Source organism: Pseudarthrobacter sp. WHRI 8279 (genome assembly GCF_040224115.2).
In the GTDB taxonomy this organism is placed as follows: Bacteria; Actinomycetota; Actinomycetes; order Actinomycetales; family Micrococcaceae; genus Arthrobacter.
Genome location: NZ_CP168162.1, coordinates 1,261,446 through 1,716,262 on the forward strand (window position 1 = coordinate 1,261,446; position 454,817 = coordinate 1,716,262).

The 454,817-nt window shown below is 65.8% G+C and carries 420 protein-coding genes, 12 tRNA genes, 1 other RNA gene, 2 pseudogenes and 3 riboswitches (2 of these 438 cut by a window edge); of the genes and pseudogenes, 160 read left to right on the forward strand and 275 right to left on the reverse strand.

Features of this window, described 5'->3' with window-relative positions:
* From secD to pdxT, 7 genes are all read right to left on the reverse strand, one after another.
* Positions 1-1,420, reverse strand: the 5' portion of a protein-coding gene (gene secD, locus ABRP28_RS05635; protein ID WP_350003121.1) for a protein translocase subunit SecD. It extends 341 nt beyond the left edge of the window; 1,420 of the gene's 1,761 nt are visible here — the first part of the coding sequence; the start codon lies at positions 1,418-1,420; its stop codon lies beyond the left edge, outside the window.
* Positions 1,421-1,520: 100 nt separating this feature from the next.
* Entirely contained in the window at positions 1,521-1,916 is a 396-nt protein-coding gene (yajC, locus tag ABRP28_RS05640; protein ID WP_350003400.1) for a preprotein translocase subunit YajC, read from the reverse strand.
* A 288-nt stretch (positions 1,917-2,204) separates the two neighbouring features.
* The gene (gene ruvB, locus ABRP28_RS05645) at positions 2,205-3,260 is read right to left on the reverse strand and encodes a Holliday junction branch migration DNA helicase RuvB (protein WP_350003119.1); all 1,056 of its coding nucleotides are present in this window, start codon (positions 3,258-3,260) and stop codon (positions 2,205-2,207) included.
* Positions 3,253-3,897, reverse strand: a complete 645-nt coding sequence (ruvA, locus tag ABRP28_RS05650; protein WP_174181114.1) for a Holliday junction branch migration protein RuvA — start codon at positions 3,895-3,897, stop codon at positions 3,253-3,255. The genes ruvB and ruvA overlap by 8 nt, the downstream gene beginning before the upstream one ends.
* A 91-nt stretch (positions 3,898-3,988) precedes the next feature.
* Positions 3,989-4,567 carry a crossover junction endodeoxyribonuclease RuvC gene (ruvC, locus tag ABRP28_RS05655; protein ID WP_350003118.1) on the reverse strand — a complete coding sequence of 193 codons (579 nt, stop codon included), beginning with the start codon at positions 4,565-4,567 and terminating at the stop codon, positions 3,989-3,991.
* A 31-nt stretch (positions 4,568-4,598) separates the two neighbouring features.
* Positions 4,599-5,354: a YebC/PmpR family DNA-binding transcriptional regulator gene (locus ABRP28_RS05660; RefSeq protein ID WP_231456866.1), complete on the reverse strand. Its 756-nt coding sequence runs from the start codon at positions 5,352-5,354 to the stop codon at positions 4,599-4,601.
* Positions 5,355-5,357: 3 nt separating this feature from the next.
* On the reverse strand, positions 5,358-6,068 hold the full coding sequence (pdxT, locus tag ABRP28_RS05665) for a pyridoxal 5'-phosphate synthase glutaminase subunit PdxT (protein WP_350003116.1): 711 nt from the start codon (positions 6,066-6,068) through the stop codon (positions 5,358-5,360).
* Positions 6,069-6,156: 88 nt separating this feature from the next.
* Here pdxT and ABRP28_RS05670 point away from each other — a divergent pair, with 88 nt between their 5' ends.
* Both ABRP28_RS05670 and ABRP28_RS05675 read left to right on the forward strand, forming a co-directional pair.
* On the forward strand, positions 6,157-7,449 hold the full coding sequence (locus ABRP28_RS05670; protein WP_350003114.1) for a MurT ligase domain-containing protein: 1,293 nt from the start codon (positions 6,157-6,159) through the stop codon (positions 7,447-7,449).
* On the forward strand, positions 7,446-8,207 hold the full coding sequence (locus ABRP28_RS05675) for a glutamine amidotransferase (RefSeq protein WP_350003112.1): 762 nt from the start codon (positions 7,446-7,448) through the stop codon (positions 8,205-8,207). Before ABRP28_RS05670 ends, ABRP28_RS05675 begins: the two co-directional genes overlap by 4 nt.
* A 63-nt stretch (positions 8,208-8,270) precedes the next feature.
* On the opposite strand, the gene ABRP28_RS05680 is transcribed toward ABRP28_RS05675, so the two are convergent.
* Entirely contained in the window at positions 8,271-9,590 is a 1,320-nt protein-coding gene (locus ABRP28_RS05680) for a CapA family protein (protein ID WP_350003110.1), read from the reverse strand.
* A 74-nt stretch (positions 9,591-9,664) separates the two neighbouring features.
* Between ABRP28_RS05680 and ABRP28_RS05685 the strand changes: the two genes are divergently transcribed.
* A complete protein-coding gene (locus ABRP28_RS05685; protein ID WP_350003109.1) occupies positions 9,665-11,677 on the forward strand; it encodes a M3 family metallopeptidase in 2,013 nt (670 codons plus the stop codon).
* A gap of 229 nt (positions 11,678-11,906) precedes the next feature.
* On the opposite strand, the gene pdxS is transcribed toward ABRP28_RS05685, so the two are convergent.
* From pdxS to ABRP28_RS05715, 6 genes are all read right to left on the reverse strand, one after another.
* Complete coding sequence (pdxS, locus tag ABRP28_RS05690; protein WP_350003107.1) at positions 11,907-12,833, reverse strand: pyridoxal 5'-phosphate synthase lyase subunit PdxS; 927 nt, start codon at positions 12,831-12,833, stop codon at positions 11,907-11,909.
* 143 nt (positions 12,834-12,976) lie between these two features.
* Positions 12,977-13,600 (reverse strand): phosphatidylinositol phosphate synthase, encoded by a 624-nt coding sequence (gene pgsA, locus ABRP28_RS05695; RefSeq protein WP_350003105.1) that lies wholly within the window; start codon positions 13,598-13,600, stop codon positions 12,977-12,979.
* A complete protein-coding gene (locus ABRP28_RS05700) occupies positions 13,590-14,177 on the reverse strand; it encodes an HIT domain-containing protein (RefSeq protein ID WP_350003104.1) in 588 nt (195 codons plus the stop codon). Before ABRP28_RS05700 ends, pgsA begins: the two co-directional genes overlap by 11 nt.
* An 18-nt stretch (positions 14,178-14,195) precedes the next feature.
* Positions 14,196-16,205 (reverse strand): threonine--tRNA ligase, encoded by a 2,010-nt coding sequence (gene thrS, locus ABRP28_RS05705; RefSeq protein WP_350003102.1) that lies wholly within the window; start codon positions 16,203-16,205, stop codon positions 14,196-14,198.
* Between the two features lie 116 nt (positions 16,206-16,321).
* The gene (locus ABRP28_RS05710; protein WP_350003100.1) at positions 16,322-19,810 is read right to left on the reverse strand and encodes a DNA polymerase III subunit alpha; all 3,489 of its coding nucleotides are present in this window, start codon (positions 19,808-19,810) and stop codon (positions 16,322-16,324) included.
* A complete protein-coding gene (locus ABRP28_RS05715; RefSeq protein WP_350003099.1) occupies positions 19,807-20,142 on the reverse strand; it encodes a DUF6504 family protein in 336 nt (111 codons plus the stop codon). Before ABRP28_RS05715 ends, ABRP28_RS05710 begins: the two co-directional genes overlap by 4 nt.
* Before the next feature lie 162 nt (positions 20,143-20,304).
* On the opposite strand from ABRP28_RS05715, the gene ABRP28_RS05720 reads away from it, so the two are divergent.
* Positions 20,305-20,694, forward strand: a complete 390-nt coding sequence (locus ABRP28_RS05720) for a hypothetical protein (RefSeq protein ID WP_350003097.1) — start codon at positions 20,305-20,307, stop codon at positions 20,692-20,694.
* A gap of 22 nt (positions 20,695-20,716) precedes the next feature.
* Here the strand turns inward: ABRP28_RS05720 and ABRP28_RS05725 are convergent, their stop codons facing one another.
* A complete protein-coding gene (locus tag ABRP28_RS05725) occupies positions 20,717-21,037 on the reverse strand; it encodes a chorismate mutase (RefSeq protein WP_066276294.1) in 321 nt (106 codons plus the stop codon).
* 19 nt (positions 21,038-21,056) lie between these two features.
* Here ABRP28_RS05725 and ABRP28_RS05730 point away from each other — a divergent pair, with 19 nt between their 5' ends.
* A complete protein-coding gene (locus ABRP28_RS05730; protein ID WP_350003096.1) occupies positions 21,057-21,479 on the forward strand; it encodes a VOC family protein in 423 nt (140 codons plus the stop codon).
* A gap of 42 nt (positions 21,480-21,521) precedes the next feature.
* Here ABRP28_RS05730 and ABRP28_RS05735 read toward each other — a convergent pair whose 3' ends face one another.
* Positions 21,522-22,283 (reverse strand): SOS response-associated peptidase, encoded by a 762-nt coding sequence (locus ABRP28_RS05735; protein ID WP_350003094.1) that lies wholly within the window; start codon positions 22,281-22,283, stop codon positions 21,522-21,524.
* A gap of 119 nt (positions 22,284-22,402) precedes the next feature.
* Between ABRP28_RS05735 and ABRP28_RS05740 the strand changes: the two genes are divergently transcribed.
* Positions 22,403-22,660 carry a mycoredoxin gene (locus ABRP28_RS05740; protein WP_066276302.1) on the forward strand — a complete coding sequence of 86 codons (258 nt, stop codon included), beginning with the start codon at positions 22,403-22,405 and terminating at the stop codon, positions 22,658-22,660.
* 125 nt (positions 22,661-22,785) lie between these two features.
* Here the strand turns inward: ABRP28_RS05740 and ABRP28_RS05745 are convergent, their stop codons facing one another.
* Entirely contained in the window at positions 22,786-23,559 is a 774-nt protein-coding gene (locus tag ABRP28_RS05745) for a lipoate--protein ligase family protein (RefSeq protein ID WP_350003092.1), read from the reverse strand.
* On the opposite strand from ABRP28_RS05745, the gene ABRP28_RS05750 reads away from it, so the two are divergent.
* Entirely contained in the window at positions 23,552-23,944 is a 393-nt protein-coding gene (locus ABRP28_RS05750) for a DUF2177 family protein (RefSeq protein ID WP_231456878.1), read from the forward strand. The two genes, ABRP28_RS05745 and ABRP28_RS05750, sit on opposite strands and share 8 nt — an antisense overlap.
* A gap of 62 nt (positions 23,945-24,006) precedes the next feature.
* Here the strand turns inward: ABRP28_RS05750 and ABRP28_RS05755 are convergent, their stop codons facing one another.
* The 9 genes from ABRP28_RS05755 to ABRP28_RS05795 all read right to left on the reverse strand — a co-directional run bounded on the left by ABRP28_RS05755 (position 24,007) and on the right by ABRP28_RS05795 (position 32,716).
* The gene (locus ABRP28_RS05755) at positions 24,007-25,719 is read right to left on the reverse strand and encodes an ABC1 kinase family protein (RefSeq protein WP_374152932.1); all 1,713 of its coding nucleotides are present in this window, start codon (positions 25,717-25,719) and stop codon (positions 24,007-24,009) included.
* A gap of 5 nt (positions 25,720-25,724) precedes the next feature.
* Positions 25,725-26,264: a PadR family transcriptional regulator gene (locus ABRP28_RS05760; protein WP_350003089.1), complete on the reverse strand. Its 540-nt coding sequence runs from the start codon at positions 26,262-26,264 to the stop codon at positions 25,725-25,727.
* A 276-nt stretch (positions 26,265-26,540) separates the two neighbouring features.
* The gene (locus ABRP28_RS05765) at positions 26,541-27,656 is read right to left on the reverse strand and encodes an FAD-dependent monooxygenase (RefSeq protein ID WP_350003084.1); all 1,116 of its coding nucleotides are present in this window, start codon (positions 27,654-27,656) and stop codon (positions 26,541-26,543) included.
* Between the two features lie 78 nt (positions 27,657-27,734).
* On the reverse strand, positions 27,735-28,499 hold the full coding sequence (locus ABRP28_RS05770; RefSeq protein WP_350003083.1) for a glucose 1-dehydrogenase: 765 nt from the start codon (positions 28,497-28,499) through the stop codon (positions 27,735-27,737).
* A gap of 29 nt (positions 28,500-28,528) precedes the next feature.
* A complete protein-coding gene (locus ABRP28_RS05775; protein WP_350003081.1) occupies positions 28,529-29,284 on the reverse strand; it encodes an SDR family NAD(P)-dependent oxidoreductase in 756 nt (251 codons plus the stop codon).
* Between the two features lie 77 nt (positions 29,285-29,361).
* The gene (locus ABRP28_RS05780) at positions 29,362-30,246 is read right to left on the reverse strand and encodes an aldo/keto reductase (RefSeq protein WP_350003080.1); all 885 of its coding nucleotides are present in this window, start codon (positions 30,244-30,246) and stop codon (positions 29,362-29,364) included.
* A gap of 23 nt (positions 30,247-30,269) precedes the next feature.
* Positions 30,270-30,599, reverse strand: coding sequence for a carboxymuconolactone decarboxylase family protein (locus ABRP28_RS05785; RefSeq protein ID WP_350003079.1), 330 nt, complete (start codon positions 30,597-30,599; stop codon positions 30,270-30,272).
* A 10-nt stretch (positions 30,600-30,609) separates the two neighbouring features.
* Positions 30,610-31,452 (reverse strand): SDR family oxidoreductase, encoded by an 843-nt coding sequence (locus ABRP28_RS05790; RefSeq protein WP_350003077.1) that lies wholly within the window; start codon positions 31,450-31,452, stop codon positions 30,610-30,612.
* Between the two features lie 40 nt (positions 31,453-31,492).
* Positions 31,493-32,716: an MFS transporter gene (locus ABRP28_RS05795; RefSeq protein WP_350003076.1), complete on the reverse strand. Its 1,224-nt coding sequence runs from the start codon at positions 32,714-32,716 to the stop codon at positions 31,493-31,495.
* Positions 32,717-32,869: 153 nt separating this feature from the next.
* Here ABRP28_RS05795 and ABRP28_RS05800 point away from each other — a divergent pair, with 153 nt between their 5' ends.
* Positions 32,870-33,754 (forward strand): helix-turn-helix transcriptional regulator, encoded by an 885-nt coding sequence (locus tag ABRP28_RS05800; protein WP_350003074.1) that lies wholly within the window; start codon positions 32,870-32,872, stop codon positions 33,752-33,754.
* Between the two features lie 122 nt (positions 33,755-33,876).
* On the forward strand, positions 33,877-34,845 hold the full coding sequence (locus tag ABRP28_RS05805) for an aldo/keto reductase (RefSeq protein WP_350003072.1): 969 nt from the start codon (positions 33,877-33,879) through the stop codon (positions 34,843-34,845).
* Between the two features lie 304 nt (positions 34,846-35,149).
* On the opposite strand, the gene ABRP28_RS05810 is transcribed toward ABRP28_RS05805, so the two are convergent.
* The gene (locus ABRP28_RS05810) at positions 35,150-35,644 is read right to left on the reverse strand and encodes a hypothetical protein (protein ID WP_350003069.1); all 495 of its coding nucleotides are present in this window, start codon (positions 35,642-35,644) and stop codon (positions 35,150-35,152) included.
* Positions 35,645-36,506: 862 nt separating this feature from the next.
* Between ABRP28_RS05810 and istA (ABRP28_RS05815) the strand changes: the two genes are divergently transcribed.
* The 11 genes from istA (ABRP28_RS05815) (at position 36,507) to ABRP28_RS05865 (ending at position 47,705) form a co-directional block, all read left to right on the forward strand.
* Complete coding sequence (gene istA / locus ABRP28_RS05815; RefSeq protein WP_374152905.1) at positions 36,507-37,724, forward strand: IS21 family transposase; 1,218 nt, start codon at positions 36,507-36,509, stop codon at positions 37,722-37,724.
* Positions 37,724-38,512, forward strand: coding sequence for an IS21-like element helper ATPase IstB (istB, locus tag ABRP28_RS05820; RefSeq protein ID WP_071416481.1), 789 nt, complete (start codon positions 37,724-37,726; stop codon positions 38,510-38,512). The genes istA (ABRP28_RS05815) and istB (ABRP28_RS05820) overlap by 1 nt, the downstream gene beginning before the upstream one ends.
* 11 nt (positions 38,513-38,523) lie before the next feature.
* On the forward strand, positions 38,524-39,135 hold the full coding sequence (locus tag ABRP28_RS05825; RefSeq protein ID WP_374152933.1) for a hypothetical protein: 612 nt from the start codon (positions 38,524-38,526) through the stop codon (positions 39,133-39,135).
* A gap of 205 nt (positions 39,136-39,340) precedes the next feature.
* Positions 39,341-40,039 (forward strand): hypothetical protein, encoded by a 699-nt coding sequence (locus ABRP28_RS05830; protein WP_190612412.1) that lies wholly within the window; start codon positions 39,341-39,343, stop codon positions 40,037-40,039.
* A gap of 267 nt (positions 40,040-40,306) precedes the next feature.
* Positions 40,307-40,915, forward strand: a complete 609-nt coding sequence (locus tag ABRP28_RS05835; RefSeq protein WP_350006254.1) for a sigma-70 family RNA polymerase sigma factor — start codon at positions 40,307-40,309, stop codon at positions 40,913-40,915.
* Entirely contained in the window at positions 40,912-41,712 is an 801-nt protein-coding gene (locus ABRP28_RS05840; protein ID WP_350006253.1) for a peptidase M56 family protein, read from the forward strand. The genes ABRP28_RS05835 and ABRP28_RS05840 overlap by 4 nt, the downstream gene beginning before the upstream one ends.
* Positions 41,713-41,843: 131 nt before the next feature.
* Positions 41,844-42,377, forward strand: a complete 534-nt coding sequence (locus ABRP28_RS05845; protein ID WP_350006251.1) for a hypothetical protein — start codon at positions 41,844-41,846, stop codon at positions 42,375-42,377.
* A gap of 634 nt (positions 42,378-43,011) precedes the next feature.
* On the forward strand, positions 43,012-44,562 hold the full coding sequence (istA, locus tag ABRP28_RS05850) for an IS21 family transposase (RefSeq protein WP_350006263.1): 1,551 nt from the start codon (positions 43,012-43,014) through the stop codon (positions 44,560-44,562).
* The gene (locus tag ABRP28_RS05855) at positions 44,552-45,340 is read left to right on the forward strand and encodes an ATP-binding protein (protein ID WP_350006261.1); all 789 of its coding nucleotides are present in this window, start codon (positions 44,552-44,554) and stop codon (positions 45,338-45,340) included. The genes istA (ABRP28_RS05850) and ABRP28_RS05855 overlap by 11 nt, the downstream gene beginning before the upstream one ends.
* Positions 45,341-46,120: 780 nt before the next feature.
* Positions 46,121-46,789: a vitamin K epoxide reductase family protein gene (locus ABRP28_RS05860; protein ID WP_350006224.1), complete on the forward strand. Its 669-nt coding sequence runs from the start codon at positions 46,121-46,123 to the stop codon at positions 46,787-46,789.
* A gap of 400 nt (positions 46,790-47,189) precedes the next feature.
* A complete protein-coding gene (locus ABRP28_RS05865; RefSeq protein ID WP_350006226.1) occupies positions 47,190-47,705 on the forward strand; it encodes a barstar family protein in 516 nt (171 codons plus the stop codon).
* A gap of 131 nt (positions 47,706-47,836) precedes the next feature.
* On the opposite strand, the gene ABRP28_RS05870 is transcribed toward ABRP28_RS05865, so the two are convergent.
* The 3 genes from ABRP28_RS05870 to ABRP28_RS05880 all read right to left on the reverse strand — a co-directional run bounded on the left by ABRP28_RS05870 (position 47,837) and on the right by ABRP28_RS05880 (position 50,969).
* Positions 47,837-48,754 (reverse strand): hypothetical protein, encoded by a 918-nt coding sequence (locus tag ABRP28_RS05870; RefSeq protein WP_190612408.1) that lies wholly within the window; start codon positions 48,752-48,754, stop codon positions 47,837-47,839.
* Positions 48,755-49,374: 620 nt separating this feature from the next.
* Entirely contained in the window at positions 49,375-50,187 is an 813-nt protein-coding gene (locus ABRP28_RS05875; RefSeq protein WP_190612403.1) for a hypothetical protein, read from the reverse strand.
* 182 nt (positions 50,188-50,369) lie between these two features.
* Positions 50,370-50,969, reverse strand: coding sequence for an RNA polymerase sigma factor (locus ABRP28_RS05880; protein WP_374152934.1), 600 nt, complete (start codon positions 50,967-50,969; stop codon positions 50,370-50,372).
* 350 nt (positions 50,970-51,319) lie between these two features.
* Here ABRP28_RS05880 and istA (ABRP28_RS05885) point away from each other — a divergent pair, with 350 nt between their 5' ends.
* The 4 genes and pseudogenes from istA (ABRP28_RS05885) to ABRP28_RS05900 all read left to right on the forward strand — a co-directional run bounded on the left by istA (ABRP28_RS05885) (position 51,320) and on the right by ABRP28_RS05900 (position 54,783).
* A complete protein-coding gene (gene istA, locus ABRP28_RS05885; protein ID WP_374152935.1) occupies positions 51,320-52,996 on the forward strand; it encodes an IS21 family transposase in 1,677 nt (558 codons plus the stop codon).
* Positions 52,993-53,784, forward strand: a pseudogene (gene istB / locus ABRP28_RS05890) (IS21-like element helper ATPase IstB); the annotation flags it as partial. The gene istA (ABRP28_RS05885) and the pseudogene istB (ABRP28_RS05890), both read left to right, overlap by 4 nt.
* 174 nt (positions 53,785-53,958) lie before the next feature.
* Positions 53,959-54,366, forward strand: a complete 408-nt coding sequence (gene mscL / locus ABRP28_RS05895; protein ID WP_090584173.1) for a large conductance mechanosensitive channel protein MscL — start codon at positions 53,959-53,961, stop codon at positions 54,364-54,366.
* A gap of 195 nt (positions 54,367-54,561) precedes the next feature.
* Positions 54,562-54,783 (forward strand): hypothetical protein, encoded by a 222-nt coding sequence (locus ABRP28_RS05900; RefSeq protein ID WP_330193862.1) that lies wholly within the window; start codon positions 54,562-54,564, stop codon positions 54,781-54,783.
* Between the two features lie 1,319 nt (positions 54,784-56,102).
* Here the strand turns inward: ABRP28_RS05900 and ABRP28_RS05905 are convergent.
* Positions 56,103-56,906, reverse strand: coding sequence for a thioesterase family protein (locus ABRP28_RS05905; protein ID WP_350002404.1), 804 nt, complete (start codon positions 56,904-56,906; stop codon positions 56,103-56,105).
* A 184-nt stretch (positions 56,907-57,090) separates the two neighbouring features.
* Here ABRP28_RS05905 and ABRP28_RS05910 point away from each other — a divergent pair, with 184 nt between their 5' ends.
* A complete protein-coding gene (locus ABRP28_RS05910) occupies positions 57,091-57,768 on the forward strand; it encodes an endonuclease/exonuclease/phosphatase family protein (RefSeq protein WP_350002405.1) in 678 nt (225 codons plus the stop codon).
* Here the strand turns inward: ABRP28_RS05910 and ABRP28_RS05915 are convergent.
* Both ABRP28_RS05915 and ABRP28_RS05920 read right to left on the reverse strand, forming a co-directional pair.
* Positions 57,765-58,268 (reverse strand): NUDIX hydrolase, encoded by a 504-nt coding sequence (locus ABRP28_RS05915; protein ID WP_350002406.1) that lies wholly within the window; start codon positions 58,266-58,268, stop codon positions 57,765-57,767. The genes ABRP28_RS05910 and ABRP28_RS05915 overlap by 4 nt on opposite strands.
* 56 nt (positions 58,269-58,324) lie before the next feature.
* A complete protein-coding gene (locus ABRP28_RS05920; RefSeq protein ID WP_066276358.1) occupies positions 58,325-58,522 on the reverse strand; it encodes a DUF1918 domain-containing protein in 198 nt (65 codons plus the stop codon).
* A 141-nt stretch (positions 58,523-58,663) separates the two neighbouring features.
* Between ABRP28_RS05920 and ABRP28_RS05925 the strand changes: the two genes are divergently transcribed.
* Positions 58,664-59,170 carry a metallophosphoesterase gene (locus ABRP28_RS05925; protein WP_350002407.1) on the forward strand — a complete coding sequence of 169 codons (507 nt, stop codon included), beginning with the start codon at positions 58,664-58,666 and terminating at the stop codon, positions 59,168-59,170.
* Positions 59,171-59,259: 89 nt separating this feature from the next.
* On the forward strand, positions 59,260-60,153 hold the full coding sequence (locus tag ABRP28_RS05930; protein ID WP_231456889.1) for a glucose 1-dehydrogenase: 894 nt from the start codon (positions 59,260-59,262) through the stop codon (positions 60,151-60,153).
* 83 nt (positions 60,154-60,236) lie between these two features.
* On the opposite strand, the gene ABRP28_RS05935 is transcribed toward ABRP28_RS05930, so the two are convergent.
* The 5 genes from ABRP28_RS05935 to ABRP28_RS05955 form a co-directional block, all read right to left on the reverse strand.
* Positions 60,237-60,680, reverse strand: coding sequence for a DUF1810 domain-containing protein (locus ABRP28_RS05935; protein ID WP_350002408.1), 444 nt, complete (start codon positions 60,678-60,680; stop codon positions 60,237-60,239).
* Positions 60,664-61,233, reverse strand: a complete 570-nt coding sequence (locus ABRP28_RS05940) for a DNA alkylation repair protein (RefSeq protein WP_350002409.1) — start codon at positions 61,231-61,233, stop codon at positions 60,664-60,666. The genes ABRP28_RS05935 and ABRP28_RS05940 overlap by 17 nt, the downstream gene beginning before the upstream one ends.
* Positions 61,230-61,589: a TraR/DksA C4-type zinc finger protein gene (locus ABRP28_RS05945; protein WP_350002410.1), complete on the reverse strand. Its 360-nt coding sequence runs from the start codon at positions 61,587-61,589 to the stop codon at positions 61,230-61,232. The genes ABRP28_RS05940 and ABRP28_RS05945 overlap by 4 nt, the downstream gene beginning before the upstream one ends.
* A gap of 19 nt (positions 61,590-61,608) precedes the next feature.
* Positions 61,609-62,889: a lytic transglycosylase domain-containing protein gene (locus tag ABRP28_RS05950; RefSeq protein ID WP_350002411.1), complete on the reverse strand. Its 1,281-nt coding sequence runs from the start codon at positions 62,887-62,889 to the stop codon at positions 61,609-61,611.
* Positions 62,890-63,079: 190 nt separating this feature from the next.
* Entirely contained in the window at positions 63,080-64,060 is a 981-nt protein-coding gene (locus ABRP28_RS05955; RefSeq protein WP_350002412.1) for a dienelactone hydrolase family protein, read from the reverse strand.
* A gap of 273 nt (positions 64,061-64,333) precedes the next feature.
* A riboswitch (cyclic di-AMP (ydaO/yuaA leader) is annotated at positions 64,334-64,535 on the forward strand.
* Between the two features lie 3 nt (positions 64,536-64,538).
* On the opposite strand from ABRP28_RS05955, the gene ABRP28_RS05960 reads away from it, so the two are divergent.
* Complete coding sequence (locus ABRP28_RS05960) at positions 64,539-65,384, forward strand: LysM peptidoglycan-binding domain-containing protein (RefSeq protein ID WP_350002413.1); 846 nt, start codon at positions 64,539-64,541, stop codon at positions 65,382-65,384.
* Between the two features lie 134 nt (positions 65,385-65,518).
* Here the strand turns inward: ABRP28_RS05960 and ABRP28_RS05965 are convergent, their stop codons facing one another.
* From ABRP28_RS05965 to ABRP28_RS05980, 4 genes are all read right to left on the reverse strand, one after another.
* Positions 65,519-66,994: a protein adenylyltransferase SelO gene (locus ABRP28_RS05965; RefSeq protein WP_350002414.1), complete on the reverse strand. Its 1,476-nt coding sequence runs from the start codon at positions 66,992-66,994 to the stop codon at positions 65,519-65,521.
* The gene (locus tag ABRP28_RS05970; protein WP_350002415.1) at positions 66,991-68,433 is read right to left on the reverse strand and encodes an APC family permease; all 1,443 of its coding nucleotides are present in this window, start codon (positions 68,431-68,433) and stop codon (positions 66,991-66,993) included. The genes ABRP28_RS05965 and ABRP28_RS05970 overlap by 4 nt, the downstream gene beginning before the upstream one ends.
* Positions 68,430-69,407, reverse strand: coding sequence for a ribonuclease Z (locus ABRP28_RS05975; RefSeq protein ID WP_350002416.1), 978 nt, complete (start codon positions 69,405-69,407; stop codon positions 68,430-68,432). Before ABRP28_RS05975 ends, ABRP28_RS05970 begins: the two co-directional genes overlap by 4 nt.
* Before the next feature lie 66 nt (positions 69,408-69,473).
* A complete protein-coding gene (locus ABRP28_RS05980) occupies positions 69,474-69,656 on the reverse strand; it encodes a hypothetical protein (RefSeq protein WP_350002417.1) in 183 nt (60 codons plus the stop codon).
* Between the two features lie 248 nt (positions 69,657-69,904).
* On the opposite strand from ABRP28_RS05980, the gene ABRP28_RS05985 reads away from it, so the two are divergent.
* On the forward strand, positions 69,905-71,101 hold the full coding sequence (locus ABRP28_RS05985; protein ID WP_350002418.1) for a globin domain-containing protein: 1,197 nt from the start codon (positions 69,905-69,907) through the stop codon (positions 71,099-71,101).
* Positions 71,102-71,130: 29 nt separating this feature from the next.
* Here ABRP28_RS05985 and ABRP28_RS05990 read toward each other — a convergent pair whose 3' ends face one another.
* Both ABRP28_RS05990 and ABRP28_RS05995 read right to left on the reverse strand, forming a co-directional pair.
* A complete protein-coding gene (locus ABRP28_RS05990) occupies positions 71,131-71,391 on the reverse strand; it encodes a hypothetical protein (protein WP_350002419.1) in 261 nt (86 codons plus the stop codon).
* A gap of 234 nt (positions 71,392-71,625) precedes the next feature.
* Positions 71,626-72,102 (reverse strand): hypothetical protein, encoded by a 477-nt coding sequence (locus tag ABRP28_RS05995; RefSeq protein WP_350002420.1) that lies wholly within the window; start codon positions 72,100-72,102, stop codon positions 71,626-71,628.
* Between the two features lie 189 nt (positions 72,103-72,291).
* Between ABRP28_RS05995 and ABRP28_RS06000 the strand changes: the two genes are divergently transcribed.
* The 5 genes from ABRP28_RS06000 (at position 72,292) to ABRP28_RS06020 (ending at position 79,363) form a co-directional block, all read left to right on the forward strand.
* Complete coding sequence (locus ABRP28_RS06000; RefSeq protein WP_350002421.1) at positions 72,292-73,158, forward strand: universal stress protein; 867 nt, start codon at positions 72,292-72,294, stop codon at positions 73,156-73,158.
* Positions 73,159-73,221: 63 nt separating this feature from the next.
* Positions 73,222-74,919, forward strand: a complete 1,698-nt coding sequence (locus tag ABRP28_RS06005) for a DUF4389 domain-containing protein (RefSeq protein ID WP_350002422.1) — start codon at positions 73,222-73,224, stop codon at positions 74,917-74,919.
* 118 nt (positions 74,920-75,037) lie between these two features.
* Positions 75,038-75,496, forward strand: coding sequence for a universal stress protein (locus ABRP28_RS06010; protein ID WP_350002423.1), 459 nt, complete (start codon positions 75,038-75,040; stop codon positions 75,494-75,496).
* Positions 75,497-75,536: 40 nt separating this feature from the next.
* Positions 75,537-76,553 carry a polysaccharide deacetylase family protein gene (locus tag ABRP28_RS06015; protein ID WP_350002424.1) on the forward strand — a complete coding sequence of 339 codons (1,017 nt, stop codon included), beginning with the start codon at positions 75,537-75,539 and terminating at the stop codon, positions 76,551-76,553.
* Between the two features lie 14 nt (positions 76,554-76,567).
* The gene (locus ABRP28_RS06020) at positions 76,568-79,363 is read left to right on the forward strand and encodes an HAD-IC family P-type ATPase (protein ID WP_350002425.1); all 2,796 of its coding nucleotides are present in this window, start codon (positions 76,568-76,570) and stop codon (positions 79,361-79,363) included.
* A gap of 37 nt (positions 79,364-79,400) precedes the next feature.
* On the opposite strand, the gene ABRP28_RS06025 is transcribed toward ABRP28_RS06020, so the two are convergent.
* Positions 79,401-80,054, reverse strand: a complete 654-nt coding sequence (locus ABRP28_RS06025; protein ID WP_374152936.1) for a hypothetical protein — start codon at positions 80,052-80,054, stop codon at positions 79,401-79,403.
* Between the two features lie 173 nt (positions 80,055-80,227).
* Here ABRP28_RS06025 and ABRP28_RS06030 point away from each other — a divergent pair, with 173 nt between their 5' ends.
* A complete protein-coding gene (locus ABRP28_RS06030) occupies positions 80,228-80,755 on the forward strand; it encodes a hemerythrin domain-containing protein (protein WP_350002427.1) in 528 nt (175 codons plus the stop codon).
* Positions 80,756-80,766: 11 nt separating this feature from the next.
* On the opposite strand, the gene ABRP28_RS06035 is transcribed toward ABRP28_RS06030, so the two are convergent.
* Entirely contained in the window at positions 80,767-81,228 is a 462-nt protein-coding gene (locus ABRP28_RS06035) for a universal stress protein (protein WP_350002428.1), read from the reverse strand.
* A gap of 315 nt (positions 81,229-81,543) precedes the next feature.
* On the opposite strand from ABRP28_RS06035, the gene ABRP28_RS06040 reads away from it, so the two are divergent.
* The gene (locus ABRP28_RS06040; RefSeq protein WP_231454033.1) at positions 81,544-82,167 is read left to right on the forward strand and encodes a response regulator transcription factor; all 624 of its coding nucleotides are present in this window, start codon (positions 81,544-81,546) and stop codon (positions 82,165-82,167) included.
* Positions 82,168-82,209: 42 nt separating this feature from the next.
* Here ABRP28_RS06040 and ABRP28_RS06045 read toward each other — a convergent pair whose 3' ends face one another.
* Positions 82,210-83,862: a GAF domain-containing protein gene (locus tag ABRP28_RS06045; RefSeq protein ID WP_350002655.1), complete on the reverse strand. Its 1,653-nt coding sequence runs from the start codon at positions 83,860-83,862 to the stop codon at positions 82,210-82,212.
* A gap of 278 nt (positions 83,863-84,140) precedes the next feature.
* Here ABRP28_RS06045 and ABRP28_RS06050 point away from each other — a divergent pair, with 278 nt between their 5' ends.
* The 5 genes from ABRP28_RS06050 to ABRP28_RS06070 all read left to right on the forward strand — a co-directional run bounded on the left by ABRP28_RS06050 (position 84,141) and on the right by ABRP28_RS06070 (position 89,622).
* Complete coding sequence (locus tag ABRP28_RS06050) at positions 84,141-84,602, forward strand: pyridoxamine 5'-phosphate oxidase family protein (RefSeq protein ID WP_350002429.1); 462 nt, start codon at positions 84,141-84,143, stop codon at positions 84,600-84,602.
* Positions 84,603-84,657: 55 nt separating this feature from the next.
* Positions 84,658-85,533, forward strand: coding sequence for a universal stress protein (locus tag ABRP28_RS06055; protein ID WP_350002430.1), 876 nt, complete (start codon positions 84,658-84,660; stop codon positions 85,531-85,533).
* A 24-nt stretch (positions 85,534-85,557) separates the two neighbouring features.
* On the forward strand, positions 85,558-88,002 hold the full coding sequence (locus ABRP28_RS06060) for an HAD-IC family P-type ATPase (protein ID WP_374152969.1): 2,445 nt from the start codon (positions 85,558-85,560) through the stop codon (positions 88,000-88,002).
* A gap of 79 nt (positions 88,003-88,081) precedes the next feature.
* Positions 88,082-89,086, forward strand: a complete 1,005-nt coding sequence (locus ABRP28_RS06065; protein WP_350002432.1) for a zinc-dependent alcohol dehydrogenase family protein — start codon at positions 88,082-88,084, stop codon at positions 89,084-89,086.
* A gap of 113 nt (positions 89,087-89,199) precedes the next feature.
* Positions 89,200-89,622, forward strand: coding sequence for an Hsp20/alpha crystallin family protein (locus ABRP28_RS06070; protein WP_350002433.1), 423 nt, complete (start codon positions 89,200-89,202; stop codon positions 89,620-89,622).
* A gap of 56 nt (positions 89,623-89,678) precedes the next feature.
* On the opposite strand, the gene ABRP28_RS06075 is transcribed toward ABRP28_RS06070, so the two are convergent.
* From ABRP28_RS06075 to ABRP28_RS06105, 7 genes are all read right to left on the reverse strand, one after another.
* On the reverse strand, positions 89,679-90,704 hold the full coding sequence (locus ABRP28_RS06075; RefSeq protein ID WP_350002434.1) for an ATP-dependent 6-phosphofructokinase: 1,026 nt from the start codon (positions 90,702-90,704) through the stop codon (positions 89,679-89,681).
* Positions 90,701-93,907 carry an HAD-IA family hydrolase gene (locus tag ABRP28_RS06080; RefSeq protein WP_350002435.1) on the reverse strand — a complete coding sequence of 1,069 codons (3,207 nt, stop codon included), beginning with the start codon at positions 93,905-93,907 and terminating at the stop codon, positions 90,701-90,703. Before ABRP28_RS06080 ends, ABRP28_RS06075 begins: the two co-directional genes overlap by 4 nt.
* Before the next feature lie 42 nt (positions 93,908-93,949).
* On the reverse strand, positions 93,950-96,364 hold the full coding sequence (gene ppsA, locus ABRP28_RS06085) for a phosphoenolpyruvate synthase (RefSeq protein WP_350002436.1): 2,415 nt from the start codon (positions 96,362-96,364) through the stop codon (positions 93,950-93,952).
* A 160-nt stretch (positions 96,365-96,524) separates the two neighbouring features.
* Positions 96,525-99,077 (reverse strand): cation-transporting P-type ATPase, encoded by a 2,553-nt coding sequence (locus ABRP28_RS06090; protein ID WP_350002437.1) that lies wholly within the window; start codon positions 99,075-99,077, stop codon positions 96,525-96,527.
* On the reverse strand, positions 99,074-99,538 hold the full coding sequence (locus ABRP28_RS06095) for a universal stress protein (RefSeq protein ID WP_350002438.1): 465 nt from the start codon (positions 99,536-99,538) through the stop codon (positions 99,074-99,076). The genes ABRP28_RS06090 and ABRP28_RS06095 overlap by 4 nt, the downstream gene beginning before the upstream one ends.
* Before the next feature lie 66 nt (positions 99,539-99,604).
* Positions 99,605-101,590 (reverse strand): heavy metal translocating P-type ATPase, encoded by a 1,986-nt coding sequence (locus ABRP28_RS06100; RefSeq protein ID WP_350002439.1) that lies wholly within the window; start codon positions 101,588-101,590, stop codon positions 99,605-99,607.
* Entirely contained in the window at positions 101,562-102,044 is a 483-nt protein-coding gene (locus ABRP28_RS06105; protein WP_350002440.1) for a pyridoxamine 5'-phosphate oxidase family protein, read from the reverse strand. Before ABRP28_RS06105 ends, ABRP28_RS06100 begins: the two co-directional genes overlap by 29 nt.
* Positions 102,045-102,186: 142 nt before the next feature.
* Here ABRP28_RS06105 and ABRP28_RS06110 point away from each other — a divergent pair, with 142 nt between their 5' ends.
* From ABRP28_RS06110 to ABRP28_RS06145, 8 genes are all read left to right on the forward strand, one after another.
* A complete protein-coding gene (locus ABRP28_RS06110) occupies positions 102,187-102,657 on the forward strand; it encodes a pyridoxamine 5'-phosphate oxidase family protein (protein ID WP_350002441.1) in 471 nt (156 codons plus the stop codon).
* A gap of 14 nt (positions 102,658-102,671) precedes the next feature.
* Positions 102,672-103,043 carry a DUF5655 domain-containing protein gene (locus ABRP28_RS06115; protein ID WP_350002442.1) on the forward strand — a complete coding sequence of 124 codons (372 nt, stop codon included), beginning with the start codon at positions 102,672-102,674 and terminating at the stop codon, positions 103,041-103,043.
* A 101-nt stretch (positions 103,044-103,144) separates the two neighbouring features.
* Positions 103,145-103,615 (forward strand): GyrI-like domain-containing protein, encoded by a 471-nt coding sequence (locus ABRP28_RS06120; protein ID WP_350002443.1) that lies wholly within the window; start codon positions 103,145-103,147, stop codon positions 103,613-103,615.
* A 22-nt stretch (positions 103,616-103,637) separates the two neighbouring features.
* Positions 103,638-104,198 carry a flavodoxin domain-containing protein gene (locus ABRP28_RS06125; protein WP_350002444.1) on the forward strand — a complete coding sequence of 187 codons (561 nt, stop codon included), beginning with the start codon at positions 103,638-103,640 and terminating at the stop codon, positions 104,196-104,198.
* Between the two features lie 156 nt (positions 104,199-104,354).
* Positions 104,355-104,627 (forward strand): DUF1508 domain-containing protein, encoded by a 273-nt coding sequence (locus tag ABRP28_RS06130; RefSeq protein ID WP_350002445.1) that lies wholly within the window; start codon positions 104,355-104,357, stop codon positions 104,625-104,627.
* Positions 104,628-104,642: 15 nt separating this feature from the next.
* Positions 104,643-105,605, forward strand: a complete 963-nt coding sequence (locus tag ABRP28_RS06135; RefSeq protein ID WP_350002446.1) for an ABC transporter ATP-binding protein — start codon at positions 104,643-104,645, stop codon at positions 105,603-105,605.
* Positions 105,606-105,624: 19 nt separating this feature from the next.
* Positions 105,625-106,779, forward strand: a complete 1,155-nt coding sequence (locus ABRP28_RS06140) for an ABC transporter permease (RefSeq protein ID WP_350002447.1) — start codon at positions 105,625-105,627, stop codon at positions 106,777-106,779.
* Positions 106,776-107,942, forward strand: coding sequence for an ABC transporter permease (locus ABRP28_RS06145; protein ID WP_350002448.1), 1,167 nt, complete (start codon positions 106,776-106,778; stop codon positions 107,940-107,942). The genes ABRP28_RS06140 and ABRP28_RS06145 overlap by 4 nt, the downstream gene beginning before the upstream one ends.
* Before the next feature lie 48 nt (positions 107,943-107,990).
* Here ABRP28_RS06145 and ABRP28_RS06150 read toward each other — a convergent pair whose 3' ends face one another.
* Positions 107,991-109,460 (reverse strand): DUF5129 domain-containing protein, encoded by a 1,470-nt coding sequence (locus tag ABRP28_RS06150; RefSeq protein WP_374152937.1) that lies wholly within the window; start codon positions 109,458-109,460, stop codon positions 107,991-107,993.
* Positions 109,461-109,684: 224 nt separating this feature from the next.
* Here ABRP28_RS06150 and ABRP28_RS06155 point away from each other — a divergent pair, with 224 nt between their 5' ends.
* From ABRP28_RS06155 to ABRP28_RS06180, 6 genes are all read left to right on the forward strand, one after another.
* Positions 109,685-110,557, forward strand: coding sequence for a universal stress protein (locus ABRP28_RS06155; protein ID WP_350002449.1), 873 nt, complete (start codon positions 109,685-109,687; stop codon positions 110,555-110,557).
* A gap of 41 nt (positions 110,558-110,598) precedes the next feature.
* Entirely contained in the window at positions 110,599-111,036 is a 438-nt protein-coding gene (locus tag ABRP28_RS06160) for a VOC family protein (RefSeq protein ID WP_350002450.1), read from the forward strand.
* A 127-nt stretch (positions 111,037-111,163) separates the two neighbouring features.
* Positions 111,164-112,219, forward strand: a complete 1,056-nt coding sequence (locus ABRP28_RS06165) for a zinc-dependent alcohol dehydrogenase family protein (protein WP_350002451.1) — start codon at positions 111,164-111,166, stop codon at positions 112,217-112,219.
* An 86-nt stretch (positions 112,220-112,305) separates the two neighbouring features.
* Positions 112,306-112,836: a hypothetical protein gene (locus ABRP28_RS06170; protein WP_350002452.1), complete on the forward strand. Its 531-nt coding sequence runs from the start codon at positions 112,306-112,308 to the stop codon at positions 112,834-112,836.
* On the forward strand, positions 112,833-113,027 hold the full coding sequence (locus ABRP28_RS06175) for a hypothetical protein (protein WP_350002453.1): 195 nt from the start codon (positions 112,833-112,835) through the stop codon (positions 113,025-113,027). The genes ABRP28_RS06170 and ABRP28_RS06175 overlap by 4 nt, the downstream gene beginning before the upstream one ends.
* A 56-nt stretch (positions 113,028-113,083) precedes the next feature.
* Positions 113,084-113,971, forward strand: coding sequence for an HNH endonuclease (locus ABRP28_RS06180; RefSeq protein WP_350002454.1), 888 nt, complete (start codon positions 113,084-113,086; stop codon positions 113,969-113,971).
* Here the strand turns inward: ABRP28_RS06180 and ABRP28_RS06185 are convergent.
* Both ABRP28_RS06185 and ABRP28_RS06190 read right to left on the reverse strand, forming a co-directional pair.
* Positions 113,968-114,687 (reverse strand): Pr6Pr family membrane protein, encoded by a 720-nt coding sequence (locus ABRP28_RS06185; protein ID WP_350002455.1) that lies wholly within the window; start codon positions 114,685-114,687, stop codon positions 113,968-113,970. The genes ABRP28_RS06180 and ABRP28_RS06185 overlap by 4 nt on opposite strands.
* Positions 114,688-114,741: 54 nt before the next feature.
* Complete coding sequence (locus ABRP28_RS06190) at positions 114,742-115,245, reverse strand: hypothetical protein (protein WP_350002456.1); 504 nt, start codon at positions 115,243-115,245, stop codon at positions 114,742-114,744.
* A gap of 238 nt (positions 115,246-115,483) precedes the next feature.
* Here ABRP28_RS06190 and ABRP28_RS06195 point away from each other — a divergent pair, with 238 nt between their 5' ends.
* The 5 genes from ABRP28_RS06195 (at position 115,484) to ABRP28_RS06215 (ending at position 121,429) form a co-directional block, all read left to right on the forward strand.
* Positions 115,484-116,506 carry a LacI family DNA-binding transcriptional regulator gene (locus ABRP28_RS06195; RefSeq protein ID WP_350002457.1) on the forward strand — a complete coding sequence of 341 codons (1,023 nt, stop codon included), beginning with the start codon at positions 115,484-115,486 and terminating at the stop codon, positions 116,504-116,506.
* Positions 116,507-116,643: 137 nt separating this feature from the next.
* Positions 116,644-117,936, forward strand: a complete 1,293-nt coding sequence (locus ABRP28_RS06200; protein ID WP_350002458.1) for a sugar ABC transporter substrate-binding protein — start codon at positions 116,644-116,646, stop codon at positions 117,934-117,936.
* A 73-nt stretch (positions 117,937-118,009) separates the two neighbouring features.
* Complete coding sequence (locus ABRP28_RS06205) at positions 118,010-118,987, forward strand: sugar ABC transporter permease (protein ID WP_350002459.1); 978 nt, start codon at positions 118,010-118,012, stop codon at positions 118,985-118,987.
* Between the two features lies 1 nt (position 118,988).
* The gene (locus ABRP28_RS06210; RefSeq protein ID WP_066276517.1) at positions 118,989-119,867 is read left to right on the forward strand and encodes a carbohydrate ABC transporter permease; all 879 of its coding nucleotides are present in this window, start codon (positions 118,989-118,991) and stop codon (positions 119,865-119,867) included.
* 2 nt (positions 119,868-119,869) lie between these two features.
* Positions 119,870-121,429, forward strand: coding sequence for a glycoside hydrolase family 32 protein (locus ABRP28_RS06215; protein ID WP_350002460.1), 1,560 nt, complete (start codon positions 119,870-119,872; stop codon positions 121,427-121,429).
* Positions 121,430-121,467: 38 nt separating this feature from the next.
* Here ABRP28_RS06215 and ABRP28_RS06220 read toward each other — a convergent pair whose 3' ends face one another.
* The 5 genes from ABRP28_RS06220 to ABRP28_RS06240 form a co-directional block, all read right to left on the reverse strand.
* The gene (locus ABRP28_RS06220) at positions 121,468-122,628 is read right to left on the reverse strand and encodes an alpha/beta fold hydrolase (protein ID WP_350002461.1); all 1,161 of its coding nucleotides are present in this window, start codon (positions 122,626-122,628) and stop codon (positions 121,468-121,470) included.
* Positions 122,628-122,900 (reverse strand): hypothetical protein, encoded by a 273-nt coding sequence (locus ABRP28_RS06225; RefSeq protein ID WP_066276524.1) that lies wholly within the window; start codon positions 122,898-122,900, stop codon positions 122,628-122,630. Before ABRP28_RS06225 ends, ABRP28_RS06220 begins: the two co-directional genes overlap by 1 nt.
* Before the next feature lie 72 nt (positions 122,901-122,972).
* Positions 122,973-123,443: a hypothetical protein gene (locus ABRP28_RS06230; RefSeq protein ID WP_374152938.1), complete on the reverse strand. Its 471-nt coding sequence runs from the start codon at positions 123,441-123,443 to the stop codon at positions 122,973-122,975.
* A 198-nt stretch (positions 123,444-123,641) separates the two neighbouring features.
* The gene (locus ABRP28_RS06235) at positions 123,642-124,463 is read right to left on the reverse strand and encodes a nuclease-related domain-containing protein (RefSeq protein ID WP_350002463.1); all 822 of its coding nucleotides are present in this window, start codon (positions 124,461-124,463) and stop codon (positions 123,642-123,644) included.
* Positions 124,464-124,631: 168 nt separating this feature from the next.
* Positions 124,632-125,453 carry a hypothetical protein gene (locus tag ABRP28_RS06240; RefSeq protein WP_350002464.1) on the reverse strand — a complete coding sequence of 274 codons (822 nt, stop codon included), beginning with the start codon at positions 125,451-125,453 and terminating at the stop codon, positions 124,632-124,634.
* Between the two features lie 592 nt (positions 125,454-126,045).
* Here ABRP28_RS06240 and ABRP28_RS06245 point away from each other — a divergent pair.
* Positions 126,046-126,618 carry a hypothetical protein gene (locus ABRP28_RS06245; RefSeq protein WP_350002465.1) on the forward strand — a complete coding sequence of 191 codons (573 nt, stop codon included), beginning with the start codon at positions 126,046-126,048 and terminating at the stop codon, positions 126,616-126,618.
* Here the strand turns inward: ABRP28_RS06245 and ABRP28_RS06250 are convergent.
* The gene (locus tag ABRP28_RS06250; RefSeq protein ID WP_350002466.1) at positions 126,611-127,471 is read right to left on the reverse strand and encodes a hypothetical protein; all 861 of its coding nucleotides are present in this window, start codon (positions 127,469-127,471) and stop codon (positions 126,611-126,613) included. The genes ABRP28_RS06245 and ABRP28_RS06250 overlap by 8 nt on opposite strands.
* Entirely contained in the window at positions 127,455-129,218 is a 1,764-nt protein-coding gene (locus ABRP28_RS06255; RefSeq protein ID WP_350002467.1) for an FAD-dependent oxidoreductase, read from the reverse strand. The genes ABRP28_RS06250 and ABRP28_RS06255 overlap by 17 nt, the downstream gene beginning before the upstream one ends.
* 244 nt (positions 129,219-129,462) lie before the next feature.
* On the opposite strand from ABRP28_RS06255, the gene ABRP28_RS06260 reads away from it, so the two are divergent.
* The 3 genes from ABRP28_RS06260 to ABRP28_RS06270 all read left to right on the forward strand — a co-directional run bounded on the left by ABRP28_RS06260 (position 129,463) and on the right by ABRP28_RS06270 (position 131,746).
* A complete protein-coding gene (locus ABRP28_RS06260; RefSeq protein ID WP_350002657.1) occupies positions 129,463-129,825 on the forward strand; it encodes a UBP-type zinc finger domain-containing protein in 363 nt (120 codons plus the stop codon).
* A 142-nt stretch (positions 129,826-129,967) separates the two neighbouring features.
* Positions 129,968-131,134: a cytochrome P450 gene (locus ABRP28_RS06265; protein ID WP_350002468.1), complete on the forward strand. Its 1,167-nt coding sequence runs from the start codon at positions 129,968-129,970 to the stop codon at positions 131,132-131,134.
* Positions 131,135-131,275: 141 nt separating this feature from the next.
* Entirely contained in the window at positions 131,276-131,746 is a 471-nt protein-coding gene (locus ABRP28_RS06270) for a hypothetical protein (RefSeq protein ID WP_350002469.1), read from the forward strand.
* Between the two features lie 11 nt (positions 131,747-131,757).
* Here ABRP28_RS06270 and ABRP28_RS06275 read toward each other — a convergent pair whose 3' ends face one another.
* Positions 131,758-131,919, reverse strand: coding sequence for a hypothetical protein (locus tag ABRP28_RS06275; protein WP_350002470.1), 162 nt, complete (start codon positions 131,917-131,919; stop codon positions 131,758-131,760).
* Between the two features lie 286 nt (positions 131,920-132,205).
* Between ABRP28_RS06275 and ABRP28_RS06280 the strand changes: the two genes are divergently transcribed.
* The 4 genes from ABRP28_RS06280 (at position 132,206) to ABRP28_RS06295 (ending at position 134,844) form a co-directional block, all read left to right on the forward strand.
* The gene (locus ABRP28_RS06280; protein WP_350002471.1) at positions 132,206-132,733 is read left to right on the forward strand and encodes a hypothetical protein; all 528 of its coding nucleotides are present in this window, start codon (positions 132,206-132,208) and stop codon (positions 132,731-132,733) included.
* Positions 132,734-132,805: 72 nt separating this feature from the next.
* Positions 132,806-133,498 (forward strand): histidine phosphatase family protein, encoded by a 693-nt coding sequence (locus ABRP28_RS06285; RefSeq protein ID WP_350002472.1) that lies wholly within the window; start codon positions 132,806-132,808, stop codon positions 133,496-133,498.
* A 24-nt stretch (positions 133,499-133,522) separates the two neighbouring features.
* Positions 133,523-134,077, forward strand: coding sequence for a DUF3090 domain-containing protein (locus ABRP28_RS06290; RefSeq protein ID WP_350002473.1), 555 nt, complete (start codon positions 133,523-133,525; stop codon positions 134,075-134,077).
* Positions 134,077-134,844 carry an SCO1664 family protein gene (locus tag ABRP28_RS06295; RefSeq protein ID WP_350002474.1) on the forward strand — a complete coding sequence of 256 codons (768 nt, stop codon included), beginning with the start codon at positions 134,077-134,079 and terminating at the stop codon, positions 134,842-134,844. The genes ABRP28_RS06290 and ABRP28_RS06295 overlap by 1 nt, the downstream gene beginning before the upstream one ends.
* A 108-nt stretch (positions 134,845-134,952) precedes the next feature.
* Here ABRP28_RS06295 and nrdF read toward each other — a convergent pair whose 3' ends face one another.
* The 4 genes from nrdF to nrdH form a co-directional block, all read right to left on the reverse strand.
* Positions 134,953-135,927 (reverse strand): class 1b ribonucleoside-diphosphate reductase subunit beta, encoded by a 975-nt coding sequence (gene nrdF / locus ABRP28_RS06300; protein ID WP_066276547.1) that lies wholly within the window; start codon positions 135,925-135,927, stop codon positions 134,953-134,955.
* A 92-nt stretch (positions 135,928-136,019) separates the two neighbouring features.
* Positions 136,020-138,140 (reverse strand): class 1b ribonucleoside-diphosphate reductase subunit alpha, encoded by a 2,121-nt coding sequence (gene nrdE / locus ABRP28_RS06305; protein ID WP_188808735.1) that lies wholly within the window; start codon positions 138,138-138,140, stop codon positions 136,020-136,022.
* Between the two features lie 20 nt (positions 138,141-138,160).
* Entirely contained in the window at positions 138,161-138,631 is a 471-nt protein-coding gene (gene nrdI / locus ABRP28_RS06310) for a class Ib ribonucleoside-diphosphate reductase assembly flavoprotein NrdI (RefSeq protein WP_350002658.1), read from the reverse strand.
* A gap of 77 nt (positions 138,632-138,708) precedes the next feature.
* Entirely contained in the window at positions 138,709-138,954 is a 246-nt protein-coding gene (gene nrdH / locus ABRP28_RS06315; RefSeq protein WP_066276552.1) for a glutaredoxin-like protein NrdH, read from the reverse strand.
* A 461-nt stretch (positions 138,955-139,415) separates the two neighbouring features.
* Between nrdH and ABRP28_RS06320 the strand changes: the two genes are divergently transcribed.
* Positions 139,416-139,964, forward strand: a complete 549-nt coding sequence (locus ABRP28_RS06320) for a TspO/MBR family protein (protein ID WP_350002475.1) — start codon at positions 139,416-139,418, stop codon at positions 139,962-139,964.
* Between the two features lie 15 nt (positions 139,965-139,979).
* Here the strand turns inward: ABRP28_RS06320 and ABRP28_RS06325 are convergent, their stop codons facing one another.
* The 4 genes from ABRP28_RS06325 to ABRP28_RS06340 all read right to left on the reverse strand — a co-directional run bounded on the left by ABRP28_RS06325 (position 139,980) and on the right by ABRP28_RS06340 (position 145,371).
* Positions 139,980-141,698 carry a long-chain-fatty-acid--CoA ligase gene (locus tag ABRP28_RS06325; protein WP_350002659.1) on the reverse strand — a complete coding sequence of 573 codons (1,719 nt, stop codon included), beginning with the start codon at positions 141,696-141,698 and terminating at the stop codon, positions 139,980-139,982.
* A gap of 162 nt (positions 141,699-141,860) precedes the next feature.
* On the reverse strand, positions 141,861-143,246 hold the full coding sequence (locus tag ABRP28_RS06330) for a class I SAM-dependent methyltransferase (protein ID WP_350002476.1): 1,386 nt from the start codon (positions 143,244-143,246) through the stop codon (positions 141,861-141,863).
* Positions 143,243-143,974 (reverse strand): DUF1365 domain-containing protein, encoded by a 732-nt coding sequence (locus ABRP28_RS06335; protein WP_350002477.1) that lies wholly within the window; start codon positions 143,972-143,974, stop codon positions 143,243-143,245. The genes ABRP28_RS06330 and ABRP28_RS06335 overlap by 4 nt, the downstream gene beginning before the upstream one ends.
* Positions 143,971-145,371 (reverse strand): FAD-dependent oxidoreductase, encoded by a 1,401-nt coding sequence (locus ABRP28_RS06340; protein WP_350002478.1) that lies wholly within the window; start codon positions 145,369-145,371, stop codon positions 143,971-143,973. The genes ABRP28_RS06335 and ABRP28_RS06340 overlap by 4 nt, the downstream gene beginning before the upstream one ends.
* Positions 145,372-145,491: 120 nt before the next feature.
* On the opposite strand from ABRP28_RS06340, the gene ABRP28_RS06345 reads away from it, so the two are divergent.
* Together ABRP28_RS06345 and ABRP28_RS06350 are read left to right on the forward strand one after the other, a co-directional pair.
* Entirely contained in the window at positions 145,492-146,409 is a 918-nt protein-coding gene (locus tag ABRP28_RS06345) for a LysR family transcriptional regulator (RefSeq protein WP_350002479.1), read from the forward strand.
* Between the two features lie 45 nt (positions 146,410-146,454).
* Positions 146,455-146,961: a DUF2004 domain-containing protein gene (locus ABRP28_RS06350; protein WP_350002480.1), complete on the forward strand. Its 507-nt coding sequence runs from the start codon at positions 146,455-146,457 to the stop codon at positions 146,959-146,961.
* A gap of 181 nt (positions 146,962-147,142) precedes the next feature.
* On the opposite strand, the gene metE is transcribed toward ABRP28_RS06350, so the two are convergent.
* The 8 genes from metE to ABRP28_RS06390 all read right to left on the reverse strand — a co-directional run bounded on the left by metE (position 147,143) and on the right by ABRP28_RS06390 (position 156,224).
* Positions 147,143-149,488 (reverse strand): 5-methyltetrahydropteroyltriglutamate--homocysteine S-methyltransferase, encoded by a 2,346-nt coding sequence (metE, locus tag ABRP28_RS06355; RefSeq protein WP_350002481.1) that lies wholly within the window; start codon positions 149,486-149,488, stop codon positions 147,143-147,145.
* A gap of 76 nt (positions 149,489-149,564) precedes the next feature.
* The gene (locus tag ABRP28_RS06360) at positions 149,565-150,527 is read right to left on the reverse strand and encodes a methylenetetrahydrofolate reductase (protein WP_231455922.1); all 963 of its coding nucleotides are present in this window, start codon (positions 150,525-150,527) and stop codon (positions 149,565-149,567) included.
* A gap of 322 nt (positions 150,528-150,849) precedes the next feature.
* Positions 150,850-151,611, reverse strand: a complete 762-nt coding sequence (locus tag ABRP28_RS06365) for a hypothetical protein (RefSeq protein WP_350002482.1) — start codon at positions 151,609-151,611, stop codon at positions 150,850-150,852.
* On the reverse strand, positions 151,608-152,771 hold the full coding sequence (locus ABRP28_RS06370; RefSeq protein ID WP_350002483.1) for a vWA domain-containing protein: 1,164 nt from the start codon (positions 152,769-152,771) through the stop codon (positions 151,608-151,610). Before ABRP28_RS06370 ends, ABRP28_RS06365 begins: the two co-directional genes overlap by 4 nt.
* Positions 152,768-153,853 carry a VWA domain-containing protein gene (locus ABRP28_RS06375; RefSeq protein WP_350002484.1) on the reverse strand — a complete coding sequence of 362 codons (1,086 nt, stop codon included), beginning with the start codon at positions 153,851-153,853 and terminating at the stop codon, positions 152,768-152,770. Before ABRP28_RS06375 ends, ABRP28_RS06370 begins: the two co-directional genes overlap by 4 nt.
* Positions 153,844-154,314, reverse strand: coding sequence for a hypothetical protein (locus ABRP28_RS06380; protein WP_350002485.1), 471 nt, complete (start codon positions 154,312-154,314; stop codon positions 153,844-153,846). The genes ABRP28_RS06375 and ABRP28_RS06380 overlap by 10 nt, the downstream gene beginning before the upstream one ends.
* A complete protein-coding gene (locus ABRP28_RS06385) occupies positions 154,304-155,209 on the reverse strand; it encodes a DUF58 domain-containing protein (protein ID WP_350002486.1) in 906 nt (301 codons plus the stop codon). Before ABRP28_RS06385 ends, ABRP28_RS06380 begins: the two co-directional genes overlap by 11 nt.
* Positions 155,210-155,216: 7 nt before the next feature.
* The gene (locus ABRP28_RS06390; RefSeq protein WP_350002487.1) at positions 155,217-156,224 is read right to left on the reverse strand and encodes a MoxR family ATPase; all 1,008 of its coding nucleotides are present in this window, start codon (positions 156,222-156,224) and stop codon (positions 155,217-155,219) included.
* A 139-nt stretch (positions 156,225-156,363) separates the two neighbouring features.
* Here ABRP28_RS06390 and ABRP28_RS06395 point away from each other — a divergent pair, with 139 nt between their 5' ends.
* Positions 156,364-156,567 carry a hypothetical protein gene (locus tag ABRP28_RS06395; protein WP_066276588.1) on the forward strand — a complete coding sequence of 68 codons (204 nt, stop codon included), beginning with the start codon at positions 156,364-156,366 and terminating at the stop codon, positions 156,565-156,567.
* 36 nt (positions 156,568-156,603) lie between these two features.
* Here the strand turns inward: ABRP28_RS06395 and ABRP28_RS06400 are convergent, their stop codons facing one another.
* The 6 genes from ABRP28_RS06400 to ABRP28_RS06425 form a co-directional block, all read right to left on the reverse strand.
* Complete coding sequence (locus ABRP28_RS06400) at positions 156,604-157,479, reverse strand: carbohydrate ABC transporter permease (protein ID WP_374152939.1); 876 nt, start codon at positions 157,477-157,479, stop codon at positions 156,604-156,606.
* Positions 157,476-158,357, reverse strand: coding sequence for a sugar ABC transporter permease (locus ABRP28_RS06405; protein ID WP_350002488.1), 882 nt, complete (start codon positions 158,355-158,357; stop codon positions 157,476-157,478). The genes ABRP28_RS06400 and ABRP28_RS06405 overlap by 4 nt, the downstream gene beginning before the upstream one ends.
* Before the next feature lie 3 nt (positions 158,358-158,360).
* Positions 158,361-159,713 carry an extracellular solute-binding protein gene (locus ABRP28_RS06410; RefSeq protein ID WP_350002489.1) on the reverse strand — a complete coding sequence of 451 codons (1,353 nt, stop codon included), beginning with the start codon at positions 159,711-159,713 and terminating at the stop codon, positions 158,361-158,363.
* A 117-nt stretch (positions 159,714-159,830) separates the two neighbouring features.
* Positions 159,831-161,033: an ROK family transcriptional regulator gene (locus ABRP28_RS06415; RefSeq protein ID WP_231456000.1), complete on the reverse strand. Its 1,203-nt coding sequence runs from the start codon at positions 161,031-161,033 to the stop codon at positions 159,831-159,833.
* 189 nt (positions 161,034-161,222) lie between these two features.
* Positions 161,223-162,428: a methyltransferase gene (locus ABRP28_RS06420; protein ID WP_350002490.1), complete on the reverse strand. Its 1,206-nt coding sequence runs from the start codon at positions 162,426-162,428 to the stop codon at positions 161,223-161,225.
* Positions 162,429-162,511: 83 nt separating this feature from the next.
* A complete protein-coding gene (locus tag ABRP28_RS06425) occupies positions 162,512-163,594 on the reverse strand; it encodes an FAD-dependent oxidoreductase (RefSeq protein ID WP_350002491.1) in 1,083 nt (360 codons plus the stop codon).
* Positions 163,595-163,660: 66 nt separating this feature from the next.
* Here ABRP28_RS06425 and ABRP28_RS06430 point away from each other — a divergent pair, with 66 nt between their 5' ends.
* On the forward strand, positions 163,661-164,980 hold the full coding sequence (locus ABRP28_RS06430) for a class I SAM-dependent methyltransferase (protein WP_350002492.1): 1,320 nt from the start codon (positions 163,661-163,663) through the stop codon (positions 164,978-164,980).
* A 96-nt stretch (positions 164,981-165,076) separates the two neighbouring features.
* On the opposite strand, the gene ABRP28_RS06435 is transcribed toward ABRP28_RS06430, so the two are convergent.
* The 13 genes from ABRP28_RS06435 to ABRP28_RS06495 all read right to left on the reverse strand — a co-directional run bounded on the left by ABRP28_RS06435 (position 165,077) and on the right by ABRP28_RS06495 (position 178,825).
* Positions 165,077-165,149 (reverse strand) — tRNA-Ala (locus ABRP28_RS06435).
* A gap of 173 nt (positions 165,150-165,322) precedes the next feature.
* Positions 165,323-165,395: transfer RNA gene (locus tag ABRP28_RS06440), tRNA-Ala, on the reverse strand.
* A gap of 113 nt (positions 165,396-165,508) precedes the next feature.
* Positions 165,509-165,910 (reverse strand): ribosome silencing factor, encoded by a 402-nt coding sequence (rsfS, locus tag ABRP28_RS06445; RefSeq protein WP_231455944.1) that lies wholly within the window; start codon positions 165,908-165,910, stop codon positions 165,509-165,511.
* A 59-nt stretch (positions 165,911-165,969) separates the two neighbouring features.
* Positions 165,970-167,364 carry a hypothetical protein gene (locus ABRP28_RS06450; RefSeq protein WP_350002493.1) on the reverse strand — a complete coding sequence of 465 codons (1,395 nt, stop codon included), beginning with the start codon at positions 167,362-167,364 and terminating at the stop codon, positions 165,970-165,972.
* A gap of 7 nt (positions 167,365-167,371) precedes the next feature.
* Positions 167,372-168,025 carry a nicotinate-nucleotide adenylyltransferase gene (nadD, locus tag ABRP28_RS06455; protein WP_286132754.1) on the reverse strand — a complete coding sequence of 218 codons (654 nt, stop codon included), beginning with the start codon at positions 168,023-168,025 and terminating at the stop codon, positions 167,372-167,374.
* A gap of 13 nt (positions 168,026-168,038) precedes the next feature.
* A complete protein-coding gene (locus tag ABRP28_RS06460) occupies positions 168,039-168,269 on the reverse strand; it encodes a hypothetical protein (protein WP_231455946.1) in 231 nt (76 codons plus the stop codon).
* A 77-nt stretch (positions 168,270-168,346) separates the two neighbouring features.
* Positions 168,347-169,720, reverse strand: coding sequence for a glutamate-5-semialdehyde dehydrogenase (locus tag ABRP28_RS06465; RefSeq protein WP_350002494.1), 1,374 nt, complete (start codon positions 169,718-169,720; stop codon positions 168,347-168,349).
* 26 nt (positions 169,721-169,746) lie between these two features.
* Positions 169,747-170,898, reverse strand: coding sequence for a glutamate 5-kinase (gene proB / locus ABRP28_RS06470; RefSeq protein ID WP_350002495.1), 1,152 nt, complete (start codon positions 170,896-170,898; stop codon positions 169,747-169,749).
* Positions 170,888-172,477, reverse strand: a complete 1,590-nt coding sequence (gene obgE, locus ABRP28_RS06475; protein ID WP_350002496.1) for a GTPase ObgE — start codon at positions 172,475-172,477, stop codon at positions 170,888-170,890. Before obgE ends, proB begins: the two co-directional genes overlap by 11 nt.
* A gap of 116 nt (positions 172,478-172,593) precedes the next feature.
* On the reverse strand, positions 172,594-172,857 hold the full coding sequence (gene rpmA / locus ABRP28_RS06480) for a 50S ribosomal protein L27 (protein ID WP_009372867.1): 264 nt from the start codon (positions 172,855-172,857) through the stop codon (positions 172,594-172,596).
* A gap of 61 nt (positions 172,858-172,918) precedes the next feature.
* A complete protein-coding gene (rplU, locus tag ABRP28_RS06485) occupies positions 172,919-173,227 on the reverse strand; it encodes a 50S ribosomal protein L21 (RefSeq protein WP_066276623.1) in 309 nt (102 codons plus the stop codon).
* Positions 173,228-173,490: 263 nt separating this feature from the next.
* Positions 173,491-175,050, reverse strand: coding sequence for a bifunctional hydroxymethylpyrimidine kinase/phosphomethylpyrimidine kinase (gene thiD / locus ABRP28_RS06490; RefSeq protein ID WP_350002661.1), 1,560 nt, complete (start codon positions 175,048-175,050; stop codon positions 173,491-173,493).
* 7 nt (positions 175,051-175,057) lie between these two features.
* Positions 175,058-175,155, reverse strand: a riboswitch (TPP riboswitch).
* Between the two features lie 199 nt (positions 175,156-175,354).
* Positions 175,355-178,825, reverse strand: a complete 3,471-nt coding sequence (locus tag ABRP28_RS06495) for an Rne/Rng family ribonuclease (protein WP_350002497.1) — start codon at positions 178,823-178,825, stop codon at positions 175,355-175,357.
* Between the two features lie 439 nt (positions 178,826-179,264).
* Between ABRP28_RS06495 and ABRP28_RS06500 the strand changes: the two genes are divergently transcribed.
* Positions 179,265-179,936: a vitamin K epoxide reductase family protein gene (locus ABRP28_RS06500; RefSeq protein WP_350002498.1), complete on the forward strand. Its 672-nt coding sequence runs from the start codon at positions 179,265-179,267 to the stop codon at positions 179,934-179,936.
* Between the two features lie 64 nt (positions 179,937-180,000).
* On the opposite strand, the gene ndk is transcribed toward ABRP28_RS06500, so the two are convergent.
* From ndk to ileS, 4 genes are read right to left on the reverse strand one after another with little or no spacing between them, the layout of a single operon-like run.
* Complete coding sequence (gene ndk, locus ABRP28_RS06505; protein ID WP_350002499.1) at positions 180,001-180,420, reverse strand: nucleoside-diphosphate kinase; 420 nt, start codon at positions 180,418-180,420, stop codon at positions 180,001-180,003.
* 39 nt (positions 180,421-180,459) lie between these two features.
* Complete coding sequence (locus ABRP28_RS06510) at positions 180,460-180,924, reverse strand: DUF4233 domain-containing protein (protein WP_350002500.1); 465 nt, start codon at positions 180,922-180,924, stop codon at positions 180,460-180,462.
* A 4-nt stretch (positions 180,925-180,928) separates the two neighbouring features.
* The gene (locus ABRP28_RS06515) at positions 180,929-182,287 is read right to left on the reverse strand and encodes a folylpolyglutamate synthase/dihydrofolate synthase family protein (protein ID WP_350002501.1); all 1,359 of its coding nucleotides are present in this window, start codon (positions 182,285-182,287) and stop codon (positions 180,929-180,931) included.
* 3 nt (positions 182,288-182,290) lie between these two features.
* The gene (ileS, locus tag ABRP28_RS06520; protein WP_350002502.1) at positions 182,291-185,620 is read right to left on the reverse strand and encodes an isoleucine--tRNA ligase; all 3,330 of its coding nucleotides are present in this window, start codon (positions 185,618-185,620) and stop codon (positions 182,291-182,293) included.
* A gap of 323 nt (positions 185,621-185,943) precedes the next feature.
* On the opposite strand from ileS, the gene ABRP28_RS06525 reads away from it, so the two are divergent.
* Positions 185,944-187,023, forward strand: a complete 1,080-nt coding sequence (locus ABRP28_RS06525) for an endonuclease/exonuclease/phosphatase family protein (protein ID WP_350002503.1) — start codon at positions 185,944-185,946, stop codon at positions 187,021-187,023.
* 3 nt (positions 187,024-187,026) lie between these two features.
* Here ABRP28_RS06525 and ABRP28_RS06530 read toward each other — a convergent pair whose 3' ends face one another.
* The gene (locus tag ABRP28_RS06530) at positions 187,027-187,785 is read right to left on the reverse strand and encodes an SDR family oxidoreductase (RefSeq protein ID WP_350002504.1); all 759 of its coding nucleotides are present in this window, start codon (positions 187,783-187,785) and stop codon (positions 187,027-187,029) included.
* Positions 187,786-187,902: 117 nt separating this feature from the next.
* On the opposite strand from ABRP28_RS06530, the gene valS reads away from it, so the two are divergent.
* Positions 187,903-190,524: a valine--tRNA ligase gene (valS, locus tag ABRP28_RS06535; RefSeq protein WP_350002505.1), complete on the forward strand. Its 2,622-nt coding sequence runs from the start codon at positions 187,903-187,905 to the stop codon at positions 190,522-190,524.
* Between the two features lie 377 nt (positions 190,525-190,901).
* Here valS and ABRP28_RS06540 read toward each other — a convergent pair whose 3' ends face one another.
* From ABRP28_RS06540 to ABRP28_RS06565, 6 genes are all read right to left on the reverse strand, one after another.
* A complete protein-coding gene (locus ABRP28_RS06540; RefSeq protein ID WP_350002506.1) occupies positions 190,902-191,516 on the reverse strand; it encodes a DsbA family protein in 615 nt (204 codons plus the stop codon).
* A gap of 114 nt (positions 191,517-191,630) precedes the next feature.
* Positions 191,631-192,911, reverse strand: coding sequence for an ATP-dependent Clp protease ATP-binding subunit ClpX (gene clpX / locus ABRP28_RS06545; protein ID WP_188729320.1), 1,281 nt, complete (start codon positions 192,909-192,911; stop codon positions 191,631-191,633).
* A gap of 169 nt (positions 192,912-193,080) precedes the next feature.
* Entirely contained in the window at positions 193,081-193,740 is a 660-nt protein-coding gene (locus ABRP28_RS06550; RefSeq protein ID WP_231455973.1) for an ATP-dependent Clp protease proteolytic subunit, read from the reverse strand.
* A gap of 37 nt (positions 193,741-193,777) precedes the next feature.
* Entirely contained in the window at positions 193,778-194,401 is a 624-nt protein-coding gene (locus ABRP28_RS06555; RefSeq protein WP_350002662.1) for an ATP-dependent Clp protease proteolytic subunit, read from the reverse strand.
* A gap of 234 nt (positions 194,402-194,635) precedes the next feature.
* Positions 194,636-196,015 (reverse strand): trigger factor, encoded by a 1,380-nt coding sequence (tig, locus tag ABRP28_RS06560; RefSeq protein WP_350002507.1) that lies wholly within the window; start codon positions 196,013-196,015, stop codon positions 194,636-194,638.
* Positions 196,016-196,096: 81 nt separating this feature from the next.
* A tRNA-Pro gene (locus ABRP28_RS06565) sits at positions 196,097-196,171 on the reverse strand.
* Between the two features lie 141 nt (positions 196,172-196,312).
* On the opposite strand from ABRP28_RS06565, the gene ABRP28_RS06570 reads away from it, so the two are divergent.
* Positions 196,313-196,386 (forward strand) — tRNA-Gly (locus ABRP28_RS06570).
* A 189-nt stretch (positions 196,387-196,575) separates the two neighbouring features.
* Here ABRP28_RS06570 and ABRP28_RS06575 read toward each other — a convergent pair.
* The 3 genes from ABRP28_RS06575 to ABRP28_RS06585 form a co-directional block, all read right to left on the reverse strand.
* Positions 196,576-197,538: a DNA-formamidopyrimidine glycosylase family protein gene (locus ABRP28_RS06575; protein ID WP_350002508.1), complete on the reverse strand. Its 963-nt coding sequence runs from the start codon at positions 197,536-197,538 to the stop codon at positions 196,576-196,578.
* Positions 197,538-198,032 carry a ribose-5-phosphate isomerase gene (locus tag ABRP28_RS06580; RefSeq protein WP_231455978.1) on the reverse strand — a complete coding sequence of 165 codons (495 nt, stop codon included), beginning with the start codon at positions 198,030-198,032 and terminating at the stop codon, positions 197,538-197,540. Before ABRP28_RS06580 ends, ABRP28_RS06575 begins: the two co-directional genes overlap by 1 nt.
* A gap of 80 nt (positions 198,033-198,112) precedes the next feature.
* A complete protein-coding gene (locus ABRP28_RS06585; RefSeq protein WP_350002509.1) occupies positions 198,113-199,132 on the reverse strand; it encodes a hypothetical protein in 1,020 nt (339 codons plus the stop codon).
* A gap of 170 nt (positions 199,133-199,302) precedes the next feature.
* Here ABRP28_RS06585 and pepN point away from each other — a divergent pair, with 170 nt between their 5' ends.
* A complete protein-coding gene (gene pepN / locus ABRP28_RS06590) occupies positions 199,303-201,870 on the forward strand; it encodes an aminopeptidase N (RefSeq protein WP_350002510.1) in 2,568 nt (855 codons plus the stop codon).
* Positions 201,871-201,879: 9 nt separating this feature from the next.
* Positions 201,880-202,353, forward strand: a complete 474-nt coding sequence (locus tag ABRP28_RS06595; protein ID WP_350002511.1) for an OsmC family protein — start codon at positions 201,880-201,882, stop codon at positions 202,351-202,353.
* A gap of 8 nt (positions 202,354-202,361) precedes the next feature.
* Here ABRP28_RS06595 and ABRP28_RS06600 read toward each other — a convergent pair.
* A pseudogene (locus tag ABRP28_RS06600) lies at positions 202,362-203,344 on the reverse strand (NAD-dependent epimerase/dehydratase family protein).
* 107 nt (positions 203,345-203,451) lie between these two features.
* Here ABRP28_RS06600 and ABRP28_RS06605 point away from each other — a divergent pair.
* The gene (locus tag ABRP28_RS06605; protein WP_350002512.1) at positions 203,452-204,138 is read left to right on the forward strand and encodes a mechanosensitive ion channel domain-containing protein; all 687 of its coding nucleotides are present in this window, start codon (positions 203,452-203,454) and stop codon (positions 204,136-204,138) included.
* A 2-nt stretch (positions 204,139-204,140) separates the two neighbouring features.
* The gene (locus ABRP28_RS06610; protein ID WP_350002513.1) at positions 204,141-204,590 is read left to right on the forward strand and encodes a globin; all 450 of its coding nucleotides are present in this window, start codon (positions 204,141-204,143) and stop codon (positions 204,588-204,590) included.
* A 22-nt stretch (positions 204,591-204,612) separates the two neighbouring features.
* Here ABRP28_RS06610 and ABRP28_RS06615 read toward each other — a convergent pair whose 3' ends face one another.
* On the reverse strand, positions 204,613-205,272 hold the full coding sequence (locus ABRP28_RS06615; RefSeq protein ID WP_350002514.1) for a hypothetical protein: 660 nt from the start codon (positions 205,270-205,272) through the stop codon (positions 204,613-204,615).
* 63 nt (positions 205,273-205,335) lie between these two features.
* Between ABRP28_RS06615 and ABRP28_RS06620 the strand changes: the two genes are divergently transcribed.
* The gene (locus ABRP28_RS06620; RefSeq protein WP_350002515.1) at positions 205,336-206,316 is read left to right on the forward strand and encodes an acyl-CoA thioesterase II; all 981 of its coding nucleotides are present in this window, start codon (positions 205,336-205,338) and stop codon (positions 206,314-206,316) included.
* Positions 206,317-206,399: 83 nt separating this feature from the next.
* On the opposite strand, the gene ettA is transcribed toward ABRP28_RS06620, so the two are convergent.
* The 3 genes from ettA to ABRP28_RS06635 all read right to left on the reverse strand — a co-directional run bounded on the left by ettA (position 206,400) and on the right by ABRP28_RS06635 (position 209,448).
* Positions 206,400-208,082, reverse strand: a complete 1,683-nt coding sequence (ettA, locus tag ABRP28_RS06625; protein WP_231455992.1) for an energy-dependent translational throttle protein EttA — start codon at positions 208,080-208,082, stop codon at positions 206,400-206,402.
* A 52-nt stretch (positions 208,083-208,134) separates the two neighbouring features.
* Positions 208,135-208,764 (reverse strand): hypothetical protein, encoded by a 630-nt coding sequence (locus ABRP28_RS06630; protein WP_350002516.1) that lies wholly within the window; start codon positions 208,762-208,764, stop codon positions 208,135-208,137.
* Positions 208,765-208,884: 120 nt separating this feature from the next.
* Complete coding sequence (locus tag ABRP28_RS06635) at positions 208,885-209,448, reverse strand: single-stranded DNA-binding protein (RefSeq protein WP_350002517.1); 564 nt, start codon at positions 209,446-209,448, stop codon at positions 208,885-208,887.
* Between the two features lie 216 nt (positions 209,449-209,664).
* Here ABRP28_RS06635 and ABRP28_RS06640 point away from each other — a divergent pair.
* A tRNA-Arg gene (locus ABRP28_RS06640) sits at positions 209,665-209,740 on the forward strand.
* A gap of 119 nt (positions 209,741-209,859) precedes the next feature.
* Here ABRP28_RS06640 and ABRP28_RS06645 read toward each other — a convergent pair.
* A complete protein-coding gene (locus ABRP28_RS06645) occupies positions 209,860-211,086 on the reverse strand; it encodes an ROK family protein (protein WP_350002518.1) in 1,227 nt (408 codons plus the stop codon).
* A 128-nt stretch (positions 211,087-211,214) separates the two neighbouring features.
* Here ABRP28_RS06645 and xylA point away from each other — a divergent pair, with 128 nt between their 5' ends.
* Together xylA and ABRP28_RS06655 are read left to right on the forward strand one after the other, a co-directional pair.
* A complete protein-coding gene (xylA, locus tag ABRP28_RS06650) occupies positions 211,215-212,402 on the forward strand; it encodes a xylose isomerase (RefSeq protein ID WP_350002519.1) in 1,188 nt (395 codons plus the stop codon).
* Between the two features lie 4 nt (positions 212,403-212,406).
* Entirely contained in the window at positions 212,407-213,825 is a 1,419-nt protein-coding gene (locus tag ABRP28_RS06655; RefSeq protein WP_350002520.1) for an FGGY family carbohydrate kinase, read from the forward strand.
* A 119-nt stretch (positions 213,826-213,944) separates the two neighbouring features.
* Here ABRP28_RS06655 and ABRP28_RS06660 read toward each other — a convergent pair whose 3' ends face one another.
* Genes ABRP28_RS06660 through ABRP28_RS06670 form a run of 3 tightly spaced genes read right to left on the reverse strand, consistent with a single transcriptional unit; the run spans position 213,945 to position 217,173 of the window.
* Entirely contained in the window at positions 213,945-214,793 is an 849-nt protein-coding gene (locus ABRP28_RS06660; RefSeq protein WP_350002521.1) for a sugar phosphate isomerase/epimerase family protein, read from the reverse strand.
* Positions 214,790-216,004: a dihydrodipicolinate synthase family protein gene (locus ABRP28_RS06665; protein ID WP_350002522.1), complete on the reverse strand. Its 1,215-nt coding sequence runs from the start codon at positions 216,002-216,004 to the stop codon at positions 214,790-214,792. The genes ABRP28_RS06660 and ABRP28_RS06665 overlap by 4 nt, the downstream gene beginning before the upstream one ends.
* Positions 216,004-217,173, reverse strand: coding sequence for a Gfo/Idh/MocA family protein (locus ABRP28_RS06670; protein WP_231457809.1), 1,170 nt, complete (start codon positions 217,171-217,173; stop codon positions 216,004-216,006). The genes ABRP28_RS06665 and ABRP28_RS06670 overlap by 1 nt, the downstream gene beginning before the upstream one ends.
* 170 nt (positions 217,174-217,343) lie before the next feature.
* On the opposite strand from ABRP28_RS06670, the gene ABRP28_RS06675 reads away from it, so the two are divergent.
* Together ABRP28_RS06675 and ABRP28_RS06680 are read left to right on the forward strand one after the other, a co-directional pair.
* On the forward strand, positions 217,344-218,432 hold the full coding sequence (locus ABRP28_RS06675) for a LacI family DNA-binding transcriptional regulator (protein WP_350002523.1): 1,089 nt from the start codon (positions 217,344-217,346) through the stop codon (positions 218,430-218,432).
* Positions 218,433-218,434: 2 nt separating this feature from the next.
* The gene (locus tag ABRP28_RS06680; RefSeq protein ID WP_350002524.1) at positions 218,435-219,208 is read left to right on the forward strand and encodes an alpha/beta hydrolase; all 774 of its coding nucleotides are present in this window, start codon (positions 218,435-218,437) and stop codon (positions 219,206-219,208) included.
* Here ABRP28_RS06680 and ABRP28_RS06685 read toward each other — a convergent pair.
* Positions 219,205-220,122: an aldose 1-epimerase family protein gene (locus ABRP28_RS06685; RefSeq protein WP_350002525.1), complete on the reverse strand. Its 918-nt coding sequence runs from the start codon at positions 220,120-220,122 to the stop codon at positions 219,205-219,207. The genes ABRP28_RS06680 and ABRP28_RS06685 overlap by 4 nt on opposite strands.
* Positions 220,123-220,266: 144 nt before the next feature.
* Between ABRP28_RS06685 and ABRP28_RS06690 the strand changes: the two genes are divergently transcribed.
* Positions 220,267-220,971, forward strand: coding sequence for a DNA alkylation repair protein (locus tag ABRP28_RS06690; RefSeq protein ID WP_350002526.1), 705 nt, complete (start codon positions 220,267-220,269; stop codon positions 220,969-220,971).
* Here the strand turns inward: ABRP28_RS06690 and mptB are convergent.
* On the reverse strand, positions 220,964-222,520 hold the full coding sequence (mptB, locus tag ABRP28_RS06695; RefSeq protein WP_350002527.1) for a polyprenol phosphomannose-dependent alpha 1,6 mannosyltransferase MptB: 1,557 nt from the start codon (positions 222,518-222,520) through the stop codon (positions 220,964-220,966). The two genes, ABRP28_RS06690 and mptB, sit on opposite strands and share 8 nt — an antisense overlap.
* A 147-nt stretch (positions 222,521-222,667) precedes the next feature.
* On the opposite strand from mptB, the gene orn reads away from it, so the two are divergent.
* From orn to def, 3 genes are all read left to right on the forward strand, one after another.
* On the forward strand, positions 222,668-223,291 hold the full coding sequence (gene orn, locus ABRP28_RS06700; protein WP_350002528.1) for an oligoribonuclease: 624 nt from the start codon (positions 222,668-222,670) through the stop codon (positions 223,289-223,291).
* Positions 223,292-223,419: 128 nt separating this feature from the next.
* Positions 223,420-223,492, forward strand: a tRNA-His gene (locus tag ABRP28_RS06705).
* A 128-nt stretch (positions 223,493-223,620) separates the two neighbouring features.
* Positions 223,621-224,193 (forward strand): peptide deformylase, encoded by a 573-nt coding sequence (gene def, locus ABRP28_RS06710; RefSeq protein ID WP_350002529.1) that lies wholly within the window; start codon positions 223,621-223,623, stop codon positions 224,191-224,193.
* A gap of 82 nt (positions 224,194-224,275) precedes the next feature.
* Here def and ABRP28_RS06715 read toward each other — a convergent pair whose 3' ends face one another.
* The 5 genes from ABRP28_RS06715 to rnpB all read right to left on the reverse strand — a co-directional run bounded on the left by ABRP28_RS06715 (position 224,276) and on the right by rnpB (position 228,190).
* Complete coding sequence (locus ABRP28_RS06715) at positions 224,276-225,073, reverse strand: HNH endonuclease family protein (RefSeq protein WP_350002530.1); 798 nt, start codon at positions 225,071-225,073, stop codon at positions 224,276-224,278.
* A gap of 114 nt (positions 225,074-225,187) precedes the next feature.
* Complete coding sequence (locus ABRP28_RS06720) at positions 225,188-225,397, reverse strand: hypothetical protein (protein ID WP_350002531.1); 210 nt, start codon at positions 225,395-225,397, stop codon at positions 225,188-225,190.
* A gap of 75 nt (positions 225,398-225,472) precedes the next feature.
* The gene (locus ABRP28_RS06725) at positions 225,473-226,951 is read right to left on the reverse strand and encodes a glyceraldehyde-3-phosphate dehydrogenase (RefSeq protein WP_350002532.1); all 1,479 of its coding nucleotides are present in this window, start codon (positions 226,949-226,951) and stop codon (positions 225,473-225,475) included.
* A gap of 255 nt (positions 226,952-227,206) precedes the next feature.
* Positions 227,207-227,752, reverse strand: a complete 546-nt coding sequence (locus ABRP28_RS06730; RefSeq protein ID WP_350002533.1) for a TspO/MBR family protein — start codon at positions 227,750-227,752, stop codon at positions 227,207-227,209.
* 46 nt (positions 227,753-227,798) lie between these two features.
* Positions 227,799-228,190, reverse strand: an RNA gene (gene rnpB, locus ABRP28_RS06735) — RNase P RNA component class A.
* Positions 228,191-228,246: 56 nt separating this feature from the next.
* On the opposite strand from rnpB, the gene ABRP28_RS06740 reads away from it, so the two are divergent.
* On the forward strand, positions 228,247-229,011 hold the full coding sequence (locus tag ABRP28_RS06740; protein ID WP_350002534.1) for a peroxide stress protein YaaA: 765 nt from the start codon (positions 228,247-228,249) through the stop codon (positions 229,009-229,011).
* Positions 229,012-229,090: 79 nt separating this feature from the next.
* Here the strand turns inward: ABRP28_RS06740 and ABRP28_RS06745 are convergent, their stop codons facing one another.
* Together ABRP28_RS06745 and ABRP28_RS06750 are read right to left on the reverse strand one after the other, a co-directional pair.
* The gene (locus ABRP28_RS06745; protein ID WP_350002535.1) at positions 229,091-229,828 is read right to left on the reverse strand and encodes a C4-type zinc ribbon domain-containing protein; all 738 of its coding nucleotides are present in this window, start codon (positions 229,826-229,828) and stop codon (positions 229,091-229,093) included.
* A 112-nt stretch (positions 229,829-229,940) separates the two neighbouring features.
* Entirely contained in the window at positions 229,941-230,906 is a 966-nt protein-coding gene (locus ABRP28_RS06750) for a Nif3-like dinuclear metal center hexameric protein (RefSeq protein ID WP_374152940.1), read from the reverse strand.
* 101 nt (positions 230,907-231,007) lie between these two features.
* On the opposite strand from ABRP28_RS06750, the gene msrA reads away from it, so the two are divergent.
* The 3 genes from msrA to epsC all read left to right on the forward strand — a co-directional run bounded on the left by msrA (position 231,008) and on the right by epsC (position 233,156).
* Entirely contained in the window at positions 231,008-231,532 is a 525-nt protein-coding gene (gene msrA, locus ABRP28_RS06755) for a peptide-methionine (S)-S-oxide reductase MsrA (RefSeq protein ID WP_350002536.1), read from the forward strand.
* 64 nt (positions 231,533-231,596) lie between these two features.
* Entirely contained in the window at positions 231,597-232,532 is a 936-nt protein-coding gene (gene cysK, locus ABRP28_RS06760; protein ID WP_231457723.1) for a cysteine synthase A, read from the forward strand.
* 39 nt (positions 232,533-232,571) lie between these two features.
* On the forward strand, positions 232,572-233,156 hold the full coding sequence (gene epsC / locus ABRP28_RS06765) for a serine O-acetyltransferase EpsC (RefSeq protein ID WP_350002537.1): 585 nt from the start codon (positions 232,572-232,574) through the stop codon (positions 233,154-233,156).
* Positions 233,157-233,264: 108 nt separating this feature from the next.
* Here the strand turns inward: epsC and gndA are convergent, their stop codons facing one another.
* The gene (gndA, locus tag ABRP28_RS06770) at positions 233,265-234,701 is read right to left on the reverse strand and encodes an NADP-dependent phosphogluconate dehydrogenase (RefSeq protein WP_231457721.1); all 1,437 of its coding nucleotides are present in this window, start codon (positions 234,699-234,701) and stop codon (positions 233,265-233,267) included.
* Positions 234,702-234,901: 200 nt separating this feature from the next.
* Here gndA and ABRP28_RS06775 point away from each other — a divergent pair, with 200 nt between their 5' ends.
* A complete protein-coding gene (locus tag ABRP28_RS06775; protein WP_350002538.1) occupies positions 234,902-235,627 on the forward strand; it encodes an FCD domain-containing protein in 726 nt (241 codons plus the stop codon).
* Positions 235,628-235,862: 235 nt separating this feature from the next.
* On the opposite strand, the gene ABRP28_RS06780 is transcribed toward ABRP28_RS06775, so the two are convergent.
* The 5 genes from ABRP28_RS06780 to ABRP28_RS06800 form a co-directional block, all read right to left on the reverse strand.
* Positions 235,863-236,153, reverse strand: a complete 291-nt coding sequence (locus ABRP28_RS06780) for a hypothetical protein (protein WP_350002539.1) — start codon at positions 236,151-236,153, stop codon at positions 235,863-235,865.
* Between the two features lie 129 nt (positions 236,154-236,282).
* Positions 236,283-236,355: transfer RNA gene (locus ABRP28_RS06785), tRNA-Val, on the reverse strand.
* 111 nt (positions 236,356-236,466) lie between these two features.
* The gene (locus ABRP28_RS06790; protein WP_350002540.1) at positions 236,467-237,387 is read right to left on the reverse strand and encodes an NAD-dependent protein deacetylase; all 921 of its coding nucleotides are present in this window, start codon (positions 237,385-237,387) and stop codon (positions 236,467-236,469) included.
* Between the two features lie 6 nt (positions 237,388-237,393).
* Positions 237,394-237,888, reverse strand: coding sequence for a peroxiredoxin (locus ABRP28_RS06795; protein WP_350002541.1), 495 nt, complete (start codon positions 237,886-237,888; stop codon positions 237,394-237,396).
* Entirely contained in the window at positions 237,885-238,304 is a 420-nt protein-coding gene (locus tag ABRP28_RS06800) for a DUF3052 domain-containing protein (RefSeq protein WP_174178227.1), read from the reverse strand. Before ABRP28_RS06800 ends, ABRP28_RS06795 begins: the two co-directional genes overlap by 4 nt.
* Positions 238,305-238,731: 427 nt before the next feature.
* On the opposite strand from ABRP28_RS06800, the gene aceE reads away from it, so the two are divergent.
* The 6 genes from aceE to ABRP28_RS06830 all read left to right on the forward strand — a co-directional run bounded on the left by aceE (position 238,732) and on the right by ABRP28_RS06830 (position 246,714).
* A complete protein-coding gene (gene aceE, locus ABRP28_RS06805) occupies positions 238,732-241,473 on the forward strand; it encodes a pyruvate dehydrogenase (acetyl-transferring), homodimeric type (RefSeq protein WP_350002542.1) in 2,742 nt (913 codons plus the stop codon).
* Positions 241,474-241,626: 153 nt separating this feature from the next.
* A complete protein-coding gene (locus tag ABRP28_RS06810; RefSeq protein ID WP_350002543.1) occupies positions 241,627-242,871 on the forward strand; it encodes a helix-turn-helix domain-containing protein in 1,245 nt (414 codons plus the stop codon).
* Positions 242,872-242,959: 88 nt separating this feature from the next.
* Positions 242,960-243,889 carry an ACP S-malonyltransferase gene (locus ABRP28_RS06815; protein WP_350002544.1) on the forward strand — a complete coding sequence of 310 codons (930 nt, stop codon included), beginning with the start codon at positions 242,960-242,962 and terminating at the stop codon, positions 243,887-243,889.
* Positions 243,886-244,947: a beta-ketoacyl-ACP synthase III gene (locus ABRP28_RS06820; protein ID WP_350002545.1), complete on the forward strand. Its 1,062-nt coding sequence runs from the start codon at positions 243,886-243,888 to the stop codon at positions 244,945-244,947. The genes ABRP28_RS06815 and ABRP28_RS06820 overlap by 4 nt, the downstream gene beginning before the upstream one ends.
* A gap of 79 nt (positions 244,948-245,026) precedes the next feature.
* Complete coding sequence (locus ABRP28_RS06825; RefSeq protein WP_009359314.1) at positions 245,027-245,272, forward strand: acyl carrier protein; 246 nt, start codon at positions 245,027-245,029, stop codon at positions 245,270-245,272.
* Positions 245,273-245,478: 206 nt separating this feature from the next.
* Positions 245,479-246,714, forward strand: a complete 1,236-nt coding sequence (locus ABRP28_RS06830; protein WP_350002546.1) for a beta-ketoacyl-[acyl-carrier-protein] synthase II — start codon at positions 245,479-245,481, stop codon at positions 246,712-246,714.
* 92 nt (positions 246,715-246,806) lie between these two features.
* On the opposite strand, the gene ABRP28_RS06835 is transcribed toward ABRP28_RS06830, so the two are convergent.
* From ABRP28_RS06835 to dprA, 3 genes are all read right to left on the reverse strand, one after another.
* Entirely contained in the window at positions 246,807-247,310 is a 504-nt protein-coding gene (locus tag ABRP28_RS06835) for a DUF3145 domain-containing protein (RefSeq protein ID WP_231457285.1), read from the reverse strand.
* Positions 247,311-247,551: 241 nt separating this feature from the next.
* The gene (locus tag ABRP28_RS06840; protein WP_350002547.1) at positions 247,552-248,478 is read right to left on the reverse strand and encodes a tyrosine recombinase XerC; all 927 of its coding nucleotides are present in this window, start codon (positions 248,476-248,478) and stop codon (positions 247,552-247,554) included.
* A 108-nt stretch (positions 248,479-248,586) separates the two neighbouring features.
* Positions 248,587-249,777 (reverse strand): DNA-processing protein DprA, encoded by a 1,191-nt coding sequence (dprA, locus tag ABRP28_RS06845; protein WP_350002548.1) that lies wholly within the window; start codon positions 249,775-249,777, stop codon positions 248,587-248,589.
* Positions 249,778-250,000: 223 nt separating this feature from the next.
* Here dprA and ABRP28_RS06850 point away from each other — a divergent pair, with 223 nt between their 5' ends.
* On the forward strand, positions 250,001-250,405 hold the full coding sequence (locus ABRP28_RS06850; RefSeq protein ID WP_350002549.1) for a hypothetical protein: 405 nt from the start codon (positions 250,001-250,003) through the stop codon (positions 250,403-250,405).
* Between the two features lie 33 nt (positions 250,406-250,438).
* Here the strand turns inward: ABRP28_RS06850 and ABRP28_RS06855 are convergent, their stop codons facing one another.
* From ABRP28_RS06855 to ABRP28_RS06970, 24 genes are all read right to left on the reverse strand, one after another.
* Entirely contained in the window at positions 250,439-250,939 is a 501-nt protein-coding gene (locus tag ABRP28_RS06855; protein ID WP_350002550.1) for a hypothetical protein, read from the reverse strand.
* A 9-nt stretch (positions 250,940-250,948) separates the two neighbouring features.
* Positions 250,949-251,248 (reverse strand): hypothetical protein, encoded by a 300-nt coding sequence (locus tag ABRP28_RS06860; protein ID WP_350002551.1) that lies wholly within the window; start codon positions 251,246-251,248, stop codon positions 250,949-250,951.
* Between the two features lie 307 nt (positions 251,249-251,555).
* A complete protein-coding gene (locus ABRP28_RS06865; RefSeq protein ID WP_374152941.1) occupies positions 251,556-252,704 on the reverse strand; it encodes a phage major capsid protein in 1,149 nt (382 codons plus the stop codon).
* Positions 252,705-253,370: 666 nt separating this feature from the next.
* On the reverse strand, positions 253,371-253,664 hold the full coding sequence (locus ABRP28_RS06870) for a hypothetical protein (RefSeq protein WP_350002553.1): 294 nt from the start codon (positions 253,662-253,664) through the stop codon (positions 253,371-253,373).
* Between the two features lies 1 nt (position 253,665).
* The gene (locus ABRP28_RS06875; RefSeq protein WP_350002554.1) at positions 253,666-254,004 is read right to left on the reverse strand and encodes a hypothetical protein; all 339 of its coding nucleotides are present in this window, start codon (positions 254,002-254,004) and stop codon (positions 253,666-253,668) included.
* Positions 254,001-254,330: a hypothetical protein gene (locus ABRP28_RS06880; RefSeq protein ID WP_350002555.1), complete on the reverse strand. Its 330-nt coding sequence runs from the start codon at positions 254,328-254,330 to the stop codon at positions 254,001-254,003. Before ABRP28_RS06880 ends, ABRP28_RS06875 begins: the two co-directional genes overlap by 4 nt.
* A gap of 260 nt (positions 254,331-254,590) precedes the next feature.
* A complete protein-coding gene (locus tag ABRP28_RS06885; RefSeq protein ID WP_350002556.1) occupies positions 254,591-256,657 on the reverse strand; it encodes an AAA family ATPase in 2,067 nt (688 codons plus the stop codon).
* Positions 256,654-256,806 (reverse strand): hypothetical protein, encoded by a 153-nt coding sequence (locus tag ABRP28_RS06890; protein WP_350002557.1) that lies wholly within the window; start codon positions 256,804-256,806, stop codon positions 256,654-256,656. Before ABRP28_RS06890 ends, ABRP28_RS06885 begins: the two co-directional genes overlap by 4 nt.
* Positions 256,803-257,003 carry a helix-turn-helix domain-containing protein gene (locus ABRP28_RS06895; RefSeq protein ID WP_350002558.1) on the reverse strand — a complete coding sequence of 67 codons (201 nt, stop codon included), beginning with the start codon at positions 257,001-257,003 and terminating at the stop codon, positions 256,803-256,805. Before ABRP28_RS06895 ends, ABRP28_RS06890 begins: the two co-directional genes overlap by 4 nt.
* Positions 257,004-257,145: 142 nt before the next feature.
* Complete coding sequence (locus ABRP28_RS06900) at positions 257,146-258,540, reverse strand: recombinase family protein (protein ID WP_350002559.1); 1,395 nt, start codon at positions 258,538-258,540, stop codon at positions 257,146-257,148.
* Positions 258,541-258,545: 5 nt separating this feature from the next.
* Complete coding sequence (locus ABRP28_RS06905; RefSeq protein WP_350002560.1) at positions 258,546-260,009, reverse strand: YifB family Mg chelatase-like AAA ATPase; 1,464 nt, start codon at positions 260,007-260,009, stop codon at positions 258,546-258,548.
* On the reverse strand, positions 260,010-260,366 hold the full coding sequence (locus tag ABRP28_RS06910) for a YraN family protein (RefSeq protein ID WP_350002561.1): 357 nt from the start codon (positions 260,364-260,366) through the stop codon (positions 260,010-260,012). It abuts the gene before it with no gap.
* A 138-nt stretch (positions 260,367-260,504) separates the two neighbouring features.
* Positions 260,505-260,831, reverse strand: coding sequence for a DUF2469 domain-containing protein (locus ABRP28_RS06915; RefSeq protein WP_056335405.1), 327 nt, complete (start codon positions 260,829-260,831; stop codon positions 260,505-260,507).
* Positions 260,832-260,879: 48 nt separating this feature from the next.
* Positions 260,880-261,659: a ribonuclease HII gene (locus ABRP28_RS06920; RefSeq protein WP_350002562.1), complete on the reverse strand. Its 780-nt coding sequence runs from the start codon at positions 261,657-261,659 to the stop codon at positions 260,880-260,882.
* Positions 261,660-261,661: 2 nt separating this feature from the next.
* The gene (gene lepB, locus ABRP28_RS06925; RefSeq protein WP_350002563.1) at positions 261,662-262,489 is read right to left on the reverse strand and encodes a signal peptidase I; all 828 of its coding nucleotides are present in this window, start codon (positions 262,487-262,489) and stop codon (positions 261,662-261,664) included.
* Positions 262,490-263,164, reverse strand: a complete 675-nt coding sequence (lepB, locus tag ABRP28_RS06930; RefSeq protein ID WP_350002564.1) for a signal peptidase I — start codon at positions 263,162-263,164, stop codon at positions 262,490-262,492. It abuts the gene before it with no gap.
* An 85-nt stretch (positions 263,165-263,249) separates the two neighbouring features.
* Entirely contained in the window at positions 263,250-263,609 is a 360-nt protein-coding gene (gene rplS, locus ABRP28_RS06935) for a 50S ribosomal protein L19 (protein WP_066276805.1), read from the reverse strand.
* 283 nt (positions 263,610-263,892) lie between these two features.
* The gene (gene trmD / locus ABRP28_RS06940; protein ID WP_350002565.1) at positions 263,893-264,705 is read right to left on the reverse strand and encodes a tRNA (guanosine(37)-N1)-methyltransferase TrmD; all 813 of its coding nucleotides are present in this window, start codon (positions 264,703-264,705) and stop codon (positions 263,893-263,895) included.
* Positions 264,706-265,254, reverse strand: coding sequence for a ribosome maturation factor RimM (rimM, locus tag ABRP28_RS06945; RefSeq protein ID WP_350002566.1), 549 nt, complete (start codon positions 265,252-265,254; stop codon positions 264,706-264,708).
* 127 nt (positions 265,255-265,381) lie between these two features.
* A complete protein-coding gene (locus tag ABRP28_RS06950) occupies positions 265,382-265,624 on the reverse strand; it encodes an RNA-binding protein (RefSeq protein WP_350002567.1) in 243 nt (80 codons plus the stop codon).
* 1 nt (position 265,625) lies between these two features.
* Positions 265,626-266,048: a 30S ribosomal protein S16 gene (gene rpsP, locus ABRP28_RS06955; protein ID WP_231457298.1), complete on the reverse strand. Its 423-nt coding sequence runs from the start codon at positions 266,046-266,048 to the stop codon at positions 265,626-265,628.
* Positions 266,049-266,263: 215 nt separating this feature from the next.
* The gene (locus ABRP28_RS06960; RefSeq protein WP_350002568.1) at positions 266,264-266,704 is read right to left on the reverse strand and encodes a hypothetical protein; all 441 of its coding nucleotides are present in this window, start codon (positions 266,702-266,704) and stop codon (positions 266,264-266,266) included.
* Positions 266,705-266,817: 113 nt separating this feature from the next.
* The gene (locus ABRP28_RS06965) at positions 266,818-267,693 is read right to left on the reverse strand and encodes a VOC family protein (RefSeq protein WP_350002569.1); all 876 of its coding nucleotides are present in this window, start codon (positions 267,691-267,693) and stop codon (positions 266,818-266,820) included.
* A gap of 97 nt (positions 267,694-267,790) precedes the next feature.
* A complete protein-coding gene (locus ABRP28_RS06970) occupies positions 267,791-268,873 on the reverse strand; it encodes an amidohydrolase family protein (RefSeq protein WP_350002570.1) in 1,083 nt (360 codons plus the stop codon).
* 80 nt (positions 268,874-268,953) lie between these two features.
* Positions 268,954-269,061: riboswitch (TPP riboswitch) on the forward strand.
* Here ABRP28_RS06970 and thiC point away from each other — a divergent pair.
* Positions 269,056-270,885 carry a phosphomethylpyrimidine synthase ThiC gene (gene thiC / locus ABRP28_RS06975; protein ID WP_350002571.1) on the forward strand — a complete coding sequence of 610 codons (1,830 nt, stop codon included), beginning with the start codon at positions 269,056-269,058 and terminating at the stop codon, positions 270,883-270,885. Its footprint overlaps the riboswitch before it by 6 nt.
* A gap of 70 nt (positions 270,886-270,955) precedes the next feature.
* Here the strand turns inward: thiC and ABRP28_RS06980 are convergent, their stop codons facing one another.
* Positions 270,956-271,687, reverse strand: a complete 732-nt coding sequence (locus ABRP28_RS06980; protein WP_350002572.1) for an alpha/beta hydrolase — start codon at positions 271,685-271,687, stop codon at positions 270,956-270,958.
* Positions 271,688-271,792: 105 nt separating this feature from the next.
* Entirely contained in the window at positions 271,793-273,376 is a 1,584-nt protein-coding gene (gene ffh, locus ABRP28_RS06985; RefSeq protein ID WP_350002573.1) for a signal recognition particle protein, read from the reverse strand.
* 117 nt (positions 273,377-273,493) lie between these two features.
* Here ffh and ABRP28_RS06990 point away from each other — a divergent pair, with 117 nt between their 5' ends.
* Positions 273,494-274,897 (forward strand): glucose-6-phosphate dehydrogenase, encoded by a 1,404-nt coding sequence (locus ABRP28_RS06990; RefSeq protein ID WP_350002574.1) that lies wholly within the window; start codon positions 273,494-273,496, stop codon positions 274,895-274,897.
* Between the two features lie 141 nt (positions 274,898-275,038).
* On the opposite strand, the gene ABRP28_RS06995 is transcribed toward ABRP28_RS06990, so the two are convergent.
* Together ABRP28_RS06995 and ABRP28_RS07000 are read right to left on the reverse strand one after the other, a co-directional pair.
* Entirely contained in the window at positions 275,039-275,377 is a 339-nt protein-coding gene (locus ABRP28_RS06995) for a P-II family nitrogen regulator (RefSeq protein WP_066276845.1), read from the reverse strand.
* A complete protein-coding gene (locus tag ABRP28_RS07000) occupies positions 275,374-276,735 on the reverse strand; it encodes an ammonium transporter (protein ID WP_350002575.1) in 1,362 nt (453 codons plus the stop codon). The genes ABRP28_RS06995 and ABRP28_RS07000 overlap by 4 nt, the downstream gene beginning before the upstream one ends.
* A gap of 235 nt (positions 276,736-276,970) precedes the next feature.
* On the opposite strand from ABRP28_RS07000, the gene ABRP28_RS07005 reads away from it, so the two are divergent.
* Complete coding sequence (locus ABRP28_RS07005) at positions 276,971-278,209, forward strand: MFS transporter (protein ID WP_350002576.1); 1,239 nt, start codon at positions 276,971-276,973, stop codon at positions 278,207-278,209.
* A 49-nt stretch (positions 278,210-278,258) separates the two neighbouring features.
* Here ABRP28_RS07005 and ftsY read toward each other — a convergent pair whose 3' ends face one another.
* Both ftsY and smc read right to left on the reverse strand, forming a co-directional pair.
* Positions 278,259-279,467, reverse strand: coding sequence for a signal recognition particle-docking protein FtsY (gene ftsY, locus ABRP28_RS07010; RefSeq protein ID WP_350002577.1), 1,209 nt, complete (start codon positions 279,465-279,467; stop codon positions 278,259-278,261).
* 75 nt (positions 279,468-279,542) lie between these two features.
* On the reverse strand, positions 279,543-283,130 hold the full coding sequence (gene smc, locus ABRP28_RS07015) for a chromosome segregation protein SMC (RefSeq protein WP_350002578.1): 3,588 nt from the start codon (positions 283,128-283,130) through the stop codon (positions 279,543-279,545).
* Positions 283,131-283,362: 232 nt separating this feature from the next.
* Here smc and ABRP28_RS07020 point away from each other — a divergent pair, with 232 nt between their 5' ends.
* Genes ABRP28_RS07020 through ABRP28_RS07030 form a run of 3 tightly spaced genes read left to right on the forward strand, consistent with a single transcriptional unit; the run spans position 283,363 to position 288,151 of the window.
* A complete protein-coding gene (locus tag ABRP28_RS07020) occupies positions 283,363-284,385 on the forward strand; it encodes a 3-oxoacyl-ACP synthase III (RefSeq protein WP_350002579.1) in 1,023 nt (340 codons plus the stop codon).
* Positions 284,379-287,183: an alpha/beta fold hydrolase gene (locus ABRP28_RS07025; RefSeq protein WP_350002580.1), complete on the forward strand. Its 2,805-nt coding sequence runs from the start codon at positions 284,379-284,381 to the stop codon at positions 287,181-287,183. The genes ABRP28_RS07020 and ABRP28_RS07025 overlap by 7 nt, the downstream gene beginning before the upstream one ends.
* Positions 287,180-288,151, forward strand: a complete 972-nt coding sequence (locus ABRP28_RS07030) for an NAD-dependent epimerase/dehydratase family protein (RefSeq protein WP_350002581.1) — start codon at positions 287,180-287,182, stop codon at positions 288,149-288,151. The genes ABRP28_RS07025 and ABRP28_RS07030 overlap by 4 nt, the downstream gene beginning before the upstream one ends.
* A gap of 35 nt (positions 288,152-288,186) precedes the next feature.
* Here ABRP28_RS07030 and mutM read toward each other — a convergent pair whose 3' ends face one another.
* The 5 genes from mutM to coaD all read right to left on the reverse strand — a co-directional run bounded on the left by mutM (position 288,187) and on the right by coaD (position 291,295).
* Positions 288,187-289,158, reverse strand: a complete 972-nt coding sequence (gene mutM, locus ABRP28_RS07035; protein ID WP_350002582.1) for a bifunctional DNA-formamidopyrimidine glycosylase/DNA-(apurinic or apyrimidinic site) lyase — start codon at positions 289,156-289,158, stop codon at positions 288,187-288,189.
* A 4-nt stretch (positions 289,159-289,162) separates the two neighbouring features.
* A complete protein-coding gene (rnc, locus tag ABRP28_RS07040; RefSeq protein ID WP_350002583.1) occupies positions 289,163-289,885 on the reverse strand; it encodes a ribonuclease III in 723 nt (240 codons plus the stop codon).
* Positions 289,886-289,906: 21 nt separating this feature from the next.
* Positions 289,907-290,110 carry a 50S ribosomal protein L32 gene (gene rpmF, locus ABRP28_RS07045; protein ID WP_009356569.1) on the reverse strand — a complete coding sequence of 68 codons (204 nt, stop codon included), beginning with the start codon at positions 290,108-290,110 and terminating at the stop codon, positions 289,907-289,909.
* A gap of 36 nt (positions 290,111-290,146) precedes the next feature.
* Positions 290,147-290,671, reverse strand: coding sequence for a DUF177 domain-containing protein (locus ABRP28_RS07050; RefSeq protein ID WP_082874416.1), 525 nt, complete (start codon positions 290,669-290,671; stop codon positions 290,147-290,149).
* A 123-nt stretch (positions 290,672-290,794) separates the two neighbouring features.
* Positions 290,795-291,295, reverse strand: a complete 501-nt coding sequence (gene coaD, locus ABRP28_RS07055; RefSeq protein ID WP_350002584.1) for a pantetheine-phosphate adenylyltransferase — start codon at positions 291,293-291,295, stop codon at positions 290,795-290,797.
* Between the two features lie 43 nt (positions 291,296-291,338).
* On the opposite strand from coaD, the gene ABRP28_RS07060 reads away from it, so the two are divergent.
* Together ABRP28_RS07060 and ABRP28_RS07065 are read left to right on the forward strand one after the other, a co-directional pair.
* Positions 291,339-292,568 (forward strand): aminotransferase class I/II-fold pyridoxal phosphate-dependent enzyme, encoded by a 1,230-nt coding sequence (locus ABRP28_RS07060; protein ID WP_350002585.1) that lies wholly within the window; start codon positions 291,339-291,341, stop codon positions 292,566-292,568.
* Positions 292,565-293,347 (forward strand): fused MFS/spermidine synthase, encoded by a 783-nt coding sequence (locus ABRP28_RS07065; protein WP_350002586.1) that lies wholly within the window; start codon positions 292,565-292,567, stop codon positions 293,345-293,347. The genes ABRP28_RS07060 and ABRP28_RS07065 overlap by 4 nt, the downstream gene beginning before the upstream one ends.
* Positions 293,348-293,388: 41 nt before the next feature.
* Here the strand turns inward: ABRP28_RS07065 and rsmD are convergent, their stop codons facing one another.
* Genes rsmD through thiL form a run of 4 tightly spaced genes read right to left on the reverse strand, consistent with a single transcriptional unit; the run spans position 293,389 to position 298,274 of the window.
* Entirely contained in the window at positions 293,389-294,012 is a 624-nt protein-coding gene (gene rsmD / locus ABRP28_RS07070; RefSeq protein ID WP_350002587.1) for a 16S rRNA (guanine(966)-N(2))-methyltransferase RsmD, read from the reverse strand.
* Positions 294,013-294,057: 45 nt separating this feature from the next.
* Entirely contained in the window at positions 294,058-296,325 is a 2,268-nt protein-coding gene (locus tag ABRP28_RS07075) for an ATP-dependent DNA helicase RecG (RefSeq protein ID WP_350002588.1), read from the reverse strand.
* Positions 296,315-297,301: a DAK2 domain-containing protein gene (locus tag ABRP28_RS07080; RefSeq protein ID WP_350002589.1), complete on the reverse strand. Its 987-nt coding sequence runs from the start codon at positions 297,299-297,301 to the stop codon at positions 296,315-296,317. Before ABRP28_RS07080 ends, ABRP28_RS07075 begins: the two co-directional genes overlap by 11 nt.
* Positions 297,302-297,323: 22 nt before the next feature.
* Positions 297,324-298,274, reverse strand: coding sequence for a thiamine-phosphate kinase (thiL, locus tag ABRP28_RS07085; RefSeq protein WP_350002664.1), 951 nt, complete (start codon positions 298,272-298,274; stop codon positions 297,324-297,326).
* 252 nt (positions 298,275-298,526) lie between these two features.
* Here thiL and ABRP28_RS07090 point away from each other — a divergent pair, with 252 nt between their 5' ends.
* Positions 298,527-299,030, forward strand: a complete 504-nt coding sequence (locus ABRP28_RS07090) for a DUF3515 family protein (protein ID WP_350002590.1) — start codon at positions 298,527-298,529, stop codon at positions 299,028-299,030.
* A gap of 87 nt (positions 299,031-299,117) precedes the next feature.
* Here the strand turns inward: ABRP28_RS07090 and ABRP28_RS07095 are convergent, their stop codons facing one another.
* From ABRP28_RS07095 to leuC, 6 genes are all read right to left on the reverse strand, one after another.
* On the reverse strand, positions 299,118-300,266 hold the full coding sequence (locus ABRP28_RS07095) for a D-alanine--D-alanine ligase family protein (RefSeq protein WP_350002591.1): 1,149 nt from the start codon (positions 300,264-300,266) through the stop codon (positions 299,118-299,120).
* Between the two features lie 2 nt (positions 300,267-300,268).
* Entirely contained in the window at positions 300,269-301,321 is a 1,053-nt protein-coding gene (locus ABRP28_RS07100; RefSeq protein WP_350002592.1) for an NAD(P)H-dependent glycerol-3-phosphate dehydrogenase, read from the reverse strand.
* On the reverse strand, positions 301,318-302,091 hold the full coding sequence (locus tag ABRP28_RS07105) for a lysophospholipid acyltransferase family protein (RefSeq protein ID WP_350002593.1): 774 nt from the start codon (positions 302,089-302,091) through the stop codon (positions 301,318-301,320). The genes ABRP28_RS07100 and ABRP28_RS07105 overlap by 4 nt, the downstream gene beginning before the upstream one ends.
* 9 nt (positions 302,092-302,100) lie before the next feature.
* Positions 302,101-303,426 carry a UDP-N-acetylglucosamine 1-carboxyvinyltransferase gene (murA, locus tag ABRP28_RS07110; RefSeq protein WP_188808571.1) on the reverse strand — a complete coding sequence of 442 codons (1,326 nt, stop codon included), beginning with the start codon at positions 303,424-303,426 and terminating at the stop codon, positions 302,101-302,103.
* A 151-nt stretch (positions 303,427-303,577) separates the two neighbouring features.
* On the reverse strand, positions 303,578-304,189 hold the full coding sequence (gene leuD / locus ABRP28_RS07115; protein ID WP_350002594.1) for a 3-isopropylmalate dehydratase small subunit: 612 nt from the start codon (positions 304,187-304,189) through the stop codon (positions 303,578-303,580).
* A gap of 8 nt (positions 304,190-304,197) precedes the next feature.
* On the reverse strand, positions 304,198-305,652 hold the full coding sequence (gene leuC, locus ABRP28_RS07120; RefSeq protein WP_350002595.1) for a 3-isopropylmalate dehydratase large subunit: 1,455 nt from the start codon (positions 305,650-305,652) through the stop codon (positions 304,198-304,200).
* 113 nt (positions 305,653-305,765) lie between these two features.
* Here leuC and ABRP28_RS07125 point away from each other — a divergent pair, with 113 nt between their 5' ends.
* Complete coding sequence (locus ABRP28_RS07125; RefSeq protein ID WP_066276894.1) at positions 305,766-306,485, forward strand: IclR family transcriptional regulator; 720 nt, start codon at positions 305,766-305,768, stop codon at positions 306,483-306,485.
* A gap of 50 nt (positions 306,486-306,535) precedes the next feature.
* The gene (locus ABRP28_RS07130) at positions 306,536-307,081 is read left to right on the forward strand and encodes a DUF1697 domain-containing protein (protein WP_350002596.1); all 546 of its coding nucleotides are present in this window, start codon (positions 306,536-306,538) and stop codon (positions 307,079-307,081) included.
* On the opposite strand, the gene ABRP28_RS07135 is transcribed toward ABRP28_RS07130, so the two are convergent.
* From ABRP28_RS07135 to ABRP28_RS07180, 10 genes are all read right to left on the reverse strand, one after another.
* Entirely contained in the window at positions 307,059-308,675 is a 1,617-nt protein-coding gene (locus ABRP28_RS07135) for a GTPase (RefSeq protein WP_350002597.1), read from the reverse strand. The genes ABRP28_RS07130 and ABRP28_RS07135 overlap by 23 nt on opposite strands.
* The gene (locus tag ABRP28_RS07140; protein ID WP_350002665.1) at positions 308,672-310,387 is read right to left on the reverse strand and encodes a dynamin family protein; all 1,716 of its coding nucleotides are present in this window, start codon (positions 310,385-310,387) and stop codon (positions 308,672-308,674) included. The genes ABRP28_RS07135 and ABRP28_RS07140 overlap by 4 nt, the downstream gene beginning before the upstream one ends.
* An 85-nt stretch (positions 310,388-310,472) precedes the next feature.
* Entirely contained in the window at positions 310,473-311,528 is a 1,056-nt protein-coding gene (locus ABRP28_RS07145; protein ID WP_374152942.1) for an acyltransferase family protein, read from the reverse strand.
* A 118-nt stretch (positions 311,529-311,646) separates the two neighbouring features.
* Positions 311,647-311,722: transfer RNA gene (locus ABRP28_RS07150), tRNA-Glu, on the reverse strand.
* A gap of 138 nt (positions 311,723-311,860) precedes the next feature.
* Positions 311,861-311,932 (reverse strand) — tRNA-Gln (locus ABRP28_RS07155).
* Between the two features lie 158 nt (positions 311,933-312,090).
* The gene (locus ABRP28_RS07160) at positions 312,091-312,828 is read right to left on the reverse strand and encodes an HAD family hydrolase (RefSeq protein ID WP_350002666.1); all 738 of its coding nucleotides are present in this window, start codon (positions 312,826-312,828) and stop codon (positions 312,091-312,093) included.
* Positions 312,829-312,841: 13 nt separating this feature from the next.
* Positions 312,842-314,356: a glutamate--tRNA ligase gene (gene gltX, locus ABRP28_RS07165; protein ID WP_350002599.1), complete on the reverse strand. Its 1,515-nt coding sequence runs from the start codon at positions 314,354-314,356 to the stop codon at positions 312,842-312,844.
* Positions 314,357-314,406: 50 nt separating this feature from the next.
* Positions 314,407-315,183: a fumarylacetoacetate hydrolase family protein gene (locus tag ABRP28_RS07170; RefSeq protein WP_350002600.1), complete on the reverse strand. Its 777-nt coding sequence runs from the start codon at positions 315,181-315,183 to the stop codon at positions 314,407-314,409.
* A 5-nt stretch (positions 315,184-315,188) separates the two neighbouring features.
* Positions 315,189-316,022, reverse strand: coding sequence for an MBL fold metallo-hydrolase (locus tag ABRP28_RS07175; RefSeq protein WP_350002601.1), 834 nt, complete (start codon positions 316,020-316,022; stop codon positions 315,189-315,191).
* A 127-nt stretch (positions 316,023-316,149) separates the two neighbouring features.
* Positions 316,150-316,347 (reverse strand): hypothetical protein, encoded by a 198-nt coding sequence (locus tag ABRP28_RS07180; RefSeq protein ID WP_350002602.1) that lies wholly within the window; start codon positions 316,345-316,347, stop codon positions 316,150-316,152.
* Between the two features lie 950 nt (positions 316,348-317,297).
* Between ABRP28_RS07180 and ABRP28_RS07185 the strand changes: the two genes are divergently transcribed.
* Complete coding sequence (locus tag ABRP28_RS07185; protein ID WP_350002667.1) at positions 317,298-318,323, forward strand: hypothetical protein; 1,026 nt, start codon at positions 317,298-317,300, stop codon at positions 318,321-318,323.
* A gap of 97 nt (positions 318,324-318,420) precedes the next feature.
* Here ABRP28_RS07185 and ABRP28_RS07190 read toward each other — a convergent pair whose 3' ends face one another.
* From ABRP28_RS07190 to ilvD, 11 genes are all read right to left on the reverse strand, one after another.
* Positions 318,421-319,533: a branched-chain amino acid aminotransferase gene (locus tag ABRP28_RS07190; RefSeq protein WP_350002603.1), complete on the reverse strand. Its 1,113-nt coding sequence runs from the start codon at positions 319,531-319,533 to the stop codon at positions 318,421-318,423.
* Between the two features lie 103 nt (positions 319,534-319,636).
* On the reverse strand, positions 319,637-320,689 hold the full coding sequence (locus ABRP28_RS07195; protein WP_350002604.1) for a 3-isopropylmalate dehydrogenase: 1,053 nt from the start codon (positions 320,687-320,689) through the stop codon (positions 319,637-319,639).
* 69 nt (positions 320,690-320,758) lie between these two features.
* Positions 320,759-321,538, reverse strand: coding sequence for a class F sortase (locus ABRP28_RS07200; RefSeq protein ID WP_350002605.1), 780 nt, complete (start codon positions 321,536-321,538; stop codon positions 320,759-320,761).
* Between the two features lie 510 nt (positions 321,539-322,048).
* Positions 322,049-323,608: a methionine--tRNA ligase gene (gene metG, locus ABRP28_RS07205; protein WP_350002606.1), complete on the reverse strand. Its 1,560-nt coding sequence runs from the start codon at positions 323,606-323,608 to the stop codon at positions 322,049-322,051.
* A gap of 34 nt (positions 323,609-323,642) precedes the next feature.
* On the reverse strand, positions 323,643-324,398 hold the full coding sequence (locus ABRP28_RS07210) for an ATP-binding cassette domain-containing protein (protein WP_350002607.1): 756 nt from the start codon (positions 324,396-324,398) through the stop codon (positions 323,643-323,645).
* On the reverse strand, positions 324,395-327,190 hold the full coding sequence (locus tag ABRP28_RS07215) for an FtsX-like permease family protein (protein WP_350002608.1): 2,796 nt from the start codon (positions 327,188-327,190) through the stop codon (positions 324,395-324,397). The genes ABRP28_RS07210 and ABRP28_RS07215 overlap by 4 nt, the downstream gene beginning before the upstream one ends.
* 209 nt (positions 327,191-327,399) lie before the next feature.
* Entirely contained in the window at positions 327,400-328,989 is a 1,590-nt protein-coding gene (serA, locus tag ABRP28_RS07220; protein WP_104184856.1) for a phosphoglycerate dehydrogenase, read from the reverse strand.
* A gap of 126 nt (positions 328,990-329,115) precedes the next feature.
* The gene (gene ilvC / locus ABRP28_RS07225) at positions 329,116-330,141 is read right to left on the reverse strand and encodes a ketol-acid reductoisomerase (RefSeq protein ID WP_174178122.1); all 1,026 of its coding nucleotides are present in this window, start codon (positions 330,139-330,141) and stop codon (positions 329,116-329,118) included.
* A 92-nt stretch (positions 330,142-330,233) separates the two neighbouring features.
* Positions 330,234-330,746, reverse strand: coding sequence for an acetolactate synthase small subunit (gene ilvN / locus ABRP28_RS07230; RefSeq protein ID WP_009356538.1), 513 nt, complete (start codon positions 330,744-330,746; stop codon positions 330,234-330,236).
* A gap of 2 nt (positions 330,747-330,748) precedes the next feature.
* Positions 330,749-332,656, reverse strand: coding sequence for an acetolactate synthase large subunit (locus ABRP28_RS07235; RefSeq protein ID WP_350002609.1), 1,908 nt, complete (start codon positions 332,654-332,656; stop codon positions 330,749-330,751).
* Positions 332,657-333,024: 368 nt separating this feature from the next.
* Entirely contained in the window at positions 333,025-334,743 is a 1,719-nt protein-coding gene (ilvD, locus tag ABRP28_RS07240) for a dihydroxy-acid dehydratase (protein WP_350002610.1), read from the reverse strand.
* Positions 334,744-335,009: 266 nt separating this feature from the next.
* Between ilvD and ABRP28_RS07245 the strand changes: the two genes are divergently transcribed.
* The 3 genes from ABRP28_RS07245 to ABRP28_RS07255 all read left to right on the forward strand — a co-directional run bounded on the left by ABRP28_RS07245 (position 335,010) and on the right by ABRP28_RS07255 (position 337,462).
* Positions 335,010-336,149, forward strand: a complete 1,140-nt coding sequence (locus ABRP28_RS07245) for a hypothetical protein (RefSeq protein WP_350002611.1) — start codon at positions 335,010-335,012, stop codon at positions 336,147-336,149.
* A gap of 160 nt (positions 336,150-336,309) precedes the next feature.
* Entirely contained in the window at positions 336,310-337,272 is a 963-nt protein-coding gene (locus ABRP28_RS07250; protein ID WP_350002612.1) for a PQQ-dependent sugar dehydrogenase, read from the forward strand.
* Positions 337,273-337,386: 114 nt separating this feature from the next.
* A tRNA-Lys gene (locus ABRP28_RS07255) sits at positions 337,387-337,462 on the forward strand.
* A 247-nt stretch (positions 337,463-337,709) separates the two neighbouring features.
* Here the strand turns inward: ABRP28_RS07255 and ABRP28_RS07260 are convergent.
* Entirely contained in the window at positions 337,710-338,171 is a 462-nt protein-coding gene (locus tag ABRP28_RS07260) for a MarR family transcriptional regulator (RefSeq protein ID WP_350002668.1), read from the reverse strand.
* 96 nt (positions 338,172-338,267) lie between these two features.
* Between ABRP28_RS07260 and bcp the strand changes: the two genes are divergently transcribed.
* The 8 genes from bcp (at position 338,268) to ABRP28_RS07300 (ending at position 348,311) form a co-directional block, all read left to right on the forward strand.
* The gene (gene bcp, locus ABRP28_RS07265) at positions 338,268-338,741 is read left to right on the forward strand and encodes a thioredoxin-dependent thiol peroxidase (protein ID WP_350002613.1); all 474 of its coding nucleotides are present in this window, start codon (positions 338,268-338,270) and stop codon (positions 338,739-338,741) included.
* Positions 338,742-338,850: 109 nt separating this feature from the next.
* Positions 338,851-338,932 (forward strand) — tRNA-Leu (locus tag ABRP28_RS07270).
* 255 nt (positions 338,933-339,187) lie between these two features.
* Positions 339,188-339,862, forward strand: a complete 675-nt coding sequence (locus ABRP28_RS07275; RefSeq protein WP_350002614.1) for a fasciclin domain-containing protein — start codon at positions 339,188-339,190, stop codon at positions 339,860-339,862.
* A gap of 171 nt (positions 339,863-340,033) precedes the next feature.
* Positions 340,034-341,704, forward strand: coding sequence for an ABC transporter substrate-binding protein (locus ABRP28_RS07280; protein WP_350002615.1), 1,671 nt, complete (start codon positions 340,034-340,036; stop codon positions 341,702-341,704).
* 79 nt (positions 341,705-341,783) lie between these two features.
* The gene (locus tag ABRP28_RS07285) at positions 341,784-343,286 is read left to right on the forward strand and encodes a malate:quinone oxidoreductase (RefSeq protein WP_231456804.1); all 1,503 of its coding nucleotides are present in this window, start codon (positions 341,784-341,786) and stop codon (positions 343,284-343,286) included.
* Positions 343,287-343,355: 69 nt separating this feature from the next.
* Entirely contained in the window at positions 343,356-346,583 is a 3,228-nt protein-coding gene (locus tag ABRP28_RS07290; protein WP_350002616.1) for an efflux RND transporter permease subunit, read from the forward strand.
* A 136-nt stretch (positions 346,584-346,719) separates the two neighbouring features.
* A complete protein-coding gene (locus tag ABRP28_RS07295) occupies positions 346,720-347,829 on the forward strand; it encodes an LLM class flavin-dependent oxidoreductase (protein ID WP_350002617.1) in 1,110 nt (369 codons plus the stop codon).
* Positions 347,829-348,311, forward strand: coding sequence for a MarR family transcriptional regulator (locus ABRP28_RS07300; protein ID WP_350002618.1), 483 nt, complete (start codon positions 347,829-347,831; stop codon positions 348,309-348,311). The genes ABRP28_RS07295 and ABRP28_RS07300 overlap by 1 nt, the downstream gene beginning before the upstream one ends.
* A gap of 12 nt (positions 348,312-348,323) precedes the next feature.
* Here ABRP28_RS07300 and ABRP28_RS07305 read toward each other — a convergent pair whose 3' ends face one another.
* Both ABRP28_RS07305 and ABRP28_RS07310 read right to left on the reverse strand, forming a co-directional pair.
* On the reverse strand, positions 348,324-349,130 hold the full coding sequence (locus ABRP28_RS07305) for a transglutaminase family protein (RefSeq protein WP_350002619.1): 807 nt from the start codon (positions 349,128-349,130) through the stop codon (positions 348,324-348,326).
* A gap of 73 nt (positions 349,131-349,203) precedes the next feature.
* Positions 349,204-350,010, reverse strand: a complete 807-nt coding sequence (locus ABRP28_RS07310) for a hypothetical protein (protein WP_350002620.1) — start codon at positions 350,008-350,010, stop codon at positions 349,204-349,206.
* 158 nt (positions 350,011-350,168) lie between these two features.
* On the opposite strand from ABRP28_RS07310, the gene ABRP28_RS07315 reads away from it, so the two are divergent.
* Positions 350,169-350,831 carry a DUF1684 domain-containing protein gene (locus tag ABRP28_RS07315; RefSeq protein WP_350002621.1) on the forward strand — a complete coding sequence of 221 codons (663 nt, stop codon included), beginning with the start codon at positions 350,169-350,171 and terminating at the stop codon, positions 350,829-350,831.
* 33 nt (positions 350,832-350,864) lie between these two features.
* On the opposite strand, the gene ABRP28_RS07320 is transcribed toward ABRP28_RS07315, so the two are convergent.
* The 5 genes from ABRP28_RS07320 to ABRP28_RS07340 are packed head-to-tail and all read right to left on the reverse strand — an operon-like array spanning position 350,865 to position 356,761.
* Positions 350,865-352,019: a cysteine desulfurase family protein gene (locus ABRP28_RS07320; RefSeq protein ID WP_350002622.1), complete on the reverse strand. Its 1,155-nt coding sequence runs from the start codon at positions 352,017-352,019 to the stop codon at positions 350,865-350,867.
* Positions 352,020-352,022: 3 nt separating this feature from the next.
* Complete coding sequence (nadC, locus tag ABRP28_RS07325; protein ID WP_350002623.1) at positions 352,023-352,940, reverse strand: carboxylating nicotinate-nucleotide diphosphorylase; 918 nt, start codon at positions 352,938-352,940, stop codon at positions 352,023-352,025.
* On the reverse strand, positions 352,933-354,714 hold the full coding sequence (locus ABRP28_RS07330; protein WP_374152943.1) for an L-aspartate oxidase: 1,782 nt from the start codon (positions 354,712-354,714) through the stop codon (positions 352,933-352,935). Before ABRP28_RS07330 ends, nadC begins: the two co-directional genes overlap by 8 nt.
* A gap of 35 nt (positions 354,715-354,749) precedes the next feature.
* The gene (gene nadA / locus ABRP28_RS07335) at positions 354,750-356,054 is read right to left on the reverse strand and encodes a quinolinate synthase NadA (RefSeq protein WP_350002625.1); all 1,305 of its coding nucleotides are present in this window, start codon (positions 356,052-356,054) and stop codon (positions 354,750-354,752) included.
* Entirely contained in the window at positions 356,051-356,761 is a 711-nt protein-coding gene (locus ABRP28_RS07340; protein ID WP_350002626.1) for an NUDIX domain-containing protein, read from the reverse strand. Before ABRP28_RS07340 ends, nadA begins: the two co-directional genes overlap by 4 nt.
* A 254-nt stretch (positions 356,762-357,015) precedes the next feature.
* Here ABRP28_RS07340 and ABRP28_RS07345 point away from each other — a divergent pair, with 254 nt between their 5' ends.
* The 3 genes from ABRP28_RS07345 (at position 357,016) to ABRP28_RS07355 (ending at position 360,080) form a co-directional block, all read left to right on the forward strand.
* A complete protein-coding gene (locus ABRP28_RS07345) occupies positions 357,016-358,398 on the forward strand; it encodes an amino acid permease (protein ID WP_350002627.1) in 1,383 nt (460 codons plus the stop codon).
* Positions 358,399-358,470: 72 nt separating this feature from the next.
* On the forward strand, positions 358,471-359,310 hold the full coding sequence (locus ABRP28_RS07350; RefSeq protein ID WP_350002628.1) for an alpha/beta fold hydrolase: 840 nt from the start codon (positions 358,471-358,473) through the stop codon (positions 359,308-359,310).
* A gap of 122 nt (positions 359,311-359,432) precedes the next feature.
* A complete protein-coding gene (locus ABRP28_RS07355; RefSeq protein WP_350002629.1) occupies positions 359,433-360,080 on the forward strand; it encodes a phosphoribosyltransferase family protein in 648 nt (215 codons plus the stop codon).
* 96 nt (positions 360,081-360,176) lie between these two features.
* Here ABRP28_RS07355 and ABRP28_RS07360 read toward each other — a convergent pair whose 3' ends face one another.
* Positions 360,177-361,508 carry an MFS transporter gene (locus ABRP28_RS07360; RefSeq protein ID WP_231456818.1) on the reverse strand — a complete coding sequence of 444 codons (1,332 nt, stop codon included), beginning with the start codon at positions 361,506-361,508 and terminating at the stop codon, positions 360,177-360,179.
* A gap of 306 nt (positions 361,509-361,814) precedes the next feature.
* On the opposite strand from ABRP28_RS07360, the gene ABRP28_RS07365 reads away from it, so the two are divergent.
* Positions 361,815-362,549, forward strand: coding sequence for an IclR family transcriptional regulator (locus tag ABRP28_RS07365; RefSeq protein ID WP_350002630.1), 735 nt, complete (start codon positions 361,815-361,817; stop codon positions 362,547-362,549).
* Here ABRP28_RS07365 and ABRP28_RS07370 read toward each other — a convergent pair.
* The 4 genes from ABRP28_RS07370 to ABRP28_RS07385 all read right to left on the reverse strand — a co-directional run bounded on the left by ABRP28_RS07370 (position 362,546) and on the right by ABRP28_RS07385 (position 369,392).
* Positions 362,546-363,844 (reverse strand): MFS transporter, encoded by a 1,299-nt coding sequence (locus tag ABRP28_RS07370; RefSeq protein WP_374152970.1) that lies wholly within the window; start codon positions 363,842-363,844, stop codon positions 362,546-362,548. The two genes, ABRP28_RS07365 and ABRP28_RS07370, sit on opposite strands and share 4 nt — an antisense overlap.
* A gap of 195 nt (positions 363,845-364,039) precedes the next feature.
* Positions 364,040-367,108 (reverse strand): SMC family ATPase, encoded by a 3,069-nt coding sequence (locus ABRP28_RS07375; protein ID WP_350002631.1) that lies wholly within the window; start codon positions 367,106-367,108, stop codon positions 364,040-364,042.
* Positions 367,105-368,289 (reverse strand): exonuclease SbcCD subunit D, encoded by a 1,185-nt coding sequence (locus ABRP28_RS07380; protein ID WP_350002632.1) that lies wholly within the window; start codon positions 368,287-368,289, stop codon positions 367,105-367,107. Before ABRP28_RS07380 ends, ABRP28_RS07375 begins: the two co-directional genes overlap by 4 nt.
* A gap of 53 nt (positions 368,290-368,342) precedes the next feature.
* Complete coding sequence (locus tag ABRP28_RS07385) at positions 368,343-369,392, reverse strand: aquaporin (RefSeq protein ID WP_350002633.1); 1,050 nt, start codon at positions 369,390-369,392, stop codon at positions 368,343-368,345.
* A 165-nt stretch (positions 369,393-369,557) separates the two neighbouring features.
* On the opposite strand from ABRP28_RS07385, the gene ABRP28_RS07390 reads away from it, so the two are divergent.
* Complete coding sequence (locus ABRP28_RS07390) at positions 369,558-370,712, forward strand: ADP-ribosylglycohydrolase family protein (protein ID WP_350002634.1); 1,155 nt, start codon at positions 369,558-369,560, stop codon at positions 370,710-370,712.
* Here ABRP28_RS07390 and ABRP28_RS07395 read toward each other — a convergent pair.
* Positions 370,693-371,172 (reverse strand): DUF4395 domain-containing protein, encoded by a 480-nt coding sequence (locus ABRP28_RS07395; protein WP_350002635.1) that lies wholly within the window; start codon positions 371,170-371,172, stop codon positions 370,693-370,695. The genes ABRP28_RS07390 and ABRP28_RS07395 overlap by 20 nt on opposite strands.
* Before the next feature lie 76 nt (positions 371,173-371,248).
* Positions 371,249-372,259: an exonuclease domain-containing protein gene (locus ABRP28_RS07400; protein ID WP_350002636.1), complete on the reverse strand. Its 1,011-nt coding sequence runs from the start codon at positions 372,257-372,259 to the stop codon at positions 371,249-371,251.
* 82 nt (positions 372,260-372,341) lie between these two features.
* Between ABRP28_RS07400 and ABRP28_RS07405 the strand changes: the two genes are divergently transcribed.
* Positions 372,342-373,118 (forward strand): VTT domain-containing protein, encoded by a 777-nt coding sequence (locus ABRP28_RS07405; protein WP_350002670.1) that lies wholly within the window; start codon positions 372,342-372,344, stop codon positions 373,116-373,118.
* Positions 373,119-373,205: 87 nt separating this feature from the next.
* Here the strand turns inward: ABRP28_RS07405 and rdgB are convergent, their stop codons facing one another.
* From rdgB to clpS, 6 genes are all read right to left on the reverse strand, one after another.
* Positions 373,206-373,865, reverse strand: a complete 660-nt coding sequence (gene rdgB / locus ABRP28_RS07410) for an RdgB/HAM1 family non-canonical purine NTP pyrophosphatase (RefSeq protein WP_350002637.1) — start codon at positions 373,863-373,865, stop codon at positions 373,206-373,208.
* Positions 373,862-374,620 carry a ribonuclease PH gene (gene rph / locus ABRP28_RS07415; RefSeq protein ID WP_350002638.1) on the reverse strand — a complete coding sequence of 253 codons (759 nt, stop codon included), beginning with the start codon at positions 374,618-374,620 and terminating at the stop codon, positions 373,862-373,864. The genes rdgB and rph overlap by 4 nt, the downstream gene beginning before the upstream one ends.
* 70 nt (positions 374,621-374,690) lie before the next feature.
* Positions 374,691-375,488: an MBL fold metallo-hydrolase gene (locus ABRP28_RS07420; protein ID WP_350002639.1), complete on the reverse strand. Its 798-nt coding sequence runs from the start codon at positions 375,486-375,488 to the stop codon at positions 374,691-374,693.
* On the reverse strand, positions 375,485-376,483 hold the full coding sequence (gene murI, locus ABRP28_RS07425) for a glutamate racemase (protein WP_350002671.1): 999 nt from the start codon (positions 376,481-376,483) through the stop codon (positions 375,485-375,487). The genes ABRP28_RS07420 and murI overlap by 4 nt, the downstream gene beginning before the upstream one ends.
* Before the next feature lie 123 nt (positions 376,484-376,606).
* Positions 376,607-377,173: a DUF2017 domain-containing protein gene (locus ABRP28_RS07430; protein ID WP_231456828.1), complete on the reverse strand. Its 567-nt coding sequence runs from the start codon at positions 377,171-377,173 to the stop codon at positions 376,607-376,609.
* Positions 377,166-377,534: an ATP-dependent Clp protease adapter ClpS gene (clpS, locus tag ABRP28_RS07435; RefSeq protein WP_350002640.1), complete on the reverse strand. Its 369-nt coding sequence runs from the start codon at positions 377,532-377,534 to the stop codon at positions 377,166-377,168. The genes ABRP28_RS07430 and clpS overlap by 8 nt, the downstream gene beginning before the upstream one ends.
* 165 nt (positions 377,535-377,699) lie before the next feature.
* Between clpS and ABRP28_RS07440 the strand changes: the two genes are divergently transcribed.
* From ABRP28_RS07440 to ABRP28_RS07450, 3 genes are all read left to right on the forward strand, one after another.
* Positions 377,700-379,028 (forward strand): nicotinate phosphoribosyltransferase, encoded by a 1,329-nt coding sequence (locus ABRP28_RS07440; protein WP_104185158.1) that lies wholly within the window; start codon positions 377,700-377,702, stop codon positions 379,026-379,028.
* A 9-nt stretch (positions 379,029-379,037) separates the two neighbouring features.
* Positions 379,038-379,676: an isochorismatase family protein gene (locus tag ABRP28_RS07445; protein ID WP_350002641.1), complete on the forward strand. Its 639-nt coding sequence runs from the start codon at positions 379,038-379,040 to the stop codon at positions 379,674-379,676.
* Positions 379,677-379,771: 95 nt separating this feature from the next.
* Positions 379,772-380,806: an AAA family ATPase gene (locus ABRP28_RS07450; protein ID WP_231455026.1), complete on the forward strand. Its 1,035-nt coding sequence runs from the start codon at positions 379,772-379,774 to the stop codon at positions 380,804-380,806.
* Between the two features lie 4 nt (positions 380,807-380,810).
* On the opposite strand, the gene ABRP28_RS07455 is transcribed toward ABRP28_RS07450, so the two are convergent.
* From ABRP28_RS07455 to ABRP28_RS07495, 9 genes are all read right to left on the reverse strand, one after another.
* Positions 380,811-382,592, reverse strand: a complete 1,782-nt coding sequence (locus ABRP28_RS07455) for a DEAD/DEAH box helicase (RefSeq protein ID WP_350002642.1) — start codon at positions 382,590-382,592, stop codon at positions 380,811-380,813.
* Positions 382,592-382,933, reverse strand: coding sequence for a DUF3039 domain-containing protein (locus tag ABRP28_RS07460; RefSeq protein WP_350002643.1), 342 nt, complete (start codon positions 382,931-382,933; stop codon positions 382,592-382,594). The genes ABRP28_RS07455 and ABRP28_RS07460 overlap by 1 nt, the downstream gene beginning before the upstream one ends.
* A gap of 97 nt (positions 382,934-383,030) precedes the next feature.
* Positions 383,031-383,813 carry a glucosamine-6-phosphate deaminase gene (gene nagB / locus ABRP28_RS07465; RefSeq protein WP_350002644.1) on the reverse strand — a complete coding sequence of 261 codons (783 nt, stop codon included), beginning with the start codon at positions 383,811-383,813 and terminating at the stop codon, positions 383,031-383,033.
* 22 nt (positions 383,814-383,835) lie between these two features.
* Positions 383,836-385,407: a transporter gene (locus tag ABRP28_RS07470; RefSeq protein ID WP_350002645.1), complete on the reverse strand. Its 1,572-nt coding sequence runs from the start codon at positions 385,405-385,407 to the stop codon at positions 383,836-383,838.
* The gene (locus tag ABRP28_RS07475) at positions 385,389-386,282 is read right to left on the reverse strand and encodes an ATP-binding cassette domain-containing protein (RefSeq protein WP_350002646.1); all 894 of its coding nucleotides are present in this window, start codon (positions 386,280-386,282) and stop codon (positions 385,389-385,391) included. The genes ABRP28_RS07470 and ABRP28_RS07475 overlap by 19 nt, the downstream gene beginning before the upstream one ends.
* 111 nt (positions 386,283-386,393) lie before the next feature.
* Entirely contained in the window at positions 386,394-386,636 is a 243-nt protein-coding gene (locus ABRP28_RS07480) for a DUF3253 domain-containing protein (RefSeq protein ID WP_350002647.1), read from the reverse strand.
* 66 nt (positions 386,637-386,702) lie between these two features.
* The gene (locus ABRP28_RS07485; protein WP_350002648.1) at positions 386,703-387,800 is read right to left on the reverse strand and encodes an NADH:flavin oxidoreductase/NADH oxidase; all 1,098 of its coding nucleotides are present in this window, start codon (positions 387,798-387,800) and stop codon (positions 386,703-386,705) included.
* The gene (locus ABRP28_RS07490; RefSeq protein WP_350002649.1) at positions 387,800-388,789 is read right to left on the reverse strand and encodes a tetratricopeptide repeat protein; all 990 of its coding nucleotides are present in this window, start codon (positions 388,787-388,789) and stop codon (positions 387,800-387,802) included. The genes ABRP28_RS07485 and ABRP28_RS07490 overlap by 1 nt, the downstream gene beginning before the upstream one ends.
* Before the next feature lie 53 nt (positions 388,790-388,842).
* Positions 388,843-390,546: a hypothetical protein gene (locus tag ABRP28_RS07495; RefSeq protein ID WP_350002650.1), complete on the reverse strand. Its 1,704-nt coding sequence runs from the start codon at positions 390,544-390,546 to the stop codon at positions 388,843-388,845.
* A gap of 191 nt (positions 390,547-390,737) precedes the next feature.
* Between ABRP28_RS07495 and ABRP28_RS07500 the strand changes: the two genes are divergently transcribed.
* A complete protein-coding gene (locus ABRP28_RS07500; RefSeq protein ID WP_374152944.1) occupies positions 390,738-392,069 on the forward strand; it encodes an AI-2E family transporter in 1,332 nt (443 codons plus the stop codon).
* A gap of 9 nt (positions 392,070-392,078) precedes the next feature.
* On the opposite strand, the gene ABRP28_RS07505 is transcribed toward ABRP28_RS07500, so the two are convergent.
* Together ABRP28_RS07505 and ABRP28_RS07510 are read right to left on the reverse strand one after the other, a co-directional pair.
* Positions 392,079-392,879: an alpha/beta fold hydrolase gene (locus ABRP28_RS07505; RefSeq protein ID WP_350002652.1), complete on the reverse strand. Its 801-nt coding sequence runs from the start codon at positions 392,877-392,879 to the stop codon at positions 392,079-392,081.
* Between the two features lie 42 nt (positions 392,880-392,921).
* The gene (locus ABRP28_RS07510) at positions 392,922-393,278 is read right to left on the reverse strand and encodes an ATP/GTP-binding protein (RefSeq protein WP_231455038.1); all 357 of its coding nucleotides are present in this window, start codon (positions 393,276-393,278) and stop codon (positions 392,922-392,924) included.
* A 104-nt stretch (positions 393,279-393,382) separates the two neighbouring features.
* Here ABRP28_RS07510 and nucS point away from each other — a divergent pair, with 104 nt between their 5' ends.
* From nucS to ABRP28_RS07530, 4 genes are all read left to right on the forward strand, one after another.
* Positions 393,383-394,078, forward strand: a complete 696-nt coding sequence (nucS, locus tag ABRP28_RS07515; protein WP_231455039.1) for an endonuclease NucS — start codon at positions 393,383-393,385, stop codon at positions 394,076-394,078.
* Between the two features lie 302 nt (positions 394,079-394,380).
* The gene (locus ABRP28_RS07520) at positions 394,381-394,584 is read left to right on the forward strand and encodes a cold-shock protein (protein ID WP_011692441.1); all 204 of its coding nucleotides are present in this window, start codon (positions 394,381-394,383) and stop codon (positions 394,582-394,584) included.
* A gap of 273 nt (positions 394,585-394,857) precedes the next feature.
* The gene (locus ABRP28_RS07525) at positions 394,858-395,181 is read left to right on the forward strand and encodes a helix-turn-helix domain-containing protein (RefSeq protein WP_374152945.1); all 324 of its coding nucleotides are present in this window, start codon (positions 394,858-394,860) and stop codon (positions 395,179-395,181) included.
* A complete protein-coding gene (locus tag ABRP28_RS07530; RefSeq protein WP_374152946.1) occupies positions 395,178-396,032 on the forward strand; it encodes an IS3 family transposase in 855 nt (284 codons plus the stop codon). Before ABRP28_RS07525 ends, ABRP28_RS07530 begins: the two co-directional genes overlap by 4 nt.
* A gap of 157 nt (positions 396,033-396,189) precedes the next feature.
* On the opposite strand, the gene ABRP28_RS07535 is transcribed toward ABRP28_RS07530, so the two are convergent.
* The 14 genes from ABRP28_RS07535 to ABRP28_RS07600 form a co-directional block, all read right to left on the reverse strand.
* Positions 396,190-398,772, reverse strand: coding sequence for a phosphatidylglycerol lysyltransferase domain-containing protein (locus ABRP28_RS07535; protein ID WP_350001618.1), 2,583 nt, complete (start codon positions 398,770-398,772; stop codon positions 396,190-396,192).
* Positions 398,769-400,079 carry an alpha/beta hydrolase-fold protein gene (locus ABRP28_RS07540; protein WP_350001620.1) on the reverse strand — a complete coding sequence of 437 codons (1,311 nt, stop codon included), beginning with the start codon at positions 400,077-400,079 and terminating at the stop codon, positions 398,769-398,771. The genes ABRP28_RS07535 and ABRP28_RS07540 overlap by 4 nt, the downstream gene beginning before the upstream one ends.
* A gap of 5 nt (positions 400,080-400,084) precedes the next feature.
* A complete protein-coding gene (locus tag ABRP28_RS07545; RefSeq protein WP_188727892.1) occupies positions 400,085-400,516 on the reverse strand; it encodes a DUF2550 domain-containing protein in 432 nt (143 codons plus the stop codon).
* 10 nt (positions 400,517-400,526) lie between these two features.
* A complete protein-coding gene (locus ABRP28_RS07550) occupies positions 400,527-400,811 on the reverse strand; it encodes a F0F1 ATP synthase subunit epsilon (RefSeq protein WP_018760117.1) in 285 nt (94 codons plus the stop codon).
* 1 nt (position 400,812) lies between these two features.
* Positions 400,813-402,267 (reverse strand): F0F1 ATP synthase subunit beta, encoded by a 1,455-nt coding sequence (gene atpD, locus ABRP28_RS07555; protein ID WP_104184908.1) that lies wholly within the window; start codon positions 402,265-402,267, stop codon positions 400,813-400,815.
* Positions 402,268-402,350: 83 nt separating this feature from the next.
* Positions 402,351-403,241, reverse strand: coding sequence for a F0F1 ATP synthase subunit gamma (locus ABRP28_RS07560; protein WP_350001622.1), 891 nt, complete (start codon positions 403,239-403,241; stop codon positions 402,351-402,353).
* A gap of 73 nt (positions 403,242-403,314) precedes the next feature.
* Positions 403,315-404,952: a F0F1 ATP synthase subunit alpha gene (atpA, locus tag ABRP28_RS07565; RefSeq protein WP_350001623.1), complete on the reverse strand. Its 1,638-nt coding sequence runs from the start codon at positions 404,950-404,952 to the stop codon at positions 403,315-403,317.
* 80 nt (positions 404,953-405,032) lie between these two features.
* Positions 405,033-405,860 (reverse strand): F0F1 ATP synthase subunit delta, encoded by an 828-nt coding sequence (locus ABRP28_RS07570; RefSeq protein ID WP_350001625.1) that lies wholly within the window; start codon positions 405,858-405,860, stop codon positions 405,033-405,035.
* Positions 405,860-406,411 (reverse strand): F0F1 ATP synthase subunit B, encoded by a 552-nt coding sequence (locus ABRP28_RS07575; protein ID WP_188811879.1) that lies wholly within the window; start codon positions 406,409-406,411, stop codon positions 405,860-405,862. Before ABRP28_RS07575 ends, ABRP28_RS07570 begins: the two co-directional genes overlap by 1 nt.
* A 52-nt stretch (positions 406,412-406,463) precedes the next feature.
* On the reverse strand, positions 406,464-406,667 hold the full coding sequence (atpE, locus tag ABRP28_RS07580; protein ID WP_009356484.1) for an ATP synthase F0 subunit C: 204 nt from the start codon (positions 406,665-406,667) through the stop codon (positions 406,464-406,466).
* A 110-nt stretch (positions 406,668-406,777) separates the two neighbouring features.
* Complete coding sequence (atpB, locus tag ABRP28_RS07585; RefSeq protein ID WP_066277093.1) at positions 406,778-407,578, reverse strand: F0F1 ATP synthase subunit A; 801 nt, start codon at positions 407,576-407,578, stop codon at positions 406,778-406,780.
* A gap of 81 nt (positions 407,579-407,659) precedes the next feature.
* Positions 407,660-407,998 (reverse strand): hypothetical protein, encoded by a 339-nt coding sequence (locus tag ABRP28_RS07590; protein WP_350001629.1) that lies wholly within the window; start codon positions 407,996-407,998, stop codon positions 407,660-407,662.
* Positions 407,991-408,473 carry a hypothetical protein gene (locus tag ABRP28_RS07595; RefSeq protein WP_350001631.1) on the reverse strand — a complete coding sequence of 161 codons (483 nt, stop codon included), beginning with the start codon at positions 408,471-408,473 and terminating at the stop codon, positions 407,991-407,993. The genes ABRP28_RS07590 and ABRP28_RS07595 overlap by 8 nt, the downstream gene beginning before the upstream one ends.
* Before the next feature lie 108 nt (positions 408,474-408,581).
* On the reverse strand, positions 408,582-409,694 hold the full coding sequence (locus ABRP28_RS07600) for an MraY family glycosyltransferase (protein WP_350001632.1): 1,113 nt from the start codon (positions 409,692-409,694) through the stop codon (positions 408,582-408,584).
* A 286-nt stretch (positions 409,695-409,980) separates the two neighbouring features.
* On the opposite strand from ABRP28_RS07600, the gene ABRP28_RS07605 reads away from it, so the two are divergent.
* A complete protein-coding gene (locus ABRP28_RS07605) occupies positions 409,981-410,880 on the forward strand; it encodes a glycosyltransferase (protein WP_350001634.1) in 900 nt (299 codons plus the stop codon).
* 22 nt (positions 410,881-410,902) lie between these two features.
* Here the strand turns inward: ABRP28_RS07605 and ABRP28_RS07610 are convergent, their stop codons facing one another.
* From ABRP28_RS07610 to argS, 10 genes are all read right to left on the reverse strand, one after another.
* Positions 410,903-411,676: a WecB/TagA/CpsF family glycosyltransferase gene (locus ABRP28_RS07610; RefSeq protein WP_350002123.1), complete on the reverse strand. Its 774-nt coding sequence runs from the start codon at positions 411,674-411,676 to the stop codon at positions 410,903-410,905.
* On the reverse strand, positions 411,676-412,551 hold the full coding sequence (locus ABRP28_RS07615; protein ID WP_350001637.1) for an L-threonylcarbamoyladenylate synthase: 876 nt from the start codon (positions 412,549-412,551) through the stop codon (positions 411,676-411,678). Before ABRP28_RS07615 ends, ABRP28_RS07610 begins: the two co-directional genes overlap by 1 nt.
* A 12-nt stretch (positions 412,552-412,563) precedes the next feature.
* On the reverse strand, positions 412,564-413,436 hold the full coding sequence (gene prmC / locus ABRP28_RS07620; protein ID WP_350001638.1) for a peptide chain release factor N(5)-glutamine methyltransferase: 873 nt from the start codon (positions 413,434-413,436) through the stop codon (positions 412,564-412,566).
* 20 nt (positions 413,437-413,456) lie between these two features.
* Complete coding sequence (gene prfA, locus ABRP28_RS07625; protein ID WP_174179130.1) at positions 413,457-414,530, reverse strand: peptide chain release factor 1; 1,074 nt, start codon at positions 414,528-414,530, stop codon at positions 413,457-413,459.
* Positions 414,531-414,762: 232 nt separating this feature from the next.
* Positions 414,763-416,946 (reverse strand): transcription termination factor Rho, encoded by a 2,184-nt coding sequence (gene rho, locus ABRP28_RS07630; protein WP_350001640.1) that lies wholly within the window; start codon positions 416,944-416,946, stop codon positions 414,763-414,765.
* Between the two features lie 296 nt (positions 416,947-417,242).
* Positions 417,243-418,217 carry a homoserine kinase gene (gene thrB, locus ABRP28_RS07635; RefSeq protein ID WP_350001642.1) on the reverse strand — a complete coding sequence of 325 codons (975 nt, stop codon included), beginning with the start codon at positions 418,215-418,217 and terminating at the stop codon, positions 417,243-417,245.
* Between the two features lie 2 nt (positions 418,218-418,219).
* The gene (gene thrC, locus ABRP28_RS07640) at positions 418,220-419,326 is read right to left on the reverse strand and encodes a threonine synthase (RefSeq protein WP_350001643.1); all 1,107 of its coding nucleotides are present in this window, start codon (positions 419,324-419,326) and stop codon (positions 418,220-418,222) included.
* Complete coding sequence (locus tag ABRP28_RS07645; RefSeq protein WP_350001645.1) at positions 419,327-420,652, reverse strand: homoserine dehydrogenase; 1,326 nt, start codon at positions 420,650-420,652, stop codon at positions 419,327-419,329. It abuts the gene before it with no gap.
* Complete coding sequence (gene lysA / locus ABRP28_RS07650; RefSeq protein WP_350001647.1) at positions 420,653-422,134, reverse strand: diaminopimelate decarboxylase; 1,482 nt, start codon at positions 422,132-422,134, stop codon at positions 420,653-420,655. It lies immediately after the preceding gene.
* Between the two features lie 5 nt (positions 422,135-422,139).
* Positions 422,140-423,804 (reverse strand): arginine--tRNA ligase, encoded by a 1,665-nt coding sequence (gene argS, locus ABRP28_RS07655; protein ID WP_350001649.1) that lies wholly within the window; start codon positions 423,802-423,804, stop codon positions 422,140-422,142.
* Positions 423,805-423,983: 179 nt separating this feature from the next.
* Here argS and ABRP28_RS07660 point away from each other — a divergent pair, with 179 nt between their 5' ends.
* The 7 genes from ABRP28_RS07660 to ABRP28_RS07690 all read left to right on the forward strand — a co-directional run bounded on the left by ABRP28_RS07660 (position 423,984) and on the right by ABRP28_RS07690 (position 429,647).
* Positions 423,984-424,457: an FMN-binding protein gene (locus ABRP28_RS07660; RefSeq protein ID WP_350001651.1), complete on the forward strand. Its 474-nt coding sequence runs from the start codon at positions 423,984-423,986 to the stop codon at positions 424,455-424,457.
* Positions 424,458-424,460: 3 nt separating this feature from the next.
* Positions 424,461-425,330: an FAD:protein FMN transferase gene (locus ABRP28_RS07665; protein WP_350001652.1), complete on the forward strand. Its 870-nt coding sequence runs from the start codon at positions 424,461-424,463 to the stop codon at positions 425,328-425,330.
* Complete coding sequence (locus ABRP28_RS07670; protein WP_350001653.1) at positions 425,327-426,871, forward strand: FAD-dependent oxidoreductase; 1,545 nt, start codon at positions 425,327-425,329, stop codon at positions 426,869-426,871. Before ABRP28_RS07665 ends, ABRP28_RS07670 begins: the two co-directional genes overlap by 4 nt.
* 104 nt (positions 426,872-426,975) lie before the next feature.
* Positions 426,976-427,051 (forward strand) — tRNA-Arg (locus ABRP28_RS07675).
* A gap of 396 nt (positions 427,052-427,447) precedes the next feature.
* A complete protein-coding gene (locus tag ABRP28_RS07680; RefSeq protein ID WP_350001655.1) occupies positions 427,448-428,116 on the forward strand; it encodes a hypothetical protein in 669 nt (222 codons plus the stop codon).
* 85 nt (positions 428,117-428,201) lie between these two features.
* Positions 428,202-429,254, forward strand: coding sequence for a M4 family metallopeptidase (locus ABRP28_RS07685; protein WP_350001656.1), 1,053 nt, complete (start codon positions 428,202-428,204; stop codon positions 429,252-429,254).
* A gap of 60 nt (positions 429,255-429,314) precedes the next feature.
* The gene (locus ABRP28_RS07690; protein WP_350001658.1) at positions 429,315-429,647 is read left to right on the forward strand and encodes a protealysin inhibitor emfourin; all 333 of its coding nucleotides are present in this window, start codon (positions 429,315-429,317) and stop codon (positions 429,645-429,647) included.
* Positions 429,648-429,746: 99 nt separating this feature from the next.
* On the opposite strand, the gene ABRP28_RS07695 is transcribed toward ABRP28_RS07690, so the two are convergent.
* Entirely contained in the window at positions 429,747-430,715 is a 969-nt protein-coding gene (locus ABRP28_RS07695) for a helix-turn-helix domain-containing protein (protein WP_350001660.1), read from the reverse strand.
* Between the two features lie 81 nt (positions 430,716-430,796).
* Here ABRP28_RS07695 and ABRP28_RS07700 point away from each other — a divergent pair, with 81 nt between their 5' ends.
* Positions 430,797-430,964: a hypothetical protein gene (locus ABRP28_RS07700; protein WP_350001661.1), complete on the forward strand. Its 168-nt coding sequence runs from the start codon at positions 430,797-430,799 to the stop codon at positions 430,962-430,964.
* A 76-nt stretch (positions 430,965-431,040) separates the two neighbouring features.
* On the forward strand, positions 431,041-435,039 hold the full coding sequence (gene hrpA, locus ABRP28_RS07705; RefSeq protein WP_350001663.1) for an ATP-dependent RNA helicase HrpA: 3,999 nt from the start codon (positions 431,041-431,043) through the stop codon (positions 435,037-435,039).
* Between the two features lie 62 nt (positions 435,040-435,101).
* Here the strand turns inward: hrpA and ABRP28_RS07710 are convergent, their stop codons facing one another.
* From ABRP28_RS07710 to ABRP28_RS07720, 3 genes are read right to left on the reverse strand one after another with little or no spacing between them, the layout of a single operon-like run.
* Entirely contained in the window at positions 435,102-435,527 is a 426-nt protein-coding gene (locus ABRP28_RS07710; protein WP_350001664.1) for an HIT family protein, read from the reverse strand.
* The gene (locus ABRP28_RS07715) at positions 435,524-436,672 is read right to left on the reverse strand and encodes an NAD(P)-dependent alcohol dehydrogenase (RefSeq protein WP_350001666.1); all 1,149 of its coding nucleotides are present in this window, start codon (positions 436,670-436,672) and stop codon (positions 435,524-435,526) included. Before ABRP28_RS07715 ends, ABRP28_RS07710 begins: the two co-directional genes overlap by 4 nt.
* A complete protein-coding gene (locus ABRP28_RS07720) occupies positions 436,669-437,565 on the reverse strand; it encodes a sulfurtransferase (protein ID WP_350001668.1) in 897 nt (298 codons plus the stop codon). Before ABRP28_RS07720 ends, ABRP28_RS07715 begins: the two co-directional genes overlap by 4 nt.
* Before the next feature lie 76 nt (positions 437,566-437,641).
* On the opposite strand from ABRP28_RS07720, the gene ABRP28_RS07725 reads away from it, so the two are divergent.
* Positions 437,642-438,745: a PLP-dependent cysteine synthase family protein gene (locus tag ABRP28_RS07725; RefSeq protein ID WP_350001669.1), complete on the forward strand. Its 1,104-nt coding sequence runs from the start codon at positions 437,642-437,644 to the stop codon at positions 438,743-438,745.
* Here the strand turns inward: ABRP28_RS07725 and ABRP28_RS07730 are convergent.
* Entirely contained in the window at positions 438,742-439,398 is a 657-nt protein-coding gene (locus ABRP28_RS07730) for an MBL fold metallo-hydrolase (RefSeq protein ID WP_350001671.1), read from the reverse strand. The genes ABRP28_RS07725 and ABRP28_RS07730 overlap by 4 nt on opposite strands.
* A gap of 94 nt (positions 439,399-439,492) precedes the next feature.
* Here ABRP28_RS07730 and ABRP28_RS07735 point away from each other — a divergent pair, with 94 nt between their 5' ends.
* Positions 439,493-439,957: a Fur family transcriptional regulator gene (locus ABRP28_RS07735; protein WP_350001672.1), complete on the forward strand. Its 465-nt coding sequence runs from the start codon at positions 439,493-439,495 to the stop codon at positions 439,955-439,957.
* Here the strand turns inward: ABRP28_RS07735 and ABRP28_RS07740 are convergent.
* The 5 genes from ABRP28_RS07740 to ABRP28_RS07760 all read right to left on the reverse strand — a co-directional run bounded on the left by ABRP28_RS07740 (position 439,954) and on the right by ABRP28_RS07760 (position 445,215).
* On the reverse strand, positions 439,954-440,832 hold the full coding sequence (locus ABRP28_RS07740; protein WP_350001673.1) for a metal ABC transporter permease: 879 nt from the start codon (positions 440,830-440,832) through the stop codon (positions 439,954-439,956). The two genes, ABRP28_RS07735 and ABRP28_RS07740, sit on opposite strands and share 4 nt — an antisense overlap.
* Positions 440,832-441,647: a metal ABC transporter ATP-binding protein gene (locus ABRP28_RS07745; protein ID WP_350001674.1), complete on the reverse strand. Its 816-nt coding sequence runs from the start codon at positions 441,645-441,647 to the stop codon at positions 440,832-440,834. The genes ABRP28_RS07740 and ABRP28_RS07745 overlap by 1 nt, the downstream gene beginning before the upstream one ends.
* Positions 441,644-442,633, reverse strand: coding sequence for a metal ABC transporter solute-binding protein, Zn/Mn family (locus ABRP28_RS07750; RefSeq protein WP_350001675.1), 990 nt, complete (start codon positions 442,631-442,633; stop codon positions 441,644-441,646). Before ABRP28_RS07750 ends, ABRP28_RS07745 begins: the two co-directional genes overlap by 4 nt.
* 126 nt (positions 442,634-442,759) lie before the next feature.
* The gene (locus tag ABRP28_RS07755; RefSeq protein WP_350001677.1) at positions 442,760-443,830 is read right to left on the reverse strand and encodes a hemolysin family protein; all 1,071 of its coding nucleotides are present in this window, start codon (positions 443,828-443,830) and stop codon (positions 442,760-442,762) included.
* Positions 443,827-445,215 (reverse strand): hemolysin family protein, encoded by a 1,389-nt coding sequence (locus ABRP28_RS07760; RefSeq protein WP_350001678.1) that lies wholly within the window; start codon positions 445,213-445,215, stop codon positions 443,827-443,829. Before ABRP28_RS07760 ends, ABRP28_RS07755 begins: the two co-directional genes overlap by 4 nt.
* A gap of 550 nt (positions 445,216-445,765) precedes the next feature.
* On the opposite strand from ABRP28_RS07760, the gene ABRP28_RS07765 reads away from it, so the two are divergent.
* From ABRP28_RS07765 to ABRP28_RS07785, 5 genes are all read left to right on the forward strand, one after another.
* On the forward strand, positions 445,766-449,560 hold the full coding sequence (locus ABRP28_RS07765) for a multifunctional oxoglutarate decarboxylase/oxoglutarate dehydrogenase thiamine pyrophosphate-binding subunit/dihydrolipoyllysine-residue succinyltransferase subunit (protein WP_350001680.1): 3,795 nt from the start codon (positions 445,766-445,768) through the stop codon (positions 449,558-449,560).
* 187 nt (positions 449,561-449,747) lie between these two features.
* The gene (locus ABRP28_RS07770) at positions 449,748-450,347 is read left to right on the forward strand and encodes a GDSL-type esterase/lipase family protein (protein WP_231455096.1); all 600 of its coding nucleotides are present in this window, start codon (positions 449,748-449,750) and stop codon (positions 450,345-450,347) included.
* A gap of 83 nt (positions 450,348-450,430) precedes the next feature.
* Entirely contained in the window at positions 450,431-451,258 is an 828-nt protein-coding gene (locus ABRP28_RS07775; RefSeq protein ID WP_350001681.1) for a DUF4097 family beta strand repeat-containing protein, read from the forward strand.
* Complete coding sequence (locus tag ABRP28_RS07780; protein ID WP_350001682.1) at positions 451,258-451,869, forward strand: PadR family transcriptional regulator; 612 nt, start codon at positions 451,258-451,260, stop codon at positions 451,867-451,869. Before ABRP28_RS07775 ends, ABRP28_RS07780 begins: the two co-directional genes overlap by 1 nt.
* A 126-nt stretch (positions 451,870-451,995) precedes the next feature.
* Entirely contained in the window at positions 451,996-452,070 is a 75-nt protein-coding gene (locus tag ABRP28_RS07785) for a 50S ribosomal protein bL37 (RefSeq protein WP_369299106.1), read from the forward strand.
* A 109-nt stretch (positions 452,071-452,179) separates the two neighbouring features.
* Here the strand turns inward: ABRP28_RS07785 and rsrA are convergent, their stop codons facing one another.
* Both rsrA and ABRP28_RS07795 read right to left on the reverse strand, forming a co-directional pair.
* Positions 452,180-452,440, reverse strand: a complete 261-nt coding sequence (gene rsrA, locus ABRP28_RS07790) for a mycothiol system anti-sigma-R factor (RefSeq protein WP_104184948.1) — start codon at positions 452,438-452,440, stop codon at positions 452,180-452,182.
* Positions 452,437-453,201, reverse strand: coding sequence for a sigma-70 family RNA polymerase sigma factor (locus ABRP28_RS07795; RefSeq protein WP_374152947.1), 765 nt, complete (start codon positions 453,199-453,201; stop codon positions 452,437-452,439). The genes rsrA and ABRP28_RS07795 overlap by 4 nt, the downstream gene beginning before the upstream one ends.
* Positions 453,202-453,547: 346 nt before the next feature.
* Between ABRP28_RS07795 and ABRP28_RS07800 the strand changes: the two genes are divergently transcribed.
* On the forward strand, positions 453,548-454,096 hold the full coding sequence (locus ABRP28_RS07800; protein WP_066277186.1) for a DoxX family protein: 549 nt from the start codon (positions 453,548-453,550) through the stop codon (positions 454,094-454,096).
* 6 nt (positions 454,097-454,102) lie between these two features.
* Positions 454,103-454,817: the 5' portion of a 3-phosphoshikimate 1-carboxyvinyltransferase gene (gene aroA / locus ABRP28_RS07805; RefSeq protein WP_350001685.1), read on the forward strand. It continues 674 nt past the right edge of the window; only the first 715 of its 1,389 coding nucleotides appear in the window; its start codon is at positions 454,103-454,105; its stop codon lies beyond the right edge, outside the window.

Here is a 454,817-nt window from a genome sequence, read left to right on the forward strand (position 1 = left end):
GGACGTTGCCCACGGCCACGAAGTAGAGGACCAGTGCAGCCAGCAGGTTAACGGCCTTGGAGGCCAGCACGGTCCGCTTGGCCCGCTTCCAGCCGTTCTCGACGGCGGAGACCAGGCCGCGGCCTTCACGGAGCTCGTCCCGGATGCGTTCGAAGTAGACGATGAAGGAGTCCGCCGTCTGTCCGATTGCCACGATGAGGCCCGCGACGCCGGCCAGGGACAGCCGGTAGTTCTCCGTCCAGCCCAGGATGGCGATCGCCAGATACGTCAGGACGCCGGCGACCACCAGTGAAGCGATGGTCACCAAGCCGAGCGCCCGGTACTGGAACAGGGAGTAGACCACCACAAGGAGGAGGCCGATGATGCCCGCCAGGAGGCCCATGCGCAGCTGCTCACCGCCAAGGGTGGCCGAAATCTGCTGCTCGCTCTGAATTTCGAAGCTGATGGGCAGTGCACCGAAGCGCAGCTGGTCTGACAGGGCCTTGGCGCTCTGCTCGGTGAACCCGCCGGTGATCTGCGGGCGGCCGTCGGTGATGACAGCGAGGGACCGCGGAGCGGAGATGACCTGGTCATCCAGCACAATGGCGAACTGGGCCTTCGGGTCGTTGCCCGCGTCGCCGCCGGCGGCAACGTAGAACTGGTTCAGGCGTTCGGTGACCTCTTTGAACCTGGCCGTGCCTTCGTCGTCGAACTGGATGTTCACTGCCCAGTCGTTGGTGACGGCACCCTGCGCACCCTGCTGGAGCTGGAAGGAGGACGTAACGATGTTGCTTCCCTTAACTTCCACGGGACCCAGGATGTACTTGATCGCAGGGTTCGTCTCGGAAGCCGGCTCACAGGTCACCAGCGGCTTGGCCGGGTCAGACCGTTCCCGCTCGTCCTGCGCCGGGTTGTCGCAGTCAAGGGTTTCGAACTCGCGGTAGATCTCCGGGGTGATCCAGTTGATGTCGCTGCTGTTGGCGGGTTCCGCCGTCGGCTTGGGCAGCTGGTCCTCCGGCGCCCGCTGCTCCTCCGGCACTGGTGCACCGGCACCGGCGAGCAGCACGGGCCGGAAGTTCATGTCGGCCGAGGCCTGGATCAGGTCGCGCGTCTGGCTGGAGGGGGTGCCGGGAAGGCTGACCACCACATTGCGCCCTGACTGGGTGCTGATCTCTGCTTCTGCAACACCTGAACCGTCAACGCGCTGGCGGATGATCGCCACGGCCTGGTTGAGCTGTTCCTCGTTGATGTCCGAACCGCCTTCGACCTTGGGCGCCAGGATCATCTGGGTGCCGCCTTCGAGGTCCAGCGCCAGCTTGGGCGCCCAGCTTGCCTGCCCGGCAAGGGTTCCGCCGGCCAGGACGGCAGTGAGGGTGGCGAGGAGTACACCGAGCCAGACCAGGACCCTGAGGCCTGGTTTCTTGGGGCCAGTTCGTGCCATTGTCGATCTTTCTCTTATTCACGGAGGAACCGCCGGTGCCTGCTTGTGCTTGCACCGGCGGCGGTCCGCAGCGGTAGAGGTGTTGTGGATGCAGCGGGGACTAGTTGTCCTTCTTGCCCTCATCATTGAGGCGCTTCAGGGTTTCATCCGGGGTTTCGAGCGGCGTTGTGGAGCTGCCGGTCTCCTGCGCCGTCAGGGACGACGCATCGTCCGGGACAGCCGGGGCGTCAGCCGCCGGAACCGCTGCCGGCTCTACGATCTTGGTGACCGCCTGGCGGTGCACGGTAGCAAGGTTGCCGGGGGAAAGCTCCAGCGTGACCTTGTTTTCCTCGTCGTCGATCTCAACGATGCGGCCGAACAGGCCAAAGCTGGTCATGACTTCCACGCCGGGGGCGAACTGTGACTGAAGCGTTGCCTGCTGCTGCTGGGTCTTCTTGTTGCGGCGGAACATCATGAAGATGAAGATGCCGAGCATCACGAACAGCAGGATCGACATGATGTCGATGCCGCCGCCGGGCTGGGTAGTGGTGGTCTGGGCAGTGATGTGTCCGAACACGGGGAAGTTCCATTCTGTACGTGCATTGAGCTGTACTTGCATTGAGCCGGTTGACAGCGCCGTCCGCTTTGAACGAGTGGCCTGGCGAAGCTGCTTGCCATCCATTCGCGGGCTGCCGGTAATGCTGCCCGCGGGAACAAAGACCCGAACGTGCCGAGCGTCATACCAGTCTAAAGGGAAAAGCTGAACGGAGCCTGCTATTGGATTTCGGGGCCCGTCAGTCCGGGCTCAGGCGTCGTCGTCGGCAGGCTCGAACAGGTCCAGCTGCTCCTGGGCGAAGACGCCTGACGGAATGGCATAGCCAAGATGGGTCCAGGCCGGAGCCATGGCAATCCGGCCACGCGGGGTGCGGCCCAGGAGGCCCTCACGGACCAGGAACGGCTCTGCCACGGTTTCCACGGTTTCGGTCTCTTCGCCGACTGCGATGGCCAGCGTGGAGAGTCCCACCGGGCCGCCGCCGAACTTGGTGATGAGTGCTTCGAGCACGGCGCGGTCAAGCCGGTCCAGGCCCTTTTTGTCCACCTCATACATGTCCAGCGCAGCGGACGCCGCCCTGGCGTCGATCTGGTCAATTCCGTGGACCAGGGCCCAGTCCCGGACACGGCGCAGCAGCCGGTTGGCAATGCGGGGAGTGCCGCGGGAGCGACCGGCGATCTCGGAGAATCCCGCCGAGTTGACCTTGAGGTCCAGCAGGCCGGCGGAGCGCCGCAGCACGAGTTCAAGCTCCGGCACGGAGTAGAACTCCAGGTGGCCGGTGAAGCCGAACCGGTCCCGGAGCGGCCCGGGCAGCAGGCCAGCGCGGGTGGTGGCGCCCACCAGGGTGAAGGGCGGCAGCTCGAGGGGAATTGCCGTTGCACCGGCCCCCTTGCCCACCACGATGTCCACCCGGAAATCCTCCATGGCCATGTACAGCATCTCTTCGGCCGGCCTGGACATCCGGTGGATCTCGTCCAGGAACAGGACTTCGCCCTCGGAAAGGGAGGAAAGGATGGCGGCGAGATCCCCGGCGTGCTGGATGGCAGGGCCGCTGCTAATCCGCAGGGGCGCACTCATTTCTGACGCAACGATCATGGCAAGGGTTGTCTTGCCCAGTCCCGGCGGGCCCGAGAAGAGCACGTGGTCCGCGCTGCGCCCGCGCATCCGGGACGCCTGGAGAACCAGGGACAGCTGTTTCCGTACCCGGTGCTGGCCCACGAAGTCGTCCAGGTTCTTGGGCCGGAGCGCTGCCTCGATGGCACGCTCCTCGGGCTCCTCCCCCGCGGCCACCAGGGACGGTTCAGCCACGGCTGCCTACGCGGTTGCCGGCCCGTGCACCGTCCTGTCCAAGCCACCGGAGCGTGGTCCGCAGGATCTCCGGCACGTTGCCGCGGAACGACACCTCGGGATCGTCCGCCAGCGCCTTGTCGATGCTTGAGGAGGCGTCCTTTTCCGACCAGCCCAGGCTGGTCATGGCGGCCACCACCTGGGGCTTCCAGGCGGCTTCGGCCGGGGTGGAGGCCGCGGCGGTACCGGCTGTACCGTGCGGAACCAGCTTTCCGGCCAGCTCCAGGACAATCCGCCCAGCGACTTTGGGGCCGATGCCGGGAACCTTGGTGAACGTTTTGCTGTCCCCCGTGTGCGCGGCCACCCGGATCGCCTCCGGTTCGTGGACCGCGAGGACTGCCAGCGCCAGGCGCGGCCCCACCCCGCTCACACTGAGCAGGACATCGAAAACCTCGCGCTCGTCGTCGGACGCAAATCCAAAGAGCGTCAGCGAATCCTCCCGGACAATCAGGGAGGTGAAGAGCTGGCCTTCCTCGCCGGTGCGCAGCCTGCTCAGGGTCTGCGGGGTGGCGTTGACGCTCATGCCCGCCCCGTTGAGGTCAATCACGGCGGTGGAAAGTCCCACATGCGCTACCGTCCCGCGAAGGAAACTGATCAAGGCCTGGCTCCTGGTGTCTTTGCCGGGCTCCAGGGAGCAGGACCGGCTATCCGAACATATCTACGAATACCCTAGCAAGCAGCCAGGACATTCAGCGTGCGCGGCGCGCCTTCGCCTCGGCATCAGCCCAGGCCCGCTGGGCCGGGGTCAGGGAGGAACTGCCCGGGCCGGTGGTAGCAACGGCGGCGCCGCTGCCCGCCCGCCAGGCGTGGGTGATGGCCAGCGCAAGGGCATCGGCGGCGTCCGCAGGCCGCGGCGGTGCGTCAAGGCGCAGGATCTTGGTGACGAGCTTGGTCACCGCATCCTTGTTCGAGGTACCGCTGCCGGTGACGGCCGCTTTGACTTCCGACGGCGTATGCAGCGCCACCGGGATCCCCCGCCGGGCCGCTGCCGCGATCACCACCCCGGATGCCTGGGCCACGCCCATCACGGTGCTGACGTTGAGCTGGGAAAAGACCCGTTCGACGGCGAGGACGTGCGGTTCATGGCGGTCAAGCCACTCGTCGATGGCGAGGGCGATCACCAGCAGCCTCTGGTCCAGGGTGTCCTCAGGCGAGGTTCCCACCACGCCATAGGCAACCATGGTGGCCTGCCTGTTCCGCTCGACGTCCACAACGCCGATCCCGCAGCGGGTCAGGCCGGGATCCACCCCCAGGACGCGGAGCGTCACAGGCGGGAACGCCTCACGAACAGGCGGGGCCTCACTCAGAGTCCAGGGCGGCCTGGACGTCGTCGCTGAGGTCGGCGTTGCTGTAGACGTTCTGGACGTCGTCGAGGTCTTCCAAGGCGTCAACGAGCTTCATGAACTTCTTTGCGGCGTCCAGGTCCAGCGGCACTTCCATGGACGGAACGAATTCCGCCTCGTCGGTGTCGTACTCGATCCCTGCGTCCTTCAGGGCATCGCGGACAGCCTGCAGGTCCTTGGGGTCCGAGTGGATCTCAAAGGTGTCGCCATTGTCCTTGACTTCCTCGGCACCGGCGTCCAGGACAGCCATCAGGACGTCGTCCTCGGTCAGGTCCTTCTTGGGAAGGGTCACCACGCCCTTGCGGCTGAACAGGTAGCTGACCGAACCGGGATCGGCGATGGTGCCGCCGTTGCGGGAGATGGCGAGCCGGACCTCCGAGGCCGCACGGTTCTTGTTGTCCGTAAGGCACTCGATAAGCAGCGCAGAACCCTGCGGGCCGCGGCATTCGTACATGATCTCGGTGTAGTCAACCACTTCACCGGTAAGCCCGGCTCCGCGCTTGATGGCACGGTCGATGTTGTCTGCCGGCACCGAGGTCTTCTTGGCCTTGGTCACGGCGAGTTCCAAGCCGGGGTTGCCCTGGAGGTCCGGGCCGCCCATACGCGCGGCAACTTCAATGTTCTTGATCAGCTTGGCGAACGACTTGGCGCGGCGGCTGTCGAGGATAGCCTTCTTGTGCTTGGTCGTTGCCCATTTGGAGTGGCCTGACATGCTTTACGCTTCTCCTCTGATCATGCGGATAAAAAGTTCGTGTACGCGTTTCTCCCCAGTCACTTCCGGGTGGAAGGAGGTGGCCAGCAGGTGGCCGGAACGCACTGCAACAATTCTAGCCGTCCCCGGCAGCGGTACGGCGTGGGAAGCGTGCTCAGGGTCGGCAGGCTCAACCTGGGCGAGGATTTCCACGCCGGGACCAACACGTTCCACCCACGGCCCGCGGATGAAGACGGCGTGGACCGGCGCAACGCCGGTCGCCGTGGCGCTGAAATCGAGGCCCTTGAAGTCAAGGTCCGTTTCAAAGGACTCGCGCTGCCGGCCGAAAGCGTTGCGGCGCACGGTGATGTCCAGTCCACCGAAGGTCTGCTGCGGAGCCCCGGACAGGTCCGTGGCGGGATCCGCAATGTCGGTGGCAAGCAGGATCATTCCTGCACATGAGCCATACACAGGGAGGCCTTCGGCGATGCGCTCCCGCAGCGGTTCGGCAAGATCAAAGGCGCGGGCAAGTTTGTCGATGGCGGTGGATTCGCCGCCGGGAATGATCAGCCCGTCCAGGCCGTCCAGTTCCTTGGGCCGGCGGATGCCGACGGCTTCGGCGCCTGTGTCCTCGATGGCCCGCAGGTGCTCACGGAAGTCGCCCTGGAGCGCCAGCACACCGATCCGAAGGCCGGCTCCAGCGCGCGCAGGAGCAGCCGAAAGGGAATTTGTCATCCATCCAGCATACGGGTGGCCCTTTACAGGGACCGGCAGGGAGGGCGTCGTCGGCGGTTGCATGCCTTTGCTGGGATATATTCAAAACATGCTCTACTTCAGTGTTCCGCTCGGCAAACTGGTCCGCCGGGTGTCCCGGCTTCGGGGCGGCGGGTCCGCCCTGCCCGGGCTGGTGGTCGAAAAAATCGACCCCGGCTTTATGCGGCGGACACTCAGTACCCTCCCCCATGGGGTGGCGGTGGTCAGTGGCACTAACGGCAAAACCACCACAACCAAAATGGTGGTGGAACTGCTGGAAAGCCAGGGCCTGAAGGTCTTCACCAACCGCACTGGCAGCAATTTCACCCGCGGCGTCGCTGCGGCCCTACTCGGCGAGGTTGACTGGCGCGGCCGGCTGGACGCCGACGTCGCTGTCCTGGAGCTGGACGAAGCGCACGCCGTGCACTTCGTCAACAGCGTCCCGCCGCGCTACTGCCTCCTCCTAAACGTCCTGCGGGACCAGCTGGACCGGTTCGGCGAAATCGACAAGACAGCCCAACTCCTTCAGCACATCGCAGCGAAGACCACCGGAACGGTGGTCCTGAACCGGGAAGACCCCCGGGTTGCCCGGATCGCGGACACCCTCACCGGGCAGGACGTCAAGTACTTTGGCCTGGACTACTCGCTCCTGAGCACCTTCCCCAACGACGACGACATGCGGGCTGCTCCCGGAAGCCCCGCTCCGGCGGGCATGCCGGAGAAGCCGGCAGCCGACGTCGTCCTCCGCAAGGTGGGCGCGGACACCGCTGAGTTTGAGTACGACGGCGCCACGGTCACCACGGGCATGAAGCTTCGGGGTGTCTACAACATCTTCAACGCCGCCGCCGCGCTGACGCTTGCGCGCAGCATCTGCGGCAGCGGTGCCGCCACCGCCAACCACGACGCGCTGCTTGAGGCCCTGTCCCGGGTGGCTCCGGCCTTCGGACGCGGGGAAAGCCTCACCGTTGACGGCCACCCCCTGGACCTGGTCCTGGTCAAGAATCCCAGTGGCTTCCGGCTGGGCCTGAAGTCGTTCCCCGCGGGCGGTTACGCCACCATGATCGCCATCAATGACAACTACGCCGACGGCAGGGACATGTCCTGGCTGTGGGACGTTGAATTCGAGTCCCTGCGCGAGGGCGGGGTTGACCAGCTCACCGGTTCACGGGCCTACGACATGGCACTGCGGCTGCAATATGACGACGTCCGCATCGGCAACGTCGAACCGGACATCACGCCTGCACTCGCGGCCTTCATCAGGGAAGCCCACGGAAAGCCAAAGCGCATCTTCTGCACCTACACGGCGATGCTGGCCATCCGCCGCGAACTGTCCAAAATCACTACCGTGGAGGTTGTCTCTTGAGCCAGGCAGGTGCTGGTCCCGCACAGGAAAACCCCGGGAGCAAGGGCACCCTCCGGGTGGTGCAGCTCTACCCGCGCGACATGAACATCTACGGCGACTGGGGCAACGCCCTGGTCCTCCAGCAGCGCATCAGCTGGCACGGTTACACCCCGGAGCTGCTTGAGTACAACGTGGGGGATCCGTTCCCTGAGGACGTGGACATTATTGTGGGCGGCGGCGGCCAGGACAGCGGCCAACTGGTCATCCAGGACGACCTTCAGGCCCGCTCCGGTGTGCTGAAGGACCTGGCGGAGGACGGTGCGCCCATGCTTGTCATCTGCGGGCTGTACCAGCTCTTCGGACACTTCTTCAAGACCCGCACCGGCGCTGTGATCCCGGGCATCGGCATCCTGGATGTTGAGACGCACGGCACCGAGGAGCGGCTGATCGGCAACGTCAAAGTTGCCACCGCGGAGTTCGGGGAAGTGCTTGGCTACGAGAACCACAGCGGCCAGACAACCCTGGGCAGCGGCGTGCGGCCTTTGGGCTCCACCCCGAAGGGCATGGGCAACAACAGCAGTGACGGCCACGAGGGTGCCCGGTACCGGAACATCGTGGCCAGTTACCTGCACGGCTCGCTCCTGCCCAAGAACCCGGCCATCGCGGACTTCCTGATCCGCACGGCAGCGGAGCGCAAGTACGGCAGCTTTGTTCCGGGCCATCCGGATGACAGCTACGCGGTGTTGGCGCGGGAACACGCCGCACGCCGCCCGCGCTGACCAGGCCCGCGACCAGGTCACCGGACTGGCACATACCTGTGGGCGGCGGCCCGCACCGGAGGGTCAGGGGTGGCGGGTGATCAGAAGTTCGTGCGCTCCGGCTGCCGCTGCGCCCATTGCTTCCACGACGCCTGCTGTCCTGTTCCGGGTGGCGGCGTCGGCTTCCTGCCCGACACAGGGCCCCTGTGGCGCGTCGGTCGCCACCGAACACCAGCGGTAGGGATCGCGGACGATGACGGAGGGCGCCCAGGCCAGGTCCGTGGCAGTCCATCTTCCGGAGGCGTCCTGGCCGAACTGCACCCGCACCAGGAGGCCCTCGTTGTTGACCGCGTACCAGGGCGAAAGCTCGGTGATGCCGTTGCCCAGGCCGTATACGATCCACGTGCCCTTGTAGTTCTCGATGGGGAGCACGGAATGCGTGTGGTGTCCGTAGACCAGGTTGAACTGGCCGCTGTCCACCAGGGCGTGCGCCACTTCCCGCTGCCGGGCGTTCGGACCGCTGGTGTATTCGTCTCCGGCGTGGATGGCCGCCAGCACGATGTCCGCCCCCAGCGCCCTGGCCTTCTCCGCTTTGGCGATCATGGTTGGGGCATCCAGCATGTCCACCTGCCAGGGGTGCTCGGGAAGCAGTCCGTTGAGTCCGTAGGTGGCTTGGATGACGGCGACCTTCGCGGCGGGAGTCTGCATGATGAGGATCCCTTGCGACTCCTTTTCAGTCCGGTACGAACCCGTGTGTTTCAGGCCGGCAGCGTCCAGCTGGTCCAGGGTGCGCAGCAGCCCGTCCGTTCCACGGTCAATGGTGTGGTTGCTGGCCGTTGTGCAGGCCTGGTACCCCACTTCTTTTGATGCTGCGATGATTTGCGGCGGAACATTGAACGACGGATAGGCCGCGAACGGACCTTCCGGGACGGCCACCGGCGTTTCCAGGTGGCAGATGGCCAGATCACTGTTCCCGATGTACCGCCGCTGCCCGTCAAGCAACGGCACGAAGTCCAGTCCGGACTTGCCCGATGCTGCCGCGTCCTGCTGCGCCTGCTGCCACAGCTGTGCGTGAACCAGCATGTCTCCGGTGACCAGCACGGACGTGCACCGGAGCACCGGGCAGGCCGGACCCTCGCCGGGCGTGGGAGTCGGCGTCGGGGTTGGAGGGGAAGCCGCGGTGCTGCCGGTGCCAGAGCTGCCGGTGCCAGGGCTGCTGGGGCCGGGGCCGCCGGGACCGGTGCGGGCCAAACCGGTCGCTCCTGCCGGAGCCGCGGGCCCGGCCTGTTCCGCGACCAGGCCGCAGCCGCCGAGCGCTCCAGCTATAGACAGTGCGGCAGCCAGCGCAAGGGCAGGGATGACGCGGCGAAAATGCACCGGCCCCCTGCCGGTTAGAGTCCCCATAAGAGCATTCTAGGGAGCGGGCCATGGCGTGGCTCACATTGAGAAGCGTGGCCTGCTGTGAAAGGTTTTACTCCATGACCAACCCCCTTTTGGCACCCAGTCCCCTGCCCTATGGACTTCCGCCCTTCGCGGAGATCACACCCGCCGATTATGAGGACGCCGTCCGGTCAGGCCTCGCAGAGCACCTGGCTGAGATCCAGGCCATTGTTGATGACGCGGCCCCCGCCACTTTCGAGAACACGGCCGTGGCGATGGAACGCTCCGGCAGGCTCCTGGACCGCGCGGCTGCGTCCTTCTTCACCCTCGTTTCGGCCGATGCATCCCAGGAGATCCGGGATCTGGAAACGGCGCTGGCTCCGCTGTTCTCCGCACACCAGGACGAGGTCTTCCTCAACCGGGCACTGTTCGAGCGCTTTGCGGCCATCGACACTGCCGGCTGCGATGCTGAGTCCGTGCGGCTTGTCGAGGAGTACCTGAAGGAATTCCGGCAGTCAGGCATCCAGCTGGAGGGACCTGCCCGGGAAAGGCTCAAGGAGGTCAACGCCGAGCTCTCCCGCCTTGGCACCGAGTTCGGACAGCGCGTGAAAGAAGGAATGAAATCCGCGGCGCTGCTTCTGGACCACGCAGGCGAGCTGGCGGGACTGCCGGCCGATGACATTGCCGCCGCCGCGGAGGCCGCCCGGGCCGCAGGGCATGACGGCAAGTTCCTGCTGACACTGATCCAGCCGACCAACCAGCCTGCCCTGTCCGCCCTCGAGGACCGGGAGGTCCGCCGTCGGCTGTTCGAAGCGTCTGTGGCCCGGGGCAGCGGGGGCGGAAGCCTCGACGTGCTGGATCTGGCCATGGCGATGGCCCGGCTTCGCGCCGAAAAAGCGGCGCTTTTGGGCTTCGCCAACTACGCCGAACTGGTGGTGGACCGGCAGACGGCCCCGGATTTCGGGTCGGTCCAGTCCATGCTGAACCGCATGGCGCCGGCAGCCGTGCGGAACGCCGACACCGAAGCCGCTGCCCTGGCCGAGGCCGCAGGCCACCCGCTGGAGGCCTGGGACTGGGCCTTCTACTCCGCGAAGGTCCGGCGCGAACGCTACGACATTGATGAACAGGCACTCCGTCCCTATTTCGAGCTGGACCGTGTGCTGGAAGACGGCGTCTTCTTCGCCGCCACTTCCCTCTTCGGCATCACCTTCCACGAGCGGAAGGACCTTGCCGGGTACCACCCCGATGTCCGCGTCTGGGAGGTCCGCGACGGGGACGGCATGGGCCTGGGACTGTTCCTGGGTGACTACTACACCCGTGAATCCAAGCGGGGCGGGGCCTGGATGAACTCCCTGGTGGAACAGTCGGCGCTGCTGGGAACAAAACCGGTGGTCATCAACAACCTGAACATCTCCAAGCCGCCCGCGGGTGAACCGACGCTCCTGACGCTGGACGAGCTGCGGACCACCTTCCACGAGTTTGGCCACGCCCTGCACGGGCTGTTTTCCAACGTGACCTATCCCCGGTTTTCCGGCACTTCCGTCCCCCGCGACTTTGTGGAATATCCCTCACAGGTCAACGAAATGTGGATCATGTGGCCCGACGTGCTGCAGAACTACGCCCGCCACCATGAAACGGGCGAGCCGCTTCCGCAGGAGGTGGTTTCGAAACTGGAGGCGTCCCGGCTGTGGGGTGAAGGATTTGCCACCACCGAATACCTGGGCGCAGCGCTGCTGGACCTTGCCTGGCACGTCCTGGACGGCAGCGACATCCCCGAGGATGCCGTTGCATTTGAAGACAAGGCCCTGGCCGCCGCCGGGATCGCCCATGCCCTGATTCCGCCGCGCTACCGAACCGGCTATTTCCAGCATGTCTTTGCCGGTGCGGGGTATGCCGCCGGCTACTACTCCTACATCTGGAGCGAGGTTTTGGATGCGGAGACGGTGGACTGGTTCACCGAGAACGGCGGACTCACGCGGGCAAACGGCGACCGTTTCCGCCAGGAGCTCCTCTCCCGGGGAAACAGCCGCGACCCCCTGGAATCATTCCGCATCCTCCGGGGCCGCGAGGCAAGGCTGGAACCGCTGCTGAAGCGCCGCGGCCTGGAATAGCCAAGCTCCCCACCCACCCCACCCCACTTAAAGAAGTACGACGCCGGTCCCCCACCAGAGAAAGGTGAGGAACCGGCGTCGTACTTAACAGAGCCGGGGCGACGGGCGGGGGTGATCCGGCAGCGCGCGTAAAAGGGGCCCCGCGTCCCGGCTCGCCGCGAAGCGGCCTTAGCAGGACGCGGGGAATAGCGCGCAGAGGATCAGCGCCGCCAAGCGCGAACCAGAGAAATTACCAGCCGCGCTCAGCGAGGCGGTGGGGCTGGGGGATCTCGTCGACGTTGATGCCCACCATGGCTTCGCCCAGGCCGCGGGAGGCCTTGGCGATGACGTCGGGGTCGTCGTAGAAGGTGGTGGCCTTCACGACGGCGGCCGCGCGCTGGGCGGGGTTGCCGGACTTGAAGATGCCGGAGCCGACGAACACGCCGTCCGCGCCGAGCTGCATCATCATGGCGGCGTCGGCCGGCGTGGCGATGCCGCCGGCGGTGAACAGCACCACCGGAAGCTTGCCGGCAGCGGCAACTTCCTTGACCAGTTCGTACGGGGCCTGCAGTTCCTTGGCCGCGACGTAGAGCTCGTCCTCGGGAAGGGCTGCGAGCTTGGCGATCTCGGAGCGGATCTGGCGCATGTGCCCGGTGGCGTTGGAGACGTCGCCGGTGCCGGCCTCGCCCTTGGAGCGGATCATCGCCGCGCCCTCATTGATGCGGCGCAGCGCCTCACCCAGGTTGGTGGCACCGCAGACGAAGGGAACCTTGAAGTTCCACTTGTCGATGTGGTTGATGTAGTCGGCCGGGGTCAGGACCTCGGACTCGTCAATGTAGTCCACGCCGAGGGACTGCAGGACCTGCGCCTCGACGAAATGACCGATCCGGGCCTTGGCCATAACCGGCACGGACACGGCGTCGATGATCTTGTCGATCATGTCCGGATCGGACATGCGGGACACGCCGCCCTGGGCGCGGATATCAGCCGGAACGCGTTCCAGCGCCATCACAGCAACGGCACCGGCGTCTTCGGCGATGCGGGCCTGCTCGACGTTGACGACGTCCATGATGACGCCGCCCTTGAGCATCTCAGCCATGCCCCGCTTGACGCGGTTGCTGCCCGTGACGCTGTTCGCGGACGTACCGGCCCCGCTGCTTACATCAGGTGTAGACACAAAAACCCCTATGGGTAGATAGATGACCTTCGCCGGGCATGCAGGGCGGCACAAATGCCATCTGTGCACACACCGGGTTGCCGGATCCAATGACCGGGCAGTCCTAATACTAGTCTCACCGCGGCCGGCCGGCTTAATTCGCGTTAATCGGCAGTGGACGGTTCCGCGAGGGCCTGCCGGCGGACCGAAACCACGCGCTGGACCACGGTGATCAGGCTGGCGACGGCCAGCAGCAGGAGAGTCACCAGCAGGACCACCTCAGGGAGCCCAAGGCCGGTGAATCCGGTGACAACTAGTACTGAGACGAGGCGCTCGGCACGCTCGGCGATTCCGACGTTGGCTGTGAACCCCAACGATTCCGCTTTCGCGCGCGCATAGGAAACCACCATGCCCAGGACAAGGCAGACGATGGCTGCGACGGCGACCGGGACGTTGGCCCCGCCGGTGAAGAACCATACGGCCACGCCCGCGAACAGGGCGCCGTCTGCAATCCGGTCCAGGGTGGAGTCCAGGAAGTTGCCCCAGCGGCTGCCCACGTCCCGCATCCTGGCCATGATGCCGTCCAGGACGTCGGAGAAGATGAACGCCGTGATGAACAGGGTTCCCCACCAGAGCTGGCCGAGCGGGTAGAACACCAGCGCACCCACCACCACTCCGGCGGTGCCGATGACCGTTACTGCGTCAGGCGAGATTCCGATTTTGAGGAGCCAGCGGGCAAGCGGGGTGAACAGCGCGGTGAAAAAGCCGCGCGCGTGCTTATTCAGCATGCGTCTCCCCGGGCCAGGCGTCGGCCACCTGCTGGCGGACCTCGTCGAGGGTCTGGGTGATGGCTTTGGTCTGGGCGATGATGGGGAAGAAATTCCCGTCGCCGCCCCAGCGTGGCACGATGTGCTGGTGCAGGTGCGCGGCGATGCCGGCACCGCCCACAACTCCCTGGTTCATGCCCAGGTTGAAACCGCCCGGATTGGCCACTTTGCGCAGCACCCGCATGGCCGTCTGCGTGAGGTCCGCAAACTCCGCCGTCTCATCGAGCGTCAGGTCGGTGTAGTCCGGAATGTGGCGGTAGGGGCACACCAGGAGATGCCCGGGATTGTAGGGAAACAGGTTGAGCACCACGTAGCACGTCTTTCCGCGGTGGACGATGAGTGCTTCCTCGTCCGACCTTCCGGGACCGATGCAGAAGGGGCAGTCATTTTCGTTCTTGAACTGGTGCTGCCCGCCCTTGATGTACGCCATGCGGTGCGGAGTCCACAGGCGCTGGAAGGCGTCCGGGACACCGGCGAGGTCAAAGTCGTCGGTAACGCCGGCATCTCCTGGATACCCTGCGCCTGTGTTCTCCTGCACGGTGATGTTCCGTTTCCGCTAGCTGGTCCGGTTACGGACGGCTTCCGTGATCCGTGTGACTGCCTCTGCCACGGGCACGCCGTTGTCCTGGCTTCCATCACGGAAGCGGAACGAAACGGCGCCTGCTTCGGCATCGTCCCCGCCCGCGATCAGCACGAACGGAATCTTGTCCTTGCTGGCCGTTCGGATCTTCTTGGGGAACCGGTCCGAGGAGGTGTCCACTTCGGCGCGGATGCCTGCGGCCTTCAGCTGGTCGACGACGTCGAACATGTACTCGTTGAAGGTCTCAGCAACCGGAATGCCCACCACCTGTACCGGTGCCAGCCACGCGGGGAAGGCTCCGGCGTAGTGCTCGGTCAGCACGCCCATGAAACGCTCGATTGATCCGAACAGGGCACGGTGGATCATCACGGGCCGCTGCCGGCTGCCGTCTGCAGCCTGGAACTCAAGTTCGAAGCGTTCAGGCAGGTTGAAGTCCAGCTGGATAGTGGACATCTGCCAGGTGCGGCCAAGGGCGTCCTTGGCCTGCACCGAGATCTTGGGGCCGTAGAAGGCGGCTCCACCCGGATCCGCGACCAGTTCCAGGCCGGATTCCTCGGCCACTTCGGCGAGGGTGCGGGTGGCTTCTTCCCAGGCCGCGTCCTCCCCAACGTACTTCTCCGGATCCTTGGTGGACAGCTCCAGGTAGAAGTCGTTCAAGCCGTAGTCCTTCAGGAGGTCCAGCACGAACGTCAGCGTCTTGGTGAGCTCGCCCTTCATCTGCTCGCGGGTGCAGTAGATGTGGGCGTCGTCCTGTGTCATGCCGCGGACCCGGGTCAGGCCGTGCACCACGCCGGACTTCTCATACCGGTACACGGAGCCGAATTCGAAGAGCCGCAGGGGCAGCTCGCGGTAGGACCGTCCCCGGGAGCGGAAGATCAGGTTGTGCATGGGGCAGTTCATCGGCTTGAGGTAGTAGTCCTGGCCGGGTTTGCGGACAGTGCCGTCCTCGTTGAGTTCGGCGTCCACGTGCATCGCGGGGAACATGCCGTCCTTGTACCAGTCCAGGTGGCCGGAGACCTCATACAGGTGGCCCTTGGTGATGTGCGGGGTGTAGACGAACTCGTAACCGGCTTCGACGTGGCGCTGCCGGGAGTAGTCCTCCATCTCCTTGCGGATGATGCCACCCTTGGGGTGGAAGACCGGAAGGCCTGAACCGAGTTCATCCGGGAAGGAAAACAGGTCAAGTTCCGAGCCGAGCTTGCGGTGGTCGCGGCGTTCTGCCTCTGCGATGCGTTCCTGGTAGGCCTTGAGGGCGTCCTTGGTGGGCCAGGCCGTGCCGTAGATGCGCTGCAGCTGCTGGTTCTTCTGGTTGCCCAGCCAGTAAGCGGAGGACGAGCGGGTGAGGGCAAAGGCGTTGGAGATGAGCTTGGTGTTGGGCAGGTGCGGGCCGCGGCAGAGATCGCACCAAACGGTGGTCCCTTCCTTGCGCTCAACGTTGTCGTAAATAGTGATATCGCCTGCGCCGACCTCGACGTTCACGCCCTCGCCTGCCTCGGCGGCCTCGTTTTTCTTGCCCAGCAGTTCGAGCTTGTAGGGCTCGTTCTTCATGGCTTCACGGGCTTCGTCCTCGCTCACGACGCGGCGGACGAACTTCTGGTTCTGGTTGATGATCTTCTGCATCATCTTTTCGAGGGTCTTGAGGTCCTCGGGAGTGAACGGTTCTGCCACATCGAAGTCGAAGTAGAACCCGTCAGTAATGTACGGGCCGATGCCCAGCTTGGCGTCGGGGCGCAACTGCTGGACAGCCTGGGCCATGACGTGGGCGGTGGAGTGGCGGAGGACGTTAAGGCCGTCGGGAGAGTCAATGGTGACGCCTTGGACGTCGGCGCCTTCCGGCAGCTCCTGGTCAAGGTCCTTCAGCTCGCCGTTGACGCGGGCTACAACAACATCACGGCGCTCAAAGAAGAGTTCCGCACCGGTTGTCCCGGTAGTCACCTTGGTCTCTTCGCCATCGACGAGAAGGGTGATCTGCTGGGCATCTGACACGGGTGTCTCCTATTCAAAGTTAAGGCTTCATAGCTTGTGGCATACGGGGACCACAGCCAGCCATCGTCAATGCTATCGGTTCCGCTGAGGCCCGACCAACGCGGCGCACGGAAGGGTCAGCCGCTGAATCCCGTTATGGCGAGGCTCCTGCTGATTCCATCCAGCGGATGCGGGGCTTCCGGTTCCTGCGGACTGGAATCCGGGAAGGGCAGGGTCTCTGTCCTGCCAAGGTCCCAGGCCATGCTTGCACTTAGGCTGATCCCACGAGGCCCGGTCCGCCGGGTTGTCCCGCGGATCAGCAGCAGTCTGGTCCCAAAGAGGAGCATTCCGGCTTTTTCCTGGGCTTCGTGGAAAAAGACCGAATCGATGCAGCCGGTGCCGTCGTCGATACTGATGAAGACCACGCGCCTCCCGCCCCTCATGGGCGGCGTCTGTGTTGCCACCCGCACTCCGGCCACCAATACCTCCGTTCCGTTGCGCAGGCCCAGGAGTTTGTCCGCCGTGGTGACACCAAGCCTGTCCAGCATGGGCCGGTGGCTGTCCATCAGGTGGCTGCTGACGTCCACGGCCATCAGGTCCAGTTCAGCCCGCACGTTTTCCACAATTGTTGGCGACGGGAGCCCCGGCTTAACATTGCGCAGTTCAACATCCCCCAAGGGCAGGGACAGCTGGCCCTCAAGGACTTCCACGCCTTTCCGCCCACTGCTGGACCCCTGGATCTGTTGCAGGTGGTGGACGAGGTCGGCCCGGTTTGCCGTGCCGCCCGCCTCACGGTGAAGCGAATCAAAAGCCCCCAGCTGGGCCAACCGCTTGATATTGGGCTTGCTGACCCGTGACCGCGCCCTCAGGTCCGCAAGGGAGTCATAGGGCTGGCCCGCGACGATGCGTTTGAGTTCTGTTATAGAAAGCCCGTAGATGCCGTTCAGGCTGAGCCTGATACCCAGTTTTCCTGCGTCCTTGCCTTCTTCGATCCGTTCCACCCGGTACTCGGCCTTGCTGCGGTTAATGTCCAGGGGAAGGATGGGAATCCCGAGCCGCCGGGCTTCCGCCACCAGGAGCCTCTTGGGGTACATGCCGGGATCGTGCTCCCACAGGCCGGCAAGGAACGCTTCTGGATGATGGGCCTTCAGCCAGGCCGACTGGTAGGTGGGAACGGCAAAGGCGGCGCCGTGTGCTTTGCAGAATCCAAAACTTCCAAAGGCCTTCAGCGTCCCCCAGACGTTGTCCACCACCTCAGGCTGGTAACCCTTGATCCTGGCAGCTTTGCGGAAGAATTCCTCCACCCCCAGTTCGAGTGCCTCATTTCCCAGGGCCCGGCGGAACTCGTCAGCGCGGGCCAGGCCGCATCCGGTCATGACATCAAAGGTCCGCAGTATCTGTTCATGGAAGACGGTAACGCCATGGGTTTCCGCCAGCACTGGTTTAAGGTCCGGATGCGGATAGACCTCGGGGGCGAAACCGTGCCGGTGTTCCAGGAAGGGCCGGACCATGTCCGACTTCATGGGGCCGGGACGGAACAGCGAGATGTCGATGATGAGATCGTTGAACTCCCGGGGCGCCATCTTGCCGATCAGTTCCCGCTGGCCGGGTGATTCAATCTGGAAACAGCCCAGGGTGTGGGTGCTTCTGATGAGATCAAAGGTGGCTTCATCATCAAGGGGAACTGCATTGAGGTTGATGTGGCCATTGTCAGCAATGTAGTCGGGCCCTGTGCCGTCAGGTCCGGACGGATGCCTTCCGGCGGCCACCACTTCCTGTTTGGACGGGTGGATGCGGATGACTTCACGGACGGCAAACGCCATGGCGCTCTGCATCCGGACTCCCAGGACGTCAAGCTTGAGCATGCCCATGGGATCCATGTCGTGCTTATCGAACTGGCTCATGGGCAGCCCCAGCCCGCTGGGCTGCACCGGGGTGCGGTCCAGGAGGGTAGCGTCGCCAAGGATTACGCCACAGGGGTGCATGGATATGTGGCGGGGCAGCCGGTCCAGGCGTTCCGTCAGGTCAACCAGCAGGTCAAGCTGCTGGTTCCCGTCCTGATCGCGCTGCTCCACCCTGCCGGCGAATTCCCGGAGTTCAGGTTTTTCCTGCAGTGCCTCACGGAATTTCCGCGCAGAAAAACGCCACAGCTGCTTGGCGATCTCCCCCACCTCGTCGTCGTCCATGCCCAGCGCCATCCCCACGTCCCGCACCGCACCCCGGGCCCGGTATCCGTTCTGCATGCTCATCAGGGTGACCCGCTCGGAACCGAATCTCTTGAAAATGCGGTGGTAGACGTTATGCCGCTCCGCGCTTTCAACGTCAATATCGATGTCCGGAAGGGTTGCGCGGTCCTGTGAAAGGAACCGTTCAAAGATGAGGTCGTGCTGCAAGGGGTTCACCTGGCTGACGTCAATCAGGTAGTTGACCAGGCTTGAGGCGCCTGATCCCCGGGCAGCCGCCCGCACTCCCATCTCCTGGATCATGCGTGATACCTCGGCGACGGTCAGGAAGTAGGAGGAAAACCCGAGGTTGCGGATGATGCCCAGCTCATGGTCGAGCCGGGAGAGCATCCTCTCTCCGGCTGCGCCAGCAATTCCCGGAAAGCGCCGGCTGATACCGGCCTGGCACCGCTGGACCAGTTCAACGTGTGGATCCTGGCTGATGCCTATGACTGAGGCTTCGGGCACTACCGGCTGCTTCCAGCCCATGTCAGTGACCGGATCCATCCGGCAGCGGTCGGCGAGCGCCTCGGTTTGGGCCATCAGCTGTTTCAGGTCCGCGGCACCGTATCCTGCCGCTGAAATGATCTCTTTGCCCAGCCGGAGCATTTCCGGTGAAGACTTCAGCCATCCCTGGCCGGTTGGCTGAAGCAGCGGTTCATCCGCGAGTTCAGGCAGGGATTTCAGGGTGCGGGCTGAGTCGAGAACATCGGCGGTGGGGGCACCGTCGGCTGCGCAGTACCTGACGGCGTTGGTCAGGACAGCAGGAACATGATGCTCTTCGGCAAGCCTGAGCATCCGGACGGCGTGGGCGGTGCTCAACGGCTTTCCCGGTGCGCTGAGCTGGGACACGATTTCGGCCACCAGCGTGCCTGGGGGCATGGCATCCAGCCATTGCTTGAAGAGGGTGCGCGGGCGAAGGTAGCGGCGCCCTCCCATGGCCCGTCCGACGTCGGAATCAGGCCCGAGCAGGACAGTCAGCACTGGTTTGAGGGTTTGGGGATCAAGGGTGCGGGAAGCCAGCTCGGCCCGGGTGACGGCCACGGGGACTGCTCCCCCGGCCTTCCCCGTGGTGCGGGCGTGGGCGTCGGAAATCAGTCTGCAGAGGGCACGGTAGCCTGCCCCGTTGTTGTGGCCCCGGGCCAGCACCACCACCCTTCCGGCCAGCTGCGTGCGGTGGTCGCCGTCGTCGTCGAAAACGGCAAGGTCAACCCCAACGATGGGGTCTATGCCTGCTGCCATGCACGCCTTGAGGTGTTTGATGGTTCCGTACAGACCGTCCCTGTCCGTGCAGGCGAGCGCGGTTGCGCCGTCAGCGGCTGCGGCCTGCGCCAGTTCCTCGGGCCACGAGACGCCGTAATGGGCGCTGAAGGCGGTGGAAACGTGAAGATGGGTGAAACTCATGCTGTCCTGGGCCTGAGTGCGTCATGGATGCGCAGGAGCCGCCAGCGGCCGCTGCGGATATGCCGGGTGAGGTCAAGGGTCAGCGGTTCTTCCGGCGCTTCAGAACCTCGCCCCGGATTAGATGGAAGGACCTGGACGCGCCAGATCTCATGGTCCACCACTCCGGGTCCGCTGCCCAGCGGTGCGCGGCTTTCTTCGGCCCACCATTGCCTACGTTCGTACCAGCGCACGGGTTCAGTGCAGACGGTATAGGACCGTCCTGCCCACAGCAGGCTGCTTGGTTGGCCGTCCGCAGCGCACTGGACATCCACGGATTCGCTGAACATACCCATGGCGCCTCCCCGGCTGGATAGAACTGGAAACATTCGAACACATATTCGAATAACATCAGTCTACCCCTGCCCGGAACGGGAGCATAGATGGGCCATGGGAGGGACTAAGAAGATTGGCCGGCAAGGGTGGACGGACCGATCGCCAGGGAGCAGGATTGTGCCATGAAAACCCAAGACGCACTTCTGAAGCAGGCAAGCATCACAACCCAGGACTCCACGGTGGTGGCCACGTTCGATATAGACGGCTCCATCCCGGATTCCGGTGCTTACGTGGTGGGGCTGGTGGGGGCTACGCCCGACTATTCCTCGCAGCGGAGGCTGTGTATTGAGTTCATGAACGGGAAGGCCATTGCCTTCTATTCCTTCAACCGGGAACAGGGGGTCGAGGAAGACTACGACCTCTCGGGTGTGAGCCATTCAGGGAACAGCATCACCGGGAGCTTTCCCCTTGCTGCCCTGAACGGGCTGGGCAAGGGACACCTCATGTCAGCCTTCAGCGAGGCGGAGGGCAGGGAGTACCAGCACGGGGTCCCCGTGGAGGAAAACCTGTAAGCAGGGCCTGAACCGCGGCAGATCAGCTGTTCTCTTTGTGGACCTTCAGTTCCAGTTCAATAAAGCCGGAGATCATGGCCCGGTACGTGGACTCAACGATGTCCGGGTCAATGTCCTTCTTTTCCGCGGCTGAGCGGACATGCTCAATGATCCGCTCCACCCGGCCGGGCGCACGGACCTCGGCGTCGTCGCCCTTGAGCGTCCCGGCAATACGGATCAGCCGTTCGCGGCGGGCGATGAGGGTGACGATCTGTTCATCCACTTCGTCAACAGCAACCCGGACGGCAGCGAGCTGTTCCTTGTCGGCCAAAGCATCTCTATCGTTTCCTTGAATTGTCGCCATCGTCTGACAGTATCGAAGCATGCAGCCAAGAGTCGACTTCATTTCGCTGGGCGTCCGCAGTGTTGCCGCGTCCCGGGCCTTCTACGTTGACGGGCTTGGCTGGCCCGTCCACCGCGAGGTTCCCGGTGATGTGGTGTTCATCCAGGTGAATCACGGGCTGGTGCTGTCGCTGTGGGACGTGCGCCAGATGCAGGCAGATGCCGGCGTCACGGCATCCGGAGCTGTCCCCTGCATCACGTTGAGCCACAATCTTCCCGGTACTGAGGACGTGGACCGCGTTATGGAGGAGGCCGCCGCCGCTGGGGCGGAGATCATCTCCGAGCCCATCACCCAGCCCTGGGGCGGTTACAGCGGCTACTTCGCGGACCCGGACGGATTCCGCTGGGAGGTGGCCTACAACCCCACCTGGGCAGTGGACGACGACGGTGCGGTCACCGTTTAGTCGCTTCGCCCGGCTTGGTCCGGGCTGCTTGAGGGCCTGCTGCTAGAAAAGGGCTTCCACGGGTTGAATCAGTTCGGGCCCGTTGTTCCTGACGTTGCCGACTTCTTTCCCTACGGATTCCACGTGCCAGTCAGCGGCCACGTCCTTGACCCCCGCCCGTACCAGGTCCACAAGTCCTGCCGGATCATCGGCCTGGGGGTCAAGCCAGGCCTGCATGGTGGCTTTGTCCATGGGCAGGGGGACCCGGTCATGGAGTGCCGTTAGTTTTCCAAACACGGTGGACTCACTGCCAGGCGGGGGCGTGTCAGTGGTCAGGATGGACGTTGAGAGCAGCCACCCGCCAGGCTCCCCTGCCGGCCAGGAGGGATCCTTCCACCACTCATAGAGCCCCGCGAACGCCAGGCCGTGGCCAGCGGCCGGGTGCACGTAGTAGGGCTGCTTGGACTTACCCGGGCCCTGCTTCCACTCGTAGTAGCCGTCTGCCGGGACAGCGCAGCGGCGGGACTGGATGGCTTTCCGGAACGCCGGCTTTTCAAGGACGGACTCGCTGCGGGCATTGATCATCCGGGAGCCGATGCCGGGGTCCTTGGCCCATGACGGGACCAGCCCCCAGCGGGCCACATGGAGCTGGCGGACGTGCCTGTTTCCGGATTCGCCGTCCACCAGGCGTTCAAGGACGATCGGGACGTCGTCTGTCGGTGCCACATTCCACGACGGCGGGATGCTGACTTCGTCCTCAAGCTCGGCGTCGAACTCGGCAAGGAGGTCCCCCACGGCGCGTGCCATTACGTAACGTCCACACATGGCTCCAGCATGCCATCGCGGGCAGGAGCTGTCATCCGCGGGCCCCGGTATCAGGGAATAGCGGACTGCACGCTACCGTTACAGGAACGAAACCGTTATCAAGCACAGAGGAGAGCTCCGTGGACTTCACTCCCGAATCCGGCACCATCACCATGTTTTCCACCACCTGGTGCGGCTACTGCAACCGCCTGAAGAAGCAGCTTGACGCCCAGGGCATCGGCTACACCGAGATCAACATCGAGGAAGTGGAAGGCACAGCCGAACTCGTGGAGCAGCTGAACGGCGGAAACCAGACCGTCCCCACCGTCCTCTTCCCGGACGGCACCGCCGCAACGAACCCTTCCGCTGCCGAGGTCAAGCAGCGCCTCGCAGCCTAGCCGGCACGCCGCCCCGGCCGGCACACCCGCACGCGAACCGGGGGTCCGGGCCAGGGACGAATGGAACGGGACCAACATTTCCCAATGCTGGTCCCGTTCGCTGTGCCCGGCAGCAACCAGCCGGGTCATGCCCCCAGGCTGCTGAACGAAGCGGTTTCCAGGGTGGCATTGCCCGCGTACACGGAAAGAAGGGCCTCCTCCACCGCTGCGACGTCCACACCAGGCACAAGGTCGTCCACCGCCCCTGCCGTAGCAGGATCCCAGTCAAGCCCCAGGGCAGCGTAGCTGTCGGTCAGCACTTTGCGGATCGGCGCCGAGTTTTCCACCACGATCACCGAGCTGAACAGCCACCCGCCGGCCACTACCCGCTGCGCGGTGCCCACGAGTTTGACCCGATGGGTGCCGTCACAGGGATCCGTGCCGTGCACACTGAACTCGCCGGGGCAGTATTCCCCGGGAATCTCGCCCACAGCCGCCTGCACGCCCACCCGGCGCAGGGCGTCCGCGAACAGCTCCGCGAAATATCCGAACCTGGTCTTGGAGCCGGCGATGGCGTCCGCGTCCGGTTCAATATGGTCCACCACCAGGGTTCCCTCGTGATAGGCGGCCGCCCGCCCTCCTGCCCGGCGGACCAGGGGTTCGAAGCCATTGGCGCGGCAGGCCATGGCGGCGGCCTCGAATCCCGGAAGGCGGGTGTCACGCTGGCCGAACGCGACCGTGGGGGCGGGCCGGTACAGCCGCAGCGTGGGGCCAATGTCCCCGTTTTTGGCCCTGGCCAGCAGTTCCAGGCCGAACTCCAGGTCCCGGCCTGCGCCCAGCGTCTGTTCCTGCCGCACCACTGTCAGCGCGCGGGGCCGCGGACCGCCGTCGTTCATATTGCTAAGCTCCCTTATGGTCATTCTGCAATTCCTCGTTGTCGCCGCCGCCTTCGCCGCGATCGACGCCGTCTGGCTCAAGCTGATGAACCCCTTTTACCGCAGCCATATTGGCGAGCTGCTGGCGGACAAACCACACCTAGGTTACGCCGTGGCGTTCTACGTCATTTACATCGCCGGGATTGTGTTCTTTGCACTGCGGCCCGCGCTCGACGGCGGCAGCTGGCTAACTGCCCTGGGCTACGGTGCGGCCCTGGGCGCCTTCGCCTACGCCACCTACGACCTCACCAACGCAGCCACCCTGAAGGTGTGGCCGCTGCAGCTGATCGTCGTGGACATGCTGTGGGGCGCAGTGCTGACCGGCCTGTCAACACTCGCAGGCTGGCTGGTTTTTCACACCCGGACCTGACGCTCGCGCCAAGGCCGCTGCGGCGGTGCCCAGGCAGCGGCTGCGCCCCCGGCGCTGCCGCTTCAAAGCCCGCGGCGGCCTGCCCACATCCCGTGCAGCAGCGGGACTGCAGAACCTGCCATAAGGATGCCGCCCAGGACGGCGTCGTCAGCCCGCACAATGGCGCCGGCGATGAGCAGGGCGGCAAACACCAGGGCAGAAGCAGAGCGCCGGTTGCTGCGGTCCAGCCGGGCGATCTGCCGTTCTAGACGGGGGTTGGCAACAGCGAGGGAGCCTTCCTCAAGCCGTCCGGCCAGTGCGTCCAGGCGCTTCGGCAGGCGCAGCGCGGTCGCTGCGGCGTCGAGGGCCTGCTGGGCCACGTCCTCCACAATGTTGCCGCGCTCGTCGCGCAGAAGCCTGGCCGCGTATGGTTCCACGGAATCCCACAGGTTGAAGCGCTCATCGAGCGAGCTGCACACCCCCGAGGTCAGCGACATCGCCCGGATGATGAGCAGGAAATTCTCCGGAAGCTGGAACGGCAGCGAACGGACCACGTCGCCGAACTCCACCGCGAAGTCGCGGAACTCCCTCGGATCTACTTCCCGGAGCTCGGCGAACCCCATGCCGCCGAAGCGGGCGAAGAGGTGCGTCATGGCTCGCTCCATCTCCACGGTGTCGGCTGACGGCGCCAGCACTCCGACGTCGTTGATCGCCGCCACCAGGCCCCTGCTGTCGCGCGCGGCGGCCGCAATCAGCAGCTTCCGGAGTCCGCTGCGGGTGGAGGAGGTGATTTCGCCCATCATGCCGAAATCGATGAACGTCAGCTTCCAGGGGCGGTCCCCCGCCGCTGCGGCCACGGGCGTGACGAAGATGTTCCCCGGGTGCGGGTCGGCGTGGAAGTAGCCGTTGGTGAACATCTGGTCGAACATGACCGAGGCGAACACCGGAGCCACTTCGGCCGGATCAATGCCCGCTGCACGGAGCGCCCCGGCCTCCGTGATCTTGATGGCCGTAACGTCTTCAAGGGTGAGCACACGACGTGTGCTCCGCTCCCAGGCGATGCCTGGCACGCAGACCCTCCCGTCGTCGGCAAAGTCGACGGCGAAGCGTTCCGAATTTGCGGCCTCGTGCAGGTAGTCGATCTCCTCGAAGCTTGTTTGCGCAAACTCCTCCACCAGGGCCGGCATATTGGCGCGGCTGGACACCAGCCGGATCCGGCTGAGCCAGCTGCCTACCTTCCGCAGCGCTGCAAGGTCGACGTCGACAATCGCGTCGATGCCGGGACGCTGCACCTTGAGCACTACGTCGGTGAACCCGGTGTCGGCCGCATCAGTGGAATGAAGGCGTGCCCGGTGCGCCTGCCCCAGCGACGCTGCGGCGATCGGCGACTCCTCCACGAACGCGAACACCTGCTCAAGCGGAGCGCCCAGCTCCTCCTCGGCCAAGGCGCGGATCGAAGGAAACGGAACCGGCGGCACCTCGTCCTGGAGCCCTTCAAGCTCCTTGGTGATCTGGGGCGGTAAAATATCGAGCCGTGAGGAGAGGAACTGCCCTACCTTGATCATCAGTCCGCCGAGTTCCACGGCCATTCCATGGAAGCGCCGGGCGAAGCGCTGCATCCGGCGTGACCGTGTCCGTTCCGCGATCAGGGCAAGACCGATCCGCGGGAGGAACAGTTCAAACCACCACGTCACCGCCAGGTTCCAGGCGGCGAAGCGCAGGATGCGGCGGTAGCGGGCACGGGTGTCTCCGGCGCCCGCGGCCGGAGACACCCGAGTCAGGCGGACAGACGCCACCCGCGTCAGTCCTGGGCGAGGATCGCGTAGATCCGGCGCCGTGCGTCGTCAAGCACTGCCACGGCCTGCTGCACCTGGTCCGGGGAGCCCGTGCGGCCCACCTGGGCTGCAGCCTGCGCGAGCTCCACCCCCGCTTTGGGCAGGGATCCAAACCCGCCGGATTGGGAACCTGGCGAGTCCCACGGCGTTGCCCCTCGGTCCTGCGCAACTTCTTCACGGCCGGCTTCGGTCAGCGAATAGATCTTGCGGCCGTTGGATTCCTCGGCGCTGATAGTGCCCTCGTCCGCGAGCAGCTGCAAGGTGGGGTAGACGGACCCGGCGCTGGGCTTCCAGCTGCCGCCGCTGCGCTCCTCGATCTCGCGGATGATCTGGTAGCCGTGCATCGGCCGCTCAGCGAGGAGCGCCAGCACCGCGGACCGCACCTCCCCCTTGCCGGCACGGGTTCCAGCGCGTTTTTCGAACCGTGAGCGCAGCTCCTCGACCGCCTGCCACATACCGTCTATGTTGCTCCCGCCGAATCCGGCTGCTGGGTATGAACCACGCATGATGATCTCCTTTGAAAACCGCCAACGATATACAACGATACTCAACGATACATCCACCGACCCTGCGGTGGCTGCCGCTGTGTGGCGACGTTCTCGATGGCCAAGTGGTGCTTCACATCAGGGCCCGGGGTCTGTTCGGGTGCCGCTGTGTCTCGTATCCCTAGGAATTCGGGACACGGGAGTTATGAGACACAGGTGGTGGTTGGCGCCGGAGACTCTGCTGGGCTTCGGTGTGTCTGGGTCTGTTTTGGGTGATCGGAAAGTACCTGAATTGGTTTAGGCTGCGCGTCGGGCGAAGGAGCGGCTGAATCCTTGTCCTGATTGCACCAGGTTCCGGGCACTGCGGATTCTTGCGCTCTCGTAGTTGAGCAGTGCATTGGTGGTGGTGCCGGAGTCTGAGATGGCGTTGGCAATGGCTTCGGCGTCGTAGAGGGATTCGGCGAAGCCGCTGCCCGTCATGGGGGTTGGCACGTGGGCGGCGTCTCCGACGATGGCGACCCGGCCGTTGGCGAGTCGTGCGGGGACGTATTCGGCGATGGGTGTGCCGATGACGGCTCGCCGTTCGATGCTGTCGAGGATTGCCTCTTTCCAGGGCGAGGGAAACAGTTCCCGGGCCTGTGCGGCGAGTTCCCGGTAGGTCGCATTGGGGATGCCGGCGGGCATGAGCGAGTGCCGCACCACGGAACCGTTGATGCTGCCAGTGGAGCGGAGCAGTCCGTTTCTGCTGGAGTCGTACCAGGCCCAGCCCAGGCGGCGTGATCCTGGCGCGTGGGAACCGTTGGCGCCCGGGAGCGGGTAGCCGAGCAGCGTGTTGTCGTTGTCGCCGAGGAAGGCGACGTCTTGTGGCCAGCGCCGGGTCCTGATGGCTGATTCGTCGGCGATGCCGATCCATATGACGTAGCCGGCGAAGGTGGCGTCGGGGTGTTCTGGTGCGATGTGCCGGCGGACGGTGCTGCGGTGGCCGTCGGCCCCGATCACGATGTCCGCAGTGATCCTCTGCCTCTCTGAGGTGAGGGCCCAGGCGGAATGTGCATCCTGGCCGACTTTGCGCACGGTGGTGTTTTGCCGCAGTTCGATGATCGGGTTTGCTTCTATGGCCGCGCGGAGTGCGCCGTGGACGGCGAACCAGGTTTGGATTCCGGGGGCGAGGGGCTGGGGTACCTGGGAGGTGGGGAGGCCGGTGATGCGTTCGAGGAGGCCGTCCTGGACGTGGAGGGCAGCTCCTGTGCGTCCGGTCTCATCGGAGCGTTCGAGTAAGGTGACGTGGACGCCGGTCCTGGAGAGCGTCAGGGCAGTCATGAGCCCTGCGAGGGACGCCCCGACGATCAGGGCGGTGGCGGGTGAGCTGGGATTGTGGGCGGGTCTGGTGGTAGGGCGGCTGTCTGCGCGCACGCGGGTCTCCTGTCTCCTGTGGCCGCGGGGGTTGGTTTTGGTGCTGTGGCCCGCTCCGGTCGCGGGCCACACGAGGGCTCAGGCTTTGCCGGCGTAGACGGCGGTCATGCCGCCGTCGACGACGAGGTCGATGCCGGTGATGTAGCTGCTGGCGTCGGAGGCGAGGAAGATTACGGCGTCGCCGATGTCTTCGGCGGTGCCGACCCGGCCGGCGGGGACTTCGGGGGTGACGAGGTCGACGTATTCCTGGACCTGGGTTTCTGTCATGCCCAGCTCGGTGGTGTAGGCGTCGGTGGGAATGACGCCGGGGCTGACGCCGTTGACGCGGATCCGGCGGTGTTTGAGGTCTGTTGTCCAGCTTTTGGTGAAGGAACGTACCGCGGCTTTGGTGGCGGCATAGAGGCTGAAGTCCTTGAGTCCCATGTCGGCGGTGATGGAGGTGTTGATGATGATGGAGCTTCCGTCGCGCAGCACGGGCAGCATGGCCTGGACGGTGAACAGGACGCCTTTGACGTTGACGCCGAACTGCCGGTCGAAGTCTTCGGTGGTGATCTGTTCCAGGGAGATGGGGTGGCCGCCACCGGCGTTGGCGAAGATGGTGTCCAGCCCGCCGTGTTCCTGGCGGATGAGCTCAGCGAGCTGGTCCATGTCGGCTTTGTTCGTGACGTCCGCGCGGACAGCACGCGCACGCCCCCCGATGTCTGCTGCGACCTTCTCGAGGGGTTCGAGGTTCCGGCCTGTGACGTAGACGAAGGCGCCTTCCTCGGCCAGGCGGCGGGCTGTGCCCCGGCCGATGCCCGTGCCTGCGCCGGTGACGAGGGCGATTTTGCCTTCCAACTGCATGCTGTGTTCCTTCTTGCTCGGTTTGTTCTTCAGAAGAGTGTGATGCCGGTCAGTTCGGCGAGTTTGTCCTGGAAGTCTGGGTCGGTGACTTCCCGTGCCGGGGTCAGCTGCCGGCGGTGGTGCCAGTAGTTGCCGGAGACCAGGGCAGCGGGGTCATTGCTGACGGCCAGCCAGCTTTGGGTGTCGTGGCCCATGGCCAGATCATCCGGCGCACCGGGGCCGCCCATTTTGGTGGGCACCCAGCCGGGGTCTACGGAGTTGCTGAGCACAGTAGGCCAGTAACGGGCAACGACGGCGGAGAGTGCCGAGACGTAGAGCTTGCTCTCGGAGTAGGCGGCGTCGGCGTCCCAGCGCCGCTGGGTCCAGTCAATGTCCTGCAGGTCTCCGGTGGAGCCGTGGTGCATGCCGCTGCTGACGTAGATCAGCCGGTCCGGCCGTTCGATCAGGGCGGTGAGGATGTAGGGGGCGAACACGTTGACGGCAAAGGTCCGGGAATGCCCCTCGGGGGTAGCAATACGTTGCGGCGAGAGGTAAATGCCGGCGTTATGGATGATGGCGTCCATCCGTCCGTGCTTGTTGACCTGCCCGGCGAGTTTCCGGGTTTCGGCGGCGCTGGCCAGGTCACCGATCACGATCCCGGCCGCTTGCGGGGCGAGATGATTGAGGGCTGTGGCGCGTTCGCTGGTTCGGGCGTGCAGCAGGACCTCGTGGCCGGCGTTGATAAGGGTGCGGGCGTTGGCGAGGCCGAGCCCGTCGGTTGAGCCGGTGACGAAGATGCGGGCCATGACGATAGTCCTTTCCTTAGGTCAGCGTGGCGGGGGCCGGGCGGGACGGCTAACCCATCCCGCCCGGATCCGTCGGGTCAGGCAGGGATCGGGAAGCCGTAGTTCTCGAGGGTCAGGGAGTCGGGGTCAGGGCCGCCGCGCACACCGGTGTCGAGTGCATCGATGGCAGCGACGTCCTCGGGGGTGAGGGTGAAGTCGAAGACGTCGAAGTTCTCGGCGATGCGGTGGGCCTTGACGGACTTCGGGATGGCGGAGAAGCCGTGCTCGAGGTGCCAGCGGAGGATGACCTGGGCCGGGGTCTTTGCGTATTTCGCGGCGATCTCTGTGATGACGGGGTCCTCGAGCGGGTTCTTCTCGTAATCGCCGTAGATGTAGGAGCCGCCGATGGGTGACCAGGACTGGGTAAGGATGCCGTGGCGTGTGTTGGCCGCCCGCCATTCCGGCTGGGAGTAATACGGGTGGACCTGGATCTGGTTCACGGCGGGCACCACGCTGGTGCGGGCGATGAGTTCCTCGAGCTGGGCCGGGGTCTGGTTGGAGACACCGATGGCACGGACGCGTCCGTCGGCGAGGAGCTTTTCGATCGCCCGGTAGGCGGCGATGGTCTTCTCGAAGTCGGCGGCGAGGGGCTGGTGCAGCAGAAGCAGGTCGACCTGGTCAACGCCGAGTTTGCTGATGCTCTTCTCGAAGCCGCGCAGGGCTTCGTCGTAGCCGTAATCGCTGATCCAGAGCTTGGTCTCGATGAAGATCTCCGACCGGTCGATACCGGACTGGCGGATGCCCTCGCCGACCTCGCGTTCGTTGAAGTACGCGGCGGCGGTGTCGATCAGACGGTAGCCGCCGTTGAGCGCGGCCTGGACTGCGGCTGTCGTGTCTTCCGGTGAGCTCTGGTAAACGCCCAGGCCCAGGGCGGGCATCTGGACGCCATTGTTCAAGGTGACGTACGGGTTCTGCTCTGTCATATTCTTCTCTTCCTTCATGGCGTCTAGGACTGGTTGTTGAAGATGCTCTTGGCGACGTTCATCGCGGAGACGGCCTTGGGCCAGCCCGCGTAGAACGCCAGATGGGTGATGGTTTCCTTGATCTCGGTCTCGGTGAGGCCGTTTTGAATGCCGTAGGGGATGTGCCAGTTCAGCTGGTCGATGTTTCCGGCGGCGATGAGGCCGGCGATCGTGGCGAGGCTCCGATCACGAGGGGAAAGCCCCTCGCGTTCCCAGACGTCCCCGAAGAGCACGTCATCGGTGAGGGAGACGAACTTCGGGGCGAAGCCGCCGAACATCTTCTCCATGTCGGATTGCGTGTTCTCGTCGGTCATGAGTGACTCCTCAGGCGTCGTGGGCGAGGTGAATGGAGAGTTCGCGGTGGGCGTCGATCTGGGCGAGGATGTCGCGGGCTTTCTGTTCGATGACGGCAACGGCGTCGGCTCCTGCAACCCATCGCAGCGGGGGGTGGTCTTCGCCGGCGATCCTGACGAGGGCAGTACCGAGTTTGGCGGGGTCGCCGGCTTGTTGGCCGTTCATGTTCCGCCATCCCGGGATTGTCACTGCGGTTCGGTCGGCGTAGTCATCGATGGAGAGTTCGGCCCAGATGGTGGAGGCGTCCTCGACGAGCAGTTCGGTGCGGAAGAAGCCGGGCTCCACGATGGTGGTCCGGATCCCGTAGGGTTCCAGATCGTAGCGAAGCGATTCCATCCATCCTTCAACAGCCAACTTGCTGGTGGCGTAGGCGGCGATGAACTCGCCGCCGACGATGCCTGCCTGCGAGGAGATCGTGATGATGTGGCCGCTGCGCTGTTTGCGCATGATGGGCAGGACGGCGCGGGTGACGTTCATGGGTCCGAACAGGTTTGTTTCGAGCTGGGCGCGGACCTGCGCGTCGCTGGTTTCCTCGAAGTACCCGGCGTAGAAGTTCGCGGCGTTGTTCACCAGGACATCGATACGGCCGAACCGGTCGATCGCCGCGGCCGTAGCTTCTTCGGCGTCCCCGGGCTTCGTGAGGTCCAGTTGCACGATGAGCAGGTCGTCGGATGCGCCGAGGGCGCTCTCTACAGTGCCGGTGCGGCCGGTCGCGACAACCTGGTGGCCCGCGGCGAGGGCGGCTTTGGCGATGTCGACTCCCATGCCGCGGCCGGCGCCGGTGATCATCCAGACTTCTCTGTTCTCAGTCATTGCTAATCCTTTGGTTCATGTAATTGCTGGTGACGCCGGTTCAGACCAGGACGCTGTCATCGAGCTCCGCGTCGGCCGGGGCCGGGGTGGTGGTCCGGGTGGCGCGCATGAGGGCCAGGATGATCAGTGGGATCAGGCCAAGGAGGGCCATGGCTGCGCCGACGATTGACGGGCCGGTGGTGCCGAGGGTGGAGTCGAGGGCGAGTCCGGCGAGCCAGGTGGCAGCGGCGATGCCGACGTTGAACGCGGAGACGGTCAGGGCTGCGGCGAGGGACGGGCCGGATTGTGCGAAGCGGACGGCCAGGGGGGTGGCGATGGCGGTGACGCCCATGCCGGTGAAGCCGAGCAGGATGACGAGCACGATGGTCGGGATGACGAAGGTGGAGAGCGGGATCATGAGCAGCAGTACCAGGGCTGATCCGCCGCCGATGGCGAAGTACGTGGCGAGCGGTTTGCGGTCCCCGGTTCGTCCGGCCACAACGGTACCGAGCAGGGCGCCGATGCCGAAGCCGACGAGCAGCAGCGGAACGGCCGCTTCGGAGATGCCGGTGCGTTCGGTCAGGAGCGGGGAGATGTAGGAGTAGGCGGCGAGGAATCCTCCGGAGACCAGTGCGGTGGTCGCCAGGACGAGCCACAGCTTGCCTTCGCGCAGCACACCGAGCTGGGAACGGAGGGTGACGGCTTCCTGGTGATCTTCGGCGGGAGCGAACTTGCCGATGACGACGGCGGCGAGGGCGGCGAGGATGGCCAGTGCCCAGAAGATGCCGCGCCAGCCGATGGCCTGGCCGATGAAGGAGCCCAAGGGTACGCCTGCCACGATCGCCAGGCCCATGCCACTCATCATCACGCCCATGGCGCGGGAAGCGTTCGCGGGGCCGGCTGCGGAGGTGGCAACGACGGCGGCGATGGACAGGAAGGCGCCGGTGGCCAGGGCGGTGATGACGCGGGCGATCAGCACGATTTCGAACGCCGGGCTCAGGGCGGCAACGATGTGGCCGGCCGCGAAGATCAGCAGGGACAGGATAAGGGTGAGGCGTTTGGGCAGGCGCATGGTCGCGACGGAAATGGTGGGGGCACCGACGATCATGCCGATGGCAAACGCGGTGATCAGCAGCCCAGGCTGAGAGACGCTGACACCGAGGTCTGATGCCATATTGGGCAGCAGGCCCGCGATGACGAACTCGGTGGTGCTCATCAGGAACGTGCCAATGGCCAGGAGCAGCACAACCAGCGGCAGCTTGGCTTTCTTGGTGGTGGAGGGCATGGGGTAAACCTTCGCTTCGAGGGGATGTGGTCGGCGCTTGATCGCCGTCTATATCTACGAGACCACGCACCATATGGGCCTAAACAGACCCGCCTAAGCCATGTACTGACAGGGCATGGTTACGCCCCGGACCTCGGGCATACCGTTGAAGGCATGAGCATCCGAGATGACATTCAGGAGTTCCTGACCTCCCGCCGGGCCCGGTTGACGCCCGAGCAGGTTGGCCTGCAGTCTTATGGCCGGCGGCGGGTGCCGGGGCTGCGCCGGGAAGAGGTGGCGATGCTCGCCCAGGTCAGCGTCGAGTACTACAGCCGACTCGAGCGCGGAAACCTCAGTGGCGTCTCCGAGAGCATCTTCGAGTCCCTGGTCCAGGCCCTGCGCCTGAACGACGTCGAGGAGCGGCACCTGCGGGACCTGATTCGCGCGTCGGAAAACACTGTGCGCCCCCGGCGCCCACGGGCTTCGGAGCAGCGCGTTCGGCCCACCGTGCAGCGGATGCTCGACGCCATGACTGACCTGCCCGCGATCGTTCAGAACGGCAGGCTTGACATCATCGCTGCCAACCAGATGGGCCGGGCACTCTACGCCGCCCAGTTCGACACCGCGATCCTGCCGCCGAATCAGGCCCGGTTCATCTTCCTGGATCCGCGAGGGAGGGACTTCGCACCCGACTGGGACCGCGCGGCAAATGAATGCGTCGCCATTTTGCGGGCCGCGGTCGGACGTGACCCGCACGACCGTCAGCTCTCGGACCTTGTCGGGGAGCTTTCCACCCGCAGTGATGAGTTCCGGCTGCGGTGGGCAGCGCACAACGTCCACCAGCACAAGAGCGGATCAAAACGCATCCACCTCCCCGCCGTCGGGGAACTCAGTTTGGACTTCGAAGTCCTGGAACTCACGGCCGATCCCGGCCTGATGCTCATCACGTTCAGTGCCGAACCCGGGTCGCCGTCCCACGACGCCCTGCAGCTGCTTTCCAGCTGGGCCGCAACCCAGCAGAGCACCGACTCCGCAGCCGCAGCACCCCAAAACCCCTAGCTGCCCCCAGCACCACAAGGACCGTGGCGAGGCTCCGCTGTGTCGCCGCCGGAACCCGTCGCCGCACACCACCAATTGCACGTCCCCGTCCGGAGTCTCGTGCGCCGTTGAAAGGACACTTTATGGAGTACACACGTCTGGGTCGTTCCGGCCTGAAAGTCAGCCGCATCGCCCTTGGAGGGATGAGTTTTGGTGATTCCTCCCGCGGATTTACGGACTGGGCGCTGGATGACGACGCGGCCGAACCGATCTTCCGGCAGGCTGTCGAACTGGGCATCACGTTCTGGGACACTGCAAACATCTATGGCTTCGGTACCGCCGAGGAAATCATGGGCCGGGCCATTACGAAATACACCCGCCGCGAGGACGTCGTCCTCGCCACCAAAGTGATGTTCAAAATGCACGACGGACCCGGCGGCGCCGGCCTCTCACGCAAAGCCATCATGGAACAAATCGATGCCTCCCTCACCCGGCTGGGCACCGACTACGTCGACCTCTACCAGATCCACCGCTTCGATCCCGAAACCCCGGTCGAGGAAACCATGGAAGCCCTGCACGATCTCGTGAAGGCCGGCAAAGTCCGCTACATCGGCGCATCCGCGATGTGGGCCTGGCAGTTCGCCAAAATGCAGCACGCCGCGGATCTGCACGGATGGACAAGGTTCGTGTCCATGCAGGACCAATACAGCCTCATGCACCGTGAAGAGGAACGCGAAATGTTCGGACTCCTCACCGACCAAGGCGTAGGCAGCATCCCCTACAGCCCCCTCGCCAAAGGACGGCTCGCACGACCCTGGGGCGGCAACACCGCACGGTCCGCCAACGACCCAGTAGCCGAACGCAGCTTCAGCGACGCAGACAAACCCGTTGCCGATGCAGTCCAAAGAATCGCAGAAGAACGCGGAATCCCCATGGCGCACGTCGCCCTCGCCTGGGTGCTGCAAAACCCTGTTGTATCCGCACCGATCGTCGGTGCCACCAAGGAACACCACCTCCCCGATGCCGTCGCCGCCCTTGACGTCCGCCTGACACACGAGGAAATCAAAACCATGGAAGAGCCCTACACCCTCAGGATGCCCATCGGCTACTAGCACCATGCGGCCTCGGGTCTGACCTCGTGGCCATCTGACTCCGGTCGTCTCGAAATCCTAGGAATTCGAGACGGCAAGGTTTCGAGACGCTGTGAGAACCGATCATTGCTCTTGTTTCCGCATTCCCACTGGCCGTGTCCTACAAAGACTGATTGCCCAGCCGAGACGATGTTCAGACTCATTGGGCCCCCGTTAGCAGTCCAGCGTCTATGCGCTAGCTAACGGGGGCCCAATCAAGGGAGCTTGGGCTGGAGTGTTTGATGCTGTTGGTGTGGACGAGTTTGAGCAGGGTCGACGCTAACGCCTATGAGAGCTCCCTGCCAGACCACACATAGCCCATCTGCGCAGCGTGGGTTGCAAGAATTATTGTCGCTATGGCAGCAGGACCGCGCCAGAGATTGAGCTTCCGACCCAGAATCGGCTCCTTGACTCTGTCTGGGAACTCATCAGTGAAGAATGTAGCCCCGTTAGTAACCCCCATGGGGCCGAGCATGTTGCTCAGCTCCGTTATTTTGCTGCTGGGAAGCTCTACAGCGACAAGCCAGGCTGCATTGACAGCATCGGGGAACCGGCCGTTGACGGTTTCAGCTGCTAGTTGACGCCCCAGTTCGCGCGAGTTGGGAAGTGGTGAACCCAGAATTTCTGCACTGAAATGTGAGACGAAGTCGCCCAGTTTATCTGCCTCATAGCTCTCCCCACGGTTGAAATCGTAGGTTTCAGCAGTGGCAAGCATCTGCTGCACCTCAGCTATCTGTCGGTTAGTCGCTCGGCGCTGCTTCGCGCTGAATGAGAATGCCATCGGGAGATCTCCTCTAAGAAGTTTGGCCCGGAGTTGGAGCCGCGTCATTGAAATCTAGGAACTCATCAACGAATCGCTGCGGGTTGGGAACACCAACGGCTAGCTCATTGCGTACAAGTTTGCGAGGTGCATGGGTTGTGCGCCGGAGCCAGGGTTGAGGGGTTCAGTTCGAGCTGCATGAGCCAAAAATAGCAAGTTCTACTGACAAATTGGTTTTTCTCTAGAACCCTCTAGAACTTTCTAGAACTTCGGCGTGTGCAGCCTTGCCTTTTCCGGCCCTTATCGTGGCCTCACCAAACATTGAGCCATTCCCTACGCGCCCGGGCCGGTCGCCCGTCCGCTGGGGTTACCCGCAAATCGTGGACAGTTGATCAGGCGGCTTGTGCTGGCTGAGGTTTATCACTGGTGAGGAACTGTTCGTGTTCTACGGGCGTGGTGTATCCCAGGGAGGTCACGCTCGAATATGGAGAAACGAGAGTTGTTCTCCCGCCAATCTGACTAACCAGTGTGAGACCTTGAGGTTGTCACTGCATGTCTCGGAACTCTAGGGATTCGAGGCGCTGAGGTTATAAGACATCAGGAGTTCATCTGTCCCGCAAGGGGAACCTGCATCGGGCAGTGGAGCGTCCGATTCTCTTCCGAGACCGTTCGGATGCTCTAGACCGAACACTACGGACGTGATGCGACCTCTTTAGAGCTGGCTCCCGGGGCGGTTAGGCTTCGCATATGAAGATGGGGTGGTTGCCGTTCACCTTCACCAAGCACCTGGGGTTCAAAAAGCGCCTTATGTGTCGGTGACGGTCGAAAAGTGAGCCATTGTGACGGTTGAAAACTGAGCCACCCGTTCCAAACGATTGGGTGGGTGATCACAGTGGAGGATTGGGCGCTTATTCGGCGGTTGCATCTGGCCGAGGGTGAGTCGATGAGGTCGATAGCGGCGCGGTTGGGGATCTCCAGGAACACGGTTGCGAAGGCAGTCAGTGCTGACAGTCCGCCAACTTACGTCCGGTTGCCGCAGGTCTCCGGGATCAAGGCTGTGGAACCGGCAATTCGTGCGCTGCTGCTGGAGAACCCGCGGATGCCGGCGACGGTGTTGGCTGAACGGGTGGGCTGGTCGGGGTCCCCGGCCTGGTTCCGGGAGAACGTTGCCAGGATCCGGCCCGAGTATGCCCCGGCTGATCCTGCTGACCGGATCTCTTACGATCCCGGGGATCAGGCGCAGTGTGATCTGTGGTTCCCGGAGGTCCGGATACCTGTCGGTGCCGGCAAGGCCAGGGTGTTGCCGGTCCTGGTGATGGTGTCTTCGCATTCACGGTTCATCATGGCCAGGATGATCCCGTCCCGCATGACCGGGGACCTGCTGGCCGGAATGTGGGAGCTACTCGGGTCCCTGGGCGCGGTTCCGCGGCGGTTGATCTGGGACAACGAAACCGGCATCGGCCGGCGGAACAGCTACGCCGCCGGAGTCGCGGCATTCGCCGGGGTCTTGGCGACCAGGGTCGTGCAGGTCAAGCCCTACGATCCGGAGAGCAAGGGCGTGGTGGAGCGGGCCAACCAGTTCCTGGAAACGTCGTTCCTGCCGGGCCGGGTCTTCACCTCACCGGAGGACTTCAACACCCAGCTCAACCAGTGGCTGCCGAAGGCCAACGCCCGGTTCGTCAGGCGGACTGGCTCACGCCCGACGGACCTGCTCGCTGCGGACAAAGCGGCCATGCTGGCGCTGCCACCGGTTCCACCGGTTACCGGCTTCACCTCAAGGGTTCGGCTGCCGAGGGACTACTACGTCCGGATGGGATCTAACGACTACTCCGTCCACCCGCAGGCCATCGGCCGGTTCGTCGATGTCACCGCCGACCTCGAAACTGTCACGATCAGCCTGGACGGCAGACCGGTCGGGACCCACCCCCGGTCCTGGAGCACCGGCCTGACGATCACCGACCCGGACCACGTTGAGGCGGCACGGGCACTGCGGAAGGCCTTCCAAACCCCGCACCCGGTGGGCGAAACAACCGGGCTGAGGGACCTGGCGGACTACGACCGGGCGTTCGGTGTTGTCCTCGATGACGGGCAGGTCGCCTGATGCCGGCCGCTAAGGAAACCATCGGCCAGATCGAATACTACTCCCGGGCGATGAAAGCACCACGGATCCGTGAAGCAGCAACCCGGCTCGCGGACCAGGCCCGTGAAGGAGGCTGGACCCATGAGGAGTACCTCGCCGCTGTCCTGTCCCGGGAAGTCGCAGCCAGGGAAGCGTCCGGCGCCGAGATCAGGGCCCGGGCCGCAGGGTTCCCGGCCCGGAAATCACTTGAAGACTTCAACTTCGATCACCAGCCCGGCCTCAAACGCGACACCATCGCGCACCTGGCCACCGGGGCGTTCCTCACCGAAGCGTCCAACATCGTCCTGCTCGGGCCGCCCGGCACCGGCAAAACCCACCTCGCCACCGGGCTCGGCTTGCGGGCCACCCAGCTCGGTCACCGGGTCCTGTTCGCCACCGCCATCGACTGGGTCGCACGGCTCCAAGCAGCCCACCAGAACGGACGGCTGCCCCAGGAACTGGTCAAGCTGCGCCGCTACGGACTGATCATCGTGGACGAAGTCGGCTACATCCCTTTCGAACAAGACGCCGCGAACCTGTTCTTCCAACTGGTCTCATCACGCTACGAGCACGCCTCGCTGATCCTGACCTCGAACCTGCCCTTCGCCCGCTGGGGAGACGTCTTCGGCGATCAGGTCGTCGCCTCGGCCATGATCGACCGCATCGTCCACCACGCCGAAGTCATCACCCTCAAAGGCTCCAGCTACCGCCTCAAACACACCCAGGTCGATTCGCTGCCCTCGACAAGACCGGAAAATACGGCAGAATAACCAGCGTCAAAGTGGCTCACTTTTCAGCCCGCGAAATGGCTCACTTTTCGACCATCGCTGACATTATGTATGGAAAACGTTCGGCGGAGACGGACGAGGACCGCGCGTCGCGCCTCAGTTCGGTGTCACAGTTTCATGTCCGCGAGGTCGTGCTCAACAACGCAGATCGGCAAGCAGTCCTACTGAAGGTAAGGGCCAAAGTGCCCGGGTTCCCGACTGAGCGCTACGAGCAGGCCTTGGATGAAGCAGAGAATTGGGTAAGGGCTGATCTCGAGCGTTCCCGTCAACGCAGGGCCGAACTCGTACGGGCCGCGCGAAAAGAGGATGTCCTGAACGCCGTCTTCGTTTTGCGCTACTTCAACCACCGGTACTCTGGTCGAGTAACGGAGTACGACCTCGGGCAGGTCAATATCTACGAAAGCCTCCGAGATCTCTACGACCAGGCCGACATTGACGCTGCCGTGGTCCGGGTCGATGCCCTAATCAGGGATGCAGCAAGGAGTGTCGAATATGACCCCGAAGCCGGAAAGGCTCGGTGGCAGGAATTGATGCACTCCCACCCCGGCTTCAACAACCGGAGCCTCCATAAGACCATGGAGTGGGGCTACTTCTCAAACCGATAGAGCGCGCCGTAAATTTGGAGTTCTTGTGACACCCGCGTTCCCGTCAGATCCCTGAATGCGACAGCGACATCTCAACGGTAATCAGGCTTGCAGGCGTCCTTTGAAGGATCCCTTAACGGGTGGCGATGACCTGGCGTATAGAAGACTCACCCTCGTGAACAACGATTCCAAAGGGACCTTGCACCAAAGCCGGTAGAGTGCGTCCATGACATTGGGGGATGCCACGCCGAACACTGACCGCCGCCCGTGGACTTTCGCCGCGGTCTGCGCCATGGTCCCGACACTGACGCTGATGGTGTTCAACCTGGCCGATCCGGTGATCCAGTTGCTGCCTTGGTACGTGGCCACCTACCTGCTGATCGGCGCCTGCATCTTTGGCCCGACAAGAAAGTTCCCGTCGCTGCGGCAGGCCGGTGCGTTCCTGCTTCCCGGCGCCCTGCTCGTGCCGCTGGCGCTGACGAACGTCGGCTGGTGGTGCGGCGGCTGGCTGCTCGGGCTGCCGGCCTGGGGCTTGCTCCTGAGCCGTTGGACGCCGGAGAATCCGCTCCCGGCAGTGCAGGTGCTGAAATTCCTGGGGCTGTTACTGCTAGGCATGACGATCTACACGTTCAACGGGATCTACCCGATCCCCAGCCTGGGCCTGTTCCTGCTCCCGATCATTCCCCTTGTCCGGCTGGCCTACCCTGAGTACCGCGCCAGACCGCTGCAGGCGGCCGTGGAGGCCGTTCTGGCCGTGGCTGCCATCGTGATTGCTTTTGCTATTCCCACCCCCAAAGGGTCATGGTCCTCGCCCTGGACCTACGCGGGTGGGGCCGCCACTGCTGGACTCATGATCGCCTATTGGGCCTGGAGGCTCCCCCGCCGTTCCCGGCACCGGCAGATCGATAACGGCGCCATCGTCTAGCCCTCGGTCTTCGGTAATGGATCGGCTACCGCGACCGTCTAGGGGCAATTGCCCATAGCCCGGTTGTGGCGGAGGGCGCTGGTCTTGAAACTCAAAAGGACTGAGCGACGGGTATCTTCAGGCCCCCGGCTCTAGAAGTGGCATTTGCCCTGGGAATGGCCGCTCGTTGGTTCGGCGCTTTCGAAGTATTTCTGTGCATTCGGCCGTGGGCCTTAAACTTTTTCGGATTCGGTGAAACCTTTTGGGCTTTGCCGGACACTAAAGGGCATGGGGAACAACGGAGACAGCGAAGAGGGGTTGTGGCGCCAGAGTCTTCTGGGCCAGGGAGATCCCTTTGGTGCCCTTTACGACAGGCATCGGGACAGGGTCTTCCGCCATGCATACCGGCTGTGCGGGAATCACCACGACGCTGAAGACATTATGGCTGCCGCCTTCCTCGAGCTCTGGCGGCGGCGAAAGCAGGTCAGGGTCGTGGAAGGATCAATCCTTCCGTGGTTGCTGGTGACGACCACGAACATGGCACGTAACAGCGCCCGGACGGCATTGCGCTATCAACGCCTCTTGAAAGCCCTGCCCCGATCCGAGGACATCAGCGACCCAACAGCAAATTCTTACCGCTCTTACCAGGACGCTCTTGACCATGACCTTGCACGGGCTCTGGCCACACTGACGGCCGAGGACCTGCACCTGGTCACACTGGTCGTTTTCGAGGAACACACCATCGTTGCCGCCGCCGCTGTTCTAAATCTGACCCCTGCAGCAGCGAAATCAAGGATCCACCGAGCCCGGCAGCGGCTCAGAGCAGCCCTCGACGGAGATGCATCAACAAACCCGCCGACCGCTCCAACCCCGGTACTGGAAGGAGGACGGCAATGAACCAGCTCCACGTCGATGACCGTTTCAGTGACGCCCTGCGGGCAGAACTCGTCTCCCAAGTCAACAAGGAAACACCGGCCGCCAAGCGGAGGCGCACCAGGGTGTGGCTTGGTACCGGCGCTCTGACCGGTGCGGGACTGCTTGGCATTGGAGCGGCGGCGGCAGGTCTCTTCGTCATCCCCGGCGGTGAAAAGGTGACACCGTTGGCCTCGCCTGTGACCACAACCTACGCCGGCACAGCAACCGTTGAACTGGGCACTCCTCCCGAGGGAACCACCGGGATTCAAATGGAACTTAGGTGCCTGACCCCTGGCTGGTTTGAGTTTCCCGACGGTGCGTCCAGCAGCTGCTCCGAGGAGGATGCAGCCAGCGACAGGCTGGGCTGGAGCGGCTACACCATCCCCCTCGCACCCGGCCAGGACAGTGTAACGATCAAGGCCGGCCCGGAGGCCCACTGGCAGCTTACGGCCGAGTATGTGAAGCAGGAACGAACGCCCCTGGGTGTCAATGCCAAGGGTGAAACCTACGGTGTCGAAAGCCAGGAAAACGGAACCCCCGACCTGATCGCGGTGATGGCCACCAACGGGCAATCCGGTTACGCCTACGCCAGTGACCTATACGGCGGCCCCATGCCAACCAGCCCGGAAGACGCCGTCAAGAACTTCAGTACCCCGCGCCCTCCGCACGAGATCCCCGTCTTCCAAAGCGACGGAGAAACCCAGATCGGTATCTTCATGGCCTCCGGTTCCGGCGGAGGGATACCCTCCTACCCCACGCGAAGTGCCCCGCCAGAATGAACCGATCAGTCGCCGGCCTTCACATGCTGCGCCGTTTGATGTCGCTCCCCCTCCGGTCCGAGAGCGACATCCGTGAGTGCAGGTACGCAACTCTATTTCCACCGATCAGCATCCACCTTTGAGGGAACAGAATGAAGCGCGTTCGGTTATGGCAATGCCTGATCCTGCCCCTACTTGTCACGATGCTGGTGACTTCGTGCGGCGACAAGTTGGCGGGAGGACCGGGAACTGCGGAACCCACGACGAAGGCCACTAGCTCAATCGCTGGCTCCACCGGTAGCCCCGTTCCGAGCGGTGGCCCCTTCGCATGCGTGGACTGGGTCCGGTTCGCCAACCCGCAGGACCAATACGACAACGCCGGCCTGGTGCTCATCGGAAAATCTGTAAGCCAGGCCGGAGAGATCACAATTTACGGTCATCAGGCCACGACTCACCTCGTGGAAGTCGAACAGGTACTCAAAGGGAATCCCCGGGAGGGGAACCTGCGCATCACCTCCACGCCTCCGACCTGCACTGCAGGAGAGTCCTACCCTGACGGCGACCCACTCGACACCGCTGAAAGAGTCATTATTTTTGCCAACAACCAAGGCGGCGAGTGGTTCACCATAACCCCCACGCAAGGAGTCATGTCCTTCCCCCAAGGCTCAAAACTTCCCTTTCACTGAGTCACACCCCATTGGAGAACCAACCAGCAGGCGGTAGAAGAGCTCATAAGCCGATCGGCTTACGGCCTTCAGTTGAGGGTGAGGTGCACGGGCTTGAATCTGAAAGGACCTCCGCATCCAAGCCCGAACGGATATTCACCGGTGGATTCCGTTTCTACTGGCATGTCAGTCGCTATTCGGCCGCCAATCGCAGCTATCGCTTCGACATGGATCGAGGTGATGCTGACAGGACCGTTCAGGTACGGCGCGGATTGCGGCACCAGCCACTTTCGCTCGTCATTCTGTGACACCGGCTCAGGCTGGCACCCTTCCCCAAAACAAGCTGCAACTGACGACGGTGGAGTGGAAAAAACCAACTCCACGGGACCTGTGTAGGCATATCCAATGGCTGGGTGTAAGCGGCAACTTTAAACTGACCGGAGACGGCAAAACTGGTTGACCGTTCGCGGCAGTTGTTTTGACCAGCGGCGGCAAGCATTTTTGGACAGCAGTAGGCCACGGTGTGTGGCTGGGCGTGCTGGGATTCCTCTTGTCCATCCCTCGTGTCGTTACGGGGAGAGCCCCTTCCTTCCGCGGTGAAATGGCGATGCCAATCGTCTGTATTTCACCCGTTGTGGGGAGGAAGGGGCTCGTTGTGAAGTCTCCAGGAGAGTTCATGGAAATTTTAGCTGCTTACGATTTAACCCGGTCGTACCGGGATGCCGCGAAGATCTGCGGCGTCTCACACAACACGGTGCGCGCTTATGTGAAAGCCCGCCAGGACGGTGCGCAGGCGCCGGTGGCCCGGCAGCGCGGCCGGATGACTGACCCGTTCCTGCCACAGATGATCTCCTGGGTCGAGCAGTCCCGCGGGAAGATCCGCGGCGACGTGGTGCATGAGAAACTCGTCGCTTTGGGGTTCACCGGGTGTGAGCGGACGACCAGGACCACGCTGGCTGAACTGAAGGCGAAATACCGTGCACGGAACGTGCGTGTGCACCGTCCTTGGACTCCTGAGCCGGGTCTGTGGTTGCAGTATGACTACGGCGACGGTCCCATCGTGGACGGGGTCAAGACTGTGCTGTTCGTGGCCTGGCTGGCGTTCTCCCGGTTCCGGATTGTGATTGCTTTGCGGGATAAGACCATGCCGAGCGTGTTCGCCGCCCTCGACCGGACGTTCCGCCTGATCGGCGGGGTCCCGACCTACATTTTGACCGATAACGAGAAGACCGTCACGGTCGAGCACGTCGCCGGGATCCCGGTCCGCAACCATCAGATCGTGGCCTTCGCGAGGCACTACTCAACCTCGCTGCAGACGTGTCTGCCGGCGGACCCGGCCTCGAAGGGCGGGGTGGAGAACGCGGTGAAGATCGCCAAAGCCGACATCGTCCCGAAAGAGACCAACCTCCTGCCCGAATACCGGTCCTTCTCCGAGCTGGAGGCTGCCTGCGAGGCGTTCATGGAGGAGGTGAATTCGCGGGTGCACCGGGCCACTCTCGAGATCCCGGAGGACATGCTCCGGGTTCTCGAACAGCCCCGGTTGCACCCGGTTCCGGCGACCCCGGTGACAGCGAGTTTCGGCCATACCCGGCAGGTCCCGCCGAACATGCCCATGATCACCTTTCAGCAGTCCCGGTACTCCGTCCCGCACACCCTGATGGGTCAGATGGTGTGGGTGCGGGGCACCGAGACCGAGGTGATCATCGTCCACGTTGGGGACTCCGGCCCGGTCGAGGTCGCCCGGCATAAGCTCACCCGCCCCGGCACCCCCGCGATCATCGAGACCCACTTCCCGCCGGCCCCTGCAGGGGCCCTGGAACGGGTGATCCGCCCGACGAACAAGGCAGAGGAGGAGTTCTTGGCCCTCGGCGCCGGAGCCGCGCTCTGGCTCAAGGAAGCCGCTGCCGCGGGTACCCAGAAGATCCGGCACAAAATGGAACGCGCTGTCACCCTCGCCAAGGTCCTTGGCGTCGACGAGGTCGACAAGGGCCTGGGAGCGGCAGCGGTGCACCAGCGCTTCACCCACGAGGACCTGATCTCCATCGTCAACACCGGCAACGGCAAAAGCCACACGACCGGCGCCACCCACACCGTTACCGACCAGGGCCGGTGGCTGAGTCAGGGCACCAGCGCCTGGGCCAACTTCGGCACCACCCCTAACACCACCACTGATCAAGACTTTGAAGGAGCCATCGATGAGCGCTAACACCATAACCCCGCCCCTGGCTGACGCGGCGGTGGAGAACGTGATCGCACTGATGCGCACGACCCGGATGCCACACGCCCGGGCCGTGGTCGCCGAGGTCCTTGCCACCGCCAAAGCCCAACGCTGGGACCCCACCGAAGTCGTCCGCGTCCTGCTCGAAGCCGAAGCCACCGGCCGGAACGCCTCGATGCTGGCCACCCGGCGCAAACGTGCCGGATTCCCCACAGGGAAGACCTTCGATGTCTGGGACGAAGCCCTCTCCACCCTGCCGGCTGCAACAACGTCGTTCCTGCGGACCCTGGAATGGGTCCGGCGGCGGGAGAACCTGATTGCCTGCGGGCCCTCCGGCACCGGCAAGACACTGCTCCTGGAAGCCCTCGGCCAACTGGCCATCGATCAGGGCATGTCCGTGTCCTGGCTCAGCATGGAAGACCTCGGCGCCCTGGTGCGCCGGCACCGCATCGACGACAGCGTCAACAAAGCCATCACCCGCGCCACCAACGTGGACCTGATCTGCATCGATGACATAGGCCTGCTGCCGGTCTCCGCGGACGCAGCCGAGGGCTTCTACCGCGTCGTGGAAGCCTCCTACGAAAAGCGGTCCCTGGCGATCAGCTCGAACATCCACCCCTCCGGGTTCGATGAACTCATGCCCAAAACCATCGCCACCGCGACCGTTGACCGGCTCCTCCACCACGCCCACCTCTGCCAAACCAGCGGCGAGTCCGTCAGGCTCATGCAAGCCCAAAACGGGAAAGGCACCCGCCCCATGAACTAACCCAAAACCCGGTCAGGCGCCCCAAAACCCGGCACGCCCGGGGCGCCTGACCCTGTCCAAAAATACTTGCCGTGACCGGTCAATCACCTGCCGCCAACGGGCAAACCAACCTGCCGCCACCGGTCATTCCTAGGTTGCCTTTGACAGCTGGGCACACTCGGGGCACCCGATACATTCCGCTGATCACAGCGATGACCGTCAACACTGCGATACCTATGCCTACTGCAAGTAGGACTGCCCCCCGACGCTTCATGAAGTGAGACTAGCTCTTCAAGCATCCATAATTCTCGGCTACGAGCGTCCGGGTGAAGGATCCTCCACCGGCGCGCTGCCGAGGGTACCGTCCCTGCTCGACGCCTGGGCAAGGCTGAGTTCCGTAGTATCGGATGTAGCTCACATATGACGTAGGGGGACGTGAATGAGCAGGACTATTAGTTGGGGGCTAATTCTCGCTGTCATGGCCTTATTGGTGCTGGCATTGATTGGGGTAGCCAGGACCCCCGTGGCTATCCCTGCCATTGCCCCACCCAGCCACGGCGTCAGTACAGCTACTCGCTCCACTCTTGCGACGATCGCAATCTTAGTGGTCGTAGTCCTTGGCCTTGCTCATGCTTTTGCTGCTGACCGGATTGCCGACCGTAGGGCGAGATTGTCCTCAAACGGAGTTCTCTGGATGGTCGTTGCGGGAGTCGTCATTGGCCTCATAGCCCTGTTCTCAGCTGGTTTCTGAGAAGTCTCCCCGTACTGGCCTGGCTACTCACGAAGAAGGAAAACAAATCCATGAACCCCAACGCAGCTGGGATTGTCGACCACTCCGGCCATACGAGCGAGACCCCGGAAAGCCATGCCAGGACTCGACCTCAGATGACTCGTGAGTTGCCTTTTGGCTGGCTCTTGGTCATAACTGGGGCCATCGGCTGGATAGCCTCTGGCGTCCTGGTTTTGGAGAAGCTTGCTGTGCTGCAGGACCCAAACCATACGACCGTCTGCGATGTAAACCCTTGGATCTCCTGCGGCCAAGTGATGCAGAAATGGCAGAGCTCGTTGTTCGGGTTCCCCAACATGTTCATCGGCATCGTGGCGTTCGCCGTCATCCTCACCGTGGGCATGGCGCTGGTCTCCGGGGCGACATTTGCCCGGTGGTTCTGGGCATGCCTCCAGACCGGCATCACCCTTGGCTTCGCCTTTGTCGTCTGGTTATGGTCCCAAGCCCTTTATGACATCCACATCCTCTGCCCGTTCTGCATGATCGTCTGGGCAGCCATGATTCCCCTCTTCGTGTGGGTCACCATCCGAAACATCACCGCCGGCATCATCCCCGTCCCGCCAGGCGCCGCGCGCATCATCTCCGACTCCGGCTGGATCATCACAGCCCTGCTCTACGTCGCCGTCATCGCCAGCATCTTCTTCGCATTCATCCAGGTCTTCGCAGGAACGTCAGGGTTCTAAGGAAGCAAAACTTCTCGAAACCTCTGTGCCTGGAAAATCCAGCCATGGAAGACCGCGGGGCTGCGGTGCGGCGCCCGGTAGAGGATCCGCTTACGGGACAGCTGAATTCCTGTGTCTTATAACCTCGGCGTGTTGAATCCCTAGAGTTTCGAGGCGAGTTCGAGCCGGCGCCTGCGGGCCTGCTGGGCCCGTGCCAGCCCTGGGATAGTTATCCGAGGGCGACACGGAGCGGCGCAAAAACACCGCCATTTATCGCCAACAGTCATACCGCGGTCTGACTGCTTAGTCTGATTCTCACTTCCCTGATGCTGCTCCCATAGGGTGTAGGACATGAGCCAAAGGGATGCGGGCGGAAGAGGCCACCTGAGTTTGCGCCCGGACGTGTGGGGGTGAGGCACGGATGAAGAACCCGACAGACTTCCTGGAGGTGCCCACCAGCCCGTCCTTCCAAGTGTTGGTCTCGGACCCCGGCGCAGCCGACACTCTCGCCCGGGGATGGGCCGACAACGGGCTGCTCGTGCGCATTGTCCGAGGAGCGAAGATGCGCACGACCACTGCCGCCATGGATGAAATGGCAGCGGCCTTGCAGTTCCCGTACTACTTCAGCGAAAACTGGGCAGCGCTGGATGATTGTCTCTCCGATATGGGCTGGCTTCTGCCAGCACCGGCAATTGTCCTGCTGGTCCGTAACGCCGGCCAGGTACTCGCCGATGAAGACCCCCACCAGCTCGTAATCCTTGCCCGGACACTGGCAGATGCGATCAACGAGTACGCAGCCCCAGTTGCGCTAGGAGAATGGTGGGACCGGCCCGCAGTGCCATTCCATGTCGTACTCCAGGCAGATGAGCACGGGCAGGAGGCCCTAGTGGCGCGGTGGGAAGCCGCAGGTGCCCAAACTTCGGTCAGGAAGCCCTGAGCAATTCGCCTTCGGTGGCTTTACTGCAGCCGGCATTCCATCACCGTCGCCCCTGCCGGACGGCGCACGTGTTCTTGCCGTCAGCGCATTTGGCCGGGTCCCGCGACAAGGATCTGACTGGGCTCCGTGGGCTAGAGAAGGTGTTTGGCCTCCGAAATTGCCTGGCGACTGGGAACGTAAAACTTTCGGGATTGAAGTGATAGGGCCCGAAGGTTTGGAAGTTGCAGCAAAGGAGCCAAGTCCCCGTCGCTGACTCTTGTTGAGCCGTAGGCGTGGAACTCCTCCAGCCCTTCTAAGTAGGCGAGGGGGCGGATAGATTGGATGGCGCCACATTCGCTTAGATTCAAGAACTTCAGTGCTTTAAGCCCTTGAAGTGGGCCAATCTCGGAAATTCCCTTGCAGGCAACCAACTCAAGTCTGCTTAGCGGAGCCGACATGGATGACAGTGCTGAGATGTCTTGCAACTTAGTCGCCAGAAATATGCCGAGCTCCTTAAGATGTGTCAGATCCTCCAGCCCGTCCAAGGAGACGAGTTTTGGCCTATCTTTGAGCCGTACACTTTCGAGCTCAGGGTGGACTCCAAGACTTCGCAGGTCAGTGGGGTTGAAATGGCGCAGGAACAGGGCTTTGAGATGTTCAAGCCCAGAGAGGGTTTTTGACACCTGCTCCCAGTCCGCGCCGAGGCTTGCAATATGTGGCAGCTCTGAGAGGTCAAGAGCTGTGGACGGCGCAGTCAGAACGTCAAGGTCGGTAAGTGATTCGCTCAAACGATAAATGGGGGAAAGGTCAGCGATGTGCCGGGCTAGGATCTTCAACCTGGCCAATGGCCAGGACTCCAGGAACTCAAGATCCGGCGCAGCAAATCCATGAGCAGTGTTAAGGACCAGACCATCGACTGCTCCGCTAGTGACAACATCTTGGCATAAAGATGTCCAGGGACCCTTTACAACCAGGTCGACCCCTTCATCCGATCTCTGTAACTCATACTCCAAGGAATTCACACCCCTAAGGTATGCGAATGCCGGCCGTGTATTGGGCTGGTTGGGCATCAACCAACCCTCCATGGCACAGATCTCGCAAAGTTCCGACGAAAGACCGGAAGCCTCCGCCGCATAACCCTAGGGATTCGAGGCGCCCAGCTTACGAGACACCTAGATTGGGAGCCTTATGGGTTCACCTCGACACTGAATGTGCATAGCTCTGTCGGACGTGGAGGGTGGCTAACTTCCCGGGCTGGTGGATCTTCCCCGGCGGTGACGAAGGGCGATTATCAGTGTGGCAGCGGTCGCGAGGGCTGGAACTGTCAAGAAGACCTGTGCGCCGTTTGGCCCTGTGCTGATTAGTCCGGCGATGCCTATCCACCACAGCAGGGCAGAGGCAAATGCTGCCAGGGGCACAACTGAATGATGGGCGCCGGATAGGGTCACGTTCCTGTGTTTGTGTCGTCGTTGAAGCGGTTGGATTGGCCAGCGGCGTCTGGTGCGATTTCCGATCATGATGGTTCCGATGGTGGCCAGGGCCGGGATGGTCAGGAACATGAGCGCACCGCCTCCGGTGGTTATGACTCCGACGATGCCGATCCACCAGAGGAGGGCTGTTGTGAACGCCGCCAGAAGCACGAGGAGTGTTCTGCGGTTGGGCCTTGCCGTGGTCCATGCGTTTCGGTGGGTCACTTTACTGGTCCTCCGGCCTCCTGGGCTGGCTGGTTGGCGGGCGGTGCTGACCCCACGATGCTGTAGTCAATGGCGGTATGGGCTATGAGGTTATTCGCTCCTACTCCAAAGATCGCATAGGTGGTGACCACTCGTTCGCCGATGACCAGGCCAGTGGCCGGGTCAATGATGATTTCATCGCGTTGTCCGGCCCGGAGCGGCTCAGATCTTCCGATTGCGATCCCTGGTTTGCCATCGAAGTTGGTTTGTTCGCTGGCGTTCACCCCCGGGATTAAGGCCAGAGCCTCATAGAGACCGGCGCGCAGGTCCGCTGAGATGAGTCCGGTCCGCAACAGATCTGTGATGCGCACGAAGTTGTCCTCGTCCCTGGAGGCGGACCCACCCTGATATTGGGCATTGAAGTGATCGATCAGGGCTTTGCCTTCGCGTGGCAGGTCCTGGATTTCCTGGTCACTGATCACGGTCCACGGGATCCCGTAGAACTCGCCATTAGGCGCGTGAATGGTGTCCTTCTGACCGGGGCGCGGGGCCACTGATCCCCAGTCTCGATCCAGTACCCAGTCCCGGGAGGGGTCCCCTGGAACATACACGTCGATGGTCTGGGCGTTCATGTGGGTCTCGATCGTGTTCCCGGAGACCAGCCAGTTTGCGTGCGTATGGACTCGCAGGTACTCGCCCCGGCCCGGGGTGGGGTCGGAAAAGGCCATGGTCTGTTCGGCTGCTGACCGCAGGAGACTTGCCGCATGGGCGCTTTGGATCGATATATTGGTTTGCCCCAAAACGATCACGCCGAGACTGGCTGCGGCCATTGTCAGTACCACTCGGCGCGTGCGGTGCGGCCGACGAATCGAGTCACGATCTCTGTCCACGAGATCGGTTGCATCGCTGCCCGAGCTCCCGGTTAGCCGTCTGCGGGGGAATTCTTGTTCCGCCATGTCTACGAGCTGCCTGCGAAGCGCATCGCTCCTGTCGGGCTGGAACTGATGGGTTTTCATAAGGGCCTCTGTCCTTGCGCGGCCTGCCGGTCGATCGCATACGTGCTGGAAACTTCGTCATATAAATCCCCGAGCCTTGCTTTGGCCCGGTTCAGTCTGGATTTCACGGTGCCTTCGGGGACGCCGAGTGCGGCCGCAGCGTCTCGTATGCTCATTTCTTCAACCACACAGAGCGTCAGCACGTTACGGTCCCCTGGGCGCAGCCGTGCAAAAGCCCGCTCTAACGTGGCGGCCTCAAACTCCTGCTGATCCCCGTCGGCGAACGCCTCAGCGATATCAGGGCTGTTGGCTGGGGGCGGGAGCCGGCCCAGGAAGCTCCTGTACCGCCGGCGTTGGCGCAGCTCGTTCCGGAGTGTGTTGTTCGCAGTAACCAGCAACCAGGCAACAATGGACCCGTTCACCATCCGCACGTACTCCCGGCGACGCCACGCCTCATAAAACACCATCGCCGTGACGTCCTCGGCTGCGTGAGCGGAGCCTATGACCCCCAGTGCGTGATGCAACACTCTGTCACGGTGACGGTCGAAGACTGCGCCAAAGGCGTCACCGTCCCCATTTACGACGAGCCTCCAAAGAACCTCGTCTGTCCCTTCCAAATCTCCGCCCATACCCCATAGTGTCCGCACACATGGAAAGGTTCCATGTTTTGAGGCACAACTTTTCGCGCATCAGCGTTGAGGGCCTCCACCCTACAAAAGACGAATGCTCACTGGCCCGGCTCACCACCCAAAGGAGCTGGCTACCGGATTACTAACGTTCGTGCTTCAGTTCACGTATGGCATCACAATTCCGGAGGAAACTGGCTGTGACAGGTTTATATGGCCCCGGCAGGACGGTTATTTCTGGCCCCACTTCATGACTCGCCGGGCACCTGTGGCGGTTATTTGTGGCCCCACCTTCAACGTTGGATTCATCACTGGATGGATGCGGCGGAAGGCTGGTCTGGATGGAGTCGAGAGTGGAGTTGTTCGCGCGGATTCGAAGGGACGCCCGGGTTGAGGGCCTGTCGGTTCGTGCGTTGGCGGTCCGGTACGGGGTTCACAGGCGAACGGTAAGGCAGGCGCTGGATTCGGCTGCCCCTCCGGAGCGTAAACAGAGGCAAGGCGTGTCCTGGAGGCTGGAGCCTTTTAAGGGCGCGATCGATGCGATGCTGATCGAGGACACGACGGCGCCGCGGAAGCAGCGCCATACTGCACGCAGGATTTTGGCCCGGCTCATAGAAGAGCACGGAGCGCAGGAGCTGTCGTATTCGACGGTCCGTGATTACGTAAGGGTCCGTCGGGCCCAGATTGATGTGGAGGCCGGCCGCCGGGTTGAGGTGTTCGTTCCTCAGGAACACGCTCCGGGTGCTGAGGCTGAGGTGGACTTCGGCGAGGTCTATGTCGTGCTGAACGGGGTGAAGACGAAGTGTCACCTGTTCATTTTCCGGTTATCGCATTCGGGCAGGGCCATCCATCGGATCTACCCGACCCAGGCCCAGGAGGCCTTCCTTGAAGGGCACATCGAAGCCTTCAAGGTTCTGGGCGGCATCCCGACTAAACACATCCGCTATGACAACCTCAGCAGTGCTGTCACCGCTGTGGTGTTCGGTCAGGGCCGGCAGCGCCGGGAGAACGACAGATGGGTGTTGTTCCGTTCCCACTACGGCTTCGACCCCTTCTATTGCCAGCCCGGCATCGCCGGGGCCCACGAAAAGGGCGGCGTTGAAGGTGAGGTGGGCTGGTTCCGCCGCAACCGGCTTTCACCGATGCCGGTTGCTGACTCCCTGGACGAGCTCAACGACCGGATCCGCAAATGGGAAGCCCAGGACGAGGACAGGAGGATCAATGACAGGATCCGCACCATAGGCCAGGACTTCGAGATCGAACGGCCGTTCCTGGCCAGGTTGCCGGCAGAGGAATTTGATCCGGGTCTGGCGCTAAACCCGAGGGTCGACAGGTCCTCGATGGTCACCGTCCGGATGGTGAAGTATTCCGTCCCGGCCCGGTTCATCGGCCGGAGAGTCCGGGTCTCATTGCGGGCGTCCGAGGTCGTGGTGTTCGATGGCCGCACCGTGGTCGCCAGGCATCAGCGGCTCGCCGCCCGGTCCGGACAGTCGGTCCAGCTGGACCACTATCTCGAGGTCCTCAAAACCAAGCCCGGCGGCCTTCCAGGCTCCACCGCTTTGGCCCGGGCGAGAGAGTCCGGGACGTTCAGCAGCGCGCACGAGGCATTCTGGGCCGCCTCCCGCCGGGTCAACGGCGACGCCGACGGGACCCGTGAACTCATCGACGTCCTGCTCCTCCACCGGTCCATGGACGCCTGCGACATCCACGCAGGCATCACCGCGGCCCTCGTAGTGGGCGCGGTCAGCGCCGACGTCGTCGCGGTCGAAGCCCGCAGACACGCCACGACATCCTGCCGGGGTGGGGCCAGTTCGGACCGTCATCCCGGTGTTCATGCTGAAGAGAAGGTGCAACGGGTTGTCAGTCTCACCCAGCGCCGCCTCATGGACCCCGTCGCCGTCATCGCCGGGCTGCCACCTGATAGCCGGCCCCTGCCATCGGTCCGCGCCTATGACGAGCTGCTGGCCAAACGTTCGGAACACCCCGCAGGAACCGCGTCAAAGGAGAACATCTCATGAGCCCCACCGCACCGGCGACCACCATCACCCCGGCCCTGCGCCGGCGGCGAGGCCTGACCGAACAGGCAGCGGTTGCCGCCGTGGACCAGGCCTGCCGCCGGCTGCGCCTGCCCACCATCCGGGCAGTCCTCGATGAAGCCCTCGCCGTCGCGGGGAAGGAACAACTCTCCTACCAAGGCTTCCTGGCCGAATTGCTGCTGGCCGAGTGCGACGACAGGGACCGGCGCTCCTCGATCCGGCGCGTGAAAGCCGCAAACTTTCCCCGGGACAAGTGGCTCGGGGACTTTGACTTCGACGCGAACCCGAACATCAACCCCGCCACCATCCACACCCTGGCCACCGGGGAATGGATCCGCAAAGGACAACCCCTCTGCCTGATTGGGGACTCCGGGACCGGCAAATCCCACCTGCTCATCGGACTCGGCACCGCCGCCGCAGAGAAGGGCTACCGAGTAAAATACACCCTCGCCACCCGGCTCGTAAACGAACTTGTCGAAGCCGCCGACGAGAAGGTCCTGGCCAAGACCATCGCCCGGTACGGCCGGGTGGACCTGCTCTGCATCGACGAGCTTGGTTACATGGAACTGGACCGGCGGGGCGCCGAACTACTGTTCCAGGTCCTCACCGAACGCGAGGAAAAGAATTCCATCGCGATCGCCTCGAACGAGTCATTCTCCGGCTGGACCAAAACCTTCACCGACCCGCGCCTCTGTGCAGCCATCGTGGACCGCCTCACCTTCAAGGGCACCATCATCGAAACCGGCACCGACTCCTATCGCCTGGCCCATGGCATCGCGCGTAAAAGTTCGGAACAGGCGAACAACCCCGCTGCAGGAACCCAAGGTCCCCGCAGAGGTGAATCCGACCTCATGCCACGGGCGCCGGCAGGCACTGGATAACTCACCACGAAACTTTCCCCAAAAGTATCCGATACGGCGTCCGCGTGGGGTAGTTTGATCGCTATGTTGACCGGATTCAAGAATTTCATCATGAAGGGCAACGTCGTAGACCTTGCCGTCGCCGTCGTGATTGGTGCCGCCTTTGGTGCCGTAGTCACGGCCCTAGTCCAAAGCGTTCTCATGCCGTTCATCGCGGCCTTGGTCGGATCTCCGAACTTCGATAGCTTCGCCGTCGTGACCCTCAACGGAAACGACATTAAATTCGGTGTCCTGCTCACAGCAATTGTTAACTTCGTGCTCGTGGCGGCAGCCATTTACTTCGTCATCGTCGTGCCCATGAACCACATGATCGAGCGCCGCAACCGGCGCCTCGGCATCAACCCGGACGTCAAGGAAGAAGCGGCCGAAGACCCCCAGATTGCCCTGCTCACGGAAATCCGGGATTCCCTACGGCAAGACCGCAGGGCCTAATCAAGTCGGCGGACCCAAACCCACCAAAATCCGCTTTCAGGGCTAAACCGCCGCCCAATCGCTTCGGCACGCTTACGTTCCGCAGAGCGATGCTCCGATAGCGTGTCTCCCAGCGGCGCAGGGATAAATCCCGGCGTTCGTGCAGCCGCAGGCTGGCTGTGCTTGTTTTCCGTCATCGATGAAAGGACATGAAAAGTGGCTGTTTCGATTGAATTGGGCAAGGCATTGGACAACGCCTACGAGAACTCGACTCTGGACGAGGTCCTGTCGGCCCCGCCCTCGGCTCTTGCCGGCCTGACCGAAAAGCACGACGAACTGCTTGCCGGTATGGGAATCAAAACCATCCGCGATCTGGGAAGCAATAAATACTTCGCTACGGCAGGTGTACTGGTCGCACTCTCCGGCAAGGTCGGGTAGTGGGTCTGGACTGTTAGCGCGTCTCACTGAAAAGGTCCGGCCCGGCGCACGCCAGGTCGGACCTTTTCCATTCCAGAATGGATTTCTCCCACTCAAGAGATCTGACATGCTAGCAACGACGGCGCCCCGACTCCATACCCCCGACCGGCATCTGCCGTTCCCCGGGCGATACAGGAACCCTTAGCCAACCGGTGCGAAAACCGTCCCGCGAGCCCGAGACCCACAACAACGTTCCGTGAACCTGGGGCCACTTTCAATCGCCCCTCTGGGGCCAAAAATACTTGACACAATCAGGAAACCGCGGGCAAGCCCGCACCCAGTAGACGCGAATCCTGAGGTCAAGCGCCGGCTGAGTCGCCTGGTCTACTTCGGCGGGGCTTTGGCGTTGGTGATGATCACGCTGAACCTCATGCCAATTAATTCCGAGCCTTGGGTTTGGATAAAGCTGGTCATCCTTGCTGCCGGGACGACGATATTCGCCATCTGGGCCACGCGGTTTTCATTGTGGCAACGTGACGAGTACTGGCGCGAACGCGGCAGAGACCCTAAGCATCCTGATCGCTTTCCCGATCGCTCAGACGAGAACCAGCGGCGACGCGCCAGTTCTAGGGATTCCAGGCGTTACGATTGCGGCTGCGCCACGGGCGGGCCCTGGCGACGGAAGCCCGTATGGCCTGTCCGATTAGCCTCCCGGGGGCGTCTCTCATTCGAGGCACGTTGTCGTCTCATAACCCTTGGGAAACGAGACGTCTCGACGAGCTAGCAGTCGCCTGACCTGCACGGTTACAGATTTTCTGCGGAATCTTGGACGCGCGATGGCATTGGCGATTCTCGTAACTATGTCTCATAACCTTCTGGCAAAAATCGAGTACTTAGCCTTAGTTATGAGACACCTCGAAGCAGCCCGTGACAGAACTGATTTGCTACCCAGTAGCCCGGCCCGGCAGCGCTCCACTAATCGAGAACAGGCGGACCTTCTGGCCTCCGGCGTCCGCCGTTTATGACCACTACGTTGAGTACGGCATGTCTGAAGCGAGAGCTTCACGCCCCTATGCCGTCCGGCCCTCGAGGCGCTGATCGAAACGACACCCGGGCCATATCAACCCTGGACAGACTCGGGCAACCCATCCAGCGCATGTCCGTCTTCGACGACGAACCTGGCAACGCAGACGGCGATCCCGAAGCGCAAGGTGCCCTCGAGCCTGGGATGTATCGAGCAGCCTTCTGCAGGCTCACGATCATTCAATAACCATCCGGGCGCCAGCAAGGATCGCGAAAATACCGCCATCCGATGCCGTGCTCCACACCCGGCGGGCCGGTCAGGTCTTTCGGAGCGTAAGGATCTGCTCTGCGCGCCCGAACGACCCCTGGAGGTCGTGCAGAACTGTGGAGGTCAGCCCTATCCCGTCCCCGCCGAACGAGACCGCGTTGTCCAGCCCCAACCACTCCCCTTCCGGGCGGCGGTACATGTGGATCTGCAGGTCAAGGTTGGGAAACGAGTAGCTGTCCTTGCCGGGCGGAACCCTGGCCGCGATGCCATTGGCCGTGTCCACCATGCCCATGAGCCGGGCCAGGGCACCGCTGTCCCCTCGGTCGGTCAAGGGATGTTCCGTGCGCAGCCAGACCTTTCCGGCCCCGGGGCGGTGCCCTTCCGCCACGCGCATTTCCAGCGAGCGGATGTAGCCGCCGGGCCACACGGACGCGCCGTCGTACGGCTTGCAGTCTTCCGGGCCGGGGATGGGAGTGTCCTCTATTGCGGCCACCGGCGTTGTATCGCTGGTAGCCAGCCGCCAGGCGGTGGCACGGATGGCGGTCCGACCGCCCGCCACCAGCTCGGCCTGCAGGAGCTCGATGGTTTTTCCCGGCCGAAGGGTGCTGGCTGCGATGTAGAATTCGCCGCCAGGGATGAGTCCGAGGATCTCGTAGCTGATCCGGGCCATCCGCATGTCCGGCCGCGGGTCATGGCGTTCCAGGCTGTCCGCGAGCAGGCCGGACGCCGGCGCCATGTGCTGCTCGTGAACGTTCCAGGCACCCTGGGCATGGATGGTGGAACGGAAACGGCCTCCCCCCAGGTTCAGGTAGTAGAAGTTTCCCTCAGCCAGTTCAGGCAGCTCTGCGGTCAACGTTGGCCCCTTCGGAGTTCCAGTGAATCGGCCTTAACTCTAGCTGCGCCGGGCCTTGCGGCTGTCCCGGACCCTCGGCCCGTCATTCCACCGGAAGGGACGCGGCGAAATGTTGGCCACTAGCAGTATCCATCCGGCTAGACTCAGGAACTGGTCCTGTCAGCAACCTCTGAAGAGGTGTTCCATGCGCGTCATCAGCTACAACCTCCGCAAGCACAAAGCCAGTGGCGAACTCCTCGCACTGGCGCGGAACCATGACATCGATGCGCTGTGCCTCCAGGAGGTGGATTCCAGCGATCTTCCCGAAACACTGGGGCCGCTCCATCTGGCCGATGCCACCAAGGGCAACCGCCTGGGGCTGGCCATCTACTACCGCACCAGCCGCTTCACCGCCCTGGACACCCAGTCCTTCGCGCTGAAGAAGTCGATGCATGACCGCGTCCTGGCCCCGGCCCATGAACGTCTGATCGGCACCCGGGTCATGGACAACGAAACACAGCATGAACTGGTGATCGGCTCGTTCCACGCAGCACCGCTCACGGCCTCCAACTCGCTGCGGCGCAAGCAGATCCACGCTGCCCACGCTGAACTGCTGAGCATGGGCAAGGGCCTGATGACCCTGATGGTGGGCGATTTCAACTACCCGTTCTTCACCAAGAACCTTGACCTGCACATGAAAAACTCGGGCTACGCACTGTCCCTGAGCAATAGGCGCACCTACACCCGGTACAAGGTGTTCAAGGGCCACTTCGATTTCGCGACGTCGCTGGGCCTGGATATTGCCAGCGTGGAGACACTGCCGCGCGGCAATTCAGACCACCTTCCCATCCTGGTCACGGCGGAGTACGGCCCGGACTACTAGGACTCGAGCCTTGCACGGAGGTCCGGCCAGGACGCTTCGAACCCGGGGTGAAGTTCCAGTCCAGCCACTTCGGGCAGCGGGACCCACCGGAGTTCCAGGCTTTCGGGATCGCTGATCACCGGGTCAAAAGGCTCCCTCACCAGCACCACAACCGTGGTGTACGTCCAGTACCCCACGTCCAGCAGGGACGTAAAAAGCACCTCCACGTTGCCCGCGGGCACGGCGGCTTCCTCATAGGCCTCCCGCAGCGCACCGGTGACGGGCTCCTCACCCTCATGGAGTGCGCCGCCGGGCAGCCCCCACGTTCCGCCGTTATCGCTCCACACGGCACGGTGCTGCAGGAGCACCCCCTTGCCGGGATCGTAGGCCAGCACTCCAGCCGCGCCAAAGCGGCCCCAGAAGCGGCCGCGGTTTCCTTCCACCCAGGCATCGCCGGGGTCCCTCGGGCCAGTACGGACGGGAGGGGCGGAGGACGCGGTGGAGGCAGAAAAGTGATCCATCGCTCCAGTCTGACAGGTGCAGCGGGTGGGCTGCACCCGCCAGTCCGCCGCCCCGGTCAGGCCTGGTTCGCGGTGCCGCGCTCGACGGCGAAATCACCGCCGGGGTACATGATGGTCTCGTGCCCGTCATCAAAGCGGACACGATAGGGCGGCGTTCCGCCCTGGCCGCGCACCTCAAGAATCACTCCATGCCGGTCTGCGGCACCCACCGTCCTGCCATGCACAATGATGCGGTCGCCCTGCGTTGCCTCCATGGCAATCACCTCCGAGCCCAGAGTACGACTGGCTGCCCGCAGGGAAAAGGCAAAAGGGCGAATGGGAACACCGGCCGGAAAGGCGCGCTGGAGAAGGTCCAGGCGGTCCACAGGACCCGGCGGGCATGGCAGGATTTTCCCATGCCGCTGAACCTCGTCCTCGTCGCCGATACCCATGTCCCCAAGCGCGCCCGGGACCTTCCTGCGCAGGTGTGGTCCGCCGTCGAAAGCGCCGACGTGGTCTTTCACGCGGGCGATTGGGTGTCGGCGTCCCACCTGGAGGAATTCCGCAGGCGGAGCCGCCTGCTGGTGGGCGTCTACGGTAACAATGACGGCCCTGAGCTGCGCCGAAGCCTTCCGGAAACGGCGGAGATCACGCTGGAAGGCGTCCGCTTTGCCATGGTTCACGAGACCGGGCAGGCCAAAGGGCGCGAGGCCCGGTGCGAGGCGCTGTACCCGGAAGCGGATGTGCTGGTTTTCGGCCACAGCCACATCCCCTGGGACACCACCACCCCGCGCGGGCTGCGGCTTCTGAATCCGGGGTCGCCCACTGACCGCCGCCGGCAGCCGGCCTGCACGTTCATGACGGCCACGGTGGATGCCGGAACGCTGGGGAACGTCCGGCTTCACGAGGTCCGCCGGGATTGACCCGGGTTGGCAAGGGAGGCATCAGGTGCCTAGGCTTGGAACGGTAAGCATACTTAGCTTTTTGTTACCCGAGCACCAGGAGGACTGCCATGACAGACCAGTACACCTTCCGCAATCCGGTCACCGCGTACGAAAAGATCTCCCCGCCAAAGCAGCACCAGCCCGAGCCGGGACTGGACGCGGAGCTGGCACCCAAGGCCGACCTCGGTGAGGAAACCTACCGCGGTACCGGCAGGCTGGAAGGCCGCAAGGCGATCGTCACCGGCGCGGACTCCGGCATCGGCGCGGCAACGGCCATTGCCTTCGCCCGGGAGGGGGCGGACGTCGTTCTGTCCTACCTTCCGGAAGAGGAGGAGGACGCCGCGCGCATTGCCGGCATTATCGAGGCCGCCGGGCGCAAGGCCGTCAAGGTTCCGGGCGACCTCAAGGACGCGTCCGTGTGCCGAGATGTGGTGGACACTGCCGTGGCGGTGCTGGGCAGCATCGACATCCTGGTCAACAACGCCGGGAAGCAGGTGGCCCAGGAGGACCTCGCCGACATCACCGATGAGCAGTTCGACCACACCCTGAAGACCAATGTGTACGCGATGTTCTGGCTGACCAAGGCTGCGCTCCCCCACATGCCGGCCGGGTCCACCATCATTAACACCACGTCCATCCAGGCCTACAACCCGTCCCCGACGCTGGTGGATTACGCCACCACCAAAGCCAGCATCAACAACTTCACGAAGGGCCTGGCGCAGCAGCTTGCGCCCAAGGGCATCCGCGTCAATGCGGTGGCGCCGGGTCCCATCTGGACCCCGCTGCAGGTCAGCAGCGGCCAGCCGAAGGAGGAGCTGCCGGAGTTCGGGCAGTCGACGCCCCTGGGCCGGGCCGGCCAGCCGGCGGAGCTCGCCCCCGCCTACGTCTTCCTCGCCTCGCCGGAGTCCAGCTATGTTGTGGGCGAGACCCTGAACGTCAATGGCGGCAGCCCCACACCATAGCCGCAGGCTCAAAGAACAGCGGCCGACGGCGGTGCCTTGCGCGTGGTGCGCGAGGCACCGCCGTCGGCCTTATCTCCTGCGTCCTATTTTTCGTCCGTCCCGGCCAGCAGGTCGTCGGTGGCGGGGTCGGGCTGGCCGTCGAAGAACTGGGCCAGGACGGTCTTGAACACCGTTTCCCCCGGGGCTGCACGGAGGAACAACGTCATTGACGAGTGCAGCTTTCGGGCGTCTATGCCTCCAAGGATGTCCTCGGCCGGCTGGCCTGAGTGGTTGGTGACGGCAAGGGCGGACTCGAGCAGCCTTGGGCCCAGCACCGGGTGGTCCAGGTACTCCCGCGCTTCAGCCAGGGAGCTGATGGCATACCGCCGGGACATCTCACTGTGCCCCAGGCCTGCGATCTGCGGAAAGATGAACCACATCCAGTGGCCGGACTTCCTGCCCAGCTGAAGTTCTGACAGGGCCTGATCGTAAGCGCTGCCGCTCTCCTGGGCAGCAACGAACCGGTCGAGGTTATAGGGATCGCTCATGGGTGTCTCCTTGTGGTGGGGCTTCGGGGGCGGCTTGCTGGTGGATGAAGGCGGCGGCGGCGCGCAGCTGGCTGTCGGAGTCCGTCCGCCATCGGGCCAGGACAACATCTGCGCGCTGCCGGTCCCGTCCGCCGAGCCGCGCCAGGAAGGGCGCCACGACGTCGGCCAGCAGCGGTTCGGTCAGTTCCCGGGTCCCGGCGGACCGCAGGAACCCCTCGATGCGGGTCAGGTCCGAGTGGCGAAGGAGCTGCACCCTGGTTTGCAGCAACACAATGGCGGCGAGCCGGCGTTCAAAAACCGGCTTGGCACCTGGCCGGGGCTGGCCCCACAGGGCGGATGCCAGCTGCACAACGGCGTCGTGGTCAAAGTCCTTGTACTTCCGCAGGACGTCGCGGACGGTTCCGCGGACCGCGCCCACCGAGGAGCCGTACGAGGAGAGCCGGCCGCCCAGCCTGCCCTCGACGTCGTCCGCCCGGTACCACGCGCCCTCATTCTGCAGAGTGCGGTCAACGAATTCTGCAGCAGCCATCACCGGGCCGGCGCCGCTGCTCACTGGTTGCGGCCTGCCGATGCGTGGCGGATGCAGAACGGGGTCCAGGGGCGTGCCTCCAGCCTGCCTTCGGCAATGGCTTCCCCGCAGACGGCGCAGGTCCCGTACGTGCCGGCAGCGATCCTGGCCAGGGCTGCGTCAACCTGGTCCAGCCCCGCACTGCTTTGCTTCAGCAGGGCCGCCGCCTGGGACAGCTCGAAGGCGATGGTGGAGCCTTCGGGGTCGTGTTCGTCGTCCACGTTCGAATCCTGGCGCGCCGAGTTGGCGGCGGCGATGTCCGCACGGAGCGCCGGAAGCAGGGCCACCTTCCGTTCCCGCTCCTCCTCGAGCAGCATCCGGAAGCGTTCATAGTCGGGCATGGGAAAAGCCTACGCGGGGTCAGTACCAGTTCTTTGCCATGGAGTGGTTCCAGGCGGCGCAGGGCGAGCCGTAACGCTCCCGGATGTAGCCCAGTCCCCAGTCGACCTGTGTCCGGTAACTGGTCAGCCAGTCGGCGCCGGCACTTGAATACTTACCCGGCGGCAGGGCCTGGGCGATTCCGTAGGCGCCGGAATAGGGGTTTGTGGCGGTGGTCAGCCAGTTCGATTCCTTGGTCCACAGCTGGGCGAGGCAAAGGAACTGGTCCTGGCCCCAGCCGTGCGCGCCCAGCCTGCCGGAGGCGTAGTTTTTGGCTCCTGCCGGGTCATTGACCGCGCCGCCGGGAAGGGAAGGCACGACGACGGGCGGCGGGCTGGGCGGGGCGGGCGCCGGGACTGCAGGGGAAGGAAGTGCCGGGGCAGGGTTTGCCGGAGCCGGAGCGGGAGCGGGATCAACCGGGGCGGGACCAGCCGGGGCGGGCGCAGGACCAGCAGGCGCGGGGCGGGCCGGAGGCGCCGGACGGGCTGCGGGCAGCGCCGGTTCCCTGGCAGCCGCGTCGGCCTGCCGGCGGGACTGCTCTTCGGCGGCGGCCCGTTTGGCCGCCTGGGATGCCTCGTAGGCGGCGCGCGCCGCCTCGCCTTGCCGGTACGCGTTCTCCACCTCCGCCGTCGTACCTTTGAGCGACGCCAACTGCGCTGTCAGCTGCGCGCCCCGCTCCTTTTCGTCCGCCGACTTGCGGGCCAGGCCGTCCTGGGCCGAGCGGGCCGCTCCGAGCCTGGCTTCGGCTTCAAGGGCCAGCCGTCCGCGCTCATCCTTTGCGGCCTGTTCCTGGGCAGCCAGTGCAGCAGAAATTTCCCCTGCGGCCCGCGCCTTATGCACGAGCGCGGCGGTCTTGTCCCCCACGATCTGCACCACGTTGAGCCCGTGTACGGTGTTGGCCTGGACAGCGTCCAGGGCAACAAAGAACCCCATGTTCGTGCCGCCGGTCTTGTATGACTGGGCCGCCAGCGCACCAAGTTCCTTCCTGTACTGGACCAGCTCCGAGTCAGCCTGTGCGGCCTGCGCTGCAAGGGCCTCCACCCTGGCGGCGGCGGCCTGCAATGCCGCGTCGGTGCCTGCATACTCCGCCGCCGCCTGCACCGCAGCGGAGCCGGCGGCCTCGGATTGCTCCTGGAGGCTGTAGAGCAGGCCATCAATCTTGGCGATTTCCGCGGCCTTTCCGGCCTCGCTTTCCTTCGCGCCTTGCACCTCCTCCCAGGACGGGTAATCCCCGGGACTGCTGTCCGCGGAGGCTGCCGGCACCAGCCACAGACTTCCTGCCAGGGCACACGAAAGAAGCGCCACGGGCAGGGGCGCCCTGGATTTGGTAACGAACCGGGACATAGTCCGGAAGCCTACCGCCTTGATCGGCAGGTTGAAGGCGGACGTTTCTACATCGTTATGGAGCGGAGGAAGTTCCGTTTCATCGACCAGGGCCGGGACGCGGGTTTTTTTACAGGTGCTGGTCAAACCAGGCAAGGGTGTCGTTCCACGCGGCCGTGGCCTGGGCTTCGTTGTAGCGGTCCCCGGTGTCGTTGTGGAAGGCATGGTCCACGCCGGGGTAGACCGTGAGCTGGTGGACAACGCCGGAGGCTGCCAGCGCATCCTTGAGTGCAGGCATAGGGCCGGTGATGCGTTGGTCCAGTTCAGCGTAGACGCCGAAAACGGCTGCCCTGATGTCCGGCACTTTGGCCAGGTCCGGGGCGGGCCCGTAAAACGCCGCGGTGGCTTTCAGCCCGTCCAGTTCCGCTGCCGCCTGCCAGGTGATGCCGCCACCGAAGCAATAGCCGGTCATGGCGATGCGTCCGCCATCCACGAAGTCCTGGGCCTGGAGATACTCCAGGGCTGCTGCGAAGTCGGCCACGTGCCGCTGGGCGCCGGCCTGGGTGAGGGCGCCGGGTACGGCGTCGCGGTCCATTCCGGCCGTCCCGCCTTCACGGCTGAGCAGGTCAAGCGCGAGGGCGGCGTACCCCTCCTTCGCGAAGCGGCGGGCCACGTCTTCGATGTGGGGCGTCAGTCCGCGGTTCTCGTGGCAGATCAGCACGGCAGGACTGCGACCGTCCCGCTCCGGCCTGGCCAGGTAGGCACTGACGGAGGCGCCGCCGGACGGAAACTGGACGGACGCCGTCGTCAATCCTGGCGCCCCCTCCGGAACGGAGAGCGGGCTCTTTGCCCCGGGGACCGCACCCGATCCCGCAGTCCCGAGGGTCCCGGCAGCGGACGTAGGGGACGGTTCCGGGGTGGGCATGGGATCGGTGCTCCGCGGCACCTCGCTGGGGGTACAGCCCACCAGCAGCATCGCCGCCGACGCTGCCGCCATGCTGCCGGTAATGAAGGCAACCCGCCGGGTAAAGGTGCGCTGGCTCAGCGCGCCGGACTTGTAATCGTCGAAGAATTCCTCAATCAGGTATCTCTCATACTTGCCAAGCTGCATCGCAATGCCTCCTCGTGGGGTGCCGAACATACTCCTCCCCGGGCACGTGAAGAACAAGGTCGCCGGGCAGGCTCGGTCCCTCCTTAACGTCTTTGTGATAAATAACACGTCCCCACAAATCGGCGCGCCTGCCCGCCCGGGCTGGAACGCCGTGGCACCGGGAAATCCAGTTGATTGCGTAATCGAGAGCCGCGCCTCGCATGTTATCTAAATGTGACAATGGGTGGTAAGTCGGGTTATGGTCTTCAGGTGTCCCTCCCAGACGGGACATTCCCCGTCAGAATGCCGAGCCCTGCCACTGACCCGGGAACCAACGCTTTCCAGCTGGCAGGGACGGGGGAACCAAGTTTCCGCGGCCTTTTGAAGGCCTTGGGGTTAAGTCGATAGCGCGTCCGTTCCCTTCGGAGGTGTTGCCGGCCGGGTATCTCCAACCCGAACCCGACAGCTCACCCCGCAGGCATGGGAGAGGCGATCAACTGTGTCAAAAAATTCCACCACCGCCCGTCACCGCGCAACCCCGGCCCGCTCCATCGCGATCGAAGGACTGGCTGTTTCGGCCAAGTCCCTGGGCCGTCCGGCTCTCGCCGTGGCAGCAGCCTCCGGCATTGCCTTCGGCGTCGGAGCCCCGGCTCACGCCGGTGTGAACGGTCCGGACACCACCGAGACCGCTAGCGTCCAGGCTTACGCCGCCCCTGCTCCGGCAGCCGCGGCCCCCGCCGCGGCAGCCGGCAACACCCACACGGTTGTATCGGGCGACACCCTTGGTGCCATTGCCACCGCTTACGGCGTCAGCCTGAATGACGTCCTGTCGGCCAACGGGCTTTCTGTCTCCACGATCATCTACCCCGGTGACCAGATCCAGATTCCCGCCGCCGGAACCGCTGCTGCCGCCCCGGCCGCAGCCTACGTTGCACCTGCTGCAGCACCGGCACCGGTCCAGACCGCTGCTGTTACCACCCCGGCTAACACCGGCATGAACATGTCCTACGCGTCCGCCCCGGTTGCAGCCACCGGCAGCGGCGCCGGAGCAGCCATCCTGGCCAACGCCTACGGCCAGCTGGGCCAGATCCAGGACTGCACCGCCATGGTGGAGAAGGCCCTGCGCACGGTCGGCAAGTCCGTCGGCGACCTTGCCCCCGGCCAGTTCTACCAGTACGGCACCACCGTGGGCACCCCCGCCCCCGGCGACCTGGTGATCACCGCCGGCCACGTGGGCGTCTACGCCGGCGACGGCCAGGTTGTCAGCGGCGGCGTGAACGGCAACCAGACCGAGGTTCACTCCATCAGCTGGCTCAGCGGCGCTTCCTTCGTCCGCGTGGCATAGTCACCACGGACACAGGCGCAGCTGGCCCGTAAGGGCCAGGCCACTCGAGACAAGGGCGGCAGCCGGGTTCTCCCGGCTGCCGCCCTTGTTCTGTCTCCCCGGGACTTCCTCCGCGCGGTTCTCCCGTGCCCGCCTCAGGTACCGCAGAAGGTCCGGTAGGTGCCGAAGTCTTCCGGCGGACCTTCGGTATAGCGCTCCAGCCCCTCGCGTTCCTCGAACGGGGACCTCACCACCTCCAAAAGGCGGCTGAAGGGGCCCATGTCCCCCTCCGTTGCTGCTGCCAGCGCTTCCTCCACCAGATGGTTCCGGGGAATGTACACCGGGTTGACGCTGTCCATCAGACCGGCGTCGGGCTTGAGGCGGGCCCAGCGCTCAGCCCAAGCATCAAAGGCGGCGAGGTCCAGGACCATGCCTCGCGCCGGCCTGGTGTTTCCCCTGGCTGCCTGGCCAAGGCTCCGGAAGAACTGTGTGTAATCGACAGGTCCGTCCTTGAGCAGGCCGATGACCCCGTCCACCAGTTCCGATGCCTCGTCGCCTTCTTCACTTCCGGCCGGGCCGGCGGCGATGCCCAGCTTTGCCTTCATGCCGTCGAACCAGGCGTCGCTGTACTGGCTGCGGAACTTCCCCAGCGCCTCCACTGCGGGCGCGACTGCCTGTTCCTGGTCCTCGTGGAAGAGCGGCAGCATCGCCTCCGCCAGCCGCGCCAGGTTCCACTCGGCCACCACCGGCTGGTTGGCGTAGGCGTAGCGCCCGCCGACGTCGATGGAGCTGTACACGGCACCGGGGTTGAAAGCATCCATGAAGGCGCAGGGCCCGTAGTCGATGGTTTCGCCCGAAATGGTCATGTTGTCCGTGTTCATGACGCCGTGCACAAACCCCACCAGCATCCACCGGGCCACCAGCCCGGCCTGGGCAGCCACCACCGAGGCGAACAGTTCCAGGTAGGGATTTTCGGCCTGCGCTGCGGCCGGGTAGTGCCTGCTGATGGCGTGGTCCGCGAGCCGGCGCAGGAGCTCCATGTTGTCCGTGGCCCGGGCATATTGGAAACTGCCCACCCGGAGGTGGCTGCTGGCCACCCGGGCGAGGACGGCGCCGGGCAGCATGGTGTCCCGCCGCACCGGGCGTCCTGTGGCCACAACGGCCAAAGCCCGTGTGGTGGGAATGTTCAAGGCATGCATTGCCTCGCTCACCAGGTATTCGCGCAGCATGGGGCCGACGACGGCGCGGCCGTCGCCTGCCCGGGCAAAAGGTGTGCGGCCGGAGCCTTTGAGGTGCACGTCCCGCAGACGGCCGCCGCCGTCCGGCAGTTCGCCGAGCAGGAGTGCCCGGCCGTCGCCGAGCAGCGGCGAGTAACCGCCGAACTGGTGCCCGGCGTATGCCTGGGCCACGGGCGTGGCGCCGGCCGGGACATGGTTGCCCAGGAGGAGCCGAACGCCTTCGGTGGTCCGCAGGTATTCGGGAGCCAGCCCCAGCTCACCGGCCAGTGCTTCGTTAAGGACCAGGAGCGAGGGTTCCGGCGCTTCCTCTGCCTGCCAGGGAACGGAGAGTTCCGGGAGGTCGCGGGCAAAAAGGCCTTCGAAGGTGACAGTTGATTCTGCTGCTGCAGTCATGGATCAACCCTATCGCCGTCGTTGGCGCGCCGGTTGATCAGCCAGGTGATAAGCCACAGGATGACTCCAATGGCCATCAGTCCGCCGGCAATCTGGTACTGGATGATGTTCCTGCCGACCCACGGGCCGGCCAGGAAGGCGCAGAGCAGCGCGGCCACGAGCGGCAGAGGGCCCGGGGATGTGAAGAACACTTTGCGGTGGGGATCCCGCTTGCGGCGCAGCACCAGGCAGGCCACGTTGACCACCGTGAAGACACAAAGCAACAGGAAGGCGGTGGTGCCGGACAGGTTGGCCACGATGTTGCTTTCGGGATCACTGGTGACATACAGGATGAGGCCCAGGGCCAGGACAGTGGAGAAGGCGATCCCCGCCCACGGGGTGCGCCGGACCGGAAGGACTTTCCCCAAGGCGCCGGGCAGGACGTGCTGGCGGGCCATGCCGTAAATCAGCCGGCTGGCCATGAGCATGTTGATGAGTGCCGTGTTGGCGACGGCGAAGACGGCCAGGAAGGGGAAGACCCTGTCGATCGGGAAGTCCGGCGAGCCCTTGTGGACCACTTCCAGCAGGGCAGCGCCTTCAGCTTCCCGGATGCCCTCGAGCTCCGTGGGCGAAAGGACGCTCACCACGGACACAGCTACCAGCATGTACAGCAGCACTGCTATGCCCAGGCCGGTGAGCATGGTGCGGGGAAAGATCTTTTCGGGGTTCTGGGTCTCTTCCACCATGTTGACCGAATCCTCGAAGCCCACCATGGCGAAGAACGCGATGGACGTCGCTGCGGTCACGGCGAGGAAGAGCCCCTTGTCCTGGGAGTCGTTGAAGACGAAGATCTCGCCCGGGTTTCCCGTCCCCTGGGCCATGACAAAGAACCCGACACCGATCACGATGCACAGTGCTGCCATCTCCACCACTGTGAGCACAACATTGAACTTGACGCTCTCCCCCACGCCACGCAGGTTGATGGCAGCCAGGAGGAGCATGAATCCAAGGGCCACCGCGGTAATCACGCCCTGCCCCGGTTTGCCCATCCAGCCATTGATCTCAAGGCCGCCGAAGAAGTTCTGCGCCAGGACGTTCGCAGACGTGGACGCGCTGGTGATTCCCGAGCAGACCACGGCAAATGCCACCAGGAAGGTGACGAAGTGGATCCCGAAGGCCTTGTGCGTGTACAGCGCGGCACCCGCGGCCTGCGGATACTGCGTGACCAGTTCGAGGTAGGAGAAGGCGGTGAGCGTTGCCACCACGAAGGCCAGCAGGAACGGCAGCCAGACGATTCCCCCTACGGTGCCGGCCATGGTCCCGGTTACCGCGTAGACGCCGGCGCCGAGGATGTCGCCCACAATGAACAGCAGCAGGAGCTTGGGTCCCAGCACCCGCTTGAGGGTGGGCTCCTTGCCGTGGGCAGTAACGTCCGAGACTTCTTCTGAAGCTGCGCTCATGAGTGGCCTCCAAGGCTAACTGGGCTGGCTGAGGGACGTGGCTTTGTTGCATCGACTGGCCCGGGGCGCAGTGCGGGGCCGTGGGATAAGCGCCGCCGCCGGGGGAAGGGGATGCGCTGCAGGTCCTCAGCCGCGATGACTGCAGCAGAACCCGCGCGGGCACCGGCCTGGGCCAGGAGCAGTGAGGCGTCGTCGCCGTACCGTGAGGAGAAGTGCGTGAGCACCAGGGTGCGGGCGCCGGAACGTGCCGCCAACTCTCCGGCCTGCCCGGCTGTGAGGTGGCGGTACTGGCCGGCCAACCCGGCGTCGTCGTCAGCGAAGGTCGACTCGGCGACGAGGAGGTCGGCGCCGTCGGCAAGTTCCTCTGCGCCCGGACAGGGCGCGGTGTCCATTACGAAGGCGAATCGCTGGCCCGGCCGGGCGACGCTGACGTCTTCAAGCTGCACGCCGCCCAGGCTCCCTTGGCGCTGCAGCCGCCCTGCGTCCGGCCCGGATATCCCTGCCGCCTGCAGGCGTTCCGGCAGCAGGGTCCGGCCGTCCGGTTCGGCCAGGCGGTAGCCGTAGGTCTCTATCCGGTGTTTGAGGGGCCGGACTTCCAGTCCTTCTGCCACCGCTCCGGCTTCGCCGTGCGGGTGCAGCCTGAGGTCGATACCCGGTGTGCTGACGGATACAAGGGCGCGGACCATGTCCCCGCCGGTGGATGGATAGTGCAGATGGACCGGATGGGGCACGGCGTCGAGGGCCATGCGCGAAAGCACCCCCGGCAGCCCGAAGCAGTGGTCGCCGTGAACGTGGGTGAGGCAGATGCGGGTGATCATGTTCGTTGAGACCCCGGCGTGGATCATTTGGCGCTGCGTTCCCTCGCCAGGATCGAACAGCAGGCCCTCGCCGTCCCAGCGCAGGAGGTAGCCGTTATGGTTCCGGGTCCGGGTGGGGACCTGGGAGGCGGTGCCGAGGACAACGAGCTCGCGCATGGCTTTAAGGACCAAAAAGCAGGTGCCGGAGAATCCGGTACCTGCTTTTGTGGATGCGGCGGCGGCTTAGCGCCGCCGGAGCATTCCCATGATCCTGCCGGCCATGCCGCCAGGCCTGGCACCTGCGGCACCCGTTGTGCCGGGCGTCCGACGGGCTGCATTCAGCCCGGTCCCGCGGGCAGTACCGCCGGTCCCGGTCCTGCCTGCGAATCGTCCAGCGGCATTTTTGATCATGCTTCCCAAGTTCATGTGAAACTCCTTCAGTAGTGATCCTGCCAACCGATATTCATCAGCCTGCTTACGATTTTAGCGCAGTTTGGGCCCACGTCGAGGGGACAGGCCGAACATCCCCGCTGCCGCTTGCTTCCTGGGGGCGCGGCCTGGGTGCTCGGGAATAGGGGCGGTTGCCCCTACCGGCGTGCCGGGGCGGCTGCTAAATTTGCACGCCTCAGGCCCCCTCCCCCGCCAGGGAACCCGCTACCCGGAAGGTAACCAACATGCTTTCAGACACCTCCCTCCCCGTGATCAAGGCAACGCTGCCTGTGGTCGGCGAAAACATCCAAGAGATCGCCAAACGGTTCTACCAGCACATGTTTGACGCACGGCCGGACCTGCTGGACGGCCTGTTCAACCGGGGCAACCAGGCTGACGGGCGGCAGCAACAGGCGCTGGCCGGATCCATCGCAGCGTTTGCCCGGTACCTCGTGGAAAAGCCCGACCAGTTGCCTGACCACCTGCTGTCCAGGGTTGCGCACAAGCACGTCTCCCTGGGCCTGAGCCCGGACCAGTACGAGATTGTCCACGAGCACCTGTTCTGGGCCATCGTCGATGTGCTCGGCGAGGCCGTTACCCCCGAGGTAGCCGCCGCCTGGGATGAGGTCTACTGGCTGATGGGCAACATGCTGATCAACCAGGAACGGGGGCTGTACAACGCTGTGCACTTGTCTCCCGAGACCATCTGGCGCACCTGGCGGGTGGCTGAACGCATCCAGGAGACGGACGACGTCGTCACTTTCGTTGTGGAGCGCGTCGACGAGAGGGAGGTGAAGCCTTCCCTGCCGGGACAGTACGTGACCATCAAGATGCTCATGAAGGACGGCGTCCACCAGCCACGGCAGTACAGCCTCACCCGCGCAGACGACGGCAGGCACCGCCACTTCGCCGTCAAGCGGGTGCACGGGCAGGGAACGCCCGACGGCGAAATGTCCAACCTCCTGCACAACGACGTCAGGGTAGGCGATGAGGTGGTGCTTTCAGCCCCCTTCGGGGATGTAGTGCTGGAGTACACGGACAGGCCGGTAGTGATGGCCAGTGCGGGGATCGGGGTGACGCCGATGGCCGGCATGCTCTCGCACCTGGTCAAAGCCGGCAGCCAGCGCCAAGTGGTGCTCCTGCATGCCGATGACAGCCCCGGATCGTTTCCGCTGCGCCGGCAAGTCACCGAGGACCTGGCGTTGCTGTCCGACGGCTCCATGCACGCCTGGTTCCTCAACCAGGACTCCGACGCCTCCGGCTTCGCCGGGTTCATGGACGTGAACGCCGTCGAGCTCCCGCTGGACGCCGAGTATTATCTCTGCGGCCCGCTGCCCTTCCTCCAGTCCGTGCGAAGCAGCCTCGTCTCCAAGGGCGTTCCGCCGAAGGACATCCAGTACGAAGTGTTCGGTCCGGACCTCTGGCAGGCCGACTTCCAGTAGGGGACTCCGCTGCCCGCGGAACCCGATGCTCAGGCTCCGCGGGCACGGCGCAGGGCCGCCAACCTGGCCGTGTATTCAGTCTCGTCAATGTCGCCGCGGGCGAAGCGTTCGGCCAAGAGGTCCTCCGCAGCGCTTCCACCGGGCCCATTGCCGGTACGCCCGCGGTTACCCGGGGACATGGACCGGGCAAAAAGGACAATGGCCGCGATGATTGCTCCCCAGAACAGGACGAAGCCCACCACCATCAGGGCGTAGACCCAGGCGCCCATGTTTCCGTCCCAGTACATCATCGCTGCTCCTCCTGCCCTGCTGCCGAACCCTGATTGACTGTCCCGGCAAAGGGACGTCTAACGCCAGAGTCTTTCGTCCCGTGGATTCACCGGCGAACTCACGGCGGTGGCAGCATGGCAGATGCCGATTTTCCGGCAACCCTAAAACAGAAACTGCCCCCCGAACACCGGAACGGTTTCCCGGTCCGGCGTTCGGGGAGCAGTGGGCCCCTCTGCGGCGTGTCCTTTTGTTCCTTAACGTTCCAGGTCGTCGGGTTCGAATTCGCTCAGCGGCGAACCGCCGAAGTTTTCCTCGTCGTCGCTGGCATCAGCTTCCAGCCCTGTGGGTTCTTCGCCGAAGTCGACGTCGGCAACCGCCTCCCCCAGGGTGGGCGTAGCGGAGGCGGCCTGTCCCTCAGCCTCCAAGCGGGACTGCGCCGATTCATCCCGGAAAGTCTGTTCGCTGATGAAGTCCTCTTCCTCTCCCGAAACCGCCTCATCCTGGATCAACGGATCCTCCTGCCAGCGGTCCGGATTGTCCTCGGCCGCGCCCGGGTAGCTGTCCGGCTCGCCATTCACAGGGTCAAGCTCAAGGGAGGAAGCCGCACCCGGAGTCTCATCAAGGAGCACGTCGTCATCCTGGACAACCTCGAGCCCCTCATCGGGAAGGTTCTGTTCCGTCATGGTGATGCCTTTCTCTTCGAACAGCTGGAGTAAAACAATAGTAAGCATACTGACGACCCTGCGGCGTTGCTAACGTCTCCGCACTGATCCGCCAGAACCGGGCCGGCTCTTCGACGAGGTCCGCGGCGGGGCCCGTCCCAACCTGTATCTTGCCGTGACCTTTGGCCCTATGTCCCGCGTGGTTGCGGGGCCAGTGTTATAGGAGACCCACGCCCGTGCGAATGAGGAGATCCGGTTATGACAACTCGTAAACCAGTCGCCGCCGCCACCAACGACTCACCGCAAAGCCAGGCGGCGGTGCTGTGGGCGGCGCGCCGGGCGGAGCGCCACGGTGTGCCCCTGGTGATCGTCCATGTTGTGGACGACAGGTGGGTGGCGGAACCGTATCCCTGGATCGGCGTTATGGAAGAGGCCGGTGACCGTCTCCTGCAGACTGCGGCAGGACGGGTCCGGGACGCGTTCCCCACCACCATCACCACCCGGCTTCTCACCGGAAGCGTAGGACGTTCGCTGGCGAAGTATTCCGCCAAGGCGTCCATGGTGGTCATCGGCTCCGGCACCGGCCACCTGGGCGGTTCACTGGCCGACCGGGCGCTCCAGGTGGCAGCCTCTTCGAAGGTTCCGGTGGCCGTGGTGGGAACGCAGGACCTGGAGGGCCGCTCCGGTGTGGTGGTAGGTGTTGACGGTTCGAAGGAAGCGACGCAGGCCGTGGCTTTCGCCGCAGCCGAGGCAGACCGGGAAGGTGACGAGCTGACAGTGGTGTACGCGATCATCGCCCCCGACCGTGTGGTGGATGCCGGCCTGACATCCACCAGCCTCGCCGAGCTTATTGCCGAAGAGGAGCGCCTTGTCCTGGCGGAAACGGTGGCCGGACTGAAGGAAGACTATCCAAGCCTCCAGGTGCACCAGGTGCTGGAAACCGAGCGGAGCCCGGTCGATGCGCTGGTGGATGCCGCGAGGAGCGCCAGGATGCTCGTGGTGGGAAGCCGCGGCCGCGGCGGGATTCAACGGCTCCTGCTGGGATCCACGGCCCACGGCGTCCTGCGGCACCTGCCCTGCCCCACTGTTATTACCCGCATCCAGGCCACCAAGAACAAGAACTAGGCCAGCCCCGGCCTGCTGCTTCTCCCCATAGCTGTAACCACCTCCTACGTTCGGGTTGGCGTCATGAAGAAGACTGCTTCAGCAATAATGCTCATCCTCGGGATACTCATCTCGATGGTTGGCCTCGCCACTCTCGCCGGAGGGGCGGCGGCCTCAGTGGTCGGATCCGCGCAGGGAGATGGCTACCTCACGTCAGGCACTGCCCGCCTGGCCGTCGGATCCCACGCCCTGACCTCGCCCAGGCTTGATGCCGTGGGCGAGGGCGTCCCGCCGCGCCTGCCTTTCGACGTCGGGACGCTGAGGCTGCGGGCCACGTCCGCAGAACCGGGCAAGGAGATCTTCATAGGGGTTGCCCCGCAGGAGGACGTTGAGCGTTACCTTTCGGGCGTGCACCATTCCGAACTGCTCGAAGTGGACAGCCGGCCCTTCCGGGCCGAATACCGTGACATTCCAGGCACCGGCACACCTGAACCTCCGGCCGAGCAAACGTTCTGGAGCACGTCCGCCTCCGGGCCCGGCGAACAGGAGCTCACCTGGGACCTGGCCGCCGGCAGCTGGGAAATCGTCATCATGAACGCCGACGGCAGCCTTGGCGTGGATGCCCAGGTACAGGCGGGATTCCGCTCGGACCTGATCATGCCCGCTGCCACAGGCCTGCTGGTGGGAGGCGCAATTGCGCTGGCGCTGGGGATCCCTTTGCTCATCCTGGGAGCCGTGGGCCTCGGACGGCACGCGCGGCAGCGTCCCCGGGGGCCTGCCGCACCACCACCTGGATACGGGCCGCCGCCGGGGTATGGAACACAGCCCGGGTACGCGCCGGGGTACGGAACACAGCCCGGCTATGCGGCTGGCTACGGTCCATCGACCGGTTATGGGCCGCCTGCCGGGCCTGCCGGAGCAGTGCCCGGAACACCAGTCCCCGGACCCCTTGGAGCACCGGGTGCGCCCGGAGCCGGAGCATCACCTGTGCCGGGAGCCGGAGCCCCTGGTATCCCAGCGGTGCCGCACCCCGGGGCTGCGGACCGGGCAGACCAGGCTCCCTATCCCGCCCGGCTTTTCGGTGACCTTGATCCGGCCCTGTCCCGGGCGATGTGGCTGGTCAAGTGGTTCCTTGCCATTCCGCATTTCATCGTGCTGGTCTTCCTGTGGTTCGCGTTCCTCGTGACCACGATTGTGGCAGGCTTCGCCATCCTGTTCACCGGCCGCTACCCCCGCCCCCTGTTCGACTTCAACGTGGGAGTCCTGCGCTGGAACTGGCGGGTGGCTTTTTACGCCTATGCAGCTGCGGGCACGGACCGCTACCCGCCCTTCACCCTGGCACGCACCGATTATCCGGCGGACTTCGAAGTGGACTACCCGGAGAAGCTGTCCCGCGGGCTGGTTCTGGTGAAGTGGTGGCTCCTGTCCCTTCCGCATTTGCTGATTGTCGCCGCCCTGTCCGGAGCCACCTGGACGTGGGAAACGGAAGCCGGTGACCTGGGAACGACCTATGAGCGCGCAACAGGCCCGTCCCTGCTGGGCTTGCTCGTCCTGGTGGCCGTGGTGGCCCTGCTGTTCACCGGGCGGTACCAGCGGCCGCTGTTCGATTTCATCCTCGGCATCAACCGCTGGATCTACCGCGTCCTGGCCTACACGGCCCTCATGCGCGATGAATACCCGCCGTTCCGGCTTGACCAGGGACCCGCTGACGTCCTGCCGACGGCACAGGAACCACCACGCCGTGAACCGCCTGCGCAAGAGCCGCCGTCGGCTCTCCCGTAACCTGCCGGTGGCCCCTGCAACTTGCCGGCAGCCCCTGCCGTGACTTTCGGCCCTACCTCCCGTTGTCCCGCCGGGACATCATGTACCAAGGACCGCCCGGGTCACCTGAGGAGCTGAGATGAGTACTGCTGGAACACCATTTGCCCGGATCCTTGTGGGTGTCGACGGCTCGGAACCGTCCATCGAGGCGCTGCGGCAGGCCCAGCGCCTCGCAACGCCGCTGGGTGCCAAGGTCCTGGCCAACGCGTACTGGGATTACCCGCAGGTCTACGCCGGCTACGTGATGATGGGTATCGAAGGCTTCGAGGAGCGTGCCGGGGAGATCCTCGACGACGCGGTCAGGAAGGCTTTCGGCGGCGAGACGCCGTCGAACGTTCTTCCCAACCTGATCCGCGGCCACCCGCGGGACTCGCTGATCGACGCCAGCCGTGATGCGGACATGGTGGTGGTGGGACGCCGCGGGCACGGCGGTTTTGGCGGGCTGCTCCTCGGCTCGGTCAGCTCAGCCCTGGTGGCCCACGCCCACTGTCCGGTGCTGGTGGTCCACACGCCGGAAGATCGCCCGGGGGCATCCTGAAGGAGGTCCACGTGGCCGGGACTACGGCAGGCGCAGTCCGTTGACGGAGCCGCTGCGGGGTGACGCACGACGACGGATGGCGGCTGCCGCCGTCGTGCTCGCCCTGATTGTCCTGGCCATCGTTCTTGCCGTACTGCTGCGGTCACCGGCGGGAACTTCTCTACAGCCGGCCGCACCTACCTCTCCCGGCGCCTCCACCAGCCCCGGCCCGGCGGCCTCCAGCGCCCCTCCCGCCACAACACGGCCATCCACAGCAGAGCCCTCCGCATCCCAGCCTGTGGAGGCATCAACACCGGAGGCAGGGCAGAACCCTGTCCAGCCTCCCGCCACTGTGCCTCCCGTCCCGGTCCCGCCCCCCGCAACGGACGGCGGGCCCGGCCCTGAACCGGATCCTGTCCCGCCGGCGGCGCCGTTCCCCTCCCGGCTGATCAGCCAGGACCTCACCGTCATTCCGGACGCGGGGCGCGTGGTGGCGCTGACGTTCGATGCCGGAGCCAATGCGGCAGGACTGCCGAAGATCCTGTCCACCCTGTCCGCCAAGGGGGTCACGGGCACGTTCTTCCTCACCGGTAACTGGGTGGATGCCAACCCCGGCGGGGTGAAGCAGATCGTTTCTGCGGGGCACCGGGTGGCCAACCACTCCATGACCCATCCTGGTTTCACCGGCCTGGACGACGGGCAGATTGCCCAACAGGTCCGGGGAGCGGAACAAACAATCCTGGCAGCCGGGGCCGACCCCCGTCCGCTGTTCCGTTTCCCCTTCGGCGAAAGGGATGCCCGCACTATTGCCGCTGTCAACAGCCTCGGCTACGTTGCCGTCCGGTGGACCGTGGACACCCTGGGGTGGAAAGGTACCAGTGGCGGCGTCAGCACCCAGGCCGTCGCAGACCGCACGCTGGCCGCCCTGCAGCCCGGCGAAATTGTCCTCATGCACATTGGTTCCAATCCCGACGACGGCTCTACCCTTGACGCCGACGCCCTGCCGGACATCATCGACCGCATCAGCGCCGCCGGGTACGGCTTCGCCACGCTTGACGCGCTGCTGGCCCCTGACTGAAGGAAGGGCCGCTAATGGAAAAGACCAGGCAGGCAAAAGCCGCCGGCAGGCGTCCTGCTCCGGCAGCGAACGGAACGGCTGATCCCGCACACCACGGGCTTCCCCTGCATGAGGTGGTCCTGCTGCTCGGGACGGACCATGTCCAGGGCCTCGCGTCCGCGGAGGTTGCCCGCCGCCAGGCCGAGTTCGGAACCAACGTGCTGCCGCGCTCACGCGGCGGGGGGATCTTCCGGAAACTGGCCCGGCAGTTCAACAATCCGCTGGTGTACGTGCTGCTGGCCGCGGCGGCCGTCACGCTGTTCCTCGGTGAGTACCTGGACTCAGGCGTCATCCTCGCCGTCGTCCTGGTGAACACGGTGATCGGCTTCGTCCAGGAAGTCCGGGCGGAGGCTGCCCTGGATGCGCTGCATTCCCTGGTCCGCACGCGCGCTGTGGTGGTCAGGGACGGGCAACTGGAAGAGGTCCCCTCGGAGAACCTCGTCCCCGGAGACCTAGTCATCCTCGAGGCCGGGGATAAAGTCCCGGCGGACCTGCGGCTGGTCCGGCTGTCCGGCCTGCGTGCCGATGAATCCGCCCTGACGGGCGAGTCCGAGGCAGTAGAGAAGAACGAGGTGGTCCTTCCCCCGACCACACCGGTGGCGGACCGCCGGAACATGGTCTACAGCGGCACCCTGGTGACGGCCGGCACCGGCGCGGGGGTCGTCGTCGCCATCGGCGGCGAGACGGAACTCGGTGAGATCCACCGGCTGATGGGCTCGGTGCAGCAGGTGGCCACCCCGCTGACCCAAAAGCTGGCGCATTTCAGCATGACGCTGACGGTGGCCATCCTGGCACTTGCCGCCGTGACTTTCCTTGCAGGCGTGGCACGCGGCCAGCAGCCGGCACAAATGTTTACCGCCGCCGTCGCGCTCGCGGTGGGGGCAATCCCCGAAGGCCTTCCCGCGGCAGTCACGGTTACGCTCGCCATCGGTGTCCGCCGGATGGCCCGGCGCCGCGCAGTGGTGCGCAGGCTGCCGGTTGTTGAGACGCTGGGCAGCACCACGGTCATCTGTTCGGACAAGACCGGCACCTTCACTGAAAACCAGATGACGGTGCGGGCACTGTGGACTTCATCCGGCGCTTACGACGTGACAGGCTCCGGCTATGGCCCGGAGGGGCGCGTCCTTCCCGCAGGTGCGGGTGTCCAAGGCGGCTCGGAAGGGACTGAGGGAGTGGCGACGGCGGCGCGGGACGTTGCGCTGCACTGGTCACTGCTGGCAGGAGCCGCCTGCAACGACGCGCAGGTTGTGAGGGAGGGCGACGCCTGGCGTGTCCAGGGGGATCCCACGGAGGCTGCGATGCTGGTGGCTGCCGGGAAGGGCGGCGTGGACACCGCCCAGTTCCTGGCCTCCGCTCCGCGGCGCGGGGCGCTGCCGTTCACGTCAGAGAGCCAGTACATGGCCACGGTCCACTCCCCCCGGTTCCCGGACGCCAGTGGCACCGGGCAGGACACCGTGCTGGTCAAAGGCGCCCTGGAACGGGTGCTGGAGCTGTGTGCCTGGCAGATGGACGGCCCCGGTGACTACGGGCGCCTCAACAGGCAGGCGGTCCTGGAGGTTGCGCACCGGTTTGCCGGCACGGGCCTGAGGGTCCTGGCGACGGCCATGATGCACCTGCCCGCCGGCACCTCCCTTGCCGAGGCAAACCTGCGCGGACAGCTGACGCTGACGGGGCTCCAGGCGATGTTCGATCCGCCGCGGGAGGCAGCGGCGGCAGCAGTGCGTGCCTGCCACCAGGCGGGGGTGGCCGTCAAGATGATCACCGGCGACCATGTTGGTACCGCAGCCACCATTGCCAGGGCAGTGGGCATCACTGCGGACCGGACGGACGGGACCGCGCTGACGGGAACGGAGCTAGATGCGATCCCCGAGGACCAGCTGCCCGATGCGGTGGAGCGCGCAACAGTCTTCGCGCGGGTGTCGCCCGAGCAGAAGCTCCGTCTCATCGGTGCGCTCCAGTCCCGGGGGCACGTGGCTGCCATGACGGGCGACGGCGTCAACGACGCCCCGGCACTGCGCCAGGCGAACGTAGGGATCGCCATGGGACGGTCTGGAACGGAAGTGGCAAAGGAGGCCTCGGACATCGTCCTGACAGATGACGACTTCGCCACCATCGAGGCGGCTGTCGAGGAAGGCCGGAACGTCTTTGACAACCTGACCAAATTCATCGTCTGGACCCTGCCCACCAATATGGGGGAAGGCCTGGTGATCCTCGTGGCGATCCTGGCCGGAGCAACCCTTCCCGTCCTGCCCACGCAGATTCTGTGGATCAACATGACCACAGCGGTGGCCCTGGGGCTGATGCTGGCGTTCGAGCCGAAGGAGCCCGGCCTCATGTCCCGGCCTCCCCGGACACCCGGCCGCCCACTCCTGACCTGGACCCTTACCCTCCGGATCCTGCTGGTCTCCACGCTCCTTGTGGCAGGCACCTGGTGGATTTTCGAACTCGAACTGGCCGGTGGTGCGTCGCTTGCCGAAGCCCGGACCGCTGCAGTCAACCTCTTCGTGGCGGTGGAGACGTTCTACCTCTTCAGCTGCCGTTCCCTCACCCGGTCCGTGTGGCGGATCGGCTTCTTCAGTAACCGCTGGGTGGTTCTCGGTGTCCTGGTCCAGGCGGCCGGCCAGCTGGCCATCACCTACTCCCCCGTAATGAACGAACTCTTCCACACAGCCCCCCTCGGCCCGGAGACCTGGCTGCGGATCCTGGGCATCGCAGTGCTGGCTTCACTCGTCGTCGCCGTGGACAAGCGCTTCAGGCGCCACTCGTTCTAGCCAGGTCCCGCCGTTCCAGGTACTGCAGGAGCGGGCCTCATGGCTTTGGCAGGAGCCGGACCAGCACCAGTCCGGTCACTGCGGCCATGGCCACCGCCATCAGGACCGCCGCCCCTATTCCAATGGTGGCTGTCAGCCACAAGTCCTGGCCGGGCTGCCACAGCGGAGTCGCAACGGCCATGAAAACGCCCAGTCCCACGGCCCAGGCGGCGGCGCTTCCGGCGATCCACCGCCAGGCCCTGGGGACATGACGGCGCAGTTCGAACCATTGCGCCAGGCCGATCGAGACCAGGAGCACCAGTGCGGCCCCGGTTCCCGTAACTATTTGGGCTGCTGCCGGCCACCCCTGCCAGGACTCGCTGCTGAAGGACAACAGGCCCACCGTCCAGGCAAGAGCAGCCGCCGCTGCTGTAAGCAGGACCCAGCGCCGTACGGACACGGCGGGAAGCCTGGTCCTAAGAACACGCACCTGGAACCACCCCAGGACGGCACCCTCTACAAAGCCGGCAAGCACCAGCAACGGAACCCCGGCTGCCGGCCAGAAGACAACCGAAACGGGCTGGGCCGCCGCAGGGGCAAGGAAGCCGAGGCTCTCGCCCGCGCTCACCCACGCCACCCAGCGGACAAGAAAGGCGGTCCTGCGCGGCGAATCGGCTGCCTCAGCACCCATCAGGCACAGCCCTCCCTTCATGGTTCTTCCAAGGTAGGGGACCAATTGCCCTGTGACGCACCCGGTCCCACTGCCCATAGTTAACGCCAGGAACGGGTGGGACGCTGCCGGCAGTTTGCAGGCACAGGCCGGCGGCACCCCTGAAGGAGACGGTTAGAAAAGGACGATTGGGAAGGGACGATGAGGAAGGGACCATGAACCAGGACAAGGACGCTGCCGCCGAGGCAGAAGCACTCCAGGCGGTTGAAAGACACCACGCACACATGCTCAAGCATCTGAACGGACTCGTGGCCCTCCTGATGAAAGCAGTGGAGGCACGTGATGCCGCCGCCGAAGAAACAGCGCAGGCAACACTCCTGGACTGGTGCGACAGCCACCTCATCCCCCATGCCCTGGCCGAGGAGGGTCCCCTGTACGGCGGACCGCACGCCACCTCCGAGGGAAGGCTCCTGGTGGAGGGGATGCTGGCCGAACACCGCGTCATTGTGGACCTCGTGGAGGAACTGCGAACCTCCAACGGACTAGCCGCCGCGGTGGCAGCTTCTGCCATCCAGCGGTTGTTTGCCCTGCACCTGGACAAGGAAAACCGCCTCCTGATGCCCTTCATCGTCGAGTCCCCGGACATGTCCCTCGCCGCGTCCGTGCAGGGGCTTCACGAACTGACCGGAGAAGGCACGGGCCACCACGCCGGGACGCACGACGACGGCACGCAGCATCGCTGATGACACGTCGGCTATTGCCCGCCGCCGCTTTTTCGGTGCGCGGCTTCTTCCGGGGCGTGGACCACCAGGACCGGACAGTGCGCGTGGCTGACGCACGCCGAACTCACCGAGCCCAGCACCAGGCTGCCATGGCCGCGCCGCCCCACGATGAGGAGGGACGAGTTCCGGCTCCCCTCAATCAATTGCTCACTGGCTTTGCCCCGCACCAGCCGCGGGTGGACAAATGCCGGCAGCTCCGGGCCGAAAGCGTCCGCAAGGGCCTGCTCCAGCGACTGCCTGGCTGCGTATTCGAAGCCTTCGATGCCCACCACAAGGTAGAGCCCATAGCCGGGAGGAACGTCCCAGCATGCCCACGCCTCCACAGTTGCGCCAAGGGGCCCGGCCAGGTCCCCGGCTGCACGGAGGGCGGCGATCGAGGCATCGGATCCGTCCACGCCAACAACAATCCTGGGGTGCTCCTCGGGGGCGTCCATGAGGCTCCGATCTGTTTGGTCTGCTCCCAGACTGTACAGGGTCCGGGCAGCGGGATAGGGCCGAAAGTCACCGCCGGGTGCTGGTCGCGGGCCGGCACGGGGCAACCGCCGGCGAGGGGCTGCGGTTGTATGATCAGGACTCGCGACTTTGGTCCCTTCCTGCTGGTCCGCACAGACGGAAAGATGGGACCAGGCCCCTGGCACGGGCTGCCTGTACAGCAGTGCAGGCATAGTCCTTAAGACAATTGGGAGCATAGGGTGCAAAGGCATGAGTCGGGCCCGGACGGGGCTGCAGGTCCCCAGGAGCCGCTGCGCGTGTTCATTCTCGATGACCACGAGCTTGTTAGGCAGGGGCTGAAGGACCTACTTGAGGGCGAAGGGTTCGAGGTGGTCGGTGAGAGCGGATCCGCGGCGGAGGCCACGCGCCGCATCCCCGCACTCCAGCCGGATATCGCGATCCTGGACGGACGGCTCCCCGACGGCACGGGCATCGAGGTATGCCGGGATGTGCGCTCGCTGGACCCCCGCCTGCACTGCCTGATCCTGACAAGCTACGACGACGAGCAGGCCATCCGGGGCGCCGTCCTGGCAGGAGCGTCGGGATACATCCTCAAGCAGATCAGGAGCGATGACCTCCTCGCCGGAATCCGCAAGGCGGCCGCAGGCGAGTCCCTCTTTGAGCCCGGCGTCAGGGAGCGGATCATCGCCGGACTTTCCAAGGCCCCAACGGACCCGCGGCTGGATGCGCTCAGTGCCCAGGAGAAGAAGGTCCTGACGCTGATCGGGCAGGGCATGACCAACCGCCAGATCGGCGAGGAGCTCTTCCTGGCCGAGAAAACAGTGAAGAACTACGTGTCATCCATCCTGGCGAAGCTGGGATTCGAGCGCAGGACCCAGGCCGCCGTGTACGTCACGCGGAACACCCCGGACGGGCAATAAACCAGTCCCATTGACCGAAGCTGCCTGCTGCCTTCCCGTCCGTCACAAACGCTGGGCGGACCAGGTGATCCGGGTGCCTTCCCCCGGCGTGCTACGGATAGTGCAGCTGCCGCCCAGCATCTCTGCCCGGTGCCGCATATTGGCCAGGCCACTCACCCGTGCGGGTTCTTCGAAACCGCACCCGTTGTCCTGGATCACCAGCTCAACCTGCCGCTGGGTCACGGACACCGCAACCCGTATCTCCTTGGCACCTGAGTGGCGGGAGGCATTGCTCAGTCCTTCGGAAAGCACGGAAAGCACATGGCCGGCAACGTTTTCCCGGACGGTGTCCACGGGGCCGGCAAAAGCCACTTTTGGTTCAACGGCATAGCTGCGGGAGTTGTCCTGGACCACCCCCAGGATGCGGTTTGTCAGCGGTTCAAGGTTTTCCTCCCCGGTCCGAAGGGAGTAGATGGTGTCCCGCAGCTTCCGGATGGTGTCGTCCAGTTCGGACGTGACGGTGGCAATCCGTTCGTGCGCTATGGGATCCAAGGTGTAGCGGCGGAGGCTCTGGATACTCAGTCCGGAGGCGAAAAGCCGCTGGATGACAAGATCGTGCAGGTCGCGGGCAATCCGCTCCCGGTCAGTGAACAAAAGGTTCTGTTCACGGAGCGCATGGACACGGGCAAGGTCGAGTGCCAGCCCGATCCTGCTCCCGAAAATCGAGCTGGAGTCCGCTTCGGCCTGGCTGTAGGCGGTTGAGCCCTGTGGACGGGCGAGCAGCAGAACACCGTTCTCGCTGTTGCTGTGGCCGATTGCGCAGACCAGCACCGAACCCAGTTTTTCCGCCACCTCATCGCCGAATACCCGCTGGGGATCACGCACCACGCGGGACTCCCCCGTCTCGATGACCGAGGAGACTGCGTCGGAAGCACCAATTTCCTGCCCCGCCTGCAGGCCCTGGACGCCCAGGGAGGACCTGCACCTGAGGACCCCGTCACCCGCAGGAACAGCAATCACGGCCAGCGCGGACTCTGACACCCGCAAGGCTGTTTCAGCCACCAGGTCAAGGTTGTCCGAGTCCCCGGGGTGCGGGGCCATGATCAGCCGGCTGCTTAGTTCCATCCCAGCCTCCAGCCATTTCTGGCGCCGCTTGCTGTCCTCAAACAGGCGGGCATTCTGGATGGCCACACCGGCGGCCGCAGCGAGGGCCACGGCAAGGTCCTCATCCTCCGGCGTGAAGTCCTGCCCGCCGTCCTTTTCCGTCAGGTAGAGATTTCCGAACACTTCGTCCCGGACACGGACCGGAACCCCCAGAAAGGTGCTCATCGGGGGATGGTTGGGCGGAAAGCCTGAGGCCATGGGGTGCTGGCCGAGATCGTGCAGCCTCAATGGCTGCGGCTCCCGGATCAGGTGGCCCAGGACGCCGTGCCCCGTAGGCAGGTCCCCAATGGACCTGATGTCCTCCTCGTCCACTCCCACCGTGATGAAGTGGCTCAGGCTGCGGTCCTCCGCGATCACGCCCATCGCCCCGTACTTCGCGCCCACAAGTTCACACGCGGACCGGACCAGGCGGTCCAGCACGGCTTCAAGGCTCAAATCCTGGGCGAGGGCGACGACGGCGGCAAGCAGGCCGTTCATGCGTTCCTGGGTTTGCAGCAGCTCATCTGCGCGGGCAACAAAGTCCCGAAGGAGATCCTCGGCCCGTTCCTTCATGGGAGAGCTCCACGGTTCAGTGCTCACGTCCGACCTCCTGTGGAAAGTGCCTGCGTCGTTGCAGGCCCTCAGCGGTGTTGCACGCGTCCGGGAGGTAGGTTCCCCCGGCAACGCCGCTTCCGCCCCAGGACGAAGCGACGCCCGGCACCAGTCTAGGAGAGTAAGTCAAGGTCTGAAATGCCCCAATTACGGAAAGCCGGACAGCAGCAGCCGCCGGGACCGGCGCAGCAGGACCTTCTTCCCTAGCCCCGCCCCGCTGCGCGTCCTAGGCTACGGCCATGGACACAGCTGCAGCAGAACCGGAACCCGAAAACCTTGGCGTGCATGACTGCTGGAGATACCTGCGGTCGACGTCCGTTTGCAGGATGGCCTTCACTCGCGGGGACACGGTGGAGATCTTCCCGGTCAACTTCGTGCCCAGCAACGGCACCCTGCTGATCCGCACCGGCCCGGGCACCAAAATGGACGCAGTGGCCGGCCGCAAAGCAATGTCCCTGGAGGCCGACGGACTGAACCAGTACGGCACCATTGCCTGGAGCGTAGTGGTGAAGGGGCACGCGGCCGTTGTGGACGACACCGAAGACTTCCAGGATGCCTCCGACGCAGGTTTGTCTCCCTGGCAGGCTGGCCCCAAGGACAGCCTCATCCGGGTGACACCCGAGGAGATCACCGGGAGGAGATTCTTCATCACCCCGCCCACCCGGTGGTGGGCCCCGCAGGAACCGGCCGACAGGGCCTGAAGCCCTTTCCGGCACTAAAACTCTCAACCACCAGCAGCACCACGGAAGGTACCCCATGGACGCACACAAGCCCGTCGCCGTCGGCATCGCCGATTCCGCCCCTTCCAAAGCGGCCCTGCTGTGGGCAGCGGCCCGCGCGCGGCGGCAAAAGGTGCCGTTGGCAATCCTGCATGTCCTCGACGACCGCTGGATGGCAGGCGAAAGGATCGAAGCGCTCCCCTACATCGACGTCCTGCGCCAGTCCGCGATGGACATGCTGAAAGAAGCCGCAGAAACGGTGCGCAGCGCCGAACCGGACCTTCAGGTGTCACAGGAACTGCTGGAGGGAAGCGTTGGGGCCTCGCTCGGGAAGTACTCGAAGGACGCCTCGATGCTGGTCCTGGGCAGCAGCGGCCACTCCCGCGGCGCACTGACCGACCGGGCACTTCAGGCAGCCGCCACGGCCGAATCCCCGGTAGCGGTGATCGGCACAGGCCAAAGCAGCGGGCGGGGTGTTGTGGTGGGCGTTGACGGGTCCGAAGAGTCCACCCAGGCCGTGGCTTTCGCGGCGGCCGAGGCTGACGCACTGGGCGAGGAACTCACCGTCCTGTATGCGTTCACCGGCCCCAACCGGTGGATCAAAGCGGGCCTCCCGTCCAGCAGCTTCGCCGGGCACGTGGTTGAAGAGGAACAGATTGTCCTGTCCGAGACAGTCGCGGGGCTCCGCCAGGACTTCCCAGGCCTTGTGGTGCACGGAATCCTGGAAACTGTCATGGAACCCGCAGACGCCCTGGTCCGGGCAGCCGCGGACGCCCGGATGCTGGTCCTGGGCAGCCGGGGCAGGGGCAGCTTCGGCAGGCTCCTGCTCGGATCGACGGCGCACGGTGTCCTCACCCAGCCTCCCTGCCCCACGGTCATCACCCGGTTGAAGAAGTCCCGGCATGACACATGACGGGTGGGCTCTGCGCTCCACATGATGTTTGAAAAAGGGGAAAGCACCGGAGGCCACGTGGGGTCCGGTGCGCCGGCGGGACAGCCGGCGGTGGACGGGCTCTCCTCCGACGAGGTCCTGGCCCGGACCAGGGCCGGACGGATCAACAGCATCCCCGTGGCAACAAGCCGCAGTGTGTGGGACATTGTCCGGGCGAATGTCCTGACCCACTTTAACGCCATCGTGGCTGGCTGCTTTGTCCTGCTGCTGGTGCTGGACCAGTGGCGGGATGCGCTGTTTGGCTTCTCAGCTCTGGGGAATTCCCTGATCGGAATCATCCAGGAATACCGCGCCAAGCAGTCCCTGGACAGGCTGGCAATTCTCCACGCGGCGCAGGTCAGGGTGGTCCGGGATGGCAGCCCACGGCTGATCCCGGCGGAGGCCCTGGTCCCGGATGACATCGTCCTGCTCAGCGCCGGCGAGCAGGTGGCCGCTGACGTGCGGCTCCTGGACGGCGGGTACGTGGAGGCAGACGAATCCTTTTTGACCGGGGAGTCAGCGCCAGTTCCCAAGCTTCCGGGGGCAGTGCTCCTGTCCGGGTCGCTAATCATGCCCGGGAGCGGACGGGCGGCGGTGGTCCGGGTGGGCCCCGAGACGTTCGCCTACAAACTGACTGCCGAAGCGAGGCGGTTCGCTTTGGTCACGTCCGAGATACGCTCCGGCCTGGACAGGGTGCTTCGCGTCATCACCTGGCTGCTCCTGCCCACTGCGGTCCTGGTCACCCATGCCCAGGTCCAGAACGCCGGCGGCTGGGCGGCTGCCTTCAGCTCCGGCCAGTGGATACCGGCGGCGGTGGGACTGGTGGCCAGCATCATGTCCATGATTCCCCTTGGCCTGGTCCTGCTTACCAGCGTGGCCTTCGCGGTGGGCGGGGTCCGCCTGGCCGGGCACATGGTCCTGGTCCAGGAGCTTGCGGCCGTTGAGGTACTGGCACGGGTGGATGTCCTGTGCCTGGACAAGACCGGCACCTTGTCTTCCGGCGCCATGGCGTTCAACGCAGTGCACGACGCCGGCGTGCCCGCGGCCGAGGGATGGCGGAAGGTCCTTGAATGGTTCGGCGCCAAGGAGGAAGCAAGCACCACCGCCAAGTCCATCGGTGACGCGTTTCCCGCGGCCGACGTCCTGCCAGAAACGTCATCCGTGCCCTTCACCTCCGCCCTGAAATGGAGTTCGGTGACGTTCCCGCCGGGCTCGCCGGCCGCCGGAACATGGGTTCTTGGGGCGCCGGATTTTGTCCTGGCGGACTCGTCCTCCAGTGCCCACGCCCGCCGGAGCGCCGCAGCGCTGGCTTCTACCGGCCTGCGGACGCTGGCGCTCGCCCACATGCCCGGGGGCCTTCCCGTGTCCGCGAAAGGCGGAGCACTGCCCACTGGACTCGTTCCGGTGGTACTGCTGACCTTCCGCGAGGATATCCGGAAGGAAGCGCCAGGAACCCTCGCCTACTTCCGGCAGCAGGGCGTGGGCCTGAAAATCATTTCCGGGGACGACCCCCGCACCGTGGCAGTGCTCGCACGCGCAGTGGGCATCGGGACGGGCAAAGCCTACGACGCCAGGAACCTGCCCACGGACCCGTTGCTGCTTGAAGAAGCAGTGGAGAACCACCACGTTTTCGGAAGCGTGTCCCCGTCCCAGAAGCGGGACATGGTCCAGGCGCTGAAGCGGCGCGGGCATACGGTTGCCATGACAGGCGACGGGGTCAACGACGTGCTGGCACTCAAGGAAGCCGATCTGGGCATTGCCATGGACACTGCGTCACCGGCCACCAAGGCAGTAGCCCGGCTTATCCTCCTGGACGGGCGCTTCGACAGGTTGCCGGCGGTCGTTGCCGAAGGCCGGCGGGCCATCAGCAACATCGAGCGGGTCTCCATGGTGTTCCTCAGCAAGACCGTCTACATAACCGTCATTTCGCTGACGTTTGCCCTGCTCCTGTGGCCTTTTCCGTTCCTTCCGCGCCAGATGTCCGTCCTCGACGGGCTGACGATCGGCCTGCCGGCGTTCTTCCTGGCACTGCAGCCTGGAGCGCAGCGGTATGAGCCCGGATTCCTGAAGCGCTCCCTGGCCTTCTCCGTGCCGGCCGGTTTGTGCGGGGCGCTGTGCGTGCTGGCTGTCAGCATGTACGCGCACTTCGCGGCATCCGGCAGTGCCGGGGCCACGCAGTCGGCCGCCGTCATCACCTTGGCCCTGGTGGCCTCCTGGATCCTCGTGACGGCGTCCCGGCCGCTCAACTGGACGAAAATCCTGATCCTGGCGGGGATGTATGGGGGCCTGGCGCTCCTGTTCACGGTGCCCGCGGCACAGGACTTCTTCAGGCTGGAATGGCCACCCGCGGATCTCCTGGCCGCGTCCCTCACCGTGGCCGTGGCCGGCAGCCTGGTCATTGAAGCCGTCCGGTACTTCCAGCGGCGCCTCGCCGGACGCCCGGAGGACTGATGGCATTGGTGACCTTCGGCTCTGGCATGCGCATCGCGGCCCCGGCCATTGTTGACTAAGGCGGCGGAAGGAGGACAGCGTGCTCGCATGGTGGGTGGGCCGGCCCGGCCCCATATCTGCACGTCCCCTGGTCAAGGGCACCCGAGAGGACCCCTTGCCCGCGGCCAATGAACTTCTGGTGGACGTCAGCGTCTGCGGAATCTGCCGGACCGACCTCCACTTGGCCGAAGGGGACCTGCAACCGCGCCGCCCCGGAGTTGTCCCGGGCCATGAGGCGGTAGGCGTGGTGGTGGAAACAGGACCGGAGGCCTCCCGGTTCGCCCCGGGCGACAGGGTGGGCGTAGCGTGGCTGGGCGGTGTCTGCGGGAGGTGTGCGTACTGCCGCCGCGGGGACGAAAACCTGTGCTCGGCGCCTGTCTTCACGGGCTGGGACAAGGACGGCGGCTACGCCCAAAAACTCACCGTCGCCGAGGACTTCGCGTACCTGATTCCGGACGTGTTCACCGATGAACAGGCCGCGCCGCTGCTGTGCTCGGGCATCATCGGCTACCGCGCATTGAAACGCGCCAACCTCCCGGCCGGAGGGCGCCTTGGCATCTACGGGTTCGGCAGCTCCGCCCACCTGACCGCGCAGATGGCCATGTACCAGGGGGCATCCGTTTTTGTCATGACCCGCTCTGAGGAGGCCCGTGCCCTTGCCCTGGAGCTGGGAGCCGAATATGCCGGTGACGCCTATGACACTCCTCCGGTACCGCTTGACTCGGCGATTCTGTTCGCCCCTGTGGGCGGCCTGGTGCCGGCCGCGCTCGCTGCCCTTGACCGCGGCGGGACGCTGGCGGTTGCCGGTATACACCTCACCGACATCCCGCCACTGAACTATGAGGCCCACCTCTTCTACGAGCGCCAGGTCCGCAGCGTTACGGCCAATACACGGGCCGACGGGAATGAGTTCCTGGCCCTCGCGGCCCGGATTCCACTGGCACCAACCACCACCTCCTACCCGTTCGATGCCGCGGACACGGCCCTCGAGGATCTCGCTGCGGACAGGATTACCGGCTCGGCCGTCCTGCGGGTCCGCCCGTAAACACCGCGGGGCCACGGTGGGACCTTGGACTCTGGAACAGCACCCGCAGAGGGCGGATGGTGTTAATGCCGGGCAAATGCGTCGGCCCGGCTCACAATGAGCAGGAGGCAATAATGACTGACCTGATGAAGTGGTTTGATTCCCGCCGCTCCCCCATGGATGTGATCGAAAGACTCTTCGAAGGAGAGATGGGTTCGTCCGCCATCCGGGTGGAGGAGGTGGTGGACGGCAACACCTTGGTGGTGCGCGCGGAACTGCCCGGGATCGACCCGGAAAAGGACGTGGACGTGACGGTGACCGACGGTGTCCTGTCCATCAGGGCCGAACGGCAGGAAAAAACGGAACACAAGGACAAGGACAGCTACCGTTCCGAATTCCGCTACGGTTCTTTCGTCCGGCGGCTCCCCCTTCCCAGCGGGGTGCAGCAGGCTGACGTCACCGCTTCATACAAGGACGGCGTCCTGGAAGTCCGCGCTCCCCTTCCGGACCAGCAAGAGGTGGCCTCGGCGTCGAAGATCTTGATCAGCAGGGGCTGAGGTTTGATGCCTGGTCCCTCCGGGGCCAGGCACGGTCACGCCATCGAAGTGTTCTTTCACCCGAACAGGACTGCCGCCTCCTTGTACCGTTCCTCGGGCACCACCTTCAGGCGTCCGAGCGCAAGCTCCAGGCCTACGGTGACGACGTCCGTCCCGCGGAGGGACACCATGGTCCCCCATGAGCCGCCGGCCGCTGCCTCGACGGCGGCCAGGCCCAGCCGGGTGGCAAGGACACGGTCGTAAGCGGTGGGTTCTCCGCCACGCTGGATGTGGCCCAGGACAGTGGCCCGGGTCTCGATCCCGGTGGTGTGCTGCAGCTGCTGCTCCAGCAGCCGGCCGATGCCTCCAAGACGCGGCCGGCCAAAGGTATCCAGCCCCCGCGGCGCGTAGGGTGTCTCCTGCCCCTCCGGTACGAAAGCTTCAGCCACCACCACCAGGGGCGCCCGCCCCCGGTCCCGTGCTGACAGGACCCACGCGGAGATCTGGTCCAGGGACACCGGATGCTCCGGTATGAGGATCGCATGGGCACCCGAGGCCATTCCGGAGTGCAGCGCGATCCAGCCGGCATTGCGGCCCATGACCTCCGCGATCATGCACCGGTGGTGGGACTCCCCGGTGGTCCTCAGCCTGTCAATGGCTTCAGTGGCTGTCTGGACGGCGGAATCAAACCCAAACGTATAGTCCGTGGCACCAAGATCGTTATCGATCGTCTTGGGAACCCCGACCACGTTGATGCCCTGGTCCCACAGCTCCTTAGCCGCGGCCAGTGTTCCCTCGCCGCCAATGGCGATCAGCCCCATCAGGCCGTTGCGCCGCAGGCTGTCCCGCACCGCATCGGTTCCGCCGCCCTCAAGCGGATTGGTGCGGGATGTCCCAAGGATGGTCCCGCCGAGCCGGGATATTCCCCGGACACTGCGCCGGGGCAAGGGAACCACATCCTGTTCCAGGACTCCCCGCCAGCCGTCACGGAAACCCACGAATCCATAACCGTGGACAACCTCACCGCCCAGCACTGCCCCGCGTATCACTGCGTTGACGCCGGGGCAGTCCCCGCCGCTTGTCAGGATCCCGAGTTTCTTCATGATGCAGCCGATCCCTCCGCCGGCACGCGAAGCCGGAATGTCCTGGCCTGGCCGGCCGCGAGCGCCGCCTTCCTGCCGTTGACGCGCACGCTGATGGGTTCGGCGTCCCCGGCCGCCGATGCAATCCTCATGCGCCCGTCCTTGAGTTCGACGTTCAGGTGATGCCCCCGGTACCGGACCCTGAAGGCGACGGACCGCAGGCCGGTGGGCAGGTTGGGGGCGAAGACGATTGCGTCGCCGCTGAGCCTCAGCCCGGCGAAACTGCGCTGGATGACATCGATGCTTCCAGCCATGGCGCCCAGGTGGATGCCCGTCCGTGTGGTGCCGTGCTGGGTATCGTCGAGGTCGGCGTCGAGCGCTTCGCGGAAGCTGTCCCAGGCACGGTCGGCGTCCAGCGCCGCCAGCACGGACGCGTGGGCTACCCGGCTCAAGGTGGACCCGTGGGCAGTCCGAGCGAGGTAATACTCGATGGTCCGGTTCAACAGGTCTCCCGTGAACGCGTATCCCAGTTCCTGGAGGAGGGCGATCACACCTTCATGGCCCAGCAGGTAGGGCAGCATCAGGACATCGGCCTGCTTGGCAAGCTTGTACCGGTTGGTTTCATCCCCCTCGGCTTCCAGGATCAGGTCGAGCCGCTCGATGCTGTCATAGGTTTCCCGGTACCGTTCCCAGTCGAGTTCGTCGAGTTCCTCGTATCCGGCAAACTGGCTGATCACGCCGTCCGTGTGGAAGGGGATGAACATGGCCCTGCCCACCTGCTCCCAGCCTGCGGCCTCCTCACCGGTGACGCCAAGCCTCTCCATCAGGCCGGCGAGTTCGTTCCCGTGGAAGATGCCCATGATCTCCGCGGCCCGAAGGCAGGCCCAGGCAGCCATGGCGTTGGTGTAGGCGTTGTCGTCCAGCCCGGGATCAGGGCTGCCCGGATATCCCGTGTGGTACTCATCGGGCCCCACGACGCCGCGGACGTGGTACCGCCCGGTGTCCTGGCTGTACCCGGCCCGTGCTGCGAAGAACCGGGCAACGTCGATCACCAGTTCGGCGCCCTTGCGGAGCAGCCAGGCTTTGTCGCTGGTGGCCTGGAAGTACTGCCAGACGTTGAAGGCCACAGCCAGTCCGGAGTGCAGCTGCAGGTGCGAGTGGTCCTTCACCCACCTGCCGGATCTGTGATTGTAGAGCCACTTGGGGGTTTCCTCCGTACCGTCACTCCCGCTTTGCCAGGGAAACTGCGCCCCCGGGAGGCCCTGGAGCGCTGCCGCGTGGCGGGCAGCCGGAAGCCTGCGCCACCTGTATTCGATGAGGGAGCGGGCCACATCCGGCGTCCTGGTGGTCAGGAGCGGCAGGACAAACAACTCGTCCCAGAAGACGTGGCCCCGGTATCCCTCGCCGTGGAGCCCCCGGGCCGTGACCCCGGCGTCGAGCTCTGCCGTGTGGCGGGTGAGGGTCTGCAGCAGGTGGAAGATGTGCAGGTTGAGGACCAGGCGCACCTGCACCGGCGCCTCGATGTCCACCAGGAACGGATGGAGTTCGTGCCGCCACGCGTCCTGGTGTGCGGCCAGCAAGGCGTCAAAGTCCCCGCCGGCACGGGCCAGCACTGTCACGGCGGCGGAGGCCGGGGAGGCGATGGCCCGGTCACGGGATGTCACCACCGCCACCGTCTTGCAGATTCTTGCTGCAGCCCCGTCAGCGAGGGCCACCTGGAATGTCCGGAAGTGGAACGGGCCGATGCTGCCGGGCTGCCCTGTGCCTTGCACACCGCTGCCTGCTGCCCCCGACGCACTGGTGCGGAATGCCACGGCTATCCGGACCAGGCTTTGGGTTGTCTCAGCCTCCACGACGGAAACGTCATCCGGAGCCGGTTGCTTGAAGCCGCCGCCGTTCCTGGTCCGGTCAACAAGGTGGATCCCCGGGCTGGAGACCGGTTCGGGGACATTCGAGTTGGTGACGCCCATGTTCACGCCGCTGCGCAGTTCCACGGCTCCGCTCCAGCCCAGCGGCGTGATCTTCGTTTCGAGTCCCAGCAGGTGGGGCTCCGCCATGGAGACGAACCTCGTCTGGACGATTTCCATGCGCCGCTTGTCCCCGGTTTCCAGCAGGAGCCGCCGTTCCAGAACCGCGCGCTGGAGATCCAGCGTGCGGCGCTCACGGACAGCCACCAGGCCTCCCTCCGACCACCACTGCCCGTCCGCCAGCCGCAGGTCCAGGGGAAGGCAGTCCGGTGCGTTGACCATGTGTTCTTCCACGAGCACCTCGCCGGCGACTTCGGCGGCCAGGCGGTTGAAGACTCCCGCCAGGTACATGCCGGCGTACCGGGCACTGCCGCCGCCTTCGGGCGATGCGCCCCGGACGGCGAGGTAGCCGTTGCCAAGGGTGGTCAGCGCTTCCCGGTGGCCCTCGTGTCCGGCGTCGAAGCCCTCGTAGACGAGCTGCCATGGATCGCCAAGGACGAGTCCCAGGTCCAGTTCACTGACGTCGTTGAGGACTGTGCTGGCACCGGCTGCTTCGAGCTCCCGCCGGGTTCCGCTGCGGTCGATGCCTACCACGAGGCCGAACCCGCCCTTGTGCGCTGCGAGGACCCCTGCCACCGAGTCCTCGATGACCACGGCGTGGGACGGCGATACCCCAAGGCGGAAGGCGGCCGCCAGGAAAACGTCGGGAGCGGGCTTCCCCCGCAGCCCGAGGTTGGCGGCAGCAGTCCCGTCCAGGATGACGCCGAAAAGATCCGGTAGCCCGGCCGCGTCCAGGACCGAGGACGCATTGCGGCTGGACGTGACCACTCCGGTGGGGACACCGGCGTCGGAAAGCCGTTGCAGCAGCTGCACCGTTCCCGGATAGCTCTGGACGCCGTCCCGCTTGAGCCGCTCCTGGAACAGCCGGTTCTTCAGTGCACCAAGGCCGAACGCGCTCCAGGTGCCGGGCTCATCGCTCTCCGACCCCTTCTCGACTTTCACCCCCCTTGACGCGAGGAACTTCAACACGCCTTCCTCCCGGGGAAGGCCATCAATGTAGGTTCGGTAGTCGGTTTTGGAAAGGGGTGCGCGGCTGGCGGTGGCCGGCACCCGCGGGTCCTGCAGGATGTGTTCGAACGCGTCCCTCCAGGCGGCCTGATGGACCAGCGCCGTATTGGTCACCACCCCGTCCAGATCGAAAATGACGGCGTCGAAGGGTGGCTTGGCGGCTGCGGCAGTGGGTGACGACGCGGTCATATGACAGGGATATCAGCAGGCCGTCCTTCGTTGACAGTGCCGTTAGGCCCCTCTGCCCAGCTGCTGCTCGGCCGCGGCAATGACTGGGACGGTCTTCACGTAGGTGTCAGGGTTCAGCGAAATTGAATCTATGCCGCGGCCAACCAGGAACTCGGCAAGATCCGGATGGTTGCTTGGCCCCTGCCCGCAGATTCCAATCTTGATGCCTGCGGCGTGCGCCTTGTCGATCGCCTGGGCAATCATGGCACTGACAGCAGGGTCCCTTTCATCGAACAGCCCGGCAAGCTGTTCGGAGTCGCGGTCCACGCCCAGGACCAGTTGGGTGAGGTCGTTGGAGCCGATGGAGAACCCGTCGAAGCGCTCGGCGAACTGCTCGGCAAGCACGACGTTCGAGGGTATTTCACACATCATGTAGAGCTGCAGCCCGGCACTGCCCCGCACCAGTCCCTGCCCGGCCATCGCTTCGATGACCAGGTCCGCTTCCCGGACGGTCCGGCAGAACGGGACCATAACGATGATGTTGGAAAAGCCAATCTCTTCGCGTACCCGTTTGAGGGCTTTGCATTCGAGGGCGAACCCTTCCCGGTAGTGGTCGCTGTAGTAGCGGGAGGCTCCGCGGAAGCCCAGCATGGGGTTCTCTTCCGGGCGTTCGAAGAACCCGCCACCAATCAGGTGGCTGTACTCGTTGCTCTTGAAGTCGCTGAGCCGCACAATTACCGGTTTGGGGTGGAACGGCGCCGCTATCTTGGCGATCCCAGTGGCCAGCACGTCAACAAAGTACTCCGTGGGATCGCTGTAACCGCTGGTGAGCTTCCGGATGAGCGCGGCTTCCTCCGGATCCGTCACTCTTTCAGGGTGCACCAGGGCCATGGGATGGATGCGGATGAGGTTGTTGATGATGAATTCCATCCGTGCCAGGCCAACGCCCGCCGCTGGCAGCCGCCACCACTTGAAGGCTGCTGCAGGGCTGCCGATGTTGACCATCACGTCCGTGCGGGTGGCGGGAAGGGCCTCGAGGTCCACCTCTTCCATGGTGAACTCCAGCAGCCCCTCGTAGACGCGGCCTTCCTCGCCTTCGGCGCAGGACAGGGTGATGGGGGCACCGTCGGTGACGGCTTCGGTCGCGTTCCGGGTTCCGACGACGGCGGGCACGCCGAGTTCACGGCTGACGATGGCTGCGTGGCTGGTAGGGCCGCCGTGGTCAGTGACGATGCCGGCGGCCCGCTTCATGACCGGGACCCAGTCCGGGTCCGTCATCCTGGTCACCAGCACTGAACCGTCCACGAACGATTCGATGTCCTTTGCGTCCCGGATGACGCAGGCCTGACCGCCGGCGATGGCATCGCCAATGGCCGCCCCCGAGGTCAGCAGCCGGCCCTGCTGTTGGAGGTGGTACGTCCTGAAGGACGTGCTGCTGCGCTGGGCCTGCACTGTCTCCGGCCTGGCCTGCACCATGAACAGCTCGCCCGTCACGCCGTCTTTGGCCCACTCCATGTCCATGGGCCGCCCGTAATGGTCTTCAACGGCCTTGGCCCAGCGTGCCAGCAGGACCACTTCCTGGTCGGACAGCACCAGGGAACCCTGCTCCCGTTGGGTGGTTTCCACCATTTGGGTCCGCGCGTTGCCCCCGTGGCTGTAGACCATTTTGCGTTCCTTCGCGCCCAGTTCCCTCTCGATCACGGGGTTGAAGCGCTCGTCGGAGAGCAGCGGCTTGAACACCTGGTATTTGTCCGGGTTGATGGTCCCCTGGACAACGGTCTCACCCAGGCCCCACGCCGCGCTGATGAGCACGGCCTGCGGAAAACCGGACTCGGTGTCGATGGAGAACATGACCCCTGAAGCGCCGAGGTCCGAACGGACCATGCGCTGGACGCCCACGGACAGGGCGACGTCGAGGTGGTCGTAGCCCTTCATTTCGCGGTAGCTGATGGCGCGGTCGGTGAACAGCGAGGCGTAGCAGTTCCGGCACGCATCCAGGACGGCGCGGCCGCCGGCCACGTTGAGGAATGTCTCCTGCTGGCCGGCGAAACTTGCATCCGGCAGGTCCTCGGCCGTGGCGCTGCTGCGCACTGCCACCGATACCTCGTGCTGGCCTGCCCGCTTGGAAAGGAGCCGGTAGCGCTCCTGGATCGCCTCACCGATGCTGTCCGGGAACGTTGCCGACAAGAACAGCTCGCGGATGGCTGCTCCGGCTTGGCGCAGGGTTGCGCGTCCGGCCCGGTACTCCTCGATGTACGTCCTGATCCGCGGCTCCAGGGAGTTCGCTGCCAGGAAGGCGCGGTAGGCGCCGGCGGTGGTGGCAAACCCGTCGGGGACCCTCACGCCGGCGGACTGCAGGGAGCGGCTCAGCTCGCCCAGCGATGCGTTTTTTCCTCCCACGGAGGCGATGTCCCCGATCCCGGTGTCCTCGAACCATGTGACGTGAACATCAGCCGGGGACGTTGCGGGAGCAGTCATGCCTTGATTCTGGGCCGTGCCCCGGAGGCAATGCAGAGTCTTTGGTCCCGAGCACCGGTCCGGCCCGGGGCTGGCAGCACACAGGCAGAAAGCACAGGGACTTGAAGGACACAGACGGGCAGCACACGCAGGACCGCCGGCAGGGGTTCCTGGGTGCTGCTCAGCGGGCGCCGCGGCCCCTGAATCCCTTGTAGGCCCAGTCGGCGGCCAGGACCGCCGGTACGGCCAAGGTGGCCACGAGCAGCCCGGCCATCGGCGGCGGGGCCTGGCCCAGCAGGGCGGCGAGCTGCGGCAGGTACAGGCAGGCCGCAAGCACGGCCAGTTCGGCCAGGACGGCCCAGGCCAGGAGCCTGTTCGAGCCCCACCCCAGCCTCCACGGCGGAGCGGTGGCGCTCCGGCAGGCGTAGGCGTTGGCCAGCTGGCCCAGAACCACCGCCGTGAAGGCCGCCCCGGACGCGGCCATGAGAAGCCCGGGTTCCGGCGTTTCGCCCCGGGTCCAGCCGCCGCCGAAGAGCACCACGGAGAACGCGGACATTTCAACCAGGGCCTCCACCGGGCCCAGCACGCAGAAGACCCGCACCATCAGCTGCCGGTCCATCAGGTGCCGCCGCTCCGGCGGCCGGGACAGCACCCGCTTGCCGGGCGGCTCGGCACCCAGGGCCAGGGCAGGCAGCAGGTCCGTACCGATGTCCAGGGCAAGGATCTGCAGGACCCCCAGGGCCAGCGGGAACTGGCCGCCAGAGAGGGCCCAGACCACAAAGGGGGTCAGCTCCGCCACGTTGTCGGTGAGGTGGTAGGTCAGGAAGCGGTGGATGTTCGAGTAGGTGGCCCTGCCCTGCTCGATGGCTGCCACGATCGTCGCGAAGTGGTCGTCAAGGAGCACCAGGTCCGCAGCTTCGCGCGCAACGTCGGTGCCGCTCAGGCCCATCGCCACCCCGATGTCGGCCTCACGGAGGGCCGGGCCGTCATTGACTCCGTCGCCTGTCATGGCCACCACGTGGCCGCGGGACTGCAGGGCCTTGGCAACCCGGAGCTTTTGCTCCGGGGAAACCCGGCTCACCACTACCCCGTCCCGGTCCAGGAGCGCCCCCAGCAGTTGCTCGTCGTCGGGAAGATCCGAGCCCTCCAGGATGCACTCCGGCGCCCCCATCAGCCCGATCTCGCGGGCAATCGCGGCTGCGGTCGCAGGATGGTCGCCGGTGATCATGGCCAGTTTGAGCCCTGCCGTGCGGGCAGTCCGTATGACGTCGGCCACGTCCGGCCGCGGCGGATCGTGGAGCCCGATCAGCCCCAGCAGCTCCATGCCGCGTTCAATGTCCCCGGGAGGGCGGGATGCCCAGGCTTCGGATGGCCCATCGAGCCGCCTGCGCGCCACGGCGATGACACGGAGTCCGCGGGAGGCCATGAGCTGGACCTGGCCTGCAACCTGGCCGTCGGCGCCGCTGCACAGCGGAAGGACGGCCTCCGGTGCGCCCTTGCAGAAGAGGTCCTGCCCCACGATCGCCGACTCCCGCCGTCGTGAAGGATCAAAGGCGAACCGGCGCGAAGGCGCTGTCCGGTTCTCTGCCGCCCCGCCCAAACGCCGCGCCAGCACGTCGATTGCCGCTTCCATGGGGTCGCCAAAGGCCCGCCACTGCCCGTCGTGGAGTTCGGCCCGGCCCTGCGAGGCGGCGAGCGCCGCGAGGGCCGTTTCCGCTGCCTTCTCCTGCCCGTCTCCCTGGACAGCGCCCTCCGGGTTGTAGCCTTCGCCCGCGATGCTGACCGATCCGCCGGAGGTGAAAACCTCGACGGCGTTCATCCGGTTCTGCGTGAGCGTCCCTGTCTTGTCGGTGCAAATGAAGGTGGTGGAACCGAGGGTTTCCACAGCCTCAAGGTTGCGGACCAGGGCGTTGCGGGAGGCCATGCGCTGCGCGCCCATCGCCAGCGACAGCGTCACCGTGGGCAGCAGGCCTTCCGGGACAAGCGCGACGGCAACCCCGATAGCGAACAGGAAGGAATCGCGCCATTCGATCCCCACCAGCAGGGAGACCAGGAAAAACAGGGCGGCGATCGCCAGGGCAAGGGATGCCACCACCCGGACTATCCGGCGCAGTTCCAGGGACAGCGGCGTGGGTGGCGGAACCGCGCCGCTGGTGAGGGCGGAAATCCCCGCCAGCCGGGTCCCGGCACCGGTGGCTTTTACGGTGGCTTCGGCGTCGCCGTTCACCAGGAACGTTCCGCCCCAGGCGGAGTCGCCGGCCGTTTTAGGCACCGGGTCGCTTTCGCCGGTCAGCATCGACTCGTCCACGGCGCAGGCTTGTGCCGTAACAAGGATGACGTCTGCGGGGATGCGGTCGCCTGCCGTCAGGAGCACGGCGTCGTTGACCACCAGCTCACTGGCGTGGACTTTGCGGACCCGCCCGTCCCGCCGCACCATGACGTCTGCCGGCAGCAGCCCGCGCAACCTGGCCGCGGCGTGCTGGGCCCGTTCCTGCTGGATGTGGGCAAAGACCCCGTTGACAAGTACGACGACGATGATCGCCACGCCCAGCTGCGGCAGGTCCGCGAGGAAGGCCAGGGCTGCCGCGCACCACAGCATGAGGGCGAAGAAGTGTGTCAGCTCCCCCCAGAGTTTCCGCCACTGCGATACTGACTTCTCGGCAGGGAGGACGTTGGGCCCTGCCTTCTCCAGGAGTTCCGCAGCCTGGCCGGAGGTCAGGCCCGCCGCTGTCATGGCACGTCGTCCGCCTCCTGGCCCACCAGGAGCACCGGGCACACGGAGTGTGCCGCGCACGCCTTGCTGACCGAGCCCATGGATGTGCCGAGGAATCCTCCCTCACCGTGCCGCCCGACCACCAGCAGCCGCGCGCGCCGGCTCTCGTCCACGAGGACTTTTCCGGGCGGGCCGAACCTGACCGTGACGTCGATGTTCTGCGGCCGCCCACCGGTGAATGCCCGTCCCAGGGCTTCCTCCACCAGGCGGGCGGCGGTTTCCTCCAGCCGCGCAGTCAACGGGTGCTCGCCGCCTTCGAGGTGCGCCACCACCAGGTAATCGGGCATGCCGATGCAGGTGATGACCTCCAGCCGCGCGCCAAGGCGGGCGGCGAGGGCCCCGGCGTACCGCAGGGCGGCGGAGGAATACTCGGAACCGTCAACGCCCACAATCACAGGCTTGGACACTGTTTCTGCGTTCATACCCACCACCTTCGCCACTCCCGGCGGACGGCGGAAGGGCCGAAGGTCATGCCGGGCCCTTCAGGCTCAGCCCCGGCCTGCGGGATTCCGCGGCCGGGCCGGGCGCAGCGCCCTCAGCCCATTGAGGATCGTGGCAAGGTCCACGAGTTCCTGCAGGAGGGCGCCGGTGACCGCTGGAATGTAGCCCGTCATGGCCACAGCCATCAGGCCGACGCTCAGCCCTATTCCTGTCCAGATGCTCACCATAGCCACCGCCACTGTGCGCTTGCCGATTTCGACCGCCACGGCCACCCTGGACAGATTGTCGAGCATGATCACAACGTCCGCCGATTCGCTTGCGGCGGTTGCGCCTTTTGCCCCCATGGCGATGCCCACGTCAGCGGCGGCCAGGACGGGGGCGTCATTGACGCCGTCGCCCACCATGATGACGGGCCGTTCCCGCACGGCTGCCACGGCATTCACCTTGTCCTCCGGCAGGCAGTCAGCCTGGACATGGCGGATGCCCGCTTCCTCGGCGATGTGGGCCGCAGTCCCGTGGGCGTCTCCGGTCAGCAGCATGGTGTGCCGCACTCCCAGCCGGTGCAGCCGGGCCAGGGTGTCCCCGGCGTCGCCGCGCAACGGGTCCTTCATGATCAGGGCCCCGGTATACCTGCCATTGACGGCGACGTAAATGGCCAGCTGTCCGCTGTGGAGGACAGCTTCCCGGAAGCCCTCCGACGCGTCCCGGACCAGCCCCGCCTTGCCCACCACCACGGTATCCCCGCCACAGACGGCTTCGACGCCCTGGGTGGCATGTTCCGTAGCACGGGTGACGGGAAGGAGCTCAAGGTTGCGCTCGGCGGCGGCCTCGATCACCGAGGCCGCCAGGACGTGCGAGGAGTACTGCTCGGCTGAGGCGGCGAGCTGCAGGATCCGCTCCGCGCTCATCGCCGCACCGGCGGATGGTCCCTGGTCCTGTGCAACCTGGACCATGTCCAGGACCGGCCGTCCCGAGGTCAGCGTTCCGGTCTTGTCAAAGACGGCGGTCCTGGCTTTGGCTAGCTGCTCCAGGGTCCCGGTGTTCTTGATGATGATGCCCCGGTGGGCCGCCTGGCTGGTGCCGGCGAGGAACGCCACCGGCGCCGCGATCAGGAGCGGGCAGGGGGTTGCCACCACCAGGACCTGGGCGATGCGCACGGGATCCCCTGACAGGGCCCAGGCTGTTCCGGCCATGAGAATCGCCAGCGCGGTAAAGGGAACGGCGTACCGGTCCGCAAGGCGGACCACCGGGGCCCGGCTGGACGCCGCTTCCTCCACCAGGGCGATGATGCGGCTGTACTGTGAATCCCTGGCCGTGGCGGCCGCCCGCATCCTGATGGCCGTCTCGCCGTTGACGGAGCCGCTGAGCAGGAGTTCCCCCCGGGTCCGTTCAACGGGCAGGCTCTCCCCCGTCAGTGAGGATTCATCCATGCTTGCGGCGTCGGACAGGAGCTCACCGTCAACCGGGACCAGCTCGGAGGGGCGCACCACCAGCACATCGCCGGGAACCACTTCGCCCACGGGTGTTTCTTCCAGGACTGATCCGGCGGCTTCCCGGTGGGCGAAGCGGGGCGCCCTTGCCAGCAGGGACTTCAGTTCGCGTGCTGCCCGTCCCTGGGCGAAGGTTTCCAGCGCTTCCCCGCCGGAGAGCATGAGGATCACCACGAGGGCAGCGAGGTACTCGCCCACCCAGACGGTGCTGGCAATGGCCATCAGCGCCAGGACGTCGATGCCCCAGCGGCCCTCGCGGAGCGAGCGGAACATCGCTGCGGCACGGATGGCGGCGACGACGGCGGCATAGGCGGACGCGCCGAGCCTGGCGGGCTGTTCCAGTCCGGACTGCAGCAGCATCCCGGTGACGGCGAGCACCAGGCACGTCAGCGCCACCAGGGGGTACTGACGGATCAGCGCCGAGGCCCTGCCCGGGAGCGACTGGCCGGGCTCCTCCTCGGGGCCGGCCGCCTGCCGCGGTACCGGAGTGCCGGGCGGGGCGGCCGGCTTTCCCTCAGGCAAGGCCCGCCCGCGCCGGATCATCCAGGTGGCTCCACCAGGTCAGGGGGGAGGTTACGGTGAACCGCCTGCCGCTTACCGTCGTCGGAACAATCCGCACAAAGTGGTCCTTGTGGCCTGCCTGCCAGGGAAAGAGGGTGAGGCCAACGCCAGTCATCAGCTCCGGTGAGGGCTCCAGGACCTCGGCATGGCCCTTCACCTGGACGCTCCAGGCGGTCCGTTTGTCCTGGTCAGTGCCGTCCGCTTCGAGTGCGACGGCGGAGGGCCGGGCCGCGGCGTGGAGCTTTGTCCCTTCTCCGGTGCGGAAGACCACCGATCCGTGATCCACCTTGTAGTTCACGGGGAAGATCTCCGGATGGCCGTCAACCAGGACTGCCAGGTGGCCGACCGACACCCCGCGCAGGAGGTCCCAGCAGGCGTTCGCGTCCAGGACTTCCACTGCGGATGAGGCATTCCGGTCCGGTGGGTTGTTGCGCATACACCTGAAAGTACTGCCGCCCGGCCGGAACCGCTAGGGCATTTAGGCCCGGGCCGGCCCTTGGAGGAGGGGTGCGCCCGGCGGGCAGGTCAAAGGTCTTTGGGCCCTGTCAGGGAAGTGGCGCGCGCCTTAGGATCTGGGCATGACCGACAAGAAAATCGCTCCTGAAGCAGAAATCCTCGACTCCAATGAGTGCTGGAGGCTGCTGGAACAAACGAGTATCGGACGGCTTGGCGTCATCGTCGACGGACAGCCGGACGTCTTCCCGGTAAGTTTCAAGCGCGACGGCGAGGGCCTGGTCTTCCGGACGGGCAGCGGAACAAAGCTGCAGGCTATTGAGGCGAACTCGATGGTCGCGCTGGAAGCGGACAGCGTGAGTGCCGAGTTCGGCCTGGCCTGGAGTGTTGTGGTCAAGGGTACGGCTGTCGAGGATGACGCCGCCTCACCCGCCCTGAATGAGACACGGCGGGGGCTTTTCCCCTGGCAGGGCGTTGGGCAGGACCACCTCATCCGGATCATTCCGCAGTCGGTGACGGGCCGGAGGTTCACGCTGACAGCCACCGGCACCTGGCAGACCCCGTTGAACGAAGCCACCCGCGCAGGCCTCGAGTAGCCACCACCGTCCCGGTGGAAGGCACCGAACCCTGGACCGTTGACCGCTTTTTCGAAGGTTCGGACGCTGCCCGTGCCATCTACGGGGCGGCGGAACGCATGGCATCCGGCATAGGCCCCATGACCGTCCGCGTGTCAAAGAGCCAGGTTTCGTTCCGCCGCCGGCGCGGCTTTGCCTTCCTGTGGCGGCCGGGCACGTACATCAAGTCAGACGTTCCTGTTGTGCTGTCGCTGGCGCTTCCCCACCAGATCCCCTCCCCCCGGTTCAAGGAAACAGCGCACCCCGCCCCGGGCATCTGGATGCATCACCTTGAACTTGTTGACACCAGCCAGCTGGACGGCGAGGTGGAGCAATGGATGCGCCAGGCCTACGAGGCTGCCGGCTGATTTCCGCCGGCCCAACCGCCACGGGGACGGCACGGGGACCGGCACCGTTTAGAGTCCTAAGGCCCTGTCACGCCCGGTGCCCGGGCGCGCAGGCTGGAGCCATGAGTGACTCCGGCCCGCACCCCAGGAAAGTCCATCTCGCGGAGCAGCCGGTCGCCGTCGTCCGTGAACGGGTCCGGATGGACGCGCTGACGGAGTTTTTTGGCCGGGCCTTCGGAACCGTGATGGCAGCAGCCCAGAAGCAGGGCACGGCCCCTGCCGGGCCTCCCTTTGCGTTGTACCGGGGCATCCCCGGGGAGACCGTTGATGTGGAAGCCGGCTTTCCCATGGCCGGTAACTTCAGGGACGCTGACGGGGTGGCCGCCGGAACCTTGCCGGAAACTGATGCCCTCGAAGCCCTGCACATCGGCCCCTACGACACCCTGGAAAACACGTACAACGCGGTCCTCGGGCACATGCGGGCGGAAGGCCTCACCCCGGCGGACATCATGTGGGAGTACTACCTGAGCGACCCCGAAACGGAACCCGACCCCGCAAAGTGGCAGACGCGGGTCATCTGGCCCTTCGCGTGACTGCCGGGCCCCAGGAGGTCCTGTGAGAATCCTCGTTGCCTATGCAACCCGCCATGGTGCGACGGCCGGCATCGCCGAACGCATCGCCTCCTGCCTTGCTGCGGACGGTATCCCGGCCGAGGCCCACCCGGTAGCAGACGTGGACGACGTGGGCTTGTACGACGCCGTGGTGCTTGGCGGCGCCGCCTACATGGGGCATTGGTTGAAGGACGCCACATCATTCGCCAAGCGGCACCAGCGGGAGCTGCAGGCCCGGAAGGTCTGGCTCTTCAGCAGCGGCCCGCTCGGAAACGACGTTGTGGATCAAGACGGCGGGGATGTCCTGCACAGTGCGCGGCCCAAGGAATTCGCGGAACTGCAGGCGCTGCTCCAGCCCAGGGGTGAAGAAGTGTTTTTCGGGTCGTGGAACCCGGAGTCTCCTCCCATCGGCATCGGCGAGCGCCTGGTCCGGCTCGCTCCGGCGGCCAAGGATGCATTGCCGGCAGGTGACTTCCGTGATTGGGATGCCATCGACGCCTGGGCGGACCGCATAGCTGCCGACGTAAAAACGGGCAGCGGACCAGGGTCTGCCCAGGCTGACTGAATGGGTACAACTAGCTCCCGCCGCCGTCCCCCTGGCCCGCCGGCACGGTAGGCCCCGGCAGGCAGCCATAACGGGACCTTGGCCCCTAATGGATTGGCCCGTCCTCTGGCACGGTGGACGGAGGCCAGCTGCACAACCATCGAGGAGAGCACATCTATGGCGGGAACGTTCGAGCTGTTTGCCGATGAGGATTCGCGGATCAGGTTCAGGCTTGTTGCACCGGATGGAACCGTGCTGGCGTTGTCCGGACAGTACCGGGACAAGGACCAGGCTGCCGCCGCCATCAGGGATGTCCGCGAGTGCGCCGGCACGGGCTTGATCCGTGACCTCGCTCCTGCGCCCGGCCCGGCGAAGGCCAGGGCTTCCAGGCGCCCGCACCAGGTCCGCCCTTTCATGCCAAACAAGGAAAAGTCGTTCGGTGCCGCGTAGAAGTCCGTGGAGCCCGTGACGGCTGACGTCCAGACGCACCGTGCCCAGGTCCTGGGCGTCAAAGGCCTGGTCAAGCGCTATGGCGCCCACACCGTCGTCGACGATGTCTCCTTCCACATCGGGGCCGGTGAAACGTACGGGCTGCTGGGCCCCAACGGCGCGGGCAAGACCACCATCATTTCCATGGTGGCCGGGCTGATTCCGGCAGCCTCGGGTTCCATCGAGCTGGCAGGCTCGGTGATGACGCCGGTGAGTACGCGGGTCAAGGGGCACATTGGCCTGGTCCCGCAGGAACTTGCCATCTACCCGGACCTGACGGCGAAGGAAAACCTCCGGTTCCTCGGCCGGCTCCAGGGCCTTCACGGCCAGGAGCTGAAGCGCCGCACCGGGGAGGTCCTGGACCTCATCGGCCTTGCGGACCGGGCGGGCGAGCAGACCAAGAAGTTCTCCGGCGGGATGAAACGCCGGCTCAATATCGGCATCGGGCTGCTGCACCGGCCAACCCTGCTGATCCTGGATGAACCAACCGTGGGCGTGGACCCCCAGTCCCGGAACTCCATTCTGGAATCGGTTGAAGGGCTTGCAACGGAGGGGATGGCCGTCCTCTACACCACCCATTACATGGAAGAAGCGGAACGGCTGTGCGACCGGATCGCCATCATCGACGAAGGACGGATCCAGGCAGAGGGCACCAGGAGCGAACTGGTGGAGCTGACCGGCGGAGTGGACCGCATCGACCTGCACGGCAGCGGAAACACCGGTGCCGCTGCCACAGCACTGCGGCGGCTTGCAGGGGTGCAGCATGTCGACGGCGGTGCGGCGGGTCTGACGCTGACGGTGCACAACGGCCCCGGCCTTCTCGCCCCCATTGTCGCTGAGGCGGGCGGAGCCGGCATGGCGCTGACGTCCGTGGAGATCGTCCGGCCGGACCTTGAATCCGTCTTCCTGCACCTGACCGGCAAAGCACTGCGGGACTGACGTGCGCGGACTCTGGACAATGGTCGCCAACGACCTCCGGCAGCGTATCCGCGACAAGTCAGTCCTGATCTTCTCCCTCCTTGTTCCCTTGGCACTCATGGGAGTCCTGAATCTGTCATTCGGCGGCTTCGACAGCGGTAGCGCCACCCTGAAGCCCGCCGTCGTCATTGCAAACTCGGAAGACAGCGGGCCGCTTGGCAGCGCACTCCTGGAAGCGGTGGACTCGCTGCCCACCATGGACGTGACCATCCAACGGGCCGCGGCCGGCGATGTCCGGCAGGAAACAAAGGATACGGGGGCCGACCTGGGCATCATCCTGCCGGCGGACTTCACGACGGCCCTGTCCACCGGACGGGCGCTCTCGGTCCAGATCATCGAAGGGGATGCGGCGGGCCTGGAAACCGGTGTCCTGGTCTCCGTGGTGGACGGGCTCCTGCAGCAGTTCTCGGCGGGCACCGTGACAGCCACGGCCGGGGACGTCGCCGGACTCCCCCACGGGGTCCTCGGCGGGCTTGCACAGCAGGCTGCAGCAGGCACGCCTGCCCTGACATTGTCAGAAGGCCAGGCGTCCGCCGAGCAGCTCTCACTCAAGGGAACGCTCGTGGCGGGCCAGACCGGCCTCTTCCTGCTCTTCACGGTCGGGTTCGGGGTCCTGGGGCTGCTGGCCGAGCGGGAGGAGGGCACGCTCGCCAGGCTGCAGTCAACCCCGGTGGCCGCCGGGACAATCATCTCGGCCAAAGCCCTGGTGGGATTCATCCTCGGCGTAGCGGCAACAACCGTCCTGCTCACGGCGGGCAGTGTGCTGTTCGGCGTCTCGTTCGGCTCACCGGCGGTGGTGGCGCTCCTGGTCCTGGCTGTGGCCTCGGCCGCCACGAGCCTGACGTTCATCGTTGCCCGCCTTGTCCGCAGCGCCGAACAGGCCAATATTGCCCAGTCCATCGTTGCCATGCTCCTGGGAATCGCCGGCGGCGCGTTCTTCCCCGTCGAAGCCTCGGGCTTTCTGGCCACGCTCATGGACCTCAACCCCATCGCGGCCTTCATACGCGGCCTGGGCATCACCGCGGGAGGAGGCGGAGTGCCGGACATCGCCACCCCCCTCGCCATCATGCTGGGCTTCGCCGCCGCGGCCACCGTGGCGTCCCGGCTGCTTCCGGACAGGGGTGTCCGGGCATGAGGAGCATCATCGGAATCGCTGCGGTGGAAGTCCGGCTCTTCCTGCGGGACAGGTCCAACATTTTCTTTGTTTTTGTTTTCCCCCTCCTGCTGATCCTGCTGCTGGGCTCGCAGTTCGGCGCCAACAGCGCCCAGGCACGCGTGGCACTGTCCGGCGCGCCGGGGACGGAACTCGCGGAGGCCCTGTCCGGGCAGCTGGAAGAGGACGGCCTTGAGGTGTCCCCAGCCGGAGCCGCATCAGTACGGGACCAGCTGAGCCGCGGAAGGACCGACGTCGGGATCTTCATCAGCGACGACGACGCCGCGGCCTTCGCAGCCGGCCGGCCGGCGGACATCGAAGTGGTGACAGCTTCGCAGTCAGCCGCGCAGGCTGTGCTCCAGGAGGTGCGCGCCTCCATCCAGGCCGTCAGCACGGAACGGCGGCAACAGTCCCTGCTCGAATCAGCAGGAGTGGGCGCACCGGAGGCGGCTGCGGCGCTGAAGCAGGCGAAGGAATCGGTGCAACAGCCCCGGGTGGAGCTGGTGGACACCAACGACGTCACGCAGGTCTTCCAGGGACTGGGCCGGTTCGACCTTGGGGCCACCCAACAGCTCCTCCTGTTCGTCTTCCTGAGTTCCCTCACCGGTGCCGCCACCCTGATCAAGGCCCGGCGGCTGGGGGTCATAGCCCGCGTCATGGCGGCGCCCGTTTCAAGCTGGCAGGCGCTCGCGGGCCAGGCGCTGGGCCGGTTCGGCATCGCGGCGGTCCAGGGCGGGTACATCATGGCTGGCACGGCCCTGCTGTTCGGCGTCGACTGGGGGGATCCCCTGCTGGCGGGCTTGGTTTTGGCATTCTTTTGCGCAGTCTCGGCCGCGGCAGCGATGGTGGTTGGCGCGCTGATGGATAACGACGCCGCCGCGGCCGGTGTGGGGGTGGGACTGGGTTTGGTGCTGGCAGGGTTGGGCGGTTCCATGGTGCCGCCGGAATTCTTCTCCGAGGCGCTGCAGGCAGTGTCCCGCGCGACGCCGCACCGCTGGGCGTATGACGCTTTTGCGGATATCCAGCGGCATGACGGCACCCTGGTGGACATCCTTCCGCAGCTCGGGGTCCTGGCCGCCATGGCACTGGCGCTGCTGGCGCTGGGGTCATTCCTGCTGCGCCGGAGCCTCAGCCGGGCGCTGTAGTTCCGGTTTGACCGGCCCGGCCCGCCGCTCCTGGAGCCGGGCCGAAATTTAGAAACTGGACGAGCTGCCGGACCCGGAGAAGCTCCCGCCGCTGCTTCCATAACCGGTGGTGCTGCCGCCTCCGCCCCGGGCGGAACTGACGCTGCTGACTCCCGTGTTCAGCCCGGAATTGAAGGTGGCCACGGAGAAGAAGTGGTAGGACGGGTAGACGGTGCCCAGGATGCTTGGCTCGTAGCTGCGCCGGCGCTTGTGGTTGAGTCCGTCCTGGGCCGCCTCCATCTCCTTTCGCATCAGCTGCGCTTCGCGTTCGTTCTTCGCAAATCCCCCAATGACTGTCTGGGCATGGTTTTCCAGGAGCACGGCGAGCCTGGACCGGGCATCGTAGAGGTGGTCCAGCGCCTTTTCCGGACTGATTTTCTCCTCGGCAAGCTCCGCCGTCCACCGTTCGATTTCACGCAGGCTCTGGTCGCGGAAGGACCGCAGCGCCGCCGCCGTCGCCGAATCCCCCTGCCCGTGGCGCTTGGTGAGGAGTTGCTCCAGGCCCGCGAGGTCCTTGCGGAAGGGGGCGAGCTGGCGGTCCCACGCGGTAGGCCACGTGCCGGCCTTGTTGAGGAGGGCGTTGGTGTCGGCGATGACATCGTCCAGCGCGTCGAGCTCGGATGCCGCATCCGCGTACTCCCGGGCGAGCTTCAGGTGCCTGCGGCGGCCCAGGTCCCGCCTGGACAGCGCATGCACCTTGTTTGAGAGCTGGCTGGCGGTGTTGTACCGGTTCAGGAACGTGCGGTGCTTCTCCAGGACGTGGCCTCCGTACCGCGACGATTCCGGAATGGTGCCCGCGTTCAGTTCTGTCACCTCAAGGTCCATGCTGACGTTGGCGTAGCCATGGTCACCGCGCTCAATCTCCTTCCGGCTGGAGGACCTGGTCACGGCCCGCACGATGAGCCAGGCAGCGGCACCCAGTGCCGCTGTTCCTGCCGTCACCCAGGCCGTGACCAGGAAAGCGGCGGACCGGTACCACGGCTGGTTGATGAGCCCGGCCGCACGGCGGACCCCAGCGATGGTTCCGTCCGTCCACTGAGCGTCACGGAGGAGATCCTTGGCCGCGTCCTGGATGTCGTTCCGCTGCTCCAGGGACACTTTCCGGTCCTCGCCCATGTACGTTCCAACGTGGCGGCCCACCGGATCAAGGGCGAAGATGAAGAGCCCGTCGGCCCACTTCTGCCCGTCCGCGCTGATCCACTCCGGATGCTCGCTCCGGGCATACCTCAGGACCTCTTCATTGAGGTTATCCTCGGCGCTGCCGTTGTAGGTGTAGACGGCAACCCGCGTGGGCGCGTAGAAGTCAATGCCCTCCAGGGCCGGAACCAGCTTGTTCCGGTCCAGGACGCCGGCAGTGTCCTCCACCCATACAGAAACCGGCGGATCAGCGAAGGCAACGGCTGCTCCGCCCGGCAGCAGCGCTGCCAGGACCAGCAGCAGGCCCACAAGCCTGTGCACTGCGGTGTTTATCTGCGTCACCTGGCTGCTCCCCTGCGCGCGGCCTTGCCCGCGACCCGGCCCGGCGTGATGTTTTCCTGCCACGCAGCCATGCGGTGCTCCTCAATCCTCAGCACGTGTTGCTTCCCGCTGCTGTGTGGTGCTCTGCTTGGATCAGCGGTTACACAGGAACCCCCGCCATCATCATGGAGCCTCAGGAGAAGCCACCACAGGGCCGAAGGTCCCCCGAGCAGGAGCGCAGAGCTATGCAGGATTCGAGATCTATCGTTGCCGGCTATGACGGTTCGGCTGAAGCTGCAGCTGCCATCCAGTGGGCGGCGGAACAGGCGCGCCTGCGCAGCCGCCCCCTACTTGTGGTGCACTGCTCCATCTGGCCGCTGCTGACCAGGAACCTCGGCCCCGTTCCGGGCGTTGCGGACAGCGGGCTGGAGCGGGCAGCGCAGGAAATTCTTGAGGAGGGCATCAGCCGTGCCGAAGCGGCGGCACCTGGGCTGAAGGTTGAAGGCACCCTGCTGCACGGACTGCCGGCGTCCTACCTCGCAGAGATCTCTTCCGGGGAGGAGATGATCGTCGTCGGCAGCCGGGGCCTGGGCGGGTTCCTGGGCCTGCTGGTGGGATCCGTGAGCCTGGAACTGGCAGCCACGGCGGCATGCCCGGTAGCCGTGATCCGGCCTGATCTTCACCCTGGCGGGCCCGTCGTCGTCGCGGTGGACGGCCTGGGATCCCCCACTGCGCTGGAAGACGCCTGTGCACTCGCCTCGGCCTGGGAGACAGGCCTCACCATCGTCCACGTCCGCCACACGCCGCCAGGGTACGGGCACCGGGAAATGCCCGACGCCGACGCTGCCGCCGGGGAGGTCCTCAGTTCTGCCCTGGACCGTGCCCGGGCCCTGGCCCCCGCTGTCCCTGCCGAGGGAAAGGTGCTCACCGATACCTCAGTGGCCCACGCCATCCTCAGGGCCTCGGAAGGCGCACGGATGCTGGTTGTGGGAACCAAGGGCCAGGGGTTCCTCCGGGAGACAATAGGTTCCACGGCCCACGCTGTGCTGCACCATGCCCGCGGTCCGGTCCTCATCTCCCGCCGCGGCACGGCCGCCCGCATCAGGGGAGAACAATAGGGGCGCTGGAGCTGGTGGAGCCGCCTTGGTACCTTCAACGCATGGCCATCAAATTCGAGAATGTCGGTATCGCCGTTCGGGACCTCGAAGCAACTATCGCCTTCTTTACCGACCTCGGGCTCACCGTGGTTGGCCGTGACACGGTCAGCGGCGAGTGGACGGACACTGCCGTTGGACTGGACGGCAACCACGCCAAGATTGCGATGCTCCAGACGCCAGACGGCCATGGTCAACTTGAGCTCTTTGAATACATCCACCCCGAAGCGAATGAAACGGCCCCAACCCGCCCCAACGACATTGGCATGCACCGCATTGCCTTCTCTGTCGACAACCTGGACACAGCCCTTGAAGTGGCCGCGAAGCACGGATGCCATCCACTGCGCGGCGTGGCGACCTACGGCGACGCCTATAAGCTCACATACCTCCGCGGCCCCAGCGGAATACTCGTGATGCTCGCCGAAAAACTGCAGGAAGGCTGACACCCGCGAACGGCACGATCCCGGCCCCGGGACCTAGGACCCTTATGGATCTTGGGCCCCTCCTCCATCCTTGAGGTTGACGCAGCATCCAGGAACCACTGGATCGGGCAACCAGCAAGGAGCAGCAATGAAAGCCATTGTCTACGGCGGACCCGGAAAGAAATCCTGGACCGACGTGCCGGATCCATCGATCATCAAACCCAGCGACGCGATCGTCAAGGTGGACACCACCACCATCTGCGGAACGGACCTGCACATCCTCAAGGGCGATGTGCCGGCAGTGCAGGAGGGACGGATCCTGGGCCACGAGGGCGTGGGAACCATCACGGAAGTGGGTTCGTCCGTGACCACCCTGAAACCAGGCGACAGGGTCATCATTTCCTGCATCAAATCCTGCGGCCACTGCGCCAACTGCAAGACCGGGCTCTACTCCCATTGCCTGGGCGACGAAGGCGCATCGGGAATCGGCTGGGTATTCGGCCACCTCATCGACGGAACCCAGGCTGAATATGTCCGTGTTCCCTACGCCGAGAATTCCCTCCACCTCCTCCCGGAAGGGGTCACCGACGAACAGGCCGTCATGCTCTCGGACATCCTCCCCACCGGCTTCGAAATCGGCGTCCAGTACGGCCGCGTCAAGCCCGGGGACACGGTGGCGGTGGTGGGAGCCGGCCCGGTGGGACTGGCCGCGATTGCAACGGCGGGGCTCTATGGGGCGGCCACCATCATCGCCATAGACCTTGACCAAAACCGCTTGGAGCAGTCCCGCGCGTTCGGGGCCACCCACGTTGTGCTGTCCGGTGATTCCGACTGGAAGGACCAGGTGCTGTCCCGTACGGACGGGCAGGGCGTGGACGTTGCCATTGAGGCCGTGGGCATTCCGGCCACCTTTGGCATGTGCACCGAGATCGTCCGGCCGGGTGGCACGGTTGCCAACGTTGGCGTGCACGGCAAACCGGTGGAACTGCACCTGGAGAACCTCTGGATCCAGAACATCAACATCAGCATGGGACTGGTTAACGCCAACACCACGCCGATGCTCCTGAAACTCGTTGCGCAGAAGAAGCTGCCCGCAGAAAAGTTCGCCACCCACCATTTCCGCTTTGAGCAGTTCATGGACGCGTACGACACCTTCGCCCGGGCAGCCGAGACCAACGCACTGAAGGTCGTCATCACGGCCTGACGGGCGCTTCCTGACGTGCGCTTCCTGATGGGCGCGGCGCGGGGGCGTCACCGGCTGGCAGCCAGACTGAGGCCTATGCTGGTCCAGTGACCGCTGCCCCCTCCCCAAGCCCGCTCGACGTCGTCGTCCATTCCGGACCGGCTGACTGGTGGGTCATCCTTGCCGGGCTGGGTCCCCTGGCCGTCCTCATCGCTGCCCTGCTGGCGTTCTACATCAACTGGCGAACGCTCAAGCAGCGCACTGCTGCCGATGCCACTGCGCTGGAGCAGAAGCGGGAAGCGGACGCCCATGCCCTGCTGCAAAAAACCGAGGCGGACAGCCGCGCGGAATGGTGGCGCCGGACGCAGTGGGCCCTGGACCGGGCACTGGACCATGACGAGGGGACAAAGGCCCTGGGACTGGCAACCCTGGAGGTCCTGGCGCGCAGCGAACTGGCCCGCAACGAAGAGCTTGAGTTGTTCGACATCGCCTGGAAGAGCGTGTGGGGCGATGAGAACGCGGACGACGACGGGCAAGGCACCGGGGCGGACCAGGAGACGGCGTTCGTGGACGCCGGTGGCAACTTAGGCGAGAATGGAACCACGGGTGAAGACAATACCAAGGAGGTTGGACCATGAGCGCGGCATCGTCTGAACACCGGTTCGTCCATACTCCGCGGAGCGCCGCCGCCAAGCCGGCCCCGAAGAAAGTCACCCCTGCCGAGCATCGTGTCCAGGTGGCTGCTGCCAGGCTGCGCGTCACGCTCGACCAGCGGCTCGGCCGCGAAACCCCCGCCAGGACCAAGGCGCTGGCCAAGGAACCCATCTAGGTTCCGTTCTGCAGGCTGTTAGGGCCAACGCACGTGTGTGCTGGATTGGGTGAGTAGTGGCTGCAGTAATTCTTGGATGGAACCCCACCGGATCCGGACGCTGGGACTACCGTGACGCCGTCGACCTCGTGGCGGAGTCCGGAAGGTTTCTGCAGCGCTGGAGCGCTGACCAGCCACTCAACGTCACCGCAGGAACTGAAGCCTGGCTGTTCGTCCAGGGAAGCAGCGACGCAGGCACCGGGCTGATCGGCCACGGGGTGGTCATGTCCGAGCCGTACCAGACGCTGCCCGGAGACAGCGCCGCCGAGTGGCACGTCAGCATCCTGTTCGACGCGCTGCTCCCCCTCGGTGAGCAGGTCCGCCAGGATGCCCTCCGCGCAGCAGCCGCCGGGATTCCCTGGGGTGAGGCGATTCAGCGCCCAGGCGTTGCCGTTCCTGGCCATGAGGAGCCGGGCCTTCGCCGTCTGTGGCGGGACCTCGGGCCCGCGGCGACCGGTTTTCCGCACGTTGTTTCGGGGACCTGCCCGCCGGACACTGTCAGCACGCTCGACGTGAACCGCTATGAGCGGAACCCGGACGCCCGCCGGGTGTGCCTGGCGTTCCATGGCACCTCCTGCGCCGCCTGCGGGTTTTCCTTCGAGGTCTTTTATGGCGACGCCGGCTCCGGGTCGATTGATGTACACCACGTGGTGCCGCCGGAGCTGCTGGGGAGCGGGTACCAGCTGGATCCCGTTGCCGACCTCGTGCCGCTGTGCCCCAACTGCCACTCCCTGGCACACAGCAGTGCCGGCCCGCCGCGCACCGTGTCTGAGCTCCGGCACATCATTTCCGCCTCCGGCCACCTGAGGGGCCAGGTGGTCAGCGACCTTGCCCTCCAAGCCCAGGACGATGCGCGGAGGATTCTTGAAGGACCGCCGGTTCACCGGCAGGAGCCCCGGCGTTAGGTTGCCGGGCCTTCGCGCCGGAGGCGTCCAAGGGCGAGTGCGGCGCGCGCGTTGCCGGCAAGATGAACCAGGGCCGCGATCACCAGGAAGGCAACTAGAACCCGCGCTACGGACGCCAGGGCAGCAGGCCAGCCGCCCTCAAGCGTGGGATCCAGGAAGTCGTAGACGTACCAGCCGTCCATGGAACCCCGCACCCACGAAAAGATGAGGAAGGCCACCGGGTAGGCAAGCCACGCCAGGGGCCGCCACCAAGGACCGCGCACCGTCCTCGTGACCAGGAGCCAATCGAGGAGAACATACAGCGGAGCCAGGCGGTGGTGGGCCATCTGCGGCCAGTACAGGTCCCAGCTCCACCAGGGTTCACCCGGCGGCGCCACGAGGACAATGTAGATGAGTCCCGTCATCACCAGGTAGAGGACGAACGCGCCGAAGAGCTGGTCCCACCAACGCGGAAGCCTGGCTGCCGGCCATGCCGCCGATGCGATCAGCAGGAGCCCGAGGCCGAGGTTCGCCTGGACGGTGAATTCCGAATACAGCTGGAAGATGTCGACGTCGTTGCCCGCCAGGGTGGCATCGTAGGTCTTCTGCACGAGGGCAGCGAGCACGAACCCGCCTACCAGCAGCCGGACCACCCTGACCCACGGGCTGTCCGGGTGCAGGGCCCTGCCCGGGCGGTGATGCTCCTCCAGGGGAACCAGCTTGCGTGGGCTGCTCATCCGCAAAGTGTTGCACGCCAGGTACGTCCCTGCGCAGGGCACAAAGACCGTCTGTCAGCGGCTTTCAGCTGCTTCGACCGTCATGTTTCGCATTCCGCTGTAGGCCATGGCGGCCCCCGCCAGGAATATGAGGACCGCAAGGTAAACCGGGCCCAGGTGTCCCAGCGTTGCCAGGCCCCGCGGGTAGTGCGCCGGGAGGGACACCGCGAGGCTGACGGCCGTGATGGTGACGGTTGCGGCGAAGGCCCACCGTTCCCCCCGCCGCACCCCGAACCAGGACAAGGCTGCGATAGCCAGCCCGGTGGCAGCGATGAAGCCGCTGAGCGCAATGTGCAGGTGGCTAATGTAGTGGTACAGCTGGGGGCTGAACGCCTGAACCTCCGCCCTGCTCTTGTCCACCTGTTCGGGGCCGATGCCCAGCTCCAGGAAGGCGCCCGAAAAGTTGAGAGCCAGGAAGACTGCGGCGTACCCCACGAAGGCCAGCCCGGCGAGTGCCATCAGCGCGGCTCCGGCCCGGAGCCGTGACTGCTGTGCGGAAGTAGTTTGGATGGCAGGCACGGCCGCCACCCCCTCTCTGATGCACGTCCTTCTTTGATGAGAGTCCCCTGTTCTGTGCCTGTCAAGGGAAATTTTCCGGGAAGATGCGGGCTGGCTTACCCCGGGGAAAAGGGCTTTTGGTCCCCGTCTGCGCGAAGTAGCCGGCAGCGGAATCCGCCAGAAAGCTTGACGGCTGCAAAACGTTTTGCATATAGTGATGCAAGCAACATACAAAACGTTTTGCAAAGGAACGAAGTCAATGGCGACAAAGGTAAACATCCGGGACGTGGCGAAAGCCGCAGGCGTCTCCGTGACCACTGTGTCGCACGCCCTGAGTGAAGCGCACAGCTCCCGGGTCAACGCCCGGACCGTGGAGCACATCAAGGCCGTGGCCGGCGATCTCGGCTACGCCCCGAACCGGCTGGCAAGCGGGCTGCGCAACCAGCGCTCCCAGATCCTTGGCCTTGTCAGCGACGAAATCACCACCACCCCTTTTGCCGGTGCGATGATCCAGGGTGCGCAGGACGCCGCCTCCGAACACGGGCACCTGCTGATGGTGGTCAACTCCGGCCTGGACAACGAACTCGAGCGCCAGGAGATCCGGGCACTGCAGCAGCACCAGGTGGACGGCATCATCTTCGCGCGCATGTTCAACCAGCAGGTATCCGTCCCCGAGGAGCTCCGGGCAGTGCCCACCATCGTGCTGGATGCCACCTCGGACAACCCCGGGCTGTCCTCCGTGGTGCCGGACGAGTTCGGCGCCGGTGACTCCGCCGCCGAGCTGCTGGTCGCGGCGGGGCACCGCCGGATCGCCATGATCAACAACGAGGACGATATTCCTGCCGCCCACGGACGGCTCGCAGGCTTCCGGGCAGCCCTGGACCGCCACGGGCTCCGGCTGCCCGAGGAGTTTGTTGTTGCGGGCCATTCCAGCACAGCGGGTGGGCGGGAAGCGGCGCTGGACCTGCTGTCGAGGCCGGAGCGTCCCACCGCGCTGTTCTGCTTCAACGACCAGATGGCCATGGGCGCGTACCAGGCCGCCGGCCACCTGGGCCTTCGCGTCCCGGAGGATGTTTCGGTGGTCGGCGTGGACAACCTTGAGCTCATCGCCGATGGGCTCTGGCCCGGCCTGTCCACCATGGCACTCCCCCACTACGAGATGGGCCGGTGGGCAGTCCTGAAGCTCCTCAACGAACTCGAAAACCCCGAAGCGCCCCGAACCCACGAAAAAATCCCGTGCCCACTGGTTGAGCGGCAGTCCGTCGCTCCGCCCAAGGGCTGACCGGCACAGCCGGTCCAGCTACTGGCACCGTCACTCTCCACATCTCCCACAAAAACGGGAACGCAGCCGTTGCAGCGGCCGCGTTCCCTGCAGGACCCCGCATCAATCCCCCGCTGTCCAAGCAGAAAGACCGACCCATGAACAAGAAGCTCACCAGGATCCTGGCGACCAGCATAGCCGCTGCCGCCCTCACCGCCACCCTCGCCGGCTGCGGCAAAGGCAGCGCCTCCTCTTCCACGGAAGGATCCGGCGAAATTGCCCTCTGGACCCACAACGCCGGCAACCCGGAGGAGCTGGCCGCGGTGCAGGGAATCGTCGATTCCTACAACAGCAGCCAGGACAAGGTGAAGGTCAAAGTCCAGGCCTTCCCCCAGGACTCCTACAACGATTCCGTGGTCTCCGCGGCCGCCGCCGGCAACCTCCCCTGCATTGTGGACATCGACGGCCCGAACGTGCCCAACTGGGCCTGGGCCGGGTACCTGGAACCCCTCGAACTGGGCACGGACCTGTCCAAGCACCTGCCCAGCACCGTGGCTGAATGGGATGGCAAGCCCTACGCGGTGGGCTACTACGACGTCGCCCTGGCCATGATGGCACGTGCCTCAGACCTGGAGGCGGCAGGTGTCCGGGTTGCCACAATTGAACAGCCCTGGACCAAGGAAGAGTTCCAGGATGCCCTCAGCAAGCTGAAGGCCCTGGGCAAGTGGGAGCACCCGCTGGACCTCGGCACGGCCGGCACCGGTGAATGGCTCCCGTACGCCTACTCCCCCTTCCTGCAGTCCTTTGGCGGCGACCTGGTGAACCGCGACGGTTTCCAGAGTGCCGAGGGTGAGCTGAACGGTGACGAAGCAGTGGAGTGGGCCAACTGGTTCCACGGGCTTGCCGACGAAGGGTTCATGGCCAAGAAGAGCGGCAAGGATTCCACCCAGGACTTCCTGAACAACAAGAGCGCCATCGTGTACACCGGCTCATGGGCTGGGGAGAAGGCCAAGGAGACCCTCGGTGACGACCTTGTGGTCATGCCGCCGGTGGACCTCGGCCAGGGCCCGAAGATCGGCGGCGCATCCTGGCAGTGGGGCGTCACCAGCGGCTGCACCGATACCGGCGCAGCCATGGACTATCTGGCGTATTCGCTGAAGCCGGAAAACATCGCCGCGGTGGCCAAGGCCACCGGCGCCATTCCGGCCAGCGAGGAGGCTGCGGCCCAGATTCCCAGCTTTGCCGAGGGCGGTGCCAACCGGATCTTCATGGACTTCTCCCGGGAATACGCTGTCATGCGTCCTGAAACACCCGCCTACCCCTTCATTGCCACCGAGTTCGGCAAGGCCACCCAGGACATCCTGAACGGGGCCGACCCCCAGTCCACGCTGGACAGCGCCGTGAAGGCGATCGACGCCAACATCAAGTCCAACGGCGGCTACAAGAACTAGCCGGAGCACGCCGGATGGCTGCGGCGCCGCAACGCGCCGCAGCCACCCGGCAGCCCGACCTACGGAGACCCCCATGGCAACTGCTTCCCTTCCCACACGCCCAAGTCCAGCCACGCCTGAAACTGCCCCGCCGCCGTCGAACGCGAAAGGCAAGGCCCCCAAGACCCACAGCCGCCCCGGCTTCCGCCGCGAGCAGCTCAGCGGGTGGGGCATGATCGCTCCGGCGGCAGTGCTGCTGCTGGCCTTCATCTTCATCCCGGCCATCCTCGGCTTCGGCCTGGCCTTCACCAACGCACGCCTCATCTCGCCCCGTCCGGTCGAGTTCGTGGGCGTGGACAACTTCGCCCGCCTCTTCTCGGACCCCACGTTCTACCGGGCCCTGCTCAACGTCGCCTACTTCACCGTGGTGATTGTGCCGGTGCAGTCCGGCCTGGCCCTGGTGATGGCGCTGCTGATCAACAAGAAGTTCCGCGGCGTCAATTTCTTCCGCACCGTGTACTTCCTGCCCGTGGTCACCTCCATGGTGGTGGTCTCGCTGCTGTGGCTGTTCATGTACCGCAAGGACGGCCTGATCAACGAGATCCTCTCCGCGGTCAGCTTCGGCCTGATCGACGGCCCGGACTGGCTCGGTGACCCGAACACGGCAATGCCGGCCATCATCATCCTGTCCATCTGGCAGGCGGCCGGCTTCCACATGATCATCTGGCTGGCCGGGCTCCAGGGCATCTCCGGCGAACTGTACGAGGCGTCGCAGCTGGACGGCACCAGCCGCTGGCAGCAGTTCCGCTACGTCACCTGGCCGGGCCTCTTCCACACCCGCAGCCTGGTCCTCGTGACCATCACCATCCAGGCCCTTGGCCTCTTCGACCAGATCAGCGTGATGACCCAAGGCGGTCCGATGGACTCGACCACCACCATCATTTACGAGGCTGTCCAGTCCGGCTACCGGCAGCAGGAAACCTCCTACGCCTCCGCGATCTCGCTGGTGTTCTTCGTCCTTGTGCTGATCGTGTCCGCGGTGCAGCGCCACCTCACGCGGGAGAAAGACTGACATGAAAAACCAACTGTTCCTGAAAGACGCGGGCACCATGCTGGTGCGCATCCTCTTCGCCGTCGTCGCCGCGTTCCCCATCGTCTTTATGCTGGTGTCCTCACTGAAGCCGGATCAGCAGATCTTCGGCGACATGTCCTCCCTGGCCGCGTTCCTGCCGGTGGGCAACATTTCCTTCGACAACTACGCAGCCGTGTTCGACCGCGTCCCGGCCGCACGCTTCCTGCTCAACTCCGTGGGCGTCTCCGCCGTCACGGTCATCCTGGGCATCTTCGTCAACAGCCTTTGCGCCTTCGCCCTGTCCCGTATGCAGGTCCGAGGCAAGAAGATCGTGTTCACAGCGATCCTGGCCACTCTGATTGTTCCCTTCCAGACCCTGGCCCTGCCGCTGGTGTGGTGGGTCAACCAGCTCCCCTACTTCGAGCTGAACGGCTTCAGCCTTGAATTCTCCAAGGGCTGGCTGGACACCTACCAGGTCCAGATCATCCCGTTCATCGCCAACGCCTTCTCGATCTACCTGTTCCACCAGTACTTCGAGTCCATCCCCAAGGAACTCGACGAGGCCGCCCGGATCGACGGCGCTGGCTGGTTCAAGATCTACCGCCAGGTGGTCATGCCGCTGTCCGGTCCGGCCACCGCCACCGTGGCGATCCTGACGTTCCTGCCGGCCTGGAACTCCTACCTCTGGCCGCTGATGGTGGTCCAGTCGGAAGAGCTGCGCCCGGTGATGATCGGCATCCAGTACTTCTTCCAGCTGAACGTCTCATGGGGCGAAGTCATGGCGTACGCGTCGCTCATCACCGTTCCGGTGGTGGTGCTCTTCATCGCCTTCCAGCGTTCGTTCGTCAACAGCATCGCCTCCAGCGGTGTGAAGGGCTGAGCATGGATGTATTGACGACGACGGCCGGGGCACCGTCCGCTTCCGCCGCAGGGACCGCCGGTCCCGCCACTCCAGCCAGTTCCGCGGCGGACCCCTTCCGGCCCGAGTGGCACTTCACCTCAGAACGGAACTGGCTGAACGATCCCAACGGGATGGTGTACCTGAACGGCACGTACCACCTCTTCTACCAGCACAACCCGTTCGGCCCGGACTGGGGCAACATGTCTTGGGGCCACGCAACCTCCCGCGACCTGCTCTCTTGGGAAGAGCAGCCGGTGGCCATCCCGTGCGACGAGCGTGAGGCCATCTTCTCCGGCTCAGCCGTGTTTGACCAGCACAACACCAGCGGGCTGGGCACGGCGGGCAATCCTCCGCTGGTGGCTATTTACACCAGCGCCTACAGCGACGCCTCGCCGCTGGGCGGCCGCCAGGCGCAGTCGCTGGCCTACAGCCTCGACGAGGGCACCACCTGGACCAAGTACTCCGGCAATCCCGTCCTGGACCGCGCGTCCGCGGACTTCCGGGACCCGAAGGTTTTCCGGTACGACGGCGGTGCCGGCAGTTACTGGGTCATGGTCGCCGTTGAGGCGGTGGAGCGCCAGGTGGTCCTGTACAAGTCGGCGGACCTGAAGTCCTGGGAGTACCTCAGCACGTTCGGACCGGCCAACGCCACCGGCGGGGTCTGGGAGTGCCCGGACCTCTTCGAACTGCCCGTGGACGGGAATCCGGCGGACAGCCGGTGGGTCCTTATTGTGAACATCAACCCTGGGGGCATCGCCGGCGGCTCGGCGGGGCAGTACTTCCTGGGAGAGTTCGACGGCGTGGCGTTCCGTTCCGGATCCACCGTCACCGAGGGCCTCCAACAGGACGGCAGCCTCATGCGGGAGTACGGCTGGCTGGACTGGGGCCGCGACTACTACGCTGCGGTCTCCTTCAGCGGGATCGCTGACGGCCGGCGGATCATGATCGGCTGGATGAACAACTGGGACTATGCCGGCTCCACACCCACCGGCGGCTGGCGAAGCGCGATGTCGCTGCCGCGGGAAGTCTCGCTGGCCAGGCTGGACGGAAAAGTGGTGCTGCGCCAGGCTGCCATCGATCCTTTCGAAGGGGCGATATCACCCGGCGTCCGCTGCGGCCCGCGGCCCTTGCCTCCTGGTGTCCTCGAGCTTCCGGCCTCAGCAGCCGTTGCCCGTATTGACGTCGAATTCGAGCCGGGCACAGCAAACAGCGTGGGGCTGCTGGTCCGGGCTGGCAGAGCGGAACGCACCGTCCTCAGCTACGACGTGGAGGAGGGCTTGCTCCGCCTGGACCGGCGGGAGTCGGGACAGGCCGGCTTCCACCACAGCTTCCCTTCCGTTGAAGCCGTCGCGGTGCCGCTGCAGGATGGCCGCCTCCGACTGAAGATCTATTTGGACCGCTGCTCAGTGGAGGTCTTCGCCCAGGACGGGCTCGCCACCATCACGGACCTTGTGTTCCCTGCAGAGGCGAGCACGGCCCTGGCGGTCTTCGCGGAAGGTGAGGGCGCGCACCTCGTGGCGCTCGACGTCGTCGGACGCTGAAGCGGGCAGGTGGTCCCGGTGTTCAGGACCGCCTGTCCTCAGGCTGGGGACGTTTCGGCTGAGCTCGTGTCAACGGCCCGCAGCCAGGCGGTCAGTACCCCGCAGGCAAGCTCCAGGTTTCCCATCTGGCAGTGCCGGTCGGCGTGCTCGGCCCGGGTGAATGTGCGCGTGGTCACGCTTCGGGCAGCCACCAGCGCCTTTGCCTGCGCCCGGGCCAGTCCCGGCGGCTGGAAGGCGTCATGTTCGCCGCACATCAGCAGCACGTCCTGGTTCACGCGGCCGCTGCCCAGGTGTTCCTTGTTCATTCCCAGGAACCATTCGGCGACGTCCGCCGGATCGTTGCTGTCCAGCATGTACAGCACCTGGTCCACCACTGCGCGGAGGGTGGGAAACAACCGGGCACGGGTGCGTACGCTCCACCGCATGAAGCCGCGGTGCCGCACCATGGCACGGATCGGGCCGCGCGCCACGCTCGGCACCCTGTAGAGCCAGTCATAGACCGGCGGCCAGGCCACTACACGCTGGATGCGGGGCTCGCGTCCTGCGGCACGCAATGCCCAGTAACCGCCCATCGAGATTCCCACCAGGGCAGCCTGGCCGAGCCGGAAGTGGTCCAATACCGCCCCCACCGGCTTTTCCCAGTCGTGGTCGAAGGTGAGCCCATTCAGTGTCCGGGCACCGCCTTGGCCCGGACCTTCGAAGGCAACCACGTGGAATCCGGCGTCCGCGATCCGCTGGCAGACGGGGAAGAATTCCTCGATCAGGGAGTCGAAACCGCCATGCACCAGCACCGTACCGCCGGTTCGTGTGCCGGATGCCGGAAGCGCATAGGCCGGCAGCGACGCCCGGCCGTAGGGGATGCTGTGACGTGTCAGTCCGGCGCCGAATGCCGTGTCAAAGAGCTGCAGGTAGCGGCGGTAGCGGTCCGCTTTCTCCACTGACCGTGGCGGCGTGAAGAACTCCGCGATCCTCGCGTAACCTGCTGCCTGCCGGTGCCGGTCCTCGGCTGCGGCCCGGTTGGACAAGCCCTCGAACACGGCGGCACAGTCCTCCATCCCCCGTATGTGTGTGGCAGCGCCGAGCAGCTCATCCCGGTCCGCAAAGCCCAGGGCGTGGGCGCGGTTGAGCTGGTAGTTGATGAAGTCCCGCCGGTGGAACCGTTCAAATCCCACCGGCAGGGCAACAAGCGCTGGGCTCATCACTGCCCAGCTTGTGTGGTTCCAAACATCAGGGTCCGCCGCCGCACATCGTAGTAGACGGTGTCTGACCGTTTCAGGAGGCCATGGAGGACCTCGGCATCTTCGGCGTCGAGCGTGAGCACTTCTTCCCAGGCCCCTTGGTCGAGGACCAGCTGAAGGGTCCACGTACCAGGCTTTCCTGCGTCTCCGGCCACCCAGCTGAACTGGTAATGGTTGACCTGCCGGACTTGGATGCTGTCATCTGTGATCGGTTGTTTTGGCGTGGGGCTCATGGTCCCCTCCTCGTTTCGCTGTGGCGGGCCCGCTGCATAAGCCAAGCACCAATCTAGACCTGGTGTACCTCATCATCCAGAGCCGATTGATTCAGCCCGGTCGCGGAGGTTCAGCAGCATTTTGCGCATCATCCAGAAGTCGCCGAACTCAAGCAAGAGGGAGAAAGCGATAGTGGGCGAGAGCCACCGGTACCGCGAACGAACGCGGCTGATTAACCGCGTTGAACCGTCCGAACAAGGGTCGAGTTGCCACGTCCAGGTGGTGTCACCGGGCGTACCCCAGATCATGGACTTCGGTGCGTCCATCGCCTGGACTGGCATGCCGTGCTTGCCGTCGGGACTCATCGGCACGATGTCGCCCACGGCGAGCTTCTGGAGTTCGGGAATGATGCGGCGCGCGCTTGGACGGCCCAGGTTGTCGAGGATGTCGTAGCTGCACCAACCGGCCCGGGTAAGTCCGGCCTGGACCAGCCACGGCCAGATCTGCTCCGGTGGCGCGCCGACCGTGATGGCCCGCGTGGCGTTGAACGTTGGCCTCAGCACGAGGTCATCTCCGGGCAAAGCTCGCGAGACTTCTTCCGGCGTCGCACCCCAGTGGAGCTGCCAGGGACGCACAAACCGGGCGTAAGCGGCGATCGTAGCAGCGGATATGAGCACAACGCTCCAACGCAGGTGGGCTTGCATCACCCCAGTCTGAGCGGCACTCCCCTACCGCATCCAGAGGCCAACGTCCCGGCTGGTTCAGGGCCCGCCGAGGCCCTGGAGGATTGCGGCGCCCCACTGTGCGCTGTTAGCCAGCATCACAAACCCGATGGCCGGAACGCCTAACGACCAGGCCGCCTGCCGCCGTCGTGCCTGGTCCACAAGCAGCCGGAGGGCAGTGAAGCTGCGCTGAAGGGCCGGCAGATCGGTGGTGGCAGGAGGCTGCCGGCACCAGGTCCCCGGCCGGACAGCCGCCTGCGCTATCTGTGCCACCTGCTCCGTGCCCAGCACGGGCGGCATCTGGCGCAGCCAGGCAAGGAGCCGCGCCTCCCTCACCACAGCCACGCGCTCGGGCCGCGCTTTGATGGTTAGCTTCTTCGGGTTGACGATGACGACGACGCCGGTCACCTCGACAGGGGCGCCAGCCGCCGCGCTCAGAAGCTTTGCTGCCCGGGCGGCTTCGTGCCCAGAGCAAAGAAGGTGCCGTGTCCTCTTGCCCGCAACCAGGAGCGCCCGCCCCGCCACCCACACGGGCTGGCCGGAGTGATTCTTGGTGTTCAAGGTAAAGACTCCCGCCGGCCCCACCAGCACGTGGTCTATATCCGCGGAGCCTGTGCCCACCGGCACTGCATGCAGGACCAGCCACTCGGGACCGAGCCCCTCAAGGATCTGCCCGACGGCGATCTCGCCGAGCGCTCCTTTGTACCACGTGATGGTTTCCGGTCTGAGCGGGCTGGCACCAAAGACCCGCTGCAGCCAGTTGCGGGGCGGAACGCGGCTTTGGAGCGCCATCAGCTCTTCAAGCACTGCCTGCCCGGGAACCCGCTCGCCCAACAGCAGTGGTGTGGCATCAGCGCCCATGGCCGTCTCCCAAACTTTCGGATGCTGGACAGCGTAGATCCGGAAGGGTTCGAAAAACAGCGGCTGACGGTCCGGTTCCTGAATGCTTCCGGAATATTGACAGGACGTTGACCACTTCTTGCGGAAGCGTGAATTATCAACGCTTCGCAGCCTCCCGCCACGTCCCTTCTAGGGCAGCCCGTCCGCCGCGCCGAGCCCGCGCCGGGCCACAACGTACCCCCACAGCAACAGTGCGTGTGGACGCGTTCCCCGCCAGCTCAAGGGCATAGAAGAGCCGTCCCGCTCCACAACGGTGGCCGACCACCGGCGGCGTACCAGGCCGGGCCGGCGGAGCCGGAGATTGCCGAGGTAGGCATACGGGATCCACCGCCCTGCGTGTTGCTTGGCAAGCCTGACGGCACGCGCCGGCGTCACGGTGGCGCGCTGAAAGCGGGGATTCTCGCCCTGGTCCAACGGACCGTGCGGGATGGTTCCAGCGGGCAGGATAAGGATGCCGTTCATGTTGACCCACACTTGAACCCGCCGGCCACCGCTGGCGGCGTCCCCGCAAACCAGCCGGCACAGGTCATCATCCTCTTCAAGTTCCACCGGCTGCGGCGGATGGGACATAGTTGCTGAGATGTCCGGGGTGGCGCCGCCTCCGGCCGGGACATCCAGCTGCTCCGCGACAGAGGGATCATGCGCCCTGGCGTTGGCAGCTGCGACAGCCTGCATCACGGCTGCGCGCAGTCCATCAGCGCACAACCGGGGCGCGTCAACGGCGAACACCTCCCGATCGAGCTGGACGACCGAGCGGACGCCGGCCTGCCCGCCCAGGAGTTCGGCCAGATCGTCGTGGTCGGGGCGGACAAGCAGGCCAACTTCATCGCCCAGGCCCACCTGCCAGCCGTGGCCGGCAATCTCGGGTTCGGCCTCGAGCTCCACATCGATCCAGTCCGCCAGCTCCGCCGCACCAACCGGACTGAGATCCTCCCCTGGAATGCACGGCACGAGGAGTTCAAGACGGTGCAGAACATCAGCGGTGTGGACAGTACAATCATGCTTGTTCGGTCGGTGCTGCACCATCAGGCTCCCCCAGGATTAGTTCGGGCCAGGACCTGGACCGCCCCCAACGGCTGGCGTCCCGGTTCGCTTTCCTGGGTCCGCATCGAGATGTCATCGAATAAGCCGGTTTCGACGTGAGTTCGATAGTAAGCCATTTCACCTGGGACGACGCGGGTCCCGGACCAAAAGTTCTAATCCGGCACCCGAGCACGGTGCCGTGGTGCATCTGCGCCCTGGCAGCCGCGTCCGTTCCAAAGGGACCTTGGGCTCTGGGTTCCGGGCCGGCCGGGCCGTAGTCTCAGGGCATCCAGGATTTCCATGGCGGTGTCCACCGTTTCCGTAGGGTCCCCGGACGCCACTCACCGTAGGAGACACGAAGATGCTTCCACTTCGAACCCCGGACCACCGCAGAACGGCGCGCACTCCGGGGCGCTGGATTCCGGGAACCGTGGGGACTGCTGCAGCTGCCGGTGTCCTTACGCACGGCGTGCTGCCCCGTATTTTAGGCAAGTGGGGTGCTGCCGGGTCAGAAGTAAGTATGCCCCTTCCAGGCGATCACCTGATCCCTGAACCCGGCTCCGTGCAGACGATGGCCGTGACCATCGCCGCGCCGCCCGGGCAGGTCTGGCCGTGGCTGGTGCAGATGGGGGTTGACCGGGCTGGACTGTACTCGTACACGTGGGTTGAGAACGGGCTGCTCCATCTGGGCGTCACCAACGCAGACCGGATCCACCCGGAGTGGCAGGACCTCGCAGTAGGCGACATTATTGCCTTCACGCCCGCGCGTTACCCCGGAGGGCGTATGGGGCCCCGGGTGGTGGAGTTGGAGAGGGAGCGGCACCTCGTTCTCGACGCAAGCCCGGGCGCCCCGGCAGGCACGGTAACCGGCACGTGGCAGTTTATCCTCCACGCTGCCGACGACGGCGCGACGCGGCTGCTGCTGCGTACGCGCAGCAGCCCGGGCCGGCGCGCAGCGCTGCGCTTCCTGGATTTCCTGCTTCAGCCGGCCTACCTGGTCATGGACCGCGCGATGCTGTTGGGCATCAAGCAACGCGCTGAGCGGCGGACGCAAGAGAAAGAGCAAGCCAAGGCGGGAATTCCGCTCACCTAGCCTGGACGCGCGGCGAACGGGACAAAACGAGTGCCCATCCACCGGCCACACCAATGGCGAGCAGTACCGCGACGAAGCCGATCGCCTGCGCACTCGTCCATGCCAGGGCGCCGCCATACCGCAGCAGGGCAATTACCTGAAGAATGACGAAGGCAACGGAGGTCAGTGCCACGGGACGGACAGTGCGGAGGTCGCCGCTGAGCTGGCCCTGCGCGGCTGACCACCCAAGGCCGACCAGCCACGCTCCAACCGCCCTCGCTGTGAGCTCGGACAGTGTCCACGGCCACCACGCCGCAGCATAGGCGGGTACTGCCAGGAGCGCCACACCATAGATCAGCAGCACCCCGGCAATTGCCACCATGAGCAGGCGGAGCGCAGGGGGCAGTACCGGCCGTCCCGCCGTCACGGACCCTGGGACGCTACGAAGGGCGCGGATCTGAATCCAGCTGATCGCCAGCATGGCCACGGGCACGATTGCATAGATTGCCAGCCACGCCCAGGTGGCTACCTGGGCGAGGAAACCACTGTCTGCCGACAGGTGGAAGCGGTCAAGGTGAAGCAGGGTGACTCCGAGAGTAAGCGTGGTAAAGACGAACACGGGCCAGACTGCCAGCCTCGCTGAGTCCCAACTCGCTGACCGGGCACCCGTCACCTCCAGGCCGGCGGCGGACCAGTATGCCGCCCCGAGGAAGACTGCGGTCATAGGCGGATTGACTGTCCAGGCGAACCATTCCGCCGTCCGCAGCGGAAACACGAACAGCACCAGTCCGGCAAGAAACACCAGGAATGCGGCGACGTAGAGCAGCCGCCGCATTGCAGGAATCAACGGTGTGGCCTCAGTTGAAGCGGACATCACCGGGCAACTCCTCGCGTACGGCTTCCTCAGCAGGTGCAGCTTGCGAAGTGGGAAGGGGGTGTTCGGCCAGATAAGTGTGGAGCATCGAGACCACGGTGGCGCCATCCCCCACGGCGGTGGCTACTCTTTTGATCGAACCGGCCCGCACGTCCCCGATCGCGAATAGGCCGGGCATGCTGGTTTCCAGCGCCAACGGAAGCCTGTCCGGCTTCGGCCCGGTGCCACTGGCATCCCGGTTGGCCCCCGTGCGCAGAAAACCGGCCGGGTCGCGCTCCACTGTGTCGGGCAGCCAGGAGGTCCGGGGCACCGATCCGATGAGAACAAACAAGCCGCCCGCTTCGATCTCCTCGGCCGGGATTGCGTCGGGGGTTCCGGCTGCCGCGACCTTGACGGCGGCAAGGAATCCGTCCCGATCACGGGCCCCCGCTATCACGGCCCCATAGCGGATCGCCACGTTTCGGGTGGCCTCAAGCTGGGAGATGAGGTATTCGGACATACTGACCGACAGAGTGGGTCCGCGAACCAGCAGCGTCACCTTCTTCGCGAACTTTGCGAGGTGCAGGACCGCTTGTCCGGCCGAGTTGCCGCCACCCACAACGCAGACGTTTTTTCCGGCCATCGACGGCGCCTCCGAGACTGTGGCTCCATAAAAGACGCCCCTGCCCACCAGATCCTCGAGCTGGGGTATGCCAAGGCGGCGGTAGTCCACGCCGGTGGCAACCACCACTGTGCGGCACCGCACCACGCTGCCGTCGGAGATCGACACAGCGTACAGGGCACCATCCGCGTCCAGACCTTCCACCTTCCGTAAGAACAGGAAGTCCGTGCCCAAAGTCCAGGCCTGGTGAAACGAGCGGTAGGCCAGGTGGGCGCCACTCACACCGCGGGAGAAGCCAGGGTAGTTGCGGATCAACGAACTGGTGCCGGCCTGGCCGCCAACAGCTTCCCCCTCCACCACCAGGGTGGCAAGGCCCTCGGAGGAGGCATATACGGCGGTGGCAAGGCCGGAAGGACCGGCGCCCACAACCACCACATCGAAGATCTTGTCCGCCGGTGGCGGTCGCGTCACCCCCATCGCTTCGGCGATCTCCAGGTCACTGGGGTTCTGGAGGACAATGAGCGACGCGGTGAACTGCAGCACCAGGACCGGCAGCACGGGGTCGCGCAGGCCCAGGCCCTCCAGTGTCCGTTCGGCAGTCTCGGACCCGGCAGGATGGAAGCCCACGGGGATGTGGTTTCGGCTCAGCGAGTCGCGCAGCGCATGGGTCCTTTCGTCGCCTATCCCCCCGATCAGCCGGACCGCCTCGAACCCCACCCCCTGGGCCAGGTGCCAGTCGTCGAGGGCGTCGGTGATCGCCCCGTGGAATTCTTCGTCGCGCGGGCGTTCAGGCCGGATGATCAGCAATTCCGCATGCCCCTGCCCGATCGCCCGGAACACTGTCGGGGCGCTGGCGAAGTCACCCCACGTCACCACAACCACGCGCTTGGCGGCCGGATGAAAGCCATAAGCACGACGAAGGAAATCGAGGCCGCCGCGGTCGGCGGGTCCGTAGCACCCGAGTATGAGGGCCACCGGCCGGTTCCAGCGCCGAAGCCCCTCGAGCACGGCCCGCCCGTGGGCGTGGCCGGCGCAGGCCACCACCTCGTAGTCGGCACCGTAGCGCCGGCGTAATTCATCCCCAAGAATGCGCCGGGAATCCGGGTCTGGGGTAGCAATCAGCATGATCGGAACCGAGTCATCCATGGCCGCCGTCTTTCCGGTTCAATGGTTCGGTGGCGCTCACGATACTCGCGGTAGGACACTAGCGACAAGGGGTCCTGCACACCTCCGCGAAGGTCCTTCCTTACCGGGGCCGAGGCTGCATTAAGCCCGCCGGCGGCCGGGATTCTGTCATTCCAAAGATGCGGAGATTCTGCCAGAATGGCTCCCGACGACGGGCCGGCAGCATGACCTGGACAGGACCGGAGCGATGGAAGTGGAGGAGCCCATGGAGGACCGCCCTATCCCGGGAATCAGCCTTACCGCCACACCCAGCGGAACGGGGTGCCTGGAGTGCCTCAGCGGCGACGGCCCAGGATGGTGGCTGCATCTTCGCCGCTGCGCCCAATGTGGCCACATCGGATGCTGCGACTCCTCACCCTCACAGCACGCCAGTGCCCACGCGCGCACCGCCGGTCACCCCGTGATGAGGTCCTTTGAACCTGGGGAGGCCTGGTTCTACGAACACACCACAAAGAAGTTCTTCCGCGGACCAAGGCTTCCGGATCCCCAGTCCAGGCCACCGGAGCAGCCGGCACCCGCACCGGCAGACAAGGTACCGGCAAACTGGCGGGAGCGCCTGCACCAGTAGGCAGTGATTTGGAATCAACGGGGCCAACGCCGGCTAATGACCCGGGAGCTGGCAGTGGCTAAAATCAGGGTTCCACGCTCCAACCGGCTGAGGCACGGCGTCCGTGGAGCCGAAGAGTCCCAGGCGAGCAGAGAGGCCAGCCATGGATTTCAGCACGTCCCCTGAATATCAGCTCGACCCTTTCCCCCACTACGAACACATGCGGGAAACCGCCCCCGTCCATTACGACGAACAATCGGGGAGTTGGCACGTCTTCCGGTACGACGACGTTCAGCGGACATTGTCCGAATATGCGACGTTCTCCTCGCACATGGGCGGTGACGATGCTTCGGGGACGGGCCAACTGTTCGCCTCAAGCCTGATCGCCACAGATCCCCCAAGGCACAGGCAGCTGCGTTCCCTGGTCACCCAGGCGTTCACTCCCAAAGCGGTGGACGCACTGGCGCCCCGCATTGCCGGGCTCACGGACGAGCTTCTGGGGGGAATCGCGGCCCGGGGCAGCGCCGACCTGATTAAAGAGTTGGCCTACCCGTTGCCTGTCATAGTGATTTCCGAACTCATGGGCATCCCCGCCCAGGACCGTGAGCGCTTCAAACAGTGGTCCGATGTGATTGTCAGCCAAACGCGGAGCGGGTCGGCCAGCGAGAACCACATTGCCGCAAACATGGAGATGACCCAGTACTTCCTGGCCCTGATCGACGAACGCAGGAGCCGGCCGGGACATGACCTGATCAGCACCCTGCTGGGAGCGGAGATTGACGGCCAGAAACTGACGGTGCCGGAACTGCTCGGTTTTTGCGCTTTGCTGCTTGTCGCAGGCAATGAGACCACCACCAACCTGATCGGCAACGCCGTTTTGTGCCTGACTGAGAACCCCGGCACCATGGACCGCCTGCTGAGGGAACCCGCCCTGCTGCCCCAGACCATCGAAGAGGTGCTGCGTTTTCGATCGCCGGTCCAGTCCATGTATCGGCTGACTGTCGCGGAGACTGCCCTGGGAGACGAAGTCATTCCCGCCGGCGCACCGGTCGTGGCCTGGATAGGCTCCGCCAACCGCGATGAGCGGCAATTCCAGCGGCCCGCCGAGTTCAATGTTGACCGCGGCCAGAACCGTCATCTGGCATTCGGCCACGGCATTCACTTCTGCCTCGGCGCGCCGCTGGCCCGGCTAGAAGCCAGGATCGTCCTAGAGGCCCTGCTGGCCCGTTTGCCCGGGCTTTCCATGGAACAGGGCGTTCACCTGCAACGAATGGACAGCACCATTGTCTACGGACTGAAGGCACTCCCGGTGAGTTGGCAGCCGGCCTGACCGGCAGGACCTGGTACGACCATGGAAGCGAGGGACACGCGACATCTGGTTGCGCTTGCCGCGTGCTCGCTGATCACTCTGGCGGGGTGCTCCTATGACTACCCTGAGCCGGGGTATCCGCCACCAGGTGGCACTGATTCATTGAACAAGCCAACCACCGCCCCTGATGCGTCGGCTGCGTCCCCGCCGGTTAATGTCGACCCGCTGGTCCTGGAGCGGGAGGTCAAGAACTATGGTGAGCTGGACCGGCTGCTCAAGGCAGTACCGGGACCCGCCATCCTTTTTGAGGAGGGGCCACTGGATGGGCCGGTCAGGGGCTTTGGAACAATGGAAAAGGTGCCGGCGGCCGGGAAGTACACCGTCACCGCTGCCTGTGTTGGTGCAACAGGGGCCAAGGTTTCCGTCGGCCAGGAGCATCCTGGCGCGCCCTTCCAGCCTCTGGAGCTCACGCTGGATTGTGCTGGGGCCACTTCGAAAGTCATAGAACTCGAGCAGGGCTACGTTTTCGCGCACCTCGTCCTTCCCGGGCCCGGTGATACTCCGTGGACGGGGGCAGTTGGCGGGGTGCGTGTGACACGCCCCGTCCCGGCAACAGATGAAGGCGGACGGTAACGCCCCACTGCTCACTCCGGCTGGTCCTCAAGGGAGGCGATGATACTGCCGCAGCCCTGGAAGAACATTCGCCGGCCAAGACCGCCGTCAGCCCAGATCCAGACAATGGAGTAGTCGCCCGTCATGGCATCCACGACGCCCGTGCCGGAAAGGCCGGCGTCCAGAAAGCTCACCCTCTCCCCTATTGCGAACCGGGGATGCCGGATCCTCTTCCGGCGCAGCCTTGCGTGGGAGGTTCCGGCTACCACGGGAAGACGCCTGTTGGCCGGGAGGTGAACACGTTCATGAAATTCCTTGGGTCGCGGGCGGTTCTGCCAGCTCATTACAACCCTGCCCGCTGCTCCCAGGTCACGCATACACGTGGTGAAATCACCATAACCGCATTGGTGGGACGCTGCACCGGGGACGCTTGTTTTCCGAATGTGACCGGCGAACACCTTCCAGCCATAGACTGCATCCATGAAAACGGGTTGGGGGATCCTGGGCGTCGCCGCGGTGATCGCGGTCACGCTGCCGGCCGCCGCCGGCTGCAGTACGGCGTGTCCCGCCATTGGCTACGTCAGCACCCTCGAAGTGACCGTTCAAGGCGGTGCGGAGGCTGTCGACGACGTCCAGCTGTGCACGGACGAGGGGTGCTCGGCGCCGGAACCCACTGCGGCCCCAGCCCCTTCCATCGCGGTCACCGACCATTGGATACAGCTGCCCGGTGGAGGATTCTCCCCCGCACCCGGCCCAAGTATTCCGCCGCCCACCTACCCCGACACCCGCTACATCGGCAGCAGGCAGGGCGAGGACACCTGGCGGTTCACCTTCATCCTTGGTCCGGTACCAAGCCATATCACCCTGCGCGTCCTCGCTGAGGACGGCCCGGTGCTTGCCGAGCAGGTGAACGATCTGGAGTGGACCAGGGAAGACCCGTTCAATCCTTGCCCCGGCCCGGTCACTACTCCCCCGGTGGTCTTCTTGGTGGGTGCACTATCACCGTGAGTAAGCTGTGACCGGCAGATTTTGATGGGTCCGGGTGGGCGCTGCCATCGAGCGGGTGGATAGGCTGGGTCAATGGCGACAGTAATCCTCGTGCGGCACGGCCGCACCACAGCCAATGCCACTGGACTGCTGGCCGGCCGGGCTGCCGGCGTCAGCCTTGACCAGACTGGCCGCGAGCAGGCGGCTCTGACCGGAGAGCGGCTCGCGGCAGTGCCCTTAGCAGGGGTGGTATCGAGCCCCCTCGAGCGTTGTCAGCAAACCGCCCAGCTCATCCTCGACCGCCAGGCCGGCACCCCTTACGCACCGTTGGAACCCGATCTTACCGAGTGCGATTACGGCCAGTGGCAGGGCCGCACGCTCACTGATCTCGCAACCGAAGATCTGTGGGCTGCTGTGCAATCGCAGCCGTCCGCCGTCATCTTTCCCGGCGGTGAGTCCATGGCCGGGATGCAGGCTCGGGCGGTGGCAGCCATTCGACGCCACGATGCCGCCTTCGAAGCCGAGTACGGGCCAGGAGCCGTATGGGCCGCGGTGAGCCACGGTGACGTCATCAAATCAATCCTTGCCGACGCGCTGGGCATGCACCTCGACCTGTTCCAGCGCATCAACGTGAGCCCTGCCTCCGTATCGATCGTGCGCTACAGCGGCACCCGGCCAAGCGTTTACGCAACCAACACCGAGGCCGGGGACCTGTCGTGGCTGTCGAACAGCATCCCTTCTGCCGACGCGCCGGTGGGCGGCGGTGCAGGGCAACAGGCGCCATGAGGCGCCTGTGCCTAAAATGCTCTTATGCCTACACGTGTTCATGAGTTCGACTGGCCTGATCGGGTCGTCGTCGGCACCATTGGCCTTCCGGGGGCTCGGACGTTCTACCTGCAGGTGCGGGCAGGGAACCAGATCGTCAGCATCGCCATGGAGAAGCAGCAGTCCGCCCTGCTCGCGGAGAAGATCGACGAAATCCTCGACCAGCTTCTCACCGTCGAGGGCAACCCTCACAGCGTTCCCACCAGCACTCCCATCGAACTGGTTGACAATGACGGGCTCGAGGCCGTTGAGGAGCAGTTTCGGACCGGCGCCATGGGCTTAGGGTGGGACCCGACGACGGCGCAGGTGGTGATCGAGGCCTACCCGATCACCGATGTCGACGCTGAAAGTGACGACGAATCGCCAGATGAGGATGACGCCGAGGTGCCCGAAATGCTGCTGGTGCGGATGCCCGTTGGCACCGCCCGCGCATTTGCTAAGCGCACGCGGGAGGTTGTGGGCGCCGGGCGCCCAGCGTGCCCGCTCTGCGGTTACCCCGTAGACGCCGACGGGCACGTCTGCACTTTGCCCGAGGCCTGATGCCGGCGCCGGACCTGGTAGCGGCCGCGCTGACGCTCACCGGGCGTATTACGACGGCGTCCAACGCCACTTTCGTGGGCAGCATCGGCGACACCATGGTTGTCTACAAGCCGATAGCCGGGGAAAAACCGCTGTGGGATTTTCCCGACGGCGTCCTGGCCCACCGGGAGGTTGCCGCCTATCTGGTCTCGGAGGTCCTCGGCTGGAACGTGGTGCCCCGCACCTGGCTGCGGGATGGTCCGCTAGGCGAAGGGATGGTGCAGCTCTGGCAGGAGAGAGACCCCGACCAGAACGCGGTGAACCTCGTTGCGTCGGACGACGTACCGGAGACCGGTTGGAAACACGTCCTCGAGGGTCAGGATGAGACCGGACGGATGGTCGCCCTCATCCACGAGGACTCTCCGGCGCTCAGACGCATGGCGGTGTTCGACGTCGTGGTGAACAACGCCGACCGCAAAGGCGACCACATCCTCGCCATGTCAGGAGGGCACCGGCACGGTGTGGACCACGGGCTTACCTTCCACCGCGACCACAAGCTGCGCACGGTGCTGTGGGGCTGGCTGGGAGACGCCCTGACGGCCCAGGAACTCGAGGGCATCGACCGTGTCAGCGCAGGACTGGAAGGTGAGCTGGGCCGAAACCTGGCAGACCTGCTCAACGCCGAAGAAATTGCGTCGCTCGCCGCGCGCTGCGCCCGGTTGCGCCTTGCTGGCCGGTTCCCCGCTCCAAGCGGTCAGATGTCGGCGGTGCCCTGGCCGCTGTTCTGAGCAGGAACCGCAGCCTCTGCAAAACAAGGCACGAAAGAGGCCCGAACCCGCGCATCACGCGGGTCCGGGCCTTGACCAGCCCTTCGGGCGGGCCTCAGACGGAAACTCTTAGAAGTCCCAGTCCTCATCTTCGGTGTTGACAGCCTTGCCGATCACATACGACGAACCGGACCCGCTAAAGAAGTCGTGGTTCTCGTCAGCATTCGGAGATAGCGCCGAGAGGATGGCCGGGTTCACATCGGTGACGGACGCCGGGAACATGGCCTCGTAGCCCAGGTTCATCAGGGCCTTGTTGGCGTTGTAGTGCAGGAACTTCTTGACGTCCTCGGCCAGGCCAACACCATCGTAGAGATCATGCGTGTACTGGACTTCGTTTTCGTACAGCTCAAAGAGCAGCTCGAACGTGTAGTCCTTGATTTCCTGGCGACGCTCCGGGGATACAGCCTCCAGGCCACGCTGGAACTTGTAGCCGATGTAGTAGCCGTGCACTGCCTCGTCGCGGATGATCAGGCGGATCAGGTCAGCCGTGTTCGTCAGCTTGGCGCGTGAGGACCAGTACATGGGCAGGTAGAAGCCTGAGTAGAAGAGGAAGCTCTCCAGCAGGGTGGAGGCCACCTTCCGCTTCAGGGGGTCGTCGCCCTGGTAGTAGTCCATGACGATCTGGGCCTTCTTCTGAAGGTTCTCGTTCTCGGTGGACCAGCGGAACGCCTCGTCGATCTCCTTGGTGGAGGCCAGCGTGGAGAAGATGGAGGAGTAGCTCTTGGCGTGCACTGACTCCATGAACGCGATGTTCGTGTAGACGGCTTCCTCGTGCGGGGTGAGCGCATCCGGAATCAGGGAGACGGCGCCGACAGTTGCCTGCACAGTGTCCAGCAGGGTGAGGCCCGTGAACACGCGCATGGTGAGCTGCTGCTCCGCCGGCGTCAGCGTATTCCACGACTGGACGTCATTGGACAGCGGCACCTTCTCCGGCAGCCAGAAGTTGTTGACCAGTCGGTTCCAGACGTCCACGTCCTTGTCGTCCTGGATCCGGTTCCAGTTGATGGCCTCGACGTGGCTAAGCAGCTTGACCTTCTCGGTCATGTCATCCCCTAAGCGTTGGGTGGGTTTCTCTAAGTTAAAGCGTACGACGGCGGGCGGGCACCCGCCGTCGTACTGGCACATTTAGTTGAAGATTAAAGCATGCAGGAAACGCAGCCCTCAACCTCAGTCCCTTCCAGCGCGAGCTGGCGGAGACGGATGTAGTAGATGGTCTTGATGCCCTTCTTCCAGGCGTAGATCTGGGCCTTGTTGATGTCGCGCGTGGTGGCGGTGTCCTTGAAGAACAGCGTCAGGGACAGGCCCTGGTCCACGTGCTGGGTGGCAGCGGCGTAGGTGTCGATGACCTTCTCGTAGCCGATTTCGTACGCATCCTGGTAGTACTCCAGGTTGTCGTTGGTGAGGTACGGCGCCGGGTAGTACACGCGGCCCAGCTTGCCTTCCTTGCGGATCTCGATCTTGGACGCCACCGGGTGGATCGAGGAGGTGGAGTTGTTGATGTAGGAGATCGAGCCCGTGGGCGGAACAGCCTGCAGGTTCTGGTTGTAGATGCCGTGCTCCATGACCGAAGCCTTCAGCGCCAGCCAGTCAGCCTGCGTGGGGATGTGCACGTTCTTGAACAGCTCCGCAACCTTCTCGGTCTGTGGAACCCATTCCTGCTCCGTGTACTTGTCAAAGAACTCACCGGAGGCGTACTTGGACTTCTCGAACCCGCCGAAGGTCTGGCCGGTCTCGATGGCCAGCAGGTTGGACGCACGGACCGCGTGGTACACCACCGAGTAGAAGTAGATGTTGGTGAAGTCCAGGCCCTCTTCGGAACCGTAGTGCACCCGCTCACGCGCCAGGTAGCCGTGCAGGTTCATCTGGCCCAGGCCGATGGCGTGGCTCTGATCGTTGCCCTTGGCAATGGACGGCACCGAGGTGATGTTGGACATGTCGGACACTGCCGAGAGGGACCGGATGGCCGTCTCGATGGTCAGGCCGAAGTCCGGCGAGTCCATGGTCTTCGCAATGTTCAGCGAGCCCAGGTTGCAGGAGATGTCCTTGCCGGTGTCATCGTAGGACAGGTCATCGTTGTACGTGGTGGGCTGGGAGACCTGGAGGATCTCGGAGCACAGGTTGGACATGATGATCTTGCCGTCAATCGGGTTGGCCCGGTTCACGGTGTCCTCGAACATGATGTACGGGTAGCCGGACTCGAACTGGATCTCGGCGAGGGTCTGGAAGAACTCGCGCGCCTTGATCTTGGTCTTCTTGATCCGGGAGTCGTCCACCATCTCGTAGTACTTCTCGGTGACCGAGACGTCGGAGAACGGCATGCCGTAGACGCGTTCGACGTCGTACGGGGAGAACAGGTACATGTCCTCGTCACGCTTGGCCAGCTCGAACGTGATGTCCGGGATGACAACGCCCAGCGAGAGGGTCTTGATGCGGATCTTCTCGTCCGCGTTCTCGCGCTTGGTGTCCAGGAACCGGTAGATGTCCGGGTGGTGCGCGTGCAGGTACACGGCGCCGGCACCCTGGCGGGCACCGAGCTGGTTGGCGTAGGAGAAGCTGTCTTCGAGGAGCTTCATCACGGGGATGACGCCGGAGGACTGGTTCTCGATCTGCTTGATGGGTGCGCCCACCTCGCGGATGTTGGTCAGCGCGAAGGCCACGCCGCCGCCGCGCTTGGACAGCTGCAGTGCGGAGTTGATGGAGCGGCCGATCGACTCCATGTTGTCTTCGATGCGGAGCAGGAAGCAGGAGACCAGCTCGCCGCGCTGCTTCTTGCCGGCGTTCAGGAAGGTGGGGGTGGCCGGCTGGAAGCGGCCTTCGATGATCTCGTCCACCATCTGCAGGGCAAGCTGCTCGTTGCCGCGGGCCAGGTGCAGGGCAACCATGCAGACGCGGTCCTCATAGCGCTCCAGGAAACGCTTGCCGTCGAACGTCTTCAGCGTGTAGGACGTGTAGAACTTGAACGCGCCCAGGAAGGTCTCGAAACGGAACTTCTTCTTGTATGCGCGGTTGAACAGCTCACGGATGAAGTTCATCGTGTACTGGTCCAGCGTTTCGCGCTCGTAGTAGTCGTTCTTGACCAGGTACTCGAGCTTCTCTTCCAGGTCGTGGAAGAACACCGTGTTGTTGTTGACGTGCTGCAGGAAGTACTGGTGCGCAGCCTCACGGTCGGCCTCGAACTGGATCTCGCCATTGGGGCCGTACAGGTTCAGCATCGCGTTGAGCTCGTGGTAGCCCAGGCCCTTGTACGCTGCGGGCATCTCGGGCTTCTCGGCCCTGGTTACTTCTGTGTCTGCGACAGTCGTGTCCAAAACGTGTCCAATCCATTGTTTACGCGGGCCACGTCTTCTGGCGTGCCCATTAATTCGAAGCGGTAGAGGTGCGGCACTCCGCACTTGGCGGCAATGATGTCCCCCGCCATGCAGTAGTTGTCCCCGAAGTTGGTGTTGCCGGCCCCAATAACACCCCGCAGAAGCTCCCTGTTCTGCGGGTTGTTCAGGAACCTGATGACCTGCTTGGGCACGGAACCCTCTCCCCCGGTGCCGCCATAGGTGGGCACCACCAGCACGAACGGCCGGGTGGCGAGGAGGGGTGCGTCCTTGGCCAGCAGCGGGATCCGGGCCACCTCACGGCCAAGCTTCGAGACAAAGCGGCTGGTGTTCTCGGATGCCGAGGAAAAGTAGATGAGCCGGCTGCCAGTGACCACCGGCGGGACAGGCACTGAAGGATCCACACGCTGAGCCGCGTGGATGTCCTGGACTGCTGGTGCTGCCGTTGAAGTCACCTCGGCTGGTTGCTGGCTGCCGGAAGCCGCCAGGGAAAGGGTCCTTATGCCACAGAGGAAACGGCGGAGAGAGCCAGTTCCTCGATCTTGTCCGGACGGAAACCTGACCAGTGGTCCTGGTCCGTGACCACAACGGGAGCCTGCATGTAGCCCAGTGACTTCAGGCGCTCGAGGGCCTCGGCGTCCTGGGAGATGTCAACGCTCTGGTAGGTGATGCCCTTTTTGTCGAGCGCCCGGTAGGTGGCGTTGCACTGAACACAAGCAGGCTTTGTGTAAACCGTTACGGTCATGGTTCCTGTCCCCTTTTCTGGAAAACTTGCTGGTCCGGTGTCCCCGCCCAAGCTGTACCTAGATACTACATCTAGTGCAGACGCCTCTTTGGAACCCCAAGATGATGTATTACAAGTATGTCATTTAATGCACTTTTAATCCACAGGCAGGTGCCCCCAAAATGTCCGGAATCCCGCTGATTTTGTGGACGAAGTCCACACCCTGTGGAGTACTTAGCCACATTTTTCGCCCAGCGTGTCGGGGAAAAGACGGCGTGTCGGATGGTGCTGGCTCCCGCCGAGGACGAGTCAAGAATCACTGCATGTAGTGATCCATTCGGCCCAGGACGGCCCGCTGCCGGAGCCGTAGCATCAGAGGTGCAGGAGCTGCTTCCCGGGTAGCGCACGGGCGGGTGACGGCCCCAGCGGCGGGATCCAATAGGACTGGCAGGGCAATCAGGACAGATAGAGAGGGCTCAACGATGAAACTCGCCACATTGGCATGGACCACGGCCGCAACCGTAGCGGCTGCTGCTGCGGGCGGAGCAGCGACAGACCCGAACAGCGGCTGGTACCTTCGGCTGCGGAAGCCCGGGTGGCAGCCGCCGGCGCTTGCCTTCCCTGTCGTGTGGACGGCCTTGTACGCGGATCTCGCAGTGAGTTCCGCCGTCGCCCTGGACAGCGCCGCCACAAAAGATGCTGCGGCCGGCCGGGAGAGCACCGCAGCCGGCACTACCTCGACAAACAGCAAGGGCAACCGAGGGGAGGTCCGCGCCTACCGGGGCGCCCTCGCGGCAAACCTTGTCCTTAATGGCACCTGGAGCTGGCTGTTCTGGCGCTCCCGCCGGCCCTGGCTCGCCGCAGCGGAAGCGGGACTGCTGGCGGCCAGCAGCGCGGACCTGGTGCGGCGCACGTACCGGTTGAACCCCCGGGCCGGAGCAGCCCTCGCCCCCTACGCCGCGTGGTGCGGCTTCGCTACCGTCCTGTCCGCGTCAATTGCCCGGCTCAATTCCGGCAGCGGCAGCCGTTGACAAGAGTGCACCGGTTCAGCCCCGCGCCAGGAGGTTGTCCCGGATCTCCCGGCGCAGGACCTTGCCAATGAGTGAGCGCGGCAGCGAGTCCAGAATGACCACCCGGCGCGGCACCTTGTAGGCGGTGAGGTGTTCCCGTGCAAAAGACAGGAGTGCGTCGGGATCGACGGTGGTGCCCGGAACCGGAACCACCGCGGCCACCACATCCTCGCCGCCTCCGCCGCGCGGCAGCCCCACCACCGAGACCTCCGCAACATCCGCAAAGGTGGCGAGGACCTCCTCCACCTCGCTCGGCGAAACGTTGAAGCCGCCGGTGATGATCAGTTCCTTGATCCGGTCCCGGATGGTGACGAAGTGGTCGTGGTCCACGGAGACGATGTCGCCGGTACGGAACCAGCCGCCCTCGAGCAGGGCGTCCTCGGTCTCCTCTGGCCTGTTCCAGTACCCGTTGAACACCTGCGGGCCGCGGATCAGGAGCTCCCCCTCCTCACCCGGGGCACGGTCCAGCGCCACGTTGCGGGGGTCCACCACCCGGATGTCGGTCAGCGGAAACGGTACTCCCACGGTGCCCGGTTTACGGGTGGGACCGAACGGGTTGCCGATGGCGATGGGAGAGGTTTCGGTCAGCCCGTAGCCCTCGATCAGGTAGCCGCCGGTGGCTTTCTCCCACGTCTCTACCGTCGCCGCCGGCAGGTTCATGGCCCCGGAGATCGAAAAACGAATGCTTTCCAGCCCGATGCCCCGTTCCGCTGCCGCGGCGGCAATCCGGTCGTAGATCGGCGGCACCGCCGGCAGGAACGTCGCCGGGGACTTCCTGAACGCCTTGAGTACAAGGTCCACGTCGAATTTGGGGAACAGGACCAGCTTCGCCCCGATACTCAGCGCGAAGGTCATGCACAGCGTCAGTCCGTATGCGTGGAACAGCGGCAGCACTGCGTAGACGGTTTCCCGGCCTTTGTTGAGCCCGGGCACCCAGGCCCGGCCCTGCGCAGCGTTGGCCTGCAGGTTGGCGTGACTCAGCATGGCGCCTTTCGGCGAACCGGTGGTCCCGGAGGTGTACTGCACGACGGCGAGGTCCGCCGCCGCCGGGCGCGGATGCTTCTTCCGGAGAGCGCCGTTTTCAAGGAGCTGCCGCCACGACAGCACGTGCCGCAGGGCAGGAGCGGCGCTGCCTTTCGCGTGGTCCCTGCCAACGGTCAGGGCGGCACGGGCTTTGCGGGCAGCGGGAACCGGGAGCCGCAGCGCCAGCCGCTGCAGCAACGGCATTGCGGGGATAAGCTCCACGGAGACGATAGTGCGGAGCCCGACGTCCGCCGGCAGCTGGCGGACCCGCTCCACTGCCTTGTCCCATACGATTGCGACGACGGCCGCGTGGTCTTCGAACAGGTGACGCAGTTCGCGGTCCGTGTAAAGGGGGTTGTGCTCGACCACCACGGCGCCGAGGCGCAGCACCGCATGGAACGCAATGACGTGCTGGGGGCAGTTCGGCATGACCAGGGCAACCCTGTCACCCGGCTTGACACCCAGCTTCTTCAGGCCCGCCGCGGCCCGGCTGATGAGTGTTCCGAGCTCGCGGTAGCTGGTCCGGGCTCCAAAGAATTCCAGGGCTGTCTTGTTCCCGTACCTGCGCACCGACTGATCCACGAGGTCCACCAGCGAATCCTCCGGGAGCACCGGAGCGGCGGGCACCCCTGGCCCATATGAAGCAGTCCAGGGGCGTTCACCCCAGGGCATCCCTGGCTGGGGAGCCGCTGCGTTTCCGGTGGCGCCGGACGCCTTCCGCGTGGCCTTCATCGTCATACCGTCCTTGCCGCTGGAACCGCCAGTCAGCGGGCCTGGCGGCACGCCGCAAAGAATCCTACCCGTGCAGGAGCGGCAGGACACGCGGCACCGCTGCTACAGCTGCGCCTCCCGGCGGTCCAGGACAACCTGCTGCACATCCAGGTACCCGGACTGGAAACCTGCCCGCGAGTAGCACAGGTAGAACAGCCACATCCGCTGGAACACCGCGTCGAAGCCCAGCTCGCTTACCTCGCGGGAGCGCTCCAGGAACCGTTCCTCCCACAGCCGCAGCGTGGCGGCGTAGTGGTCCCCCATGCCCATCCGTTCGCGCACCCGCAGCGTGGTGTGCTGCTGGGTGATGCCCTCGATGGCGCGGACGGAGGGCAGGAAGCCGCCGGGGAAAATGTACTTGTGCACCCAGGTGTAGGCGTTCCGGGTGGCGAGCATCCGGCCGTGCGGCATGGTGATCGCCTGGATGGCCACCTTGCCGCCGGGCGCCAGCACCCGGTCGATGGTCTGGAAGTAGATGGGCCAGTACTCGTAGCCCACGGCCTCGATCATCTCCACGGAAACAACGGCGTCGTACTCCCCCTCAACAGCCCGGTAGTCCTGCAGCGCCACGGTCACGTTGTCCGCATAACCGGCAGCCGCGATGCGTTCCTGCGCGAGGGCCTGCTGTTCACTGGACAGGGTGACGCTGTAGACAGTGGCGCCGCGGGCCGCTGCCCGCAGCGCGAGCTCGCCCCAGCCGGTCCCAATCTCCAGGAGCCGGGTCCCGGCTCCGACGCCGGCTTTGTCCAGCAGCCTGTCGATCTTCGCCTGCTGCGCTTCCGCGAGCGCCTCCCAGCCAACAGAAACCAGCGGTCCCGCGGCGAGCGGAAACAGCGCCGACGAGTAGCTCATGGTGGAGTCGAGGAAATTGGAGAACAGCTCGTTGGAGAGGTCGTAGTGCCGCGAGATGTTGCTCCGGGTGTTCTGCTCGGCGTTCCGCTCCTGCCGGGGCGTGCGCGGCAGGTACAGCGCGCGCAGCTTCTGCAGCGGCGCGGGAATGAGCGTGTCCACCGACGCGGCAAAGACCTCCAGGACACCTGCGAGGTCGCTGGCTTCCCAGTCCCCCGCCATGAAAGACTCGCCCAGCCCGATCAGCCCGTTGTCGCCGATCCGGGCTTCAAACGCGTCCGGCCGGACCATGGTCATCACCGGCGCCTCCGGTCCACCCGTGCCCAGCACGGTGCCGTCGGGGTACTCCACGCGGAGGGGCAGCCGCTTCACGGCCCCCTTGAAGAGGAGGCCTGCAGCTTTTCCGGCCACCGCCGCTTTGGCTCCCGACGGCGGCTGCGCAACTTCCGGCCACAGATCCGGATCGATGGTGGCGGGCGACGCCGGCACCCCGGTTGCGGTCCATGTTGCGGCATACGGAGTGGCAGCATCCTCCAGCGTCTTGCGCTGCGCCTTGCCTCCGGTGGATGCAGTTGCCTGGTTGTCGTCCGTCATTGTCATTGAACTGCCTCCTGTGAGGGGTGGTGGGGTCGGGCGACGACCGGCAGGCGTCTTGCCCAGAGTGTAATGCCCTGCACCCGGATGAGTGCGGAAACCAGCAGTGGCGCGGCAGGCACGGCAACCGCCGCCGCCAGGATGTTCCAAACTGTGGCGGGCCGGCGGACTCCATCCAGGGATGCCACGAATGGCCGGTGGCCCTCGCGCTCCAGCACGATGGACACCCCCAGCCGCTCTCCCGGCGCGGGCAGCTTCATGCGGTACTGCCCGTCCACCTCGTTGAACGGCGAAACGTAAAACGCCTTCGGCACCGAGGCGCGGCCCGCCGCGTCCGTATGCAGCAGGTAGCAGTGGCGCTCCCCGTACGTGTTGTGGACTTCGGCCACCACGCACTCAAGTTCGCCGCTGGTCCGGTAGCACCAGAACAGCGTCAGCGGGTTGAAAACGTAGCCGAAGACCCTGGCGCTGGTCAGCATGTGGATCGCGCCGCCGTCGGGCTCTATGCCCTGGGTGCGCAGGAACCGCTCCACGTTGCTCCGGATGCTGGCGCCGGGATCCCCCAGGTGGTCGCCGGAGCGGAACACGGCCAGCGGGCGGAGCAGGAACGGAAGGCGTGGCAGCCGGTCCACGTCAACAAACCAGGAGTAGCTGCGGTAGGTGAAGGCGTTCTTCAGCGGCGTGCGGCGCACATGCGAGATCGCTGTGCGGTAGATCGCTGCCTCGATGGTCATGCCGGCTCAGCCGCGGAAAGCAGCTCCCGTTCCCCGCCGTCCCGCGAATCCACAGGATCAGCAGCCCGGGCCACCGGCCACGTGCGGCCCAGCGCCTCGGCGGCCCGCACGCCGGAGAGTGCACCGTCCTCATGGAAACCCCAGCCCAGGTAGGCACCGGCGTAGGCAATCCTGCTGTCGCTCAGCCCGGTGATCGCCTGCTGGGCGCGCAGCGATTCGGGCGTGTACTGCGGGTGCTCGTACACCATCCGCTCCAGGACCCGGTCGTCGGCGATCAGCTCCGACTCCCCCAGGCTCACCAGGTATGGCCTGCCGTCCGCCGGGCTGAGCCGCTGCAGCCGGGTGAGGTCGTAACTGACAAGGACTTTGTCCGGCCGGGCTTCGCAGGAGGGAAGGCGGTAGTTCCAGGACGCCCTGGCGTTGTCCGCGGAGGGCAGGACGGCCGGGTCCTGGTGGAAAACAGTGCGGTTGACCGAGTACGGCATCCCGCCCAGCGCCTCCTTCTCCTCAGGAGTGGCGTCGGCAAGGAACCCCAGCGCCTGGGCCGGGTGGGTGGCAACGACGACGGCGGCGAAGTCTTCCGTCCCGCGTTCAGTGGTGACCTCCACGCCGTCGGGATGGCGCCGGATGGCGGTCACTGGCGTTTTCAGCCGGACGTCCGCCAGCGTGGCAGCAAGCTTCTCGACGTACCTGGCTGAACCGCCGCTGACCGTCCGCCACTGCGGGGATCCCTTCACGCCCAGCAGGCCGTGGTGGCCAAGGAAGGTGAAGAGGTAGCGGGCCGGGTAGGCCAGGGCCGTGGTGGGGTCGCAGGACCACACGGCGCTGACCACGGGGGTCATGAAGTGCGAAACGAAGTAGGGGCTGAACTTCTCGCGCTCCAGGAACTCGCCCAGGGTGGGCTCAGGAACGTCCAGGTCCGGGTTGACCGAGGAAACCGGTGCCGTCGCCAGGAGCGCCCGCGCCTTGCGGTAGAAGCGGGTTACCTCCAGCAGCATCAGCAGGTAGCGGCCGCGCAGCAGGCTTGAGGGCCGGGCGATGATGCCGCGTCCGCCCTCGCGGGCCCCTGCATACTCCAGCCCGCAGCCGTCACACCGGATGGACATGCTCATCTCGGAGTCCTGCGTCTCCACTCCCAGCTCCGCGAAGAGCCGCAGCAGCGTGGGATAGGTCCGCGTGTTGTGCACAATGAAGCCGGTATCAACGCCGATGGTGGAGCCGTCCGCCTGCGGCAAGTCATGCGTATGCGCGTGCCCTCCCAGCCGGGAATCCGCTTCGAACAGCGTGACGTCGTCCTGCCTGTTGAGGACGTAGGCCGCGGTCAGGCCGGCCACGCCGCTGCCGATGACGGCCACCCGCCGCCGCCCGCCTCCGGTTACTGCTGGGTCAGGTGACAATGCATGCTCCTCTGCTGGACATTCGCCAATGCTAGAGGGCAATTCGGCACCGTCCCGCCAGCGGATGGGTGCGGCGCCGGGCAACTTCTTCAGCGCCGGGCGGCGGAGTACTGTGGGCAGGTGGTAAACCCGGTACACCTGAAGACCCTCCTGGAGGTAACGCGGCTCGGCTCCTTTGCGGCCGCGGCTGCCACGTTGGGCTATACGGCCTCAGCTGTCTCCCAGCAGATGACCGCCCTGGAACGGGACACCGGCGTCGTCCTGTTCCAGCGCTCGGCACGCAGCGTGGTGCCCACGGAAGCCGCCGTCGTCATGACCCGGCACGCCGCCAAAGTGCTCACGGACATTGAAGCCCTCATGGCCGCCGCCTCCAGGACCCAGGACTCAGCCAACCAGCAATTGCGGCTGGGGATCTTCCCCAGCCTGGCCACGTACGTCCTGCCGCGGATCCTGAAGAACCCGGCATGGAAGAAGCTGGGCATCGACCTCCAGGTGTCCGTGGCTGAACCCGGGCAGACCATCCAGGGGCTGCGCACCGGCGGCGAACTGGACCTCGCCGTGGTGTTCCAGGTGGGGCAGACGGGCTTCGCGTGGCCCAACACCATCAACCGGCAATGGATCGGCGACGACGACTTCCGGGTGGTGCTGCCTGCCGGCTGGGGCTTCCGCAGCGACGCAAAAGTCGCCGCCGACCACCTTTCCGGAATGCCCTGGATCATGCACCATCCGGGAACCAGCGACGCCATGGTGATCGAGCGCCTCTTCGCCGGCTGCAACCTGCACCCCCGCGTGGTGGCCCACAGCGACGACTTCCACGCCAGCCTTGAGATGGCCGCCGCAGGGCTGGGGGCGGCCCTGGTTCCGGAACTGGCGCTGCGGAACAAGCCCGCCGGTGTTGTGGTGCTGGACGTTCCGGAGATCCGGCTGGCCAGGAACGTCTTTGCCCTCATCATCAACGACAGGAAAACCGCACGGGTACAGCTCTTCGTGGACCTCCTGGCCGAGACTCTCGCCGGAATGCGCACGGCCGTGAATTAGGCCTGAATGCTGGAATGCGCCGCTGTTCGGGTCTATGTTGAAACTATGAGCAAGGTAGCGAGCCGGCACTTCGGAGAGATCGAACTCAACCACGGCAAGGATCATTTCGTGGCCGCGAAGCACGAGCTGCGCGGGCATCCGCTGGAACTCGACCTCAACATCACGGCACACGACCACTTCGATGAGGCCGCCCTCCGGAAGGTGGACTACCGCCTGAGGTTCCTGCCCGAGCTCGTGGACGAGGTCCGGGACATGATCGCCGAGGAGCTGGAGCAGGAAGGCACCAGCCCCCAGGAGTACCTGCACTTCCACTGCAACGCCCTCAAGGACGAGCACCTGCAAAAGGTCTTCGGCGTCTCCGACCGCAGCCAGCTCACCAACGAAGTTTTCCTCAAAGCCCTGAAGCTGGGGCACGTGGGCATCTATCCCGGCCAGCCCGAGCGCTACTTCGTCCTGGACTTCACCCTGGGCGAGCACTTCACCGATGAGGTGCTGGTGGCCTCAGCCGACGAGGACGGCGTGGTGGACGACGAGATCGTCTGGGAGTCCTGAATCGAGTGCTCCGTACCTGCCGTTTTGAGCGTCCATAACGGCCAGGGCCCACGCCGGCAGGGTTCCCTGGCCGAACGTGCGAGGCGAGGGTACCGGTGGGGATCACTCGATGGTTAATTGCGACGGCGGCTGCCCACCTAAGGTGGGCAGCCGCCGCTTCTGCTTAATGCCTACTTCGCTGCTACTGCTTGGCTGCCTCCAGCAGACCGGCGCGTACCGCCTGGGTTGCCTTGACCAGGTTCCGCAGGGAATCCTCGGTCTCGGCGTAGCCGCGGGTCTTCAGGCCGCAGTCCGGGTTCACCCAGAGCTGGCGGGACGGAACGTGCTTGACGGCGGTGGCCAGCAGCTCGGTCACCTCAGCCTCGCCCGGCACACGCGGTGAATGGATGTCGTAGACGCCCGGGCCAACGCCGCGGCCGAAGCCGTGGGACTCGAGGTCGTGGACAACCTCCATGCGGGACCGTGCGGCCTCGATGGACGTGACGTCCGCATCGAGTCCGTCGATCGCGTCGATGATCACGCCGAACTCGGAATAGCAGAGGTGGGTGTGGATCTGCGTGGCGTCGGCAGCACCGGCGGTGGCCAGGCGGAAGGAGTCCACGGACCACTTCAGGTAGTCGGCGTGGTCTGCCTTGCGCAGCGGAAGGAGTTCGCGCAGTGCGGGCTCGTCCACCTGGATGACCTTGATGCCGGCAGCTTCGAGGTCCGCGATTTCGTCACGGAGCGCCAGGCCAACCTGGTTGGCGGTCTCGGCCAGGGGCTGGTCGTCGCGGACGAAGGACCAGGCCAGGATGGTGACCGGGCCGGTGAGCATGCCCTTCATCGGCTTGCTGGTCAGGGACTGTGCGTACTTGGCCCACTCCACCGTGATCGGGGCACTGCGGGTGACGTCGCCCCACAGGATGGACGGACGGGTGCAGCGTGAGCCGTAGGACTGGACCCAGCCGTGGACCGTGACGTCGAAGCCTTCGAGGTTCTCGGCGAAGTACTGGACCATGTCGTTGCGCTCGGGCTCGCCGTGCACCAGGACGTCGTAGCCGAGTTCCTCCTGGAGCTCAACAACGCGCCTGATCTCGTCCTTCATGAGCTTTTCGTACTGCCCGTCGGTGAGGTCGCCCTTGTTGTTGCGGGCGCGGGCCGACCGGATCTCGGAGGTCTGCGGGAAGGAGCCAATTGTGGTGGTGGGCAGCGGCGGCAGGTGCAGCGCCTCTTCCTGCGCGGCCTCGCGGACTTCGTAGGCTGAGCGGGTGAAGTCAGCAGCGGTCAGCGCTTCGGTACGGGCACGGACGTCGGGGCGGCGCACGCCTTCTGCCGTGGCGCGGGACGCGATCACTGCCGTTGCTTCATCGATGGCCGCCCGGGCAGAAGCGGGATCCGCCAGGTAGGACGCGAGGGTCTTCACCTCCACGGCCTTCTGGTCGGAGAACGCCAGCCAGCTGCGAAGCTGTTCGGAAAGCTGCGTCTCCTCGGCGACGTCATGCGGGACGTGCTGGGTGGAGGTGGAAGTGGAGACTGCAACCTTGCCGGCAGCTGCCTTCAGTGCATCCAGCTTGGCGGCGGACGCTGCGAGGTCGTTGCGCCAGATGTTGTGGCCGTCCACGACGCCGGCAACGAGGGTCTTGCTGCCCAGGCCGGCGAGTGCCGCGGCGGAGGGAACAATGCCCTTGAAGACATCGATGTGGAGGGCGTCGATGTTGGTGGCAGCGAGGGTGCCGAGCTGGCCGTCCAGTGAGCCGTACGGGGTTGAGACAAGGATTTGCGGGCGGTTGGCCGCGGAGGTGAGAACCTCGTAGGCGCGGGCCACGGCAGCCTCGATCTCCCCGGCCGGGGTGTCCTGGTCCACCACCAGGGCAGGCTCGTCGAGCTGGACCCAGCTGGCGCCCGCGGCGGCGAGCTTCTCCAGGAGCTGGACGTAGACGGGCAGGATGTCCTCGAGGCGGGACAGCGGCGCGAAGCCGGCGGGTGCGCCGTCCGAAGCCTTGGACAGGAGCAGGTACGTGACAGGACCCACGATGTAGGGGCGGGTCTCGATGCCGTTGGCCAGTGCGAAGGCGAACTCGTCAACCTTGGCGGTGGAGGCGGGGGTGAACTCGGTCTCCGGGCCGATCTCCGGGACCAGGTAGTGGTAGTTGGTGTCGAACCACTTGGTCATTTCCAGCGGCTGCTGGTCCTTCGTGCCACGGGCCAGGGTGAAGTAGCCGTCGAGGTCCAGCTGGCCTTCGGCGTTGATGAGCTTGCCGAACCGGGCGGGCACGGCGCCCAAGTGGGCGGTGGTATCCAGGACCTGGTCGTAGTAGGAGAAGGTGCCCGGCACTGCGGCCGGTTCGGTGAGCCCGAGTTCCTGCAGGCGGTTGGCGATGGTCAGCTGGATGTCCTTGGCGGCGGCGTCCAGGGCGGCGGCGTCGATCTTTCCCGCCCAGAAGGCTTCGACGGCCTTCTTGAGCTCGCGGCGGCGGCCGATGCGGGGGTAGCCCAGGAGGGACGCGGCGGGGAACGGAGTGCGGTTGGGCGTGTTGTTTTCAGACATGGCAAATCCTAAGAGTTGGGTACAGGTCCGCGGTGGCGCGGAGAAGGCAGTGCAGGAGGAGGCAGGGGTACGAGGTTCAGCTGGCGAGCTGGCGAGCAACTGCGTCCGGGCGGATGCCGGAATGGGTGCGCCGCGGAAGGGCCAGTTTGTCCAGCAGTTCCAGGGCGCTCTGGTGTTCATTGAACGTGTAGATGTGGATGCCGGGCGCACCGGCCTGCAGGGCTGCGTTGGCAAGGTCCACGGTGGCGTCGACACCAATGCGGAGCCGTTCAAGGTCGTTGTCCGCTGATGCCAGGCGCTCCAGCAGCTCAGGAGCGGGCTCCACGCCGGTGAGTTCGCCGAGGCGCCGGACGCGCCGGAGGCTGGTGAGGGGCATGACCCCTGGAATGATCGGGATGGTGACCCCGGCACGGCGCGCCCTGGTGAGGAGGTCCGCGTACTGCTCGGTGTGGAAGAAGACCTGCGTGATGGCGAAGTCGGCGCCGGAACGCTGCTTGGCAAGCAGCACCTCGACGTCGTGCGCCTCGCTGGGCGACTCCGGGTGGCGGGTGGGATACGCCGCCACGCCCACCGCGATCTTTCCTGCGCAGAGCAGTGCCGAGCGGCGCTGTTCAACGCGGCGGATCAGTTCGATCAGGTCCTGGGCGTACCGGAGCGAACCGGCAACCGGCGCCGCGCCGTCCTTGGGAAGGTCGCCGCGGAGCGCCAGGATCCCCCGTACACCTGTGTCCAGCAGCTCACCGATGATGCCCGCCAGTTCCTGGGGCGTGTTGCCCACGCAGGTCAGGTGGGCCAGCGGCCGGAGGGTGGTTTCCAGCAGGAGCCGGTTGATGAGTTCGACGGCGGTGTCCCGGTTTGAGCCGCTGGCACCGTAAGTGACGGAGACGTAGTCCGGAGCGGTGGTTTCCAGTTCCCGGATGGTGGTCCAGAGGGTTTCCGCGGCTGCCGGCGAACGGGGCGGGAACAGCTCGTAGGAGAGCGCCACCGGAGCGGTGTCGGAGAGATTCGGGTGTGTGTCAATAAGGCTTGGTGGAGACATTTGCATCCTTGGCTTTGGGCCATTGGGGGCATCCGTCGAATACGACGGCAGACCGGCAATGAATTTGAGTTTGGGGAACACGGAAGAACTCCACAGGACGCAGCCGCGACTGTTACGCCTGAATTGAAGTTGTCCGTGAGCAAATGTCAGGCCCACATGGGGGCACCCACACCCTCCACAAGGAGGATCGCTGACACGTTACCTCGGTAACTTGTATAAGACTCTATGAGGGGCAGGGAACTGTTTCAAGTTGGCTTCCGAATTAAGACGCACTTTTACGTCCTGGTGGGGTGCCCCACGGAATTTTCTTCGTGCCGCTGCCCTACCACGGCCGGTCCGTGCCGGCAGAGTCGCCGGTGTCTTCCAGGTATTGCTCCCTTTCACGTCCGCTGTTGCGTTCACGCTGGGCCTGCCGGGCGCTGTCTTCCAGTTGTTCGAGCTTGCTCTGCCGGGCGGAATCCTGGGTGTCTTCACCCTGGCTTTCCTCCTGCCCGGTTTCCGGGGCGGGCTCCCGGTCCTGTTCCTGGCGGGTGCCCGCGAGCTTGTCCTGCAGCCGTGCTTCCGCTCCGGCCAGCCTGTTCCCCGTTCCTGCCGGAAGCCCGTCGGAAAAACAGCCTTCCGGCGCTGCTGCCACCGCTGCGAGCGCTTCCCCGAACAGGGCGGCGGCCGCGCCTTGGTCTCCCGCACTCAGCTTTTCGTCGCCGAGCCGCTCAATGGCAAGGACCAGGTTCACCCTGATGGCGCAGGCCCCGGCCGATCCGGACTGGCGGGCCGGGACGAGGTGCAGTGCCTCCTCGAACCGGAGCCGCGCGGCGCCATAGTCCCCGGCAAGGACATCGGCGCCGCCGGCCGCGAAGGGCGCCTTGTGCGGTTCGATGAAGTTCGCGACGTGGAGGGCTTCCGCGGCAGAACGGACTGAGGCGGCGTCGTTAGCTTCGTAGGCGCTGGCCGCACGAGCTCCCAGCAGGCCAAGGCTCAGGAGCTTGGCCGCCATGCAAAGCACAAGGATCACCGGGATGGCAGACCACGCCAGGAGGCGGCGCCTTGCTGCCCTGCGGTCCACGCCGTCCTCGGCGGCCCTCACCGGATCACCGCCTTGTTGCCGCTGGATTTCTGGATGCCGGACCGTTTGGCAGCCGCCGAAACGGTGCGGGGAGGAACTGAGCGTGGAGGAGCCGTGTTTGAAGGAGGGCCTGCCGGGATCCTGCGGAGTTCGCGGAACTGGCGAAGGAGCAGGACCAGCTCCCCCAGGCCAAGGACGAAGGCCGCTGCTGCCGGAATCCAGTACAGCTCGGTCCGTGCAGCCAGGGAACCGCCCTGGCCGTCGCCTCCGGGGCCGCCGGCATCCAGCGTGGCTGGGCTTGCGTCCTGCATCATCGGGGCGGCTGGGTCCCCGGCGGACCGGTGCACGTACGGAACGCCCAGCTGCCCTGCGATCTGCTGGAGCCTGCCTTCATCAATCCTGGACAGTGCATATCCCGCGCCGTCACCGCCGCCGTTCCGGAGATAGGGCGCCTCCGCTCCTGTGGAACCGTCGTCGTAATCCTCCCCGGTGTTCTCCCGCATCCTGCCGCCGCCGGCAGTGCCGTAGCCCAGCACGGCTCCCCCGGCCACGAGTCCATCCTCCAGGTCCATGGACTCCGGCGCTTTCGCACTGGTCTGTTCGCCGTCGCCGAAGTAGTACACAAGCCGGGGCCGCCCGGGGTGGCTCTGCCTGGCAAGGGCAAGGCGTTCGGACAACACCTGGCGGACCGCCGTGATGCTGCTTCCCTTTGCATAGGAGGTCACCTGCGGCTCGAGGACGGACGTAATGGTTTCGAGCGCCAGCGTATCGGTGGTCAGCGGCATCCGGACATGGGCGGTTGTGTCGAAGGTGATAACCGAGAAACGTGCACCGGGCAGTTCCTGGGCAACGGCCGCAATGTCCTGCCGGACACCCGCCATCCTTGGTTCCGCGTTGCCGTAGTCCTCGGCCACCATGCTGGTGGTGGTGTCCACCACGAAGAACACGTTGAGGTCGGCTGAAGCTGCCGGCGCCATTCCCCCGGGGAGCCCGGGACGCAGCGCCGCCCCTGCAAGCAGCAGGACCAGCGTGGCATGCCGAAGCCCGGCGCGGCGGCTGGACCCCACGTGCCGCTGCCGGCCTTTCCCCCGCCCTCCGTACAGCTGCCACCCCAGGAAGGCCACGGCAGCGGCGATGAGGGGAAGAAGCAGCCACCAGGGCAGCACCGGTTGGAAGGTCATGGCCGCAACCGCCAGCCAGCGGCCGCGAGGACCAGCCCGGACAGGAGGGCAGCGGTCAGCGGAAGGCCCGGCTCATCGGACACAACTGCCCGGGGGACGCCGCGAAGCGCCGCTTTTTCCGTTTCCTCAACGCCACGCACCACGCCCGGCACGGCTTCGGGGTTATCCAGCGCGTAGTAGGCCCCGCCGGTGGACTCTGCCGCGGCCCGCAGCTGCGCTCCAGGCTGGTCCGGGCCTGCGCCATAATCGAGGTCCCCCGGATTGAGCGCGTAAACGCGAACGGCCCTGTCCCGTGCCAGGGCTGCCGCTTCACCAAGGGTCATGATGGGCTCGCCGGAGAGGAAGTTGTCCGTCGCCAGGACAACAGACCGCGAGCGCGGCACCTGCCCAGGATCCTGGGGAGAGGCAGGATCCTGGGGAGAGGCAGCGTCCTGGGTGGCGCCGGTATCCTGGGTGCCGCCGGGATCGCGGTCCCCTGCCTGGCCGGCGGTGCGCGGGAAGCTGTTGAGGCAGGATGCCAGGCCGTCCCCGATCAGGGAGGAGCCGCGGCCGCTCCACGTTCCGTCCAGGAACCCGGAACTGCCGGGCTTGCCGTCGAACGCGTCCCGTGCCAGCTTCAACTGCTCCTGGGCGTAGTGGTAGTCGTCGGTCAGCGGAAAGACCTGGATGGCCGTGCTGTCAAAGATGGTCAGGCCGATCCGCTCGCCGTCGAACTCAGCGGCAAACTTGGAAAACACGTCCACCACCGCGGCGTCAGCGCTGCTCATGGACCCCGAGGTGTCCAGGCACAGCATGATGTCCCGGTTGTGCTGTTCGGGCCGCGTGGTTGCCACCCCAATGGGCCGGGCGGCGGCAACCGCCGTGGAGGCGAGCAGCGCGGCGCAGGCCAGCAGGGCGACGGTAAGCCGGCGGCGGTGCCGCCGCAGTGCCGCCTGGTATTCCGGAAGGAGGGTGAGCCGGTCCGCATGGGCCACCGGGCGCCGTCGTGCATTGGCGTTGCCGTTCGTCCGCCTGGCTGCCCACCAGGCTGCGCATACGGCCACCGCGGCGGGGGCAAGCAGCCACCACCACATCAGCTCCATGCCTGCACCGCCCTTCGGGCTGCTGCGGCCGACGAGGCAACGGAGGGAACGGGTTCGGGACCAAAGGCGGCCGGGTACAGCTCCCCGACGGCGGCCGCGGCCGCTGGAAGGGGATGGCTGGCCAGGTCCGCCTGCGTCATGCGGGGCGCATCCACTCCCGTGGCGTCCCGGACGAACTTCCTCAGCAGGAGGCTGATTTCCTGGTGGGAGTCGCGGGTACCCCGCTTACCGGCGGCTGCGTCCCGTTCCACGTCATCGATCCGCTGCAGGTAAGCCGCTTTCAGTGCCGCCAGGTCCGTCAGCTGGGCAGGACGCTGGGCTCCCCGCGCCTCCCGGGGCCGGCGCGTGGCTGCAAGCACGAAGCCGTACCAGGCGGCCACCAGGACCAGCAGCGCCACGGCCGCCCACATCCATACCGGGCCATACTGCAGGGGGCCGTAGAATTCGGGGTCAGCCTGCACGGCGGTGCCTTTCCAGGAGGGCGAACAGCGCGGCCAGAACGTCCTGGCTGCCTGCCACCTCACCCTCCGTGATGCCGGCCTGGCGCAGCATGGCTTTCCGGCCGGCGTCGCGTTCGGCCACGGCTGTGGCATAGGCCGCGGCAATTCCCGGGTCCCGGGCCAGGAGCGCAGGAAGCGGGTAGGAGCCGGAGACGCTGTAGGAGTCAGGTTCCTGGTCCGGCCGCAGGAAGGGATCGTCCGGGACGAGCCGTGCATCCCGGACAGTGAGCCAGAGGATCTCGTGCTGGGCGCGCAGCCGGCGGAGCAGATGGCCGGTGTCCGGGCTCGCCGCCACCTCATCGGCGACGACGAACAGCAGGTTGCGGCCCTTGATGGTCCGCGCCACGTGCTCAAGCTGGTCCTCGATCCTGCTGGGCGCGGCGTCCAGTGTTGCCGCAGAAGCCACCTGCCGGAGGAGCCGTTCCAGATGAGGCTCGCCGCCCTTGGCGGGCAACGCCGTCGTGCCCCCGGAATCGCCGGCCACCAGTCCCACCACGTCGCCGTGCCGGTGGGCAAGGTACCCCATGACGCCCAGTGCCATCACGGCAATGTCTTTTTTGGCTTCCCCGCTGCGGGACGCCGCGGCCATGTTGCGGCCGGTGTCGGTGACAAGGATGACTGTCTGCCGGCGGACGGCCACGTAACGCCTGATCAGCGGTGAACCGTGCCGTGCGGACGCCTTCCAGTCAATGTCGCGGACCTCATCGCCCGGGATGTAGGCGCGGAGGTCATCGAAGTCCAGGCCGCGGCCGCGGCCGCGGAACACCGAACCGTATTCGCCGTCAAGCATGCCGCGGGCTTTGCGGTGGGCGAAGATGGCCATGTCCGACTTCACCCGCTGGAGGAGGCTGGTCACGCGGGCCTCAGGGAGTCTGGACGGCAGCGACGACGGCGTCGATCACCGTTTCCACCCGCACTTGTTCCGCCACTGCATCGAAGTTCAGGATCAGGCGGTGGCGCAGTACCCGGTGGGCCAGCGTTTTGACGTCCTCGGGAATGACGTGGTCCCTGCCGTTCAGCAGTGCGACCGCGCGTGCAGCCTGGCTGAAGGCAATACTGGCCCGGGGGCTGGCGCCGAACTCAATGAAGCCGGCCAGCCGGGAATCGATGTACTGGTGGGCATTCCTGGTGACGAAGACCAGGCCCACAATGTAGTTGATCACGGCGGGATCGATGTACACACGGCGTACCAGTTCCTGGGCGGCGGTGACGGCTTCCAGCGAGGCGGCCGCGGCCGGCACCTGATCCGGTGCGTACACCCCGGCGTCGATGCGCCGGATGATCTCGGCCTCCTCCGCCGGGGAGGGATAGTCCAGCACGTCCTTGAGCATGAACCGGTCCATCTGCGCTTCCGGCAGCTGGTACGTGCCTTCCTGTTCAATGGGGTTCTGGGTTGCCAGGACCAGGAAGGGCGAGGGCAGCCGGTACTCCTGGCCGCCGATGGAGGTCTGGCGTTCCTGCATCGCCTCAAGCATGGCGCTCTGCGTTTTGGCGCTGGATCGGTTGATCTCGTCCAGGAGCACAATGTTGGCGTGGACCGGGCCCAACTGTGTGGTGAACGTGCCCTTGGCGGCATCGTAGACCTGGGTTCCCACAATGTCGCTGGGCAGCAGGTCCGGGGTGCACTGGATCCGCCGGAAATCGGCGCTCACGGCCTCGGCAACGGCCTGGGCAGCAGTGGTTTTCGCCAGGCCCGGGACGCTTTCCAAAAGAATATGCCCGCCGGTCAGCAACCCCACCAGCAGCGATTCCCGCAGCCGGGACTGCCCCACCACCTTTGCGTCAAAGCTGGCGGCAATGTTCGCCGCCACCTGCTGCGCCCGGGCCAGTTCCGACGGTTCGATTCTGGCGGACGCACTGGTCGAAAGCACTGGATTTCCCCCTGGTGGCTGAACTGGGCGTGGCTGCCGGCCGGCTGCACTCCGCCCGCCATCCTATCCAAGACCGGCCCGGCATTCCGGACAATGGGGACCCCTCCCCATCAGCCGTTGCCGGGTCTATCCTTTTGCCATGAGCGAGCTTCCAGCCAGTTACAAGGAGTTTCTCGCCGACAAGAGCGAGATGTTCATCAGCACCGTCAAGCCCGTCCTGCAGCAGTCCGCGGCGGACAGGCTTCACGGCGTTCGGGTGGTTTACAACCCGGGCTCCACCGGCCACCAGGCCCACCTCGACGATTCCATTCCGTTCGGAGTGGTGGTGGAGGACATCGACTGAAACCGTTCCGGCAGCCCTTCCGGCAGCGGTGCCGGCTCAGCCCCGCACCGCTCCGGACAGGGCAAAGGACCCGCCGCCGCCCCTGGCCACGATGACGTAGAGAACCAGCACCGGCAGCGAATACAGAATGGAGAACGCGGCCAACTGGCCGTAGGCCACTGCACCATGCTGTCCAAAGAAACTGAAGATGGACACCGCCGCGGGTTGCCGTGCCTCCGAGAGGAGCAGCACGAACGGGACAAAAAAGTTTCCCCAGGCCTGGATGAACACAAAGATGAACACCACGCCGAGCCCCTGCTTCATCAGCGGCAGCACGATGGTCCGCAGTGCCGTCATCCGCGACGCGCCGTCCACCCAGGCTGCTTCCTCCAGCGACACCGGCACACTCTCCATGAAATTCCGGGTCATCCAGATGGCCATGGGCAAGGTGGTGGTGGCCATAAAGAAAATGGTGGCTGCCATCGAATCGAGCAGTTCAAGCTGGACGAAGAGCCCGTACACGGGGACCATGATGGCCGTGATGGGCAGGCAGGTCCCAAAAAGGACGGTGTACATGAACGGCCGGTTGAACCTGGACCGGTAGCGGGACAGCGGGTACGCCGCCAGGACAGCTGCCACAACGGTGACCGTGGCCGTTCCCCCGGAAAGCAGCACACTGTTCCACAGCGGCCGGAGCAGCAGTTCCGGCGTCAGCACGGCAGCGAAATTATCCAGGCCGGCCCGGTTCGGAAGCTTCAGCTCATGCCCGGCTTCGGCGTCCAGGGAAGCCAGGATGAGCCAGAGCAGGGGCAGCAGGAAACAGCCGCCAATCAGCAGCAGCACCAGGTCGGCCGGAGTACTGCGGGCGAAGCGCCGCCTGGCAGCCGCAGGCCGGACCGGAAGGGTGCGCAGCGTCTTCACGGGGGCGGTCACGGCCTGGGCTCCCGGAGCAGCCGCACGTACGTCAGGCCAAACACGGCGCCAATCAGGATCAGCACCGATGCCACGGCTGTCCCGTACCCGATGTCCCCGAACTTGAAAGCCTCAAGGTAGGCAAGGACCGGCAGCGTGGTGCTGGCGTTCGCCGGCCCGCCCGCGGTCATCACCCAGACCAGCGTGAAGACGGCGAGGGTCTGCAGGGTGATCAGCATCAGGTTGGTGGTGATGCTCCCCCGAATCATCGGCAGCGTAATGAACACAAACCGCTGCCAGCCGTGGGCGCCATCCATCTGTGCCGCCTCGGTCACCTCGGCCGGAACCTCATTCAACGCCGCCCGGTACACCAGCATGGAAAAGGCCGTCCCCCGCCACACGTTGGCGAGCATCACGGCCACCATGGGAAAGGCGTACAGCCAGTCCTGCTGCACAAGTCCCAGGCCCCCCAGCAGCTGGTTCAGGGTCCCGTCCCCGCTGAAGTAGGCGTAGGCGGCGAAGGCGGCCACGATCTCCGGCAGCACCCAGGCGGCCACCACGGCGGTCCCCACGACGGCGGACACCAGCGGCCGTGCCCTGCGCATCAGCACGGCCAGGGCCAGGCCCAGCAGGTTCTGGCCCAGCACCGCCGAACCCGCCACGAACACCACCGTGAGGAGGACGGACAGCGGAAACACCGGGTCCGCCAGCAGCCGCTGGTAGTTCTCCAGCCCCACCCACGAAGGATTGCGGGCACTGCGGCCGGTGAGGCCAGCGTCCGTGAGCGATGCATGGAAGGCCCAGAGCACAGGGCCGGCAAGGAAGACGAGCAGGAGCAGCACAGCGGGAAGGACCGGAAGGTAACGGAGCAGTTGCCGTGCCGCCGCGGGAGAGCCCACCCGCTACTTCCGGACGGTCTTGTCGGCACCCACGATGTCCGACACCGCGGCGTCGTAGTCCGCCGCTGCCTCCTGGGGTGACCTGGTCCCGGTGATGACGGCCTCGGTGGCTTCCTGGACCGCGGCCGAAATGCGTGGGTAGTCGGCAGTTGCCGGGCGGTACCGGGTGACCGACACGAGCGCGGAAACATCCCTGACGAACGGGTTGGCGTCCAGGTAGCCGGGGTCCGCGGCCACGTCTTTCCGGACGGCAATCTGGGAGCTTTCCACGGTGAAGGCGAGGGAGTTCTTTTCGTTGAGCGCCGTGGTCAGGAAGCTGAACGCCAGGTCCGGCTCCTTGGTCTGCGCCCCAAGTGCCAGCGTCCATCCTCCGGACATGCTCACAGCTCCCGGGGCCTGGCCGTCCTGGGTGGGGAAGGGGGCAACACCGATGTCCTGTTCGTAGCCCGGCCACTCATAGCTTCCGCCGTCCTGCCAGAAGGACGGAGCGTAGGAGCCTTCCACGGTGGCGCCCATCTTTCCGTTGGGCAGCCACTCCCCGAACACTTTCTTCCACACGTTGGCATCGAGGGCCTCGGCAGGAGAAACGGCCAGCTGTTCGTCATAAAGGGTCTTGAGGAAGTCCAGCGAGTCCTGAAAGCCGGCCGAACCCACCACCCATTTCCCCGCCTCTTCGTCATAGAGCGAGGATCCCGTGCCGTACAGCAGCTCGTAGAAGCTTTGCATGACGGTTCCCTCTCCGGTTCCCTTGCCGGCGTACATGTTGAACGGGATGACCGTGGGGTCGCTGGCCTTGATTTTCCTAGCCGTGTCCAGGATGTCCTGCCAGCTGCGCGGCTCCCAGGGAAGGGTGACCCCGGCAGCTTCCAGGACCTTCCGGTTGTACCAGATGGCGCGGGTGTCGGTGCCCAGGGGCACGGCGTACGTCCCGCCGTCGTCCGCCCGCCCTGCGGCCTTGGCGCCGTCGTCGAACGTGTCCCATTCCTCCCAGCCCTCAAGGTGGCTGTCCAGCTTCAGGAGGTAGCCGGCGTCCACATCGGAGCGGACTTTGAAGGTGTCTTCGTAGAACACGTCCGGCGCCGTGGACGGCGAGCGCAGGGCAAGGGCCAGTTTGGTGCCGTAGTCGTCATCGTTGGCCTGGATGGGCTGCAGCTCAACGGTCACCCCCTGGTTCGCCGCCTCAAACTCCTGTTTGGCGGTCTGGAGCATGGTATCCAGGGCGGTGAAGGAGTCCGTCTTCTGGTAGGCCACCTTCAAGGTTTTGGACGAACCGCCCGGATCGCCGGGGCTGCAGGCCGCCAGGGCTACCATTGCCGCGGCAATCAGGGACATGGTCTTCAGGGCCCGGCGACGCATGGCGCTCCATTCGGTCGATGGCGGCGGCCCTGGTGTTGGCGGGCCCCAAACCGCACAGTATGCACATGCTAGATGGACGTCCTGCGGCAGGCAAGGTGCTGCGCGCTGCCGGTCCGGTCAGCTTTCGAGGAGCAGCCGCTGGGCCCGCGGCGCCAGCGTGTGTTCCAGGACCAGGGACGCTGCCCCGATCGCGCCGACGTCCTCCCCCACGCCCGTGCCCACAACCTCGATGGGATGGATGAGGCGGGTGTCGCTGTGGGCATCCAGCAGCGCCGGGACCTTCTCAAGGTACCGGTCCGCCAGGCGGCTCCAGAACGGCCCGCCGAACACCACCCGTTCAACGTCCAGCGTGTTGGTCACCACGGCCACGGCACGGGCCACCCGCACCGCCGACCTGTCGATGATGGCAAGGGCCTGTTCGTTGCCCTGGTCCGCGAGGTCGCACAGCCGGGAGAAGCTCTGCTGGATTTCCGCCCCGCTGTTCCCTGAACGGGAGCCGTCCAGGATGCCGGCATCTTCCGCTTCCGCCACCAGCACCTGCGGGATACACGTGGATTTCACGCAGCCGCGCAGGCCGCAGTCGCAGGGTGCGCCGTCCGGGTCCACCACGATATGGCCGATCTCACCGGCATTTCCGGAGGTTCCCCGGACCACCTCATCATTGAGGACAATGCCGCAGCCTATGCCGGTGCCCATGTACATAAAGATGAAGCTGCCGGAACCGCTGGGGCCACCGGCCCAGGTTTCCGCCACGGCAGCGCTGGTGACGTCCTTGTCCACCAGGACCGAGTATCCGGTGGCCTCGGAAAGGGCGCTGCGCAATTCCACCCTGTCCCAGCCGGGAAGCAGCGGAGGATCCACCACCGTGCCGTTGTCCAGGTCGATGGGACCGGGCGCGGCGACTCCCAGGCCGGCAATCCTCTCCCGGTCCACGCCGGAAGCCTCCACCAACTGGTCGATCTCGTCCGCGATGGTGGTGATGACCGCAGAGGGGTCGTTGCCGCCGGGGGTCTTGATCCGCGAATGCCGCACCACCGAGCCCACGAGGTCCAGGACCACGAACGTGGTCACCGCAGGATCGAGATGGACTCCGAGGGCGAACACGCCGCCGGGGTTGAGCCGGAGGATGGTGCGCGGCTTACCCGGGCCGCTGCCTTCCTTGCCCGCCTCCACGATCAGGTTCTGGTCCAGGAGGCGCCGTGAAATGTTGGAGATGGTCTGCGGTGAGAGGCCCACAATCTGGGCAAGTTCCACCCGGCTCAGGCCGCCGGAGGACCTGCGGATCGCATCTAGGATCACCGTGAGGTTGAAGTCCCCCATCTTGGGCAGGTTGGTTCCGCGCCTCGGTGAGGATTGGCGGATCTCAGTCACAGCGTCCCCTAAACGTCTTCGGCCACGTACATATGGTGATGCTTGAATCGTACGTTACGCGTGGTCAGAGACCCATAGGACGGTACGACGGCGCGGCGCGGCGGCAGTGCAGCGGGCAGGCCGCGGGCGGGCCAGGGCCTACGCCCCTGCCGGGCCCGTGCTGCGGCGCGTGCTCAAGGTCACCGTGAACTTGGGGTTCCGGCCCTTCACCACGGTTGGCCCCACGTGCCGCTCCAGGGCCGGCAGGTAGGGCAGGTGGCGGTTGTAGACCGTCCACAGTTCCCCGTTGGGTGCGAGCACCCTGCCCGCGGCTTCAATCATTTTCAGTCCTGCTCCTGCATGGACGCCGGCCCCCACGTGGAAGGGCGGGTTGAGCAGCACCAGGTCCACGCTGCCGTCCGGCATTGTGCTCAGGGCGTCGTCCTGCAGGACGGTGATGCGCCCGGCCAGGCCGTTGGCCTGCGCCGTGGCCTGGGCGGAGGCCACGGCGGCGGCGGACTGGTCCGTGGCGGTCACCTGCGAGCCGGGGTGCTGCCGCGCGTACATGGCCGCCAGGATTCCGGTGCCGCAGCCGAGGTCCACGGCGTGCCGCGCAGCTTTTATGTTGGGCAAGAACGTCAGTAGGAACCTGGTGCCGATGTCCAGTTTGGTGCCGGCGAAAACGGCACCGTGGGCGGCGACCCTGAGGTCCAGTTCGGTGAGGTGTTCGACGACGGGAAAGCGTTCCGGCTCCCCCGATCCTTGCGGCCCGTCCGCCAGGATGACCCGCGACTTCTGCTTGGCGAGCTGGGGCCGGACCGAGCGGAAGTGCCGTTCCAGCACAGCGTTCATGCTGAGCGACATGTGCTTGACCCGCCCGCCCGCGAGCAGCGTGGCGTCCGGGGCGGCATAGCGGGCCACAGCGGCAGCGATTTCTTCCAGTTCCGCCAGGGTCTTGGGCAGCTGCAGGAGCACTGCACCGGCGCCTGCCAGGAGCTCTGGGCCGAGCGGCACCTGCGTGAAGCCGGGCTCTTTCCCGGCGCCGCCGTCGGGCATTCCTGCTGTGGTGTCCGGCAGGAGGCCGGCGCTGCGGAGTGCGGCCGCGTTGAGCCGCAGGGCGCGTTCTCCGGTGACCAGGTCCTGGTGCACGCGCACCGCGCCCGGGCCGAGGGTGGCCAGGGCGCCGAGGGTCAGGGCGCCGTACCGGTCCCCGATAACGGCGATGGTGCTTCCGCCCGGCACGAGTTCCGCAGCTGTCTCCAGGAGGAGCCGGTCCGTGGCGTCCCACGCCTGGAGGTTGGGCGCTTCCACATCCGGCCTGCGCCGGAGTGCGCTGAAGACGTCCTCAAGAGTGTGTGGTGCCAATTGTTCCTGCCGCTTCCATTGTGGGCTTACTGTGTGCTTCTGCTTCCGGGCGTGGACCGGGGACGGGGCAATGGCCCCAGCCGTCAGCCCCAACTTACTGGTGTTGCCGCCGGACTGATCCCGGGGAGTTTCAGGATGGCCGCCACGGCGGCGCGTCCCGCCCGGTTGGCCCCGATAGTGGACGACGACGGTCCGTAACCTACCAGGTGGACGCGGGGTTCCGAGGCTACCTGGGTTCCTTCCATCACGATCCCGCCGCCGGATCCCCTCAGGTGCAGCGGCGCGAGATGCTCCAGCTCCGCACGGAAACCGGTGGCCCACAGGATCGCGTCTGCCGGCTGGAAACCTCCGTCAGCGAGCCTGACGCCGCCAGGCTCTATGGAGGAGAACATCGGCTGCCGGTCCAGGACGCCCCTGGCCGCTGCCGCTTTGAGTGCCGGCGTCCAGATCAGGCCGGTCACCGACACCACGCTCTGCGGGGGCAGGCCCCTGCGGACCCGTTCCTCCACCAGGGCCACCGCGTCGTGTCCTGCCTGGGCGTCGAACTCCTCGTTCCGCCACACAGGTTCCCGGCGGGTGAACCAGCTGGTGGTGGTGACGCGCGAGATCTCGTCAAGGAGGCCCACGGCCGAGATGCCGCCGCCCACCACTATCACGTGCTGCCCGATGAACTCGTCTGCGGAAACGTAGTCCGCCACGTGGAGCTGGCGTCCGCGGAAGGTGGACTGCCCGGGGTAGATGGGCCAGAACGGGCGGGTCCAGGTGCCGGTGGCGTTGATGACTGCCCTGGCTGTCCAGTCGCCGCCTGATGTGGAGATCCCCAGCAAGCCGGCGGGGTCTGCGTCCACCCGGCTGACCGACCGGACCTTCACGGGCCGCCGGACGGACAGCCCCAGCTCCTCTTCGTAGCCGCGGAAGTAGCGCGCCAGGAATTCCGAGCTGGGTTCCCGCGGATCAACCGCAGGCTTGGCTATTCCGGGAAGATCACTGAGGCCGTTGACCGTTTCCATCCGCAGGCTCTTCCACCGGTGCCGCCACGCACCTCCGGGACCGTCCTCGGCGTCGAGGATTATGTGGTCCACGCCGCGGCGTTGAAGGTGGTACGCGGCCGAAAGCCCCGCCTGGCCTGCGCCAATGACCACGACGTCGGCTCGGGCGGAATTCACTCCCCCATGATAGTCGCGGGGCCTGTCCCGGCCTTAGTCTTGGCCCATGGAGACGGGAGGACCACCATGACCACAAGCAAAGGACACGCAGCGCGCCTGGCCCAGGCCCTGTCAGTTGTGCTGGGTACCGAAGAGATACCGTTGCGCCTGCGGGCCTGGGACGGATCAGAGGCAGGGCCGGAGGGTGCACCTGTGCTGGAGTTCCATTCCCGCCGCGCCCTCCGCCGGATCCTGTGGTCCCCGGGCCAGCTTGGCTTGAGCCGGGCCTACGTGGCGGGAGATATCGACTCCCCCGGGGACATCTTCGCTGCCTTCACTGCCTTGAGTTCAGCGGGTAAGTTCGCGGAGCCCGGCCCGTTCCGGCGGCCCACGGCCGGGGAAATGTGGACACTGCTGCGCGCGGCCGTCCGGCTGGGCGCGATTGGCCCCCAGCCGGCGCCGCCGCCCGAAGAGGCGAAGGTGGCGAAAGGAAGGCTCCATTCGCGCCGGCGCGACTCGGCAGCCATCTCCCACCACTACGATGTGGGCAACGATTTCTATGCCCTGGTGCTGGGGCAGTCCATGGTCTACTCATGCGCGGTCTGGCCGGAGGGCAGCAGCGGCACGGAATCTGCGGAAACGGGCAACCGGCTCGCCGCCGGCCTCGATGAAGCCCAGGAGGAAAAACTCGACCTGGTATGCCGGAAGCTGGGACTGCGGCCGGGAATGCGGGTGCTGGACGTCGGCTGCGGCTGGGGAAGCTTCGCGCTCCATGCTGCCGGAAAGTACGGCGCAACAGTTGTGGGCATCACCCTTTCCACCGAGCAGGCGAACCTTGCCCGCAAGCGGGCCGCCGAGGCCGGCCTCACCGAACGGGTGGACATCCGGGTCCAGGATTTCCGGGATGTCGGGGATGGTCCTTTCGATGCCATCAGCTCAATCGGGATGTCCGAACATGTGGGCAGGGAGCAGACGCCGGCCTACGCGGCCGCGCTGTTCGGCCTGCTCCGGCCTGGCGGACGGCTTTTGAACCATGCGATCTCATGGAACGCCGGGCCTACTAAGCCTGATCCCGATTCTTTCCTTCCCCGGTACGTGTTTCCGGACGGGGAGATGATCAGCCTTGGCGAGATGGTGACCGCCCTGGAAGGCACGGGATTCGAGGTCCTCGATGTGGAGGCCCTGCGGCGGCACTATGCGTTGACCCTGCGTGCCTGGGTCAGCAGGCTGGAGGCCAACTGGGACCACGCCGTGAAGCTGACAAGCCTGGGCCGGGCAAGGGTCTGGCGGTTGTACATGGCTTCGAGCGCCCTTGGCTTTGAAAACGGCCTGACGGGCGTCAACCAGGTCCTGGTCCAGCGGCCCGGCGGTAATGAACCCCCGCTGCGGCGGACAGCCTGGGTCTGATAAGCGGACGGCTTAACGCGGAAGGGACGGTCCCGATTGGGGACCGTCCCTTCCGATGCTCCTGCGCCTTCCGGCTTGTTGCAGGATGTGTGCCGGTGGAGCTGAGGGGACTCGAACCCCTGACCCCCTGCATGCCATGCAGGTGCGCTACCAGCTGCGCCACAGCCCCGGACGTGCCGCTCCCGGAGTAATTCCGCGAAGCAACCTGATCAGCTTAATGCACTTTCGCCCCGCACGCCAATCGTGGTGGAGTGCCGTTTGGCCAGGGTGGCGTTCGGGTCCTCAGCGGCGGCCCAACCAAAAAAATCCGCCGGAATCATGTGATTCCGGCGGATCATTCGGTGGAGCTGAGGGGACTCGAACCCCTGACCCCCTGCATGCCATGCAGGTGCGCTACCAGCTGCGCCACAGCCCCGAACTATTGCTGGCCTTGCGAGCTTTTTCGGCTTTCCCCGAAGCAACTCAAATATCTTAGAACAGCAATTCCGAAAATTCCAAATCGGGCATATTCCGCGCGATTCCGCCGATTTATTCGGTCTCGGACCCTGCCGCGGCTTTGGCGGATGCGTCGTCCCCGAGCTGCAGATCCACCACGGGGCAGTCCTTCCAGAGGCGTTCCAGGGCGTAGAACACCCGGTCTTCCTCGTGCTGGACATGGATGACGATGTCCGAGTAGTCGAGCAGCACCCAGCGGCCACCGGAACGGCCCTCACGGCGGACGGGCCTGAGGTCCTGCTTGGCGAGCTCTTCCTCAATCCCGTCAACAATAGCGTTGACCTGGCGTTCGCTGGGTGCCGAGGCAATGAGGAAAACGTCGGCCAGGGCGAGCCGCTCGCTGACGTCCAGGGCAACAATATCCTGGGCAATCTTGTCCGCGGCTGCCTTGGCGGCAGCGCGGGCTATGGTGATGGACGATTCTGATGCAGTCATGTGACTCCTTGTTGGGTTAAAGATGCGGGGGCCGGACCTTGCCGGCGGGCTGTTGGTGATCAGCGGGACATGCCGTTGATGATCAAGATGATGCCTGACACCAGGGCCACGATGCCGAATGCCAGGATCAGGAACTGCAGGACCCTGGTCCTGTTCGCCCGGGCAAGTCCCGCCGTGGCCGCGTCCAGGGGATCCAGGCCATGTGCGGACGAGGCCGGGATCCGGGGCAGGTCTTCGAAGAGGTCGTCTCTGTGGTGCTCTTCAGCCACCGCCTGCTGCGGGCGCGCAGCGGCCCGGGCGGCAGCTTCGGCCCTCGCGATCACCTGCGAGCGGCCAGGGCCGGCATCCGCAGGGGCGGTGCGCTGGGATCCTTGGGAGCGCCGCTTCTTGGTGCCGGCCGGCGTCACCTTTGTTCCCGGACGTGTGGTGACCGGGACATGGGAGGTGGCGGGCGGTTTCATGACCGGCCGGTCGATGCCGGGCACCTGCACAAACTCCAGCGGCGTGACCATGGCCAGGTTGCTGGCAGTGGAGGGTGCCGGACGCTGGCCGGGACCCGCCGGCTTCCCGGCCTTGTCCTTCTTGCCTGCGTCCCCTGCAGGTTTTGCGGGGTCCCGCGGAGCTCCTTGGACGGCATTCTTTGGCGGGGCTGCGGGAGCCGCCGGGGCCCCGGCCTGCTCGGCAAGCTTCTGCTTGGCCATGGCACGGCGGTTCATGACAGCCGCGCGTTCCGCCAGGGCGATCTGCTCCGCCAGGATTTCCGGGTCAACCGCCTCAGGGTCCAGGGAGGCGATGTGCTCCATTTTGGCGATCTGGTTCTTGGCCTGCTCCGCAAGCAGGGCCCGGGCCGCCAGCGCCTGTTCCACGGTCATGCCCTGCGGGGCCGGGGAGCCGGGTGTCACGCCAGGATTGGATTTCCCGCCCTCAACGGACTGCTCCCCCGCACCTGCGTTTTTAACGCCGGTTTCTTTTCCGCCTGCGTTTTTCCCGCCGGCAGACGGACCGCTGCCCTGGCTGATATCGCTTTGGCTCTTGTCCTGTTTGCTTCCGACGTCCTTTTGGCTGCCAACGTTCCGGGAACCCTCCGTTGGGCCCTGCGGAGCGCGGGCAGGCGGCACGACGGGGTTGGCCGCCGTCAGCGCCTGTTCCTTGAGCTGCTGGAGGCGGAGCTGGCGCCGGGTGGGAGGACCACCGGCGGCGAGCTGGCCTTCTTTTTCCTCCAGCTCCTTGATGGCACGCAGGGTTGCACGGTCCCGCGCCCGGATCTGGGATGACCTCTGGGCAGGTGCGTGCCCAGCTGCAGTTTCGGCGGCATCGGGTCCCGAGGGGGCAGCAGCAACCTTCTCTGGGGCAGGCGGGAGCTGCTCCGTGCCCTTTGAAGCAGCTTGCTGCTGGGCGTCCCTGGCCTTCCGGAGTTCCCGGCGGCTGCGAATGGGGGGCTGTTCCTGACTCATTGAGAACTCATTCAGTACTGGCTGGTTCACGTGCTAGGGACGGTGGGGCATCGGCTTCCGCGGCTTCTTCGTACAGGCCGTACTTGGCGATGTACTGGACCACGCCGTCGGGCACCAGGTACCAGACCGGATGGTTCGCAGCCACGCGTGCGCGGCAGTCCGTCGAGGAGATGGCCATGGCCGGCACCTCAAGGAGGCTGACGTCGTCGCGTCCCATGCCGTCCAGGACATGCCCAGGCCTGGTGACCCCGACGAAATGGGCCAGTGACCACAGTTCGTCGATGTCCTTCCAGGAGAGGATCTGCGCCAGCGCGTCCGCGCCGGTGATGAAGAAGAGGTCGGCGTCGGGCCGCTGGGCCCGGAGGTCGCGGAGGGTGTCGATGGTGTAGGTGGGACCTGGCCGGTCGACGTCCACCCTGCTGACCGTAAAGCGCGGGTTCGATGCCGTGGCAATCACGGTCATGAGGTAGCGGTGCTCGGGTTCGCTAACGTGCTTGTGCGATTTTTGCCAGGGCTGGCCGGTGGGGACGAAAACCACCTCGTCCAAATCGAATTCCGCCGCCACCTCGCTGGCAGCCACCAGGTGGCCGTGGTGGATGGGATCGAATGTCCCGCCCATCACGCCCAGCCGCAGCCTGCCGCTGGCACCCGAGCGGTGCAAAACGCGGGAAATGTTAGTGGCCCTGCCCGTGATCGTGCTTGTTCGGGTGCTGGCGGTGGGGATCCGCGTGCTCCTCCGTGGCTGTGTGGCGGTTGCCCAGGTTGGAGTAGGACAGCGTGATGAACATCATGACCAGCAGGATGGCGAAGATCACCACACCGAAGACCCACGGCTCAGCCCACAGCGGCGCGAGTTCGTGTTCTTCGCCTTCGGCGATGGACGTGGCAATCTGCTGGAACAGCATGTTCTCCCCTTGGGCTCAAACGATTGTGGCAGCGGAAAGCTCCGCCGTTTCTGGCTTCTGGTCTATGTTACCGTGCGCTACCCGCGGACCTGGCCCTCGCCCTGCACGATCCATTTCGTGGTGGTGAGTTCGGTCAGCCCCATGGGCCCGCGCGCGTGGAGTTTCTGCGTGGAAATGCCCACCTCGGCACCAAGCCCGAGCTCGCCGCCGTCGGTAAACCGGGTGGAGGCGTTGACAATGACAGCCGCGGAATCCACTTCGGCGATGAAACGCTCGGCGTTGGAAAGGTCGTTGGTGAGGATCGCCTCGGTGTGGCCGGTGGACCAGGTGCGGATGTGCTGGACGGCTTCGTCGAGGCTGTCCACCGTGGCAACGGCAAGGTCGAGGTCCATGTACTCGGTTCCCCAGTCCTCGTCCGTAGCCGGTTCCGACTCGATGGAGTCAGGCAGGGCGGCGCGGGTGCGCGCATCGGTGTGCAGCCGGACGCCGGCCTTGCGCAGGGCGGCCGCCACGGCCGGGAGCACGCTTGAGCCGGAGTGGACCAGGAGGGTCTCCACCGTGTTGCAGACGCTGGGCCGCTGCGTCTTGGCGTTCAGGAGGATCTCCACCGCCATGTCCTCGCTGGCGGACTCGTCGATGAAGATGTGCACGTTCCCTTCACCGGTTTCGATGACGGGAACGGCGGAGTTGGTGACTACGGTCTGGATCAGCTCGCGGCCGCCGCGGGGAATCAGCACGTCCACCCTGCCGCGCGCCTTCATCAGGACGTTGGCGCCGGCGCGGCCGTACTGGTCCACCGTTTGGACGGCGTCAGCGGGCAGGCCCACGGATTCGAGAGCTTCGCGCAGAACCCGCACCAGCACCTCGTTGGTTGCCTGGGCGGCGCTGCCGCCGCGCAGGATCACGGCGTTGCCGCTCTTGAGGGCCAGCCCGGCGATGTCCACAGTGACATTCGGCCGGGCCTCGTAGATGGCCGCCACCACACCCATGGGAACGTTGACCTGACGGAGGCGCAGGCCGTTGGGGAGCGTCTGTCCGCGCACAACGTTGCCTACGGGATCGGGCAGGTTGGCCAGGTTTTCCAGCGCCGCCACGAGACCCGCGATGCGGGTTTCCGTGAGGGTAAGGCGATCCAGCATGGCAGCGGATGTGCCGTTGGCCTTTCCTGCTGCCACGTCCATGGCGTTGGCGGTGAGGATGGACTCCGTGTTTTCCTGCAGGGCGGTGCCTACTGCGCGGAGGGCACGGTCCTTCCAGGCACGGTTGGCCATGGCCATCCGCCGCGCCGCGTGGCGGGAACGGTCGGCGATGGCGTGCACTGCAGCCTCAACATCGCCGGAAGACAGGGGGACGTCAGCCGGGACCGGTGCTGTCGATGAACCAAGGGGCTGCGTGGCAGCAGCAGTGTCTTCGGAATATGCAGCAGTCGTGTGGGTCAGGGCCTCAGTCATGTTCCAAGTTTAGGCGAGCGGGGAGCTCAGACCAGCACCAGGTCGTCAACATGAACAACTTCACGGTCATAGCCGCTTCCCAGTGCTTCGCCCAGGTCCCTGGTGGACCGGCCCAGCATCTGGGGCAGTTCCGCGGACGAGTAGTTGACCAGTCCCCGTGCTACCACCGTTCCGTCCGCACCTGCTATTTCCACGGCGTCGCCCGCTTCAAAATCGCCTTGGACGGCGGAGATACCAGCCGGCAGGAGTGACGTGCGGTGGTGGCGGACAGCCTTCACGGCGCCGTCGTCCAGCACGAGCCGGCCCTGCACGGAAGCGACGTGCGCCAGCCACAGGAGGCGGACAGGCTTCCGGGCACCGTTGACCGTGAACCAGGTGCCCACGTCCTCGCCGTTAAGGGCAGCGGCGGCGTTGGGGGTGGACGTGACCAGGGCATGGATGCCGGACCCGGCCGCCATGGACGCTGCCTCCACTTTGGTGAGCATCCCGCCGGTGCCGACGCCGGCCTTGCCGGTCTTGCCGATGGAGACCCCGTCGAGGTCGTGTGGCCCCTCCACAAGAGGGATCCGCTTCGCGCCAAGCGACGGCGGGCCGTCGTAAAGGGAGTCGACGTCGGACAGCAGGACCAGCGCATCGGCGCGGACCAGGTGGGCCACCAGGGCAGCGAGCCGATCGTTGTCGCCGAAGCGGATTTCGTGGGTGGCCACGGTGTCGTTTTCGTTGACGACGGGAACCACGCCAAGGCTGAGCAGCCGGTTGAGGGCACGGAACGCGTTGGTGTGCTGGCTGCGGCGCATCAGGTCTTCAGCGGTGAGCAGCACCTGGCTGACCGTTACGCCGTGGGCCCCGAAGGCCTGCGTGTACCGGGCCATCAGCAGGCCCTGCCCCACGCTGGCTGCCGCCTGCTGGGTGGCCAGGTCGCGTGGACGCTTGGCCAGGCCCAGCGGTGCGAGGCCCGCAGCGATGGCACCGGAGGACACGAGGATAATCTCGGCCCCGCTGTTGCGCTTGGCGGCCAGCGCATCGGCAAGGGCAGTCAGCGCCTCTTCGGAAATCCCGCCCTTGATGCTGGTGAGGGAGGACGAGCCCACCTTCACCACGATCCGGTGGGCGTTCGCCAGCACGCTCCTGTCCACGGACCCCGCCAGCGGCTCCGCGGATGCGGCCTTAGAACTCATCGTCTGTGCCCAGTCCACTCTCCTTGAGAGGCTTGGCAACCCTGCGGCTGCTGACGGATTCGGTCCAGATGCCTGCCTTGCGTTCCGCTTCCAGTTCGGCGCGGGCAGCGGCCTTGGCGTCCTTGCGCTCCTGCTGCTCCTCGCGTTTTTGTCCACGCGTGGGGCGGTCGCCGATGTCCGCAAAACGGACGTCGGTGCCGCGCGGCGAGGCCAGCAGCTCGGCGCCTGCCATCATGGTGGGCTCCCAGTCGAAGACGACGCCGTCGTCCTCGCCGATAACAACGGTATCGCCGGGCTTGGCGCCCTGCTTGAACAGTTCCGTTTCCACCCCGAGCTTGGCCAGGCGGTCGGCCAGGTAGCCGATGGCTTCCTCGTTGGTGAAGTCGGTCTGCTTGACCCAGCGCACCGGCTTTTCGCCGAGCACGCGGAACAGCGGCTCAAGGCCCTTTTCCTCGCGGCGGATCCGGAAGCCGGTTTCGTTGACAGCACGGGGCTTGATGACAACAGGCTGGACCTTGGGCGGTGCGGCTGCCACTGCGTCCCGGGCCGCCTGGACAATTTCGGCCATCGCGAAGCCCAGCTGGCGCAGGCCCTCGTGGCTGGTTGCGGAGATTTCGAACACCCGGTATCCGCGGGACTCGAGTTCGGGGCGGACGAATTCGGCCATGTCCTTGCCGTCGGGCAGGTCCACCTTGTTCAGGGCAACCAGGCGGGGACGGTGGTTCAGCGGAACCACTTCGCCGTCCTGGCCGGCGTAGCTCATGTCCACGGCGTACTTTTCCAGTTCGGCCTCGATGACGGCCAGGTCCGAGAGCGGATCGCGGTCGGCCTCGAGGGTGCCGCAGTCCAGGACGTGCACCAGGGCCGCGCAACGCTCCACGTGGCGCAGGAAGTGGTGCCCCAGGCCCTTGCCTTCGCTGGCGCCTTCGATCAGCCCGGGCACATCGGCAATGGTGAAGCGGACGTCGCCGGCCTGGACCACGCCGAGGTTGGGGACCAGCGTGGTGAACGGGTAGTCGGCGATTTTGGGCCGGGCCGCGGACATGGCGGCGATGAGGCTCGATTTTCCGGCGGACGGGAAGCCGACCAGCGCGATGTCCGCGATGGACTTCAGTTCCAGGACGACGTCGCTGGATTCGCCTTCGATGCCGAGCAGGGCAAAACCGGGCGCGCGGCGCTTCTGTGAAGAGAGCGCGGCGTTGCCCAGGCCGCCGATGCCGCCGGCCGCGGCCACGTATTCGGTGCCTTCGCCCACCAGGTCCGCCAGGACAGTGCCGTCCTTGGACTTGACCACGGTGCCGTCCGGGACGGGAAGAATGAGGGTCTCGCCGTTCTTGCCGCCGCGCCAGTCGCCCATGCCGGGACCGCCGTTGGTGGCATGGCGGTGGGGTGCGTGGTGGTAGTCCAGGAGCGTGGTGGTCTGGTGGTCCACGCGGAGGATCACGTCACCGCCGTTGCCGCCGTTGCCGCCGTCGGGCCCTCCCAGCGGCTTGAATTTCTCGCGGTGGACGGAGACGCACCCGTGGCCGCCGGTACCGCCGGATACGTGCAGTACTACCCGGTCTACAAAGCTGGCCACGTGGATCTCCTCAGTGCTGTTTCCTGGACGCCCAAAAGCGCCAAGACGATTGTAATGCGGTTAAAAGAACAGTGGAGCGGACCATATGGCCCGCTCCACCGCTTCAGAACTGGTTGTTACTCTGCAGCTGCAGCAGCAACGATGTTGACGACGCGACGACCGCGGCGGGTACCGAATTCAACGGCGCCCGGGGTCAGTGCGAACAGGGTGTCGTCGCCGCCACGGCCAACGCCGGCGCCCGGGTGGAAGTGGGTGCCACGCTGGCGGACGATGATCTCGCCGGCGGAAACTACCTGGCCGCCGAAGCGCTTGACGCCGAGGTACTGTGCGTTGGAGTCACGACCGTTGCGAGTGGAGCTCGCGCCCTTTTTATGTGCCATCTGAAATGCCTGCCTCTAAATTCTGGGGAATCTGCTGAAAAACCTGAACAGTAACGGAAGGTTACTTGATACCAGTGATCTTGACCTTGGTCAGTTCCTGGCGGTGACCCTGGCGCTTCTTGTAACCGGTCTTGTTCTTGAACTTCTGGATCACAATCTTAGGACCACGGAGGTCCTGGAGGATCTCAGCCGTAACAGTTACCTTGGCCAGGTCAGCAGCGGCAGAGGTGACCTTGTCACCGTCAACCAGGAGCAGTGCGGGCAGCTGAATGGTGCTGCCAGCTCCACCGGCGACGCGGTTCAGGGTAACGAAGTCTCCAACGGAAACCTTCTCTTGGCGGCCGCCTGCGCGGACAATCGCGTACACCACTTGGGAACTCACTTCTCTCGACGTTTATTACAAATTTGCGTGCGGAACCCGGTTCCATAATTGGGTGGGCTCTCGCTGTGCCTCAACGCCGTGGGGTCATAACCCAAGTGTTGGCGTAAGCACCGAAGATCTAGAATACGCTAGTTTTGGCTTCGGCCGCAAATGAGGCTGGTTCCGGCGCGTTGTCTGTGATAGGAACCACAGCCCAGTCCGCACCCTTACCCGTGCCCCACCATAGTACCGGTGGGCGGCGCCGGCGGCAGTCAGGAATGAAGGCGCGGCGCGTCGAAAAAGTCCACTTCCAGGCGGCAGGACTGCCTGAACGCCGTCACCATGGCGTCCCGGTCCGCCGCCGAAGCGCTGCGGCCGGCCCCGTCAACAATAGTGACCGCCCTGCGGGTGGCCGCCGCAAAGTCCTCGTCAGCGTACGTGCGCAGCCACTCTGCGTAGGGGTGGCCTGCCGGTTCCCCGCCGGCCACGAACTCGGCGTGCAGCGTTGCGCCCACCTCGGCGTACAGCCAGAAGCAGGGCAGCACGGCTGCGGTGAGGACAGCGTAACTGCCCGAGGCCGACGCAGCGGCCAGGTGGTCCACGTAGGACTTGGTGACAGGCCCCAGCTGCGGGGCAACCGTCCGTGTACTCAGCCAGGAGCGGTGCAGCTCAGACTCGACCTCCAGGCATTGCGCCGCGGAACGTGCCCAGAAGAGCTGCTCATCCTCCGTGGGTGCCAGGGCGCTGGTCCGTGCGAGCACCCGCGAGTATCCGTTGAGGTAGATGGCATCCTGCGCGAGATAGTAGGCAAAATCCCTCTCCGGCAGGCTGCCCGCAACCAGTCCGCGGATGAATTCGAGCGCGTAGATGTCCGCCAGGTCCTTCCTGGCGTCCGCCCACAGCTGTGCAGCGAAGCTGCCCTCCCCACGCACCGCCGGCACGTGGTGGAAGTGGTGCACGGGTCCGTTGCCCGTCCCCACCTCCAGGGTTTCCGAGGCCTGCAGCGCCCCGGCCAGCCAGGGCTTGACCTCGCGGAGGGTGGCCTCCCAGTCGCCCAGCCGTGCCTGGACTGTGGCCATAGCCGCCGAGAGTGAACAGCCGGTGCCGTGGCTGTTGCGCGTTGCCACGCGCTGTCCCGGAACCACCACCACGTCCTGGTTCAGCCTGCCGCCGGCATCGACCAGCGCATCTGGGCACTGGTCCCCTGCCAGGTGCCCTCCCTTGACGAGCACCGTTGCCCCGGTGGCTGCCGAGAGCCGGTGTCCCTGTTCCACGGCGCCTTCCCAGCTCTCCTGCACCTCGCCGCCCACCAGCATGGCAAGCTCGGCCAGGTTGGGGGTGATGAGGTGGGCCAGGGGCAACAGCTCGCGGAGGGCTGCCTCGGCGGATTCCTGGAGCAGCCGGTCGCCGCTGGTGGCCACCATTACCGGGTCCAGCACCACGACGCCGGGACGCACCTTTTCGAGCCATGCCCGGACAGCTTCAATCACCGCGGCGTCGCCCAGCATCCCGATTTTTACGGCGTCGATGCTGATGTCGTCACTGAGGGCATCGAGTTGCTGGGTGAGGAAGGCTGCGGGGGGAACATGGACGCCGCGCACGCCGCGGGTGTTCTGCGCTGTGAGTGCGGTGATGGCGGCCATTCCGTAACCGCCGTGGGCTGCGATGCTTTTCAGGTCTGCCTGGATGCCGGCCCCGCCGGAGGGGTCAGAACCGGCGATGGCCAGGACCCGGGGCACGTCGCGGTACTGGCGGGCCTGCGCGTCAGGGGCAGAAGCAGCAGCAACTGCAGAAGAAGGCGCAGGTGTGCCCTGGAAGAAGGCAGTGGGCATTGCGAGAGTGGAAGACAAGAGACATCCCTTCGCCGGTGCTAGCCGGACAGGTTCAACGGGTCTGGATCTCAGCCGGCTCTCTGCGCGGCACCCCGTGTCGGTTCCCTAGCCTAGCTTTTTTGCGGTCCGCAGGCTGAAGGTGACACAGTGCGACCGCCGCGGGCTGGAACGCGCAGTTTGAACGGCGGGTTGAACGCGCGCCCTTAAGCAACGGATGCCCGGCCAGCCACTTCCTGTGGCTGGCCGGGCATCCGGTCACTGACTACTCCCGCTGCTGGATATCCGGTTCCTGGATCTCCAGCTTCTAGAGCTCTGAGGCGGGAACCCCGACGCCGAGGATAATCGGTGCGTCCTGCGGCTTGTCGCCGGCCGGCCTGGAAGCACCCGCCTGGTCTGTTGCCGGCGCCTTGGCTGCATGGGAATGCCCGGCCGCGGCGGCAGGAACATTTTCATGCTGCTGGACCGAGGTCTCATTGGCGGCTCCCTGCGCGCGGCTGGCACTGCGGTTGCGGCGTGCCCTGCGCGGGCGCGACTGCTCCAGGGTGTGGTCGGAGTAGTCCTTTTCCGCTGCGGCAGGCACCGGCCGCTGCTGCCGGCCAGTTTCAGCTTCCCGCCGTTCCCTGTCCCGTTCGGGCTGGGAGGCCTGGCGCGGAGCCTCTTCCGCCTCACGCCGGGCCGGCTGCCCTGCCGGCATTTCCGCCGGCGTTTCCACTGCCGTTTCGGCCGGCGTTTCAGCCGCTGGAGCGGGCTCGCCCAGGTGGGCGAAGGCCGCGGCAAGGCGGTCCAGGGTAAGGGCAGGCTTCGCCTGCTGCTCCTCTGCGTGCTCCACGAACGGCAGGACTACCTTCTCCCCGCCAAAGGTCAGGACGGCAGCGGGCCTGGACGCGTCGCCGTCGTGCTTCTCCGTTTCTGCAGGCGCTGGAGGCTGGGCCTGCGTTGCCTGCCTGGCGGCAGCCAACTCATCGTCATGCAGGTGGGCAGCGTGCGCAGCTGCCGCGATGTTGGCAAGGGCCAGCCTGGTGGCCTCCGCTTTCGCGTGCCGCTCGGCGTCCGTCGGATCGGGGTGGACCGTGTGGACGTGGACGGCGGCGGCCGGAGCGGCCTCCGGCTGCTGGCCGCCACGGCCGCGGCGGCGCTTCCGGTCAGGGCGGACACCGGGCTGGCTGCTGTCCGTGCGCTGGACCTCGGGGCGGTTGCCCTCGGCGCGTGCCTCCGGCCGGTGCTCGGAACGCTGCACGTGGTGCTCAGCGGCCACGATGTTGGCGCGGCGGTGCTCCACGGGGTCGTCGTGGGTGACCACGCCACGGCCGGCGCAGGCCTCGCACTGCTCGCCAAAGACCTCAAGGAGCCCCGTGCCCATGCGCTTGCGGGTCATCTGCACCAGGCCCAGTGAGGTGACCTCAGCAACCTGGTGCTTGGTGCGGTCACGGCCCAGGCACTCCACCATCCGCCGCAGGACAAGATCCCGGTTGGACTCGAGGACCATGTCGATGAAGTCGATGACGATGATGCCTCCGATGTCGCGGAGGCGGAGCTGGCGTACAACTTCCTCTGCGGCTTCCAGGTTGTTCTTGGTGACTGTCTCTTCCAGGTTGCCGCCGCTGCCGGTGAACTTGCCGGTGTTGACGTCCACCACGGTCATGGCTTCGGTCCGGTCAATCACCAGCGAGCCGCCGGAGGGCAGGAAGACCTTCCGCTCCAGGGCCTTGTGGATCTGCTCATCGATCCGCCAGGCACTGAAGATGTCCTGGTCCTTGGTCCACTTCTCGAGCCGGCCCACGAGATCCGGGGCGACGTAGGTGACGTACGCCTCGATGGTGTCCCAGGCTTCCTCGCCGGAGACGATCAGCTTGGAGAAGTCCTCGTTGAAGACGTCGCGGACCACCTTGATGGTGAGGTCCGGTTCGCCGTAGAGCAGCTCCGGGGCGAGGATCTTGGTGGACTTCGACTGGCTTTCGATGCCCTCCCACTGGGCACGGAGCCTGTTGATGTCGTGCGTCAGCTCTTCCTCGGACGCACCCTCCGCGGCTGTCCGCACAATCACGCCGGCGTGCTCCGGGAGGCGGTCCTTGAGGATCCGCTTCAGGCGGTTGCGTTCGACGTCGGGCAGCTTCCGGGAGATGCCGGTCATGGAGCCGCCGGGCACGTAGACGAGGTAGCGGCCGGGCAGGGAGATCTGGCTGGTCAGGCGTGCGCCCTTGTGGCCCACCGGGTCCTTGGTCACCTGGACCAGTACGGTGTCGCCGGACTTCAGTGCGTTCTCGATGCGGCGTTGCTTGCCCTCAAGGTTGACGGCTTCCCAGTTCACCTCGCCGGCGTACAGGACGGCGTTGCGGCCGCGGCCGATGTCCACAAACGCAGCTTCCATGGACGGCAGGACGTTCTGGACCTTGCCCAGGTACACGTTGCCGATCAGGGAGTCCTGCTGGGTCTTGGACACGAAGTGCTCAGCCAGGACGCCGTCTTCGAGGACGGCGATCTGGATTCTGTCGTCGCGCTGGCGGACGATCATCTGCCGGTCCACCGATTCCCGGCGCGCCAGGAACTCGGCTTCGGTGATGACGGTACGGCGGCGGCCGGTATCGCGTGATTCGCGGCGGCGCTGCTTCTTGGCTTCCAGGCGGGTGGAACCCTTGACGGACGTGACGCGGTTGTTCACTGCGGGTTCGCTCACGGCGCGCGGGGCGCGGACCCGGGTGACCGTGTTGGGCGGGTCGTCGTCTCCCCCGCCCGTCAGTTCAAGGTCCTGGTCGCCACGGCGGCGGCGGCGGCGACGGCGGGAGGTCACGCCTTCATCGGCCGGCCCGGCGGTCTCCTCATCAGCGTCGTCGGCCTCGTCGCCGTCTGCGGCGCCGTCGGCATCTTCACCGTCACGCTCGCCAGTCCTGCTGCGGCCGCGGCGGCCGCGCCCACGGCGCCTCCGGCGGCTGCCGGCGTCGTCTGAATCATCCTCGGCGTCGTCAGCTTCAGCTTCTTCGGCTGCTGCCGGTGCGGGCCGGACTACGGTACTCAGGTCCGGAGCCTGGAAGAGTACCGACGTGGCGGACCCTGGTTCCATGAACAGCGACCCAAACGGGCTGTTCGTGGCCGAAGCCGTGGTGGGCTCAGCGTCGGCTTCGGTGGAAGGCTCGACGGCGGTGGGTGCCTGCGCGGAAACGCCAGCGGCTGTGCCGGCTGCGGGCGCCTGGGTTGCGGGCTGCTGGGTTGCGGGCGCCTGGGCGGCAACCTCCGCTGTGGGTTCAGTGCCGGCGGGCGCTTCGGCGGGGGCCGTGCTGGCCGGCGCAGCGGGTGCGGTCTCGGCGGGGGCGGCCTCAGCTGAAACGGTCTCGCCAGGCGCAGCCGTCGCTGCCTGCGGTTCCGCTGCTTGGACGACGGCGGGGGCCGAGGTCTTGCGCGTGGCCACCCGGCGGCGCCGGACAGGCTTCGATTCCTCCGTGGCGGCCTCGGCAGGCGCCTGCTGAGCGCCGTCGTCGGTGGTGTTGGTGGTTGCCGGCGTTGCGCCGGCCTCCGCGGCAAAGACAGGAAGCGGTTCGGCGGTCTCCACCTTTTTCCGCGACCTGCTCCGGCGGGCGGGCGCCTTTGCCTCGGCTGCCTCAGCCTCTGCGCCTGGTGCGTCCACGGCGGCTTCTGCAGTTACCGCAGCAGGGGCGGCTTCGGCGGCTACCGCCTCGCCGGTTTTCGGACCGGCCTTACGCCGCGTCCTCGTGGCCTTCTTCGGCGCCGAGTTGGCATCCGCTGCTTCATCGTTAACGGCTAAAACTTGTTCATTATCCATATGTGGCAACACTCCTGCCCCTGACGTACCGCCACATCCGGCACCCATTGGGGCACATATTGTCAAAACCCGCAGGCGTTGACAGAAGTCAAGTGGATACCCCCAGGTTCGCACCGGCAGTGGGGTGCGGCAGCCCGTGGGGGCCGGCAGGATGTTCAAGAACCCGTTGTTCCACATGCCACAACCAGGTGCCGCCCAATGGAGTTGCGGGAGTCCGGATCGAAAATCCAAAGCCTGCGCTGCTCATCACTGGCGGTCTTGCGAACAAGCTGCCGGACCGGAGTCCGAATGTGGATCGGGTTCCAGCCACGTTCATTCTCTCATACCCCGGCTATTCCACGGCGGAAGCAGCAGCACTTGTTCCGTTCCTTGGAAGGTCTTCCCAGCGTCCGGCGTTACAATCGGGCAAGGACCACCCGACGAAAAGGACGCCTTGCCAATGCCCAGCATCTCCCCCTTGAGGGGCACCCACGCGCCCGAACGGACCGAGGATCCGGACAGCAGTGCAGCCGGAGCCCGTCCGCCGATGACCCGCAACCGGCCGCTCGGCTGGTTGATGGTCATTACCGGGATCATCGGCTGGTTCGCCTCCGGAACGCTGGTCCTGGAGAAACTGGAGGTCCTCAAGGACCCCAACCACACCACCGTGTGCGACGTGAACCCGTGGATCTCCTGCGGCCAGGTAATGCAGACCTGGCAAAGCTCCCTGTTTGGCTTCCCGAATATGTTCATCGGAATCGTGGCATTCGCCATCACCATCACCGTGGGCATGTCGCTGCTGGCCGGCGCCAATTTTGCCCGGTGGTACTGGCTGGGCCTGCAGGCCGGCGTTACGCTCGGCTTCGCGTTCGTGGTGTGGCTGTGGTCCCAGGCCCTCTACGTCATCCACATCCTGTGCCCGTTCTGCATGGTTGTCTGGGCGGCCATGATCCCGCTCTTTGTCTGGGTGACCATCCGGAACATCAGTGCCGGGGTCATCCCCGTTCCCCCCAATGCGGCCCGCATCCTGGGCGACTCGGGCTGGATCATAACCGCCCTGCTGTATGTGGCCGTCATCGCCACCATCTTTTTCGCCTTTATCCAGGTGTTCGCCGGAACCTCAGGCTTCTAGGCCGGCTAGCAGCAAAAAGCCCCTGGTTCCGAAGAACCAGGGGCTTTTTGCTGTCCTTGGGCTGTTAGCCCTGGAACCAGATCTTGATCTCGCGCTCGGCGGATTCGGTGGAATCGGAACCGTGGACCAGGTTCTGCTGGACCTTCAGGCCCCAGTCGCGGCCAAAGTCGCCGCGGATGGTGCCGGGGGCTGCCGTGGTGGGGTCGGTGGTTCCGGCCAGCGAACGGAAGCCCTCGATCACGCGGTGGCCCTCGAAGATGGCCGCGACCACAGGTCCGGAGAGCATGAACTCGACCAGGGGCTCGTAGAAGGGCTTGCCTGCGTGCTCCTCGTAGTGCTGCTCCAGGAGTTCGCGGGAGGCGTCAACCTTCTTCAGCTCAGCCAGGGTGTAGCCCTTGGCTTCGATCCGGGCCAGGATGGCGCCGGTAAGGTTGCGGGCGACGCCGTCGGGCTTGATCAGGACGAGGGTGCGCTCAGTGGTCACAACTGCTCCAATGCGTTGGTAAGGGGTTTCGGGTCAAGTCTACGGGGCCTGCGGCTGCTGGCCGGGTCCGGACCCATCCGGGTGGGCTGCTTCCCAGGCGGCCTGCTCGCGGGCCCGTTCCCCTGCTTCCCGGTCCAGCCGGATTCCCGTGCGGATCCCGTACCACCACGCCGCTGCGAACAGGGCGCCCACCAGGAACATGGCCGGCTCGAAGATGCCGCTGAGGATCAGGACAAGCTGCAGGATCCATCCCAGCCCGATGCCCCAGGGCCTGATAAGGAAGGCGCACGCGACGATCATCACCACGCACAGCGCAATCCCCACCCCCAGGATGACCGCCGGCGGGAACTCCCCGCGCCGCAGGCCGAACACCGCAAGGGTGGCGAAGAACATCACGAAGGCTTCCAGCAGCAGGACCGTGGAAGCGAACATCACCTTGGTGGAACGGCGCTTCTTGGGCATGCCGGGGCGCCATTCGCGCTGCGCTTTGGTCAACTTGGCCATGGAATCAGGCCTCCGTCTTGCCGAGCAGGATCCGCGCCTCTGCCACCAGGGTGATGGAACCGGTCACCAGGACCCCGCCGGACAGATCGTCGTTCGCTTCGGCGCGTTCCACAGCCCATTCCAGGGCGTCGTCGAGCTTCTCCGCGATGTGCACGTTGTCCTCGCCAAAACCAAGCTCAACAGCCAGTTCGGCGAGTTCCGCGGCAGGCACGGCACGCGGGGAGTTGGACTGTGTGAAGCAGTACTCCTCAGCCATCCCGCCGAGGGACTCCTTGAGCTGGCGGAGGATCTCCTCGGCGTCCTTCTCTTTGAGCACTCCGACCACCGGGACCAGCCTGGTGAAGGTGAAGGCTTCCTGCAGTGCGGCTGCGGAGGCCTTGATGCCGTCCGGGTTGTGGGCCGCGTCCACCACGATGGTGGGAGCTGTCCGCACCACCTCAAGGCGGCCCGGTGAGGTGACATTCGAGAAGCCTTCCTGGAGCACCTCGAAATCGAGTTCCTTTTCGCCCCCAAAGAAGGCTTCGAGGGCCGCCACTGCCACCGCGGCGTTCTGCGCCTGGTGGGCGCCGTGCAGGGGAACCAGCAGTTCCGGGTAGCGGCCAGCGATCCCCTGGATGCTCACCACTTGGCCACCAACGGCCACGGTGCGGGATTCGACGCCGAATTCCACGCCTTCGAAGCGGAACGGCACCCCCACGTCCTTGGCCTTGTCCAGCAGGACCTGGGCGGCGTCCAGCGGCTGGGCGGCACTGATGAGGTAGCCGCCGGGCTTGATGATGCCGGCTTTCTCGTAGGCGATGTCCTCGGTGGTGTCACCGAGCAGGTCCGTGTGGTCCAGCGAGATGGGGGTGATGACGGAAACCTGCCCGTCGCCCACGTTGGTGGCGTCGGTGATGCCGCCGAGGCCAACCTCGATGACGGCCACGTTCACGGGCTGGTCCGCGAAGATCGCGAAGCCCAGGATGGTGAGGCATTCGAAATACGTGAGCCGGGGCTCGCCCGCAGCCTCCAGTTCGGAGTCGACAATCTGCAGGTAGGGGCGGATCTCGTCCCAGATGCGGACGAAGGTCTCATCCGGAACCGGGTGGCCGTCGATGCTGATCCGTTCCGTGACCTTGGACAGGTGCGGGCTGGTGTAGCGGCCGGTGCTGAGTCCATGCGCCCGCAGGACGGATTCGATCATGCGCGCGGTGGAGGTCTTGCCGTTGGTCCCGGTGACGTGGATGATCGGGAACGCCTTGTTGGGCTCGCCCAGCACGTCCATCGCCCGGAACAACGGGGCCAGCCGCGGCTCCATCTTGTTTTCCGGCGCCCGGCCCAGCAGCTCGGCGTAGACGCTCTCTACGGAAAATTCGTCTGTCATGGCTCAGGCCCCTACTTTTTCGACGGCGACGGCCGGCTCTGCGGCGTCCCCGGGTTCTGCCGTGAGTTCCACGGACAGGGTCTCGCCCTTCACCAGGGCGGCATTGGCCAGCAGGGCGTCGACGACGTTCTGCTGCGCGGTGACGGTGGTCCGGATCCGGTCGCTGACATTGAGTCCGCCGTCCTTGCGCGCCTGCTGGATGGCGCGGACCATGTCGCGGGCCAGGCCTTCCGCTTCGAGCTCAGGAGTGACCTCGGTGTTCAGGACCACGAACCCGCCGCCGGGCAGTACGGCGACAGCTTTGGCGGACGCGGCACCCCCCTCGGACTCAGCCACCACGGTTTCCAGCGTGTACTCCTGCGGCTCCAGCTCCAGGCCGCCGGCGGTGACCACGCCTGCCTCGGAAACGGACCAGTCACCGGACTTGGAGCCCTTGATGGCCTGCTGCACGTTCTTGCCCAGGCGCGGGCCCGCAGCGCGGGCGTTGACCACGAGCTTCTGCTGGATGCCGAACTCTTCCGGCGAGGCCGTGGCAGCATCGAGCAGCCGGACGGAGCGGAGGTTCAGCTCATCTGCGACGACGGCGGCGAAACCTTCGAGCGCATCCGCACCGGGTGCCACCACCGTGAGTTCCTGCAGCGGCAGGCGGACGCGGAGGTTTGCGGCCTTGCGGAGCGAAGAGCCCGTGGAGCAGATCTGCTGGACCTTGTCCATGGCCTGGACCAGGTCCGGGTTGGCGGGGAACAGTGCAGCGTCCGGCCAGTCTGCCAGGTGGACGGAGCGTCCGCCGGTGAGCCCGCGCCAGATCTCCTCCGAGACCAGGGGCAGCAGGGACGCCGCTGCGCGGGAAACAGTCTCCAGCGCGGTGTACAGCGCATCGAAGGCGTCCTGGTCCTCATCAAAGAAGCGCTGGCGGCTCCTGCGGACGTACCAGTTGGTGAGCATGTCCAGGTAGCTGCGCAGGGCATCGCAGGCACCTGAGATGTCGTATTCGTCGAGCCGTTCGGTCATGGTGCCGACCAGTTCGCCGGTGTTGGCCAGCAGGTACTGGTCCAGCGTGTCGGCGTAGCCGTCGTAGCGGAGCTTCGCGTCATACCCGTTGCCGCCGGCGGCGGCGTTGGTGTAAAGCGTGAAGAAGCTGTACACGTTCCACAGCGGCAGGATGACCTGGCGGACGCCGTCGCGGATTCCCTGCTCGGTAACCACCAGGTTGCCGCCGCGGAGGATGGGGCTGGACATCAGGAACCAGCGCATGGCATCCGAGCCGTCGCGGTCCAGCACCTCGGAGACGTCCGGGTAGTTGCGCAGGCTCTTGGACATCTTCTGCCCGTCCGAGCCCAGCACGATGCCGTGGCTGATGACGTTGCGGAAGGCCGGCCGGTCGAACAGCGCCGTGGAGAGGATGTGCAGCATGTAGAACCAGCCGCGGGTCTGGCCGATGTACTCCACGATGAAGTCTGCCGGGTTGTGGGTGTCGAACCAGGCCTCGTTCTGGAACGGGTAGTGGACCTGGCCGTACGGCATGGAGCCGGAGTCGAACCAGACGTCCAGGACGTCCTCCACGCGGCGCATGACGGACTGGCCCTCTTCGGGCGTGCGGGGATCGTCCGGGTTGGGCCGGGTCAGCTCGTCGATGAACGGCCGGTGCAGGTCAACCTGGCCGGCCTTGTTCAGCGGCAGCCGGCCGAAGTCCGCCTCGATCTCGGCGAGCGAGCCGTAGACGTCGGTGCGGGGGTACTCGGGGTCGCTGGACTGCCACACCGGAATGGGGCTGCCCCAGTAGCGGTTGCGGCTGATGGACCAGTCGCGGGCGTTTTCCAGCCACTTGCCGAACTGGCCGTCCTTGACGTTGCCGGGGATCCAGTTGATCTCCTGGTTCAGTTCGGACATCCGGTCCTTGAACTTGGTGACCTCCACGTACCAGGAGGAGACGGCGCGGTAGATCAGCGGGTTGCGGCAGCGCCAGCAGTGCGGGTAGCTGTGCTCGTAGCTGGCCTGCTTGACCAGCCTGCCCTGGGCGCGCAGCACCTGGGTGATGGGTTTGTTGGCCTCGAAGACCTGCAGGCCAACGATGTCGTGAAGGTCGCCGTGCTTGAAGAGCGGGAGGAATTTGGCGCCTTCGTCCACGGAGAGGACCACCGGGATGCCAGCTTCCTCACAGACTTTCTGGTCGTCCTCACCGTAGGCCGGAGCCTGGTGAACAATGCCGGTGCCGTCGGTGGTGGTGACGTAGTCGGCGACCAGGAAGCGCCAGGCGTTCTCCATGCCGTACTTTTCGTTGTCCGCGAAATCGCTCCACAGCGGCTGGTACGCCAGGCCTTCCAGTTCGGCGCCGGTGTGGGTGGATACAACAGCGGCCTGGGCGGCCTCGAAATCGTCATAGCCCAGGTCCTTGGCGTAGTTGCCCACGAGGTCCGCGGCCAGCAGGAAGCTGCCCGTGACGGGCGCGTCCGCGGCGGCGGCCTTGATGCCGTTGGGGCCTGCCGGCAGGACGGCGTAGGTGATGGAAGGGCCGACGGCGAGCGCGGCGTTGGTGGGCAGGGTCCAGGGCGTCGTGGTCCAGGCGAGGGCCTGGACACCGTCGAGCTGCTTGGACAGGTCCGACTCCCCTGCCGTGATGGGGAACGTCACCGTGACTGTCTGGTCCTGGCGGTTCTTGTAGACGTCGTCGTCCATGCGCAGCTCGTGGTTGGACAGCGGCGTCTCGTCCTTCCAGCAGTACGGCAGGACGCGGTAGCCGTTGTAGGTCAGTCCTTTTTCGTGCAGTTGCTTGAACGCCCAGAGGACGGACTCCATGTACTCGACGTTAAGCGTTTTGTAGTCGTTGTCGAAGTCCACCCACCGTGCCTGGCGGGTCACGTAGTTCCGCCACTCGTCGGCGTACTTCATCACCGAGGCCCGGCAGGCGTCGTTGAACTTGTCGATGCCCATGGCTTCGATCTGGGTCTTGTCCGTCATCCCCAGCTGCTTCATGGCTTCCAGCTCGGCAGGCAGGCCATGGGTGTCCCAGCCGAAGCGGCGCTCCACGCGCTTCCCGCGCTGGGTCTGGTAGCGGCCCACCAGGTCCTTGGCATAACCGGTCAGCAGGTGCCCGTAGTGGGGCAGCCCGTTGGCGAAGGGCGGGCCGTCGTAGAACACGAACTCGTTGCTGCCGGGCTCGCCGCCCGGCGCATCGGCGCTCCGCTGGTCGATGCTGGCCTGGAACGTGCCGTCCTGGTCCCAGTACTTCAGGATGCGTTCTTCGATCTCCGGAAACTTCACGGAGGCGGAAACGGTGGCGCCGCCGCTGGAGGAAGGTTCGGCGGAGGCTGAGGCCTTGGGGTAATACGACATGTCGACATCCTGGGTTGAGCTTGGCGAACTGCCGGCTTGCGCCTTCTGTTCCGTTCAGGATGCGAGGACGGCCGGTGTGGGTGTCCGTCCGGACCCCACGCTCACCGCGGTACCACCTCACTTACCGGCGTTGCACGCGTCCCCGGGGGAACATGTGCCGCGACGGCCACTCATTACTGCTGTGACGGGCTTACCCGTCCGGTTCTACTTGCGCGTGCCCACCTGCTGGTTCGCGTGTTCTTCCGGAAGCTCACCGGTGATTGCCGGGTCATAGCCTTTTTGAGTCTACTATTTCCGGGGCCGGGCCACCAATAATTGAACCTATGCAAGAGCACGGGGACGGGCGTCGAGGCGGTGGGCCACGCCCGCATGTGTCCCGGTGGTCCCTTGCAGCCGCCGTCCTGGCCCTGCCGGGTGCTGCGCTGGTGTTCCTGCGCCTGGTTCCCTGGGATGTCGGCACCCCATGGATCCAGATTTTGGCCCTGTTTCCAGCAGGGCTGTCAACAACGGCGGCGGCACTCGCTGCCGCCGTCGTCGCCTTTTGCCTCCGTGCCGAACCCCGCAGGGCTGTGTCTGCTGCCCTCGTAGCCATGCTGCTTGTCATCCAACTTGCTTGGGTACTGGACCGTGTCCTGCCTCCCGGCACCTCGGGTCCGGTGGCCTCCGGAAACATACAGCCGGCAACCGTCCAGTCCCCTGCCCCGTCCGGGGACCCGGCCCGGGAGCCGGTGGTGACGGTCATGGCGCTGAACGTGGGGTACACCGGAGTGGACCCCGGGGCCCTGCTGGCGGAGATCAGGAGCCGAAACGTGGACGTTTTGGCCCTGCCGGAGCTTGCACCGGCCAGCCTGAAGGCGCTCGACAGGGCAGGGCTGGCAGCCCTGCTGCCGTACCGGGCCACGGATGTGGACTGGGACAAGATTGGAAGCGCCCTTTTCTCGCGGTTCCCCCTCCAGCAGGTGGAGCGTGTGCCCGGTTCGGCGTTCCACCAGAGCCGCGCCGTGGCCAGCCTTCCCACCACCGCCGGGCCAGTGCACCTGACCGCCGTCCACGTCGACTCCCCGCGCCGGGGCCACATAGCGTCGTGGCGGGCCGAGCTGCGGCAGCTCGGCGAACTGTGGCAGGCACTGCCGGACAGCCGGCATTCCATCCTGCTCGGCGATTTCAACGCGAGCGCGGACCATGGTGAGTTCCGGGACCTGCTGGCTACGGGGCTTTCCGACGCCGCGGAGGCGACCGGGAAGGGCCTGGCCCCCACCTGGCCGGTCAATTCACCGGCGCCGGCTTTCGTGGCCATCGACCATGTCCTGGTAAGCCCGGGGATTGAGGTGCTGGACTTCGACGTGGTGACGCTCCCGGGTACAGACCACGCCGCGGTGGCAGCGCGCCTGGTGCTGCCGTAGGTGCTAGCCCTTGCGGATGAGCTTGTAGTTTGAGGCCTGCGCCACCGGCCGGATGACGATCTGGTCCAGGTTTACATGGTGCGGAGCGGTGACGGCGTAGCGGACGACATCCGCCACATCACCGGCCGTGAGCGGCTTCTCCACCCCCTGGTAGACCTTGTCCGCTGCCTGCCGGTCACCGAGCCGGTTCAGGGCGAACTCTTCGGTCTGGACCAGGCCGGGCGCCACCTCGATCACGCGGACGTTATGCTCGGCTTCCTCCAGCCGCAGTGCCTCCGTCAGGGCCCGCTGGGCGAACTTTGCCGCGTTGTAGCCGCCACCGCCCTCGTACGACGCCAGCCCCGCGGTGGAGGTCAGGTTCAGGACCGTCCCCTCGCCGTTGGCCCGCAGCATCGGCAGGAAGGCTTTTATGAGTTTCATGGTGCCCAGCACGTTCACCCGGTACATCCATTCCCAGTCCCCGGTGCTGGCAGAGCTGATGGTGTCCGCGCCCCTGGCCCCGCCGGCAATGTTGACCAGCGTGTCGATTCCCCCCGCCTCCTTCACCTGCGAGACCAGCCGGGACACGTCGTCGTCCTCCGAAATGTCGGCGGGGAGCGCGACGGCGCCGGTTTCCTTTTCCAGTTCGGCCAGGCGGTCCGCGCGGCGCGCCACGGCAAAGACCTTCCAGCCTTCCGCCGCCAGGGCACGCACTGTGGCCTCCCCGATCCCGCTGCTCGCGCCCGTCACCAAAGCTGCCTTTTTCTGCGAAACGTCACTCATGGCACCACCATAGCGGGACCGGCCGCCTGGGTGCCCCTGCCCGGGCCGCCCTCAGGATCGGTCCGGCCGGGGCCACGTGCGGCAGGCGGACATGCCCGGACATGAAACAATTGGCAGATGGCTGAAGACACGCAGGGTACAGACACGCCCACCACCGCCCCTATCAACGTTCCGGACAAGCCGGCCCTCGAAGGCCTCGAAGCTGCGCTCACGCAGCGGTGGCTGGCCGAGGGAACCTACAAGTTCGATCGCGAGACCACCCGGGACCGGGTCTACTCAATCGACACTCCCCCTCCCACCGCGTCCGGGTCGCTCCACGTGGGGCACATGTTCTCCTACACGCAGACCGACGTGCTGGCACGCTACCAGCGGATGACCGGCAAGAACGTCTTCTATCCCATGGGCTGGGACGACAACGGCCTGCCCACCGAACGCCGGGTACAGAACTTCTACGGCGTCCGCTGCGACCCCTCCATCCCGTACAACCCTGACTACCAGCCGCCGGCGCAGCCCGCGAAGAACCAGCGGGACTTCGACGTCGTCTCCCGCCGGAACTTCATCGAGCTGTGCGAAGAGCTCGCGGTAGAGGACGAGAAGGTCTTCGAAAACCTTTTCCAGACGCTTGGCCTGTCGGTGGACTGGGAACTCACCTACCGCACCATCGACGACAACTCGCGGGCGGTCTCGCAGCGCGCCTTCCTGGCAAACCTGGCCGCAGGCGACGCATACATGGCAGAGGCTCCTACCCTATGGGACGTCACGTTCCGGACGGCCGTGGCGCAGGCGGAACTCGAGGACCGCGAGATGCCCGGCGCCTACTACCGCTACCCGTTCTTCACCGAGGACGGGGAGAAGATCTACATCGAGACCACCCGCCCGGAACTGCTGGCGGCCTGCGCCGCCCTGGTGGCGAATCCCGACGACGAACGGTACCAGCCGCTGTTCGGCAAGAAGGTCACGTCCCCCTTGTTCGGCGTCGAAGTTGAAGTCAAGGCGCATCCTCTCGCCAAGGCGGACAAGGGCTCCGGCATCGCCATGGTGTGCACGTTCGGTGACCTGACCGACGTCACCTGGTGGCGCGAACTGCAGCTGCCCACCCGGGCCATCGTGGGCCGCGACGGACGCATTGTCAGCGAGGCTCCCGAATGGATCACCACCGACATCGGCCGCGAAGCCTTCGCCGCCATTGCCGGCAAGACAGTCTTCAGCGCCAAGGAAGAGGTGGTGAAGCTCCTCACCGCCGCGGAACTGCTCGACGGCGAGCCCAAGAAGATCATGCACCCCGTGAACTTCTACGAAAAGGGTGACAAGCCCCTTGAAGTAGTCACCTCCCGCCAGTGGTACATCCGCAACGGCGGCAGGGACGAGGACCGCCGCGAACGCCTGATCGCACGCGGGCATGAGATCGACTTCCACCCGGCCTTCATGCGCTCACGCTACGAGAACTGGATTGCCGGCCTGAACGGCGACTGGCTGGTGTCCCGCCAGCGCTTCTTCGGCGTGCCCATCCCGGTCTGGTACCCGCTGGATGCCGACGGCAACCCGGACTATGACTCCCCCATCGTCCCGTCCGACGCGCAGCTCCCCGTGGACCCGGCCGCCGACGCCGCTCCCGGCTTCGACGAATCCCAGCGCGACGTTCCCGGAGGCTTCACGGGCGACGCCGACATCCTGGACACGTGGGCAACGTCCTCCCTGACGCCCAAGATCGTGGGCGGCTGGAAGCGCGACGAGGACCTCTTTGCCAAGGTGTTCCCCTTTGATGTCCGGCCCCAGGGGCACGACATCATCCGGACCTGGCTCTTCTCCTCCGTGGTACGCGCGGACGCCCTGGAGAACAGCGCACCGTGGAAGCACGCGGCCATCTCCGGCTGGATCCTGGACCCCGACCGCAAGAAGATGTCAAAGTCCAAGGGCAACGTGGTGGTACCCACCGACGTCCTGGAAGAGTACGGCTCCGATGCTGTGCGCTACTGGGCAGCTTCCGCAAAGCTCGGGGCCGATACGGCCTATGAGATTGCGCAGATGAAGATCGGCCGGCGCCTGGCCATCAAGCTCCTGAATGCGTCCAAGTTCGTCCTGAACCTGGGCGCCACGGAAGACTCCGTGCTGTCCACCGACCTTTCCGTCCTGGCCAACCCGTTGGACCGGGCTGTCCTGGCGCAGCTTTCGGAGGTGGTGGCCCAGTCCACCAAGGCCTTCGAGAACTACGACTACGCACGGGCGCTGCAGATCACGGAAAGCTTCTTCTGGCAGTTCACCGACGACTACGTGGAGCTGATCAAGGACCGGGCGTACGGTGCCGCCGGTGAGGCCGAACAGGCTTCCGTACTGGCAGCCCTGGCCACCACCCTGGACACCCTGCTGCGGCTCTTTGCGCCCTTCCTGCCCTTCGCCACCGAAGAAGTGTGGAGCTGGTGGCGCAAGGGCTCCGTCCACCGTGCCCAGTGGCCCGCGCCGCTGGAGGTCCCGGGCGGCGACACCGCCATGCTCGCAACGGTCGGGGTGGCCCTCAGCGGTGTCCGGAAAGCAAAGTCCGAAGCGAAGGTCAAGCAGCGCACCGAGGTCCTGACCGCGACCATCACGGCGCCGGAAGCTTTGACCGCGCAGCTGCAGGCCGGCCTGGCCGACCTGAAGGCAGCCTCCAACGCCCGCGAGATCATCCTTATGGTCGGTGAGGGCGAGCTGAGCGTCAGCGACGTGGCACTTGCTGCGACGGAAGAGCCCGCGAAGGCGTAGCCACACCTCGGGCCTCGTTTCGGGGCGCCCCGGTTTCAGGGCAAAGGGGAAGCCCCATCAGCGTTTTGCCGTTGGTGGGGCTTCGACTTTTCGGCCATCCGGTGACGTCTTGATGGTCTGGCAGGATCCGCTGATCTTCAGGTCTTCCTACCACGTCACTGGTAGCTTGCATCTGACTTTGCCGATGGCTGCGTCGGATGACATATCACTGAATCTTTGGTTCCTGCGTCCCGCTTCTTTCGAAGTGGGTAAGAACCATTGTTGTCCTGCCCGCCGGCATGCGCAAGAGCCCCGGAAGAACTACAAGAGGGTAGTTCTGCCGGGGCTCCTGGAGCCGTACAGTGCGGCTGGCCGGATTCGTCCTGGGCGGGTTGGGCCTAGCTGAATTCAGGCCGCTCTGTCCGGCTGCGCTTCAGCTCGAAGAAGTGCGGGTAGGCAGCAATCGCGGTAGTGGCGTCCCACAGCTTGCCGGCCTCCTCGCCACGGGGAATCCGGGTGAGGACGGGACCAAAGAAGGCGGTGCCGTTGAAGGCCACCACGGGAGTTCCGACGTCCTGGCCCACCAGCGAGATACCCTCCTGGTGGCTTGCCCGGAGCTGGTCATCGAAGGCGTCCGAGGAGGCTGCCGCGGCAAGCGTGGCGGGAAGCCCGCACTCCGCAAGCGCTTTGGTGATGACCAGGTCACGGTCCTGCTCGCCGGATTCGTGAATCAGGGAGCCCATGGCGTCGTAGAGCGCCTTGACTGTTGCATCGCCATGCTGTTGCTGGGCCGCAATGATCACGCGGACCATGCCCCAGGCGTTGTCCATGGATTCGCGGTAGGCAGGTTCAAGGTCGCGGCCCTCGTTGAGGACAGCCAGGCTCATGACGTGCCAGACCGTTTCGATGTCGCGGACGCCTTCGACTTCGCCGATCCAGCGGGAGGTGATCCAGGCGAAGGGGCACAGCGGATCGAACCAAAAATCGGCCCTGTTCTTTACTGGTTCAGTCATGGGATATTCCTTCGCTGGTTCCCGCGGCGCAGCATAGCCACGGTGTGGTCGGGTCTATAACGGGCGGGACTGTGCCAGGCCAATGAGCTGCGCCTGGGCCGCCCTGCGGACGAATCAGGCAGACTTACGGCGTTTGGTGACGTGCGGAACGATGGTGGGTTCGGCGCCCTTCAGGACAACGTCCTCCGTGATGACCACGCTGGCAACGTCCTCGCGGCTGGGAAGATCGAACATCACGGGCAGCAGGACTTCCTCCATGATTGCTCGCAGCCCGCGGGCGCCCGTTCCGCGCTCCAGGGCCTGTTCGGCGATGGCGTCAAGGGCGGTGTCGTCAAACACCAGTTCCACGCCGTCGATCTGGAACATCTTCTGGTACTGCTTCACCAGGGCGTTCTTGGGTGTGGAAAGGATCTGGATCAGGGCATCGCGGTCCAGGTTGGATACGGTGGTGATCACCGGCAGCCGCCCAATGAATTCGGGAATGAGGCCGAACTTCAGCAGGTCCTCCGGCATCACCTCTCCGTAGGAGTCCACCTTTTTGCTGGCCTCGTTGAGGGGGGCTCCAAAGCCGATGCCCTTCCGTCCGGACCTGGATCCGATGATTTCCTCAAGGCCCGCGAAGGCGCCGGCCACGATGAACAGCACATTGGTGGTGTCAATCTGGATGAATTCCTGGTGCGGGTGCTTCCTGCCGCCCTGGGGAGGAACGGAGGCAACGGTTCCCTCCAGGATCTTCAGCAGCGCCTGCTGGACGCCCTCGCCCGAGACGTCCCGGGTGATGGAGGGGTTTTCGCTCTTGCGTGAAATCTTGTCGATCTCATCGATGTAGATGATGCCCTGCTCGGCTTTTTTGACGTCGTAGTCCGCGGCCTGGATGAGCTTGAGGAGGATGTTCTCTACATCCTCGCCCACGTAGCCGGCCTCAGTCAGTGCAGTGGCATCGGCAACGGCAAACGGGACGTTCAGCCGGCGCGCCAGGGTCTGGGCCAGGTACGTCTTGCCGCATCCTGTGGGCCCGATCAGGAGGATGTTCGACTTGGCGATTTCGACGTCGTCATGGTGCCCGCCGTCAGCGAGGCTCCCGGACTTGGGTGCATGGCCGGCCTGGATGCGCTTGTAGTGGTTGTAGACGGCGACGGCGAGCGAACGCTTCGCGGGTTCCTGCCCGATGACGTATTCCTGCAGGAAATCGAAGATCTCGCGGGGCTTGGGGAGTTCAAAGCTCCCCAGGTCAGCAACTTCCGCCAGTTCCTCTTCGATGATCTCGTTGCAAAGCTCAATGCATTCATCGCAGATGTAGACACCGGGCCCGGCAATGAGCTTGCGCACCTGCTTCTGGCTCTTTCCGCAGAAAGAGCACTTCAGCAGATCCGTGCTCTCGCCAATCCGAGCCATATGTGAACCCCTTAGTATCTTGCTGCCAGGCAGCCTTGCACCGTTGCTGGAATCTCCACCAGCCTGCATGGACCGGTTGTGACAACATCCACTCTAGGTCACATTCGCTTCCCAGCGTGGAAGGAAAAGGCCGGTGGGGCCAAATGATTGGCTCCACCGGCCCACTACTTTACCGTGTGATTGCTTGCGGTTTGATCTTGCGCGAATCCAGGACCTGGTCGATCAGGCCGTAGGACTGGGCTTCCGCAGCCGTGAGGATCTTGTCGCGCTCGATGTCGTTGTTGACCTGCTCCGAGGTCCGTCCCGAGTGGTGGGCAAGCGTGTCTTCGAGCCAGGATCGCATCCGCATGACCTCAGCGGCCTGGATTTCGAGGTCTGATGCCTGGCCGCCCTGGCCGCCGGACAGCGCCGGCTGGTGGATCAGGACGCGGGCGTTGGGCAGGGCAAGGCGCTTGCCGGGAGTGCCGGCCGCCAGCAGGACCGCAGCGGCGCTTGCGGCCTGGCCAAGGCAGACCGTCTGGATCTCCGGGCGGATGTACTGCATGGTGTCGTAGATCGCCGTCATGGCGGTGAAGGAACCGCCCGGCGAATTGATGTAGAGGGTGATGTCGCGGTCGGGGTCGGTGGACTCCAGGACCAGCAGCTGCGCCATGACGTCATCCGCGGAGGCGTCATCCACCTGGACACCGAGGAAGATGATGCGGTCCTCGAAAAGCTTGGTGTAGGGGTCCTGGCGCTTGAAGCCGTACGGCGTGCGCTCTTCGAACTGGGGCAGGACGTAGCGGCTGGTCGGAAGGTTACCGGCAGTCGATCCGAAGTTGTAGTTCATTTTTGGTGCTCCTGATCTAAGTGTTCTAAATGCCGGGTTACTTCTCGGACGCTGACTCGCCGGAGGAGGCATTCGCGGTTCCGCCGCCACCGGACACCGAACCGGCGTGGGCGGCGATCTTGTCGAAGAAGCCGTACTCGAGAGCTTCGGTCGCCGTGAACCACTTGTCACGGTCGTTGTCCTTGAGGATGGTTTCCACGGTCTGCCCGGTCTGCTCGGCGGTCAGCTCGGCCATAACCTTCTTCATGTGCAGGATGAGCTCCGCCTGGATCTTGATGTCCGAGGCGGTGCCGCCGATGCCGCCCGAGGGCTGGTGCATCAGGACGCGGGCGTTCGGGGTGGCGTAGCGCTTGCCCTTGGTACCGGACGAGAGCAGGAACTGCCCCATGGATGCAGCCAGGCCGGTAGCAACCGTCACGACATCGTTCGGGATGAACTGCATGGTGTCGTAGATGGCCATGCCGGCGGTCACGGAGCCGCCCGGGGAGTTGATGTAAAGGTAGATGTCCTTGTCCGGGTTCTCTGCGGACAGGAGCAGCAGCTGCGAGCAGATGGCATTGGCGTTGTCGTCACGCACCTCTGAGCCGAGCCAGATGATCCGCTCCTTGAGGAGCCGGTTGTAGATGTAGTTGTCCTGGGCTGCAGGATCGACAGTCGCCATCCGGGGGGACTCTGGGTGCTGTGACATGTGTACTAACCTCTCGCTGGTGACGGTGACATCACTGAAAATCACTACTTGGACACTAACCGGTTTCACCGGCGTTTTGTTCGCACACCCGCGGCTGTTCGCTGACGGCGCACGATCGGCCGGGCCGGGCGGGCAGTGGCCGGATATTAACGCAAAGGGCCCCCGGATCGGGTGATCCGGGGGCCCTTTGGCGGCGCGTCCTAGAGCCTAGGCCTTGGCCTCTGCCTTGTCTTCGTCAGCGGCGGCCTCTGCGGTTTCAGCTTCCACAGCTTCGGCTGCAGGAGCTTCCTCTTCGCCGCCGGGGCGTACGAAGTCGCTGAGGTCAACGGCATTGCCCTCGGTGTCGGTGACCTCGGCCTGGCCAAGGACAACGGCCAGCGCCTTGCGGCGGCGGACCTCGGAGACCATCATGGGCACCTGGCCGCTCTGGTCGATGATCTGGGCGAACTGGTTCGGGTCCATGCCGTACTGGCTGGCCGTGGTGACGATGTAGTCGATCAGCTCGTTCTGGCTGACGTTGACTTCTTCCTTCTCGGCAATGGCGTCGAGGATGATTTCGTTCTGGAAGGCACGGGCGGTGTTGGCGCGGACCTCTTCGCGGTGTTCCTCGGTGTCGTGCTCGCCTTCACCGTGTCCGTTGCCCTCCTTGAAGTGGGCCTCGAGCTGCTCTTCGACCACGGAGTCCGGGACGGGAACCTCAACGAGCTCAACGAGCTTGTCCAGGACCTTGTCGCGGGCCTCTACGCCCTGCTCCACTACCTTGGAGTCGGCGGCCTGCTTGGCGAGGTCTTCACGGAGTTCGGCCAGGGTGTCGAACTCGGAAGCCAGCTGGGCGAAGTCGTCGTTGGCCTCGGGGAGTTCGCGCTCCTTGACGGCCTTCACTACAACCTTGACCTGGGCCTCTTCGCCGGCGTGGTCGCCGCCCACAAGGGTGGTGTTGAAGATGGCATCTTCATCGGCGCTGAGGCCGGTGACGGCTTCATCGAGCCCGTCGAGCATGGTGCCGGCGCCAACCTGGTAAGACAGGCCCGCAGCCGAGTCCACCTCTTCGCCGTCGATGGTTGCGGTGATGTCGATGGTGAGGAAGTCGCCGTCAGCAGCGGGGCGCTCGACCGACTTGAGCGTGCCAAAGCGGCCGCGGAGTTCGTCAAGGGCCTTGTCCACGTCTTCTTCGGACGACTCGGCGGCTGCAACCTCAACCTTGATGCCGGCGTAGTCCGGGAGTTCGATCTCGGGGCGGACGTCCACCTCGGCGGCGAACTTCAGGCCGCCGTCCGTAGCCGACGGGTCCGGAACCTCGGTGATCTCAACCTCGGGACGGCTCAGGGGGCGGATGCCGGATTCCTGCACGGCAGTCTGGTACCAGCCGTTGAGGCCCTCGTTGATGGCAGTCTCCAGGACGTAGCCGCGGCCAACGCGCTGGTCGATGAGCTTTGCAGGTACCTTGCCCTTACGGAAGCCAGGGACCTGGATCTGCGAAGCAACGGTCTTGTAGGCCGAGTCGATGCTGGGCTTCAATTCCTCAAAGGGGACCTCAACATTGAGCTTGACCCGCGTGGGGGTGAGGTTCTCGACAGCGCTCTTCACGGTCTAAGTACTCCTGGGTTTGTGGGATGGGTTTCTGCAAACGCAATGTTTTGTCCAGGCCAACAGGTCCGGGCCGCAGAGTCGGGGTGACAGGATTTGAACCTGCGACTTCCTGCTCCCAAAGCAGGCGCTCTAGCCAAGCTGAGCTACACCCCGTAAGTGCACAGGCAAGTCTACGGTCATACGCGCCGAGTTTGCACATTTGACACGTAGGCCATGGATTAGGTTTAGTTGTATCCGGCTTGAACAGCCAGCCCGAAGTCGCAGGCCTGCTAATGTTGCAGATGCAGCTTCTTCGGGGACGTAGCTTAATGGTAAAGCCTCAGTCTTCCAAACTGATTACGCGGGTTCGATTCCCGTCGTCCCCTCCAGACACAAAAAGGCCCCTCATCTGAGGGGCCTTTTCGTGTATCGCGCCTTTTTGTGTATCGCCAACACGCCGTGCCGGCAGGCCATCGCGGGGCACTTTGACGGCGCCGGGGCCCCAATCAGCGTCTGTGGCCGGAGTGTCCGCGTCGAAGTGCCCCGATTCGGTTTGCCGTAAGCCGGCGGTGCCCTGTTCAGCTCTGGCAGTACGGGCACCAGTAGAGCTTGCGGCCCACCAGTTCTGCGGCCAGCACCGTGGTGCCGCAGACCCGGCAGGGCAATCCGTCACGCTTGTACACAAAATGCGCGTTGTCCCGGGCGGGGAAGGTTCCGCTCTTCATCGCGGCGGCTTCGGCTGCGGGTTTGGCCGCCCTGCCGTTTCCCGTCCAATACCTGGGCGTCGTAGTGATGATCCTGCCGTCGGCGACGCCATCGTTCATCACGGAGACGACGTCGCGCCACAGCTTCCGTGCCTCACCGTCCTGGAGGTTGTTGCCCGGCAGCCAGGGGTCCAGCCGACGCCGGAACAGGACTTCCGCGCGGTAGACGTTCCCCACGCCGGCAATGATTTTCTGGTCCATGAGCAGCGCAGCCACGGGTGCCTTGCGGCTTTGGAGGTTGGCGGCGAACCGGCCGGCATCACCCCTGCGGTTGACCAGCGGGTCAGGCCCCAGCCGAGCCCGCACCACGTCAGTCTCGGCCAGGGTGATGGCCTCGCATGTGGTGGCACCCCGCAGGTCTGCCCAGCCGTTGCTGCTGGCCAGCCTGACCCGGACGGCACCCACCGGAGCCGGCGGTCCGGCATAGGAGCCGTCCCCGTCGCTGCCCGCGCCTGCGCCGTCGTCGCTTCCTTCCGCAAAGGTTTCCCGCTCCCCCACGCGGCGCGGCGCTCCAATGCTGGAAGAACCGGCGAAGGTGCTGTCACCGCCAAAGCTCCAGGCCCCGTACAGCCCCAAATGCACATGCAGCACCAGCGCGTTGTCGAAGTGCAGGAACAGGTGCTTGCCGTGCGCGTCGGCCGCGAGGAGGGTGTGCCCGTCCAGCAGCGCGGCGCCTGCGCTGAACCTGCCCTGCGGACTGGACACACTCAGCCGGCGGCCGCCGAAGACGTCCCCGAACTGGCGCGCGAGCCGACGGACGGAATGCCCTTCAGGCACTACTCGATGACCTCGCCGGTTGTTTCGTAGGCGGCAATCTTGCCGATGCGGCGCACATGGCGTTCGTCGTTGCTGAAGGGCTCCGCCAGGAAGGCCTCAATGAGCCCGGTTGCTTCCTCCACTGTGTGCTGGCGGCCCCCCACGGCAACAACATTGGCGTCGTTGTGCTCGCGGGCCAGGACGGCTGTGGAGTGGTTCCAGGCCAGTGCCGCACGAACGCCCTTGACCTTGTTGGCGGCAATCTGCTCCCCGTTGCCCGAGCCGCCGAGGACGATGCCCAGTGCGTGGACGCCTGCCTGCTGGTCCGCAACCACCGCAAGGGCGGCATTAATGCAGAACGACGGGTAGTCATCCTGCGCGTCGTAGGCCTTAGGACCGTGGTCCACCACCTCATATCCCTTGGCGGACAGGTGCTGCACCAGGTGGGCGCTGAGCTCCATGCCTGCATGGTCGGTGGCGATGTGGACCCGCGGGAAGGCAGGGGAAGAAGTCACGAGCAGAATCCGTTCGGTTGGGGCGCCGGCAGCCGGCCGGGACGGCGCAGGCCAGGGTCAGGACAACAGGGTCAAGGATACTAGGACTCCGGCGGAGCGGCTGGTGGCTGGCTTCCGCCTCCGCCGCGCGCCCTTGCGGCCACACGGGTCAGGACCTCGGCCAGCCTGGCAGCGGAAGCGGGGCTGCCGCCGCTCACCGCGAGGCGCTGGCCGTCAGTCCTGCTGACGACGACGGCGGGACCGCTGCTGACGAGCATTGCCGAAGTTCCACCGTGGTGCCGGTAGCCCCACCCGCCATAGTCTGCCGCCTTCACATCTGCCGCGGTGGCGCCGGAGATGGCTCCCGCCGGCACGTTCATGACCGGCACGATGCCGGCCAGGAGGACCTTCAGGCCCTTGCGGTCCGCTTTGACCCGCGCGAACAGGAAGGCGGCGCCCACCACCGCAAGGAGCACAAGGAGCATCCCGAGCCAGGGCACGGCGACGGTAATGAGCGCCGAGGGAAACAGTGACGCTATGGCGATCATGATGAAGACCGAGCTGCGGGCGTGCACCCAGAAGCGGATACTGTCCCGTGCCAGGTCCGGGTCCGCTTCCTTGGCCAGGGCCAGCTGGAGCGCGCGGTCATCGTCGAGCGACCACTGCTGGTCGGCCTTGAAAACGAAGGCAATGATGACGCCAAGCGACACGGCCGCACCGCTGCCGAGGGCGAGGACGGTCATGTCCACGTGGGACTCCCGGGCGTCAGCCAGTCCTGCCTGCCCCACCAGGCCTGCGGCGAGGGCGCTGGTGACGAAAAGGCTGAGGAACATTCCGGCGCCCATCATTATCCGGCGCATGATTGCCGGCCGGTTAAGAGTCACGGCCTGGGAGAGGACCAGCCAGCCCGCCACCACGATCGCCGCCGCGCCCACGCCCACATAGGTGCCGAAGGGCGCAAAGGCCGCGCCGCCGTCGTCCGTCCACCGGATGGCGAGCGGCTCCGGAAGGTCCGGCCGGAGCAGGAACGCGCATACGACAAAACCGGCGGCCAGGAGCACCGGGAACCCTGCGGCGAAACGCAGCGCCCTGGCGTCCACCGAATCAATAAGCTTGCCCATGCTCCAACGCTACTCCGGCAGCAGGCAGCTGGCGTCCTGCCCCTTTTCCCCATCCGCTGTGAGCCGCGCTACGTGCCCAAGGGCCAGGGAATGCAAGAATGAGCAGTGCCGCCGCTGGGCACCGCCAGCTGCGCAGACGCAATCTTTCTGGAGGGCCCACTGTGCCAGGTATGAATCTCACGCGCGTTGAAGCCAAGGAACGTGCCCAACTGATCTCCGTGGAGTCCTACGATGTCAGCCTGGACCTGACCCGGGGCGCAGACGAGTTCGGCACCAGCACCACCGTGAAGTTCAGCGCCAGGCCCGGATCCTCCACTTTCATCGATGCCGTCACCTCCGCAGTCCACAGCATCACCCTCAACGGCAGGAGCCTGGATCCTGCCACCGTGGCGGACGGCGTCAGGATCCAACTGCCGGACCTCGCTGAGCAGAACGAGCTCACTGTCGTGGCCGATGCGCCGTACATGAACACCGGTGAAGGACTGCACCGCTTCGTGGACCCGGTGGACAACGAGGTCTACCTGTACACACAGTTCGAAGTTCCGGATTCCCGCCGGATGTTCGCCGTGTTCGAACAGCCCGACCTGAAGGCGACTTTTACCTTCACGGTGACCGCACCCTCGCATTGGGACGTCATCTCCAATTCGCCCACGCCGGCACCGGTGGAAACCACGCCCGGCGATGACGGCGGCGCCCGCTCTGTCTGGTCCTTCTCCCCCACGCCCAGGCTGTCCTCCTACGTCACGGCCCTGATCGCCGGCCCCTACCAGTCCATCCGCAGCGAAGTGGTGAGCTCCGACGGGCGGACCATTCCGCTGGGCGTCTTCGCCCGGAAGTCGCTGATGCAGTACCTCGACGCGGACAACATTTTTGAGCTCACCCGGCAGGGCTTCGCCTTCTTCGAGGCGCAGTTCGGCTGCCCCTACCCGTTCGAGAAGTACGACCAGCTGTTTGTTCCGGAGTTCAACGCCGGCGCCATGGAAAATGCCGGCGCGGTGACCATCCTGGAAGGCTACATTTTCCGCAGCAAGGTCACGGACGCCCAGGTTGAGCGCCGGGCCATCACGGTGCTCCACGAGCTCGCCCACATGTGGTTCGGGGACCTGGTCACCATGCGCTGGTGGAATGACCTGTGGCTGAACGAGTCCTTTGCCGAGTACATGTCCCACCTCGCGGCGGTGGAGGCGACGTCCTTCACCAGCGCGTGGACCACCTTCGCCTCCGTGGAGAAGTCCTGGGCCTACCGCCAGGACCAGCTGCCCACCACGCATCCTATTTTCGCCGAGATCAACGATCTCCAGGATGTGGAGGTCAACTTCGACGGCATCACCTACGCCAAGGGCGCCTCCGTCCTCCGCCAGCTGGTGGCGTGGGTGGGCCCGGAACAGTTCATGGCCGGCGTCCGTGAGTACTTTGCCAAGCATTCCTGGCAGAACACCGAACTGCGCGACCTCCTGGTGGAGCTGGAGAAAGCAAGTGGCCGCGACCTTGACGACTGGGGCCGGCAGTGGCTGGAAACCGCCGGTGTGAACACCCTGAAGCCGGAGCTTGAGGTGGACGGCGAGGGCCGCCTCACGTCCTTTTCGATTGTCCAGTCGGCCGTGGACGAGTGGCCAACCATCCGCCCCCACCGCCTGGCCGTTGGCTTTTACAACCTCAGTGGCTCCGGCAAGCTTGAGCGGGTGCACCGCGAGGAGCTGGATGTCGACGGCGGACGCACCGAGGTGCCCGGCCTGGTGGGGCTCGCTCGTCCGGACCTGATCCTGGTCAACGATGACGACCTCGCCTATGCCAAGGTCCGGCTCGACGAAAAATCCCTGCTGACGGCTACGGCGCACCTGAAGGACTTCAGCCAGAGCCTGCCGCGGACCCTGGTCTGGAACTCGGCCTGGGACGCGGCCCGCGACGGCGAGACCCCGGCACGTCGGTACGTTGACCTGGTCCTCGCCAATGTGGCGGCGGAGTCGGATTCCTCTGTGATCCTGGTCCAGCTCCGCCAGCTGGCCACTACCCTGAATTTCTATGTGGCGGAGAAGCACCGGGAAGCCACTACGGTGGCGGCGGCGGACCGGCTGTGGGACCTGGCGTCCGGGGTTGCCGGTGGATCCGATGCGCAGCTGCAGTTCGTCAAGACCTTTGCGCTGCTTGCACGCAGCGGGTCGCAGCTGGACCGGGTGACGGGTCTCCTGGAAGGTTCGGCCACGCTGGAGGGGCTGGCCGTGGACCAGGACCTCCGCTGGGAACTGGTGGCGTCCCTGGTGGCCGGCGGCCGCCTCGGCCAGGAGGGCATCGACGCTGAACTCCAGCGCGACAACACCTCCAGCGGCCAAAATGCCGCGGCCCTGGCCAAGGCAGCCATCCCCACCCCCGAAGCCAAGGCAGCGGCCTGGGACTCCATCGTGGTCAAGGGCGAGCTGTCCAACGCGCTCCAGGGCTCGGCGGTTACCGGCTTCATGCGGGTACTGGACCGCTCCCTGCTGGAACCCTACGCCGAAAAGTACTTCGAGGCCGTGCCGGGCATCGTTGACACCCGCACGCACGCACTGGCCCAGCAGATCGTCGTCGGCCTCTACCCTGCGCTGCTGACCACCCAGGCGACCATCGACCGCACGGATGGTTTCCTGGCGGCGCTTCCGCCGGCCAGCGCCGCGCTGCGGCGAATGATGCTGGAAAACCGCGACGGCGTTGCCCGGGCCCTGCGCGCCCGTGCGGCTGATGTCCTCCCGGGCGAAGCATAGGAGCGCCGGATGGGACTCAGCGAACACCGGTACGGGCTGACCGTCCAATGGACCGGCAATACCGGTGAGGGGACGGCGTCCTACCGGGGCTACTCCAGGGACCACGACATCCTTATTCCGGGGCTGCCGGTCCTGAAGGGCTCGGCGGACCCCACTTTCCATGGGAACAGGGAGCGCTACAACCCGGAGCAGCTGCTCCTTGCGGCCCTGGCCCAGTGCCACATGCTCTCCTACCTGCACGTGGCCGTGAAGCACGGCGTGGTGGTCACGGACTACCGCGACGAGGCGTCCGGGATGCTGAAGCTGAACCGGGACGGCAGCGGCCAGTTCGAGAGTGTCACGCTGCGCCCGACGGTTACTGTGGCGGATCCGGCGCACGTGGAGCTGGCCGGCCGGCTGCACCATGAGGCGAACCAGGTGTGCTTCATTGCCCGCAGCGTGAACTTTCCGGTGGAGCATGAACCCGTGACGCTCACGGCCTGATGCCGGACTTAAAGGCTCCGGGACAGCTTCTTGGCCAGCCGAGCCTCAGCCTCCGGGGACAGGCCTGCTTTTCGGGGCCGGTCGAGTCCGCGCGTGCGCTCGTCCGTCAGCGTCCCCGCCAGCGTTTCCTGCCAGGGCCGGAGCTGCAGGCCGGCGTTAATTGCTGCACTGTTGTTCCGGGCCATGAAGCCACCGTGCCCGGGCGGAAGCCACAGCGGCAGTGAATCCGGTAGTTGACGCCCTGGCCGGCCAGCCAGGCTTCCGCTGCGGGGATCACCGGGCCGCGGTGGTCCGCGGCGTCCCTGCAAGCCGCAATAAACGTCCCGAAAGGCACCTGGCCTCCCACGGCATTCAGCGGCCCGGTTATGCCCTTCTCTGCGGCGAGCAGGATCCAGGCTGCCAGGTCGCGGACGTCGATGACCTGGACCGGGTGGTTTGCGATGGCCGGAACGACGACGGGCTTGGCGTCCCGGGCAAAGCGGGCGGGCCAGTAGCCGTAGCGGTCCGAGCTGTCCCCTGGTCCGGCGATCAGACCGGCACGGCACAGATGGACCCTGCCATCGGTTGCCGCGACGCTGGCATGCTCAATTGCCACCTTCGACTCCCCATAGTTTTCCCCTGTTGATTCTTTTCCGGGCGGCAGCGGGGGAAGAAGCTCCGCGTCCTCGTCCGCGCCGGGAACCGAAGCGTCCGCATACACGGAGCAACTGGAAATGAACGTCCAGTGTGCTGCACGGCCCGCGAGTGCCTCGAGCGCCTCGGTGGCAGGCACCGGGTCGCGGGCGACGTCGACCACCGCGTCCCATTCCCCCTCCGCATCCGCGTAGGCGTTCGCGCCCAGTGAACGGTCGGCCCTCAGCCAGGATGCGCCCGGCGGCGGAACAGCCGCGGAGCCGCGGGCCAGGCAGGTGACATCGTGCCCGGCCGCCACCGCGCTGCGGACGATTTCTGCGGAGAGGAAGGCCGTTCCGCCGAGGACAAGGATGCGCATGTTGAGAGGCTACGGCGATAGTGTTGAAGGAGAACAGAGCCGTCCGCGCCGGGCGTAACCGGCAGCACGGCCCCCCCTTCCCGGCACAGCAGGAGTACTCCCCCCTTATGGTCAGCACGTTGTCCATCCTTCCTTCCGCCGCCAGCGAGCCCGACGGCATCAGCGTCACCGGCATCGTGATCAGCCTCGGCGTCGGCGTTGCCGTCTGGTTGGTGGCCACCTTCGTCATCTCCCGCATCACCAAACGCGTGGCGGCAGGCAGCAACTTCTTCAAGAAACCCACGTTCCGGTGGGCCGCCCCGGCCTTCCGGGCGCTGGACCATGAACGGCGCGTACAGCGTGCGGAAACCATCGGTTCGCTGCTGAACAGCATCGTGGGAGTCCTGGTGGTGGTCATCACCGGCATGTACGTGCTGCAGAACCTGGACATCAATATCGCGCCCCTGCTCACCAGCGTCGGCATCCTGGGTGTGGCCATTGGCTTCGGCGCCCAGCAGCTGATCCGTGACTTCCTGGCAGGTATCTTCATTACGATTGAAGACCAGTTCGGCATTGGCGATGTGATCGAGACCAGCGAGGTGGTGGGCGTGGTGGAATCCATGGGGCTCCGGATCACCCGGGTCCGGTCCGACGACGGCGCCATCTGGTACCTGCGCAACGGTGAGATCCTGCGTGTGGGCAACCGCTCGCAGGGTACGTATGTGCCGCTGCACGAGTCGCCGGACGGCACCACGGACCAGGGCTCCGACCACGGTGCCGAGAACACGAAGACCGAGCAGAAAGCCGGAGAATAGCGATGACGATCCCCATCGAGCCGCAGCGGCCTCAGCTGATGCAGAACGATCCGTTCAGCAAGCCCGGCTACACGGACAACTTCTACGATGCCGTGGGCGGGCACGAGACGTTCGTGAAGCTGATCGACATCTTCTACGACGGCGTGGCGACAGATCCGGTGCTGCGGCCGATGTATCCAGAGGAAGACCTTGAGCCGGCGAAGCGGCGCTTCCTGATGTTCCTTGAGCAGTACTGGGGCGGGCCCACCACCTACGGCGAGGAGCGCGGCCATCCCCGGCTTCGCATGCGGCACATGCCGTTCAAGGTGACTCCAGAGGCCAAGGACCGCTGGCTGTTCCACATGCGGACCGCCGTGGACGCCCTGGCACTTCCGCCGCTGTACGAGGGCACCCTGTGGGACTACATGGAGCGCGCTGCGCTGTCCATGGTGAACAGTCCCTCTGCACCCTGACCCGTCACGGAGTGACCGGGAACTAGAGGAGTCCGCTGCCGGTCCGCGTCAGGACGTGGCCACGGGTACCCGTGAGGCGGAACCAGCGGCCGGCCCGGTAGAGCTTCTGGTCGCCGTCGGCCAGGAATCCCAGGGCCAGTGCTGCGAAGGCGGCTCCGGCGGGCAGCCCTGACTCATCGAGTTCCCTGCCCCACACCGCAGAGCGGGCGTTATTGACGATCAGCGCGCCGGGCTTGTCCGGCACGATTCCGGCTACCTCGGCAATGCCGGCCTCGGCTGCTTCCCGCAACCCGGCGTCGGAGCGGGAGCCGATCAGCTCCCAGCCGCTGCGCGGGGCGCCCACTCCTGTCCAGGACTCGGTGATGGTGGACGGCGGCACGGGCAGTTCGATGTCGTCCTGGCCGGCGCGGGCCAAACGGTCCAGGACAGCGGACAGGGCCACCGTCACATCGGTCGCGGAGGGTTCTGCCAGGGCCATGGTCCGCAGCCCCAGGATCGTCGGGGTCGATTCGCCCAAAAGCCTCGGCCGGAGCACGCACACATACGCGGCGAGGACGGAACCTGCCGCCTGAAGCCGGATGGCGCCGTCGTCAATGGCTTTTGCCCGCGTGGCGAAGGTCTTCAGGTCGGCGAGGTCCTGGGAGTCGGCAAAACGGAAGGACGAGGTGAGGAGATCAGACACACCAAGAACACTACCGGCTGGGGCTTTGTTGAGCAGTGCCGGGGTGCCGTCTAGAGTCGAACCATGACTGAAGCCGACGCCGAACTGCTGGCGCTCCCCAGCGAAGACCCCACCGCATCACTCATCTCCCTCCTTGACCTTGGTGAGCTGGAGGGGGCACGGACGGATGAGGACATCTTCCTGGGACCTTCCCAGCAGCAGCCCCACCACCGGGTATTTGGCGGCCAGGTGCTGGCGCAGTCGCTCATCGCGTCCATCAGGACTGTGGCCCCCGACCGTTTTGTGCATTCCATGCACGGCTATTTCCTGCGCCCGGGCGACGCCAACAAGCCGATCACCTTCGGCGTCCAGCGGCTCCGGGACGGCCGGTCCTTTTCGGCACGCCGGGTCCACGCCTACCAGGAAGGCACGCCCATCCTGTCGATGATTGCCTCCTTCCAGGGCGAGGATGAAGGGATTGAGCACCAGTCCACGATGCCCAGCGGCATCCCGGACCCCGAGTCCCTGCCCAGTACCGCCGACCTGCTGGGCAAATTCGACCATCCCGTGGCGCGGCACTGGGCTTACGAGCGTCCTTTCGATATCCGGCATGTGGATCCGCCGCTGTACGTCTCCGCCAAGGGCCAGCGGGAAGCGCGCAATGCAGTCTGGATGAAGACTTTCGGGCCAATGCCGGAGAACCCCAACCTGCACCGGGCGGCGCTGGCATATGCCAGTGATTACACCCTTCTAGAGTCCATCCTGCGGCGCCACGGCCTGAGCTGGATTACCCCCGGAATGAACGTGGCCAGCCTCGACCACGCGATGTGGTGGCACCGCCCCGCGCGCGTGGACGAGTGGCTGCTGTATGTCCAGGAGTCACCGAGCGCGCAGGGTGCCCGCGGGCTGGCGACCGGGAAGATCTTCAACCAGGCGGGGCAGCACGTGGCCTCCGTGGCGCAGGAGGGCATGGTCCGGGTGCCCACGGACCTGAAAAACAAAGTGGTGGGCGCCTTCCAGTCCAAGGTGATGGAGCATCAGATCCGCAAAGCCGGACGGGACTGACCGGGAATCCCGCCGCCGGGCGTTAAACGCGGAACAGGCCGGCGCCCAGTGGGTGCCGGCCTGTTCCGTACTGCCTCTGCCTGTCAGTCGCGGGTGAGGCGGCGGTGCGTGACGCGGTGCGGCTTGGCGGCATCCGGGCCGAGGCGTTCCACCTTGTTCTCCTCGTAGGATTCGAAGTTGCCCTCGAACCAGTACCACTTGGAGGGGTTCTCCTCGTCGCCTTCATAGGCCAGGATGTGGGTGGCCACCCGGTCCAGGAACCAGCGGTCGTGCGAAACCACCACGGCGCAGCCGGGGAACTCGAGCAGTGCGTTTTCCAGGCTGCTGAGGGTTTCGACGTCGAGGTCGTTGGTGGGCTCATCCAGGAGCAGCAGGTTGCCGCCCTGCTTGAGGGTCAGCGCCAGGTTCAGGCGGTTGCGCTCACCACCGGAGAGCACGCCGGCCTTCTTCTGCTGGTCCGGGCCCTTGAAGCCGAAGGCGGCCACGTAGGCGCGGGACGGCATTTCGACCTGTCCCACCTGGATGAAGTCGAGTCCGTCGGAGACAACCTCCCACAGGGTCTTGTTGGGATCGATGCCGCCGCGGCTCTGGTCCGCGTAGGAGATCTTGACCGAGTCACCGATCTTGAGGTCTCCGCCGTCGAGCGGCTCCAGCCCAACGATGGTCTTGAAGAGCGTTGTCTTGCCGACGCCGTTGGGGCCGATGACGCCCACGATGCCGTTGCGGGGCAGGCTGAAGGACAGTCCGTCGATCAGGGTGCGGTCCTCGAAACCCTTCTGGAGGTTCTTGGCTTCCAGCACCAGGCCGCCCAAGCGGGGTCCCGGCGGGATCTGGATCTCCTCGAAGTCCAGCTTGCGGGTGCGGTCCGCTTCTGCGGCCATCTCCTCGTAGCGGGCCAGGCGGGCCTTGGACTTGGTCTGGCGGCCCTTGGCGTTGGAGCGGACCCACTCAAGTTCTTCGCTCAGGCGCTTGGCCTGCTTGGCATCCTTCTTGCCCTGGATTTCCAGGCGGGCACGCTTCTTCTCCAGGTACGTGGAGTAGTTGCCTTCGTACGGGTACAGGTGGCCGCGGTCTACCTCGGCGATCCATTCGGCCACGTGGTCCAGGAAGTACCGGTCGTGGGTGACGGCAAGGACAGCGCCCGCGTAGGAGGACAGGTGCTGCTCGAGCCACAGCACGCTCTCTGCGTCAAGGTGGTTGGTGGGCTCGTCCAGCAGCAGCAGGTCGGGCTTCTGCAGCAGCAGTTTGCACAGGGCAACCCGGCGGCGTTCACCACCGGAGAGGTTGGTCACGTCAGCATCCGCCGGCGGGCAGCGGAGGGCATCCATGGCCTGCTCCAGCTGGGAATCCAGGTCCCAGGCATCGGCGGCGTCAATGGCTTCCTGCAGTTGTCCCATTTCCTCGAGGAGGGTGTCATAGTCAGCATCGGGGCTGGCCATTTCCTCGGAGATTTCGTTGAAGCGCTGGATCTTGCCGTAGATCTCGCCGACGCCTTCCTGGACGTTGCCCAGAACGGTTTTTTCTTCGTTGAGCGGGGGCTCCTGCAGCAGGATGCCCACGGTGTAGCCGGGGCTCAGCCGGGCCTCACCGTTGGAGGGGGTGTCCAAACCAGCCATGATCTTGAGGATGGTGGACTTACCGGCACCGTTCGGGCCCACGACGCCGATCTTGGCGCCCGGGAAGAAGGACATGCTTACGTCGTCAAGAATTAGTTTTTCGCCAACGGCTTTGCGGGCCTTGGTCATTGTGTAGATAAATTCCGCCATGGTTCCAAATCTAGTGGGTTGGCAGGCATATCTCACATTCCGCGCGACTTGCTTAGGTGCCTACAAAGCACTTGCCGCTGGCAAGGACAGGCAGCACGGTCACCGCCACGGCTCCGTCGCGGACCTGGCCGATCACGCAGTCACCTCCTTGGAGCACTGCCGCCTCGATGGCATCTGCTTCCAGGCCGGTGGGGGTCCGGCTCTGAGAGACCTCAAGCACACCGGGTGCGATGCCCGCTCCAGTCAGCGCGTCACTTACCTGGGCAGTGGCAGGTTTGGGTGTTCCCGCCGCCAGCCGGCCCAGGGCGTCGCTGACGGTCTGGCGGACAGTTTCCGTGGCGGCAGCTTCAGCGGCAACGTTCGGGGCCCCCGCGGAGGTATCGGCCAGCGGCTCGGAGGCCTGAGGCCCGGGCGCGCCGGGGCCGGCCCCTGAATCTGCAGCGGCTGGGCCGCTGGCCTCTGGCGCTGCGAGTCCTGGCGCCGCTGATCCAGGTTGATTGACCGAAGGCGTCCCGCCCACGCAGCCTGCCAGCGATCCGGCCAGGACGGCGGCGGACAGCACAGCCAGAAAACGATGGGCCCGCCGCTGCGGTGACATCAGCACGGTTTTCCCTGAATCGGAGCGTTCAACCCGGGAGGCGCCGGCCGTGACAATCTGCCGGTGGTCGAGGGGAAGCTGCATGCAGTCATTCTGCCACGAGCCGCTGAATCTCCTTCACAACCTGGACGGGCAGGACACGGCCGGGGGGGGTGCCTGGTCCTGCCCGCCAAGGCGGCCATGGGAGCGACGACAACAGCTCTTCTACACTCCTGATCCGGCGAGCTCCCCCGTTTCAAGGTCCAGGGGGACCACTTCGCCGTTTGTGTCCTCGATGAAGGCAACAGCCGGATCCGCGTCGCGGTCCGGGTCTTCGTCGCTGTCTTCAGGTTCGTCCAACGGTCCGTCGGCGGCACGGTGTTCGCCCTCCGCCAGGGGAGGCGCCTGGTCCACGAGCGAGAGGATCGGCTTTACGGAGGAACGGATGAAGTTGGCCGTGCCCCATGTAAGGTCGTGACCCACGGCTTCGGCATCAATGGTGTGTGAGTAGTAAACCCGGCCATCCCTTTCCCAACTGCGGATCTTCAGCGTGCCGACCACTATGACGGGCTGTCCCTTCCTGATGCTGCAGCCTATGCTTCCCGCCAGGTGGCGATAGCCCTGGACAAGGAACCAGTTTGTGTGGCCATCCGACCAGGTGCCGGTCTCCTTGTCACGCCGCCGCGAGGTGGACCCCATCCGGAAGGAAGCGGTGGCCACTCCCCCTGGTGTTGTGGAGCTCTTGATCTCGGTGGCAACGAAGCCCCGGACCGTTATGGTGTCGCTCATCTCTACTTCCTGTCTTCAATGGTGGTGCCTTTACCAGGCAGAACCAGCATCTCCGTCGCCCTCTTCGGGGTCGAGGGCGCGGCGCATATATGTGGACAACCCGGCTAGAGCCCTGCCTGTGGAGGAAAAGTCGGCCGGCCAGCGGCGGTTGACTGTGCCGGCACTCCGGGCAATGTAAACTTTTTGAGGCGCCGGAGATCAGCTCCGGAAGGCCATGCCTCAGTAGCTCAGGGGATAGAGCAGCGGCCTTCTAATCCGCCGGTCGGGGGTTCGATTCCCTCCTGGGGCACCAAAAGGAAACACCCCGGTCCACAGACCGGGGTGTTTCGCTTTTCCCCGCTGACCTCGCTTTTACGGCGCCTTGAGGCGGCGGCGAAACGAAAATGAGTAACGCGCATCGGCGGGCGTGTTTCAGGCCTGGAGCCGGTGCGGCGCCTCCACCAGCGCGCGGACCACGCTGCCGGCCGCCCCCAGGAGTGCCCCGGCCTCCCCCACCGTGGACGTGATGACGTGCTCAGGGGAAAGTGCTCCGGGCGCGTACCTTGCCAGGCTTTCCAGGAGCGGCCCATGGAGCCACTGGTCAAGGACGGCGAAGTGCCCTCCGAGCACCACTGCGCGGACATTGACCACGCGGGATGCTGATGCCACGGCAACCCCCAGCGCCGTACCCGCACGCTGAACAGCTGTCAGCGCCGCAGGACTGCCGGCAGCCAGGGCGCCCAGCAGGTTCGCCATGCTTTCCGACCTTGACCGGCCCTTCACAGTGATTCCTGCGGCAGAAAATATCGCGTCCTGGCCGGCCACCGTCTCCAGGCACCCTGTCCCGCCGCAGGAGCAGGTGACGCCCCCCGGGTCCACCACAATATGTCCCACCTCGCCCGCGTTGCCTTCAGGACCAGTGAAAAGTTCCGAATTCAGGACCAGCCCGCCACCGACGCCCACTTCGCCCGAAACGAACAGGAAGTCCCTCCGTTGGGGGCCATGGGCAAGCTCTGCGAGCGCGGCAGCGTTGGCCTCGTTGAAGAGGGAGACTCCCAAAGGGACCCCCGGCAGCAGCCGGGCCACGTCCAGTCTGGTGTCCACCCAGCCCAGGTTGGGGGCAACGGTGACAGTCGAACTGCCGGCTTCAACAAGGCCAGGAACTGCAAGTCCTCCGCCCAGGACGTCGACCCCTTTGACGGAAGCCGCCTCCCGCACCCCCGATGCCAGCAGTGCGAGGGCGGACATCACGGCTTCGCTTGAGCTGTCACGGTTATCCCGCTCCCGGATCTCTTTCACCACCAGTTCCCCGGACAGGCTTGTCACGCCGGCAGCAATGTAGTCGACGTTGATTTCCATGCCCATGACGCCCCGCGAAGGATTCAGTTCCAGTCCCACGCCCGGCCGGCCCCGCTCCCCCTGCCTGCTCAGGCCGACCTCGCGGAGGATGCCGGCCTCCAGCAGATCCAGAACGATGCTCGAAACGGAGGCCTTAGTCAGCCCCGTGGCAGCGGCAAGCTGCGCCCGGGTGAGGTGAATTCCGGACGGTGACTGCGCCACCCTGGCCAGGACCAGGGCGAGATTGTTCCGCCGCACGTCCCCCATGTTTCCCGGCGCCCCGGCGTCGGACGGGGAAGTAGCAGATGCCGTACTCGCCATGGCGCTCTCCTTGGATTCGATGCGGGTCCGTCTCCGGCCCCTATTGACCCTAGCGTAATCACGCTTATATAGTTCAAGCGATAAACTAACTTGCCGAACCGGCGGCAAACTGACTGCAAGGACGCATCATGACTCTCACTCCGACGCCCGCTGACAAGTTCACTTTCGGTCTCTGGACCGTTGGCTGGACCGGCGCCGATCCGTTCGGCGTCGCCACCCGCGCAGCCCTGGATCCAGTGGAGGCCGTGCACCGCCTGGCCGAACTCGGCGCCTACGGCATCACCTTCCACGACAACGACCTGGTGCCCTTCGATGCCACGGTGTCGGAGCGGGAGCTGATCCTCAAGAACTTCAAGGCAGCCCTTGCCGAGACGGGGCTGAAGGTTCCGATGGTGACCACGAACCTGTTCAGCCACCCGGTGTTCAAGGACGGCGGCTTCACCTCCAACGACCGCTCCATCCGCCGCTTCGCCCTGTCCAAGGTGCTGCGCAACATCGACTCCGCGGCCGAGTTCGGCGCTGAAACCTTCGTGATGTGGGGCGGGCGTGAAGGCAGCGAGTACGACGGGTCAAAGGACCTCTCCGCAGCGCTGGACCGGATGAAGGAAGGCGTGGACACCGCCGCCGCCTACATCAAGGACAAGGGCTACAACCTGCGCATCGCCCTTGAGCCCAAGCCCAACGAGCCGCGCGGCGACATCTTCCTTCCCACCGTCGGCCACGGCCTGGCGTTCATCGCCCAGCTCGAACACGGCGACATCGTGGGCCTGAACCCCGAAACCGGACATGAGCAGATGGCCGGGCTGAACTTCACCCACGGCATCGCCCAGGCCCTGTGGGCCGGCAAGCTCTTCCACATCGACCTCAACGGCCAGCGCGGCATCAAGTACGACCAGGACCTCGTGTTCGGCCACGGCGACCTCACCAGCGCCTTCTTCACCGTGGACCTGCTCGAGAACGGCTTCCCGGGCGGCGGTCCCCGCTACGACGGCCCCCGCCACTTCGACTACAAGCCTTCCCGCACCGACGGCTACGACGGCGTCTGGGAATCCGCGAAGTCGAACATGTCCATGTACCTCCTGCTCAAGGAACGCGCCCTGGCCTTCCGCGCCGACCCCCAGGTCCAGGAAGCCCTCACCGCCTCCGGCGTCTTCGAGCTCGGCGAGCCCACCCTCGCCGCCGGCGAAACCACTGCAGACCTGCTGGGCGACGCCACCGCCTTTGAGGACTTCGACGCCGACAAGGCCGCCGAACGCTCCTTCGCGTTCGTCCGCCTTAACCAGCTCGCCATCGAGCACCTCATGGGCGCCCGCTAGAGATATGGCACTCGTAGCAGGCATCGACAGTTCCACCCAGTCCTGCAAAGTGGTGATCCGTGATGCGGACACCGGAGCACTGGTCCGCCAGGGCAGGGCCAGCCACCCTGAGGGCACCGAAGTCCACCCCGACCACTGGTGGACTGCCCTTCAGGAGGCAGTTGCGGCGGTAGGCGGGCTGGAGGACGTGGCGGCAGTGTCCGTTGGCGGCCAGCAGCACGGCATGGTCTGCCTGGACAGCGAAGGTGGAGTCGTCAGGCCCGCGCTGCTGTGGAACGACACGCGGAGTGCCGGTGCGGCGCTGGAACTGACCACCGCCGCGGGCGCCGGCGACGCTGCCGCCGGCGCCCGCTACTGGGCAGGCGCCATGGGCACCGTTCCGGTGGCGTCGCTGACGCTGACCAAACTGCACTGGCTGGCTGCGAACGAGCCGGACAATGCGGCGAGGACAGCCGCCGTGTGCCTGCCGCACGACTGGCTGACCTGGCGGCTTCTGGGCCACGGCCCCGGCAGCGGCCCCGGAAACCTGGACGCCCTGGCAACGGACCGTTCGGACGCCTCCGGGACGGGTTACTACTCGACGGCGGAGGGCAAGTACCTGCCGGAGGTCCTGAAGGCCTCGCTCGGGCACGTTCCACACCTTCCCGATGTCCTGGGTCCGCTGGAGGTGGCCGGCAAGGCTTCCTCCGGTGCCCTCGTTGCCGCCGGGGCCGGAGATAACGCGGCGGCGGCGCTGGGCGTCGGCGCGGGCGTAGGCGATGTGGTGATGTCGCTGGGCACCTCCGGAACGGTCTTTGCCGTCTCCGGCACTCCGGCCGCCGATGCGTCCGGGCTGGTGGCCGGGTTCGCCGACGCCGCAGGGCACTACCTCCCCCTGGTGTGCACGCTGAACGCCACCCGCGTTTTTGATGCCACCGCTGCACTGCTGGACGTCAGCATCGGGGAGTTCAACGACCTGGCGCTGTCCGCCGGAAGCGGTGCGGGGGGCCTGACCCTGGTGCCCTATTTCGACGGCGAGCGCACGCCGAACCTGCCGGATGCCACCGGCTCCCTGCACGGGATTACCCGCGGGAACTACACGCCTGCCAACCTGGCGCGCGCCGCCGTCGAAGGCGTTGTGTGCTCCCTGGCGGACGGGCTGGCGGCGCTGCAGGGCCAGGGGGTGGAGGCGCGGCGGATTATCCTGGTGGGCGGCGGTGCCCAGTCAACGGCTGTTCAGCAGGCGGCGGCACAGCTGCTGGGAATCGACATTACGGTGCCGCGTCCCGGCGAGTACGTGGCCGACGGCGCCGCCCGCCAGGCCGCAGGGGCACTCACCGGACACTTCCCGCAGTGGGCGCTTGACGCCGTCGACCTCCCGGCAGGCAGGGACGACGCCGGCGTGCTGGCCCGCTACCGCCGGTACGCCTCGCTGTACGCCTGACGACCCGAAACGTGAAAAGACCCGGACCGCACACGCGGTCCGGGTCTTTTTGGTGGGGCGCGGGCTCCTGCCGTGACGTTAGCAGGAGCCCGCGGTCTGGTCAGGACATCCAGAGTGGGTCAGGCGTACGGGAGGACAAGCTCCGCGTAGCGCTCCTTCACCGTGGACAGGACCGTGTTGCCGTCCGTGTCCCAGATGTCCTGGTTAAAGATTTCCACTTCGATGTCACCGGTGTACCCGGCGTCGCGCACCCAGGTGCCGATGGTGGCGAAGTCCACCACGCCGTCGCCCATGTATCCACGGGAAAGAAGCGGATCGGCGGCGATGGGCATGTTGAAGTCGCACACCTGGTAGGAAGCGATGCGGCCTTCCCGGCCGGCGCGTTCGATTTGCGCCTTCAGTTCGGGGTCCCACCAGACATGGAAGGTGTCGACGGCGACACCCACGGTGGCGGCGTCGAACGGCGCCGCAAGGTCCAGGGCCTGGCCCAGGGTGGAGATCAGGGCGCGGTCCGCGGCGTACATCGGGTGCAGCGGCTCCAGGACCAGGCGGACCCCGTTCTCCTCTGCGAAGGGAACCAGGTCGGCCAGGCGGTCAGCGACCCGGCGGCGTGCAGCCACCACGTCCTTCTCCCCCGCAGCCAATCCGCCCACCACCAGGAACAGTTCCCGGGTGTCCAGCGCGACGGCTTCGAGGATAGCGGCCCGGTTGTCCGCCAGCGCCGCAGCCTGGCCCTCTGCGTCAGGTGCGGTGAGGAAGCCGCCCCGGCAGAGGGAGGAAACCCGCAGCCCGGCGTCCTTGATCAGGCGCGCGGCCTTGTCCAGCCCAGCCTCCTCCACGCGGTCCCGCCAGGGGCCGATTGCGGGGATCCCGGCGTTGACGCAGCCGTCGACCACCTGGGCGAGGGTCCACTTCTTGGTGGTGGCGCTGTTGATGGAGAGGCGGGCGAAGTCTGAAGTGCCGGTCACACGCCCACCCCGTTGATCCGCAAGTAGTCGGACATCCGGAACGCGGCCAGTGCCGGGTCCCGCAGCAGGCCGGCCTGGTCGGCCAGTTCGAAGGTCCGGGCGAGGTGGCACACGGAACGGCCGGAGTGCAGGCCGCCCACCATCTGGAAGCCGGGCTGCTTGCCGTTGAGCCAGGACATAAATGCGATGCCGGTCTTGTAGTAGAACGTGGGGGCGCTGAAGATGTGCTTGCCCAGTTCGCGCGTGGAGTCCAGGATTTCGCGTGCCTTGGCGGTGTTGCCGGCGTCGTAGCTCTGCAGTGCAACCGAGGCTGCCGGGTAAATGGCTGCGAAGATCCCCAGCAGGGCGTCCGAGTGATGGGTGCCGTCGCCGTCGATCAGTTCGGGATAGTTGAAGTCGTCGCCGGTGTAGAGGCGGACGCCTTCGGGGAGGGCAGCCCGGAGGGCAACCTCGTGGCTGGCATCCAGCAGCGAGACCTTGACGCCGTCCACCTTGTCCGCGTTGTCCTTGATGAGGCCCAGGAACGTCCCGGTGGCGGTGGCAACATTGTCGGATCCCCAGTAGCCCGCGAGGGCGGGATCAAACATGGTGCCCAGCCAGTGGAGGATCACCGGCTGGTCCACTTCCTGCAGCAGGGTGGAATACACCTTCAGGTAGTCGTCAGGCCCGGTGGCAACCTTGGCAAGGGCACGCGATGCCATCAGTATGACTTTGGGACCGGCCTCGGTGATCACGGCAATCTGCTCGCGGTACGCCTCAAGCACAGCCTTGATGCCGGCTTCGCCGACCGGCAGGGAGTCGATGTCCAGCTGGTCCGTGCCGGCACCGCAGGAAACCAGGTCCCGGACCGACTTCCCGGCTGTCGCCGCGTTTCCGGCCGCGACCACCGAGGCCGCTTCAACGCCGGTCCGCTTGATGAGCTGCTGCGTGGCTGCCCAGTCAAGGCCCATGCCCCGCTGGGCGGTGTCCATGGCGTCTGCCACGCCGAGCCCGTAGGACCACAGCTCATGGCGGTAGGCCATGGTCGCGTCCCAGTCGAGCCGGGCCGGGGCTCCGGGGGTGTTGTCAGCGAGGACCTCGGGGATGACATGCGCGGCAGCGTAGGCGCGCCGGGCAGTCAGCGGGGCCGTCGGGCGGGCCCAGGAGGTGCCGCCCTTCAGCCGGTATTCGCGGGTGCCGCCGTCGTGGGAGGGAAGGATGAGCGAGGTCATTAGAGGGTGATCTCCGGGATGTCGAGGGTGCGGCGTTCATCGTTGGACTTCAGGCCGAGCTCGGCAAGCTGGACGCCGCGGGCGGCGGACAGCAGCCCGAAGCGGTGCTCGCGGCCGGCCACGACGTCGCGGAGGAACTCTTCCCACTGAAGCTTGAAGCCGTTGTCCAGCTCGGCGTTGGCGGGGACTTCCTGCCACTGGTCGCGGAAGGACTCGGTGACGGGCAGGTCCGGGTTCCAGACCGGCTTGGGGGTGTGGGCGCGCTGCTGGGCAACGCACTTGTTCAGGCCGGCGACGGCGGAGCCGTGGGTACCGTCCACCTGGAACTCCACCAGTTCATCGCGGTACACGCGCACTGCCCAGGACGAGTTGATCTGGCCGATGACTTCGTCGCCGCCCGGGGTCTCGAGCTCGAAGATGCCATAGGAGGCGTCATCCGCCGTGGCCTTGTATTCCTTGCCGGCTTCGTCCCAGCGTGCCGGGATGTGGGTGGCAGTCTTGGCATTGACGCTCTTGACCTTGCCGATGATGCCCTCAAGGACGTAGTTCCAGTGGCAGAACATGTCCGTGGTCATTCCGCCGCCGTCTTCCTTGCGGTAGTTCCACGAGGGGCGCTGCGCTGCCTGGATGTCGCCTTCGAAGACCCAATAGCCGAACTCACCGCGGATGGACAGGATGCGGCCGAAGAAGCCTTCGTCCACCAGGCGGCGGAGCTTGACCAGGCCGGGAAGGTAGAGCTTGTCATGGACGACGCCGGCCGTGACGCCGGCTTCCTTGCCGATGCGGGCCAGTTCGATGGCCTCTTCAAGGGTTTCGGCCGTGGGCTTCTCGGTGAAGATGTGCTTTCCGGCGAGCATTGCCTTCTTCAGGGTGGCTGCGCGGAGGCTGGTCATGGACGCGTCGAAGATGACATCCACGGTGGGATCGTTGATGACCGAGTCCAGGTCCGTGGTCCATTCAGCGACCTTGTGCTTTTCGGCCAGTTCGCGGATCTTGGCCTCATTGCGGCCAACCAGGATGGGTTCGACCTGGACGCGGGTGCCGTCCTCCAGGGTGAACCCGCCGGCATCGCGGATGGGCAGGATGGAACGCAGCAGGTGCTGGCGATAGCCCATCCGTCCGGTGATGCCGTTCATGGCGATGCGGATGGTTTTAGTTTCGAAGCCCATGTGTCCTCCACGGTGAGTGAGCAGTTGTACTCAAGCTGATTTGGGAAAGCGCATTCCCGCCATGTCCATGATGCACCGTGCGGGTAACAGTTGGCAAGCGCTTTCCGGAAGAACTTCAAACTGCCATAATGTGGTGACCCCTTATTGGCCCCCGTTATCCAGGAGATCCCGTGGCTGCAAGTACCCTGACCGAGGTGGCCCGGCTGGCCGGAGTCTCCCCCGCCACCGCATCCCGGGTCTTGAACGGCTCGGCGCGCAAGCCCGGCAAGGACATTGCGGACCGTGTGCGCCAGGCGGCCGACTCCCTCGGCTACATTCCCAATGCCCAGGCCCAGGGGCTTGCGAAATCCAGCTCGGGCCTCATCGGCCTGATCGTCCACGACATCGCCGACCCCTACTTCGCCGCCATCGCCAGGGGCGTCCAGGCTGCCGCCCGGGAACAACGCAAGATGGTGCTCCTGGCCACCACCGGCGGGGCCCCCGGCGAGGAGCGCGAAGCCGTTGCAGCCTTCGCCGCCCGGCGTGCGGACTCGATCGTGATCGCGGGCTCCCGTTCCTGCAGGACCGAGGACCAAGACGATAATGCTGAACTTGCGGCGGAGCTTGACCGGTACTGCCGCAACGGCGGCCGCGTGGCTGTGGTGGGGCACCCAGTGGTGGGCGCCACCGCTGCTGAGGGCTACCACGTGGTGGCCGTCCCCAACCAGGAGCTGGCAGGGGCCCTGGCCGGTGAACTTGCTGCCGGGTGGGACGGTGACTTCGTCATCATCGGCGGCCCTGAAGGCCTCCTGACATCCGACGACCGGGTCCGCGGCTTCCAGGAAGGCCTGGCCCGGGCAGGCCGCCCACCCGCCGAAATCCTGCGCACCGCATTCAACCGCGCGGGCGGCTATGAAGCCGGCCTCACCCTGGCAGCCAGGATCAAGGCCGGCGGGAAGGATGGTGAAGGGGCCGCGGCCCCAAAGCTGTGCATCTTCGCCGTCAACGACGTCATGGCCATCGGCGCCTCTGCTGCACTGCGCGCTGAAGGACTGCGGATACCCAGGGACGCCACGATCGCCGGCTTCGATGACATCGAGACCCTGCGGGACTTCCGCCCGGCGCTGTCCACCGTCCGGCTGCCGCTGGAGGAGATTGGCCGGCTTGCAACGCAGGCCACGGGACGCGCCACCGGCAGCAGCGATGCCGATGAGGACGAAGAGCAACCGACCGTCAGCGGTGAAGTGACACTCCGGCGCAGCACCGAGGCGGTGGCCTAGGCATGGCGGCCGCGCTGACCGCCGTCCCCGCATTCAACTCCGCCGGACCCAAGGGTGCCGGGACGAACAGGCCAGCCATCCTGGTCCTGCCAGGCGGCGGCTATGCCCGCCAGGCGGACCACGAGGCGGAGCCGGTGGCCGAGTGGCTCGCCGCGCTGGGAATCCATGCATTCGTGCTGAGGTACCGCGTTGCACCGGACCGGCACCCCGCACCCTTGGAGGACGCCAAGGAAGCCATGCTGCACATCCGCAACGGAGCCCACGGCATCGCCGTGGATTCGGACCGCGTGGGCGTCCTCGGATTTTCCGCAGGGGGGCACCTTGCCGCCACGCTGTCCACCGCCACGCCAACCGGAAGCACCCACCTGGACGTCCCGGAGGCCGTCCCGGCCCTAACGGTGCTGTGCTACCCCGTGGTGTCCTACACACAGTCCGTACACCAGGGCTCCGTGGACAACCTCCTCGGCAGCGCGCCGCCGTCGGACCTCCTTGCCCAACTCTCCGCCGAACGGCACGTGGGCGCAGCAACCCCTCCGGCATTCCTCTGGCACACGGCCGATGATGCCGCCGTCCCGGTCAGCCACAGCCTGGACTACGCGGGGGCACTCATGAGCGCCGGCGTTCCTGCTGAACTGCATGTCTTTCCCCGCGGGCGCCACGGCCTTGGCCTCGCGGTGGAGGAGCCCGGGCCGGACCAGTGGACACAATTGTGCGCCGCCTGGCTGGACCGTGCGGGCTGGACCTCCGGACCTTCTACAGCGGACAGCCCGAACTAGGGCAGCCCGGACAAGGCCAGTGCCCTGATGGTCCAGGACGCCGCATGCGACTCCCCGGGCTTGAGGTGGAGCAGGTCGGTCCCCGAGTTGAAGGCATCCGGCGGGCAGGTCATGGGCTCCACGGCCAGTCCCAGCCGGTCCGGCCCCACGGGCTTGTCCGCGGTGTGGACCTGGACCCAGGGCCACTCGGCGCCCCACTCCAGTTCCACGCCCGTTCCCGCTGGATCCTGCACGCGGACGCGGGCCATCCCCTGCTGGTCGCGTGAGACTCCGGTGAAAGCGTGGTCGATTTTCAAGGAACCGATCCGGCGGGGGCTGCGGAAGTCGAACTCATGCCGCTCCACACTCTTCATCCCCGTGGGAAGCAGCCGGTCCGGCGTCACCTCAAGGAATTCGGCTGCCGGCAGTTCAAGGATCCAGTCGTCCAGCTTTCCCTCCCCCGCAACCAGGTAGGGATGGGGGCAGGCGCCGTAGGGGGCGGTGGCCCGGCCAACATTGATGGCCTCTACCGTGCTGCGCAGCCCGTCAGGACCCAGCGAATAAGTAACGGAGACCTCAAGGTCCGACGGGTAGTGCGGGCCGGCTTCCACCCTGCAGGCAAGCACCACGGAGTCCGCGGCTGCCTGCCGCAACTCCCAGTCCAGTCCGGTTGCGAGTCCATGCAAGGCGGAGCCGCGCTCGGGTTCGTTGATCGCGGCTTCGAAGTCCTTGCCCGCGTAGGTGTACTTGCCGTCCGCCAGCCGGTTGGGCCAGGGCACGCAGATGACGCCCCGGTAGTCCGGGATGGGCCCCTCCGGAGCAAAGCCCACCACCAGGTCCCGTCCCTGGTGCCGCAGCTCGCGCAAAGCGCCCCCGCGGGTTGTGACCACCGCAGTGTACGGGCCGCTGGCGATGCTGAGTTCCGTGGATGGCATGGGGTTCCTCTTGGCAGCCGGTTCGTTGTTGTTAGCGCTAACCAGCCTAGCGTAAATCTTCTCCAGCGCGGATCTGCAGAACCGCCTGCTGCGGGAGCGCGGCGCCCACTGCTGCCGCTCCCCTGCGCTGGCTAAGGTTGCATCATGAACCACCGGGAGACGGTGAATGGCCGGGTACTCACTGCCGTCCGCACCGGCCTGCGGGAACGGGCCGATCCCGTACGGGCAGCCGGCGCGGGGGCCTACCTGAAATCCACAATTCCCTGCCTCGGGGTGCGCGTGCCCGAGGTACGGCAAATCGTTTCCGCGGCGGCGGCCGGGGCTCCGTTCGACTCACCGGAGCAGCTCCGGGCCACCGTCCTGGAGCTGTGGCGCGGCGCCGTCGCCAGGGAGGAGCGGTATGCCGCGATCGATCTCACCGCCAACCGCATGGTCAGCGGCGACATGCGGATGCTGCCTGTCTACGAGGAATTCATCCGCAGTGGCGCGTGGTGGGACCTTGTGGACGGCACAGTTGGACGGCTGTGCGGGCTTCTGCAGGCCAACCGCACCGAGATGACAGCAGTACTGCTTGGCTGGAGCACTGATCCTGACTTGTGGATCCGGCGGGCGGCCATCCTGTCGCAGCTCAAGGCGAAAGCTGCAACTGATGCCTCACTGCTGGCGCGCATAGTGGACGCGAACCTGGCAGACCCGGAGTTCTTTATCCGAAAGGCCATCGGCTGGGCGCTGCGCGAGTACGGCAAAACCGATCCTGCGTGGGTTGCCGCGTTTGTGGGTGCACACGCTGCCGCCATGAGTCCCCTGTCGCGGAGGGAGGCAGTCCGCCACCTGGCGCCTGTTAGATGACGGGGCGTTCGACGACGTTCTCGTGGGTCTTCCGGAACAGCCGGCGGGTGCGGGGATCCCAGAAGATCAGGTACAGGCCGAACAGCAGACCGGTCACCGCGGCAGCCACGCGGGCCATTGCGAGCGCAAATCCCAGGTCCTCGGTCTGCAGGTAGGGGAAGACTTCCAGCTGGTCCGAGATGGCGTAGATCATGAAGAAGGAGACAACAAAGTAGAGCGCCTTGACCTGCCAGTCGTTCCTGATTCCGGTCACGGCGAAGAGCGGTATCAGCCACACGACGTACCAGGACTGGATCATGGGAGCCAGGAGGACCACCGCGGCAAAGGCAAGGGTGAGGCGGCGTATCAGCCGGTCATGGTCCCCGCGGAAGATCTGCCAGGCGATGACGCCCACGGCCAGCAGCTTCCCGGCATCGGACACAAATCCCGCCAGGGTGGCGCCGTCGAGTCCGAACGAGTTGGCCAGTGAGGCGACCACCATGCCGATCAGCCCAACGGGCGCGTACCAGATGGAGATGCTTCCTGGCGCGGAGAGTCCGCTGATCCAGCCGAAGCCGAAACCGTTGACCATGCTCATTGCGGCCAGGATGCCCAGGCTCAGCGCTGCCGTCAGGCCCCAGAACGTGAACTTCCGGAGCCAGCCCGCGTCCTTGCCCGCCCACAGGAGACCAATGAACGGCAGGAACACGATGGTGATGGGCTTCACGGCGATGGAAAGGGTCACCAGGACAACGCCGCGGACAACCCTGTGCGTCGCGGAGTAATAGAGTCCGGCGAGCGCCAGTCCGATCATCAGTGCGTCGTTGTGGACGCTGGCGATAAAGTTCGTCAGGAACAGCGGGTTGGCGGCGGTGAGCCACAGGGCACGGTGCGGGTTGACGCCGTGGAGCTCAGCGAGCTTTGGAACGTAGATAACGCACAGGACAACTCCTGCCAGGGCCACCAGGCGGAACAGCATCACGCTGGCTTCGGGCTGGACGTTGGTGGACCAGACAACGAACTGCTCGATCCACAAGAAGAGCTGGCCGTAAGGAACGGGGGCTTCGGTCCACATCTTGTCCGCGCCCAGCTGGAAATAGTTGGACAGTGCCGAGATGCCGTTCTCGTACGGGTTGAAGCCCTCCACCATCAGCCGGCCCTGCCCGATGTACGCGTAGACGTCCCGGCTGAAGAGGGGCACGCTGAACATCATGGGCAGCCCCCAAGCCACCACTGCCATCAAGGTAGCTTTGCGGGCCTCGCCACCCCACACCCGGACCCTCTGCCCGAGCCTGAGCCAGGCGCGCACCAGGAGCATGCCTCCCACCGCCAGCAGGATAATCGAGAGCGCAACGCCGGCCGCTTCAGCACGCATCCAGATGAACAACGGCATCCGGCGGAGCTCCGACACCGGAGCCAGCCAGCCCACTCCCAGGGATCCGATCAGCATGAACATGGAGCCCACGAATCCGGCAAGGAGCGGGGAACGGGGATTATCCACTTCCGCACCGCCCGCTGCGGCAGTAGCGGCGGCCGCCGTCTCCCTCGTCGCAGGCACAGGCGCCGTCATCTCAGGAACGTCCAATCTTTCTCGTTTGCGGTTCCGCCTGGCGGGGAACCGGCCGGGGCGAGTCACCACGGGAGCGGCACGACCCGCCGCGTCTCCGAAATCCTAGCACCGGCCGGTGGCCGGGAGGTGAAACGGTAGGCTGGTCCGGTGCCTATATCTAACGAACGAATCGTCTGGATCGACTGTGAAATGACCGGTCTGGACATCAAGAACGATGCCCTGATCGAGGTGGCCGCCCTGGTCACCGATTCGGAACTGAACATCCTTGGCGACGGCGTCGATGTGGTCATCAAACCCGATGACGCCGCAGTGGCCCAGATGAACGACTTTGTCCGGGACATGCACACCAAATCAGGGCTCCTTAACGAGCTGCCGCATGGCAAGACGATGGCCGAGGCCGAAGCCGCCGTCATGGAGTACATCTCCAAGTGGGTCCCGGATCCGCGCAAGGCACCCCTGGGCGGCAACTCCGTGGGGACGGACCGCGTGTTCCTGTCCCGCGACATGCCCGCAGTGGTGGAGCACCTGCACTACAGGGTGATCGACGTCAGCACCATCAAGGAGCTTTCCCGCCGCTGGTTCGCCCGGGCCTACTTCCAGTCGCCGGCGAAGAAGGGCGGACACCGCGCCCTGGGGGACATCAAGGACTCCATTGACGAGCTCCGCTACTACCGCGAAGCTGTGTTCGTGCCCTCGCCAGGGCCGGACAGCGCCACAGCCCAGCGGATCGCCAAGCGCATCACGGCGGCCGGGGATGCACCGGAAGCGTAATCTGCGCCACCTTTCACGGATTTTTCCGTGAAATCGGCCAAAGTGGACAAAGCACCCCTGAAGAGCAGGTAAGCTATATGAGTTGCCTTTCCAGAGGGCCGGTTCGCCGGTAAATCTGCAGGCACATGGTGGGCTTAGCTCAGTTGGCAGAGCGCCTGGTTGTGGTCCAGGAGGTCGCGGGTTCAACCCCCGTAGCTCACCCTCACGGGACGGTATGTGCAGCCGTCCGCACAGGAGGCCGCACCGGATAACCGGTGCGGCCTCCTTCTTTTTTCACTGATCCTGCACATTTTTCTTTGCACGAGAAACCGCCGAAGGACCACCTGAAGATGACCGTTCTGCCAATCACCATCTGGGGAGAACCCGTACTGCACCGCCGGGCTTCCGAGGTGGAAGTCTTCGACGACGAACTGCGCACCTTGATAGCGGACATGTTCGAAACGAATGACGCCGCCAACGGCGTGGGCCTCGCGGCACCCCAGGTGGGTGTGGGCAAGAGGATCTTCGTGTACAAGTACGCCAACGACGACGGCGCTCCCCCCACCGGCGTGGTGGTCAATCCCGTCCTGACCCTGTCCAAGATTTCCGGTGCCGTTCCGGATCCTGACGAGGAAGAGGAAGGGTGCCTGTCCTTTCCCAGCGGACAGTACCCGCTCAAGCGCGCCGAATGGGCCCGCGTTGAAGGGTTCGACGGGTTCGGGCAGCCGGTCAGGTTCGAGGCCACGGACTGGTTTGCCCGCGTCATCCAGCACGAATATGACCACCTGGACGGCAAGCTGTACGTGAACCGGCTCATGGACCGGTACAAACGCAAGGCCATGAAGCTGGCGAAGAAGAACGGCTGGGGTGTTCCCGGCCTGACCTGGATGCCAGGCGTGGATCCGGACCCTTTCGGCCACTAGGCCCGACGGCGGAGCGGCCCGGGCGCCTTGGCCCGGCAGCGGCCGTGCTTGAACGGTAATGCGATCCAGCCGCGGTTATGGCTCAGCGGGCGGCAACAGTCTGTTGTCCGGGGCAGGATCCCAGGACACGCTTCATGGCGTCCTTTTCCGCTGCGGTGACCCAGAGCCCGTAGGCTGCCTTCACCGAAATCTGGCGCGCCACATAGTGGCACCGGATCGACTTGTTCTTGGGGAGCCAGGTGGCGGCGTCGCCGGCGCCCTTCTGCTGGTTGGCCGGACCGTCGGCGGCGATGAGGTTAAGGGGATCGTTGGCGAGGCTCTGCCGCCGCCCCGCCGCCAGGGCCTGGGCGCCCTTCTGCCAGGCGTCAGACAGGGCGACCACATGGTCGATCTGGACTGCCCGGCTGCTCTCGGAACCGCGGCGGAAGTCCACAAACTGTGCGGTATAGGGCTCCTGGAACGACCCCGCGGCCACCCGGCATTTGGAGCCTTCCGTCATCACCACGGCAGTGAGGTCGCGCCGCAGGATGTCGTTGCGGGTATCGCATCCGTTCCGGTCCACGTCCTGCCAGGCGGGGCCAAAGGCTTCCCGGCTGTAGTCCGATGAGGCGGCCCGTCCCTTCACGGCCAGCCCTTCCAGGGCGGCCAGGGCAGTACCTGGGGGCACCGGGTGGACAGGCTCAACGGGTTTCATCCACGCCGGGTCAAAAACAGGGGCTTCGGTGGGGCCGGAAACGGCAGGTTCCGCAAGGGCGAACTGCCCTGCGGTGAAGAACCAGAACAGGGCCGCCAGTGCAGACACTGCCGCTGCTGCCAGGATTCCCCACGCCTGCCGGGAACGCCGGCGCGCCCGTCTGTATGAGGACCAGCTCACGGTCATGCGGTTCCTGGGCTTCCGGTGTTCTCATGCACCAGAAGAGCCTAGGACACCCGCCCGGCATGCCCGCCGATATCCACAGTGTTGAGGGCGAGTGAAAGGTCACACCGGGCGGGACTACTGCTCCCGCATCACCCTTCGAAGGTCTTCCTCGGCTATAGCCAGCAGCCCTTCCAGCTGGCGCACCCGGTCCGCGCTGGCGTCGCCCGTTTTGTACGCGGCCCGGGCGCCCTCAAGCAGCCGGACCGCCTCTTTGTGGTTGGCTTTGGCGACGTCAAGGGCGTGCTCAAGGGTTGTCTCGTGCTGAAGCGTCGAATCATTTTCCATGCCACCAGTGTGGTCCCGTTTCCCGGCTGATTCCAGCACCATCAGCCGGGAAATCGGGAGCGACCCGAAGGGAGCCTAGACAGCGATGGCAGCGAGGGCTGCTGCGCTTTCCTTCGCCGGGAACGACGGCGGGTTCACGCCTGCCATTTCCTCCATGACGCGGACCACCTGGCAGCTGTAGCCGAACTCGTTGTCGTACCAGACGTACAGCACCAGGTTCTTGTCGTTCGAGATCGTGGCAAGGCCATCAACGATGCCCGCGCGCCGGGACCCGACGAAGTCGGTGGACACCACCTCGGGCGAGTCGATGTAGTCGATCTGCTTGCGCAGCTCCGAGTGCAGGGACATTTCCCGCAGGTAGTTGTTGACCTCGTCCTTGGTGGTCCCGTTCTCCAGGCTCAGGTTCAGGATGGCAAGGGACACGTCCGGGGTGGGAACGCGGATGGAACTGCCGGTCAGTTTGCCAAGCAGCTCGGGGAGCGCCTTGGCCACTGCCTTCGCGGCGCCGGTCTCCGTGATAACCATGTTCAGTGCTGCGGACCGGCCGCGGCGGTCGCCCTTGTGGAAGTTGTCGATCAGGTTCTGGTCATTGGTGAAAGAGTGGACGGTCTCCACATGCCCATGGACCACGCCGAACTTGTCGTTGATCGCCTTAAGTACAGGCGTGATGGCGTTGGTGGTGCAGGACGCTGCGGACACAATCTGGTCCGTGTCCTCGATGGTGCCCTGGTTGATGCCGTGCACGATGTTCTTCAGGTCGCCCTTGCCGGGGGCAGTCAGGAGCACCCGTGCAACACCCTTGCTCTGCAGGTGCTGGGAAAGTCCTTCGGAATCACGCCAGCGCCCGGTGTTGTCCACGACCAGGGCGTTGTTGATGCCGTAGGCGGTGTAGTCGATGGTTGCCGGGTTGTCGGAGTAGATGACCTGCACCTGGACGCCGTTGGCCGTAATGGTGTTGGCTTCCTCGTCAATCCGGATGGTGCCTTCAAAGGAACCGTGCACGGAATCGCGGCGCAGCAGGCTGGCGCGCTTGGAGAGGTCGTTGTCCGAACCCTTGCGCACGACGATGGCGCGCAGCCGCAGGCCGTGGCCGCCGCCTGCCTTTTCGATCAGGAGGCGGGCCAGCAGCCGGCCGATCCGGCCGAAGCCGTAAAGCACCACATCGGTGCTGGTGCGGTCATCGCCGCCCCGCTTGCCTACGACGTCGGCCAGTTCCGCGCGGAGGAATTCTTCCAGGGTGGCGCCGTTGCCCTCTTCCTTGAACTTCTGGTTCAGCCGTGCAATGTCGATCGCTGCCGCTCCGAGCTCCAGGGTGGCCAGGGTGTTCAGGAGCGGCGCGGTCTCCTCCAGGAGGAGTTCGTCCTTGCTCATGCGGCGCGCAAAACGGTGCGCCTTGAGGATGTTCATAGTGGACTTGTTGATCAAACTCCGGCCATGGATGCTGGTCACCACGTTGTTTTCGCGGTACAGCCGGCCGATCACCGGAATCATGGCCTCAGCGAGGGCCTCGCGGCCCATCCACGTATCAAGACAAGAATCTGACGTCTGGCTCACAGAAATACCTTCCTCGGTTCAGCCGCATACGTCCTCGTACACGGTTGTCGGCCACCACATGTTGTGCAGGGGCACCTGCGCCCACGGGGGTCGGCCCCCGGGCGCCTGGATTACGCAAAGAAAAACCGCCGGCTGCGAACGCAACTCCGGCGGAGGAACTCCTGCGTCCGGATCCATTCTAAGTTGGCTGGCCTCCGCAAAACGGCCCCAGTCGAGTGAAATCACTCACAGGGAGGTCCGCCGCGGCGGGACCTGTCAATTGTGGATGGCCGAATAGAGATTGAGGCTGGACGAAAAAACCACCCAGGACAGATAGGGAAGCATCAACAGCCCCGCGGCAGGGCTGACCGGACCGAACCGCAGGATGAGGAACGCAACAGATATCCCCAGGCCGCCAATCACCAGGAAAGCCGTCCAGAGGGCAGCGGCGCCGAACAACGGAAACAGCCCGAAGAACGCCAGCGGCCACGCGGCGTTGAGCACCAGCTGGATGAGGTAGCCCGCCAGGGTGCCTCCCGTGAGGAACCCTTTGCGCCAGACCAGCCAGGCGGCCACCGCCACCGCGACGTACAGCAGCATCCACATGCTCCTGAACATCCAGCCCGGCGGCATCCAGGGGGCCTTTACCGACACCGCAAACCAGCCGCTGGAATGCAGGATGATGGGGACCGACGCGGCGGCCCAGGCGGCCACCGAAAGCGAAAAGAATCCGGTAAGGGCAAGAGCCTGCTGACCACGTCCGGGAAGCTGCTGCGGAGCGGGAGCACCGGGGTTGTCTTGCGGGTCATCATTTGCGGGCACGGTTCAGCATCCCCAACCCATCGTCCAAGGTCAAACCGGGAAAGAATGGATGGGTTGACCGATACGCCGGGTTCTGTGCTCCCGTTCCGTTACCGGCACGGGAGTAGCGGCCATCCATCTACGAACGCCGTTGCCGGCGCCCTCCAGCGGCCTACCCGGACACTCGGGCGGGCAGCCCTCAAACGTGTCCTGTCTGGCCTTGCTCCGGGTGGGGTTTACCTAGCCTTCCCGGTCACCCGGGAAGCTGGTGGTCTCTTACACCACCGTTTCACCCTTACCTGGTTCGTGCCGCTTTCAAACCGGCGCGACCCAGGCGGTCTGTTCTCTGTGGCACTGGCCTGCGGGTTACCCCGAGTGGGCGTTACCCACCACCCTGCCCTGCGGAGCCCGGACGTTCCTCGAGCCACTTGCGTGACGCGCGGCCGCCTGGTCAACCCATCCACCCCCAGTCTACCGGCGAGCCGGCACTTTCCTGCCGCCGGTAGGATCGGACGGTGCTGATTCTGCTTCCCCCTTCCGAAGGCAAGACACCCGCCGGCAGCGGTTCCGCCGTCGACTGGCCTTCCCTGAGCTTCCCGGAGTTGAACTCCTGCCGCGCCAAAGTGCTGGAGGCGCTGGGAACGGTGAGCGCCCACGAGGATGCGCTCGCGCTGCTGGGTGTGGGGGCATCGCTGAAGGAGGATGTCCGCCGCAACACCCGGCTTCATGCCGAACCGGCGGCTCCGGCCCACCGGATCTATTCGGGAGTGCTGTATGACGCCCTGGGCTACAAAACCCTTACGGCTGGGCAGCGCCGCAAGGCCAACGAGTCCGTGGTGGTGGTTTCCGCGCTCTGGGGCGCCATCCGTTTTGGCGACAGCGTGCCCGCTTACCGGCTGTCCATGGGCACATCACTGCCCGACGTCGGCCGCCTCGCCCCGTTCTGGAAGCCGCAGCTTAGCGGGGCCCTTGCCGCTGCAGTGGAAGGGCACCTGCTGGTTGATTGCCGCTCCAGCACTTACGCGGCGGCATGGGCGCCGCCGGCGGCGCAGACCGTCTCGGTCAATGTGTTTACCGACGTCAATGGAGTGCGCAAGGTGGTGAGCCACTTCGCCAAGCACACCCGGGGCGAACTGGCCAGGCACCTGCTGGTGCGGCGCGGAAAGGCCCCGGCAACGCCGTCGGAACTCCTGAAAGCGGCCCGCGAAAAGTGGGACGCTGAGCTGGTGGACGGTTCCGCCCGCAAGCCGCACGCTTTGAACATCGTCCTGCCGGGCTGAAACCCCGCCCCTCCCCAACTGAATCGCAGCAGATGTTGTTATGAGCGCTCATAACAACATCTGCTGTTACCTGGTTAGGTCAGGCCCACTCGTCGGACCGGACCAGGATGGCGCCGGAGTCCGGGCAAAAGACGATATCGTCGGCAGCAGCGGCTTTGATTTCAGCAAGGTCGCCCGGGCTGAGCTTCATGCCGGACGCCTCGGAGGTGCCGTGGAAGAGCCTGGCGGCGCCAACTCCACGCCTGGCCAATGTCTTTTCGTAGATCGCCAGCATGCCCGGCTCGAGGCCGGCAGCGAATTCGGTGCGCTGGGCGCGGAGACCGCTGGCTTCCGCCTCCACCGTGGCCAGTTCCGCGTCCAGTTCGGCGCGAATGGTACCGAAGGATCCCTGGATGTCGTCCACAATCCCCTGCTGCCGGGCCTGGGTGGCCCGCAGGGAATCAAGGCGCTCCATCACCTCAAGTTCAATGTCCTCCAGGTCCGAGCGCCGTTTGTTGAGTGAGGCAATGTCCTTTTGGAGGGCCACCAGGTCCTTGGACAGGCCGGTGCCGCTGTTCAGCCGGGCCTCATCCCGCTGGATGCGCGAGGCAACCTGTTCCACGTCCGCCTCGGCACGCTTGAGTTCGGCTTCGGCGTCGTGGACGGCAACTTTCGCCGCGCCCAGCTCACCGTTGGCCACAGAGAGGGCAGCTTGAAGGTCCCTGATGCGCGGATCGTTTTCCAGCGCGCGGCGGCGGTTACCAAGCGACTTCAGTTTGGCATCCAGCCCCTGCAGTCCAAGCAACTTCAACTGTTCCGCCGGTGCTGCCTTCGCCACTGTTACCTCCGCTTGGTCCCTTCCGGCCGGAGCCGGGCGCCTGGACGGCGCTTCCTAGACTCTAGCGCCTGCCCTGCTCCCCCGCCTCGCCGCTTACCCACCGGCTCCGGGCTCAGCCCGGGGTAAGGATGAAGTCCCAGGGATCGCTGTTGGTGGTGCTGACCTGGATTTCGACGTCGTGGCCCTGGTCGGCGAGGACGTTGCCCAGCGCGGCTGCGGCAGCAGGCAGCCAGAGCCACTCGCTGGCGAAGTGCGAAACGTCGATCAGGTAGGGCCTGCCGTTCAGGGAAGCCTCCCGCGCCTCCGACGCCGGATGGTGGCGGAGGTCCGCGGTGACGTAGACATCTGCGTTGCTGGCCCGGACCTCGTTGAAGAGCGAGTCCCCCGCGCCGCCGCAGACGGCAATGCGCCGCACCAGGCCGTCCTTGTCGCCCGAGACACGCACTCCCCCTGCCACGGAAGGCAGGATGCCAAACACCCGGGCTGCGAAGTCCCCCAGGCTGATGGCCTCGGGCAGGTCACCTACCCGCCCGATCCCCTCCTCCGGCAGGCCGTTTGCTGCCACGGTGAGCGGGGCCGCGTCCTGCAGTCCCAGGGCGTCGGCCAGGACATCGGAAACGCCGCCGACGGCGGAATCACCGTTGGTGTGGACCGTCAGGAGGGCTGTGCCGGACTCGATCAACCGGTGGACGGCACGGCCTTTGGGCGTGGTGGCAGCGACGGTGGTGACACCCTTCAGCAGCAGCGGATGGTGGGTAATCAGGAGTTCGGCGCCCCACTCCACGGCTTCTTCGATGACTTCCAGGGTGGGGTCCACGGCAAACATGACCTTCGTGACAGGAGTGGAGGGGTGTCCGGCCACCAGCCCCACCTCGTCCCAGTTCTCCGCCAGGGACTCGGGCCACAGTTCCTCCACGGCCAGGAGCATCTCGCCGAGGGTGGGCGCCTGGGGGTGCACGGCGGCGTCCCCGCCGGCCGTTTCCCTGCCGGCCGCCTCCTTGCCGGAAGGAGCCTCGCCGCCGCGAGGCCCGCCGTCGTGATTCTCGGGGCCGGTAACGTCGGTGTCCACAGGTTCCATAGTCTTAGTTTTACCCCATGGCACCGTCCGCGCCGCACGTTGACAGGCGGCGCCCGCGGCGTCCAGGGAATCATCCGGCGCCCCCAACCATTGAAGAGGTCATGAAAACTTTTGTTTTAGGCGGAGGCTGCTTCTGGTGCCTCGACGCTGTCTACCAGAAGACCAAGGGTGTCAGCGCCGTGGTGTCCGGCTACACGGGCGGCCATGATCCCAACCCCGACTATTACTCCGTGTGCAACGGCACCACCGGGCACGCCGAGGTGGTGGCCGTGACGTTCGACGAGGAGATCATCCCGGAAGAGGTGGTCCTTGACATGTTCTTTGCCCTGCACGATCCCACAACGCTGAACCGCCAGGGCTACGACGTGGGAACCCAGTACCGTTCCTCGATGTTCTACGAGACCACCGAGGAGAAGATACTGTTCGAGGAAGCGATCGACCGCAACCAGGCGCTCTGGACGCATCCGATTGTCACGGAGGTCAGCCGGCTGCCGCGCTTCCATGTGGCGGAGGACTTCCACCAGAACTACTACGCCAAGCATCCCGAGCAGGGGTACTGCCAGGTGATCATCAACCCCAAACTCGCCAAGGCCCGGAAATATTACTCTGCATGGCTTAACGCTTAGCCACCGTTACGCGGCCTCGTTAGGCTGACCTCAGTATTCACCCTTCAGAGATAGGCGTATGTACATGGCACGGATCTATGACGATGTAACCCAACTGGTCGGCGGCACTCCGCTGGTCAAGCTGAACCGGCTGAGCGAGGGGCTGGATGCCACCGTCGCCGTCAAGCTTGAGTTCTACAACCCGGCCAACAGCGTCAAGGACCGTATCGGCGTGGCAATCGTCGACGCCGCGGAGAAGTCCGGTGCCCTGAAGCCCGGCGGCACCATCGTTGAAGGCACCTCCGGGAACACCGGCATCGCCCTGGCCATGGTGGGCGCAGCCCGCGGCTACAAGGTCATCCTCACCATGCCCGAGACCATGTCCACCGAGCGCCGAGTGATGCTGCGCGCCTTCGGTGCCGAGATCGTCCTGACCCCCGGCTCCGAGGGAATGCGCGGGGCCGTGGAGAAGGCCCAGGAAATCGTGGCCAACACGGAAAACTCCATTTGGGCCCAGCAGTTCGCCAACGAGGCCAACCCCGAAATCCACCGAACCACCACGGCGGAGGAAATCTGGGCTGACACCGACGGCGCCGTGGACATCTTCGTTGCGGGCGTCGGCACCGGCGGAACCGTCACCGGCGTCGGCCAGGTCCTGAAGGAACGCAAGCCCGGCGTCCAGATCGTGGCGATCGAGCCCAAGGACTCCGCAATCCTGAACGGCGGCGCGCCCGGCCCGCACAAGATCCAGGGCATCGGAGCCAACTTCGTCCCGGAAATCCTGGACACCAACGTCTACGACGAGGTCCTGGACGCCACCCTTGAGGACTCAGTCCGCGTGGCCCGCGAACTCGGCGTCAAGGAGGGCATCCTTGGCGGCATCTCCTCCGGCGCCATCGTCTGGGGCGCCCTGGAGCTGGCGAAGCGCCCCGAAAACGCGGGCAAGCTGATCGTTGCCATTGTCTGCGACTTCGGCGAGCGTTACATCTCCACCGTGCTCTATGACGACATCCGCGGCTGATCAGGCCGCTGTTCGCCCGTTTCCTGTAGAAAGAACTCTGTGGGCTTTTTCGCAAGACTGAAGGAAGACCTCGACGCCGCCCGGTCGCACGACCCGGCGGCTCGAGGTTCTTTTGAGAACTTTTTCGCTTACTCCGGGCTGCACGCCATCTGGATCCACAGGCTGACGCACAGGCTGTGGCAGGATCCGGCGCTGCGTTTTCCGGCACGGCTGCTCTCGCAGCTGGGCCGGTTCATGACCGGGATCGAGATCCATCCTGGCGCAACCATCGGCCGCCGCTTCTTCATCGACCATGGAATGGGCGTGGTTATCGGGGAAACCGCCGAAATCGGCGAGGACGTGATGATCTACCACGGGGTCACCCTTGGCGGCCGGTCGCTCGCGCGGATCAAACGCCACCCCACCATCGGCGACCGCGTGACCATCGGCGCGGGAGCGAAGATCCTGGGCCCGATCACCATCGGCCGGGACAGCGCCGTGGGTGCCAACGCCGTGGTGGTCAAGGACGCACCGCCGGAATCGATCGTCACCGGCGTTCCCGCGAAGTGGCGCCACCGTGACGCCCAGCGCGAGACCAAGCCTGCGGTGGACCCGGCGGAATACGACATCGAATACCGCATCTGACGGTGGCGGCCGGCCCTTGGGCCGCCAGCAAAAAGCTGCACACGAAGAAAAGGCGGGCAGTTCCCGGATCACCGGAAACTGCCCGCCTTTTGCATACTGCAGCGGAACCTAGTGGGTGTCTACTGCTTCGATTTCGGACTTGTCCTCGCCCCAGAGGGTGTGGAACGTGCCTTCTGCATCGACACGGCCGTAGGTGTGGGCACCGAACAGGTCACGCTGGCCCTGGATGAGGGCTGCCGCGACCCGCTTGCGGCGCAGGCCGTCGTAGTACGCCAGCGAGGAGGAGAAGACCGGGACCGGAATTCCCAACTGGACCGCGGTGGCCACCACGCGGCGCCAGGCCGGAAGGGCTGCGGCAATGGCTTCCGTGAAGGCCGGAGCAAACAGCAGGTTTGCCGGCTTCTCGTCAGCGGCGTAGGCCTTGGTGATGTCCTTGAGCAGTTCGGCGCGGATGATGCAGCCGGCCCGCCACAGAGAGGCGATCTCGTCCAGCTTCAGGTCCCAGTTGTATTCCTTGGCTGCGGAGGTGAGCATGTCCAGGCCCTGGGCGTAGGACACCAGCTTGGAGGCGTAGAGCGCCTGGCGGACGTCTTCAACGAAGGTTTCGGGGATTTCGACGTCGGCCTCGTTGCCTGCCAGCAGTTCCTGGCCGAGCTTGCGCTGGGCTGCCTGGGAAGAGAGAGCGCGGGCGAACACGGATTCGGCGATGCCGGAGACCGGGGAACCGAGTTCCAGGGCCGAGATGACGGTCCAGCGGCCGGTGCCCTTCTGGCCTGCGGCGTCCACCACGACGTCCACGAACGGCTTGCCGGTCTTGGCATCCACGTGGCCCAGGACCTCGGCGGAGATCTCGATGAGGAAGGAGGACAGCTCGCCCTTGTTCCATTCGGTGAAGATCTTGGCCTGCTCCGCAGGCTCGATGCCGGCTCCGGAGCGAAGCAGGTCGAAGGCTTCGCCGATGACCTGCATGTCAGCGTACTCGATGCCGTTGTGGACCATCTTGACGAAGTGGCCGGCGCCGTCGGTGCCCACCCAGGCGCAGCACGGCTCGCCGTCGACCTTTGCGGAGATCTTTTCCAGCAGCGGGCCCAGTGCCTTGTAGGACTCCTTGGAACCGCCGGGCATGATGGACGGTCCGTTGAGGGCGCCTTCCTCGCCGCCGGAAACACCGACGCCTACGAAGTGCAGGTCCTTCTTGGCCAGGGCGGCTTCCCGGCGGCGGGTGTCCTCGTAGTGTGAGTTTCCGGCGTCGATGATGATGTCGCCAGGTTCCAGGAGGGGTTCAAGCTGTTCGATCACGGAGTCGACCGGCTTGCCGGCCTTCACCATGATGAGTACCCGGCGGGGCTTCTCGAGGGAGTCCACCAGTTCCTGCAGGGTTTCGGTGCGGATGAACTCGCCATCCGTTCCGTGCTTGGCCAGCAGGGCATCCGTCTTTTCGACTGAGCGGTTGTGCAGGGCGACGGTAAAACCGTTCCGGGCCAGGTTGCGGGCCAGGTTGGCGCCCATCACCGCGAGGCCGGTGACACCGATGTGTGCAGACATCAAAACTCCAATTCGTACTGTGCGATGGATGTGCAGTGGCTTCCAGTGCGCGGAAGCACGATGCAGACCGAGGGTCTGAATAAAGCATATATATTCCTGAGGTCACAGGAAAGTAACGCCCACGTAATGGAACAAAATGTGTCACTGGCCGTCAAGGACTGCTGCTTTCCCACCCACCTGTTCCCACTAGGCTTAGCTGCATGACCAGCAGCCTGCACCACCGTGCCATTGAGAACCTGGGCACGCGCATTATCTCGGGCGAGCTTCCTGCCGGTCACATCATGCTTGCCGAAAAGCTGGAGGCTGAGCTCAAGGTCTCGCGCTCTGTGGTCCGCGAGGCCGTAAGGGTGCTGCAGTCCCTCGGCCTCGTGGAAACCACCAAGCGGGTGGGTATCCGGGTACTCCCGCCAAGCCGCTGGAACCCTTTCGACCCGCAGGTGATCCGGTGGCGGCTTGCCAGCAACGCCCGGGGGGCGCAGTTGCGCTCCCTTGCCGAGCTGCGCTCCGCCGTGGAGCCGGCTGCTGCCGAGCTTGCCGCCCAGAACGCCCCCGCTCCGCTGCGGCTGGAGCTTGTTGACGTCGCCCATGCAATGCGCGACGCCGGCCAAAGGGGGGAAGTGCCACGCTTCCTTGAGCTGGACATCCAGTTCCATTCGCTGCTGCTTTCCGGATCCGGCAACGAGATGTTTGCGAACCTCTCGGGGCAGGTGGCCGAAACACTGACCGGCCGGACGGTGCATGGGCTGATGCCGGACCATCCGCACGAGGCTGCACTGCAATGGCACGTGGACGTGGCGGAGGCAATTGCCCGGGGTGACGCCGGTGCCGCCCGTGAGGCCTCCGACAAGATTATGAGGCGGACAATGTCGCAGATGTCCGATACCTGGACGGAACAGCCGCGGGTTTTCATCCCTGTGAACCGCTGACTCCGGTCCATATCCGGAGCATTGACCGGCTGTGGTATTCCAAACTCCTGGCCGGGTTGGATGCGAGACCAGGGGTGCATGAGGACACAGCAGGAAACGACTTTTTGTTTCCGTAAGTTCACGGTATATTCAATTCAGGCCCTCCACCGCGGCATCCCCCAATAGTCGCGGTGGAGGGTTTTCCATTGCGGTTTTCCATTGCCCTGGTGGGCCTGTTCCGGCCGGCGGGCCGCCCCTAGGCGGCGTCCGCAACCGACTCCCGAAGCCGCCAGCCCCCGCCCAGCCCGTCGCGTTCCAGGAGCATGGTGGTGAGGGCAGAGCCCGCATTCCGGCCCAGCCGGACCTGGAGCTGGAGGACCTCGATGTCCACCCTGCTGAACCCTTTGGGCATGCGGCGGCGCGTCTCCCACCAGTTGACGCGCTCGAACCACCTCACCGGCTCGGCACCCACAGCCCATTCCCTGCCGCTGCTGAGCACCGCCGTCGGCCTGCCGTCGGTGCCTGTCCTCACAATCACGTGTTCCATGCCTGCAAGCTATGGCAGGGGGCTGACATTCAAGCCGGACCGGGACAACAGGCAGGCAAGCCAGCACGCGACTGGGCAACAAAAACCCCGCACTTTCCGCCTGAAGGCGGAAAGTGCGGGGTTATCCAGTGGGTCCTACCGGGATCGAACCGATGACATCCACGGTGTAAACGTGGCGCTCTACCAGCTGAGCTAAAGACCCATTGTTGCCGGATCAGGCGCTGCTGCGCCCGGACCAACGAACATAGACTCTACCCGACGCCGGGCATAAATTGCGAATCGGCGGGCCCGCCCTGCCCAATCCGCTGCCGGGCTAGACCGGCGGGAGCTCAGCAGCGAGCCAGGTCAGCGATTCGCTGACGCCCGCTTCGAGCTTGACGGTCGCTTTGTCGTCCCCGCGCGTGGCCCCACGGTTGATGATGACCACCGGTTTGCCGTCCTTCGCCGCGTGCCTGACAAACCGGAGGCCGCTCATTACCGTGAGGGAGGAGCCCGCAACCACCAGCGCAGCGGCGTCATCGACCATACGGTAAGACGTTTCCACCCTGTCCTTGGGCACGTTCTCCCCGAAGTACACGAAGTCCGGCTTCAGCGTCCCTCCGCAGGCGGGGCACACAGCAACAACGAAGCTGCTGATCAGGGCCTGATCCTCCACCGTGGAATCGGCATCCGGCGCCATTTCCACCAGGCCGGATTCCTTCGCCCGGTCAAGGAAGCCGGGGTTCAGCTCCTCCAGCATTCCTGCGAGCAGGCGGCGGGAGTAGGTCCGGTGGCAGTCCAGGCACACTATCTGGTCATACCTTCCGTGGAGGTCCACCACATTGACGCTTCCGGCATCCTGGTGGAGCCGGTCCACGTTCTGTGTAATGAGGCCCGTCAGGTGGCCACGTCGTTCAAGTTCGGCAGCGGCGCGGTGTCCCTGGTTGGGATCAGCGTGGCGGAGGTGTGACCACCCGATGTGGTTCCTTGCCCAGTAGCGCTGGCGGTTCGCGGCAGCCTTGACGAACTCCTGGTAGGTCATTGGTGTCCGCGGCGGCGAGCCTGGTCCGCGGTAATCCGGAATGCCCGAGTCGGTGCTCAGGCCCGCGCCGGTAAGGAGGGCAAACCGGGCCCCTGCCAGCAGGTCCCTGATCCGTACCAGGACCTCCAGCTCATCGGCGGAAGGCAGGGCTGTGGGAACGGGCGGCATGCTGGCGAAGCCCGTGAGGCCCACGCCATGCCGCCGCTCAGCCATGATCCGTCAGGCCTTATCCAGCCCGGCCAGTGCCTTGCGGTACTCGCCGAGGTCCCGGGCCTGGCCTCGGGGGTTCACCACGGTGTAGCGGATGGTACCGCCGGCATCGATGATGAAGGTGCCGCGCTGCGCCATTCCGCTCTCGGTGTCGAAGACGCCGTAGAGACTTGCCGCAGCGCCGTGGGGCCAGAAATCCGCCAGGAGGTCGAAGGTGTACCCCTCCTGCCCGGCGTAGGCCCGCAGGGTGAACTTGCTGTCAACCGAGACCGCAAGGACAACTGCGTTTGTGTCTTCGAACAGGGCCAGGTTGTCCCTGATCTCACAAAGCTCGCCGGTGCAGATGCCGGAGAACGCAAAGGGGTAGAACACCAAAACCACGTTCTGGCCGCGAAGGGCGGATAACCTGACCGGCTCGCCGTACTGGTTGACCAGCTCAAAGTCGGGTGCCGGGCCGCCAACCGCGGGGACGGCAACGGAGGCAGCGGCAAGCGCTGCCGTCACTTGTTCTTCCTGCTCACCAGCCGCGTTGCGCTCCAGTCCTTGGACACGCCTGCCGACGTCGTCACGTGCAGTCCGGCGGTCGGCGCGGCCTCCTGGATATCCGCCGGGGAGACGTAACCAGTCCTTCCGGACTTGGGTGTCAGGACCCAGACGACGCCGTTTTCGCTGAGGGTGGTCAGCGAATCCATGAGGCTGTCCACCAGGTCCCCGTCGCCGTCGCGCCACCACAAAACGACGGCGTCCGCCACTTCGTGGTCGTCCTCGTCCAGCAGCTCGGAACCCGTGAGGTCCTCAATATCGTCACGCAAGTCGAAATCGACGTCGTCGTCGTAACCGAACTCCTGAATCAGATCCCCATTCTTGAAACCCAATTTTTCCGCCACATTTACCGAAGTGGCGGCGTCGGCCTCGCTCACGTGTACCTCCAATGCCTTTTTACGCGCAGTGCGCATAGTGATTTCCATTACTCCCAGCCAACACCCTTTGTGCCTGAGCTTCAAGCTGCCGCCCCCGTGATGAGGCATATTCTGCGTCACACCAGGATCCGCCAACCCGCAGCACAGCGGCTTTTCGTCACACAACCAGTATGACGGCGAAATACAACAGAGCCGCCCAAGCCGCGGCTACGCATCGCGTTGGGGACAGAGTTAGAGTGGCAGGTGACAACTATGCCTGCGGGGCAACAACCCTGTAACTCCAATGCAGACGTAGGAATGCTAGGACCCTGCCCGGCACACATGACCGGGCTGTTGTAACCGATACGTCGCACACGGCGTATGTACGCCGGGCGGTCACCCTGCCCGGCCTGAGTGCGCCATCAATGCGCGCAAAGAGAGGTTGGACGTGGCTGCAGGAGAAGATACCTCCCATATCCTCAGCGGGTTGACTAACCAGCTGCCTGATCGTGATCCGGAAGAGACTGCCGAGTGGGTTGAGTCCCTGGATTCGTTGATCAGGGAACAGGGTACTGAGCGTGCCCAATTCATCATGCGGAGCCTGCTGCAGCGTGCGGGTGCGCAGAGCGTCGGGGTGCCGATGGTGACCACGACCGATTACGTGAACACGATCCCGGTGGACCAGGAAGCCGAGTTCCCCGGGAACGAGGAGTACGAGCGCCGGTACCGGGCGTACATGCGGTGGAACGCCGCGGTGATGGTCCACCGTGCGCAGCGGGCGAACATCGGTGTGGGCGGGCATATCTCCACCTATGCCGGTGCTGCGACGCTGTACGAGGTGGGCTTCAACCATTTCTTCCGCGGCAAGGACCACCCCGGCGGCGGGGACCAGGTCTTCTTCCAGGGCCACGCCTCCCCCGGCATGTACGCCCGTGCGTTCATGGAAGGCCGGCTTTCGGAGGAGGACTTGGACGGGTTCCGGCAGGAAAAGTCCAAGGAAGGCCACGCGCTCTCGTCCTACCCGCACCCGCGGTTGATGCCGCACTTCTGGGAGTTCCCCACCGTGTCCATGGGCATCGGGCCGATGAACGCGATCTACCAGGCCCAGTCCAACCGGTACCTGCACAACCGGGGCCTGAAAGACACCTCTGACCAGCAGGTCTGGGCGTTCCTGGGCGACGGGGAAATGGACGAGCCCGAATCCCGCGGCCTGCTCCAGCTCGCCGCGAACGAGAACCTGGACAACCTGAACTTCGTCATCAACTGCAACCTCCAGCGCCTGGACGGCCCGGTCCGCGGCAACGGCAAGATCATGCAGGAACTCGAAGCGTTCTTCCGCGGCGCGGGCTGGAACGTCATCAAGGTCGTCTGGGGCCGGGAATGGGATGACCTGCTCGCCCGTGACACCGACGGGTCGCTGGTGAAGATCATGAACGAAACCCCCGACGGGGACTACCAGACCTACAAGGCCGAATCCGGCGGGTTCGTCCGTGAGCACTTCTTCGGGAAAGACCCGGCCACCAAGGACCTCGTCGCGGACCTGAGCGATGACCAGATCTGGAACCTCAAACGCGGCGGCCACGACTACCGCAAGGTCTACGCCGCGTACAAGGCAGCGACCGAATTCAAGGGCAAACCCACCGTCATCCTCGCCAAAACCGTCAAGGGCTACGGCCTCGGACCACACTTCGAGGGCCGCAACGCGACCCACCAGATGAAAAAACTCACCCTGGATGACCTGAAGAAGTTCCGCGACCACCTGCGGATCCCCATCACGGATGACCAGCTCGAAAAAGACCTGTACCAGCCCCCGTACTACCACCCCGGCACGGACGCCCCGGAGATCAAGTACATGATGGAACGCCGTGCAGCCCTGGGCGGTGCGGTCCCCGAACGCCGGTCCAAGCACGCCGAGATCACCCTGCCCGACGCCAAGTCCTACGAGGTCGCCAAGCGCGGCTCGGGCAAGCAGCAGGCCGCCACCACCATGGCCTTCGTGCGCCTGCTCAAGGACCTGATGCGGGACAAGAACTTCGGCAAGCACATCGCCCCGATCATCCCGGATGAGGCACGCACGTTCGGCATGGATGCGTTCTTCCCCACGGCGAAGATCTACAACCCCAAGGGACAGAACTACCTCTCGGTGGACCGCGACCTCGTCCTGGCCTACAAGGAATCCGCCCAGGGCCAACTGATCCACCCCGGCATCAACGAAGCCGGAGCCGTGGCAGCGTTCACCGCCGCCGGCACCGCCTACGCCACCCACGGCGTGCCCCTGGTCCCGGTCTACGTGTTCTACTCCATGTTCGGCTTCCAACGCACGGGCGACGCCTTCTGGGCCGCCGCGGACCAAATGACCCGCGGGTTCATCATCGGCGCCACCGCAGGACGGACCACCCTCACCGGCGAAGGACTCCAGCACGCCGACGGCCACTCCCCCCTGCTGGCCTCCACCAACCCCGCCGTGGTCACCTACGACCCCGCCTACGGGTACGAAATGGGCCACATCATCCGCGACGGCCTCGAACGCATGTACGGGCCGGACTCGGAAGACCGGAACCTGATGTACTACCTCACGGTCTACAACGAGCCCATCACCCAGCCCGCCGAACCCGAGGAACTGGACGTCGAGGGTGTCATCAAGGGCATTTACCTTCTTGCCCCGGCGAAGATTGACGGTCCCCGGACCCAGATCCTCGCCTCCGGCGTGTCCGTTCCCTGGGCCCTCGAAGCCCAGCGGATCCTCGCCGAGGACTGGTCAGTCTCCGCCGACGTCTGGTCCGTGACCTCCTGGAACGAACTGCGCCGCGACGGACTCGCCGCCGAAGAGGAAGCCTTCCTCAACCCCGGCGAACCCGCCCGCGTCCCCTTCATCACCCAGCAACTCGAAGGAGCCACCGGCCCCGTCGTCGCCGTGTCCGACTACATGAAAGCCGTCCCGGACCAGATCCGCCAGTTCGTCCCCAACGAATTCGCCACCCTCGGCGCAGACGGCTTCGGATTCTCCGACACCCGCGCAGCAGCCCGCCGCTTCTTCAAGAACGACACCCACTCCATCGTGGTGCGTTCACTGGAGATGCTCGCCCGCCGCGGCGAGGTGGATGCGCAGGCTCCGATCAAGGCGATTGAGAAGTACAGGCTTCACAACGTCAATGCGGGCACCACGGGCAACGCCGGCGGCGAGGCCTAGCCTGTTTCCTAGGTAAAGACGCGACGGCGGCTCCCTCCTAAAGGCGGGGGCCGCCGTCGTCCGTTAAGGCCCTGGGCCATGTGACGCAGGGCAAACCGGATTGTAGCCTTTGCACAAATGGAGGTTGGGGGACGCTGCCCGTATGCTCAAAGAATGCCAGCACCTGCCACCCCGTCCGCCAAGCGCAAACCGTCCACTCCGGGGGTCACTCCGGAGAAGTCGGAGACCCTCAAGAAACTGCGGGCAAACGTGGGCCAGCTGTCCACCACCACCATGCGCGAGCTGGAAAAGTCCCTGCCGTGGTACAGCCGGCTCAGCTCAGACGAACGCTCAGCGCTGGGCATGGTGGCACAAAACGGCATCGCGGCTTTCGTCACGTGGTACGAGAGGCCCAGCTCCCCGTCATGGATCCTGACCGACGTCTTTGGGACGGCACCCACCGAACTCACCCGCTCCATCAGCCTGCAGAAAGCGCTGCAGTTGATCAGGATCGTGGTGGAGGTGGTGGAGGACCAAGTTCCGGTCATTGCACCGGAGGCTGACCAGCCGTCCCTCCGTGAAGCCGTATTGCGCTACTCAAGGGAGGTCGCCTTCGCTGCCGCCGACGTCTACGCGCGTGCCGCGGAATCGCGAGGGTCCTGGGATACCCGGCTCGAGGCCCTGATCGTCGACGCCATCCTCCGCGGCGAAAACACGGACGCCCTGCGTTCCAGGATCGCGGCGCTGGGCTGGAAGGCCCAGGAGCGTTTCACGGTGATGGTTGGCAACTCACCTTCGGAGCCCAGTGCCAGCTACGTCAGCGAACTGCGCCGGATGGCCGGCCGGTACGCGGAGGACGCACTGGTAGGCATCCAGGGCGACAGGCTCATCCTCATCCTGGGCGGAGTCCAGGACAGGGAAACCGCGTATGTGAAGCTCAGCGAAATGTTCGCTCCCGGCCCCGTGGTCTACGGCCCCGAGTCCGGCTCGCTGCTGGAAGCCAGCGGATCCGCCCAGTCCGCTTTCGCCGGCCTGACAGCGGCGAGGGCGTGGCCGTCCGCGCCACGTCCCGTGGCTGCCGACGATTTGCTGCCCGAACGCGTCATTTCCGGGGACGACGCCGCCCGCCGTTCCCTGGTCAAGAACATCTACCGCCCCTTGCTGGCCGCGTCCAACGGGCTGGTTGAAACCCTGGGCACCTACCTGGAACTGGGGCATTCACTGGAGGCGACAGCGCGGGAACTCTTCGTCCACGCGAACACCGTGCGGTACCGTTTGAAGCGCGTCTGCGACGTCACGGGCTGGGATCCGCTCCTGCCGAGGGAGGCTTTCGTACTGCAGGCCGCGCTCGTTGTGGGCCGGCTTTCGACGCCGCCGAAAGCTGCGGCCGAACGCCAGCCGTCCCGGAATCAGCCCTGAGGCGTTGTAGACTTCCTACAACCTGACCCCGTGAGCTTGGTGCGGACAAACACCGCTGAATCACACAGTAATTTGGAAAGCTGGATACGTGCTTGCAATAGTCTGCCCTGGACAGGGCTCACAGACCCCGGGTTTTCTGGCCCCTTGGCTGGAACTGCCCCCGGTGGCAGGCCAGCTGGCCTCCCTCAGCGATATCGCGGGCATTGACCTGATCGCCCACGGGACCACCTCGGACGAAGAAACCATCAAGGACACGGCCGTAGCGCAGCCCCTGATTGTTGCCGCCGGCCTGGTAGCGGCTGCGTCCCTGTTCGACGTTGAACTCGGCTCCCTTCCGGTCATCCTGGCAGGCCACTCCGTTGGTGAGATCACCGCATCCGCCCTCGCCGGCGTCCTCACCGAGCAGGAGGCCATGACCTTCGTCCGTGAGAGGGCCAACAGCATGGCCGCAGCCGCAGCCGTCACCCCCACGGGCATGAGCGCAGTGGTCGGAGGGGACCCCGCCGAGGTCCTGGCGGCCATCACGGCCGCGGGCGCCACCCCGGCCAACGTCAACGGCGCCGGCCAGACCGTTGCCGCCGGCACCATTGACCAGCTGAAGGCCCTTGCCGGGAACCCGCCGGCCAAGGCCCGGGTTATTCCCCTGAAGGTGGCAGGCGCCTTCCACACCAGCCACATGGCTCCCGCAGTCAGTGCACTCAAGGCGCTGGAACCGCAGCTTAAGCCGCAGGCACCGAAGGTGCCCCTGCTGTCCAACTACGACGGCGGTGAAGTCACCGACGGCCACGCCGCCGTCGAAAGCCTCATCGCTCAGGTCTCACGCCCCGTCCGTTGGGACCTGTGCATGGAGACGATGGTTGCACGGGGCGTCACCGGCGTCATTGAACTCGCGCCTGCCGGCACGCTTGCCGGCCTCGCCAAGCGGGGCATGCCGGGAGTCAAAACCGTTGCGGTCAAAACCCCGGACGACCTTTCCGCCGCATTGGCGCTTTTCGCAGAACTGGAGGGCAACGCATGAGCGTTCCCACGCTGAAACAGGCCCCGATTCAGGAGCACACCCGGATCCTCGGCCTGGGAGCCTACAGGCCGGACGTCATCGTCACCAACGAGGACGTCTGCCAGTGGATCGATTCCTCGGACGAATGGATCCGCCAGCGCACCGGCATCGTGACCCGGCACCGGGCACCGGCCGAAGTGAGCGTCATCGACATGGCCGAGGGCGCTGCCCTGGAGGCCATGGAAAAGGCCGGCATCCAGGCTTCTGACCTGGGCGCCGTCATCGTTTCCACCGTCACCCACCCCTACGCCACGCCTTCCGCCGCGGCCGCCCTGGCTGACCGCCTGGGCGCCACCCCCGCACCGGCCTTTGACATCTCCGCAGCCTGCGCCGGCTACTGCTACGGCATTGCCCAGGGCGACGCCCTGGTCCGGTCAGGCGCAGCCAAGTACGTCCTGGTGGTAGGCGCGGAGAAGTTGTCAGACGTTATCGACAACCGCGAACGCACCATCTCCTTCCTGCTCGGGGACGGTGCCGGCGCCGTCGTCATCGGCCCCTCCGACACTCCCGGAATCGCGCCGTCGGTCTGGGGGTCGGACGGCAGCAAGTGGGACGCCATCGGAATGACCCGTTCAATGCTCGATGTCCGGGACCTTGGCCTGGCTGCCCGGCAGTCGGACTCGACAGGGGACCTTGCCCTGCTTGAGGAAGCCCAGGAGCTTTACCCCACCCTTCGCCAGGACGGCCAGACCGTCTTCCGCTGGGCCGTGTGGGAAATGGCAAAGGTGGCCCAGCAGGCCATGGACGCCGCCGGCGTGCAGGCGGAGGACCTCGTGGCATTCATCCCCCACCAGGCCAACATGCGCATCATCGACGAGATGGTCAAGAAGCTGAAGCTGCCCGAAACGGTTACAGTGGCACGGGACATCGCCGATGCGGGGAACACCTCCGCAGCGTCCATCCCGCTGGCCACCCACCGCCTGCTGGCCGAAAAGCCTGAACTGAGCGGCGGACTTGCCCTCCAGATCGGCTTCGGCGCCGGGCTTGTCTTCGGCGCCCAGGTAGTTGTCCTTCCTTAGGAACGCCCCAACAGGCCGCAACCGCGTCCTGAACCATTTCCGGCAGCCCCTGCCGGCAATACAAGAAAAGGAGCCATCAATGGCTAGCAACGAAGAGATCCTGGCCGGCTTGGCTGAAATCGTCAACGAAGAAACCGGCCTGGCCCCCGAGGCCGTGGAGCTGGACAAGTCCTTCACCGAGGACCTGGACATCGACTCCATCTCCATGATGACCATTGTGGTCAACGCAGAAGAGAAGTTCGGCGTGCGCATCCCGGACGAAGAGGTCAAGAACCTCAAGACCGTCGGCGACGCCGTCAGCTTCATCGCTGGAGCACAGGCCTAGCCAGGGCTTCTGCCGTTCATCGGCACGGCAGGGCTGCCGGTCCGGACGACCGGGCCGGCAGCCCGCCGCATTTTTCCGGCATCCAGCCCTGCACGCCAGCGTTCTCCGGCGCGGTTCTGGCAGCGTCATAGCTTGCAGCAGGATGCCGATCATCAAAACGCGGGACCTCCGGCAGACGGATTCCCCACCGACGAAAGAGTGATCCCATGACACGCAAAGTAGTCATTACCGGTCTGGGCGCCACCACGCCCATTGGCGGCGATGTACCCACGATGTGGAACAACGCGCTCAAGGGGGTCTCCGGTGCCCGCACCCTGGAGGACGACTGGGTAGCCAAGTACGAGCTCCCCGTCCACTTCGCCGCGCGCTGCAGCACCCCTGCCCTGGAGGTCCTCAGCCGCGTCGAAGCCAAGCGGATGGACCCGTCCACGCAGTTCGGCGTCATCGCAGCCCGCGAGGCGTGGGCCGATTCCGGCATCACGGACTTCGACAAGGACCGGCTCGCTGTTGCCTTCGCCACCGGCATCGGCGGTGTCTGGACACTGCTTGATGCCTGGGACACGCTCAAGGAAAAAGGCCCCCGCCGGGTCCTCCCCATGACCGTACCCATGCTGATGCCCAACGGTGTTGCCGCAGCCGTCAGCCTGGACCTCGGCGCACGCGCCGGCGCCCACACCCCCGTTTCCGCCTGCGCGTCCGGCACCGAAGCGCTGCACCTGGGGCTCGACCTCATCCGTTCAGGCAAAGCTGACGTGGTCATGTGCGGCGGCGCCGAAGCGGCCATCCACCCGATGCCCCTCGCAGCCTTCGCCTCCATGCAGGCACTCTCGCGCCGGAATGACGAGCCGGAGCGCGCCTCCCGCCCCTACGACACCGGCCGCGACGGCTTTGTCATGGGTGAAGGTGCCGGCGCGCTGGTCCTCGAAGCCGAGGAGCACGCCCTGGCACGCGGAGCGCGTATCTACGGTGAACTGGCAGGAACGTCAGTCACCGCCGATGCGTACCACATCACGGCTCCGGACCCCGCAGGCCTCGGTGCCACCCGTGCACTCAAAGCTGCCATGTTCGACGGCCGCATCCAGCCGGAGGACGTGGTGCACGTGAACGCGCACGCCACCTCAACCCCCGTGGGTGACAAGCCCGAGTACACCGCCCTCCGTGCCGCACTGGGAAGCCACGTGGACAACGTAGCCGTATCCGCAACAAAGTCCCAGATGGGGCACCTCCTGGGCGCATCCGGTGCCGTGGAGGCCGTTCTGACGGTGCTGGCTGTTTACGACCGGAAAGCGCCTGTCACCATCAACCTGGAAAACCAGGACCCGGAGATACCGCTCGACGTGGTCACTTCGGCGCGCGACCTGCCTGCCGGCAACATCGTGGCCCTCAGCAACTCGTTCGGCTTCGGTGGCCACAACGCCGTCATCGCGGTCCGCAGCGTCTGACCCTTCGGAGTTTGGTTCCGCCCACAAGAGGAGGCCCCGCCGTTTCGGCGGGGCCTCCTCTTTGCTATGGAGAAACGTACGGTCGACGGCGGTCAGCCCACCTGGTGGAGCCAACGGACAGGCGCGCCTTCAGCGGCGTGCCGGAACGGCTCCAGCTCCTCATCCCAGGCTTCGCCGAGGGCGAGGGAGAGCTCGTGGTAGACAGCTGCGGGATCGCCTGCCCCCGACTCGTAGGCGTAACGGATCCTGTCCTCGGAGACCATGATGTTGCCGTGCACGTCTGTGACAGCGTGGAAGATGCCCAGTTCAGGGGTGTGCGACCAGCGGCCGCCGTCGACACCCTGGCTCGGCTCCTCCGTGACCTCATAGCGGAGATGCGCCCATCCCCGCAGGGATGACGCCAGCTTTGAGCCCGTACCGGGGGTACCGGTCCAGGACAGCTCTGCCCGGAACATTCCGGGCGCGGCAGGCTGCGGGGTCCACTCAAGATCCGTCCGCTTGTCCACGACGGATCCGATAGCCCATTCAACATGGGGGCACAGAGCCGTAGGGGCCGAGTGAACGAACAGCACACCGCGGGTCATTGCAACAGACATTCCATCCTCCATAGCTCTAGGTACGTCTTCCCCAACGACCTCTGCCTGGATGGAACTTCCGTGCGCTGCTCTGCGGCTGTGGTTCCTGCCTGCGTATTCAGATGTATCAGATAAAGCAGTGTCCGGACTTACTGTGGCGCGAAAAGCTGTTAGCTTCAAGCGGGACTTGAAAGTTTCCGGACGTGATTCTTATTGTGCCGTACGGCACCAAATTACGCCAGTGCGATTCCAGGCGCCTGCCTTACGCCCTTGGGTGGGCCTGCTGGTAGCTCTTCCGCAGCCGGTCAACGGAGACGTGGGTATAGATCTGCGTGGTGGCCAGGCTGCTGTGGCCAAGGATTTCCTGGACTGCCCGCAGGTCGGCCCCGCCGTCCAGCAGATGCGTGGCCGCTGAATGCCTGAGCGCGTGCGGGCCTGACGCGGAAGTGTCACCGAGACCGGCGAAAAGGTCGTTGACCAAAGTGCGGACCTGCCGCTGGTCCACCCGTCCGCCCCGTGCCCCCAGGAAGAGGGCCGGCCCGCTGTTGTCCCTGGCCAGCAGGGGCCGGCCGCGCCGCAGCCAGTCATCCACGGCGACGGCCGCCGGAACACCATACGGGACAGTGCGTTCCTTGTTGCCCTTACCTATGACTCGCAACGTTCGCCGGTCCGGGTCCAGGTCATCAATATCCAGCCCTGCCAGTTCGCCCACCCGGACCCCGGTGGCGTAGAGCACTTCCACGATGGCACGGTTCCGCAGGGCAAGCGGCGCTCCCTCGGCCGCCGCTTCTTCCAGGGTTGCCAGCAGCCTTGTCAACTGCCCGGCCTGAAGGACGCCCGGCAGGGACTGTTCGCGTTTCGGAGCCTTGAGCCGTAGCGCGGGATCGATGGCAATACGCTCCTCCGCCAGGGCCCAGGCCATGAAAACCCTGACGGAGGCGGACCGGCGGGCCAGCGTGCTGCGTGCCGCGCCGTCCTGGCTCTGGGCCCCAAGCCAGCGCCGGAGGGTTCCGAGTTCCAGGTCCTGGAGCCGGCCGGCGCCTTCAGCGGCAGCAGACTCCAGCAGGCCGCGGACATCACCCAGGTACCCGCGGAGCGTGTGCGGTGAGACGGCGCGTTCTGCGGAAAGGTACCGCCCGAAAGCGGCAAGGGCCTCGCCGAGCTCCGCAGGCAGGTGTTCATTCTCCACCCATCTACTGTCCCAGCTCCAGCATGGAAAGGACGGGTGACACGCTTCGTTCCAGCCGGTGCCTGCATCTTCCCGTGCCGGACGGCCCCGTCCTTCCTGGCAAGGGCATCAGCCCGTTGCCTTGCCGCGTTTCCAGCCTCCCCGCTCTGAGACGGCCAGGCCCAGCAGACCCAGCCGGCCGAGCCCGGCCCGAACTGACTCCTGGCTCAGGCCGGCCACAGCTGAGAGTTTTTCGACGGACGTGGTGGAGCGCAGCGGTAGCGCGTCCAGGAGGATCAGGTCCTCGAGTGTCAGGCCGTCCTGCACCGCAGCCTTCCCTTGTCGTGGATCAGGGAGGGCGGAGCCGCTGGGGCCGGCCAGTTCGGCAATCTCGGCAGCATCCGTCACGCAGACGGCTCCCCCGTCCCGGAGAAGCCGGTGGCATCCGGCTGAGTTGGCGCTGTGCACGGAGCCCGGAACGGCCCCGACGGCACGCCCAAGGGTCTCCGCGTGATGGGCGGTGTTCAACGCCCCGGACCGCCACCTGGCCTCGACCACCACGGTCACGGCGGACAGGGCTGCAATGATGCGGTTACGCTGCAGGAACCGGTAACGGGTAGGCGCCGACCCCGGCGGAACTTCGGCCAGGACAGCGCCCTGGTTGCACACGGCCCGCAGGAGGTCCTCATTTCCTGAGGGATAGAACCGGTCCACTCCCCCTGCCATGACAGCAATGGTGGGGACCGGACCGGTTGCCCCCGCAAGGGCCGCACGGTGGGCATGCGCGTCGATCCCGTACGCACCACCCGAGACTATGGTGAAGCCGCGCTGGGCCAGCGAGTAGGCGAGATCGCCGGTAACGGCGGCGCCGTAGCTGGTGCTGTCCCGTGAGCCCACAAGGGCTATGGATGTTGCCGCTCCGGGCAGCTGCTGTTCCTGTCCGCGCCACCAGAGGCAGATCGGCTCCTGGATTCCGAGGTCAGCAAGCTGGCTTGGCCACAGTTCATCCGACGGTATGATCAGCCGCCCGCCAAGGCGCGCCATGGTGGCAAGATCCCGCTCGGGAGCGAGGTCCGGTATGCGTGGCTGCCAACGCTTGAGGGAGGCGGCCATTCCGGCCCAGCTCGTGGTGGAACCATCGGCCGAAAGCAGCGCAGTGATCTCCTGCTCCAGCTCCGGACCAGCCGGGAGTTGTCCCGTGGCGATCCGCAGGGCGTCCACGGCCCCGGCTACCTGGACGAGGGCAAGGCCTGCAGCGTCCTGCGGTTCCATGAGGCGTGAGAGGGCGGCGCGTGAACGCCGCTCGGTGTCCAGACGCATGGCTGTCTCCTTCATGCTGCGGCCGCCGCTGCCTGCCGAAGCCCCAGCGCCTGTCCGACGTCGTTCGTGTCCGGCTGTGCCCGATACCCCAAATCGGCGAGGGTCCACGCAAGGCCAAGGACAACATTGTGGCAGAGGTGTGTTTTAGCTCCGCCTCACGGGGGCTTATTTGACCCGGACCCTAAGCTTGAGGAGGCAGTCGGGTCACTAGAGGGGGAAGTACATGAGTGTGGAAACTATGCGCTGGATCATAAGCGTCCTTACGGCCCTGGGCTTCATCCTCCCGGCTATCGGCATTGGCCACACTTTCGTAACCGTCATTCAAAAACGCCAGGCCCAGGACCGCGCAAGGGCGCTCAAGGCGGAGATTGACGCTAAATATGAGCGTCTCCAGGAAGCAAACGGCCACTCTGTAGACCTGTATAACGCCAAAATTTCGGAGTACCGGACCAGGAACGTTCCGTTCGCTACAAATGCTTTCGCCACGAGCTTGGTCGAGGAGGCGTTTTACGGCAACGTCGGGGAACGCCTGTCCGTTGCCAAAAAAGACCTAGTGTTCGTGTTTGGCGGCGCCTTGAGCGCCACCGTCGCCAGCATATGGTCCGTCTGGATCCCCTCCGGGGGGTAAACCCTGGGGCAGCCAGATCCGGCCGTTGAGTTGTTAGTTCTCCTTGTGAGACGTTGCAAGTTCGCTACCGCTCACGTCGTCGCTAAGTTTAACTATCCCCAAATCTGCCTGGGCAATAGAAATGTACTCCAGCTTCAACCTGTCAAAATTTTCAACCGCTTGGTCGTACGCTGATTCGTCGCGGCCAGCCATAGCCGTGTATACGTCTCCCGAAGCATCGTCAAGCGCCAACGCGGCCCTCCGTACCGCGGGAGGGGCCAACAGTTCAAGCTCCCCGAGTTGAGATTCCCGTAATGCGGAGACCGCTTCGTCCATCTTGTAACGCCCCGCCCAACAGCCCGTGCAAACGACGACGAGCATTTCCGACGTCTTGAGAAACGCCCCGTAAGCTTTCACCTTTTCATTGCGCAACCACTTTGCATGTTCCTCGCTACTGGTAGCAATTCTGTTGTAAACACTGAACGCACCGGCCACGATGCCGCCTCCAAATGCACTAGCCAGTAGCGGAAGCAGGAACGTACTCAAGTCAGTCACTAGGTCATGCTACTGGCCCGCCGCTTTGCGCGCCTGCGGCTTGGCGGCAGCGTTGTGGATCCCGCGGACCGCGGCCAGCCCGTTCCGCGGCTTGCCCGCCTGGGCGGGCGCGGCGGCAATGACGGCGTTGAGTGTCCGGACCGCGGTGAGGTACGTCCCCGCCAGCCGGGTCCCTGGTCCCTCCGGCCCGGCCGCGTCGCATTGCTCCGCCAGAGTGCGGACCAGTTCACAGAGTGCCAGGTGTTTGCCGGTGATGGCGCCCCCGGCGGCGGTGATGGTGGCCTCCACGGCCTCAGCGTGTCGTCCCATGTTCCTTGTCCTGTCGTTGCGGACGTCTGCCCGCGTGGTGGTTTTTGTGCCGGAGAGGGGGCGGACACTCTCACGGTGGACTGGCTCGCCCGGAAGTCTCCAGCGGCGTGAACCCCCTACCCTCACCTGGTCCAGCGGGGCGGCGGTGGGTATAGGAGCGCCCGCCAGCGGCTGGGGTGCTGGCGGGCGCTCATAGTGTTTCCTGGTGGCGCTGGCGGGCGTTGACGCCGGGACTAGAACTCCCCGACTGTTCCCGCCATCCGTCCGCGCTCTCACGCGGTGAGGTTGACGCCACCGTTGTGGGGGATCAGACGGTGACGAACGTTCCCTTGAGAACGGCCGCAGGGCGGCGTACCTCCAGGTTGAACCGGCCCTCAGTGCGGGCCTGTACCTGGTTGCGCTGGAACATTTCCCCGGGCGTTCCCCACTCGGTCACAATGCCCTTGTCCCGGCCGATGACGGCGGCGCCCTCACCCAGCAGGTAGTAGGCGTTGGCGGCGAGTGAGTTGCTGAGGGCCACGGGGACGCCCCATGCCTTGCGGGTTTCGGCGTCGATGGCGTTGCCGGTGTCGAACTCCCCGGAGGTGTTGCGCTTGATGGTCAGCGCCTCCCAGTCGTTGGGGTTGAGGATGAACTGGGACGGGACCTCCCCGGCCGTCTCCAGGCGGGTGAGTGCCTTGCGGAGTTCCACCAGCTTGTCCGTGTTGCCAGCGGTGGAGGTGAATGTCTGGATCCCGGACGTGTTGGCCAGGCCGGTGAGGTTGTCCCCGGTGCCGTTGCCGCTGAGGACCTGGGCCTCCAGGGCGGTGAGGACCGCCTGGGACAGTTCCGCCCCCACCCAGGTCTGGAGCGCCTCCCCGTCTGACAGGACAAACTTGTCAATGGGTTCGGAGAGGGTGGCAATGACGGAGAGCTTGCCGTCCTTTTTGACCAGGGACACCACGGAGGTGGGCTTGAGGGCGCCGCTGGATACCACGCCCGCGTTTTCGGTCCGGACCGACTGGGCCAGGTATGAGTACACAGCGGGCCGCTCAACGGCGGGGATGGCCTGGAGGAATGACCGGAGGGGCTGCCCCAGTGCCACAGGCGTGGTGTCGATGAGGGGCGTTCCCACAACTACGGAGCCGTTGGTGACCAGGGCCTTGGCGCCGTCCGGCCGGGTGCCTTTCATGGCGGTTGCCAGGCTGTTGGCGTGGGCCTTGGATCCGAGGTCAAGGTACTGGACGCCGTCCCCGGCCTCCTCACCCTGGGGTCCGGCCACGTCCGCGATGGCCTGGATGGCGGATTTCTGGCCGCCGACGCGGGCAATGGTGGCGTCATAGCCCTTGATTTCCGCGTGGAGGGCCTCGATCTGGTGGACCTCCTGGTCCGTGAGGTCCCGGTCACTGGACTTGGCGGCGTCAATGATGGCGTGGGCGGACTTGAGGGCGGCGGCACGTTTTAGATGGATGCTCATGATGATTTCCCGTTTCATGGTGAGTTTTGAGGCGCCGCGGTCCACACGGGGACGGGCTGGCGCCGTTGAGGGGTTGACGCGGGAGGTGAGCGGGCGGGCTGGTTACCGCTGGCGTCTGCCTGGTGCGTCTGAAACGAGACGGGTTCCTGGAGCTACTTACTCGCTGGTTACCGGGTTGCCCCGGCCTCCACAGCTTTAGCGTGCTCCGCTATGTGGCCTCAAGGAAAAGCGTAGCCTCTGAAAACAGGAATTAACAGCGTGGCGTCACAACTCGCCGTAGCGGGATGCGTGTGAACAACGCGAGGAGGTCCACACGCAACCCCTCGCGCTACCGGCTCAGCACAATAGCCAGAACCGCAAAGGCGGCCGGGATCGTCCAACGCAGGAGCGCATAGAGGATCCTGTGCCAGCAGTAGGGATCTTTGTGCTTTTTATTGGGGTCGGGCATTGGCCGTCTCCTTAGTAAAAGGCTGCAATGCTCCTGCACCCTCCGGTTGCAGGAGAGCGGTTTCCTGCCTACGATGAGCGCAGAAGCAATTGCAGCGTGACCGCTGGTTGTTTCGTCAGCGAGTACCCTTCGAGCGGCTAACTTTTCGGGTATTCGCTGACGCTTTTAAGCTACCAACGAACGCGGACTTGTGGCTGGTTTACGCCGCAGGCGGAGCGTTATAACTCCCCAGTCGCACTGTCCCTCTCGATGGCGTAGAGCCGTGCAAGGACCTCATCCACCCGCGGCGTCGGAGTGGACACTAACCAGACGGTCATCCCGGCGTAGAACGGTGACTCCCAGCCGATGGCCTCCAGCTTGACGTCCTCCTCCAGGGCCAGGGCGTGGACGGCCTCCTCCTGGGCCTTGGTGCATTCCCCCATGTCCCGCCGGTCAATCTCAATCCGGGTGACCGCGGACCGCTGGTCCAGGATGAGCCGGGCGCCGCCGGGCGTCTGCCGTTTGTTCGCCATGTCAGAGGTCCCTTGGTCCGAGTTCGCGGCGGAGAGCCTCATAGCGCGACTGGGCTACCCCATGCCTCTGGCGGGCCATGAGGTCCGCCGCCAGGCACAACAGGGCCTCCGTGAACGGGTCCGCGGTTGGGTGGCCCAGGATCTTCTCCACCGCCTCCCCCATGGTCATCCCGTCCGCCAGTCCAGACCGCCACAGGTTCTCCATGTATTCGGCCCCGATGATCTGGACCACGCGCGGGTCCCCCTCCACCAGGGCGGTGACCGCCTGGACGGCCAGGGTGTGCTTGTCCGCCGGGATGGCGTTGTTGATGAGGGGGAATACTTCGTTTTGGCTGTTCATCGTCCCTGTCCCTTGCTTTCGATTTTGAGTGTCGCCTCAGCGATCATGTGCTGTAGTCCGGCGGTGCCCAGTCCGCCCGTCTGTTCATCCAGGGCGCCAACGTGGATTCCGAGGATCCGGCCGAGTCCGAGGATGAGGCCCGTTGCGGCGGCGTCATCCCCGGACCGCTGGGCGGCCTCCAGAATGTTGTCCAGAACCGCGGCCACGCCCAGGCGGTCCTCCGCCCGGAACGCCAGACCCAGGCGGGCCGCGTTGGCGAGGTCCACGTGCCGGATTTTGACGGCCTCCGTGAATGTCTTGGGCTGGCGGTTTTGGCTGGTTGTCATGGTGTCCTCCGTGGGTGTCTGTTGGGGTTGTGTTGTCGTCTGGTGCCCGCGGTGACCGGGACGCCGCTCCTATAGGGAGGAGGAGCGGCGGTCACCTGCCAGGGTTTACCGGGTGCCGGGGGTGACCGGAGCGGCGCGGTCACCCTGCATCCCTTTACTGGCGCGATTTTTGGGGTGGGTGACCGGGGGTGACCGGACGGTCCGCGGTCACCTGTTTTGGACCGGTCCGGAGGGTAGGTGACCGCGGGGTCCGCGGTCACCTAAATCAGCCCCTCAAGGGAGTCCTGGACGGGCATCCCGTGGCGGTCCCGGCGGGCCTTGATGGCGGCGTCCAGGACGTTGTTGGAGGCAGTGATCCCGGACCCGGCAAGGGCGGCCCGCAAGGTCTTACGGCCGGTGTCCCGCGGGAGGTCCTCCTGGTCCATGAACGCCACCACGGCCGCCTCCTTGTGCCGGAACGCGGCCACCGGCCCGGCACCCTCCACCTTGTGCCGGAGCGGGTTCTGGAGGCGCTCAAAGATGAGGGTTTTCTCCGTGATGGGCATCCGGGCCGCCTCACAGTCCAGGCGGAACGTTTTGTCCTGGACCACGGTGGAGAGCCGCCACACGGCGTCCACGTCGCCGGACTTGGCGGACCCGCCGCGCTGGCCCTTGGTTTCGTCCTTGCCGGAGTGGTCCAGCCGGACCAGGGAGACGCCGCGCTGTTTCAGCTTGAGGCCCGTGTGCCGGTAGAAGTTGAGCCAGGTGTCATTTTCGTTCTCCAGGCCCTCCACGGCACGGGAGACGGTGTCCACCACCACCACCTCAGAGCGGTAGGTGTCCAGCGCGGCCATGAGTTCCAGGGACCCGCGCTCCGTGTCCAGCGCCGCCATGGACGGGAATGACAGGTAGTCCAGCCGCCCCAGGTCCGCCGCCTGGTATCCCATGGCCTTGAGCCGCGGGATGACGTCCGCGTCTATGTCGTTCTCAAAGTCCACGTAGAGGACCCGCCGAGGTGCGGGGACGGTGCCGAGGACTTCCCGGCCGGACGCCACGGCGGCGGCGATCTCCAGCATGAGGAGGGACTTTCCCATCTTGGGCGGGGAGTACAGCGCCACCAGCCGCCGGGCCGGGAGGATCGGCTCCACAATCCACTCCTGGATGATGGGACGGTCCCAACGGTCCGCCCAGTCCACCACCGGGAGGACCCGCTCCACCACGCCGGGGACCTCCACAACGGCCGGGGCCGCCTCAAGTACCGGGGCGGGGACGGCGAGCGCCGCGGCCCGGTCCTCCGGCATGATGAGGCCGTCCAGCTGCGTGAGCGGATCCGCGCAAGGATCCGCCGTGGCCACGGACCCGGCGGCGGCGATATTGACGGCGCCGTCCTGGAGGCGGTCCCATTCCGCGGCGGCCTCCTCCCGAGTGCGGTCACCGGCTACGGCGTCAAGGAACGCGGTCCGGACCACGCCCAGGGCCTCCAGCGCCCCGTTGTGGCCCTCCGCCGCCAGGTGGCAGACACCCATAGCGGCATCCATGGCCGCGTCATGCCTGGAGCGTTTCCCCAGAGCGAGCGCGGCGGCGTAGCCCTGGGCGGCGTGGGCCATCCTCCGGCATGGTTCCCCGGTCCCGTGGGCGCCCAGCCAGGCGTTGACCGCCGCGAGGTCCAGGTTGGCGGCGGTGACGTCCCGCTCCGGGGCGCCGGAGGTGAGGGCGTCCACCCAGGACTGGGGCAGGGGTGCCAGGTCAGCGGGGGTGGGGACGCCGCTGGCGCGGGTGACGCCGTCCGGCCCGGTCCAGCGGTAGGTCCCGCCGTTGGGGTGGACGGAGGGCCAGACCACGGCGTAGCGGTGCCTGGTCTGGATGACCTCTATCCCGTTGCCCAGGTCCCCGGGCCAGCGGAGGCCCTCCGGCACCTGGTAGAGGCGGATCCCGGAGACGCCGTCCGCCCTGGATCCGGTCCGCCAGGTTTCCGGCAACGGCCCATAGGCGTCCTGGAGTGCGGCCAGTGTGCCGCCGCCGTCCTTGCCGCCGTAGTGGTCCACGTCGATCCCGATAACCCCGGCGGGGAGGCGGAGGGCTATGTTGCCGTCCGGGAACGTCTCCGCCCAGTCATAGACGTCCGAGTAGCTGGGCCACGCGCCGTCCCGTCCCGTGTACCCGCTGGGGACGGGCTTTTTCTGGCGGGGCGGGATGGGCAGGACTCCCAGCCATCCGGCATCCCGGTAAAGGTCGAACGCCTCCGCATAAACGGCGCCTCCGCTGGGTACGCTAGGGACAGGTAAAGCTTGGCCGCCTTGCTGGTGAATTGCCCCGGACTCCACGCCGGGGCTTTTCTCTGCCCTCACTGGGAGTCACCACCCAGGCGGAGCAGGACCGCGATACGTTCGGACTGTTCCGGTGTCAGCGGCGGCCACGTCTCAACCAGCTTGCGGACGTATTCGGCCATGGGGACGGCCCGGGGTTCCGCCGCCGTTGCGGCGCCCTTGGCGCTCACTTGGCACCACCGGCCGGGATGGGCTTAGCCTGGGCGCGGACGTCCTCAATACGGACGCGGACGGCGCGGGGGCCAATGCGAAATGCGGGAAGTGAGCCGGACTCGATGAGGCGGCGGACGGTACGTTCTGAAGTGCCGACAATTTCAGCGGCTTGGGCCAGAGTCAAAAACTCCGGCCCGGCAAGACGTTGATTCATTTTCCCAACCTCTGGATTTTCATCCGCAAGGCTGGTGGTTCGGTCTGCCTAGCTTGGTTATCGGAACCTTGCTAGGTGTACATCTCAAACTTTAACGCCGCCCGTGTCCTGTCCTGTCATTTATTGGCCGGGCGTGTCGCGTCTATTTCGGTTCGATGATGACCGTTTCCGGCCGAAACGTCCTAACCCCGCGCCCAGGCGGGTGGATGGTGACCGTAACCAGCATGTCCACCACGGCCCGCCGCCGCGCCGTGTCCATGGCGTCCCACGCGGCCTGGACGTCCCCGGCCAACACCAGCGGCCCCAGGGTGTCCACCTTGGCCGAGTCTGCCAGCGCGGCCTCCGCCTCCGCCAGCTTGCCGCGGAGACGCTCCGTGGCGGTCCGCAACTGGGACGCCGTCAATTCCCCGTCCGCAAACTCAACGGCCAGGCCGTCCAGGCGTTCACGGAGCGCCATGGCCTGGGTACGCATGCCCTCAATGTCCGGGCCGGTGCCGGTACGGAGTAACCGCGCGGCGTCCGGACGTGACAGCCGCGCCACGATCACCTGGGAGACGTAGTCCTCTACCGGCTCCGCCATCCGGGACACGTGGCCCGTGGTGGCCTTGCAGCGGTAGCCGCGGACGCCGGGCCGGGTGTTCCCGGCGCCATGGATACCTCCGCCGCAAACGCCGCAAAAAGCCAGGCCGCTGAGGAGGTACGTTTCAGACCGCGGGGCGGTCCTACGGCGGGCGGGATCCTTGAGGACGTCCTGGACCGCCAGCCAGGTCCCCTCCTCCACCAGGGCGGGCCACACGGCGTCCGCCACAATCTCCCCCTTGTGCGCCCGCTTGCCCATGTATCGGGGGTTGGTCAGGACGTCCTTGACACTGCTCCGCGTCCAGGGTGAGGGCTCGCCCTTGTGAGCGGCCCCGTAGCGGGTCTGCCCGGTGACCAGCCCGCGACTGTTCCACTCCCGGGCGATACCGGCAATGGGGACACCGGCCAGGAGGGCGGCGTAACCATCCCGGACCGCGGCGGCCTCCTGCTCCCGGACCGTAACGCCGTCCGGCTCATAACCAAACGGACGGCGCCCGCCGGTTCTCCGTCCCGCCAGGGCGGCCTGGGCGTTCGCCCGCTTGTGCCTGTCGGATTTCATCTCAACCTCCAGCCGGGCGGAACTTCCCAGCATGTCCGCCACAAAGCGGCCCGCGGCGGTGCTGAAATCCAGGTCCGCGCCGTTCACCAGGGACAGGAGGACGCCCTTGTCCCGGCAGAGTTCATAGAGTCGCAACTCATCCCGGCGGTTCCGCTGGAGGCGGTCCAGGGACCACGCCACCAGGACGTCCGCCTCCCCCGCGGCTATGGCCTTGAGCGCTCCCTCAAAGCCCGGGCGGTGCTTGCCCGAGTAGGCACTTATGTCGTTGTCCGTCTCCACTCCGGCCACGGTCCAGCCCCGTTGCTGGGCCAGGCGTTCACAGTCCTCACGCTGGCGCTGGACCCCGGCCGCAAGTCCGCCGCGGTCCTCACTGATACGTACATAAACAATTGCTTTCACATCTGCTACATTAGCGTCCTTGTCAGCCGGAGTACGCGGTCATAGCCGCGTGCCGTCAGGACGCCGCGCTCCAGGGAAAGGTCCAGGATGCGGGTTACTGCCGGTGCGAGCCGAAGCTCGCTCCGGAGGATGCGGCCGGGGACCTGTGCATTGGTTTCCAGCCCGTAAGGCGTCAACCGCTCCAGCTGACGGGCCCGTGCACCGAGCACCCGCCGCGCGACGGTTGCAGTGTCTTCCTCCGCCCCTGCCTGTCCGAAGTCGGCCAGGGAAACCCTTTCCACCTGCAGTTGGATGTCCACCCTGTCGAGGAGCGGACCGGACATCCTGGCCATATACCGCCGCCGCATCATGGGCGTGCAGGTGCAGTCGAGCCCTTTCCCGGAGGCCTTGCCGCAGGGACAGGGATTCGCCGCGAGGACCAGTTGGAACCGTGCGGGATAGGCAGCGGTTCCGGCTGACCGGTGAATCACCAGTTCACCGCTTTCCAGGGGCTGGCGGAGGGCATCCAGCACCCGGCGCTCGTACTCGGGCGCCTCGTCGAGGAACAGGACGCCGCGGTGGGCGCGGGAGGCGGCGCCGGGCCGGGGAAGGCCCGAGCCGCCCCCGATGATGGCCGCGGCCGTCGCGGAATGGTGCGGACTTTCAAACGGTGGCCGCCGGAGCAGCTGCACCGATGACGATGGCAGTCCGCACAGCGAATGGATGGCCGTGACCTCCATTGACTCATGGTCCCCGAGATCCGGCAGGAGCCCGGGCAGTCGTTCGGCCAGCATGGTCTTGCCGGCACCGGGCGGGCCCGTCAGCAGCAGGTGGTGTGCCCCGGCGGCTGCGACTTCCAATGCGCGCCGGGCATCGCCCTGGCCGGAGACGTCAGCCATGTCAGGATAGGGGCCGGCTTCCGCGAATGCATCCCCGGTGCCGTCCGCGTCCTCGGGTTCGAAATCCAGCGCAAGCTCCTGGGGGTCCGCGCCGAAGTCCAGCGCCAGCCGGGCAAGGGTGCTGTATCCCCGCACGTGCGCATCAGGAACCAAGGACGCCTCGGCAAAGTTTGCCTGCGCCACCACGATATCCGGATATCCGGCCTGCACCGCGGCCATCACCGCTGGAAGGATGCCGCGGACCGGGCGCAGCCGGCCGTCGAGTCCCAGCTCGGCAATAAACACCGTCCGCCCGGTGGGCTTGATGTCATTGGCGGCGCGGAGCACGGCCATGGTCACCGCCAGGTCGAATCCGGATCCCCGCTTGGGCAGGGAGGCAGGGATGAGGTTGGCGGTGATCTTCCGGCGGCTCAAGGGAATTCCGGAGTTCTTCGCGGCCGAGCGGATCCTTTCCTTGGCCTCGTTGAGGGAGGCGTCCGGCAGGCCGAGGAGCACGAAGCCCGGAAGGGTCTGGCCGATGTCAGCCTCGACCTCCACGATGTATCCGTTCAGCCCCACCAGTGCAATGGAGTAGGTGCGTCCCAGCGGCATTCAGCCCACCCCCCGGAGGTGCTCCACCAGGGGCGACCCGCCGCCGTCGTCAATCACCGCAATGACGTCAATGCGCCGCAGCGGCATTCTCAGCTCACGGTCCCGGCACCACGCGGCCCCAAGCCGGTGCAGCCGCGCCAGCTTGTCCGGTCCCACGGCCTCAAAAGGATGCCCGTAATCGAGGGTGCGGCGGGTTTTGACCTCGGCGATCACCAGGGCATCGCCGTCCAGCGCGACGATGTCTATCTCGCCCTCCGTGCAGCGCCAGTTGCGCTCCACCACAAGCATGCCGAGGGTTTCCAGGTAACCGGCGGCAAGGTCCTCGCCGTGCCGGCCCAACAGGTCTTTCGATTTCATGTCTACCTCCGCAACCAGCTTGGACGGGCTGGAACGCGAAGGACAGGACGGCCGCCCCCTATGTGGATGAACCGGGGCCGGGGGTCCCTGTGCAGGGAAGGTCAGCTGTGCCGGAGAAGTGCGCGGCAGCGCACAGTATTAGTTGCCCAGGTCAACATCCTTGGGCAGGGCAAGCTCCTCGTTGCGCGGCAGCTCTTCGACGTTGACGTCCTTGAAGGTCAGGACGCGGACGCTCTTGACGAATCGTGCTGAGCGGTAGACATCCCAGACCCAGGCGTCCTGCAGGGTCAGGTCGAAGTAGACCTCGCCGTCGGCGCTGCGGGCCTGCAGGTCCACGTGGTTGGCCAGGTAGAAGCGGCGTTCGGTCTCGACAACGTAGCTGAACAGTCCGACGACATCGCGGTATTCACGGTAGAGCTGAAGCTCCATGTCGGTTTCGTAGTTTTCAAGATCCTCGGCACTCATGCTTCCATCTTGCACTATCGGCGGGGCGGCCGGTGCCCGGTGCGGGGGTCAGTCCCCGGCGGCGGCGTCTTCCAAGCCCGGGCCTGCATTGTCCGTCAGCCCGCCGTCAGCCAGTTCCCCTCCGAGGAGCCGCCAGCTGATCCGGTGGTACGGCGTGGGCCCGGCGGCTCGGAGGACATCCCGGTGCAGTGCGGTGGCGTAGCCCTTGTTGATGTCCCAGCCAAAGTCCGGGAAGTCAGCATGGAGCTCCCGCATCATCCGGTCCCGCTCAACCTTGGCGATGACGCTGGCCGCCGCCACGCTAAGGCACTGCATGTCCGCTTTGACCTTGGTGTGCACGGGGGCGTCACAACTTGCCACGGCCGGCTCGTCGAACAGGGACAGCTGTTCGGCAGGTGAGAGCCAGTTGTGGCTTCCATCCAGGAGCACTGCCTCGGGGCGGATCCCCGCGGAAAGGACCTCCAGCCATGCGCGGGTTCCTGCAAGGCGCAGCGCGGCGATGATTCCCACCGAGTCGATTTCCTGGGCGGAGGCGTGGCCCACCGCCGAGGCGACGCTCCAGCGGCGGACCAGCGGATCAAGCCGTTCACGCTCCGCCGGGGTGAGCAGCTTGCTGTCCCGGACGCCGGCCAGGGGCTTCTGCCGTTCCAGGTCCACCACGGCGATGCCCACGCTGACGGGCCCGGCAAGCGCGCCTCGCCCCACCTCGTCCACGCCTGCAAGGTACCGGATCCCCTGGGCCTTGAACGTCCGCTCGTGCCTGAGCGTGGGGGCCTTGGCCTGGGGAACCCTGGTGGAGCCCATCCTGGGCTTAAGTGCGGCGGGCATAGTCAGGGCGCCGCCGGAACGTTGCGGAACACGTCCGGATAATTGCCCAGGGTAGTGAACCGGCTCAGCGGCCAGGCGATGACGGCCGCCTTGCCTTCGAGGTCGGCGATGTCGATGAATCCGCCGTCGGAGTCCATGTGCGCCCGGGAGTCGGCTGAATGGTTCCGGTTGTCACCCATCACCCACACCTTGCCTTCGGGGACAGTTACGTCGAAGTTCCGGATCTGCGGGACCTCAGCCGGATTGATGTAGCTCTCGTTGATGGGGGTCCCGTTAATCGTCAGTCTACCGCCGGCATCGCAGCAGACCACGTGGTCCCCCGGAAGTCCGATGACCCTTTTGACCAGGTGCTGCTCGGAGTTGTCGGGCAGCAGGCCCACGAACGTCAGTCCGTCCTGGACCCAGGTGAACGGGCCTTGCGGTTGTTCAGGCGCTGCCTGGAGCCAGCCCTTGGTGTCCCGGAATACCACGACGTCGCCGCGGTTCAGCGCGAACGGCTCTGGGACCAGGAGATTGACGAAGATGCGGTCGTCAACTTCAAGTGTGTTGACCATGGACTCGGACGGGATGAAGAAGGCCCGGAAGAGGAATGTCTTGATTAGGAAAGAGAGGACGACGGCGATCACCACCACCGTGGCCACTTCCTTCAGCCATGCGAAGACGGGGCTGCCGGCGGGCTTCGCCGCTGACTTGGCGGCGGCGCGGCTGCCCGCGGCGCCGGACGCTTTCGCGTGCCCATCCTGGCCGGGAGTTCCGGAGACGGCATCGGCCGGAACGCCCGAACCGCCGTCGGGGCGCGGTTCAGGGGTCCGCGCGTGGTTCTCGGGCATCTACTGTCCGTTCTCTGTTGTTGGTCCTGCAGGCGGACGGGGTACTGAAGCAAATCTATCAAGGGGCCAGATGATCTGGACCGGCCGTCCGATCACCCTGTCCACCGGAACCATGCCGCCGCCGGGGGCGCCGAGCAGGCTCCGTGAGTCGGCCGACAGGGACCGGTGGTCCCCCATCAGCCACAGCCGGCCTTCCGGGACCACGGCACTGAATTTTTGGGTGCTGGGGGCATCACCGCTAAAGATGTAAGGCTCCACCAAGGGTTCACCGTTCACCGTCACGTTGCCGCCGGCGTCGCAGCAGGCCACCGAGTCGCCTGGGAGCCCGATGACCCTCTTGACATAGGTGGTGTCGCTGCCGGTGAGGCCGAGCCATTGGGTAACGGCGGCCGCGGTGTCCACCAGGGGGCCGTTGCCGCTGTTGAGCGGGGCGAAGGTGCCCCTGCCGTCAAAGACGACGATGTCCCCGCGCCGGATGGGTTCAGTGCCGAATCCGGTCCGGGACACCAAGATGCGGTCCCCGCCTGCGAGCACAGGTTCCATAGACGCGGAGGGAATGAAATACACATCCAGCCAGAGCGAACGGACCAGTCCGCTGGCCGCAACGGCCAGGATGACGGCCAAGAACGCAAAACGCCAGCCCATTTTTCGGGGCTGGCGTTTTGTGTGGTCCATGGTCCGTATCCTGGGCGCTGGTGCTGAATGGCTCCGGCGCTGGCCGGATACGGCCGCGGCCCGGCCTCTGCAGGTCCGAAAGGACTTACTTGGCGGTGCTGAAGTCGCGCTTTTCCTTGATCTTCGCAGCCTTACCGCGCAGGGCGCGCATGTAGTAGAGCTTGGCGCGGCGGACGTCACCCTTGGTAACGACCTCGATCTTGTCGATGATCGGGGAGTGGACCGGGAAGGTACGCTCCACACCGACGCCGAAGGAAACCTTGCGGACCGTGAAGGTTTCGCGGACGCCGTCGCCCTGGCGGCCCAGGACGAATCCCTGGAAAACCTGGACACGGGAGTTCTTGCCTTCGATGATGTTCACGTGCACCTTGAGGGTGTCACCCGCGCGGAACTCGGGAACATCGGTACGCAGCGAGGCTGCATCGAGGGAATCGAGAATATGCATAATTGCACTCCTGGTGAACGCCACAGGTCATTCACTTTGGGTCACGGCAGGAGAACCTGGTGCGCTGGTGGCGCACCGGCGATCTCCGCCGAAAGTTAAGTAGCCCGGCCCCTTCACTGATTGATGAGGCCGGTTGTCTTAGCTGTTGGTTGCGCTCCCCCTGTGGCAGGTGCGGACCCAGTAGACACAAGGACTAATTTTGCCACACTGCGGAGGCTACAGCCAATCCCGCGACTCCGGCAGCCCGGCCGGGCAGCCAGCCGGAGGCGTCCTGCCGGCGAGGTCAGTCCCGCCGGGCGTCTTCCGTGCCGGGGCGGCGGCGCAGGCGGCCGTCCACGACGTCGTACCCCAAGTCCTGCAGTTCGGTGCGGTCGGCACGTGGCAGCTTACCGGCGTCGAACGCTTCGAGGAGGTCGGGGCGGCGCTCCGCCGTCCGCCGGAACTGCTCGTGGCGGCGCCACTGCGCGATCTTGCCGTGGTTGCCGCTCAGCAGCACGGCCGGCACTTCCCGCTCGCGCCACACGGAGGGCTTGGTGTAGACGGGGTACTCCAGGAGCCCGTCTGAATGGGATTCCTCCACCAGCGACTCCGGATTGCCCACCACGCCAGGCAGCAGGCGGCCGATGGCCTCCACCATGGCCAGGACCGCGACCTCCCCGCCATTGAGGACGTAGTCCCCCAGGCTGACGGGGCGGACCTCGAAGTGGTCCCGGGACCATTCGATGACGCGCTCGTCGATGCCTTCGTAGCGTCCGCAGGCGAACGCGAGGTGCTCCTGTTCGGCCAGTTCGTACGCCAGTGCCTGGGTGAACCTCTCTCCTGCCGGCGACGGCACGATCAGGACCGGCCTGTCCGATCCCTCGGGGCGGTCGGCCGCAATGGAGGATAAGGCCTGGGCCCAGGGTTCCGGCTTCATCACCATGCCGGCGCCTCCGCCGTAGGGCGTGTCGTCGACGGTGCGGTGCCTGTCCGTGGTGAAGGCGCGGAGGTCGTGGACGCGCAGGTCCAGGATGCCGTCCTGGCGGGCTTTCCCGATCAGGGACAGTTCCAGCGGTGCCAGGTATTCGGGAAAGATACTGACGACGTCGATCCGCATCTAGGCTTTCTCCTCCGGCTCCGAAGCGGCTGCTTCGTCCTCCGCGTTCAGCTCGAAGAGGCCGTCCGGCGGCGTGAGGAGGATGAACCCCTCCTCAACGTTGACCTCAGGCACGATCTGCTCCACGAAGGGAACCAGGATTTCCTTGCCCTCCGGCGTGGTGACCATCAGCAGGTCCTGCGCGGTGCCGGTGTTCAGCGCAGCAACTTTGCCCACCACCTTCGAGCCCACCCGGGCCTCCAAGCCCACGAGTTCATGCTCGTACCAGCCCTCGTCGTCGTCTTCGTCCAGTTCCTCTGTTTCGATGAAGAGCTTGGCGCCCCGGAGGGTCTCCGCCTCGTTGCGGGTCCCGATTTCGTCGAAGCCCAGCAGCAGGATGTCCTTGTTCCAGCGGGCGCTGTTCACAGTCAGCGGGCCCGCTGAGGCCGGCTCAACCACGAACTCGGTGCCCGGCACGAACCTGTCCCCGGGGGCGTCGGTCAGGACCTGGACCGTCACTTCCCCGCGGATGCCGTGCGGTTTGCCGATTCGTGCCACCTGAAGCTGCATGTGTTCCTCTGTGTTGGATCTGGTTGACGCTGTTGGATGTGGTTGACGGTGCTCTGGTAAAAGCACTCCGGCCCCTCCACCGCAGGGGTGGAGGGGCCGGAGCTAAAAACTGAATAGTGCCGAGCGCTCAGCGGCGGCGGTCGGTATCGACAACGTCGACCCGCACCGGCTCACCGCCGGCCAAGGCTGCCACCACGGTACGCAGTGCGCGCGCCGTGCGGCCCTGGCGGCCAATCACCCGTCCGAGGTCGTCCTGGTGAACGCGCACCTCGAGGGTGTCCCCGCGGCGGTTGCTCTTGGAGCTGACCTTGACGTGGTCCGGGGAATCAACGATTCCCCGGACCAGGTGTTCCAGCGCTTCTGCCAGCAATCTACTCAGCCTCGGTGGTCTCTGCTTCGGCCTCGGCGGGAGCTTCGGCTGCCTCAGACTTGGATGCCTTCTTGGTGATGGCTTCCGGGATGATCACGGAACCCTTTTCCGGGGCAACGAAGGCTTCCTTCTGGGTCTTGGTCTTCAGGGTGCCTTCCTGGCCCGGCAGGCCCTTGAACTTCTGCCAGTCACCGGTGATCTTGAGGATCGCGGCGACCTGCTCGGACGGCTGGGCGCCGACGGACAGCCAGTACTGGGCACGCTCGGAGTTAACCTCGATGTATGAGGGCTCCTCGGTGGGGTGGTACTTGCCGATCTCTTCGATGGCGCGGCCATCACGCTTGGTGCGTGAGTCCGCGACGACGATGCGGTAGTACGGGGCGCGCATCTTGCCAAAGCGCTTGAGGCGAATCTTTACGGCCACTGTTGTGGTCACTCCTGTTTCAGAAAAGGGGGTGAACCCGGCGTTCTGCACCCGTGGGGCGGGCCATACTTGCGGGTTCGAAGGACAGGATCCAGACGCGGAGAGAGGGGCCACGCAGATCGAGTACCTGTTTATTGTGCCAGATCAGCGTGAACATTTCGACTTGACGCGGCGTGACACGGACGACGCCCGCCGGAGCGTGCGGCCGGAAGTAGTCAGGCGGACCAGACGTACAGGCCGGTACGCTCCGAGTCGTCGATTCCGCTGGCGAGTTCAGCCACCCGCTGCACGTACGTCCGCGCCTCCGAAGCGCCAAACGGCATGTCATCCTGCGCCGCCCACTGTTCGGCCACCTCTTCGAGGACGTCGCCCTCGCCTTCGGTTTCATAGGACAGCAGGTCCGCCAGGGCGCGCACCATGGCCGGCGGAACGGCCAGGAGCGAGTCGCTGGCCACATCCACCATGGTGAGCTCGTAATCCGCTCCTCCAGCGTGCACGGCGGTGCCGGCCAGATCACCCAGCTGCTCCACTTCGAAGTCACTGATGTCCGGGATCCGGACCGCGTCGCCTGCGGGTGCGCTGCCGCCCCCGTCAAGGACGCCGGCACGCTTCAGTGCCGCGTCGTGGGTGGCAACAAAGATCTCGGTGAAGCCCATGGCGATTGCCCTCATTCCGTTGGCGGTGCGGCACCGGGAGGCAGCGCCTGCCCGGCTGTTCGGATTAAGCCTAGTCCGGATTAAGCCCAACCCGGATTCAACCCAGCCCGGATTCAGCGCACCGCTACGCGAATGCGGTTGCGCCACGGATCCTCGAACCGGAGTTCCGCTCCGGTGTGGTGGGCGGCAACACCGGCAACCTTGAGGCGGTCGGCGAGAGAGCCGACGTCGTCCCCTGACGGCACCTCGATGAGGACCTCACCCAGGCCGAGGGTGTCCTTGCGCGGCCCCGCCCCGCGGCTGTTCCAAACGTTCATCGCCATGTGGTGGTGGTAGCGGCCCGCGGAAACAAAGAGGGCCTGCCCATGCCACCCGGCGGTTTTTTCGAACCCGAGGGTACCCACGTAGAAGTCGCGCGCCGTCTGCACGTCGCCCACCTGGAGGTGCACGTGGCCCACGCCGGCCACGGACCCGGCCTGGCGCTCCAGGGACTCTTCGGTGAGGTGCTGCTCAAGGTACCGCTGCGGCGGGAGGGCCAGGCTGTCCATCACCACGTCCGCGCCGTTCCAGGACCAGTTGCTGCGCGGCCGGTCCCAGTAGAGCTCGATGCCGTTGCCTTCGGGGTCGTTGAAGTAGAAGGCCTCACTGACAAGGTGGTCGGCGCTGCCCGTGAACGAGCGTGGTTCGAACCGGGCGGCCGTGGCGATGGTGGCGGCCAGGTCTGCCTGGTTCTCAAACAGCAACGCCGTGTGGAAGAGGCCGGCTTCTCCCCTGCCCGGCAGGTTCAGCCCGGGCGCGGGGGCCAGGTGCACAAGCGGCTTCTGCAGCCGGCCCAGGTAGATTCCGCCGTCCTGCTCGGCAATGACCTCTAAACCGAGGGCCCGCTGGTAGTAATCGGTCATCACCTTCATGTCGCCCACCTTGAGCATCACGGTGCCCATGGCGAGATCGGCAGGAAGAAGATCCTGGCTGGCGGCTTGTGCATTCATTGAAAACTCCCGGTGCTGTGGGGCTTCCGGTTGGCAGCCCTTACACTCTTAAAATTACTTGAAGCTTCAATTTATTCCAAGTCCCAGGAACTTGCCTTCAGCGGATCACCCGTCCGCCCAGGATCACGTGTGCCAGGCCGTTGACCGCCTCCGGCACCTTACGCGGGTCCTCCCGGCACAGGACCACGTCTGCCCGTGCTCCCTCTTCCAGGCCCTCCGCACCCAGCCACTCCCGCGCGCCCCAGCACGCGGCGTCCAAGGCGGAGGCCATGGGCAGTCCGGCTGCGTGAAGGGCCAGGATCTCGTCGCCGATCCTGCCGTGCCTGATCACGCTGCCGGCGTCGGTCCCGGCATAGATCCGCACGCCTGCCTCGAACGCCTCTAGGACCCGTTCCTCCCGGCGTTCCCACAATGAACGCATATGCGCCGCATACCGCGGGAACTTGGGTAAAGCCTGCGCTGCGATGTCGGGGAAGGTGGCGATGTTGACCAGGGTGGGCACAATGGGCACCCCCTGCTCCACGAACCGGGGCAGGTGCCGCGGCAGGAGCCCCGTGGCGTGCTCGACGCAGTCGATGCCGGCGTCCAGCACGTCGTCGAGCGTCTCTTCCGCGAAGCAGTGCGCCGTTACGCGCGCGCCCTCATCGTGGGCGGCGTTGACGGCGTCACGGACGACGCCGTCAGGAAACGAAGGCGCCAGGTCGCCGGCGTCGCGGTCAATCCAGTCCCCCACAAGCTTGACCCACCCGTCACCTTCCCTGGCCTGCTTACGCACGGCTTCCACCAGGCCCTCAGGTTCCACTTCTTCCGCGAACCCCCGCAGGTACCGGCGAGTGCGCGCAACGTGGCGGCCGGCGCGGATCAGCACCGGGACGTCCTTCCTGCCCTGCAGCCATCGGGTATCCGCAGGGGAACCTGCGTCGCGGACCAGCAGGGTGCCGGCGTCCAGGTCCGTCCGTGCCTGTTCTTCGGCCGTCAAAGCATCCACCGGCCCGCCGGCGCCCAGCCCGATGTGGCAGTGCGCATCCACAAAGCCAGGCAGCACGAATCCCGCCAGAATCCTGTCCGGGGCCGTTGCCGGCCGGCGGAACGTCAGCCGCCCGCCAACGGACCAGAGCCCGTGCCGCTCAGTGTCCGGCCCGGTCAGCACCGTCCCCGTGAACTCGATAATTTCTGCCATGAATTTGCCTCTTTCCCGCCCGGACAGGCTAGCACCGCGTGATGTGACACGCCCCGCGTCAAGGCGTGTGGTAGCTTTCATCCTGACCACACGGGTGCCCCTGCAGGGGCTGAGATCGGGCTGCCGCAGCCTGCGACCGTCGAACCTGTCCGGGTAATGCCGGCGAAGGAAGTGAGTATTCCTTGAGTACACCCCATCAGCAGCTGAACCCTGCCCTCAACAACACGGGTGCCGGCCCTGCCGGCAACCAGCCCCCCGTAACGCAATCCCTGAAATCCCACTCCCTGGCATACCTTGAGGACACCGGGAACGGGATCCGTGTTCCCGTGACCGAAATTAAGTTGGAGCCGTCACCCAACGGCGTGCCAAACCAGCCGTTCCGGACCTACCGGACCGCCGGTCCGGGGAGCGACCCCGTTCAAGGCCTTCCTCCTGTCCGCAAGGACTGGATCGAAGAGCGGGCAGACACGGAAGCGTACAGCGGCAGGGAAAGGAACCTGCTCGACGACGGCCGCTCGGCTGTGCGCCGCGGCGCCGCCAGCGCAGAGTGGAAGGGAGCACCTCCGGTGCCCCGCCGCGCCGTCGACGGCCGGACCGTCACCCAGATGCACTACGCACGGCAGGGCGTGATCACCCCGGAGATGCGCTTCGTGGCGCTGCGCGAGAACTGCGATGTGGAACTGGTCCGCAGCGAACTGGCCGCGGGCCGGGCCATCATTCCCAATAACATCAACCACCCGGAATCCGAGCCGATGATCATTGGCAAGGCCTTCCTGGTGAAAATCAACGCCAACATCGGCAACTCCGCGGTCACCAGCTCGATCGCCGAAGAGGTGGACAAACTGCAGTGGGCAACACGGTGGGGCGCAGACACCGTCATGGACCTCTCCACCGGGGATGACATCCACACCACCCGGGAATGGATCATCCGCAACTCCCCGGTTCCCATCGGCACCGTCCCCATCTACCAGGCCCTGGAGAAGGTCAACGGCGAAGCCAACGCCCTGACCTGGGAGATCTTCCGTGACACCGTAATCGAGCAGTGCGAGCAGGGCGTGGACTACATGACCATCCACGCAGGCGTGCTGCTCCGGTACGTTCCCCTGACCGCCAACCGCGTCACCGGCATCGTCTCCCGCGGCGGGTCCATCATGGCCGGCTGGTGCCTGGCCCATCACCGGGAAAATTTCCTGTACACGCACTTCGACGAGCTCTGCGGGATCTTCGCGAGGTACGACGTCGCGTTTTCCCTGGGTGACGGGCTCCGGCCGGGGGCCACGGCCGATGCCAACGATGCAGCCCAGTTTGCCGAACTGGACACCCTCGCCGAGCTCACGCAGCGCGCCTGGGAGTACGACGTCCAGGTGATGGTGGAGGGCCCGGGCCATGTCCCGTTCCACCTGGTCCGGGAGAACGTTGAACGCCAGCAGGAGCTGTGCAAGGGCGCGCCCTTCTACACACTGGGCCCTCTGGTGACCGACGTGGCGCCGGGCTATGACCACATCACCTCAGCCATTGGCGCAACGGAAATTGCCCGCTACGGCACGGCAATGCTGTGCTACGTCACCCCCAAGGAGCATTTGGGACTGCCCAACAGGGACGACGTCAAGACGGGAGTGATCACGTACAAGATCGCCGCGCACGCCGCGGACCTGGCAAAGGGCCATCCCGGCGCGCATGAACGGGATGACGCGCTCTCCAAGGCACGCTTCGAGTTCCGGTGGCGTGACCAGTTTGCGTTGTCGCTGGACCCGGAGACGGCCGAGGCCTTCCACGACGAGACCCTTCCGGCCGAACCGGCGAAAACCGCCCACTTCTGCTCCATGTGCGGGCCCAAGTTCTGCTCCATGCGGATCAGCCAGGACATCAGGGACGAATACGGCTCCGCAGAGGCCCAGGCCGCCCTGCCTGAAGCCGCAGCCGGCATGCGGGGCAAGAGCGAGGAATTCCTGGCCGCTGGCGGGAAGGTTTACCTTCCGGCGCTGAGCGTTCCGCCGGGCGGCCGGCGGTAGCAGCCCGCAGGTTCCGTCCGGCTGGTCATTGGGGGCCGGCCGGACGGACTTATATGGATCAGGCCAAGCGTCAGGAGGCGCGCGCCTGCAGGCGGCTGGCGTCGCTGATGAACGCGCGGATGATGCGGTCCCCTTCAACGGAGTCATGGGGCCGGTGGCCGCCGGCGGCCGTGCGGTGGAACGCCCCTGTCTCGCGGAGGTAGCCTGCGATCTCTTCGTACAGCGGCTCCCAGCCGCCGGTCAGGACAAGCGTCGGCACGCCGGGCACGATGTGCAGCGGGGCTTCCCAGGAAGGTGCCTGCAGCCGCAGCCTCCTGGCGGAGCGCTTCTCCTCTGCGGTCACCGGCTGCTGCAGGTCCGTGGCATAGACCCTGCGGACGAATTCGCGCTGGAAATCCTCGTCACTCAATTGATGCCGGACGTCGAGAAGAGGCTGCATCAGCGCGATGTGCGCTGCCGTGGCCGGCAGTTCAGCGGTCAGGGAGAGGCAGGCCGGCTCTACCAGGGTCAGCGAGTGGACAAGGTCCGGGCGTTCGACGGCGGCCATCATGGCCGCGATGGCGCCCTGCGCATGCGCCACGACGTGCCCGCCGGCGGTACCCCTGCCGTCGTCCCCCAGGGAGCTCAGCAGGATGCGGGTGTCCTCCTCGAACGAGGACTCGATGGGTTCGGCAACGGGATCGAAACCGTGGCGGCGCAGGAACAGGGCATCGTAGGACAGGGCCACACCGTGCTGGCGGGGCCAGGCCGCGGCACCGAAGCTGCCCGCGCCGTGCACGAACACTACCCTCTGCTTGAACATGACCCAACCCTATTCCACGGCCCCGACATCCCATGTAAGTAGCAGCAGATGTCGGTTTGAGCCCTCAAAACGACATCTGCTGCTACTTAGTGGGGCAAGGGGTGCTTATTTGCCGAGGAACTTGTCGAAGCCCTTGGGCAGGTTCAGCTGGGAGGGGTCGAAGTCGCCCGCCTGCTGGCCAAAGGCCGCTCCGGTGGGCAGCGCCTTGGCGGCGTTCGCCCGGCGGGCCTCGGCGTCCTTGCGCTCCTGCGCGGCCTTGGCCGGGTTCCCGGACTTGGCCTTCTTCTTGGGCGCATTCTTGGCATTCTTCCGGGCACCGCCGCCGGCCCCGGGCATGCCAGGCATCCCGGGCATGCCCGGCATCCCGCCCTGGGCCATTTTCTTCATCATCTTCTGGGCCTGCGCGAAGCGCTCCAGCAGGCCGTTGACCTCGGAAACGTGGACGCCGGAACCGCGGGCGATGCGGGCACGGCGGGAGCCGTTGATGATTTTGGGGGCCACGCGCTCATGCGGCGTCATGGAACGGACAATCGCCTCAACGCGGTCAATTTCGCGTTCGTCGAACTGCTCCAGCTGCTGGCGGATGTTCTGGGCACCCGGCATCATCATGAGCATTTTCTTCATGGAGCCCATGTTGCGGATCTGCTGCATCTGGGCCAGGAAGTCGTCAAGGGTGAAGTCCTCCTGGTCGGCGAACTTCTTCGCCATCCGGGCGGCTTCGTCCTTGTCCCAGGACTTCTCGGCCTGCTCGATCAGGGTGAGGACGTCACCCATGTCAAGGATGCGGGAGGCCATCCGGTCCGGGTGGAAGAGCTCGAAGTCGTCCAGGCCTTCGCCCGTAGACGCAAACATGACGGGCTTGCCGGTGACCGACGCCACGGACAGCGCGGCACCGCCGCGGGCGTCGCCGTCGAGCTTGGACAGCACGATGCCGGTGAAGTTGACGCCTTCATCAAAGGCGAGCGCCGTGTTGACGGCGTCCTGGCCGATCATGGAGTCGATGACGAACAGGACCTCGTTGGGCACGATTGCGCGGCGGATCTGGCGCGCCTGCTCCATCATGTCCGCGTCGACGCCCAGCCGGCCGGCAGTGTCCACGATCACGACGTCGTGGAGTTTCTGGCGCGCTTCCTCAACACCGGCACGCGCCACCTCAACCGGGTCCCCGGCCGGGTGCTCGAGCTCGGTGTAGGTGGCGCCGGGATGCGGTGCGAAGACGGGCACCTTGGCGCGCTGGCCAACGATCTGCAGCTGCGTCACAGCGTTGGGGCGCTGGAGGTCGCAGGCCACGAGCATGGGGCTGTGGCCCTGTGCCTTCAGCCACTTGGACAGCTTGCCGGCGAGGGTGGTCTTGCCGGCACCCTGGAGGCCCGCGAGCATGATGATGGTGGGCCCGCTCTTGGCCAGGCGGATCCGGCGGGTTTCGCCGCCGAGGATCTCCACGAGTTCCTCGTTGACGATCTTGACGATCTGCTGGCTCGGGTTCAGTGCACCGGAAACCTCAGCGCCCAAGGCGCGTTCCCGCACCCGGCCGGTGAACTCACGGACAACCGGAACGGCAACATCGGCGTCCAAAAGGGCGCGGCGGATCTCGCGGACTGTGGCATCGACGTCGGCTTCAGTAAGCCTGCCTTTACCGCGCAGGTTCTTGAAGGTTGCTGTCAACCGGTCAGAGAGTGAATTGAACACGCGACGTGCACTTCTTTCAGTGGATGATCAGGGCAGTGGATGATCAAAGGCTGTTGATGATCGGGACTCGACTATCTAGGGTACCAAGCCGGGCCCGCAAGGTGGCATGCTGGCCAGATGACGAGCCAACCAACTGTGAAGACCCTGCTCATCCTCGGCGCCTCGGGAGACCTGACGGGGCGGCTGCTCCTGCCGGGACTGGCGCGCCTGGCAGCGAGGGGACGCGCTGCGGGCCTCCGGCTGGTGGGTGCCGGATCCGATCCCTGGACCCCCGAGCAGTGGCGGGAACGGGTGCACGCGTCCTTCGAGGCTGCCGCCGCGTCCGCAGGTACCGAGGGAAAGGAAGCCCTCCAGGCCCTGGAGAAGGAAACGGTGTACCACCAGGTGGATGTCACCGCAGAGGGGGCCCTGGCCTCGCTTCTCGGCACGCTTGACGGGCCCACCGCCGTCTACTTTGCCCTGCCGCCGCGCATCAGCCAGCTTGCCTGCGAGTCCCTTCGTCCGGAACAGGTCCCGCCGGGCACGCGGCTGGTGATGGAGAAACCCTTTGGTTCCAGCGAGGAGTCGGCCCGCTCGCTCAACCAGACACTGGTTCGGCTGGTCCCCGAAGACCACGTCCACCGGGTGGACCACTTCCTGGGCAAGGCCACGGTGCTGAATATCCTGGGCCTGCGCTTCGCCAATAACTTCCTGGAACCGGTATGGGACCGCCACCATGTGGAAAAGGTGGAGATCATCTTTGACGAGGACCTCGCGCTGGAGGGCCGGGCCCGCTACTACGACGGCGCCGGCGCCTTGCGGGACATGATCCAGAGCCACCTGCTGCAGATCATGGCGCTGCTGGCCATCGAGCCTCCGGCCACCATCGGTGAACGGGACCTGCGGGATGCCATTTCCACTGTCCTGCGGGCCAGCAGCGTCCCGGTCCCCTATGCCGGGTCCACCCGCAGGGCCCGCTACACAGCCGGCCATGCAGGGGGCAAGGACGTTCCGGACTACGCCCGGGAGGAAGGCGTGGACGCCGGGCGGGGAACCGAGACCCTGGCCGAGATCCAGGTGAATATCGACAACTGGCGCTGGAACGGGGTCCCGTTCATTCTCCGGTCCGGCAAGGCGCTGGGCGCCAAGCGCAAGGAGGCGGTGGTGACCTTCCGCCCGGTGCCCCACCTGCCCCAAGGCTTTACCGGCGTTGACTCCCCCAACAAGCTGCGCATTGGTTTCGGCCCGGACACCCTGAGGTTCGACGTCGACGTCAATGGGCCCGGCAACATCTTCAGCCTCAGCCGGGCAACCCTGGAAACCGAGCTCAGCGGCTCCGATCTCCTCCCTTACGGGGAAGTCCTGGAAGGGGTGCTCGCGGGCGATCCGCTGCTGTCCGTCCGCGGAGACACGGCGGAGGAGTGCTGGCGGATTGTGGAGCCGGTTTTGAAGGCCTGGCAGCAGGACACGGTCCCGCTGGAGGAGTACGACGCCGGCTCTGCCGGTCCCGCAGCCTGGCCCACCGCAGTGCCAAGGGACTGAGCCGCGGCGGCTCAGGCGGCTGGTCCGCCGAAGATTTCCGGGCCTGCCCCTAAACTACGGAAGAGCGGGCAGGAAACCCGTGGGTTTCCTGCCCGCTCTTTGACGCCTGTTCACGGATTTTTCCGTGGAGTGCCGCCCGCCCTAGATTGCGGCGACGCCGCGTTCACCGGTGCGGACCCGGACGGCTTCGGAGACGTCCATGGTCCAGACCTTGCCGTCACCTGCCCGGCCGGTGTTGGAGCTGGCGATGATGACATCGAGGATGTCGTCCGCCTGCTCGTTCGTGGCCAGGACCTCCACGCGGATCTTTGGCAGCAGATCCACGTTGTACTCCGCTCCGCGGTAGACCTCGGTATAGCCGCGCTGCCGGCCATAGCCGCTGGCCGCGCTGACCGTCAGGCCCTGCACGCCATAGGCCTCCAGTCCTTCCCGGATGGCTTCGAGCTTTTCCGGCCTGACGATCGCTGTAATCAGTTTCATGCCCCCACGCTTTCCTTACCTGTTGCTGATTCGGTCTTCTGCGCACCCGTTGCTGCGTCGGATGCCTGCGCAGCGTCCGTCTGGGTCTTTCCGGTGATCATGTCGTGCAGGGGCTGGAAGCTTCCGCCGTGTCCCCCGACGCCGAACTCGTAGGCGGTCTCGGCGTGCAGGCTGAGGTCCACACCCACCGTTTCCTGTTCCTGCGAGACCCGGAACCCCATGGTCTTGTGGATGGCCAGGGCAATGATGGTGGTCAGGATTGCGGAGTAGGCGATGGCGATGCCCGCTGCTGCCAGCTGTGCCCACATCTGGGCCATGCCGCCGCCGTAGAAGAGGCCGCCGCCGGCGCCTTCCTCGGGAAGGGCGATGAAGCCAAGGGCCACGGTGCCGATGATGCCGGAGACCAGGTGGACACCCACGACGTCGAGCGAGTCATCGAAGCCCCAGCGGAACTTCAGTCCCACTGCCAGGGCGGACGCGACGCCTGCCACGACGCCCAGGCCAAGGGCACCGACCGGGCTGACGTTGGCGCAGGCGGGGGTGATGGCAACGAGGCCAGCGACCACGCCGGACGCTGCACCGAGCGAGGTGGGGTGGCCGTCACGGATGCGCTCCGTGACCAGCCAGCCGAGCATCGCTGCGGCCGGGGCGGCGAGGGTGTTGACCCAGATGAGGCCGCCCTGCTCAGCAGTGGAGGCAGCGCCGCCGTTGAAGCCGAACCAGCCGAACCAGAGAATTGCGGCACCGAGCATCACGAACGGGATGTTGTGCGGGCGGTGGTTGGGGTCCTTGCCGAAGCCGCGGCGGTTACCGACGATGAAGACGAGGATCAAGGCAGCAACACCGGCGTTGATGTGGACCACAGTGCCGCCGGCGAAGTCGATCGCTTCGCCAAGTGCCGCACCAACAGCGCCTTCGGTGCTGAACAGGCCGCCGCCCCATACCATGTAGGCAAGCGGGCAGTAGACCAGCGTGACCCAGACCGGAACGAAGACGGTCCAGGCGCCGAACTTGGCGCGGTCCGCGATGGCACCGCTGATGAGGGCCACCGTGATGATGGCAAAGGTGGCGCCGAAGCCTACCGTGATGAGCCCGTCGGGGCTGTCGATGCCTTCAAGCCCAAAGTTGGCGAAGGGGTTGCCCACCATCTGCAGGAAGCCGTCCCCGGAGGTCATCGAGTAACCCCACAGGACCCAGATGACTCCCACCATGCCGATGGAGATGAAGCTCATCATCATCATGTTCAGCGCGGCCTTGGCCCGGGTCATGCCGCCGTAGAAAAATGCCAGACCCGGTGTCATCAACAGCACGAGCGCCGCCGACACCATGATCCATACGTGACCTGCGGTAAGTTCCATGGTGCACGCCTCTCTTATCTATTTGGTCAAAAATTGCGGAGATGATCCGCCTGCCAACGCCTTTTTGCGTCCTGTAACGAGTGTGTCCTCGCCGTGTTTCGGCCGCGGAGGATTTGTATTGCGGGGCTGTTACAACAACCTCTAGGAAGTAAATGGTGCATATCTGGCTTGTTACGGTTATGTTTCACCGCTCCCGCCGAAGCCCGGCACCCACATACGCAAGGACCACTGGACCATGACGGCAGATACCCGCGTGAGCCGCGCAACATCGCGGATTCTTTCCCTGCTGCGCAAGGACAGGCAGAAGCTCCCGCGCGACATCAAGGTGATGCTGGCCGCAGCCTTCCTGATTGCGCTGGGATTCGGCCTTGTTGCCCCCGTGTTGCCGCAATTCGCCACAACCTTCGGGGTGGGAAATACCGAAGCGTCCGTGATCGTGGCGATCTTCGCGTTCATGCGGCTGGTCTTTGCCCCTGCGGGTGGCGCCCTGATAGGGCGGCTCGGCGAACGCCCCGTCTACGTCACGGGACTGCTGATCGTAGCGGCGTCCACGGCTGCGTGCGCCTTCGCGCAGGACTATTGGCAGCTGCTGCTGTTCCGCGGGCTTGGCGGCGCCGGCTCAGTGATGTTCACGGTCGCGTCGATGGCGCTGGTGGTGCGGCTCGCGCCGCCGGAAAGCAGGGGCCGTGTCTCAGGTGCCTACGCGTCCGCTTTCCTCATCGGGAACGTCTGCGGGCCGATCGTTGGCGGCCTGCTGGCAGGATTCGGCCTGCGGGTTCCGTTCCTGGCCTACGCCGCGGCCCTGGTGGTGGCCGCCGTCGTGGTCCAGACGCGGCTGAGCCATCAGCGCCGGGGCACCGGGCCGCAGCAGGACCGTGCCGATATGCCCCTGGCCGAGGCCCTTGCCGCGGGCACGTACCGGACAGCGCTGGTTTCCAGCTTCGTCAATGGCTGGGCCACTTTCGGCGTCCGGATGGCCACCGTTCCGCTGTTTGCCGTTGCAGCCCTTGGCGCAGGGCCTGAGGCAGCGGGGTTTGCGCTGGCTGTTTTTGCTGCCGGCAACGCTGCGGCGCTGACGTTCTCGGGCCGGCTGGCCGACACCCTGGGCCGCAAGCCCATGATGGTGGCCGGGCTGCTCGTGGCCGGTGCCTCCACGGCTGCAATCGGCTTCACCACCGGACTGGGCTGGTTCCTGGCAGCATCCGCGTTGGCTGGCGTCGGCTCGGGCCTTTTCGGCCCGGCACAGCAGGCCGCGGTCGCCGATGTGATCGGGAACGGGCGGTCCGGAGGCAAGGTGCTGGCCGTCTACCAGATGACGTCCGACGTCGGCGCGATTGTTGGGCCGGTCCTGGCCGGAGTGCTGGCTGACCGGCTGGGCTACGGCTGGGCGTTCGGAGTGACCGGAGGCATCATGGTGGTGGCGGCGTGCACATGGCTTGCCACCCGGGAGAGCCTGCGGAAGCCCGGGGCCTGACGGCGGGCTGCCGTCAGGCCGCCAGGGCAGGCTCCGGGTGCGGCTGCGGCTAGTTCAGCAGTGCGTCCACAAAGCCCTCAACCTCGAAGGGGGCAAGGTCGTCGGCCCCTTCTCCAAGGCCGATCAGCTTCACCGGGACGCCGAGGGTTTTCTGGATTGCGACGACGATGCCGCCCTTGGCGGTTCCGTCCAGTTTGGTCAGGACGATGCCGGTGATGTTGACCACTTCGGAGAACACGCGGGCCTGGTTCAGGCCGTTCTGGCCGGTGGTTGCGTCCAGCACCAGGAGGACCTCGTCCACTTCAGCGAGCTTCTCCACAACCCGCTTGACCTTCCGGAGCTCATCCATCAGGCCAACCTTGTTCTGGAGCCGTCCGGCGGTATCAATCATCACGACGTCGACTTCCTGGTCGATGCCGGCCTTGACCGCTTCGTAGGCAACCGAGGCCGGATCCGCGCCGTCGATGTCCGACTTGACGGTGGGAACGCCGACGCGCTGGCCCCACGTTGCGAGCTGTTCGGCAGCGGCGGCACGGAAGGTGTCCGCGGCGCCCAGCAGGACGTCCTTGTCCTCGGCCACCAGCACGCGTGCAAGCTTGCCGACGGTTGTGGTCTTGCCGACGCCGTTCACGCCCACCACCATCATCACGGCAGGCCGGTCCGCATGCCGCTGGACGTTGAGCGTGCGGTCCATGGTGGGATCAACCAGCTTGATGAGCTCCTCCCGCAAGAGAAGTTTGACCTGTTCAGGAGTCCGGGTGCCCAGCACCTTGACCCGCTCGCGCAACGCGTCCACGAGCTGCATGGTGGGCTCGGTGCCCAGGTCTGCGAGGAGGAGCGTTTCCTCCACTTCGTCCCAAACGTTCTCGTCGATCTTGTCACTGGAAAGCAGGGCCAGGAGTCCCTTGCCCATAACGTTGTTGGAGCGGACCAGCCGTTCGCGGAGGCGGACCAGCCGGCCTGCCACAGGCAGCGGGGTCTCCACTGGAATGACTTCGAGGCCTGCGGCGTTGTCCGGGACCTCGGTGGTCTCCAGCCCGTCCAGGTCCGCGCCGCCGGGGGCCGTGCGGTCTGCCACCGCGCCCGGCCGGTCCTCCACGGCCGTGCTGCCGCTCCGGGGCAGGACGGGGTCGTTGGCGTCCCGCGGGCCGGGGTAGCGCGTGATGTTCTTCCGGGTCTTCAGGAGGACCGGAATCAGCCCGCCGAGAACCACCAGGGCAGCAAGGATGGACAGAACTATGGGAAGGATGTCATTCACACCCCTAGCTTCTCATAGACGCCGGGGCTCTTTTCGGGCCGGGAAGGCAGTTGACCTGCCGTTACGCCGGCCGGGTCAGACCTCGGCCCCCAGCCTCTGGCTGATCACGGTGGAGACGCCGTCGCCGCGCATGGTGACGCCGTACAGGGCGTCGGCGACCTCCATGGTCCGCTTCTGGTGGGTGATGACGATGAGCTGGCTGGATTCCCGGAGTTCTTCGAAGATCGTGATAAGCCGGCCCAGGTTGGTGTCGTCCAGCGCAGCTTCCACCTCGTCCATAACGTAGAAAGGTGAAGGCCGCGCCTTGAAGATTGCCACGAGCAGGGCCACCGCGGTCAGTGAGCGTTCGCCGCCAGACAGGAGCGAAAGCCGCTTGATCTTCTTGCCGGCAGGGCGGGCCTCCACCTCGATGCCGGTGGTGAGCATATCGGCGGGGTCGGTGAGGACCAGCCGCCCTTCGCCGCCCGGGAAGAGCCTGGCGAAGACCCTGGTGAACTGGGCCTGGGTGTCCTCGAACGCCTCCGTGAAGACCCGCTGGACCCGGTCATCCACTTCCTTGATGATGTCCAGGAGGTCCTTTCGGCTGGCCTTCAGGTCCTCCAGCTGGCTGCTCAGGAACTGGTGGCGCTCCTCCAGCGCGGCGAATTCCTCCAGCGCCAGGGGGTTGACCTTGCCCAGGCCGGCGAGGTCCCGCTCCGCTTTCCGCAGGCGTTTTTCCTGCTCGGCCCTGACGTAGGGCTTTCCCTCGACGATGTCCGCGCCGGTGTGGTCCACCGGGGCGCGAAGGGCCGCCCACTTGTCCCCGCTCTCCCCGACGGGAACCGGAACCGGGACGTCCGGCCCGAACTCGGCCACCAGGGCGTCCGGGGTTATCCCCAGCTCGTCGATGGACCGGCTTTCCAGGGCTTCGATCCGTGCCTTCTGCTGGGTCCGGGCGAGCTCGTCACGGTGGACGTTGTCCGTGAGGTCGGCGAGTTCACGGGCCAGCACTTCGTTTGCGGTCCGGATCTCCGCGAGCTCCCGGTCCCTCTGCTCCCGGTTCTCTTCCGCCAGGTCCCGCTCATGCTGCGCCAGGTCCACCGATACGTCCACATAGCGGAGTGCCAGGCCGGCGGCTGCGGAAACGGCAGCAGCCCGCCGCGCCTTGATGCGGCGGACCCGGGCCCGTTCGGCAGCTTCCTCGCGTGCCCTGCGTTCCGTGGCGGCTGCGCGCTCCAGGGAAGCGGCGCGGTTCCTAGTGGCCGTGAGTTGCTCTTCGGCGCTGCGGAGCGACAGCCGCGCCTCGACCTCGGCGCTCCGGGCGTGTGAGGCAGCCAGTGCCAGCGCATCTCGGTGCCCGGTGGAGGGCTCCTGTTCCAGCGGGACTGCCTGGGCTGCCGCCAGGCGTGCGGTGACGGCAGCGAGCGCCTGCTCCTCTGCGGCAACGTTTTCCTCGGCTTTGGCCAGGGATGCTGCGAGGCGGTCGCTTTCCCCGACCGCGCTGCGAAGGACGGAGTTCAGGTGGCCCAGGCGTTCTGCGACGGCGGCCAGCCTGGCATCCGAGTCATGCAGCCTGTCCAGTGCGGCGTCGGCGCGCTCCTGCGCCTCGGCGCGTTGCGCCTCGGCGCCGGCCAGGGCGAACCTGTCCCGCTCCAGGCCCGCGGTGACCCCGGCAAGCTCGCTCTCGGCGTCGTCCACTGCGGCCTGCACCTCCAGGAGGGACGGCGCCTTCGCCGAGCCGCCGGTGGCTGACAGGGCCGCGAAAATATCTCCGGCCCGGGTCACGGCAGTCAGTTCCGGGTGGGCCGCCACCAGGGCGGACGCAGCCTGGATGTCGGGCACGACGGCGGTGCCGTACAGCAGGTGCGCCACGAGGGGTGTCCAGGGGGAAGGGCACGTGACGAGGTCCGTTGCCCAGCGGGCCCCCGCTGGGAGGGCCGCTGTGGCGTCCACCGCCTTTCCCGCCGTGGCCTCCGCCGCGGCGACGAGCAGCGACGCCCGCCCGGCGTCGTTGTCCTTAAGAAGCTGGATCACGGCAACAGCGGTGGCCGCATCCTGCACCAGGACTGCCTCGGACGCCTCGCCCAAGACAGCGGCGATGGCGGTCTCGAAGCCCGGTGTCACGGCCAGGTGCGCTGCCAGGGATCCCTGGATCCCATCGAGGCCTGCGTGCAGGGCGTGGCTGGCGCCGTCCTTCCGTTCGAGGCCCAGCTTCAGGGCATCCCGCCGCGCCACCAAGGCATCCCGCTTGCGGACCCCCTCGCTGACAGCTGCCCGGAGGCCCTCGATCTTCTGGATCACCGTGTCAAGGGCCTCACTGGCGGCCTCGTAGTCGGCGTCGAGGGATTCCTCCCCTTCCTCCACGCCCGCCACCTGGTTTTCCAGGGCAGTGAATTCGGCCTGGGCACGGGCCCGCCGCTCGGTTCCTGCGGCAAGTGATTCGCGCAGCCTGCCCAGTTCCGCCTGGGCGGATTCCACCCGTGACCTTGCCGCTGCCACCTGGCCGGCCAGGCGGGCCAGTCCCTCACGCCGGTCGGCTGCCGCACGGAGTTCTGCGGTGAGCCGCTTGTCCTCTTCCAGGGCGGCGCGTTCCGCTTCAGCCTTGTCCGCTGAGGCTGCCTCAAGGGCGGCTCGCCGGTCCAGGATGCCACGCTCGAGTTCGGCAAGTTCCTCACGGACCCTGGCGGCCTGGCGTTCCAGCTGTTCCGGATCACGGCCGGGCGCCGGGGCCTCCACAGAACCCAGGAGGCTGTTGCGTTCCTGCGCCAACGAACCCAGGGACCGCAGGCGTTCCCTGGTGGCGGACAAGCGGTACCAGGTGTCCCTGGCGGCGTTCAGCTGGGGGGTTGCTTCAGCTGCGCGTTGTTCCAGGGCCGCCTGCTGCCTGCGGCCGGCCTCCAGCTGCCCGGCAGCGACCGTCCGGCGTTCCTTCAGGGCAGCCTCGTCCGCTACGTCCTTTTCCAGGGCCAGCTGAAGCTGGACGAGATCATCTGCCAGGAGGCGGGCGCGGGCATCACGGACATCGAACTGCACGCGCTGGGCCCGGCGGGCCACTTCGGCCTGTTTTCCCAAGGGTGTGAGCTGGCGGCGGATTTCTCCGGTGAGGTCATTGAGGCGCTGCAGGTTGGCCTGCATGGCGTCCAGCTTGCGCACCGTTCGTTCCTTGCGCCGGCGGTGCTTCAGGATGCCTGCCGCTTCCTCGATAAAGCCCCGGCGGTCCTCCGGCGTGGCGTGCAGGACCCGGTCAAGCTGGCCCTGTCCCACTATGACGTGCATCTCGCGGCCGAGGCCGGAATCGGAGAGCAGTTCCTGGATATCCAGCAGGCGGCAGCCTGCACCGTTGATGGCGTACTCGGAGCCGCCCGAGCGGAACAGGGTCCGCGAGATGGTCACTTCGCTGTACTCGATGGGCAGGGCGCCGTCGGTGTTGTCGATGGTCAGGGACACGTGGGCCCGGCCAAGGGGCGGCCGACCCGAGGTGCCGGCGAAGATGACGTCCTCCATCTTTCCGCCGCGAAGGGTCTTGGCACCCTGCTCCCCCATAACCCAGGCCAGCGCGTCCACCACGTTGGATTTTCCGGATCCGTTGGGGCCAACCACCGCGGTAACCCCAGGCTCGAAATCGAAGGTGGTGGCGGACGCGAATGACTTGAACCCCCGGACGGTAAGGCTTTTGAGGTGCAAGGCGTTTCGGTTCTCCTGCTCGGCGGACGCGGATGGTGGGGACAGCCACGGATACTTACAATCTACTGCGGGGCCGGGACATTTTCGCGCAGAAGCCCGGCCGGGCCGGGCCGGATGTCCTGCTGGGCATGTGCAGGAATGGACCGGCACCGGGCATGATTAGTCCTTGGGCTTTGTGCAAAGGGGGCGGCTACCCGCCACAGCACAGGACGGACACGAACAGAGGCTTGATTTGACAGGGAATGCAACATTCCGGCACCGCAACACCGCTCTACTCTCGGTGATCGGCGTCCAGGCTCCGCGGATTGTCAGTTCCACGGAATTCGACCACCGGCTGGCGTCCACCCTGCGCCGGTTGAAATTCCCGCCCAGGCTGCTCGAACGGGTGGCCGGTGTCACGCACCGCCGGTGGTGGGCCCCCGGGACCTCGTTTGACGACGCCGCCATTGAGGCGGGCGCAAAGGCCCTGGCCGATTCCGGCATCGAAGCATCCGAGGTGGGGCTGCTGATCAACACGTCCGTGACGCGGCGGAACCTCGAACCGTCCGTCGCGGTCAAGGTACACCACGGGCTGGGCCTACCCTCCTCCGCCATGAACTTCGACGTCGCCAACGCCTGCCTCGGGTTCGTCAACGGCATGACCTTGGCCGCCAACATGATCGACTCCGGCCAGATCAAGTACGCGGTGATCGTCAACGGTGAGGATGCCCAGGCCACACAGGAGGCAACCCTGGCCAGGCTGCAGCGGCCGGAGACAACCCGGGAGGACTTCAACCGCGAGTTCGCCACGCTTACCCTGGGCTCCGGGGCCGCTGCTGCGGTCCTTGGGCCGGCGGATGAACACCCGGGGGCACACCGGATCCTGGGTGGCGTGATGCGGGCCGGCACGGAGCACCATGAGCTGTGCGTGGGTGGCATCGACGGCATGGCCACCGACACGAAAGGCCTGCTCGACGGCGGCCTGCAGCTCGTGCTTGACGCGTGGCACGAGGCCCAGCCGGAGTGGGACTGGGGCTCGATGGACCGTTATGTCACGCACCAGGTGAGCACGGCGTACACCCAGGCCATCGTTGACGCTATCGACCTGGACCCGGACAAGGTGCCCATCACTTTCCCGCACTGGGGCAATGTAGGGCCCGCGTCCCTGCCGATGACCCTGGCCGCCGAAGCGCAGAACCTTGACGAAGGGGACCGCGTGCTGTGCATGGGCGTCGGTTCCGGCCTCAACACCGCCATGGTGGAAATCGTTTGGTAACCGCAGACTGGACAGGCGTCGACCCGGAATGGTCGCGCGAAATCGGCGTGCCGTCCACCTCTGCCGCGGATGACCCCGGAACGGTACGCCGCTGGCACCTGCTGGACAACGGGCCGCAACTGTCCCGGCGCGGCCTGGCTCCCGCCGGCACCCTGCTGTGCGTGCACGGCAACCCGACCTGGTCCTACCTGTGGCGGACGCTGCTGGCCGCCGGATCCCGTGTAGAACAGCCCTGGCGCGTTGTGGCCGTGGACCAGTTGGACATGGGCTTCTCGGAGCGGACCGGGACGTTCCGGCGGCTGGCGGACCGGATCAATGATCTCGGCGACCTCACCGATGCGCTGGAGCTGGACGGCCCGGTAGTCACCGTCGGCCACGACTGGGGCGGCGTGGTCAGCCTTGGCTGGGCGCTGGCCCATCCGCAGCAGCTCGCCGGCGTGGTGCTGACCAACACAGCCGTCCACCAGCCTCCGGGCTCGCCCATCCCACCGGCGCTGCGGCTCGCCCTGCACCCCGCGGTGCACAGGTGGGGCACAACGACGTCGGACGCTTTCCTGCGGGTGACCCATTCCCTGGCCCGCCCGCCGCTTGCCCCCGAGGTCCGCCGCGCGTTCATGGCCCCCTATGTGGGCGCCGGCCGCCGCGAGGGTGTGGGGAACTTCGTCGCGGACATCCCCGCCGACGCGTCCCATGCAAGCTTTGCCGCGCTCAGCCGAGTCGCCGACGGGCTGTCCGGGTTGCACGTTCCGGCGCTGCTGCTTTGGGGACCGCGGGACCCGATCTTTTCGGACCGCTACCTCAAGGACCTGATCGGGCGCCTGCCGGACGCGAAAGTGCACCGCTTCGAAGGTGCGGGCCACCTGGTCCCGGAAGACCGGGATATTGCCGGTCCCGTCTTCGACTGGCTCGCCGGGTACGGCGGGGACAGGACACCTGTCGGTGCCGGGACGGTGTCCGCGGGTGGTCCGCCGCCGGCTGCCCAGTCCCCTGCAGCACCTCCCCATGCCACGCCCTCGCTTCCTGCGCCTGCCCGTGCTGTGCCCTACACTCCTGCGCCCTCGCCTGCTGTGCCCTCTTCTGCTGTGTCTTCCCCTGCGGTAGATTCCGGCACCGGCTTCACTCCCCTGTGGGCGCCGCTGACGCAGCTCGCTGCAGGACCGGCCGGCGGGGACACCGCCGTCGCCGAGATGGCTGCGGACGGAAGTGTCTCCCGTGCCCTCAGCTGGCAGGAGCTTGAACAGCGGATCGCCGCCCTCGCCACCGGACTCAGGCAGGCGGGCGTGCGGACGGGCAGCCGGGTGAGCCTCATGGTTCCACCCGGCGTGGACCTGACAGTGGTCCTTTACGCCTGCCTCCGGGTGGGCGCAGTGGTGGTGGTCGCGGACGCCGGACTCGGCACCCGCGGCCTCAGCCGCGCCGTCAAAGGCGCCGCCCCGGACTTCCTTATCGGCATCGACAAGGCCCTCGCCGCAGCATCGGTGCTCGGCTGGCCGGGGCGCCGCATCAGTGTGAAGGACCTGCCGGCTGCCCGCCGCCGGCTCCTCGCCGTCGAGACCTCCCTCGCCGCACTGGCCCGCCGGGGCAGCGTCCCCGCCGGAACGGCGCCGGCGCCTCAGGACCCGGACCCGGATGCGCCCGCGGCGGTGCTCTTCACCTCCGGATCCACCGGACCCGCCAAGGGCGTGGTGTACACGCAGCGGCGGCTGGCGGCCATGCGGGACAGCGTTGCCGCGACGCTGGGGATCCGTCCCGGCGGGCGCGTGGTGGCCGGGTTCGCGCCCTTCGCGCTGCTGGGACCGGCCCTGGGGGCCGTCTCCGTGACGCCAGCCATGGACGTCACCGCACCGCGGACCCTGACAGCCCGCGCACTCGCGGATGCCGCTGCGGCCATCAATGCCACCGTGGTCTTCGCCTCCCCCGCGGCACTGCGCAACGTCCTCGCCACCCAAAACAGCATGGGTCCCGCCGGCCGGCAGGCCCTGGGCCGCGTGGAGCTGCTCCTCTCGGCCGGCGCCCCCGTACCCGAGCCGCTCCTTGCGGAGATGCAGCGGCTGGTGCCCCGTGCCTCGCTGCACACCCCCTATGGAATGACCGAGGCACTGCCCGTCACGGACATCAGCCTTGAACAGATCCGTACCGCCGCCGCAGACGCTGCCGCCGGAAACATGGCAGGAGCGGGCAATGGCGTGTGCGTGGGGCTTCCGGTGCACGGCGCCCGCGTCGCCGTCATTCCGCTTGCCGCGGACGGCACCGCCCCCGGCAACATCCCCGTCACGGAGCCGGGAGTCACCGGGGAGATCCTGGTGAGCGCCCCGCATGTGAAGGAAACCTACGACAGGCTCTGGCTGACCCAGCGCGAGAGCAGCCGCACGGCTGGGTGGCACCGCACCGGCGACGTCGGGCACTTCGACAGTGCCGGGCGGCTCTGGGTGGAGGGACGCCTGGCACATGTGGTGACCGCGCCGAACACCGTTGTGACACCGGTTGGCCCCGAACAGGCCATCGAAAGGCTGGACGGCGTCGGGCTGGCCGCCGTCACCGGTGTCGGCCCTTCCGGGACGCAGGCCGTGGTGGCCGTCGTCGAGACTGTGCCGCGCACCCGCCGCGCCGGCCCTGCCGCGCCGCAACTGGCAGCGCGGGTCCGGGAAGCGGCCCGTGCGGCGGGCGTCAGCGTCTCCGCCGTCCTGGTTGTTCCCGCCCAACCCACCGACATCCGCCACAACGCCAAGATCGACCGCACCCGCCTCTCCCTGTGGGCTGGTGCGGTGCTGGCCGGCGGGCGGGCGGGCAGGCCGTGAGGGTCCTCGTCACCGGCGCAAGCGGCCTGCTGGGCGGCGAGGTGGCCCGGCTGCTGGTCCGCCAGGGCCACACCGTGACCACCTTCCAGCGGCGCCCCGCCGGGGTCGACGGCGCCACGGACCTTACCGGGTCCATCACGGACGACGACGCGGTCCGCCGGGCCGTTGCCGGCGCAGAGGGAATTATCCACCTGGCGGCCAAGGTCTCCTTTACGGGCAAGGCAACAGAATTCAACGCCGTGAATGTAGAAGGCACGCGCCGCCTGCTCCGTGCGGCCCGTGCGGCGGGCGCACAGGACGTGGTCTTTGTTTCCTCGCCGTCCGTGGCCAATTCGGGGGCCGCAATAGCGGGACTGGGCGCCGAACCGGCGGACCCGGACCGGGCGCACGGGGAATATTCGCGCACCAAGGCCAGGGCCGAACTTCTTGCCCTGGCAGCTGACTCGCCGGATTTCCGGGTCGCAGCGGTGCGCCCGCACATCGTCTGGGGCCCCGGGGACACCCAGCTGGTGGAACGTGTACTGGACCGTGCACGCCGCCGCCGGTTGCCGCTGCTCGACGACGGGGCCGCACTGATCGATACGACCTATGTGGACAACGCGGCCTCGGCCATCGTCGCGGCGCTGCACCGCATGGAGCACATCCACGGCCGGGCGCTCGTGGTCAGCAACGGTGAACCCCGGCCTGTGGGCGAGCTGCTCGCGGGCATCTGCGCCGCCGGCGGCGTTCCGGCACCCTCCTGGTCGGCGCCAGGCGGCCTGGCACGGGCAGCAGGATCGCTGATCGAAGTTCTTTGGACCCGGTCCGGGCGCCCCGGGGAACCGCCGATGACCAGGTTCCTCGCTGAGCAGCTCTCCACCGCCCACTGGTTCGACCAGCGTGAAACCCGCAGGCTCCTGGACTGGGCACCAGCAGTATCCATTGACGAGGGCCTGGCGAAGCTGGCCGGACACTACCGCGCCCGGTAGGCGGCAGCCTTATCCGGCCTGCCGGGAGCTTTCCGCTACCAGCGGCCGTTCCGCGGACGGGGCTGGCAGGCAGGGCAGGTGTAGGACGAGCGGTTCATGAACTGCTCGCGCTTCATGCGGCTGGAGATGCCGGCTGCGGCGCAGCGCTTGCATTCGAGGCCTTCGCGGCCATAGGCGTTCAGGGACCGGTCGAAGTAGCCGGAGGCGCCGTTGACGTTCACGTAGAGGGAGTCAAAGCTGGTCCCGCCGGCGGCGAGGGCGTCCAGCATGACCTCCCGGGCCTGCGCGAGGACCCGTTCGGCCTCGGCACGCCGCAACGTGTCCGTGGGCCGCGCGTAGTGCAGCCGGGCGCGCCAGAGGGCTTCATCGGCGTAGATGTTGCCGATGCCGGATATCAGGCCCTGGTCCAGCAATGCCCTCTTCAGCCCCGTTTTGCGTTTCCGGAGACGCCGGTAGAAAAGGTCGAAGGAGAATGCAGGGTCCAGCGGATCCCGTGCGATGTGCGCCGCTTCCGCCGCGATCAGCGGAAGGGGTGATTCAGCGAGTCCGCCCGGGCCGCCGTCGTCCGTTGGAACCAGGTCGGTGACGAACAGGCCGCCGAAGATCCGCTGGTCCACGAACCGCAACTGCCCGGGCATGCCGTCCCGTGGGCTGAGCCGGAAACGGACTTTGAGGTGCTTTTCGTCCGGCACCTCCCCGCCCTGCATCAGGAGCTGGCCGCTCATGCCCAGATGCGCCATGAGCGCCACCTGCGGGATGCCGGCACTGCCCGGGGTTTCCGCAGAGCCGCCGGCACTGGTGTCCAGGAGCGGCATCCAGAGGAACTTGCCCCGCCGGACAACGTCCAGGACGGTGGCGCCTTCCAGGTTCCCGATGAAGTCCTGGGGGCCCAGCGCGTGGCGGCGGACTGACCGTGAATCGACCACCTCCACGGCGTCGATGGTCCGTCCCCGGACCCAGCTCACCAGCCCGCGCCGGACCACTTCGACTTCGGGAAGTTCGGGCACGGCGCTAGGTGGCGGGGACGGGAGACGCGGCTGCCCCCGGAGGGTTGCCGGCTCCGGAGAGCACCCGCCAGGCGTCGGCCGCCGCTTCCTGCTCCGCTTCCTTCTTCGAGTGGCCGGAGCCCTTGCCGTAAGCGGTACCGCCAACATGCAGGACTGCCGTAAAGGTCCGCGCGTGGTCCGGCCCGGAACCATCCACGGCATAGTGGATGGTGCCGAGCTGGCGGCTGGCGGCCAGTTCCTGGATGCTGGTCTTCCAGTCCGTCCCGGCACCCAGGGCTGCGGCGTCCTTGAGCAGCGGGCCGATCAGGCGCATGACCAGCTGGCGTGCTGTCTCGATGTCGTTGGAGACGTACGTGGCGCCGATCAGCGCCTCCATGGTGTCCGCCAGGATGGACGCTTTGTTCTTGCCCTGGGTGAGCTTTTCGCCCTGCCCAAGGTAGATGTAATCCCCAATGCCCAGGCTGCGGCCGATGCCGGCCAGCGCCCGCGTGCTGACGACGGCGGAGCGCCGCTTGGCCAGGTCGCCTTCGGGAAGGTCCGGGTTGTCCCGGTACAGCGCGTCCGTGACGGAAAAACCCAGGATGGAGTCGCCCAGGAATTCCAGGCGCTCGTTCGTGGGAATGCCGCCGTTTTCGTAGGCGTAGGAACGGTGGGTGAGCGCAAGACGAAGCGTCCCGGCGTCAATAGAGACACCGAGACGCTTCAAAAGCTCTTCAGTTGAAGACATCATGTCAGCCTGAGTGGCCGATTAGACGTCAGCGACCTTGCGTCCCTTGTACTCAAGGAACAGCGCAGTGCCGGCCGAGTCGGTGACAACCTTTGCCTGGTGCGGCAGGCTGTAGGTGACCTGGCCGTTCTCGACGGTCTTCACCAGGTGGGGGGCGGTCGCCTTCCACTGGGAGCGGCGGGCGCGGGTATTCGAGCGAGACATTTTCCGCTTGGGAACAGCCACGGCTAACTCATTTCTCTCTAGACAAACACGTACAAATCAATTTTGCCGGTCAGGCTTAGCCATATCAGCTAGGGCAGCCCAGCGAGGATCCAGGACCTCGTGGTGGTGCCCCGGCTCGTCTTCCAGGCGAACTCCGCATTCGGAGCAAAGGCCCTGGCAGTCTTCCCGGCACACCGGCTGGAACGGCAGCGCGGTCACCACTGCGTCCCGCAACACCGGTTCAAGATCGATTACATCGTGCTCGACTCGACGTTGCTCTTCATTATCTTCTTCGTCCGAAAGCTCCACGCCTTCATAGAAGAAAAGTTCCTGCACATTGACCTCAAGGTCATACGCAAGGGGATCCAGGCATCGGCCGCACTCACCCGTTACCTCGGTGAGGACAGTACCTGATACCAAAATTCCTTCGTGTACGGCCTCAAGCCTCAGATCCAGCTCGACATCCGAGCCTTCCTGAACGCCAATGAGCGCCACACCAAGGTCACCTGGTGCGGGTACATGTTCCTTCAGCGTCCGCATGCTTCCCGGGCTGCGCCCGAGGTCCTTGACGTCGAACGCCAAGGGCGAACCAGCATCTCTTTTAATGAGAACTCCTGTTGAACATATGACCGACGTACCATCTTAGCCTGAAGAGCCACGGGGACTCAAACCGGCCGGCGCACAGCGCCGAAGTACCGGACAAGCCTACCCTTTCGGCTGCTGGTTGCGCGGAGGCTCGCCCGCGAGCATCCGCCGCTGCACTGACCGGGGCACGTAATCGGACACATTGCCGCCAAGGCCTGCCACCTCCTTGATGAGGGTGGAGGACAGATGAAGGTAGTGAGCTTCGGCCGGCAGGAAGACTGTTTCCACGCCGCTGAGTTGGCGGTTCATAGTGGCCATGGGCAGTTCGTAGTCAAAGTCCGAGGATGACCTCAGGCCTTTGACGATGGCTGAGACCCCGCGCTGCCGGCAGTACTCGGCCAGCAGCCCTTCCCCTACGGGTTCCACCACGATGCCCTTGAGTGAGGCGAGGGTTTCCCGTGCCATTTCCAGTCGCTCGGCCAGGGCGAATTTATACTGCTTGGCCTGGTTGGTGGAAACGGCCACGATGACCTCATCGAAGAGGCCGGCCGCACGTGCAATAACCTCGAGATGGCCGTTGTGGATGGGGTCGAAGGATCCGGGGCAGACAGCGCGTCTCATGCTCCGAACCTACCCCATGGAATGGCCGGGATACCATGACTGGATGCATGCACCACGGGAAGTTTCCGCGCCCACGGCCCCCGCTCCCTGGCAGCGCACGGCCCTCGGAGCGAACCTCCTCTCCCCTGGCGGGGCGCTTGGCGTCACCATCTTCGAGGAAATGACCACCCTTGCTGTCCAGACCGGCGCCATCAACCTCGGCCAGGGGTTTCCGGATGAGGACGGACCGCTGGAAATCAGGGAAGCGGCCAGGTCCGCCATCTCGGCAGGCGCTAACCAGTATGCGCCCGGCAAAGGCATCCCGGAACTGCGGGAAGCAGTGGCGGTCCACCAGCAGCGCTTCTACGGCCTGTCGCCGGATCCCGCCACCGAGGTAGTCATCACTACCGGCGCCACCGAGGCCATTGCCGCCTCGCTCCTGGCGTTCGCCGGGCCCGGCGACGAGGTTCTGACCCTTGAGCCCTTCTACGATTCCTACGGCGCGGTGATCGGCCTGTCCGGCGCAACCCACGTGACCGCCCCTCTGCTGGCCCCGGACTTCATGCCGGACATGGCAGCGCTGGAAGCCGCCTTCAGCCCGCGGACGAAGGTTGTCCTCCTGAACAACCCCCACAATCCAACCGGCGCTGTATTTCCGCGGGAAGTGCTGCAGCGGATCGTCGACCTGGCACGCAGGCACAACAGCATCATCGTCACGGACGAGGTTTACGAACACCTCACGTTCGGCGTCAGCCACTTGCCGGTGGCATCCCTGCCCGGCGCCGCGGACCGCACCATCACCATCTCCTCTGCGGGCAAGACGTTCTCCCTGACAGGATGGAAGATCGGCTGGCTCACGGGCCCGGAAGACCTGGTGGCCGGCGTGCGGACGGTCAAGCAGTTCCTTACGTACAGTTCGGGCACCCCGTTCCAGTCGGCCATAGCCTTGGGGCTGGCCCTGCCGGACTCCTTCTACGAGGGCATCGCGTCATCCTTGCAACTGAAGCGCGACATCCTGAGCGAAGGGCTCCGCGCCGCGGGGTTCGACGTCTTTTCCCCGCAGGGCACCTACTTCGTCAACGTGGACACTGCTCCCCTGGGCATCACCGACTCCGTGGACCTGGCGCGGAGGCTTCCGGCGCTGGTGGGAGTCGCGGCGATCCCCGTGCCCGTGTTCTGCCACGCCGAAGGTGCGCAGCGGACCCGAAGCCTGCTCCGGTTCGCTTTCTGCAAGAAGTCCGGAATCCTCCACGAGGCTGCCGAACGCCTCGCTTCCCTCAGGGGCAGGCTTTGATACCCGCCGGGGGCGGGACCCGGTTCCTGCGGACCACGGGGCAGCACGCGTCCATCGAACCGGATGCTTTCACAGAGGGCAGCTACGTCCTGAGCATCGGCGGGGCCGAACAGTCCCACGTCAACCTTGCCCGGCCGGAGGAGATCTTTTACGAGTACCTCCGCCGGATCGGCCACCTGGTGGACCTGGCAGCACCTGCCGGCCATCCTGTACGCTCGCTGCACCTGGGAGCCGGGGCACTGACTCTGGCCCGGTACATCCAGGCAACCCGGCCGGGATCGGCGCAGTACGCCGTGGAGCTGGAGCGCGAGCTGCTTGACTTTGTCCTGCGCCAGCTCCCCCTGCCCGAGGGCACGGATCTCCACACTGTCATCGGCGACGCCCGGGAAGCACTGGCCCGGCTGGACCCGGAACTCCGGTTCGACGTGGTCATCCTGGATATCTTCTCCGGGCCGGAGGCGCCGGCGCACCTCGCATGCAGCGCGTTCTACCGGGAATTGCGGGACCGGCTCAGCCCCGCCGGTGTGCTGATTGTCAATGTGGGTGACGAACCGGGGCTCACACTGGTCCGGAGCCAGGTGGCGGAGATGCGGGAGGCCATGGCGGATGTGGCTGCCTTTGCTGAAACGGGCATGTTCGAGGGCCGCTATCCCGGAAACATTATCCTTGCGGGCACGCAGGCCCCGTGGCCCAGGGAATGGAGCGCGGAACTGGCTGCCCGTGGACCGCACCCGGCAAAAGTCCTGGCCGGGGTGGATCTGGACCCTTTCGCGGGGTGACCGATGACCGGGGCGATGAACAGGACGGGCGCCGGAAGAGGCTAGGGTTCCGCCGGTTCCTGCCCGTCCGGAATGTCGTCCCCGTCAATGGCGTCAGGCACGTAGGGCTCCGCGTACCAAAGCCTGGTTTCCCCGTATTTCTTCTCTGCGAACCGCGTCAGGGCGTCGGGCCACTGTGGTTCCGGGGAACGGGACGACCGCTCCACCACCACCACGGCGGCAGGCGACAGGTGGCGGGCCAGTTTCTGGAGCGCGGCATTCAGCGCCACTTCCTCAAGCGGGTACGGGGGGTCCATGAAAACTAGGTCCCACTCAGCGGTTTCCGGGGCGCGGTCCAGGAAGGGTTCGACCTTGGAACGGTGCACGGTGACGGCCTTGCGCCCCAGGACGCCGTTGACGAGGTCGGCATTGCGCTGGCACACGGCGCTTGCCTTGCCGTCTGACTCCACGAGGTCGACTGTGCGGGCTCCCCTGCTGCCGCTCTCTACCCCCAGGGAGCCTGAGCCTGCGTATAGGTCCAGGACCCTGGCTCCGGCGATGGCGTTGAAGGCGTCAAGCCGGGAGAAGAGCGCCTCCTTGACCCGGTCCGTGGTGGGCCTGGTCAGGGAACCGGGAACGGCCGTGAGGGGGGAACCGCCGGCGGCCCCCGCAATGATCCGGGTCATTGAACACTCCTGTCTGCGAAGCCAGGCTGTCCGGCGCGCACCATGCTATCCGCGTTCAAGGAACGCCTCCTTTTCCGGATTGAGGTACTTCTCTATCGCCTCGGCAAGCTCCGGGCGGGCCGCCAGGGCGGGGTCTTCGCCCACGATCTGCTGCGCATCTTCACGTGCCCGGGCAATCACATCCCCGTGTTCCAGGACCCGCAGCAGCTTCAGGGTGGAGCGTCCGCCTGACTGCGAGGCACCGAGGATGTCGCCCTCGCGACGCATCTTGAGGTCCTCCTCGGACAGTGCAAACCCGTCAGTTGTTGCGGCCACTGCTTCGAGCCTGCGCCTGCTGGGGTGGCCCGGCTCAAGGGAGGTCACCAGCAGGCAGGTGCCCGGCAGCCCTCCCCGGCCCACGCGGCCGCGGAGCTGATGCAGCTGGGAGATCCCGAACCTGTCGGCATCAAGGATGACCATCAGGGTGGCGTTGTGGACATCCACGCCCACCTCGATCACGGTGGTGGACACCAGCAGCTTGATGCGGTTTGCGGCAAAGTCGTCCATCACCCCGAATTTCAGGTCAGGCTCCTGCCGGCCATGGAGCGGCGCCAGCGGAACGCCGGACAACGACGGCTCCTCCAACAGATGCTCGACGACGGCTGTCACCGATGCGAGCTCCCGCCCGCCGTCGCCTTCCGTGTCCCCCGGCGGAGGCGCCGCCTCCCCGGGACTGAAATCGCCGTCGTCGTCCGTTCCGATCCTGGGGCACACCACGTACACCTGGTGGCCCGCGTCAATCTCTTCCCGGGCCCGCGCCCAGATGCGGCCGGCCCACGCCGGGTTTTCGGCGAGCCCCACCAGGTGGGTGGAGATGGGCGCCCGGCCGGCCGGCAGCTCGTCCAGGACGGACGTTTCCAGGTCGCCGAAAACGGTCATGGCCACCGTGCGCGGTATGGGCGTGGCCGTCATGACGAGCAGGTGCGGGGGCTTCCTGGCCTTGGCCCGGAGCGCGTCACGCTGCTCCACGCCGAAACGGTGCTGTTCATCCACCACGATAAGGCCAAGATCGTAAAACGAAACATTGCCGCTGAGCAGGGCATGCGTGCCGATGACGATCCCCGCCGTCCCGGACGCGGCATCAAGCATCGCCTGGCGGCGTGCCGCCGTGGGCATGGACCCGGTGAGCAGTGAGACCTGGACGGAGGCGCCGTCCGTTCCGCCCAGCAGCCCGTCGCTGGACAGGGCTCCCAGCGTGCGGCGGATTGAATCGAAATGCTGTGCGGCGAGGACTTCCGTGGGTGCCAGCAGGGCTGCCTGGCCCCCGGCATCCACCACCTGCAGCATTGCCCGGAGGGCCACGACGGTCTTGCCGGAGCCCACTTCGCCCTGGAGGAGCCGGTTCATGGGGGTGTCGCGGGCCAGCTCGCGCCCGAGCGTCTCCCCGACGGCGGCCTGCCCGGCCGTGAGGGTGAACGGCAGGTCAGCGTCGAAGCGGGACAGGAGACCGTCCGGGACGGGCCGGCGGGCCGTGGCTTCCTCCGCAGCGAGCTGGGCGCGGCGGCGGGCGAGGGCGGACTGCAGCACCAGGGCTTCCTGGTACCGGAAACGGCGGCGGGCTTGCTGCCAGTCACCGGCTGACTCCGGCTCGTGGATCAGCCGGTACGCCCTGGCGATGGGCAGGAATTTCTCCCGTTCTGCGATCGCGGCAGGGATGGGGTCGGGCAGGGAGTCGAGGTCAGCGGTTTCGAGCAGGGTTGATACGGCCTTCTGGATTTTCCAGCTGGGCAGCTTGGACGTGGCCGGATACACGGGGATGGGCATTGCGGCCATCTTTTCCGGATCGCGGCCGTTGTCGCTGAACATGTCCTCGTCCAGGAGCTGGTAGTCCGGGTTGGTGAGGCCTAGGGATCCCTTGAAGCTGGTGACCTTGCCGGAGAAGAGCGCAAGCCGGCCCTGGAGCAGTTCCGCTTGGGCCTTGTAGCCGTTGAAAAAGCTGATTTTGAGGGTCCCGGGCGCTTTGCCGCGGTACTCGGTGCCACCTACCAGCCGTAGTCCCTGTTTTCCGTCGTCGTCGGACACCACAACGTCCGTGATGGTGCCCCGGCGCGCCTGCATGCGGCGGGTGCTGCTAGACAGGACCCGTGCAATCAGCGTGACTTCCTCGTCCCGCGGGATCTCGCTGATGGGGGTCAGCTCCCCGCGGTTCATGTAGCGGCGCGGGTAATAGTTAAGCAGCCCCTCCACCGTGGTGATGCCCAGGTGTTTCTCAATGACGGCTGCGGAACGCTTGCCAAGCCGGCGTTCCAGCGCCAGGTCCAGTTCAGCGCTCATGCCCGCTGGAGTTCACTGCATCCGCTGCCGGATCGCGCGGCAGGGCAAGTTCGCTGATGCTGATGTTGGCGGGCTCACCGAAGGACCTGATGATCTCGACGGCCGGCTCCCCCTCGGGCACATGGACGTGGACGCGCCATCGGTAGTTGCCCTCGGTGTCAGGCCCGCTGCCCACCTGGCTCATGATGACTGACTCGCCGATCTCGTCCAGCCGCTGCCGGAGAGTGGCTGCGTTGAGCGGGGAAAGGCTGATGGTGCACATGACTTCCACGCCGTCGTCGTCCGGCATGGCGGTGTGGATGTGCGGGTCCGACACGTCGTAGCCGTGCAGCCCGTCAAGGAGCTCGCCCTGGAGTTCCTCCCCCAGGATCGCCGAGCGCAGGCAATCGAGGATCAGCAGCATTCCCACCCCGCCGGCGTCCACCACGTGCGCGGAGGTCAGGGCGGCCAGTTGGTCCTCGGTGTGGATCACGGCTGCGAGGGCAGCTTCGACGGCGGCATCCAGGGCCAATCCCAGGGCATGGTTGCTGTCGTTTCCGTTTTGCCCTGCGTCCACGGCGGCCGCAGCCCTGGCTGCCGCTTCCATGACCGAGAGCATGGTTCCGGGAACGGGGTCGCTGAGGGCTGACCAGGCGCGGATCTGGGCGCGGTTGAGAGCTGCTGCGAGGAGGGTGGACGTCAGGCGGGTGTGGCCTGCGAGTGGTTCAGCGGCGGCAGACAGGAACACCGAGAGGAGTGTTCCGGAGTTTCCCCGGGCCTCCTCCATTGCGGCTTGTCCCGCGGTGGCCAGGACGGCGCCCACGTCCATCTGGGCCGGCTGGTCCCCGCCGGCGGACACGGCCCGGGCGGCTGCCCGCACCGTGACGTAGAGGTTGGTCCCGGTGTCGCCGTCGGCCACCGGAAAAATATTGATGGCATTCAGGCGGTCGCTGTGGTTGCCAAGTGCTGTTTCAGCCTTGCCCAACCACCTCTTCATCGCTTGCGCGTTGGCGGCAACCTTAGTGTGCAAAGTGATCCCATCCCCCGGTGTCCGCGGACCGGCCCGCTATTGTGACGCCCGGGCGCTCGTTGATTCCCAGTGCTTGTATTGAGCCTATCGCAGTGAATCCAGGGGGCAGCGGGGTGCTGGAGGGGAATGTGGCCAGCAGCCCGTGGTCTTCCCCGCCGCCGAGCACCCAGTCCCGGGCATCCGCGTGCAGCAGTTCCGCGGCGGGCAGCAGGATGTCCTTCAGCCGTTCCAGCGGACCCGGATGGAGGTCGACGGCGACACCGCTGGCCGCCGCCAGCCGCAGGCCGTCCCGCAGCATTCCGTCCGAAATGTCCAGCATCGCAGTGGCGCCGGCAGCCCGAGCGGCGGGCCCGGCGGCCAGGGGTGGCTGCGGCCTGCACTGGAGTTCCGCCAGGCCGCGCAGTTCAGGGCCGAGACTGTCCAGTGGAACGCTGGACTCCAGCAGGGCGAGGCCTGCTGCGGCATGGCCGGCGGTGCCTGCGAGGGCAAGGATGTCTCCTGGTTTGGCTCCGGAACGGAGGACGGCCGGACCGCCATCCAGGGTGCCGAGGACTGCGACGGTCACGGAAATTTCCCGCCCGCGGCCCAGGTCGCCGCCCGCTACCGAGCAGTTGGCCGCACCGAGCTCCCTGATCGCGGAGGTGAGGCCGTCGGCCAGGTCCTCAACCCAGCCCACAGGGGTCTCAGGGGGAAGGGTGAGGCTTACCACCAGCGAGGTTGCAGTGGCGCCCATGGCGTTGATGTCGCTGAGGTTTTGCGCCGCTGCTTTCCAGCCGACGTCAAAGCCGGTGGTCTTGTAGCCGCTTGGCCACTGGAGCCTGAAGTCCTGGTCCTGGACCTGCGTATCGATGCTGATGACCGTCCTGCCGTCCGGAGCGGCGATCACGGCAGCGTCATCCCCCGGCCCTAAAAGGGTGGCGGCGCCGTACGTGCCTTCCATGGCCAGTCGCGGGAAGATGCGGGCCAGCAGCTCGCCCTCGGAGAGGGCAGAAACAGCCAGCGCAGGGACGGTCGGGGCGGGGACGGTCAGCTGGTTCGCGTCGGACTGGCCATCGCCGGATTGCACATCGGATTGCGGGCGGGAGGACGAGGGATTTTCAGGCACCCCACTACGCTATCGCGGGGCCCTGACATTGGGGGCAGGCGGTGCCGGGCGTCGGGCAGGGTCCGTTCGCGGCGATAGGCTGGAGGAATGCACCGAGCCCAGCTTTCCCTGCCCGCCCGTGTTGCCAGGCTGGCACTGATTGGGAGCCTCGCGGCCATACCGTTGACGTCGTGCTCGCCCCCCGTGGATGTTCCTGCTGCCGAGGACGCGGCCAACGCGGCGTGCGCTCCCATGATGGTGGCATTGCCGGACGCGATAGGCGACAGCCCGCTCCGGAAGACGAACAGCCAGGCGACGGCAGCCTGGGGAGACCCTTCCCTGGTCATCCTGCGCTGCGGCGTCAACGTCCCGGGCCCCACCACAGACCGCTGCGTGACCGTCAACGGCATCGACTGGGTCATCAAGGAGGGCAACCCCGTCTGGACCCTGACCACCTACGGCCGCGAACCGGCAACCGAGATCCTGATGGATCCGGACAAGATCAGCTCCGCCACAGTCCTGGCAGACCTCGCAGCGGCCGCCGGCAAGGTGCCGGCGGCACGGAACTGCGTAGGCCAGGAAGACCTGCAAAACCTGCCGCCCAGCCAGTAGGCCCATTCCGGCAGGGTGCCGGCGGTGGGCCCACGCCGGCAGGGTTCCCTGGCCGAAGCGAGGTCAGGGGACGGCGGGTGGGGAACGTCAGCGCAGCCCGGTTTTGCGGTTCAGCGCCAGGTAGATCAGTTCATCGATGAGGTCGGCGTAGTCCAGGCCGGAGGCCGCCCACATCTGCGGGTACATGCTCTTGGGCGTGAACCCGGGCATGGTGTTGATCTCGTTGATGATGAGTTCCCCGGCGGGAGTGTAGAAGAAGTCCACGCGGCTGAGTCCTTCGGCACCCACGGCGTCAAACGCTGCCGCTGCCAGCTCGCGGACCCGTGAGATGGCTTCCTCCGGAAGATCGGCCGGGCAGCTGAGGGAGGCGGCGTCGTCCTCCACGTACTTGGCGTTGAAGTCGTAGAACTCGTGTGTGCCGCCGGCCACGGAGATCTCTCCGGGCATGGAGGTCCGTGGAGCGTCGGTGCCCCTGCCTTCAAGGACAGCGCATTCGATTTCCCGGCCAGTAATCCCGGCTTCGATCACAAGTTTTAGGTCATGCTTGCGGGCTTCCTCGATGGCGGCGTCCAGGTCCGCCAGGGAATCAACCTTGGAAATACCCATCGACGATCCGGCGCGGGCTGGTTTGACGAAGACCGGGAAGCCCAGCCGGTCCACCTGCTTCCGGACCAGCTCCGGGTCCTTGCGCCACTGCCGGTCCGTGACCGCCACGTACGGGCCTACCTGCAGCCCGGCGGCCTCGAACACCACTTTCATGTAGTGCTTGTCCATGCCTACCGCGGAGGCCAGGACACCGGCACCCACGTAGCGGGTGTCCGAGAGTTCAAGCAGCCCCTGGATGGTGCCGTCCTCACCGAACGGGCCATGCAGCAGCGGGAACACGACGTCAACGGTGCCGAGCTCCCGGGGCACCTCGTTCGGGGAGGCCACGATCAGCTGGTGTTCGCCCCCGATCTCGGCGAGGGTCACCGTCTGCGGCGAGGGCGCCACCTCAGGCAGGGCCGTTGAGGACAGGGACCATTGGGCGGTGTCGGCACCCGTGAGGACCCACTGCCCGGTCTTGGCGATGCCAATCGGAATCACCTCGTACTTGTCCTTGTTGATGGCGCCGAGTACGCCGGCAGCCGTTACGCAACTCACGGCGTGCTCGCTGGAGCGGCCGCCGAAAAGTACCGCCACCCGTGGTTTTGTCCGCGGCGCGGTTTCCCCCGTGGCCAAATTTTCTTGGGACATCGTCAGTAATCGCCTTCAGGTTTCAATTCCCGGGACAGCAGGACAGGCCCCAGTTGGTCAACGGACAGTTTGCCGGCCAGCACGGCAACGACGGCGGCCGTAATGGGCATCTCGACGCCCAGTTTGCCTGCCAGCTCATGGACAGCCTGGCCGGACTTAATGCCTTCGGCCGTCTGGGTCATTTTCTGGCCAACTTCCTCGAGCGTAAGGCCCTGGCCCAGCAGACGGCCCGCGGTGTGGTTGCGCGAGAGCGGCGAGGAGCAGGTGGCCACGAGGTCCCCGAGCCCGGCCAGGCCGGCCATTGTCTTGGCCTCACCGCCAAGCGCCAGGGCGAGGCGGGACGTCTCGGCCAGTCCGCGGGTGATGACGGACGCTTTGGTGTTGTCCCCCATCTGTTTGCCTTCGCAGATGCCCACGGCCAGCGCAATGACGTTTTTCACGATTCCGCCGATCTCCACCCCAACAACGTCCGCTGTGGTGTAGGGCCGGAAATAGGGGGCCGTGCAACTCCTGGCGATCCATCCGGCCGCGGCGGAATCAGAGCAGGCAACTACGGATGCGGTTGGTTCTTCACGGGCGATTTCCATGGCCAGGTTGGGCCCGGACACGATTGCGATGCGTTCGGCGGGCAGGCCAAGCTCCTCGCCGATGACCTCGCTCATCCGGGCGTCCGTGCCAAGCTCCAGGCCCTTCATGAGGGAAACCACCATGGCGTCCGGCGCGATCAGGTCCTTCCATTCCCGCAACTGGGGCCGCAACGACTGCGCCGGGACGGCGATCACCACGAGGTCGGCATCCTTGAGAACGGCGGCGACGTCCGTGGACGCCGAGATGCTCTCCGGGAGCGGGACGTCCTTCAGGTACTGGGCATTGACGTGGCTGGTGTTGATCTGGTCCACCACTTCAGCCCGGCGCCCCCACAGCCTGATGGTGCGCGGATCCCCTGCCGCAGCCGCGGCATCGGCGAGGATCTTGGCGAATGTCGTCCCCCAGGAGCCGGCACCGAGGACTGCAACGGAAAGGGCAGAACCCGTTTGCCTTCCCCCAGCGGTCACGGAGCGTCCGTTCCGGTGCCGGGCTGCTGCTGTCCGCGTTCCATGAACCTGCCGTGCTTCGCTTGCTGCTGCTTGGCCGGGTCCCACCGCTCTGCGGGAGGCTGCTCGCCGCGGATCTCCGCCAGGAGGGCGGTGATGGCGTCCATGATGGCATCGGTGGCCGCTGTCAGCGTGGCCTTGTCCAGGGGGCGGCCGCTGAAGGCGCTGAGATCCACGGGCTCACCCACCACTACCCGCGACTTTTTGCGGGGGAACAGGTGGAACCGCTTGCCGTAGCGGGGGAAGACCTCGTGGGCGCCCCAGTGGGCGATCGGGACCACCGGAATGCCGCCTTCGAGGGCGAGCCGCGCGGCTCCGGTGTGGCCCTTCATGGGCCAGAGGTCCGGATCCCTGGTGAGGGTGCCTTCGGGATAAATGATGATGGCCCCACCTTCGGCGACGATCTCCTGGGCGAGCTGGAGGGAACGGTTCGCTCCCGCCGTCGAACGCTCCACAGGGATCTGCTTGGTGGCCCGCAGGACCCAGCCCAGCACCGGAACCTTGAACAGTCCGGACTTGGCGAGGAAATGCGGCAGAACCTTGTGGTTGTAGAGGAGGTGGCCGATGATCAGGGGATCGATCTCGGTGCAGTGGTTGGGCGCCGCGATGAAGCCGCCGGCAGGCAGCTTCTCAGTGCCCTTCCACTCTTTGTCCATCATGAGGTTGAACAGGGGGCGGACTATTCCAGCGACCACCGCAAGGGTGGCGCGGCTCTTGGCCGGTTCCTTCACGTCTGCCCGCTACTTCGTGGTGGTGATGTCGAAGTCGGCACCCAGCCCGGCCAGCTTTTCGGTGAACCGTTCGTAGCCGCGGTTGATGATGTCAATGCCGGTGACGCGTGAGGTTCCCGTCGCCGCCAACGCGGCGATCAGGTGGCTGAAGCCTCCACGGAGGTCGGGGACGTCGATATCGGTGCCCTTGAGCTGGGTGGGTCCGGAGATCACGGCGGAATGCAAGAAGTTGCGCTGGCCGAAGCGGCAGGGCACGCTGCCCAGGCATTCACGGTGGACCTGGATGCTGGCGCCCATCCGGATCAGTGCGTCGGTAAAGCCGAAGCGGTTCTCGTAGACGGTCTCGTGGACGATTGAGACGCCCTCGGCCTGGGTCAGGGCAACCACCAACGGCTGCTGCCAGTCCGTCATGAAGCCGGGGTGCACGTCCGTTTCCAGGACCAGCGGGTTGAGCTTGCCACCCTTGTGGTAGAACCGGATGCCGTCCTCGCCGATGTCCATCCCGCCGCCAACCTTGCGGTACGTGTTCAGGAAAGTCATCATGTCCCGCTGGGAGGCGCCCTCAACAAAGATGTCGCCCTTGGTGACCAGCGCAGCGGAGGCCCACGACGCCGACTCGTTCCGGTCCGAGAGGGCCCGGTGGTTGTAGCCGCCGAGATCGCGGACGCCTTCAATGCGGATGGTCCGGTCCGTCTGGACGCTGATGATGGCGCCCATCTTCTGCAACACGGCGATGAGGTCGATGATTTCCGGCTCGGTTGCGGCGCCGGAGAGTTCGGTGATGCCCTCGGCGCGGGTGGCGCTCAGCAGGACCTGCTCGGTTGCACCCACGGAAGGGTAGGGAAGGGAAATCTTTGCGCCGTGCAGGCCCTTGGGCGCCGAGATGTGGATCCCGCCGGGGCGCTTTTCCACCACGGCTCCGAACTGGCGCAGCACGTCCAGGTGGTAGTCGATGGGGCGGTCGCCGATTTTGCAGCCCCCGAGGTCCGGGATGAAGGCTTCACCGATGGCGTGGATGAGCGGCCCGCAGAGCAGGATGGGGATCCGGGAGTCGCCCGCGTGGGCGTCAATGGCAGTGCTGGACGCCGTCTTGGCGGCCTTGGGATCCAGCGTGAGGTCGCCATTGACGGGGTCCTTGACCACGGTGACGCCGTGCAGCTGCAGGAGTGAGGTGACCACCTCCACGTCCTTGATCTCCGGCACGTTCCGCAACACCGAGGGTTCGTTGCCCAGCAACGCGGCCACCATCGCCTTGGGGACAAGATTCTTCGCTCCCCGGACGCTGACGCGGCCTGTAAGCGGGACTCCGCCGCGGATTGTCAGAACACTACTCATATACCGGTTTCCTTACGATCACTCGCCCCCAAATCCTTGCAAAGGCTCCAACCAAGCATAGGAGGTTGCGTTACCGAACCGAAATACGCGGGCGACGGCGGCAGGGCGTGGCGTGCCGCCGTCGCACCTTTTTAAGACAGGCAGCTCTGCTTCAGCCGGCGGAGGAAAGGCGCGCCGGCAGGGTTTTGGGCTTGAACGACGGCCGGGTGGCTTCGTAGGCCGTGATGTCTGCCTCATGCTGCAGGGTGAGCCCAATGTCGTCGAGGCCTTCGAGCAGGCGCCAGCGCGTGTAGTCGTCGATTTCGAAGGGCGCAACGATGTTTCCGCACACCACGGTCTTGGACACCAGGTCCACGGTGACCTCGGTCCCCGGGGCATTCTCGAGCTCCTTCCAGATCAGCTCGATGTCGTCCTGGGAGAGTTCGGCGGCAAGCAGGCCCTGCTTGCCGGAATTCCCGCGGAAGATGTCGGCGAAGCGGGAGGAGAGGACGGCCTTGAAACCGTAGTCCTTGAGTGCCCAGACAGCGTGTTCGCGGGACGATCCTGTGCCAAAGTCCGGCCCGGCCACCAGCACGGAGCCGGCATTGAAGGGCTCCTTGTTCAGGATGAAGGACGGGTCCTTGCGCCAGGCCGAGAACAGGGCGTCCTCGAAGCCTGTCCGGGTGATCCCCTTGAGGTAGACGGCGGGGATGATCTGGTCCGTGTCCACGTTGCTCTGCCGCAGCGGGACGCCGATTCCGGTGTGGGTGGTGAACTTTTCCATGGCGTGTCCTAGGCTGCGTCGGTGCGGATGGCGGCGGATTCGGGGGCCGGGTCGAGGTCCGAGGGCGAGCTCAGCGTGCCCCGGATGGCGGTGGCAGCGGCGACCACCGGCGAGACCAGGTGGGTACGGCCGCCCTTGCCCTGGCGTCCTTCGAAGTTGCGGTTGGAGGTGGAAGCGCAGCGCTCCCCCACCTCCAGCTGGTCCGGGTTCATGCCCAGGCACATGGAGCAGCCGGCAAAGCGCCACTCAGCGCCGAAGTCCTTGAACACGCGGTCCAGGCCCTCAGCCTCGGCCTCGAGCCGTACGCGGGCGGAGCCCGGCACCACCAGCATGCGGACGTTCGGGTCCTTTTGGCGTCCGCGGATGATGTCCGCGGCGGCCCGGAGGTCCTCCATGCGGGAGTTGGTGCAGGAGCCCAGGAAGACGGTGTCCACCCGGATGTCCTTCATCGGGGTTCCGGCCTCCAGCCCCATGTACTGCAGTGCACGTTCGGCGGCGGCCTTGGCATTCTCGTCGCCGAAGTCCTCGGGAGACGGCACGGACTCGGACAGCGAAACGCCTTGGCCCGGGTTGGTGCCCCAGGTGACGAAGGGCTCCAGGGTATCGGCGTCCAGGTCAACCTGGGCGTCGAAGACGGCGTCGTCGTCAGTGCGCAGCGTGTTCCAGTACTCGACGGCGGCGTCCCAGTCCGCGCCCTGCGGTGCGTGCGGGCGGCCCTTCATGTAGCCGTAGGTGGTTTCGTCCGGCGCCACCATGCCGGCGCGGGCGCCGGCCTCGATGGACATGTTGCAGATGGTCATGCGCGCGTCCATGGACAGCGAGCGGATGGCGGACCCGCGGTATTCCAGGACGTAGCCCTGCCCGCCGCCGGTGCCGATCTTGGCGATGACGGCCAGGATGATGTCCTTGGCCGTCACGCCCGGACGCAGTGTCCCCTCAACGTTGATGGCCATGGTCTTGAACGGCTTCAGGGAGAGTGTCTGGGTGGCCATGACGTGCTCCACCTCGGAGGTGCCAATGCCCATGGCCAGGGCGCCGAAAGCGCCGTGCGTGGAGGTGTGCGAGTCGCCGCAGACCACCGTCATGCCAGGCTGGGTAAGGCCCAGCTGCGGGCCCACCACGTGGACGATGCCCTGCTCCGCGTCCCCCAGGCTGTGCAGCCGGACGCCGAACTCCGCACAGTTGTTGCGCAGGGTCTGGATCTGGGTGCGGCTGGTGAGGTCCGCGATAGGCTTGTCGATGTCCAGCGTGGGAGTGTTGTGGTCCTCCGTTGCGATGGTGAGGTCCGGGCGGCGCAGTTTCCTGCCGGCCAGCCGCAGGCCTTCGAACGCCTGCGGGGACGTCACTTCGTGGACCAGGTGAAGGTCGATGAAAAGAAGGTCGGGCTGGGCGCTGGCTCCGTCGCCATCCCCTTTGCGCACCACGTGTGCGTCCCAGACTTTCTCGGCCAATGTCTTTGCCATGGCCATCTCCCTTCACTGCTGTTTGGCTGATGAGCTCAACTGAATCAGGACGGCTTGGCACTGCGCCAGCCGAAAGATTTGCATCTCAGATATTGAGACGGCAATATCATTACATGGACAATTCTAGTGGAGTCGGTGTCATTGATAAAGCGGCCCAGGTGCTTGATGCGCTCGAAGCCGGCCCCACCACGCTGGCGCAGCTCGTAGCAGCCACGGGCCTGGCCCGGCCCACTGTCCACCGCCTCGCCCTGGCCCTGGTCCACCACCGCCTGGTCAGCCGCGATATCCAGGGCCGCTTTGTCCTGGGAAGCCGCCTGGTTGAGCTGGCGTCGGCCGCAGGTGAAGACCGTTTGATAGCTTCCGCCGGGCCGGTCCTGATGCAGCTGCGCGATGCCACGGGCGAAAGCGCCCAGATTTTCCGGCGCCAGGGTGACTGGCGCGTGTGCGTGGCGTCGGCCGAGCGTCCCATCGGCCTCCGCGACACCATTCCCGTGGGCACGCAGCTGTCCATGAAGGCAGGCTCGGCCGCCCAGGTGCTGCTTGCCTGGGAAGACCACGACCGCCTTCTCGAAGGACTGCAGTCAGCGCGTTTCACGCCAACGGTCCTGGCAGGAGTACGACGGCGGGGCTGGGGCCAGAGCCTCGGCGAACGGGAGCCGGGTGTTGCCTCCGTCTCCGCACCGGTGCGGGGACCGTCCGGCCGGGTTATCGCGGCCGTCTCCATTTCCGGGCCGATCGAGCGCCTCACCCGCCAGCCCGGCCGGCTGCACGCGGAAGTGGTGTGCAACGCCGGACGGCTCCTTACCGAGGCCCTCCGCAAGAACAACGACTGACGCCCGGCAAAGGCAGCCACAACCCGCCCGGCCGGGGCTAGGATTTCGCCATGACCAGCTATGCGGTTTTCCTCCGGGGCATCAACGTGGGCGGCATCAACATCAAAATGGCCGCCTTGCGGGACGCGCTCCAGGCCGCCGGCTTCCAGGATGCCGGGACACTGCTTGCGAGCGGGAACGTGGTCCTCACCAGCAACCAGGGCGCCGCCGCTGTAAAGCGCACCTGTGAGAAGTGCCTGCGGGACGCCTTCGGCTATGACGCCTGGGTGGTGGTCCTCGAGGCCGGCCGGGTCTCCGAACTGGTGGCAGCGTGCCCCTACCCGGATGACGACAAGACCACCCACACCTACATCACGCTCTCATCGGACAACGCAGTGCTCGATGAGCTGGATGCGGCCGGGTCCGCGCTGGATGGACACCAGCAGAAGAGGCTGGGGCCGGAGGCACTGGCGTGGCTGGCACCGGCCGGGGGAACCCTGGACAGCCCCTTCAGCAAGATCTCCGCGAAACCCAGGTTCAAGGAAGCCACCACCACGCGCAACCTGCGCACCCTGGTCAAGGTCCGGGACGCAGCTAGCCGGCTGCAGCCTTCCTGAGTGCAGCATCGAATGCGGCCTGCCTGCTGACCTCCAGTTCCACCGGCTCCACTACGAGCTCCTGCGCAACGGCAGCCACTGCGGCATTGAGCCGTCTCCGCGCCCTGGCCGCCCGCGCATTCGCCGCAGCAGCGGCAATAAAGCGGCCGGTGATGGCCAGGAAAAGACCCAGCACCACTCCCCCGGCAATCATCAGCGTGGGGATTGGCCAACCTTCCACCCGGGGCACCTCCGGCACGGGCATCTGGAAATAGCCCAGAGCCGCCAGGACGCCGAGCCAGCCCAGCCCGCCCAGGACGGTAAGCAGCGCCAGCCACTGCACCACGTTGAAGACTCCCCACCACCAGGACTTCCGGTTGGCGGCGAGGTCCGTTCCGGCGATGGCTTGGTCAAGCGCGTCAGGCAGGCGTTCCCGCCCCTCCCTGGCGGCTCCCCGGATGGCGGCCCGCCAGGGCCCGGGGGCACCGGCGCTGGCTATGTCGGCGAATTCACGCACTGCGGCGTCCGTGCGTGCCCGCTCCGGCGCTCCTGCCGGCGGCAAGGATGTCCGGTTCAGCTCCGATGGCGCGGTGCTGCGCAGATTGAGCCGCCGCAGCGGATCAGCACGGAACCGGGAGAGCCACCTGGTCACCGGCCAGCCGGTGCGCCTGACCGACTCCAGCCGGTACGACTGGCCCACTGCGCGGACCACCACCGGAACGTTCGCTGCAACAGACAGTTCGTCGGACAGCCGGGCAACGGCCGCAGGCCGTACGCCAGCTGCGGCCCCCTCGCCGGACACAGCGCCCAGCTCGGCTGAGGCCCTGGTGATATCGGCAGCCAGCCGTTGCGACTGTGCCTTGCGCTTTACGGCAACTCCACGGATGGCAGCCCGGACCTGGTCAACGCCGGCCCCCGTCAACGCCGACGCCGCAAGCACCTGGACCTTGGCGAGTCCGTCCCGGGCAAGGATGGAGCGTAGGGATTCCAGGACAGGCTGCACGTCACGTTCGGGCAGCCGGTCCACCTGGTTCAAGACCACCAGGGTCACCGCGCCGTGCGACGCCAGGCGGGACAGGAAGTCGTTGTGCACTGCAGCGTCGGCGTACTTTTGCGGATCAAGGACCCAGACCAGGACGTCCACCATTCCCACCATCCGCTGCACCACTTCGCGGTTGGATGCCTTGGTGGAGTCGAAGTCCGGCAGGTCCAGCAGGATCAGACCGGTATCCTCGTCCGCGAATCCTTCCACGGCGCCGGCGTGGTGGCGGCTGCGGACTTCCAGCCAGTCCAGCAGCGGCTCGCTGCCCTCCGCACCCCACACCCCCGCCAAGGGTTCCGACGTCGTTGGACGGCGGGCCGCCGCCGTCGCGATTTCCGCGCCGCTGACCGCGTTGAACAGTGAGGATTTGCCGCTTCCCGTGGCACCAAAAAATCCCACCACTGTGTGGTCTGCAGAGAGTGACCGCCGCGAACTTGCCCGCTCCAAAACGCTGAAGACTTCCTGCAGGGACTCATCCGGAAGGACGCCTTCGCCAAGCTCGCGGGCGTCGTTGAGGGCGGAAAGCCGGCGGTCAAGCCGGGACGCCTCGCGGGTGTCGCTGTGGCGGCTCATGCGTTGTCCGCCAGGCGGACCAGCGCGGCAGCGTGCGCGGCGAGGGTGTCAGGGGCCTTGTCGTCGTACCCGGGCAGCCGGGAAAGGAACTTGCGCCGCTCTTCCTGCAGCAGGGCCTGGCAGCGGGTGTGAAGGTCCTCGCGTGCTTTGTCGGCCATGCGCCGGACGGCATCCTCGCCGAAGACAGCTTCGAGCAGGCGCTGGCCAACGACGGCGGTGCCGCCGGCAACGCCTACCTCAAGGCCCGTGAGTCCCGCTGTCATGGAAAAGACGACGATCATCAGGGCGGCGCCAAGTCCGTTGATGCCGAAGGACAGCCAGCGGGCCTGCGTCCGCTTTCCCTGGCCCTCAGTACGGATCATGTCCATCAGCGTTTCCTGCCAGGCCCGGATCTCAGCGGCGGCGCGGTCTTCAAAACCCGGCGTTGTGCCGGAGAGATCATCCGTACCCAGCAGCTGGCGCCCGGCAGGGTCGTTGCGCCAGCGCTGGTCCGTGTCCTCTGCGGCGTTGGCGGCTTCGTCAACTATGACTGCCTGCAGGCCGGTCTCGATGGCGGCTTCCACCCTGACGGCGGGGGCCGGTTCACCGCGGAAGAACGCACCCACGCGGTCGCGGAACCGCCCCACGTTCTGCTCGAGGACCCGGAAGAATTCACCCGTACCCACGAAGTCCTGCCAGCGGGCCAGCACCTCCCCCCTCAGGAGGGCGCCGTCCCTTGTGGCATCCAGGATGCGGTCCGCGGCGTCCCGGTAGGCCGCGACGGCGGCATCCTCCAGGTTGGCGGCGGCGGACTGCTGCTCCCGGGCGGCCTGCGCGACGGCGGCGACGCGTCCTGCCATCGCCCTGACGGTCCCGTTCAACGTGCGGCGTGCGATGTCAGACCGGCCGGCAGCGTCGGCGGCCAGGCCGGCCAGCCAGGCCCGCAGCGGCTGGACTGACCCTGCAGGCAGCATGCCCATCGGGTCCAAAGTGGTCTCCGGTATAACGAACAGCTGCGCCGCACCAAGGCCTTCCCTGTCCAGGAGGCTGCGCAGGTCCTCGCTGACTTCTTCTTCCGCCCCCGCGGGCACCCTGTCCAGGACCACCCCAACCATGATGTCCCGGGAAGCTGCGTTGAGGAGCAGCTTCCAGGGAACGGCGTCGGCGTAGCGGTTCGCAGTGGTGACGAAAACCCACAGATCGGCCGCGGCCAGGAGCTGTGAGGCGAGCTTACGGTTGTCATCGGAGATGGAATCCACGTCCGGGGCATCCAAGACCGCAATTCCTGCAGGCACTCCCGGGTCCGCAACAAGGACGAGGGACGACATGGCTCCTGCATCCGGCACCGCGCCGGCCCGGTTTGCCGGCACTGTGCTGTTGGTTACAAACCCACGGATCCTGCTCAAGCTCGGCAGCACGCGCTGGCCCTCGAACCAGTCGCCTTCTGACGGGTGGTGCAGGAGGATGGGCTGGCGCGTGGTGGGGCGGATGGCGCCGGCACGGGTGACCGGATGTCCCACGATCCCATTGACGAGGGTTGACTTGCCCGCCCCCGTGGAACCTCCGACGACGGCCAGGAGCGGGGCGTCAAGGCTCCGGTATCGCGGAAGGATGTAGTCATCGAGCTGGGCCACGGCACTGGCGGCCTCGCGCCGGGCCTGCTCCGCCTCAGGCAGGGCAAGCGGCAGTTCAGTGGCGGCCAAATCCTCCCGCACCTCTTCCAGCAGCGCTATGGCTGCCAGGGCTCCGGCGCTTCCCGTGGGCGTGCGCTGCGCGTTGTGCGGGTGGTCCTGCTCGTTCGGGGAGGTCACAGCAACATCATGCCAGTTTCTCCATCCTTCGCTGAGTGACCCGCGGGCGATGCCAGCGCTGTCCCGGCTGCTCTACGTATCGACAAGACAGCCAGGCAAGTGGGGCGACTAACAGCAATGTAGCTCCAGCGAACACCAAGGGCGGCACCACAGGAGGGAGACCCATGGAGGCGAGTAACTGCTGCACAGGCCAACCGTAAATATAGACGCCGAAAGACACGTCGAAACGGGATCCCACATTGGGAAACGGCAAATGTAGTGATGCCATTATCAGGAAGATGCTGAGCGGCAGGTGGACCAAAGAGGCAGTAAAGCCGAGGCTAGCAGGCAGTACCACAAGGGCGCCGGTGAGAAAGAGCATGGAACGATTCGCGGGAATAGTGTCCTGAAACAGATACACCAGCGAGCCGGCAAGAAAGGTCAGTACGGGTATCAGAGGCCAGTCGGGTGGTGTCGAAACGGGTCCCCAGCCTGCGTCCAGCACAAAGACGTAGACAGAACCTGCCAGAAACGGCACCAGCAATGCAACGCGCCCAAGGTTCGGACGCAGGACGCCGAGAACGAGTCCGACGATTCCGTAGCATACAAGCTCCCAGAAAAGTGTCCATAGCGGGCCATTCCAGGATCCGGGATCATGTACGCCGTCCAGCGTTCCTGGAATGCCGGCAAGGGCGATGCCTGGTGTTCCAGCAGAGAGATTGGTGGCGAAAAAGATCACCGCGTCCGGCATGAAGTATCTGTTGCCTGCCATAACGGCTGCCAGGGGCGCAATGACGAAGGCGACAACCGCAACACAGACAGCGAGACCGGGGAAGATACGCAGAAGCCGCGCTTTGAAGTAGCTGAAGGAAGTAGCCGCACGTACCCTGCTTCGAGCTATGAGGTATCCAGAGATACCGAAGAAACCAAGTACCGCCCAGCTTCCCAGCTTCACACCTCCGGGACTCGGCTCTGGTCCATAGCCACCCAGCCACCAGGAGTGCGACAGGATGACGGTCGCTGCCAGCAACAGGCGTATGGCGTTCAACGAGTTCCGGCTCTCAGCAAAGCGGCTTCCCAGCACAGCTGCCCCCAATGACATCGATTGGGTTCAGGGTACGGAAGCTTCCCTTTGGACTGGATCAGGTTTGCCGCAGCTTTAACGAAAAATGGCCCCGGGCATTTGCCCGGGACCATTTCAATGGTGACCCCAGCGGGATTCGAACCCGCGTTACCGCCGTGAGAGGGCGGCGTACTAGGCCGCTATACGATGGGGCCGTGTACTTTACCGTACTTCTGACCGGCGCTTCCGCTGGTCAAGCTCAGTGATTGTTTCATACACTTCGCTTTGGTTTCAAATCGGCGGACCGGCTGAAACCGTCTGTTTTGAGCTATTGCTAGCTGCTCAAACCAGAGCTGGGATACCAGGACTCGAACCTAGAATGACGGTACCAGAAACCGTAGTGTTGCCAATTACACCATATCCCAATGATACTTTCGGGCCGGTTTTCAGGGCTTTTGCCCTGCTCCGTGCGCCTCAGCACGAGAAATTACTTTACCCGAGACTTCGTGCTCGCACAAATCGGCCTCCGGCTCGCGGGTCGGGGGACGCAGGCCAGGCGTACGCCCGGCCTGCGTCCCCGTACCTAGGCGATAAGTTCGCCCAGGGAGGACACCATGTTGCCCCGGAATTCCTGCACTCGTTCCCCTGCCCTGTTGAGCCAGACTCCCAGGAGGCCGGCCGCCGTCGAGCCCTCTGCGTCCAGCAGGCGGTTGTCCCCCACGTAGAGGGTCTCCGCTGGCCCGGTGCCCAGGAGCCGGACACCTTCCAGGTAGATGGACGGATCGGGCTTTGCCACACCCAACGTATCTGTCCCCACCAGGCGCCGGACGCGTTCGAGCCCTGCACCGTCCAGCTTGGCGCGCTGGTAGTCATGGACGTTGTTGCTCACCGCGCCGTATGGGACGCCGGCCTGGTCCAGCAGGTCCAGCAGCGGCATGACATCCGGAAACGGCTTCACGTAGGCCGGTTGCTTTTCCATGTACGCCGTGAGCCACTGGTGGGATTGCTCACCTTCGGCAAGCTCAACCCCGAAGTGGCCCAGGGCTGCGCGGCCGCGCAGCAACCGCTGTTCGTTGAAGGTCAGTTCACCTGAGAGGTAACGGTCGTAATAGTGGGTGGTTTCGTGCGTGAAGATCCGCCCGAACCTCTCCCAGCCGGCCTGGTCCATCCCGGGCAGGAGGTGTTCGCTGACTTCCCGGAGGGCTGTGGTCATCGAAAACTCGAGGTCCACCAGCGTGTCGTCGATGTCGAACAGGATCCCGCGGACTGCCCCGAAGGGCGTTTCCAGGACCCCGGCTCCTGCCCTTCGGGGAGCTGTCATCGCCGTGCGCTCATCAGCCATGGAAGGCCCGGAGCCTGCGGAGGGAGGATTCCCTGCCCAGGATCACCATGGACTCGAACAGCGGCGGCGAAATGCGCCGTCCGGATACAGCGGTACGCACGGGTCCGAAGGCGAGCCGGGGCTTGAGGCCCAGGTCTTCCACGAGCGCCTGTTTCAGTGCCGCCTGGATCTCTTCAGCTGTCCATTCCCGGACGCCGTCCAGGGCCGCAATTGCTGCGTCCAGCACCTCATCGAGGTTCTGCGGGAGGCCTTTCCGGGCGTCGTCGGCAACGTCAATGGCGTCGTCGTCCTTGAACAGGAATCCGAGCATGTCCGGTGCCTCGCCCAGGAGCGTGATGCGCTCCTGGATCAGCGGCGCGGCTTCGGTGAGGATTTCTTCCTGCCGCGCGGTGAGCTGCTCCCCCACGTATCCGGCGGTGCGCAGGTACGGCACCAGCCGGTCCCGGAAGTCCTCAGGGGCAAGCATGCGGATGTGGGTGCCGTTGATGGCTTCGGCTTTCTTGATGTCGAAGCGCGCCGGGTTGGCCAGGACGTCGTGGACGTCAAAGTTTTCGATGAGCTGGTCCACGGTGAAGATGTCTTCGTCGGCGGAGAGGCTCCAGCCCAGCAGGGACAGGTAGTTCAGGAGGCCCTCGGGAATGAAGCCGCGGTCACGCAACAGGAACAGGTTGGACTGCGGATCACGCTTGGAGAGCTTCTTGTTGCCTTCGCCCATGACGTAGGGCAGGTGGCCGAACTCCGGCATGTAGCTGGCAACACCGAGTTCCATGAGTGCACGGATGAGGACAACCTGGCGCGGCGTGGAGGACAGCAGGTCCTCGCCGCGCAGCACGTGGGTGATGCCCATCAGTGCGTCATCAACCGGGTTCACCAGTGTGTAGAGGGGGGATCCGTCGGCCCGGACAATCACGTAGTCCGGGATGCTGCCGGCCTTGAAGGTGATGTCGCCGCGGACAAGGTCGGTGAAGGTGACGTCCTCGTCGGGCATCCGGACCCGCAGAACGGGCTGGCGGCCGTCTGCCTTGAAGGCGGCCACCTGTTCGTCGGTCAGTTCGCGGTCGAAGTTGTCGTAGCCGAGCTTGGGGTCGCGGCCTGCGGCGCGGTGGCGTGCCTCGACTTCCTCGGGGGACGAATAGCACTCGTAGGCGTAGCCGCCCTCGATCAGTTTGGCCACCACGTCCTTGTAGAGGTCAAGCCGCTGCGACTGCCGGTAGGGCTCGTGGGGACCGCCCACCTCGACGCCCTCTTCCCATGTGATGCCAAGCCACTTCAGGGCCTCGAGCAGCTGCTGGTAGCTTTCCTCCGAGTCGCGCGCCGCGTCCGTGTCTTCGATGCGGAACACGAATGTGCCCTTGGTGTGCTTGGCATGGGCCCAGTTGAACAGGGCCGTCCGGATCAGCCCGACGTGCGGGGTGCCGGTGGGCGACGGGCAGAACCGGACCCGCACGGGCGTATCGGCAGAAACAGGGGGCAGGGAGGCAGCATTCGACGCGGAAGCAGTAGTCATAGTGGCTCCAACTTTACCGTCTGCCACCAGGGGTCCGGGCGGCCCGGGGGTCAGCGGCGCACGATGGGGTTGGACAGGCGGCCGATGCCCTCGATCTCCACCTCAAAGCGGTCGCCGGCGTTGACCAGGCCCACTCCGGCAGGCGTTCCGGTCATGATGACGTCGCCGGGCAGGAGGGTGAAGGCCTGGGAGACGACGGACACCAGCTCGCGGACTCCCCTGATCATCTGGCTGGTGCTGCCGTCCTGGCGCAGTTCCCCGTTGAGCCGGCCCTGGATCTGCAGGTCCTCGGTGTCCAGTTCGGTCTCGATCCAGGGGCCCAAAGGCGCCGAGGTGTCAAAGCCCTTGGCCCGGGTCCACTGCAGGTCGGTCTTCTGGACGTCCCGGGCGGTGAGGTCGTTGCCGCAGGTGTAGCCGAAGATGACGTCGTCCACCCGGTCCTCGGGCACGTCCTTGCAGATCCGGCCAATTACCACGCACAGTTCCGCCTCGAAGGAGACTTCCTCGGAGAAGTCCGGCAGCACCACAGGATCGTTGGGGCCCACGACGGCGGTGTTCGGCTTCAGGAACAGGAGCGGCTGGGCGGGGACTTCGTTGCCGAGCTCGTGTGCGTGCTCCACGAAGTTGCGGCCCACGCCGATGACCTTGCTGCGGGGAATGATGGGAGCGAGCAGGCGGACGTCCTCCAGCTTGTGGCGGACGGAGGTACGCTCCACGCCGTTGAAGAAGGGGTCTCCGTGGATGACAGTGATTTCCTCACTGCCCGTGTCACCTTCGACGACGCCGTACAGGGGATCAGAATCAACGACAAACCTGGCAATACGCATGGCTCCTACCCTACCGTCTCGCCAGGTGCGGCTCCCCGGGACCGCCGCGCCGCCTCTTCCCGGAGGTAGTGGACCTGGGCCGAGACGGAAGTTTCAGCCGCGCGCCGGACGGAAGGGTCGACGTCGGCATAGACGACGTCCGCAACGTCACCGGCGGAGGCTTCCGCGCCCAGGCGGGCCAGCGCAGCGCGCACCTGTTCCAGCCGTTCCAGACGGTGGCTGCGGTAGGCACGGGTAACGCCCGCCAGCGAAGGAAGGGTTGGGCCGTGGGCAGGGAGCACCGCGGCGGACCCGAGCGCCTCAAGCTTGTCCAGCGAGGCCAGGTAGTCGCCAAGGGTCCCGTCAGGGTAGTCGAGCATGGTGGTGCCGCGGCCAAGAATGGTGTCGCCGGAGAGAACCGAGCCATGGGGGCCGTCGGCGGGAAGGTGGAAGCAGACCGAATCCGACGTGTGGCCGGGAGTAGCAACCACCCTGACCTCAAGGCCTCCGGCGAGTATTGCCTGGCCGTCTTTAAGGGGAGCGCCGCCGCCGTGGCAGTGGGCTTTGTCTGCCGCCCGCACCGGGGCGCCGGTCAGTTCATGCAGGCGGGCGGAGCCGGCCGTGTGGTCAGCGTGGTGGTGGGTCACGAGGATCAGGTCGACCGGCCCGGCGGCGGCGAGTGCTTGAAGGTGGGCCTCGTCAAGCGGTCCGGGATCAACCACCACGGCGGCCGGGCTGCCGGGTGCCCTCAGGACGTAGGAGTTGGTTCCCTCCAGGCTCATGGGCCCGGGATTGGGAGCCAGGAGGAACTGTGTGAGGGCGGTGCTGCGCTGCAGCACGGGACCGGAAGCTGGAGTCACCACCCCATCATTGCAGCACGATGTTGGCACGCTTCCTTTTCTGTCCGTACCTGAAACAGCAAGAGTTCAGGATTGAGCATCAAAACCACCCGATCCCCCCAGGAGCCTGAACGGGACCCGCAGGACGCTAGCGCGTAATCGTGAGCGGCTCCACCGGCTGGACGCACGAGGCGAGCTCAAGCTGCAAGGTTCCCTTTGCCCGGTTGTTTACGCCAGTGTCATCGCACCAGTCGATGTTGTGCGGCATGGCAGTCACCTCCGCTGTCCCAACCGCCATGCCTGCAGGAACAGCGAAAGTGTAGGTGAATTCCCCAGCATCGGTCATTGGAGCCGTTGTGTTAATAACTTCAGCACCACCTTCAGCGGTGACTATCACTTGAACGTGGGCATCTGGGCCGTACCGCGGGTCACAGGTTGCCGCTGGAGCAGAAACTGTCACCGTCTCGCCAGGTTTGGCGCTTGTGGGACTTAGCGAATAGGCAGGCGGAAGACAAGGCTTTCCACTGTTCCAGGACGATGAGCACGCGCTAGGGCCAAGTGCCAGACCAGCACCAAAGACAATGGTAAAGATCATCTCCAGCGACTTCACTCCCGCAGGAGACCGTCCATGAACCTTCATGCAGTCATTGTTGTCTTGGCGGCGAGAATGGTCCCGTAAAAGCACAAAGCTTGCCCGAATCGTTGTCCTCGGACAGGTTCCTGATCGAAGCAACCAACGGGTATCCCACTTTTCTAATTCCGCTCATGCCGCCCTTGATAAAGCCCAAGCCTCACCGTATGAGATGTGAATGCCGATAATCGACGGACCCCGGCGGGCATGAGAACATTTAGCGTTCAGTAAACACAGGGGGACTCCCCTGATTGGGGGGTTTTGTGAGAAGAACTATAGGTACACCATTTCGGACGGCAAGCAGCGCATCCCACCCGCTCCGGGTGCGGAGCCTTCTCTCGGCATTCGCATTCGCGTTATTCATCCTGATGCCGTTTGCCGGCGGCGCTGTGGCCGCGACTGCTCCTGCTGCTCCAACTCCGCTCCAGTACTCGGAGACAGTTATTGGACAGGCTTATAAAGCGAATAGCGCGGTCCTCGGTGAGCCCACGGGAATCGCCGAATGCCGGGCGGAGAGTTATTCGTGCTGGCAGACATTTACTGCAGGCGGGATCTATGTCCTTGGCGCCTACCAACAGCCGATCGTAGTTTCCGGGGCCATTTACCTGAAGTGGAATGCTTTCGGGGGGATGTCCGGGGAAGCAGTCGGTTTTCCTTCCAGTCAGATGAATTGCGATGCCGCACTGAACTGTCAACAAAGATTTGAGGGTGGAAGCATTTACGCCCCAAACGCCGGGACCGCGGTTCTGGTCGCCGGACAGTTCAGGACCTACGACTACTACGTGAACCAGCTTGGCTGGCCTCTGGCGGACTCCACCTGCGATTCCGGCTCCGTTTGCAGCCAGACATTTGAACGCGGTCTCATCTACATTCGCGGGACTGAACCGCCTGCTGTGACATTCGGCGATGTTTATGCCTATTACGCGGCCCGGACATCAACGTTGGGCCTGCCGTACGGCGTCCCTGGCTGTTCCGACCGCGGATGCTCCCAACTTTTCGAACGGGGCAAGGTGTACTCTTCACCAAGGCTCGGCACGTTCACCATGACGGGGGCCATCAATGCCTTCTATCACGACACAGCGCAAGCCGGGCTTGGTTGGCCCACGTCCGAGGAACAATGCGGCCTGGCCGGCGGCGGCTGCGTGCAGCACCTGGAAGCCGGCCGGGCATACTGGGCCCCTGTGGTGGGACCGTCAACCATTGGTGGTGGCATCTTGAGTGCCTGGTCTTCGTCGGGCGCAGAGCGCGGCGCGCTCGGCTATCCGATCTCCCAGGAATTCTGCCACTTGGGCCTTTGCTACCAGCGATTCCAAAGCGGCGCCTACTTGGTATGGAGTCCCGGCGCAGGTACCCAACTGACAGCCGGCGCAATTGGGGCAAAGTTCGAGCGCTACGCTACATACCTGGGAGGGCCCATGACATCTCAGGAGACCTGTGGGCTGCGATCCGGCGGCTGTGTCCAGCAATTCGCCCGCGGCAGGATGTATTGGGCTCCGGGAGTCGGCGCGTGGCCCATCCGCGGAGGCATGGAAACCCAGTGGAGGTCTGCTGGAGCAGAAAATGGTTACCTGGGATACCCCACAAGCGCCGAGTATTGCCGACCGGATGGCACCGGTTGCGTCCAGTACTTTCAGCGAGGCCAACTGGTTTGGGGCACCGGCCTCGGTATCGAAGGAGGCTACGCGCCGTAAGCGGTGCTGCCGTGCCGCTGCACGGACAAAACGACGGCGCCTGCCGGGACCAAGCCCGGCAGGCGCCGCAGTTCTTTAACGTGGTTGAACCCGGCAGCTAGGCCAGGCGGGTCAGCCAGCCGTGCGTGTCCGGTACGGTGCCGGTCTGGATGCCGAGGAGCTGCTCGCGGATGGCCATGGTGGTCTCCCCCGCTTTGGCATCTTCGGAGCCGATGAACTCGGTGGCGTCCTTGAGGACTCCGATCGGCGTGATCACAGCTGCCGTGCCGCAGGCGAACACCTCCGTGATGTCACCGGAGGCAACGCCGTCGCGCCATTCATCGAGGGTGATCTTGCGCTCGGTGACTTCGCGGCCCATGTCCTTGGCCACCTGGATAACGGACATCCGGGTGATGCCTTCGAGGATTGTGCCGGTCAGCGCGGGAGTGACGAGCGAGCCGTCCTTCATCACGAAGAAGACGTTCATGCCGCCCAGTTCCTCGACTGCGTTGTCATTGAACTGGTCGAGGAAGAGGACCTGCTTGCAGCCGTTGGCTTCTGCCTCCTGCTGGGCGATCAGCGACGCCGCGTAGTTGCCGCCGCACTTCGCGTCACCGGTTCCGCCGCGGCCGGCGCGGGCATACTCCCTTGAGATCCAGATGGAAACGGGCTTCAGTTCCCCGCCGAAGTAGTTGCCGGCCGGTGAGGCGATCACCCGGAAGGAGACTTCCCGAGCGGCGCGGACGCCGAGGAAGGCCTCGGTGGCAATCATGAACGGCCGCAGGTACAGCGCCTCCCCTTCGCCGGCGGGGACCCACTCCTTGTCGATGGAAACGAGTTCGCGGATTGCTCCGAGGAAGTACTCGGCCGGCAGCTCGGGAAGGGCGAGCCTGCGGGCCGACTTGTTCAGCCTCGCCGCGTTCGCTTCGGGGCGGAAGGTCCAGATGGAGCCGTCCGCGTGGCGGTACGCCTTAAGCCCTTCGAAGATCTCCTGGCCGTAGTGGAACACGGCAGCCGAGGGGTCCAGGACGATGGGCCCGTACGCCTCGATCCGGGCGTTGTGCCAGCCCCCGTTGCCCTTCTCGTCCACGCTGTAGTCCACGACGGCGGTGTGGTCGGTGAAGTGGTTGCCGAATCCCGGGTTGGCCAGGATGGCTGCACGCTCTTCAGCAGATTTCGGGTTGGCCGAGGGCTGCTGGCTGAATTCGACGCCATGGGCGGTCTGGGTCATGGTTCCTCCACGATCGGCCGCCCCGGGTTCAGCATTGAACGGCAAGGCGGCATTTGGTGATTCGAGTCAAGCTTACGCCCGATGCCTGCGGCCCTGGCGCGGGTTAGAGCCCGGCGGCGATGGCATCGCCCACGGCACTCGTGCTGCGGGCACCGCCGTCGCGCTTTTCGACGTCGGCAACCACTGCCGCTTCGATCCTGCGGGCCGCAGCGGCGTAGCCGAGGTGGTCCAGCAGCAGGGCGGCGGACAGGATCGCGGCGGTGGGGTCGGCCTTGCCCTGGCCGGCGATGTCCGGGGCGGAACCGTGGACCGGCTCGAACATGGACGGCGCCGTGCGGTCCATGTTGATGTTGCCTGACGCGGCCAGCCCAATACCGCCTGTCACGGCAGCGGCGAGGTCCGTGAGGATGTCGCCGAAAAGGTTGTCCGTGACGATCACGTCGAAGCGTGACGGATCCGTCACCATGAAGATGGTGGCTGCGTCCACGTGCAGGTAATCGTGGGTGACATCCGGGAACTCGGTGGCCACTGCCTCAACCGTGCGCTTCCACAGGTGCCCTGCAAAGACCAGGACATTGTGCTTGTGGACCAGGGTGACGTGCTTGCGCTCCCGGGTGCTTGCGCGGCGGAATGCATCCCGCACAACACGCTCCACCCCGTGCGCGGTGTTCAGCGAGACCTCGGTAGCCACTTCGTGGGGAGTGCCCGCACGGAGCGTCCCGCCGTTGCCCACGTAGGGGCCTTCGGTACCTTCGCGGACCACGATGAAGTCGATGACGCCCGGGTTGGCCAAGGGGCTGCCCACCGTGCCGTAGAGCTTCGACGGGCGGAGGTTGACGTAGTGGTCCAGGCTGAAGCGGAGCTTGAGCAGCATCTCGCGTTCGATGATCCCCGACGGAATCCGGGTATCCCCGGGCGCTGCGCCCACTGCGCCGAACAGGATGGCATCCCGCGTGCGGAGGTCCGCAAGGACTTCGTCGGGCAGGGTCTCCCCCGTCGCCAGCCAGTGCTCGGCGCCAAGCTTGTAGTGCGTCTGCTTCAGCTCGACGCCCTCCGCCGCCACGGCCTTTTCGAGGACCTTGACTGCCTCGGCAATCACTTCGGGGCCGATGCCGTCGCCGGGGATAACTGCAAGATCGATGGAGGATGCGCTCATATTTTTAGGGTAGCCAAGTTATCCATATGCTGGTCAAACCGTCTCATTATCCGAACATGCGTGAAGGACTCACTGAAGTTCTGCCGGAGAAGGCAGCGCCAGTACTACCACGTTTTTGCCCTGTGGATCCTCCGTAAAGCAGCTGATCAGGACAACGCTGTTGGGCACGACTTCCCATATGGCGCTGTCCTTCAATGTCGCTTTTGTATGGATCGTCACCGAATCCACCTGGTACTCCAACGCACCAGCACCAGTGTGGACCGTCAGTCGGTCACCAGGGCGCGCAAACATGCTGAGGTGATTGAAAGGTGCATCACGTCCCAGCCAGCTATGGCCTACCACATAGGTAGTGTCCGTGGACCCCGCCCCAGGCGAGCCGAAGGACGCCAACCAGTATCCATCCATGGTCTCCGGCGGGACGAGGCTGCGGCTTGCCACGGACGCTTCGTCCGGAACAAATGGGTGGACCGGGATGTCCATGCGGGCAGCAGGGTAAGTAATGTGCAGCGGAGGCGAAGCAGGCGGTCCGGCAGCGACCTCCGGGATCAAGCCGGGATACGAACCAGCCGCCGAGGCTCCGGGCTCAGCGGCAACCGGCACCTCTGACGTCGGGCTGATGGCAGCGCTGCAATTGGCCAGCCCGCACACCAGCACCAACGAGCAGGCCGCCTTCCGCAGGGTCAGGTGCTGCGCCTGCCGATGTTCAGGTCGCATCATGAAACTAAAGCGTGGTGCGCCCTGGGTATCGGCTCCGCCAGAGAACGAAAACAGCGGCCGGAAGGATTCCGGCTGCTGCAGCCAGCCACATGGGGGCAACATGGTCGCGCTGACGCTCCACAGCGGTGTCAACGTTATATCCCTGGCTTCTGGGCTGGGCGGCCTTCGGGGCCGGAACCACCTCCGTGCCCTGACCTGGTGGGACTGGTGCGGTAGCGGTGACCAGGCACCCGTTCTTGTAAATGGCAACGTTCTGCGGTGTCATGTTCCGACCCTGCGGTTCGCCGTCGCTTATGCGGGTTGGAATGATGTCGGCTTCCTGGTTGCCATGGCCAGCTATGTTCATGGTCCAACCGTGCGGCCTAACGTATACCGGCGTGAATGTACCGTCACCATTTGCGTGGCAAATAAGGGTGCCCCCTTGAGTAGCCGCCGGAACAGCGTTCGCCGTAGCCACTCCCCCCGCCATGCCCAGACCTACCAGCCCAAGAACAACCATTTGCCGTAGCATGAATCCCCCAAAATTGTTTCACCACCGGGCGTAGCAATCCTCTGAAGGCTAAGCGACACCGGCTCTGAAGTCTACAGACCGCGTTGCCTTCCGGAATGGGTCCGGAAATGTCCGGTCAGCTACGCCTTTGTTCAGGCCCCGGCGGGCTCCTCGTACTTGGGGAAGACCGGGGACGGTGCGGGCAGTTCAGTACCCGCAGCAATCGGCGTTCCGATGGCGGAGAACTGGCGGGCCTCCCCTTCCGGCTGGCCGAGGGTGCCAAGGAGCGCCGCTGTTGCGGTCGGCATGACGGGCTGGGCAAGGATGGCCACGATCCGCAGGACTTCCAGCGTCACGTACAGCACGGTGTTCATGCGTTCGACGTCGGTCTTCCGCAGCACCCACGGCGCCTGCTCGGCGAAGTAGGCGTTGGTGTTGCCCAGGACGCCCCAAATCGCTTCGAGGGCGCGGCTGAACTCCTGCTTCTCGAATGCTGCCCGCGCAGCGTCGAGGAGCCCTGCGGCCTGCGCCAGGATGGCGTTGTCCTCTGCGGTGAACTCCCCCGGGACAGGCACCCTGCCGTCACAGTTCTTGGCCACCATGGACAGCGAACGCTGGGCCAGGTTACCGAAATTGTTGGCCAGGTCCGAGTTCATCCGCCCCACGATTGCTTCGTGGTTGTAGCTGCCGTCCGCGCCGAAGGGCACTTCCCGCAGGAAGAAGAAGCGCACCTGGTCCAGTCCGTACTGCGCCACGAAGTCCGCTGGAGCAACCACATTTCCAAGCGACTTGGACATCTTGACGCCGTTGTTGTGCAGGAAGCCGTGGATCATCACCCGCTTGGGCAGCTCAAGGCCGGCGCTCATAAGGAAAGCCGGCCAGTAGATGGCGTGGAACCGGGAGATGTCCTTGCCGATGATGTGGAGATCCGCCGGCCAGTACTTCCGGAATTTCTCCGAATCAACGTCCGGGTACCCCACTCCGGTGAGGTAGTTGGTCAGGGCATCCACCCACACGTACATGACGTGCTTGTCATTGCCCGGAACCGGGACGCCCCAGTCGAAGGTGGTGCGGCTGATGGACAGGTCTTCCAGGCCGCGCTTGACGAAGCTGATGACCTCGTTGAAGCGGTACTGCGGGGCGCCGAATTCGGGCTGGGCCTCGTACAGGGCAAGGAGCTTGTCCTGGTAGGCCGAGAGCCGGAAGAAGTAGCTCTCCTCAGCCGTCCAGGTCACCTCGGTGTCGGTCTCCTTGGAGTAGCGCACGCCGTCGTCCTTGACCACGGTGTCGTCCTCCCCATAGAAGGCCTCGTCCCGGACGGAGTACCAGCCCTCGTACTTGGACAGGTAAATGTCACCGTTCGCTTCCATCTTTTTCCAAATGGCCTGCGAGGCGGCGTAGTGGTCCTCGTCGGTGGTGCGGATGAAGCGGTCGTACGTGATCCCCAGGGCGGCGTGGGCGGCCTTGTAAACCTCGGCGTTCCGGTCCACCAGTTCCTTGGGGGTAATCCCTTCCTTTTCGGCCGTCTGGGCAATCTTCATTCCGTGCTCGTCCGTGCCGGTCAGGAACATCACGTCAAAGCCGTCCAGCCGCTTGAAGCGCGCCATCGCATCGGTGGCGATGTACTCGTAGGCGTGGCCGATGTGCGGCACGCCGTTGGGGTAGGTGATGGCCGTGGTGATGTAGAACGGCGTTTTCTCTGAAGCAGTCACGTGGAGGACGTTACCTTCGCTGGGGAGGGACGGGCTAGATGAGTTCGGTCAGGGTATCGCTGAGGCGGACCAGTTCGTGGTCGTGCGAGGCCACCAGCACGGCGATTCCGTCCGACGTGGTGTCCTTCAGGATGCTGATGATGCGGTTGGCCGAGGCACGGTCGAGGCTCGCGGTGGGCTCATCCACCACCAGGACCCGGGTGCCCAGGATCAGTGCCCGGGCGATGGCCACGCGCTGGCGTTCGCCGCCGGACAGCTGGGCGGGACGGTGCCGCATGCGCCGGCCCAGGCCAACGAGGTCCAGCAGGTCCTTGGCCATGTCCCGCCGCTGGTCCACCTCACCGTCGGGAACCGCCGGGAGGAGCACGTTCTCGAGGGCGCTCATGCCGTCGATCAGGGCGCCGCCCTGATCGACGTAACCGATCAATGCACGACGGCGGTCCGCGATTTCGTCGTCGCCCATGCTTTCGAGCGAATCGCCTTCCCAGAAGACGCGGCCCGACGTCGGCAGGGTGAGCCCCGCGCCGACGGTCAGGATGCTGGTCTTGCCGGAACCGCTTCGCCCGGCAACACAGTGCATCTCACCGGCATGCAGGGTGAGGTCAAAGCCTTCCACCACGCTGACTGCCTCCGCGCCGCCCTTGCCGCCGCCATAGCGGATGGTGATGTCGCTCAGTTCCAGCGGGGTGGCGTGGTCGGCGGCCTTGACGATGGTGTTGGCCCGGGTCTGCAGGGGGACTTCAGCGGAGCCGGACCTCCGGCTCCGCTGGACGTTGGTCGGGTTTGTCATTGGACCACTTTCGTTGCAATCGGTATCCAGCAAAGTACAGCCACGAGGCCTGCGACGCCCGCCCACAGTGCGGCGTAGGGGGCCAGGAGCAGGCCGATGCCCAGGGCGCCCAGCACGCCCAGGGGCAGGGCCACGGTTCCCACCAGCGCGTTCTCGAACAGCCGGACCTGGCGGAGCATGTCCGGGTTCCAGCCCATGGCCTCGAGGATGCCAAGGTACTGGCGCTTGGCGTTGAGTTCAAACCGCCCGGTGACCAGGGTGAGCACCAGGCCCACGGCCACACCGGCGAGGGCCAGGAGGATGCTGGGCAGGGCGACGCTTGCCGCGGCCAAACCGCTCAGGGCACTGGCGCCGGCGGCGCGGGGAATGTCGATGAGCAAGGCGATCAGGCCGCCCACTGCCGCCCCGAACACGCCCACAGCTACGGCCAGGGACAACGTGTTGAACTTGTTGGTGCTCAGCTGGCGGTTGGCGAAGGTCAGCGGTGAGTCCACCGGGATCAGCCGTTCATCATGCTGCGGTTCCTGGTCGATCTCGTCACGGTGGCGCAGCTGCTGCGCGGCGAAGAACGCCGCCGCCGCGTACAGCACCAGGACGGAGGCGGATACCAGGGCTGTGGAAAGGCTCCAGCTGGCCAGGCTCAGCACGATGCCGGCCACGGCCAGCAGGACCGCGCCAACGCCGAATTCCTCCAGCACCCAGCGGCGGATCCGGCCTTGGGTCCACCCCATGGCACGCAGGGTACCGGCTTCGCTCCTGCGCTTGCGGATGTAGCTCACCGTGGACGCGCCGGTCAGGAGGGCTGCGCCGCAAAGGGTCAGGAAGAGCAGCGTGATGTTGGTGCCGGACAGCGATCCGGTGACGGCTTCTGCGGCGTTCTGCCGGACCCAGGACTGCTGGACGGTGCCCAGGGCAGATTCCTTGCCGGCGTCGTCCTTGCTGTATCCCGGGACGAAAATGCTGGCGTCCTCCCGCGCGGAACCGGCCACAATGGTGGCTTCCAGGCCCATCGCGCGGATGTCGCCGGCCAGTTGTTCGACGTCGGGCTGCGCTTCCTTCCAGCTGCCGGGCGCCTTGGCACGGACCCTGACGGCATCGATCACGCTGGCGTTTTCGGTGTAGCCGCGGGCAGCAGCAAGTCCGTAGTAGTCGGTGATGGCGCCGGCGGACTGGCTGGCGAGCCCGGTGGCGCTGAGGGAGGGTTCAAGTTCCGTGGCGGGGACTTCGTTGCCCGCGGCGTCCTTGACCAGAGTGAACGGGGTGGGATCGTAACCGCCCAGGGGCAGCTTGTTGACGTCCCCGGCGGCCGCGGCAACGGCCGAGGGGTCGAACGTGCCGTACACCATGGCCAGCGGGGCAGCTGCCTGCTCCCCGGTTTCCAGGTTCTCCCGGTAGGAGCGCTCATCCACGGGTTCGCGCTGGGTCTGGTCAACGGGCGCGCCGTTGGCGCCCTTCTCGGGAAGCCGGTTGACGGTGACCCACTCGCCGGGCACTGCGGTCTTTTCCTCGGCGCCGTTGGCGGCTGCTTCCCCGTCGGTGTACTTGGGCGCCGCGGCGAAGTCGGTGCTCCAGGTGGCGGGATTGTAGAGGCCCTGGTTGAAGTTGCCGGTGCTGCCGAGCAGTGAGGAGTGGTCCGTGGAACCCGGCCAGGAGAGGACGAAGGGTTCCTTCGAGACGAACGGCAGGTAGTCCTTGTCCAGGGACCGTGAGACGGTGCCGACGTCCTTGACGACCTTTCCGGCGTCGTCGATCTCCTCGATCTTGACGTTGTACTTCAGGTCGATGGAGGTGCCGGACCGGACGATCAGCGGAATGGCCTGGGAGTCATCCGTCAGCTGCCCGTTCCGCTTGGCCTGCTGGTACTGGGTCATCAGCGGCGCCCAATACTTCAGTTTGACGCCGAGGAAATCCGGCCCTTCCTCCAGCTCGTCCAGGCTGATGCCGTTGGTGAAGAGTCCCTCAAGGTAGCGTCCCACAGCGCCGGCACCGCGGGCGTCGCCCGGCGGTGCCTTTTCCAGCGGGGACAGGAAGTCGCCCGCGGAGCCCAGGAGGGCGCGTTCGGCAGCCGGATCGACGGCGACCACGGATTCCGTTATTTCGGGGGCCATGGGCAGAGAAACGGATAGGTTGAAGAGGTTGTGTTCGGAGCCGCCGGCCGGGGCGGGGAACTTGATGCCGGTTTCGTCAGCGGGCGCTGCGATGCGGATGCTGCTGCCGCCGGCGGCCTGCTCCTCCACGAGCCTGGCCTTGCCAAGGGTGCCCTCGGCGGTGGACTTGAACAGTGTCTGCTCGGAGACGCCATCGGAGCTGACTGCGCTGGCCGTCAGGCGGTACTTCCTGCTTTCATCGCCCAGGACCGACTCGGCCGCAGGCCACTGGTCCGGGGCGGTTGCCCCGGCGGCCTGGTCCGCGGTGGCGGTGCCGGCGAGCCCGGCGTTGTAGCCGAGGTAGTCCATGGCATCAAGGCGCGGGGATTCAAGGTTCTGGGTGACGCGGGAGACCAGGCTGATCGGGGCTGCCACGGAGGTTCCGGAGAGCTTCCTGATGGCCTCCAGCTGCTCGAAGCTGATCCCGCCGGTGCCGTTGGCAATCTCGGGCTGCATGAGCGAGCCTGAGGGCGCCTTGGCTTGGACCAGGACGTCGTAGAGGCCCCGTGAATTTTCGTCCACGGTCCTGTTGAGCGCGGCCTGGGACTGGCTTTGGACAAGGACCGACAAGCACATGGCTGCGATCAAGATGGCCGCGGTCAACAGCAGCACTTTGCTTCTGATGAACCTCTGGACGGCGTTCATGGAACTCCCTGAAACCTGGATTGCGTGCGCACATACGCGCCCCGCCCATGCGGACATGGACGGGGACGGATGTGCAAAAGGTATTGGCCGGCCTGCCGGCCCGGTCCCGAATCAGGACCCAGCCATTGTAAGCAGACCGGCCAATCATACGTGGCGGTGCCGGGACTCGCCGAGGGGCGGCCGGCCGTACGGTGTTTCCCGGGTGGGGGCTAGTCTTCCAGGTCCACTTCACGCACCATTTCGGCACCGATGCCGGCCTTGATGGCGTCCAGGACCTGCTGGGGCACGGAGCTGTCGATGGTCAGCAGCGCGAGCACCTGGCCGCCTTCGTCAGAGCGTGCCACCTGCATGCCGGCGATGTTGATGTTGTTCATGCCCAGGATGTGGCCGATGGTTCCGATCACGCCGGGACGGTCGGTGTAGGCCACCACCACGAGGTGCTCACTGATGGGGATTTCAACTTCGAACCCGTTGATGCCCACCAGCTTCTGGATCTGCTTGGGGCCGGTCAGGGTGCCGGCCACGGAGATCTGGGTGCCGTCGCTCAGGGCGCCCCGGAGGGTGAGGACGTTCCGGTACGACTCGGTTTCAGGCGTGGTGATCAGGCGGACGTTGATGCCCCGCTGCTCGGCGATGACCGGCGCGTTGACGTAGGAGACCTGCTCGGTCACAACGTCCGCGAAGATGCCCTTGAGGGCGGCCAGTTCCAGGACCTTGACGTCGAGGGAGGAGATCTCACCGGCAACTTCGACGTCGAACTGGGTCAGGGAGGCATGCGTCAGGGCGGTGAAGATCCTGCCGAGCTTCTCGATCAGCGGGATGCCGGGACGGACATCGGGGGCGATGACGCCGCCAGCCACGTTCACGGCGTCGGGAACCAGTTCACCGGCCAGGGCAAGGCGGACGGACTTGGCGACTGAAACGCCTGCCTTTTCCTGTGCTTCGTCCGTGGATGCGCCGAGGTGCGGGGTGACCACCACGTTGTCCAGCTTGAAGAACGGGAGGTCGGTGCTGGGCTCCTTGGAGAAGACGTCCACGCCGGCGCCGGCGATTTCGCCGTCCTGCAGGGCCGTGAAGAGAGCTTCCTCGTCCACGAGCCCGCCGCGGGCCACGTTGACCACGTAGGCGGTGCTCTTCATCTTTTTGAAGGCGTCCGCGCCCAGCATGCCCACTGTCTCCGGCGTCTTGGGCATGTGGATGGTGATGAAGTCTGCCTGGGCCAGGAGCTCGTCCAGGGTCACGAGCTGCACGCCGAGCTGTGCCGCACGTGCGGAGGTGATGTAGGGATCGTAGGCGAGGATCTTGGTGTCAAAGCCCTTCAGCCTGGCGGCCACGAGGGCGCCGATCCGGCCCAGGCCGATGATGCCGATCTTCTTTTCGAAGAGTTCGATGCCCGTGTACTTGGAGCGCTTCCATTCGCCGTCCTTCAGGGCTGCGCTTGCCTGCGGGATGTGGCGGGCCAGGCTGAGGATGTGGCCAACGGTGAGTTCAGCTGCCGAAACGATGTTCGAGGTGGGGGCGTTGACCACCATGACGCCGGCCTGGGTGGCTGCCTTGATGTCCACGTTGTCCAGGCCAACTCCCGCGCGGGCGATGACCTTGAGGTTCTTCGCAGCGGCGATCGCCTCGGCGTCCACCTGCGTGGCCGAGCGGACCAGGATCGCGTCAACGTCGCCGATGGCGGAGAGCAGCTGGGAACGGTCGGCGCCGTCGGTCTGGCGGATCTCGAAGTCCGGGCCCAGGGCCTCGACGGTGGCGGGGGAAAGTTCTTCGGCGAGCAGTACTACGGGTTTTGACACGGCTGATCCTCTGCGTTGCAGTCCGGGGGATAAAACAAGTCTAGGCCGACGGAAAGGCCGGGCTCACATTGTTAAGTGTGAACCCGGCCTCACAGTCTGTCTTTATAACGGCACGTTGAGCCAGCCTTAGCGGGCTGCGGAGCCTTCGACGTAGTCCACGTCCTGCTGCTGCCAGGCGAAGAGGGAGCGCAGTTCGCGGCCAACAGCCTCGATGGGGTGCTGCTCAGCCTTGGCGCGCAGTGCCTTGAACTCCACGCCGCCGTTGTCCTGGTCCTCGATGAAGCGCTTGGCGAAGGCACCGGACTGGATGTCGGCCAGGACGGCCTTCATGTTTTCCTTCACCTCGGGGGTGATGACGCGGGGACCGGAAACGTAGTCGCCGTATTCCGCGGTGTCGGAAACGCTCCAGCGCTGCTTGGCAATGCCGCCTTCCCACATGAGGTCAACGATGAGCTTGAGCTCGTGGAGGACCTCGAAGTAGGCGATCTGCGGCTGGTAGCCGGCCTCGGTCAGGGTTTCGAAGCCGTACTGGACCAGCTGGGACACACCGCCGCACAGGACGGCCTGCTCGCCGAAGAGGTCCGTTTCGGTTTCTTCGGTGAAGGTGGTCTTGATGACGCCGGCGCGGGTGCCGCCGATTGCCTTGGCGTAGGACTTGGCCAGGTCCCAGGCGGAGCCGGTGGCGTCCTGCTCGACGGCGATGATGTCCGGGATGCCGCGGCCGGCTTCGAATTCGCGGCGCACGGTGTGGCCGGGAGCCTTCGGGGCAACCAGGATGACGTCAACGCCTTCCGGAGCCTGGATGTAGCCGAAGCGGATGTTGAAGCCATGGGCGAAGGCAAGTGCCTTGCCGGGCTTCAGCTTGTCCTTGATGGAGTCGTTGTAGATCGAGCGCTGGTGCTGGTCCGGCGCCAGGATCATGATGACGTCGGCCCATTCGGCGGCGTCGGCAACGTTCTTGACCGTGAAGCCTGCGTCCTCGGCCTTGGCGATCGACGTCGAGCCCTCCTTGAGGGCGATGGCAACCTCGACGCCGGAATCGCGCAGGTTGAGCGCGTGGGCGTGGCCCTGGGAGCCGTAGCCAACAATGGCTACCTTGCGGCCCTGGATGATCGACAGGTCGGCGTCGTCGTCGTAAAACATTTCAGTCACTTGCGTAACTCCTCTTGAGTGGGTTGTAGATAGGTGTCTTTGTGGTGCGGTTGCGGGCGTTGCCTGCTGCCGGGCCGGGCCCGGGCAGCTTCCTAGGCGGAACGCAACGCCCTGTCACTCATGGAGCGGGATCCCCGTCCAACGGCCAGGGTGCCGGACTGCACAATTTCGCGGATGCCGAAGGGCTCCAGCACTGAGAGCAGTGCTGCAAGCTTCTCCGGGGTACCGGTTGCCTCGATCACCAACGAGTCTGTGGACACGTCGACGACGGCGGCACGGAACAGGTCTGCAGCCTGGGTCACCTGCAGACGTGTCGCGGCATCCGCACGTACCTTGACCAGGATGTGGTCTCGCTGTACGGAAGATTCAGAAGTCAGCTCAACGATCTTGATGACGTTGATCAGTTTGTTGAGCTGCTTGGTGACTTGCTCGATCAGGTCGCCGTCCGCATCGACGACGACGGTCATCCGGGAAATGCCCGGTACCTCGGTGGGGCCAACAGCCAGGGAGTTGATGTTGAAGGCACGGCGGGCGAAGAGGCTCGCGACGCGGGTCAGGACGCCGGGCTTGTCTTCAACCAGGACGGACAGTGTGTGGCGGCTCATGGTCAGTCCTCTTCTTCCCATTCCGGGGTCATGTTGCGGGCAACCTGGATCTGGTCGTTGCTCACGCCGGCGGGCACCATCGGCCACACCATGGAGTTCGGGCTCACCACGAAGTCGATGACCACCGGGCGGTCGTTGATTTCGAGTGCCTTCTGGATGGTGGCATCGATGTCCTCGTCGCGTTCACAGCGGAATGACGCGCAGCCGTAGGCCTCCCCCAGCTTGACGAAGTCCGGGATGCGGACGGTGTCGTGGCCGGTGTTGAGGTCGGTGTTTGAGTACCGGCCCTCGTAGAAGAGGGTCTGCCACTGCCGGACCATGCCCAGGGAGGAGTTGTTGATCACCGCCACCTTGATGGGGATGTTGTTGATGGCGCAGGTGGCCAGTTCCTGGTTGGTCATCTGAAAGCAGCCGTCGCCGTCGATAGCCCAGACCACGCGGTCCGGCTCGCCCACCTTGGCGCCCATGGCCGCCGGAACCGCGTAGCCCATGGTCCCTGCTCCGCCCGAGTTCAGCCAAGCGTGCGGACGCTCGTACTTGATGAACTGCGCTGCCCACATCTGGTGCTGGCCCACGCCGGCAACGTACACGCCTTCGGCCCCGGTCAGGGCACCGATGCGCTCGATGACGCGCTGCGGTGCGCTGAGCCCGTCATCGGGTTCGGTCCAGCCCAGCGGGTAGGTCTCCTTGAGGTTGTTCAGGAAGGCCCACCAGGTGGTGAGGTCAGGGGTTCCGGATGCCTCGAACTGCGTGCGGACGGCTTCGGTGAGCTCAGGAATGATTTCCTTGACGGACCCGACGATGGGCACATCCGCCGTGCGGTTCTTTGAGATTTCGGCGGGGTCGATGTCGGCGTGGATAACCTTCGCCATGGGGGCGAAAGTCTTGAGGACACCGGTTACGCGATCATCGAACCGGGCACCGAGCGTGATGAGAAGATCGGACTGCTGCAGGGCAGTCACGGCCGAGACTGTGCCGTGCATGCCGGGCATTCCCATGTGCTGGGGGTGTGAGTCCGGGAAGGCGCCCTTGGCCATCAGCGTGGTGACCACCGGGGCTCCGGTGGCCTCGGCCAGTGCCAGCAGTTCCGCCGAGGCGTGCGCCTTGATGACACCGCCGCCGACGTACAGCACGGGCTTGCTGGCCGCGGCAATGAGCTTGGCCGCCTCGCGCACCTGCTTGTTGTGCCCGCGGGTAACCGGGCGGTAGCCGGGCAGGTCGATCTTGGGCGGCCAGGAGAAGGTCATCTGCCCGACCTGGGCATCCTTGGCCACGTCCACGAGGACAGGACCGGGGCGTCCGGTGGAAGCGAGGTGGAACGCTTCGGCCATGACGTGGGGAATGTCGTTGGGATCGGTCACCAGGAAGGAGTGCTTGGTGATGGGCATGGTGATGCCCACAATGTCGGCTTCCTGGAACGCGTCGGTTCCAATCACGCCGCTGGACACCTGGCCGGTGATGGCCACCAGCGGAACGGAGTCCATGTGGGCGTCCATGATGGCGGTAACGAGGTTGGTGGCGCCCGGGCCCGAGGTGGCGATGCACACGCCCACCCGCCCGGTCACCATGGCGTAGCCTTGCGCGGCGTGGCCGGCTCCCTGTTCGTGACGGACCAGCACGTGGTTCATGCTCGAGGCCATCAAGGGGTCATAGGTGGGCAGGATTGCGCCACCGGGCAAACCGAAAATATCGTCGACGCCGAGTTCTTCGAGCGAGCGGACAATAGCTTGCGAGCCGGTCATCACCGTTGGGGGTACAACGTTGTTCGGCCCAAGGACAGGAGAGGCGGCGGCAAGGTCGGCGGCGACGACGGCCTGCTCAGCCGTCCGGTCGGCGCGTTCCGGAGCCTTGGTGGCTCCAGCGGACTTAGTAGCCATCAGCGAGGGGCTGATCGGCGATCCTTTGCTCATCGGACTCTTCCTTGTGGATCATCTGTGGTTCGTGGATACTGCGGGAAATAAAAAAACCCCTCAGCCTGGCGGCTCTTCGAGGGGTTGCGCGTGACGGTTCGTTACCCGGGGCTAATGTGCCACGCGCTTGGTAAGGACGACGACGATGCCGGTAACGAAAGTCATGCGTTCAGTTTTCCCTCTGGTGTGACGGGTGTCAACGAGGCACCACCCGATCTCACCATGTGGACATCATTGTCCACGGAATGATCCTACCTCGCGGTGGGATCAGGCCTGCAGCTGATCACCCGGCCCGGAAGGGCTTAATAAGGGTGATGCCGCGGGGCCCCGTGCGTGAGGCGCCCAGCGCCTCACGCACGGGGAAGGCATCAACCGCAGTATGCGCCCGTGCTGGCGCTGTGCACCAGCTTGGCGTACTTGGCCAGCACACCCTTGGTGTACCTTGCGGGCAGGGGCTCCCAGCCCACCTTGCGGGCTTCGAGCTCAGCCTCGTCCACCAGCAGGTCGAAGCTGCGGGCGGCGATGTCCACGCGGATCCGGTCACCGTCCTTGACGAAGGCGATGGGGCCGCCGTCGACCGCTTCCGGCGCCACGTGGCCGATGCACAGGCCGGTGGTGCCGCCGGAGAACCGGCCGTCGGTGAGGAGCAGGACATCCTTGCCAAGGCCTGCACCCTTGATGGCACCGGTGATGGCCAGCATTTCACGCATGCCGGGGCCGCCCTTGGGCCCTTCGTAACGGATCACCACGACGTCGCCGGCTTTGATCTGGCCCTTGTCCAGCGCGTCCAGGGCACCCTGCTCGCGCTCGAACACCCGGGCGGTTCCTTCGAAGACGTCGGCGTCAAAGCCTGCGCTCTTCACCACGGCGCCTTCGGGTGCCATGGTGCCGTGCAGGATGGTGATGCCGCCGGTCTTGTGGATGGGGTTGTCCAGCGCGCGGAGGATCTTGCCGTCCACGTCCGGCGGGTTGATGGCGTCGAGGTTTTCGGCCACGGTCTTGCCGGTAACGGTGAGGCAGTCGCCGTGCAGCAGGCCGGCGTCCAGGAGTGCCTTCATAATGACGGGCACGCCGCCGATCTTGTCGACGTCGGTCATCACGTAGCGGCCGAAGGGCTTGAGGTCGCCCAGGTGCGGGATCTTGTCCCCGATCCGGTTGAAGTCGTCCAGCGTCAGCTCGACTTCGGCCTCGCGGGCGATGGCCAGCAGGTGCAGGACGGCGTTCGTGGAGCCGCCGAAGGCCATGGTGACGGCGATAGCGTTCTCGAAGGCCTTCTTGGTCATAATGTCGCGGGCGGTGATGCCCTTGCGCAGCAGGTTGACCACTGCCTCGCCGGACTTGCGGGCGAATTCGTCGCGACGTCGGTCTGCCGAGGGGGGCGCGGCCGAGCCGGGCAGGGACATGCCGAGTGCCTCGCCGATGCATGCCATGGTGTTGGCCGTGTACATGCCGCCGCAGGCGCCTTCGCCCGGGCAGATCGCCTTTTCGATGCGCGTCAGGTCTTCCATGCTCATCTTGCCCGCAGCACATGCTCCGACGGCTTCGAAGGCATCAATGAGGGTGACTTCCTTTTCGGAGCCGTCCTCAAGCTTGACCCAGCCGGGCATGATTGAGCCGGCGTAGAGGAACACGCTGGACAGGTCCAGGCGGGCTGCTGCCATGAGCATTCCGGGAAGGGACTTGTCGCAGCCGGCCAGCAGCACGGATCCGTCGATGCGCTCAGCCTGCATCACGGTCTCTACGGAGTCGGCAATGACTTCGCGGGAAACCAGGGAGAAATGCATGCCTTCGTGGCCCATGGAGATGCCGTCGGACACCGAGATGGTTCCAAACTGCATGGGGAAACCGCCGCCCGCGTGCACGCCTTCCTTGGCGCCCTGCGCGAGCCGGTTCAGGGAGAGGTTGCAGGGAGTGATCTCGTTCCAGGAACTTGCCACACCGACCTGGGGTTTCGCGAAGTCGTCGTCCCCCATGCCGACCGCCCGGAACATGCCACGTGCGGGAGCCGCGTGGATTCCGTCGGTTACAACCCGGCTCCGGGGTTTGATGTCAGGCGTGTTCTCGGTTGCGATGTGGGTGTCACTCATAGGGGAAAGTCTATGGCTCCGCCGAACGGCCCAACGACAGATCCGGGACGTTTAGGTCCAAAAAACCGAAAATTTCAATCAGATGATGGACACGTATCTCACATAATGAGATGAGCCGGGGATGAGCCCTCCGGCTGTGGCGCAGCTGACGGATGATCGGCAACCTGCACGGACACTCCTGAAGCTCCCCTCAATCTGGACAGTTGTGACCGCCGGACGTAGCGTCAGGGAAAGTACACCTCGCCATCCGGACTGAAGGGCTTGCCATGGATTTTGTTTTCTGGATCATTTTGCTTGTTGTCATAGTGGGCGTCGTATGGTGGCTGCTCAAACGGAGCAGTTCAGCCAAGGCGCCGGGGGCTTCCACGGCGGAGCGGACCCGGGCGGACGGAGCGCTTTCCGACGGCAGCGCCGCGGCGTCCGCTGAAGCAGCCGGCACCACCGGCATCGCCGGGGCAGCAGGCTTCGGCCGTCCCGCCGAACCTGCGGCTCCCACCACGGCCGACGATCACGTGGTGGCCGCGGCGCCGGCCCCGGCAACGGATACGGACCGGACCGCGGGCACGAAGGAGCGGGAGGAGTCCGGCCCGGCCTCCCCGGCAGTTGCGGCAAGCGGCACGTCAGCGGCGTCCGAAACCAGCGCCGCGCCGGCTGCGTCCGGCCAGGACGCCCGCCGCCGGGACAACGAAGAGTGGGAAACACAGTGGTCGGAGGCTTCGGGTTCCTCCGTTGTTGCCCCCGGCGCGGAATCCAGGGGTGGCACCTCGACGGGTGGTGTTCCCACCCATGCAGCCCAAGTAAATCCGGCCGGAGGAAGCGGCGTACCCGCTGCCACGGGACAGCAGGCTGAACCAGCGGCAGTGCCGAATGCGGAATCCCACCGTGCCCCGGTCCACCACCCCGAGTACACCGAGCCCCACGCTCCAACGCTCCCGGGCGCAGAAACAGCCGCAGTGGAGGGCATTGACGACGCCGGGACGGCAGCACAGGCTCCGATGCGTACGAGTTCCGGCGCACGGCAGCCCGAACCCGAGGACAGCTCAACGGCACCCGCAGCGCCCGGCATGATGTCGGGACACGCCGCTACCACTGAAACCGCGGACCGCACCCAGTCCTCTGCTTTGGTGGAAACCGGAGCGGACCGCACCCAGCAGCCCCCGGCGGCGCCGGCAACCGAACCCGCGGGCCACCTTGCAGCGGACGAGCCCTACGGCGCCGGTTCGGCGGCCGCCGGAGCAGACGGCAGCGGACCTGACGGATACACCGTGAAGGGTGATGCCGGGGCCATGGTCTACTACGAGGAGGGACACCCCGACTATGAACCTGTCCGGGCTGACGTCTGGTTTGAATCGGAGGCGCATGCCGAGGCAGCCGGCTTCCGGGCTCCTCGGCGCAGGCGCCTCTAGTCGAGGACCGGGCCGGTCAAGCCAGGCCTTGCCCGGCCTCCACAAGCGTTTTCCTGCTGCCGCTGCGTCCTGCCTCGCTTTGCTTCTGGCAGGCTGCACGGGCGGACCCGGCGCCGGGCCGACCGGAAGTACCTCCCTTCCGGAGGCAAGGGAGGTACGCGTGCCGGATGTCGCCGAACGCCTTGAACTTCAACTGGACATCCCATGGTCCGCCGTGTTCCTGCCGGATGGAACGGCCATCATCTCCGAGCGCAGCACCGCCCTGCTCAAGGCTGTGCCGGCAGGAAGCAGGGACGCCGTGGCACTCGGCGAAGTTCCTGAGGTGGCCGCCGCCGGCGAGGGCGGCCTGCTGGGGCTTGCGCTGTCCCCCGGCTTTGCGTCCGACCGATACCTGTACATGTACTACACGGCACGCGAGGACAACAGGATCGCCAGGGCGAGGGTGCAGGAATCCGGCGGCGGTGCACTGGCCCTGGGCGAGCCCGAGACCATCTTCACCGGCATCCCGAAGGCCAACACCCACAACGGCGGCAGGATCCGCTTCGGCCCGGACGGTCTCCTGTACGTGGGAACGGGCGACTCCCAGCGCAGGGACCAGCCCCAGGACCCCCAAGCCCTGGGCGGCAAAATCCTGCGGCTGACGCCCAACGGAGGTCCCGCGCCGGGCAATCCCTTCGGCAACGCGGTCTACAGCCTGGGCCACCGGAACGTCCAGGGACTCGCATGGGACAGCGCAGGACGGTTGTGGGCCAGCGAGTTCGGCCCCGACGTCAATGACGAACTGAACCTCATTGTCCCCGGGGGAAACTACGGCTGGCCTGCGGTGACCGGCGCACCCGGCCGCCCCGAGTTCCAGGACGCAAAAGTCGTATGGCCTTCAACGGCCGATTCCTCCCCCAGCGGGCTGGAGATCGTGGACTCCACCGCATACCTGGGGGCGCTTCGGGGCCAGCGGTTATGGACGGTTCCCCTGGAAGGTGCTGAAGCCGGGACGCCTGTGGCCCATTTCACACGCCAGTTCGGCAGGATCCGCGACGTCGTCCGCACCCCGGAGGGCGGATTCTGGCTGCTGACCAACAACGAAAACCCTGATTTCGTGCTGGTTTTGCCCCCATCCGCGTGAAGCGGGAGCCGGCCGGGACGCCGATTTCACATGGGCAAAAAGTTCGTGTAGAGTTTCATGTCGTTGCGGAGGTCAACGGGGAAAGAAAAGCCCGATGACCACAGCAAAGAAGATGCACCTCTAGCTCAATTGGCAGAGCAATTGACTCTTAATCAATGGGTTCCGGGTTCAAGTCCCGGGGGGTGCACCACTGGGAAAACAGCCTCCGGCTTGCGGCAACGCGAACCGGAGGCTGTTTTGTTGTGTCCGCTATCCGGCCGCCCTGCCCATCGGCTTCCGCAACAGTCTTCCTGTTTAACCTTCCCGTTTAGCCTTGCCATATTGTTCACACTCCTGCTCCGGCCCCCGGGCACCCGCGGCGGCAGATGTGGCGGCAACAAAAAAGCGTGGCCCCAGCTGTGAAGCTGGGGCCACGCTTGGGCGTCAAGACCGCCGGTTTAGCGTGTTGACGGCGAATTCTCCACCAATGCCCCGTCGCCGGGAGAATTGGCAAACTGGCTGGCGAGTTCCCGCACCACTGCCTGGAGCTCCTGCCGCAGCAGGTCCGGATCGATCGAAGCTGAGGCCAGCACGGACCGCTCCATTTCCACCGCCGCAGCAACCGCTTCCTTGCCCTGCTCGGTAAGCGACACGACGTGGCTCCTGCGGTCCGAGGTGCTGCGGACCCGGACAATGTGTCCGTGGGCCTCCAAACGGCTGAGCGTCTTACCCATTGTCTGCGCCTGGACGCGAACGTATTGCGCGAGCTGGGCTTGCGTCATGGGGCCCTGCGCATCCAGGACCTCGATGGCGATAACCCCGGCGTGGGTGAGGCCGATGGCGCCGAGTTTTTCGTTCCAGGAGTGTTCGACGAGGCGCGCGGCAGTGGACAAGAGGCGCCCCGTGGGCCAGTGATCCATATCAGGCATAGCAGCCAGTATAGCCAAGTGGGGATTAGCGCTGGTTCCCGGCGCTTACTAGGCTGGTGTGTCCCGCCTGCAACTAGGAGAAAAACATTGGCTGAAAGACTTGTTACCGGCGACGACGCGCCCGGATTTACCTTGAAGGATTCCGCAGGCACCGACGTCAGTTTGTCCCCGCGTCCTGGCCGCCACACGATTGTGTATTTCTACCCGGCAGCCGCAACGCCTGGCTGCACCAAGGAAGCGTGTGACTTTCGGGACAACCTGGCCTCCCTCCAGTCAGCAGGCTACGACGTCGTGGGCATCTCTCCGGACCCCGTGGAGAAACTCGCCAAATTCGCAGCCAAGGAAGACCTGAGCTTTCCTCTGCTCTCGGACGCGGACCATGCAGTTGCCGAGGCATACGGCGCCTGGGGCGAGAAGAAGAACTACGGCAAGACCTACGAGGGGCTCATCCGCTCCACCATCGTTGTGGACCCGGACGGGAAGGTTGCGCTGGCCCAGTACAACGTGAGGGCCACCGGCCACGTAGCCAAACTTCGGCGGGACCTGGACCTGGACGCCTGAGAAGGCACCGCTGCCAGCGGCCCCTACCTAAGGTCCTGCCGCAGCGACGCTACAATGGACACTGGCATCCGCCGTCGGGCCTTTTTGGGCAACAACGGCCGGAAGCCCTGCGCGAGTGGTGAAATTGGCAGACACGCAGGATTTAGGTTCCTGTGCCTTCGGGCGTGGGGGTTCAAGTCCCCCCTTGCGCACTGCATGGTCCCCCGGCTTTGGCCGGGGGACCTTTGCGTTTAACGTCCCTTCCGCCGCGTCCCTTCCGCACTGGCACAGAGGGCTGATTCAGCTCCCGTCGAAAAACTCCAGGGAATTTACCCATCCGCATCCTGCCGCCGGCCGAATAGACAGTGAGACACCAGCCAAGGGCAGGTGGCCACCAGCAAGTTTCGAAAGACGCCACAGGCACCACGTCCGCGGCGGGTAATTGCCACAATCAAGGAGAAACCGACATGCAGACCATCAAGCGCACAACCTTCACCGTCGCAGGCGTTGCAGCAGCAGCCCTTCTCAGCCTGACTGCCTGTGGCGGTTCCGCGGGCACCACCGCTTCATCCGCCCCTGCAGCCGAGCCGTCCGCGTCCAGCATGGCCCCCTCGCCCTCGGCCAGCGCCTCTGCTGCCGCCATGGACCCGGCCGCCAACCTGGTTGGCCCCGGCTGTGCCGCCTACGCCGAGCAGGTTCCCTCAGGCGCAGGCTCGGTTGAGGGCATGGCCCTGGACCCGGTTGCCGTCGCAGCATCCAACAACCCGATCCTCACCACCCTCACTTCAGCAGTGTCCGGAAAGCTGAACCCCAAGGTGGACCTGGTGGACACCCTTAACGGTGGCGAATTCACGGTCTTCGCACCGGTGGATGACGCTTTCGCCAAGATCGATGCGGCCACCATCGAAACTCTCAAGACGGATGACGCCCTCCTGAGCAAGATCCTTACCTACCACGTGGTTCCGGGCCAGATCACTCCTGACATGATCGCCGGCACCCACGCCACCGTCCAGGGCGGCAGCGTGACCGTGACCGGCAGCGGCGACGAGCTCAAGGTGGATGACGCCAACGTAATCTGCGGCGGCGTGCAGACCAAGAACGCAACCGTCTACCTGATCGACTCGGTGCTGATGCCCAAGTAAGCACCAGGCAGGTCTTTCCTTCCGGTAAAGCCGGGGGCCGTCCGGAGGGACGGCCCCCGGCTCTTTGCCACGGCGGGTCCTGCCGGGTCCCGGTAGCTTCAGGCAGCGTCTACTAGACTGGGCTCCGGTCCGCACGCGGCGGAACCGGCAAGATCCCGAGGTGATAATCGAGTGCCCAGCAGTACATCGCGGCGGACGGTCATCAAGGCCGGCGCTGTTTTCCTGGCCCTGGGCGTGACCTCGTGCACCGCTGTTCCATCGCCCTCGCCGACATCCGGCTCCCCCAGCACAACCGCCGCCCCCGAGCCCGCCGCTGCCTTCAATTTCGGAACAGCGGCCCAGCCGTTGGGCCTGGATCCTGCCCTTTCCAATGACGTTGAGTCCCAGCGCATCACCCGCCAGATCCTCGAAGGACTTGTGGGCGTGGACCAGGTCACCGGGAAACCCACGCCACTGCTCGCAACGGAATGGACCGAATCCAACGAAGGCCGCTCCTACACCTTCAAGCTCCGGACCGACGTCCTGTTCCAGGACGGGACCCCGTTCAACGCCGACGCCGTGTGCACCAACTTCAACCGATGGTTTGCCTTCTCCCCCGAATTACGGCGGCAGGCCCCCGGCAGCTCCTTCAAGGATGTCTTCAAGGCCCACTCGGACGAGCCGGAGCTTTCCATCTTCAAGAGCTGCACAGCCATATCGGCGGACACTGTGCAGATTGACCTCACCCAGCGTTTCACCGCCTTCCTGCAGGCCCTCACCCTGCCTGCCTTCGCCATCGCCTCGCCGGCCGCCCTCGCCGCGGGCACGGCCGAGGTCCTGGACCAGAACCGCGGCGGCCAGCCCGTGTCCGTCTTCGGGACCAGTCCGGTGGGGACCGGACCGTTCAGCCTGGCCTCCTGGGACGAGGGAAGTGTCACCCTGGCCACCAACACCTCCTATTGGGGAGAGCGCGGCCAGATTGCCACCATCAACTTCGTCGCCTACGACCACCCGCAGGCGCGCCTCCAGGCCCTGCTGGACGGCAAGATCGACGGCTACGACGCCGTCACGGTGGGCAACTTCGACCAGCTGGTGAAACGCGGAAAGCAGATTGTCCAGCGTGACCCGTTCTCCGTCATGTACGTGGGCATCAACCAGGACATCCCGGTGCTCCAGAACCTCAAGGTTCGGCAGGCGATCGAAATGGCGATCGACAAGGAAACACTGATCCGCCGGTTCTTCATAGACAACACTGCCAAGGCCACACAGTTCGTCCCGCCCAAGATCAGCGGTTTCAACAACGACGCCCCGGAGCTGGGCCACGATCCCGCCAAGGCCAAGGAATATCTCGAAGAGGGCGGGTATGCCGGTGAGGAGCTGAAGTTCTACTATCCCTTGAACGTCACCCGCCCCTACCTGCCCACACCCGAGAAGGTGTACGCCGAGATCAGCCGCCAGCTCACAGCCGTCGGGATCAACATCCGGCCCGTTCCGGTGGACTGGGCTGACGGCTATCTGCAGAAAGTGCAGTCCCCCGGCGACCATGCGCTCCATCTCCTGGGCTGGAACGGCTCCTACTCCGACGCCGACAACTTCGTGGGACCCCTTTTCGGTGAGAAGAACGGTGAATTCGGCTACCACGATCCCCAGGTCTTTTCGAAAATCAACCGGGCGCGGGGGCTTCCGGAAGGGGAGGAACGGGATGAGCAATATCACACCATCAACGCCCAGATCGCGGCCACCGTCCCGGCCGTCCCCGTTGCCTTCCCCATCTCCGCGCTGGCCCTCTCCGACCGCGTACTGAGCTATCCGGCCTCCCCGGTCTTAAATGAAGTTTTCACGAAGGTGCAACTAAAGCCTTGACGGAGCGGTCCAATTTCAGTATGTCCGCTGCCCGGGGATATTCTGTGACAGCCAGAGCCGCTGCAATCGGAGACTGATCGTGACCTTCATTTCCAAGACCCCACATGCCGACGTCGTCCTGATTGGCGGCGGCATCATGAGCGCCACGCTGGGGGCTTTCCTCAAGCAGCTCGAGCCGGACTGGACCATCTCCCTGTTCGAGCGGCTGGACCAGCCGGGGCTGGAAAGCTCCGACCCATGGAACAACGCCGGCACCGGCCACGCAGCCCTCTGCGAGCTCAACTACTCCCCAGCAGCCAAAGACGGCTCAGTGGATCCTTCCAAGGCGCTGCTCATCAACGAACAGTTCCAGCTTTCGCGCCAGTTCTGGTCCCACCTGGTGGACCAGAAGCTGATCGGATCCCCCAAAGGCTTCATCAACACGGTGCCGCACATGAGCTTCGTCATCGGCGAGGACCACACCCGGTTCCTGCGGACGCGCTACGAGGCCCTCAAGCCCCACCCGCTGTTCCGGAGCATGGAGTACTCCGAGGACCACGCCCAGATCGCCAAGTGGGCGCCCCTGATCGTGAAGGGACGCGACCCGAAGCAGCGCATCGCCGCCACGCGCGCAGCCGAGGGCACCGACGTCGACTTCGGGGCACTGACCCGCGAGCTGACCACCTACCTCGGGAACAACGGCGTCGAAATCAACTACGGCCATGACGTCACGGGAATCTCCAGGGCTTCCGACGGCGGCTGGGACCTTTCGCTGAAGTACCCCAAATCCGGGGAGCACAGCAAGATCCACGCCAAGTTCGTGTTTGTGGGCGCCGGCGGCGGCGCCCTGCACCTGCTGCAGGCTTCAGGGATCCCGGAAAGCAAAGGCTACGGCGGATTCCCGGTTTCCGGGCAGTTCTTCCGCTGCACCGACGAAACCATTGCCGCGCAGCACAGCGCAAAGGTCTACGGCCAGGCATCGGTGGGCGCTCCCCCCATGTCCGTGCCGCACCTCGACACCCGGTACGTCGGCGGCAAGCGGTCGCTGCTGTTCGGCCCCTACGCCGGCTTCTCCACCAACTTCCTGAAGAACGGCTCGTACCTGGACCTTCCGCTGTCCATCCGGCCCAGCAACATCATTCCGATGCTGGCAGTGGCCAAGGACAACATGGACCTCACCGCCTACCTGGTGAAGGAAGTGGCCAAGAAGCACGCCGACAAGGTGGAGGCCCTGCGTGAGTACTACCCGGAGGCCAAGGACGGCGACTGGGAACTGATCACCGCCGGCCAGCGTGTACAGATCATCAAGAAAGATCCGCAGAAGGGCGGCGTGCTGCAGTTCGGCACTGAAGTCATCGCCGGCCGGGACGGTTCCATCGGTGCGCTCCTGGGCGCCTCGCCCGGAGCCTCCACCGCGGTACCTATCATGATCGAGTTGCTGAAGAGGACCTTCCCCCGGAACTTCAAGGGCTGGCAGTCCAAGCTCAAGGACATGATGCCCGGCTACGGGGTCAAGTTGGACGAGAACCCGGACCTGGCTGCCGAGCTGGAAAAGGCGACGGCCGCATCACTTCAGCTGGAGAGCGTTTCCGCCAGCCGCTGACCCTGCCGGGGCCGGCGGCCGGCACCTCCGGGTCCGTATCAGTTCCTCAACCCCACAGGAGATCATGCGATGTTCCGGCTGGCACAACTTTCACTTGCAAACCGGGCACTGATCGCACTGATCACCGTCTTCGCTTCCGTCTTCGGTGTGATCACCATGTCATCGCTGAAGCAGGAACTCATCCCCTCGATCGAGTTTCCGCAGATCACGGTGCTGACCGCCATGCCCGGGGCCTCCCCGGAGGTGGTGGACAAGCAGGTGAGCGGGCCGCTGGAGACTGCGCTGAACGGCGTGGAAGGGCTGGAATCCACCTCCTCCACCTCGCGCAACGGCGTTTCGCAGATCACCATGGTGTTCACCTATGGTGCAAACCTGGACCGGGCGCGGAACCAGATCGACCGGGCCATCTCCAACGCCAAGCGCTCCCTGCCCGAGGACGTCCAGCCGCAGGCAATCGCCGGAAGCATCAGCGACTTCCCGATTGTTTTCCTGGCCGTGTCCTCGGACAAGACGCTCAGCGAGCTGAACGCCGACCTCCAGCGGCTGAGCGTGCCCCGGCTGCAGAAGATCGACGGCGTCCGCGGCGCTGACGTGACCGGCGGCGCCTCCCAGCACATCGAGATCCTTCCGCGCACCGATGCCATGGCTGCGGCGGGTGCGAGCATCACGTCCATCCGGGACGCGCTGGCCAACAACGGCGCGCTTATCCCGGCCGGCACGATCGAGGAACAGGGCAAGACCCTCTCGCTGCAGATCGGCAGCCCCGTGGACTCCCTGGCTGCCGTCGAGGCGCTGCCGCTGGCTGGTGCAGAGGGCGGGGCCACCATTGGCAGCGTGGCGGAAGTGTCCCTGAAGGATGACGAACGGACATCCATTACACGGACCAACGGGGAGGAAACCCTCGCCGTGTCCGTGACCAAGAAGCCTGAGGGCGACACGGTGGGCATCTCGCACGCGGTGCGTGACACGCTTGGCGAACTTGAGGCCGAACTGGGCTCGAATGCCAAATTCACTCCGGTGTTCGATCAGGCCCCCTTCATTGAGAAGTCCATCAAGGACCTCACCACCGAGGGCCTGCTGGGCCTGGGCTTCGCCGTGGCGGTGATCCTGGTCTTCCTGATGTCCACCCGCTCCACCCTGGTCACGGCGGTCTCCATTCCGCTCTCGCTCCTGATCACGTTTATCGGCCTGTCCGCCACCGGATACTCCCTGAACATCCTGACGCTGGGTGCGCTTACTATCGCCATCGGCCGCGTGGTGGATGACTCCATCGTGGTCATCGAGAACATCAAGCGGCACCTCAGCTACGGCGAAGACAAGGTCACGGCCATCCTGACCGCCATCAGGGAGGTGGCGGGGGCCATCACCGCCTCCACCCTTACCACCGTGGCGGTATTCCTCCCCATCGCCTTCGTGGGCGAGCTGGCGGGCGAACTTTTCCGGCCATTCGCCCTCACTGTCACCATGGCACTGCTCGCATCGCTGCTGGTCTCGCTGACCATCGTTCCCGTGCTGGCCTACTGGTTCCTGAAAAACACCGATGCAGCGGCGGCTGCGGCAGGGCCGGCTGCTGCCCGGCGGAACGTGGACGAGGCCCGTGCCCGGGCCATGGAAGCCGAACAGCGCAGCAGGCTCCAGCGCGGCTACCTGCCCATCCTCACCAAGACCCAGAAGCACCCCGTGATCACGCTGGTGGCCGCAGCCCTGGTCCTCGGCGCCACCGCCGCCATGACACCGCTGCTGGCCACCAACCTCCTGGGCAACTCCGGCCAGAACAGCCTCACTGTCCGCCAGGTCCTGCCGGCCGGCACCAGCCTTGCCGACACCAGCGCGGCGGCCATCCGGCTTGAGGAAGTGCTGCGCGGCATCGACGGCGTCAAGGACATCCAGGTGACGTCGGGCAATGCCCAGGCAGGTTTCGCCGCCCTGACCTCCACGGGTTCGTCCAACTCGACCTTCACCGTGGTGACGGACGAGAAGGCGGACCAGGAGCAGCTGCAGGAGACGGTGCGCAGCGAACTGGCAAAGGTGCCCGATTCCGGCAAGATCTCGGTAGGGACCCAGCAGGGCGGTTTCGGCACATCCTCCACTGTGGACATCACCCTGAAGGCAGCCACTACTGCCGACCTCCAGGAAGCCAGCGACACCATGGTTGCGGCGATGACCGGGGTGCCGGGCACCAGCGAGGTGGCAACCAACCTCGCGGCCAGCCAACCCGTGGTCCAGGTCAAGGTGGACCGGGCCAGGACGGCAGCCGCCGGGCTCAACGAGGAACAGGTTGCCGGGGTTCTGGCCTCCACCATCAGCCCCATCCCGGCCGGAGAAGTCCGGATCGACACCAACGACTTCCCTGTCCAGATCGGCCAGGGCACCAGGTTCACCAGCATCGACGCCGTCCGCGGCATTCCGCTCCCGGCAGCGGGCGGGCCTGTGCCGCTGGGAAGCATCGCTTCAGTGGAACAGGTGGACGTGCCGGTGTCCATCACCGCCAGCAATGGCCAGCGCACGGCACGCGTGTCCGTGACGCCGTCGGGCTCCAACCTGGGTGCGGTCAACGCGGAGGTCCAGAAACGCCTGGCGGACGTCCAGCTGCCGCCGGGGGTCACCGCCGAAATCGGCGGGGCCACCACCCAGCAGCAGGAATCCTTCCAGCAGCTCGGGCTGGCGCTGCTGGCGGCCATCGCCATTGTTTACGTGATCATGGTGGCCACCTTCAAATCCCTCATCCAGCCGCTGATCCTGCTGGTATCGGTCCCGTTCGCAGCCACCGGCGCCGTGGCGCTGCTCCTGGTGACGGGCGTGCCCCTGGGACTGCCCTCGCTGATCGGCATGCTCATGCTGGTGGGGATCGTGGTCACCAACGCCATCGTGCTGATCGACCTCATCAACCAGTACCGGCAGCCCCGGGACGGCCGGCCGGGCATGAACGTGGCGGACGCCATCACGCACGGGGCACGGCAGCGCCTACGCCCCATCCTGATGACCGCGCTCGCCACGGTGTTCGCGCTGACGCCCATGGCCATGGGCCTCACCGGCGGCGGCGGCTTCATTTCGCAGCCGCTGGCGGTTGTGGTTATCGGTGGGCTGATCTCCTCGACTGCGCTGACCCTGGTCCTGGTGCCGGTCTTGTACAGGCTGGTGGAGGGCAGGCGCGAGAAGAAGGCCCTGCTCCGGGACCTTCAAACACGTCCGGAATTCGGGCCCGGACCGGACGTCGACGAGGAATTCAGGGACTGGACCACGGGAATGGTTCCCAAGACCAGCGGCCGCCGTGCCGCCCCCGGCGGCCCCGCCTAGGCACGTACTGCCACCGGGCAGGCCTCACGGAATATTTCCCTCCGGGATGCGTTGTACCTCCCGATAGATGCAAATGCATCTACATTGGACTACACTGGAACCAAGCCCGGAGAGTCCAGGAAGGGAAAGGCATATCATGCAGATCGGTGTTTTCAGCGTCAGCGACATCACCACTGACCCCACCACGGGGCAGACCCCCACCGAGAACGAACGCATCAAGGCCTCGGTGGCCATCGCCAAAAAGGTCGAGGAAATCGGCATGGATGTCTACGCCCTCGGCGAGCACCACAACCGGCCTTTCTTCTCCTCCTCCCCCACCACGACCCTCGCCTACATCGCCGCGCAGACGGAACGCATCACGCTGTCCACGGCCACCACGCTGATCACCACCAATGACCCGGTCAAGATCGCCGAGGACTTCGCGATGCTCCAGCACCTGGCAGACGGCCGTGTTGACCTGGTCCTGGGCCGCGGCAACACGGCGCCCGTCTACCCGTGGTTCGGCAAGAACATCCAGGACGGCGTGGAACTGGCCATCGAGAACTACAGCCTCCTGCGGAAGCTGTGGGACGAGGACACCGTGAACTGGTCCGGCAAGTTCCGGACGCCGCTGCAGAACTTCACGTCCACGCCCCGCCCGCTCGACGGCGTTGCCCCCTTTGTGTGGCACGGCTCCATCCGCACGCCGCAGATCGCCGAAGTGGCGGCGTACTTCGGCGACGGCTTCTTCGCCAACAACATCTTCTGGCCCAAGGAGCACTACCAGCAGCTGATCGGCCTTTACCGTGAACGGTACGAGCACTACGGCCACGGGAAGGCAGACCAGGCCATCGTGGGCCTCGGCGGACAGTTCTTCATGCGGAAGAACTCGCAGGACGCCGTCAATGAGTTCCGCCCCTACTTCGACAATGCGCCTGTTTACGGCCATGGTCCCTCGCTTGAGGATTTCACCTCGCAGACACCGCTCACTGTGGGCAGCCCTCAGGAAGTCATCGAGAAAACCCTGACGTTCCGGGAGTACTTCGGCGACTACCAGCGCCAGCTGTTCCTGATTGACCACGCGGGCCTGCCGCTGAAGACCGTGCTGGAGCAGCTGGACCTGTTCGGCGAGGAGGTCCTGCCCGTCCTGCGGAAGGAGTACGCGGCCCGCAAGCCGGCCCACGTTCCCGAACCGCCAACCCACGCCGGCCGGGTGGCCGCACTGCTCGCCGCCCAGGACGCGGAAAAGTCCGCCGCGGACGCGTGATGGCCGGCAAGAGCGCGGAGTCGCCGGTGCGGCTCGCCGCAGAAACCTGGGAGTCGCTGTTCCGTGCCCAGGTTGCGGTGATGCGGAAGCTGCAGTCCGGCCCGGCCTTCCGGAAGCTGGCCGTCAACGAGTACGACGTCCTGTTCACCCTGTCCCGCTGTCCGTCCGGCTGGCTGCGGCTCAACGAACTCAACGACAACGTCCTGTTGAGCCAGTCGAGCCTCAGCAGGCTGGTGGAGCGGCTCGAGAAGCGCGGGCTGGTCGCGAGGATGCCGGCGCCTGAGGACGGCCGTGGTGTGCTCCTGAAACTTACTGACGAGGGGCGGGAACTCCAGAAGGAGATTGGGCGTGAGCATGTGCGCGACATCTCCGAACTGATGGTCCCCGCGCTGACGCCGGCGGAACAGAAGGAACTCATGCGGCTCACCGCCAAGCTGCGCAGTTCCCTGGACCAGCGGCAGCCCCGGCAGGACTCCCGCTAGCCCAGGCCTCCGCTAGCCCAGGGCCACCAGCTTCGCGGGGTCTTCGACCGGTAGGGTGCCGTTGACCACGGCCGTGACCTGCATCTGGCTCAACGTCAGGCTTCCGCCCACCGTGGATAGGAATGCCGTGTCGGCTGAGTCCCGGCCGGCCGTGATCCGCAGCATTGACTCCCGCGGGGCCAGCCCCGTGGGATCGATCACGTGCCATCCGCCTTCCACGTAGGCCTCTGCGACGGCGTGGAAATCCATGGGGCTCAGGCCGGGGGCATACACGGCAGCCAGGCGGGCCGGGATGTCCTTGGACCTCAGCAAGGCAATGGCCAGGTGCGCGAAGTCCCGGCAGACACCGCGGCGGCTCAGGAGGGTTTCCACCGCGCCGTCCGTCCCGCGGGAGGAGCCGCTGATATACCGCAGTTCGCCGTTCACCCAGTTCCGCACGGCGTGCAGCAGCTCCCCGCCGGCGGCTCCGTCGAATTCTGCGTAGGCGGTGGGCAGGAGGCGGTCCGACTCCGCGTAGCGGCTGGGCCGGACGTAGCGGATGCGGTCAGCCAGCCCGACTTCTTCCGGCCGGGCCCGGCCCGCTACCGTCGCGGAGTACTCCACCACCACCTCGGACGGTTCGGCGAACTCCATGTAGTGGAGCCGGCCTCCGTGGTGGTCCGGAACCTCGCTCACGGGAACCTGCCCGCCGCCGGCCGTGATGGACAGGCTTTCCTCGAAGGACGAGTATCCGGTGTTCCTGGCGGCGGCTATGGCCATGGCCACCTTGGTGTTGGGGGCGGTCTTGAAGACCAGGCGTGCGGAAACGGTGCGTTCCATGACTCTCCGGGGGGTGTCGGCAGGAAAGAAGCCGCCGCTTGTCCCGGCCGGGGATGCGGGCAGGGAACGGGGGCTAGTTCTTGATCTCCAGAGACATTAGCATCCGCTGGACGTTGGCAAAGTCAGCACTCTCGCTGGCGTACGTTGCGGCCTGGTCAAGGGTGTCGAATGCTTTGGCCGGCGCCACTTTCTCATCGGGCGCGAAGGCCCTGACGGACACAAGGTCGCCAAAGGAGTAGTCGCCCTTGTCCGCCGGCCCGCGGACGATGTTGCGCAGTTCGCAGGCCTGTCCGTCGGCACCGCCCACGATATTTGTGATGCCGTAGGAGCCGAAGAACCGGTATCCCTGGATTGCCCGGAACACCACCCTGGGCGGAATGGTCCCCTCCCCGCCTTCGGCTGACAGCTCCACCGGCACGCTGCTGAGCACCGTGTAGGGCCGCCGGGCGTCCGCCGGGCAGTCAGCGGACGACGGCGGGAGTCCCGTCCGGAGCGCCGCCACGAAAGTGCCGTCCGGCTTCTTCACCTCGATTTTCAACGCACCGGGCAGGGTTCCGTCCTCAGGAGGGACCGATTGCGCTATCCAGGACTCGGGCAGGTCAAACACAACGGTCTTAGCCGGATCGGAGAAGGTCTTCCACGCAGAGGCTGTGGCGGCAGGCCCGGCTGTTGCGGAAGCGGACGCAGCGGCCGTGGCACCGGAGGATGGCCCAGCTGATGCGGACCCATCCGGTGAAGCCGTGGCGGTGGCGCCGAAGTCACTGGGCTCCGCTGTCCATGCGGGGCCGCTGTTTGACGGGGTGGAGCAGCCGGCAAGGAGTGCGCCCGCCAGGAGCACGGCGGCTCCGGGCAGGACCCCAGCTGATGCGATGCGTCTCATGCAGCCAGCCTAACGGGATGGGGCAGCGGCGGGACGTGGCCGGGAGAGGCGTTTCCTGCCGCTCCCCCCGCCGCCAAAAACGGCGGGACGGCGCCGGGCAAAAGCGGTGCGTGTCGCCGCCGGAGGGCATCGCCGGTCCCGGGGACTAGGCTGGTGCTATGGCGGACATCCAGCACGGCGCAGCCGAAGAGAACCCGGCGGATATCTCCGCCGTCGACATTGCTGACTGGCGGCTGCGGACCTTTGCCTTGTACGACAATGTCCGCAAACTCTCCGTGGAAAGCCCAGCGGAAGCACATTCCTACTGGCGCCACCAGCGCGACCTTCTCTTTGCCACGCACCCGGCCTCCGCGTTGTCCGCAACGGATAAAGCGCGATTCTCCGGCCTTAAGACGGCTGACTATGATCCCATCTACCGTTTCCACGTCCCGCTGACCAAGGAGGGTGCGGGCCGGGAAATGAGCGTGGAAACCGGAACCGACGGGGTGGTCAACTTCGTGCGGCTGGGGACGTTCGATCTCCCCGAGATGGGGCAGTTGGCTGTGTGGAAGCTTCGGGGATACGGCGGCGGCATTTTCGTGCCCTTCCGGGACGCGACGGCCGGCCGGCCCGGCGGAAGCTACGGCGCCGGCCGGTACCTGCTCGATACCATCAAGGGCGCGTTCCACGGGGTCAGCGGGACGGGCCCGGACGCCGCTTTCGTCCTTGACTTCAACTTCGCCTACAACCCGTCTTGCGCCTACAACGAGGCCTGGGCGTGTCCCCTGCCCGGTCCGTCCAACCGGCTGGCTGTGGAGATTCCGGTCGGCGAGCTGTACTGACCCCTGTGGGCAACGGCCTGGGACGATGCGGGGCTAGCCGCCGAGCGCCCGCACACTCTCCACTGCGTGGCTGACCGCCCCCGCCGCGGCGTTGAGGTCCTCCTCCGTGACTGCCGCATCAAAACTGAAGCGGACCGCCGTCTGGGCCACCTCGGGTTCAATACCCAGTGCTGTGAGGACAGGCGAGGGGGCGTCGGACCCGGCTGCGCATGCTGATCCGCTGGAGCACACCACCCCCTGGCGTTCCAGTTCCAGCAGCACCGATTCCCCGCTGGTTCCCGGGAAGCAGAAGGACGCTACGGACGGCAGCCGCCGGGACGGATGCCCGGTAAGGACAGCGCCCGGCACGCCAGCGAGTACGGCGTCGATGAACGTGTTCCGCAGGGCCGCCACCCGTCGTCGTTGTTGCTCTTGGACGGCCTGGGAAAGCGTCAGCGCCGTGGCCATGCCCACCGCACCGGCCACGTTCTCCGTCCCCGACCTGCGGCCGCGTTCCTGGCCGCCGCCGTGGATGAGCGGCTCGATCCTGGTGCGGCCGCGGACAAAGAGCACGCCGCAGCCTTTTGGTGCCCCCAGCTTGTGGCCCGAAATGCTCATGGCATCAATGCCCAGAGACCCGGTTTCCAGGGGGAGCCACCCCGCCGCCTGGACCGCGTCCGTGTGGAAGGGAACCCCGTGCTCATGCGCTGCGGCCGCCAGTTCGGCGACCGGCTGTACGGTCCCCACTTCGTTGTTGGCATACATGATGCTGGCCAGTGCGGTCTCCGGACGGAGGACTGCGCGGAGGGCAGTCGGCGTCACCAGTCCTGTCCCGTCCACAGGCACCACGTCCACCTTGAATCCGTGGAAGCGTTCCAGGTAGCGTGCGGATTCCTCCACGGCAGGATGCTCGACGGCGCTGATCACCACGCGGTCAAGCTTCGGGTTGGCAGCCTGCCGGGCCAGGGCAATGCCCTTCACCGCCAGGTTGTCCGCCTCCGTTCCGCCGGACGTGAAGGTCAGCTCACCCGGCCGGCAGCCCAGGACTGCGGCCACCGAATCCCGCGCAGCGGCGAGGGCGCGCGCGGCGGCCTCGCCAAGGGTGTGGTGGCTGGAGGGGTTTCCGAAGTCGCTGGTGAGGTATGGCCACATGGCTTCCAGCACCTCGCGGCGGACCGGGGTGGTGGCGGCTGCGTCAAGGAAGATCATGGCCTACCCGGCTGTCAGTTCCACGTCCAGGCCAAGGTCAAGGGCGGCCACTGTGTGGGTAAGGGCACCGACGGAGATGACATCAACCCCGGCCGCGGCGATTCCTGCGACCGTCGCGAGGTTGACGTTGCCGCTTGCTTCCACGCGGGCCCGCCCAGCCACCAGGGCAACACCCTGGCGGAGCTCGTCCAGCGTGAAGTTGTCCAGCATGATGGTGTCCACGCCCGCGGCCAGGACAGGTTCGATCTGGTCCATGCGGTCCACCTCGACTTCGAAGTGGGTGGTGTGTCCCAGCTGGGCCTTGGCCGCCCGGAGCAGCTCCGTCAGCCTGGCGGGGTCCCCTCCGGTCATCACGGCCAGGTGGTTGTCCTTCGCCAGCACTGCGTCGGAGAGGCTGTACCGGTGGTTCGCACCTCCCCCGCACCGCACGGCGAACCGTTCCAGTATCCGCAGGCCGGGGGTGGTCTTCCGGGTGTCGGTGATCCTAGCCCGTGTCCCCTCGGCCAGCTGGACGAATTCGGCGGTCCTGGTGGCGATCGCGGACATCCGCTGAACGAGGTTGAGGGCAACGCGTTCGGCGAGAAGGACCGAGCGTGCCCGTCCGCTGACCCGCGCAAGGTGCGTGCCGGCGTCGAACCTGTCCCCGTCCACCAGCAGCAGCTCAACGGACGTGCCGGGGTCCACCAGCTGCATGGCATCCCGGAAGACGGTGGCTCCGCTGAAGACCCCGGGCACGCGGGCGTTCAGGACGGCCGTGGCGCGGGCGCCGGCGGGAATGAGCAGCTGGGAGGTAATGTCCCCGCCCGGAGCGTCCTCGGCGAAGGCCCGCTCAAGGATCTCGCGGACGGGAGCCGCCGGCAGGGTGAGGTCCAGGCCAGCGGCGCTGGCCGCCACGGGTGCAATAACGGAGTTTTCAGTCACGGACAAGGCTCGCTTTCGGGCGCAGGCGGGAGTGTTCTTGGAGTTCGTCAGCAATGCCGGCGGCATCAGTAGGGCTGTCGCTCCGGTAATGGGCGCCCAGGGACGCAGTCCGTTCCAGGGCGGCAGCCACCAGCAGCTGGGCGGCCAGCAGCAGGTTGCGGTCCTCATGCTCCAGCGGGTCCGCCCCGGCGGCTGCAGTTCCGGGAAGAACGACGGCGGACCACCGGCCAAGAGTTTCCGCCGCCTCCTGCAAAAGCACCCCATTCCGAAGCACCCCGGCCTTGGCAGTCATCAACCGGCGAAGAGCATCACGGGAGAACGGGGTTTCCATACCTCCGCCCCCACCGAAGCTGGCCGGCACGGTCCCGACCGGGCAGTCGGACAGGGCAGCCGCGCCCGCTGGGATGACCTCGGAAGGTGCCGGTCCCTCGTCGTCTGACGGGGCTCCGGAAGCGTACGTCAAAGGGAGGCCGCCCGCGGCCGAGCTAGTACGCGGAGGAGCACCGTCAGGTGACACCCAACCAGAGGCGTCACCGGAGAGGAAATCTTCAACTGCGCGGCGGCCGAAGACGAGTCCCTCGAGGAGGGAGTTGCTGGCCAGCCGGTTTGCCCCTTGGACGCCCGTGCATGCGACTTCGCCGGCGGCGTAGAGTCCGGGGATGCTGGTGCGGGCGTGCAGGTCGGTGACTACGCCGCCCATCCAGTAGTGGGCTGCCGGGGCCACGGGGACCATGTCCCGGGTCCAGTCGATGCCGGCTGCGAGGGTCTTTTCGGTGAGGGTCGGGAACCGCCGGGCCAGGAAACCGGAACCCCTGGCCGCCTCGATGACGCGCGCGTCAAGGTATACGTGGCCGTTGGGGTCGCCGAGCTTGGCCAGGTGCAGGGCTATGCTGCGGGAGACCACGTCCCGGGGGGCGAGCTCCGCGTCCCGATGGTATGCCCGCATGAAGCGCTTTCCGTTGCCGTCAACGAGGACTGCCCCTTCGCCGCGGACAGCCTCAGAGATCAGCAGCGGCTCGCCGGCAAGGCCCGCGGAGGTGGGCACGGCGTTCCGGACCAGGCAGGTGGGGTGGAACTGGAAGAATTCCAGGTCCGCTGTCCTTGCTCCGGCGCGCACCGCGAGCGCCAGGCCGTCGGCGGTGGCCACTGCGGGGTTGGTGGTCTGGGCAAACAGCCGGCCGGCGCCTCCCGTTGCCAGCAGGACGGCGTCCCCACGCAGCTCTGCCCTCTTCCCGTCCTGCAGGTATTCCACCCCGGTGACGGTGCCGTCGCCGTGCAGGAGTGAGGTGGCGTGTGCACCGGTGATGACCGTCAGGACACCGGCCGCCTGCCGGGAAAGCACCGCCTGGATGAGGGCAGCGGCCACTTTCGCGCCCGTGGCGTCGCCGCCGGCGTGGAGGATGCGGGGCGCGGAGTGGGCGGCCTCCAGCCCGAGTGCCGGGCGCCCGGCGGCCTGCAGGTCGAAGTGCACGCCGAAGCGCTGCAGGCCGTCAATGTCGTGCCGGGCCTGCGTGCACATCAGCCGGACGGCGTCGGCGTTGCAGTGCCCGGCGCCTGCCAGGAGCGTGTCGGTGATGTGGGCCGCTGCGGTGTCACCCGGGGCTGGTTCATCCAGCACGGCCGAGATGCCGCCCTGGGCATACCAGGTGTTGCTGTGGTCCAGCCCGCCTTTTGTCAGCAGAACCACGGAGGCGTCGGCGTCTGTTGCCAGCAGCGCCGCGTACAGTCCGGCAATGCCGCTGCCAATGACCACCAGCCGGCGGTGGCCTGGCATCACGGGCCCACGGGGCACAAGGGGCTCGGCTTTCATTACGGCCTGGCGGCGAGCATGCGCTCGAGGGCGGTCCGGGCATGGTCCTGGACGGACTCCGCTACGGTGATGCGGTTGACCACCCGGCCGGCCACCAGTTCCTCCAGCACCCAGGCCAGGTAACCCGGGTGGATGCGGTACATCGTGGAGCAGGGGCAGATCACCGGGTCCAGGCAGAAGATGGTGTGCTGCGGGTACTCCGCTGCAAGCCGGTTCACCATGTTGATTTCGGTGCCGATCGCGAACGTGGTGGGCTCCGTGGCCGCGGCGATCGCCTTCTTGATGAAGTCGGTGGAGCCGGCAGAGTCGGCGGCGTCCACGACGTCCATGGGGCACTCGGGGTGGACAATCACCTGGACGCCGGGGAAGTCCTTCCTGGCCTTCTCTATTTGTCCCACGTTGAAGCGCTTGTGGACCGAGCAGAACCCGTGCCAGAGGATGACCCTGGAATCGAGCAGCGCCTGTTCGTCGTTGCCGCCGAGGTCCTTGCGCGGATTCCACATGGGCATCTGCTCCAGCGGCACTCCCAGGGCTTTGGCGGTGTTGCGGCCCAGGTGCTGGTCGGGGAAGAACAGCACGCGCTGGGCACGCTGGAACGCCCACTCAAGCACGGTCCTGGCGTTGGAGGACGTACACACAATGCCGCCGTGCTCACCGCAGAACGCCTTCAGGGCGGCCGAGGAATTCATGTAGGTGACGGGCAGGACCGGGACCCGGCCTTCAGCGTCGGGCTCGGTGCCGAAGATCTCTACGAGCTGCTCCCAGCACTCGGCCACGGAGTCGGCGTCCGCCATGTCTGCCATGGAGCAGCCGGCCGCAAGGTTGGGAAGGATGACCGCCTGGTCCGGTGCGGACAGGATGTCAGCGGTTTCCGCCATGAAGTGGACACCGCAGAACACGATCGCTTCCGCGTCCGGCCTGGTGAGTGCGGCGTTGGCCAGCTGGAAGGAGTCCCCCACGAAGTCGGCGTACTGGATCACTTCGTCCCGCTGGTAGAAGTGGCCCAGGATAACGGCACGGTCACCCAGGGCGGCCTTTGCCGCCAGGATGCGTTCGCTCAACTCGGCGTCGCTGGCGAGCTTGTACTCCTCCGGCAACTGGCCCTGGCGCGGGGTCGCGGCAGGCGCAACATCTGCACTGGAAGCGCCGGGTCCGTAGGCGGGAATGCCGGCGAGCGCCTCGGCGAGGTCGTAGTCCCACGGGCCCTTGGCCAGGGCGGGGCTGCAGGTGCTGCCTGCCGCCGTCGCGCCTTTTTCGGCCTGCTCGCGCGTGATCAGCTGGATGGCTGTGTTGACGCTGCTCATAGTGTGCTCCTGTTGTCTGGGTCAAGGCCGGGCCGGCCGGTAAAGCGGTAGAGGCGCGGGGGGCGGTGCTTGCCGCCCTGGAGGTATTCGCCGGTCTCTTCTATTTCGGGGGTGGACTTGAGCTGCCTCCGGAAGTTTGCCGGATCAAGCTCGCGGTCCAGCACTGCCTCGTAAACCTCGCGGACCTGGGCCAGTGTGAAGTACTCCCCCAGCAGGTGGTAGGCCACGGAGCCGTAGGCCAGTTTGTTGCGCAGCCGCCACAACGCGTACTCCACGATCGCGTTGTGGTCGAAGGCCAGTTCCCCGAGCCGGTCCGCCCGGAACCACCGGACGTTCTCGGACTCGTCGGCGAGCGCGGCTTCTGTGGGCCGGACCAGGGCCCAGTAAACGATGGAAACCACCCGCTGGGTGGGTGAGCGGTGCAGCCCACCGAAAGCGTAGAGCTGCTCCAGGTAGCTGGGGGCGAGCCCGGTGGTCTCCCTCAGGTTCCGGGATGCGGCGTCCTGGAGGGACTCCGAGTGGCTGAGGGGGCCGCCGGGCAGCGCCCAGAGCCCCTTGAAGGGCTCCCTGATCCGGCGGACCAGGGGCAGCCAAAGCGTAGGCCGGCCCGAGCTTTCACTGGGCCGGAGGGCAAAGATGACGGTGGAGATGGCCAGGGAAGGAGGGGCCGCCTGGCGCTCCGACACGTTTGCCGAACTGGAGTACATGGTCCACCGCCTTCCTGGCAGCCGGGCCCTTTCTGCGGAAGGGCGCGCAATCTAGTTATGGTCACTTTGACCAAAACTAATTGTACGGGCATGCGCCGTGGAAATGCCAAATGTTTCCGGCCCTGCCGCCGGCTTCCATCGCGTGCTGCACGAACGCCCACCGCTGCGCCGAATACCGCCAACGCGGTGGAGGCGGTAAATTCGAGTGGGCCCACAAGGCGCCACCATCGAGACCCAAGAAGGTTCACGGCACTATGACGACGAAGTCCACCACAGCCCGTCCCAAAGGAAACCCCCTGCACCCCGTCCACAGCATGAAGCCCCGGCAGCTCACCATGATGGGACTGGGCAGCGCCATCGGCGCGGGTCTCTTCCTGGGCTCAGGCGCCGGCGTGCAGGCGGCCGGTCCGGCCGTCCTCGTTTCGTACCTGGTGGCCGGGACGCTCATCATCCTGGTTATGTGGGCACTGGGCGAGATGGCGGCCGCGAACCCCAACAGCGGTGCCTTTTCCGTCTATGCCGAACGCGCCCTGGGCAAGACGGCCGGCGCCACGATCGGATGGCTGTGGTGGCTGCAGCTGGTGGTGGTCATTGCCGCCGAAGCCCTTGGGGCGGCGGCCCTCCTGTTCTCCGTCTGGCCGGTCCTTCCGGTCTGGGCCCTGGCGCTGGCTTTCATGGTGCTCTTCACCGGCATCAACCTTGCCGGGGTGCGCAACTTCGGCGAGTTCGAGTTCTGGTTCGCCATCCTCAAGGTGGCCGCGATCGTGCTGTTCCTGGCGGTGGGCGCAGCCCTGCTGCTGGGCCTGCTGCCGGAGGTGGCCTCGCCGGGACTGTCCAACCTCACCGCCGACTTCGCCCCGCAGGGCCTCAGCGGCATTGCCTCAGCGCTCTTTGTGGTCATCTTCGCGTTCGGGGGCACCGAGATTGTGTCCGTCGCCGCAGCGGAGACCGAAGACCCCGAGCGGAGCGTGGCTAAAGCCATCCGTACTGTGGTGTGGCGCATCCTGGTCTTCTACATCGGCTCCGTTTTCGTCATCGCCGCTGTCCTGCCGGCAACATCCCAAAGCCTTTCCTCACCCTTCGCCGGCGTCCTGGACACCGCCCGCATCCCCGGTGCCGGGGCGGCCATCACCCTGGTGGCCGTCGTCGCGCTCCTGTCCGCACTGAACGCCAACCTCTACGGGGCCTCACGCATGGCCTACTCCCTCGCCCAGCGCTCCGCCGCGCCCCGGTTCCTGACTCGGCTTTACGGCGCGAACGTCCCTATGCTGGCCGTCGGCGTATCTGTAGCCTTCGGGTTTATCGCCACAGTCCTGGAACTCCTCTTCCCTGAACGGATCCTGCCGGCGCTGTTCCAGCTGGTGGGGTCCACCTGCCTGGTGGTGTGGGGCAGCGCCCTCGTATCGCAGCTGATCCTTCGCCGCCGCGCCGACCGCGCCGGCACGCACCTGCCCCTCCGGATGAAGGGCTTTCCCGGCCTGACCATCCTGGGGCTGGCGCTCCTGGCCGTCATTTTCGCCGTGGGCTTCAGCGCTGAAGGCAGCCGCATCCAGCTGTTCAGCACCTTTGCACTCATTGGCGGCATCGCGCTGGCCTGCGCGCTGGGCGCCCGGCTCACGCAACGGGCTGGCAGGTAGAGTAATTTCCAAAGCAAGAGGCACCCAAGCGCCGGGTCCGCCCGGGCGCCGTAGTTGATGAGGACTGACACCATGAGCGGCAGGCACAGCGGCCAACAGCAGACGCACACCGTGGAGGGCACCGACCCACAGCTCTACGTGGCGGTGCACGAGCCCGCCGCCGACGCCGGGCTCCGCCCCGTCCTGCTGGTGCACGGTTTCTCCTCGTCCAGCAAGCTCAACTGGGAGGACACCGGCTGGGTGGCCGCGCTCCTGGACGCCGGCCGGCGCGTCATCACGGTGGACCTGCCCGGGCACGGCCGCAGCGGCGCTCCGGAAGACCTGGACTCGTACTCCCCCAGCAGGATCCGGGCGGACCTGCTGCAAACAGCGTTCGACGCCGGCGTGCGGCCCTTGCAGGACGGTGAGCCTTCCAGCGGGCTGGACGTGGTGGGTTATTCGCTGGGCTCACGGCTTGCCTGGGAGTTCGGCGCCACCCAGCCGGAAATCACCCACCGCCTGGTGCTGGGCGGCCCCAACATGGCTGATCCGTTGGCGGAGTTCGACCTGCGGGCGGCACAGGACTACCTGGCCGACGGGACGGCCATTGCCGACGAGTCCACGGCCCAGCTGCTCAAGATGGCCCTCCTGCTGCCCAGCAACAACATCTTCGCGCTGCTCTCCCTGGTGGAGGCCATCAAAGCCGAGCCGTACGATCCCACGGAGGCCGTTCCCCACGTCCCGATGCTCCTGGTGGCCGGGGACAAGGACGAACGTGCCGGCAGCCTGCCGCAGCTTGCCGAACTGGCAAGGAAAGCCGGGGGCACGGCCGAACAGCTGATCCTGCCGGGACGGAACCACACAAATGCCATCACCAGCAGGGCCTTCAAGCAAGCTGCCGTCAGGTTCCTGGCAGGCCAGGAACCCGCCTGACCCCCGTTTTCCGGCCTGCTGCCAAGACAGTCCTCCGCCCGGATTCCGCCGGCACCAGACGGCGCCTGGCGCCCCCGCAAACGGTAGGCTGAACTTTAGGCCGGAGGAGCCTGGAGGGACTGATGGGCACGTTTTTTGAAGACCGCACGGATGCCGGTGAACGCCTCGCTGCTGTGCTCACGCAGTTCCGTGAACGGCCGGACACGGTGGTCCTTGGCCTGGCCAGGGGCGGCATCCCGGTAGCGGCCGCCGTCGCCAAAGCCCTCTTCCTGCCCCTTGGAACAGTCCTGGTCCGGAAGCTGGGGATCCCCGGCCATGATGAAACGGCCTACGGGGCACTGGCGTGGGTTCGGGGCCGCACCGTCCGGCTGATCAACAAACCCCTGCTGGACCGGGTCCTCGAACACGGCGTGCGCCAGGAGTCACTGGACGCGGTGGAACGGCGGGAACGCACGGAACTTCTCCGCCGCGTGGAACTTTACCCCGGAGCGGACCTGGACGTGGCAGGCAAGACCGTCCTGCTGGTCGACGACGGCCTGGCGACCGGCGCCACCATGAGGGCAGCGGTCGAAGCAGTGCGCGAGGGCGGCGCGGCCACCGTCGTTGCGGCCGCCCCGGTGGGTTCCGTCGAGGCGGAGGCTTCCCTGGAGCGGGTGTGCGACGCCGTGCTGTGCCTGCACCTGCCCGGCAAGTTCCGGGCGGTGGGCAGCTTCTACCGGCACTTTGACCAACTGTCCGACGACGACGCGATCAGCATCCTGGAGCAGTGATAACGGCGGCCCTCGTCTGGCCTGATACGCCAAAGCGAGCCGGACCACTATGGTCCGGCCCGCTGTCGTTAGGAAGACGGTGAGGGGTCCACGCCGTCAGTGGTGGCTGACGCCGAGCGGCCGCCCCTTGGTTTCCTTGGCCAGAACCACGCCGATGGCGGAGATGACGCAGAGGATCATAATGTAGATGCCGATGGAGCCTGTCCATTTGGTGGCCTGCAGCAGGGTTTCAGCGATGGTCGCCGCGAAGGCACCGCCAAGGATGGCGCCGAAGGCGTAGCCGATGGAGATCCCCGAGTAGCGGACGTTGGCCGGGAACATCTCGGCGTACATTGCGGACATCGGGCCGTAGGACAGCCCGAGTCCGATGGTGAGGACGAACAGTGCCAGCCCGTACAGCCAGATGTTCTTGGTGTCGATGAGGGCAAACATGGGGATCATCCAGGCAAAGATGATGGCGTAGCCGGTAAGGAAGGTTTTGACCCGGCCGATGCGGTCCGAGAGCCAGCCGCCGGCCAGGGTGAAGATCAGCCAGCCGAAGGACGCCAGGGTGGTGGCCAGGAGGACCTGCGGGGTGGGCATCTGCAGGGTCCGAGTGGCGTAGGCGATGAAGAAGGCGATTAGCAGGTAGCCGGCGGCGTTATTGCCGATGAAGATCATGGTTGAGTACAGGACCGGCTTCTTGTGGCTGCGGACCAGTTCGCCCAGCGGTGCCTTGCTTTCCTGCTTCCGGGCGGCCATCTCCTGGAAGACCGGGCTTTCGGCGACGGCCCGCCGGATCAGGTAGCCCACCACGATCAGGACGATGGAGAGCAGGAACGGCACGCGCCATCCCCAGGCTGCGAAGTCTTCCTTGGACATGTTGGAGTTGAGGAAGAAGAGCAGCCCGGTGGCCAGGATCATGCCGATCGGTACACCGATCTGGGGGTAGGCGCCGAAGAGGCCGCGCTTGTTCAGGGGAGCGTGTTCAACGGCCATCAGTGCCGCGCCACCCCATTCGCCGCCTGCCGAGAAGCCCTGGATGATGCGGAGCAGGATCAGGAGGATGGGAGCCCAGGCGCCGATCTGCGCGTAGGTGGGGAGCATGCCGATCAGTGCCGTGGCTGCCCCCATCATTACCAGGGTGAAGACGAGCATGGCCTTGCGTCCCAGGCGGTCGCCCAGGTGCCCGGCCACCACGGCGCCCAGGGGCCGGAAGAGGAAGCTGATGCCGATCAGGGCGAACGAGAGGATCTGCGCCAGGCCCGGGTTGGATTGGTTCAGCGGTGCAAGGAACAGCGGCGACAGCAGCGTTGCGGTCAGCTGCGCGAAGATGAAGAAGTCGTACCACTCGATGGTGGTACCGACGAGGGTGCCGGCGAGGACCTTGCGTTCCTCCCGCCGGGAGCTGGGGCCGGCGAGTGTGTCCACCTTGGAAGGTGTGGTCATTGAAACTCCATTGTTCAAGGCAGCAGTGCTGCCGGGACGCCTTCAGGATTACCGACAGAACGGTCAGTTAGTTAGTAGGGTACACCGAAAATGTGAGGCGGAACACGGGCTTCCGGAACTTTCTTGCCAGGCCGGCCGGCGGCACCGGATGCCATCGGTGCAAGGAGGGGCTCATACCCCGGCGCCGTAGACTCCCCGGCACACGAGTTCTATATTTGGAATGCCGTTTCGTATTCAGGACGTTTCCCGGCCGCAGACGCCTGGCGATGGGGGCGTCGGGCGTACCCGCCACCTAGGATGGACACCATGAATTCCACCGCCGCAGCCCCGGCCGGAGCAGCGCCAGCGCAGGCTTCCCCCTCCCAGACCTTGTCGCGGGGTATCCGCGCCCTGGAGATCATGGCAGCGGCATCCGCGCCCCTGACGATTGCGGAACTGGCGGACGCCATGGGTGTGCACAGGTCGGTGGCCTACCGAATCCTTCGGACCCTGGAGGACCATTCACTCCTGGTGCGTGATGACGCCGGCCGGGTCCAGCCCGGGCCCGGCCTGGCGGTTCTGGCGCGCGGCGTTTCCCGCAACCTTCAGGCTGCAGCCCTGCCGGAACTGACGCAGCTGGCTAATGCTTTGGACATGACGGCGTTTGTCGCTGTTTGGGACCACCACGACTGCATTACCCTGCTCACGGTGGAACCGAGGCACTCCGGCGCCACGGTGGCGCAACGTCCCGGCACCCGTCATCCCATCAACGCCGGGGCGCCCGGCATCGCCATCCAGTCCGCGCTCACCGAGGCGGAATGGGACCGGCTGGCCACGGGAATCCCCTACCGCCCCGAAGCCGCCGAAGCCCGCCGCGCCGGCTATTCCGCCAGCCATGACGAGGTGATTGCCGGGGTTTCCTCCCTGGCGGCGCCGGTCCGGGTTCCTGGCGGCCGCCCCGCTGCGCTGTCTGTCGTCTATATCCGCTCATCCCATGATCCCGCTGCGGTGGGAGCCGCGCTGGTTGAGAGCGCGGCCAGGATTGAGCGGCAGCTCGCTTAGGCCTTCCGGCCAAGGGCGACGGCGGCTCCCGCCCCCAGGAGTGCCAGCGCGGAGGCGGCGCAGACCGGGACAAGGAAGGCCGCTGCGTAGCCGTGGCTTTCGGCAAGCTGGCCGCCCAGCGAAGATCCCAGCGCAGTGCCGGCAACGATGCCGCTGGCCAGCGCCGTCATCACAGTACTTAGGCGGCCGGCAGGGGCGATGGTCCCGCCGACGGCGAAGACTGTGACCATGACGGGCCCCACCGGGAGGCCCAGGATCAGCAGCGCCGCGACCATCGCGGGCATCGAGGTTGGCAGGAGCAGCAGCAGGGACAGCGCAGCCATGAGCGCGGCGCACAGCACCCAGCGCCGGGCCGGGCCGAAGCGCTGCGGCCAGTACGCAACGGACAGTGCGGCCACGGCCGAGCTCAGCCCCATCACGGCGTAGAGCAGGCCCGCCGCCTCAGAGCCTGCAAACCCTGCCGAGAAGGAGCTCAGCGCAGTTTGGGTGGAGCCGAAGAACGTTCCCATGCAGACCATGGCGAGCACCGGCACGGCCACCGCTGCCGGGAGCTTTCCGGCCCGGACCCGTGAACCGGCCGGCATCCTGTTTCCCGCGGCTGGCCTGCTTGCCGGAACCGCCCGGTGTGTACGGTGGACTGCGAACGCGGGGACGAGGGTGATGGTCAGTGCCACCGCCACTGCGAGGGGCAGCCAGGGCGCCAGCAGGCTGGCCAGGATTCCCACCAGTGCCGGGCCCAGGACAAAGGTCACCTCATCTGCCGTGCTTTCGTAGGAAAGGGCGGTGTCCAGGTCCCGTGCCTGGTCCTTGCCCGGGCCGCGGGCGGCCAGTGCCATCCAGCGGACCCTGGCAAGCGGGCCAACCTGCGGGCAGCTGGCACCTGACAGGAAGGCGGCGGCCAGGACCGCGGCCGGGATACCCGGGGATTCCGCCGTTGCCCACACAGCCAGGATCAGGGCCACCACGGCGACGCTGTTGAGAAGGGCGGCGAGCAGGAGCACCGGGCGTTGTCCCCGGCGGTCGGCAAGGGCCCCCAGAACCGGCGCGCCAAGGGCCGAGCCGATCCCCACGGCTCCTGCCGCCATCCCGCCGAGCGCGTAGGAGCCGCTGGCTGACGTGACCAGGGTCAGCGTACCCACTGTCAGCATGGCCAGCGGCAGCCGGGCAAACAGGCCAAGGGGTATAAAGGTCCGGCCGGCCAGAAGGGGCAGTCTGGCGAAGCGGCTTCGGGAGGCCGCAGGGGTTTCTCCCGGAAGGAGTGGAGCGGGGGTAGCTGGGGCCGGGGCTGGTGACAGCTCTCCGGCGGCGGGGCCGGGTACTTGCGTGCTGGCAGGTGTTAGGGGTGAGTTCAATTCCGGGCTCGTTCATCTCGTGCGCATCGTCCCTCCTCCCGATGCGCGCAACCCGGTAACAGTGCAATTATATCCGGACGGTATACCTATCCGGCCTGCAGCCCGCCAGTCCGGTTGGAGCGCAGGGGCACTACCCTGTCACACTGGTGCGTCTGCAGCGTCCGAGATCCGGAGCGTGGAGCCGTTCCGGCCCTTTAGCACCTGGAGCTGGGCGCCTATCCGCTGCTTCATCTCCGCAACATGGCTGACCAGGCCCACCACGCGGCCGCCGTCCCGCAGCCCTTCAAGGGCGTCCATCACCTGCTCCAGCGACTGCTCATCGAGGCTGCCGAACCCCTCGTCTACGAACAGGGTTTCGATTTCCACTCCACCGGATTCCTGCTGGACGACGTCCGCCAGGCCAAGCGCCAGGGACAGGGATGCCATGAACGACTCTCCGCCGGATAGGGTGGAGGTGTCCCGGCGGAACCCGGTCCACTGATCCACCACCTCCAGTCCAAGCCCGGATTTTGCCCCGCGCGCGGCCTTGGCGTCCGTATGCTGGAGCAGGTAGCGGCCATCACTCATGGCCACCAGCCGCTCTGAGGCAGCCGCGGCAACGTGTTCCAGGCGGGCAGCGAGGACGTAGCTGTTCAGGCTCATCCGGTAGGTGTTCTCGCCACGGCCGGCGGCGGCATCCGCCAGCCCGGCCAGCATCTGCGCCCGCTCTGCCGGCTGCCGCGCCGATCCTGCCACGTCTTCGTACTCAGCACGGATGCTGCGCAGCGAGGCAAGGCACCGTGCGCCCATGCCGGCAGCAAGGTCGGCATCCCGTGCGGCCTGGAGTGCCTGCGCAGCAGCTTCACGAAGGGCCTCAAGCCGCTTCCCGTCCAACTCGTAGCCTGCGGACTTCTCCTCCAGCGCCAGCAGGACGTCATCGGAGACGAACAGCTCCGCCACCCTGGCTTCCTCGTCCTGGGCTGCGCGCACCCGTGCCTCGAGTGCGCCGGCCTCGGCGGCGTCGAGCAACTGTTCACGTGCCTCGCGTGCCGAGGTGAAGCCGGCCGCAGGCAGCGCCAGGTCGAGCTGCTCCAGCGCCTCGGCGGCCTGGGCTTCCATCCGTTCGAGGTGCGCCTGCGCCTCAACCGCCTTGTTGAGCACCGTCACCGCGCCCTCCAAGGCACGCAACCGCTGGGCCAGCGTCCGGTGGGTGCCCCGCAGCCCGGCCAGAGCCTGGTCAAGGGCCAAGGATTGCTCGGATACGTCGGCCAGAGACGCCGCCGTCCTGGCAAGTTCGCCCTCGGTGCCGGTCCGGGATTCCTGCGCAGCTGCGGCAGCGGTGTCGAGTTTGCCGAGCCGCAGCCTGACGGCTTCCAGTTCCTTCTCTGCAGTCCGGGCATCGGCGGCTGCCCGCCGCGCACCGTCCGCCGCGTTAAGTGCCTCGTCCTCCGCGGTGTCTCCGCCCTGCCCGGCGAGTACTGCCACCAGCTGCCTGGCCTCCCCGAGTTCGTGGGCCACCAGGGCGTACGCCGCCTCTGCTGCCTCGTGGACCAGCCGCGCTTCTTCCTCCTGCTGGGCAAGTTCCGGGCCACCGGAACTGCCTGCCGCCGGGGCAGGATGGTCCGGGCTGCCGCATACGGGGCACTGCTCCCCCTGAACCAGCTTGGCTGCCAGCTCGGCGGCGGCATTGGCAAGGCGCCGCTCCCTCAGGTCCAGCCAGCGGCGTTTCGCCTCCAGTTGCCGGTCATGGCATTCGTCATGGCGGACCTTCACCAGGTCCCGGGCCGCAACAGCGGAACCGTAGCGCCTGACCACGTCCAGCAGTTCGTCCGCAGCCGCCGCTTCCTTCTGGCGCAGGGACGCGGCAGCCGCATGCTGTTCCAGGACAGGCAGCCCGGCATGGAGCAGGCGCCGCTCGTCCGTCAGTGCATCGGCGCGCCGGTTGGCCTCTGCAAGGGCGGCGGCAAGTTCCTCCTGCTTTTTTGCCAGGGTGCCGTGCCGCTTCCGAAGGGCCTGCAGCCTGTCCTCGTCCGGCAGCCTGGCCTCCACCACGGCCAGGAGCGAGCGCAGCCGTGCCAGCTCCTCCCCGGCTCCGGCGACGGACGTTGCCGCATCGGTGGCGGGGCCCGGGGCAAAGTGGAGTTCCAGCTCAGCCAGTTCAGGGTCCTCCCCCGCAGCCAGGCTCAGAAGGGTCACGGCTGATTCCATGGCGGTAGCGGCGCTCCGGGCCTTCGCGGCACTGGCATCAACGTTCCGCAGCTGCCCCTGCAGGACCTCGGCCTTCCGGTGCCGGGCAAGCCGGAGGATGTGATCGTCAAGCAGCTGCGCGCCCTGCTCCACTGCCACCTTCCGGGCGGCGGCGGAATCAAGCTTCCGGCGCTGGTCGGCGCGCGATGCTTCAGCTTCCGCGGCCTTCCTGCATTCAGCGCTGGCGGCTTCGGCCTGTCTGGCCCCGTCCGTCAGCTCCTCCAGCCGGCCCGCCACTGCTGCTTCCAGCCAGTCGAGCCGCACCGCGGTGTTCTCCGAAGAAGGCGCACTGGACGCGTCGAGGCCGAGGCGTGCCGCCTCGGCCTCAGCGCGGGCTGCCAGGAGCTCGAGCCGGCCCGCAAGATGGGACACCTCCTCCTTGGCCACCTGCGCCTGACGGGACAGTTCCTGCTCCACCGATTCGAACCGCTCGGTACCGAAAAGCTTCTGGAGGAGTTCCAGCCGGTCGGTGGCCTTGGAGCGCAGGAAAGCAGCAAAGTCTCCCTGCGGCAGCATCACCACACGGGTGAACTGCTCCCGGTCCATGCCCAGCAGGGCCAGGATCTCTGCGCCGGCTTCGTCATTGCGGGCAGACTTTTCCGTCCACGTCCCTCCAACCCGTTCCCGCAGCAGGGTCTTCGCCTGCTGGGTGGTGAAGCCGTTCTTGCCCCGGGCGCTCGGTTTGTCCCAGGCCGGGGACCTTGTCACTTCAAAGCGGCGTCCCTGGGCCGAGAACTCACAGGTCACCGCGGGTTCCTGGGCCGGCTCGGCATGGTCGCTGCGGAGCCGTTTACCGTCCTGGCGGGCTCCCGGAACGGAACCGTAGAGGGCAAAACAGATGGCATCCAGCACGCTGGTTTTCCCGGCACCTGTTGGGCCGTTGAGCAGGAACAGGCCGTGTGCGCTGAGCCGGTCGAAATCGATCTCCTCGGTGCCGGCAAACGGGCCAAACCCGGAAATCAGCAGGCGGTGGATCCTCATCGTGAAGCCTCCAGGAGGCGGACGTTCTCCAGCGCGGCAGCGAGCGCCGCCTTTTCAGTGTCATCGGGGACCCTGCCCCGCACGTGTTCCAGGAAGCCGCAGCATACGGAGAGATCGTCGGGTGCCTCGGCGAGCCTGCTGCTGTAGCTGGAAGCGGTGGCCGGTGTTCCGCCCTCCGGATCGAAACCGAGGACCAGCGTCTCCGGAAAACGGGTGCGGAGCCGCTCCATGGCGCGGGCCGGGCGCTGGGCGTCTGTCAGCGTGACCTGGCAGTAGGCTGTTTCCGCCCACTGGTGTTCGGGCCGTTCAAGGAGCTCTTGCAGGGGACCGCGCAGCACGGCCAGAACCCGGGGCGCTTCCCACAGGACTTCCTGCACAGAGCTGACTCCCCCTGCGTCAACGTCCACGAGCCAGCCGCCCTTCCGGTGCCCGGCTTCCGAAAAAGAATACGCCAGCGGCGAGCCTGAGTACCGGACCTGCGGGGACAGGGCCTGCCGTCCGTGCAGGTGGCCCAGCGCGGTGTAGCTGAAGCCGTCGAAAAGGTCCAGCGGAACGGCACCGACGCCGCCGATGCTGAGGTCGCGTTCGCTGTCCGAGCTGATCCCGCCGCTGGCAAAAGTGTGCGCCAGGACCACGGAGTGGACGGCAGCGGAAGCTGAACGCCGTTCGATATCGTCCCGGATCATCGCGGTTGCCGCCCGGGTGACCTCGAAGTGGCTGGGGGTGTCCGCCCCGAGCTGCTCGGCGACCAGGCGGGGCTCGAGCCAGGGTATGCCGTAGATGGCCAGCACTGCTTCTGCGGTGCCGGCGCCAGGGGCCTGGTCCAGGGGCAGCAGCAGCGGCGTGTCCAGGCTCTCGATCCTGGTGCGGAGGTGGACTCCCCCGCGTTCCAGGAGGCGGGAGGCGAAACCCAGGCGGATGGCGGAATCATGATTGCCGCTGGTCAGCACCACCTGTGCACCCGCAGCTGTCAGGCGGACCAGGGCCTCATCCAGCAGGTTCACCACGTCGACGCCCGGAAGGGCGCGGTCATAGACATCCCCGGCCACCAGGACGACGTCAACGCCGTGCTCGGTGACCGCACGGACCAGCTGGTCTACGAAGTCCCGCTGGGCATCCAGCATGCCAACGCCATGGAAGGACCGGCCCAGGTGCCAGTCCGATGTGTGAAGTAACCGCATGTTCCTAAGCTATCGGCTGCCACTGACAGCGGGAGCAAACGCCGCATCCACCGTCAGCCCCGCTTGCCGTCAAAGAATTCCTGGGCTTCGCTGGGCTGGGCTTCACCGGGCCCGGATCCATGCGTGCCGCTGCCGGCTCGGCCGCCCTGCCCGGTCACCCCAGCGTCCGCGGCGGTTTCGGCTCCCCGGCCGGTTTCGTTGGTTTCAACTGTTTCAGCGCTTTCGGCGGTTCCGCCGGTTTCCCCTGCTTCACGGGGTTCTCCCGCAGCCTGGGCGGCGGCACCGGCATGGGCAGGCGCTCCGAAGCTCCGGAAAACCAGTCCTGCAATGGCTGCACCCAGCAGCGGGGCGGCCAGGAATACCCAGAGCTGCCCAACGGCCCAGCCCGAGCTGAACACCGCGGACGCAACGGCGCGGGCAGGATTGAACGGCAGGTTCCCCACCGACTGGCCCAACTGCAGGAGCACGGCAAAGGTCAGGCCCACGGCCACGGGGGCTGCAGACCGGCTGCCCCGGTCCCGGCTGTCCCTGCCGGACTGCCCCGCTGGGCCGCCGTCCCCGCCAAAGCCGGTTTCCCGGCCCGGCGCGCCCAGGAAGACCGCCACAACAATTGCGGCTCCGAGCATTTCAAGGAGCAGTACCGCCGCGAGCGGCGCCTGGATGATGGAGTGTTCGGCGAAGCCGGCGGTCACGGTGTCAAAAGCGGTTCGGCTGTCCGAGATACCCGGCAAGGTGCGCAGGATCCCGAACAGCGCGGTGGCGCCTGCGAGTCCCCCCACCAGCTGGGCGCCCACATAGGCGGCAGCAGCCCCGGCCCTGATCCGGCCGGCCACAAGGTGTCCCGCCGTGATGGCGGGGTTGAAGTGGCCGCCCGAGACGTGGCCGAACGCCAGCATCGCGGCGGTCACGGCCAGGCCGGCGGCAAGTGCCGCGGGGACAGGGCTGGAATCGGGGATAGTGAACAGCGGCACGCCAAGGCCGGCCACCACGATGAACAACGTGCCGAACGCCTCGGCCCCCAGCCTGGGCAGGAGTCCCGGCGGGGCGGTCTCCGGGCTGCGGGGCAGCAGGACGTCGTGTGGAACGGGGGCGGGCGTGCTCATGGTGGGACCCTTTGGTAGGCAGGAGATGGCGGTGCTGCCGCCGGGCAACCCTTCCATTATTCCAGCCGACGCTGGACGTTTGCTGGGGCCTCGCGTTTCCCGCCCAGCCCTGCAGGGCCGGGCGGGAGTCACTGCGCCGCCGGAGGCCACGGTAAATTTACAGGCATGAGCATTGACCCCGGATCCTCCGTCCCTGCCCTCAAGTCCCGCATCCATGGCTGCCTGCTGGGCGGCGCGCTGGGCGATTCCCTGGGCTACACCATCGGCACGCAGTCTGTGGAGGAAATCCGGCGCGGCCCAGGCGGGCGCGGCATCACCGGATTCGGTCCCGTGACAGGCGCATTTTCCGACGAGACCCAGCTGACGCTCTACACGGTGGACGGGCTGGTGGAGGCGCTGGAATGGGCAAATTCGGGTGTGGGCGCGGACGTGAACGCCTGCCTGTGGCTGGCGTATCTGCGGTGGCTCGCCGCGCAGGGGGAGGCCGCTCCGGCGTCGGCTCCCACACCCCAGCCCCGATGGATAGACGGGCACGCTGCGCTCCGCCAGCGCCGGGACCCCAGCGCTACCTGCATCTCCGGGCTGGCAACGGGTGAAATGGGCACCTCCGCCCGCCCCGTGAATCCCGCATCGAAGGATTCCGCCACCGTGGTGCGCTCTGCCCCGTTCGGGCTGATCCCGCATATTGCGCCCGACGCCGTCTACAAGCTGAGTGCCGACGCAGCCTCCCTGACCCACGGGCACCCTGCAGCGCGCCAGGCTGCCGGGATTTTCAGCCTGCTGGTCCACCGGCTGGTTTCGGGTGAGGGGCTCCCGGACGCCGCCTCTTCCGTGACCGCCCACGCCCGTGCCCTGGGCGGAGTGGAACCGGAACTGCCCCAGCGCCTGGAAGCCGCACTCTCGCTTGCCACCCGGGGCGTGGTGACGCCGGAGGAGCTAACTCATGCACTCGGTGACGGCCGGACCGCTGAGGAAGCCCTCGCCGTCGCGCTCTACGCGGTACTCGCAACCCTCCCCGGCGCTGCCTCAGGCAACGCCGGCGAAGACGACGGTGGCACTAAGGACGGCGGCACTGACGGTGATGGCACTAACGACGGCGTTGCGGACACGCTGCCCGTCCGGCACTTCCGCGCGGCGGTGTCCTTGGCGGTGAGCCACGGCGGTCAGGGCGACGCCACCGGTTCCCTGGCCGGGAACATCCTGGGGGCCTTCTACGGCGAGGAGTGCCTTCCTGCGGACTGGCTGGAGTCGCTGGAGGCGCCCGAGGCAATCCGCGGCATGGCCAAAATGCTGGTGGGGGTCACGACCGGCGAAGGCTGATGTTGTTGCATGCCTCGCAGACGTCCTCCGGGATCAGTCCGCGGCGCTGCAGGAACCCGAAGACCACGCAGCCCAGGCAGAATCCGGCAAAGGCTTCAAGGGACGCCGCCACGATCAGGACGCCCAGCACCGTCCAGGCGGCGGGTACGGCTCCGGCCGCGAACAGGGCAAGGGCCGTGGTGGAGACTGCTGCGCCCATGCCCTGTGCAAAGCGTTTGGGCGGCCCGGGAACCAGCTTCACCCGTCCCAGCCGCGGCGTGATGACCTTGACGGACACCAGTGCCAGCGGGGAAATTTTGGGTCCGAAGAGCACGCGCAGCCAGAACCCGGCGGCGATGGCCAGCAGGCCCCAGCCGGAGCCGGCGGCAAGCGTTACAACGGCGAGCGCCACCACCAGCCCGGCAGTGACGCGCGCGGCGTACTCGTTGACCGGATTGGGGAAAGCGAACAGGGAGCCCATGAGCCAAGGCTAGGAGCGCGGAGTACGCGGGCAAAGCTTTGTTGCGCCCCATGAAGAAACAGCCCAACCGGGGGCCTCAGGCGATGGCTGCGGCTGCGAAGTCCCCCACCATCTGCAGGAACTCGCCTTCGGACAATACTTCGATCGCCTGGCCCCGCCCGTGGAGCTCCAGCACCCGCCGGGCTTTGCCGGTCAGCCTGCCGGACCGGAGGTCGGAGGCAACAAAGCCGTCCCCCACCACCAGGACGGTGGTGCGCCCGGTCACCCGGCTTTCCGGCCGGGCGCCGACCTCGGCAGAGCGTCTTTTGGCCTCCGGGCGCCCGATGGACAGCTCCCCGGTGAAGACGACGGTCTGTCCGTGCAGGGGGTGGCCCGGCTCGGCGTCGGGGTTGGGAAGCGGATTGTCGCCCTCCTCCGGCCAGCCCGCCTGGAAGGGCCGCAGCGGCGCAGCAGTGCCGCCGGCGGCAGCGGCAAGGGCCGTAATGCTGGCCTTTGAGAGCCCGTCCGTCACCGGGTCGAAGGCCTGCTGGCGCGGCATCACCAGCCCCAGCGAAAGGTAAAGTTCGGCGATACTGTTGGCCTGGTTGCGCCGGGCGATGTCGACCAGGATGCCGGCGCACGCCCGGGCATCCTCTGCGGCGTCGTGGTGCTTCACCAGCGGCACGCCTGCTGCCTCAGCGGCGAACGGCAGGGAGTTGGATACCAGCGAGTAGCACCGCCGGGAGAGCATGACCGTGCATACGTAGTCATAGGCAGGCCCCGGCAGGCCGGAGACCTCCAGGCCCGAACGGATCACGCCGAGGTCGAAGGCGGCATTGTGCGCGGCGAGGATGTCATCGCCAATAAACGCGCCGATTTCGGGGAAGAGTTCCCCGAAGCGGGGCTGCCCGGCAACGTCGTCAGCGCGGATGCCGTGGATCCGGACGTTGTGGTAGTCGAAATGGTCGTGGTTCTGCGGCGGGCGCATCAGCCATGAGGCCTCCTCCACGATCCGGCCGCCCCGGACCTTCGTCAGGCCTACCGCACAGGGAGAGCCCCGGAAGCCGTTCGCAGTTTCAAAGTCGATCGCCGTAAAGTCCAAACCCACGGCCCCACCTTACCGCCGGAATGCTGCCCCTCCATGCAGGCACAGCTCTGTCAAGTACCCTTGAGGGGTGAACTTTCCTGTGATGAATGACCTCGCCGTGTCCATGCTGGGCGGAGCAGGACCGGTCCAGCCCCAGCTGGCCTCCTTCCTGCCCGACTGGCTGAACCCCCAAGTCTTCCTGGCCGATCCCGCCCTGGCGCCGTGGGTGGTCCTGCTGGTCTGCGGCATCGTCTTCGCGGAAACCGGCCTGTTGGTGGGCTTCTTCCTGCCCGGTGACTCCATGCTGTTCACGGCCGGCCTCCTGGTGGCCACGGACACCATCAAGTTCAACGTGTGGGTCTTCGCGCTGCTGATCATCATCTCGGCCATCGTGGGCAACCAGACCGGCTACCTCATCGGGTCGAAAGCCGGCCCCGCCATCTTCAACAAGCCCAACTCGCGCCTGTTCAAGCGGGAAAACGTGGAGAACGCGCACGCCTTCTTCGAAAAGCACGGCGGCAAGGCCCTGATCCTGGCGCGCTTCGTCCCCATCATCAGGACTTTCGTCCCCGTCATCGTGGGCGTCGCCCAGATGAACAAAAAGAAGTTCTTCCTCTTCAACGTCATCGGCGCGGTACTTTGGGGCGGCGGCGTAACGCTCCTCGGCTACCTGCTGGGCGACCGCATCCCGTGGGTCCGGGACAACCTGGACATCATCTTCATCGCGATCGTCCTGGTGTCTGTCCTGCCCATCGGCGTGGAGGTCCTCCGCGGCCTGTCCGCCAAGCGCCAGGCGAAGGCCTACGGCACCGACCCCGTGGACGAGTTCATCGAGGAGCACGCTCCCGACGACGAACAGAAGACCCCCCGCCTTCCGTAAGGCGCCGGACACACAAAAGGTATGCTCCCCGTTGCGGCGGGAAGCATACCTTTTTTGGTTAAGCGGCCACCGTTGGTGCCGTGCCCGTCAGCCGTCCGCCCGGCGCAGCGCCTCGACGATGGCCGGCAGCAACGCGCGGAAAGCCTTGCCGCGGTGGCTGATGGCATTCTTTTCCTCCGCGGACAGCTCAGCGCAGCTCCGGTCCTCCCCCGCGGGCTGCAGCACCGGATCGTAGCCGAATCCTCCGCTGCCCCGAGGTTCGCGCAGCAGCACACCCTCCAGCTGCCCGTACTCAACCACCTCATGGCCAAGCCGCCCGTCTGTGTCCGGCACTGCCAGGGCCGCCGCGCAGACAAAGGCCGCACCCCGGTGGATGTCCGGCACATCGGAGAGCTGGCTGAGCAGGAGCCGCAGGTTGGCGGCATCGTCCCCGTGCGTCCCCGCCCACCGGGCCGAGAAGATCCCGGGTGCCCCGCCCATCACGTCCACCGCAAGGCCGGAGTCGTCGGCAATGGCCGCCAGGCCGGTGGCCTCCGCCACGGCACGGGCTTTCAGCAGCGAGTTCTCGGCAAAAGTAACGCCGGTTTCGACGACGTCCGGGGCACCTGCCGCCGCCGCGTCCACCACCTGGGTGTCGACGTCGAGCCCGGGGACCTGTCCCCGCAGCAGCTCGCGGAGCTCACGGAGCTTGCCCTTGTTGTGGGTTGCCAGGACCAGGCGGGGAGCTGGGCCGCCTGCCGGGTTCACAGCGTGTCCGCCAGGGTCTCCCGCTGGATGGCGGCGAGCTGGGTGGTGCCCAGCAGCGCCAGGTCCAGGAGCTGGTCCAGCTCGGCACGGTCGAAGGGTGCGCCCTCGGCCGTTCCCTGCACCTCCACGAATTTGCCCGACCCGGTGACCACAACGTTCATGTCGGTTTCGGCCCGGACGTCCTCAACGTACGGCAGGTCCAGCATGGGAACGCCGTCGATGATGCCCACGGACACGGCCGCAATGGTGTCGACCAGGGGCTGGGCGTTCTTGGCGATGAGCTTGTTCTCGCGGGCGAAGCGGATGGCGTCTGCGAGCGCGACGTAGGCACCGGTGATGGCTGCCGTGCGCGTGCCGCCGTCCGCCTGGAGGACGTCGCAGTCAAGCACTATGGTGTTTTCGCCCAGGGCCTTGGTGTCGATGATGGAGCGCAGCGACCGCCCGATCAGCCGTGAAATTTCGTGGGTGCGGCCGCCGATCTTGCCCTTGACGGACTCACGGTCGGAGCGGGTGTTGGTGGCCCGGGGCAGCATGGCGTACTCGGCAGTGACCCAACCGCGGCCTTCACCCTTAAGCCAACGCGGGACGCCCGCCGTCAGGGATGCGGTGCACAGGACCCGGGTGTTGCCGAACTCGATCAGGGCGGATCCCTCGGCCTGGGTGGACCATCCGCGGGTGATGCTGATGGGCCGGAGCTGGTCGGGGGCGCGGCCGTCGGCGCGCACGATGGGCACTGCAGTTGCTTCAGAAGTCATGCCTTTAGCTTATCGACTGCACGCCCAAGCTATGCCGGGCCCAGGTTCGAAGCCAGGATCAGCAGAAGGGCTAGATGGTGTAGTGCACTCCCGCAACGGCCACCGCAACGTCGCCGCCGAACACCGGGCGGGCCTCGGCCATCACCGTGGTCTGCGATGTCCACACCGGAATGTGCGTCAGCAGGAGCCGCCGCGCGCCCGCCGCCGCAGCGGCTTCCCCCGCACGCTTGCCGGTCAGGTGGACGTCCTTGATCCCGTCGTCGCGGCCTTCCTCGAAGGCTGCCTCGCACAGGAACAGGTCAGCGTCCTTGGCTGCTTCCTCAAGCCCGGCGCAGGAATCAGTATCGCCGGAATACGTCAGGACCCGGGACACCAAGGCGCCCTCCTTGTCCGGCTCCACCACTTCCACCCGCAGGGCATAGGCCTCCTCCACGGGGTGGTTTACGGCAAAGGGGGTCACGGTGAACGGGCCCACGGTCACGGCTTCGCGTTCTGCCCAGTTGGTGAAGTCGAATTCCTCGCGCATCCCGGGATCCAGCTCCAGGCCGTACGCCGTCGCCATCCGGTCTGCCGTAGCCGCAGGTCCCCAGACAGGGATACGGCCGCGGCCCCAGCCGCCGGGCTTCCACCGGACAGCCACGTGCAGACCGCACAGGTCCATGCAGTGGTCGGGGTGCAGGTGGGTCAGGAAGATGGCGTCAATGTCCTCCAGGTCGGTGTACCGCTGGATGGCACCCAGTGCCCCGCTGCCCAGGTCCATGACCACTTTCCAGGTCCGCTCGCCGTCGTTCGCGGTCAGGAGGTAGCACGATGCCGGTGACCCGGGGCCGGGAAAGGACCCCGTGCAGCCTACGATGGTGAGCTTCACTGGCCGGTGCCTCCGGTCACTGAACTGCCCACGAAGTTGGAGATCCGCGGGCGCGCGGCGGCACTCTGGGCGGCGGCGATCATTTCCGGCGTGATCCTGGCCAGGCTTCCCGTGGGGTACTGGGCGGACACATGGTCCACGTGGCGGACCGAGAGGACCTCGGGCCCCAGGAACCTGCGGGCCAGGGCCTCGAACTGGCCCGCATCTCCGGTGGCCACGAAGTGGTGCTCCGGCGCGGCTGCGTCCGTGCGCTGCAGGTTGTGGGTGGCCAGGGCACGGTAGACGTCCTTGGCAGTTTCCTCCGCGCTGGACACCAGGGTCACATCCGCGCCCATGACGTAGGAGATGACGCCCGTGAGCAACGGGTAGTGCGTGCAGCCCAGGACCACCGTGTCCACGCCGGCCGCCTTGAGTGGTGCGAGGTATTCCTCGGCGACGGCCAGCAGCGCAGGCCCGGTGGTGATCCCGGCCTCGACGTAGCTGACGAATTCCGGGCACGCCACCGAGGTGATCGCCAAATCCGGCGCGGCGGCGAACGTATCCTCGTAGGCGCGCGAGCCGATCGTTGCGGAGGTGCCGATCACGCCGACCCGTCCGCTGCGTGTTGCTGCCACCGCACGCCGCACCGCCGGCTGGATGACTTCGATGACCGGGATGCCGTACTTGGCCGTGTACCGCTCGCGGGCGTCCCGCAGGACAGCGGCCGACGCCGAGTTGCAGGCTATGGTGAGCAGTTTGACGCCGGAGTCCACCAGTTCGTCCATCACGCCCAGGGCGTTGGCCCGCACTTCCGCGATGGGCAGGGGGCCGTACGGTCCGTGCGCGGTGTCCCCCACATAGAGGATGGACTCATTGGGAAGCTGGTCGATGATGGAGCGGGCCACCGTCAGCCCGCCAACACCGGAGTCGAAAACGCCAATGGGCCGCGATTCCAGGGCGGCGGCGGGCAGGTCGCTGGCGTCGGACCCCGCGGCAGCGCCGGCTGACGGATCCATGCTTGAGGCTCTACTCATGATTATTCGAGGATAGGTCTTCCCCGCGGCTCCAGTCATGAACCTGTGGCCGGGAGCTCATGTCTGGTGTGTCACAGCGCAGGGGCGGGAAGGAATCCGCGCCGCTCATCGGCGGGAGTCCAGGGACTGCAGCATGGCCTGCACCAGTGACTCCTGGAGCCACGTGGCGAAGTTGTAGACCAGGGCCAGGTAGCTCTCCACGTCCTCGGCCTGGGACCAGTCCTGCATCAGGTGGACGTGTTCGGCGTCCTCCTCGTCCTGGATGTCCAGCCGCTCGGCGAGGACCAGCCGGACATCGTTCAGCGCCATGGACCAGTGCCGTGCACCGTCGGGCGTCAGCACGATCTCGTCCTTGTCCAGGTCCAGGGCGGCCGCCCTGAGGGCGCCGATCTTTGTTTCCCGCAGGGAGCGTTCGGTGAGCTGGCGGAACTCCAGTGAGGCCCCGGCGTCGTCCTTCATGACGTTAGGAAGCAGACGCTTGACGGCCCGGTCAGTGGGCTCTGCCACGTCCATGTCCAGGCCGATCAGGGCAGCCAGGGGATCCTGGCCGTCCCGGTCCTCAGGCTGGAGCATGGAGATGACGTCATGGATCAGGCTGCGCAGCAGGTCCCGTTCCGCGGGCTCAAGGTAGCCGGTGATCCCCTTGAGTCCGTACTTGAATGCCTTAGCCACGTTTCCCCTTGCCCTGGCCTCCGCCGGAGTTGCCGTTTCCGCCGCTGGCTTTTTCCACGGTGGCCCACAGCCCGAACCCGTGCATGGCCACGGCATGGCGTTCCACCTGTTCCTTGCTGCCCGAGGCAACAATGGAGCGGCCCTTCTTGTGGACTTCCATCATGAGCTTGTTCGCTTTGCTCTCGGAGTAGCCGAAATAGCTTTGGAAAACATAGCTCACGTAGCTCATGAGGTTGACGGGATCGTTCCAGATCACCAGGTTCCAGGGGATGTCCGGTGCGGTCAGGGAATCTGTGGATTCCACTGTTCCGGTCCGGGTGCCCTCCTGTGTATCAGGGCCGAGCGCAACGCTTAAGGTCATCTGTCCATTCTATGGGGATGCCGGGCGCACGCCGGATGGGGCTCTACAGGGCCCCGCGGCGAAGCGAAGCGAGACGTGGGAGCCGGTGGGTGGGCCCACGCCGGCGAGGGCCCCGCGGCGAAGCGAAGCGAGACGTGGGAGCCGGTGGGGACTAGAGTGATTTTCGTGAGTACCTCCGCCGGCTGGGAGCATCCCCGCACGTCCTTTTATACCGACCACTACGAGCTGACGATGCTGCAGGCGTCGCTGCATTCCGGGGCCGCGCACCGCAAGTCGGTGTTCGAGGCTTTTGCCCGGCGGCTGCCGGACGGCCGGCGCTACGGCATCGTGGCCGGCACGGGTCGGCTGCTGGAGGGCATCGCCAATTTTCGCTTCGGGGACGCCGAGCTCGAATTCCTGGAGCGCACCAAGGTGGTCAACGCCCAGACCCTCGAGTACCTCGCGTCCTACCGGTTCTCCGGCGACATCTGGGGCTACCCCGAAGGCGAGGCGTACTTCCCGAACTCCCCCATCCTGATCGTCGAGGCCACGTTCGCCGAGGCCTGCATGCTGGAGACCTACCTTCTGTCCGTGTTGAACCACGACAGCGCCATTGCCTCGGCGGCTTCCCGGATGGTCACCGCGGCCGGCGGCCGGCCGTGCATAGAAATGGGGTCCAGGCGCACCCACGAGGAAGCGGCCACCGCGTCCGCCAGGGCGGCAATCATTGCCGGTTTTGACAGCACCTCGAACCTCGAAGCCGGTATCCGCTACGGGATCAAGACGGTGGGTACGGCCGCGCACTCCTTCACCCTCCTGCACGACACCGAGCGGGACGCCTTCGAGGCGCAGATTGCCTCGCTTGGGGACCACACCTCCCTGCTGGTGGACACGTACGACGTCGAAGCAGCCGTCCGCACGGCCGTGGACCTTGCGGGTCCTCGCCTGGGAGCGGTCCGGCTGGACTCGGGCGACCTTGTGGCCCAGGCGCAGTGGGTGCGCAGGCTCCTTGACGACCTCGGCAACGAAAACACCAAGATTGTGGTCACCTCAGACCTTGATGAGTACGCCATTGCCGCGCTGCAGTCCGCCCCCGTGGATTCCTACGGCGTGGGCACCTCCCTGGTCACGGGCTCGGGCGCCCCGACAGCCAGCATGGTGTACAAGCTGGTCAGCCGCACGGACGACGACGGCACGTTCGTCTCGGTGGCCAAGGCGGCCAAGAACAAGGCCAGCGTGGGCGGCCGCAAGTACGCGCTGCGCAAGCTGAACGAGCGCGGCATTGCCACCGCGGAAGTGGTGGGCGTCGGCCGGCGGCCGGAGGATGACGGCAACGACCGGCCCCTCCTGCAGCAGTTCATGAAGAACGGGGAGCTGCTGCCGGGGTGGACAGGCCACGAGGGCGTGCTCCGGGCCCGCCAGCGCCATGCGGACTCCATGGCGGAGCTGCCACCGGTGGTCAACCGCCTGCAGCGCGGAGAAGCCGCCATCCCTACTCTCTATGAAGAAAACTGAGGAGAACCGATGTCCCGGGCACTGATCATCGTCGACGTCCAGAACGATTTCTGCGAGGGCGGTTCGCTCGCCGTTTCCGGCGGCGCGGATGTAGCCGGCGCCATCAGCGAGTACGTGGACGGCCACCACGGCGAGTTCGACCACATCGTTGCCACCCAGGACTGGCACATCGATCCGGGAGAACATTTCTCGGACACCCCCGACTTGAAGGACAGCTGGCCACCGCACTGCGTGGCCGGCACCCCCGGCGCTGAACTGCATCCCGACCTGGACACCGAATACATCCAGGCCTACTTCCAGAAAGGCCAGTTCTCCGCTGCCTACTCGGGTTTTGAAGGCCTCCTGGCCCCTGAGGACGCGGTGCCCACCGGCGAACGGCAGCCCGGGGCCCTTCCCGGCCCCGCGGACGCCGAAAGGCTCGCGCCGGACGAAGACGCGATCGGGCTGGACGACTGGCTGCAGAGCCACGACGTGGAGGACGTCGTGGTTGTGGGAATCGCCACCGATTACTGCGTTATGGCAACGGCCCTGGACGCCGTCCAGGCGGGCTACTCCGTCACCGTCCTCCGCTCGCTGACGGCCGGGATCGCCGAGGACCTTGAAGAAGCGGTGGCCGAAATGGAACTGGGCGGCGTAGACGTGGCCTAGGTCAGCAACAGGAGTGGTCCGGTGCTTAGCACCGGACCACTTCTTTGTTTCCCCGCACCCCCACCCGGCCGGGAATCGGGTATTACAGTGGATGCATGGCTCCCAGCCGGCATCCGCTCGACGACCTGCGCGAAACCATCGGCCATCTGGCCGATCAGTTCAAGCTGCCCAATTCGGAGCGCGTCGATGACCTAATGGGTGATCTCATTGGTGCGAGGCCCGGGCCGGCCCGGCCGCTGTCCGAGGTGCAGGCCGAGCTCGATGCGCTGGTGGGACTGGAAACCGTGAAGGAACAGGTGCGGGCCCTCGTCGCACTGCTCCAGGTCCAGGCCCGCCGTAAGGCGCACGGCCTTCCGGAGGTGGCCACATCACAGCATCTGGTGTTCCTCGGAAACCCGGGCACCGGCAAGACCACCGTGGCGCGGCTCCTGGCGGAGATGTACCGCGCGGTCGGACTGCTGCAGAAAGGCCACCTGGTGGAGGTCGACCGTTCGGGCCTGGTGGGGCAGTACGTCGGCGCGACCGCAATCAAGACGGACCGGGTGATCCGGCGTGCGCTGGACGGCGTGCTGTTCATCGACGAGGCCTACGCGCTGGCCCCGGAGGACGGCCGGATGGACTTCGGCCCCGAGGCGATCGAGATCCTGCTTAAGCGGATGGAGGACCACCGCCACCGCCTGGTGGTGATCGTGGCAGGATACCCGCGGCTGATGGAGTCCTTCCTGCTCTCGAACCCCGGACTGCGCTCCCGGTTCGCCCGGGAGATCACGTTCCCCGACTACTCCGTCGACGCACTCCAGACGATCTTCCACCAGATGCTGGCACAGCACGAGTACACGCTGGAGCCGGGTGCGGACCAGATGCTGCGCCGCATCCTCACCGGGCTCCACGCGGGCGAGGACTCCGGCAACGCACGGTTCGCCCGCACATTGTTCGAGCAGGCGCTCAACCGCCAGGCGCTGCGCCTGTCGCTCGACGAGGAACACAGCCTCGACGCGCTCGATCGTGACGCCGTCATGACGCTCACCGCGGACGATATCGTCGAAGCCGCGCTGGCCCTGGGCGAGCAGCCGGAGCCGGACCCGACGCCGGAACCGGAGCAGCCGCGCTGGTGGCGCTGGCTGGCCTGACACGCTATTTCCGGCCGATAAACCAGTCCTGGAGCTTCCGCAAACGGGACTGCAACTGCTCCTCGTTCGCCTGGGCAACGGGCGGTCCGCCACACACCGTCCGCAGCTTGGTGTGCACCACACCGTGGGGAGTGCCCGTGCGGGCAGACCAGGCCGCCACGTTCTTCGCCAGCTCGTTGCGGAGGTCCATCAGCATCCGGTGGTCCGGGACGGCCGGTGCCGGGCTTTCCGCCGCCGCGGGCGCCTTCCGGTTTTTGCGGTTCAGCTGTTCGTGCTGGCGCTGCCGGAGCAGCGTACCCACCTGCTCCGCGTCCAGCAGCCCGGGGATGCCCAGGAAGTCCATCTCGTCGTCGGACCCCACCTCGCCGCCCGTGCCGAATTCGCCGCCGTCGAACAAAACGCGGTCAAAGGACGCCTGCGAATCCAGGGCCTCGAACTTGCCCTTGGTCAGGCTGTCCGATGCCTTGTCCTCGCGGTTGGCCTCGGCCATCAGCGAGTCCTCGGGGTTGAACAGGCCGTCCCCGTCTTCCTTCTCCGGGCGGTCCAGGGCGTGGTCCCGTTCCGCCTCCATGGAGTTGGCAAGGGCCATCAGCTGCGGCACCGAGGGCAGGAAGACCGACGCCGTTTCGCCCCGCTTGCGGGCACGCACGAAGCGCCCCACCGCCTGGGCGAAAAACAGGGGGGTCGAGGTTGACGTTGCATACACGCCGACGGAAAGCCGCGGCACGTCCACGCCTTCGGACACCATCCGGACGGCCACCATCCAGCGTTTCTCGCTGGCGGTGAATTCCTCGATCTTGCTCGACGCCTTCGCGTCGTCGGAAAGGATGACCGTGGGCGACTCCCCCGTGATCCTCTTGAGCTGCCCTGCATACGCACGGGCGTCCTCGTGGTCCGTGGCAATCACCAGGCCGCCGGCATCGGGAACGGTGCGGCGCACCTCGCTGAGGCGCTTGTCCGCGCCGGCCAGCACAGCCGGAATCCACTCCCCCGCCGGGTTCAGGGCGGTACGCCAGGCGTGAGAGGTGATGTCCTTGGTCACCGCGGCCTCCCCCAGCGACGCCGCCATCTCCTCGCCGGCGCTGGTACGCCAGCGCATCTGCCCGGAATAGGCCATGAACATCACCGGCCGGACCACGTGGTCGCGCAGCGCATTGCCGTACCCATAGGTGTAGTCGGCCTTGGAGCGGCGGATGCCGTCCCGGTCCTCGGCGTATTCGACGAAGGGAATGGGAGAGGTGTCGGAACGGAACGGCGTTCCCGTCAGCGATAGCCGCCTGACGGCGGGGTCGAAGGCTTCGCGCAGGCCGTCACCCCAGGACAGTGCCTCGCCGCCGTGGTGGATCTCGTCGAGGATCACCAGCGTGCGTGCAGCTTCCGTCTTGGCGCGGTGGAGCAGCGGCTTGCTGGCCACCTGCGCATAGGTGACGGCAACGCCGATGAAGCCCCGGCCGTGCTGCCCGTCCGAGTTCTTGAAGTTTGGGTCGATGGCGATGCCCACCCTGGCCGCCGCATCTGCCCACTGCCGCTTCAGGTGGTCCGTGGGCGCCACGATGGTCACCCTGTTGACGGCGCCGGAGTCGATGAGGGTGGACGCCACCCTCAGCGCGAAGGTGGTCTTGCCGGCGCCGGGCGTTGCCACGGCGAGGAAATCGCGGGGGCTGTTGCGCAGGTAGAGGTCCAGGGCTTCCTGCTGCCAGGCACGGAGTTTCGGGGCGGTTCCCCAGGCTGCACGTTCCGGATAGGCCGGAGGCAGGGTGGGGCCGCCAAAGAGCGTCTCCGTCACTATTCGTTGTTGCCCGAGTCCCCTCCGGGACCCTTGCCGCCGTCGTTGCCCGGGCGGAGGCCGTCATAGACCTCTTTGCACATCGGGCAGACCGGGAACTTCTGCGGATCCCGGCCCGGCGTCCAGACCTTGCCGCACAGCGCGATGACCGGTTCTCCGGTCAGTGCGGACTCCATGATCTTTTCCTTGCGCACATAGTGCGAAAAGCGCTCCCGGTCCCCGGGCTCCACTTCCTGGCGCAGTTCCTCGCGCTCAATGGTGGCTGTGGACGTTCCAGCCCCGGAAAGCTCGCGCATCGGGTCGGTTTCGAGAGGGTCCGTCGTGCTAGTCATGCCAACCATCTTAGCTGTTCCACCGGCCGGACGTTCGACGGCGGCGCGTCCCCGCCGGCCGCCGCCGGACTTTGCGGCGGCGTGCGTTGGCAGCGGTCGGTGCCCTCTAAATTCCCTGCCAGGCGGGCTTGTTGTCATACGTGTGCCGGTAGAAATCCGCCAGTTTCAGCGCGGACGCTGCGGCCTCGTCCAGCAGGACGGTGGCGTGCGGGTGGAACTGCAGGATCGACGCCGGGCAGATGGCGGCGACGGGACCTTCAACGAATTCGCGGACAGCCTGGGCCTTCTGCGCACCGGTTGCCAGCAGGATGACGTGCCGCGCCTCCATGATGGTCCCGAGTCCCTGCGTCAGGACATGGTGCGGAACGTCCGCCAGGTTGGGGAAGAACCGGGCGTTGTCCCGGCGGGTCTGTTCGATGAGGCTCTTGATGCGGGTCCTGGAAGCGAAGGAGGATCCCGGTTCGTTGAATGCGATGTGGCCGTCCGTTCCGACCCCAAGGATCTGCAGGTCCACCCCGCCGGCAGCAGCGATCGCCTCCTCGTAGGCGCGGCAGGCAGCCGGGATGTCGGCAGCGGCACCGTCCGGCCCGTGGACGTTCTCCGGCCGGATGTTCACCCTGTTGGTGAACTCCCGGCGGACCACTTCCCGGTAGGACTCGGGGTGGCCGGGAGGAAGACCAACGTACTCGTCCAGGGCAAAACCTGAGGCGCGGCTGAAGTCCAGGCCGTCCCGCTCATGGCGGGCCGCCAGCTCATCGTAGACCGGCAGCGGGGACGAACCTGTCGCCAGCCCCAGCACGGCGTCCGGCTTGCTGCGAAGCAGGTCCCCGACGGCGTCGGCGGCGAGCCTGGCAATCTGTTTGCTGCCATTGAGGATGACCACTTCCATGCTGTTTCCTTCCCAAAGCTTTTCAGCGGTTGACGGACACCTGGGCCAGGAGTTCGGGCCCGCGGGCGTCCAGCCATTTTCCGCCCAGCCTGACGCCGGCAACAAACAGGCCCAGGCCCAGGGCTGTCCCGGCTGTGAGGTTGATCCAGCCGAAGAGGCTGTTGCCTGTAACCACCTGGGCAACCAGGAAGCCCACCTGGGGCAGCACCAGGACCATAAGGACCAGCAGCCCTCCAAACTGCACGGCGAGGGTCTGCCCCACGTTGCCGGGCGGTTTTTTGAACGGGCTGTCGCCGGGCAGCGGGACGGCCACGGTGTAGCGGGCCGAGACCACCGAAGACAGTCCCAGCCCGGTGAACAGGATGCCCAGGCTCAGGCCCAGCTGGCCGGGCAGGCCTGCCCAGTCCCCGGTCAGGGCCGAATAGCCAATGGCAAACACCAGCACCACCGGCAGGGCGAAGGCCATACAGGCCAGGGCGCGGCCCAGCCTGTCCGCCACTCCCCTGACACCCGTGGAGAGGTGCAGGGCGAACGCGGTGTTGTCGTAGGACACGTCGGCGGAGATGGACCAGGCGAGGATGAATGCGGACAGCGGGGCAAGGATGCCCAGGCTGGTAAAGTCTCCGCTCTGGCTGCCCTGGAAGGCGAGCACCACGGGAAGCAGGGGGATCACCACGAGCGATCCCGAATACCTCGGGTCCCTAAACCAGTAGGTGAGGGACCTCGCCATCACCGCACCGGCCGGAGTGGCGGGCAGCATACCCAGCAGCCCCAGCCTGCCGCCTTTCCGCTTGCCGCTTCCCGCGTAGGGGGGCGTTACCAGCGCACGTTCCAGCAAGGATTTCCAAGCCCACGCCAACGCAGCCAGGGAGGCAACCGAAACCAGCAGCTTTAGCCCCGCCTGTCCCGGCTGCCCGGCGGCAACATCGCCGCCCAGGGACCACGGTGCGCCAAGCGGGGTCCAGGACAGCGTCCGGGCAAAGCCTGGCAGGAAACCCGAGGAGGCTGAGAGGCCCTGGCCTACTCCTGCCACAATGGGTCCCATCAGTACCAGGGGCACCATGAACGCAATGGCGCTGACGTCCTTGAACCGCCGCGATGCCGCCAGGCTTGCCGTTGCCGTGGTCACCACTTTGGCAAGCACCACGCAGGTCAGCACGCCCAGCACTGCCCCCGCGAGCGCGGCGAGCGCAGGAAGGACACCCCGGGACCAGGTAACCACCGTGGACAGTGCCACCAGCGACGTTGCCACCCCGGGAATGCCTATGAGGCCACCAAGGGCCAGCCCGGCCAGCATCTGCCTCATGGGAATCGCAAAGGTGGTGAACCGTGCGGGATCCAGGGTCATGTCCGTGGCAGAGGCAACCACCGGGACGATGCCCCAGCCCAGGATGGCGGCGGACCCGCCGAGCACCACAGCGGTCTGGGCAAGGTCGTGCGACGCGTTGCGCAGCATCACCAGTGCCATCACCAGCGTTGCCACCATCCCCACTGCGTAGAGCCCGGCGAAGGCCATCCCCACCAGTTGCCACGGGCTGCGCCGCAAACCGTTGCGCAGCAGTGTCAGCTTGAGCCTTAGAAGGTGCGCAACCATTCCAGTCCTTCCGTGTGGCTGCGGCCGCCCACCAGCTGCACGAACCGGTCCTCCAGCGATGCCCCGGCACGCACCTCGTCAACGGTTCCGGCGGCGAGCAGCCGTCCGTTCGCCACCACTGCCACGTGGTCGCACATGCGCTGCACCAGGTCCATGACGTGGCTGGACACAATAACCGTGCCGCCCGAGGCGACGTAGCTGTCCAGGATGGAGCGGATATTGGCCGCGGAAACCGGGTCCACCGCCTCGAAGGGTTCGTCCAGGACCAGCAGCCTGGGTGCGTGGATGAGGGCGGAGGCCAGGGCAACCTTCTTGGTCATGCCCGCCGAGTAGTCCACCACCAGGGTCCCGGCAGCCTCCTGGAGATCCATGGCGGCGAGGAGGTCCGCAACGCGGGTGGCCACCGTTTCCCTGTCCATTCCCCGCAGCAGTCCCGCATAGGTAATGAGCTGTTCGCCGGTGAGCCGGTCGAACAGCCGCACCCCGTCCGGCAGGATGCCCATCAGCCTCTTCGCTTCCAACGGCCGCTGCCAGACGTCCACGCCGTGGACTGCCGCTGTCCCAAAGTCCGGGCGCAGGAGGCCCGTTGCCATGGACAGGGTGGTGGTTTTACCGGCGCCGTTGGGGCCCACAATGCCGTAGAAGGAGCCGGCCGGCACGTCCAGGCTGATGCCGTCCACGGCGATCTTGTCGCCGAAGCGCTTTGCCAGTCCGCGGATGGACAGTGCCGGCACCCGGGGTCCCGCACCGGGGCGCAGCGACGGGGCGGGGGCCAGCGCCGGCGCGGAGTGCAGTGCCGGGTCCGGATGCGGGACCGGGCCTGGCTGTAGTGCCGGGTCAGGTTGCGGGACCGGTTCGGAGTGCGGTGCAGTCATGATGCCAGAGTAGTCCCCGGGTCCCCGCTGCGGGGTCCTCCCGGAGGAGTAGCGAAAAAGGCGTAGGGCCCGCGCTTCCGGTGACGCTGTCCGCGCTATCGCGCCGGGCCCCTAACGGACCTTGCGGATGCGGATGGGTCCCTTGGCGGTGGCAGGATCTACCACCGATCCGCCTTGGGTGACCTGGACCTGGCCTGCGTCAACCAGCCGCCGCGCCGCACTGCGGGCAGGCTCCATGAGGTCACGCCATTCCGCGCCGCCAACGGCGCGGGCGGCCTCCGACGGGCAGATGGTGGACGTGGCGGCCCTTGCGGCCAGGAGTTCCAGGATGGCGGCTTCCAACTGCTGGTCCACCCCGTTCTGCGGTTCCCTTTCAGGGTGTGGCACAGCGCGCCGGTCCCGGTTGGCCGTCATGGGCACTCAGAAGGTGCGCCGCGGAACGGCACGCTCGTATTGCGGCGGCCAGGCAAGGTCATGGCCCAGTTCGAACGCGGCCCGCAGCCACCAGTGCGGGTCGCGCAGGGCAGCCCTCGCGATGAGGACGCCGTCAGCCTGGCCCGTAGCGACGGCGTGCTCAGCCTGCCCCGCCGAGGTCAGCAGGCCCACGGTCCCGGTGGCCACACCGGCTTCCTTCCGGATGGCAGCCGAAAAACCGGTCTGGTAGCCGGGGCCGGCCTTGATCTGCTGATGGGCTACGGCGCCACCGCTGGACACGTCGATGAGGTCCACACCGCGCCCGGCTGCTTGCCGGGCCAGACGAATGGAGGCGGCCAGGTCCACGCCGCCTTCTGCCCAGTCGCTGGCGGAGATCCTCAGGAGCAGCGGCATGGACTCCGGAATGACTGCCCGGACGGCGTCGACCACAGCCAGCATCAGCCGGTTCCTGCCGGCTTCGTCCCCGCCCCAGGAGTCGGTCCGCGTGTTGATCAGCGGGCTCTGGAACTGGTGCAGGAGGTACCCGTGGGCGCCGTGGATCTCAATGGTGTCAAAGCCTGCGTCCACGGCCCGTACCGCCGCATCGGCGAAGTCCCGCACCACGCCTGTGATCTGCTCGGCGCTCATCTCCGCGGGAGCTGCGTACCCCTCGAAGGCCAAAGGTGACGGCCCCACAGTGGTCCAGCCGCCGTCGGACGCCGGAACACTGCCGTGCTTGCCGGAGAACGGCCAGTAAGTGGAAGCTTTCCTGCCGGCATGGGCGAGCTGCACACCGATTTTCGCCTTCGCGGCGCCGTGCCGGTGGACGAAGGAGGTGATCCGTTCCCACGCTTCGGCCTGCGCACCGTTGTGGAGGCCGGCATCGCGGGGGCTGATCCTGCCCTCGGCATTCACTGCGGCGGCTTCGGTCAGGATCAGCGCGGCGCCGCCGGCGGCGAAGGACCCCAAGTGCATCAGGTGCCAGTCGTTGGGGACTCCCGGGGCGTCGTCGGGATCGCAGCTGTACTGGCACATCGGCGATACCCAGCCCCGGTGCTGCAGCTCCAGCGAGCGGAGCCGCAGGGGCTGGAACAGTGCCGTCACTAGAAGAGCACCCTCGCGAGCGCCTGGCGTGCCTTGGCAACCCGCTCGTCCGCGGCACCCACCACATCGAACAGCTCCAGCAGCCGGACCCGGACAGTCTCGCGCTCCGGACCGAAGTTCCTGCCGATGAAGGACACCAGCCGGTTCAACGCATCCTCCACATGGCCGCCGGCCACGTCCAGGTCAGCCACCCCCAGCTGGGCCTCGAGGTTGTCCGGCTCATTGGCCGCGAGGGTGCGCAGGGCTTCGCTGTCCTGGGCGGACAGCGGCTGCAGCCTCGCCATCAGCTCCACCTGGGCCAGTCCGGCCTTGGCCTCATGGTCGGCAGGCATCTCCGTCAGCGCCTGGCGGTAGGCATCTGCCGCGGTGGCATAGTCTCCGGCCTCAATGGCGTCGAACGCTGCCTGGTGCAGCGGCGGCAGGGGCGCCGGAGCGTCCCCTTCCTCCGCAGCGCCGGCCCCCAGGCTCCCGGTGACGCCGTTCGCAGCGGCCACCTTCAGCAGTTCGTCAAAGAGGCTGCGCACCTGCTGCTCATCAGCGCTGCCCTGGAACAGCGGCACGGGCTGGCCCTTGAGGACGGCAACAGCGGTAGGGACGGCCCGTACCTGGAAGGCCTGGGCAAGCTGCGGGAACGCTTCAATGTCCGCGGCGCCAAGGACCAGCCGGCCGCCGTAGCCCGCAACAACCCGTTCCAGGACCTCCAGCACGGCTGCCGATTCCGGCGAGTAGGAGGCCCACAGGGCGAACACCACCGGCACCTGCGCAGAGAGCTCCACGAGCTGCTGGAAGTTGCCCTCGGTGACGTTGACCTTCAGTTCCGCGGCGCCGGCAGCGGCACCCGGCTGGGCGCCCTCCTGCGGCGTGCCGGCACCGGCCGGGGAAGCCGCGGAGGCCGGGCGCTGCTTCAAACTGGAAAGGTCGACGGCGCCGCGCAGGTTAAGCAGGTTGGCAGCGGCAGGAGGGACTGGGCGGGAAGCTGGCGAACTCATGCTTTCCACTCTAGCCACTCCGGCCGCTGCCGGTGCTACTGCCGGGAGGGGGATTACTTGAAGCTGGCCCCCGTCAGGCCGCGGGTTGCGGCCACGAGCTTCATCGGGTCCGTTGATCCTGCCGGCGGCACGTACACGGCCACCGACTCGGCGAAGCTCAGGACCATGCCGGTGGTGGTTTCCTTGCCACCGGCCAGCGCTGCAGCATCGTCACCGATGGTCAGCTTGTCGCCTGCGGCCTTGGGGGTCCCTTCGAGGCCGAAGTTGATCCGGCCCAGGACCAGCGCGCCGCCGTCAGCCGTACGGAAAACAACAGTGCTTTCGGGGACCACCTTGTGGGTGAAGGAGAAGTTGCCGTTCTCGCCGGCTTTCACCACTTCAGCCTGGTAGGAGAGGGTGTCCGCGATGTACGGCGAGGACTCCCCTTCCACCAGCTTGTCCTTGAAAGCGGAATCTTCGGAGGTAAGGCGGTCGGCCAGGCCGGACAGCGCCTCTTCCCCGCTGTAGAGCAGGCCGGTCTTGTCTGCTGGGGCCAGCGTTTCGGTGCCGTCCCGGCTGATTGTGGGGAAAGTGGTCCCGGGCTGGAGCGGGTTGGTTTCCACGAGCTTGTAGTTCTCGCGCGGCGAGGCCTGGACCAGGGTCAGCAGCTGCGGCACTACGTTGCCTTCACCCTGGGTAACGGCCATGACGGACCGCGGCCACTCGCGGTCGCTGGTCACCACGGTGGTTAGGAGCTTGGTGGAACGCACCGGCATGCGCGGCTCGTAGGAGCCCACCTGTGAACGGATCTTGTAGTTCTGTGTGCGGACTTCCAGCTCGGTCCCGCCCACCCGGTCGGCCAGCTTGGCAGCATCCTTTGCGGCGTCCCCTGCATCAACGGCGCTGGAGACCTGCTCCAGGATCCGCCGGAACTGGGCATCCAGCAGGACGGGCGAACCTGCCTCCTGCGCAGCGGGCGACGCCGACGCGGACGGCTCCGGGGAAGGCGCAGGCGAGGTGGCATTTGCGGCCACACCGGTGCCGGCCACAACGGCAGCGGCAACCACGCCGGCGGCAGCCATGGTCACCCGGGAGGACGACTTTGCCTCGCTGCGGGCGCGGGCACGCCGGGCAAAACCGCTGCCCTCGCCGCCGCCTTCACCGTTGCGCCTGCGGGCAGAGAGCAGGGCCAGGACGATTCCGCCGATCACCAGCAGGGAACCAAGGACCATCAGTGGAACAGCCCAGGGGGTGGAGGTGTCGTTCGGGAACGTCATGGAGATGGAGGCAGGCGCGGGCTGGGTTCCGTCCGAAGCCAGCAGCAGCGTCCAGTCGCCGTCAGCCGGCGGGGTCCAGGAGTACTCGAGCTCGCCGCTGGCATTCTCGGTGGAAACCCAGAGGTCCGAGCCGGCAGGGTTCGGTGCGGCGGCCTCGCCGTCGGCGTGCTCAACCTGAAGCGACTTCTCGTCCTCAGAGACGCCGGTGATGGTGTTGTGCGCGGCCTGGCCAACCCACGCCTCGACGTCGTCGGGCCTGCCGGCGGCCAGCATAAAGTTGCCGTCGCCCTCGATGTCGATCTTGACTGTCCCGCCATGAAGGGTCCGCAGGTTCTGGTCGATCAGGGTGATCGGCGCCCCGGCAACATCGGCCGGCGCGGAAGCCGTAAAGGTCTCGGAGGGGGCCCAGATGGTCCTCTGGCCGATGCCGGCCAAAAGTGTCAGGAGGCCGAGCAGCACGAGTGCGACTGCAGTCTTTAAACGCAAGGGAACACCTATCATCAGCGGGGGTTTAGTTTCAATAGTATCCGTTTTGTTATCGCGAGCCCGGATCGGGGCATCCGGCAGGAGCGCCAGCAGGCCGCTGAACAGGCACTTCAGCTGTTGTTGACAAGGCTGCTGATAGTGTTTGCGATGATCATCACACCGGCCCGCGCATGCGGTGCCATGTACGGAACAGGCCCCCAAAACCAGTGACTGACAAGACGGACGAATCCTCCGCGGCACCAGAGAATCCGGGGGGTACGCAGCCGCCGGCAGCAGTTCCCAACGGTCCTGGGAAAGGCCCTGGAAAAGGTCCTGGAACTGCCCGCCGGAAGAGGCCGGCCGCGGCCGCGCTCGGGATGCTGGCACAGCGGCTCCGCCAGCCCCTGCCGGGAGCCCAGCCACGGCTCCGGTTCGAGATGCCGCCGGAGTACACGCGGCAGGACGGGGATGCCGGCGGGGACAGCGAGGTGCAGCCGCAGTTCGGCAGTCCCGGACCCCGGATTTCGCCGCAGCATCCGCTGTACCTGGGCTTCATGGGAACCGTGGGCGTTGGACTTGCGCTGCTGGTCTACTGGATCGGGTCCAACACCACCCAACTGCTCCTGTGGATCGTTGCGGCGCTCTTCATCGCGCTGGGGCTGGAACCTGTCGTCAGCTGGCTGGAAGGCCGGAAGATCCCCCGCCCCGCCGGGATCCTGGTATCCGTCACGGTGCTTATCAGCGCCGTCGTCGGCTTTTTCGCCACCCTTATCCCCACCATCGTGGAACAGGTCACGCAGATCGTCGAGCAGGCGCCGGTGTGGATCCGGGACTTCATCGACTCGGAGTTCTTCCGCAGCCTGGACGACCAGTTCGGTGTCCGTGACAGGGTCACGGAAGAGCTGGACAAGTTCGTCAACGACCCCGCCGCCATGGGGGGAATCTTTGGCGGCGTTGTCGGTTTTGGCTCCACCGTGGCCAACGGCCTTTTCGGCACCCTGATCGTCCTGGTGCTGAGCCTGTACTTCCTTGCCGCCCTGCCCGCGATGAAGAAGTGGGGCTACCGGCTTGCGCCGCGGTCCCGGCGCCACCGGGTGGAGGCCCTGTCCGAGGAAATCACCCGCTCGGTGGGCAACTACGTCATCGGACAGGCGGTGGTGGCCCTCCTGAACGCCACCTTTGCCTTCATCGTGATGTCAATCGTGGGAATTCCCTTCGCGCTGCTGCTGGCCTTCGTGGTGGCGCTGCTCGCGTTCATTCCGCTGGTGGGCGGCATGATTGCCGGGATCGTGGTGCTGCTGGTCTCGCTCACCGAGGGCTGGCAGACCGCCGCCATCTACGGAATCTGCTACTTCTCCTACCTGCAGTTCGAGGCCTACTTCATCTCCCCCCGCATCATGCAGAAGGCCGTTGCGGTTCCCGGCGCCGTGGCTGTTATCTCCGTCATCGCCGGCGGCAGCCTGCTGGGTGTGCTCGGCGCCCTCATCGCCATTCCCACGGCGGCTGCCGTCCTATTGCTGGTCAGGGAGATCTACATCGTCCGCCAGGACCAGCACTAGCCCGGCTCCTTAGGCGGAGGCCGTAGCCACAGGCCCGTCCCACTCCTGCGGCAGCCCCGCAGCGCCAGATCCTGCCTCACTGACTTCGTCCACGATTTCGTTGAGGACCCTGGCCGCATACTTCTCGCCCACCCACAGGTGCTTGGCGCCGTCCACGCCCACCACGCGGGCCTGCGGCACCAGGCTGAAGCGTTCGGCCGCCTCTGCAGGCTTGAGAAAGTCGTCGTGCTCAGGAACCAGTACCGTCAGCGGCTTGCCTGAGGAGGCCCACTGGAGCAGGTCCTTGTCAGTGGCCCGGTGCAGCGGAGGCGAAAGCAGGACCGCTCCCTCCACCTGGGACGCCACCGGTTCCACGGCTCCGTACATCAGGGCAAGTTCCGTGCCAAAGGACCATCCCACCAGCCAGCGGTTGGGCAGGCCCCGTTCGACGGCGAAGCGGACCGCCGCCTCCATGTCGTGGCGTTCCCCGACGCCTTCCTCGAAGGCCCCGCTGCTGGTTCCGTGCGGGGACGCGGTTCCGCGGGTATTGAACCGCAGCACTGCGATGCCGGCGAGCGCCGGCAGCCGGTAGGAAGCCTTGCGGTAGACATGCGAGTCCATGAAGCCGCCGTGCGTTGGAAGAGGATGCAGGGTGATCAGGGTGGCCTTTACGGGCCCGGATTCCGGCAGCGCCAGCTCGGCCACCAGGGTGTGGCCGTCTTCCGTTTCCAGCTGCACCAGTTCACGTTTCGCGGGCAGCACGGTGGAGGCACGGATAGGAGTGGGGCCAGGGCCCTGGCGGAATTCGTACGACGCCGGATCAAAACTCATGCCTGCCAGCTTAGCGACAGCGGGCGCATCTTTGCCTGCCCGTCAGCGGTAGCGGTAACTGCGCGACATCCAGCAGTTGGTGTGCCAGTGCCGGCGCTCAGCCAGTCCGGCGGCGGCGCCGAACAGGTGGTCGTCCTTCCAAACCACCAGGTGGGCCACACCGGGCTGCACGGCGGTGGAACACTCGGGGCAGATATACGTCTTCTCCGCGTTCCTGGCGGTCATGGTGCGGACCATCCACTCGCCGTCGGGGGCGCTCTCCCGCCGGGCAATCCCGGCACGCGCACGTTCGAGGTCAAGCTCGGGAACCTCCCGGCTGCCCTTCCTTCCAGCACCCGCCTTTCCGGACACGGAACCCTTCCCGGACACGGGACGGCGGGGTCGGTTGGAGCGCGGCATGCATCCATTCTGCCCCAGCCGCCGCGCGGTTTCCTGCGGGCAGCCCCCGCGGGATGGGACACCGCCTGCCACCGGCGTGCGCGGCAGACGGTAGTCTGTACGGCGTGCGACTTGTCATAGCCCGATGCTCCGTTGATTATGTTGGCCGGCTCAAAGCCCACCTCCCCCTTGCCACCAGGCTCCTGCTGGTGAAGGCCGACGGTTCCGTCCTGGTCCATTCAGATGGCGGTTCCTACAAGCCGCTTAACTGGATGAGCCCCCCGGCAACCCTCCGGGTTGCCTCGCCGGAGGACGTGGACCTTGAACTGGGTGTGATGGAGCAGTGGACCGTCCAGTCGGCCAAGACTGACGACCGCCTGATCATCAACATCCATGAAAAACTCGATGAGTCATCCCACGACCTCGGCGTGGACCCCGGCCTGATCAAGGATGGCGTGGAGGCAGACCTGCAGCGGCTGCTGGCAGAACAGATTGAAACACTGGGGACGGGCTACTCCCTCATCCGCCGTGAATACTTCACCGCCATCGGGCCGGTGGATATCCTGGCGCGTGATGCCGAGGGAGCCACGGTGGCCATTGAGCTGAAACGGCGCGGCGATATCGACGGCGTCGAGCAACTGACGCGCTACCTGGAACTGCTTAACCGCGACCCGCTGCTGGCCCCGGTCCGCGGAATTTTCGCAGCCCAGCAAATCAAGCCGCAGGCCAAGGTTCTTGCCAATGACCGGGGCATCGATTGCGTCACCTTGGATTACGACGCCATGCGGGGCGTTGACGACAGCGAATCCCGCCTTTTCTGACGGTGGCCCTTGGCGGTCCGTGGACGGTTAAACCTGCTCCTGACGTGCGCATTCACCTCCTCTTTGCCCAAAATTTCTCCGTTTTGAAGCCAAAACCGTTGACCTGCGGGAACGGGCATGAAATTCTTATCTCAGTCTTTGTGTAGGTGTTTTTTCATGCTCGCAAGACAAGTTGCGAGCGCGAAGCTCCTGCACCGCCGGTTCCCTTTCCGGGGACGGCTAACCAGGATTCTTCTCGCGGAGTGACCAAGGCCGGCACGAGGTGTGCCGATCTTAAAAAGTTCCACAATGAGGAGAAATAAATGGCACAGGGAACCGTCAAGTGGTTCAACGCTGAAAAGGGCTTCGGCTTCATTACCCCGGATGATTCGGATGGGGACGTCTTCGTCCACTACTCCGAAATCCAGACCGGCGGCTTCAAGACCCTCGATGAGAACCAGCGCGTTCAGTTCGAAATCGGCCAGGGCGCAAAGGGTCCGCAGGCTACCGGCGTAACGCTGGTCTAGTCTTCGCCCGCCGCCGCACCTGCGGCCGGCAGCGAAAAGGGCCCCGCCTTGTGAACTGCTCCCCGGAAGTTGGACTGAGAAATTCAGTTCTGACTTCCGGGGAGCAGTTCTTTGCGTGTAGATAGTTCGTTGTCCGCGGCTCAGCGTGAGGCGGCTGTAGCGTGGTTTGAGAAAGGCCTTGCAGATAAGGCGACAGCTAATTTGTTGGGCGTGTCTAATTGGCCGGTCAAGAGGCTGTATCGGCGGTGGAGGATTCATGGCCAAGGAGCGCTGGTGACCAAGCCGACAAAACAGTCATACTCTTTCGAATTCAAGCTCGCTTTGGTCGAACGGTTCCGCGCCGGCGAGACTGCCCCTGATTTGGTAGCAGAAGCTGGCCTGTCCTCTCCGGTCCTACTGAGAACGTGGGTACGCGCCTATCGTCTTGAGGGCCCGGACTCCTTGCGACCAAAACCAAAAGGCCGACCGCGGAAGCCAGACACCCCGCCGGTTGAACCATCCGAGCTGGAGCGGCTGCGCCGTGAGAACGAGCGTTTGCGGGCAGAAGTGGCCTATCTGGGAAAATTGCGGGCCTTGAGGGCTCAAGAACAACGGTGAAGGTCCAGGCCCTCACCGCCCTCAAGGCTGACTTCCCGCTTTCTGTTCTGCTGCAAGTGTCGGGTCTTGCCCGATCGACATTCTTCTATCACCAGTCACGACTCCAGGCTCCAGACCCCCAAGAGGCCCTCAAGGCCACAGTCTCGGAGATCTTCACGACGAACCACGGCCGGTACGGGCACCGCCGTGTCCACACGGAACTGCTCAAGCAGGGCTGGATACTCGCGAAGAAGACCGTGCTGAAGCTGATGCGCACACTCGGGCTGGCCTGCAAGGTCCGGCGGAGGAAGCGCTACAACTCCTATCAAGGCGAACAAGGCACTGCCGCGCCTAACCTGCTGAACCGGGAGTTCGAGGCCACCGCCCCGAATCAGAAGTGGGTCACGGACGTGACCGAATTCAGCGTCGGCGACCGGAAGCTCTACTTTTCACCGGTCATGGACCTCTTTGACCGGCAGATCATCGCCCATTCGATTAGCCCGTCCCCGAACCTTACACTCACCAACTCTTCGCTCAAGCAAGCCCTCGCCTGCCTGGAACCCGGTCAACAGCCGATCGTGCATTCAGACCAGGGCTTCCAGTACCGTCACGCCTCATGGAAATCGCTCCTCAAGGACGCCGGCGCAGCCCAATCCATGTCCCGCAAGGGAAACTGCTACGACAACGCCGTGATGGAAAACTTCTTCGGCCACCTCAAGGAAGAGATGTTCCACCACGTTCGGTTCATCAGCACCGACGCACTGACCGCAAACCTAAACGAGTACATCCGCTGGTACAACAACGACCGGATCTCGACAAAGCTCGAGGGCCTGAGCCCGGTGCAATACCGAGCCCAGGCCCTCGCGGCTTAGGATCTTACTTGGCCAGTCCAACTATCGGGGACCAGTTCATTCATGCCGGGGCCATTTTTTATGCCGCTTTACAGTCGCACAAATTCAAAACACAGCGCGTTGGGATTCCGGCCGCCCCCATAAACGGCGGGAAATTCGTCAAAAACTGCGCCGATATTCACTTCACCAAACTGCGCACCAGGCGGGCGCCCTGCGCAAGCGAAAGTCCGGGAAGGTAGGCACGGGTCAGCGCGCGGCCAATGGCCGGCAGGTGCAGCGAGTCCTGGTAGTAAAGGTACAGCGCGCGGTACTCGGGCTTGAACCTGGATTTGAACGCCGCCAGGGACCGGAAGCCGTAGACAGGTTCGAGCGCATGCCCCACCAGGTCCAGGATCTTTACCAGGTTCTCCGGCCCCGGCTGCCCCTCCTCCCCGCCACCCGGGTTCCCGGCAGCACCGTTCCCAAGGGAACCTTCCTGACCTACGGGAACCTTCGCCAGCGGAGAACCGGACAGGGAGATGACCTCCACGGAGCCGCGCAGCTCCAGGACCGCAGAGGCGATGAGGAATTCCATTACCCCGGGAAATCCTTCGGCGCCACGGCGCATGACGTCCAGCGTCCGGCTGACCAGCCGCCCGCCGTCGTACACGGGAAGCCAGCTGGTCACGCCGTGGACGGTTCCGTTGCCGTCCACGGCGAGGCAGCACAGCACCTCCTCGTCCTCAAGCTCGTCCACGCCGCCCAACGTGAAGCCCATCTCAGGGACAGACTTTCCTGCCGCCCATTCCTCGGACACCTCGCTCAACCTGGACCGGAGCGCCGCCGGCAGCGAGTGGTACGGCCCCCAGACGGCACGCACGCCCAGCTTGGCGGCCCGGTTCAGCGCTGTCCGGACGTTCTGCCATTCCTTTCCCTTGAACTCGAGCTCGCGGATCGGCAACCGTGTTTCCTGGGCAACGGCTACCCGGGCGAACCCCTGTTCCTGCAGGGCCGGCCACAGTGTGTCATCACACGAGTACAGCGCCGGAATCAGCGCGTGGCTCCGGCAGTAGGCCAGGAATTCCCCGGTGACACGCTGCTGTGCCTCCTTGGGTCCGAAGGCTCCCCCGAGGGTGAGGGCAACGCTCCCGTGCTGCTGGAAGGCGACCGCACCCTTGCCGTCGGGGCTGAACCAGTAGGTGTTGGGTTCCCACAGCGCCATCCACGAGAGCGGGCCGCCACCCTGATGCAGCAGCGACCGGGCCCTCTCCCTGTCCTCCACGCCGGAATCGGTGCCATGGGCCTTGCCCAACAGCACCCACCACACTGCCGCCAGCGCGATGACCCAGAACACCGGTCCGGAATAGGCAAAGAGAACGGACTCCAGGACGTTGCGGTCCGCAAAAATGCCGCGGTAGTGCTGCGGGATGGGAATGGGGACGTACTGCCTGGCCAGCTCGGCCAGCAGTCCCAGCAACCCGCCGTCGCGCTCCAGCCCTCCTGACCAGAACCAGGCCAGCGCGTAGGAGCCGGCCAGGGCAAGCCATGTTCCTCCCGCCACCACGGCAAGCAGGCGGCGCGCGGACGGCGCTGTCTGCACCCGGAACTGCCGCCGGTTCAGCCACAAGACCAGGGCAAGCAGCAGCGGCACCACCACAAGGGGAAGGACGTGGGCAAACGCGGAACCCATTGGTCCGGCATTGGGAACCTGGCCCCTCGAGGTCAGCAGGGCGAAGAGGGCAAGGTAGACGGCGGCCATGGCCGTTACTGCCAGCTGGATGCCGATGGCGATGTTCAGGGCAAGGCGCCGGCCGCGGCGCATGCCGTCCGCACAGATCAGCAGCAGGGCCACCGGGACCACCGCCAGGGCCAGCCCGACCGGGCCGGCAAAACCGGCCCGGCCCGCTTCCAGGCAGGAAGCCTGCACCGTGTCGCCGCAGTTGAACGCCAGCTGGCCCAGCGTTGGGAGCGGATTCAGGACCACGTCGCGCAGAAGGGCCAGCGGACCCGTGGGCGCCCTGGCGACGCCCGTCAGGATCGGCCCCACGGCAAACACGGCGACGGTAAGGGCCAGGAGGTTCCTTGTTTCCCGCCCCGTTGAACGGTGCCGGTGCAGCTGGCCGTGGTCCCCTTGGATCCACCACCCCGCCAGAAGCCCCAGCACGGCTCCCAGGAATCCGATAACAGTTTCAGCGTGCCCCACGTACAGGACCAGCAGGAGCGAGATGGACAGCACTGCCGTCCGCAGCCGGCGCTGCCACAGGACCGGCAGCCGCGCGCTTGCCGCCATGCCCGCCGTCAGCAGCGGGGCATACGGGCCCACCAGGACATCATCGGCCATCTGGTCCAACCAGCCGTCACCGACATATCCGGCTACCTGGGTCACCAGCAGGAACAGCGTGACGGCGGAAAACTGGCCGCCCAGCACCAGCGCAACGGCCGCACGGGTTCCCAGCCTGCGCTCCGCGGGACCCAGCAGCACAACGATCATCAGGGCAGCCGCCAGGTAGGCAGCCGGATTCGTAGCGAAGAACATGCTGGTGAAGAGGGACCACCAGTTACCGTCCCGGAGCCCGGGACCGCTGACGCCCGCAAGCCCCATCAGCTGTTCGGGTGGCCCCGCCACGAAGCTCCCGGTCACTGCCGCTGTGGCCAGGAAGAGTCCGAGCATCCCCAATGTGAAGGGAGCCGACTTCAGCGCAGCCGTTGCATCCCTAAGGGCGGGCAACGCCACCGTGGACCAGGCAAGGCGGGCAGTCCGCACCTGCTTATCCGCGGTCACCCGTACAGTCCCCACCGCTGGGCCAGGAAATCGAGTGCGTCCGCAATACGCTTCGACGACGTATCCCAGGAGTGGCCGGTGCTTTCCACCTCGTAGGAGCGCACCGTAAACCCGGCCTCCTCCGCCGCTGCGGCCACGGTACGGAGGTATCCGACGAATTCGGGATCGTCCTGCCCGGCGGTCAGGTAGAGTCCGCTGCCTTCAAAGCGTTGCCGCTCCATGATGGCCAGCGGTGTTTGGCGGATGAAAGACTCAGAATCTCCGGGGAAAGATGCCTCGATGGTCTTGTGGCGCTCCTTGGCAATCGCCGGCTCCGCCTCGCCGGAGAAGGACAAAACGGAGGGGAAGAGGTCCGGATGCCGGGTGCCCAGCTGCAGCGCGCAGGTACCGCCGAAGGAAAATCCGCCGGCAGCCCACTTGCGGTGGTCTGTTTCGACGGCGAGCGTGGACTTTATCCAGTGCGGAACGTCCTGCGAGAGGTAGGTGTCCGCGCGTGCGATCCGGCTGTCCATGCACATGGTGTTGGCGGACTGTGATCCGTTGGGGTCTGGCACCACCACCACGGGCGCGACTCCCCCATGCGCGGCGGCATAGGAGTCCAGGTGGGACTGGAGCTGGCCTCCGGTCAGCCAGTCTGCCGGACCGCCCGGCTGCCCTGCCACGAGCACCAGCACCGGGAGGGCGGGACGGTTCTGCGCAAAGTAGGCGGGCGGGAGGTAGATGTAGGCTTCCCGGGTATCCATTCCGGAAACGTCCCCCGGGATAACGTGCCGTCGCAGGGCTCCCCCGGCAGGCATCTCCCCCTGCGGTGCCCATCCCTGAAGCTGGACGCCGTCGGACTCCCCGGGCTGGCGCATCAGCTCCTGCTCCAGGACGGGGATCCGGGCCAGCGCCGTGCCGAAGAGGTCGCTGACGGTGCGGTTGAGCCCATAGTAGGCATTGATCTGCACGCCACAGAGAACCGCCACCAGAAGTGCCGCTGCAAGGCCGGTGGCGCGGCTTCGCCACCTGCCGCGGGGCAGCCGCAGGACCAGGAGGATGAGCGCAGCTGCGCCAGCCGCCACCCAGAGCAGCACAGCATCCGGGATGTTCGCGGGGAAGACCGAGAAGACGTTGATGAGGGCCCAGTGCACGGCGCCGACCAGCACCAGCGCCGCGGCCGCGGCAGCCAGGATCCGGTACAGCCATGGGCGGGGGCGAATGCCGGCAGGGGGCACCAGGAGGTAGATGGCCCCGGCGAGGCCCAGGACAAGGGAAACCCAGTAGGCCGACCCGTCCACGAGCCGGACATCGAAGAGCCAGTCCACGCCGGCTAGCGCCAGGTGCCGACGCCGATGACCGGACCGGCCTCCAGCCAGGACGAGAGGCCGGTGTAGGCGTCGAATTTCATGGCGAGGCGCAGGTCCTTGCCTTCATAGCGCAGTTCCACAATCACGACGTCGGGCTGAACCTTCACGGCCTCGGCCTCCGTGGGTTTGCGGCGGCCCAGCAGTTCAAGGCTGTGGCGCTTGAACTTGTGTTTGGGCCGGACGCTTAAAGAGATCAGGCGGAACCACTCGAGGTCGTTGTCCTGATAACGACAAACCCCCATCTGCCAGCTGTTTCCAGCCATGCAAATGGAGGCGTCCACCGTGCCGAGGGCACGCCGCAGGTTGAAGCGGCGCACCCCCGAAAGGCACAGTGCAAAGATCAGCAATCCGAAAGCGATTGCCATGGCGATGAACGGAAGACTCGAAGCGTCCATCAAGGTGATGCTAGCGGATCCCAGCGGTAGCCGAGCCGCCCAGCTGGGCGTTGTCAGCAACGATGACCACCCGGTTGTTGTCCACGGAGAAGAACCCGCCGTCGACGTCTACCGCGATACGGTCTCCCGATACCGGCTGGATCGCCAGTTCACCCTCGGCCAGGATCGCCAGCAGGGGCGAGTGGCCGGGCAGGATTCCGATTTCACCATCGCTGGTGCGGGCCTTGACCATCTTGGCCGCTCCGGACCACACGAAGTGGTCCGCTGCGACAATCTCAACCTCAAGCTCAGCCATATTACTTGGTCTGTTCCTGGATCTTGGCCCACTGGCGCTCGACGTCGTCGAGACCGCCGACGTTGAAGAACGCCTGCTCAGCGATGTGGTCAAGGTCGCCGTCGCAGATCGCGGTGAAGCCTTCAACGGTGTCCTTGATGGAAACCGTGGAGCCCTCAACGCCGGTGAACTGCTTGGCGGTGTAGGTGTTCTGGGACAGGAACTGCTGGATGCGGCGTGCACGCGACACGACGATCTTGTCCTCTTCGGAGAGTTCATCCACACCGAGGATCGCGATGATGTCCTGGAGTTCCTTGTTCTTCTGCAAGATCTGCTTCACGCGGACAGCCGTGTTGTAGTGGTCCTTGCCGATGTACTGGGGATCCAGGATGCGGGAGGTCGACGTCAGCGGGTCAACGGCCGGGTACAGACCACGGGAGGCGATCTCACGGGAAAGTTCCGTGGTCGCGTCGAGGTGTGCGAAGGTCGTTGCCGGAGCCGGGTCGGTGTAGTCATCTGCGGGAACGTAGATGGCCTGCATCGAGGTGATGGAGTGGCCCTTGGTGGACGTGATGCGCTCCTGCAGGAGGCCCATTTCGTCTGCCAGGTTGGGCTGGTAGCCCACAGCGGACGGCATGCGGCCGAGGAGGGTGGAAACCTCGGAACCTGCCTGGGTGAAGCGGAAGATGTTGTCGATGAACAACAGCACGTCCTGGTTCTGCACATCGCGGAAGTACTCCGCCATGGTCAGTGCGGACAGTGCCACGCGCAGACGCGTTCCCGGCGGCTCATCCATCTGGCCGAATACAAGGGCGGTGTCCTTGAGGACGCCTGCCTCTTCCATTTCAACCCAGAGGTCGTTACCTTCACGGGTACGCTCGCCAACACCGGCGAATACCGAAGTACCACCGAAGTTGCGTGCCACGCGGGTGATCATTTCCTGGATCAGAACGGTCTTGCCCACGCCGGCGCCACCGAACAGGCCGATCTTTCCACCCTTGATGTACGGGGTGAGGAGGTCGATGACCTTGATGCCGGTTTCCAGCATCTCGGTTGAGCCTTCGAGCGAGGCGAAGTTCGGAGCCTTGCGGTGGATCGGCCAGCGTTCGCTGATGTCCAGTTCCGATTCTGCAACGTCCAGGGGCTGGCCCAGCACGTTGAAGATGTGGCCCTTGACGCCGTCGCCAACGGGTACGGAGATGGGGGCACCGGTGTCCACTACGTTGGTTCCGCGGACCAGTCCGTCGGTAGCCTGCAGGGAGATGGCGCGAATGAGGTTGTCGCCCAGGTGCAGGGCGGTCTCGAACGTGATGGTCTTGGTTACACCGTTGAGAGTAATCTCAGTGGTGAGGGCATTGTAGATGGACGGGATTGCGTCGGCCGGGAATTCGACGTCGACAACCGGGCCGATTACGCGCGCAATGCGGCCGGTGGCACCGGACGTTGCGGCTACGTGTTCGGTAGCAGTGGCAGTCATCTCTCTCACTTCACTCAGTAGATGGCGTGGGTTTAAGTTTATATGTGGTGTTGCAGGTCCAGCGGAATCCGGTCTGCTGCAGGCTAGGACGCGAGGGCGTCGGCGCCGGCAACAATCTCGGAAAGCTCCTGCGTAATTTCAGCCTGGCGGGCCGTGTTGCGCAGACGCGTGTACTTCTTGATGAGGTCCGTGGCGTTGTCGCCGGCGGACTTCATGGCCCGCTGGCGTGCAGCAAGCTCAGAAGCTGCTGCCTGCAGCATGGCCGCGAAGATGCGTGACTCGATGTAGCGCGGCAGCAGGGCGTCAAGAACGCGCTCCGTTTCCGGCTCAAACTCGTACAGCGGCAACAGGTCCGATTCAGAAGCTGCCTGCTCTTCCACTACTTCCAGGGGAAGCAGTCGGATGACCGTGGGCTCCTGGGTGACCATGGACTTGAAGCGGGTGTAAACCACGTGGATTTCGTCCACGCCGCCCTCTTCGAAGTCGGTTGCGAACTCGGCCAGCAGTGCCTCGCCAATTTCGCGCGCGGTGCTGAACTCAGGCGAATCCGTCCCTCCGGTCCAAACCCGTGCATACTCACGGTTCCGGAAATCGAAGTAGGCCTGGGCCTTACGTCCAACGACGTAAGTCTTGACTTCCTTGCCTTCTTCGTGGAGCAGCTCGATGAGACCTTCCGCCTGCTTGAGCACGCTGGCCGAGTAGGAACCTGCCAGTCCACGGTCCGCGGTAATTACCAGGACGGCGGCACGGCGGATCTGCTCCGGCTCAGTGGTCAGCGGGTGGTCGATTTCGCTTTGGCTTGCGACAGCAGAAACGGCGCGCGTGATCGCGTTCGCGTAAGGCAGTGAAGCTGCTACGCGCGCACGGGCCTTGCCGATGCGCGAGGTAGCGATCAGTTCCATCGCCTTGAAGATCTTGCGCATCGACGTGGTCGAGCTGATCTTCTGGCGGTAGACCCGAATCTGGGCTCCCATACTTATCCTTTCCTAGCGTTCCGTAGGCCGGGTGTGCCGGGTCCTGTGGACCCGGCACACCCGGCCAGTGGAACTAGCGCTTCTGCTTGACGATCTTTTCCTGGTCAACCTGGCCCTCGTCGATGGCGGCATATTCCTCATGCCCCGCACCTACCAGGTGGTTGTCGCCCTCGCCGAAGAAGCCCTTCTTGAAGTCGACGATGGCCGACTTCAGAGCTGCCGCGGTGTCATCGTCCAGCACGTTGGTCTGCGCCAGCGTGGTGAGGATCGAGGACTTATGCGTCAGGTGCTCCAGGAACTCGGACTCGAAGCGGCTGATGTCCTCAACCGGAACGTCGTCCAGGTAGCCGTTGGTGCCGGCCCAGATGGACACAACCTGGTTCTCCACCGGGAACGGCGAGTACTGGCCCTGCTTGAGCAGCTCCATGAGGCGGGCGCCACGGGTCAGCTGCTGGCGTGACGCGGCGTCCAGGTCCGAGGCGAACATGGCGAATGCCTGCATGTCGCGGTACTGGGCGAGGTCCAGCTTCAACGTGCCGGAGACCTTCTTCATGGACTTCACCTGTGCGGCGCCGCCCACGCGGGACACGGACACACCCACGTCAACAGCGGGACGCTGGTTGGCGTTGAAGAGGTCCGACTGCAGGAAGATCTGGCCGTCGGTGATGGAGATGACGTTGGTCGGGATGTAGGCGGAAACGTCATTCGCCTTCGTCTCGATCAGCGGCAGGCCCGTCATGGAACCGGCACCCAGTTCGTCGGAGAGCTTTGCACAACGCTCCAGCAGGCGGGAGTGCAAGTAGAAGACGTCGCCCGGGTAGGCTTCGCGGCCCGGCGGACGGCGGAGCAGCAGCGACACTGCACGGTAGGCCTCAGCCTGCTTGGAGAGGTCATCAAACACGATGAGGACGTGCTTGCCGCCGTACATCCAGTGCTGGCCGATGGCCGAACCGGCGTACGGTGCAAGGTACTTGAAGCCGGCGGGGTCGGATGCCGGAGACGCCACGATGGTGGTGTACTCCAGTGCGCCGTTGTCCTCAAGGGTCTGGCGGATGGCGGCGATGGTGGACGCCTTCTGGCCGATCGCCACGTAGATGCAGCGGACCTGCTTGGCCACATCGCCTGAAGCCCAGTTGGCCTTCTGGTTGATGATCGTGTCAATCGCAATGGCCGACTTGCCGGTCTGGCGGTCGCCAATGATGAGCTGCCGCTGGCCGCGGCCGATCGGGATCATGGCGTCAATTGCCTTGAGCCCGGTCTGCATCGGCTCGTGCACCGACTTGCGCTGGGTCACGCCGGGAGCCTGGAGCTCCAGTGCGCGGGTGGTTTCAGCCTTGATCTCGCCGAGGTCGTCGATGGGCATGCCCAGCGGGTCGACAACGCGGCCAAGGAAGGCGTCGCCCACGGGAACGGACAGAACCTGTCCGGTGCGATGGACTTCCTGGCCTTCTTCGATGCCGGTGAAGTCGCCGAGGATAATGACACCGATTTCGCGGACGTCGAGGTTCTGGGCCAGGCCCAGCGTTCCGTCCTCAAAGCGAAGCAGCTCGTTCGCCATGACCGAGGGAAGGCCCTCAACACGGGCGATGCCGTCACCAGCGGTGGTTACGCGGCCGACCTCTACGCGCTCTGCGTTTCCGGGTTCGTAGGACGCCGCGAACTCGTTCAGCGCATTACGGACGTCGTCGGCGTTGATGGTCAATTCGGCCATCTGCAGTCCCTGCTCTCCTGTTTTTGTGATCACCGTTGCCGATGACCGGGGTTTCTATCAGTTTGTTTGTGCTTGTCCGGCTAGCCGGCCAGCTGGCGTTGCAGCTCGCCCAGCCTGGTGAGTACCGAAGCGTCGAGCACTTCGTCACCGACCTGGACGCGGATGCCGCCAATGAGTGCCGGATCAACGTTGACGTTGATCTTCAGTTCCCGCCCGTACATGGCGTTCAAGCCCGCCTGGAGGCGTGCAAGCTGCGTCTGCGTCAGGGGACGGGTCACATTGACCGTTGCAATCCAGCGCTGCTGGCGCTTGGCCGCAAGCTCCGCGAAACGTTCCACCAGCCGGGTGGGCTTGATGCCGCGGGGCTCGGTGACGGCCTGTCTGATGAGGACTTTTGCTTCCTCACTGGCGGCCGGCACCAGCTTTTCGGCAAATGCCGACCTGGCAGCAGCGCTGGCCTGTGTTTCGGACAGAGCACGTTGTACCTCATGGTTGGAGGCAACAGCCTGGTTGAAGGAGAACAGATCGTTCTCCAGTTCTTCCAGGCCAGTGATTCCGGAGGCAGAAACGGCCGACTTGTTTTCGGCAACGGAAATGACCACCGTTGCGGCAAGAGTCTCGAGTGCATCGCCGATGTCACGGGCAGTTGCCCAGCGCAAGCTGGCCAGTCCGCCCGCGATCTCTGCAGCATCAGCGGAGACTTTTCCGCCAACCAGCTGCCTGACCAGCGCCGACTTTTCGTCACCGTTGCGGGACGGGTCAGTCAGGGCGCGGCGCAAGCCAGCCGAGCTGTCCACCATTCCCAGAATTCCGAAGAGTTCCTTTGCCAGCTGCAGCGACGCCGTCGGAAGCTTGGCTTCCAACGCTGCCAGCGCTGTTGCCAGCGATTCGCTCGATACGCCTGCCATTACTTAGCTGCACCTGCGTTCTGGGTCTCCAGATCTGCCAGGAAACGGTCCACGACCCGAGCTGCGCGCTCGTCATCGTTGAGCGATTCGCCGACGATCCGGCCAGCCAGGGTGGTGGCCAGCGTGCCGACCTCGGAGCGCAGCGACACAACGGCCGCCTGGCGCTCGGATTCGATCTGTGCGTGCGCCTGGGCCGTGATGCGGGCAGACTCTGCAGCTGCCTTCTCCTTGAGATCCGCGAGGATCTGGGCACCTTCGGCGCGGGCTTCCTCACGGATGCGGTTGGCTTCGGTGCGGGCGTCGGTCAGCTGCTGCTTGTACTCTTCGAGTGCAGCAGAAGCCTCAGCCTGGGCCTTTTCAGCCTTTGCAATGCCGCCTTCAATGGCCTCAGCACGCTCGGCGAAGGTCTTTTCGAACATCGGGACAACGAACTTGACCACGATGAACATGAGGATGGCAAAGCCCACGAGGACAACGCCCATTTCCCAGACATTGGGAACCAGGGGGTTGACTTCGCCCTCAGTGGCGGCTGAGATGATCAGCTGATTCATATTTCACCCGTCCTTTTCTACTCGGTTCTGTAAGTTCGCTTCGCTCTAAGGACTAGAGAACGAAGGCGAAGACCAGGCCGAGGATGGCGAGGGCTTCGGTGAGCGCAAGGCCGAGGAATGCGATCGGCTGCAGGACGCGCTGTGCTTCCGGCTGACGTGCAACGCCGTTGATGTAGGCAGCGAATACGAGGCCAACACCGATACCACCGCCGATTGCGGACAGACCGTAACCTACGAGGTTGAGATTGCCTTCCATTTTTCTTCCTTTCAAGATGCCACCCGTGTGGCAGGTTGTTTGGGTTGCTCTATCCCCGCGAGGGGAAGTTTTTAGTGCGCCTTGCGGCGCGGTGCCGTTGGGCGGATGCCTTAGTGGCTGTCGGCGTGAAGCGCGCCTTCGATGTAGATCGCGGTCAGCAGGGTAAAGACGTAGGCCTGCAGGACCATGATCAGGGCTTCAAGCATGTACATGGCGATCGCGCCGCCCAGGACCAGGAGCGAGGATCCCTTGAGCAGGATGTTCTCCTGCATGACGAGGAACTCGATGCCGTAGCCGGCGATCATCACAATGAGGTGGCCTGCCAGCATGGTGGCGAACAGACGGAGGCTGTGGGTAACCGGCCGGACCAGGAAGTTGGAGATGATCTCGATCGGGATCACGATCGGAAGGATGTACCAGGGAACACCTGAGGGCACGGTGGCCAGTTTGAAGTAACGGAGACCGTTCTTCTTGACGCCGATGGCGATCCAGGTGAAGTAGACGATGCCCGCCAGCACGTAGGCTCCGCCCACGTGGGAGAACGTGGGGAGCTGGAAGAACGGGATGGCGCCGTAGATGTTGTTCACCAGGATGAAGAAGAAGAGGCTGAACAACAGCGGGACGTACTTGATGAAGTCCTTGCCGCCGATGATGTCCTTGGCGATTCCGTTGCGGACGAAGCCGTAGGCGGCCTCGCCGGCGAACTGGAGTTTGCCGGGTACCAGCTGCTGCTTGCGTGCAGCGAGCACGAAGAAGACGGCGATAAAGACGACAGAGAGGAGGACCAGCAGCATCTGCTTGGAGAATCCTTCTGCGGCACCCCACGGCAGGATTGCCGGCAAATGCATTTCGTTAATACCAGGAGGAGTGAACTCTCCTGAATCTTGGGCCGGGAGCGCAAGCGCGATCAACGCGTTTCCTCTCTGCAGTGTCCATCATTGGGCGTTGGGCGGGGACCGGCAGCCTGATGGCCTGCTGTTCCCCCTGTGAAATTATTTGGCATTAGTGTCGCCGTCCTGGGACGGCCCGCTGGAAGCACGGCGCTCCCCAGCGTTGTTTCGAGAACTGGTAAGGCCATGCATGTGGGAAAGGTAAAAACCTCCGACGGCTCCAAGCAGAGCGCCTGCGAGCACAATCCAGCGCGTTCCCCACACGTAATCCAGTCCCCACCCTATCAAACTCCAGACGATGATTCCGCCAATGATGTAGCTGAATACGGCCATGCCGGCGTTGTATCCGCCGCTGGTTCCGTCGCCTGATACACCGGGAGCGGAACCGCTCAGTCCGCCGTTTCCGCTGCGGCCATCATTCGGCTTCTGAGGATCACGCATCGGGGTTTTCCTTGGTTTGTGGATCGTTGTAAATCTGGAGGCGCGCTTTGCTGAAACCGTAGAGCTCAGCAGCCTGCCACAGCACCACGGCGGTGACCGCGCCGGCAACAAACCAACGCCCGTCCAGCCACTGCGGCGCTCCGACAAAGAACAGCACGACGGCGAAGCCGACCACCTTGACGAAGTAGGTGGCCACGAACATTCCGATGGCTCCGGAGGGGTTCGTGCGGCCCACGAAATGCCCCACGAGGAGGCTGATCCCGAAGAACAGCATCACCAGCAGGCCACCGGACGAACTGGACAGCGCCCCGTCCATGCCATCCAGCAGCAGGGCCAGGACAGCGCAGAGAAGTACTCCGAACGCCGAAGCGATCGAGCTCAGCTTGAGGAGGTGCAGCCAGAGTGACGGCGTGGGGCCGGATGCGCCAACGTTTCCGTTGCCGGACAACGGTCCGGACTCGGCGTTGGAGGTCATTCGATCCCAATCGTCGGCTCCTGCGGCGAATCACCAACAGGCTGTGTGGAGGGGCAGCTTTGGCTGCCCCTAAATTCTACATGAGATAGAAATATTTCTGCACGGACGTTACGCCCGGGTCTCTTCGCCCCGGCGTGCCAGATAGGGCCAGGCAGTGACGAGGCCCATGACCAGGGTGGCGAAGAGGTCAATGGACAGCACAATCTGCCAGGGGAAGATAGCGAAGGCCAGTCCCCCGAAGGAGAGGATCCCGGTCCAGAGGTACATGAGGATGACTGCCGTGCGGTGCGAGTAGCCAATGTCCAGGAGCTTGTGGTGCAGGTGTCCGCGGTCAGCCGACCAGGGTGAGCGTCCGCGGGCAGTCCGCCGCACAACAGCCAGGCCAAGGTCCAGCAGCGGAAGGAAGAGGACCGCGAACGGAAGCAGGATGGGAATCACGGTGGAGATGCCGTTGACCCTGTCATACAGGCCCGAGGTGATCTGGCCCGTGGACACCACACCGGCGGAGGCCATCAGAAGGCCGATCAGCATGGCGCCGGAATCGCCCATGAAGATCTTGGACGGAAACCAGTTGTGCGGCAGGAAGCCAAGGCAGCTGCCCACCAGGACGGCGGTTATGAGGGTGGCGAGGTCTGAATAGTCCAGCAGGACCGCGTTGCGGTGCACCCAGTAGGCGGTGAAGAAGAACGCCGTGCCGCCGATGATGGCGACGCCCGCGGCAAGGCCGTCCAGCCCGTCGATGAAGTTGAAGGCATTCATCGTGGTGACGATCAGCCCGGCGGTCAACAGGACCCGGACTGTTTCATTCTCAAGGTAGACCGGCTCGGGAACCCAGGGGACGATAGTCATCTGGACTCCCCAGATGGCCACGGTCAGGCCTGCAATGCTCTGGCCGATCAGCTTTACCCACCACCGGATGTCCAGCAGGTCGTCTGCGACGCCCACCAGGACTATGACTGCGGCGCCTGCAAGCACACCCCAGGGCGAGAAGTTGTTCCGGTAGATGTCCTTCACGAAAAACGATTGGCTGGCAACGATGAGGGCCACCATGACGCCGAGGAAGATCGCCACGCCGCCCAGGCGGGACACGGGAATGGAGTGCATGTCGCGGCTGCGGATGGGCATGTGGAGCTCGAGCCGGTGGCCGACGACCCGCGCCCCCCACGTTGCCGCATAGGACACAACGGCAGCCGTCAGCCCCATCAGCAGGTACATGATCATGGGGCGGGTTCCGTCTCCGGGGGGACGCTGCAGGCGGGCAACGGCACTGGCTGCTGGTCCTTGGCTATGGGGCTCACTGGCCGGGAATCTGTTCTTCGATAAATGAAACTTCTCCGTCGCCGAGCGCGCGGCAGGCAGCGCGTATTTCCTCATACGCAGTGCCGTACAGGGCTGTATTACAGTGGACTCTAGTCAAAGATACTAGCGCCAACAGCTTCATGGCTTCGCGCCACACTGGCGCATTGCGAGCGGGGAAATCCCTGTCAGCCATGCTGAAAGGACCCCCATGACCCCCCGCATAGCAGTTGCTGCCGTGACCTTCGACAGGCCGAAGGAACTTGCTGTCCTGCTGGATTCCATCAACGCCCAGACGGCCGCGGTGGACACAATCTGCCTTGTTGACAGCGGCAAAACCCCGGCGCGCGAAGCAGCCGGATTGCACCCGAACGTCGACTATGTCCGTTCGGAGGCCAACCTTGGCGGTGCGGGCGGCTTCGCGCTGGCAGCGCTCAAGGCAGTGGCCAGCGGGGCCAGGTGGATCTGGATGATGGACGACGACGCCGAGCCGGCAGATCCTGAATGCCTCGCCACGCTGCTGCGCGAGGCTGAGGCACGCGACCTGGAGGCGGTGGTTCCGCTTGTGACCGCGCCCGGCCAGCCGGACCGGCTCTCCTTCTTCTTCCGCCTCGACGGCAAGGTGACGCACAGCCGCGCCGAGGTGGAGAAGCTTGGCTTCCTCCCCAACGACGGCCACTTCTTCAACGGAGCGCTGATCCGCTCCGATGTCTTCTTCAAAGTGGGCCTGCCGGACATGCGGCTGTTTATCCGGGGCGACGAGGTCGACTTCACCATCCGGCTGCGCAAGGCGGGAATCAGGTTTGGCACCGTGACCACCACGGCCATCACCCACCCGCATGCGTTTTCCGAAACCCAGCATGTGTTTGGCGCAGGCTGGCACGTCATCATTCCGGAGTCCGCATTCAAGCGCTACTACTATTACCGGAACCGCGGCTACCTGATCCGCCGCTACTTCCGTGTCCGCTCGTTTGTCGCGGACGTGGGCGGTTATGCGGGCTACTTCGCGCAGCGGCGGGACCTCCGGGGGTTCCTGGGCTGGGCCAGGTCCTTCACCACCGGTCTGCGCGGCAAGGGTTTTGCCCCGCTGGAGGACCAGAAGTTTCAGTGATCCGCCTCCGGTCCAACGGCTTTTACTTGCCGGACCCGGTGAGCTGCCGCTTTAAGTGCCGGTTTCCCAGGAGCCACAGCAGCACCCAGGGTTCTCCGAATACGCGGTAGGCAACACGTCGGGGATGCAGCAGCAGCCGCCAGGCCCATTCCAGGCCCATCCGGCCCAGCCAGCGCGGTGCAAGTTTCTGGAAGCCGGCCAACTGTTCGATTGCTCCCCCCACCGCGCAGTAGATGGCGGGCGGCATGTCGCCCAGGCGCCGCTGCAGGACTTCCTCCTGCAGGGGCATGCCCAGGCCCAGCAGGACAAGCTGCGGCTGCTGCCCGTGCAGCCAGGCAACGGCCCTGTCTTCGAGGTCCCTGTTCCAGCCCTCACCGGGCAGTCCCGCCACCCGGGCGCCGGGGACAATCGACTCCAGTTGCTTCACGGCCGCAGCATTTGCCTCGGCGCCGGCGCCGATCACCGCAATCCGCTCCAGACCGTGAACCTGGCCCAGCGCCGGAAGCCAGTCGGTGGTGCCCAGCCGGTAGTCCATGACCGGCCCTTCGGCTTTGCCGGTCTTGCCCCACAGCCAGAGCACGGGTGCACCGTCCAGCAAGACGACGTCGCTGCGCTGGTAGAGGTTCCGGAAGCCTTCATCCGAGAGGGTCAGTGTCACGCTGTGTAGGTTGTGCCCCAGGACCGTGTGTGTGGAGCCTTCCTCGACGAAGCGGCTGAGTTCCGCCATCAGCTCGGGAACCCGAAGTGGTGTCGCATCAACCTCCAGGACCGGAATCCGCTGGCGGTCCAGAGCCATCACGGTTCAGGATCCCGAACCGGCGCCGGGGCAGCAGCAGACGAAGGCTTAGCCGTTGACGGATCAACCGCCGAGGAGCCGGCTGCCGCCGGTTGAACCGGTTCAGGAGATTCAACAGCAGGAGCCACAACGGCGGGAGACTCGTTGGCGGGTGCGGGTTCATCCGCTGCCTTTGACGGCGTTGCTTCCGCCGGTTCCTCTTCAGCCATGGGGATCTCTCCGAGGCCCAGGACTCCGGGTACGTGTTCGCGAAGCTGCTCCAGGGTCACCGCGCCGTTGCGGACCACGCGCAGGCGCGGACCCGTGGCATCGACGATCGTGGAGGGTACCGCTGCTTCTCCTTCGAGCGGCCGGAAGCCGCCTTCAAGGTAGACCTCCACGGAGTCAGCCAGCTGTTCGCGGGCGGCTGCAGCGGTCTGTCCGGGGGCATGGCCGGTGCGGTTGGCCGAGGAAACGGCCAGTGGCCCGGTCAGGGTCAGGAGCTCCTGGGCGATCTCGTCGTCCGGCATGCGAAGTGCCACCGTGCCTTTGGTCTCGCCAAGGTCCCAGTCCAGGGAAGGCTGCGCGTGCAGGATAAGGGTGAGGCCACCGGGCCAGAAAGCCTCCGCAAGTTTGCGGGCGTCAGCCGACACTTCCGTGGCGAGGCCGTCCAGGGCATTGATCCGCGGGATCAGCACGGGCGGCGGCATGGTGCGGCTGCGCCCCTTGGACACCAGCAGCATGGTCACGGCCTGGGGCGAGAAGGCGTCGGCGGCAATCCCGTAGACCGTGTCCGTGGGAAAGACCACGCACTTCTTTTCGCTGATGGCACGCTGGGCGTGCTCGAGTCCCTTGGCGCGCTCGTCGTCGCTGGTGCAGTTGTAGGTAGTGGTCACTCGCCTATTCTTTCATTCGCTGTGGCCCGGATCCGCGAGCAGGGCGCTGGTGGCGCGCTCCTTGCCGTTGAGGTCCAGGTGCGTCCTGATTCCGGTCCAGTTTCCTGAACCCGCCAAATGGTCAGAAATCCATCCCGCCTGGACTTCTGCATGCTCCATCACGAAGTAGCCGCCTAGGCGCAGGAGGCGGGCGGCGGAGGCAGCGGCCGCCGTCGGAAGTTCCATGCCGTCCGCTCCCCCGCCGTACAGCGCCTCGGGCGGATCATGGAGGGCGACTTCCGGTTCGTTGGGGACGGCTTCGGCGGGGATATACGGCGGGTTGGACACCACGACGTCGAAAGTCCCGTTCAGTTCGGGCAGCGCGTTCCGCAGGTCCCCCAGGACAAGCCGGACACCCAGCGGGGCCAGGTTTTTTGCTGCCCAGGCATGGGCGAAGGGGCTGAACTCGACGGCGTGCACCTCCGCGCCGGGCACCTCATGGGCGACGGAGCCTGCGATGGCACCGGAGCCCGTCCCAAGGTCGACGATCCGCGGGTGGGCCATCCCCCGGACGTGGTCGATGACCAGCTGCACCACCGATTCGGTTTCGGGGCGGGGCACGAAAACCCCGGGGCCAACAGCCAGTTCGAGGTAGCGGAAATACGCCACCCCCGTGATGTGCTGCAGCGGTACGCGGCTGGCCCGCTCCGCCACCAGCGCCCCATAGCCTTCCGGCGCGGGTGCATCCCCCAGCATCATGGCGCGCAGCCGGCCCAGCCCCACGTTCAGCAGGTGGTCCGCCAGCAATTCGGCATCCACCCGCGGACTGGGGACGCCGGCGTTACGGAGTATGTCCGTTGCCTCGCTGACGGCGTCCGCGAGCGACTGGCCTGGCTCGAGTGTCATCTGTGTATGTGCCGAAAGGACTAGTCGCCGATGGCGTCCAGGCGCGCCTGTTCGTCCATCTCGATGGCGGACTGTATGACGGGCTCAAGGTCGCCGTTCATAACCTGGTCCAGGTTGTAGGCCTTGTACCCGGTGCGGTGGTCCGCGATGCGGTTCTCCGGATAGTTGTAGGTCCGGATGCGCTCCGAACGGTCCATGGTGCGGATCTGGGATTTCCGCTGGGCCGAGTTCTCGGCGTCGATCTGCTCCTGCTGGTGCGCCAGGATGCGTGCCCGGAGCACGCGCATGCCTGCTTCACGGTTCTGGAGCTGGGACTTTTCGTTCTGCATGGCCACCACGATGCCCGTGGGAAGGTGGGTAATGCGCACGGCGGAGTCGGTGGTGTTAACGGACTGCCCGCCGGGACCGGAAGACCGGTAAACGTCGATCTTGAGGTCGTTCTGGTTGATTTCCAGCTCTTCGGGTTCATCCACTTCGGGGAGGACCAGGACGCCGGCAGCGGAAGTGTGGATGCGACCCTGGGACTCCGTGACGGGAACGCGCTGGACGCGGTGCACGCCGCCTTCGAACTTGAGGCGGGCGTAGACACCCTCGGCAGGATCGTTCGAGCTTCCCTTGACGGCAACCTGGACGTCCTTGTACCCGCCGAGGTCGGATTCAGTGGCGGAAATGATTTCCGTCTTCCAGCCCCGGGACTCTGCGTACCGCGTGTACATCCGCAGCAGGTCACCGGCAAACAGTGCGGCTTCGTCGCCGCCTTCACCGCCCTTGACCTCAAGGATCACGTTGCGGGCATCGTCAGGATCGCGCGGAATGAGAAGGCGGCGCAGTTTCGCAGCGGCCACCTCAAGGGCCGCTTCCAGCTCAGGAACCTCCGCTGCGAACTCGGGATCCTCCGAGGCCATCTCCTTGGCAGCGGCAAGGTCGTCCCGGAGGCCTTCCCACTTGTGGTAGGCCTCAACAATGCCATTGAGCTGAGCCGAACGCCGCCCCAGTTTCCGGGCAAGCCGCTGGTCAGCATAAACAGCAGGATCCCCCAACTGCGCCTGGATAGCATCATGCTCATCAAGCAGGCCCTGTACGGACTCAAACATTTTTCAAAACCTCTTTCGACTTGTACAAGTCTAGTAACAAACAAAGACGGAACCGCGGCTGGCGACTTAACGACGAAGCCGCACGGATTTTTCCGCCCCGGGAGTGGCATCGGGCCTGCCGGAGCTGGGAGGCTGACGATCGAAGATCGAAAGCCTCCCAGCGAAGGGGCGGGGGCGGAAAAATCCGTGCGGCGTTAGCACCGGGGCAGCAGATCAGCCGCTCACCGGAGCCTTATTTGTCGTTATCCGACTTCGCGCCAAGCGTCGTCTTCTGGACCTGCATGAGGAACTCGACGTTGCTCTGGGTTTCCCGGATCTTGTTGGTCAGGAGTTCAAGGCTCTGCTGGGTCTCGAGTCCGGAGAGGACGCGGCGCAGCTTCCACATGATCTTGACTTCCTCGGGCGAGAGCAGGTTCTCCTCGCGGCGGGTGCCGGATGCGTTGACGTCCACGGCCGGGAAGATGCGCTTGTCTGCCAGCTGGCGGGACAGGCGGAGCTCCATGTTGCCGGTGCCCTTGAACTCCTCGAAGATGACCTCGTCCATCTTGGAACCGGTCTCCACAAGCGCGGTGGCCAGGATGGTGAGCGAGCCGCCGTTTTCGATGTTGCGGGCTGCACCGAAGAAGCGCTTCGGCGGGTACAGCGCCGCGGAGTCCACGCCACCGGACAGGATACGGCCGGAGGCCGGCGCTGCCAGGTTGTAGGCGCGGCCCAGGCGGGTCATGGAGTCCAGCAGGACCACCACGTCCATGCCCATTTCCACGAGGCGCTTGGCGCGTTCGATGGAAAGTTCGGCCACGGTGGTGTGGTCATCGGCCGGACGGTCGAAGGTGGAGGCAATGACCTCGCCCTTGACGGTGCGCTGCATGTCCGTGACTTCTTCGGGGCGTTCGTCAACCAGCACCATCATGAGGTGGACCTCAGGGTTGTTGGTGGTGATCGCGTTGGCGATGGACTGCAGGATGAGCGTCTTGCCGGCCTTCGGGGGCGAAACGATCAGGCCGCGCTGGCCCTTGCCGATGGGAGCCACGAGGTCGATGACGCGGGGGCCGATCTTCTTGGGATCGGTTTCCAGCCGCAGGCGCTCGGACGGGTAGAGCGGAACCAGCTTGGCGAACTCGACGCGGTCCTTGAGCTCCTCGGCGGTCTTGCCGTTCACCGAGGTGACGCGGACCAGGGCGTTGAACTTCTGGCGGGCGGACTGCTGGCTCCGGTCTTCGCCTTCGCGGGGCGCACGGATGGCACCGACGACGGCGTCGCCCTTGCGCAGGTTGTACTTCTTGACCTGGGCCAGGGAAACGTAGACGTCGTTGGGGCCCGGCAGGTAGCCGGAGGTGCGGATGAACGCGTAGTTCTCCAGCACGTCAAGGATACCGGCTACGGGCAGCAGGACATCGTCCTCGGTAACCTCGACGTCGTCAACGTCCGGCCCCTGGGAACGGCCGCGGCGGCGGTCATTGCGGTCGCGGAAGCGGTCGTTCCGGGAGTTGTTGTCCCGGTCCTGGCCGCCGGAACGGTCATTGCGGTCGTTCCGGTCGCGGCGGTTGCGCCGGTTGCGCCGGCTGCCGCCGTCGGAGTCATCGCTGTCGCGGTTGTCATCGCGGCGGGCGCCATCGCGCTGGCCTGCCTCGCGGCTGCCGGTGTTGTCCCGGCCGCCGTCTGCATTCTCGCGGGAAGCGTTGTCGCGTCCTGCGTTGTCACGGCCGGCATTGTCGCGTCCGCTGTTGTCGCGTCCACGGGTGCGGCCGGCTTCGCGGCGGTCGGTGCGCTGGCCTGCCTCGCCGGCTTCGGCGGGGGCTTCGGTGCGCTGTTCTGACGTGCGCTGTTCTGACACGCGCTGGTCGGCGTCGGCCTGCTCAGCGGGAGCCTCGGCGGCTTCGGCAGCCTGCGGCGCAGCAGCTGCTTCACCGCGGCGGCGGTTGCGGGTGCGCGGCTGGCGGCGCTCGGTGGCGCCTTCAGGTGCTTCGGCTGCCTCGGCAGCGGGTGCCTCAACCGGAGCGGCGCTGCTGGTTTCGGCGGCGGCCGGCTCGGCGGCTGCAGGGGCCACAACTCCGTCGCTGACGGCGCGGCGGCTGCGGCCGCGGCGCGCCCGGGTTCCTTCAGCAGGAGCTTCCGTTGCCTCGGCGGCGGCCGGGGAGGTCACCGCGGTAGAGACGGCCGGGGCTTCGACGGCCTTTTCGGTTGCCCTGGCGGGAGCCTTGGTCATGGGGGTGCCGGCGCGGTGGGCGGAGATGGCCGAGACCAGGTCCCCCTTGCGCATCCGGGAACCGCCTGAAATGCCGAGCTGGCTGGCGAGTGCCTGCAGCTGGGCGAGCTTGAGGCCGGCAAGGCCGCTGCTCTTGGCGGGTGCTGCCGGTGATTCGGCAGCAGAAGATGATAGTTCCACAGCTGGCGACAGCTCAGTGGTTTCGGTCACGAAGGATCCTTCCCCCTCGACGGCGTCCAGACTGGGAGCTGGGCGCGATGATTTGATCTGGGCTGCAGTTCAGATCTGCAGCCGGATTGTTCGGCCTTGCCGGTTGGATTTCGGCCAGCAGGGCCGGATACTGATTCACCTTGCGCTCCGCCCATGACGGGACGCCGGACTGACGTTTCAGGGGCAGTTTGAGTGCTGCAGATTCCTGCGACAGACCTAGCAGGCGGCACCGGAATAGATTGCGCAGTAAGAGACCAGGCGGCAACTAAGTGCAATAGCAGATCAGATAGGCGGAATTACCGCCGGTGCAACTCCACCTTAGCACCTTCGACGTCCACTGCCAGCTTCAGTACCCGCCAGGCGATATCCGGCGTGTTGGCCGCGTTGAACTCCCCGATGAAAGCCACAGCGGCGGCGGCTTCGGCCTCACCGTTGGCGAGGACCAGGACTGTGGGCCCGGCACCGGAAACGACGGCGGCATGGCCCGCGGCGCGCAGCGCACCGATGAGGGCTGCGCTGGGCCGCATTGCCTCGGCACGGTAGCTCTGGTGCAGGTAGTCTTCCGTGCCCGCGAGCAGGAACTCCGGCTTGTGCGTCAGCGCGTGGATCAGCAGGGCTGCGCGGCCCGCGTTCATGGCAGCGGCATGGTGGCCCACCGATGCCGGCAACAGGGCGCGTGCCGCCTCCGTGGACAGTTCGAAATCAGGAACCGCCACGACCGGGATGACCGAATCAACCACCGTAGCGCTGGTGCTGCTGTACTGGTCACTGTCCTGCCAGGACAGCGCCAGCCCGCCGAAAATGGCGGGTGCCACGTTGTCCGGGTGGCCTTCGATTTCGCTGGTCAGCTGCAGGATCCAGTCCCGGCCCCGGCGGCGGTCCTCGGGCACCATGGCATTGGCCGCCGAGACTGCCGCAACTACGGCGGAGGCGGACGAGCCGAGGCCGCGGCCGTGGGGGTTGACGTTGTCAGCGGTGACCTTCAGGCCGCCGTGGCGGAAACCGAGCCTTTCGAACGCCGCTTCCATGGCCCTGATGACCAGGTGGCTTGCGTCCCGGGGCAGGGTTTCCGCGCCCTCGCCGCGAAGCTCAAACAGCAGTTCGTCCGTTTCCAGGCTCTCCACTGTCAGGGTGTCGTGCAATGCCAGGGCCAGGCCCAGGCTGTCATAGCCCGGGCCGAGGTTGGCCGTGGTTGCAGGCACCCGGACGGTGACAATCTGGCCGGCCTGGATGGGTTGCAGTCCGACGGCGGCCGGCGAGGTGGTTTCCAAGGCTATTTTTCTTCCAGTCCCAGTTCAGCAGCAACCGTGACAACATCATTGGAAACCTTGACCGGCTGCACGTCGCTGCCGTCCTCGGTGCGCAGGGCCCACTGGGGGTCCTTGAGTCCGTGGCCCGTGACCGTGATGACGATGGTCTTGCCGGCAGGGACTTCCCCTGCCGCGTGCTTCTTCAGCAGGCCAGCCACGCCCGCAGCCGAGCCCGGCTCCACGAAGACGCCCTCGCGGGAGGACAGCCAGCGGTGGGCGCTCAGGATTTCCTCATCCGTGACGGAGTCAATCAGCCCGCCGGACTCGTCCCGGGCACCGATGGCGCCGTCCCAGGAGGCAGGGTTGCCGATGCGGATGGCCGTGGCGATGGTGTCGGGCTCAGTGATGGGGTGGCCGGCAACGAACGGCGCCGCGCCTGCCGCCTGAAAGCCCCACATGGCAGGAGTCCTGGTGGAGACGGCGGGAAGGGTGCCGGCAGTCTCGGACTCGAACGGAGCAGAGTACTCCTTGTAGCCCTTCCAGTACGCGGTGATGTTTCCGGCGTTGCCCACCGGCAGGACATGGATGTCCGGAGCGTCGCCCAGGGCGTCGACGATTTCGAAGGCGCCGGTCTTCTGTCCCTGGATGCGGGCAGGGTTCACCGAATTCACCAGGAACACCGGGTAGGACTCCCCCAGCTTCCGGGCGATGTCCAGGCAGTTGTCAAAGTTGCCGTCCACCTGGAGCAGCGTGGCGCCGTGGGCGATCGCCTGGCTGAGCTTGCCCATGGAAATCTTGCCTTCGGGCACCAGGACGGCGCACTTCAGGCCGGCGGCCGTGGCGTAGGCAGCAGCGGAGGCGGAGGTGTTGCCCGTGGAGGCACAGACAACCGCCTTCGCGCCGGAGGCGACGGCTGCCGTCATGGCCATGGTCATGCCGCGGTCCTTGAAGGAACCGGTGGGGTTCATGCCCTCCACCTTTAGGTACACCTCGGAACCGGTGAGTTCCGAAAGCTTCTGCGCGTGCACCAGGGGGGTGCCGCCCTCGCCCAGGGTGATCACCCTGGTGGATTCCGTCACGGGCAGACGGTCAGCGTATTCGCGGATGACACCGCGCCATTGGTGAGCCACTTAGACTCCTTCTACCCGCAGAACGGATGTAACTGAGTTGATGACGTCCAGGCCCTTCACGGCCTGGACGGTGGCCGCAAGGGCAGCCTCTGACGCGCGGTGGGTGACGATCCGCAGTTCGGCGGATTCCACGTTGGACTCCGCATCACGGTGGATGGTCTGCCGCATGATCTCGATGGACACGCCATGCTCAGCGAAGAGCTGGGCAATCCGTGCCAGCACGCCGGGCTGGTCGGCGACGTCGAGCCCGATGTAGTAGCTGGTGACGGCCGCGTCGATCGGCAGCGCCGCAACCTGGCCGGTGGTGGTTTCCGTGCGGCCCGGGCCGCCGAGGACCAGGCTGCGCGCGGCCGAGACCAGATCGCCCAGGACGGCGGACGCCGTGGGGGTGCCGCCGGCTCCCTGGCCGTAGAACATCAGTTCGCCGGCGTTCTCGGCTTCGATGAACACCGCGTTGAAGGCGCCGTGGACGGCAGCCAGCGGGTGCTCACGGGGAAGCAGCGTGGGGTGCACGCGCACGGAGACGCCCTCGCCGCCTGTTTCTGTGTCTGCAACCTTAAGCTTTTCCGCAATCGCCAACAGCTTGATGACAAAGCCGGCGTCCTTGGCCGCGGCAATATCCGCCGCAGTGACGGAGGTGATTCCTTCGCAGTGGACGTTTTCCAGGGCAAACCGGGTGTGGAAGGAGAGCGAGGCAAGGATGGCGGCCTTCGCGGCGGCATCGTGGCCTTCGACGTCGGCAGTGGGGTCCGCCTCCGCGTAGCCGAGGCGCTGCGCTTCGGCGAGGGCGTCGGCAAACTGCGCGCCGGTGGTGTCCATCTGGTCAAGGATGAAGTTCGTGGTGCCGTTGACGATGCCCAGGACACGGGTGATGCGGTCGCCGGCGAGGCTGTCGCGGATGGGCCGCAGGATGGGAATGGCACCAGCGACGGCGGCCTCGTAGGAGAGCTGGACGCCAGCCTTGTCAGCCTCCTCGTGGAGGGTGGGGCCGTCCTGCGCCACAAGGGCCTTGTTGCCCGTGACAACGCAGGCACCGTTGCGGAGTGCGGAAAGGATCAGGGTGCGGGCGGGTTCGATGCCGCCCATCAGCTCGATGACCAGGTCCGCGTCCTTCACCAGCGTGTCGGCGTCGGTGGTGAAAAGGTCCTGCGGAAGGTCGACGTCGCGCTTGGCGTGGACATTACGCACGGCGATGCCGCTCAGCTGCAGCTTCGCTCCCGCGCGGGCGGCAAGGGTGTCGGCGTCCTCGATGAGAATCCGCGCAACCTGGGCCCCAACGTTGCCACAGCCCAGCAGGGCTACTTTCAGGGTTCGCAATTCGGTCATTCAGACTCCCATGTCGCGGTTCAGCAGATCTTCTTCGGTTTCCCCGCGGACAATCAGCCGGGCAGATCCGTCGCGCACCGCGACAACGCCCGGCCGGGCCAGATAGTTGTAGTTGCTTGACAGGGCCCAGCAGTAGGCGCCGGTACCCGGTACAGCAAGCAGATCACCGGCTGCCACGTCCTCGGGCAGATATACATCTCTAACAACTATGTCGCCGCTCTCGCAATGTTTGCCCACCACGCGGGACAGCTGCGGGCCGGCGGCAGACGTGCGGGACGCCAGGATTGCGGAGTAATCCGCGTCGTACAGCACCGGGCGGGCGTTGTCGCTCATCCCGCCGTCCACCGAAACATAGCGCCGCGGATACGTAACGTTGTTGCCCGCGTCACTCGCGTCCGCGGCGGGCGCATCCACGCGGACGGTCTTGAGCGTTCCCACCTCATAGAGGGTGAAGGTGGTGCTGCCCACAATGGCGCGGCCCGGTTCGATGGAGATGCGGGGAGCGTCAATGCCCAGTTCAGCGCAGGTGGAACGCACGACGGCGGCCATCGCCTCCGCAATTTCCGATGCGGGGCGGGGGGTGTCCACCGGCGTGTAGGCAATGCCGTAACCGCCGCCAAGATCCAGTTCCGGCAGGACGATGGAGTACTTTTCCTGCATGGCGGCGAGGAAGCGGAGGAGCTTCTGGGCGGCCAGGGCAAAACCGTCCGGCTCGAAGATCTGGGAGCCGATGTGGCAGTGCAGCCCCAGCAGTTCAATGCCCGGATGCGCCGACGCAGCCGCGACGGCCTCCTCGGCAGCCGACAGGCCGGCCTGTTCAGTGGTATCCGCGGCCATGGAAAGGCCGAACTTCTGGTCCTCGTGGGCAGTGGCGATGAACTCGTGGGTGTGGGCGTGCACGCCGGGCGTCAGCCGCAGCATGACCTTGGCCTGCTCGCCCCGGCGCTGTGCAATGTCTCCAACCCGGACCAGCTCGCCGAGGCTGTCCACCACAATCCTGCCCAGCTTCATGTCCAGCGCACGGTGGATCTCAAGGTCGGACTTGTTGTTGCCGTGCAGGGCGACGTCTGCGCCGGGAATGCCGGCCTTTGCCGCGACCGCGAGCTCACCGCCGGAGGCAGTATCCAGCCGGAGGCCCTCTTCTTCGACCCAGCGCACCACGGCGGTGCACAGAAACGACTTGCCGGCGTAGTAGACGTCCACACCCCCGCAGATATCGGCAAACGCGTTGTTGAACGCGTCGCTGAAGGCGCGTGCCCGGGCGCGGAAATCGTCCTCGCTCATGACGAACAGCGGGGTTCCGTACTGCTGCTGGAGCTCGCTGACCGGAATGCCGCCGACGGTGAGTTCACCTGAATCGTTCCGGGCTGCGTCCTGTGCCCACATCTTGGGCTCCAGGGCATTCAGGTCGGCGGGGACCGAAAGCCATTCGGGTGCCAGCGGGGACGCCTGGCTCTGGGAATCTTCGTGCTGCGGTGACATGGGGATCACATCCGTTCCGGCGCGGAAACACCCAGCAGGTCCAGGCCATTGGCCAGCACCTGGCTGGTGGCGTCATTGAGCCACAGGCGCGTGCGGTTGACGTCGGTCACGGCTTCGTCCCCCATGGGCGCGATGCGGCAGGCGTCATACCAGCGGTGGTAGGCACCGGCAATGACTTCAAGGTGACGGGCCACCCGGTGCGGCTCGCGCAGTTCGGCGGCTTTGGCCACGATCGAGGGGTAGCTGCCCAGGTAGGAGAGCAGTTCGTTCTCCGTGGCGTGGTCCAACAGGGAAGCGTCAAAGGAGTCCGTGCCGTCCACCTGGCGTTCCACACCGGCGGCCACGGCGTTCCGGGCGGCGCCCCGGGAACGCGCATGGGCGTACTGGACGTAGAACACCGGGTTTTCGTTGCTGTGCTTCTTCAGCAGTTCCGGGTCAAGGGTCAGCGGCGAATCCGCAGGGAACCGTGCCAGGGAGTAGCGGACAGCGTCCTTCCCGAGCCAGTCGATCAGGTCCTTGAGCTCGATGATGTTGCCGGCGCGCTTGGACAGCTTGGCCCCGTTGACGGAGACAAGCTGGCCGATCAGCACTTCGATATGGACCTCGGGATCGTCGCCGGCGGCGGCCGCAATGGCCTTGAGCCGGTTGATGTACCCGTGGTGGTCCGCACCCAGCAGGTAGATCTTCTCGGTGAATCCCCGGTCCTTCTTGGACAGGTAATAGGCGGCGTCCGCGGCGAAGTAGGTGGGTTCGCCGTTGGCGCGGATCATCACCCTGTCCTTGTCGTCGCCGAAGTCCGTGGTCCGCAGCCAGACCGCACCGCCGTCGTCGAACACGTGGCCCTGCTCGCGCAACCGCGCCACGGCACTTTCGATGGCACCGGCGTCGTGCAGTTCCTGCTCGGAGAAGAAGACGTCAAACTCCACCCCGAAGTCCGCAAGGGTGGCCTTGATGTCCTTCATCTGCGCCTTGTAGGCCGCGGCGCGGATGACCGGCAGGGCAGCCACTTCCGTCAGTTCCCGGATGTCCGGGTGCTCGGTGAGGACCTCGTGGCCAAGGTCGGCGATGTACTGTCCGGGGTAACCCCCGTCAGGCACGGGAAGCCCGTGGAGCCGGTTGTAAACGGAGTGGGCGAACACGTTCATCTGGGTGCCGGCGTCGTTGATGTAGTACTCAGCGGTGACCTCGGCACCGGAAGCGCGCAGGACGCGGGCGATCGAATCGCCCAAGGCTGCCCAGCGGGTGTGTCCAATATGCAGGGGCCCGGTGGGGTTGGCGGAAACGAACTCCATGTTCACCGTGTGGCCGGCGAGCGCCGAGTTGGTGCCATACTGCTTTCCGGCTTCCACAATCGCCTTGGCGAGGGCGCCGGCAGCGGCTGCGTCCACGGTGATGTTCAGGAACCCCGGCCCGGCGATATCCACCGCGGAAACACCGTCGATGGATTTCAGCCGCGCGCTGAGGATCGTGGCGAATTCCCGGGGGTTGGTGCCTGCCTGCTTGGCCAGCTGAAGGGCAATATTGGTGGCCCAGTCTCCGTGGTCCCTGTTCTTTGGCCGCTCCACGCGCACCTCATCAGGCACGGCTGATGCAGGAAGGGCGATGTCGCCGGCGGCGACGGCTTCCTTCAGGCAGGCGGATATGGCGAGGGAGAGTTCTTCGGGAGTCACCCCTCTAGCCTACCGGGGGCCCAGTAACAGCAAGTAATTCAGGCCTTTTTTGATGCACCGGGGATCCACAGGAACAGGGAAGGCGGGCACAGGTTGAACCAATACGCTGGGTCCGGCGTTGACAACACGTAACCACCTGGCATTTCCGCACCGAGTCCACCGACGAAACGAGAACCCCGATGAGACCCGCAGTCCGTAAAAGTGTTTATGCCGGGATCGCCGGCCTGTCCCTGGCCGGTACGGTGGCCGCCTGCGCCCCGTCTGCCGGGGATTCCTCCCCCGCACCCGCAGCCACCGGAAGCAGCACTACCGGAAGTACTCCAGCGCCCGGCGCGTCAACCCCGGCCGGCAGCGGAGCAGATTACAAAGACGGCACCTACAGCGCGGATGGGACGTACGTCTCACCCAACGGCACCGAAACTGTGGGCGTGGAACTGACCCTGGCATCCGGGACCGTCACGGACGTGCAGATCACGCAGCACCCCTCCAACCCGAACACCCGCAAGTTCCAGGGTGAGTTCGCCGGTGGGATCGCGGGGCAGGTGGTAGGCAAGAACATTGATCAGCTCAATGTTTCCAAGGTTGCCGGTTCCTCCCTCACCAGTGGCGGCTTCAACCAGGCCGTGGAGCAGATCAAGTCGGAAGCGCGATAGGACGTGCCGGTCGGCTGGGAGGATTTTGCGTTTGAGGGGATCGGAACGCGCTGGGAAATTTCAACGCCGCAGCCGCTCGATTCCGCCCTCCGCTCGCGCCTGCTGGCCCTGGTGGAACGGTTCGACGCCGACTGGTCCCGGTTCCGGGCGGATTCCCTTGTCAGTGCCCTGGCCAGGGAACCTGGAAAGTATGAGTTTCCCGCGGAGGCGCAGGTGCTGGGGCAGCTGTACCGGAGCCTTTATGAGGCCACCGGCGGGGCCATGACGCCGCTCATCGGACCCAGCCTGGAGCGTCTGGGGTACGACGCGAATTACTCCCTTCGGCCCGCGGGCTCCGCACTGCCGGCGCCCGCATGGGACGGGGTGCTGGAGTGGACCGGCAGCACCCTCACCACCTCGGCTCCCGTCGTGCTGGACGTGGGGGCGGCCGGTAAGGGCCTGCTCGTGGATCTGCTGGCTGCCCAGCTTGAGGCGGCCGGGCTCGAGGCGTACGCCGTTGATGGCAGCGGAGACCTGCTGGCGAAGGGTCCGGAACCCGTTGCCGTGGCGCTGGAACATCCGTACAACACGATGCAGGCCATTGGGGTGGTGCAGCTGGCGGACCGTGCCCTGTGCGCCTCTGCGGCCAACCGGCGCGCCTGGGGCGACGGCCTGCACCACGTCCTGGACGGGAGGACCGGCCGGCCCGTCAGGACGGCCGTGGCCACGTGGGCACTGGCCGGCACCACCATGCTGGCCGATGCCCTGGCAACAGCACTCTTCTTTGTACCCGGTGCCGAACTCCAACGGGCCTTCGACTTCTCCTGGCTCACCGTTTTCTCGGACGGAAGCGCCGCCCATTCCGCAGAGTTTGAGGGGACACTGTTCACATGAGCCCTGTTGAAACGCCGAAAGCGCCGCCGGGCGCCGCCTTGGGTGCCCGGCTGGACACCGTACTGGGCCGGTTCACCATGTACCGGCTGGTCCTCCTTGTCCTCGCGGTCCTGGCTGTATACAGCCTGGTCCTCGATGCCCTTGGTTGGCTGACGTTCGGTATTCCCGAAATGCTGGCGCACCTGGTGCTGTGCCTTGGCCTGACATACGCCTCAAACAGGGCGCTGGCGCCACTGTTCCGGGTCCGGCCGCACTCTGAGTCCTCGCTCATCACGGGCCTGCTGCTGTACTTCCTGTTCTGGCCCTCGTTTGCGCCGCTGGACGTGGCAGGCGTGGCCCTGGCCTGCGTCCTGGCGTCGGCATCAAAGTATGCGCTCGCGTGGCGCGGCCGGCACATCTTCAACGCCGCCGCGGCGGGAGCTTTCGTGGCCGGGCTCACCGGGCTCAACATTGCAACCTGGTGGGCCGCCACTCCTGCGATGCTGTGGGTGCTGGTGCCCGGTGTCCTCCTGGTCCTGCACAGAACACGGAAGTTCCTGATGGCGTCCGTCTTCGCTGCTGTGGCAACTGCCATCATCACGGCGGAACTGCTGCAGGCCGGGATGTCCATGGGCATGGCCCTGTGGCAATCCCTGGCCCAGCGGCCGCTGCTGTTTTTTGTTGGCTTCATGCTCACCGAACCACTCACCCTGCCGCCACGGAGGCGGCAGCAGCTGGCACTTGCCGCTGTAGTGGGCGTGGTGTTCGCAGTCCCCTACAACTTCGGTTTCCTGGCCAATTCGCCGGAGGCAGCGCTGCTGCTGGGCAATGCGATCGCGTTCCTGATGGGTCAGCGGGGCAGGGTGGCCCTTCGCCTGACCGGGACCAGGCCCTTGACGCGCAGCACCACGGAGTTCACTTTCGAGCCGTCCCGGCCCGTGCGCTTCGTGCCGGGGCAGTACATGGAACTGGACCTTCCGCATGCAAAATCGGACGGCAAGGGACGACGCCGGGTGTTCAGCCTGACGGGTTCACCCAGTGAACGCGTGGTCAAGTTCGGCGTGCGGACCGCGGAGCCCCTGTCCGCAGCCAAGAAGGTCATGCTGTCGCTGAATCCGGGGGACGAAGTGACGGCCACTGCGGTTGGAGGTGATTTTGTCCTCCCCCGCGATCTGCACAAGCGTGTGCTGCTGATTGCCGCCGGGATCGGCATCACGCCCTACCTTTCACACTTGTCGTCCGGAGGATTGCGGGACCGGGATGCCGTGCTGCTTCTTCTCGCCAGGAGCGCTGAGGAGGTTGCCTATGCGGAGGAGCTGCAGGCGGCAGGTATCCGAGTCCTGGTCCGCGTGGCGGACGGTTCCGTGCCGCCCCCGGGCCTGGCCACCGCGTCCTGGGAAGGCAGCCGGATGGATGGTGAGGCCATCCGCGCCCTGGTTCCCGACGTCGCCGACCGTGAGGTGTACATCTCGGGGTCCCCTGCCAGTGTGGCCTCGCTGAGGCGGGCTGCAAAAGAGGCCGGGGCAAGAAAAGTCCACGTTGATTCCTTCTCGGGCTACTGACTTTTCAGCGTTCGGCTCTTCCTGGCGGTGCCGATTTTCCCTTGCGGGCCACCTTGCTGCTAAGCTCTAGGACGTCCCGCCGGCAACGGCAGGAACCCCGGATTGCCCTCGTAGCTCAGGGGATAGAGCGTCTGCCTCCGGAGCAGAAGGTCGTAGGTTCGAATCCTATCGAGGGCACCACCGAGAACCGCCAGGAATCACTGATTCCTGGCGGTTTTCTGCATTCCAGCGGTTTCTGCAGGTGAATAATGCCCGGGCTTGTAACGCTTCCATGCGGGAACTATTGGTCCGGGCCGTCGATTAAACCTTTCAGGAGCGCCCCCGCACCACCCGGAGCGCTGCCACCGAACGAAAGGCGCGTCATCGCAGGCAGGAACACCATGACCAGCACACGAGCTCCCGGGCCGGCCCTGCCCCTGGTGCTGCCCGGCCGCAACAACCCCAGGTCATGTTGCGGCTCATCGTTGTGGTCCCGTCCTGAGCCGCGGCGGGACCCGCGACAGCCGGCACGGCCCGCTTCGGCTGCTTCCACGTTTCCTCCTGTTCGGGCTGCTCGCCACAGCGCTGGTGCTCCTCATGTCCGCACTGCCCAGCGGCTTGCGCATGGGGGCCGTACCGCTGCCATGGGGTCCGGAGTGCACCGTCGAGACCCCGGCAGGGATCGTCGGCCTCGATCGGGATGAGGCGCAGCGGGCCACCACGGCCGTCGCGCTCCTGGCCCGCGGGGTGGAGGCCCCGGACACCTCCGGGATCGACAGGGCGGCCTTGCAGCAGCTGGCCGCCGGCCCGTCCGAAGACGCCGGCCCTTCCCTCTCCTGCCGGGGCTCGGCCGCCGGCGGCCTGGGCGAACAGCAGCTGACTGCCACCGGCCTGACACCCCGTGCCGAACGGTTGCGCGCGGCCATGACGGAGGTGTTTGGCGCCCAAAGCCTGGGCGGGTTCGCCCCGGGCGGTGTCGGCCAAGGACACGGAGCGGACTCGACGCACTATGACGGCCGGGCAGTGGATGTCTTCTTCCGCCCCGTGACCGAGGAAAACCGGCGTGCGGGCTGGGTGCTGGCCCACTGGCTTATTGCCCACGCGGGGGCGCTGGATATCCAGTACGTCATCTTCGATGACCGCTTCTGGAGCGTGCACAGTTCCCGCGGGCAATGGCGGGCGTACCGCGCACCTGAGCCCGGCAACGAGATCCTGCGCCACCTCGACCACGTCCACGTGGATGTGCTGGCCGGAGGGTCCGGCTAGGGGGCAGGCCGGCAATGCCGGGAGCCTGCCGAGGATTGTCGGTGCCTCCTCGTAGTCTGAAGTCACCAAGTTGAGGGGGTACGCCATGTACGGTCCGTTCTGTTCCATCATCCCGCCCTACATGCTGAGGAGGCTTGCCAGGCAGGGTGCGCCTGAGTTTTCATCCGCGGCCAGGGCAGCCAAGGAAGCTTTAGACCACGTCGAGTCGTTCCGTTCAGCACGGGCCCAGTCCGCGCCCGGCGCTCCGGCAGGCGTCCGCCAGGCCAAGCCCGGACCACCGGACCGGAGCATCTTCGATGCAAACGGCTCGGAGCTTCTCCCTGGCAGGCTGGTGCGCAAGGAAGGCGGGCCACCTGCCGGCGACCCCGCAGCTGACGAAGCCTTTGACGGGCTTGGCCACACGCACCGCCTCTATGCCGACGTGTTCGGGCGCAATTCCATTGACGGTCGAGGACTGCCCCTGAACGCCACGGTCCACTTCGGCCGGCTCTACGACAACGCCTTCTGGGACGGGAAGCAAATGGTCTTCGGGGACGGCGACGGTGAGGTTTTTGAACGGTTCACCAAGTCCCTGAGCGTCATCGGGCACGAGCTCGCACACGGCGTTACCCAGCATTCGGCCGCGCTTGTGTACCGGAACCAGGCTGGCGCCCTCAATGAATCCATGTCCGACGTCTTCGGCGCGCTGGTGGAACAGTACGTCAAGAACCAGTCCTCCTCCGAGGCCAGCTGGCTTATTGGCGAGGGCATCTTCACGACCGAAGTGGAAGGACGTGCCCTGCGGTCCCTGAAGGCCCCCGGAACGGCGTACGACGACGACGTGCTGGGGAAGGATCCACAGCCGGACTCGATGGACACCTACGTGAGGACCAGCGCGGACAACGGCGGCGTCCACATCAATTCCGGCATCCCCAACCGCGCCTTCTACCTGGTGGCGGAGTCTCTCGGCGGAAACGCCTGGGACTCTCCCGGGCGCATCTGGTACGAGGCACTCACCGGCGGATCGCTTCCCCCTGCTGCCACCTTCAGGGTCTTTGCCCGCGCCACGGTTGAATCAGCCGCAGAGCTCTTCGGTTCCGGATCACCGGAACATGACGCCGTACAGCTGGCGTGGGAAACTGTGAAGGTCAAGCTCTAACAAACGCCCGGCTGGCGCAGGTTGGCCGCCGGGCTGCAGGGGAAGCCCAAGGACCAGGCCATGAAGATCAGCGTTGAGCGCACCGGAGGAATCGCCGCGATACCACGGGTGTGGACTGTGGAAGCCCGCTCCGAGACCGCTATCAGCCAGTGGCAGCCCATCGTGGAAGCCTGCCCGTGGGATTCGGTGCCCAGGACGCCCAGGGCTGCGGCAGAGAAGTTCGCTGGACACCAGCCGGACCGGTTCCTCTACTCCATCCGGGCCGGCCAGCACCGGGCCGCGCTTCCCGAGCAGGCCGTGACCGGACCGTGGCGGGTGCTGGTGGACAGCACCCGGGAAGCCGCCGAGGCATCCCGGGTCCAGCGGCGGCAGGACGGCGCGTCCCCCGGCTGAGTCCGTGCAACAGCTTGGCTGGTGCAAGGAAGGCTCAGCCGGGTGCACAGAAGGCTCCGCTGCAGCCCGAGGCCGGAACCCGCTCCGGCCAGGCAGCAGCTACCCCGCCTCAGCCAGTTGGCCGCGGAAGGCCCTGCGGTATGACTGCGGGCTGGTGTCCAGGACCTTGGCGAAGTGGTGGCGCAACAGGACAGGATGCCCGAAGCCGGACTCCCTGGCGATCTCGTCGATGTTCAAGTCAGTGGATTCAAGGAGCTCCTGGGCGCGGAGTACGCGCTGCGAGTTGAGCCAGGCGGCAGGGGTGGCTCCGGTCTCCGACCTGAACCGCCTTGCAAAGGTCCTCGCAGACATATGGACCCGTGCCGCCAGTTCATTCACCGTGTGCTCGTGCTCGAGGTTTTCCACCATCCAGCGCAGCAGTTTTTCCATGGGGGCTGAACCGCAGGTGGGCATGGGGCGGTCGATAAACTGCGCCTGGCCGCCGTCGCGGTGCGGAGGAACCACCATGTCCCTGGCGATCGCGGCAGCCACGTGCGCGCCCAGTTCCACGCGCACCAGGTGGAGGCATGCATCGATCCCCGCGGCGGTGCCGGCGGAGGAGATGATGTTGCTGTCCTGGACGTACAGCACGTTCTCGTCAACCTGCACCAGCGGATACTCGGCGGCCAGCTGGCCCGAATAGTGCCAGTGGGTGGTGCAGCGGCGCCCGTCGAGCAGGCCGGCACGGGCAAGCGCAAAAGCGCCGGAGCAGATGGACATGACCCAGGCACCACGGGCATCGGCAGCGCGGAGCGCCTCCAAAACCTGTTCGGGCAGCTCCTCGTCCCTGCCGTAGGGCGCCATGATGACCAGGTCCGCATCCTGTGTGGCTTCGAGCCCCAGGGCCACGTTCATGGACAGCCCCGACTTCAACGGCACGTTTCCGGGGTAAGCGGTGCACACGCGGAAATCGAAAGCCGGAACGCCGCTCCCCCTGGCCGATCTGTCGATGCCGAACACTTCGCACACGGTACCGAATTCAAACATCGAGAAGTTGGGAACCACGATGACTGCCACTGACTTGAGCATGTCTTCAGTGTGGCAGGAATTTTAGCTTTTTGGTCATTTCTGCCACTTTTTTCTGTCTGGCGAGGAGAGAAGCATGGAGGCATGGAAATCCTCATAACCGCCCTCCTCATCGTGATCCTTCTCGTTATCGCCGCCACCTTCTCAGCCCTCCTGCGTGACGGAAGGGGACATACGCCTCCGGTCGAATCCCACGAGGCATGGTCCGCCCTGGACCTTCCGAGCATCAACTACACGCTGCGCATCTTCTAACCACCCGCCGATCCGGAAACAACTGCAGACAGTCGAAACGGGATGCCCGGGCTCCCGCAGTAGACTGTCAGCAGACATGACACTTCACATCGCCTATCCCGCTGAGCTGCCGGTTTCCGAACGGCGCGAAGACCTGATGGCAGCCATCGCAGCAAACCAGGTCACCATCATCGCCGGCGAGACCGGCTCCGGTAAGACCACCCAGATACCCAAAATGTGCCTTGAGCTTGGGCTGGGTGAGGATGGCCTGATCGGCCATACCCAGCCCCGTCGGCTGGCCGCGCGCACCGTGGCCGAGCGCATCGCGGAGGAGCTGGGCGTCGACATCGGCCAGGAGGTGGGCTTCCAGGTCCGCTTCACCGGCGAAGTCAGCCGTGCCACGAAAATCAAGCTGATGACTGACGGCATCCTGCTGGCGGAAATCCAGCGGGACAAGCTGCTGCGCAAGTACAACGCAATCATCATCGATGAGGCCCACGAACGCAGCCTGAACATCGACTTCATCCTGGGCTACTTGAAGCGGATCCTGCCGCAGCGGCCGGACCTCAAGGTGATCATCACCTCCGCCACCATCGACCCCCAGCGGTTTGCCAACCATTTCGGCACAGCGGAAAAACCCGCACCCATTGTCGAGGTCTCCGGACGGACCTACCCCGTGGATATCCGTTACCGCCCGCTGTCCCAGCCGCCCGGAGGGGCGGCCACGGATGACGACGGGAATGGCTCCGACGACGAACTTGAGGAAGACCGCGACCCGCTCGACGCCGTCTGCGACGCCGTCGATGAACTCGCGGCCGAGGCACCCGGCGACATCCTGGTCTTCTTTTCCGGCGAGCGCGAGATCCGGGACGCGGCCGACGCGCTGCAGGCCCGCATCCAGTCCAACCGCCGGCTCGCCGGAACGGAAGTCCTTCCGCTCTTCGCCCGGCTGAGCCTGCAGGAACAACACAAAGTGTTCCACCCCGGCAACAAACGGCGGATCGTGCTGGCCACCAACGTGGCCGAAACGTCACTCACGGTGCCGGGCATCAAATACGTCATCGACACCGGAACCGCCCGTATTTCCAGGTACTCGCACCGCACCAAGGTCCAGCGCCTGCCCATCGAGCGGGTCTCGCAGGCGTCCGCCAACCAGCGTTCGGGGCGGTGCGGCCGCGTCTCGGACGGCATTGCCATCCGCCTCTACTCCGAGGAAGACTTCGAATCCCGGCCCCTCTACACGGACCCCGAGATCCTGCGGACAAACCTCGCTGCCGTCATCCTGCAGATGACCGCCATGGGAGTGGCCCGCGGCCCCAAAGACGTCGAAAACTTCCCGTTCGTGGAACCACCTGAAACACGGGCCATTAACGACGGCGTTACGCTGCTCCGTGAGCTCGGCGCCCTCGCGGCCGCCCGGCCGCAGAACGGCACGGACGGGGCGAAAAGCGGCGGCGGGCTCACCGCCGTCGGGCAAAAGCTTGCCCAGCTGCCGGTTGATCCCCGGCTGGGCCGGATGATCGTGGAGGCGGGAAAACGCGGCTGCGTCCGCGAGGTGATGATCCTGGCAGCTGCCCTCACCATCCAGGACCCGCGCGAGCGCCCAACAGACAAGCAGCAACTCGCGGCGGAAAAGCACAACCGGTTCAAGGACGAGAACTCGGACTTTACCGGCTTCCTTAACCTCTGGAACTACATCCAGGAGAAGCAGCAGGAGCTCTCGTCGTCGGCCTTCCGCCGGATGTGCCGGGCAGAGTTCATCAACTACCTGCGCGTGCGCGAGTGGCAGGATCTGTTTGCCCAGCTGCGCCAGCTGGCCCGGCCCCTGGGCATCAGCCTCGACAACAAGCGCCTGGCCGATCCCGTGGGCAACCACGATGGCATCCACATCAGCCTCCTTTCCGGGCTCCTGAGCCACATCGGCATTCTGGACGAGCGCAAGCGCGAGTACGCCGGAGCACGCGGGTCCCGTTTCGCGATCTTTCCCGGCTCGGCCCTGTTCAAGAAGTCGCCCACGTTCGTGATGGCCGCGGAACTGGTTGAAACCAGCCGGCTCTGGGCCAGGGTGGCTGCCAGGTTCGATCCTGTCTGGGCGGAGCAGGTGGCGCCGGACCTGGTGAAGCGCAGCTACAGTGAACCTCACTGGTCTACCCGGCAGGGCGCCGTGATGGCCTACGAGAAGGTCACCCTCTACGGCGTGCCCATCATCGCCCAGCGCAGGATCAATTACGGCAGGGTTGACCCGGCGGTAGCCCGGGAACTGTTTATCCGGCATGCCCTCGTGGAGGGGGACTGGAAAACGCACCACAAGTTCTTCCACCGCAACCGCGCCCTCCTGAATGAGGTCGAGGAGCTCGAGGCCAGGATGCGCCGCCGGGATCTCCTGGTGGATGACGAGACGCTGTTCGAGTTCTACGATGCGCGGATCGGGCCTGACGTGGTGTCCGAGCGGCACTTCGACAAGTGGTGGAAAGAGGCGCGGCAGACGAATCCGGACCTCCTGGACTACGACAAGTCGCTCCTCCTCAGTGACGACGCCGACGACCTCGACGACTCCGCCTACCCCAAGACCTGGCTGCATAAGGGCTTCGAACTTCCCCTGAGCTACGAGTTCCACCCTGTTGCCCCGGGCTCACCGCCCAATCCTTCCGACGGCGTGACAGCCGAGGTGCCCGTCCTGTTCCTCAACCAGCTGGACGACGAAGCCTTCCGCTGGCTGATTCCCGGGCAGCGCGTGGAGCTGGTGACAGCCCTGATCAAGTCGCTCCCCAAGCAGATACGGAAGAACTTCGTCCCTGCCCCGGACGTGGCACGCCAGGCGGTGGCAGTGCTGGAAGCCGACTTTGATCCGGCGGCCGATGACCTGGAACCCTCCCTTGAGCTCGCCCTGCGCCGCATCCGCGGACACATCGTCCCTCCGGGGTCGTGGAACTGGGATGCCGTCCCCGCCCACCTGCGTGTCTCGTTCAGGGTAGTGGACAGCAAGGGCAAGGTCCTGGATGAAGGCAAGGACCTCGCTGCATTGCAGGAGAAACTGGCTCCGGCCACCCGGCGGGCCATCGCCGAATCCCTGGGTGCCACGCCCGCCTCCACCGCTCCCGGCGGCGCCAAGGGCTCCGGCAACGGCAGGAAGGCCGGGCAGGCAGCCGGCCAAGGGTACGACGCCGGCTCCCCCGCGGCACGGCAGCCGGCCGAAGTGCCGGCAGCCGCAGCTTCGGCAGGTTTCAGGGAGCAGGCAGGCCTGACGGAATGGAGCTTCGGTACCCTTCAGCGGCAGGTCAGCAACACGGTCAAGGGCCACACCGTCACCGGGTATCCGGCGGTTGTGGACCAGGGAACGTCAGTGGCGCTCCGGGTCTTCCAGACGGCGGCAGAACAGGCGGAGGCGATGCGCGGCGGCGTGATCCGCCTGCTGGCCCTGCGCGTCCCGGCACCGGACCGCTACGTGCTGGAGCATTTGAGCAACACCGAGAAACTGACGTTCAGCCAGAACCCGCACGGCTCCGTCTCAGCCCTGATCGCGGACTGCGCTCTGGCAGCCATCGACAAACTCACGCCCCAGGACCTTCCGTGGGACCGGGAATCCTTTGACCGCCTGTATGAGGTGGTCCGGGCCGAACTGATCGACACGGTGTTCAGCGTGACCGCCGTGGTGGAGCGGATCCTGGCCAGCACCCGTCGGATCGAAAAGCAGCTGAAGGGGACCACCAGCCTGGCGCTCATTTCTGCCCTCAACGACGTCAAGAGCCAACTGGAGCAGCTGGTGTACCCGGGCTTTGTGGCACGGACGGGCTACGCACAGCTCAGCCAGCTGCCCAGATACCTTTCCGCCATCGAGATGCGGCTGGAACGCCTGCCGGGCAACGTCCAGCGGGACGCCCTCAATATGGCAGTGGTACAGCGGCTTGAGGACGACTACGACGATGCCGTGTCTGCCCTGCTTCCCGGACGCAAGGCCGGACCTGAATTAACCCGGGTGCGCTGGATGCTGGAAGAGCTCCGGGTGAGCCTCTTCGCCGTCGAACTCGGCACAGCGTATTCGGTGTCCGAGAAGCGTATCCGGGCCGTGCTCAACAAAGCACTGGCCCCGGCGTAGGGCTCTTCTTTCCCGCCAGGCTTCGGCGCGGATCCCGGACCGGGGCCGCGCCGTACCGGGTTTCAGGCCGGGACGAACTCCCCGTATCCGGCGGCCCGGAGGCCCTGGCGGAGCTTCTCCGCATTGGCGTCGAGGACGTCGGGGTTCGGGTTCTGGTCCGCGGTGGCAAAGTTGAACTCCGCCATGCTCCGGGAAGGCCAGACGTGAACGTGGAGGTGGTTGATCTCATAGCCGGCCACAATAAGGCCCGCCCTTGCAGCGCCGAAGACATCCACCTGGACCGCGCCGATCCGGCGGGCCACTTCCATGACTTTGGCCAGGGTTTCAGGAGAGGCGTCGGTCCAGCGGTCCACTTCCTCGGTGGGAACCACCAGCGTGTGGCCATCGGCGAGCGGCCCCGTGGTGAGGAAAGCGCCAACATCGGGTTCCCGCCAGACGAAGCGGCCCGGGATTTCGCCGTTCAGGATCCTGGTAAAGAGAGTGCTCATGCGTGTGCCTCCTTGGCAGGTGCGTGCAGTGTGCTGGTGTCCAGCACAAACCGGTATTTCACATCGCCTGCCACCATCCGGTCGTAGGCTTCGTTGAGCTGGTCGGCTCGGACCATCTCGATCTCCGCCGCCACACCGTGCCCAGCGCAGAAGTCCAGCATCTCCTGGGTTTCTGCAATGCCGCCGATGAGCGACCCCGCATAGGCTATCCGGCGCCGGATCAATGAGCCCGGGTTGACCGGCGGCATCGGCTCTGACGGAAGGCCCAGCTGGAAGAGCGCACCGTCCACGCGGAGTGTCCGGAAGTAGGGGTTCAGGTCATGCGGGGCCGCGACCGTGTCGATGATGAGGTCGATGCTGCGGTTTGCCCCGGCCATCGCTTCTTCATCCCTGGACAGGACAACCTCATCGGCACCCAACTCAAGGGCGGCCGCCACCTTGGCATCCGACGTCGTAAACACCACCACCTTTGCGCCCATGGCCCTGGCAAGCTTGACGGCCATGTGGCCCAGGCCGCCCAGCCCCACCACACCCACAACATCCCCTTCTTCGACACCGAAGTGCCGCAGCGGCGAGAATGTGGTGACGCCGGCACAGAGCAAGGGCGCGGCGGCCGCCGGGTCAAGTGATTCCGGAACCCGCACAACGTAGCGCCGGTCCACCACGATGGACGAGGAGTATCCGCCCTGGGTGACGGAATCGCCGTTCCGGCGGTCGATGGCACCGTACGTGCCGGTCATTCCGTTTTCGCAGTACTGTTCCAGGCCGTCCAGGCAGCTCTCGCATGTCCGGCAGGAATCGACCATGCACCCGACGCCCACGCGGTCGCCGGCGGCAAAATCAACAACCGCGGAACCCACCCGGCGGACGGTACCCACAATCTCGTGTCCCGGCACCAGCGGCCAGGCCGTACCGCCCCACTCGCCCCGGGTGGCGTGGACATCCGAATGGCAGAGGCCACAGTATTCAATGGCTATTTCGACGTCGTCGGCCTTCGGCGTGCGCCGGGCGAGGGTCAGCGGCACCAGCCCGCTGTCCGGGGACGTTGCGCCGTAAGCTGCGGCAAGTACGCCGCCGCTCGAAGGTTCAGTTGAAGGGGCAGCAGGTTGTGCGAGGGGCGGAGGTACGGGTCGTCCTGGAGTCATAGTGCGACGCTACCCTTGCCCGCATCCGTGTTGCCACCCGGCTGCGCGCCGCCGAGGCCGGGCTCAGCCCCGGCGGCCACCGGCAGGTCCGGGTTGTTGGACCACTCGGAGAACGAACCCGGATACAGCGCGGCAGCAAACCCGGCGACTTCCAGGGCTGCGACCTCATGGGCCGCAGTAACTCCTGATCCGCAGTACACCGCGACCTGTACTCCGTCGCGGACGCCCAGCGACTCGAACCGGCGGCGGAGGGAGTCCGGTGGCAGGAACCGCCCGCTGCCGTCCACGTTTTCCGACGTCGGCGCACTGATCGCGCCGGGGATATGCCCGGCCCGCGGGTCGATGGGCTCAAACTCGCCGCGGTACCTCTCCCCCGCCCGCGCATCCAGCAGGAGGCCCGCCTCCGGCCAGGCGGACGCCGCCGTGGCGTCGAGCGCCGGCATCGTTCCATGCGTGAGGTGCACGCCGCCGGGGGCCGGAACAACGGGGCCTGCCTCAAGCGGAAGTCCCGCGGCACGCCAGGCGGCCAGGCCGCCGTCGAGCAGGTACACCTGCGCCAGCCCGGCGTCCCGAAGCATCCACCACACGCGGGCTGCCGCCATGTTGCCGCTGTCATCGTAGGCCACCACAACGTCGCCGTCGCTGATGCCCCAGCGGCGGGCAGATGCTTCGAAATCTTCCGGTGCCGGCAGCGGGTGCCTTCCCCGTTCGGGAACCCCGGGGGCGGCGAGTTCCGTATGCAGGTCAACAAACACTGCGCCCGGCAGGTGCTCCTGCAGGTAGTGGCGGTAGCCGTGGGGATCGCCCAGGGCCCAGCGCACATCCAGCAGTACGGTGCGCCGGTGATCCGCAAGGCGGGCCTGCAGACCGGCAACGTCCATCAGGGGGCTCATTGCACTCCTCCAGCGGTGGTTGGGCCAACGGGTCCACTCTAGCGGCAGCCCTTCCCGCCGTGGGTAGTCTGGTGCGGTGAAGATCGAGCGCAGCGCCAGCCGCTACACCGCGGACCGGGACTGGGCGGACCAGGCAATCCGCAAAATCCGGGCAGAAAACAACCGCTCCGCCGACACCCATCTCTACTCTGTCCCGCTTCCGGAGCATTGGGGCGTCCACCTCTACCTCAAGGACGAGTCCACCCACCGCTCCGGCAGCCTGAAGCACCGGCTGGCCCGCTCGCTGTTTCTCTTTGGGCTGGTGAACGGCTGGATCCGGGAGGACACCACCATCGTGGAAGCCTCCAGCGGCAGCACGGCCGTGTCCGAGGCGTACTTCGCGCAGCTCCTGGGCCTGCCCTTCGTTGCCGTGATGGCACGCACCACCAGCCCCGAGAAGATCGCCCTGATCGAGCAGTTCGGCGGTTCCTGCCTGCTGGTGGAGCACGCGTCCGACGTGTACGCGACTGCGCAGGAGGTGGCGGAGACCTGCAACGGCCACTACATGGACCAGTTCACCTACGCCGAACGGGCAACCGACTGGCGGGGCAACAACAACATTGCAGAGTCGATCTTCGGCCAGCTCGGGCTGGAGGAACACCCGGTGCCGGACTGGATCGTGGTGGGAGCCGGCACCGGAGGAACGAGCGCCACCATCGGCAGGTACCTCCGCTACCACAGCCACCCCACGCAGCTGCTGGTGGTGGATCCGGAAAATTCGGCGTTCTACCCGGGCTGGCGGGGCACCTCCGGCGCACCGGCGGGCCTGCCGTCCCGGATCGAGGGAATCGGGCGTCCGCGGATGGAGCCGAGCTTCGTGCCCTCCGTGATCGACCGCATGGTGCAGGTTCCGGATGCCGCGTCAGTGGCTGCGATGCGCCACCTCCACGGCCTTGCGGGGCTCCACGCCGGCCCCTCCACCGGGACCAACCTCTGGGGAGTGTGGCAGCTCGTGGCGGGGATGGTTGCCGCCGGCCGCAAAGGCAGCATCGTTTCCCTTATGTGCGACGGCGGCGAACGCTACGCGGGCAACTACTACAACGAGGACTGGCTGGCTGCCCACGGGCTGGACCCGGCACCATATGAAGCGGTGATCCGGCGGTTCATGGACACGGGCATATGGACCGGAGACGCAGCTTAAACGTCCACCGACTCCCGGGCCGCAAGATGGGCGTATTCGGTGCCGTACTTCGCACCGATCCGCTGGACATGGCCTTCCACGATCTTCAGGCCGTTCTCGTTGAGCAGCCCGTCGTGGATCTGGAATGCCCGCGGGGCCCTGACGGCAATCACGAAGTCCAGCACTTCGGCGGACTTGCTCCACGGTGCGTGGAGGGGAACAAGCAGCGTCTTGACGCTGATGCCGTCCGGAACCACGAAGGAATCCCCCGGGTGGTAGACGTTCCCGTCCACCAGGTAGCCGATATTGGCCACGATGGGGATCTGCGGGTGGATCAAGGCATGCTGGCCGCCGAAGCTGCGGATTTCGAAACCGGCAGCCTGGAAGGTTGAGCCCGGGTTCACGGCGTGGATGCGGGCGGCCTCGCCGGTGGCCTTGTCCTGCAGCTGGCCGGCAACACGCGCCGGGGCGAACACTGCAAGCCCGGCATTTGCGCGCAGCGCGTCCACCACGGCTGGAACGTCAATGTGGTCGGCGTGCTCGTGCGTCACCAGGACTGCCTCAGCGGACTCCAGGGCCTCAGCCGATTCCGAGAAGTTGCCCGGATCCAGGACCAGCGCCCTGCCGTCTTTTTCAAGCCGGACACAGGAGTGGGTGTATTTCGTCAACTTCATAGCGCCAGCCTAGGGTCCCTCTCCGGACCCTGTCCACGAAGCTCCGGCTGGTAATCTGGATCTTTGCCACCAACCTGAGGAAGCGAGTCCTTTCATGCCCGTCGGCGCCAAAGCTGATTCCACCACGTCATCCCCGGCGACGGGCGGCGGCAAGGAGCAGCGCGTCACGAAGCAGCGCCTGGCTGTCAGCGCGGCCCTGGATGAACTGGACGATTTCGTCAGCACCCAAGAGCTCTACCGGATCCTCCAAAACCAGGGCGCTTCGGTCTCACTGGCAACTGCCTACCGGATTCTCCAGTCCCTCGCTGACGAGGGCCTGGTGGATGTCCTGCGCAATGGTGACGGCGAGGCCGTATACCGCCGCTGTGCCGTTACCGGACACCATCACCACCTGCTGTGCCGGAGTTGCGGAAAGGCAGTGGAAGTGGAGGCTCCGGCCGTGGAAACCTGGGCGGCGCGCACAGCGGCAGAGCACGGATATACGGAAGTCGCGCATACCGTGGAAATTTTTGGCCTGTGTCCTGACTGCACGGCGCGCAAGGCCGCCGGCAACCTCTAGGCCGTTTCCGCCAGGACCCGCCCGTTGAGTCCGTTTCGGGCCCGCACCGAGCCAACCATCCGGCACACCACGTAGATCAGGAAGGACAACGTGGTGACGTAGGGGCTGATGGGGATGCGGCCTCCAAGCGCCAGCAGGATTCCGCCCACGGTCGCGGTCATCGCGAAGGCCACGCTGAGCAGCACCACCGCAACGGGCGAGGACGTCACCCTGAGTGCGGCCGCCGCCGGCGTGATCAGCAGTGCCAGTACCAAAAGGGCTCCCACCACCTGGATGGACAGGGCCACGCTGACGCCCAGCAGGACCATAAAGACGATGGCAAGCGTCCGCACTGGAACGCCCCGGGCCTCGGCAAGTTCGGGATCCACGCTGGCAAAATTGAGGGGCCGCCAGATGGCCGCCAGCGCCACCATCACCACCACTGCCGTCCCGGCAAGCGCCTGCAGCTGGACGGTGTCCACTGAGACGATCTGTCCGGTGAGCAGGCCAAACTTGTTGGCAGCCCGGCCTTCATAAAGGGACAGGAAAAGGATCCCCAGCCCCAGCCCAAAAGGCATGATGACGCCGATGATCGAGTTTTTGTCCCTGGCCCGGACGCCCATCAGGCCCAGCAACAACGCCGCGGTGACGGATCCGATCAGCGACCCAAAAACGATGTCCGCACCAATCAGCAGCGCAAAGGCGGCCCCGGCGAAGGAGAGTTCGGAGATGCCGTGCACCGCAAACGCCAGGTCCCGCTTCATCACGAAGGTCCCCACCAGGCCGCCCAGGAGGCCCAGGACGGCTCCGGCCCAAATGGAGTTCTGCACCAGGACGAGGAGTTCGCCGTAGTTTTCAAAACTGAAGATGGCGCCGAGGATACTGTCTGCGTCCATCAGGCTGCCTCTCCGGCCAGCACATGCGTTGGCGCATGGTGATGGGTGGTTGCGTCGGGCAGGCCCACCACCACAATGCGTCCGTTGGCGTGGATCACCTCGACATGGCTGCCGTAAAGGTCGGAAAGGACTTCGGTGGTCATGACCTCTTCAGGGGTACCCACCTTGAAACGCCCGCCGGCCAGGTACAGGACCCGGTCCACGTAGTCGATGATGGGGTTGATCTCATGCGTTACGAAAACCACGGCACTGTCCTGCTCGCGGCACTGCTTGTTGATCAGGGCGCTGACCGCCTGCTGGTGATGGAGGTCCAGGGAGAGCAGGGGCTCGTCGCACAGCAGGATCTGCGGATCCGTGGCAAGGGCCTGCGCAACCCGCAGCCGCTGCTGCTCCCCGCCGGACAACTGTCCTACCGGAACTTTCGCGTACTCCGTAGCCCCTACGAGTTCAAGGAGCTGATCAATCCTGCGGTTGGCCTTGCCCGAGGACAGGCGCAGGCCCCACCGGTGGCCGTCCACGCCCAGGCCCACCAGGTCCCGGGCGCGCATGGGGGTGTCCGGGGCAAACGATTTCTGCTGGGGGATGTAGCCAATGAGGCTGCTGCCCCGTTCCACCGGACGTCCGCCAAGGCTGGCCTGTCCCCGGTGGAGGTCCTGCAGCCCCAGCAGGACCTTCAGGAAGCTGGTCTTGCCGCTTCCGTTGGGACCCAGCACCGCGAAGAATTCGCCAGGCATGATGTCCAGGTCCAGATCCTCCCAGAGCGCCCGCTTACCGAACTTCAGGGACGCGCCGGTGAGGCTGACCACGGGTTTCAACTATTTGTCTCCAGAACTTTCGCGATGTTCTCCACATTGTCCGTCATCCACTGGAGGTACGTCTTGCCCTCCGGCAGTGTTTCGCTGAAGTCGACCACAGGAACCCCCGCTGTTTCCGCCGCCTTCTTCAGTGACTCCGTCTGCGGGCCTTCAGTCTGGCTGTTGTAGGCCAGCAGGCGCACCGACTTGGAAGCCACAAGGTCCGTGGCGGCCTTGAGTACTGCCGGCGGGACGTCCGAGCCTTCTTCAATCGCAGCAGTGTAGTCCTCCGGCGTGGCGTTCACCAGCCCGGCATCCGCCAGCAGATAGACCGGCACCGGCTCAGTCACCGCCACCTCGGTAGACGCCGAAGCGGTCTTCAGTGCATCCAGCTTGCCGTGCAGTTCTGCAATATTGGATTTGAAGGCTGAGGCGTTTGACTGGAACGTCGGAGCGGAGCCTGGATCCAGCTCACCCAGCTTTGCTGCGATTTCGTCGGCCAAACGTTCCATCGCCGGGAGGCTGTACCAGACATGCTCGTTCAACTCTCCGTGGTCGTGCGAGGATTCTCCGCCTTCCGCCGCTTCCGTGGCCGGGGCTTCCGCAGCAGCTTCCTCCTCCTCGGGATGCGCCATGCCGGAAAGTTCGACGGCGTTCAGCACCTTGGCGTCGTCGAGGCCGCTGTCTTCGGCCAGGGTGTGGATGAAGTCGTCGTAGCCGCCGCCGTTTTCCAGCACAAGGTCGGCTTTGGAGACTGCAAGCCGGTCCTGGGCGGTGGCCTCGTAGGAATGCGGGTCCTGGCTCGTCTTGGTGATGATGGCGGTAACGCTGACCTTGTCCGCGCCGATCGTCCTGGCGATGTCGCCGTAGACGTTGGTGGAGGCCACAACGTTGATTCCATCGGCTGCGCCGGGCGCGGGTTCCGCCTGCTGGCTGCACCCGGTGAGCAGCAGTCCAAGCCCGGCGAGGGCGGCGAGGGACGATCGGGCAGCGGTGAAACGGCGCACTGAAACCTCATTCAAGGGGGAAAGGCGAAGACAACCACTCCAGCCTACAACTAAATGGGAATGATTCCTATTTAGAAAAGGCTGCGCGGAGGGGGCGCCCTTCCCCTACGGAAGGGTGCTCCCCCGCTATCCTCCGTTCGGCTGCCCCAGGCGCCGGATGCCGGTGGCCTGGGTTGCATCCCGGATCTCGCCCACGAGCTGCTCAATGACGTCCTCCAGGAACAGGACGCCCTTGGTGTTGCCATCGGGCCCGATCACCCTTGCAAGGTGGGACCCGGTGCGCTGCATGACTGACATTGCTTTTTCAATCTCATCATCCAACGCCAGATTGGCCAGGGAGCGGATGCGGCTCTCGGCGATGGGCCGCTCATACGCCTGCTCCGCGATGGAGAGGACATCCTTGACGTGGAGGTAGCCGTAGAGCATGTCGTCCTCGTCAAGCATGGGAAACCGGGAAAATCCGGTGCGGCTCACTGCCTTCTCGAACTCCACGGGGGTGGTGGCCGCACGGAGCATCACCAGCTTCTCGAGGGGAACCATGATGTCCGCCGCCGTGTATTCGGAGAACTCCAGCGCGCCGGTGATGAGCCCGGCGTCGTCATCCACCAGGCCGTGGCGGGTGGACTCCTGCACAATGGACTGCACTTCCTCCAGCGTGAAGGAGGAGTTGACCTCGTCCTTCGGCTCGATGCGAAGGAGCTTGAGGATGTGGTTGGCCGACCAGTTGAGGACCGAGATGACCGGGTGCACCAACCGGGCAACGAACATCAGCGGCGGGGCCAGCAGGAGCGCCGCCTTGTCCGCCACGCTGACCGAGATGTTCTTTGGCACCATCTCGCCAAAGGTCACGTGCAGGAACGTCACCAGCATCAGCGCCACCGCGAAGGCAGCCACATCGGCAACTTCCTTCGGCATTCCCAGTGTCTCCAACGGGACGGCCAGCAGGTGGTGGATGGCCGGTTCGGCCACCAGCAGGATCAGGAGGGAGCACACGGTGATGCCAAGCTGGGCACACGCCAGCATCAGGGACACGTTCTCCATGGCGCGAAGCGTGGTCTGGGCCCGCTTCGACCCGGCCTCGGCCAGCGGTTCGATCTGGCTGCGCCGGGCGGACATAACCGCGAACTCAGCGGCCACGAAAAAGGCGTTGCCAAGCAGAAGCACAGCCAACCAGAAGATTCCGGCCCAGTCGCTCATCGTCCAGTCCTGTCGTCGCGTTGGTTCCTGCCGTTACGTGTGGACTTGTCATCGCGCTGGGAGCTGTCCGCCTCGACGGTGTCTTCGGACTCGGCAGCCGGCCGGAAACATATCCGGTCAATGCGGCGGCCGTCCATCCTGGTGACACTCAGTGTGCCGCCGCCAACGGGGACCGTGTCCCCAACTGCGGCGATGCGGCCCAGCTTGCTCATGACGTATCCGCCCACTGTTTCGTAGGCGGCTTCGTCAGGGACGCTCAGCCTGGGAATCTGCTCGGACAGCTCATCCGGGCGGAGCAGGCCCGGGAAATACCAGTCGCCGGAGGCACTCTGCAGGAGTCCCGGGCGGACCTTGTCGTGCTCGTCCGCAACCTCTCCCACGATTTCCTCCACCAGGTCCTCGAGCGTGGCGATGCCGGCGGTTCCGCCGTACTCGTCCAGGACGATAGCGAGCTGAAGGTTGCCCTCGCGGAGTTCGGCAAGCAGGGCGTCGAGGTGGATTGTCTCGGGGACCCTCAGCACCTCTGTCATGATGGCACCCGCTTCCAGGTTTTGACGGCGGTCCCACGGCACTGCGACGGCTTTCTTGACGTGGACCAGCCCCCGGATATCATCCGCTGAGTCACCAATCACCGGGAACCGTGAGTATCCGGTCCGGCGTGCCGCGCTGAGGACATCCGAAACAGGCTGGTCGGCATCAATCGTTTCCACCCGGATGCGCGGCGTCATGACATCCGCCGCCGTCCTGGTGGAAAAGTCCAGGGTGCGCGCCACGAAGTTGGCTGTTCCGGCGTCGAGTGTTCCCATTGCCGCCGAACGTCGCACCAGCGATGCGAGTTCCGCCGGCGTCCGGGCCCCGGATATCTCTTCCTTCGCTTCCAGCCCGAAGACGTTCAGCACCTTGTTGGAGAACCCGTTGAGTACCACGATGGCCGGCTTGAAGACGGCCGTAAACATCAGCTGGGGCCGGGCAAGCGCCCGGCCAACCGGGAAGGACAGCGCAATAGCCATGTTCTTTGGCACCAGTTCGCCCAGGAGCATGGAGAGCAGGGTGGCAAGCACCATGGCAAGGACCAGGGAGACCGAAGCTGCTGCGACGTCGGGAAGTCCGACGGCGGCCAGGGGGGCTTCCAGGAGGCGTCCCACCGAGGGCTCCATCACGTAGCCGGTCAGGAGCGTTGTGAGCGTGATGCCCAGCTGGCAGCTGGAAAGCTGGGTGGACAGCGATTTCAGGCACGTGAGCAGGGGAACAGCGCCGGTGTCGCCGTCGTCAATGGCTCGTTGGACCGTTGGCTGGTCCAGGGCAATGAGGGAGAACTCGACGGCCACGAAGAAGCCCGTGCCGGCGATCAGCAGCAGGCCCGCTGCGAGGAGAAGCCACTCCATTCAGCATCCCGCCTGGAAGGCGGTGGCCAGCGGCACGAAAAAGGAAGTTGAACCAGGGAAGCTGGAGGGTCTTCCCGGCGGAGGATGGTCGGCGGAAACCGGCGCCCTTTCCCCGGGGGTTCTGGCCGGCTGCGCCGCCGGCGGATGATGGGCTCGTGTTCGGGGTTTGCCGGCTCTGCGGGTGGACTGCGCGGCGCTGCTCTTCATGCTCCGCTGACAGCCCCCAGGCCGGCACCTAGATTTACTGTCCATAAGGGCTTCAGTCTACAGGAGGCACCTGCGCCCGCTTCACCGGCGCTGCCCCCGGCGGGTGCCGCAACGGCGGCCTTTCGGCCGCTGCGCAACACGCGGGCATGACGTCTTTTCCCGCCATATTCCGCGATCCCGGCGTCACTTCATGATTTGGGTCACCCTTATTGGCAGTTAACACAGGATGCTCACTAGACTTGCAAAGGTCTGGGTTCAGAGGACGCAGAGATCGGTTCGAACGTGTTGCTGAAGCACCGTGGGGCCGGGGAGAAATCAAACTCATGGAAGAGGCGTATTTCAAGTGCCAGAGCAGCCTAGCCACCGTCTACCAGAGGAATTTGGCGGAAACGAGTGGCTCGTTGACGAACTGTACGAGCAGTACCAGCAGGACAAGAACGCCGTGGATGCCAAGTGGTGGCCGCTGTTTGAATCGTTCGGGTCGGGCAGTTCTTCTTCCAACGGAAATTCGGAGCACGCCGCAGTCCGGCCCGCCACCAGGGAAATGCCCGCAGTGAACGCAGCCCCGGCACCGTCGCCGGCAAAAGCACCCGCCGTCCCGCCGGTGCCGCCGGCCCCTCCGGCCTCTGCGCCCGCATCGGCCAAGAAGGCCCCGGCCACTGTTGCCCGCGACGGCGGCAAGAAGACCGAGGCCGGTACCGGCTCCCAGCCCATCCCGGCGCAGCTGCCCAAAAACGTGAAGGCACCTACCGCTCCTGAGGAAGACGTCGTCTCCGTCCTCCGAGGACCGGCAAAGGCAATTGCCACCAACATGGTCACCAGCCTCCAGGTGCCCACCGCCACCAGCGTCCGTGCCATCCCGGCCAAGCTGCTGATCGACAATCGCGTGGTCATCAACTCGAACCTGGCCCGCGCCCGCGGCGGCAAGGTTTCGTTCACGCACCTGATCGGTTACGCCGTCATCCGTGCACTCTCCCAGTTCCCTTCCATGAACGTGTACTACGACGAAGTGGACGGCAAGCCCGTTGCGGTCCAGCCGGCCCACGTCAACTTCGGCATTGCCATCGACATGCCCAAGCCGGACGGCACCCGCCTGCTCATGGTGCCGAACATCAAGAAGGCCGAAACCCTCAACTTCTCCGAGTTCTGGCACACCTACGAAGACCTGATCAAGCGCGCCCGCAACGGCAAACTGACGGCAGAGGACCACCAGGGCACCACCGTCTCGCTGACCAACCCCGGCGGCATCGGGACCGTCCACTCGGTGCCCCGCCTGTCCAAGGGCCAGGCTGCCATCATCGGCGTCGGCGCCCTCGACTACCCCGCCGAATTCCAGGGCGCCAGCGAAAAGATCATCGCCCAGAACGCGATCAGCAAGGTCCTGACCCTGACCTCCACCTATGATCACCGCGTGATCCAGGGTGCCGGCAGCGGCGAGTTCCTCAAGCTTGTCCACCAGCTGCTGCTGGGCGCGCAGAACTTCTACGATGAAATCTTCGAGTCGCTCCGCATCCCGTACGAGCCTGTCCGCTGGAGCGCCGACAAGCAGGTGGACCCGGCAGACGAAATCAACAAGGTGGCACGGATCCAGCAGCTGATCCACTCCTACCGCGTCCGCGGGCACCTGATGGCGGATACCGATCCGCTTGAGTACGTCCAGCGCAAGCACCCGGACCTCGACGTCCTCACGTACGGCCTGACGCTGTGGGACCTGGACCGCGAGTGGCCCACCGGCGGCTTCGGCGGCAAGCCCATGCTTAAGTTCCGGGACATCCTGGGCGTCCTGCGCGATGCCTACTGCCGCACCACCGGCATCGAATACATGCACATCCAGGAGCCTGCCGAGCGCAAGTGGTTCCAGGACCAGCTGGAGCACCCCTACTCCAAGCCCAGCCGCGAAGAGCAGCTGCGCATCGTTTCCAAGCTGAATGCCGCCGAGGCCTTCGAAACCTTCCTGCAGACCAAGTTCGTCGGCCAGAAGCGCTTTTCCCTGGAGGGCGGCGAATCCCTGATTCCGCTGCTTGACGCCATCATGTCCGACGCCGCCGACGACGGCCTGGATGAGGTAGCCATCGGCATGGCCCACCGCGGCCGCCTGAACGTGCTCACCAACATCGCCGGCAAGACCTACGCGCAGGTCTTCCGCGAATTCGAAGGCACCCAGGACCCCCGCTCCGTCCAGGGATCCGGCGACGTCAAGTACCACTTGGGCACCGAGGGGACCTTCACCTCGGACAACGGCAAGGAAACCAAGGTCTACCTCGCCGCCAACCCCTCCCACCTTGAGGCAGTGGACCCCGTGCTTGAGGGCATTGTCCGGGCCAAGCAGGACCGCCTGGACCAGGGTGAGTCCTTCCCGGTCCTGCCCATCATGGTCCATGGGGACGCGGCGTTCGCCGGCCAGGGCGTTGTTTCTGAAACGCTCAACCTGTCCCAGCTCCGCGGCTACCGCACCGGCGGAACCATCCACGTTGTTGTCAACAACCAGGTTGGTTTCACCACGGCCCCGTCATCATCGCGCTCCTCCACGTACTCCACGGACGTTGCCAAGATGATCCAGGCACCTGTTTTCCACGTCAACGGCGATGATCCCGAGGCAGTGGTCCGCATAGGCCAGCTCGCCTACGAGTTCCGCCAGCGGTTCCACAAGGACGTCGTCATCGACATGGTCTGCTACCGGCGCCGCGGGCACAACGAGGGCGACGACCCCTCGATGACGCAGCCGCTGATGTACAACCTCATCGAAGCCAAGCGCTCCGTCCGCAAGCTCTACACCGAGTCCCTGATCGGCCGCGGAGACATCACCGAGGAAGAAGCCGAGCAGCTGCTCCGCGACTACCAGGAGAGGCTGGAACGCGTCTTCGCCGAAACGCACGCGGCCCAGACTTCCCCCATCCCGATCGTTACGGCGGACACTGCCGCCGTCTCGGACATTGAGCGTCCGCACGCCCAGCAGTCCGACTCCGGCACCAGCGCACCCGTTTCCACGGCTATTTCCGCCGATACCCTGGCTCGGATCGGCAAGGCCCACGTGGAAATCCCCGAGGGCTTCACTGTGCACGCCAAGCTCAAGCAGCTGCTTGAAAAGCGTGAGCAGATGTCCCGGGAGGGCGGCATCGACTGGGGCTTCGGCGAAATCGCGGCCTTCGGTTCACTCATCATGGAGGGCGTCCCCGTACGCCTGGCGGGACAGGATTCCCGCCGCGGCACGTTCGTGCAGCGCCACGCCGTGTTCCACGACCGCGCCAACGGCAAGGAATGGCTGCCCCTGAGCAATCTTTCCGACGACCAGGCAAAGCTGTGGATCTACGACTCCCTGCTTTCGGAATACGCGGCCATGGGCTTCGAGTACGGCTACTCCGTTGAGCGGCCGGATGCGCTGGTCCTGTGGGAGGCCCAGTTCGGCGACTTCGTCAACGGTGCACAGACCATCATCGACGAGTTCATCTCCTCTGCAGAGCAGAAGTGGGGACAGCGGTCCTCGCTGGTCCTGATGCTGCCGCATGGCTACGAGGGCCAGGGCCCGGACCACTCCTCCGCAAGGATCGAACGGTTCCTGCAGCTGTGTGCCGAAGAGAACATGATCGTGGCGAACCCCACCACGGCGGCCTCGCACTTCCACCTTCTGCGCCGCCAGGCCTACAACCGGCCGCGCAAGCCGCTCATCATCTTCACGCCCAAGCAGCTGCTGCGCCTCAAGGCTGCCGCATCGTCGGTGGAGGACTTCACCACCGGCAGCTTCCGCCCCGTCATCGGCGAACACGAGCAGCTGGCGGGAGACGCCGTCGAACGCGTCCTCCTGGTCTCCGGCCGCCTGTACTACGACCTCCTGTCCACGCGGCAGAAGACGGACGACAAGACCACGGCGATCATCCGCGTGGAGCAGCTCTACCCGCTGCCGCACGAGGAAATCGCAAAGGAACTTGCCAAGTACCCGAACGCAGAAGTTGTCTGGGCCCAGGATGAGCCGGCCAACCAGGGGCCGTGGCCGTTCATTGGCCTGAACCTGCCGGGTGCCCTGGAGCGCAACATCCGGCTGGTTTCGCGTCCGGCGTCGGCGTCCACTGCCGCCGGGTCCATGAAACGGCACGCCGCCGAGCAGGATGTCCTCCTGAAGCAGGCATTTGCACGGAAGTAAGCACTAAGCCTGCCCGGCCGGACGTCGAAATCCCAGACTCCGGCCGGGCGGTTCTGTTTAATGGAGTGCACGGCGCTGATGAAATACACAGCGCTGAAGGACAAACCCCAATCGCATGCGCAGCCCAATCCCGTGGCCGGAACCAGGTTCCACGGCGGCGGCTCCGCACCGACGTAAAGAGGAACGCGTGGAAGACAGGAAGCTGCGGATTGCAGCTGTAGGAGATGAACTGCTGGCCGGACTGGGCGATCCCCGGGCCCTCGGCTGGCTGGGCCGTGTGCTGGCCCGCACTCCCCGGGACAGCATGCTCCTCGAAAGCTACGCCCTCCCTTGCCCGGAGGAAGGAACGGAAGGCCTGGCCGCGCGCTGGCTCGACGAGGCCGGCCGGCGCTTCAGCAACCAGACGGAGAACCGCCTGGTGATCGGACTTTCCGGACGCGACATTGAGTTCGGACTCTCCACCGCGCGCAGCCGGCTTAACCTGGCGAACATCCTGGATTCGGCGTCCCAGAACCGCATCGAGGTGTTCGTTGTGGGCCCGCCGCCCACCCTGGACCCCGCGCAGAACCGGCGCCTGGATGAACTCAACACGGCTTTCGCCGACGTCACCACCCGGCGCAAGCACCTGTACGTTGACACCTTCTCCCCGCTCCTGAACCACGAACAGTGGCGCCAGGACCTGGCAGCCCAGGGCGGCACCCCCGGGCAGGCAGGCTACGGCCTCATGGCCTGGCTGGTGCTGCACCGCGGCTGGTTCCAGTGGCTCGGCATGGACGCTCCGGAGTAACCCCTCTCGCGATATATCTTGACCCTTCCCTGCGGCGGGGGTACGTTGGGGAGGGTCAACACGATATATCGCCTGGAGGGCCCGTGACCGATCAAGAGTGGACTGTCACCAGTCCCCAAACCATAGATGTCGACGACGTGACGTCCTTGAAGCTTGGTATGGTGCAGGGACGTTTCGACGTCGTCACGCACCAGGAACCCGTCACCCGCCTTGAGATCTCCGATGTGCATGGCGATCCCGTGGCTGTGTCCCTCAGCGGCGGCCGGCTGGAAATCCGCCACCAGCTGCACGGACCCCAGGGCTGGTTCAAGAACCTGATGGGGACTGTTAACCACAACAGCGAAAACTCCGCCGTCATCAGCATCGCCGTTCCCGCGCACGTCAGCATTGAGGCCGGCACGGTCAGCGGCGACGGGCTGGTGTCCGGGGTAACCGGGAACATCCGCCTCAACACGGTATCCGGGTCAGTCATGGCGGACACCACCAATGGGGAACTGCACGTCCAGACCGTCAGCGGCGAAGTATCAGTCCGCAACCACTCGGGCGTCCTGACAGCCAAAAGCGTCTCCGGCGAAGTCACGGCGTCCGGGCGCCTCAGCAATATCCGGGCGAACACCGTCAGCGGGGACATGAGTTTCGACCTCCTGGGCTTTACCCATGATTTCGGGGCGAACTCGGTGTCGGGAGACCTCACCATCCGGCTGCCCCATGACGTAGGGGTGGACATCGTGGCCAAGTCTGCCAGCGGTGCGGTGGTGATTGGTGACCAGCGGTACACGGTGGTCGGCGGCAAGGTGGAGACCATCGCGGGCCCTGACGGCCAGCTCATGCTGGTACGTACCAACTCGGTATCCGGAAAAACCTCGATATTCCACAGGACCGTGGCAGGATCTGCAGAAGCAGGGACCTGATGGCACCGGTCTTTGCGCACGGCGCGCTCCGGTTGTACCTTTTGGCACTTCTTGAGTCCGGCCCCAAGCACGGCTACGAACTCATCAAGGCGCTCAAGGAGCGCTTCGGCGGAACGTACTCCCCCAGCGCCGGCACCATCTACCCCCGGCTGGGCAAACTCGAGGAGGAAGGCCTGGTGGCCACGGAATCCGCCGGCCGCCGCACGAACTACCGCATCACCGCCTCCGGGTTGGCCGAGCTCAACCGCCGCCGCGATGAGCTGGCAGGCGTGGAGAGCGAGATCTCGGCCTCCGTCCGGCGGCTGGCAGACAGCCTGCGGGAGGACATCCGCAGCAACATGAGGGGGCTGCGCGCGGATCTTGCCGCCACTGCTGAGGCGGCCCGGGCTACTGCATTGTCCACGGATTTAAGGGTTCCCGGACGGCTGCCGGCGGAAAGCCAGCGGTCGCTCAAGGAAGCCGAAATGATGCTCCAGCAATTCCGGGATGACCTCCGGGCCGAGCTTCGGCTGCAGGCGGGCAGGCAGCCGCTCAGTCCCCTTGCGCTGGAAACCGTCAGGACGGTGCTGGAACAGGCCGGCATCTCAATCCGCAACTCGCTCAATTCCTAGCCCCCACAGTCACCCCGCCGGCCTCAATACGCAGGTCATCCGGCGGTTCCTGGTTCGCGGGCTGTCCCTTGATGTGGGAGACTTGAGGGCAGCTCTTTTGAGTACCAACATTTAAGGAGGCCAGCTATGAGCAAGCGTGCACGCAAGCGTCGTGACCGTAAGCGTGGCGGCGCGAACCACGGGAAGCGCCCCAACACCTAGGCACATGCCAGGAACTACGGTTCAAACAAAGGACCCCGGAAGCCACATGGCTTCCGGGGTCCTTTGTTGTCATTGGATCAAGGGCGTACGCAACGCCCGGGCGCTGTTCCTAGGCGTCCACCGGCCGGATGGTATGGATCCGGTCCAGGATGGCGTTCTTCAGGTTCTCCGGAGCAGCCTCGGTGCAGGAGCGTTTGACCATGTTGCGGATGACGCACTCAAGGTCGTACTGCTCCGTGCATTCCGGGCAGTCATCGAGGTGGTTCTTGATTTCCGTGATGTCCTCGCGGGTCAGGGCACCGTCGAGGTACTCGTAGATGCGTTGCATCCGGCTGTCGTCGCAGTCGCCTAATCCCTGGCAGTCGCTCATTTCCTGCTCTCCTGTTGTGTGCTTCCTGCCGCGTCCTGTGCATCAGCGGCCGTCTTGAACCCGCGCTCCGCGGCGTACTCCCCCAGCATGTCCCGCAGCATCCTCCGGCCGCGGTGGAGCCGGGACATCACCGTACCGATGGGCGTGTTCATGATTTCTGAAATTTCCTTGTAGGCGAACCCCTCCACATCCGCGAAGTAGACCGCCAGGCGGAATTCCTCCGGAATGTCCTGGAGTGCCCTTTTGACGTCGGAATCCGGAAGGTGGTCCAACGCTTCTGCCTCAGCGGAGCGGAGTCCGCTGGAGGTGTGTGATTCGGCCCGCGCCAGCTGCCAGTCCTCGATGGTGTCCGAATTGGACTGGAGCGGTTCGCGCTGCCGCTTTCGGTACAAATTGATGTACGTGTTTGTCAGGATGCGGTACAGCCAGGCCTTGAGGTTGGTCCCGGGCCGGTACTGGTGGAACGCGGAGAAAGCCTTGGTGTACGCCTCCTGGACGAGGTCTTCGGCGTCAGAGGGGTTCCTGGCCATGCGCATTGCCGCCGAGTACAGCTGATCGACATACTGCATCGCATCGCGTTCAAACCTCAGACGGCGCTCCTCGACCGACTCGGTGGAAACATCCACCAGGTCCCCGCCGGATTCGGCCGGCGCCGGGACAGCCGCGGAGCCCGCAGCCCCAGGCCCAGCTGCTGCGCTGCTCTTCGCTTCGCTTTGGGAAGCCTCATACATGGCCGCGACGGCCGGATCCAGGGTGCTCATTGCCTTCAAGTCTACTGGGCGGCTGCGCGCACGCGGCTGGCCATAGCTCGGGGGTTCCGCCTCAAATGAGTCCATCGCCACCGGGCCTGCTGTTTCAATTCCGTCCAACACCCGTGCCAAGGGCACAACTCCGCTCTGCTTGTCCGTCGTGTACTGCACCGGCTATCTGCATCCGGCGAGCTCCTTCGGCCGGCACCTGCATGCTGTAGCCCATGATTTCGGTGCGGCAGCGCGTTCCGGATGCGTCATGAATAACCTCATGCCTTCGGCAAATATTCCCCAAAAGTGCAAGACTAGAACGGACTCCGCCGCTTTCGACGCGGTTCGTCCATCCAGGAGGAAATCAATGTCCTTTTTCCGCACGCTTGCCCGCCCCATGCTGGCCTCCAGTTTCGTCATCGCCGGAGTGGATAAGCTCAAGAACGCCGATGACACAGCGCAGCAGCTTTCCCCGCTGCTGCGCAAGGCGGCCGCGTCCCTGCCCTTTAAGTCAGATGAGAAAACCCTGGCCCGCGTCATCGGCGGAACACAGGTGGGCGCCGGCGTGCTTTTCGGACTGGGCAAATTCTCCAGGTTGTCGGCCACGCTGCTCACGGTGATCTCCCTGTTGAACACCTTTGTTGAGTGGCGGAGTGCGGATATCAGCACCAAGGAAGGGCGGGAGAACCGCCGTAACCAGCTGCTCAAGAACCTGTCCTTGAGTGGCGGCGCCCTGCTGGCGTCCGTTGACACAGCCGGCAAGCCAGGTCTGGCCTGGCGCGCGGAACACCTCGCCGCAGACGCCCGCAAGGGTGCCTCGCACCTGGCAGCGGACGCACGCAAGACAACCAACAAGAAGCTCCACAAGGCAGACAAGGTTGTACGGCGCGCCGTGGAACAGGCCACGGGGGCATAACAACGCATGACCGCAGCAGCCGACGTCCGGGATGACTCCGGAATGCATGTTCCCCACTGGCCGGCACCCTTCGCATCCCGGCCCGTCGACGCCACCGTCACGGTTCCCGGTTCCAAGTCCCTGACCAACAGGTACCTGGTTCTTGCCGCTCTGGCCGACGGACCGTCCCGCCTCCGCGCACCCCTGCATTCGAGGGACTCAGCGCTCATGATCGAGGCACTCCGGCAGTTGGGCGCCACCATTACGAAGGTTCCCGGCGACGGTGCCTTCGGGCCCGACCTGGAAGTGGTTCCGCTGGACCCGGATGCAGCGTCACCCCTTACAAGGATCGACTGCGGGCTTGCGGGTACGGTTATGCGGTTCGTTCCGCCGCTGGCTGCGCTGCGGAACGGCGAAAGCGTGTTCGACGGCGACCCGCACGCCCGCAAACGGCCGATGGGAACGATCATCGAAGCGCTCTCTGCGCTTGGCGTCGCTGTTTCCGCAGAAGGGGGCGGCACGCCGTCGTCCCTGCCCTTTGTGGTGGAAGGCACTGGTGAGGTCCGCGGCGGCCACCTGGTCATCGATGCCAGTGCGTCGTCCCAGTTCGTTTCGGCACTGCTCCTGGTGGGCGCAAGGTTCACCGAGGGCCTGCACCTGGAACATGTGGGCAAGCCGGTGCCCAGCCTCGACCACATCAACATGACCGTGGCAGTCCTGCGCGGCGCCGGGGTTGCCGTTG

What these genes read in the sequence shown, in the direction of transcription:
- yajC (WP_350003400.1), bottom strand. Translation starts at nt 1,916, where the DNA reads ATGTCGATCCTGCTGTTCGTGATGCTCGGCATCTTCATCTTCATGATG.
- ABRP28_RS05660 (WP_231456866.1), bottom strand. Translation starts at nt 5,354, where the DNA reads ATGTCAGGCCACTCCAAATGGGCAACGACCAAGCACAAGAAGGCTATC.
- pdxT (WP_350003116.1), bottom strand. Translation starts at nt 6,068, where the DNA reads ATGACAAATTCCCTTTCGGCTGCTCCTGCGCGCGCTGGAGCCGGCCTT.
- ABRP28_RS05670 (WP_350003114.1), top strand. Translation starts at nt 6,157, where the DNA reads ATGCTCTACTTCAGTGTTCCGCTCGGCAAACTGGTCCGCCGGGTGTCC.
- ABRP28_RS05680 (WP_350003110.1), bottom strand. Translation starts at nt 9,590, where the DNA reads ATGGGGACTCTAACCGGCAGGGGGCCGGTGCATTTTCGCCGCGTCATC.
- ABRP28_RS05685 (WP_350003109.1), top strand. Translation starts at nt 9,665, where the DNA reads ATGACCAACCCCCTTTTGGCACCCAGTCCCCTGCCCTATGGACTTCCG.
- pgsA (WP_350003105.1), bottom strand. Translation starts at nt 13,600, where the DNA reads ATGCTGAATAAGCACGCGCGCGGCTTTTTCACCGCGCTGTTCACCCCG.
- ABRP28_RS05710 (WP_350003100.1), bottom strand. Translation starts at nt 19,810, where the DNA reads ATGAGTTTCACCCATCTTCACGTTTCCACCGCCTTCAGCGCCCATTAC.
- ABRP28_RS05715 (WP_350003099.1), bottom strand. Translation starts at nt 20,142, where the DNA reads ATGGGTATGTTCAGCGAATCCGTGGATGTCCAGTGCGCTGCGGACGGC.
- ABRP28_RS05720 (WP_350003097.1), top strand. Translation starts at nt 20,305, where the DNA reads ATGAAAACCCAAGACGCACTTCTGAAGCAGGCAAGCATCACAACCCAG.
- ABRP28_RS05725 (WP_066276294.1), bottom strand. Translation starts at nt 21,037, where the DNA reads ATGGCGACAATTCAAGGAAACGATAGAGATGCTTTGGCCGACAAGGAA.
- ABRP28_RS05730 (WP_350003096.1), top strand. Translation starts at nt 21,057, where the DNA reads ATGCAGCCAAGAGTCGACTTCATTTCGCTGGGCGTCCGCAGTGTTGCC.
- ABRP28_RS05735 (WP_350003094.1), bottom strand. Translation starts at nt 22,283, where the DNA reads ATGTGTGGACGTTACGTAATGGCACGCGCCGTGGGGGACCTCCTTGCC.
- ABRP28_RS05750 (WP_231456878.1), top strand. Translation starts at nt 23,552, where the DNA reads ATGGTCATTCTGCAATTCCTCGTTGTCGCCGCCGCCTTCGCCGCGATC.
- ABRP28_RS05745 (WP_350003092.1), bottom strand. Translation starts at nt 23,559, where the DNA reads ATGACCATAAGGGAGCTTAGCAATATGAACGACGGCGGTCCGCGGCCC.
- ABRP28_RS05760 (WP_350003089.1), bottom strand. Translation starts at nt 26,264, where the DNA reads ATGCGTGGTTCATACCCAGCAGCCGGATTCGGCGGGAGCAACATAGAC.
- ABRP28_RS05770 (WP_350003083.1), bottom strand. Translation starts at nt 28,499, where the DNA reads ATGCAGTTGGAAGGCAAAATCGCCCTCGTCACCGGCGCAGGCACGGGC.
- ABRP28_RS05775 (WP_350003081.1), bottom strand. Translation starts at nt 29,284, where the DNA reads ATGGCCCGCATCTTCGTCACCGGCTCAACCGACGGGCTCGGCCTCGCC.
- ABRP28_RS05780 (WP_350003080.1), bottom strand. Translation starts at nt 30,246, where the DNA reads ATGACAGAGCAGAACCCGTACGTCACCTTGAACAATGGCGTCCAGATG.
- ABRP28_RS05785 (WP_350003079.1), bottom strand. Translation starts at nt 30,599, where the DNA reads ATGACCGACGAGAACACGCAATCCGACATGGAGAAGATGTTCGGCGGC.
- ABRP28_RS05790 (WP_350003077.1), bottom strand. Translation starts at nt 31,452, where the DNA reads ATGACTGAGAACAGAGAAGTCTGGATGATCACCGGCGCCGGCCGCGGC.
- ABRP28_RS05795 (WP_350003076.1), bottom strand. Translation starts at nt 32,716, where the DNA reads ATGCCCTCCACCACCAAGAAAGCCAAGCTGCCGCTGGTTGTGCTGCTC.
- ABRP28_RS05800 (WP_350003074.1), top strand. Translation starts at nt 32,870, where the DNA reads ATGAGCATCCGAGATGACATTCAGGAGTTCCTGACCTCCCGCCGGGCC.
- ABRP28_RS05805 (WP_350003072.1), top strand. Translation starts at nt 33,877, where the DNA reads ATGGAGTACACACGTCTGGGTCGTTCCGGCCTGAAAGTCAGCCGCATC.
- ABRP28_RS05810 (WP_350003069.1), bottom strand. Translation starts at nt 35,644, where the DNA reads ATGGCATTCTCATTCAGCGCGAAGCAGCGCCGAGCGACTAACCGACAG.
- istB (WP_071416481.1), top strand. Translation starts at nt 37,724, where the DNA reads ATGCCGGCCGCTAAGGAAACCATCGGCCAGATCGAATACTACTCCCGG.
- ABRP28_RS05830 (WP_190612412.1), top strand. Translation starts at nt 39,341, where the DNA reads ATGACATTGGGGGATGCCACGCCGAACACTGACCGCCGCCCGTGGACT.
- ABRP28_RS05835 (WP_350006254.1), top strand. Translation starts at nt 40,307, where the DNA reads ATGGGGAACAACGGAGACAGCGAAGAGGGGTTGTGGCGCCAGAGTCTT.
- ABRP28_RS05840 (WP_350006253.1), top strand. Translation starts at nt 40,912, where the DNA reads ATGAACCAGCTCCACGTCGATGACCGTTTCAGTGACGCCCTGCGGGCA.
- ABRP28_RS05845 (WP_350006251.1), top strand. Translation starts at nt 41,844, where the DNA reads ATGAAGCGCGTTCGGTTATGGCAATGCCTGATCCTGCCCCTACTTGTC.
- ABRP28_RS05855 (WP_350006261.1), top strand. Translation starts at nt 44,552, where the DNA reads ATGAGCGCTAACACCATAACCCCGCCCCTGGCTGACGCGGCGGTGGAG.
- ABRP28_RS05860 (WP_350006224.1), top strand. Translation starts at nt 46,121, where the DNA reads ATGAACCCCAACGCAGCTGGGATTGTCGACCACTCCGGCCATACGAGC.
- ABRP28_RS05865 (WP_350006226.1), top strand. Translation starts at nt 47,190, where the DNA reads ATGAAGAACCCGACAGACTTCCTGGAGGTGCCCACCAGCCCGTCCTTC.
- ABRP28_RS05870 (WP_190612408.1), bottom strand. Translation starts at nt 48,754, where the DNA reads ATGCCCAACCAGCCCAATACACGGCCGGCATTCGCATACCTTAGGGGT.
- ABRP28_RS05875 (WP_190612403.1), bottom strand. Translation starts at nt 50,187, where the DNA reads ATGGCCGCAGCCAGTCTCGGCGTGATCGTTTTGGGGCAAACCAATATA.
- istA (WP_374152935.1), top strand. Translation starts at nt 51,320, where the DNA reads ATGGAGTCGAGAGTGGAGTTGTTCGCGCGGATTCGAAGGGACGCCCGG.
- mscL (WP_090584173.1), top strand. Translation starts at nt 53,959, where the DNA reads ATGTTGACCGGATTCAAGAATTTCATCATGAAGGGCAACGTCGTAGAC.
- ABRP28_RS05910 (WP_350002405.1), top strand. Translation starts at nt 57,091, where the DNA reads ATGCGCGTCATCAGCTACAACCTCCGCAAGCACAAAGCCAGTGGCGAA.
- ABRP28_RS05915 (WP_350002406.1), bottom strand. Translation starts at nt 58,268, where the DNA reads ATGGATCACTTTTCTGCCTCCACCGCGTCCTCCGCCCCTCCCGTCCGT.
- ABRP28_RS05920 (WP_066276358.1), bottom strand. Translation starts at nt 58,522, where the DNA reads ATGGAGGCAACGCAGGGCGACCGCATCATTGTGCATGGCAGGACGGTG.
- ABRP28_RS05925 (WP_350002407.1), top strand. Translation starts at nt 58,664, where the DNA reads ATGCCGCTGAACCTCGTCCTCGTCGCCGATACCCATGTCCCCAAGCGC.
- ABRP28_RS05930 (WP_231456889.1), top strand. Translation starts at nt 59,260, where the DNA reads ATGACAGACCAGTACACCTTCCGCAATCCGGTCACCGCGTACGAAAAG.
- ABRP28_RS05935 (WP_350002408.1), bottom strand. Translation starts at nt 60,680, where the DNA reads ATGAGCGATCCCTATAACCTCGACCGGTTCGTTGCTGCCCAGGAGAGC.
- ABRP28_RS05945 (WP_350002410.1), bottom strand. Translation starts at nt 61,589, where the DNA reads ATGCCCGACTATGAACGCTTCCGGATGCTGCTCGAGGAGGAGCGGGAA.
- ABRP28_RS05955 (WP_350002412.1), bottom strand. Translation starts at nt 64,060, where the DNA reads ATGCAGCTTGGCAAGTATGAGAGATACCTGATTGAGGAATTCTTCGAC.
- ABRP28_RS05965 (WP_350002414.1), bottom strand. Translation starts at nt 66,994, where the DNA reads ATGACTGCAGCAGCAGAATCAACTGTCACCTTCGAAGGCCTTTTTGCC.
- ABRP28_RS05970 (WP_350002415.1), bottom strand. Translation starts at nt 68,433, where the DNA reads ATGAGCGCAGCTTCAGAAGAAGTCTCGGACGTTACTGCCCACGGCAAG.
- ABRP28_RS05975 (WP_350002416.1), bottom strand. Translation starts at nt 69,407, where the DNA reads ATGCGCGAGCTCGTTGTCCTCGGCACCGCCTCCCAGGTCCCCACCCGG.
- ABRP28_RS05980 (WP_350002417.1), bottom strand. Translation starts at nt 69,656, where the DNA reads ATGAACTTGGGAAGCATGATCAAAAATGCCGCTGGACGATTCGCAGGC.
- ABRP28_RS05985 (WP_350002418.1), top strand. Translation starts at nt 69,905, where the DNA reads ATGCTTTCAGACACCTCCCTCCCCGTGATCAAGGCAACGCTGCCTGTG.
- ABRP28_RS05990 (WP_350002419.1), bottom strand. Translation starts at nt 71,391, where the DNA reads ATGATGTACTGGGACGGAAACATGGGCGCCTGGGTCTACGCCCTGATG.
- ABRP28_RS05995 (WP_350002420.1), bottom strand. Translation starts at nt 72,102, where the DNA reads ATGCTTACTATTGTTTTACTCCAGCTGTTCGAAGAGAAAGGCATCACC.
- ABRP28_RS06000 (WP_350002421.1), top strand. Translation starts at nt 72,292, where the DNA reads ATGACAACTCGTAAACCAGTCGCCGCCGCCACCAACGACTCACCGCAA.
- ABRP28_RS06005 (WP_350002422.1), top strand. Translation starts at nt 73,222, where the DNA reads ATGAAGAAGACTGCTTCAGCAATAATGCTCATCCTCGGGATACTCATC.
- ABRP28_RS06010 (WP_350002423.1), top strand. Translation starts at nt 75,038, where the DNA reads ATGAGTACTGCTGGAACACCATTTGCCCGGATCCTTGTGGGTGTCGAC.
- ABRP28_RS06020 (WP_350002425.1), top strand. Translation starts at nt 76,568, where the DNA reads ATGGAAAAGACCAGGCAGGCAAAAGCCGCCGGCAGGCGTCCTGCTCCG.
- ABRP28_RS06025 (WP_374152936.1), bottom strand. Translation starts at nt 80,054, where the DNA reads ATGAAGGGAGGGCTGTGCCTGATGGGTGCTGAGGCAGCCGATTCGCCG.
- ABRP28_RS06030 (WP_350002427.1), top strand. Translation starts at nt 80,228, where the DNA reads ATGAACCAGGACAAGGACGCTGCCGCCGAGGCAGAAGCACTCCAGGCG.
- ABRP28_RS06035 (WP_350002428.1), bottom strand. Translation starts at nt 81,228, where the DNA reads ATGGACGCCCCCGAGGAGCACCCCAGGATTGTTGTTGGCGTGGACGGA.
- ABRP28_RS06045 (WP_350002655.1), bottom strand. Translation starts at nt 83,862, where the DNA reads ATGAAGGAACGGGCCGAGGATCTCCTTCGGGACTTTGTTGCCCGCGCA.
- ABRP28_RS06050 (WP_350002429.1), top strand. Translation starts at nt 84,141, where the DNA reads ATGGACACAGCTGCAGCAGAACCGGAACCCGAAAACCTTGGCGTGCAT.
- ABRP28_RS06055 (WP_350002430.1), top strand. Translation starts at nt 84,658, where the DNA reads ATGGACGCACACAAGCCCGTCGCCGTCGGCATCGCCGATTCCGCCCCT.
- ABRP28_RS06060 (WP_374152969.1), top strand. Translation starts at nt 85,558, where the DNA reads ATGTTTGAAAAAGGGGAAAGCACCGGAGGCCACGTGGGGTCCGGTGCG.
- ABRP28_RS06070 (WP_350002433.1), top strand. Translation starts at nt 89,200, where the DNA reads ATGACTGACCTGATGAAGTGGTTTGATTCCCGCCGCTCCCCCATGGAT.
- ABRP28_RS06075 (WP_350002434.1), bottom strand. Translation starts at nt 90,704, where the DNA reads ATGAAGAAACTCGGGATCCTGACAAGCGGCGGGGACTGCCCCGGCGTC.
- ABRP28_RS06080 (WP_350002435.1), bottom strand. Translation starts at nt 93,907, where the DNA reads ATGACCGCGTCGTCACCCACTGCCGCAGCCGCCAAGCCACCCTTCGAC.
- ppsA (WP_350002436.1), bottom strand. Translation starts at nt 96,364, where the DNA reads ATGACTGCTCCCGCAACGTCCCCGGCTGATGTTCACGTCACATGGTTC.
- ABRP28_RS06090 (WP_350002437.1), bottom strand. Translation starts at nt 99,077, where the DNA reads ATGACAGCGGCGGGCCTGACCTCCGGCCAGGCTGCGGAACTCCTGGAG.
- ABRP28_RS06095 (WP_350002438.1), bottom strand. Translation starts at nt 99,538, where the DNA reads ATGAACGCAGAAACAGTGTCCAAGCCTGTGATTGTGGGCGTTGACGGT.
- ABRP28_RS06100 (WP_350002439.1), bottom strand. Translation starts at nt 101,590, where the DNA reads ATGATCCGGCGCGGGCGGGCCTTGCCTGAGGGAAAGCCGGCCGCCCCG.
- ABRP28_RS06105 (WP_350002440.1), bottom strand. Translation starts at nt 102,044, where the DNA reads ATGCGCAACAACCCACCGGACCGGAATGCCTCATCCGCAGTGGAAGTC.
- ABRP28_RS06110 (WP_350002441.1), top strand. Translation starts at nt 102,187, where the DNA reads ATGACCGACAAGAAAATCGCTCCTGAAGCAGAAATCCTCGACTCCAAT.
- ABRP28_RS06120 (WP_350002443.1), top strand. Translation starts at nt 103,145, where the DNA reads ATGAGTGACTCCGGCCCGCACCCCAGGAAAGTCCATCTCGCGGAGCAG.
- ABRP28_RS06130 (WP_350002445.1), top strand. Translation starts at nt 104,355, where the DNA reads ATGGCGGGAACGTTCGAGCTGTTTGCCGATGAGGATTCGCGGATCAGG.
- ABRP28_RS06140 (WP_350002447.1), top strand. Translation starts at nt 105,625, where the DNA reads ATGGTCGCCAACGACCTCCGGCAGCGTATCCGCGACAAGTCAGTCCTG.
- ABRP28_RS06145 (WP_350002448.1), top strand. Translation starts at nt 106,776, where the DNA reads ATGAGGAGCATCATCGGAATCGCTGCGGTGGAAGTCCGGCTCTTCCTG.
- ABRP28_RS06155 (WP_350002449.1), top strand. Translation starts at nt 109,685, where the DNA reads ATGCAGGATTCGAGATCTATCGTTGCCGGCTATGACGGTTCGGCTGAA.
- ABRP28_RS06160 (WP_350002450.1), top strand. Translation starts at nt 110,599, where the DNA reads ATGGCCATCAAATTCGAGAATGTCGGTATCGCCGTTCGGGACCTCGAA.
- ABRP28_RS06165 (WP_350002451.1), top strand. Translation starts at nt 111,164, where the DNA reads ATGAAAGCCATTGTCTACGGCGGACCCGGAAAGAAATCCTGGACCGAC.
- ABRP28_RS06175 (WP_350002453.1), top strand. Translation starts at nt 112,833, where the DNA reads ATGAGCGCGGCATCGTCTGAACACCGGTTCGTCCATACTCCGCGGAGC.
- ABRP28_RS06185 (WP_350002455.1), bottom strand. Translation starts at nt 114,687, where the DNA reads ATGAGCAGCCCACGCAAGCTGGTTCCCCTGGAGGAGCATCACCGCCCG.
- ABRP28_RS06195 (WP_350002457.1), top strand. Translation starts at nt 115,484, where the DNA reads ATGGCGACAAAGGTAAACATCCGGGACGTGGCGAAAGCCGCAGGCGTC.
- ABRP28_RS06200 (WP_350002458.1), top strand. Translation starts at nt 116,644, where the DNA reads ATGAACAAGAAGCTCACCAGGATCCTGGCGACCAGCATAGCCGCTGCC.
- ABRP28_RS06205 (WP_350002459.1), top strand. Translation starts at nt 118,010, where the DNA reads ATGGCAACTGCTTCCCTTCCCACACGCCCAAGTCCAGCCACGCCTGAA.
- ABRP28_RS06210 (WP_066276517.1), top strand. Translation starts at nt 118,989, where the DNA reads ATGAAAAACCAACTGTTCCTGAAAGACGCGGGCACCATGCTGGTGCGC.
- ABRP28_RS06215 (WP_350002460.1), top strand. Translation starts at nt 119,870, where the DNA reads ATGGATGTATTGACGACGACGGCCGGGGCACCGTCCGCTTCCGCCGCA.
- ABRP28_RS06220 (WP_350002461.1), bottom strand. Translation starts at nt 122,628, where the DNA reads ATGAGCCCAGCGCTTGTTGCCCTGCCGGTGGGATTTGAACGGTTCCAC.
- ABRP28_RS06225 (WP_066276524.1), bottom strand. Translation starts at nt 122,900, where the DNA reads ATGAGCCCCACGCCAAAACAACCGATCACAGATGACAGCATCCAAGTC.
- ABRP28_RS06235 (WP_350002463.1), bottom strand. Translation starts at nt 124,463, where the DNA reads ATGGGCGCTGATGCCACACCACTGCTGTTGGGCGAGCGGGTTCCCGGG.
- ABRP28_RS06245 (WP_350002465.1), top strand. Translation starts at nt 126,046, where the DNA reads ATGCCCCTTCCAGGCGATCACCTGATCCCTGAACCCGGCTCCGTGCAG.
- ABRP28_RS06250 (WP_350002466.1), bottom strand. Translation starts at nt 127,471, where the DNA reads ATGTCCGCTTCAACTGAGGCCACACCGTTGATTCCTGCAATGCGGCGG.
- ABRP28_RS06255 (WP_350002467.1), bottom strand. Translation starts at nt 129,218, where the DNA reads ATGGATGACTCGGTTCCGATCATGCTGATTGCTACCCCAGACCCGGAT.
- ABRP28_RS06260 (WP_350002657.1), top strand. Translation starts at nt 129,463, where the DNA reads ATGGAGGACCGCCCTATCCCGGGAATCAGCCTTACCGCCACACCCAGC.
- ABRP28_RS06265 (WP_350002468.1), top strand. Translation starts at nt 129,968, where the DNA reads ATGGATTTCAGCACGTCCCCTGAATATCAGCTCGACCCTTTCCCCCAC.
- ABRP28_RS06280 (WP_350002471.1), top strand. Translation starts at nt 132,206, where the DNA reads ATGAAAACGGGTTGGGGGATCCTGGGCGTCGCCGCGGTGATCGCGGTC.
- ABRP28_RS06285 (WP_350002472.1), top strand. Translation starts at nt 132,806, where the DNA reads ATGGCGACAGTAATCCTCGTGCGGCACGGCCGCACCACAGCCAATGCC.
- ABRP28_RS06290 (WP_350002473.1), top strand. Translation starts at nt 133,523, where the DNA reads ATGCCTACACGTGTTCATGAGTTCGACTGGCCTGATCGGGTCGTCGTC.
- ABRP28_RS06295 (WP_350002474.1), top strand. Translation starts at nt 134,077, where the DNA reads ATGCCGGCGCCGGACCTGGTAGCGGCCGCGCTGACGCTCACCGGGCGT.
- nrdF (WP_066276547.1), bottom strand. Translation starts at nt 135,927, where the DNA reads ATGACCGAGAAGGTCAAGCTGCTTAGCCACGTCGAGGCCATCAACTGG.
- nrdE (WP_188808735.1), bottom strand. Translation starts at nt 138,140, where the DNA reads ATGCCCGCAGCGTACAAGGGCCTGGGCTACCACGAGCTCAACGCGATG.
- nrdH (WP_066276552.1), bottom strand. Translation starts at nt 138,954, where the DNA reads ATGACCGTAACGGTTTACACAAAGCCTGCTTGTGTTCAGTGCAACGCC.
- ABRP28_RS06320 (WP_350002475.1), top strand. Translation starts at nt 139,416, where the DNA reads ATGAAACTCGCCACATTGGCATGGACCACGGCCGCAACCGTAGCGGCT.
- ABRP28_RS06325 (WP_350002659.1), bottom strand. Translation starts at nt 141,698, where the DNA reads ATGCCCTGGGGTGAACGCCCCTGGACTGCTTCATATGGGCCAGGGGTG.
- ABRP28_RS06330 (WP_350002476.1), bottom strand. Translation starts at nt 143,246, where the DNA reads ATGACAATGACGGACGACAACCAGGCAACTGCATCCACCGGAGGCAAG.
- ABRP28_RS06335 (WP_350002477.1), bottom strand. Translation starts at nt 143,974, where the DNA reads ATGACCATCGAGGCAGCGATCTACCGCACAGCGATCTCGCATGTGCGC.
- ABRP28_RS06350 (WP_350002480.1), top strand. Translation starts at nt 146,455, where the DNA reads ATGAGCAAGGTAGCGAGCCGGCACTTCGGAGAGATCGAACTCAACCAC.
- metE (WP_350002481.1), bottom strand. Translation starts at nt 149,488, where the DNA reads ATGTCTGAAAACAACACGCCCAACCGCACTCCGTTCCCCGCCGCGTCC.
- ABRP28_RS06360 (WP_231455922.1), bottom strand. Translation starts at nt 150,527, where the DNA reads ATGTCTCCACCAAGCCTTATTGACACACACCCGAATCTCTCCGACACC.
- ABRP28_RS06370 (WP_350002483.1), bottom strand. Translation starts at nt 152,771, where the DNA reads ATGACCTTCCAACCGGTGCTGCCCTGGTGGCTGCTTCTTCCCCTCATC.
- ABRP28_RS06375 (WP_350002484.1), bottom strand. Translation starts at nt 153,853, where the DNA reads ATGGAGCTGATGTGGTGGTGGCTGCTTGCCCCCGCCGCGGTGGCCGTA.
- ABRP28_RS06395 (WP_066276588.1), top strand. Translation starts at nt 156,364, where the DNA reads ATGAGCGAGCTTCCAGCCAGTTACAAGGAGTTTCTCGCCGACAAGAGC.
- ABRP28_RS06410 (WP_350002489.1), bottom strand. Translation starts at nt 159,713, where the DNA reads ATGCGTCGCCGGGCCCTGAAGACCATGTCCCTGATTGCCGCGGCAATG.
- ABRP28_RS06415 (WP_231456000.1), bottom strand. Translation starts at nt 161,033, where the DNA reads ATGGGGGACTTCAACCTCACGGTGATCCTAGATGCGATCCGCAGGTCC.
- ABRP28_RS06430 (WP_350002492.1), top strand. Translation starts at nt 163,661, where the DNA reads ATGACCACAAGCAAAGGACACGCAGCGCGCCTGGCCCAGGCCCTGTCA.
- rsfS (WP_231455944.1), bottom strand. Translation starts at nt 165,910, where the DNA reads ATGACTGCATCAGAATCGTCCATCACCATAGCCCGCGCTGCCGCCAAG.
- ABRP28_RS06450 (WP_350002493.1), bottom strand. Translation starts at nt 167,364, where the DNA reads ATGAGTCAGGAACAGCCCCCCATTCGCAGCCGCCGGGAACTCCGGAAG.
- ABRP28_RS06460 (WP_231455946.1), bottom strand. Translation starts at nt 168,269, where the DNA reads ATGCTGTTCCAGCAGATTGCCACGTCCATCGCCGAAGGCGAAGAACAC.
- ABRP28_RS06465 (WP_350002494.1), bottom strand. Translation starts at nt 169,720, where the DNA reads ATGACTGAGGCCCTGACCCACACGACTGCTGCATATTCCGAAGACACT.
- proB (WP_350002495.1), bottom strand. Translation starts at nt 170,898, where the DNA reads ATGAGTTCTAAGGCCGCATCCGCGGAGCCGCTGGCGGGGTCCGTGGAC.
- rpmA (WP_009372867.1), bottom strand. Translation starts at nt 172,857, where the DNA reads ATGGCACATAAAAAGGGCGCGAGCTCCACTCGCAACGGTCGTGACTCC.
- thiD (WP_350002661.1), bottom strand. Translation starts at nt 175,050, where the DNA reads ATGCCCACTGCCTTCTTCCAGGGCACACCTGCGCCTTCTTCTGCAGTT.
- ABRP28_RS06495 (WP_350002497.1), bottom strand. Translation starts at nt 178,825, where the DNA reads ATGGATAATGAACAAGTTTTAGCCGTTAACGATGAAGCAGCGGATGCC.
- ABRP28_RS06500 (WP_350002498.1), top strand. Translation starts at nt 179,265, where the DNA reads ATGCCCAGCATCTCCCCCTTGAGGGGCACCCACGCGCCCGAACGGACC.
- ABRP28_RS06510 (WP_350002500.1), bottom strand. Translation starts at nt 180,924, where the DNA reads ATGGCCAAGTTGACCAAAGCGCAGCGCGAATGGCGCCCCGGCATGCCC.
- ABRP28_RS06515 (WP_350002501.1), bottom strand. Translation starts at nt 182,287, where the DNA reads ATGACAGACGAATTTTCCGTAGAGAGCGTCTACGCCGAGCTGCTGGGC.
- ileS (WP_350002502.1), bottom strand. Translation starts at nt 185,620, where the DNA reads ATGTCGTATTACCCCAAGGCCTCAGCCTCCGCCGAACCTTCCTCCAGC.
- ABRP28_RS06525 (WP_350002503.1), top strand. Translation starts at nt 185,944, where the DNA reads ATGCAAGAGCACGGGGACGGGCGTCGAGGCGGTGGGCCACGCCCGCAT.
- ABRP28_RS06530 (WP_350002504.1), bottom strand. Translation starts at nt 187,785, where the DNA reads ATGAGTGACGTTTCGCAGAAAAAGGCAGCTTTGGTGACGGGCGCGAGC.
- valS (WP_350002505.1), top strand. Translation starts at nt 187,903, where the DNA reads ATGGCTGAAGACACGCAGGGTACAGACACGCCCACCACCGCCCCTATC.
- ABRP28_RS06540 (WP_350002506.1), bottom strand. Translation starts at nt 191,516, where the DNA reads ATGACTGAACCAGTAAAGAACAGGGCCGATTTTTGGTTCGATCCGCTG.
- clpX (WP_188729320.1), bottom strand. Translation starts at nt 192,911, where the DNA reads ATGGCTCGGATTGGCGAGAGCACGGATCTGCTGAAGTGCTCTTTCTGC.
- ABRP28_RS06550 (WP_231455973.1), bottom strand. Translation starts at nt 193,740, where the DNA reads ATGAACTACAACTTCGGATCGACTGCCGGTAACCTTCCGACCAGCCGC.
- ABRP28_RS06555 (WP_350002662.1), bottom strand. Translation starts at nt 194,401, where the DNA reads ATGGCGACTGTCGATCCTGCAGCCCAGGACAACTACATCTACAACCGG.
- ABRP28_RS06585 (WP_350002509.1), bottom strand. Translation starts at nt 199,132, where the DNA reads ATGGGCAAGCTTATTGATTCGGTGGACGCCAGGGCGCTGCGTTTCGCC.
- pepN (WP_350002510.1), top strand. Translation starts at nt 199,303, where the DNA reads ATGAATCTCACGCGCGTTGAAGCCAAGGAACGTGCCCAACTGATCTCC.
- ABRP28_RS06595 (WP_350002511.1), top strand. Translation starts at nt 201,880, where the DNA reads ATGGGACTCAGCGAACACCGGTACGGGCTGACCGTCCAATGGACCGGC.
- ABRP28_RS06605 (WP_350002512.1), top strand. Translation starts at nt 203,452, where the DNA reads ATGGTCAGCACGTTGTCCATCCTTCCTTCCGCCGCCAGCGAGCCCGAC.
- ABRP28_RS06610 (WP_350002513.1), top strand. Translation starts at nt 204,141, where the DNA reads ATGACGATCCCCATCGAGCCGCAGCGGCCTCAGCTGATGCAGAACGAT.
- ABRP28_RS06620 (WP_350002515.1), top strand. Translation starts at nt 205,336, where the DNA reads ATGACTGAAGCCGACGCCGAACTGCTGGCGCTCCCCAGCGAAGACCCC.
- ettA (WP_231455992.1), bottom strand. Translation starts at nt 208,082, where the DNA reads ATGGCGGAATTTATCTACACAATGACCAAGGCCCGCAAAGCCGTTGGC.
- ABRP28_RS06630 (WP_350002516.1), bottom strand. Translation starts at nt 208,764, where the DNA reads ATGCAGCTTCCCCTCGACCACCGGCAGATTGTCACGGCCGGCGCCTCC.
- ABRP28_RS06635 (WP_350002517.1), bottom strand. Translation starts at nt 209,448, where the DNA reads ATGAGCGACACCATAACGGTCCGGGGCTTCGTTGCCACCGAGATCAAG.
- ABRP28_RS06645 (WP_350002518.1), bottom strand. Translation starts at nt 211,086, where the DNA reads ATGGCGAGTACGGCATCTGCTACTTCCCCGTCCGACGCCGGGGCGCCG.
- xylA (WP_350002519.1), top strand. Translation starts at nt 211,215, where the DNA reads ATGACTCTCACTCCGACGCCCGCTGACAAGTTCACTTTCGGTCTCTGG.
- ABRP28_RS06655 (WP_350002520.1), top strand. Translation starts at nt 212,407, where the DNA reads ATGGCACTCGTAGCAGGCATCGACAGTTCCACCCAGTCCTGCAAAGTG.
- ABRP28_RS06665 (WP_350002522.1), bottom strand. Translation starts at nt 216,004, where the DNA reads ATGACCTCGCTCATCCTTCCCTCCCACGACGGCGGCACCCGCGAATAC.
- ABRP28_RS06670 (WP_231457809.1), bottom strand. Translation starts at nt 217,173, where the DNA reads ATGGGCTTCGAAACTAAAACCATCCGCATCGCCATGAACGGCATCACC.
- ABRP28_RS06680 (WP_350002524.1), top strand. Translation starts at nt 218,435, where the DNA reads ATGGCGGCCGCGCTGACCGCCGTCCCCGCATTCAACTCCGCCGGACCC.
- ABRP28_RS06685 (WP_350002525.1), bottom strand. Translation starts at nt 220,122, where the DNA reads ATGCCATCCACGGAACTCAGCATCGCCAGCGGCCCGTACACTGCGGTG.
- ABRP28_RS06690 (WP_350002526.1), top strand. Translation starts at nt 220,267, where the DNA reads ATGAACCACCGGGAGACGGTGAATGGCCGGGTACTCACTGCCGTCCGC.
- mptB (WP_350002527.1), bottom strand. Translation starts at nt 222,520, where the DNA reads ATGACGGCGCCTGTGCCTGCGACGAGGGAGACGGCGGCCGCCGCTACT.
- def (WP_350002529.1), top strand. Translation starts at nt 223,621, where the DNA reads ATGACCGTTCTGCCAATCACCATCTGGGGAGAACCCGTACTGCACCGC.
- ABRP28_RS06715 (WP_350002530.1), bottom strand. Translation starts at nt 225,073, where the DNA reads ATGACCGTGAGCTGGTCCTCATACAGACGGGCGCGCCGGCGTTCCCGG.
- ABRP28_RS06720 (WP_350002531.1), bottom strand. Translation starts at nt 225,397, where the DNA reads ATGGAAAATGATTCGACGCTTCAGCACGAGACAACCCTTGAGCACGCC.
- ABRP28_RS06750 (WP_374152940.1), bottom strand. Translation starts at nt 230,906, where the DNA reads ATGGAACCTGTGGACACCGACGTTACCGGCCCCGAGAATCACGACGGC.
- msrA (WP_350002536.1), top strand. Translation starts at nt 231,008, where the DNA reads ATGAAAACTTTTGTTTTAGGCGGAGGCTGCTTCTGGTGCCTCGACGCT.
- cysK (WP_231457723.1), top strand. Translation starts at nt 231,597, where the DNA reads ATGGCACGGATCTATGACGATGTAACCCAACTGGTCGGCGGCACTCCG.
- gndA (WP_231457721.1), bottom strand. Translation starts at nt 234,701, where the DNA reads ATGTCTGCACACATCGGTGTCACCGGCCTCGCGGTGATGGGCGCCAAC.
- ABRP28_RS06775 (WP_350002538.1), top strand. Translation starts at nt 234,902, where the DNA reads ATGACCAGCAGCCTGCACCACCGTGCCATTGAGAACCTGGGCACGCGC.
- ABRP28_RS06780 (WP_350002539.1), bottom strand. Translation starts at nt 236,153, where the DNA reads ATGGAACACGTGATTGTGAGGACAGGCACCGACGGCAGGCCGACGGCG.
- ABRP28_RS06790 (WP_350002540.1), bottom strand. Translation starts at nt 237,387, where the DNA reads ATGGCTGAGCGGCGGCATGGCGTGGGCCTCACGGGCTTCGCCAGCATG.
- ABRP28_RS06810 (WP_350002543.1), top strand. Translation starts at nt 241,627, where the DNA reads ATGCCAGCACCTGCCACCCCGTCCGCCAAGCGCAAACCGTCCACTCCG.
- ABRP28_RS06820 (WP_350002545.1), top strand. Translation starts at nt 243,886, where the DNA reads ATGAGCGTTCCCACGCTGAAACAGGCCCCGATTCAGGAGCACACCCGG.
- ABRP28_RS06825 (WP_009359314.1), top strand. Translation starts at nt 245,027, where the DNA reads ATGGCTAGCAACGAAGAGATCCTGGCCGGCTTGGCTGAAATCGTCAAC.
- ABRP28_RS06830 (WP_350002546.1), top strand. Translation starts at nt 245,479, where the DNA reads ATGACACGCAAAGTAGTCATTACCGGTCTGGGCGCCACCACGCCCATT.
- ABRP28_RS06835 (WP_231457285.1), bottom strand. Translation starts at nt 247,310, where the DNA reads ATGTCTGTTGCAATGACCCGCGGTGTGCTGTTCGTTCACTCGGCCCCT.
- dprA (WP_350002548.1), bottom strand. Translation starts at nt 249,777, where the DNA reads ATGCGTCTGGACACCGAGCGGCGTTCACGCGCCGCCCTCTCACGCCTC.
- ABRP28_RS06850 (WP_350002549.1), top strand. Translation starts at nt 250,001, where the DNA reads ATGAGTGTGGAAACTATGCGCTGGATCATAAGCGTCCTTACGGCCCTG.
- ABRP28_RS06860 (WP_350002551.1), bottom strand. Translation starts at nt 251,248, where the DNA reads ATGGGACGACACGCTGAGGCCGTGGAGGCCACCATCACCGCCGCCGGG.
- ABRP28_RS06865 (WP_374152941.1), bottom strand. Translation starts at nt 252,704, where the DNA reads ATGAGCATCCATCTAAAACGTGCCGCCGCCCTCAAGTCCGCCCACGCC.
- ABRP28_RS06870 (WP_350002553.1), bottom strand. Translation starts at nt 253,664, where the DNA reads ATGGCGAACAAACGGCAGACGCCCGGCGGCGCCCGGCTCATCCTGGAC.
- ABRP28_RS06875 (WP_350002554.1), bottom strand. Translation starts at nt 254,004, where the DNA reads ATGAACAGCCAAAACGAAGTATTCCCCCTCATCAACAACGCCATCCCG.
- ABRP28_RS06880 (WP_350002555.1), bottom strand. Translation starts at nt 254,330, where the DNA reads ATGACAACCAGCCAAAACCGCCAGCCCAAGACATTCACGGAGGCCGTC.
- ABRP28_RS06895 (WP_350002558.1), bottom strand. Translation starts at nt 257,003, where the DNA reads ATGAATCAACGTCTTGCCGGGCCGGAGTTTTTGACTCTGGCCCAAGCC.
- ABRP28_RS06905 (WP_350002560.1), bottom strand. Translation starts at nt 260,009, where the DNA reads ATGCCGCTGGGACGCACCTACTCCATTGCACTGGTGGGGCTGAACGGA.
- ABRP28_RS06910 (WP_350002561.1), bottom strand. Translation starts at nt 260,366, where the DNA reads ATGAAATCGAAAGACCTGTTGGGCCGGCACGGCGAGGACCTTGCCGCC.
- ABRP28_RS06915 (WP_056335405.1), bottom strand. Translation starts at nt 260,831, where the DNA reads ATGAGTGCCGAGGATCTTGAAAACTACGAAACCGACATGGAGCTTCAG.
- ABRP28_RS06920 (WP_350002562.1), bottom strand. Translation starts at nt 261,659, where the DNA reads ATGCCCGCCGCACTTAAGCCCAGGATGGGCTCCACCAGGGTTCCCCAG.
- lepB (WP_350002563.1), bottom strand. Translation starts at nt 262,489, where the DNA reads ATGCCCGAGAACCACGCGCGGACCCCTGAACCGCGCCCCGACGGCGGT.
- lepB (WP_350002564.1), bottom strand. Translation starts at nt 263,164, where the DNA reads ATGGACCACACAAAACGCCAGCCCCGAAAAATGGGCTGGCGTTTTGCG.
- rplS (WP_066276805.1), bottom strand. Translation starts at nt 263,609, where the DNA reads ATGCATATTCTCGATTCCCTCGATGCAGCCTCGCTGCGTACCGATGTT.
- trmD (WP_350002565.1), bottom strand. Translation starts at nt 264,705, where the DNA reads ATGCGGATCGACGTCGTCAGTATCTTTCCCGAATACCTGGCACCGCTG.
- rimM (WP_350002566.1), bottom strand. Translation starts at nt 265,254, where the DNA reads ATGCAGCTTCAGGTGGCACGAATCGGCAAACCGCACGGCATCCGCGGG.
- ABRP28_RS06960 (WP_350002568.1), bottom strand. Translation starts at nt 266,704, where the DNA reads ATGGGCTTCACCGAGATCTTTGTTGCCACCCACGACGCGGCACTGAAG.
- ABRP28_RS06965 (WP_350002569.1), bottom strand. Translation starts at nt 267,693, where the DNA reads ATGAATGCACAAGCCGCCAGCCAGGATCTTCTTCCTGCCGATCTCGCC.
- ABRP28_RS06970 (WP_350002570.1), bottom strand. Translation starts at nt 268,873, where the DNA reads ATGGCAGAAATTATCGAGTTCACGGGGACGGTGCTGACCGGGCCGGAC.
- ABRP28_RS06980 (WP_350002572.1), bottom strand. Translation starts at nt 271,687, where the DNA reads ATGTTCAAGCAGAGGGTAGTGTTCGTGCACGGCGCGGGCAGCTTCGGT.
- ABRP28_RS06990 (WP_350002574.1), top strand. Translation starts at nt 273,494, where the DNA reads ATGACGAGCCAACCAACTGTGAAGACCCTGCTCATCCTCGGCGCCTCG.
- ABRP28_RS06995 (WP_066276845.1), bottom strand. Translation starts at nt 275,377, where the DNA reads ATGAAACTGATTACAGCGATCGTCAGGCCGGAAAAGCTCGAAGCCATC.
- ABRP28_RS07000 (WP_350002575.1), bottom strand. Translation starts at nt 276,735, where the DNA reads ATGGAACTTACCGCAGGTCACGTATGGATCATGGTGTCGGCGGCGCTC.
- ABRP28_RS07005 (WP_350002576.1), top strand. Translation starts at nt 276,971, where the DNA reads ATGACGGCAGATACCCGCGTGAGCCGCGCAACATCGCGGATTCTTTCC.
- rnc (WP_350002583.1), bottom strand. Translation starts at nt 289,885, where the DNA reads ATGTCTTCAACTGAAGAGCTTTTGAAGCGTCTCGGTGTCTCTATTGAC.
- coaD (WP_350002584.1), bottom strand. Translation starts at nt 291,295, where the DNA reads ATGAGACGCGCTGTCTGCCCCGGATCCTTCGACCCCATCCACAACGGC.
- ABRP28_RS07060 (WP_350002585.1), top strand. Translation starts at nt 291,339, where the DNA reads ATGCATGCACCACGGGAAGTTTCCGCGCCCACGGCCCCCGCTCCCTGG.
- rsmD (WP_350002587.1), bottom strand. Translation starts at nt 294,012, where the DNA reads ATGACCCGGATCATTGCGGGGGCCGCCGGCGGTTCCCCCCTCACGGCC.
- ABRP28_RS07075 (WP_350002588.1), bottom strand. Translation starts at nt 296,325, where the DNA reads ATGAGCGCTGAACTGGACCTGGCGCTGGAACGCCGGCTTGGCAAGCGT.
- ABRP28_RS07080 (WP_350002589.1), bottom strand. Translation starts at nt 297,301, where the DNA reads ATGAAGAGGTGGTTGGGCAAGGCTGAAACAGCACTTGGCAACCACAGC.
- thiL (WP_350002664.1), bottom strand. Translation starts at nt 298,274, where the DNA reads ATGGAAGGCACGTACGGCGCCGCCACCCTTTTAGGGCCGGGGGATGAC.
- ABRP28_RS07090 (WP_350002590.1), top strand. Translation starts at nt 298,527, where the DNA reads ATGCACCGAGCCCAGCTTTCCCTGCCCGCCCGTGTTGCCAGGCTGGCA.
- ABRP28_RS07095 (WP_350002591.1), bottom strand. Translation starts at nt 300,266, where the DNA reads ATGTCCCAAGAAAATTTGGCCACGGGGGAAACCGCGCCGCGGACAAAA.
- murA (WP_188808571.1), bottom strand. Translation starts at nt 303,426, where the DNA reads ATGAGTAGTGTTCTGACAATCCGCGGCGGAGTCCCGCTTACAGGCCGC.
- leuD (WP_350002594.1), bottom strand. Translation starts at nt 304,189, where the DNA reads ATGGAAAAGTTCACCACCCACACCGGAATCGGCGTCCCGCTGCGGCAG.
- leuC (WP_350002595.1), bottom strand. Translation starts at nt 305,652, where the DNA reads ATGGCAAAGACATTGGCCGAGAAAGTCTGGGACGCACACGTGGTGCGC.
- ABRP28_RS07125 (WP_066276894.1), top strand. Translation starts at nt 305,766, where the DNA reads ATGGACAATTCTAGTGGAGTCGGTGTCATTGATAAAGCGGCCCAGGTG.
- ABRP28_RS07130 (WP_350002596.1), top strand. Translation starts at nt 306,536, where the DNA reads ATGACCAGCTATGCGGTTTTCCTCCGGGGCATCAACGTGGGCGGCATC.
- ABRP28_RS07135 (WP_350002597.1), bottom strand. Translation starts at nt 308,675, where the DNA reads ATGAGCCGCCACAGCGACACCCGCGAGGCGTCCCGGCTTGACCGCCGG.
- ABRP28_RS07160 (WP_350002666.1), bottom strand. Translation starts at nt 312,828, where the DNA reads ATGACAGCTCCCCGAAGGGCAGGAGCCGGGGTCCTGGAAACGCCCTTC.
- gltX (WP_350002599.1), bottom strand. Translation starts at nt 314,356, where the DNA reads ATGACTACTGCTTCCGCGTCGAATGCTGCCTCCCTGCCCCCTGTTTCT.
- ABRP28_RS07170 (WP_350002600.1), bottom strand. Translation starts at nt 315,183, where the DNA reads ATGCGTATTGCCAGGTTTGTCGTTGATTCTGATCCCCTGTACGGCGTC.
- ABRP28_RS07180 (WP_350002602.1), bottom strand. Translation starts at nt 316,347, where the DNA reads ATGACCGATGCTGGGGAATTCACCTACACTTTCGCTGTTCCTGCAGGC.
- ABRP28_RS07185 (WP_350002667.1), top strand. Translation starts at nt 317,298, where the DNA reads ATGAATTGCGATGCCGCACTGAACTGTCAACAAAGATTTGAGGGTGGA.
- ABRP28_RS07190 (WP_350002603.1), bottom strand. Translation starts at nt 319,533, where the DNA reads ATGACCCAGACCGCCCATGGCGTCGAATTCAGCCAGCAGCCCTCGGCC.
- ABRP28_RS07195 (WP_350002604.1), bottom strand. Translation starts at nt 320,689, where the DNA reads ATGAGCGCATCCTCCATCGATCTTGCAGTTATCCCCGGCGACGGCATC.
- ABRP28_RS07210 (WP_350002607.1), bottom strand. Translation starts at nt 324,398, where the DNA reads ATGACAAACCCGACCAACGTCCAGCGGAGCCGGAGGTCCGGCTCCGCT.
- ABRP28_RS07215 (WP_350002608.1), bottom strand. Translation starts at nt 327,190, where the DNA reads ATGAACGCCGTCCAGAGGTTCATCAGAAGCAAAGTGCTGCTGTTGACC.
- ilvN (WP_009356538.1), bottom strand. Translation starts at nt 330,746, where the DNA reads ATGAGCCGCCACACACTGTCCGTCCTGGTTGAAGACAAGCCCGGCGTC.
- ABRP28_RS07235 (WP_350002609.1), bottom strand. Translation starts at nt 332,656, where the DNA reads ATGAGCAAAGGATCGCCGATCAGCCCCTCGCTGATGGCTACTAAGTCC.
- ilvD (WP_350002610.1), bottom strand. Translation starts at nt 334,743, where the DNA reads ATGAGTGACACCCACATCGCAACCGAGAACACGCCTGACATCAAACCC.
- ABRP28_RS07245 (WP_350002611.1), top strand. Translation starts at nt 335,010, where the DNA reads ATGGATTTTGTTTTCTGGATCATTTTGCTTGTTGTCATAGTGGGCGTC.
- ABRP28_RS07260 (WP_350002668.1), bottom strand. Translation starts at nt 338,171, where the DNA reads ATGGATCACTGGCCCACGGGGCGCCTCTTGTCCACTGCCGCGCGCCTC.
- ABRP28_RS07275 (WP_350002614.1), top strand. Translation starts at nt 339,188, where the DNA reads ATGCAGACCATCAAGCGCACAACCTTCACCGTCGCAGGCGTTGCAGCA.
- ABRP28_RS07290 (WP_350002616.1), top strand. Translation starts at nt 343,356, where the DNA reads ATGTTCCGGCTGGCACAACTTTCACTTGCAAACCGGGCACTGATCGCA.
- ABRP28_RS07295 (WP_350002617.1), top strand. Translation starts at nt 346,720, where the DNA reads ATGCAGATCGGTGTTTTCAGCGTCAGCGACATCACCACTGACCCCACC.
- ABRP28_RS07300 (WP_350002618.1), top strand. Translation starts at nt 347,829, where the DNA reads ATGGCCGGCAAGAGCGCGGAGTCGCCGGTGCGGCTCGCCGCAGAAACC.
- ABRP28_RS07305 (WP_350002619.1), bottom strand. Translation starts at nt 349,130, where the DNA reads ATGGAACGCACCGTTTCCGCACGCCTGGTCTTCAAGACCGCCCCCAAC.
- ABRP28_RS07310 (WP_350002620.1), bottom strand. Translation starts at nt 350,010, where the DNA reads ATGAGACGCATCGCATCAGCTGGGGTCCTGCCCGGAGCCGCCGTGCTC.
- ABRP28_RS07315 (WP_350002621.1), top strand. Translation starts at nt 350,169, where the DNA reads ATGGCGGACATCCAGCACGGCGCAGCCGAAGAGAACCCGGCGGATATC.
- ABRP28_RS07320 (WP_350002622.1), bottom strand. Translation starts at nt 352,019, where the DNA reads ATGATCTTCCTTGACGCAGCCGCCACCACCCCGGTCCGCCGCGAGGTG.
- ABRP28_RS07330 (WP_374152943.1), bottom strand. Translation starts at nt 354,714, where the DNA reads ATGCCAGGCCACCGCCGGCTGGTGGTCATTGGCAGCGGCATTGCCGGA.
- nadA (WP_350002625.1), bottom strand. Translation starts at nt 356,054, where the DNA reads ATGAGCAGCGTCAACACAGCCATCCAGCTGATCACGCGCGAGCAGGCC.
- ABRP28_RS07340 (WP_350002626.1), bottom strand. Translation starts at nt 356,761, where the DNA reads ATGTACTCCAGTTCGGCAAACGTGTCGGAGCGCCAGGCGGCCCCTCCT.
- ABRP28_RS07345 (WP_350002627.1), top strand. Translation starts at nt 357,016, where the DNA reads ATGACGACGAAGTCCACCACAGCCCGTCCCAAAGGAAACCCCCTGCAC.
- ABRP28_RS07350 (WP_350002628.1), top strand. Translation starts at nt 358,471, where the DNA reads ATGAGCGGCAGGCACAGCGGCCAACAGCAGACGCACACCGTGGAGGGC.
- ABRP28_RS07355 (WP_350002629.1), top strand. Translation starts at nt 359,433, where the DNA reads ATGGGCACGTTTTTTGAAGACCGCACGGATGCCGGTGAACGCCTCGCT.
- ABRP28_RS07360 (WP_231456818.1), bottom strand. Translation starts at nt 361,508, where the DNA reads ATGACCACACCTTCCAAGGTGGACACACTCGCCGGCCCCAGCTCCCGG.
- ABRP28_RS07365 (WP_350002630.1), top strand. Translation starts at nt 361,815, where the DNA reads ATGAATTCCACCGCCGCAGCCCCGGCCGGAGCAGCGCCAGCGCAGGCT.
- ABRP28_RS07375 (WP_350002631.1), bottom strand. Translation starts at nt 367,108, where the DNA reads ATGAGGATCCACCGCCTGCTGATTTCCGGGTTTGGCCCGTTTGCCGGC.
- ABRP28_RS07380 (WP_350002632.1), bottom strand. Translation starts at nt 368,289, where the DNA reads ATGCGGTTACTTCACACATCGGACTGGCACCTGGGCCGGTCCTTCCAT.
- ABRP28_RS07385 (WP_350002633.1), bottom strand. Translation starts at nt 369,392, where the DNA reads ATGAGCACGCCCGCCCCCGTTCCACACGACGTCCTGCTGCCCCGCAGC.
- ABRP28_RS07390 (WP_350002634.1), top strand. Translation starts at nt 369,558, where the DNA reads ATGAGCATTGACCCCGGATCCTCCGTCCCTGCCCTCAAGTCCCGCATC.
- ABRP28_RS07395 (WP_350002635.1), bottom strand. Translation starts at nt 371,172, where the DNA reads ATGGGCTCCCTGTTCGCTTTCCCCAATCCGGTCAACGAGTACGCCGCG.
- ABRP28_RS07405 (WP_350002670.1), top strand. Translation starts at nt 372,342, where the DNA reads ATGAATGACCTCGCCGTGTCCATGCTGGGCGGAGCAGGACCGGTCCAG.
- rph (WP_350002638.1), bottom strand. Translation starts at nt 374,620, where the DNA reads ATGACTTCTGAAGCAACTGCAGTGCCCATCGTGCGCGCCGACGGCCGC.
- murI (WP_350002671.1), bottom strand. Translation starts at nt 376,483, where the DNA reads ATGGATCCGTCAGCCGGCGCTGCCGCGGGGTCCGACGCCAGCGACCTG.
- clpS (WP_350002640.1), bottom strand. Translation starts at nt 377,534, where the DNA reads ATGACCTTAAGCGTTGCGCTCGGCCCTGATACACAGGAGGGCACCCGG.
- ABRP28_RS07445 (WP_350002641.1), top strand. Translation starts at nt 379,038, where the DNA reads ATGTCCCGGGCACTGATCATCGTCGACGTCCAGAACGATTTCTGCGAG.
- ABRP28_RS07450 (WP_231455026.1), top strand. Translation starts at nt 379,772, where the DNA reads ATGGCTCCCAGCCGGCATCCGCTCGACGACCTGCGCGAAACCATCGGC.
- ABRP28_RS07460 (WP_350002643.1), bottom strand. Translation starts at nt 382,933, where the DNA reads ATGGTTGGCATGACTAGCACGACGGACCCTCTCGAAACCGACCCGATG.
- nagB (WP_350002644.1), bottom strand. Translation starts at nt 383,813, where the DNA reads ATGGAAGTGGTCATCCTCAATGGCAGCAAACAGATTGCCAGGCTCGCC.
- ABRP28_RS07470 (WP_350002645.1), bottom strand. Translation starts at nt 385,407, where the DNA reads ATGGTTGCGCACCTTCTAAGGCTCAAGCTGACACTGCTGCGCAACGGT.
- ABRP28_RS07475 (WP_350002646.1), bottom strand. Translation starts at nt 386,282, where the DNA reads ATGACTGCACCGCACTCCGAACCGGTCCCGCAACCTGACCCGGCACTA.
- ABRP28_RS07490 (WP_350002649.1), bottom strand. Translation starts at nt 388,789, where the DNA reads ATGAGTTCGCCAGCTTCCCGCCCAGTCCCTCCTGCCGCTGCCAACCTG.
- ABRP28_RS07495 (WP_350002650.1), bottom strand. Translation starts at nt 390,546, where the DNA reads ATGATAGGTGTTCCCTTGCGTTTAAAGACTGCAGTCGCACTCGTGCTG.
- ABRP28_RS07505 (WP_350002652.1), bottom strand. Translation starts at nt 392,879, where the DNA reads ATGAGTTTTGATCCGGCGTCGTACGAATTCCGCCAGGGCCCTGGCCCC.
- ABRP28_RS07510 (WP_231455038.1), bottom strand. Translation starts at nt 393,278, where the DNA reads ATGCCGCGCTCCAACCGACCCCGCCGTCCCGTGTCCGGGAAGGGTTCC.
- ABRP28_RS07520 (WP_011692441.1), top strand. Translation starts at nt 394,381, where the DNA reads ATGGCACAGGGAACCGTCAAGTGGTTCAACGCTGAAAAGGGCTTCGGC.
- ABRP28_RS07545 (WP_188727892.1), bottom strand. Translation starts at nt 400,516, where the DNA reads ATGGACGCTTCGAGTCTTCCGTTCATCGCCATGGCAATCGCTTTCGGA.
- ABRP28_RS07550 (WP_018760117.1), bottom strand. Translation starts at nt 400,811, where the DNA reads ATGGCTGAGCTTGAGGTTGAGATTGTCGCAGCGGACCACTTCGTGTGG.
- atpD (WP_104184908.1), bottom strand. Translation starts at nt 402,267, where the DNA reads ATGACTGCCACTGCTACCGAACACGTAGCCGCAACGTCCGGTGCCACC.
- ABRP28_RS07560 (WP_350001622.1), bottom strand. Translation starts at nt 403,241, where the DNA reads ATGGGAGCCCAGATTCGGGTCTACCGCCAGAAGATCAGCTCGACCACG.
- atpA (WP_350001623.1), bottom strand. Translation starts at nt 404,952, where the DNA reads ATGGCCGAATTGACCATCAACGCCGACGACGTCCGTAATGCGCTGAAC.
- ABRP28_RS07570 (WP_350001625.1), bottom strand. Translation starts at nt 405,860, where the DNA reads ATGGCAGGCGTATCGAGCGAATCGCTGGCAACAGCGCTGGCAGCGTTG.
- ABRP28_RS07575 (WP_188811879.1), bottom strand. Translation starts at nt 406,411, where the DNA reads ATGAATCAGCTGATCATCTCAGCCGCCACTGAGGGCGAAGTCAACCCC.
- atpE (WP_009356484.1), bottom strand. Translation starts at nt 406,667, where the DNA reads ATGGAAGGCAATCTCAACCTCGTAGGTTACGGTCTGTCCGCAATCGGC.
- ABRP28_RS07590 (WP_350001629.1), bottom strand. Translation starts at nt 407,998, where the DNA reads ATGCGTGATCCTCAGAAGCCGAATGATGGCCGCAGCGGAAACGGCGGA.
- ABRP28_RS07595 (WP_350001631.1), bottom strand. Translation starts at nt 408,473, where the DNA reads ATGACCTCCAACGCCGAGTCCGGACCGTTGTCCGGCAACGGAAACGTT.
- ABRP28_RS07600 (WP_350001632.1), bottom strand. Translation starts at nt 409,694, where the DNA reads ATGATCATGTACCTGCTGATGGGGCTGACGGCTGCCGTTGTGTCCTAT.
- ABRP28_RS07605 (WP_350001634.1), top strand. Translation starts at nt 409,981, where the DNA reads ATGACCCCCCGCATAGCAGTTGCTGCCGTGACCTTCGACAGGCCGAAG.
- ABRP28_RS07610 (WP_350002123.1), bottom strand. Translation starts at nt 411,676, where the DNA reads ATGGCTCTGGACCGCCAGCGGATTCCGGTCCTGGAGGTTGATGCGACA.
- prmC (WP_350001638.1), bottom strand. Translation starts at nt 413,436, where the DNA reads ATGACACTCGAGCCAGGCCAGTCGCTCGCGGACGCCGTCAGCGAGGCA.
- prfA (WP_174179130.1), bottom strand. Translation starts at nt 414,530, where the DNA reads ATGTTTGAGTCCGTACAGGGCCTGCTTGATGAGCATGATGCTATCCAG.
- ABRP28_RS07645 (WP_350001645.1), bottom strand. Translation starts at nt 420,652, where the DNA reads ATGACCGAATTGCGAACCCTGAAAGTAGCCCTGCTGGGCTGTGGCAAC.
- lysA (WP_350001647.1), bottom strand. Translation starts at nt 422,134, where the DNA reads ATGTCACCGCAGCACGAAGATTCCCAGAGCCAGGCGTCCCCGCTGGCA.
- ABRP28_RS07660 (WP_350001651.1), top strand. Translation starts at nt 423,984, where the DNA reads ATGAGACCCGCAGTCCGTAAAAGTGTTTATGCCGGGATCGCCGGCCTG.
- ABRP28_RS07670 (WP_350001653.1), top strand. Translation starts at nt 425,327, where the DNA reads ATGAGCCCTGTTGAAACGCCGAAAGCGCCGCCGGGCGCCGCCTTGGGT.
- ABRP28_RS07680 (WP_350001655.1), top strand. Translation starts at nt 427,448, where the DNA reads ATGTCCGCACTGCCCAGCGGCTTGCGCATGGGGGCCGTACCGCTGCCA.
- ABRP28_RS07685 (WP_350001656.1), top strand. Translation starts at nt 428,202, where the DNA reads ATGTACGGTCCGTTCTGTTCCATCATCCCGCCCTACATGCTGAGGAGG.
- ABRP28_RS07690 (WP_350001658.1), top strand. Translation starts at nt 429,315, where the DNA reads ATGAAGATCAGCGTTGAGCGCACCGGAGGAATCGCCGCGATACCACGG.
- ABRP28_RS07695 (WP_350001660.1), bottom strand. Translation starts at nt 430,715, where the DNA reads ATGCTCAAGTCAGTGGCAGTCATCGTGGTTCCCAACTTCTCGATGTTT.
- ABRP28_RS07700 (WP_350001661.1), top strand. Translation starts at nt 430,797, where the DNA reads ATGGAAATCCTCATAACCGCCCTCCTCATCGTGATCCTTCTCGTTATC.
- hrpA (WP_350001663.1), top strand. Translation starts at nt 431,041, where the DNA reads ATGACACTTCACATCGCCTATCCCGCTGAGCTGCCGGTTTCCGAACGG.
- ABRP28_RS07710 (WP_350001664.1), bottom strand. Translation starts at nt 435,527, where the DNA reads ATGAGCACTCTCTTTACCAGGATCCTGAACGGCGAAATCCCGGGCCGC.
- ABRP28_RS07715 (WP_350001666.1), bottom strand. Translation starts at nt 436,672, where the DNA reads ATGACTCCAGGACGACCCGTACCTCCGCCCCTCGCACAACCTGCTGCC.
- ABRP28_RS07720 (WP_350001668.1), bottom strand. Translation starts at nt 437,565, where the DNA reads ATGAGCCCCCTGATGGACGTTGCCGGTCTGCAGGCCCGCCTTGCGGAT.
- ABRP28_RS07730 (WP_350001671.1), bottom strand. Translation starts at nt 439,398, where the DNA reads ATGAAGTTGACGAAATACACCCACTCCTGTGTCCGGCTTGAAAAAGAC.
- ABRP28_RS07735 (WP_350001672.1), top strand. Translation starts at nt 439,493, where the DNA reads ATGCCCGTCGGCGCCAAAGCTGATTCCACCACGTCATCCCCGGCGACG.
- ABRP28_RS07740 (WP_350001673.1), bottom strand. Translation starts at nt 440,832, where the DNA reads ATGGACGCAGACAGTATCCTCGGCGCCATCTTCAGTTTTGAAAACTAC.
- ABRP28_RS07755 (WP_350001677.1), bottom strand. Translation starts at nt 443,830, where the DNA reads ATGAGCGACTGGGCCGGAATCTTCTGGTTGGCTGTGCTTCTGCTTGGC.
- ABRP28_RS07760 (WP_350001678.1), bottom strand. Translation starts at nt 445,215, where the DNA reads ATGGAGTGGCTTCTCCTCGCAGCGGGCCTGCTGCTGATCGCCGGCACG.
- ABRP28_RS07780 (WP_350001682.1), top strand. Translation starts at nt 451,258, where the DNA reads ATGGCACCGGTCTTTGCGCACGGCGCGCTCCGGTTGTACCTTTTGGCA.
- rsrA (WP_104184948.1), bottom strand. Translation starts at nt 452,440, where the DNA reads ATGAGCGACTGCCAGGGATTAGGCGACTGCGACGACAGCCGGATGCAA.
- ABRP28_RS07795 (WP_374152947.1), bottom strand. Translation starts at nt 453,201, where the DNA reads ATGAGCACCCTGGATCCGGCCGTCGCGGCCATGTATGAGGCTTCCCAA.
- ABRP28_RS07800 (WP_066277186.1), top strand. Translation starts at nt 453,548, where the DNA reads ATGTCCTTTTTCCGCACGCTTGCCCGCCCCATGCTGGCCTCCAGTTTC.